At 60.4% G+C, this 461,373-nt stretch carries 395 protein-coding genes, 5 tRNA genes, 4 pseudogenes and 1 riboswitch (1 of these 405 only partly in view); of the genes and pseudogenes, 214 read left to right on the forward strand and 190 right to left on the reverse strand.

The window, feature by feature from the left end; all coding sequences use genetic code 11:
• The first annotated feature begins 627 nt into the window (after nt 1-627).
• Nucleotides 628-3,192 carry an autotransporter outer membrane beta-barrel domain-containing protein gene (locus tag AOA59_RS12145; RefSeq protein WP_099487556.1) on the forward strand — a complete coding sequence of 855 codons (2,565 nt, stop codon included), beginning with the start codon at nt 628-630 and terminating at the stop codon, nt 3,190-3,192.
• Nucleotides 3,193-3,328: 136 nt separating this feature from the next.
• Here the strand turns inward: AOA59_RS12145 and AOA59_RS12150 are convergent, their stop codons facing one another.
• Together AOA59_RS12150 and AOA59_RS12155 are read right to left on the reverse strand one after the other, a co-directional pair.
• Nucleotides 3,329-3,916 (reverse strand): hypothetical protein, encoded by a 588-nt coding sequence (locus AOA59_RS12150; RefSeq protein WP_068932760.1) that lies wholly within the window; start codon nt 3,914-3,916, stop codon nt 3,329-3,331.
• 16 nt (nt 3,917-3,932) lie between these two features.
• The gene (locus AOA59_RS12155; RefSeq protein WP_065930912.1) at nt 3,933-4,544 is read right to left on the reverse strand and encodes a hypothetical protein; all 612 of its coding nucleotides are present in this window, start codon (nt 4,542-4,544) and stop codon (nt 3,933-3,935) included.
• Nucleotides 4,545-4,741: 197 nt separating this feature from the next.
• Between AOA59_RS12155 and AOA59_RS32395 the strand changes: the two genes are divergently transcribed.
• The 4 genes from AOA59_RS32395 to AOA59_RS12170 all read left to right on the forward strand — a co-directional run bounded on the left by AOA59_RS32395 (nt 4,742) and on the right by AOA59_RS12170 (nt 6,693).
• Nucleotides 4,742-4,906 (forward strand): hypothetical protein, encoded by a 165-nt coding sequence (locus AOA59_RS32395; protein ID WP_158235242.1) that lies wholly within the window; start codon nt 4,742-4,744, stop codon nt 4,904-4,906.
• A gap of 67 nt (nt 4,907-4,973) precedes the next feature.
• Entirely contained in the window at nt 4,974-5,654 is a 681-nt protein-coding gene (locus AOA59_RS12160; protein WP_065930911.1) for a CsgG/HfaB family protein, read from the forward strand.
• Between the two features lie 29 nt (nt 5,655-5,683).
• Complete coding sequence (locus AOA59_RS12165; RefSeq protein WP_017136673.1) at nt 5,684-6,046, forward strand: DUF4810 domain-containing protein; 363 nt, start codon at nt 5,684-5,686, stop codon at nt 6,044-6,046.
• Nucleotides 6,043-6,693, forward strand: a complete 651-nt coding sequence (locus AOA59_RS12170; protein WP_017136674.1) for a DUF799 domain-containing protein — start codon at nt 6,043-6,045, stop codon at nt 6,691-6,693. Before AOA59_RS12165 ends, AOA59_RS12170 begins: the two co-directional genes overlap by 4 nt.
• 81 nt (nt 6,694-6,774) lie before the next feature.
• Here the strand turns inward: AOA59_RS12170 and AOA59_RS32400 are convergent, their stop codons facing one another.
• From AOA59_RS32400 to AOA59_RS12185, 3 genes are all read right to left on the reverse strand, one after another.
• Complete coding sequence (locus tag AOA59_RS32400) at nt 6,775-7,908, reverse strand: M10 family metallopeptidase C-terminal domain-containing protein (RefSeq protein ID WP_239694291.1); 1,134 nt, start codon at nt 7,906-7,908, stop codon at nt 6,775-6,777.
• A 521-nt stretch (nt 7,909-8,429) separates the two neighbouring features.
• Complete coding sequence (locus tag AOA59_RS12180) at nt 8,430-9,815, reverse strand: M10 family metallopeptidase C-terminal domain-containing protein (RefSeq protein WP_158235243.1); 1,386 nt, start codon at nt 9,813-9,815, stop codon at nt 8,430-8,432.
• A gap of 101 nt (nt 9,816-9,916) precedes the next feature.
• A complete protein-coding gene (locus tag AOA59_RS12185; RefSeq protein WP_256593046.1) occupies nt 9,917-11,833 on the reverse strand; it encodes a M10 family metallopeptidase C-terminal domain-containing protein in 1,917 nt (638 codons plus the stop codon).
• Between the two features lie 514 nt (nt 11,834-12,347).
• On the opposite strand from AOA59_RS12185, the gene AOA59_RS12190 reads away from it, so the two are divergent.
• From AOA59_RS12190 to AOA59_RS12200, 3 genes are all read left to right on the forward strand, one after another.
• Nucleotides 12,348-13,976 (forward strand): VWA domain-containing protein, encoded by a 1,629-nt coding sequence (locus AOA59_RS12190; protein WP_099487557.1) that lies wholly within the window; start codon nt 12,348-12,350, stop codon nt 13,974-13,976.
• A 151-nt stretch (nt 13,977-14,127) separates the two neighbouring features.
• Complete coding sequence (locus tag AOA59_RS12195) at nt 14,128-14,700, forward strand: RNA polymerase sigma factor (RefSeq protein ID WP_065930908.1); 573 nt, start codon at nt 14,128-14,130, stop codon at nt 14,698-14,700.
• A complete protein-coding gene (locus AOA59_RS12200; protein WP_099487559.1) occupies nt 14,697-15,284 on the forward strand; it encodes a hypothetical protein in 588 nt (195 codons plus the stop codon). The genes AOA59_RS12195 and AOA59_RS12200 overlap by 4 nt, the downstream gene beginning before the upstream one ends.
• Nucleotides 15,285-15,527: 243 nt before the next feature.
• Here the strand turns inward: AOA59_RS12200 and AOA59_RS12205 are convergent, their stop codons facing one another.
• The gene (locus AOA59_RS12205; protein WP_099487561.1) at nt 15,528-15,749 is read right to left on the reverse strand and encodes a hypothetical protein; all 222 of its coding nucleotides are present in this window, start codon (nt 15,747-15,749) and stop codon (nt 15,528-15,530) included.
• Between the two features lie 1,272 nt (nt 15,750-17,021).
• Here AOA59_RS12205 and AOA59_RS12210 point away from each other — a divergent pair.
• Both AOA59_RS12210 and AOA59_RS12215 read left to right on the forward strand, forming a co-directional pair.
• Nucleotides 17,022-18,074 carry a hypothetical protein gene (locus AOA59_RS12210; RefSeq protein ID WP_099487563.1) on the forward strand — a complete coding sequence of 351 codons (1,053 nt, stop codon included), beginning with the start codon at nt 17,022-17,024 and terminating at the stop codon, nt 18,072-18,074.
• Nucleotides 18,043-19,524 (forward strand): hypothetical protein, encoded by a 1,482-nt coding sequence (locus AOA59_RS12215; protein WP_143522781.1) that lies wholly within the window; start codon nt 18,043-18,045, stop codon nt 19,522-19,524. Before AOA59_RS12210 ends, AOA59_RS12215 begins: the two co-directional genes overlap by 32 nt.
• A 224-nt stretch (nt 19,525-19,748) precedes the next feature.
• Here the strand turns inward: AOA59_RS12215 and AOA59_RS33505 are convergent, their stop codons facing one another.
• The 12 genes from AOA59_RS33505 to AOA59_RS12275 all read right to left on the reverse strand — a co-directional run bounded on the left by AOA59_RS33505 (nt 19,749) and on the right by AOA59_RS12275 (nt 31,979).
• Nucleotides 19,749-20,306: an AAA family ATPase gene (locus tag AOA59_RS33505; protein ID WP_143522782.1), complete on the reverse strand. Its 558-nt coding sequence runs from the start codon at nt 20,304-20,306 to the stop codon at nt 19,749-19,751.
• 5 nt (nt 20,307-20,311) lie between these two features.
• Complete coding sequence (locus AOA59_RS12225; RefSeq protein ID WP_099487568.1) at nt 20,312-20,965, reverse strand: hypothetical protein; 654 nt, start codon at nt 20,963-20,965, stop codon at nt 20,312-20,314.
• 12 nt (nt 20,966-20,977) lie between these two features.
• Nucleotides 20,978-22,588: an adenylosuccinate synthetase gene (locus tag AOA59_RS12230; protein WP_099487569.1), complete on the reverse strand. Its 1,611-nt coding sequence runs from the start codon at nt 22,586-22,588 to the stop codon at nt 20,978-20,980.
• A 34-nt stretch (nt 22,589-22,622) separates the two neighbouring features.
• Nucleotides 22,623-23,936 (reverse strand): ImmA/IrrE family metallo-endopeptidase, encoded by a 1,314-nt coding sequence (locus AOA59_RS12235; RefSeq protein WP_099487570.1) that lies wholly within the window; start codon nt 23,934-23,936, stop codon nt 22,623-22,625.
• 486 nt (nt 23,937-24,422) lie between these two features.
• Complete coding sequence (locus AOA59_RS12240) at nt 24,423-25,280, reverse strand: hypothetical protein (protein ID WP_099487572.1); 858 nt, start codon at nt 25,278-25,280, stop codon at nt 24,423-24,425.
• Nucleotides 25,281-25,372: 92 nt separating this feature from the next.
• Nucleotides 25,373-28,261 carry a DUF927 domain-containing protein gene (locus AOA59_RS12245; protein ID WP_099487573.1) on the reverse strand — a complete coding sequence of 963 codons (2,889 nt, stop codon included), beginning with the start codon at nt 28,259-28,261 and terminating at the stop codon, nt 25,373-25,375.
• Nucleotides 28,258-28,530, reverse strand: coding sequence for a DUF3077 domain-containing protein (locus AOA59_RS12250; protein WP_065909070.1), 273 nt, complete (start codon nt 28,528-28,530; stop codon nt 28,258-28,260). Before AOA59_RS12250 ends, AOA59_RS12245 begins: the two co-directional genes overlap by 4 nt.
• A complete protein-coding gene (locus AOA59_RS12255) occupies nt 28,527-28,811 on the reverse strand; it encodes a hypothetical protein (RefSeq protein ID WP_017846196.1) in 285 nt (94 codons plus the stop codon). Before AOA59_RS12255 ends, AOA59_RS12250 begins: the two co-directional genes overlap by 4 nt.
• A gap of 530 nt (nt 28,812-29,341) precedes the next feature.
• Nucleotides 29,342-29,647 (reverse strand): hypothetical protein, encoded by a 306-nt coding sequence (locus tag AOA59_RS12260; protein WP_099487576.1) that lies wholly within the window; start codon nt 29,645-29,647, stop codon nt 29,342-29,344.
• A complete protein-coding gene (locus tag AOA59_RS12265; RefSeq protein WP_099487578.1) occupies nt 29,644-29,961 on the reverse strand; it encodes an AlpA family transcriptional regulator in 318 nt (105 codons plus the stop codon). Before AOA59_RS12265 ends, AOA59_RS12260 begins: the two co-directional genes overlap by 4 nt.
• A 538-nt stretch (nt 29,962-30,499) precedes the next feature.
• Nucleotides 30,500-31,735, reverse strand: coding sequence for a tyrosine-type recombinase/integrase (locus AOA59_RS12270; RefSeq protein ID WP_099487580.1), 1,236 nt, complete (start codon nt 31,733-31,735; stop codon nt 30,500-30,502).
• Between the two features lie 167 nt (nt 31,736-31,902).
• Nucleotides 31,903-31,979: transfer RNA gene (locus tag AOA59_RS12275), tRNA-Arg, on the reverse strand.
• Nucleotides 31,980-32,350: 371 nt separating this feature from the next.
• Here AOA59_RS12275 and gabD point away from each other — a divergent pair.
• The 3 genes from gabD (at nt 32,351) to AOA59_RS12290 (ending at nt 36,595) form a co-directional block, all read left to right on the forward strand.
• A complete protein-coding gene (gene gabD, locus AOA59_RS12280) occupies nt 32,351-33,793 on the forward strand; it encodes an NADP-dependent succinate-semialdehyde dehydrogenase (protein WP_069786413.1) in 1,443 nt (480 codons plus the stop codon).
• A 182-nt stretch (nt 33,794-33,975) separates the two neighbouring features.
• A complete protein-coding gene (gene gabT, locus AOA59_RS12285; protein ID WP_099487581.1) occupies nt 33,976-35,253 on the forward strand; it encodes a 4-aminobutyrate--2-oxoglutarate transaminase in 1,278 nt (425 codons plus the stop codon).
• A 139-nt stretch (nt 35,254-35,392) separates the two neighbouring features.
• Nucleotides 35,393-36,595: an HDOD domain-containing protein gene (locus AOA59_RS12290; RefSeq protein WP_099487583.1), complete on the forward strand. Its 1,203-nt coding sequence runs from the start codon at nt 35,393-35,395 to the stop codon at nt 36,593-36,595.
• Between the two features lie 121 nt (nt 36,596-36,716).
• On the opposite strand, the gene AOA59_RS12295 is transcribed toward AOA59_RS12290, so the two are convergent.
• Both AOA59_RS12295 and desA read right to left on the reverse strand, forming a co-directional pair.
• Nucleotides 36,717-37,718, reverse strand: a complete 1,002-nt coding sequence (locus AOA59_RS12295; protein WP_068933434.1) for a sensor domain-containing diguanylate cyclase — start codon at nt 37,716-37,718, stop codon at nt 36,717-36,719.
• 188 nt (nt 37,719-37,906) lie between these two features.
• Nucleotides 37,907-39,091 (reverse strand): delta-9 fatty acid desaturase DesA, encoded by a 1,185-nt coding sequence (gene desA / locus AOA59_RS12300; RefSeq protein ID WP_017136693.1) that lies wholly within the window; start codon nt 39,089-39,091, stop codon nt 37,907-37,909.
• A 166-nt stretch (nt 39,092-39,257) separates the two neighbouring features.
• Between desA and dibA the strand changes: the two genes are divergently transcribed.
• From dibA to AOA59_RS12330, 6 genes are all read left to right on the forward strand, one after another.
• Nucleotides 39,258-41,171 carry a phosphodiesterase DibA gene (gene dibA / locus AOA59_RS12305; protein ID WP_099487585.1) on the forward strand — a complete coding sequence of 638 codons (1,914 nt, stop codon included), beginning with the start codon at nt 39,258-39,260 and terminating at the stop codon, nt 41,169-41,171.
• A gap of 299 nt (nt 41,172-41,470) precedes the next feature.
• Entirely contained in the window at nt 41,471-41,653 is a 183-nt protein-coding gene (gene oscA, locus AOA59_RS12310) for a sulfur starvation response protein OscA (protein ID WP_003170956.1), read from the forward strand.
• 74 nt (nt 41,654-41,727) lie between these two features.
• Nucleotides 41,728-42,738 carry a sulfate ABC transporter substrate-binding protein gene (locus AOA59_RS12315; RefSeq protein ID WP_099487587.1) on the forward strand — a complete coding sequence of 337 codons (1,011 nt, stop codon included), beginning with the start codon at nt 41,728-41,730 and terminating at the stop codon, nt 42,736-42,738.
• Between the two features lie 200 nt (nt 42,739-42,938).
• Nucleotides 42,939-43,757: a sulfate ABC transporter permease subunit CysT gene (gene cysT, locus AOA59_RS12320; RefSeq protein WP_056858136.1), complete on the forward strand. Its 819-nt coding sequence runs from the start codon at nt 42,939-42,941 to the stop codon at nt 43,755-43,757.
• Between the two features lie 13 nt (nt 43,758-43,770).
• Nucleotides 43,771-44,643 carry a sulfate ABC transporter permease subunit CysW gene (cysW, locus tag AOA59_RS12325; protein WP_017136696.1) on the forward strand — a complete coding sequence of 291 codons (873 nt, stop codon included), beginning with the start codon at nt 43,771-43,773 and terminating at the stop codon, nt 44,641-44,643.
• 3 nt (nt 44,644-44,646) lie between these two features.
• Nucleotides 44,647-45,627 (forward strand): sulfate/molybdate ABC transporter ATP-binding protein, encoded by a 981-nt coding sequence (locus tag AOA59_RS12330; RefSeq protein ID WP_099487589.1) that lies wholly within the window; start codon nt 44,647-44,649, stop codon nt 45,625-45,627.
• Between the two features lie 123 nt (nt 45,628-45,750).
• On the opposite strand, the gene AOA59_RS12335 is transcribed toward AOA59_RS12330, so the two are convergent.
• Nucleotides 45,751-46,278 carry a DUF962 domain-containing protein gene (locus AOA59_RS12335; RefSeq protein ID WP_099487590.1) on the reverse strand — a complete coding sequence of 176 codons (528 nt, stop codon included), beginning with the start codon at nt 46,276-46,278 and terminating at the stop codon, nt 45,751-45,753.
• A gap of 83 nt (nt 46,279-46,361) precedes the next feature.
• On the opposite strand from AOA59_RS12335, the gene AOA59_RS12340 reads away from it, so the two are divergent.
• Together AOA59_RS12340 and AOA59_RS12345 are read left to right on the forward strand one after the other, a co-directional pair.
• Nucleotides 46,362-47,048, forward strand: a complete 687-nt coding sequence (locus tag AOA59_RS12340; RefSeq protein WP_099487592.1) for a Crp/Fnr family transcriptional regulator — start codon at nt 46,362-46,364, stop codon at nt 47,046-47,048.
• 38 nt (nt 47,049-47,086) lie between these two features.
• Nucleotides 47,087-47,446, forward strand: coding sequence for a response regulator (locus tag AOA59_RS12345; RefSeq protein WP_069786408.1), 360 nt, complete (start codon nt 47,087-47,089; stop codon nt 47,444-47,446).
• A gap of 84 nt (nt 47,447-47,530) precedes the next feature.
• Here the strand turns inward: AOA59_RS12345 and AOA59_RS12350 are convergent, their stop codons facing one another.
• Nucleotides 47,531-48,535, reverse strand: coding sequence for an AraC family transcriptional regulator (locus tag AOA59_RS12350; protein WP_099487594.1), 1,005 nt, complete (start codon nt 48,533-48,535; stop codon nt 47,531-47,533).
• A 101-nt stretch (nt 48,536-48,636) separates the two neighbouring features.
• Here AOA59_RS12350 and AOA59_RS12355 point away from each other — a divergent pair, with 101 nt between their 5' ends.
• Nucleotides 48,637-49,707: a fatty acid desaturase gene (locus tag AOA59_RS12355; protein ID WP_099487596.1), complete on the forward strand. Its 1,071-nt coding sequence runs from the start codon at nt 48,637-48,639 to the stop codon at nt 49,705-49,707.
• Here the strand turns inward: AOA59_RS12355 and AOA59_RS12360 are convergent.
• Both AOA59_RS12360 and AOA59_RS12365 read right to left on the reverse strand, forming a co-directional pair.
• On the reverse strand, nt 49,694-50,509 hold the full coding sequence (locus AOA59_RS12360; RefSeq protein WP_099487598.1) for an ABC transporter ATP-binding protein: 816 nt from the start codon (nt 50,507-50,509) through the stop codon (nt 49,694-49,696). The two genes, AOA59_RS12355 and AOA59_RS12360, sit on opposite strands and share 14 nt — an antisense overlap.
• Nucleotides 50,506-52,092: an ABC transporter permease gene (locus tag AOA59_RS12365; protein WP_099487599.1), complete on the reverse strand. Its 1,587-nt coding sequence runs from the start codon at nt 52,090-52,092 to the stop codon at nt 50,506-50,508. The genes AOA59_RS12360 and AOA59_RS12365 overlap by 4 nt, the downstream gene beginning before the upstream one ends.
• A 279-nt stretch (nt 52,093-52,371) precedes the next feature.
• On the opposite strand from AOA59_RS12365, the gene AOA59_RS12370 reads away from it, so the two are divergent.
• On the forward strand, nt 52,372-53,373 hold the full coding sequence (locus AOA59_RS12370; protein ID WP_099487601.1) for an ABC transporter substrate-binding protein: 1,002 nt from the start codon (nt 52,372-52,374) through the stop codon (nt 53,371-53,373).
• Between the two features lie 98 nt (nt 53,374-53,471).
• On the opposite strand, the gene AOA59_RS12375 is transcribed toward AOA59_RS12370, so the two are convergent.
• Nucleotides 53,472-54,392, reverse strand: a complete 921-nt coding sequence (locus AOA59_RS12375; protein ID WP_017136706.1) for a LysR family transcriptional regulator — start codon at nt 54,390-54,392, stop codon at nt 53,472-53,474.
• A gap of 181 nt (nt 54,393-54,573) precedes the next feature.
• Here AOA59_RS12375 and AOA59_RS12380 point away from each other — a divergent pair, with 181 nt between their 5' ends.
• Nucleotides 54,574-55,479, forward strand: coding sequence for a TauD/TfdA family dioxygenase (locus AOA59_RS12380; RefSeq protein WP_099487603.1), 906 nt, complete (start codon nt 54,574-54,576; stop codon nt 55,477-55,479).
• Between the two features lie 138 nt (nt 55,480-55,617).
• Here AOA59_RS12380 and AOA59_RS12385 read toward each other — a convergent pair whose 3' ends face one another.
• The 3 genes from AOA59_RS12385 to AOA59_RS12395 all read right to left on the reverse strand — a co-directional run bounded on the left by AOA59_RS12385 (nt 55,618) and on the right by AOA59_RS12395 (nt 59,200).
• A complete protein-coding gene (locus tag AOA59_RS12385) occupies nt 55,618-57,225 on the reverse strand; it encodes an alkaline phosphatase family protein (protein ID WP_099487605.1) in 1,608 nt (535 codons plus the stop codon).
• Between the two features lie 152 nt (nt 57,226-57,377).
• On the reverse strand, nt 57,378-57,857 hold the full coding sequence (locus AOA59_RS12390) for an HIT family protein (protein WP_099487606.1): 480 nt from the start codon (nt 57,855-57,857) through the stop codon (nt 57,378-57,380).
• A 398-nt stretch (nt 57,858-58,255) separates the two neighbouring features.
• Complete coding sequence (locus tag AOA59_RS12395) at nt 58,256-59,200, reverse strand: LysR family transcriptional regulator (RefSeq protein WP_099487607.1); 945 nt, start codon at nt 59,198-59,200, stop codon at nt 58,256-58,258.
• A 155-nt stretch (nt 59,201-59,355) separates the two neighbouring features.
• Here AOA59_RS12395 and AOA59_RS12400 point away from each other — a divergent pair, with 155 nt between their 5' ends.
• Complete coding sequence (locus AOA59_RS12400; protein WP_099487609.1) at nt 59,356-61,671, forward strand: TonB-dependent receptor; 2,316 nt, start codon at nt 59,356-59,358, stop codon at nt 61,669-61,671.
• On the opposite strand, the gene AOA59_RS12405 is transcribed toward AOA59_RS12400, so the two are convergent.
• On the reverse strand, nt 61,642-62,841 hold the full coding sequence (locus AOA59_RS12405; RefSeq protein ID WP_099487611.1) for a CynX/NimT family MFS transporter: 1,200 nt from the start codon (nt 62,839-62,841) through the stop codon (nt 61,642-61,644). The two genes, AOA59_RS12400 and AOA59_RS12405, sit on opposite strands and share 30 nt — an antisense overlap.
• Nucleotides 62,842-62,950: 109 nt before the next feature.
• On the opposite strand from AOA59_RS12405, the gene AOA59_RS12410 reads away from it, so the two are divergent.
• The 11 genes from AOA59_RS12410 to AOA59_RS12465 all read left to right on the forward strand — a co-directional run bounded on the left by AOA59_RS12410 (nt 62,951) and on the right by AOA59_RS12465 (nt 72,307).
• Nucleotides 62,951-63,802 carry a LysR family transcriptional regulator gene (locus AOA59_RS12410; protein WP_099487613.1) on the forward strand — a complete coding sequence of 284 codons (852 nt, stop codon included), beginning with the start codon at nt 62,951-62,953 and terminating at the stop codon, nt 63,800-63,802.
• A gap of 395 nt (nt 63,803-64,197) precedes the next feature.
• Entirely contained in the window at nt 64,198-65,016 is an 819-nt protein-coding gene (locus AOA59_RS12420) for an energy transducer TonB (RefSeq protein ID WP_099487615.1), read from the forward strand.
• Nucleotides 65,017-65,070: 54 nt separating this feature from the next.
• Nucleotides 65,071-65,790, forward strand: coding sequence for a MotA/TolQ/ExbB proton channel family protein (locus AOA59_RS12425; RefSeq protein ID WP_371919067.1), 720 nt, complete (start codon nt 65,071-65,073; stop codon nt 65,788-65,790).
• A gap of 1 nt (nt 65,791) precedes the next feature.
• On the forward strand, nt 65,792-66,193 hold the full coding sequence (locus AOA59_RS12430) for a biopolymer transporter ExbD (RefSeq protein ID WP_017136714.1): 402 nt from the start codon (nt 65,792-65,794) through the stop codon (nt 66,191-66,193).
• A gap of 236 nt (nt 66,194-66,429) precedes the next feature.
• On the forward strand, nt 66,430-67,011 hold the full coding sequence (locus AOA59_RS12435) for an alpha/beta hydrolase (protein WP_065930873.1): 582 nt from the start codon (nt 66,430-66,432) through the stop codon (nt 67,009-67,011).
• A 48-nt stretch (nt 67,012-67,059) separates the two neighbouring features.
• Nucleotides 67,060-67,998: a sigma 54-interacting transcriptional regulator gene (locus AOA59_RS12440; RefSeq protein ID WP_069786395.1), complete on the forward strand. Its 939-nt coding sequence runs from the start codon at nt 67,060-67,062 to the stop codon at nt 67,996-67,998.
• A 124-nt stretch (nt 67,999-68,122) separates the two neighbouring features.
• The gene (locus AOA59_RS12445; RefSeq protein WP_099487617.1) at nt 68,123-68,905 is read left to right on the forward strand and encodes a MetQ/NlpA family ABC transporter substrate-binding protein; all 783 of its coding nucleotides are present in this window, start codon (nt 68,123-68,125) and stop codon (nt 68,903-68,905) included.
• A gap of 475 nt (nt 68,906-69,380) precedes the next feature.
• Entirely contained in the window at nt 69,381-70,046 is a 666-nt protein-coding gene (locus AOA59_RS12450; RefSeq protein ID WP_058422589.1) for an amino acid ABC transporter permease, read from the forward strand.
• Nucleotides 70,027-70,686 carry an amino acid ABC transporter permease gene (locus AOA59_RS12455; protein ID WP_099487619.1) on the forward strand — a complete coding sequence of 220 codons (660 nt, stop codon included), beginning with the start codon at nt 70,027-70,029 and terminating at the stop codon, nt 70,684-70,686. The genes AOA59_RS12450 and AOA59_RS12455 overlap by 20 nt, the downstream gene beginning before the upstream one ends.
• The gene (locus AOA59_RS12460) at nt 70,683-71,459 is read left to right on the forward strand and encodes an amino acid ABC transporter ATP-binding protein (protein WP_099487621.1); all 777 of its coding nucleotides are present in this window, start codon (nt 70,683-70,685) and stop codon (nt 71,457-71,459) included. Before AOA59_RS12455 ends, AOA59_RS12460 begins: the two co-directional genes overlap by 4 nt.
• Nucleotides 71,456-72,307 carry a transporter substrate-binding domain-containing protein gene (locus AOA59_RS12465; protein WP_056858162.1) on the forward strand — a complete coding sequence of 284 codons (852 nt, stop codon included), beginning with the start codon at nt 71,456-71,458 and terminating at the stop codon, nt 72,305-72,307. The genes AOA59_RS12460 and AOA59_RS12465 overlap by 4 nt, the downstream gene beginning before the upstream one ends.
• 63 nt (nt 72,308-72,370) lie before the next feature.
• On the opposite strand, the gene AOA59_RS12470 is transcribed toward AOA59_RS12465, so the two are convergent.
• Nucleotides 72,371-73,531: an AAA family ATPase gene (locus tag AOA59_RS12470; RefSeq protein ID WP_099487623.1), complete on the reverse strand. Its 1,161-nt coding sequence runs from the start codon at nt 73,529-73,531 to the stop codon at nt 72,371-72,373.
• Between the two features lie 120 nt (nt 73,532-73,651).
• Between AOA59_RS12470 and AOA59_RS12475 the strand changes: the two genes are divergently transcribed.
• From AOA59_RS12475 to AOA59_RS12490, 4 genes are all read left to right on the forward strand, one after another.
• On the forward strand, nt 73,652-74,734 hold the full coding sequence (locus AOA59_RS12475; protein ID WP_099487625.1) for an efflux RND transporter periplasmic adaptor subunit: 1,083 nt from the start codon (nt 73,652-73,654) through the stop codon (nt 74,732-74,734).
• The gene (locus AOA59_RS12480) at nt 74,731-75,801 is read left to right on the forward strand and encodes an efflux RND transporter periplasmic adaptor subunit (protein WP_099487627.1); all 1,071 of its coding nucleotides are present in this window, start codon (nt 74,731-74,733) and stop codon (nt 75,799-75,801) included. Before AOA59_RS12475 ends, AOA59_RS12480 begins: the two co-directional genes overlap by 4 nt.
• A complete protein-coding gene (locus tag AOA59_RS12485; RefSeq protein ID WP_065930866.1) occupies nt 75,798-78,851 on the forward strand; it encodes an efflux RND transporter permease subunit in 3,054 nt (1,017 codons plus the stop codon). The genes AOA59_RS12480 and AOA59_RS12485 overlap by 4 nt, the downstream gene beginning before the upstream one ends.
• Before the next feature lie 115 nt (nt 78,852-78,966).
• Nucleotides 78,967-81,147: a glycoside hydrolase gene (locus AOA59_RS12490; protein WP_099487629.1), complete on the forward strand. Its 2,181-nt coding sequence runs from the start codon at nt 78,967-78,969 to the stop codon at nt 81,145-81,147.
• Between the two features lie 115 nt (nt 81,148-81,262).
• Here the strand turns inward: AOA59_RS12490 and AOA59_RS12495 are convergent, their stop codons facing one another.
• The 13 genes from AOA59_RS12495 to AOA59_RS12555 form a co-directional block, all read right to left on the reverse strand.
• Nucleotides 81,263-81,889, reverse strand: a complete 627-nt coding sequence (locus AOA59_RS12495; protein ID WP_099487631.1) for a bifunctional 2-polyprenyl-6-hydroxyphenol methylase/3-demethylubiquinol 3-O-methyltransferase UbiG — start codon at nt 81,887-81,889, stop codon at nt 81,263-81,265.
• Between the two features lie 199 nt (nt 81,890-82,088).
• Nucleotides 82,089-85,913, reverse strand: a complete 3,825-nt coding sequence (locus tag AOA59_RS12500; RefSeq protein ID WP_158235245.1) for an Ig-like domain-containing protein — start codon at nt 85,911-85,913, stop codon at nt 82,089-82,091.
• A gap of 147 nt (nt 85,914-86,060) precedes the next feature.
• On the reverse strand, nt 86,061-86,705 hold the full coding sequence (locus tag AOA59_RS12505; RefSeq protein ID WP_065930862.1) for a methionine ABC transporter permease: 645 nt from the start codon (nt 86,703-86,705) through the stop codon (nt 86,061-86,063).
• The gene (locus AOA59_RS12510) at nt 86,695-87,807 is read right to left on the reverse strand and encodes a methionine ABC transporter ATP-binding protein (protein ID WP_069786390.1); all 1,113 of its coding nucleotides are present in this window, start codon (nt 87,805-87,807) and stop codon (nt 86,695-86,697) included. Before AOA59_RS12510 ends, AOA59_RS12505 begins: the two co-directional genes overlap by 11 nt.
• Entirely contained in the window at nt 87,804-88,619 is an 816-nt protein-coding gene (locus AOA59_RS12515) for a MetQ/NlpA family ABC transporter substrate-binding protein (protein WP_099487635.1), read from the reverse strand. Before AOA59_RS12515 ends, AOA59_RS12510 begins: the two co-directional genes overlap by 4 nt.
• Nucleotides 88,620-88,763: 144 nt before the next feature.
• Nucleotides 88,764-90,116, reverse strand: a complete 1,353-nt coding sequence (locus AOA59_RS12520) for an LLM class flavin-dependent oxidoreductase (RefSeq protein WP_099487637.1) — start codon at nt 90,114-90,116, stop codon at nt 88,764-88,766.
• Nucleotides 90,117-91,310: an SfnB family sulfur acquisition oxidoreductase gene (locus AOA59_RS12525; protein WP_099487639.1), complete on the reverse strand. Its 1,194-nt coding sequence runs from the start codon at nt 91,308-91,310 to the stop codon at nt 90,117-90,119. It lies immediately after the preceding gene.
• Between the two features lie 24 nt (nt 91,311-91,334).
• Nucleotides 91,335-92,576, reverse strand: a complete 1,242-nt coding sequence (locus tag AOA59_RS12530; RefSeq protein ID WP_099487641.1) for an SfnB family sulfur acquisition oxidoreductase — start codon at nt 92,574-92,576, stop codon at nt 91,335-91,337.
• 187 nt (nt 92,577-92,763) lie between these two features.
• Nucleotides 92,764-93,549: a hypothetical protein gene (locus AOA59_RS12535; RefSeq protein WP_099487643.1), complete on the reverse strand. Its 786-nt coding sequence runs from the start codon at nt 93,547-93,549 to the stop codon at nt 92,764-92,766.
• 313 nt (nt 93,550-93,862) lie between these two features.
• Nucleotides 93,863-94,609, reverse strand: a complete 747-nt coding sequence (tcyN, locus tag AOA59_RS12540) for an L-cystine ABC transporter ATP-binding protein TcyN (RefSeq protein WP_065930855.1) — start codon at nt 94,607-94,609, stop codon at nt 93,863-93,865.
• Nucleotides 94,610-94,611: 2 nt separating this feature from the next.
• On the reverse strand, nt 94,612-95,277 hold the full coding sequence (gene tcyL / locus AOA59_RS12545; RefSeq protein WP_017135731.1) for a cystine ABC transporter permease: 666 nt from the start codon (nt 95,275-95,277) through the stop codon (nt 94,612-94,614).
• On the reverse strand, nt 95,277-96,071 hold the full coding sequence (gene tcyJ, locus AOA59_RS12550; protein WP_065930854.1) for a cystine ABC transporter substrate-binding protein: 795 nt from the start codon (nt 96,069-96,071) through the stop codon (nt 95,277-95,279). Before tcyJ ends, tcyL begins: the two co-directional genes overlap by 1 nt.
• Nucleotides 96,072-96,349: 278 nt before the next feature.
• The gene (locus AOA59_RS12555; RefSeq protein ID WP_099487645.1) at nt 96,350-97,345 is read right to left on the reverse strand and encodes a D-cysteine desulfhydrase; all 996 of its coding nucleotides are present in this window, start codon (nt 97,343-97,345) and stop codon (nt 96,350-96,352) included.
• A 166-nt stretch (nt 97,346-97,511) separates the two neighbouring features.
• Here AOA59_RS12555 and epsC point away from each other — a divergent pair, with 166 nt between their 5' ends.
• The 4 genes from epsC (at nt 97,512) to mgrA (ending at nt 103,589) form a co-directional block, all read left to right on the forward strand.
• The gene (gene epsC, locus AOA59_RS12560; RefSeq protein ID WP_065930852.1) at nt 97,512-98,438 is read left to right on the forward strand and encodes a serine O-acetyltransferase EpsC; all 927 of its coding nucleotides are present in this window, start codon (nt 97,512-97,514) and stop codon (nt 98,436-98,438) included.
• A gap of 423 nt (nt 98,439-98,861) precedes the next feature.
• Nucleotides 98,862-100,823 (forward strand): choline transporter BetT, encoded by a 1,962-nt coding sequence (gene betT, locus AOA59_RS12565; RefSeq protein ID WP_178076263.1) that lies wholly within the window; start codon nt 98,862-98,864, stop codon nt 100,821-100,823.
• 291 nt (nt 100,824-101,114) lie between these two features.
• Nucleotides 101,115-102,443, forward strand: coding sequence for an OprD family outer membrane porin (locus tag AOA59_RS12570; RefSeq protein ID WP_083269337.1), 1,329 nt, complete (start codon nt 101,115-101,117; stop codon nt 102,441-102,443).
• A 108-nt stretch (nt 102,444-102,551) separates the two neighbouring features.
• Nucleotides 102,552-103,589, forward strand: a complete 1,038-nt coding sequence (gene mgrA / locus AOA59_RS12575; RefSeq protein WP_056858182.1) for an L-glyceraldehyde 3-phosphate reductase — start codon at nt 102,552-102,554, stop codon at nt 103,587-103,589.
• Between the two features lie 809 nt (nt 103,590-104,398).
• Here the strand turns inward: mgrA and tauD are convergent.
• The 7 genes from tauD to AOA59_RS12610 all read right to left on the reverse strand — a co-directional run bounded on the left by tauD (nt 104,399) and on the right by AOA59_RS12610 (nt 112,623).
• The gene (tauD, locus tag AOA59_RS12580) at nt 104,399-105,235 is read right to left on the reverse strand and encodes a taurine dioxygenase (protein WP_099487649.1); all 837 of its coding nucleotides are present in this window, start codon (nt 105,233-105,235) and stop codon (nt 104,399-104,401) included.
• 11 nt (nt 105,236-105,246) lie between these two features.
• Entirely contained in the window at nt 105,247-106,083 is an 837-nt protein-coding gene (gene tauC, locus AOA59_RS12585; RefSeq protein ID WP_056858184.1) for a taurine ABC transporter permease TauC, read from the reverse strand.
• Nucleotides 106,080-106,859, reverse strand: a complete 780-nt coding sequence (tauB, locus tag AOA59_RS12590; protein ID WP_056858185.1) for a taurine ABC transporter ATP-binding subunit — start codon at nt 106,857-106,859, stop codon at nt 106,080-106,082. Before tauB ends, tauC begins: the two co-directional genes overlap by 4 nt.
• Before the next feature lie 18 nt (nt 106,860-106,877).
• Nucleotides 106,878-107,855, reverse strand: a complete 978-nt coding sequence (gene tauA / locus AOA59_RS12595; RefSeq protein WP_099487650.1) for a taurine ABC transporter substrate-binding protein — start codon at nt 107,853-107,855, stop codon at nt 106,878-106,880.
• A gap of 259 nt (nt 107,856-108,114) precedes the next feature.
• Nucleotides 108,115-109,698, reverse strand: a complete 1,584-nt coding sequence (gene gshA, locus AOA59_RS12600; RefSeq protein WP_065930846.1) for a glutamate--cysteine ligase — start codon at nt 109,696-109,698, stop codon at nt 108,115-108,117.
• A gap of 214 nt (nt 109,699-109,912) precedes the next feature.
• The gene (locus AOA59_RS12605) at nt 109,913-110,296 is read right to left on the reverse strand and encodes a PaaI family thioesterase (RefSeq protein WP_017135364.1); all 384 of its coding nucleotides are present in this window, start codon (nt 110,294-110,296) and stop codon (nt 109,913-109,915) included.
• Entirely contained in the window at nt 110,296-112,623 is a 2,328-nt protein-coding gene (locus tag AOA59_RS12610; protein WP_099487652.1) for a Tex family protein, read from the reverse strand. Before AOA59_RS12610 ends, AOA59_RS12605 begins: the two co-directional genes overlap by 1 nt.
• Nucleotides 112,624-112,979: 356 nt before the next feature.
• On the opposite strand from AOA59_RS12610, the gene ompR reads away from it, so the two are divergent.
• Together ompR and AOA59_RS12620 are read left to right on the forward strand one after the other, a co-directional pair.
• Nucleotides 112,980-113,720 carry a two-component system response regulator OmpR gene (ompR, locus tag AOA59_RS12615; RefSeq protein WP_017135366.1) on the forward strand — a complete coding sequence of 247 codons (741 nt, stop codon included), beginning with the start codon at nt 112,980-112,982 and terminating at the stop codon, nt 113,718-113,720.
• A 117-nt stretch (nt 113,721-113,837) separates the two neighbouring features.
• Nucleotides 113,838-115,151, forward strand: a complete 1,314-nt coding sequence (locus AOA59_RS12620) for an ATP-binding protein (RefSeq protein ID WP_056858189.1) — start codon at nt 113,838-113,840, stop codon at nt 115,149-115,151.
• Between the two features lie 141 nt (nt 115,152-115,292).
• Here the strand turns inward: AOA59_RS12620 and rimK are convergent, their stop codons facing one another.
• Genes rimK through AOA59_RS12640 form a run of 3 tightly spaced genes read right to left on the reverse strand, consistent with a single transcriptional unit; the run spans nt 115,293 to nt 117,470 of the window.
• Nucleotides 115,293-116,198 carry a 30S ribosomal protein S6--L-glutamate ligase gene (gene rimK, locus AOA59_RS12630; protein ID WP_003171022.1) on the reverse strand — a complete coding sequence of 302 codons (906 nt, stop codon included), beginning with the start codon at nt 116,196-116,198 and terminating at the stop codon, nt 115,293-115,295.
• Nucleotides 116,195-116,659 (reverse strand): ATP-dependent zinc protease, encoded by a 465-nt coding sequence (locus tag AOA59_RS12635; protein WP_169986753.1) that lies wholly within the window; start codon nt 116,657-116,659, stop codon nt 116,195-116,197. The genes rimK and AOA59_RS12635 overlap by 4 nt, the downstream gene beginning before the upstream one ends.
• A gap of 31 nt (nt 116,660-116,690) precedes the next feature.
• On the reverse strand, nt 116,691-117,470 hold the full coding sequence (locus AOA59_RS12640; protein WP_099487656.1) for an EAL domain-containing protein: 780 nt from the start codon (nt 117,468-117,470) through the stop codon (nt 116,691-116,693).
• A gap of 115 nt (nt 117,471-117,585) precedes the next feature.
• Between AOA59_RS12640 and AOA59_RS12645 the strand changes: the two genes are divergently transcribed.
• On the forward strand, nt 117,586-117,993 hold the full coding sequence (locus tag AOA59_RS12645; RefSeq protein ID WP_017135369.1) for an RNA-binding S4 domain-containing protein: 408 nt from the start codon (nt 117,586-117,588) through the stop codon (nt 117,991-117,993).
• Between the two features lie 73 nt (nt 117,994-118,066).
• Here AOA59_RS12645 and AOA59_RS12650 read toward each other — a convergent pair whose 3' ends face one another.
• Entirely contained in the window at nt 118,067-118,870 is an 804-nt protein-coding gene (locus AOA59_RS12650; protein ID WP_099487658.1) for a phosphatase PAP2 family protein, read from the reverse strand.
• A gap of 104 nt (nt 118,871-118,974) precedes the next feature.
• Between AOA59_RS12650 and hslO the strand changes: the two genes are divergently transcribed.
• Nucleotides 118,975-119,877 carry an Hsp33 family molecular chaperone HslO gene (gene hslO / locus AOA59_RS12655; RefSeq protein ID WP_099487659.1) on the forward strand — a complete coding sequence of 301 codons (903 nt, stop codon included), beginning with the start codon at nt 118,975-118,977 and terminating at the stop codon, nt 119,875-119,877.
• Nucleotides 119,878-120,056: 179 nt separating this feature from the next.
• Nucleotides 120,057-121,598, forward strand: a complete 1,542-nt coding sequence (locus AOA59_RS12660) for a phosphoenolpyruvate carboxykinase (protein ID WP_065930841.1) — start codon at nt 120,057-120,059, stop codon at nt 121,596-121,598.
• Nucleotides 121,599-121,654: 56 nt separating this feature from the next.
• Here the strand turns inward: AOA59_RS12660 and AOA59_RS12665 are convergent, their stop codons facing one another.
• The 6 genes from AOA59_RS12665 to AOA59_RS12690 all read right to left on the reverse strand — a co-directional run bounded on the left by AOA59_RS12665 (nt 121,655) and on the right by AOA59_RS12690 (nt 126,743).
• Entirely contained in the window at nt 121,655-122,518 is an 864-nt protein-coding gene (locus AOA59_RS12665; protein ID WP_256593047.1) for a DMT family transporter, read from the reverse strand.
• Nucleotides 122,519-122,678: 160 nt separating this feature from the next.
• Nucleotides 122,679-123,035, reverse strand: coding sequence for a DUF1493 family protein (locus AOA59_RS12670; protein ID WP_099487663.1), 357 nt, complete (start codon nt 123,033-123,035; stop codon nt 122,679-122,681).
• 269 nt (nt 123,036-123,304) lie between these two features.
• Nucleotides 123,305-123,937: a DUF1493 family protein gene (locus AOA59_RS12675; RefSeq protein ID WP_256593048.1), complete on the reverse strand. Its 633-nt coding sequence runs from the start codon at nt 123,935-123,937 to the stop codon at nt 123,305-123,307.
• Entirely contained in the window at nt 123,937-124,458 is a 522-nt protein-coding gene (locus tag AOA59_RS12680) for a hypothetical protein (protein WP_256593049.1), read from the reverse strand. The genes AOA59_RS12675 and AOA59_RS12680 overlap by 1 nt, the downstream gene beginning before the upstream one ends.
• A 244-nt stretch (nt 124,459-124,702) precedes the next feature.
• Nucleotides 124,703-125,023 carry a hypothetical protein gene (locus AOA59_RS12685; RefSeq protein ID WP_058422612.1) on the reverse strand — a complete coding sequence of 107 codons (321 nt, stop codon included), beginning with the start codon at nt 125,021-125,023 and terminating at the stop codon, nt 124,703-124,705.
• Between the two features lie 682 nt (nt 125,024-125,705).
• Nucleotides 125,706-126,743 carry a S8 family peptidase gene (locus AOA59_RS12690; protein ID WP_371919068.1) on the reverse strand — a complete coding sequence of 346 codons (1,038 nt, stop codon included), beginning with the start codon at nt 126,741-126,743 and terminating at the stop codon, nt 125,706-125,708.
• 163 nt (nt 126,744-126,906) lie between these two features.
• Between AOA59_RS12690 and AOA59_RS12695 the strand changes: the two genes are divergently transcribed.
• Nucleotides 126,907-128,844, forward strand: coding sequence for an ATP-dependent DNA helicase RecQ (locus tag AOA59_RS12695; RefSeq protein WP_099487671.1), 1,938 nt, complete (start codon nt 126,907-126,909; stop codon nt 128,842-128,844).
• Nucleotides 128,845-128,867: 23 nt separating this feature from the next.
• Nucleotides 128,868-129,299: a thioesterase family protein gene (locus AOA59_RS12700; protein WP_069786699.1), complete on the forward strand. Its 432-nt coding sequence runs from the start codon at nt 128,868-128,870 to the stop codon at nt 129,297-129,299.
• A gap of 144 nt (nt 129,300-129,443) precedes the next feature.
• Here the strand turns inward: AOA59_RS12700 and AOA59_RS12705 are convergent, their stop codons facing one another.
• The 3 genes from AOA59_RS12705 to fdhD all read right to left on the reverse strand — a co-directional run bounded on the left by AOA59_RS12705 (nt 129,444) and on the right by fdhD (nt 133,364).
• Entirely contained in the window at nt 129,444-129,923 is a 480-nt protein-coding gene (locus AOA59_RS12705; protein WP_017135379.1) for a YMGG-like glycine zipper-containing protein, read from the reverse strand.
• A gap of 256 nt (nt 129,924-130,179) precedes the next feature.
• Nucleotides 130,180-132,528 (reverse strand): FdhF/YdeP family oxidoreductase, encoded by a 2,349-nt coding sequence (locus tag AOA59_RS12710; RefSeq protein ID WP_099487673.1) that lies wholly within the window; start codon nt 132,526-132,528, stop codon nt 130,180-130,182.
• Complete coding sequence (fdhD, locus tag AOA59_RS12715; protein WP_056858200.1) at nt 132,525-133,364, reverse strand: formate dehydrogenase accessory sulfurtransferase FdhD; 840 nt, start codon at nt 133,362-133,364, stop codon at nt 132,525-132,527. The genes AOA59_RS12710 and fdhD overlap by 4 nt, the downstream gene beginning before the upstream one ends.
• A 234-nt stretch (nt 133,365-133,598) precedes the next feature.
• On the opposite strand from fdhD, the gene lysM reads away from it, so the two are divergent.
• The gene (lysM, locus tag AOA59_RS12720) at nt 133,599-134,039 is read left to right on the forward strand and encodes a peptidoglycan-binding protein LysM (RefSeq protein WP_099487675.1); all 441 of its coding nucleotides are present in this window, start codon (nt 133,599-133,601) and stop codon (nt 134,037-134,039) included.
• A 154-nt stretch (nt 134,040-134,193) separates the two neighbouring features.
• On the opposite strand, the gene yrfG is transcribed toward lysM, so the two are convergent.
• Complete coding sequence (gene yrfG / locus AOA59_RS12725; RefSeq protein ID WP_099487677.1) at nt 134,194-134,856, reverse strand: GMP/IMP nucleotidase; 663 nt, start codon at nt 134,854-134,856, stop codon at nt 134,194-134,196.
• Between the two features lie 87 nt (nt 134,857-134,943).
• Between yrfG and nudE the strand changes: the two genes are divergently transcribed.
• Both nudE and cysQ read left to right on the forward strand, forming a co-directional pair.
• Nucleotides 134,944-135,510 carry an ADP compounds hydrolase NudE gene (nudE, locus tag AOA59_RS12730; protein ID WP_017135384.1) on the forward strand — a complete coding sequence of 189 codons (567 nt, stop codon included), beginning with the start codon at nt 134,944-134,946 and terminating at the stop codon, nt 135,508-135,510.
• Entirely contained in the window at nt 135,507-136,343 is an 837-nt protein-coding gene (gene cysQ, locus AOA59_RS12735) for a 3'(2'),5'-bisphosphate nucleotidase CysQ (RefSeq protein ID WP_099487678.1), read from the forward strand. Before nudE ends, cysQ begins: the two co-directional genes overlap by 4 nt.
• 131 nt (nt 136,344-136,474) lie before the next feature.
• Here cysQ and AOA59_RS12740 read toward each other — a convergent pair whose 3' ends face one another.
• From AOA59_RS12740 to rfbB, 5 genes are all read right to left on the reverse strand, one after another.
• The gene (locus AOA59_RS12740) at nt 136,475-136,930 is read right to left on the reverse strand and encodes a thioesterase domain-containing protein (RefSeq protein ID WP_099487680.1); all 456 of its coding nucleotides are present in this window, start codon (nt 136,928-136,930) and stop codon (nt 136,475-136,477) included.
• 17 nt (nt 136,931-136,947) lie between these two features.
• The gene (locus AOA59_RS12745) at nt 136,948-138,333 is read right to left on the reverse strand and encodes a sigma-54 dependent transcriptional regulator (RefSeq protein WP_056860703.1); all 1,386 of its coding nucleotides are present in this window, start codon (nt 138,331-138,333) and stop codon (nt 136,948-136,950) included.
• Nucleotides 138,330-140,138, reverse strand: coding sequence for an ATP-binding protein (locus AOA59_RS12750; protein ID WP_099487682.1), 1,809 nt, complete (start codon nt 140,136-140,138; stop codon nt 138,330-138,332). The genes AOA59_RS12745 and AOA59_RS12750 overlap by 4 nt, the downstream gene beginning before the upstream one ends.
• Before the next feature lie 65 nt (nt 140,139-140,203).
• Nucleotides 140,204-140,749 carry a dTDP-4-dehydrorhamnose 3,5-epimerase gene (gene rfbC / locus AOA59_RS12755; protein ID WP_069786704.1) on the reverse strand — a complete coding sequence of 182 codons (546 nt, stop codon included), beginning with the start codon at nt 140,747-140,749 and terminating at the stop codon, nt 140,204-140,206.
• 41 nt (nt 140,750-140,790) lie between these two features.
• Nucleotides 140,791-141,873, reverse strand: coding sequence for a dTDP-glucose 4,6-dehydratase (gene rfbB / locus AOA59_RS12760; RefSeq protein ID WP_099487684.1), 1,083 nt, complete (start codon nt 141,871-141,873; stop codon nt 140,791-140,793).
• 97 nt (nt 141,874-141,970) lie between these two features.
• On the opposite strand from rfbB, the gene AOA59_RS32405 reads away from it, so the two are divergent.
• The 6 genes from AOA59_RS32405 to AOA59_RS12785 all read left to right on the forward strand — a co-directional run bounded on the left by AOA59_RS32405 (nt 141,971) and on the right by AOA59_RS12785 (nt 146,977).
• On the forward strand, nt 141,971-142,117 hold the full coding sequence (locus AOA59_RS32405; RefSeq protein ID WP_158235247.1) for a hypothetical protein: 147 nt from the start codon (nt 141,971-141,973) through the stop codon (nt 142,115-142,117).
• Nucleotides 142,118-142,238: 121 nt separating this feature from the next.
• Nucleotides 142,239-143,345, forward strand: a complete 1,107-nt coding sequence (gene aguA / locus AOA59_RS12765; protein WP_058422624.1) for an agmatine deiminase — start codon at nt 142,239-142,241, stop codon at nt 143,343-143,345.
• Between the two features lie 234 nt (nt 143,346-143,579).
• Complete coding sequence (locus tag AOA59_RS12770; RefSeq protein WP_056860698.1) at nt 143,580-143,798, forward strand: hypothetical protein; 219 nt, start codon at nt 143,580-143,582, stop codon at nt 143,796-143,798.
• Nucleotides 143,799-144,431: 633 nt separating this feature from the next.
• Complete coding sequence (locus tag AOA59_RS12775; protein ID WP_056860697.1) at nt 144,432-145,718, forward strand: OprD family porin; 1,287 nt, start codon at nt 144,432-144,434, stop codon at nt 145,716-145,718.
• A gap of 339 nt (nt 145,719-146,057) precedes the next feature.
• Complete coding sequence (locus tag AOA59_RS12780; protein WP_099487685.1) at nt 146,058-146,279, forward strand: 4-oxalocrotonate tautomerase family protein; 222 nt, start codon at nt 146,058-146,060, stop codon at nt 146,277-146,279.
• On the forward strand, nt 146,276-146,977 hold the full coding sequence (locus AOA59_RS12785) for an SDR family NAD(P)-dependent oxidoreductase (protein ID WP_099487687.1): 702 nt from the start codon (nt 146,276-146,278) through the stop codon (nt 146,975-146,977). The genes AOA59_RS12780 and AOA59_RS12785 overlap by 4 nt, the downstream gene beginning before the upstream one ends.
• 18 nt (nt 146,978-146,995) lie before the next feature.
• Here the strand turns inward: AOA59_RS12785 and AOA59_RS12790 are convergent, their stop codons facing one another.
• Nucleotides 146,996-147,880, reverse strand: coding sequence for an AraC family transcriptional regulator (locus AOA59_RS12790; RefSeq protein WP_256593050.1), 885 nt, complete (start codon nt 147,878-147,880; stop codon nt 146,996-146,998).
• Nucleotides 147,881-148,004: 124 nt separating this feature from the next.
• Between AOA59_RS12790 and AOA59_RS12795 the strand changes: the two genes are divergently transcribed.
• Entirely contained in the window at nt 148,005-148,529 is a 525-nt protein-coding gene (locus AOA59_RS12795) for a hypothetical protein (protein WP_099487691.1), read from the forward strand.
• A gap of 27 nt (nt 148,530-148,556) precedes the next feature.
• On the opposite strand, the gene AOA59_RS12800 is transcribed toward AOA59_RS12795, so the two are convergent.
• Nucleotides 148,557-148,841 (reverse strand): DUF3077 domain-containing protein, encoded by a 285-nt coding sequence (locus tag AOA59_RS12800; protein ID WP_068931363.1) that lies wholly within the window; start codon nt 148,839-148,841, stop codon nt 148,557-148,559.
• 820 nt (nt 148,842-149,661) lie between these two features.
• On the opposite strand from AOA59_RS12800, the gene AOA59_RS12805 reads away from it, so the two are divergent.
• Both AOA59_RS12805 and AOA59_RS12810 read left to right on the forward strand, forming a co-directional pair.
• A complete protein-coding gene (locus AOA59_RS12805) occupies nt 149,662-152,049 on the forward strand; it encodes an AAA family ATPase (protein WP_099487693.1) in 2,388 nt (795 codons plus the stop codon).
• Between the two features lies 1 nt (nt 152,050).
• Nucleotides 152,051-153,898: a UvrD-helicase domain-containing protein gene (locus AOA59_RS12810; protein WP_158235249.1), complete on the forward strand. Its 1,848-nt coding sequence runs from the start codon at nt 152,051-152,053 to the stop codon at nt 153,896-153,898.
• 403 nt (nt 153,899-154,301) lie between these two features.
• Here AOA59_RS12810 and AOA59_RS12820 read toward each other — a convergent pair whose 3' ends face one another.
• The 3 genes from AOA59_RS12820 to AOA59_RS12830 all read right to left on the reverse strand — a co-directional run bounded on the left by AOA59_RS12820 (nt 154,302) and on the right by AOA59_RS12830 (nt 156,058).
• A complete protein-coding gene (locus AOA59_RS12820; RefSeq protein ID WP_099487697.1) occupies nt 154,302-155,426 on the reverse strand; it encodes an AAA family ATPase in 1,125 nt (374 codons plus the stop codon).
• Nucleotides 155,427-155,621: 195 nt separating this feature from the next.
• Nucleotides 155,622-155,697, reverse strand: a tRNA-Thr gene (locus tag AOA59_RS12825).
• Between the two features lie 127 nt (nt 155,698-155,824).
• Nucleotides 155,825-156,058 carry a DUF2790 domain-containing protein gene (locus tag AOA59_RS12830; RefSeq protein ID WP_099488066.1) on the reverse strand — a complete coding sequence of 78 codons (234 nt, stop codon included), beginning with the start codon at nt 156,056-156,058 and terminating at the stop codon, nt 155,825-155,827.
• Between the two features lie 411 nt (nt 156,059-156,469).
• Between AOA59_RS12830 and bcsQ (AOA59_RS12835) the strand changes: the two genes are divergently transcribed.
• Together bcsQ (AOA59_RS12835) and bcsQ (AOA59_RS12840) are read left to right on the forward strand one after the other, a co-directional pair.
• Complete coding sequence (gene bcsQ, locus AOA59_RS12835; RefSeq protein WP_256593051.1) at nt 156,470-157,348, forward strand: cellulose biosynthesis protein BcsQ; 879 nt, start codon at nt 156,470-156,472, stop codon at nt 157,346-157,348.
• A 167-nt stretch (nt 157,349-157,515) separates the two neighbouring features.
• Nucleotides 157,516-158,415, forward strand: a complete 900-nt coding sequence (gene bcsQ, locus AOA59_RS12840; RefSeq protein ID WP_099487699.1) for a cellulose biosynthesis protein BcsQ — start codon at nt 157,516-157,518, stop codon at nt 158,413-158,415.
• Nucleotides 158,416-158,656: 241 nt separating this feature from the next.
• Here bcsQ (AOA59_RS12840) and AOA59_RS12845 read toward each other — a convergent pair whose 3' ends face one another.
• From AOA59_RS12845 to AOA59_RS12865, 5 genes are all read right to left on the reverse strand, one after another.
• On the reverse strand, nt 158,657-159,844 hold the full coding sequence (locus AOA59_RS12845) for a methyltransferase (protein WP_099487701.1): 1,188 nt from the start codon (nt 159,842-159,844) through the stop codon (nt 158,657-158,659).
• Nucleotides 159,825-160,514, reverse strand: a complete 690-nt coding sequence (locus tag AOA59_RS12850) for an ABC transporter permease (RefSeq protein ID WP_058422651.1) — start codon at nt 160,512-160,514, stop codon at nt 159,825-159,827. The genes AOA59_RS12845 and AOA59_RS12850 overlap by 20 nt, the downstream gene beginning before the upstream one ends.
• 38 nt (nt 160,515-160,552) lie before the next feature.
• Nucleotides 160,553-161,248: an ABC transporter permease gene (locus AOA59_RS12855; RefSeq protein ID WP_065930816.1), complete on the reverse strand. Its 696-nt coding sequence runs from the start codon at nt 161,246-161,248 to the stop codon at nt 160,553-160,555.
• Nucleotides 161,249-161,329: 81 nt separating this feature from the next.
• A complete protein-coding gene (locus tag AOA59_RS12860) occupies nt 161,330-162,082 on the reverse strand; it encodes an ABC transporter substrate-binding protein (RefSeq protein WP_099487702.1) in 753 nt (250 codons plus the stop codon).
• A gap of 13 nt (nt 162,083-162,095) precedes the next feature.
• On the reverse strand, nt 162,096-162,869 hold the full coding sequence (locus AOA59_RS12865) for an ABC transporter ATP-binding protein (protein ID WP_017138656.1): 774 nt from the start codon (nt 162,867-162,869) through the stop codon (nt 162,096-162,098).
• Nucleotides 162,870-163,423: 554 nt separating this feature from the next.
• Between AOA59_RS12865 and gabP the strand changes: the two genes are divergently transcribed.
• The gene (gene gabP, locus AOA59_RS12870) at nt 163,424-164,815 is read left to right on the forward strand and encodes a GABA permease (protein WP_056860683.1); all 1,392 of its coding nucleotides are present in this window, start codon (nt 163,424-163,426) and stop codon (nt 164,813-164,815) included.
• Between the two features lie 488 nt (nt 164,816-165,303).
• Here the strand turns inward: gabP and AOA59_RS12875 are convergent, their stop codons facing one another.
• The 3 genes from AOA59_RS12875 to AOA59_RS12885 all read right to left on the reverse strand — a co-directional run bounded on the left by AOA59_RS12875 (nt 165,304) and on the right by AOA59_RS12885 (nt 167,893).
• Nucleotides 165,304-165,717, reverse strand: a complete 414-nt coding sequence (locus tag AOA59_RS12875; protein ID WP_099487704.1) for a hypothetical protein — start codon at nt 165,715-165,717, stop codon at nt 165,304-165,306.
• A 21-nt stretch (nt 165,718-165,738) separates the two neighbouring features.
• Nucleotides 165,739-166,836, reverse strand: a complete 1,098-nt coding sequence (locus tag AOA59_RS12880) for a YhcG family protein (RefSeq protein ID WP_256593052.1) — start codon at nt 166,834-166,836, stop codon at nt 165,739-165,741.
• Between the two features lie 109 nt (nt 166,837-166,945).
• On the reverse strand, nt 166,946-167,893 hold the full coding sequence (locus AOA59_RS12885; RefSeq protein WP_099487708.1) for an alpha/beta fold hydrolase: 948 nt from the start codon (nt 167,891-167,893) through the stop codon (nt 166,946-166,948).
• A 181-nt stretch (nt 167,894-168,074) separates the two neighbouring features.
• Here AOA59_RS12885 and AOA59_RS12890 point away from each other — a divergent pair, with 181 nt between their 5' ends.
• The 4 genes from AOA59_RS12890 (at nt 168,075) to AOA59_RS12905 (ending at nt 171,267) form a co-directional block, all read left to right on the forward strand.
• The gene (locus AOA59_RS12890; RefSeq protein WP_099488070.1) at nt 168,075-168,266 is read left to right on the forward strand and encodes an antitoxin; all 192 of its coding nucleotides are present in this window, start codon (nt 168,075-168,077) and stop codon (nt 168,264-168,266) included.
• Nucleotides 168,256-168,525 (forward strand): type II toxin-antitoxin system RelE/ParE family toxin, encoded by a 270-nt coding sequence (locus AOA59_RS12895; protein ID WP_058422637.1) that lies wholly within the window; start codon nt 168,256-168,258, stop codon nt 168,523-168,525. Before AOA59_RS12890 ends, AOA59_RS12895 begins: the two co-directional genes overlap by 11 nt.
• Before the next feature lie 80 nt (nt 168,526-168,605).
• Nucleotides 168,606-169,571: an arsenic resistance protein gene (locus AOA59_RS12900; RefSeq protein ID WP_065930926.1), complete on the forward strand. Its 966-nt coding sequence runs from the start codon at nt 168,606-168,608 to the stop codon at nt 169,569-169,571.
• 88 nt (nt 169,572-169,659) lie between these two features.
• Nucleotides 169,660-171,267, forward strand: coding sequence for a glycosyltransferase family 39 protein (locus tag AOA59_RS12905; RefSeq protein ID WP_099487710.1), 1,608 nt, complete (start codon nt 169,660-169,662; stop codon nt 171,265-171,267).
• An 8-nt stretch (nt 171,268-171,275) separates the two neighbouring features.
• On the opposite strand, the gene AOA59_RS12910 is transcribed toward AOA59_RS12905, so the two are convergent.
• From AOA59_RS12910 to AOA59_RS12930, 5 genes are all read right to left on the reverse strand, one after another.
• On the reverse strand, nt 171,276-171,950 hold the full coding sequence (locus AOA59_RS12910; protein WP_056860677.1) for a hypothetical protein: 675 nt from the start codon (nt 171,948-171,950) through the stop codon (nt 171,276-171,278).
• A gap of 166 nt (nt 171,951-172,116) precedes the next feature.
• Nucleotides 172,117-172,192, reverse strand: a tRNA-Phe gene (locus AOA59_RS12915).
• A 103-nt stretch (nt 172,193-172,295) separates the two neighbouring features.
• The gene (locus AOA59_RS12920) at nt 172,296-172,568 is read right to left on the reverse strand and encodes an oxidative damage protection protein (RefSeq protein WP_099487712.1); all 273 of its coding nucleotides are present in this window, start codon (nt 172,566-172,568) and stop codon (nt 172,296-172,298) included.
• Nucleotides 172,565-173,632 (reverse strand): A/G-specific adenine glycosylase, encoded by a 1,068-nt coding sequence (mutY, locus tag AOA59_RS12925; RefSeq protein WP_069786761.1) that lies wholly within the window; start codon nt 173,630-173,632, stop codon nt 172,565-172,567. The genes AOA59_RS12920 and mutY overlap by 4 nt, the downstream gene beginning before the upstream one ends.
• Complete coding sequence (locus AOA59_RS12930) at nt 173,629-175,845, reverse strand: AsmA family protein (protein ID WP_099487714.1); 2,217 nt, start codon at nt 175,843-175,845, stop codon at nt 173,629-173,631. Before AOA59_RS12930 ends, mutY begins: the two co-directional genes overlap by 4 nt.
• Before the next feature lie 326 nt (nt 175,846-176,171).
• Here AOA59_RS12930 and AOA59_RS12935 point away from each other — a divergent pair, with 326 nt between their 5' ends.
• From AOA59_RS12935 to AOA59_RS12965, 7 genes are all read left to right on the forward strand, one after another.
• Nucleotides 176,172-177,833, forward strand: coding sequence for an OFA family MFS transporter (locus AOA59_RS12935; RefSeq protein WP_065930809.1), 1,662 nt, complete (start codon nt 176,172-176,174; stop codon nt 177,831-177,833).
• A 267-nt stretch (nt 177,834-178,100) separates the two neighbouring features.
• Nucleotides 178,101-178,694, forward strand: a complete 594-nt coding sequence (gene hisB, locus AOA59_RS12940; protein WP_017138645.1) for an imidazoleglycerol-phosphate dehydratase HisB — start codon at nt 178,101-178,103, stop codon at nt 178,692-178,694.
• Entirely contained in the window at nt 178,694-179,332 is a 639-nt protein-coding gene (gene hisH, locus AOA59_RS12945) for an imidazole glycerol phosphate synthase subunit HisH (RefSeq protein ID WP_099487716.1), read from the forward strand. The genes hisB and hisH overlap by 1 nt, the downstream gene beginning before the upstream one ends.
• Entirely contained in the window at nt 179,332-179,589 is a 258-nt protein-coding gene (locus tag AOA59_RS12950; RefSeq protein ID WP_005783916.1) for a DUF2164 domain-containing protein, read from the forward strand. The genes hisH and AOA59_RS12950 overlap by 1 nt, the downstream gene beginning before the upstream one ends.
• Before the next feature lie 39 nt (nt 179,590-179,628).
• Entirely contained in the window at nt 179,629-180,366 is a 738-nt protein-coding gene (hisA, locus tag AOA59_RS12955) for a 1-(5-phosphoribosyl)-5-[(5-phosphoribosylamino)methylideneamino]imidazole-4-carboxamide isomerase (protein ID WP_008435688.1), read from the forward strand.
• Nucleotides 180,367-180,375: 9 nt separating this feature from the next.
• The gene (gene hisF / locus AOA59_RS12960; protein ID WP_099487718.1) at nt 180,376-181,146 is read left to right on the forward strand and encodes an imidazole glycerol phosphate synthase subunit HisF; all 771 of its coding nucleotides are present in this window, start codon (nt 180,376-180,378) and stop codon (nt 181,144-181,146) included.
• Between the two features lie 66 nt (nt 181,147-181,212).
• A complete protein-coding gene (locus tag AOA59_RS12965; protein WP_099487719.1) occupies nt 181,213-181,968 on the forward strand; it encodes an ABC transporter substrate-binding protein in 756 nt (251 codons plus the stop codon).
• Here AOA59_RS12965 and AOA59_RS12970 read toward each other — a convergent pair.
• The 5 genes from AOA59_RS12970 to gpmI all read right to left on the reverse strand — a co-directional run bounded on the left by AOA59_RS12970 (nt 181,921) and on the right by gpmI (nt 188,446).
• The gene (locus AOA59_RS12970; protein ID WP_099487721.1) at nt 181,921-183,210 is read right to left on the reverse strand and encodes a Vps62-related protein; all 1,290 of its coding nucleotides are present in this window, start codon (nt 183,208-183,210) and stop codon (nt 181,921-181,923) included. The genes AOA59_RS12965 and AOA59_RS12970 overlap by 48 nt on opposite strands.
• A gap of 63 nt (nt 183,211-183,273) precedes the next feature.
• Nucleotides 183,274-184,059, reverse strand: coding sequence for a divergent polysaccharide deacetylase family protein (locus tag AOA59_RS12975; protein WP_099487723.1), 786 nt, complete (start codon nt 184,057-184,059; stop codon nt 183,274-183,276).
• Nucleotide 184,060: 1 nt separating this feature from the next.
• Complete coding sequence (locus AOA59_RS12980; RefSeq protein ID WP_056860667.1) at nt 184,061-185,368, reverse strand: S41 family peptidase; 1,308 nt, start codon at nt 185,366-185,368, stop codon at nt 184,061-184,063.
• Nucleotides 185,369-185,398: 30 nt separating this feature from the next.
• Nucleotides 185,399-186,694, reverse strand: a complete 1,296-nt coding sequence (locus AOA59_RS12985) for a murein hydrolase activator EnvC (RefSeq protein ID WP_056860666.1) — start codon at nt 186,692-186,694, stop codon at nt 185,399-185,401.
• Nucleotides 186,695-186,919: 225 nt separating this feature from the next.
• On the reverse strand, nt 186,920-188,446 hold the full coding sequence (gene gpmI, locus AOA59_RS12990; protein ID WP_099487725.1) for a 2,3-bisphosphoglycerate-independent phosphoglycerate mutase: 1,527 nt from the start codon (nt 188,444-188,446) through the stop codon (nt 186,920-186,922).
• A 151-nt stretch (nt 188,447-188,597) separates the two neighbouring features.
• Here gpmI and AOA59_RS12995 point away from each other — a divergent pair, with 151 nt between their 5' ends.
• Genes AOA59_RS12995 through secB form a run of 3 tightly spaced genes read left to right on the forward strand, consistent with a single transcriptional unit; the run spans nt 188,598 to nt 189,789 of the window.
• Complete coding sequence (locus tag AOA59_RS12995; protein ID WP_017138635.1) at nt 188,598-189,011, forward strand: rhodanese-like domain-containing protein; 414 nt, start codon at nt 188,598-188,600, stop codon at nt 189,009-189,011.
• A gap of 1 nt (nt 189,012) precedes the next feature.
• On the forward strand, nt 189,013-189,267 hold the full coding sequence (gene grxC, locus AOA59_RS13000; protein ID WP_065930800.1) for a glutaredoxin 3: 255 nt from the start codon (nt 189,013-189,015) through the stop codon (nt 189,265-189,267).
• A 42-nt stretch (nt 189,268-189,309) separates the two neighbouring features.
• Nucleotides 189,310-189,789 (forward strand): protein-export chaperone SecB, encoded by a 480-nt coding sequence (secB, locus tag AOA59_RS13005; protein WP_012721755.1) that lies wholly within the window; start codon nt 189,310-189,312, stop codon nt 189,787-189,789.
• 148 nt (nt 189,790-189,937) lie between these two features.
• Here secB and AOA59_RS13010 read toward each other — a convergent pair whose 3' ends face one another.
• Nucleotides 189,938-190,393 carry a tRNA (cytidine(34)-2'-O)-methyltransferase gene (locus AOA59_RS13010; RefSeq protein ID WP_099487727.1) on the reverse strand — a complete coding sequence of 152 codons (456 nt, stop codon included), beginning with the start codon at nt 190,391-190,393 and terminating at the stop codon, nt 189,938-189,940.
• On the opposite strand from AOA59_RS13010, the gene AOA59_RS13015 reads away from it, so the two are divergent.
• Nucleotides 190,392-190,832, forward strand: a complete 441-nt coding sequence (locus AOA59_RS13015) for a hypothetical protein (protein ID WP_065930798.1) — start codon at nt 190,392-190,394, stop codon at nt 190,830-190,832. The genes AOA59_RS13010 and AOA59_RS13015 overlap by 2 nt on opposite strands.
• Nucleotides 190,833-191,379: 547 nt before the next feature.
• On the opposite strand, the gene ntrC is transcribed toward AOA59_RS13015, so the two are convergent.
• From ntrC to AOA59_RS13035, 3 genes are all read right to left on the reverse strand, one after another.
• On the reverse strand, nt 191,380-192,816 hold the full coding sequence (gene ntrC, locus AOA59_RS13025; protein ID WP_017138632.1) for a nitrogen regulation protein NR(I): 1,437 nt from the start codon (nt 192,814-192,816) through the stop codon (nt 191,380-191,382).
• Complete coding sequence (glnL, locus tag AOA59_RS13030; protein ID WP_017138631.1) at nt 192,813-193,898, reverse strand: nitrogen regulation protein NR(II); 1,086 nt, start codon at nt 193,896-193,898, stop codon at nt 192,813-192,815. The genes ntrC and glnL overlap by 4 nt, the downstream gene beginning before the upstream one ends.
• 373 nt (nt 193,899-194,271) lie before the next feature.
• Nucleotides 194,272-194,859 carry a chorismate mutase gene (locus tag AOA59_RS13035; RefSeq protein ID WP_256593053.1) on the reverse strand — a complete coding sequence of 196 codons (588 nt, stop codon included), beginning with the start codon at nt 194,857-194,859 and terminating at the stop codon, nt 194,272-194,274.
• Between the two features lie 541 nt (nt 194,860-195,400).
• On the opposite strand from AOA59_RS13035, the gene AOA59_RS13040 reads away from it, so the two are divergent.
• A complete protein-coding gene (locus AOA59_RS13040; protein WP_099487730.1) occupies nt 195,401-195,640 on the forward strand; it encodes a DUF6124 family protein in 240 nt (79 codons plus the stop codon).
• 70 nt (nt 195,641-195,710) lie between these two features.
• On the opposite strand, the gene glnA is transcribed toward AOA59_RS13040, so the two are convergent.
• Nucleotides 195,711-197,117, reverse strand: a complete 1,407-nt coding sequence (glnA, locus tag AOA59_RS13045; RefSeq protein ID WP_065930795.1) for a glutamate--ammonia ligase — start codon at nt 197,115-197,117, stop codon at nt 195,711-195,713.
• A 333-nt stretch (nt 197,118-197,450) separates the two neighbouring features.
• Between glnA and thiI the strand changes: the two genes are divergently transcribed.
• On the forward strand, nt 197,451-198,905 hold the full coding sequence (thiI, locus tag AOA59_RS13055) for a tRNA uracil 4-sulfurtransferase ThiI (RefSeq protein WP_065930794.1): 1,455 nt from the start codon (nt 197,451-197,453) through the stop codon (nt 198,903-198,905).
• A 139-nt stretch (nt 198,906-199,044) separates the two neighbouring features.
• Nucleotides 199,045-200,865, forward strand: coding sequence for a translational GTPase TypA (gene typA / locus AOA59_RS13060; RefSeq protein ID WP_017478180.1), 1,821 nt, complete (start codon nt 199,045-199,047; stop codon nt 200,863-200,865).
• A 176-nt stretch (nt 200,866-201,041) separates the two neighbouring features.
• On the opposite strand, the gene AOA59_RS13065 is transcribed toward typA, so the two are convergent.
• Complete coding sequence (locus tag AOA59_RS13065) at nt 201,042-201,476, reverse strand: YkgJ family cysteine cluster protein (protein WP_017138625.1); 435 nt, start codon at nt 201,474-201,476, stop codon at nt 201,042-201,044.
• 236 nt (nt 201,477-201,712) lie between these two features.
• Between AOA59_RS13065 and AOA59_RS13070 the strand changes: the two genes are divergently transcribed.
• The 4 genes from AOA59_RS13070 to AOA59_RS13085 all read left to right on the forward strand — a co-directional run bounded on the left by AOA59_RS13070 (nt 201,713) and on the right by AOA59_RS13085 (nt 210,314).
• A complete protein-coding gene (locus AOA59_RS13070) occupies nt 201,713-204,163 on the forward strand; it encodes a glycogen/starch/alpha-glucan phosphorylase (protein ID WP_099487732.1) in 2,451 nt (816 codons plus the stop codon).
• Between the two features lie 170 nt (nt 204,164-204,333).
• Nucleotides 204,334-207,864, forward strand: coding sequence for a DUF2339 domain-containing protein (locus AOA59_RS13075; protein ID WP_099487734.1), 3,531 nt, complete (start codon nt 204,334-204,336; stop codon nt 207,862-207,864).
• Nucleotides 207,864-209,207 (forward strand): DUF3999 domain-containing protein, encoded by a 1,344-nt coding sequence (locus AOA59_RS13080; RefSeq protein ID WP_099488072.1) that lies wholly within the window; start codon nt 207,864-207,866, stop codon nt 209,205-209,207. The genes AOA59_RS13075 and AOA59_RS13080 overlap by 1 nt, the downstream gene beginning before the upstream one ends.
• A 96-nt stretch (nt 209,208-209,303) precedes the next feature.
• Complete coding sequence (locus tag AOA59_RS13085) at nt 209,304-210,314, forward strand: class 1 fructose-bisphosphatase (protein ID WP_003237460.1); 1,011 nt, start codon at nt 209,304-209,306, stop codon at nt 210,312-210,314.
• A 57-nt stretch (nt 210,315-210,371) separates the two neighbouring features.
• On the opposite strand, the gene AOA59_RS13090 is transcribed toward AOA59_RS13085, so the two are convergent.
• Nucleotides 210,372-210,695 (reverse strand): type II toxin-antitoxin system RelE/ParE family toxin, encoded by a 324-nt coding sequence (locus AOA59_RS13090; protein ID WP_065930791.1) that lies wholly within the window; start codon nt 210,693-210,695, stop codon nt 210,372-210,374.
• The gene (locus AOA59_RS13095) at nt 210,692-210,964 is read right to left on the reverse strand and encodes a type II toxin-antitoxin system Phd/YefM family antitoxin (RefSeq protein ID WP_065930790.1); all 273 of its coding nucleotides are present in this window, start codon (nt 210,962-210,964) and stop codon (nt 210,692-210,694) included. Before AOA59_RS13095 ends, AOA59_RS13090 begins: the two co-directional genes overlap by 4 nt.
• 221 nt (nt 210,965-211,185) lie before the next feature.
• Here AOA59_RS13095 and AOA59_RS13100 point away from each other — a divergent pair, with 221 nt between their 5' ends.
• Together AOA59_RS13100 and AOA59_RS13105 are read left to right on the forward strand one after the other, a co-directional pair.
• Entirely contained in the window at nt 211,186-211,440 is a 255-nt protein-coding gene (locus AOA59_RS13100; protein WP_017849914.1) for a hypothetical protein, read from the forward strand.
• Between the two features lie 30 nt (nt 211,441-211,470).
• Nucleotides 211,471-212,040: a lipocalin family protein gene (locus AOA59_RS13105; RefSeq protein ID WP_028615380.1), complete on the forward strand. Its 570-nt coding sequence runs from the start codon at nt 211,471-211,473 to the stop codon at nt 212,038-212,040.
• A 143-nt stretch (nt 212,041-212,183) separates the two neighbouring features.
• On the opposite strand, the gene AOA59_RS13110 is transcribed toward AOA59_RS13105, so the two are convergent.
• On the reverse strand, nt 212,184-213,548 hold the full coding sequence (locus AOA59_RS13110; RefSeq protein WP_099487736.1) for a formimidoylglutamate deiminase: 1,365 nt from the start codon (nt 213,546-213,548) through the stop codon (nt 212,184-212,186).
• Between the two features lie 147 nt (nt 213,549-213,695).
• On the opposite strand from AOA59_RS13110, the gene hutC reads away from it, so the two are divergent.
• The 22 genes and pseudogenes from hutC (at nt 213,696) to AOA59_RS13220 (ending at nt 240,389) form a co-directional block, all read left to right on the forward strand.
• On the forward strand, nt 213,696-214,406 hold the full coding sequence (gene hutC, locus AOA59_RS13115) for a histidine utilization repressor (protein ID WP_017738808.1): 711 nt from the start codon (nt 213,696-213,698) through the stop codon (nt 214,404-214,406).
• A complete protein-coding gene (locus AOA59_RS13120; protein ID WP_099487738.1) occupies nt 214,403-214,963 on the forward strand; it encodes a HutD family protein in 561 nt (186 codons plus the stop codon). Before hutC ends, AOA59_RS13120 begins: the two co-directional genes overlap by 4 nt.
• A gap of 384 nt (nt 214,964-215,347) precedes the next feature.
• Complete coding sequence (gene hutU, locus AOA59_RS13125) at nt 215,348-217,051, forward strand: urocanate hydratase (RefSeq protein ID WP_099487740.1); 1,704 nt, start codon at nt 215,348-215,350, stop codon at nt 217,049-217,051.
• Between the two features lie 206 nt (nt 217,052-217,257).
• Nucleotides 217,258-218,703 (forward strand): cytosine permease, encoded by a 1,446-nt coding sequence (locus AOA59_RS13130; RefSeq protein WP_099487742.1) that lies wholly within the window; start codon nt 217,258-217,260, stop codon nt 218,701-218,703.
• Between the two features lie 69 nt (nt 218,704-218,772).
• A complete protein-coding gene (locus tag AOA59_RS13135) occupies nt 218,773-219,738 on the forward strand; it encodes an ABC transporter substrate-binding protein (protein ID WP_099487744.1) in 966 nt (321 codons plus the stop codon).
• Between the two features lie 72 nt (nt 219,739-219,810).
• Nucleotides 219,811-220,662 carry a proline/glycine betaine ABC transporter permease gene (locus tag AOA59_RS13140; protein WP_017138613.1) on the forward strand — a complete coding sequence of 284 codons (852 nt, stop codon included), beginning with the start codon at nt 219,811-219,813 and terminating at the stop codon, nt 220,660-220,662.
• Entirely contained in the window at nt 220,659-221,483 is an 825-nt protein-coding gene (locus AOA59_RS13145) for a glycine betaine/L-proline ABC transporter ATP-binding protein (RefSeq protein ID WP_099487746.1), read from the forward strand. Before AOA59_RS13140 ends, AOA59_RS13145 begins: the two co-directional genes overlap by 4 nt.
• A gap of 131 nt (nt 221,484-221,614) precedes the next feature.
• Nucleotides 221,615-223,138 (forward strand): histidine ammonia-lyase, encoded by a 1,524-nt coding sequence (gene hutH, locus AOA59_RS13150; RefSeq protein WP_099487748.1) that lies wholly within the window; start codon nt 221,615-221,617, stop codon nt 223,136-223,138.
• An 18-nt stretch (nt 223,139-223,156) separates the two neighbouring features.
• Entirely contained in the window at nt 223,157-224,695 is a 1,539-nt protein-coding gene (hutH, locus tag AOA59_RS13155; protein WP_099487750.1) for a histidine ammonia-lyase, read from the forward strand.
• Between the two features lie 145 nt (nt 224,696-224,840).
• Nucleotides 224,841-226,250, forward strand: coding sequence for an amino acid permease (locus AOA59_RS13160; RefSeq protein ID WP_099487751.1), 1,410 nt, complete (start codon nt 224,841-224,843; stop codon nt 226,248-226,250).
• 15 nt (nt 226,251-226,265) lie between these two features.
• The gene (gene hutI / locus AOA59_RS13165) at nt 226,266-227,471 is read left to right on the forward strand and encodes an imidazolonepropionase (protein ID WP_099487753.1); all 1,206 of its coding nucleotides are present in this window, start codon (nt 226,266-226,268) and stop codon (nt 227,469-227,471) included.
• Between the two features lie 11 nt (nt 227,472-227,482).
• Nucleotides 227,483-228,283, forward strand: a complete 801-nt coding sequence (gene hutG, locus AOA59_RS13170) for an N-formylglutamate deformylase (protein WP_099487755.1) — start codon at nt 227,483-227,485, stop codon at nt 228,281-228,283.
• A gap of 216 nt (nt 228,284-228,499) precedes the next feature.
• Complete coding sequence (locus tag AOA59_RS13175) at nt 228,500-229,435, forward strand: choline ABC transporter substrate-binding protein (RefSeq protein WP_099487757.1); 936 nt, start codon at nt 228,500-228,502, stop codon at nt 229,433-229,435.
• Nucleotides 229,436-229,527: 92 nt separating this feature from the next.
• On the forward strand, nt 229,528-230,457 hold the full coding sequence (locus AOA59_RS13180; RefSeq protein WP_099487758.1) for an alpha/beta hydrolase: 930 nt from the start codon (nt 229,528-229,530) through the stop codon (nt 230,455-230,457).
• Nucleotides 230,458-230,561: 104 nt separating this feature from the next.
• Complete coding sequence (gene pip / locus AOA59_RS13185; protein ID WP_056860643.1) at nt 230,562-231,533, forward strand: prolyl aminopeptidase; 972 nt, start codon at nt 230,562-230,564, stop codon at nt 231,531-231,533.
• Nucleotides 231,530-231,967 (forward strand): D-aminoacyl-tRNA deacylase, encoded by a 438-nt coding sequence (dtd, locus tag AOA59_RS13190; protein ID WP_065930779.1) that lies wholly within the window; start codon nt 231,530-231,532, stop codon nt 231,965-231,967. The genes pip and dtd overlap by 4 nt, the downstream gene beginning before the upstream one ends.
• Nucleotides 231,968-232,291: 324 nt before the next feature.
• Nucleotides 232,292-233,980, forward strand: a complete 1,689-nt coding sequence (locus AOA59_RS13195) for a glucan biosynthesis protein G (RefSeq protein ID WP_170875855.1) — start codon at nt 232,292-232,294, stop codon at nt 233,978-233,980.
• A pseudogene (gene mdoH / locus AOA59_RS13200) lies at nt 233,973-236,617 on the forward strand (glucans biosynthesis glucosyltransferase MdoH). Before AOA59_RS13195 ends, mdoH begins: the two are co-directional and overlap by 8 nt.
• A 112-nt stretch (nt 236,618-236,729) precedes the next feature.
• Nucleotides 236,730-237,530 (forward strand): transporter substrate-binding domain-containing protein, encoded by an 801-nt coding sequence (locus AOA59_RS13205; RefSeq protein ID WP_099487760.1) that lies wholly within the window; start codon nt 236,730-236,732, stop codon nt 237,528-237,530.
• A gap of 220 nt (nt 237,531-237,750) precedes the next feature.
• Nucleotides 237,751-238,548 (forward strand): transporter substrate-binding domain-containing protein, encoded by a 798-nt coding sequence (locus AOA59_RS13210; RefSeq protein WP_065930922.1) that lies wholly within the window; start codon nt 237,751-237,753, stop codon nt 238,546-238,548.
• A 154-nt stretch (nt 238,549-238,702) separates the two neighbouring features.
• A complete protein-coding gene (locus tag AOA59_RS13215) occupies nt 238,703-239,662 on the forward strand; it encodes an amino acid ABC transporter permease (protein WP_099487762.1) in 960 nt (319 codons plus the stop codon).
• On the forward strand, nt 239,655-240,389 hold the full coding sequence (locus AOA59_RS13220; RefSeq protein WP_017138597.1) for an amino acid ABC transporter ATP-binding protein: 735 nt from the start codon (nt 239,655-239,657) through the stop codon (nt 240,387-240,389). The genes AOA59_RS13215 and AOA59_RS13220 overlap by 8 nt, the downstream gene beginning before the upstream one ends.
• A gap of 67 nt (nt 240,390-240,456) precedes the next feature.
• On the opposite strand, the gene AOA59_RS13225 is transcribed toward AOA59_RS13220, so the two are convergent.
• The 12 genes and pseudogenes from AOA59_RS13225 to ubiE all read right to left on the reverse strand — a co-directional run bounded on the left by AOA59_RS13225 (nt 240,457) and on the right by ubiE (nt 250,589).
• A complete protein-coding gene (locus AOA59_RS13225; RefSeq protein WP_099487764.1) occupies nt 240,457-242,364 on the reverse strand; it encodes a methyl-accepting chemotaxis protein in 1,908 nt (635 codons plus the stop codon).
• A gap of 137 nt (nt 242,365-242,501) precedes the next feature.
• Entirely contained in the window at nt 242,502-243,374 is an 873-nt protein-coding gene (locus AOA59_RS33510) for a methyl-accepting chemotaxis protein (protein ID WP_371919069.1), read from the reverse strand.
• Nucleotides 243,360-244,418, reverse strand: a pseudogene (locus AOA59_RS33515) (methyl-accepting chemotaxis protein); the annotation flags it as partial. The gene AOA59_RS33510 and the pseudogene AOA59_RS33515, both read right to left, overlap by 15 nt.
• A gap of 199 nt (nt 244,419-244,617) precedes the next feature.
• Nucleotides 244,618-245,325, reverse strand: a complete 708-nt coding sequence (locus tag AOA59_RS13235) for a 16S rRNA (uracil(1498)-N(3))-methyltransferase (protein ID WP_099487768.1) — start codon at nt 245,323-245,325, stop codon at nt 244,618-244,620.
• The gene (gene tatC / locus AOA59_RS13240; RefSeq protein ID WP_056860635.1) at nt 245,322-246,113 is read right to left on the reverse strand and encodes a twin-arginine translocase subunit TatC; all 792 of its coding nucleotides are present in this window, start codon (nt 246,111-246,113) and stop codon (nt 245,322-245,324) included. Before tatC ends, AOA59_RS13235 begins: the two co-directional genes overlap by 4 nt.
• Nucleotides 246,110-246,511, reverse strand: coding sequence for a Sec-independent protein translocase protein TatB (gene tatB, locus AOA59_RS13245; RefSeq protein ID WP_099487770.1), 402 nt, complete (start codon nt 246,509-246,511; stop codon nt 246,110-246,112). The genes tatC and tatB overlap by 4 nt, the downstream gene beginning before the upstream one ends.
• 10 nt (nt 246,512-246,521) lie before the next feature.
• The gene (locus tag AOA59_RS13250) at nt 246,522-246,800 is read right to left on the reverse strand and encodes a twin-arginine translocase TatA/TatE family subunit (RefSeq protein WP_056860633.1); all 279 of its coding nucleotides are present in this window, start codon (nt 246,798-246,800) and stop codon (nt 246,522-246,524) included.
• 25 nt (nt 246,801-246,825) lie between these two features.
• Nucleotides 246,826-247,158 carry a phosphoribosyl-ATP diphosphatase gene (locus tag AOA59_RS13255; protein ID WP_017138590.1) on the reverse strand — a complete coding sequence of 111 codons (333 nt, stop codon included), beginning with the start codon at nt 247,156-247,158 and terminating at the stop codon, nt 246,826-246,828.
• Between the two features lie 2 nt (nt 247,159-247,160).
• On the reverse strand, nt 247,161-247,553 hold the full coding sequence (hisI, locus tag AOA59_RS13260; protein ID WP_012721796.1) for a phosphoribosyl-AMP cyclohydrolase: 393 nt from the start codon (nt 247,551-247,553) through the stop codon (nt 247,161-247,163).
• Between the two features lie 41 nt (nt 247,554-247,594).
• The gene (ubiB, locus tag AOA59_RS13265) at nt 247,595-249,199 is read right to left on the reverse strand and encodes a ubiquinone biosynthesis regulatory protein kinase UbiB (RefSeq protein WP_099487772.1); all 1,605 of its coding nucleotides are present in this window, start codon (nt 249,197-249,199) and stop codon (nt 247,595-247,597) included.
• A complete protein-coding gene (locus AOA59_RS13270; RefSeq protein WP_099487774.1) occupies nt 249,196-249,819 on the reverse strand; it encodes an SCP2 domain-containing protein in 624 nt (207 codons plus the stop codon). Before AOA59_RS13270 ends, ubiB begins: the two co-directional genes overlap by 4 nt.
• Complete coding sequence (gene ubiE / locus AOA59_RS13275) at nt 249,819-250,589, reverse strand: bifunctional demethylmenaquinone methyltransferase/2-methoxy-6-polyprenyl-1,4-benzoquinol methylase UbiE (protein WP_003171186.1); 771 nt, start codon at nt 250,587-250,589, stop codon at nt 249,819-249,821. The genes AOA59_RS13270 and ubiE overlap by 1 nt, the downstream gene beginning before the upstream one ends.
• Before the next feature lie 145 nt (nt 250,590-250,734).
• On the opposite strand from ubiE, the gene AOA59_RS13280 reads away from it, so the two are divergent.
• The 3 genes from AOA59_RS13280 (at nt 250,735) to AOA59_RS13290 (ending at nt 252,522) form a co-directional block, all read left to right on the forward strand.
• Nucleotides 250,735-251,010, forward strand: coding sequence for a polyhydroxyalkanoic acid system family protein (locus AOA59_RS13280; RefSeq protein ID WP_017138585.1), 276 nt, complete (start codon nt 250,735-250,737; stop codon nt 251,008-251,010).
• 105 nt (nt 251,011-251,115) lie between these two features.
• On the forward strand, nt 251,116-251,538 hold the full coding sequence (locus AOA59_RS13285; RefSeq protein ID WP_058422366.1) for a phasin family protein: 423 nt from the start codon (nt 251,116-251,118) through the stop codon (nt 251,536-251,538).
• 12 nt (nt 251,539-251,550) lie between these two features.
• On the forward strand, nt 251,551-252,522 hold the full coding sequence (locus AOA59_RS13290; protein WP_099487775.1) for a phasin family protein: 972 nt from the start codon (nt 251,551-251,553) through the stop codon (nt 252,520-252,522).
• A 173-nt stretch (nt 252,523-252,695) separates the two neighbouring features.
• Here the strand turns inward: AOA59_RS13290 and AOA59_RS13295 are convergent, their stop codons facing one another.
• From AOA59_RS13295 to AOA59_RS13340, 10 genes are all read right to left on the reverse strand, one after another.
• Complete coding sequence (locus AOA59_RS13295) at nt 252,696-253,316, reverse strand: TetR/AcrR family transcriptional regulator (RefSeq protein ID WP_056860627.1); 621 nt, start codon at nt 253,314-253,316, stop codon at nt 252,696-252,698.
• A 27-nt stretch (nt 253,317-253,343) separates the two neighbouring features.
• Complete coding sequence (gene phaC / locus AOA59_RS13300) at nt 253,344-255,026, reverse strand: class II poly(R)-hydroxyalkanoic acid synthase (RefSeq protein WP_099487777.1); 1,683 nt, start codon at nt 255,024-255,026, stop codon at nt 253,344-253,346.
• Between the two features lie 88 nt (nt 255,027-255,114).
• A complete protein-coding gene (gene phaZ / locus AOA59_RS13305; protein ID WP_017138580.1) occupies nt 255,115-255,960 on the reverse strand; it encodes a poly(3-hydroxyalkanoate) depolymerase in 846 nt (281 codons plus the stop codon).
• 166 nt (nt 255,961-256,126) lie between these two features.
• The gene (gene phaC / locus AOA59_RS13310; protein ID WP_099487779.1) at nt 256,127-257,806 is read right to left on the reverse strand and encodes a class II poly(R)-hydroxyalkanoic acid synthase; all 1,680 of its coding nucleotides are present in this window, start codon (nt 257,804-257,806) and stop codon (nt 256,127-256,129) included.
• A 249-nt stretch (nt 257,807-258,055) separates the two neighbouring features.
• The gene (locus AOA59_RS13315) at nt 258,056-258,433 is read right to left on the reverse strand and encodes a gamma-butyrobetaine hydroxylase-like domain-containing protein (protein ID WP_065930764.1); all 378 of its coding nucleotides are present in this window, start codon (nt 258,431-258,433) and stop codon (nt 258,056-258,058) included.
• A gap of 173 nt (nt 258,434-258,606) precedes the next feature.
• Complete coding sequence (gene hslU / locus AOA59_RS13320) at nt 258,607-259,944, reverse strand: ATP-dependent protease ATPase subunit HslU (RefSeq protein ID WP_017138578.1); 1,338 nt, start codon at nt 259,942-259,944, stop codon at nt 258,607-258,609.
• A gap of 36 nt (nt 259,945-259,980) precedes the next feature.
• A complete protein-coding gene (gene hslV / locus AOA59_RS13325; RefSeq protein WP_099487781.1) occupies nt 259,981-260,511 on the reverse strand; it encodes an ATP-dependent protease subunit HslV in 531 nt (176 codons plus the stop codon).
• Between the two features lie 258 nt (nt 260,512-260,769).
• Nucleotides 260,770-261,471 (reverse strand): SPOR domain-containing protein, encoded by a 702-nt coding sequence (locus AOA59_RS13330; protein WP_017138577.1) that lies wholly within the window; start codon nt 261,469-261,471, stop codon nt 260,770-260,772.
• A gap of 1 nt (nt 261,472) precedes the next feature.
• Nucleotides 261,473-263,209, reverse strand: coding sequence for an arginine--tRNA ligase (gene argS / locus AOA59_RS13335; RefSeq protein WP_099488073.1), 1,737 nt, complete (start codon nt 263,207-263,209; stop codon nt 261,473-261,475).
• A gap of 204 nt (nt 263,210-263,413) precedes the next feature.
• Nucleotides 263,414-265,633 carry a primosomal protein N' gene (locus AOA59_RS13340; protein WP_099487783.1) on the reverse strand — a complete coding sequence of 740 codons (2,220 nt, stop codon included), beginning with the start codon at nt 265,631-265,633 and terminating at the stop codon, nt 263,414-263,416.
• Between the two features lie 427 nt (nt 265,634-266,060).
• On the opposite strand from AOA59_RS13340, the gene rpmE reads away from it, so the two are divergent.
• Both rpmE and AOA59_RS13350 read left to right on the forward strand, forming a co-directional pair.
• A complete protein-coding gene (rpmE, locus tag AOA59_RS13345; RefSeq protein ID WP_017138574.1) occupies nt 266,061-266,288 on the forward strand; it encodes a 50S ribosomal protein L31 in 228 nt (75 codons plus the stop codon).
• A gap of 287 nt (nt 266,289-266,575) precedes the next feature.
• On the forward strand, nt 266,576-267,844 hold the full coding sequence (locus AOA59_RS13350) for a malic enzyme-like NAD(P)-binding protein (RefSeq protein ID WP_099487785.1): 1,269 nt from the start codon (nt 266,576-266,578) through the stop codon (nt 267,842-267,844).
• 213 nt (nt 267,845-268,057) lie between these two features.
• On the opposite strand, the gene AOA59_RS13355 is transcribed toward AOA59_RS13350, so the two are convergent.
• Nucleotides 268,058-270,520 (reverse strand): penicillin-binding protein 1A, encoded by a 2,463-nt coding sequence (locus tag AOA59_RS13355; RefSeq protein ID WP_371919070.1) that lies wholly within the window; start codon nt 270,518-270,520, stop codon nt 268,058-268,060.
• Nucleotides 270,521-270,739: 219 nt separating this feature from the next.
• Here AOA59_RS13355 and pilM point away from each other — a divergent pair, with 219 nt between their 5' ends.
• The 10 genes from pilM (at nt 270,740) to hemE (ending at nt 285,202) form a co-directional block, all read left to right on the forward strand.
• A complete protein-coding gene (gene pilM, locus AOA59_RS13360) occupies nt 270,740-271,396 on the forward strand; it encodes a type IV pilus biogenesis protein PilM (RefSeq protein ID WP_099487787.1) in 657 nt (218 codons plus the stop codon).
• On the forward strand, nt 271,393-271,944 hold the full coding sequence (locus AOA59_RS13365) for a PilN domain-containing protein (protein WP_099487789.1): 552 nt from the start codon (nt 271,393-271,395) through the stop codon (nt 271,942-271,944). The genes pilM and AOA59_RS13365 overlap by 4 nt, the downstream gene beginning before the upstream one ends.
• Nucleotides 271,941-272,942, forward strand: a complete 1,002-nt coding sequence (locus tag AOA59_RS13370) for a pilus assembly protein PilP (protein ID WP_099487791.1) — start codon at nt 271,941-271,943, stop codon at nt 272,940-272,942. The genes AOA59_RS13365 and AOA59_RS13370 overlap by 4 nt, the downstream gene beginning before the upstream one ends.
• Nucleotides 272,943-273,011: 69 nt before the next feature.
• Complete coding sequence (locus AOA59_RS13375) at nt 273,012-274,340, forward strand: type IV pilus secretin PilQ (protein ID WP_099487792.1); 1,329 nt, start codon at nt 273,012-273,014, stop codon at nt 274,338-274,340.
• 4 nt (nt 274,341-274,344) lie between these two features.
• The gene (gene aroK, locus AOA59_RS13380) at nt 274,345-274,863 is read left to right on the forward strand and encodes a shikimate kinase AroK (RefSeq protein WP_017138567.1); all 519 of its coding nucleotides are present in this window, start codon (nt 274,345-274,347) and stop codon (nt 274,861-274,863) included.
• 122 nt (nt 274,864-274,985) lie between these two features.
• Nucleotides 274,986-276,086 carry a 3-dehydroquinate synthase gene (gene aroB, locus AOA59_RS13385; RefSeq protein ID WP_017138566.1) on the forward strand — a complete coding sequence of 367 codons (1,101 nt, stop codon included), beginning with the start codon at nt 274,986-274,988 and terminating at the stop codon, nt 276,084-276,086.
• Between the two features lie 10 nt (nt 276,087-276,096).
• A complete protein-coding gene (locus AOA59_RS13390) occupies nt 276,097-277,665 on the forward strand; it encodes an AAA family ATPase (protein WP_099487794.1) in 1,569 nt (522 codons plus the stop codon).
• A 349-nt stretch (nt 277,666-278,014) separates the two neighbouring features.
• Complete coding sequence (gltB, locus tag AOA59_RS13400; protein WP_065930755.1) at nt 278,015-282,460, forward strand: glutamate synthase large subunit; 4,446 nt, start codon at nt 278,015-278,017, stop codon at nt 282,458-282,460.
• Between the two features lie 32 nt (nt 282,461-282,492).
• Nucleotides 282,493-283,911 (forward strand): FAD-dependent oxidoreductase, encoded by a 1,419-nt coding sequence (locus tag AOA59_RS13405; protein WP_003187920.1) that lies wholly within the window; start codon nt 282,493-282,495, stop codon nt 283,909-283,911.
• A gap of 223 nt (nt 283,912-284,134) precedes the next feature.
• Nucleotides 284,135-285,202 carry a uroporphyrinogen decarboxylase gene (gene hemE / locus AOA59_RS13410; RefSeq protein ID WP_034117349.1) on the forward strand — a complete coding sequence of 356 codons (1,068 nt, stop codon included), beginning with the start codon at nt 284,135-284,137 and terminating at the stop codon, nt 285,200-285,202.
• A 102-nt stretch (nt 285,203-285,304) separates the two neighbouring features.
• On the opposite strand, the gene AOA59_RS13415 is transcribed toward hemE, so the two are convergent.
• Complete coding sequence (locus AOA59_RS13415; protein ID WP_371919071.1) at nt 285,305-286,531, reverse strand: MFS transporter; 1,227 nt, start codon at nt 286,529-286,531, stop codon at nt 285,305-285,307.
• Between the two features lie 172 nt (nt 286,532-286,703).
• Between AOA59_RS13415 and AOA59_RS13420 the strand changes: the two genes are divergently transcribed.
• Nucleotides 286,704-287,597, forward strand: coding sequence for a LysR family transcriptional regulator (locus AOA59_RS13420; protein ID WP_099487798.1), 894 nt, complete (start codon nt 286,704-286,706; stop codon nt 287,595-287,597).
• 87 nt (nt 287,598-287,684) lie between these two features.
• On the forward strand, nt 287,685-288,080 hold the full coding sequence (locus tag AOA59_RS13425; protein WP_099487800.1) for a type II toxin-antitoxin system PemK/MazF family toxin: 396 nt from the start codon (nt 287,685-287,687) through the stop codon (nt 288,078-288,080).
• 204 nt (nt 288,081-288,284) lie between these two features.
• Here AOA59_RS13425 and AOA59_RS13430 read toward each other — a convergent pair whose 3' ends face one another.
• The 20 genes from AOA59_RS13430 to AOA59_RS13525 form a co-directional block, all read right to left on the reverse strand.
• Nucleotides 288,285-288,704, reverse strand: a complete 420-nt coding sequence (locus AOA59_RS13430; protein ID WP_099487802.1) for a hypothetical protein — start codon at nt 288,702-288,704, stop codon at nt 288,285-288,287.
• 26 nt (nt 288,705-288,730) lie between these two features.
• Entirely contained in the window at nt 288,731-289,957 is a 1,227-nt protein-coding gene (locus AOA59_RS13435) for a beta-ketoacyl-ACP synthase (RefSeq protein ID WP_069786827.1), read from the reverse strand.
• Nucleotides 289,957-290,685, reverse strand: a complete 729-nt coding sequence (fabG, locus tag AOA59_RS13440) for a 3-oxoacyl-ACP reductase FabG (RefSeq protein ID WP_099487804.1) — start codon at nt 290,683-290,685, stop codon at nt 289,957-289,959. Before fabG ends, AOA59_RS13435 begins: the two co-directional genes overlap by 1 nt.
• Nucleotides 290,682-291,143, reverse strand: coding sequence for a hotdog family protein (locus AOA59_RS13445; RefSeq protein WP_099487806.1), 462 nt, complete (start codon nt 291,141-291,143; stop codon nt 290,682-290,684). Before AOA59_RS13445 ends, fabG begins: the two co-directional genes overlap by 4 nt.
• Nucleotides 291,140-292,306: a beta-ketoacyl-[acyl-carrier-protein] synthase family protein gene (locus AOA59_RS13450; RefSeq protein ID WP_099487808.1), complete on the reverse strand. Its 1,167-nt coding sequence runs from the start codon at nt 292,304-292,306 to the stop codon at nt 291,140-291,142. Before AOA59_RS13450 ends, AOA59_RS13445 begins: the two co-directional genes overlap by 4 nt.
• Entirely contained in the window at nt 292,303-292,785 is a 483-nt protein-coding gene (locus AOA59_RS13455; RefSeq protein ID WP_065930746.1) for a hypothetical protein, read from the reverse strand. The genes AOA59_RS13450 and AOA59_RS13455 overlap by 4 nt, the downstream gene beginning before the upstream one ends.
• On the reverse strand, nt 292,782-293,516 hold the full coding sequence (locus AOA59_RS13460; RefSeq protein WP_099487810.1) for a class I SAM-dependent methyltransferase: 735 nt from the start codon (nt 293,514-293,516) through the stop codon (nt 292,782-292,784). Before AOA59_RS13460 ends, AOA59_RS13455 begins: the two co-directional genes overlap by 4 nt.
• On the reverse strand, nt 293,513-294,760 hold the full coding sequence (locus AOA59_RS13465; protein WP_099487812.1) for an NAD(P)/FAD-dependent oxidoreductase: 1,248 nt from the start codon (nt 294,758-294,760) through the stop codon (nt 293,513-293,515). The genes AOA59_RS13460 and AOA59_RS13465 overlap by 4 nt, the downstream gene beginning before the upstream one ends.
• Nucleotides 294,761-294,793: 33 nt before the next feature.
• On the reverse strand, nt 294,794-297,106 hold the full coding sequence (locus AOA59_RS13470; RefSeq protein ID WP_099487814.1) for an MMPL family transporter: 2,313 nt from the start codon (nt 297,104-297,106) through the stop codon (nt 294,794-294,796).
• Nucleotides 297,096-297,779 carry an outer membrane lipoprotein carrier protein LolA gene (locus tag AOA59_RS13475; protein WP_099487815.1) on the reverse strand — a complete coding sequence of 228 codons (684 nt, stop codon included), beginning with the start codon at nt 297,777-297,779 and terminating at the stop codon, nt 297,096-297,098. The genes AOA59_RS13470 and AOA59_RS13475 overlap by 11 nt, the downstream gene beginning before the upstream one ends.
• Nucleotides 297,776-298,201 carry a thioesterase family protein gene (locus AOA59_RS13480; RefSeq protein WP_099487817.1) on the reverse strand — a complete coding sequence of 142 codons (426 nt, stop codon included), beginning with the start codon at nt 298,199-298,201 and terminating at the stop codon, nt 297,776-297,778. Before AOA59_RS13480 ends, AOA59_RS13475 begins: the two co-directional genes overlap by 4 nt.
• A complete protein-coding gene (gene hutH, locus AOA59_RS13485) occupies nt 298,194-299,735 on the reverse strand; it encodes a histidine ammonia-lyase (RefSeq protein WP_099487819.1) in 1,542 nt (513 codons plus the stop codon). Before hutH (AOA59_RS13485) ends, AOA59_RS13480 begins: the two co-directional genes overlap by 8 nt.
• A complete protein-coding gene (locus tag AOA59_RS13490; protein ID WP_069786804.1) occupies nt 299,719-300,654 on the reverse strand; it encodes a glycosyl transferase in 936 nt (311 codons plus the stop codon). The genes hutH (AOA59_RS13485) and AOA59_RS13490 overlap by 17 nt, the downstream gene beginning before the upstream one ends.
• Nucleotides 300,651-301,385, reverse strand: coding sequence for a glycosyltransferase family 2 protein (locus AOA59_RS13495; RefSeq protein ID WP_099487820.1), 735 nt, complete (start codon nt 301,383-301,385; stop codon nt 300,651-300,653). The genes AOA59_RS13490 and AOA59_RS13495 overlap by 4 nt, the downstream gene beginning before the upstream one ends.
• 128 nt (nt 301,386-301,513) lie before the next feature.
• Nucleotides 301,514-303,184 carry an acyl-CoA synthetase family protein gene (locus AOA59_RS13500; protein ID WP_099487822.1) on the reverse strand — a complete coding sequence of 557 codons (1,671 nt, stop codon included), beginning with the start codon at nt 303,182-303,184 and terminating at the stop codon, nt 301,514-301,516.
• Nucleotides 303,181-303,726 carry a hypothetical protein gene (locus AOA59_RS13505; RefSeq protein WP_065930736.1) on the reverse strand — a complete coding sequence of 182 codons (546 nt, stop codon included), beginning with the start codon at nt 303,724-303,726 and terminating at the stop codon, nt 303,181-303,183. Before AOA59_RS13505 ends, AOA59_RS13500 begins: the two co-directional genes overlap by 4 nt.
• The gene (locus tag AOA59_RS13510) at nt 303,723-303,977 is read right to left on the reverse strand and encodes an acyl carrier protein (protein ID WP_003187949.1); all 255 of its coding nucleotides are present in this window, start codon (nt 303,975-303,977) and stop codon (nt 303,723-303,725) included. The genes AOA59_RS13505 and AOA59_RS13510 overlap by 4 nt, the downstream gene beginning before the upstream one ends.
• A gap of 9 nt (nt 303,978-303,986) precedes the next feature.
• On the reverse strand, nt 303,987-304,256 hold the full coding sequence (locus AOA59_RS13515; RefSeq protein WP_099487823.1) for a phosphopantetheine-binding protein: 270 nt from the start codon (nt 304,254-304,256) through the stop codon (nt 303,987-303,989).
• Nucleotides 304,234-305,046 (reverse strand): 1-acyl-sn-glycerol-3-phosphate acyltransferase, encoded by an 813-nt coding sequence (locus AOA59_RS13520; protein WP_099487825.1) that lies wholly within the window; start codon nt 305,044-305,046, stop codon nt 304,234-304,236. Before AOA59_RS13520 ends, AOA59_RS13515 begins: the two co-directional genes overlap by 23 nt.
• Nucleotides 305,022-305,741, reverse strand: coding sequence for a beta-ketoacyl synthase chain length factor (locus tag AOA59_RS13525; RefSeq protein WP_099487827.1), 720 nt, complete (start codon nt 305,739-305,741; stop codon nt 305,022-305,024). Before AOA59_RS13525 ends, AOA59_RS13520 begins: the two co-directional genes overlap by 25 nt.
• Before the next feature lie 317 nt (nt 305,742-306,058).
• Between AOA59_RS13525 and AOA59_RS13530 the strand changes: the two genes are divergently transcribed.
• A complete protein-coding gene (locus AOA59_RS13530) occupies nt 306,059-306,829 on the forward strand; it encodes a ParA family protein (protein WP_017138539.1) in 771 nt (256 codons plus the stop codon).
• A gap of 467 nt (nt 306,830-307,296) precedes the next feature.
• Nucleotides 307,297-307,518 (forward strand): DUF6124 family protein, encoded by a 222-nt coding sequence (locus AOA59_RS13535; RefSeq protein WP_099487829.1) that lies wholly within the window; start codon nt 307,297-307,299, stop codon nt 307,516-307,518.
• Between the two features lie 128 nt (nt 307,519-307,646).
• Here AOA59_RS13535 and trxC read toward each other — a convergent pair whose 3' ends face one another.
• On the reverse strand, nt 307,647-308,081 hold the full coding sequence (gene trxC / locus AOA59_RS13540) for a thioredoxin TrxC (protein ID WP_099487831.1): 435 nt from the start codon (nt 308,079-308,081) through the stop codon (nt 307,647-307,649).
• Between the two features lie 235 nt (nt 308,082-308,316).
• Between trxC and AOA59_RS13545 the strand changes: the two genes are divergently transcribed.
• Together AOA59_RS13545 and AOA59_RS13550 are read left to right on the forward strand one after the other, a co-directional pair.
• Nucleotides 308,317-308,613, forward strand: a complete 297-nt coding sequence (locus AOA59_RS13545) for a type II toxin-antitoxin system HigB family toxin (RefSeq protein WP_058422389.1) — start codon at nt 308,317-308,319, stop codon at nt 308,611-308,613.
• Nucleotides 308,610-309,011 carry a type II toxin-antitoxin system HigA family antitoxin gene (locus AOA59_RS13550; RefSeq protein WP_099487833.1) on the forward strand — a complete coding sequence of 134 codons (402 nt, stop codon included), beginning with the start codon at nt 308,610-308,612 and terminating at the stop codon, nt 309,009-309,011. Before AOA59_RS13545 ends, AOA59_RS13550 begins: the two co-directional genes overlap by 4 nt.
• Before the next feature lie 122 nt (nt 309,012-309,133).
• Here AOA59_RS13550 and selO read toward each other — a convergent pair whose 3' ends face one another.
• From selO to AOA59_RS33525, 5 genes and pseudogenes are all read right to left on the reverse strand, one after another.
• Nucleotides 309,134-310,597: a protein adenylyltransferase SelO gene (gene selO / locus AOA59_RS13555; protein WP_099487834.1), complete on the reverse strand. Its 1,464-nt coding sequence runs from the start codon at nt 310,595-310,597 to the stop codon at nt 309,134-309,136.
• Between the two features lie 48 nt (nt 310,598-310,645).
• Nucleotides 310,646-313,984, reverse strand: a complete 3,339-nt coding sequence (gene mscK, locus AOA59_RS13560) for a mechanosensitive channel MscK (RefSeq protein WP_099487836.1) — start codon at nt 313,982-313,984, stop codon at nt 310,646-310,648.
• Between the two features lie 56 nt (nt 313,985-314,040).
• Nucleotides 314,041-315,783, reverse strand: a complete 1,743-nt coding sequence (locus tag AOA59_RS13565; protein WP_058422393.1) for a potassium/proton antiporter — start codon at nt 315,781-315,783, stop codon at nt 314,041-314,043.
• 261 nt (nt 315,784-316,044) lie between these two features.
• Nucleotides 316,045-316,917, reverse strand: coding sequence for a methyl-accepting chemotaxis protein (locus AOA59_RS33520; protein WP_370694346.1), 873 nt, complete (start codon nt 316,915-316,917; stop codon nt 316,045-316,047).
• Between the two features lie 30 nt (nt 316,918-316,947).
• A pseudogene (locus AOA59_RS33525) lies at nt 316,948-317,724 on the reverse strand (MCP four helix bundle domain-containing protein); the annotation flags it as partial.
• 223 nt (nt 317,725-317,947) lie between these two features.
• On the opposite strand from AOA59_RS33525, the gene AOA59_RS13575 reads away from it, so the two are divergent.
• Both AOA59_RS13575 and AOA59_RS13580 read left to right on the forward strand, forming a co-directional pair.
• Nucleotides 317,948-318,178 carry a hypothetical protein gene (locus AOA59_RS13575; protein WP_017138532.1) on the forward strand — a complete coding sequence of 77 codons (231 nt, stop codon included), beginning with the start codon at nt 317,948-317,950 and terminating at the stop codon, nt 318,176-318,178.
• A complete protein-coding gene (locus AOA59_RS13580; protein ID WP_017138531.1) occupies nt 318,175-318,468 on the forward strand; it encodes a cell division protein ZapA in 294 nt (97 codons plus the stop codon). The genes AOA59_RS13575 and AOA59_RS13580 overlap by 4 nt, the downstream gene beginning before the upstream one ends.
• On the opposite strand, the gene AOA59_RS13585 is transcribed toward AOA59_RS13580, so the two are convergent.
• Together AOA59_RS13585 and putA are read right to left on the reverse strand one after the other, a co-directional pair.
• Nucleotides 318,465-320,267 carry an acyl-CoA dehydrogenase gene (locus tag AOA59_RS13585; protein ID WP_099487840.1) on the reverse strand — a complete coding sequence of 601 codons (1,803 nt, stop codon included), beginning with the start codon at nt 320,265-320,267 and terminating at the stop codon, nt 318,465-318,467. The genes AOA59_RS13580 and AOA59_RS13585 overlap by 4 nt on opposite strands.
• A gap of 230 nt (nt 320,268-320,497) precedes the next feature.
• A complete protein-coding gene (gene putA, locus AOA59_RS13590; RefSeq protein WP_099487842.1) occupies nt 320,498-324,451 on the reverse strand; it encodes a trifunctional transcriptional regulator/proline dehydrogenase/L-glutamate gamma-semialdehyde dehydrogenase in 3,954 nt (1,317 codons plus the stop codon).
• Nucleotides 324,452-324,532: 81 nt separating this feature from the next.
• Here putA and AOA59_RS31990 point away from each other — a divergent pair, with 81 nt between their 5' ends.
• On the forward strand, nt 324,533-324,850 hold the full coding sequence (locus AOA59_RS31990) for a hypothetical protein (RefSeq protein ID WP_143522783.1): 318 nt from the start codon (nt 324,533-324,535) through the stop codon (nt 324,848-324,850).
• Between the two features lie 61 nt (nt 324,851-324,911).
• The gene (putP, locus tag AOA59_RS13595; protein ID WP_099487844.1) at nt 324,912-326,396 is read left to right on the forward strand and encodes a sodium/proline symporter PutP; all 1,485 of its coding nucleotides are present in this window, start codon (nt 324,912-324,914) and stop codon (nt 326,394-326,396) included.
• 130 nt (nt 326,397-326,526) lie between these two features.
• Here the strand turns inward: putP and AOA59_RS13600 are convergent.
• A pseudogene (locus AOA59_RS13600) lies at nt 326,527-326,835 on the reverse strand (DUF2165 family protein); the annotation flags it as partial.
• 188 nt (nt 326,836-327,023) lie between these two features.
• Between AOA59_RS13600 and AOA59_RS13605 the strand changes: the two are divergent.
• The gene (locus AOA59_RS13605; RefSeq protein WP_099487846.1) at nt 327,024-329,027 is read left to right on the forward strand and encodes a type VI secretion system tip protein VgrG; all 2,004 of its coding nucleotides are present in this window, start codon (nt 327,024-327,026) and stop codon (nt 329,025-329,027) included.
• A 15-nt stretch (nt 329,028-329,042) separates the two neighbouring features.
• Nucleotides 329,043-329,768, forward strand: a complete 726-nt coding sequence (locus AOA59_RS13610) for a DUF4123 domain-containing protein (protein WP_099487848.1) — start codon at nt 329,043-329,045, stop codon at nt 329,766-329,768.
• On the opposite strand, the gene AOA59_RS13615 is transcribed toward AOA59_RS13610, so the two are convergent.
• Nucleotides 329,754-331,031, reverse strand: a complete 1,278-nt coding sequence (locus tag AOA59_RS13615) for an O-acetylhomoserine aminocarboxypropyltransferase/cysteine synthase family protein (protein WP_099487849.1) — start codon at nt 331,029-331,031, stop codon at nt 329,754-329,756. The two genes, AOA59_RS13610 and AOA59_RS13615, sit on opposite strands and share 15 nt — an antisense overlap.
• Before the next feature lie 251 nt (nt 331,032-331,282).
• Here AOA59_RS13615 and AOA59_RS13620 point away from each other — a divergent pair, with 251 nt between their 5' ends.
• The gene (locus tag AOA59_RS13620) at nt 331,283-332,119 is read left to right on the forward strand and encodes a 23S rRNA (adenine(2030)-N(6))-methyltransferase RlmJ (RefSeq protein ID WP_017138523.1); all 837 of its coding nucleotides are present in this window, start codon (nt 331,283-331,285) and stop codon (nt 332,117-332,119) included.
• 96 nt (nt 332,120-332,215) lie between these two features.
• On the opposite strand, the gene msrA is transcribed toward AOA59_RS13620, so the two are convergent.
• From msrA to aceE, 4 genes are all read right to left on the reverse strand, one after another.
• Nucleotides 332,216-332,863, reverse strand: coding sequence for a peptide-methionine (S)-S-oxide reductase MsrA (msrA, locus tag AOA59_RS13625; protein WP_056860574.1), 648 nt, complete (start codon nt 332,861-332,863; stop codon nt 332,216-332,218).
• Between the two features lie 72 nt (nt 332,864-332,935).
• Nucleotides 332,936-335,629, reverse strand: coding sequence for a bifunctional diguanylate cyclase/phosphodiesterase (locus tag AOA59_RS13630; protein WP_099487851.1), 2,694 nt, complete (start codon nt 335,627-335,629; stop codon nt 332,936-332,938).
• A 306-nt stretch (nt 335,630-335,935) separates the two neighbouring features.
• A complete protein-coding gene (aceF, locus tag AOA59_RS13635; protein ID WP_099487853.1) occupies nt 335,936-337,594 on the reverse strand; it encodes a dihydrolipoyllysine-residue acetyltransferase in 1,659 nt (552 codons plus the stop codon).
• Nucleotides 337,595-337,605: 11 nt separating this feature from the next.
• Complete coding sequence (gene aceE / locus AOA59_RS13640) at nt 337,606-340,251, reverse strand: pyruvate dehydrogenase (acetyl-transferring), homodimeric type (RefSeq protein WP_017138519.1); 2,646 nt, start codon at nt 340,249-340,251, stop codon at nt 337,606-337,608.
• A 383-nt stretch (nt 340,252-340,634) separates the two neighbouring features.
• Here aceE and glnE point away from each other — a divergent pair, with 383 nt between their 5' ends.
• From glnE to AOA59_RS13680, 8 genes are all read left to right on the forward strand, one after another.
• Entirely contained in the window at nt 340,635-343,574 is a 2,940-nt protein-coding gene (glnE, locus tag AOA59_RS13645; protein WP_065930717.1) for a bifunctional [glutamate--ammonia ligase]-adenylyl-L-tyrosine phosphorylase/[glutamate--ammonia-ligase] adenylyltransferase, read from the forward strand.
• Between the two features lie 229 nt (nt 343,575-343,803).
• Nucleotides 343,804-344,838, forward strand: coding sequence for a lipopolysaccharide heptosyltransferase II (gene waaF / locus AOA59_RS13650; RefSeq protein ID WP_065930716.1), 1,035 nt, complete (start codon nt 343,804-343,806; stop codon nt 344,836-344,838).
• Nucleotide 344,839: 1 nt separating this feature from the next.
• Nucleotides 344,840-345,901, forward strand: a complete 1,062-nt coding sequence (gene waaC, locus AOA59_RS13655) for a lipopolysaccharide heptosyltransferase I (protein WP_099487855.1) — start codon at nt 344,840-344,842, stop codon at nt 345,899-345,901.
• On the forward strand, nt 345,901-347,025 hold the full coding sequence (locus AOA59_RS13660) for a glycosyltransferase family 4 protein (RefSeq protein WP_099487857.1): 1,125 nt from the start codon (nt 345,901-345,903) through the stop codon (nt 347,023-347,025). Before waaC ends, AOA59_RS13660 begins: the two co-directional genes overlap by 1 nt.
• The gene (gene rfaP, locus AOA59_RS13665; RefSeq protein ID WP_017138513.1) at nt 347,022-347,828 is read left to right on the forward strand and encodes a lipopolysaccharide core heptose(I) kinase RfaP; all 807 of its coding nucleotides are present in this window, start codon (nt 347,022-347,024) and stop codon (nt 347,826-347,828) included. The genes AOA59_RS13660 and rfaP overlap by 4 nt, the downstream gene beginning before the upstream one ends.
• Complete coding sequence (locus AOA59_RS13670) at nt 347,828-348,562, forward strand: lipopolysaccharide kinase InaA family protein (RefSeq protein ID WP_056860566.1); 735 nt, start codon at nt 347,828-347,830, stop codon at nt 348,560-348,562. The genes rfaP and AOA59_RS13670 overlap by 1 nt, the downstream gene beginning before the upstream one ends.
• A complete protein-coding gene (locus AOA59_RS13675) occupies nt 348,559-349,311 on the forward strand; it encodes a lipopolysaccharide kinase InaA family protein (protein WP_056860565.1) in 753 nt (250 codons plus the stop codon). The genes AOA59_RS13670 and AOA59_RS13675 overlap by 4 nt, the downstream gene beginning before the upstream one ends.
• Nucleotides 349,311-350,753: a lipopolysaccharide kinase InaA family protein gene (locus AOA59_RS13680; RefSeq protein WP_099487859.1), complete on the forward strand. Its 1,443-nt coding sequence runs from the start codon at nt 349,311-349,313 to the stop codon at nt 350,751-350,753. The genes AOA59_RS13675 and AOA59_RS13680 overlap by 1 nt, the downstream gene beginning before the upstream one ends.
• A 122-nt stretch (nt 350,754-350,875) precedes the next feature.
• Here the strand turns inward: AOA59_RS13680 and AOA59_RS13685 are convergent, their stop codons facing one another.
• Entirely contained in the window at nt 350,876-352,975 is a 2,100-nt protein-coding gene (locus AOA59_RS13685; protein ID WP_099487861.1) for a TonB-dependent receptor, read from the reverse strand.
• A gap of 176 nt (nt 352,976-353,151) precedes the next feature.
• Between AOA59_RS13685 and AOA59_RS13690 the strand changes: the two genes are divergently transcribed.
• The 8 genes from AOA59_RS13690 to AOA59_RS13725 all read left to right on the forward strand — a co-directional run bounded on the left by AOA59_RS13690 (nt 353,152) and on the right by AOA59_RS13725 (nt 361,839).
• Nucleotides 353,152-353,487, forward strand: coding sequence for a YceK/YidQ family lipoprotein (locus tag AOA59_RS13690; RefSeq protein WP_065930710.1), 336 nt, complete (start codon nt 353,152-353,154; stop codon nt 353,485-353,487).
• A 197-nt stretch (nt 353,488-353,684) separates the two neighbouring features.
• Nucleotides 353,685-355,442, forward strand: coding sequence for a carbamoyltransferase (locus AOA59_RS13695; RefSeq protein WP_017138507.1), 1,758 nt, complete (start codon nt 353,685-353,687; stop codon nt 355,440-355,442).
• Nucleotides 355,426-356,556 carry a glycosyltransferase gene (locus tag AOA59_RS13700; protein WP_099487862.1) on the forward strand — a complete coding sequence of 377 codons (1,131 nt, stop codon included), beginning with the start codon at nt 355,426-355,428 and terminating at the stop codon, nt 356,554-356,556. The genes AOA59_RS13695 and AOA59_RS13700 overlap by 17 nt, the downstream gene beginning before the upstream one ends.
• Entirely contained in the window at nt 356,556-357,452 is an 897-nt protein-coding gene (locus AOA59_RS13705; protein WP_099487864.1) for an antimicrobial resistance protein Mig-14, read from the forward strand. Before AOA59_RS13700 ends, AOA59_RS13705 begins: the two co-directional genes overlap by 1 nt.
• Entirely contained in the window at nt 357,449-358,864 is a 1,416-nt protein-coding gene (locus AOA59_RS13710) for a PIG-L deacetylase family protein (RefSeq protein WP_099487866.1), read from the forward strand. The genes AOA59_RS13705 and AOA59_RS13710 overlap by 4 nt, the downstream gene beginning before the upstream one ends.
• Nucleotides 358,865-358,922: 58 nt before the next feature.
• Entirely contained in the window at nt 358,923-359,807 is an 885-nt protein-coding gene (locus AOA59_RS13715; RefSeq protein WP_069786832.1) for a DUF6625 family protein, read from the forward strand.
• Nucleotides 359,804-360,958, forward strand: a complete 1,155-nt coding sequence (locus tag AOA59_RS13720) for a glycosyltransferase family 4 protein (protein WP_099487868.1) — start codon at nt 359,804-359,806, stop codon at nt 360,956-360,958. The genes AOA59_RS13715 and AOA59_RS13720 overlap by 4 nt, the downstream gene beginning before the upstream one ends.
• Nucleotides 360,955-361,839: a glycosyltransferase gene (locus tag AOA59_RS13725; protein WP_099487869.1), complete on the forward strand. Its 885-nt coding sequence runs from the start codon at nt 360,955-360,957 to the stop codon at nt 361,837-361,839. The genes AOA59_RS13720 and AOA59_RS13725 overlap by 4 nt, the downstream gene beginning before the upstream one ends.
• Before the next feature lie 209 nt (nt 361,840-362,048).
• Here the strand turns inward: AOA59_RS13725 and AOA59_RS13735 are convergent, their stop codons facing one another.
• Entirely contained in the window at nt 362,049-363,911 is a 1,863-nt protein-coding gene (locus AOA59_RS13735; protein WP_099487871.1) for an O-antigen ligase family protein, read from the reverse strand.
• Nucleotides 363,912-364,070: 159 nt separating this feature from the next.
• Here AOA59_RS13735 and msbA point away from each other — a divergent pair, with 159 nt between their 5' ends.
• The 3 genes from msbA (at nt 364,071) to AOA59_RS13750 (ending at nt 368,445) form a co-directional block, all read left to right on the forward strand.
• Complete coding sequence (msbA, locus tag AOA59_RS13740) at nt 364,071-365,876, forward strand: lipid A export permease/ATP-binding protein MsbA (protein ID WP_017138499.1); 1,806 nt, start codon at nt 364,071-364,073, stop codon at nt 365,874-365,876.
• 216 nt (nt 365,877-366,092) lie between these two features.
• On the forward strand, nt 366,093-367,517 hold the full coding sequence (gene hldE, locus AOA59_RS13745) for a bifunctional D-glycero-beta-D-manno-heptose-7-phosphate kinase/D-glycero-beta-D-manno-heptose 1-phosphate adenylyltransferase HldE (protein WP_017138498.1): 1,425 nt from the start codon (nt 366,093-366,095) through the stop codon (nt 367,515-367,517).
• Nucleotides 367,510-368,445 carry an NAD-dependent epimerase/dehydratase family protein gene (locus tag AOA59_RS13750; RefSeq protein WP_099487873.1) on the forward strand — a complete coding sequence of 312 codons (936 nt, stop codon included), beginning with the start codon at nt 367,510-367,512 and terminating at the stop codon, nt 368,443-368,445. The genes hldE and AOA59_RS13750 overlap by 8 nt, the downstream gene beginning before the upstream one ends.
• A gap of 152 nt (nt 368,446-368,597) precedes the next feature.
• Here the strand turns inward: AOA59_RS13750 and AOA59_RS13755 are convergent, their stop codons facing one another.
• From AOA59_RS13755 to AOA59_RS13770, 4 genes are read right to left on the reverse strand one after another with little or no spacing between them, the layout of a single operon-like run.
• Nucleotides 368,598-369,557, reverse strand: coding sequence for a hypothetical protein (locus AOA59_RS13755; RefSeq protein ID WP_056860552.1), 960 nt, complete (start codon nt 369,555-369,557; stop codon nt 368,598-368,600).
• Between the two features lie 41 nt (nt 369,558-369,598).
• Nucleotides 369,599-370,411, reverse strand: coding sequence for an aldo/keto reductase (locus AOA59_RS13760; RefSeq protein ID WP_069786837.1), 813 nt, complete (start codon nt 370,409-370,411; stop codon nt 369,599-369,601).
• The gene (locus tag AOA59_RS13765) at nt 370,408-371,583 is read right to left on the reverse strand and encodes an FAD-binding oxidoreductase (protein WP_099487875.1); all 1,176 of its coding nucleotides are present in this window, start codon (nt 371,581-371,583) and stop codon (nt 370,408-370,410) included. The genes AOA59_RS13760 and AOA59_RS13765 overlap by 4 nt, the downstream gene beginning before the upstream one ends.
• Before the next feature lie 55 nt (nt 371,584-371,638).
• Nucleotides 371,639-371,974, reverse strand: a complete 336-nt coding sequence (locus AOA59_RS13770) for a multidrug efflux SMR transporter (protein WP_017138493.1) — start codon at nt 371,972-371,974, stop codon at nt 371,639-371,641.
• Between the two features lie 103 nt (nt 371,975-372,077).
• Here AOA59_RS13770 and AOA59_RS13775 point away from each other — a divergent pair, with 103 nt between their 5' ends.
• A complete protein-coding gene (locus AOA59_RS13775) occupies nt 372,078-372,968 on the forward strand; it encodes a LysR family transcriptional regulator (protein WP_056860549.1) in 891 nt (296 codons plus the stop codon).
• 23 nt (nt 372,969-372,991) lie between these two features.
• Nucleotides 372,992-374,269, forward strand: a complete 1,278-nt coding sequence (gene waaA / locus AOA59_RS13780) for a lipid IV(A) 3-deoxy-D-manno-octulosonic acid transferase (RefSeq protein WP_099487876.1) — start codon at nt 372,992-372,994, stop codon at nt 374,267-374,269.
• Between the two features lie 121 nt (nt 374,270-374,390).
• On the opposite strand, the gene AOA59_RS13785 is transcribed toward waaA, so the two are convergent.
• Nucleotides 374,391-375,830, reverse strand: a complete 1,440-nt coding sequence (locus AOA59_RS13785; RefSeq protein ID WP_065930696.1) for a TolC family outer membrane protein — start codon at nt 375,828-375,830, stop codon at nt 374,391-374,393.
• Between the two features lie 196 nt (nt 375,831-376,026).
• Nucleotides 376,027-376,132, forward strand: a riboswitch (TPP riboswitch).
• A gap of 147 nt (nt 376,133-376,279) precedes the next feature.
• Between AOA59_RS13785 and thiC the strand changes: the two genes are divergently transcribed.
• Complete coding sequence (gene thiC / locus AOA59_RS13790) at nt 376,280-378,172, forward strand: phosphomethylpyrimidine synthase ThiC (RefSeq protein ID WP_099487878.1); 1,893 nt, start codon at nt 376,280-376,282, stop codon at nt 378,170-378,172.
• Nucleotides 378,173-378,308: 136 nt separating this feature from the next.
• On the forward strand, nt 378,309-379,598 hold the full coding sequence (gene cytX, locus AOA59_RS13795; RefSeq protein ID WP_099487880.1) for a putative hydroxymethylpyrimidine transporter CytX: 1,290 nt from the start codon (nt 378,309-378,311) through the stop codon (nt 379,596-379,598).
• Here the strand turns inward: cytX and AOA59_RS13800 are convergent.
• Entirely contained in the window at nt 379,567-380,313 is a 747-nt protein-coding gene (locus AOA59_RS13800; RefSeq protein WP_065930693.1) for an RsiV family protein, read from the reverse strand. The genes cytX and AOA59_RS13800 overlap by 32 nt on opposite strands.
• Nucleotides 380,314-380,507: 194 nt before the next feature.
• On the opposite strand from AOA59_RS13800, the gene AOA59_RS13805 reads away from it, so the two are divergent.
• The 9 genes from AOA59_RS13805 (at nt 380,508) to AOA59_RS13845 (ending at nt 389,878) form a co-directional block, all read left to right on the forward strand.
• Nucleotides 380,508-381,125 (forward strand): NUDIX domain-containing protein, encoded by a 618-nt coding sequence (locus AOA59_RS13805; RefSeq protein ID WP_099487882.1) that lies wholly within the window; start codon nt 380,508-380,510, stop codon nt 381,123-381,125.
• Nucleotides 381,116-381,565, forward strand: coding sequence for a DUF1249 domain-containing protein (locus tag AOA59_RS13810; protein ID WP_017138485.1), 450 nt, complete (start codon nt 381,116-381,118; stop codon nt 381,563-381,565). The genes AOA59_RS13805 and AOA59_RS13810 overlap by 10 nt, the downstream gene beginning before the upstream one ends.
• 86 nt (nt 381,566-381,651) lie before the next feature.
• Nucleotides 381,652-382,467: a 3',5'-cyclic-AMP phosphodiesterase gene (gene cpdA / locus AOA59_RS13815; RefSeq protein WP_099487884.1), complete on the forward strand. Its 816-nt coding sequence runs from the start codon at nt 381,652-381,654 to the stop codon at nt 382,465-382,467.
• 178 nt (nt 382,468-382,645) lie between these two features.
• A complete protein-coding gene (locus AOA59_RS13820) occupies nt 382,646-383,254 on the forward strand; it encodes a YqiA/YcfP family alpha/beta fold hydrolase (protein WP_065930690.1) in 609 nt (202 codons plus the stop codon).
• A gap of 44 nt (nt 383,255-383,298) precedes the next feature.
• On the forward strand, nt 383,299-385,203 hold the full coding sequence (parE, locus tag AOA59_RS13825) for a DNA topoisomerase IV subunit B (protein ID WP_099487886.1): 1,905 nt from the start codon (nt 383,299-383,301) through the stop codon (nt 385,201-385,203).
• Entirely contained in the window at nt 385,203-386,198 is a 996-nt protein-coding gene (locus AOA59_RS13830; protein WP_099487888.1) for an esterase-like activity of phytase family protein, read from the forward strand. Before parE ends, AOA59_RS13830 begins: the two co-directional genes overlap by 1 nt.
• Nucleotides 386,195-386,719 (forward strand): TIGR02281 family clan AA aspartic protease, encoded by a 525-nt coding sequence (locus tag AOA59_RS13835; RefSeq protein ID WP_099487891.1) that lies wholly within the window; start codon nt 386,195-386,197, stop codon nt 386,717-386,719. The genes AOA59_RS13830 and AOA59_RS13835 overlap by 4 nt, the downstream gene beginning before the upstream one ends.
• Before the next feature lie 10 nt (nt 386,720-386,729).
• The gene (parC, locus tag AOA59_RS13840; RefSeq protein ID WP_056860538.1) at nt 386,730-388,994 is read left to right on the forward strand and encodes a DNA topoisomerase IV subunit A; all 2,265 of its coding nucleotides are present in this window, start codon (nt 386,730-386,732) and stop codon (nt 388,992-388,994) included.
• A 176-nt stretch (nt 388,995-389,170) separates the two neighbouring features.
• Nucleotides 389,171-389,878, forward strand: coding sequence for a membrane integrity-associated transporter subunit PqiC (locus tag AOA59_RS13845; RefSeq protein ID WP_068933540.1), 708 nt, complete (start codon nt 389,171-389,173; stop codon nt 389,876-389,878).
• 167 nt (nt 389,879-390,045) lie between these two features.
• Here AOA59_RS13845 and AOA59_RS13850 read toward each other — a convergent pair whose 3' ends face one another.
• The gene (locus tag AOA59_RS13850) at nt 390,046-391,578 is read right to left on the reverse strand and encodes an AhpA/YtjB family protein (RefSeq protein ID WP_065930685.1); all 1,533 of its coding nucleotides are present in this window, start codon (nt 391,576-391,578) and stop codon (nt 390,046-390,048) included.
• A 133-nt stretch (nt 391,579-391,711) separates the two neighbouring features.
• On the opposite strand from AOA59_RS13850, the gene serB reads away from it, so the two are divergent.
• On the forward strand, nt 391,712-392,926 hold the full coding sequence (gene serB / locus AOA59_RS13855; protein ID WP_069786843.1) for a phosphoserine phosphatase SerB: 1,215 nt from the start codon (nt 391,712-391,714) through the stop codon (nt 392,924-392,926).
• Between the two features lie 131 nt (nt 392,927-393,057).
• On the opposite strand, the gene asd is transcribed toward serB, so the two are convergent.
• The 3 genes from asd to AOA59_RS13870 are packed head-to-tail and all read right to left on the reverse strand — an operon-like array spanning nt 393,058 to nt 396,342.
• Nucleotides 393,058-393,918 (reverse strand): archaetidylserine decarboxylase, encoded by an 861-nt coding sequence (asd, locus tag AOA59_RS13860; RefSeq protein ID WP_099487894.1) that lies wholly within the window; start codon nt 393,916-393,918, stop codon nt 393,058-393,060.
• A gap of 15 nt (nt 393,919-393,933) precedes the next feature.
• On the reverse strand, nt 393,934-394,749 hold the full coding sequence (gene rhdA / locus AOA59_RS13865) for a thiosulfate sulfurtransferase (protein WP_058422428.1): 816 nt from the start codon (nt 394,747-394,749) through the stop codon (nt 393,934-393,936).
• A 57-nt stretch (nt 394,750-394,806) separates the two neighbouring features.
• Nucleotides 394,807-396,342: an HDOD domain-containing protein gene (locus AOA59_RS13870; RefSeq protein WP_099487896.1), complete on the reverse strand. Its 1,536-nt coding sequence runs from the start codon at nt 396,340-396,342 to the stop codon at nt 394,807-394,809.
• 166 nt (nt 396,343-396,508) lie between these two features.
• On the opposite strand from AOA59_RS13870, the gene motA reads away from it, so the two are divergent.
• Nucleotides 396,509-397,360, forward strand: coding sequence for a flagellar motor stator protein MotA (motA, locus tag AOA59_RS13875; RefSeq protein WP_017138472.1), 852 nt, complete (start codon nt 396,509-396,511; stop codon nt 397,358-397,360).
• Between the two features lie 3 nt (nt 397,361-397,363).
• Nucleotides 397,364-398,377, forward strand: coding sequence for a flagellar motor protein MotB (gene motB / locus AOA59_RS13880; RefSeq protein WP_099487898.1), 1,014 nt, complete (start codon nt 397,364-397,366; stop codon nt 398,375-398,377).
• Nucleotides 398,378-398,438: 61 nt separating this feature from the next.
• On the opposite strand, the gene AOA59_RS33130 is transcribed toward motB, so the two are convergent.
• The 3 genes from AOA59_RS33130 to rsgA all read right to left on the reverse strand — a co-directional run bounded on the left by AOA59_RS33130 (nt 398,439) and on the right by rsgA (nt 400,151).
• Nucleotides 398,439-398,582: a hypothetical protein gene (locus AOA59_RS33130; RefSeq protein WP_256593054.1), complete on the reverse strand. Its 144-nt coding sequence runs from the start codon at nt 398,580-398,582 to the stop codon at nt 398,439-398,441.
• Nucleotides 398,583-398,590: 8 nt separating this feature from the next.
• Nucleotides 398,591-398,833: a type II toxin-antitoxin system PemK/MazF family toxin gene (locus AOA59_RS33135; protein ID WP_256593055.1), complete on the reverse strand. Its 243-nt coding sequence runs from the start codon at nt 398,831-398,833 to the stop codon at nt 398,591-398,593.
• Between the two features lie 286 nt (nt 398,834-399,119).
• Nucleotides 399,120-400,151: a small ribosomal subunit biogenesis GTPase RsgA gene (rsgA, locus tag AOA59_RS13890; RefSeq protein ID WP_003171340.1), complete on the reverse strand. Its 1,032-nt coding sequence runs from the start codon at nt 400,149-400,151 to the stop codon at nt 399,120-399,122.
• A 107-nt stretch (nt 400,152-400,258) separates the two neighbouring features.
• On the opposite strand from rsgA, the gene orn reads away from it, so the two are divergent.
• The gene (gene orn / locus AOA59_RS13895; RefSeq protein WP_003171343.1) at nt 400,259-400,801 is read left to right on the forward strand and encodes an oligoribonuclease; all 543 of its coding nucleotides are present in this window, start codon (nt 400,259-400,261) and stop codon (nt 400,799-400,801) included.
• A gap of 184 nt (nt 400,802-400,985) precedes the next feature.
• Nucleotides 400,986-401,600: a trimeric intracellular cation channel family protein gene (locus tag AOA59_RS13900; RefSeq protein ID WP_056860532.1), complete on the forward strand. Its 615-nt coding sequence runs from the start codon at nt 400,986-400,988 to the stop codon at nt 401,598-401,600.
• Here AOA59_RS13900 and queG read toward each other — a convergent pair.
• A complete protein-coding gene (gene queG, locus AOA59_RS13905; RefSeq protein ID WP_099487900.1) occupies nt 401,597-402,661 on the reverse strand; it encodes a tRNA epoxyqueuosine(34) reductase QueG in 1,065 nt (354 codons plus the stop codon). The two genes, AOA59_RS13900 and queG, sit on opposite strands and share 4 nt — an antisense overlap.
• A gap of 63 nt (nt 402,662-402,724) precedes the next feature.
• On the opposite strand from queG, the gene AOA59_RS13910 reads away from it, so the two are divergent.
• The 12 genes from AOA59_RS13910 (at nt 402,725) to AOA59_RS13965 (ending at nt 417,073) form a co-directional block, all read left to right on the forward strand.
• Nucleotides 402,725-403,585: an NAD(P)H-hydrate dehydratase gene (locus tag AOA59_RS13910; RefSeq protein ID WP_099487902.1), complete on the forward strand. Its 861-nt coding sequence runs from the start codon at nt 402,725-402,727 to the stop codon at nt 403,583-403,585.
• The gene (gene tsaE, locus AOA59_RS13915; protein ID WP_099487904.1) at nt 403,573-404,043 is read left to right on the forward strand and encodes a tRNA (adenosine(37)-N6)-threonylcarbamoyltransferase complex ATPase subunit type 1 TsaE; all 471 of its coding nucleotides are present in this window, start codon (nt 403,573-403,575) and stop codon (nt 404,041-404,043) included. Before AOA59_RS13910 ends, tsaE begins: the two co-directional genes overlap by 13 nt.
• Nucleotides 404,044-404,060: 17 nt before the next feature.
• Entirely contained in the window at nt 404,061-405,482 is a 1,422-nt protein-coding gene (locus AOA59_RS13920; protein WP_099487906.1) for an N-acetylmuramoyl-L-alanine amidase, read from the forward strand.
• The gene (gene mutL, locus AOA59_RS13925; RefSeq protein ID WP_056860528.1) at nt 405,482-407,395 is read left to right on the forward strand and encodes a DNA mismatch repair endonuclease MutL; all 1,914 of its coding nucleotides are present in this window, start codon (nt 405,482-405,484) and stop codon (nt 407,393-407,395) included. Before AOA59_RS13920 ends, mutL begins: the two co-directional genes overlap by 1 nt.
• Nucleotides 407,395-408,366, forward strand: coding sequence for a tRNA (adenosine(37)-N6)-dimethylallyltransferase MiaA (gene miaA, locus AOA59_RS13930; protein WP_065930677.1), 972 nt, complete (start codon nt 407,395-407,397; stop codon nt 408,364-408,366). Before mutL ends, miaA begins: the two co-directional genes overlap by 1 nt.
• Nucleotides 408,367-408,459: 93 nt before the next feature.
• Nucleotides 408,460-408,720, forward strand: a complete 261-nt coding sequence (gene hfq / locus AOA59_RS13935) for an RNA chaperone Hfq (protein WP_003188059.1) — start codon at nt 408,460-408,462, stop codon at nt 408,718-408,720.
• Nucleotides 408,721-408,732: 12 nt separating this feature from the next.
• A complete protein-coding gene (gene hflX, locus AOA59_RS13940) occupies nt 408,733-410,034 on the forward strand; it encodes a ribosome rescue GTPase HflX (RefSeq protein ID WP_017138462.1) in 1,302 nt (433 codons plus the stop codon).
• A gap of 96 nt (nt 410,035-410,130) precedes the next feature.
• Complete coding sequence (hflK, locus tag AOA59_RS13945; protein WP_017138461.1) at nt 410,131-411,309, forward strand: FtsH protease activity modulator HflK; 1,179 nt, start codon at nt 410,131-410,133, stop codon at nt 411,307-411,309.
• On the forward strand, nt 411,309-412,175 hold the full coding sequence (hflC, locus tag AOA59_RS13950) for a protease modulator HflC (RefSeq protein ID WP_017138460.1): 867 nt from the start codon (nt 411,309-411,311) through the stop codon (nt 412,173-412,175). The genes hflK and hflC overlap by 1 nt, the downstream gene beginning before the upstream one ends.
• 292 nt (nt 412,176-412,467) lie before the next feature.
• Nucleotides 412,468-413,655, forward strand: a complete 1,188-nt coding sequence (locus tag AOA59_RS13955; protein ID WP_017138459.1) for an ATP phosphoribosyltransferase regulatory subunit — start codon at nt 412,468-412,470, stop codon at nt 413,653-413,655.
• A gap of 54 nt (nt 413,656-413,709) precedes the next feature.
• Complete coding sequence (locus AOA59_RS13960) at nt 413,710-414,999, forward strand: adenylosuccinate synthase (protein ID WP_065930676.1); 1,290 nt, start codon at nt 413,710-413,712, stop codon at nt 414,997-414,999.
• Between the two features lie 139 nt (nt 415,000-415,138).
• Nucleotides 415,139-417,073 (forward strand): methyl-accepting chemotaxis protein, encoded by a 1,935-nt coding sequence (locus AOA59_RS13965; RefSeq protein ID WP_099487908.1) that lies wholly within the window; start codon nt 415,139-415,141, stop codon nt 417,071-417,073.
• 108 nt (nt 417,074-417,181) lie between these two features.
• Here AOA59_RS13965 and AOA59_RS13970 read toward each other — a convergent pair whose 3' ends face one another.
• The 4 genes from AOA59_RS13970 to AOA59_RS13985 form a co-directional block, all read right to left on the reverse strand.
• Complete coding sequence (locus tag AOA59_RS13970) at nt 417,182-418,735, reverse strand: iron ABC transporter permease (protein WP_065930674.1); 1,554 nt, start codon at nt 418,733-418,735, stop codon at nt 417,182-417,184.
• Nucleotides 418,735-419,760 carry an extracellular solute-binding protein gene (locus tag AOA59_RS13975; RefSeq protein ID WP_065930673.1) on the reverse strand — a complete coding sequence of 342 codons (1,026 nt, stop codon included), beginning with the start codon at nt 419,758-419,760 and terminating at the stop codon, nt 418,735-418,737. Before AOA59_RS13975 ends, AOA59_RS13970 begins: the two co-directional genes overlap by 1 nt.
• Before the next feature lie 144 nt (nt 419,761-419,904).
• A tRNA-Leu gene (locus AOA59_RS13980) sits at nt 419,905-419,991 on the reverse strand.
• Nucleotides 419,992-420,144: 153 nt separating this feature from the next.
• Nucleotides 420,145-420,231 (reverse strand) — tRNA-Leu (locus AOA59_RS13985).
• A 224-nt stretch (nt 420,232-420,455) separates the two neighbouring features.
• Here AOA59_RS13985 and rnr point away from each other — a divergent pair.
• The 13 genes from rnr (at nt 420,456) to AOA59_RS14050 (ending at nt 438,790) form a co-directional block, all read left to right on the forward strand.
• Nucleotides 420,456-423,092, forward strand: coding sequence for a ribonuclease R (rnr, locus tag AOA59_RS13990; protein ID WP_065930672.1), 2,637 nt, complete (start codon nt 420,456-420,458; stop codon nt 423,090-423,092).
• On the forward strand, nt 423,089-423,844 hold the full coding sequence (gene rlmB / locus AOA59_RS13995) for a 23S rRNA (guanosine(2251)-2'-O)-methyltransferase RlmB (RefSeq protein ID WP_056860521.1): 756 nt from the start codon (nt 423,089-423,091) through the stop codon (nt 423,842-423,844). The genes rnr and rlmB overlap by 4 nt, the downstream gene beginning before the upstream one ends.
• Before the next feature lie 313 nt (nt 423,845-424,157).
• Nucleotides 424,158-424,580, forward strand: coding sequence for a 30S ribosomal protein S6 (gene rpsF, locus AOA59_RS14000; protein WP_003217491.1), 423 nt, complete (start codon nt 424,158-424,160; stop codon nt 424,578-424,580).
• A gap of 28 nt (nt 424,581-424,608) precedes the next feature.
• Nucleotides 424,609-424,839 (forward strand): 30S ribosomal protein S18, encoded by a 231-nt coding sequence (gene rpsR, locus AOA59_RS14005; RefSeq protein ID WP_002551829.1) that lies wholly within the window; start codon nt 424,609-424,611, stop codon nt 424,837-424,839.
• 36 nt (nt 424,840-424,875) lie between these two features.
• Nucleotides 424,876-425,769 (forward strand): hypothetical protein, encoded by an 894-nt coding sequence (locus AOA59_RS14010; protein ID WP_056860520.1) that lies wholly within the window; start codon nt 424,876-424,878, stop codon nt 425,767-425,769.
• A gap of 18 nt (nt 425,770-425,787) precedes the next feature.
• Nucleotides 425,788-426,234 (forward strand): 50S ribosomal protein L9, encoded by a 447-nt coding sequence (rplI, locus tag AOA59_RS14015; RefSeq protein ID WP_003171376.1) that lies wholly within the window; start codon nt 425,788-425,790, stop codon nt 426,232-426,234.
• A 110-nt stretch (nt 426,235-426,344) separates the two neighbouring features.
• On the forward strand, nt 426,345-427,742 hold the full coding sequence (gene dnaB / locus AOA59_RS14020) for a replicative DNA helicase (protein WP_017138451.1): 1,398 nt from the start codon (nt 426,345-426,347) through the stop codon (nt 427,740-427,742).
• Between the two features lie 190 nt (nt 427,743-427,932).
• Nucleotides 427,933-430,236, forward strand: coding sequence for a YgiQ family radical SAM protein (locus tag AOA59_RS14025; protein WP_065930670.1), 2,304 nt, complete (start codon nt 427,933-427,935; stop codon nt 430,234-430,236).
• A gap of 161 nt (nt 430,237-430,397) precedes the next feature.
• Nucleotides 430,398-431,330 carry a hypothetical protein gene (locus AOA59_RS14030; protein WP_058422436.1) on the forward strand — a complete coding sequence of 311 codons (933 nt, stop codon included), beginning with the start codon at nt 430,398-430,400 and terminating at the stop codon, nt 431,328-431,330.
• Nucleotides 431,327-431,776, forward strand: coding sequence for a hypothetical protein (locus tag AOA59_RS14035; RefSeq protein ID WP_099487910.1), 450 nt, complete (start codon nt 431,327-431,329; stop codon nt 431,774-431,776). Before AOA59_RS14030 ends, AOA59_RS14035 begins: the two co-directional genes overlap by 4 nt.
• 187 nt (nt 431,777-431,963) lie before the next feature.
• The gene (locus AOA59_RS14040) at nt 431,964-435,254 is read left to right on the forward strand and encodes a DUF2126 domain-containing protein (RefSeq protein WP_099487911.1); all 3,291 of its coding nucleotides are present in this window, start codon (nt 431,964-431,966) and stop codon (nt 435,252-435,254) included.
• Between the two features lie 159 nt (nt 435,255-435,413).
• Nucleotides 435,414-437,900, forward strand: coding sequence for a circularly permuted type 2 ATP-grasp protein (locus tag AOA59_RS14045; protein ID WP_099487913.1), 2,487 nt, complete (start codon nt 435,414-435,416; stop codon nt 437,898-437,900).
• Entirely contained in the window at nt 437,900-438,790 is an 891-nt protein-coding gene (locus tag AOA59_RS14050; protein WP_056860515.1) for a transglutaminase family protein, read from the forward strand. Before AOA59_RS14045 ends, AOA59_RS14050 begins: the two co-directional genes overlap by 1 nt.
• Before the next feature lie 46 nt (nt 438,791-438,836).
• Here the strand turns inward: AOA59_RS14050 and AOA59_RS14055 are convergent, their stop codons facing one another.
• Entirely contained in the window at nt 438,837-439,019 is a 183-nt protein-coding gene (locus tag AOA59_RS14055) for a hypothetical protein (RefSeq protein ID WP_099487915.1), read from the reverse strand.
• 333 nt (nt 439,020-439,352) lie between these two features.
• Between AOA59_RS14055 and azu the strand changes: the two genes are divergently transcribed.
• Nucleotides 439,353-439,799, forward strand: coding sequence for an azurin (gene azu / locus AOA59_RS14060; RefSeq protein WP_099487917.1), 447 nt, complete (start codon nt 439,353-439,355; stop codon nt 439,797-439,799).
• A gap of 135 nt (nt 439,800-439,934) precedes the next feature.
• Here the strand turns inward: azu and nadE are convergent, their stop codons facing one another.
• The 3 genes from nadE to AOA59_RS14075 all read right to left on the reverse strand — a co-directional run bounded on the left by nadE (nt 439,935) and on the right by AOA59_RS14075 (nt 443,082).
• Nucleotides 439,935-440,762, reverse strand: a complete 828-nt coding sequence (gene nadE / locus AOA59_RS14065) for an ammonia-dependent NAD(+) synthetase (protein WP_099487919.1) — start codon at nt 440,760-440,762, stop codon at nt 439,935-439,937.
• Between the two features lie 3 nt (nt 440,763-440,765).
• Nucleotides 440,766-441,980, reverse strand: a complete 1,215-nt coding sequence (pncB, locus tag AOA59_RS14070; RefSeq protein WP_017138441.1) for a nicotinate phosphoribosyltransferase — start codon at nt 441,978-441,980, stop codon at nt 440,766-440,768.
• Between the two features lie 214 nt (nt 441,981-442,194).
• Nucleotides 442,195-443,082 carry a LysR family transcriptional regulator gene (locus AOA59_RS14075; RefSeq protein WP_099487921.1) on the reverse strand — a complete coding sequence of 296 codons (888 nt, stop codon included), beginning with the start codon at nt 443,080-443,082 and terminating at the stop codon, nt 442,195-442,197.
• Nucleotides 443,083-443,235: 153 nt separating this feature from the next.
• Between AOA59_RS14075 and AOA59_RS14080 the strand changes: the two genes are divergently transcribed.
• From AOA59_RS14080 to AOA59_RS14130, 9 genes are all read left to right on the forward strand, one after another.
• Nucleotides 443,236-444,726, forward strand: a complete 1,491-nt coding sequence (locus AOA59_RS14080; protein ID WP_099487923.1) for an aldehyde dehydrogenase family protein — start codon at nt 443,236-443,238, stop codon at nt 444,724-444,726.
• A gap of 144 nt (nt 444,727-444,870) precedes the next feature.
• A complete protein-coding gene (locus AOA59_RS14085) occupies nt 444,871-446,154 on the forward strand; it encodes an FAD-binding oxidoreductase (RefSeq protein ID WP_099487925.1) in 1,284 nt (427 codons plus the stop codon).
• Nucleotides 446,155-446,528: 374 nt separating this feature from the next.
• Nucleotides 446,529-447,665, forward strand: coding sequence for a branched-chain amino acid ABC transporter substrate-binding protein (locus tag AOA59_RS14090; RefSeq protein ID WP_065930657.1), 1,137 nt, complete (start codon nt 446,529-446,531; stop codon nt 447,663-447,665).
• Between the two features lie 232 nt (nt 447,666-447,897).
• Nucleotides 447,898-448,812 carry a branched-chain amino acid ABC transporter permease gene (locus AOA59_RS14100; RefSeq protein WP_017136076.1) on the forward strand — a complete coding sequence of 305 codons (915 nt, stop codon included), beginning with the start codon at nt 447,898-447,900 and terminating at the stop codon, nt 448,810-448,812.
• Between the two features lie 2 nt (nt 448,813-448,814).
• Nucleotides 448,815-450,092, forward strand: a complete 1,278-nt coding sequence (livM, locus tag AOA59_RS14105) for a high-affinity branched-chain amino acid ABC transporter permease LivM (protein ID WP_099487929.1) — start codon at nt 448,815-448,817, stop codon at nt 450,090-450,092.
• Nucleotides 450,089-450,964: an ABC transporter ATP-binding protein gene (locus AOA59_RS14110; protein ID WP_017136078.1), complete on the forward strand. Its 876-nt coding sequence runs from the start codon at nt 450,089-450,091 to the stop codon at nt 450,962-450,964. Before livM ends, AOA59_RS14110 begins: the two co-directional genes overlap by 4 nt.
• The gene (locus AOA59_RS14115) at nt 450,961-451,677 is read left to right on the forward strand and encodes an ABC transporter ATP-binding protein (RefSeq protein WP_069786861.1); all 717 of its coding nucleotides are present in this window, start codon (nt 450,961-450,963) and stop codon (nt 451,675-451,677) included. Before AOA59_RS14110 ends, AOA59_RS14115 begins: the two co-directional genes overlap by 4 nt.
• Before the next feature lie 811 nt (nt 451,678-452,488).
• A complete protein-coding gene (locus AOA59_RS14125; RefSeq protein ID WP_056860507.1) occupies nt 452,489-453,253 on the forward strand; it encodes an SDR family oxidoreductase in 765 nt (254 codons plus the stop codon).
• 187 nt (nt 453,254-453,440) lie between these two features.
• Entirely contained in the window at nt 453,441-454,346 is a 906-nt protein-coding gene (locus tag AOA59_RS14130; protein WP_099487931.1) for a cation diffusion facilitator family transporter, read from the forward strand.
• 109 nt (nt 454,347-454,455) lie between these two features.
• On the opposite strand, the gene AOA59_RS14135 is transcribed toward AOA59_RS14130, so the two are convergent.
• From AOA59_RS14135 to ureE, 5 genes are all read right to left on the reverse strand, one after another.
• The gene (locus AOA59_RS14135; RefSeq protein ID WP_099487933.1) at nt 454,456-455,565 is read right to left on the reverse strand and encodes an AGE family epimerase/isomerase; all 1,110 of its coding nucleotides are present in this window, start codon (nt 455,563-455,565) and stop codon (nt 454,456-454,458) included.
• Between the two features lie 184 nt (nt 455,566-455,749).
• Complete coding sequence (locus AOA59_RS14145) at nt 455,750-456,322, reverse strand: HupE/UreJ family protein (RefSeq protein ID WP_099487935.1); 573 nt, start codon at nt 456,320-456,322, stop codon at nt 455,750-455,752.
• A 24-nt stretch (nt 456,323-456,346) separates the two neighbouring features.
• On the reverse strand, nt 456,347-456,961 hold the full coding sequence (gene ureG / locus AOA59_RS14150) for an urease accessory protein UreG (protein ID WP_028615537.1): 615 nt from the start codon (nt 456,959-456,961) through the stop codon (nt 456,347-456,349).
• Between the two features lie 9 nt (nt 456,962-456,970).
• Complete coding sequence (locus tag AOA59_RS14155) at nt 456,971-457,645, reverse strand: urease accessory protein UreF (RefSeq protein ID WP_065930651.1); 675 nt, start codon at nt 457,643-457,645, stop codon at nt 456,971-456,973.
• Entirely contained in the window at nt 457,642-458,142 is a 501-nt protein-coding gene (gene ureE, locus AOA59_RS14160) for an urease accessory protein UreE (protein WP_017136794.1), read from the reverse strand. The genes AOA59_RS14155 and ureE overlap by 4 nt, the downstream gene beginning before the upstream one ends.
• Before the next feature lie 339 nt (nt 458,143-458,481).
• On the opposite strand from ureE, the gene AOA59_RS14165 reads away from it, so the two are divergent.
• Complete coding sequence (locus tag AOA59_RS14165; protein WP_099487937.1) at nt 458,482-458,970, forward strand: C40 family peptidase; 489 nt, start codon at nt 458,482-458,484, stop codon at nt 458,968-458,970.
• 6 nt (nt 458,971-458,976) lie between these two features.
• On the opposite strand, the gene AOA59_RS14170 is transcribed toward AOA59_RS14165, so the two are convergent.
• On the reverse strand, nt 458,977-459,609 hold the full coding sequence (locus AOA59_RS14170) for a TetR family transcriptional regulator (RefSeq protein WP_056860501.1): 633 nt from the start codon (nt 459,607-459,609) through the stop codon (nt 458,977-458,979).
• Between the two features lie 154 nt (nt 459,610-459,763).
• The gene (locus tag AOA59_RS14175; RefSeq protein ID WP_065930649.1) at nt 459,764-460,174 is read right to left on the reverse strand and encodes a hypothetical protein; all 411 of its coding nucleotides are present in this window, start codon (nt 460,172-460,174) and stop codon (nt 459,764-459,766) included.
• A 346-nt stretch (nt 460,175-460,520) separates the two neighbouring features.
• Between AOA59_RS14175 and AOA59_RS14180 the strand changes: the two genes are divergently transcribed.
• Nucleotides 460,521-461,373, forward strand: the beginning of a protein-coding gene (locus AOA59_RS14180) for an AsmA family protein (RefSeq protein WP_099487938.1). 1,214 nt of this gene lie beyond the right edge of the window; the window shows 853 of its 2,067 coding nt (coding positions 1-853); the start codon lies at nt 460,521-460,523; its stop codon lies beyond the right edge, outside the window.

A 461,373-nucleotide genomic window follows, 5' to 3' on the forward strand; every position in this document is an offset into this window, starting at 1 on the left:
CGAAATCGACCCTGCCAGTTAAAAACTGTTACCTATGTGCGTGAACTGATTTGTAACCCATGTGGGTGAGTCATACCCACAGCCGCCATAACATGCACAGCTTTGCGGGTGCAAAAACACCTGCATGGAAGCGGGTTGCTTTTGCACTCTGTTGTCAGGTCGCCAAACCTGATCGCCATATGGGCGACGGGCCGGACTATAAAAGCTCCCCACCCAAACCCATGCAAGGCACCAACGCCCTGACTCAACCCCCTTTCGCCTATCCCCAGCCCCTCCATCCCCAACGCATTCCGCCGTCCGCTCACGGATATCAGGCAAACCCTCGGTAGTTTGGGGAAGTTTCCTACCGCAAAAGGAACCATTTCCCTCAAACCCGGGTCTTTACCCCGCCCACCCGCAACCGGTCGGGCTGCATGGACTGCAGCGTTTTAAAACGACATTAAGGATTAATGTGAACTTCGCCTCCCCGTTCCCTTGTCTGCCACCACCGGCTGCGGTGCGATTGCCCGCGCCTGGGGTTCAGCAAAGTGCCTTGGGGAATGCATTCGGATCATCTGATCCCTCGCTCAGCACACCTACAGCCGCCGGGCGTATTGGCGGCTTTGACTGTAGTTCATGGAGTTTGAAATGAAGCGTAAGCCGTTCCAGAAAACCCTGTTGGCCCTGATGGTCAGCGCAGGCGCCGCGCATGTTGCTGCGGTGGAATTCGACGTGAGCAGCGGCCAGAACAAGTGGAAAGGCCAGGTGTTCAACGAGCCTGTCACCTTGGTCGGGTCGCGCAATGTGGTGGCCACCCAGCGTTATGTCGATGGGGCCAGTGTTGCCGAGACCAATGTTCAGGGTTCGCTGATCAACCGCGCCGACTACAACATTGATGGCAGTGGCCTCAACATCCGTGGTTTTGTGGTGGATGGCGCACTGGACTCTGATCTGCGCGCCCGTGGCGGCACGATCACCGGTGATGTGATCCAGGCCGGTACGATCAGGCTCACCAACCAGACCTGGGCCGAAGGTTTTGAGGTGGGCGCCGCGAACATCGGCGGCAGCGTGATCAACTCCGGAACTATCGTTGCCGTTGACGTGCCGGGGTCGGACAGTGACGGCGAGGGCATGTACCTCAATGGTACGACCGTCGGTGGTGACGTGATCAACTCCGGCCTGATTGATGTCACTTCCATCTACGGCTACGGCCTGATCCTGGATACCCATAACAACATGCCGGTGACCGTCGGCGGCAAAATCCTCAACTCCGGCACCATCCGCGTCACGGGTGAAGAGGCGTTGGGCATTGAAGTTGAAACCGACACCAGTGACCTGCGTATAGAAAACAGCGGTGTGGTGACGGTCAACGGTGGCATGGCCAGGGCCGTACAGTTCAACTCCGGTACCTTCGATTACTTGCTCAACACAGGCACGATTGAAGCCAACGGCGCCAATGCGGTGGCTGTACACCTGACTGGGGCGACCTTTACCCAGAACCCGCAGTCGGGCGCGCGCGGCGTTATCAACCGTGGCCTGATCAGTGCCGACAGCACCGCGATCCTGGTCGATGCCCGTGACCAGACTTCGCCGTTCGAGATCAACCAGCAAGCAGGCGAGATCCGCAGCAAATCCGGCACGGCCATCGACGCTGCCAACCTTGCCACGCTGAACTGGACGGGCGGCAAAATCACCGGCGACCTGCTCAACCTGAGCGCGGTGAATGTCGCCGGCCAAGCTGATTTCGCCGGCCAGCGCATCATCGCGCCGGTATCGATCAATTCCGGCTCGTTGAACCTGGCCGCGCCCGGTACCACGATCAGCGGCAACCTTAACGTCGCCAGCGGCGCGGGCATTGATATGCACCTGGCCGACAGCGTGGTACCGACCACGCCGTATCTGTCGGTCAACGGCACGGCCAATTTCGCCCAGGCGTCGAAGCTCACGGTGAGTGCGCAGCCAGGCGACTTTGCGCGTACTAATAACGGCACTCAATACACGCTGTTGCAGGCTACCAGTGTGCAGAACAACGGCTTGTCGGTTGCCAGTTCGTCGTCGCTGCTCAACGTGCTGAGCTACTCGGCGGATGCGCAAACGGTCAAGGCTGTTGTCGCAGTTAAAGACAACCAGCAAGTGCAGCAGGAACTTGCCGGTGCAGGTGCCAGCGCCGCAGCGGCCACGGCGGTGAATACGTTCAAGAACGATGTGCTCGGCGGCCTGAACCAGAACGACCCAGTGTTCCAGTCCCTCGCCAACGCCGGGACTGCGCAACAGCTTGCTCAGGTGAGTGAACAGCTCAAGCCGGATGTGAACCGTGGCGCGCTGGATGTGGCGTTGTCGGGGCAGACTGTTATCAATGGCGCGATCTTCAACCGCCTTACCGACCAGCGCGAAGGCCATCAAACCGGCGGCGTGTGGGTGCAGGGTTTGAGCAGCAACATGGACCAGGATGGGCGCGGCGGTAACAACGGTTACTCGGCCAACAGCAGCGGCATGGCCGTGGGTGTGGACGGGCGTTTGAACGACACCACCACCCTGGGCGTGGCTTACAGCTACCTTAATTCCAACATCCATTCGGACCTTGGCAACAAGACCGATGTGGAGGGCCACGCGCTGTCGCTGTATGGCAACTGGGCGCTGCAAAACTGGTTTGTCGATGGCAGCCTCAGCTACGGTCATAACGACAACGACAGCAAGCGCCATGTGGCGGGCACCACGGCCAAGGGCAGTTACGACAGTAACGTGTTGTCGGCCAGCGTGATCGGCGGCTACAGCTTCAAGCCATCGCAGGCGGTGGTGATCGAGCCGCGCGTGGCGGCGCGTTATGCCAATGTGCGCATGGACGGCTACGACGAGAAGGGTTCTTCGGCGGCGCTGAGCACGCGTTCGCAGCGTTATGAAGTGGGTGAGCTGGGCGCGGGTGTGCGTTTGGCCGGCAACTTGCCGATGGGTGCGGGTAGCCTGCAACCGGAAGCGACCTTGATGGCCTATCACGACCTGATGGGTGATCGCGTCGCGCAAACCTCCAACTTCGTGGCGGGTGGTGCAGCGTTCACCACCACTGGCGCGTCGGTGGCGCGTGACAGCTACGAGGCGAGTGTGGGCGTGAACTACCAGGTGTCGGACTTCACTGTGGGCGCCAGCTACACCCGCCAGGCGCGCAGTGGCTTTGACGCCGATGGCGTGATGCTCAAAGCGCGTTACGCGTTCTAAGCCACAGCACTGATCGTTCCCACGCTCCGCGTGGGAATGCCGCCCTGGACGCTCTGCGTCTGCTTTTAAGGCCGTGACGCAGAGCGTCACCGGATGCATTCCCACGCGGAGCGTGGGAACGATCGGCTTCCTGATGTCAGAACAACTTGCGCTGCACGGCCTCATCCAGCGTGCTGCGGGTCAGCGCTTCAACCACTTCACCGGTATTGGCCTGGAACGGAATACCCACGATCAGCACCAGGTGCATCCAGGTGCGCACGGATTCGCTTTTCTTCACGCGGCCCAACTCTTTGCCGTCCTTGTCCTTGAACACGGTTTCCAGGGTGAAGGTGTTCTTCGCCGTGGACGGGATGATGAAGAACGTGGCGCCGGTGATGATCGCCGAGGCCATGCTGAACTGTTCGTTGTTGTACAGCGTGGCATCGGCATAGATGTCCGAGTCGACCTTGTCGGTGCTCACCCGGGCAAAGCGGTTGGACTGGCGGAACCCATCGGCCACGGTTTTTTCCCACAGCGCCGCAGGTGCTCCGGCCGTGGTATTGCCGGGGCCACCGTTGACCTGGCTCAGCGCCGTGGTGCGCACGTAGGCGGTGGGTTTCTGTGCCGATGTGCTAGCGGTCGGCGGCCAGGTTTGCACGGCTGGCAATTCGTGTTGCGAGTAGGACACGCAACCGGTCAACAAGACGGCGGCGAGGACCAAGCTGTGTTTGATCAACCCTTTCATATGTTGCTCCCTGAAATTACGGTTTGGCGAGTTTGGCAGTGGCGGTGTCGAGCAGTTGCGCGACCAGTTCGTTCAACTGTTTGGCGCCCATGGTCGGGGCCCAGTATTCGCGGCCGTAGAGGCCCACGTTGCGTTCAAACTTGACCTCTTGCTTGGCGCTTGCCAGTTCCTTGCCGTCACGGTCGACAATCACCAGGTCGCCGGCCACGTCGAAGGTGTCGACGAAAATCGGGCCGTTGACCCAGATCCAGATCGTCAGCGTCAACAGCGCGCCAGGCACGTAGGCGGGGTGAACGCCACGGTGGCCCTTGAGGGAGGTCATGTTGAATTTCAGCGCGACGTCGTTTTCGCCAAGGCGCACCGGGTACTCAGTGACCTGCTTGAAGTAGCCCGCCGTACGCACGTACTGATTGAGCTGGGCCGTGAGCGAACGGCTGATCGCGGTTTTGTTGGCGTCGTTGACGTCGGCGGCGCTCACTGTCACATCAGCGACTTGCGCACTGCGTGGGCTGCTGATGGGGGCCGGGTGGAGCGGGGCGCCAATGGGGCCGCTGACGGTGTAGGAGACGCAGCCGGTCATCGACAGCGTCGCGAGCAGGGCCGCAGCCCGAAGGAGGGTTTTCAACACGCAATATCCCTATTTAATGAACAAGCCAAGTCAATGTCTCGACCGATGGCTGTGTAACTTGAGGCGGGCGCGCAACGTAACAGAATGCCGTTGAGCGGGGAACGCTTGCGAAGCGGTGAAACCGCTTGAGTACACAGGGCAACCCCGTAAAATACCGCGCACTGGATACAAGGCATTTTTCAAGGACGAATCAAGCAATGCGCCTCTCTGCTTTTCTCCCTGCCACCCGCCTCGCCGCGGGCCGCATGTTTCAACCGCACTGCTGCATGGCAGTCACTCTTCCTGATACCGCTATTGGCGGGCTCGACATTATCGATGTTGAGGCCATGTGCAAGCGTGCGCGCTTTTTCAGCAAAATCTGATCGCCGCGACTTCGTTGATAACGTACACCACAGCCCTTTCCGTTGGTTTCACCCCTAGGAGCACCCTGTGAAAACACTGTCCAAAATTCTGCTGTCGGGCCTCACCGCCGCAGCGTTGCTGAACGTGGCCGGCTGCGCCACCGAGAGCAACCGCGCGATGCCGGTGGAGCAAGTTGCCAGCGCCCACGTCGCTTATTCCGGCGTGCGTGTGCCGATTGCCGTGGGCAAGTTCGATAACCGTTCCAGCTACATGCGCGGCATCTTCTCCGACGGCGTTGACCGCCTTGGCGGCCAGGCCAAGACCATCCTGATCACCCACTTGCAGCAGACCAACCGCTTCAGCGTGCTGGACCGCGACAACATGGGCGAAATCTCCCAGGAAGCCGCGATCAAAGGCGCCGTGCAGAAGCTTAAAGGCGCTGACTACGTGGTGACGGGCGACGTGACCGAGTTCGGCCGCAAAGAGACCGGCGACCGCCAGTTGTTCGGCATTCTCGGCCGTGGCAAAACCCAAGTGGCCTACGCCAAGGTTGCGCTGAATATCGTCAACATCAGCACCTCCGAAGTGGTGTATTCCACCCAGGGCGCTGGTGAATACGCGCTGTCCAACCGCGAAGTCATCGGTTTTGGCGGCACTGCCAGCTACGACTCCACCCTCAATGGCAAGGTTCTGGACCTGGCCATGCGCGAAGCGATCAACCGCCTGGTAGACGGCATCAACGCCGGCGCCTGGAACCCGCGTAACTGATAACAAGAACGCCAAGGAGCACTACACGGATGAGCAAGGCAGTTAAGTTGGCGCTGATGCTGACAGCAATCGCGACGGTCGCCGGGTGCCACACGGCGCCCCAACCCCTGTATCAGTGGGAAAGCTACCAGCCACAGGTTTACGAGTACTTCAAGGGCGAGCCCAAGGAAGCGCAAGTGGAAGCCCTGGAGCGTGATCTGCAAAAGATCAACGCCAGTGGCCGCAAGGCCCCGCCGGGTTACCACGCGCACCTGGGCATGTTGTACCTGAGCATGGGCAAGGATGACCAGATGGTGCAGGAATTCCGTACCGAGAAGGCGTTGTTCCCTGAGTCCGCCGCGTACATGGATTTTCTGCTTAAAAACGCCAAGGCTGGAGTCGCCACTAAATGAACCTGTTAAAACTCACCGGCGCCTTGCTGGCCCTGGCGTTGCTCGGCGGTTGCGCGGCGCCCAAGACCATTGATTACACGGCCTTCAAACAGGCTCGGCCGAAGTCGATCCTGGTACTGCCCCCCATCAATGAATCGCCGGAAGTGCAGGCGTCCTACAGCCTGGTTTCGCAGGTCACCTACCCGTTGGCCGAAGCCGGTTACTACGTGCTGCCGATTGCCCTGGTGGACGAGACCTTCCGCCAGAACGGCCTGACCACCGCCAACGATATCCAGGGCGTGGCGCCGGGCAAGCTGCATGACATTTTTGGTGCGGACGCGGCGCTGTACATCACCATCAGCGACTACGGCACCAAGTACATGCTGATCTCCAGCGACACCTCCGTGACGGCCTCGGCCAAGCTGGTGGACCTGCGCACCGGCACCACGTTGTGGACCGGCTCGGCACGCGCTTCCAGCGAGGAAGGCAACAACAACGGCGGCGGCCTGGTGGGCATGCTGGTCTCGGCAGCGGTGAAGCAGGTGATCAACAGCTCCACCGATGCGGCGCACCCGATTGCCGGTATTGCCAGTGTCCGCCTGCTGTCGGCGGGGCAGCGCACCGGCATTTTGTATGGCCCGCGCAACCCGAAATACGGCACCGACTGAGTGCCTGTTCAACCGTGAACAGCCTTTGCTGGCCGCTTCGGTCCGCAAAGGCTTCGCGGGTTTGGTGCTCACGCGTTGCAGTCAGTTCACAAGTACATCCTGTGGCCTGATCACTTGCGTACTGGTCACCAGGAAGTCTGCTGTGCGGTTGCCGGTCAAGTCGATGGCGATGAAATGGCGCTGGGTCTGTGGGTTGAAACCCACGATCGCGTCGCCAATGCGCCCGCTGAATGCCTTGACGGGCTTGAATTGGGCCTTGGTTCTTCGCTCCAGCCCGCGCAGGTCAACCTTGTCGGTGCCGCTGGTGAAGTCCATGATTACGTCGGGGTTGGCAGGTGTGGAGTCGCTGGCGTAGTTGTAGACGAAACTGTCGGCGCCGCCACCGCCGCGCATGCGGTCCGCACCCGCCCCACCGGTGAGCCGGTTATCGGCCTCGTTGCCGATCATCACATCGTGGCCTGAGCCACCGATAGCGTTTTCGATGAGGCAGTTGCGGGCGATAGAAACGTTGCCTTTGCCGTTGCCTACATCAGAGAACGAGCCCGCCCTGAGGTTAATGACCTGGTTGGTGTGGTAACCCGATACGTCCAGTGTGTCGTTGCCGGCGCCGTCCCATACGCAGAAATTCGCCGCATCCTGTGGGTTTCTCAGGGAGTAATAGTCCCTGCCGGTATTGGAGTTGAAGCCATAGGTGTTGTTTTCTCTGCGGGTTTGGTAATTGGCGCCGTATTTGTGTTGGATGGCACTGATGTCATCCATCATGGGCGCGATGGGGTTGCCGTTGATCGCTTTGCCGCTGTTTTGCGCACCGAAGTAGCTCATGACGGTATGGGCTTTAGAGTCTTGGGCATACACCCGTTTATTATCGTCCTCTAGACCGTTATAGGTGCCTGGGTGCGACAGACCGAGGCTGTGACCGATTTCGTGCGTGAACGTGTGACGGTTCATATGTCTTGGGTTGTAGCGAGTATCACCGCTGAAACTGTCTTTGTATTGACTGTAAGGGTAGGCACCGTCGGCAGACCTGATGGTATCGGTAATGCGAAAGGTCAACCGTCCTTCTGCCGGGGCGCCATTTTCAGTGAAGTCCAGCTTGGCCACGTCACCCCAGGACTGGATGGAACGGCGGGCCTCTTGTTTCTGGTAGTCGTTAAACCCCAGACCCTTTTCGTTAAGGAAGTTGTAAGAAATTTCAATCTGCTTGTTTTGGTTCAAGTCTCGCCATGTTGTTGTATATCGCGTGAGCTGCTCAATGGCCTGTTGCTTATTAAAGGACTGCCTGTTGGCTTTGTGTATGTAAGGGTCGTCAGGGCGTAGAGTGGCGTCATAGTTGCCCCCAGTGCTGCTCACAGAACGGACAGCGGGGGCGTCCCAGCGGCGGTATGCAGGGCTTCGGGTCGATTGAGCGCTGCTTGAATTTGGGTTGTACATCGGCGTTACAGGATTAATTCTCAAGGTCGTTATTCTCACAGGGTATTGGCAATTTTCCTTCTTGGTGAGGCAGGCAAGTTCCATTTTGCTGAGTGGAAAGTTGACAGCGTTGGCGTCACTTTCCAAAGCCTGATGTGTGTCCGAGTAAGTCGTTTTTCTTGTAGGTACAGTGTTCCTACACAGCGTTAAGCCAATGCCCGGTCCTGGGCTGAATTTTCGCCCCGCATCAGAAAAAGCGGCCATCGCCGATGACCGGTTTTCACACGTTTTCAGGTGCAACGTTGAGCCCTGGCGCGACCGCGAGCTTATCCGGAGGCATACCGTGAGGTGGTCAGCCCACTGATATCCTGGGGCCTTATCAACCGCGTGCTTTTCAGCAGAAAGTCCGTCTGGCCGTTGCCGGTCAGGTCAATGGCGACAAAGTACCGATTACTGTAGGCGTTGAACCTCACCAGCGTGTCGCCCGCGCGGCCGGTGTAGGTGTGCACCAGTTGCAGTTGAGTACGGGTGTCCTGGCTCAACCCGGTAAGGTCGATCCTGTCTCGGCCACTGACAAAGTCGGTGATCAGGTCGGCGCTCGCCGGGGTGGAGTCGCTCGCCTTGTCGTACACAAAGACATCCGCGCCACCGCCGCCCCTCAAGGTATCTGCGCCGCCCCCGCCCTTGAGGCGGTTGTTTGCGCGGTTGCCGATCAACGTATCGTCATGGCTGCCGCCAATGGCATTTTCGATGGTCACGCCCTTGGCAATGGAAACATTGCCTTTCATACCGCCCACATCAGAGAAGGCTTCGGCGTTCAAGTTGATGGTTTGTTTCTGATTGAAACCGGAGCAGTCCAACGTATCGTTGCCGCCGCCATCCCATATGCAAAAAACCGGCGCGTCCTGTGAGGACGTCAGGCTGAAATAGTCGCGTTCGGTGTTGGAGTTGAAACCGTAAACGGTATCGCCGCTACGGGTTTGATAGTTGGCGCCGTAGGCGGCCTGTATCGCGGCAATGTCATGCATCAGTGGCGCCACCGAGTAGTGGGTCCACTGTGCGTTTTTTGCGAAGTTTTGCCCGCTGCTGATTTCGGGGTTATAGCTCATCAGGCTGTAGGCTTGAGAGTCTTCAATGTATCCGCGCTTGGCCGGTTGCCGGTTATAGTCACCGGTATGGTCAAGGCCCAGCGTATGCCCAATTTCGTGGGCCATGACATGTTGGTCGTAACGGTCAGTCCTCGGCCGTGCATGCTCTGAGTCCAGCCATGCCTCACCGCCTTTTTTAAAGCTTTTGGGAAAGGGCAGGGTCGCATAGGATTCCTCGTTGCCTTCGTAAACACCCAAGGTCAGCCGCCCCTCGTTACTGGCGCTTTTATGCGAGAACTTTATACGGGCGACATCCGCCCAGGCTTGCATCGACGTAAGCGCCCGTTTCTTTTGTTGTTCATTCAACTCACGGGCCCCCTTGGGCACATGACTGACCCGGTGTGACTCATCCGGCGTAAAGAATTCAGAGGCAATATCAATGACGCCGTCGCGGTTATGGTCTTGCCATTTCAATCCCATTTCCCGGCTGGCGCGTAGCAGGTGCCTGGCGGCTTGGGCGGTGGTGTAGGACACCAATGGCGTGTCCCTGACGGCACCGGGTTGTTGATGCGCAGGCTCAAATAATGCAAACGTCCTATAAAGCTTGTTATTAACGGAGAGCATCTACTTGAATCCTTTTAGTAGGCGAGCGTAAGTGTGAACGTTGAAGCTCATGGGCAATGGGGTTTCTCTGGGTGGCTGAAAGGGTTAAATGTTTTGAGTTTCTACCGGCGTGGAAATACCTTGGCGTGGCTTTCAATGTTTTCAGTCAAACCCATAATATCCTTGGGGTCTAATAGCTGAGTGCTTTTTATCAGGAAGTCGGTCCGGCGATTACCCGTCAAATCCACCCCCACAAAGTATCGACCACTGTGTGAGTTAAACTTAACTACGGTATCGCCAACGCGGCCCGAATAGTTGTCGACCAGCCGCAGCGGTATACCGGTATTCTTTACCAGGTCGGCGAGATTGATCTTGTCTTTGCCACTGACAAAGTCCTCAATCAAGTCGGCATTGTGATAGGGCGAGTCACTGACCTTTTCGTAAGCGTGTGTTATCGAACGGTGGGGTGGTCGGGTCGGCGTGATTGCGGATCGAGTGCTTGGGGCTTCAAGCCGTTGATGTTGGGGCTCGGCGCTCGCGGAGGCGACAATATCTTCTGCTTTGACTTGCCCATAGGTGCGGATCAGCAGGTCGGCCTTGCCGTCGCCCGTCAGGTCAATCGCCAGGCTGCCCTTGCCGCTTTGCTCATCGTAGGTGAGCACCGTCTGACCGGCCTTGCCTGTCATCTCACTGACGAAAGCAAGTGCGCCGACTTTGGCATTCTTCATGGCCACGGACACGTTGATTTTGTCCGTGCCGCTGACAAAATCCATGATCGTATCGGGGTTGTCGGGCGTGGAGTCACTGGCACTGTTGTAGTCAAATGTATCCGCGCCGCCGCCGCCGCGCAGCCGGTCACCACCCGCGCCGCCGGTGAGCCGGTTATCGGCATCGTTGCCAATCATCGCGTCGTCGCCTGAGCCGCCTATGGCGTTTTCCATGACGACACCGCGCGCGATGGAAACGTTGCCCTTGAGCCCGCCGACATCGGAATACGAGCCGGCCTTGAGGTTAATGGTCTGGTTGGAACGGTAGCCGGAAACGTCCAGGGTATCTTTGCCGTCCCCGTCCCAAATGCAGAACACCGCTTTATCCTGATTGGAATTGAGGGTGTAGTAGTCGCGCTGGCTATTGGAGTTGAAACCGTAGGTGGTGTCGTCATGACGGATTTTGCGGTTGACGCCATAGAGCGCCTGGATGGCGGAAATATCGTCCATCATTGCTGATGTTGGTTTGGCGCCGCCATGGTTTTTGCCGCTCAGTGACGCCCCGAAATAGCTCATGACGCTATGAGCCTGGGAATCCTGTACGTGGCTCCTTCGGTTCTCGTTATAGCCGCCATTGTAGTTGCCGGTATGGTACAGCCCCAAGGCGTGACCCGTTTCATGAATCAGGTCGTGGCGCGTGACCCTGTTGGGGTTATACAGGGTGGCGCCTCCTTGGTAATGGTTGCTTGGGTAATAGCCTACGGCGGTGCTGACGGCGTTCGATATGCCAAATGACATTTTGCCCTCTGTGCGTGGCCCATTCTCTTCAAAGGAAAGCTTGGACACATCGCTCCATGACTGCATGGCACGTCGTGCCATTTCTCTCTGGCGACCATCGAATTGCCAGGCGTCGCTGTTGAACGAGTAGGAAACAGAGACCTTTCCATCGCCATTTTTGTCATGCCACTTATGGTTTCCCCGAGTGAGATTGTCGGTTGCCTGGCGTTCATCGAAAGAGCGCACTCTGACGTTAGCCGCATAGGGATCGTTGGGGCGCAGGGTCGGATCTTTACCGTCCCAGTTGCGTTTAGTGGCGGTGTCGAATGTCGTGGAACGGGTTGTTGTGGTTGGATTAAATGGTCGCCGTGTCGATGGCTGAACAGAGGGCTGTACGAACTTACGTACGAACGGGTGTTTAAAGAAGGGTTGCACGAAAGGCCGGAAGACCGGGTTTTTGAAAAAAGGCTGGGTAAACGACTGAACAAACGATCCAATAGTACTTTGGCTGTAGTCTGGTTGCGGGAAGACAGGCGGGCGAAAGTCGACTCTCATAAAATAAATCCATATTCTTGTTGAGGGATATTCATTTTGTAGGGAAGAGCATGTCTGTGTGCTGGAAATACCTTCGCATCCTATAAGTTGTTTTCCAATAGGGTATTTGTTTCTAGGGTGTGTCAATACGCGGGTGTGAAATTGTTTGAAATGGGTGTTATGTTTATTTGTTTTTAAACGTTATGTCGGTGGGGCGGGTTTTCTAAGCACTGCTGGTCTTTTTGAAAGATGATCTTTTCAATCGTGTTTAATATGATTTTTTTGGAAATATAGATTTGCTTACATTGTTGTTTTTTTGTTCGGGCCATTATAGGTTTCGCGCGTAACAGTAACTTATTTCGGACGCTGCACTGTTTAGTGAACTACAGCGCTCGGTGGTTTTAGCTGACGAGCAATGGCGCAGTGCTCGGTAGGCCAAGCGTGTTGGACGCTTAAATTTTGAGCGTTAACCCGAATCCGCAGTGTTTTGCGTCTGAGCCTATGAACGGATTATTTACGGTTGAGGTTCTGCGCCATGTCACATGCTCGTTTAGTGCTGCATCCCCTTATCTGCAGCGTTGCGGTTGCCGTACTGGCTTCGCTGGCCGGCTGTGGGCTTTCATCGTCTCGAGAGGCGGCCAAGCCTCCCGTGCCAGCGGCCGCCGTGCCTCAGGCCGAGGGTGCCTTGAGCAAGCAGGCAGCGATGCCTGTGCTGATGGCCGCACCAATGGCCATGCGCGAAGCCGTGGCCCTGGCATATCGGGCCGAGCCTCAAGAACGCTATCAGGACCTGCCCGACAATCCGGTCTACAGCGTTGCACAAACCCCGGTCTCGACCTTCAGCGCCGACGTCGACACCGGCAGCTACGCCAACGTGAGACGTTTCCTTAACCAAGGGCGGCTGCCACCTGACGGCGCCGTTCGACTGGAGGAAATGCTCAACTACTTTCCTTATGACTACGCGCTGCCCACTGACAGCTCGCCTTTCGGCGTGACCACCGAAGTTGCCGCCACACCCTGGAACCCGCACACACGACTGCTGCGAATCGGCATCAAGGCCTCCGACCGTGCAGTGGCAGACCTGGCACCGGCCAACCTGGTGTTCCTGGTGGATGTGTCGGGCTCCATGGACCGCCGTGAAGGTTTGCCGCTGGTGAAAAGCACGCTGAAATTGCTGGTGGACCAGTTGCGTGATCAAGACCGCGTATCGTTGGTGGTCTACGCCGGTGAATCGCGTGTGGTGCTTGAACCCACCAGCGGGCGCGACAAAACCAGGATCCGCAATGCCATCGACCAACTCACCGCCGGCGGCTCAACGGCAGGCGCCTCCGGCATCGAGCTGGCTTACCGGATGGCCCGTGCCGGCTTTATAGAGAAGGGCATCAACCGCATCCTGCTGGCCACCGACGGCGACTTCAATGTGGGCGTCAGCGACTTCGACAGCCTCAAGCAGATGGCCGTCGACCAGCGCAAAAGCGGCGTGTCCCTGACTACCCTGGGTTTCGGTGTGGATAACTACAACGAGCACCTGATGGAGCAGTTGGCCGACGCCGGCGACGGCAACTACGCCTACATCGACAACCTGCGTGAAGCCCGCAAAGTCCTGGTGGACCAGCTCAGCTCGATCCTGGCGGTAGTGGCGCGGGACGTAAAAATACAGGTGGAATTCAACCCGGCCCAGGTCAGCGAATACCGCTTGCTGGGTTATGAAAACCGCGCACTCAAACGTGAGGATTTCAACAACGACAAGGTCGACGCCGCAGAGATCGGCGCAGGGCACACCGTGACCGCCCTGTACGAAATTGTGCCCAAGGGCGAAAAGGGCTGGTTGGAGCCGTTGCGTTACGCCGCCGGGCCTGCGGCCGAAAACACCTCCGCTGAGCTGGCCATGCTGCGCGTACGCTACAAACCGGCGGCGGGCGGTGCCAGCCAACTGATTGAACGGCCTATCCGCAACGAAACCGCCCCGGCCAGCGCCGACCTGCGCTTTGCGGCAGCGGTGGCCGCCTTCGCCCAACAGCTCAAGGGCGATGGCCGCTACACTGGCAGCATGAGCTTGAAGGACACCGCCGCACTGGCCCGCTCGGCACGCGGTGATGACCCGTTCGGGTTGCGCAACGAGTTCGTGCAACTGGTGGAAGTGGCGCAGAGCCTCAAACGCTGATCCCGAACATGGCACCAATCAACTGTGGGAGCTGGCTTGCCTGCGATGGCAGCCACTCGGTGTACAGGATGTACCGAATCGTCTGCATCGCAGGCAAGCCAGCCCTAACAGTCAATGTGCATCGATCCATCGAAAGGAGTTCGCGACCTACATGGCCGTAACAGATGACTCACCCAGCGACGAATCGCTGCTGGCCCGCTACCGAACCGGCGACGCTGCCGCGTTCGAAGTGTTGTACGCGCGGCACCGCCAAGGGCTTTACCGATTCCTGGTATCACTGAGCAACAAGGCCGAACTGGCTGAAGAGGTGTACCAGGAAACCTGGCTCAGCCTGATCCGCAGCGCCACCCAGCCACAGGGCCGGGCGAGTTTTCGTACATGGCTGTTCCAGATTGCCCGCAACCGCTTGATCGACCACTGGCGCAAGCATGGCATCCACAACCCCTTGCACGACAGCTACGACGAACACCTGCACGCCCAGGCCGACGACAGCGCCGGCCCTGAGCAGCAACTGAGCCTGAGCCGCGACCAGGCCCGCCTCGACGCAGCATTGCAAGACCTGCCCGAAGACCAGCGCGAAGTCTTCCTGCTACGCCTGCACGGCGACCTCGAAGTGCCGCAAATCGCCGCCCTCACCGGCGCCCCGCTGGAAACCGTAAAAAGCCGCCTGCGTTACGCCCAGCAGAAACTGCGCCGCCTGCTGGCCGAGGAGATACTCGTATGACCCACGACCCACACACCCCCGACGACGAACTGATGCAGCATTTTCGTCAACACAGCACCGGCGAGCCGCCCGCGTCCCTCGACGCCTTCATCCTCGCCACCGCCCGCCGCGAAGCCCCGGCGCCGCAACCCAGCCTGTGGCAACGCTGGCTGCAAGCCTGCCGCCAACCGCGCTGGCAAATGGCATTCGCCACCGTTGCCGGTGTGGCACTGATGATCGGCGTAGTGATGCGCGTGCCCGTGTCGCAGCCGGAGATATCCACCGCAACGTTTTCCGCGGCGCCGGCGCCCCAGATGTATGCCGCGCCTGCGGCTGCGCCCATGGCGCGGATGGCGATTGCGCCGAGGGTTGAGTCCGCGCCGGTTCAAGCTGAAATCGCCGGTGCGATGGCGGATGCGCCAATGGCAAAACTCAGCAAGCGCGCACCGCTGGCGTTGCCTTCGTTGGAGGAAGGTTTGCAGGAGATTGTGAACCTGCGCCTGGCGGGGCAAGCCAAAGCGGCGGATGAAAAGCTGTTGGCGCTGCATGAGCGCTTTCCCGAGGAGGATTTGCCGGCGCGGTTGGAGGCGTTGCAGAAGCGGTAAATCGGCAGGCACAAAAAAGCCCCAGGTCTTTCGACCTGGGGCTTTTTCATCTGTATCTGGTGCCCCGGCGTCGTTTGAACCGGGCAGTAATAGGCCCGTATTCATTGGGTTTGTTTGGTGGTGCTTCGGTTAGGCATACACGTGGGCATACACGATGCTTCCTTCTGGTCACTTTTTCGAGGTATCCCCGTAGGGTAAAGCAACATCAAATGGTGGCTGATGTGTTGCCATCCAGCTGAGTAGTTACTTCTTCGCTCGACCTTCTGCCGCCAGTGAGGCGAGCGCAAGGGTGATGAATCCTGCATTTCCATCCAGGGTATCCAGTGCCCCTCGAATGTTCTGTGCCACGTCTGTAGATCCTCTTTGCTCAACCCAGTTTGACAGCTCCTCGATAGCTGCCCCCAGGGCCAGTTGGTTTTCATTCATGCGCTTGAGTAATGAAGCAAGCAAAGGGGTGTCTTCCATGATGTTCTCCCGCCGTGTTGTCAGGTAGTCAATCTACCTCGAGCCAGAGGCATTGCATATCAGCTGTCCTCACCATCTGGTGATCAGAAATCACGCCGACCATCTTGATTCACTAGAGGCCAACAATGTGTTGTAGGGCCAATTTGGAAAGGCAGCATGAGAGCACACACCCAGCCCCCCTCAAAAACTGGTGTAACCGGTGTTACGAGTGTAACGCCCTTCACCAAACGCCCGGTTTCATTGGCTTTCACGGCTGTTACACAGCAACGCTGCATCGCGTACATCGGATGTAACGCTGCCCGTGCGTGTAACGCTAAAGTCAGCATCCAGGTGTTGTGGTCAGGCGCTTTGCGCTCCAGCCTACCAAGCGAATTTCGCTGGCTCCGCCTCTCGATGAGAGGAAATCACGCTGGGGACCCTGAGAGGTTTCGCTTCACACGGGGCATGAAACCCGCGGGATCGAGTTAGTGGGAGGTGCCGGAAGTTACTGAAATTTCAATCGTTGAAATTGAAAGGATCTTGAAGAAAAAGGGCCATCGTTACAGCTTCGGTAAAGGTGGCTGTATTTGTTGCGGATAGTGAACACCTCCATTGCGTCAACCATGGTGACGGGTGTCAACCACGTCAACCTGTCAACCAACTTAAAAAATCCAGCCGCTAACACGAACGCGCGGGTTCTATGCCCCGTGTCTATCCGGAATGCCCAGGGTCCCCAGCGGCTTTCCGACTCATAGGGCAAATGCACTGGTGAACAGCAGTTCACCCGGTTCACCTGTTCACTAAGCTGGGCACCTTTCCGCTGACACGATCACGCGGGTTTCCTACCCCGTAAAGAGTCGAATCAGCTAGGGGCCCCTTTGAGTGTAAGGTCCAAGCAGTATTGTCATGACCCGTGCCGCTGAAGGCTCGCCCTCCAAAGGGGGCAGGGGGCAAAAAGTGGGTGTTACAGGTGGCACAGGTGTTACATCTCGCAGCTTCATCTGGCTGCTACAAGTACGCCGCCTTTTGGTTCAGGGCAACTTCAGGCATGAGCGGGGGACCTGAAGGATTTTGAAGTTCTACCTTGGCACTATTTGAATAGCCGACTTAAGCCAAGCGTCCAATAATGGCCGCTTGCCAGTTTCTTTGGACACTGCTTGTGTTTTGACCTCACTATAGCGTGGCTCCCGCTAGGAGAGCGAAGGCGGAGCGCGCTGGCGGACTGCTGTGAACGCGCTGAGGCGATTACGTCGAATAACAATTAGGAAGTGCTGGGCTTTTATTGGAGATCGTATGAGCTTTTTTACGGATGAAGAATCAGAATCATTGAAGATCAGGAGAATGATCCTTCACGTGGTTGGCCCCAAGGACTTTCAAGCCATGCCTGAGCGCTCTTTGGAAGAGGAGGCGTTCTTCATAAGCAAGATAGAGGACATGGCAGCTACGCCTGTCTTCATGTTCAAGTCAGTCTCCACAACCCGCCAAGAAATCGAATCGATAGCGAGTGGCGATGTCTCTTTTGAGCACGGAGCGCAGAGCTTGGCCGCCAGCTTCAATCGCAAGCACGTCGGCGGCAGCGCAGATGGCGTTCTGTGCATGTTTGAGCTTGAAGTCGCAGATCCAGATGTGAAAATCTACAGCTTGATCAAATATGACTACAAGCTTGCCCTTGAGCAGAATGAGTCATCCCCAGGTCAAGCCTTTCGTAGAATAGTTACGGCACTGGTGGACGATAAGAAGGCCATCCAGAAGACGGCGCTGGTGCGTGTCGTCGACGGTGTCGCAGATCATAATATCTCAGCGACTGACCGGACCAAGCAAGGTGCTGACCTCGCAGACTATTTCGCCGATTTCCTTTCTGTCACCAGAGCTGTGTCCGATACGGAGCTAAGTGAGATAGCTCGAAAATTGATAAAGGGAGCTCTACAAGCTTGTAAGGCTGATTTGCCTGACCAGGATGTGCCTAGGGCCGTTAAGAGGGCACAAGCATCCCTGGGCGCTCGCAGGAAAATTGATGAAGAGGCAATTGTCGAGGCAGTCATGGCCGCGGCGGGCCATCCGGAAGACGAGAAAGTTGCTAATAGGCTGGAGCGTGAAACCCGCAGGCGTGTGAAGGGGAGCAAAATCCATGAAATCAGCTTCAAGCCAGATCGGCGGATCTTTCGGCAGCCTTACATGCGCAAAATTATGACGGTCGAGGGTGTGACGATTCTGTTTCCGGACAAAATCGAGAATCCTAATGTGCTGGTGGTCGATCTTGACGGAGACAGAAAACAGATCATTGTTGACACCGATAAGGTCACGGAGGACAGCGTTGTCACACCTAAGCCTGGTCAACCTACTTAATTGTCTAACTAAAACTCAAAAAGCGTTGATCTCGGAAGGGGCGCTGAGCCTCGTCGCCTCAAACTTGTCAGCCGTAACCACCCTCGAAGTAGCGCGTGCTGCAGTCGAAGAGGGTTGGCCCTTCAGCATCGCCGATAGCCATGGTACTGAATACGGTATTGAAGAGGTTGATGCTGATTTTGGGCCCTTTCGTGTTGCGCTCGAAAAGCCTTTATCTTCTGAGCAAAGTGCTTCAGATGATCTGTTTATCGCCACCGAAGTTGGGTACAGGGGCTTTCTTCGCAGGGGCCATAGTGCGTCATGCTGGCGTATCCTTGGATTGACCTCTCCATTCAGCACTAGGGCCAGGATCTATTGTGGATGGAACGAATCCTTACCATTAATGGCATCACCAGCCACGAAGCCACCCCGTCTACTGGTTAAGGAGTCTGCGAACGTTCGCACTGTGCCAGAAGACGTTCGGCATTGGTTGCTAGCAGAAGGTTCTGTCTTCGAATCAAGTGATCCATTTCAGGTGATCTGGGCAGCGTACGCGCTCAATTACCTAACTCGCTGCTTTGCAAACGAGATCGACTCCACCGGTACCACGCTCACGTTTAAAGGGCCACCTAAGCTCAGCCTGACGATCAGCCATATGGCAGATGGAGGAGAGGACGCGTCGCTTGCAAGTTTCGATGTTGTCCAGGAAGCCGCCGGTTGGGTCTTCGATAGTACGAGGGAGGCTGAGGTTAAACATATCCTCCTTTCAGCTGAAATCGCCCGATCCGGTAGGGCCGACGGCTTGGCAGGGGACTATCTCAGGGAATACCTCAGAGGCGCACTTGATTGCGCGAAGATCGCCTATCAAATGGCAGTGTCGGATATCACCAAAGACACCCTTAAGTCCTTAGGGGAGCTGCGCAAGGCTGTCACTGAGGAAACGTCTAAAGCGACAGATGCAACCCGCCAAGCTGTGGCGGCAATAGCTACAGCTTTGACGGTCGGCCTTGGCCTGATCGCAGCCCGACTCACAGTACAGATTAACCCCTACCTGATTTCCCTCGTCATGGTCGTAGCGTTTGGCTATACCCTTATGAGTGTGGTGTCGGGACGGAAATTCATTACCATTCAACAGAGAGTGCGCCAAGAGTGGCAGCCAAAGCTATACCGTTTTCTATCCGGCGAAGAATATAGAAAAATGGTAACTGAACCTATCAGTGAAGTAGAAAGGCTATTCAATCGCGTTAGCAGATGGGGCCTACTTATGTTGGGCATGACTGCTGCAGGGGTCGTTATCTTCGCATTTTTGTACAGCAACGCCGTCACTACGCAATCTGGTACTCAGGTCGCGCCTAAGCCTCAGGTGGATCCGCAAAAAGTAATACCAGAAGCTAGGCCTCCAATACCTCGTAATCTGGAAAGGGGGATAAGGATAAACTCCGACTTTTTTTCGTTATCCTTGGAGGTTTGATTGTATGGTGCAAAATTTATTAAATTTGATGAGGCCTATATTCGGTCGGCTCTCAACTGGGAATAAGTTAGTGGTTAAAGCTGTCTGAAGTTCAGAGGGGAAGCGAGCATCTTGTCTCTGATGGACTTGCTATTTGGAGGGACTAAGTCGGTATATGGGTTGCAATACAAGGTGGGCGCTCTCGTACTTATAGTTGTTCACCTAGTGTTCTCACTCGGCGCTACCTAGTGAGTAGTTGCGCCTACCAGCTTTTTAACCATATCTGCTGCACTCTCGCTAGTTAAGTTGTCAACGTCGATAGTCCAATCCGCAATCAATGAAAGGTTCCGAGACGCGATTTCATTGGGGTGACTAATTGCGACTTCATATTCAGCCGAGTCATCTTGACGGTTTCTGGTTTCGTATCGATTTTTTAACAGAGACTCAGCGCAGTTGAAATGAACATGTTTGACTGCTGAGCCAAAATGCTCTCGAAACAATTTTACCTGTTCCTCCTTCCTAACCGCGTCGACTATCCATAGGCACTGGCTGGGGTTTGCCTGGATTTGAGGCAAGGCGACGTCTATTACAATCCACTGGTATTGAGTCTGTAGGTCGAGCCGATCCCCAAGAACTTGGAGTGTGCTTCTTTCAATAGGGATGCCCTGTGATGCCGCAAGTTTTCTCAGGTAAGCGCTGGACTGTAGAGCAGTGTATCCGTACTTGTTAACCAGGACTTCCCGAATCGATGTTTTTCCAACGGCCAATGGTCCGCTGATGAGGAGAATCGAATGATTTTTCATCACAACTATAGTCCAATAATGCCAAGAACTTTTTGGCCTTGTATCGAGCGAACTTCAATCACATAATCTTTGATGTTGGGAATGCAGTAGTCCGTAACAACTTCAACTACTTTCTTTACTGGTGCGCCCGATTTGGGTCTTGCAGGATATTCATCGATAGTCATAAAATCCTTAATCCCTCGTGCGTGCGGCATGGGAAATGTATTGCCAGAGTTCATGCGGCATAGCATAATTTTTTTCTCGTAATCTCTTACGAATGATTCTGTATCTATGGTGAGTACATCGTGAGTAAGTTTTTTGTACGCTCGAGCGTTTAAAAGCTTAAAAAGACGATGCTCTTCGGCCCACATAAAAACCTTTCCGTTAATAAGTCGATACCACTCGGCCGGTGTTGTTCCGTCTATGAGTGCATCGACGAGACGCTTGGGAGGCATGGGGATCTGATCTCTAAGTACGATTGAGTTCCCAGGCCTGCCAACTGTTACTTTACTCGGGCGATGCTGGGCTTCCAGTGCAAGACGCTGGGCTCCAGTAAGGTTATATCTGTCAATAACCGCAAGAGTGCTCAGTAGTCCGTATCTCTTGATGGATGGCCAAGTGCCGGCTTCGGCCATGTGGTAAAGTTTTGGATAATGTTTGATAAACTTATCTAAGTCCATGATAATCCTCTTTTACCACATTCTTCTATCGATAATGTTTCGGTCATTGAACGCCGTTGACATCATTGAGACAGGGACGCCACTAACTTTTTCGATCTCTTCAATGAATCGAAGGGTTTTGTCAGTGAGTTGCTCATAGCGAAAAGCGTTTCTATTTCTGATGTCAATATAATCAGTAAAAGTAAGAGCGATGTCAGTAGGGCCATTTAGTAGTAACGATTTTCTAAGTTGGGCCCAGTCAAACTCAGCCACTCGCCGGGGGCGATGTGATACCGAACCTATCTCTGTCTGGTCAAGCTCGGACAAAGGGATGCCAGACCGTTCTGCGATATCGCTGAATTTGATTGGTTGGCTCATAAACCCCGAAGAATTCCCAGTCACGGAATCTCCAACTCGAATAGGGTAAGTCCTACAAACCATCATCACCTTTCTCACATGTCTAGGCGAGAGTCCAGCCTCTGATAAACATGCTGCCGCAGTCGTGGCCCTAGACGTGACATGTGGATAGAACCCATGGTGTAGGCTAAGAGAGGTACCTTGGGTTCCTTCAAGCATTATCTTTTTTCCACCTGAAAGGCACCTAGCAAAAAACTCAACTGAGTCGCTTAGGTAGTGCTTTAGGCTAGGAATATCCTTTGCGAGACGGACCTTGGTTTCAGGTGTCCTCTCCAGGATTTTTCTCGCTGTCGCATGCCCGATACCCTGGGCGGTAGATCCAATTGCGCCTTTGAGCACCTGTTCTTCCCAGTCAATATCAGCCTGATCAATGATCATAGCTTGCGGATCAATAATCACCTTTTCGAATGTGAGCGCAAGTTCGGTTATTTCTCGAAGCAAAACTTCTAGGCTAATTACCGCTCCTGCTCCAATAACCAAGGTTGCATCTTTATTTCCTAGAGCGCCTGACGGTAACTGCCTGAAAGTATATGGTTTGTCGTCTACTCTATATACCTTGTGACCAGCGTTTGGGCCGCCAACGCGTACCAGAACGTCATACTCAGGCGCCAAATAATGCGCAATATTTCCTTTTCCTTCACTCCCGTATTGCCCGCCGACAATTACGTCCACGACGGGCAATGCGATGATCGGACGATTCTCCAATCGGGCAATTACCCTTGCGTATACGTCGTCTTGATTACAGCGGTCGCTGTCAATCACCACGTCGGCAATCTTTGCCATAGTATTGGAGAGGCGTTCTGTTGAAAAACCCGAAACTTCACTGTATGTGGCGTTATCTGTCGGGCTTCCACGCTCGTCGTACCGTTTAGTGAGAATACGTTCGCTTGCCTGCAGGTGTACATGGGTCACCACCCAACCGCTGTGCCGGAGGTATCTGATTTGCTCCGCTGACCTGACTGAGTCAATGACGACTAGAGTAAGATCCTTTTCGTTCACTAAGCGAGCGTTGAGTACGTTCGCGAGCCATGTGCCATTCGTATCACGGTCAAGCTTTAAGCCAGCATTATGGCGCGCCCTACGAGAAACTCCAGAGCTAGGAAGAGCTTGTTTAATGAGGTCTTTCGTCTTGATCAGCTCTGCCCCGGCTTTAGCAACTAGCTGTCTGGCTAACGTGGTTTTACCTGCGCAAACACGACCAGATAAAACAATGGCTTTTGGTTTCATCCGTCTTCCTTGTCGGTAGTCTTAAAAAGTTGCGTTAGGCGGGGAGCTTATAAATTGTTGTGCGAACCCCTTTTTCAACTAACTCTTCGGTTATAAGCTCTTTGATAACGTCCCAGTTTGCCCCGCCGTGCCCGGTTCCGACTCTAGGCATATGAACGGATGCTCCAATAGCAAGAGCTTGCTCCCTTACGTGGGAGAGACATTTCGCAAAAGCAGCATAGCTCAGCCGCTGTTCTTTCGAAGTCCCATACCCTTTTTGAGCAACCATGTGCGCAAAGCTAATTCCGTTACCATTAGCACCGATGTACACCTGTCCGAGAGTAGGTGTTTGGTCAACGGCCACTGTATCTGCGCGGTATTGGTCCCAGATGTTAGGGAATTGTTTTTTTACTTGGTGAGCGAACCCACGGCCTCCCCATTGTGCAGGAGTATTAGGCACGACATGGGCAATTAGTTTTGGTCCATTTCCGTGAGGTGCAAATACATTTCCTACCACTTCAGTCAAAGCTGGATGATTGAATTCGGTGTTTTGGTTGGGACGAAGAATACCGACAACTCGCGGCACAACACTACCAGGATAAGGGGCCAACCCCATACATTCGATACGATAGCTTTGGCCTTGAACATCTTCGTCACCCACTGAGGTGAAGCCGATAGCGCTCGCTTCGGAAACTATACCCTCATCACTAAAAGATTGTCCTGCCTTTATAGGGCAACTCCAGCCAGGTACCGGAATTACGTAATCAACCCTATAGACGTTGTCTTCTTGGTGAAAAGAGGCGCAAAATGCTGCGCTTGGTGAAGTTGCAAGTTTAATGCTTCTGATTAAGCAAGCTTCAACAGATACATCGAATGTTTTACGGATTTCAGTGATTTGCTCCATTGTTGGTACGCTATCACCAAGTTGTGGAAAGCTTCCCAATGGCATCAATAGCTCTGCGGCACCAATATTACATAGAACTTCGAGCTGCCAATTATCACTGCGACTCGCGGTGTCGCCGCTTCGATGGCGTACCTCTTCATGGCAGTCCGAAAATAGTGAGTGTGCAACCTCATGTGCGATTGAGAACCTCAGCCGTCCACGTGGGCGCATAGGGTTGTACTCAAGCAACAGGCTATTATCGGTCTCCTGAGCGCGCAGACGCGCATCGGGGATGTCCCCTCGCGCCTCGGTGCGAATGCCCAGAAAGGTCGCAAGTGCTAGGGGGTCAAATGGAGGTCCACCCCAACCGTTATCCATAGCGTGCAGGACAAGTTGTCGCGCTCGATTCTCCATCGCTACTACAGGATCTCCACCCGCAGCGAAGCCCAGAACCGAAGGGTTGGTCCAGTTAAATTTATGGGTCATAGAGAATCGCTTCCTAAGGTGGGCTGCAGCTGAGTCGACGCGTCCATTGTCGCTTGCCTCCGTGGCTTGGTGAAGACCCAAATAATTCGCTGTCAGCCGCTACAAGCGAAGAAAACGTTGCTCTTCGCTCGTTGAGCCTTGCCGCTAGGGGAGGGAGGGCGGCAAATGCTGACGAATCAACAATGGCAGAAACCTCATCGTTCCGACAAGCGGTATTTATTAGGCGCGAACAGCTCTAGGTTTGGAGGATTCATAGCTATTTGATTAACGCGATAACGCGTTTTTCTCAACGGTAGATGATTTTTGCGAAGCTAAGCTATTGGTTTTGCTGATAGCGATCAGCCTAAGCGAATGTGTTGTATTGAGTCTTGGCTCCTGAGGAAGCTCGATTTGAGCGTGCTCATCGCGCGGTTGCTGTACCGTACCAGTGTAGGTTGTGTGATGTTGTTCAGAGTAAGCAGCCCGCAAGAGCGGGCTGCTTCGGGGTTACGCGGCTAGCAGCTCGGCCAGGGAGATACTGCGAGCGACGGCTGCCAAGTCGGAGCGCTCAAGCCTCGAATGGAAGGGGCCGAAGCGAGGTACCTCAAGCCCGGACAAGGCATCTCCCATTCCGCCTTTTAGGTAGCTGACTGCCAGAATCCGAGCACCTACAGCGAGCAGTTGCTCGGTCGCCGCGTTCCACTCCTCATCCAATGCAAACCCAACCGCGCTCAATGCGGCTGTCTTGGATTCATCTCCACGTTGGCGAGCATTCGTGATTTGAGCTTCTAGAGTATCAAGCTCGACTTGCAGGGCTCCTAGGATCAGGTCTTGCCTTCTGACCTGCTCGTCCGTTGTTGCCAGTTGCTTAGCGGCCTTTTGCATTTCGCCGCTTGCTGATTTTTCCCCTTCTGCATCACCGCTTGCGAGGCATTTGGCGTAGGACGTTGCAGCATCGCGCTCGGCTTGTTGCGCCTTTTCCAGGGCTTGATCGGCTTCTGATTGAATTGCCTGAAACCGCTCGTTCAGGTGGGATTTTTTCCGTTCCAGCGCTTCGATTTCAGCAGTCGCATCGGACATTGCTCGGATGGAGTCGACTTTGATTTGATCATTTTTTTCCAGACGTTCTAGGTGTTGAATCTTCCGATCAATTGCAGCCAACTCGCGTGGTATTGCACGTATACGAGCTTCGGCGCTGGATATTTTATCGGCAGCTTCGCTTGCTTCCGGGCTTCCAATTGGGTTGCCAATAGCGCTGAAGCCGCGCGGCGCGTTACGCCATTCGGCTTCCAGTTGTGGAAGGCTTTGTTCCAATATTTCCAGTTCTTGATTCAAGGCGGCTTGCTGCTGTTTTAGCTGGTTCATGTTGCGTTCCCAAAGGCGAAAGGTTGATTGGTTTTTTTCTCGTTGGCGGGCCAGGCCAAGGTGAGCCTGAATTCCTTATGGAGCGGCCGTTATTACGCCGCCTGGGCGCCGTGATCACCTTGTTCTGGCACTGCCACAACTACATAGCAGCGCTGCAAGCCCAGCCCCGGTAGTCGCACTGCGGTTGAAGCTTTGCCATCCTTTCCAGGCTCTAAAACGCCTCGTCGCAGGAGCTCTTTGTTAACCGCACTCAGGTTCATGCCTCGGAAGATTTCGGAGCGCCATGCTTCCGGCAGCACGTAGTAGGTGTTGGTGGTGTGCAGGGCATCGCCCATGCCGTGTTCCATCGTCTTGCGAAAGCCCAGTCGATCAATCGTGCGTGGGCCGTGTTCATCGATCTTGGCGGCGGCAGATTCCCAGCGGGTGAAGCGGCTTTCTCCAAAACGCTCGATGACTTGTCTCAGTCGCGCCAAAATCGCATCGCCCTCGAAGTTTCCGGCGCCGCCACGCTCGGCTAGCCACGCATGCAGACACACACGTGCAGCGGTCGTGGCTGTGCCGTCCGGCCAGCCGGTGACTCCGAAGGCGGTGGCTAACTCTCCGGCCGCTGCGGCGAGGCCGAAGCGAAGGGCAGCACGCTGGGCTTGACCACTGGCCGAGGCGGGCAGGTTTTGGCTGATGAACTGTTCCACCGTGCGGCGAACGATCACCGTCCATCTGAGCATTTCCCCAGGAGTACACAGTGCGTGCAGGAAGGCGGTAAGCGGTGTGCCGTAGTATTTGGCGACACGGGCCTTGAGCGCATCGGAGAGGGCGGCAGCGTCCTCAAAACCATTCAGCACATCGAACATGCCGAGGCCTTTGCTGGCATCCGCTGGCACGGCGAGCATGCGCACCTCCATACCGGCTTTCAGCTCCTTGTTTGCATCCGCCATGTGCTGCGCCAACGTCTTCTCGCCGGTCGAGAGAAACAGCAAGCGCCACTCCTGCACCTGTCGGCCCGCTTGTCCTCGATCATTCGCCCGGGCCTTGCCGGTGCCGTTGCCGAGCATGTACACCGTTTCGCCAATGATGCGCGGGTCGCACATGCCGATTTCATCCAGTACCAGGAGACCGTCTGAGTGTGCGGCGGCGATGGACTCCAGGGCGTTATCCGTCGAGCGCCACGAGCGCACCAGGCGCGGCCCGCCATAGACCGACGCAGCGACCTGCAAGTGAGTGGTCTTGCCCCCGGAGCTGTCGCCATAGAGGTGAAAGCCGCCCGACTCATGCCCGAGCAGGTTAAGCAGAGGCCCCGCAAAGGCCACAGAGACGACAAACGCCAAGCGGTGATTGCCGACGCACAGCGCGCCGATTTGCTGCTGCCACTGCTCCAGAGAGCCCGCCTCGCTGATCGGTGGCAACTGGGCACCGGCCTCATAAAAATGCAGATGCTCGGCGTGCGAGCCGATCTGTTGTTCGGGCAGAAGGAAGGCCTTGTCGTGCCAGCCCAAGCGCGTCACCAAACGTGCGCGCTGGGCGCTATCGAAGCCGCCGAGGTAACTCTGCAGGTCATTGCGTGCGTTGCGCCCTGATCGACTTCCTGCAAGGCGCAGACCCATGTCTACCAAGGGGCCGAGTACGTCTTTGCCGAAGTCGCCGGTCATAGTTCGTGCCGGAATGTTCCAGCGTTTTTTGGCACCGTCCGGGTCATCGAACTCGACCAGCAACCCCCAGTTGTGGCCCTTGTCGTCGCGAGTACGGGCGATGATTTCGAGAGGCGAGCACACGGGGCGCGCCTCGCCATCATCGCCGGAATAAAACACCCCTTCAGACGTCAGGCGAAAGCCGCCCGGCAATAGGTCATTTTTCGATTTCGCAGGGCGTTTGGCGGGCGCCTTGGCCTTCTGTTCTTGAGGTTCAGTTGGCTCAGCGGCACTGCCGAAAAACTCACCGCTGCGCACCAGCTCGGCGACGTGGGCAGCGGTCCAGCCTTTGCCTAACGCATCCGCTGCATCGTCGCCGTCTGCCCACTTTCCACCCTTGATGAGCGTGGGCTCTCCGCCTTTGCTGCTGGGCTTGAGCTTGAACACGTCGAGCGAGACTCGTTGTACCGAAGCGACGCCCAGCTCAATCAACTTGAGCTCGATGGCGTCCATGCAGGTCTTGCCGCTGGCATCGTTATCCGGCCACAGCACCACCGTGCGCCCTCTGAGTGGCGTCAGGTCGGCCTTGTGCCAGGAGTTCGAGCCGTTCGGCCAGCAGGTGGCGACGTGATCGGGCATCAGTTCAGCGGCGGCGTCAGCAGCCTTTTCACCCTCACACAGCACCACCGGCGCATCGGCACGCTGTGCCAGATCATCCAGGCGTAGCAATGGCCGAGGTTCCGGCAACCCTTGCCAGCGCCATTGTGTGGTTTGTCCATCGGAGCGCTTGCACCAGGTCAACGGCGCAAACACCTTCCGCGGTTTGCCGTCCTCATCGGGGCCCAGGTCGAAGCGATACAGCGCCATGACCGGTTGGCCCTGAGCATCGCGATAGATCCACACTTTGGAAGGGGCGCCGTGTTGTCGGTGTTTGGTTGGACACTTGTTCATGGCCTCGGCCGGGATCGGTTGAATCGCGATCCACTCCGGCGTTGCGCTCTTGGTCGGTGCGCTTTTGGCAGTCGCAGAGCCAGCGGAAACACTGAGCAGATCCGCCAGCTTTTTGCAGGCATCAACGTCCGTGCCGCCGTCGATGTAGCGCACTAGATCGATCAGGTCGCCGCCCTTATCGCCGGTGGCGAAATCCGCCCAGGTGCCTTTGCTCAAATTGACCTTGAGTGAGCCTGCGCGTTTGTCCGTACGCGTCGGATTCGGCGCGGTATATTCCTTGCCGCCGTCGACGCGTTTGCCGTTCGGCAGCCACTGAGTAAGGACGCGGTCGATGTTCTTCAGGGCGGCGCTTTTTACGTCAGCGAAGCTCGGGCGTTTTGATGTGCTGCCGGTGCGCTGAGTCATAGTGTGGTCCTCGCCTCAAGCAACGCCTCGTTCACGTCGTCGATCAGCGCCTTAGCCATCTCTCCGAGGTAGAACGCAGGCCAACTAAAACGCTCGCCCGCATCGCTGATGGCGGCATCGAGGATCAGTTGATTGGCGTGGTGAAGAATCTGGGAGACGGCTTCAAGTGCGTCCTCCAGCGGGATACCGGCATTCACCCGAAACAGGTTTTGGCCATTACCGTTGGCAGGGGAAAACTCAGAGCGTCCACGCGTGCTGGAGTTGGTCACAGTGCACCGCCTTTCTGGCCCATCGGCACAGAGGAGGCATCACCGTACATGGTGAGTGTTTTGATCAAGCCCAAGGTGCCGCGCACATCCCAAATAACCGACGACAGCACGCGGTTGGAGAGCAGTGGTTTGTCCCCGTCTAAGTGGTCTTCTAGCAGCATGAGAACTGAATCGGCACGGTCGAGCGCACAGGTGATGGCGTCGATAGGCAGACCGGCTTCGGCGTCTTGGCTGACGCAGAGGAGATCCTCGGGTAGTGCAAAGCCTGGGAGCATGCTCATTGGGCACCCCCTGCGGCTTCCAGGGCGCGAGCCTTTGACATATGGGCGTTGTAACGGGAGAGACGTGTGGCGAGGCTGGAGTTGGCGTGTAAAGCGGCAAGAGCCATTGCTCGATGAGCGGCGGCGCGAATTTTGGACGGATTGAGGGCATGCATCTGGTGAAGCTCCTGTATGTGAGGAGCTGCCACGGTTCGCCGCTAAACGAATTAGGGTGGCAGCTGTGCGCGGGTTAGCGGACCGGGCATACAGGACCCCGGCAGACCTGAAGGTCTCCCACGCACAGCCACCATAAACGAGAGTCGCAGGCACAAAAAAAGCGCATGCAATCGAGTCGGAAGCGCTTGTGCGCCTGTATGTGCTCGGGCCGCTAAACCCGGTCGTTGAATTTGCAACGACGGCCAGAGAGTAACGTCGGTTTTTTGAAAGTGCAACCGTGCGGATCGCTTGCGGATTTTTTCGATGGGGCATAAATTGGTCAGACATGTAGATTTACCTCAACGCCTCCGGTTGCCGCCGGGGGCGTTTTCGTTTCAGGCATGGACTTCCCAGCGCAGGGAGAGCAGTGGGAGAAAGTCGCCGTCGAGGCAAGATCGTGCATCTTCGTAAGCATCGATTTGTTGCCCTTCATCCACGATCACTGCACGCGGGGCTTCGCTGGGTACTGAAAGTGCACACCAGGTGCCGTCTGCCCATCGCATGACTACAACTACTCGATTCAGGCGTTTTTGTTGCGTTCTGTGGCGCTCAAAACGTTGCATCCATCGTGACGAGAAACCGACTTTTCTGAGTACAGAGAAGGGCTGCAAAATGACCTTAGTGGCGATACGGTTCGTCATGCCGCCACCCTGTCTCGAGCTGCGATTCGTGCACGCGTCCAATCTAAAACTTCAGCCAGTACCCATGCGACGGGAGCGCTACGGGCGTTACTAGCGCTGAGTTTTACTGGAAGTGGGAAGCCGCTATCCGCTTGCTGCATTAGTTTGTAAATCGTTGGGCGCGCTAACCCAACGATGGCCATTACTTCCGGCATGCGGATCAGAATTGCTGAAGGATCTGCGGCAAAATGACTGGTTCGCTTGGCGTTCAGATCTCTTGTTTCGTAAGAGCGGATTTCGGTGGGATTTGCGGACTTGCAGTTATGAACATTCATGGATGACCCCTGGTTATGGATACAGGGGTATCTATCTATACATTTATCTAGATGAAGAAAACTACTTTTCCCCTAGACCGGTCAATGTGTAGTCAATATGGGTGCAACGCAGGGTGAACGCGGCGGTTTAGTAATTGCGCAGCTAGCATTGGTCGATCAGGTGGCAGGCGTCAGCAACTATAGAGCGGTTGCGCTGAGAGAGATTTGAGCAGGCCGCTGCTTAGCGCCGAATGCAATACGGTTTGGCGATCAGTCATTGCCAAGTGCCTCAGGCGCTGTGTAACCGAAAGTCCCACGCCCTGCGCTTGAAGGGCGGAGCCAGCGAAGGTCGCTTGGTAGGCTCGGGCGAAAAACGCCTGCCCGCAGTGCTTGAGCGCTGTCTTTTGCGTTACACGTTGGGGCAGCGTTACATCGGATGTACGCTATGTCGCTCAACTGTGTAACGGGCGTGAAAGCCAATGAATCCGGGCACTTGGCGAGTGGCGTTACACGAGTAACACCCGTTACACCGGTTTTGGAGGGGGCTGGGTATGTGCTCTCATACTGCCTTTCCAAATTGGCCCTGCACCACATTTCCACTCACTAGGGCATCAAGGTGATCGGCGTACCACTGCATCATTACTCTGCGCTGAGGCAGGTACACCGCTTTGTTATAGACCCCAGCAATACCCTCCTTTGCATGAGAGAGCTGGGCCTCAATGTGATTCTCATCGAAACCCTGCTCATTGAGTATGGTGCTCGCAATGTGACGAAAGCCGTGGCCTGTTTGCCGACCGGCATATCCCAGTCTGCGGAGCGCCATTAGAAAGACGGTGTTACTACGGGGGATTGTCCTGTCTTTCCTGCCCGGAAATAGGAGAGAGTACGCACCTGTAAGTGTTCGTAACTCAGTGAGCGCTTCGATCGCCTGCCGAGAGAGGGGAACCACATGTTCGCGACGACGTTTCATTCGCTCGGCTGGGATCGTCCATAGCTTTTTGGAGAGGTCGATTTCTGACCAGCGTGCTTCTCGGATCTCGCTCGGGCGCGATGCTAATAAGGAAAGCAAGCGAAGCCCTATGCGAACGTCCTTTGCGTGAGGGTAGGAGTTGATCGCTCGAAGTAGCGCAGGCAGTTCTTCAATCGAAACGTGCGCATAGTTTTCAGCACTACGTGATTGCAGGAATTTGTTGAGACCTTCAAGGGGGTTGTGGAAGGCCCGTCCTGTTACGCGGGCCAGGTCATAGATCTCTTTGCAAAAGGCACGAACTCGGCCCATTTGTTCAATGATCCCCTTCTGTTCCATGCCACGTAGAAACTCCATCCATTCCAGGGGCAATATTTCTGTGTACACGCGCTTGCCGAAGACAGGGAACACATGAAGCTCCAATGCTCCCAGCACTCGTCGGGACGTACCTGCTTCCCAGCTTGTGCGTCTGGCTTCAAACCACTCACGGCCTAACGCCTCAAAAGTGTTGTTGGCAGCAACCTGGTCGGCAACCTTGCGAGCTTGCTTGCTCACTAGTGGATTTTTGCCGGTCGATGCGTCTTCCCGCAGTTGAGCTGCTTTCTGTCTCGCCAATGAGCCACTGATATCGGGGTAGCCGCCTAGGCCCAGCCACGACCATTTCCCGTCTGGCTTTTTGTAGCGCAGCTCCCACGATTTTTGCCCGTTAGGTTTCACCCGGAAGTACAGGCCATTCCCGTCCTGCTCACGATACGTAGCGCTCTCTGGCTCCAGGCCTGCAAGGGTGGTGTCTGCTAAGGGGCGGCGTTTGATTTCAGTGCGCTTCACTTCCTGTATGCCTCCGGTTATAGGAATCTCAAAGCATACACGTGGGCATACACGGCGGGAAGTTATAGGGGTAGACAGGGATGGATAGCCAGAAACAAGAAAGCCCGCACGGGGCGGGCTTCTTGGGGTGTTTCGTAGACTGTCTGAGACAGCCTGAGACTGCTATATGGTGCACCCGGCGGGATTCGAACCCACGACCCCTGCCTTCGGAGGGCAGTACTCTATCCAGCTGAGCTACGGATGCTTGTGCGGGCGACATCATACCCATGTCGACCTTGGGCGTCCATGCTGGTCTTTGGCCGTTTATGGGTAGGAATTTGCTGCCAAGAGGCTCTACACCGGCTACCAGTGATCAATACGTTGGAACCCGGCCGAAACACGTTGATCAGAAAGATTCGGCAAATGCGCCGTTTTCGTTCTTTTTTTCGAACAGGCTATTGCCCTGTACCCCCATTGATCCTAGGATTCGTTTGAGATTTCAAACGCTCTGTCTCCCGTGCGCTATTTTACTTATCTCGCGTGCTGGGGCTGATTTCCCTGACGGCAGCCCACAAGGCGCCTTTCAACAACTCTAATTCGCTCCGCGTGCGCGCGGTGCTGTTAAGGAAAGCCGACATGCAGCTCAAAGATACCCAGTTGTTCCGCCAACAAGCCTTTATCGATGGCGCTTGGGTCGATGCGGACAATGGTCAAACCATCAAGGTCAATAACCCGGCCACGGGCGAAATTCTCGGCACCGTGCCGAAGATGGGCGCGGCTGAAACCCGCCGTGCCATCGAAGCCGCCGACAAGGCCCTGCCGGCCTGGCGTGCACTCACCGCCAAGGACCGCGCCAACAAGCTGCGTCGCTGGTTCGAGCTGATCATCGAGAACCAGGACGACCTGGCGCGCCTGATGACCCTGGAGCAGGGCAAGCCGTTGGCCGAAGCCAAAGGCGAAATCGTCTACGCCGCTTCCTTTATCGAGTGGTTCGCCGAAGAGGCCAAGCGCGTCTACGGTGATGTGATTCCTGGCCACCAGCCGGACAAGCGCCTGATCGTGATCAAGCAACCGATCGGCGTTACCGCGGCCATCACGCCGTGGAACTTCCCGGCTGCGATGATCACCCGTAAAGCCGGCCCGGCCCTGGCCGCCGGTTGCACCATGGTGCTCAAGCCGGCTTCGCAAACGCCGTTTTCGGCGTTCGCCCTGGCTGAGCTGGCCCAGCGTGCGGGCATTCCAAACGGCGTGTTCAGCGTGGTTTCCGGCAGCGCCGGTGATATCGGCAGCGAGCTGACCAGCAACCCGATCGTGCGTAAATTGTCCTTCACCGGCTCCACCGAAATCGGTCGCCAGTTGATGGCCGAATGCGCCAAGGACATCAAGAAAGTCTCGCTGGAACTGGGCGGCAACGCGCCGTTTATCGTGTTCGACGACGCCGACCTGGATAAGGCCGTCGAAGGCGCGATCATCTCCAAGTACCGCAACAACGGCCAGACCTGCGTGTGTGCCAACCGCCTGTACATCCAGGATTCGGTGTACGACGCGTTCGCCGAAAAACTCAAAGTGGCCGTGGCCAAACTCAAGATCGGCAACGGTCTGGAAGAAGGCACCACCACTGGCCCGCTGATCGACGAAAAAGCCGTGGCCAAGGTTCAGGAACACATCGCCGATGCCCTGAGCAAAGGCGCCAAGCTGCTGGCCGGCGGCAAGGTGATGGAAGGCAACTTCTTTGAGCCGACCATTCTGGTCAACGTGCCCAAAGATGCTGCGGTCGCCAAGGAAGAAACCTTCGGGCCATTGGCGCCGCTGTTCCGCTTCAAAGATGAAGCCGAAGTGATCGCGATGTCCAACGACACCGAGTTCGGCCTGGCTTCCTATTTCTATGCCCGCGACCTGGGCCGTGTGTTCCGTGTGGCTGAAGCGCTGGAATACGGCATGGTTGGCGTCAATACCGGGTTGATCTCCAACGAAGTGGCGCCATTCGGCGGCATCAAGGCTTCGGGCCTGGGCCGTGAAGGCTCCAAGTACGGGATCGAGGATTACCTGGAAATCAAATACCTCTGCCTGGGCATCTAAGCTCGGCACGAGATTGCAGCAAACGCAGAGGGCACGAGAGCGCTGACCCTTTGCGTGTTTCAAGACGTTATTCGTAGTGGCCGGGAAAGCTGTGGCAGTCGATCATCGCATGCTGCCGTAGTTGCCTCCCCGCCACGTATTCCTTGGACCACGCCACCCGATGAGTGGCGAATGAGGACTTTATGAGCAAGACCAACGCATCCCTGATGAAACGCCGCGAGGCCGCTGTGCCGCGCGGTGTGGGCCAGATTCACCCGATCTTCGCCGAATCCGCGAAGAACGCCACCGTGACCGACGTTGAAGGTCGCGAGTTCATCGACTTCGCCGGCGGTATCGCCGTGTTGAACACCGGCCACGTGCACCCGAAAATCATCGCGGCCGTGACCGAGCAACTGAACAAGCTGACTCACACCTGCTTCCAGGTACTGGCCTACGAGCCGTACGTGGAGCTGTGTGAAAAAATCAATGCCAAGGTGCCAGGTGATTTCGCCAAGAAAACCCTGCTGGTCACCACCGGTTCCGAAGCGGTCGAAAACGCCGTGAAAATCGCCCGCGCCGCCACTGGCCGTGCTGGCGTAATCGCGTTTACCGGCGCTTACCACGGCCGCACCATGATGACCTTGGGACTGACCGGTAAAGTCGTGCCGTACTCGGCCGGCATGGGCCTGATGCCAGGCGGCGTGTTCCGCGCACTGTTCCCGAACGAACTGCACGGCGTGAGCGATGACGATGCCATCGCCAGCATCGAGCGCATCTTCAAAAACGATGCCGAGCCGCGTGATATCGCTGCCATCATCATCGAGCCGGTGCAGGGCGAAGGCGGTTTCTACGTCGCGCCTAAATCCTTCATGAAGCGCCTGCGCGAACTGTGCGACAAGCACGGCATCCTGCTGATCGCCGACGAAGTGCAAACCGGTGCCGGCCGTACCGGTACGTTCTTTGCCATGGAACAGATGGGCGTGGCTGCCGACCTGACCACTTTCGCCAAATCCATCGCTGGCGGCTTCCCGTTGGCCGGTGTGTGCGGCAAGGCTGAATACATGGACGCCATTGCGCCAGGCGGCCTGGGCGGCACTTATGCCGGTAGCCCGATTGCTTGCGCGGCTGCGCTGGCGGTGATGGAAGTGTTCGAAGAAGAGCACCTGCTGGACCGCTGCAAGTCGGTTGGCGAGCGCTTGGTGACGGGCCTCAAAGCCATTCAAGCCAAGTACCCGGTGATCGGTGAAGTGCGTGCCTTGGGCGCGATGATCGCGGTGGAGCTGTTCGAAGATGGCGACAGCCACAAGCCGAACGCGGCTGCCGTGGCTTCCGTGGTGGCCAAGGCGCGTGACAAGGGCCTGATCCTGCTGTCTTGCGGCACCTACGGCAACGTGTTGCGCGTACTGGTGCCGCTGACCTCGCCGGACGAGCAGTTGGACAAAGGTTTGGCGATCATCGAAGAGTGCTTCTCCGAGCTGTAAGCGGCGCTTGACCTGATCGACAGAAAAAACCCGCCTCGGCGGGTTTTTTTGTGCCCGCTGCAGCACATTCAGGCCATGTTCATTGTACGCAGGCGGGGTGATTGACTAAGGTGCAAGCATTGCCGATGGAGCGTGCTGGATGACTGCTGTTGATTTACCCGCTGTACCCCGCGTGTTAATTGCCGAGGCGGACCCTTGGTCGCGGGACCTGCTCAAGCAAGTGTTGTTGAATGTGCGCTGTGACGCGCGGCTGGATGTGTGTGCCGATGGCCAGGAAGCGGCCACGCTGTTGCGAGACAAAACCTACGACCTGATCCTGGCCGATTGGGAGTTGCCGGGCATCGACGGCTTGAGCCTGCTGCGCAGCGTGCGCCAGAAGCACCGTTCGCTGCCGTTTATTCTGCTGAGCAATCGCAATGACAGCGCCAGCGTGCGCGAAGCCTTGCCCCTGGCGCCCACGGCATATCTGACCAAACCCCTGAACATGGAAGGCCTGACCCAGCGCCTGCAAGACCTGCTGCTCAATGAAGGCGAAAGTGTGTATTGCGAGATACCGCCGCTGGCCCCGGGTATGGCCTTGCCAATGTTTCTGGAACGCCGCCGCGACGTCTGCGATGGCGCGCCGCTGCGGGTCGATGTGAAGGCCGCCGTGCAACACAGCCTGGCGCCGGACGGCCTGGACCTCAGGCAACTTGAAGAACAGGTAAAAACCGACCCGCAAATCACTGCTGTACTGATCGCCGCCGCCAACAGCGCCGGGCATCACGGCACGCCGGTGCAGACCCTGGCCGCGGCACTGCAAAAGCTCGCCGCCGGGCAGAGCATGAATCTGATTCTGGGCCTGGCGCTCAAGCACAACGTGGTGCTGGGTGACCCGGCGCTGGTGGCCTACGCCGAGCGCCACTGGCAGTTGTCCCAGGACACCGCCGACTATGGACGCCGCCTGGCGCGCATGTTGGAGCTGGATCACGAACGCTGTTACTGCGCCGGCATCCTGCATCGGCTGGGTGATTTGGCGTTGTTGCGCTGCCTGGAAGACTGGCGCCTGGGTGGCGGGGCGCTGGATGACGAAGTGATTGGCGAATCCCTGTTCACCTTCGGCGCCGCTTACGGTTCGGCGTTGCGCACGCGCTGGCGCTTGCCGCTGGAGTTGCGGCAGTTGATTGCAGCGACCTACTCACTTGAAGGCGGGGTGTATTCGCGCGACGCGCTGGTGGTGAACCTGGCGGCGCAAATGGCGCGATTGACCGAGCATGAAGGGTTGGAAGCGCTGGCCAAGAGCAAGACGGCGCGGCTGCTCAAGGTGGGCTTGTCGGAGCTGACGCGGGTGCGCAAGGCCTAGCTGGCAGCGAGGAACCCATGTGGGAGCGGGCTTGCTCGCGAATGCGGTGGATCAGTCAATATTTTCGGTGGCTGGCACACCGCATTCGCGAGCAAGCCCGCTCCCACATTTTGATCGAGTGCTAGCCCTCTATGACGCGGTTTTTGCCTTGGCGCTTGGCCTCGTACATCGCGGCGTCGGCCCGTGCGAACAGGCTGTCCAGGGTTGAGTCGTCTTCGCGCAGGTTGGCCAGGCCTTGGCTGACGGTCACGGTAAAGTCTCGGCCTTCAAAGCTGAAACTCAGGGCCTGGATTTCCTTGCCCAGCCGCTCGGCCACCTGTAACGCCATCTGCGGGGCACAGCCAGGCAGTACGGCGGCGAACTCTTCGCCGCCAATGCGTCCGAACAGGTCGCCACGGCGCAGTACGCCGCGACCGCTCTCGGCGATACGCCGCAACACCTGATCGCCTTCCAGGTGGCCGTAGCTGTCGTTGACGTCTTTGAAGTCATCGATGTCCAGCAGCAGGAACGCCAGTGGGGCGCCTTGGGCGCAGGCGCTGTCGAACGCCTGGTTGGCGCACTCGAAAAAGTGCCTGCGGTTGCTGCTTTGGGTCAGCACATCAGTGGTGGCGAGTCGGTGCAGCTCCAACTCCATGTGCTTTTTTTCGGTGATGTCTTCGGCCATGCCGACCACAATCACCGGCTTGCCGGGTTCGACCTGTTGGTTGATGTAACACTTGTCGCTCAACCAGCGAATCTGACCGTCGGCGGTGATGATGCGGTACTCGCGGTCCTCCACGGCGCCGTCTTCCATCACGCGGGCCAGGCTGTGTTCGGCGTAGTCGAGGTCTTCGGGGTGAATGCTGTTGCGCCATTCGCGGTGGTCGGCGAGCAGTAAACCGGCGGATCGGCCAAATACCCGCTCGTAGGCCGGGCTCACGTACAGCACACGCCGGGTTTCCCAGTCGATGGCCCACAGCACGGCATTCACGCTGACCAGCAGTGAACTGAGCAGTTGTTCGCGCTCACTCAGCCGTTCGACTTCACCCTGGGCATGCATCAGCGCCAGCAGGGTGGCCGCCGCAGCCGGGCGTGGGTGCTCAGCGACAGGGGCATCGGTTGAATAGGGCTTTTCGGGAACCATCGGCACAACTCTCTCTGGGCTCGCCGCAGGATGGAGCAGCGGTCAGTACAAGGGCCACCATGATGGCGAAGTGTTCCTTGAGAGAGGGGATTTGCAGTGAAGTTCCGTGAACGGGCTGACTAAGAAATGGCGTCAGAAACCAGTATGTAGTGAGCGGGCGTGCCCGCTCACTACAACAAGCCGGCCTGTCAGACCGCTGCAGGGCGCAGCGAGTAGGTCTTCAACTGGTGGGCAAAATCGCGCAGGGACTGAATGCCGCTGGCCTCAGCCTCATGCACCCATTCCTTGATTGCCGCCAACATGTCGTGGCCATTGGTGCTGGTCTTCAGCCAGATCTGTTGCAGCGCCAGGCGCTTCTCGTAGATCACGGTCAACGCGTGGCTGTGTTCGAGCATGCTCTGGATGCGCACGTGGTGGCGGTCATCCAGCAGGCTGGTTTCACGCGACAGCAGGCGCTTGGCACGGTGGAACTGGTGGCGCACCGAATGATCGACCTTTTCCAGCTCCTGCTTGACCAGCGGGCCGATCACCAACTTGCGGTACTGGGCCATGATCTGGAAGCGGTTGTTGAGGATCGCCATGGCGGTGTCCATGTCCAGGTGGCCTTTGCCCTCGACGCGGTGGGCAATCGGTGCAACGCGTTGCACCTTGGCCAGGCGCAGGAAGCTGAACACTTTGATCCATGCCCAACCCAGGTCGAATTCCCACTTTTTCACCGACAGCTTGGCCGAGTTCGGGTAGGTGTGGTGGTTGTTGTGTAGCTCTTCACCGCCGACGATGATGCCCCACGGCACCAGGTTGGTGGCGGCGTCACGGCACTCGAAGTTGCGATAACCGACCGCATGGCCCAGGCCGTTGATGACGCCGGCAGCCCAGAACGGGATCCACATCATCTGGATCGCCCAGATGGTGATGCCGATGGTGCCGAACAGCAGCAGGTCGATGACGCCCATGATCGCCACGCCCAGCAGCGGGTAAGGCGTGTAGATTTTGCGTTCGATCCAGTCGTCCGGGCAGTTTTTGCCGTAGATGCGCAGGGTCTCGGGGTTCTCGGCCTCGGCGCGGTACAGCTCGGCGCCTTTGCGCAGCACGGTGGACAAACCCTTGATCACCGGACTGTGCGGGTCGTCGACGGTTTCGCACTTGGCGTGGTGTTTGCGGTGGATGGCGGTCCACTCGCGGGTGTTCTGCGCCGTGGTCAGCCACAGCCAGAAGCGGAAGAAGTGTTTCAGGCCGGCATTGAGCTCCAGGGAGCGATGGGCTGAATAACGGTGCAGATAGACCGTGACCCCAACAATGGTCACGTGGGTCATCAACAGCGTGACTGCCACCAGTTGCCAGGCTGACAGGTCAAGAAAACCGTTGTACCACATAGGCTGTATGGCCCTCAGATAAAGAAAAAAACAGCTCACGCATTATCACTAAGCCTACAGAGAAAACCAGCCGCCCTTTCAGATAGGAGTGACTGGATGTTTCTTATTCTATAATCCGCAGCCTTTGTAGGGCGATTTTGTTTTTTGGGTAAGGATTACTGACCATATGCTGTTTTCATACCGAGGCGCCCTGCGTGCGGGGCTGGTATACCTGCTGATTTCCATTGTGTGGCTCCAGCTCAGCAATCACCTATTGATCAACTTTCTCGATGACCCATGGCAGTTAGGGCACTGGCTGCAGGTGCGCGGCTATGTATGGGTGGCCCTCAGCGCGCTGGTCATTTACCTGATCTGTGCCCGTTTTGCCCGCACCCACCGGCTGCAGCAACCCTTGAAAGAAAACCGCGAACGCCTGCAACAGGCCGCCGCCGTGTTCGATTGCACCCGTGAAGGCGTGCTGGTCACCGACGCCCAGGGGCTGATCGTGCATGTGAACCGCGCGTTCATGGAGATCACCGGTTACAGCCGTGAGGACGTAATGGGCCAACGGCCGAGCCTGTTCAAGTCCGGGCGCCATTCGTCGAATTTTTATCAACAGGTGTTCCAGACCCTCGAGCGCACAGGCGAATGGAGCGGCGAAATCTGGAACCGGCGCAAAAGCGGCGAGATTTATCCACAGTGGCAAACCATCCGGGTTATCCACAATGACCAGGGCCAGGTCAGCCATTATGTTGCGGTGTTTTCCGACATCAGCGCCATCAAAGACTCCGAGCACGAACTGGCGCACCTGGCCCACCACGACCCGCTCACCGACCTGCCCAACCGCCTGCTCTTTACCGATCGTGCCGAGCAGGCGCTGGCCTCGGCGCAAGTGCACAAGCGCGGCTGCGCGTTGCTGTTGATGGACCTGGACCACTTCAAAATCATCAACGACAGCCTCGGCCATAACGTCGGTGACCAGTTGCTCAAGGCCGTCGGCGAGCGGCTGAAAGGCCTGTTCGGCCCCGGCGTGACCCTGGCGCGCCTCGGCGGCGATGAGTTCGCCGTGCTGGCGGAAAGTTGTCCACAGGTGGTTCAGGCTGCCGCGCTGGCGCAGCGTATGCTCGATGCGATGAAAGAGCCGTTTGTGTTCGACGGCAACCAGTTGTTTATCAGCGCCAGCATCGGCATCAGCCTGTTTCCCAGTGATGCCCTGAGCGCCGAACAACTGCTGCGCAATGCCGACTCCGCACTGTTCAAAGCCAAGAGCGCCGGTCGTGAAGGTTATGCGCTGTACACCGAAGAACTGACCGCCCACGCCCAGCACCGCGTGGAAATCGCCAGCGAATTGCGCCGCGCCCTCGATCAGCAAGAGCTGCGTGTGTATTACCAGCCCGTGCACGACCTGCAAGGCAGCCGCCTGGTCGGCGTCGAAGCCCTGGTGCGCTGGCAACACCCGGAACGCGGCCTGGTGCCGCCGGGCGAATTTATCCCGATTGCCGAGCGCACCGGGCTGATTGCCGATATCGATGCCTGGGTGATGGACCAGGCCTGCCGCCAGATGGGCCAATGGCTGGCCGATGGCGCGCCGTTGAGCTTTATTGCGGTGAACGTCTCCAGCCGTTTGTTTGCCCGGCGTGAGCTGTATGAGCAAGTCGCCCAGGTGCTGCACACCACCGGCCTGGATCCGGCTTATCTGGAACTTGAAGTCACCGAAAGCGCGGTGATGGAAGACCCGGAAGTGGCCCTTGAACAACTGCACCGCCTGCGCGAGCTGGGCTTGCGCCTGGCGATCGACGACTTTGGCACCGGTTATTCGTCACTGCTGCGCCTCAAGCGCCTGCCGGTGCAGAAGCTCAAGATCGACCAGGGTTTTGTCGCCGGGTTGCCGTGGGATGAGGACGACGCCGCGATTGTGCGCGTGGTGATCGCCTTGGCAAAAAGCATGGGCATGCAGGTTCACGCCGAAGGCATTGAACAGGTGGAGCAGGCGCGGTTTTTGTTGGAGCAGGAGTGTGATTTGGGCCAAGGGTATTGGTTTGGCCGGCCGGTGCCGGCGCAAGAAATGGATTGGGCCAGGTCACCCGCTATCCGCATGTGAAATACAGGCCAATGTGGGAGCCGGGCTTGCCCGCGATGAGGCAGTATCAGTCGAAACATCAGTGCCTGACACACCGTCATCGCGGGCAAGCCCGGCTCCCACAGGGTTCAGCGGTGCCTGGGTAGCAGTATTTTCCAGGCCAAAACCCGCGCAACCCCACGTCCTGTCAGAAAATTCTTTCTGGTTATATAAACATTCTTAAATAGTATTTTTAAGAATATCCGCGCTTATCTACTATCGCCCTCACGCCGCAAGCAGTGCCGCCACTGCCGGGCACTATTCATTTCAGGAGCGAGACCATGAGCGCATCTCTACGTAGCGTCGACGGCCAGGACGAAGCAGCCATTTTGCGTGAGATCCAGAGCGCCTTGCGCGACCTGCGGTTTGGCGCGGTGGAAATCACGGTGCATAACGCCCAAGTGGTGCAGATCGAACGCAAGGAAAAATTCCGTTTGCAGAACCCCGGTAACAAACCGAGCTAAGCACCGACGGCGATTCGCATGCTGGACCCGCAACTATAAGAAAAAGCCAACACCCAAGAATTTCAGGAGCTTCTATGTCGTCGATTCGCCGTTACGCCCTGGCCGCACTGGCCAGCGCCGTGTTTGCCGGTTCCGCCGTTGCCAAGGACTACGAGTTGCTCAATGTCTCGTATGACCCGACCCGTGAGCTGTACCAGGACTACAACGCTGAGTTCACCAGCTACTGGAAACAGGCCCACCCTGGCGACAACGTCAAGATCCAGCAATCCCATGGCGGCTCGGGCAAGCAAGGCCGGGCGGTGATCGACGGTCTGCGCGCCGACGTGGTGACCCTGGCCCTGGCCGGCGACATCGACGAAATCGCCAAACTGGGCAAGACCCTGCCGGAAAACTGGCAAACCCGCCTGCCGGATGCGAGCACCCCGTACACCTCGACCATCGTGTTCCTGGTGCGCAAGGGCAACCCAAAAGGCATCAAGGACTGGGGCGACCTGATCAAGAAAGACGTTTCCGTGATCACGCCTAACCCGAAAACCTCCGGCGGTGCGCGCTGGAACTTCCTCGCCGCGTGGGCCTACGGCCTTAAATCCGGCGGCAGCGAAGCCAAGGCGCAGGAATACGTAAAAGAGCTGTTCAAGCACGTGCCGATCCTCGACACCGGTGCTCGCGGTTCGACCATCACCTTCGTCAACAACGGTCAGGGTGACGTGTTGCTGGCGTGGGAAAACGAGGCGTTCCTGGCACTTAAAGAAGATGGTGGTGCCGACAAGTTCGATATCGTTGTGCCGTCCCTGTCGATCCTCGCGGAGCCGCCGGTTGCCGTGGTCGACAAAAACGCCGAGAAAAAGGGCAATACCGAGATCGCCACCGAATACCTCAAGCACCTGTACAGCCCGGCGGGTCAGGAGATTGCGGCGAAGAACTTCTACCGCCCACGCGATGCAAAAGTTGCCGCCAAATACGCCCAGCAGTTCCCGAAACTGGACCTGGTGACTATCGACAAAGACTTCGGCGGCTGGAAAACTGCCCAGCCGAAATTCTTTAACGACGGTGGCGTGTTCGACCAGATCTACACGGCGCAGTAAGCCAAATTAAACTGTAGGAGCCTGACTTTCTATAGGCTCTGGGCTTGTGTGGGAGCTGGCTTGCCTGCGATAGCATCACCGCAGTGTGTCTGACACACCGAGGTGCCTGCATCGCGGGCAAGCCCGGCTCCCACAGTAGAACCAGCCCCCACAGAAAGCTCGCTCCTGCAGTGGTATCTACCCGCTAACCAAGGACTCTTATGTCGCGTCGTATTTCCCCCGTCATACCCGGCTTCGGGCTGACGCTGGGCTACACCGTGGTGTACCTCAGCCTGATCGTACTCATCCCCCTGGCGGCGATGTTTGTACATGCCGCTCAACTCACTTGGGATCAGTTCTGGGCCATCATTACCGCACCGAGGGTGCTGGCGGCGTTGAAACTGAGCTTCGGCACCGCGTTCGTCGCGGCGATCATCAACGGCGTGATCGGCACACTGCTGGCCTGGGTGCTGGTGCGTTACACCTTCCCCGGTCGCAAGATCATCGATGCAATGATCGACTTGCCGTTTGCCCTGCCCACCGCCGTGGCCGGTATCGCGCTCACCGCGCTATACGCTCCGGCCGGTCTGGTCGGGCAGTTCGCAACCGACCTGGGCTTTAAAATCGCCTACACCCCACTCGGCATCACCCTCGCACTGACCTTCGTGACCTTGCCCTTCGTGGTGCGCACGGTGCAGCCGGTGCTCGCCGATATCCCGCGTGAGATCGAAGAAGCCGCCGCCTGCCTGGGCGCCAAGCCTTTGCAGGTGTTCCGCTACATTCTCGTACCCGCATTGCTGCCCGCCTGGCTGACCGGCTTCGCGCTGGCGTTTGCCCGAGGCGTGGGTGAGTACGGTTCGGTGATCTTCATCGCCGGCAACATGCCGATGAAAACCGAGATTCTGCCGTTGCTGATCATGGTCAAGCTCGACCAATACGACTACACCGGCGCCACCGCCATCGGCGTGATGATGCTGGTGGTTTCCTTTGTCCTGCTGCTGCTGATCAACTTGCTGCAGCGGCGCATCGAAACCCCATAAGGAGGCGCGGAACATGTCCCAATCGTCTATTTCCGCTGCGTCCTCGGCCAACGCTGCCCGTCGTGGCAGCGCGGTGTCGCGTCGCATCCTGATCACACTGGGCTGGCTGGTGTTCGCGCTGTTCCTGCTGCTGCCGCTGTTTATCGTGGTGTCCCAGGGTTTGAAGAATGGCCTCGGCGCGTTCTTCACGGCGATCCTTGAGCCGGACGCGCTGTCGGCACTCAAGCTCACAGTGATCGCCGTGGTGATTTCGGTGCCGCTCAACCTGGTGTTTGGCGTCAGCGCCGCGTGGTGTGTGAGCAAGTACTCGTTCCGTGGCAAGAGCATTCTGGTCACGCTGATCGACCTGCCGTTCTCGGTGTCGCCGGTGATCGCGGGCCTGGTCTACGTGCTGATGTTCGGTGCCCAGGGCTTCTTCGGCCCGTGGCTGCAAGACCATGACATCCAAATCGTGTTCGCCTTGCCGGGCATTGTGCTGGCGACCATCTTCGTGACGGTGCCGTTCGTGGCTCGTGAGCTGATCCCGCTGATGCAGGAGCAGGGCACCCAGGAAGAAGAAGCCGCACGCCTGCTGGGCGCCAACGGCTGGCAGATGTTCTGGCACGTGACCGTGCCGAACATCAAGTGGGGCCTGATCTACGGCGTGGTGCTGTGTACCGCGCGGGCCATGGGTGAGTTCGGCGCGGTGTCGGTGGTGTCCGGCCACATTCGCGGCGTGACCAACACCTTGCCGCTGCACGTCGAGATCCTCTACAACGAATACAACCATGTCGCCGCGTTTGCCGTCGCGAGCCTGTTGCTGATCCTGGCGCTCTTCATCCTGCTGCTCAAGCAGTGGAGCGAGAACCGTATCAACCGCCTGCGCAACAGCGCCGGTGAGGAATAAGTCATGTCGATCGAAGTCCGTAATGTCAGCAAGAACTTCAACGCCTTCAAGGCCCTGAACAGCATCAATCTGGACATCCAGAGTGGCGAGCTGGTGGCGTTGCTGGGCCCGTCCGGCTGCGGCAAGACCACCTTGCTGCGCATCATCGCCGGCCTGGAAACCCCGGATGACGGCAGCATCGTGTTCCACGGTGAAGACGTGTCCGGCCACGACGTGCGGGATCGCAACGTCGGCTTTGTGTTCCAGCACTACGCGTTGTTCCGCCACATGACCGTGTTCGACAACGTTGCCTTCGGCCTGCGCATGAAGCCGAAAAACCAGCGCCCGAGCGAAAGCCAGATTGCGGTCAAAGTGCATGAATTGCTGAACATGGTGCAGCTTGATTGGCTGTCGGATCGCTACCCGGAACAACTCTCCGGCGGCCAGCGCCAGCGTATCGCCCTGGCCCGCGCCCTGGCGGTAGAACCCAAAGTGCTGCTGCTGGACGAACCCTTCGGCGCCCTCGACGCCAAGGTGCGTAAAGAGCTGCGCCGCTGGCTGGCGCGCCTGCACGAAGACATCAACCTCACCTCGGTGTTCGTGACCCACGACCAGGAAGAGGCCATGGAAGTCGCCGACCGTATCGTGGTGATGAACAAGGGCGTGATCGAGCAGATCGGCTCACCGGGCGAAGTCTACGAAAACCCGGCCAGCGATTTTGTCTATCACTTCCTGGGCGATTCCAACCGCCTGCACGTGGGCGAAGACAAGCACGTGCTGTTCCGCCCGCACGAAGTGTCGCTGTCACGCCATGAGCTGGAAGACCACCACGCGGCGCAAGTACGCGATATTCGCCCACTCGGCGCCACCACACGGGTAACGCTGAAGGTCGAAGGCCAAAGCGAGCTGATCGAGGCCGAAGTGGTCAAAGACCACGACAGCCTGACGGGTTTGGCGCGTGGCGAAACCTTGTTCTTCAAGCCCAAGGTCTGGCAAAAAGCCTGACCCCAACGCCAAACCCAATGTGCAAACAGGGCTCATGTGGGAGCTGGCTTGCCTGCGATAGCATCACTGCGGTGTGACTGACACACCGAGGTGCCTGTATCGCAGGCAAGCCAGCTCCCACATTCAAACCTTTCTCGGCTCCAGATCACGGCGTGTTACCGGCCCCGAGCGCTGCTCAATCTGCTCTTTAAGTTCATGCCGCAACCCCAGCAAAAACGCCAACTCCGCCACCACAAACAACGGCCCTACAATCAGCCCCGACACATCATCCACAAACGCCGGCTTCTTGCCTTCGTAGTAGTGCCCGACAAACTGAATCACCCAGCCCACCACAAACATCCCGATGCCGCTGCTCAGCCACACCAGTGTGCTCTGCGCCGCCAGCTCGTGCCCGGCCCACACCGACAAGCCCATCAGTACCGTCATCAGCACGCCCAACGCCAGTTCCAGGCGCAGGTAAAACCACGCCGACAACAACGCGAGTACCACCGCCGGAGATATCCACAGGCTGCCGACCGCCCATTCGGGGCGCGACAACAGCACCGCCACGGCGACGACGATCAGCGGGATGCCGATAAAGTGGCTGGCGATATTGCGCGGGTCGCGGTGGTAGGCGGCGTATTGGCTGAGGTGGTCGACGAGGCTTTTCATTGTTGTTCCTCCTGTAGGATGCTTGATCATGCCCTGCCAGCCTGGGATTGACTGTCAACTGGGCGACAATCTTCGGAGTGCTCATGGACACAGAGAAATGGCGTACTCGCTTGGCCACCGGCCACTGGTTCAGCCACCTGCCTGCGCCTTTTCAGCATAGCCTGCTGGCCCACGCACGGCAGCGGCAGCTGGCGGCGGGGCAAACCCTGTTCAAGCGTGGCGACCCGCCCTGTGGCCTGTACGCGGTGCTCGACGGCGCCTTGCGCATCAGCGCGGTGAATGAGCACGGCAAGGAAGCCCTGTTGAGTCTGGTGGAATCACCCTTTTGGCTGGGTGAAATTTGCCTGTTCGATGGCCTGCCGCGTACCCACGACGCCTGCGCCGTCGGCCCGTGCACGCTGCTGCAGGTGCCGCAACATGCGCTGCTGAATATTCTCAATGAAAGCCCGCAGTACTGGCGTGATCTGGCGTTATTGATGAGCCAGAAGCTGCGCCTGAGTTTTATCAATATCGAGCAACTGAGCCTGATGCCAGCCTCGGTGCGCCTGGCGCATCGGTTGTTGATGATCGTCGAGGGTTACGGCGAGGCCGAGTCTTCAAAAAGCGTGCTGCAACTGCCCCAGGAAGACCTGGCCGCCATGTTGAGCTTGTCACGCCAGACCACCAACGCCTTGCTCAAGGACCTGCAGGCCCAAGGCATCGTGCGCCTGGGTTACGGCGAGATCGAAATCCTCGATGCCCGGCGACTGCGTGAGGCGGCGCACACCTGAGGGTGTTAGCCTGCAAACCTGATTAATCGAGGTGTGTTATGCGCGTGCTGTTAGTGGAACATGAATCCGAAGAGGCACAGCGGATGGCCCAGGGCTTGAACGAGGCCAGTTACAGCGTCGAAGTCGCGGCCAATGGCATGGCGGCGTTGCGCCTGGTTGAAAGCACTGAGTACGACCTGGTGATCCTGGATGTGATGCTGCCGGGCCTGAATGCCTGGAAGTTGCAGCAGGCGATTCGGTTGAAGGGTGAGACGCCGATGTTGTTCCTGACCACGCCGGGCGGGATTGAAGACCGCTTGCGTGGGTTGGAACTGCATGAGGATGATTATTTGCTCAAGCCGTTTGATGCCAAGGTGCTTGTCGCGCGGGTGAAAAAACTCTTGCGGCGTGGTCGCTGAGCCACCGCTCTCGCAGGCAAGCCAGCTCCCACAGTTGGAATGCATTCCCCTGTGGGAGCTGGCTTGCCTGCGATGAGGCCCGACCTAACGCAACCCATCGCGAAACTGCCCCGGCGTCATCCCCGTCCAGCGTTTGAACGCGCGGCTGAAACTGCTGGTATCGGCAAACCCAAGCAAATAACTGATCTCGGCCAATGAGCAGTGCGGATCGCGCAAGTGCAGCAGGGCCAGGTTCTCGCGGCACTCGTTGAGCAACGCATCAAACCGACAGCCTTCATCCGCCAGATGCCGCTGCAGGCTGCGCAGGCTCAGGTGCAACGCCTGGGCGATGCGCTCGGCGCTCGGCTCACCCTCGGGCAGTTGGGCCTCGATGGCCGCGCGCACCTTGCGCTCCCACGTCAGCGGTTGCAGTTGGGCCAGGGTGCGCTTGAGTACGGTTTCATTGTGCTCGGCCAACTCCGGGTTGGCGTCGTCCAGGTGGCTGTCGAAGTCCTGGGCGGAAAATTCAAGGCGGTCTTCCTCTGCATCGAAAAACACCGGTGCGCGAAATACCGTGTGCCAGGGTTTTGGATCCGCCGGTTCCGGCCGCCGCAGGTACACCGCCAACGGCGCGTAGTCACGGCCCAGGCGATTACGGCAGGTGCGCACATAGATCGCTGCAAACGCATCAATCGCTTCCAGCGCGGGTGCCGGACTGTCCGCAGGTTGCAGCAGACGAAAGCGGTAACGCTCGCCATCTCCGCTAAGCTCCAGGGTCAGGGCATCGCTGACCACCTGGTGATACCGCACGATGCGTTCGAACACCTCACGCAGGCTGCCGCTGGCCACCAGTGCATAACCCAACGCATGAAAGGTGGTCGGGCTCACAAACCGCGACACGCGCAAGCCGATCGCCGGGTCGCCACTGGCCTGCACTGCCAGCGCCCACAGGCGCGTGGTGGCCGACAGCGGGTAACGCGCATTCGGGTCGTCCATCTGCTGCGGGTCGAGCCCGGCCTCGATGCACAGCGCGGCGCTGTCCAGGTTCAGGGCGTCGAGCTGCTTGCGCAGGGCGCGGGTCCAGCTGGCGAGGGAGGTGGGTTCAGTCATGGTGATTGGCGCTTGCGGTCAACAGGTTGGCGTCCGGGGCTAGCGTCCCGCCCGATCGCGTGGGGCAGGATGGACGTATCACTTAACAAGAGGATGGGAGCATGGACGGTACTTCTGCAAGTCCCCAACAGATGAACGCGCAACAGCGCTCGGCAAAAATCCGTGAAGTGGTGCTCGCCGAAGGCGTGCGGTTGCGCCAACAGCACCCCTGGCTATTGCATCAGGACGCTTTGGGCGCGGGTATCCTGGCCTTTGCCTTGCTCGGCATGCTCGGCTCGGCGGCGCTCTACATCACCGGCCATATGGCTTGGTGGGCGTGCCTGCTGCTCAATGCCTTCCTCGCGTCGCTGACCCACGAGCTGGAACATGACCTGATCCACAGCATGTATTTTCGCAAGCAACGCGTGCCGCACAACCTGATGATGGGGCTGGTGTGGCTGGCGCGGCCGAGCACCATCAACCCGTGGATTCGTCGGCACTTGCACCTTAACCACCACAAGGTGTCCGGCACCGAAACCGATATGGAAGAGCGCGCCATCACCAATGGCGAGCCCTGGGGGTTCGCGCGGTTGCTGATGGTGGGCGATAACGTGATGTCGGCGTTTATCCGCATGCTGCGGGCCAAAACCTGGCGTCACAAACTCAAGATCCTCAAACGCTCGCTGCTGGTCTACGCACCGCTGGCGCTGCTGCATTGGGGCGCGTGGTATGTGTTCCTGGGCTTTCATGCCGCCAATGGCATCGCCAGCCTGATGGGCGTGCCAATCCAGTGGTCCGCCGGTACCTTGCAGATGATGCAGGTGATTGATATCGCCGCCGTGGTGATCATCGGCCCTAACGTGCTGCGCACCTTTTGCCTGCATTTTGTCAGCTCCAACATGCACTATTACGGTGATGTGGAACTGGGCAACGTGATCCAGCAAACCCAGGTGCTCAACCCGTGGTGGATGTGGCCGTTGCAGGCGTTCTGCTTCAACTTCGGCAGCACTCACGGCATCCACCATTTTGTGGTGAAGGAGCCGTTTTACATCCGCCAGATGACCGCCAAGGTCGCCCACCTGGTGATGCGCGAGATGGGCGTGCGCTTCAATGATATCGGTACGTTTACCCGCGCCAATCGGCTTGAACGCCAGGAACGGCCGGACGCCGAACTGGCGTTCAGCAAGCAATAAACGCCAGCGGCAGGTCGCGAATCTGTTCGCGCAACGGCGGCTGATAGTGGTCGTCGCTGATCAGCTCATGCAGCAGTTCTTCGCGCAGTTGGTGGAACTCGAATCTGCTGCGCTGGCGCGGATGGGGCAGGGCGATGTCCACCACCTGCTTGATCCGCCCGGGTCGCGGCTCCATCACCACCACGCGGTCGGCGAGGAAGATCGCTTCTTCCACATCGTGGGTCACCAGCACCGTGGTGATTTGGGCGCGGGCGCGGATCGCCAATAACTCGTCCTGCATCTGCTGGCGGGTCAGCGCATCGAGGGCGCCGAACGGCTCGTCGAGCAACAGAATGCGCGGGCTGGCCACCAGACCTCGGGCGATAGCCACACGTTGCGCCATGCCGCCGGACAGCTGATGCGGGTAAGCGCGGGTAAAGTCGGTAAGGCCCACCAATTCGATAAAGTCACCGATGCGCCGGTTGCGCTCGGCCTCGCTCAACGGCTCGTTGACCAGGCCCAGGCCGATGTTTTCTGCGACGGTCAGCCAGGGGAACAAACGATGCTCCTGGAACACGATGCCCCGCTCGCCGCCGATGCCGCTGACAGCTTTGCCATCCACCCGGATCTCGCCACGAAATTGCGTATCCAGCCCCACCAGCAGGCGCAGCAGGGTGGATTTGCCGCAGCCGCTGGAACCCACAATCGCCACAAACTCGCCTTCGGCAATGTCCAGGTTGAATTCGCGAATCGCCTCCAGCTCAAAGCCGTCGACGTCAAAGGTCTTGCCCACATGGTTGAAGCTGACGATAGGTGCGTTCATGCGTGTCTCCAGCGCGTGGCGCGGGTTTCGATGCGTTGTCCGATAAGGTTGAGCGTGGCGCCGGTGAGGCCGACCAGCAACATGCCGCCCATGATCAGGTCCATGCGCAGCAGCTGTTGGGCGCCGATCATCAGGCTGCCGACGCCGCCATTGGACGGCATGAAATATTCCGCGCCGATGGTGCCCAGCCAGGCATAGATCAGGCTCAGGCGCAGGCCGGCGAAGATCCCCGCCGCCGCGCCCGGCAGCACCAGGCGGCGCAGGCGCTGGAATAGATTCAGGCGCAGCACTTGCGCGGCTTCACGCAACTGTGGCGACAGGTTCAACACGCTGCGCTGCGTGGCGATAAACAGCGGAAAAAACGCCGCGAGGGCGATAAACACCCACTTGGCCAATTCACCCAGGCCGAACCAGGCGGTGAGTAAGGGCACCCAGGCGAAAATCGCGATCTGGCGCAGCGCGGCCAGCGTCGGCCCGAGTACTCGTTCGCTGCGTCGCGACAAACCCAGCCACAGGCCCATGGCAAATCCCAGGCTGCCGCCGAGCAACAAGCCACCCAGCGTGCGGCCGAGGCTTTTGCCCAAGGCGCCGGACAGGCTGCCATCCAGCACACCCGCACCGGTGGTTTGCAGCACGGCCCAAGGGCTGACCAGAATATTGGGGTCCACCCAAGCCTGATCCGTCGCCACCTGCCACAACGCCAGCAACAGCAGCGGCAACAACCACGGTTGCAGGCGTTGCCACCCTTGATAGCGCGGGCCACGTCGAATCTGCGCGGTGGCCGGGTGCGGCCAGTGCACCCATTTGCGGTCCAGCCAGCCGATGCCGCGATCCATCACCACGCCCAGCACGCCGATGACCACGATGCACACGAAGACACTATCGAGCATGAACAACTGGCGCGCCCAGACCATCAGGTAGCCGATGCCTTCGCTGGACGCCAGCAGCTCCACGGCCAGCAACGAGGTCCAGCCCGCCGCCAGCGCCAGGCGCACACCGGCCATGAAGGCCGGCAATGCAGCGGGCAGTATCAACCGACGAATCAGCAGGTGGGTAGGCAGGCGCAGTACGCGGGCGGCTTCACGCAGAGTGGGTTGCGCGTCACGCACGCCGACCAGTGTGTGCAGGGTGACGGGCACCACAATCGCCTTCACCAGTACCACCAGTTTCAAGGTTTCGCCGATGCCGAAAAACACCATGAACAACGGGATCCAGGCCAGGGTCGGCACTTGTGATAACGCGCTGAACGTGGGGAATACCAGGCGTTCGGCGCGAGCGCTGAAACCCAATAGCGCACCCAATACGGCCCCCGCGCCGATACCGGCCAGCAGCCCCCAGAACAAACGCTGCAAGCTGATCGCCAGGTTGCTCCATAATTCACCGCCGGCCAGTTCCACAGCACTGCTCCACACCAGTGAAGGTGCGGGCAAAATTTGTTCGCTCATCCACTGATGACGGCTGGCCAACCACCACAGCGCAAACAGTGCCAGCGGCGACAGCCAGGGCAGCAGACGCTCACCGAGCAAGGGCCAGCGCGGCGTAGAGGCTGAAAGCGGCAGGCTCAACTGTGAAGTGCGGGCCATGGCTGACCTCCGTCGGCGTTATGTGATTTCGATCTTATAAAAATGGAATCAAGATGATTGTGAGATAAGAAAAATCATTTAAAGCCTCTGCCCGGCACGCATCCAATGCATTCGAAGAATATTTTTGATGCTGTTTATGCATACGCCGCTGGAGCCAGCGTTTCTGCGGGCATAGTCCAAAAAGCTATTAAATTGTGAATTTATAGTATTTAAAGTTTTGCTCGGGCTATGCCTACTTTCTGCTCCCCAGGCGACCGTCGCCCACCAGGAGCTGCGCTTATGAAACTGCCCTTCAAACGTCTGATCAGCCTGTTCGCGGGCACCGCCCTGGCCGGGTTGGTGCACGCTGCCGACCTCAAGGAAATCCGCATCGCCGTGCCTGACCTGAGTGCCGGCAGCCAGCACAGCGGCGGCGGTATAACGGATGTCTTGCGCGAGCAGCAGATCTTCGAAAAAGCCTTTGCCGACCAAGGCATCAAGATTCAGTGGAATTACTTCAAGGGCGCCGGTCCCGTGATCAATGAAGCCTTCGCCAACGGCCAGGTGGACCTGGCCTACCTGGGCGATCTGGCGGCGATCATCGGTCGCTCCAATGGGCTGGACACACGTTTGCTCAGCGCCAGCGCGCGTGACATCAAACAGTACCTGGGCGTGGTGCCGGGCTCGGGGATCAAAAGCTTGCAGGACCTCAAGGGCAAGCGTGTGGCGGTGTTCCGTGGCACGGCCAGCCAGTTGTCGTTCGACAGTGCGTTAGCCAGTCAGGGCTTAAATGAAAAGGACCTGAAAGTCATCAACCTGGATTTCAACGCGGCGGGTGCGGCATTGGCCGCCAAGCAGATTGATGCGACCTGGGGCGGTTCGAACCTGACGGCGTTGCAGGCTAAAGGGCTGGCGGAAATACCGCTCACCACCAAGGACCTCGGCGGTGCCGGCAGCGTCCAGGCGGTGCTGGTGGGCAGCAAACAATTTGTCGACGAACACCCTGATGCGGTGGCCAAGCTGCTCAAGGCCCAGCAGCAAGCGGTGCAGTGGTTGACCACCGACAGCAACAAGCAAGCCTATATCGAGCTGGTGTCGGGGCGTGCCAGTTATCCGTCGGTGATCCTGACCAACGACTTGAAAGACCAACAGCTCAGCGAGATTTTCCCGGCGACCCTGGATCCGGTGTTCCTGGGCAAATTGCAGAGCGCGGTGGACTTGGCGTCCAAGGAGCGGCTGATTCGCAAGTCGTTTCAGGTGAGTGACTGGGTGGCGCCGAACCTGGCGGCGGCGGGGCTCTGAGTGTTTTGGTGGCTGGGATATTGCTATCGCAGGCAAGCCAGCTCCCACAGGGTAATGCATTCCAACTGTGGGAGCTGGCTTGCCTGCGAAGAGGCCCATCAAACCGCCACACTCACCTCCTGCCTATCGACCTCAACCAGCGTCTCAATCATCGCCTTCGCCGCCGGCGACAACCTCGACCCCGTGCGGCTGACAATCCCGCAGCGCGCGCTCATGGTCTCCATGTTCTGCGGCAGGTTGCGCCAGTGCAGCAGCACCAGCGAACCCTGTGCGATGTCCTCGGCAAAGGCTTCCTCGGTGCCCACACCGATGGCATTCGATTGCAGCACGATTTTTACCAGCGCCGGGAAGTGTTCAGTCTGAATGCTGGGTGAAAAATCCATGCGCCCACTCAGGTTCGCCAGCAGTTTGCGAATGCCCTGGGAGATCAGCGGCGAGGCCAGCGGGTAGTCGAACATGTCGTTGGTCGACAGGCTGTCCTTGGCCAGCAACGGGTGCCCTGGGCGGCAGAAAAACACGCCGCGCTTGGGCGTCAATGCGCGGGTCTGGAAGTTCGGGTCGGCCTCGAACTGGCGGATGTCGGCGATAAAAAATTCGATCTCTTCGCGGCTCAAGGCGCGGCTGAGTTTCTCCCAGTTATCCACCTGGAAACTGGTGCGGATTTTCGGGTGCGCGCCGATAAAACGCGCCACTGCGTCCGGCACCAGTTTTACCGCTGGCGCCGGGCCGCAACCGAAGCGCAGGTCGCCGGCGTCGAGCTTGGTCATGCGCGTAACTTCACTGCTCAGCAGCGCGGCGCCGTGCACCAGGGTCAAGGCATGTTGCAGCACCACCTGGCCCTCTGGCGTGGGGCGCAAGTCCTTGTGGCCACGGTCGACCAGCACGCAGCCGAACTCCTGTTCCAGCCCCTGGATGCTGCGGCTGAACGCCGGTTGGGTGATGCCCATGGCGTCGGCTGCGCGCACGAAACTGCGGTGTTCGTTGAGGGCGATGAAGTACCGAAGTTGGCGAAGATCCATATGCTTTCCCGGCATTTGAAAAATAGGTCGAAGGCATTTGCGACCGTGGGAGCTGAGGTTTTAAATGCAAGCTCTTATTCCGTCAACGAAGCATTGATTCATTTGCTAGATCTAAATTGCATATGAATAGAGCGTTGCAGGAAAGCATCCCATCATCAGCAGGCACATGAGGGTCATCACAATGAGCAACGCCGCATTAGCTGTTCAACCCGTCGCCCAGGCGCTCGACATCCACCCGGTGGCCGGCCGCATCGGCGCCGAGATCCGTGGCATCAAACTCTCCGGTGGCCTGGATGCCGCCACCGTCGAGGCCATCCAGCAAGCGCTGGTGCAGTACAAAGTGATCTTCTTCCGCGAGCAAACCCACCTCGATGACCAGAGCCAGGAAGCCTTCGCGCACCTGCTCGGCGAGCCGATCGCACACCCGACGGTGCCGGTGCGCGACGGCACGCGCTTCCTGTTGGAGCTGGACGGTGCCCGTGGCCAGCGCGCCAATTCCTGGCACACCGACGTGACCTTTGTTGATGCCTACCCGAAAGCCTCGATCCTGCGGTCGGTGCTGGCACCAACGTCTGGTGGCGACACGGTGTGGGCCAATACGGCCGCCGCCTACAACGACCTCAGCGCCGACCTGCGCGCACTCGCCGACAAGCTGTGGGCCGTGCACAGCAACGAGTACGACTACGCCGGGCGCAAGCCGGATGTGTCGCTGGAAAAGCTCGAGGAATACCGCAAAATTTTTACCTCCACCGTGTATGAAACCGAGCACCCAGTGGTGCGTGTACACCCGGTCAGCGGCGAAAAAACCTTGCTGCTGGGCCACTTCGTCAAACGCCTCAAAGGCTATTCACAGACCGAATCAGCGCAGCTGTTCAACCTGCTGCAAGGCCACGTCACCCGCCTGGAAAACACCGTGCGCTGGCGCTGGAACACCGGCGACGTGGCGATCTGGGACAACCGCGCGACTCAGCATTACGCGGTGGACGATTACGGCACCCAGGAGCGCATCGTGCGTCGGGTGACGCTCAAGGGCGATGTGCCGGTGGGTGTGCAAGGGCAGCGCAGCCAGACCACCAAAGGTCTCTAAACCGGTTGGAGATTAAACAATGTGGGAGCTGGCTTGCCTGCGATAGCATCGCCTCGGTGTGACTGATACACCGAGGTGTCTGCATCGCAGCGGTGCGACGATTCGACAAGCCAGCTCCCACATTAGTTTTTTGTGTGTTTACCAGACGCCGATTTTTACCACCTTTTCCGCTTCCGGCTCACCGTACCGGAACCATTGGCCACGCGAATCAACCTCCGCATGACTGATGGTCGTACGCCGCTTCAACCCACGCAGCCATTCGAACAAATACCCCAAGTGCGTCTCGCGCACCGCCGCATAGGCCGGGTCGGCGCCCAGGTCGTGTAACTCCTGCGGGTCATTCTGCAGGTCAAACAACTGTGGACGAAAACCGTCATAGGCCAGGTATTTCCAACGCTCACTGCGCACCATGGTCATGCGGCAACGGTCGATGGGCTGCGCCAAACGCTCGCGCGCCGGGGCCTGGAAGGCATAGTCGTATTCAGCGATGGCGTAATTGCGCCAGCTGATCGGTTCGCCGTGCAGCAGCGGGATCAGCGAGCGGCCTTCCAGGCGATGGTCTGCGGCAGGCAAGCCCAGGGCATCGAGGAACGTTGGCAGGGCGTCGATGGTTTCCACCAGGCGCTCATCCACCGTGCCACGGCTGATATCGGCACTGGCACGCGGGTCGCGCACGATCAGCGGAATGCCCACCGCAGGCTCCAGCAGAAACTCTTTTTCGCCCAGGAAGTGGTCACCGAGGAAGTCGCCATGGTCGCTGGTGAACACGATCAGCGTGTCGTCCCAGCGGCCGTTGCTTTGCAGAACATCGAACAGCCGCCCGAGTTGATCATCGACTTGTTTGATCAGGCCCATGTAGGTCGGGATCACCGTGAGCCGCACTTCATCGCGGGAAAAATTCACGCTTTCCTGATGCTGACGAAAAGCCTGGTAAACCGGATGATCGCTGGTGTGCGCAGGCTGAATCGGCGCCTGGATATGCGCGGCGCCATACAGCGCGTGATACGGCGCCGGGGCAATGTAGGGCCAGTGCGGCTTGATGTATGACAGGTGCAAACACCACGGCTGCTCGCCTTGTTCAGCGATAAAGTCGATGGCGCGGTCGGTGGTGTAGACGGTCTCCGAATGCTGCTCGGTTACCCGCGACGGCAGCCCGGCGTTGCGCATATGCCAGCCGCTGAGTACCTCACCGTTTTCACCGGCGGCGGCGTTGGCCCATTCATGCCAAGGGTTGGTGCCGTCGTAGCCGTGCTCGCGCAGGTACTGGGTGTAGGGCGCGGACTCGCGTTTTTCCGCGAACAGCGGGCTGTCGGGGTAGATGCCGTCATGGCGTAGATACGCGTCGAAACCCACCTCATTGAAGGGCTCCGCCTGCGGGCTTTCAGGGTCGATATTCAGGCGCTGCAAGGCCTCCAGGTTTGGCGTGGCGTGGGTCTTGCCCACCAGCGCGGTGCGGATGCCATGGGGGCGCAGGTAGTCGCCGATGGTCAGCTCTTCCAAGGGCAGCGGCACCGCGTTCCAGGCCACCTGATGGCTGCTGACATAGCGCCCGGTGTACGCCGACATCCGCGACGGCCCGCAAATGGTGCCCTGGGTGTAGGCGCGGCTGAAGCGCACGCCGGCAGCGGCGAGGCGGTCGATATTTGGCGTTTGCAAATGCGCGTGGCCGTAGCACGACAGGTAATCGCGGCGCAGTTGATCGCACATGATGTAGAGCACATTGCGCACGGGGTTGGGTTGGGACATGGGGCTTCACCGGACAGAGGAAAGGTGAAGGTTTTCGCTGTTCGGGTGGTGGGCTGGCAAGTGCATTTGAGGACTGGGTTTTATGCAGGGAATGCATGGGTGTTGCTTCTGGCGCCTTCGCGAGCAAGCCAGCTCCCACAGGGGAATGCGTTTCAAGTATGGGAGCTGCCTTGTCCGGCGAAAGATCTGATATGAACAGCCAGTTCTGCCAGCCCATTATCGTCTGCCCGGGCTGCGTCATGGGAGGAGATATAGCCTTCATAACGCTCAAAATACTTGTCCAGGTTCGAGCTGATTTTTTTGAAGGCGCTGTTTTCCCCGGTTCCGTGCATTGGGAATAATTTGGCGTGCAGGTGATCGACGCCATAACCCTCCAGAATCATTCCCGTTCTCGCCACACCTTCCAGCGCTTGGTCCAAAAGATTCGCAGTTTTTTTGGCCGCGATGACCAAGTCGCAAAGCACTCTGTCGGACTCGGCAAACGCATAGCTGCCGTGATGGGCTTTGGGTATAACGACACTGAACCCCGGTGTGTTGGGAAATATGGAGAGAAACGCCATGTGGGTCTGATCTTCCCATAGGAGATGAGTGGGAGCAGCCCCGCGGGCAATGCTGCAGAAAATACAGTCCATTAAACACCTGCCTGATTGTCATCAAAATAGTGGGTGCTATATCCCAAAGGCCACTGGGCGGCATCCCACTCAATATAATGCGATCGTTGTTCGCCGAAGAGATTGGACGCGATGGACGTTATTATTCCGGAGGCCATAAGCGCAGCAATATTGAAATTTAACGGGCCAAAGCTCGGCATGATTGACTGAGGGAGTCTCAGCCAGGGTGTGGTGCTATTCGGGCTGAGCGTCGAATACCGTCTTTCAGCTTGAGGAATTACTCGGTATTTAGTGATTAAAAAGGATATGAATGAGTTGTTAGGTGTTTATTTATTCTTTATTAATTTTTTGTTGCTGGCATGGATTCTATATTTTTTGAGGCTTTTGCTTGGGGGGGAAATCGAGCTCGATTGTTCCGTTTAAACCGCAATATTTTCCAACGCGTAAGCATCCTCGTCTGTCTCATCGATCTGCTTGATCTGCTCAATCATCGCCTCTGCCAACGGCGACAACCGATACCCCGCCCGACTGACAATCCCGTAGCGCGTATAGCGCTCTTCCAAGTCCTCAGCCAGCCCATCAATCTTCAAGCACACCAACTCACTCCGGGCCATGTGCAGCACATCGCTGTTGGCGCTGACGATGCCGATCGCATCCGAACGCAACACCACACCCATCAGGCTGTAGCCGTTTTCACACTCCACATTGGGCAGGTAATCCGGCCGGCCGCTGAGGTCGACGATGACTTTGCGCAGGTTCGGCGGGCGAATCGTCACCGCCAGCGGGTAGCTCATCAGCTCGGCGGCGCTGACGCTTTCGCGCTCGGCCAGCGGGTGCCCGGCGCGGCAGCAGAAGTACCAGCGCCGCGCGCGCAGGCGGTGGGTGTGGTAGTCCGGGTTGGCTTCGAAGTGGCGGGTGTCGGCGACGAAAAACTCGAACTCTTCGCTGAGCAGACGCTTGCTCAAACTTTGCCAGTCATCCACCTGGAACTGCACGCGGGCCTTGGGGTAGCGCCCGATAAAACTGCCGATGGCACGCGGGATCAACCCGGCAGCGGGCGCCGGGCCGCAGCCGAAGCGCAGTTCACCGGCTTCCAGGCCATTGAACTGGCTGATCTCGTTGGCCAGCGCCTGCGCGCCACTGACCAGGCGCCGTGCATGTTCGAGCAACACCTGGCCTTGCTTGGTCGGCGCCAGGTCTTTGCGGCCACGGTCTACCAGTTGGCAACCGGCACTGTGTTCCAGCGCCTGGATGCTGCGACTGAACGCCGACTGCGACAGGTTCACGGCCAGCGCCGCCGCGACAAAACTGCGTTGTTCGGCTAGGGCAATGAAGTGGCGAAGTTGGCGTAAGTCGATATGCATTTTTCACATCAAAAATATCCGGGAAATGCATTGGCTATGCATTAGGTCGACTCCTTATAAAGGCTATCTCTTATGCAGTAAATGTTCGATAAAACATAAATAAATAACCTTTTGGAATATCTGTTGATGGATATTTCCGGGTTTCGGAGCCGCTTATGAGTCTGTTGAAGTCCTTGCCCCTGGCCATGTTGGTGGCCGGCAGCACCAGTTGGTCGCCGACCCAGGCCGCCGAAACGCCTGCGCCTGCCGGTAAGGGCGAAAACGCCAGCGGCCAGCTTGAGACCGTCACTGTGACCGCCCGGCGGCGCACCGAAAGCGCCCAGGCAGTGCCCACGCCCATGAGCGTCATCGGCGGCCAGGCGCTGGAGAGCCAGCGGGTCTACCGCATTCAGGACTTGCAGCAACTGGTGCCCAGCGTCAACGTCGCTTACATGCATGCGCGCCAGTCCAGCGTGTCGATTCGCGGGTTGGGCAACAACCCGGCCAGCGACGGCCTGGAAGGCAGCGTGGGGCTGTATATCGACAACGTGTACCTTGGGCGGCCGGGCATGGCGGTGTTCGACTTGATGGACATCGAGCAGCTTGAAGTTTTGCGCGGGCCGCAAGGCACCTTGTTCGGCAAGAACACCACGGCGGGCGTGATCAATATCAGCACGCGCGCGCCGAGTTTTACGCCGGAGCGCAGCATTGAAACCTCGTTGGGCGAGGACGGTTATTTCCAGACCAAGGGCACGATTTCCGGCCCGCTCACCGACGAGTTGGCGGGGCGTTTTTCCGCCTATCGCACACGCAGCGATGGCGACATCAAGAACGAATACGACGGCCATGACCTTAACGGCGGCTCACGCCAGGGCTTTCGCGGGCAGTTGCTGTACAAGCCCAGCGACACCTTCAACCTGCGCTGGATCGGCGACTACAACGAAGAAGACTCCAGCGCCGGCACCCGCGTGCTGTACAGCACCGGGCCGACCATCAATGGCACCAACCTCTACCAATCCCGCGCGGCCGCCGCAGGCGCGACATTGGTGGACGGCACCCATCGCAAGGTCAATCTGGACAGCGACCAGCATGTCACCGTGTTCCAGGGCGGCACTTCATTGGAGGCCAACTGGACGTTGCCGAGTGACTTCATCCTGACCTCGGTCAGCGCCTATCGCTGGTGGAATTTCACCCCGCGCAATGACGACGGCCTCAACGTGCCGGCGTCGTATAACGCCGGTGTGTCGGTGGAAGATAAGCAGTGGTCCCAGGAATTCCGCCTGGCGTCACCTACCGGTGGTTTCTTCGACTATGTGCTGGGCGCCTACTACTTCGGCAACTCGCTGGATAACAAATCCTTCGCCTATTACGGGCCCAAGGCGGATATCTGGAATGGCACGCCAACCGGCGCCTTGAATGATGTGAGCACCGTCGGCAACGGGCATATTCGCACCGACAGCTTTGCCCTGTTCGCCCAGGGCACCTGGCACCTCACCGAGCGCCTGGATTTCACCGCCGGTGTGCGCGGCACTTACGAAGAAAAAAGCGCCTGGGTCAGCCGCAATGCGCCCGTGGGTGGCGCTGCGGTCACCGGCGCCGCTGCCACGGCGCGGCGTGGGCGCACCGGCGCGTATGACTCCGGCGATCTCAACCAGTACAGTGCCACGCCGTCGGGGTTGCTCAACCTGAGCTATCACTTCAACGACAACCTGCTTGGCTACGCCACGTTGTCCCATGGCGAGAAGTCCGGCGGGGTCAATTTGGTGGTGGGCTCTGCGCCGACGGCCGGGGCGGATTCGCTGCTGGTGGGCACCGAGCGCGCCAACAACGCCGAGTTGGGGTTTAAAAGCACGCTGTGGGACCGCCGCCTGCAACTCAATGCCAACCTGTTCTGGACCCAGGTCAACGGCTACCAGACCAACGCCTACGACCAGGAAAACCGCGTGCAATACCTGACCAACGCAGGTTCCGTGCGCTCGCGCGGCGTGGAAGTGGAAAGCACGCTGGTGCCGATCCGGGGCCTGACGTTGAATATCAATGGCTCGTTCAACGATGTGAGTTACCTGTCTTACAAAGATGCGCCGTGCCCACCGGAAGTCAGCTTGCGCCCGGGTGCGCCGGCCTCCTGCGACCTGAGCGGCCACCAAGTGGTGGGCGCGTCCAAGTGGATCGCCAACGCCAACGGCGAGTACAAGTGGAACCTGGATAACGGCTTCGAACCCTACGTGACCGCCAGCTACGCATTTCGCTCCAAAGCGGTGGGCACGGTGGAGGATTCCGACTATGGGCAGATTCCGGCCTACGCGGTGGTCAACCTCTCTACCGGCCTGCGCGGCAACTACCAGCAAGGGCAGTGGGATGTGTCGTTGTGGCTGAAAAACGCCTTCGACAAAACCTACTACACCACCCTGTGGACCGGCGGCAACGGCGGCTACGAAGGCTTGCTGGGCACGCCGCGCACCCTAGGCGTGACGGGCCGCTACGACTTCTGAGCCAGTGCGGTAGGTGGCCGGGCTGAACACCCGCGTCACCGCCAGCATCGCCAGCACCGTGACCGTCAGCACCACCCAGGCGCTGACAAAGTTGCCGGTGAGTTCGCGCAGCCAGCCGGTCAGCCAGGGTGAAACCGCGTTGATCAAAAAGCCCACGCCCTGCACGAAGGCCGCCAGTTGCCCGGCTTGGCGTGGGTCGCGGTGGTGGTCGAGGGTCAGCAGCAGGCTCAGGGCGAAACACGCGCCCAGACCAAAACCGCACAAGGCTACCCACAGGTGCGGGTACTCCAGCGGTGCGAGGATCAGGCCGAGGTAGCCGACAGTCTGTGCCAACAGGCTGATGCCGAGCAGCGGGCGACGGTCGATACCGCGCTGAGCCAGCACCGGCATCAGCAGCGCGGCGATCACCTGGAAAATGGTCATGAACGCCAGCAACGAACCGCTGGGCAACACGCCCCAGCCGAGTTGCTGATAGTAGGCCGGCAGCCACGCCACCATGCTCATGTAGCCGCAATTCACCAGCCCGAAATACAACGCCAGCAGCCAGGCCCGACGATTGCGCAGCCCCTTGAATGGCGGCGCGATTTGCAGGTTTCTCGCCGCGCCCAACGGCAGCCAGGCCCACAGCAGCAATGCCCCCAGCGCAGGTAACAGCCAAACGCCAAGCCCCGCCTGCCATTGCTGAAAATGCGTAGCCACCAGCGGGCTGAGCAACGCCGCCAGGCCACCGCCCGCCATCAACGAGGCCGAGTACACACCCATCGCCACCGGCACGCGGTGATGAAATTCGCGCTTGATCATCGCCGGCACCAACGCCTGGATCAACGCCACACCGGCGCCGCCCAGCAACGCGGTAACCAGCAGCGCCGACGCCTGGCCCATCAACCAGCGCGCCAGGCAGGCCAGCAGAATCATCATCAGGCCCAATGCGATGCCGCGTCGTTCGCCCAGGCGCGCTTCCACGCGCACACCGACCAGCGCCACCAGGCCCATGCACACCACCGGCAGGCTGGTGAGCAGGGCGCTGCTTTGGAAACTCAGGCCGGTGGCTTGGCGGATCTCGCCGAGCAAGGGGCTGATAGAGCTGAGGATGGGGCGCAGGTTCAGGCCCAGTACGACCAAAAGGCCCCAGCCGGCGAGTTTTCCCGCGAATGAATGGTTGAGCGTCATGCACGGCCTGTCGTCTGCGCAAAAGAGGCGTGAAGTATGCCCAGCCGCCAGAGTATTCTGAAATTAAATATAACCATGCCAATCAGTGGCAAACGCAATGGTGACGAGCATGTTTGATCCTGTGTTATTGCGCAGTTTTGTCGCCGTGGTGGATTGCGGCAATTTCACCCGCGCCGCCGAGCGCCTGCACTTGACCCAATCCACCGTCAGCCAGCAGATCCGCCGTCTGGAAGACACGGTGGCGTGCCAGTTGCTCGACCGTGACCAGCGCCGCGTGGTGGCCACGGCGGAGGGCGAGCGTTTGCTGGCCTACGCGCGGCGCATCCTCGCGTTGCATGAAGAAGCCGCCGATGTGTTGATCAACCAGCAAAGCGACGGGGTACTGCGCCTGGGTGTGCCGGAGGACTTTGCCGCCGAGCGCCTGATGCCGCTGCTGTCGGCCTTCGTGGTGGCCTATCCGCGGGTGCGTCTTGAGGTGACCAGCGGCCTGGGCCCCGAGTTGCAGCGCCAATACCGTGCCGGCGAGTTCGACGTGTTGCTGGTCAAGCAGATGGGCGACAGCGAGGACTGCGTGGCCTCGTGGCCGGAACCCTTGTGCTGGGTCGACAGCCGCGACATGCCGTCCCTGGGGCGCGACCCGCTGCCCCTGGTGGCGTTTCCGGTAGGCGGTTTGTACCGCAATGAAATGCTCCACCACCTGGAAGTCGGCGGCTGCCGTTGGCGTATCGGCTATTCCAGCGCCAGTTTGGCCAGCGTGTGTTCGGCGGTGGCGGCGGGGCTGGGCATCAGCTTGTTGCCACGGCGGGTGGTGCAGCCTGGGCATGTGGTGCTCGGCGATGACAGTGGTCTGCCGATGGTGCAGGGCGTGCGCCTGGCGCTGTATGGCCGCAGTGGGTTGGGGGCAGCGGGGCAAACGTTGCAGCGGCAATTGCTCGATTTATGCGCCAACGATCCATCTTGAAGCGTTCGACGTATGTTTTTTTGTGGCGAGCGGGCTTGCCCCGCGTTGGGCTGCGTAGCAGACCCAAAACCTGCCAACACGCTATGCCTGGCGCGCCGCGTTTTGCCTTAGAGGGGCCGCTGCGCAGCCCAGCGCGGGGCAAGCCCGCTCGCCACAATCCATGCGTTTACTGAATATTTTTTATGCCTTTAAAGCATTCAAAAACAACCCCTTCGCCACAGGCCACGGCCAACGTGGCCTTGGCGTTTCAGGATGTTTGTTTATTCAATTTAGATCTATGTATAACTTTAAAGATTACTTTAAGAGATAAGCGTCTAGCCCCGATGATTCAGCCCTCGACGGCCGCGTTGGCAGGCCTGTCGGTTTTTTGTGTGAAAACCGTAGGGAGTGAATCAATGGGCAATGTCCAGACCGCCGCCAGTGCACCCGAGGCGCAGTGGCGCCAGGCACCGGGTGGTGAGTTGGTCGACCTTGGCCGGCCGCACCGCGCGCCGTTGGGGCAATCGCGTTTGCAGAAAACCCCTAAGCGTTTTTCGAGCCGTCGCGAAGGGATTTTGCTCGGGTTGCTGGTGCTGGCCCTGCACGGCGCGGTGATCTATTGGGTGAGCCAGAAGCCCACGCCGGTGCTGCCGATTGTGCCGCCGGAAATCCCGCCGATGACCATCGAATTTTCCCGGCCCGCGCCGCCGGTGGTGGAGCCGCCTGCGCCTGTACCGCCACCACCGCCGCCACCTGTGGTTGAGCCACCGCCGCCGGTTATCGATGAGTTGGCCGCCAAGCCTGCACCGCCAAAACCTGTTCCAAAACCCAAACCAAAGCCGGTACCGAAACCAGCACCCAAGCCCGTGCCGAAAGCGGTCGAGCAACCGCCCGCGCCACCGATACCCGCGCCTCCGGCGCCCGCACCACCACCGTCGCCGCCACCTGCACCGGTGACACCGGCTTCGGCCAACGCTGCGTACCTGAAGAACCCGGCGCCGGAGTACCCGTCACTGGCCCAACGCCGTGGCTGGGAAGGCACGGTGTTGTTGCGCGTGCATGTGTTGGCCAGCGGCAAGCCGGGCGAGATTCAGGTCCAGAAAAGCAGCGGTCGCCAGCAACTCGACGACGCCGCACTGGCCGCCGTGAAGCGCTGGAGCTTCGTGCCGGCCAAGCAGGGCGATGTGGCTCAGGACGGCTGGGTCAGCGTCCCGATCGATTTCAAGATTCACTAACTATTCGGCAGCGGTGTGTTGGACACGCCGCCACCTGCACAGAGGGGAAACATCATGGCATTAGCATCTCCACTTGAATCCATCGAAAGCGCGGTGATCTGGCTGCTGGTGGTTTTTTCGGTCGCCACCTGGGGCCTGGCGTTGTTGAAGGGCGTGCAGTTCGGGCGCCTCAAGGCGCAGGATCGCAAGTTTCACAAACAGTTCTGGGCGGCGTCGAGCCTCGATGGCGCCGCCGAATTGGCCGAAACCCAGCCCGGCGCCGCTGCCCGTGTGGCCCAGGCCGGTTATGCCGCGATCCAGGTCGGTGATGCCCCGCACGCGGCAGACTTGAGCCAGGCCATCAATCACCAGGACCGCCTTGAACGCGCCTTGCGCCAGCAGATTGTGCGTGAGCGCCGCTCTCTGGAAACCGGCCTGGCCGTGGTTGCCAGTATCGGCAGCACCTCGCCGTTTATCGGCCTGTTCGGCACCGTGTGGGGCATCATGGAAGCCCTCAAGGGCATCAGCGCTGCCGGCTCGGCCAGCCTGGAAACCGTGGCCGGCCCGATTGGTGCAGCCCTGGTCGCCACCGGTGTCGGTATCGCCGTCGCCGTGCCGGCGGTGCTGGTCTACAACTACTTCCTGCGTCGCCTGAAGCTCACGGCGGCGGACCTGGATGACTTCGCCCACGATTTCTACAGCCTGGCGCAGAAGAATGCCTTCCGTGTGCTGCTGCACCCGAGCTTGAGCAAAGCCACGGCCGGCAACCCGCAAAAAGTGAAGGAGGCATCCTGATATGGCCTTCTCCACGCAAGACAGTGATGAGGTGCTGAGCGAGATCAACGTGACGCCGCTGGTGGACGTGATGCTGGTGCTGCTGGTGGTGTTTATCGTCACCGCGCCGTTGTTGACCAATTCGATCCCGATCAACCTGCCCAAGACCCAGGCCGTAGCCCCGGTGGAACAGAAAGACCCGCTGGTGGTGAGCATCGACGGTGCCGGCAAATTGTTTATCAACAAGGACGAAATCCAGCCCGACCTGCTGGAATTCAACCTGCAGGCGGCCAAGGCCAAAGACCCGGAAGTGCGGGTGCAGCTGCAGGCCGATGATGGTGTGAATTACGGCGAAGTGGCGCGAGCCATGGCGTCTATCGAGCGCGCAGGCATTACCAAGCTGTCGGTGATTACTGCACGTTAAGTTTCAAAAGCCTCGACAATTTTTTGGCCGTCTCCTTGGCAGGGTGCGGCCTTTTTTTTGCCTGCAATTTAAGCTCTGACACGAGTCTCGATGTGCAACAGGGTCCAGCTCCCACATTTTTAAGTATCGTGCGATTGATATTTTGGTTATTAATAAATAGCTTCTTATTCCTTAACGAATATAACCCTCGTCCCTATACTGACCAGCAACGTTAAACGCTGCAGGAGGGCACACCCATGCACAGCGAGTCGATTCGTTATCTGATCGTGCCGGGCTGGCAAGGATCGCCAGAAGATCATTGGCAAAGTCATTGGCAGAACAGCCTGCCCAACAGTGCGCGCGTAGAGCAGGCCGATTGGCTTACTCCCCGTCGCGAAGATTGGGTAGCTGCACTGGCCGAGGCCATCGCCGCCGACAGCACGCCGGTGATTCTCATTGCCCATAGCCTGGGTTGCATCACCGTGGCCCACTGGGCCGCGACGGCGCCGGTGAATTTTCTGCGGCAGGTGCGCGGCGCCTTGCTGGTGGCGCCGGCCGATGTCGAACGCCCAGCCTGTGCCCCCGCCCTGCGTAACTTTGCACCGATTCCCACGCACCTGCTGCCGTTTCCCAGCCAAGTGGTCAGCTCCGACAATGACAGCGCCGTCAGCGCCACCCGCGCCTTGGAGCTGGCCCGCAACTGGGGCGCCGAGGCCGGCATTTTGTCCGGTGCCGGGCATATCAACGTGAAGTCCGGTCACCAACGCTGGGAACAGGGTTTCGCCTACCTCTATCGCTTGCAAAACCGCCTTGAGCATCACGCCCGGCGCCGTGCATAAATTTTTTCAACGCCCCGTCCCTGAGCGGATTTGGGGCGGGAGCCTGCCATGAGTCATGACACCTTTGGCCAGCCGTTGCTGACCTTTCCCGATGCTGAAAAAAGCCCGCTGAGTATCCGCGCCAAGGCGCTGGTGTTTGTCGACCCGCGTTCACGTCAGCTGCGTGAAGAGCTGGAAAGCCTCGCGCCGCGTGCATTGCCGGTGTTGATTCGCGGCGAGACCGGCAGTGGTAAAGAGCTGCTCGCGCGGCATATTCACCGGGGCAGCGATCGCACGGGTTTGTTTGTGTCGGTCAATTGCGGTGCCATCAGCCCCACCTACGCCGACGCCGAATTGTTCGGTTATGCCGCCGGCAGCCACAGCGGCGCGGCCAGCAGCCGCGCCGGCTGGTTTGGCTCGGCCAATGGCGGCACCCTGTACCTGGACGAGATCGGCGACTTGCCGCTGCCGATCCAGGTGAAATTGCTCGCCGCCCTGGAAAACCATGAAGTCACCCGTGTCGGCGCTCATCAGCCTAGCCCGGTGGATGTGCGCCTGGTCGCCGCCACCAGCATCGACTTGGCCCAGGCCGTGGCCGCCGGCAAGTTTCATGAACGCCTGTTCCATTACCTGAGCGAAGGCCAACTCGACCTGCCGGCCCTGCGCGAGCGGGTGGGCGACATTTTGTCCCTGGCGGAATATTTCCTCGGCATCTACAGCCAGCGCCTGGACTTGCCGGTGCCGCTGATCAGTGATGCCGCCCAGCGTGTGCTCGAGCATCACAGCTGGCCGGGCAATACCCGCGAGCTGGAAAACGTTATTCACTTTGCGCTGTTGGTAAGCAGTGGCGATGAGATTTTGCCCGAGCATTTGAACCTGCCCGCCGCCGGTTCGCCGTTGGAACAACTGCGGCGGATCTTCGCGAGTGCCAGCGCCGCCGAACAGCAAACCTTGCTCAGCTTTCTAAATGAACAGCCGCAACATGAGCAAAATGGAATATCAACGTGAATAAAAGATATTGTTCGGGAATAAAAAATATAGGTATTGTCCACCCCACGCCGCGATAGCACTTCGCTGGCACACCATAAAAACGGTCGTCAGAGACGCCCCGGAATTTCGATAAGGACACTGCATGAAAAAGGTTCTGTTGTTTACCGCACTGGCGGCTGCCCTGACTGCAAGCTTCGCCCAGGCCAACGAGAAACTGGTGGTAGCGGCTACCCCGATCCCGCACGCGGAGATCCTTGAGTTGGTCAAGCCGACCCTGGCTAAAGAAGGCGTGGATCTGGAAATCAAAGTCTTCACTGACTACGTACAGCCCAACACCCAGGTTGCCGAGAAACGTCTGGACGCCAACTACTTCCAGACCCTGCCGTACCTGGAAAACTTCAACAAGGGCAAGGGCACCAACCTGGTCACCGTGATTGGTGTGCACGTTGAGCCCATCGGCGGTTACTCGAAAAAGGTCAAGAATATTTCTGAACTCAAAGATGGCGCCACCGTGGCCATCCCGAATGAAGGCTCCAACGCCGGCCGTGCCCTGTTGCTGCTGCAAAAGAACGGTCTGATTACGCTCAAAGACCCGACCAATGCACTGGCTACGCCGAAAGACATCGCCAGCAACCCGAAAAACCTGAAATTCAAAGAGCTGGAATCGGCGCTGCTGCCACGCGTGCTGGACCAGGTTGACCTGGACGTGATCAACACCAACTACGCCCTGGAAGCCGGCCTGAACCCAGCCAAGGACGCACTGATCATCGAAGACGCCAAGTCGCCGTACGTGAACTTCCTGGTGGCCCGCCCGGACAACAAGGACAGCGATGCGATCCAGAAACTGGCCAAAGCCCTGACCAGCCCGGAAGTCAAAGCCTTTATCGAGAAGAAGTACAACGGCGCGGTAGTGCCTGCGTTCTGATGTAAATAAAACCCCCTTCAAGGTTTGAACGCCGACGGCTACTGCAGCGTCGGCGTTTTTTTGATCGTTCCCACGCTCCGCGTGGGAATGCCTCCTGTGACGCTCCGCGTCACGAGCGGACGCAGAGCGTCCCGCGCTGCATTACCACGCAGAGCGTGGGAACGATCAGGGCAGTGGCTCAGAGCTCGCGGCTATTGATCGCCCGCCGCAACGCCACCAGCCACTTCACCAACTCCTGCGGATCAATCGGTTTCGCTTCGTTCATCAGTCATTCCCTCGAAACACAGACCCAGCAACCATAGCCGTCACCCACCAAACCCGCGAATCCGCCGGTTATCTTTTTGGGTGATATCAATATGCTATTTCGGTATTTAAATTTTACTTTTTATGCCTTTAAAGTTCGCGCTACCCGACGTTACCCTCGTCGGAACGGACAGCGCCCGCCGCATTACCCCTGCGGCGTCATGGACTCAAGATGACCTTCGATTTTGCTTTTATCCTCAGCACCTTGCCGGCGTTTCTAAAAGCTGTGGGGGTCACACTGCAAGTGGGCTTGATCGCCATTGCCACCTCGTTGCTGGTGGCGGTGATCAACGCGGCGCTGCTGGTATTTCGCACGCCCTACCTGTCACGCCTGGTGGCGCTGTATGTGGAGCTGGCGCGTAACACGCCGCTGCTGATCCAGCTGTTCTTCGTGTACTTCGCACTGCCGGCCCTGGGTTTCAATATCTCCGGGTTCTGGGCGGCGATCATCACCATGACCTTCCTCGGCGGCGCCTACCTCACCGAAGTGCTGCGCGCCGGGGTGGAAGCGGTGCCGTTGGCGCAGATCGAGTCGGGCAAGTCCATCGGCCTGTCGGACTGGCAACTGCTGCGCCATGTGATCCTGCCCCAGGCCGGCATCCTCAGCCTGCCGGCGCTGTTCGCCAATTTCATCTTTTTGCTCAAAGAGACCACCGTGGTGTCCGCGGTGGCGGTGCCGGAGATTCTCTACACCACCAAGAGCTACATCGCGCTCTACTACAAGACCTACGAAATGCTCGCCGTGCTGACGCTGATCTGCGTGCTGCTATTCTTGCCGCTGTCGCTGTTGCTCAGCCGCCTGGAAAGGAGGCTCCAGCATGGCCAGTTCGGGTCTTGAGTTGTTGTGGGTGTCGCTGCCGCAACTGGGCAGGGGCGCGGCGCAAACCCTGTCGATTTCTTTTTTGAGCATCGCCTTCAGCACGGTCGGCGGCGTGTTGTATGGCGTGCTGCGCACCTTGAATAACAAGGTGATCAACGCGGTGCTGCGGGTGTACCTGGAGCTGTTTCGCGCGATCCCGGTGCTGGTGTGGTTGTACCTGCTGTTTTTCGGGCTGCCGATTTTCTTTGGCCTGAGCATTCCAAGCTTCTGGTGCGCGGTGCTGGTGCTGTCGCTCTGGGGCGCCAGCGAGGTCGGCGAGGTGGTACGCGGCGCGCTGCATTCGCTGCCACGTGGCCAGCGCGAGGCGGGGCTGTCGATTGGTTTATCCGACCCGCAACTGTACGGCTACGTATTGCTGCCCCAGGCCCTGAAACGCATGACGCCGCCGACCATCAACGTCTACACGCGGATCATCAAGACCAGCTCCCTGGCGGTGCTGATCGGCGTGGTGGATGTGATCAAGGTCGGCCAGCAAATCATCGAACGCACCTACGAGTCGGTACTGATCTACGGCGTGCTGTTCCTGTTTTTCTTTTTTATCTGCTACCCGTTGTCGGCCGCCTCCAAGGTGCTGGAACGGCGTTGGGCCAACGCATGAGCGCATTGATCGAGTTCCAGGGTTTCAACAAATTTTTCGGCGAGACGCAGGTGCTCAAGGGCATCGACTTGAGCGTGCAGAGCGGCGAAGTGGTGGTGATCCTCGGCCCCAGCGGCTGCGGCAAAAGCACCTTGCTGCGCTGCCTTAATGGGCTGGAAGTTGCCCACAGCGGCAGCCTGCGATTTGCCGGCAAGGAACTATTGGACAAAAACACCGACTGGCGCCAGGTGCGCCAGGACTTGGGCATGGTGTTCCAGAGCTACCACCTGTTCCCGCACATGAGCGTGCTCGACAACATCCTGCTCGGCCCGCTGAAAGTGCAAAAACGCGACCCGCGTGAAGCCCGTGAGCAAGCAGAGAAACTGCTGGCGCGCGTGGGGCTCGCCGACAAACGCGATGCCTTCCCGCGCCAGCTGTCCGGCGGCCAGCAGCAACGCATCGCCATCGTCCGTTCGCTGTGCATGAACCCGCAGGTCATGCTGTTTGATGAAGTCACCGCCGCCCTCGACCCGGAGATGGTCAAGGAAGTGCTGGAAGTGATCCAGGGCCTGGCCCGCGATGGCATGACCCTGTTGATCGTCACCCACGAAATGGCCTTCGCCCGCGCCGTCGCTGACCGCGTGGTGTTCATGGAGGCCGGTCGCATCCTCGAACACAACACCCCCGAGGCATTCTTTACGAACCCGCAAACCGCACGCGCGCAGCAGTTCCTCGAGAAGTTCTCCTTTGTTTCAACACTGCCCAAGAAAACCAAGGAATTGGAGCTGATATGAAAAAACTACTGCTGCCACTGTTTGCCGTTGCCTTACTGGCCGGCTGCGATAAAAAAGCCGAAGAGCCTGCCAAACCCGTCGCGGCTGCCAGCTACATCGACAAGATCAAAGCGCGGGACAAGCTGATCGTCGGCGTGTTTACCGACAAGCCACCCTTTGGTTTCGTCAACGAAGCGGGCCGTTATGTGGGGTTTGATACCGACATCGGCCGCCAATTCGCCAAGGACCTGCTGGGCGATGAAAACAAGGTTGAGTTCGTTGCGGTGGAACCGGCCAGCCGTATTCCGTTCCTGCAAAGCGACAAGGTCGACCTGATCCTCGCCAACATGACCGTGACGCCGGAGCGCAAGGAAGCGGTGGACTTCACCAACCCCAACCTCAAAGTTGCGGTACAGGCGCTGGTGCCGAATGACAGCGCGGTGAAAAGCCTGGATGACCTGGCGACCCGCACTACCATCGTCACCACCGGCACCACCGCCGATATCTGGCTGACCAAGAACCACCCGGACTGGAAACTGCTCAAGTTCGAGAAAAACTCCGAGTCACTGCAAGCCCTGTCGGCCGGCCGTGGCGATGCCTACGCGCAAGACAACCTGGTGCTGTTCAGCTGGGCCAAGCAGAACCCTGGCTACCGCGTGCTGGAAGAGAAACTCGGTGATGAAGCGCCGATTGCGCCGGCGGTGAAGAAGGGCAACATCGAACTGCGCGACTGGGTAAACGCGGAGCTGGCGAAGTTGGGCGAGGAGAAGTTTTTGCTCAAGCTGTATGACCAGTATGTGCGTAAAGAGCTGAGCGATGACACCAAGCCTGAGAGTGTGATTGTTGAAGGCGGTAAGTGGCAGGGCTGATGATCGTTCCCACGCTCTGCGTGATGATCGTTCCCACGCAGAGCGTGGGAACGATCTTTATCTCTACTCAGGCCAATGCCAAGCCGGCGCATCCAGAACCCCCTGGCCCACAATCTGAGTCTGCCCCAGAACCTTCTCCAGCACGATACAATTGCATTCTTCATCCTGCTGCAACGCCGCAATCAAGCGGCTGGCATGGGACACCACCCACACCTGGCACTGCTTCGAGGCCTGGATAATCAAACGCGCCAACGCCGGCAATAAATCCGGGTGCAGGCTGGTTTCCGGCTCGTTCAGCACCATCATGGTCGGCGGCCGTGGCGTCAGCAGCGCCGCGATCAGCAGCAGGTAGCGCAACGTGCCGTCTGACAATTCCGCTGCCGACAATGGCCGCAGCAAACCTTCCTGATAAAACTCAATCGCAAAACGCCCACCTTGCAACGGCTCGATATTCAGCCGTGCGCCGGGGAACGCGTCACTGACGGCGCGCCGCAACGCTTCGGGGTCGCCGATTTCGCGGATGGTCTGCAATGCCGCCGCCAAATCGCGACCGTCGTGATGCAACACTGGCGTGCGCGTGCCCAGTTGCGGCTGGCGCACGGGGGCGTCCACATCGCTGCGAAAATGATCATAAAAACGCCAGCCACGGATGCTTTCGCGCAGCAGCAACACCTCCGGCGAGCTGCGCAGGCTGCCGACCTGATCGAACAGGCTGTGATAGTTGGGCGTGTGCTGGGCCAGTACGTCCCAGGCGCGGCCGTCACGGGCGCGCACCATCGGCCCGGAGCGCTGCACCAGCAGGCTGGCCGGGCGGTAGATGTGCCCGGCCCAGATGCATTCCTTTTTCACTTCCGGGTCCAGGGAGAAATACGACGAGGTTTTTTCCGGCAGCCCCAAGGAAATCGCGTAGCTGAAATCCTCTCCGGCAAACCCCAGGCGCAAGCGCCTGACGCCTTGGCGCACGACAGGCTCCACCGCCACCTCACCGCTGCGCATGCTTCGGCTGATGGTTTCCGGCCCGGCCCAGAAGGTCGAATCCAGCCCGCCTTCACGGGCCAGCGCGTTGATCACTCCGCCCTGGGCGGTTTCGGCCAGCAAGCGCAAAGCGCGGTACAGGTTGGACTTGCCGCTGCCATTGGGGCCGGTGACCAGGTTCAACCGGCCCAGCGGCACCACCAATTTATTGATCGAGCGGTAGTTGGCCACCGCGAGGGTTTTGAGCATGTGTATTTAGTCGGCGTGGGAACCCTTGGAGTATGGGATGCTCCATGCAGATAAGGAACCCTGATCTAAGCTCACAGTCGCATACTCACTGTCACATCGCGTCACGCAAAAGGAGCCTGCATGGGCGGTCGTATTTACACCTGTATTTTCGGACTTGGCCTGCTGACGCTGCTGAGCGGCTGTGGCCAGGAAAAGGCCGAACCCAAGGAACATTCGCGGGTGTTTGTGCAGGCCGTGCAGCCCGCGGATTTTGCCGCCGCCGTGACCCTGACCGGCGATATCCAGGCTCGCGTGCAAACCGACTTGTCCTTTCGCGTGGGTGGCAAAATCATCCAGCGCATGGTCGACGTGGGCGACCGCGTAACCGCCAGGCAAGTGCTGGCCAAGCTCGACCCCAAGGATTTGCAGACCAACGTCGACTCCGCCCAGGCCCAGGTCGTGGCCGAGCAGGCGCGGGTCAAGCAGACCGCTGCGGCCTTTGTGCGCCAGGAAAAGCTCTTGCCCAAGGGGTACACCAGTCGCAGCGAATACGATGCCGCTCAAGCCGCGCTACGTAGCAGCCAAAGTGCCCTGTCCGCTGCCCAGGCGCAGTTGGCCAATGCCCGCGAACAACTCGGCTACACCGCGCTGGTCGCTGATGCCCCAGGCGTGATCACGGCGCGCCAGGCTGAAGTCGGCCAGGTGGTGCAGGCCACCGTGCCGATTTTCAGCCTGGCCACCGATGGCGAGCGCGATGCCGTGTTCAACGTTTATGAATCCTTGCTGGTGGAGCCGCCGCCCGATGCGCCGATCACCGTGAGCCTGCTGGATAACCCGAGCATCAAGGCCGTGGGTAAAGTTCGCGAAGTCACGCCCGCCGTGGCGGCCAATACCGGCACCGTGCAAGTGAAAATTGCCCTGCAATCGCTGCCTAAAGGCATGCAGTTGGGCTCAGTGGTCAGCGCCACGGCCAATGGCCCGGCCAAGGCCAGTGTGGAACTGCCGTGGTCGGCGCTGACCAAAGACCTCAACGAACCCGCCGTGTGGCTGATTGACGGCGACGGCAAGGCGCAACTGCACAAAGTCACGGTAGCGCGCTACTTGACCGGCAAAGTGATTATTGGCGACGGCCTTAAAGGCGGCGAAAAAGTCGTGGTGGCCGGCGGGCAGTTGCTGCACCCCGGCATGTTGGTCGAGATCGCCCAGCAAGGAGTCCAGCCATGAAGCGCCTGACGGCATTGCTTGCCGCCAGCCTGTTGCTGGTCGCCTGCTCCAAAGAGGAAACGCCGCCCGAGCCCGTACGCCCGGTGCTGTCCATGGAAGTGAAAGCTGAAGATCAGGAAAACCTCGGCCGTTTCGCCGGCACCATCCAGGCCCGCTACGAAAGCAACCTGGGTTTCCGCGTGCCCGGCCGTATCGCCCGCCGTGCCGTGGATGTCGGCGCCGAAGTGGAGAAGGGCGCCTTGCTCGCCGTGCTTGACCCCACCGACCAGCAGAACCAGTTGCGCGCCGCCCAAGGCGACCTGGCCCGCGTGCAGGCGCAGTTCATCAATGCCCAGGCCAACGCCCGGCGCCAGCAGGAACTGTTCAATCGCGGCGTCGGTGCCCAGGCCCAGCTGGATGTGGCCCAGACCGACCTGAAAACTACCCGGGCGACCCTTGACCAAGCCAAAGCCTCGGTCAACCAGGCTAAAGACCAACTCAACTACGCCGAACTGCGTACCGACCACGCCGGGATCGTCACCGCCTGGAATGCCGAGGCCGGCCAAGTGGTCAGCGCCGGCCAGCAAGTGGTCACGCTGGCGCGCCCGGACATCAAGGAAGCGGTGATCGACCTGCCCGCCGGGCTCGCCGAGCGCCTGCCGCCGGACGTGGTATTCCTGGTCGCCGGGCAGCTCGACCCGAGCGTCAACACCACCGCCATCGTGCGCGAGATCGAACCCCAGGCCCAAAGCGCCACACGCACCCGCCGCGCGCGCCTGACCCTGGCCGAAACGCCACCTGCGTTTCGCCTTGGCACGGCCATCAGCGTGACCTTGAGCAGCGCCATCGCACCGCGTATCGAAGTGCCGTTGACCGCCTTGCAGGAAGTCGACGGCAAGTCCCGCATCTGGCTACTCGACACTCAAAGCCAGACCGTGCAGCCACGTGACATCACGGTGATCAGCCGCGATGCCAACAGCGCCTTGCTCAACGGCGGCGTCAAACCCGGCGAACGCATCGTCACCGCTGGCGTGAACAGCCTGAAACCCGGGCAAAAAGTCAAAATCGACGAGGACAGCCCGCGATGAAAGGGAGCTTCAACTTATCCGACTGGGCCCTCAAGCATCAGTCCTTCGTCTGGTACCTGATGTTCGTCGCGCTGCTGATGGGCGTGTTCTCCTACATGAACCTGGGCCGCGAGGAAGACCCGTCGTTCACCATCAAGACCATGGTGATCCAGACCCGCTGGCCGGGCGCGACCCAGGAAGAAACCCTCAAGCAAGTCACTGACCGTATCGAGAAAAAACTCGAAGAACTCGACTCCCTCGACTACGTGAAAAGCTACACGCGGCCGGGTGAATCCACAGTATTCGTGTTCCTCAAGGACACCACCAGCGCCAAGGCCATCCCGGAGATCTGGTACCAGGTGCGCAAGAAGATCGACGATATTCGCGGCACCTTCCCCCAGGGTTTGCAGGGGCCGTCATTCAACGATGAGTTCGGTGACGTGTTCGGCTCGGTCTACGCCTTCACCGGCGACGGCCTGTCGATGCGCCAACTGCGCGACTATGTAGAGCAAGTGCGCGCCGAGATCCGTTCGGTGCCGGGGCTGGGCAAGGTCGAGATGATCGGCCAGCAGGACGAAGTGATTTACCTGAACTTCTCCACGCGCAAACTCGCGGCGCTGGGCATTGATCAGCGCCAAGTGGTGCAAAGCCTGCAATCACAGAACGCCGTGACCCCCGCCGGGGTGATCGAGGCCGGGCCGGAGCGGATTTCCGTGCGTACGTCCGGGCAATTCGCTTCGGAAAAAGACCTGGCCAACGTCAACCTGCGGCTCAATGACCGCTTCTATCGGCTGGCGGACATTGCCGATATCAGCCGTGGCTACGTCGACCCGGCGCGGCCGATGTTCCGCTTCAATGGCAAGCCGGCGATCGGCTTGGCCATTGCCATGCAGAAGGGCGGCAATATCCAGTCGTTCGGCAAGGCGCTGCACACGCGCATGGACGAACTGACCGCCGACTTGCCGGTAGGCGTCGGCGTGCATAAGGTTTCCGACCAGGCCGAAGTGGTGGAAGAAGCCGTCGGCGGCTTTACCAGCGCTTTGTTTGAAGCGGTGATCATCGTGTTGGTGGTGAGCTTTATCAGCCTCGGCATGCGTGCCGGCCTGGTGGTGGCGTGCTCGATTCCACTGGTGCTGGCGCTGGTGTTCGTGTTCATGGAATACAGCGGCATCACCATGCAGCGCGTGTCATTGGGCGCCTTGATTATTGCCCTCGGCCTGTTGGTGGACGATGCGATGATCACCGTGGAGATGATGATCACGCGCCTGGAAAAAGGCGAAACCAAGGAGCAGGCGGCGACTTACGCCTACACCTCCACAGCCTTCCCGATGCTCACCGGTACGCTGGTGACCGTCGCCGGTTTCGTGCCGATTGGCCTCAACGCCAGTTCGGCGGGTGAGTACACCTTTACCCTGTTCGCAGTAATTGCCGTGGCGATGTTGGTGTCGTGGGTGGTGGCGGTGCTGTTTGCGCCGGTGATCGGCGTGCATATCCTCAGCGCCAACGTGAAACCGCACGACGCTGAGCCTGGGCGCATCGGCCGCGCCTTCAATGGCGGCATGCTCTGGGCCATGCGCAACCGCTGGTGGGCCATCGGCATTACCGTGGGCCTGTTTGTGGCCTCGGTGTTCTCCATGCAGTTTGTGCAGAACCAGTTTTTCCCGTCCTCGGACCGCCCGGAAATCCTCGTCGACCTCAACCTGCCGCAAAACGCCTCGATCAACGAAACGCGCAAGGCCGTCGACCGCCTCGAAGCGATCATCAAGGACGACCCGGACATTGCGCGCTGGAGCACCTACATTGGCCAGGGCGCGATTCGTTTCTACCTGCCCCTCGACCAGCAACTGGAAAACCCCTACTACGCGCAGCTGGTCATCGTGAGCAAGGGCCTGGAAGAGCGCGGCGCCTTGATTGCGCGCCTGCAAAAACGCCTGCGCGATGATTTTGTCGGCATCGGCAGTTATGTGCAGCCGCTGGAAATGGGCCCGCCGGTGGGGCGGCCGATTCAGTATCGCGTGTCGGGTAAAGACATCGACCAGGTGCGCAAACACGCTATCGAACTGGCAACGTTGCTGGATCAAAACACCCACCTGGGCGAGATCATCTACGACTGGAACGAGCCGGGTAAAGTGCTGCGCGTGGACATTGCCCAGGACAAGGCGCGCCAACTCGGGCTGTCGTCGGAAGACGTGGCGCAGTTGATGAACAGCGTGGTCAGCGGCGCCTCGGTGACCCAGGTACATGACGATATCTATCTGATCAATGTGGTCGGCCGCGCCGAGGATGCCGAGCGTGGCACCCCGGAAACCTTGCAGAACCTGCAGATCGTCACACCCAATGGCACCTCGATTCCGCTGCTGGCCTTCGCCACCGTGCGTTATGAGCTGGAGCAGCCGCTGGTGTGGCGTCGCGACCGCAAGCCGACGATCACCATCAAGGCCTCGGTGCGTGACGAGATGCAGCCCACGGACCTGGTGAAGCAGCTGGCGCCGACCATCGATAAATTCAGCGCCGGGTTGCCGGTGGGTTACAAGGTGGCCACCGGCGGCACCGTCGAAGAAAGCGGCAAGGCCCAAGGCCCGATCGCCAAGGTGGTGCCGCTGATGCTGTTCCTGATGGCGACCTTCCTTATGATCCAGCTGCACAGCGTGCAGAAGATGTTCCTGGTGGCCAGTGTCGCGCCGCTGGGCCTTATCGGCGTGGTGCTGGCGCTGATTCCCACCGGCACGCCCATGGGCTTTGTGGCGATCCTCGGGATTCTGGCGCTGATCGGCATCATCATCCGCAACTCGGTGATTCTGGTGACGCAGATCCACGAATATGAAGTGGCCGGTTACACACCGTGGGACGCGGTGGTGGAAGCCACCGAGCACCGGCGCCGGCCGATCCTGCTCACTGCCGCGGCGGCCAGCCTGGGCATGATCCCGATTGCGCGTGAAGTGTTCTGGGGGCCGATGGCCTACGCGATGATTGGCGGGATCATCATTGCGACCTTGCTGACGCTGCTGTTTTTGCCGGCGCTGTACGTGGCTTGGTACAAGATTCGCGAGCCGAAAAAAGAACAAGCCTGACCATCGGAGTCTTCCTGCAAGGATGTGGGAAGGTTCTTTGAAACAGTTTTCGAACACTTTCTGAGGGTTATGTGCATTACCCTCCGGGCCTGATCTTGTCTGGAAGGCCCGTGCCATGCGTCATTTTTTGCTGGTTGTCAGCCTGTTGTTGTCTCCACTGGCATTCGCCGGCACCGTGTTGGAAAACGCCCTGTGGCGTGTCGAACTCGACCCCGCCACGCTCGCGCTGCGCGTTACGCCCGCAGGCGAGGCCCCGGTGCAGGCGTCCAGCGGTGTGGCTGCCCATGCTGTCAGTGGTATGCAAGTGGGTGCCGAGCAGGCTGCCTGGCAGTGGGACAACGGCGCGTATCGCCTGATGGCTCGCCTTGAGCAGCGCGACCTGTCCCTGACCCTCAGCGCCCGCGAGCCGGGTGAATTGCCGCTGCTGCGCCAACCCGCTGCGGCCATGGGCAAGGGGTTGATCTGGCCCTTGGCCGAAGGGCATTACATACCGGCCGGTAACGCCGTGTGGAAAGCGTTTTTGCTGGAGCAGGGCGAACTCAATACCACTCAGGACCTCAGCCTGCCGTTATGGGGCATGGATCACGGCCGCTTCACATTGAACTGGTTGCTGACCAACCCCTACAACAATCAGTTGAAATGGCAGGCCGACGCCAAGGGCCTGGCACTCTCGGTGGTTCACGAATTTACCCGTCTTGATCCTACGGCGCCGATGACCTTGCGCTTGCACCTGGGCGACGCCGACCCATTGGCCGGTGCCAAGCGCTATCGGCAATGGCTGGTAGAGCAGGGCCGCTACGAGCCGCTGGCGGGCAAGCTGCAACAAACCCCCGAAGCCAAAAAACTGCTGGGCGCCAGCCATGTCTACCTGTGGGGCAACAGCCTGCTGGCCCCCGCTGATGTGCGTGATTGGCCGCTGCTGGTCAAACGCTTGCGCGGTCATGCACTCAAGGGGTTGATGGACAAACAGGCGACTCAGGTTCTGACGCGGGCCAAGGCTTTGAACCGTTATGAGCAAGGCGTTTTGCTGCGGGGCCTGAATGCGGCGATCAATCAGCAAGCCCGGCAGGCTTGGCAAGTCGAAGACCCGGACATGACCCGACTCGCCGCCCGCTATGGTGAGCTGCGCAGCGAGCTGGCCAAGGACTTTGCCGGGGCCTTGACCGATACCCCCGAGACCTGGGGCAACCAGACGATTCAATCCCTGCGCGACGCCGGGTTGCCGCGCCTGTTGCTGACCCTGGGCGAAGGCTGGGAAGGCGGCCTGTGGCATCCCGAAGCGATTCGCGCCGGTGTCGAAGCCGGTTACCTGATGGCGCCCTACGACTCCTATGAAACGGCCTTGTCCGCCAGCGAAAACCCGGACTGGACCACCGCGCACCTGGGCGCCAGGGCCTACCGCGACTGCGCAATTGTGCTCAAGGACGGCAAGCTGAAAACCGGCTTCCAGCAATCGGGCCACTACATCGACCCGCGCTGTATACGGCCTTTGCTGGAAGCACGGGTGAAGGCGGTGCAGGCCAGGGCCGGTTTTAACGCCTGGTTCCTGGATGCCTACGCCACCGGCATGGTGTTCGACAGCTACCGAGACAGTGCGCCGATGACTCAGGCGCAGAATGCCCAAGGCAATATCGACGCCTCCCGCTGGATCAACACGGTACTCAAGCTGCCGGCGGGCTCCGAAGATGGCAATGCCAGCACCGCCCAAGGCACTCTGTTCGCCCACGGCATGCAGACACCGGTGATCGGCTGGGGCGATCGGCAGATGACCCAGGACAAGCAATCGCCCTATTACCTCGGCAATTGGTACCCGCCGGAGCAGCCGGCAGTGTTCTTCAAGCCTGTGCCGTTAAAAGAGCCGTTTCGCACACTGTACTTCGACCCGACCATGCGCCTGCCGCTGTACCAGGCGGTGTTCCACGGTTCGGTGATCACCACCCACCATTGGCTGTTCGACAACCTGAAGTTGAGCAATGTGCGGGCTGAGAACGAGCTGACCCAACTGCTCTACAACGTGCCGCCGCTGTATCACCTCACGGATGCGACCTTTGCGCAGCGGCTGCCAGTGATTCAGCGTCAGGACCGTTTTTTCAGGCCGTTGCATCAGCGTTTGGCGGCTCAGGCACTGACCGAATTTCGTTGGCTGACGGCGGACAAGAAGGTGCAACAGACCACCTTTGCCGATGGCACAAGGTTGGTGGCGAATTTTTCTGTGCAGGAGCAAGCAGGGTATGTGGGGCGCAGCGTGACGGCGTTGGTGGCGGGTGAGAAACCGGTGGTGTATCAGGTGAAATAGCGGTGCTGCTTAAATTGCCATCGCAGGCAAGCCAGCTCCCACATTTTGATGTGTGAATACCTTCGAGTGTGGGAGCTGGCTTGCGTGCGATAGCGTCAGATCAAACAACGAGTCTCTAGGCCTTGCGCCACACACTCGCCAACCAAGGCTGCTGCTCGCGCGGCAACCCGGCCGGCCGGTAGTAATGCTCCAACTCCACAAACCCTGCCGCCGTCAGCAAACCTTGCCACGTCTCCAGGTCGTGGTAAGACCCGTACCGAGGCCCATTCCAGCCTTCCTGATTCTCACCCCGAGGGTTGGAACTGAACAACACACCACCCGGCTTCAGCGCCCCATGCAGCTGCTTGAGCACCCGTGGCAGTTCCTGTTTGGGAATATGAAACAGCACCGCATTGGCAAATACCCCATCAAAACGCGCGGCAGGTAAATCCAGCTTCAGGAAGTCCTGCTGCAACACCTCACAACCACTGTCTTCACGCGCCATCTGTGCAAAGCGCTCTGAGCCATCGAGCCCCACGGCAATATGGCCCATGCGCGTAAATGTGCGCAAATCCCGCCCTGGGCCGCAGCCGAAATCCAGCACGGTAAACGGCGCCGGGCCGTGGATATGCCGCAGCAAGGCGTCGATGTTCTGGCTCACGTCGTGGTCGCGGGTGCCTTCGCGGAAGTCTTCGGCGACTTTGTTGTAGTGGCCGAGGGTGGCGGTGGTGATCTGGTTGAGGTCGTCGGGGGCGAGTTTCATGGCGCAGGCTTCGAGCGGTTTGAAGAGAGGTGACTATACCCTATGAGTTGCCGCACCAGTGCGCGCAGAAATGACGGGGAATGCGGATGCGTATGCCGGCGGTTGACCAAGACGCAGAGTGAACGACGGATTTAATAGAGGTTAGAAAGTGACAGCCTACGGTTAAGTAGAGCTGCCCCTTTCTTAGGACTTACCGCGGTTAGTAAATTGGCTGCAAACACATTACAGGGTGCGTTTCAGTTAAATACTTGCAATAAATTCCGTTAGCATTATCGTAGTAAGTTACCCAGTAGGCCGGGCATCCCCCGCCCGAGTAAGCCCATCGCCCCACTAGAAAATTTGTTCCATTGATATAGTTGCGAGCGATATCATAAATGGCCGCGTCAAACATATACGCCCCCCCGACTGAGGCAGCCCAGGCCCACGCTTGTCCAAAGTTCAACGGAGTATTAGTGTACAGGAGGCGGTACACGTTACTTACATACACAGCGTAGGAGGTTTTTGTTCCGTTTCTGTCCAAGGCGGTTATCGTAGCAGAACCATTTGCATTTCCGGTCACCTTACCGCTCGCATCTACTGATGCGACTCTTGGGTTATTGGAGCTATAGGCATAGCCACCTGCCCCACCGGAGGCAACGCGGTACTGTACATTGCCAAAGGAGTCGGCGCTCGTTCTGGCTGCCGGAAACTCTTTAATAGAGACCCCGTTCAAATACATCGCCTGTTGCGCAATTCTCAGTTGCCCCTTGACTGTATAGTCCGTAAGCCGAAACGCAACAGCATTTTCTATATTGGTGCTCTTGTCCAGCGTGACCAACACCTCTACTTTAAAGTTGTTGGTCAAGCCTTCAAGCCATGGCCTTGATACCGGAATATTTACCAGTCCCTTGGTTACATCGGCGGAGGTTACTTCATAGGCTGTCAGTACAGCAAGTTGTGCTGTCCCAACACTTCTGCACGTAATCCATACTTTTTGGCCTGCGAAGATCAAGAGCCATTTGGCCAGCGTCAACGTGGCATTGCCAGCAAACGTCGCAAGGTTCTGTTCGCCTTTGTCCGGAGCGACATTAATCAGTGCCATCGGAAAGTTTTCTGCGGGGATAGTGCCGACAGTCAGTATTTGCGGTTCTGACCAGACTTCCTTGGTACCGGTTGTTACCTTGTATCGTAATGTGGCGGTTTTATTCACCAGCATGGCAATGACTTGCGCGCTGATCGTCACGTCGACTCGTCCGGCGGCTACCCCTTTCTGCGGAGCAATATCGGCGACAGTCCCGTCCGGATACAGCAACTCACAAGTGATAGTTTGCGCCGTGGTCATGCCGGAATATTTCACGCTTATGAAGGACCCTTGCAGGTAGTTCAACGGCGAAACAGAGAGTGTGGCCCCAGGTTTATTGTCGAAAGCCGGAGCAGGAAGGCTTGCCGGCACGGCCACCACTCGGTACTCACGCTTGCCAAAGGGCACCGCGGTCTCCGGTTCGTCGCGTTGCGCATAACTTACGCCAAACATAACTCTCAGAACCGAGTCCTGCTTGAGTGCTCTCAGCGTATCTCCCGCCAGGGTGAACGCAACCCCGTTTGCTACTTCGTCGTCGGTGACGTTGTCGGCCAGATAGACGGTTTCCCGGAGTGCAGTGCCATCAGCGTTGGTACCCTCGATGGTCAAAAACTTGCGTTGGTTTCTATGAATCAGGATCCACCGATCAACTTCGATCTTCACCTCGTTGCCCAATGCCAGCAAGGGGAAGAGTGCGTCCTTGATACCGTTTATCGTCGGTGCGGGCAGTGCCGTCACCAGCTTCAGTCGGATGGCTAGAGGTTTGGATGTATAAGTCCTGTTCCCCCGACTGAAACGATACTGCACGGTGATGTTGTTGCCGCCCTCCCGGATACCCAAGGCGATGATATGAGGCGGGATACGCACGTCAACGCTATTGGTCAGCGGGTTGCCCTTTGCGTGAACCTCAATGATGCTGATACCAAATTCACCTGCCCAACTGACAATAATGTCATCAGTCTTGCGCATGGAGGAGTAGTTAACTCGCACTGTGGCGCCGTTCAAGACGTCTTTGGGATGAACTTCATCCTGCAAGAGTTTATCGGCCTCCACGACGATGGGTGTGTCCATCACTACTTTGGGGCCAACGGTGAGGTTGAGTACTTCGGAGCGCGTATAGACTTTCGGCTTGTTGGCCGCGCCAGCCCGCTGCACGCTGTAGCTGAACGAGACTTCGCCATCGACATTCCCGAGTACTACTTCCTTTTTCAACTCAACCAAAAGCTCTGGTAAAAGGTGACCTTCGGTCGATGAGTCGATGAGAATACTGCCGCTGTCTGAGCTATCGTAGTCGGCCCCGATTGCATTCCAAACCAGTGTGCAGCCAGGGGTCGCGCCAATGTAGGGAAACGACATCAGCAAAATGGAGCGTTTCACATTTTTAGGATCGATGTTGCCGTCTTCGGCATATGTAACGACCGGCGCAGGTATTTCGACTGCGCGAACCCCCAGTTCGGCCGAGCGCTTTTCTGAATGGCGGATGGAGGAGGGAAGATTCATCCCGTTGTTGACGATGTAATGTACTTGGAAAAGACCTTTGTCTTGAAATATCTTCAGGTTTTCCTTGAGCACGTCACGTACGCCGCCCTGCTCTCCCGCCAGACGGGTGTCAGTATAGAGCAAGCCACCTTCACCGGGCTCTCCCTGTGCGAACACCACCATTTCCCTTCCCGTTTTATAGAAGGGGAAATATTCAGGAATTTTGACGATAGCATCCTTGTCGAGGGGCATGAGCGTGCCTTCGATCGGACTGATGTCAGGCGCTGGCATGTGTGTTGCTGTGCCCAGAACCCTGACAAAGGTGCTCCCCGATGTCTTCGTCCCGGCGGCGTTGGAAACGGTATAGAACGCGGTAAACCTGCCCCCCGCTGCTTTCGCAACGTGCTCATAGGCAACACTGAACGTTTCAACCCCCCCGTTCGTATCAGGAATCTCTCCCAAATCGACGGACTCAATTAATACGTTGTCTTCGCTGAAGATTCTTAAGCTGGCCTTGACCTTGTTGAGTGGCACGGGTTTTTTGGCGGCCCGAGGTGGGAAGGTAGTCAGCTGAAACAGCGGCCTTTCCTGCTGATCAAGATCAGCTTCAAACTCATCCAGGCCGTTCACTTTAAAACTTGGAGCGGGGAGCAGTTTGGGGTCCAGATTCGAGAGTAACGGAAAGCCTTTGGAAAAATGGTACTTGCCCCCGGACGTGTTCCCCACTACATCCACGACCTTGAATCTGACTTCGAACGGCCCACGCTGCGGACCTTCGTTGAGTACATTCTTTAGTGCGGGGTTGGCTGTGCCGTCTTCGTTTTTGCCATCTGGGACCCTGATTCTGAGCGCTTTAGTCCCGCTCGCTTCTAAGGGACTTACCGTATATTCGAAGGTTATGCCGCCCCAATCGATGGTGATGACATCGTTCCGGCTGCGGTTTTCATAATTTTCGATTAAGCAATATATACCGCCACTAAATGTATCGGCGTCAATGATCGAGCCCGGTTCCAGGCCTTCTACCGACAGCCTCAACTCGCTGTGCCACGGTTCCCATTCTTTTCGGTCTTCACCGCCCGGCCGTGTGGTCTTGATCAACACCCATTGTGTGGCAGAGCGACTCTCATTCCTGCTGCCCGCCCGCACGACCCGACAAAACATCGGAGAGATGCCCTCCGGCAGTTTCTTTCCGTCAATAAACAGGTGGTAGCGGGGTAGTAACTCTTTGACGAAGTCCGAGGCTATAGGATTGTTCAGATCACGCCAGCGACAGCCGTAATAGTCGCCGATATTTAGGTCATTCCAAGCCTCTATCGCTATGCCCACGGGGAATAATCTCTCGATACCCAGGCCCCACGTGGCACGAGGACTGTTGGGAGAGTTGTCGAGAGTTTCAGGGTACTTGACTTTAGTCAGGTCGACCGGGGGATAAGCCGAATAGGGGTCAGTCGGCAGATCATCATAGGGAACGGGCATAGTAGACATAGCCATCACCTTGCTGGATTAAGGGCGCGCTCAAATGGCGCTTTGGGGAAGGTAAATAAGGCACGTCGGGCAGCATTCGATTCTACTGTGAGAACTGACAGTCCCGATGAGCGGTACCCCCCTCATCCATGCAGCTGCGAAGGCGCCTCAACGCTTGTTCAAACCCCGCGCCAACCGATCCCCACCCAACTGAATCACGGCCACCAACACCACCAGCAGCACAATCACGGTCAGCATGATCTGCGTATCAAACCGCTGGTAGCCATACCGATACGCAATGTCCCCCAAGCCTCCAGCCCCAATCGCCCCGGCCATGGCCGATGAATTGATCATGGTCACCAGGGTAATCGTAAAACCACCCACAATTCCCGGCAGCGCTTCGGGCAACAACACATGCCAGATAATGTGCCAGCGGCGGCAGCCCATGGCCTGTGCGGCCTCGATCAAACCGTGATCGACCTCACGCAAACTCACTTCGGCAATCCGCGCAAAGAACGGCGTGGCGGCGATGGTCAGCGGTACAACGGCGGCCCACACGCCATAGGTGGTGCCGACGATCAGCCGGGTGAACGGGATCAGCGCCACCATCAGAATCAAAAACGGAATGGAGCGGAACAAATTGACGAACGCCCCCAGCACGCGGTTCAGCGCCGGAGCCTGGTAGATGCCGCCCTTGTCGCTGGTGACCAGAAACACCGCCAGCGGAATCCCCACCAGCAACGCGATCAGCGATGACACGCCGACCATCAACAAGGTGTCGATGGCGCCCTGTAATAAACGGTCAAACCACATAGCCCAGCACCTCCACCTGTTGTGCCCAGTGTCCGGCACGGTTGCGCAACGCTTCGGCGTTGTGGGGCGAGTCATTCACGGCCAGCAACAATTGCCCCAGGGCATGCCCCTGAATGCGTTCCACGCCGCCTTGCAGCAAGCGCACGCGCCCGCCGAGGGCGCTGAACAATGCGGCCAGGTCCGGTTCGTCTGCGGTGCTGCCGGTAAATTGCAACCGCAACACCACCGCAGCCGTCGACGAAGGTTCAGCCTGCAAGCGACTTTGCAGTTCGTCCGGCAGCCCGTGTTGCAACGGCGCCAGCAGGGTTTTGCTGACCTCGTGCTGCGGATTGCCGAACACCTGCCACACCGGGCCTTGCTCGACGATGCGCCCGTGTTCCAATACCACCACGCGGTCGCAGATGTCGCGAATCACCGCCATCTCGTGGGTGATCAACACGATGGTCAGGCCCAGGCGCTGGTTGATCTCGCGCAACAGGCCGAGGATCGACTGGGTGGTTTCCGGGTCGAGGGCCGAAGTGGCCTCGTCGCACAACAGAATCTGCGGGTCATGCACCAGCGAGCGGGCGATGCCCACGCGCTGTTTCTGCCCGCCGGAAAGTTGCGCCGGGTAGGCTGTGTGCTTGTCCTTGAGGCCGACCAGTTCCAACAGTTCCCGCACCTTTTGCTCACGCTGCGGTTTGGGTACTCCGGCGACTTTCAGCGGCAGTTCGACGTTCTGCCACACGGTCTTGGCCGACATCAGGTTGAAGTGCTGGAAGATCATGCCGATGCGCCGCCGCAGCGCCACCAGGCGGTCTTCGTCGAACTCACCGATGTCCACCTGATCAATCAATACACGCCCGCTGCTCGGTTGCTCCAGGCGGTTGATGGTGCGGATCAGCGACGACTTGCCCGCGCCGCTGCGGCCGATAATGCCGAACACTTCACCGTGCTGGATCGCAAGATCAATGCCTTGCAGGGCATGCACGGCGCCGTCATAGGTTTTGCCCAGGTTGATAAAACGCACATGGGCGCGGTTCAGGTCCGGGTGCAGCTCTGTCTGCTCGGCGTCCCTGGGCGGTGTGCCCAGGTCGCGCAGTAGGGCGTTGGCGGCGGTCATTTTTTATCTTCCCAGCCGACCTGGTAGAGCTTGCCGAGGGATTTATCCAGCGCCGCACGTACCACTGGCGAGTGCTGGTAAATGTCGACGAACTTGATCACGCGCGGGTCGGTTTTGCTCTTGGGCTGGATCACAAACTGAATCACGTATTCCGGGTGATCGAGGCCGTCGAACAGCAGCGCCGACTCGGCATCGAAGGTCTTGGACAGGCGGATATAGGCCGGGTAACCCTGCACCAGATCGGCGTCGTCATAGGCGCGCACCAGCTGCACGGCCTCGACTTGCAGGATCTTGAGCTTTTTCGGGTTGGCGACGATGTCTTCTTCGGTGGCCTTGTAGCCCACGCCCGGCTTGAGGGTGATCAGCCCGGCCTTGGCCAGTAGTTGCAGGCCGCGACCGCTGTTGATCGGGTCGTTGGCAATCGCCACGCTGGCGCCTTGGGGCAGGTCGTTGATGGTTTTGTACTTCTTGGAATACAGCCCGACGTTGTTGATGATGCCCGGCGCATACGGTACCAGGTCAAAACCGGCGGCGGCCTTGGCGTTTTCCAGGAACGGAATGTGCTGGAAGTAGTTCACGTCGATATCGCCGGCGGCCAGGCTGACATTGGGTGCGATCCAGTCGGTGAACTCCACCAGCTCGACTTTCAGGCCCTGCTTGCCGGCTTCAGCGACGGCGGCTTCAAGGGGAATCGCGAAGGCGGCGGTGGTGCCGATTTTCAGCGGTGCGTCGGCGGCAAATACGGCCGAGCTGAACAAGCCGAAGGCCAGGGCCAGTGCTTTGACTGGGTGGGAGAGCCGTGTTTTTTTCATAATCGATTTCCAGTCATAAGGTAATGGATAAGAACAATGCGGTTCTAAATGTGGGAGCTGGCTTGCCTGCGATGGCGGTGGGTCAGCAAAAAAAATGTGGCTGACAGACCGCCATCGCAGGCAAGCCAGCTCCCACAGTTTGGTTCAGTGTCGGTAAGTGGAGCCGGTGTGTTGTTCGGGCAGTCGGGCAGTGCCCTGGAAGACTTTTTCGCGCAAGGTGCCGGCCTCATAAGCCGTCTTGTACGACCCACGCTTCTGCAACTGCGGCACCACCAAATCGATAAAGTCGACATAGCTTTCCGGCGTCACAATCCGCGTCAAATTGAAGCCATCCAGGCCCGTCTCGCTGATCCAGGATTCCAGCTCATCAGCCACCTGCTCGGGCGAGCCGACCAAGGTGATATAGCGCCCACCCAAGGCGTGCTGTTCGAGCAATTTTCGCCGGGTCCAGTCGTTGTTCTGCAGGTTCTTGGTGGCCGACTGAATCGCGTTGCTTTTCACGTACTGGATCGGTTCGTCGATCCCGTATTGAGAAAAATCAATCGCCGTGGACGCTGAAAAATGCGCCACGCCGGCCTCCGGGCTGGCGTAACTCAAGTACTCGGCGTGCTTGGCCCAGGCCAGCGCTTCAGTGGCGCCAACGATCACGTTAAGCCCCATGAATACCTTGATGTCCTCCGGGTTGCGCCCGGCCTCGACGGCACTGGCGCGCACCTTGTCCACCTGGGCTTTGGTCGCGGCCTTGTTCTGGCCGCTGATAAACACGCACTCGGCATGGCGCCCGGCAAACAGCAGGCCACGGTCCGAACTGCCGGCCTGGAACAGCACCGGCGTGCGCTGTGGCGAGGGTTCGCACAGGTGATAACCCTCGACCTGATAGAACTCGCCGTGATGCTCGACCTTGTGCACCTTGCCCGGCTGCGCGTAGACCCGTTGCCTGGGGTCATTGAGCACCGCGTCGTCTTCCCAGCTGCCTTCCCAGAGTTTGTACAGCACCTGCAGGTACTCATCGGCCTGGTCATAGCGCCGGTCATGCTCGACCTGCTCGGTCAGGCCCATGGCCTTGGCCGCGCTGTCGAGGTAGCCGGTGACGATGTTCCAGCCGACCCGACCACGGCTCAGGTGATCGAGCGTAGACATGCGCCGGGCGAACAGGTACGGCGGCTCGTAGGTGAGGTTGGCGGTGAGGCCGAAACCGAGGTTTTTGGTCACGGCGGCCATGGCCGATACCAGCAGCAACGGGTCATTGACCGGCAGTTGAATCGACTCTTTGAGCGGCACGTCGATAGCGTTCTGGTACACGTCGTAGACGCCGACGATATCCGCGATGAACAAGCCGTCGAACAGCCCGCGCTCCAGGGTTTGCGCCAGGTCGGTCCAGTATTCGACGGTTTTGTATTGCGTCGAGGTGTCCCGTGGGTGGGTCCACAGGCCGTGGTTGATATGCCCGATGCAGTTCATGTTGAAGGCATTGAGCAGGATTTTTTTCTTCGCCATTCAGAGGGTCCCCCGCAGTGGCGGGTTTTCATCATTGAGGTAGTAATTGCCCACCGCGTGGTACTTCCAGCGCACCGGGTCGTGCAGGGTGTGCACCCGGGCGTTGCGCCAGTGACGGTCGAGGCCATGCTCGGCCAGAGTGGCCTGGCTGCCGGCCAACTCGAACAAGGTGCTGCCGGCGGCCAGGGAGATTTCCGTGCTCAATGCGCGCACTTCAGCGACAGCAATGGAGGCTGCTGCGACGGTCTGGGCATTGCTGTCGGCCTGGGCGCGGTCGAGGTATTCACCCGAGCGCTCCAGCAAGGCCTCGGCCGCGTGCAGGCGGATGCTCAAGTGGCCGAAGCTCTTGAGCGTCAGTGGGTCTTCGCTGGCCTTGTCGTTGCCGGCGTCGATCCATGGGCGGGTTTTGGTGCGCACAAAGTGCAGCGCATCCTCAAAGGCGGCGCGGGCGATGCCGGTGTCGATGGCGGCGTGAAGGATCTGCGCCAGCGGGCCGACGGTGGTCGGGCGCTCGAAGGCGCTCTGAAACGGGATCACGTCCTGGGCTGCCACCCAGACGTTTTCAAACACCACCGAACCGCTGCCAGTGGTGCGCTGGCCGAAACCACTCCAGTCGTCGATCACGCTCAAGCCCTCGCTGTCGCGGGGCACAAACGCCAGTTGCTGCACGCCGTGTTCATCCACCACCGAAGTAGGGATGCGCTGGGCGTAGATCGCGCCGGTGGAGTAGAACTTGCGGCCGCTGATGCGAAAACCATCGCCGTCGCGGCTGATGGAGGTGACGCGGTCGTGGGCGGTTTTGGTGCCCAGTTCCGCCAAGGCGTTGCCGAAACGTTGCCCGGCGAGTACTTCGGCGTACAGGCGTTTTTGCTGGGCCGGGCTGCCATTCACACGCAGTACTTCCAGCGCATAAAAATGGTTTTGCGGGATCTGGCCCAGTGAGGCGTCGGCCTGAGCGATCAGGGCGATGACCTTGGCCAGAGTGACGTTGGACACACCGGCGCCGCCATATTCCTTGGGCACGCTGATGCCCCACAGGCCGGAGCGCGAAAACACGTCCAGTTCGGGCAGCGGCAAACGGCGTTCGCGGTCACGCTGGGCGCTGTCACGGGCAAAGTCTTCGGCGAGGTCGCTGGCGACAATAAGGGCTTGTTCGTCGCTGGTGATGACCGCGACGTTAGGGGAAAAAGACATGGGTTTCTCCAGATGTCTGGTCGGTCAGATCCAGGAATGTCGAGCAGGCAAAGTGCCGTTTAGTCGATACGCGCCGATGGCGTGATACTTCCAGCGCACCGGGTCGTGCAGGGTGTGCACGCGGGCGTTGCGCCAGTGGCGGTCGAGGTTGAATTCGGCGAGGGTGGCGCGGCTGCCGGCCAGTTCGAAGAGCTTTTCGCTGACCAGCAACGACACTTCGGTGGTCAGCACCTTGGCCTCGGCCACGGCGATTGAGGCGCGGGCGGCCGAGTGCGCGGTGATCGGTGCGGCGCTGACTTCGTCCAGCAGCTTGCCGGCCTTGCGCAGCAGGGCTTCGGCGGCGTGCAGTTCGATTTTCAGTTTGCCGATATCGGCGATCACGTACAGGTCATCGCTGGCGCGTTCGACCTTGGCGTCGATCCACGGGCGCGAACGTTCGCGCACGAAGGCGATGGTGTCATCCAGCGCCCCACGGGCGATGCCGGCATCGATGGCGGCCTGGATCAGTTGCGAGACGGCGCCCTGGATATTCGGGCTTTCGCCGAGGCGCCAGTTGTCGACGACCAACTCTGCGTCCACCGGCACCTGATCGAGCAATACCGTGCCGCTGGCGGTGGTGCGTTGGCCAAAGCCCGACCAATCGTCAACGATGCGCAGCCCTGGCGTGCCACGGCGCACAAACGCCATGACTTGCTTGCCGTCATCGTTCAGTGCTTTTACCGCGACCCAATGGGCGAACAAGGCGCCGGTGGAGTAGAACTTCTGGCCGCTGATCACATGGCCGTCATCCTTGGCAGTGAGGCGCGCCTTGAGTTCCAGGGTGTTTTTGGTGCCGCGTTCGGGGCCGCCATTGCCGATGCGCCAACCGTCGAGCACGCTCTGGAACAGCTGCTTTTTCTGGCGCTCGGTGGCGGTGCTTTGCAGCAAGTGCAGAATGCCGAAATGGTTCTGCGGGATTTGCCCGAGGGCCGGGTCCGCAGCGCTGATGATCGCGAACACTTCGGCCAGGGTCACGAATGACACCTGGGGGCCGCCGTATTCACGGGGAATGGAAATACTGCCCAGCCCGCTGCGGGTGAACTGTTCAAGCTGCGCCCAGGGCAGCTTGCGCTGCTGGTCGCGTTTGGCCGCTTGCAGGCGCGCGGCCTGAGCCAGCTCGTGGGCCGCGCTCAACGCCTGGGCGTCGTTGCGCAGCACCGTGGCAGGCAACAGCAGTGGGGCTACGTCCAGATCACTCTGGGGGGGTGTTAGAGCCAAGTTAGACATCAGCGCCGCTCCTTGGCTGCACGTAATGCCCTGGCGTTATGCACCGGGGTAATTCTGACCATACCGACCTCGCATTCAATGAAATAAAAACAGAAAAATCAGAGATGTCCGGTGGTCCGGTGCATATACCCTAAGCGTGTTAAATTTTTAAATAAACTAACTTATTGGAATATGCATAGAAGGGCTGTCACCCGGGCTCGCAGGGCGAGCCGGGCTGGCGCGGTTGATAGGTCGTCGCGGCCCTGACGGGGCGGGCTGGCGGCTGTGGCGCGCAAGTAGCGATGTTCAAGGTGCGTACCGGTGCCCAGCGCGAATTATTGCCGACCCGATCGAGAATGCAGTAGGTCACGTCCAGGCGGCTGTCGTCGCCCGCTTCGATAATCACTGTGGAAGGCACCCACACCTGCACCGGCAGGCCGACGCCTTTGGCCTGGATTCTCGGCAGGTCCAGGCGCACATCGCCCCAGCGCAGGGTGATGGCGTCGCCCGTGGCCATGTTCAGGTAGGGCTGGATGGTCAGCGGGATGCCGCGCCGCACCTGGCTGCCGTTGACACCGTAGCGGCGGATGGTCTCGGGCAGGCCCACGGGGGCGAGGTTCTGGTTTTCATCGTCCAGCAGTGCGCAGGGGTGGCCACCCGGATAGCAGGTCTTCACGGGCACCTGAGTGAGGTCTGAACGTGCCGGGCCCTGGCCGACTTGCATGACCTGATAGTGAACCCGTGCGGTGCCATCCTGAATAAAACTTTCGGGTACACGCAGGCGGGTCAGCGTGCCGACCTTGCACGCGGTAATCCGACGCGAGTCGGCAAAGCAGTTGTTCCAGAACAGTTCGATCAGGTCGCCCTCGTCCATGCCAGGGTAAGGCGCGATATCCACCTGCAATTGGGTCGCGGCGATGGCATTGATGCCGTGTCGGTTTGCCTGGGGCAGGGTTGGGGCGGTGAACGTGGCCTGAGGTGCGGTGCGCGTCATAAGTAATCTCCTTGATGCAGCCAGCAGCAATCGTTCCGGCGCCCGTGGCGCGTTTGCGCGTAAGGTGCCGAAAGGAACGATTCAGTGAGTAGCCGGGATAGGATCCAATCCTCTGTGCGCTAGATAAGAGGGTTGGCCAGCGGGCGTCAATGGCGGCAAAAGGCTAAACGGCGAGTTGGAGAAGATTCAGAAAAGGCTGACGCGGCGGGGGATTTTAAGGCGGGTTTGGCGGGGTGTTTTACTGATGGGAACGAGGATTTTGTGTAGGAACGCTGTTAGGTGGGAGCTGGCAAGCCAGCTCCCACAAAAACTGTCAGTGGGCTAGAAACTTGCTCAAAAACTGCTTGGTCCGCTCTTCCTTGGGGTTGGCAAACAGCGCCTTGGCTTCGCCTTGCTCGACGATCACGCCTTTGTCGAAGAAGATCACCCGGTTGGCCACATCGCGGGCAAAGCTCATTTCGTGGGTGACGATAACCATGGTGCGGTTTTCTTCGGCCAGGCTGCGGATGGTCGCCAGCACTTCGCCGACCAGCTCCGGGTCGAGCGCCGAGGTGGGTTCGTCAAACAGAATCACCTCCGGCTCCATGGCCAAGGCACGCGCAATCGCCACGCGCTGTTGCTGGCCGCCGGACAGCCGCCGTGGGTACGCGTCTTCCTTGCCTGCCAGGCCGACCCTGGCCAAGAGCTTGCGACCGAGTGCGGTCGCCGCCTCGCGCGGCATCTTCTTGACCACGATCGGGCCTTCGATGACGTTTTCAAGCGCGGTGCGGTGCGGGAACAGGTTGAAGTTCTGGAACACAAAACCCACATGCTGGCGCAAGCGCCGCACCAGGCCTTGTTGCTGGTTGAGCGGTTTGCTGCTGTCGATCTCGATATCACCAACCTTGATACGGCCGCTGGTGGGTTCTTCGAGGAAGTTCAGGCAGCGCAGGAAGGTGGTCTTGCCGGAGCCGCTGGGGCCAATGATGGCGACCACTTCGCCTTCCTTGACCTCCAGGTCGATGCCGTTGAGTACCACCTGAGCGTTGAATTGTTTGGTCAGTTTTTCAACCACGATCATGCTCAGGACTCCAGGTCATGCCGGTTGACCCGGTCTTCCAGGCGATTTTGAAAGTGCGCCAGGATGCTTGCCAGGATCCAGTAGATCAGGGCGGCGGACAGGTACATGGTGAAGATTTCGAAGGTGCGCGCCGACACCAGCTGTGCCTGACGGAACAACTCCGGCACCTGAATGGTGGCGGCCAGCGCCGTGTCCTTGACCAACGAAATAAAGCTGTTGCCCAGCGGCGGCAGGGCCGTGCGCATGGCCTGCGGCAGGATGGCCCGGCGCAGGGTCTGCGCGCGTGTCATGCCGATGCTGGCGGCAGCTTCCCATTGGCCGCGCTCGATGGAGCTGATCGCGGCGCGCAGGATTTCACAGGCGTAAGCGGCCATGTTCAGCGAAAAGCCGATCATGGCCGCCGGAATCGGATCCAGCTCGATGCCCACTTGCGGCAAGCCGTAGTAGATCAAAAACAGCTGTACCAGCAAGGGCGTGCCGCGAAAGAACGACACGTAGACTCGGGCGGTCCAGCTTAGAAGCTTGAAGCGCGACAAACGCATCAAGGCCAGGCCGAAGCCCAGCAGCAAGCCGAAAAACATCCCGCCGAGGCTAAGAATCACCGTGTAGTACGCGCCCTTGAGCAGAAAGGGCGCGGAGTCCAGCGCGAGTTGGAAACCTGCTTCCATTATTCAGTGACGTCAGCGTTGAAGTACTTCTCGGACAGCTTTTTCAAGGTGCCATCGGCGCGCAGCTTGTCGAGGGCCTTGTTCACCGCGTCGAGCAGTTCCGGCTCGCCTTTGCGCAGGGCAATACCGGCTTCCTGACGAGAGAAGGCATCACCGGCCGCAGCAGTGTCCGGCGCCTTCTTGGCGTACTCCAGCGCGGCCAGGCGGTCGATCAGGATGGCGTCGATACGGCCGATGCGCAGGTCCTGGAACTTGGTCGGGTCATCGTTATAGGTCTTGATGATGGCTTTGGGTTGGTTGTCCTTGAGCCATTGTTCGTAGTTGGTGCCCAGGCCCACACCGACTTTCTTGCCGGCCAGGTCGTCGGCGGTCTTGATGCTGTCGACGTTTTTCTTCAGCACCAGCGCCTGGATACCGGAGACGGTGTAAGGCTTGGAGAAGTCATACTTCTTCTTGCGCTCCTCGGAGATGGTCACTTGGTTGACCACCGCGTCCAGGCGCTTGGATTCCAGGGCGGCGAGGATGCCGTCCCACGGCGTGGCCTGCAGCTTGACCTTGACGCCCAGCTCTTTGGCCAGCGCTTCGGACAGCTCGACTTCAAAGCCGCTGAGCTTGCCGCTTTCATCGACAAAGCTGAACGGCGGGTAGGTGCCTTCCAGGCCGATCTTGATTTCGCCGGCTTTCTTGATGTTGTCCAGCTGCTCGCCCGCGATGGCTTGGCCCATCAGACCAGCCCCGAGTGCCAAGCCCAAAGTGCCAACCAGCAACGTGCGACGCAATACAGAAATAGTCATGAACAGCCCCTGTGTTTTTATGTTGAGCGAAGCAGGTGACGCAGTAGTCGTATCCTGCCTTAAAGCGCGGTGCGCGTCTTCGCCTGCGGCGCGACTATAAAGCCAGTTTTTAAGACTTGAAAATAATATAAAATTAATTTGATATTTCTTTATGGAATATTAATTTGATCCAATGCGGGAGCTGGCTTGCCTGCGATAGCGGTCCGTCAATTACAAATGTGTTGGCTGATACACCGCTATCGCAGGCAAGCCAGCTCCCACAGTTTGATCCGTGTTATTCAGTTAAGCACCGAGTCATAGGCAAACAACGCCGGTGCCCCGCCGGTGTGCAGGAAAATGATCGGGCCGTCCTCAAACCGCTGACGCCCGATGCCATCGAGCAAACCGGCCATGGCCTTGCCGGTGTAGACCGGGTCCAGCAGCAAGCCTTCCTGGCTGGCTAATAGCTTGACCGCTGCCAGGGTGCCAGCGTTCGGTTCGCCGTAGCGCGGGCCGAAATATTCGTCCCACAGAATCACTTTGAAGGCTTCGGGAATGTCCACGTCCAGCAACTCGGCGGTGCGTTCGGCCAAGCCTTGTACCTTCGGGAACTGGGCTTCTTCGGTGCGCGACACGGTGATGCCCACCACCGGCAGATTCGGCAGCACTTCACTCAACGCCAACGCCAGGCCGCTGTGGGTGCCGGCGCTGCCCGAGGCCAGTACCACGGCGGCAAACTCAATGCCGCTGTCTTCGATCTGCCCGGCCAGCTCCAGCCCGGCGCGCACGTAACCCAAGGCGCCCAAGGCATTGGAGCCGCCGATAGGGACGAGGTAGGGCTTCTTGCCGTTGCTGCGCAGGCGGTCGGCGAGGGCGTTGAGCTGGTCGTCGACGTTATCGAGGTTTTCGACCAATTCGACTTTGGCGTCGAACAACTCCAGCAGCAAGCGGTTGCCATTGCCCAGGTAGTTGGGGTCTTCGGTGCCGGTGGGGTTTTCCAGCAGCGCCACGCAGCCCAGGCCGAGCTTGGCGGCCAGCGCGGCGGTCTGGCGCACGTGGTTGGACTGGATGGCGCCGGCGGTCACCAGGGTGTCGGCACCTTGCGCAAGGGCATCGGCGCCCAGGTATTCAAGTTTGCGCAGCTTGTTGCCGCCCATGGCCAGCGGTGTGGTGTCGTCTCGCTTGACGTAAACGTCCCTGCCCAGCCAGGCCGACAGCCGCTCGAGTTTTTCCAGGGCGGTGGCGCCGCCCAGCAGTTCCAGGCGGTTAAAACGGTCGAGCTGTTGTTTGATCATGGCGACGTACAGTGGCTAAGTGATGGGGGGACTATAGGCAGGCACTTTTCATCGGGCAACCGCCAATCGCTTATGCCGGATAGTTCTTAGCATCACACCATTGGTTCTTAAGGGCGGCCAGGGTGCATACCGTAAAGTGACGGCCATATCGTCAGGAGTGAATACCGTGAGTGAGCGTTCCAGTCATTGGCAATTACAGACCATCGTCAGCCAGCTGCGCAGCGCCCGGGACCAGTGGCGCACGCGCAATGGTCGCCTGAGTGGCGAACACGGTGGCCGTGAGTTGCCGTCCCGCGAGGCGGTGGCGCAGATTCTTGAGTCCTTGTGCGGCGCGCTGTTCCCGATGCGCCTGGGGCCGGTGGACCTGCGTGAAGAAAGTGAAGATTTTTACGTCGGGCATACCCTCGACGTCGCCCTGAATGCCTTGCTCGCCCAGGCCCGCCTGGAGCTGCGCTATGCCGCGCGCCAGGGCGCCAAGGATGACAGCGAGGTCGATGCACTGGCCATCCGCCTGATCCAGGACTTCGCCCTGGCCTTGCCCTCACTGCGCAGCCTGTTGGACACCGACGTGCTCGCCGCCTATCACGGCGACCCGGCCGCGCGCAGTGTGGATGAAGTGCTGCTGTGCTATCCGGGGATTCTGGCGGTGATTCACCACCGCCTGGCGCACCACCTGTACCGCGCCGGGCTGCCGTTGCTGGCGCGGATCAGCGCGGAGATTGCCCACTCGGCCACCGGCATCGACATCCACCCCGGCGCGCAGATCGGTCCGAGTTTCTTCATCGACCACGGGACCGGTGTGGTGATCGGCGAGACCGCGATCATCGGCGAGCGCGTGCGCATCTACCAGGCCGTGACGTTGGGCGCCAAGCGCTTCCCGGCGGATGAGGACGGGCAGTTGCAGAAAGGCCATCCGCGCCATCCGATTGTTGAGGACGATGTGGTGATTTACGCCGGGGCGACGATCCTGGGGCGCATCACCATCGGCAAGGGCTCGACCATCGGCGGCAATGTGTGGCTGACCCGCAGCGTGCCGGCGGCGGCGAACATTACGCAGGCGAATTTGCAGCATGACGACGGTGCGCAGAAATAGTATTTGAGCCAAACACCGATCAACTGTGGGAGCTGGCTTGCCTGCGATAGCGATCTGTCAGTTACAGATTTGCTGACTGACCCACCGCTATCGCAGCGATGCGGCGACCCGACAAGCCAGCTCCCACAGGTTTAACCGCATTTCAAATTAGACCCGTAATCGCTGAACGATTTACCTCTCGCGCCCGTCATACCAATCCTTGAGCTAGTGTAGGAATTGTCTACCACTCAGCCCTGCGATTAGTCCCAAACCGCCTACCTATGTTTAACTTGAATGCTCGTTCAAGTTAAACCCGGTGGTTCGCTGCCCGCTCACAACAGGAGGCTTACCTTTGCTGAGTCCGTTATTTACAGCCACATCACACACCTTCGGGGTGCATCGTTCATGAGTGCATCGTCCACCCCATCCAGCGGCCTGGTGCGCATGAATGCGCCGGTTTTCTTCTTTGCCGCAACCTTCATCCTGCTGTTCGGCATCACTGTCATCGCTATCCCGCAACAGGCCGGTGCCTGGCTGCTGGCGGCGCAAAACTGGGCGGCCAACACGGTCGGCTGGTACTACATGCTCGCGATGACGCTGTATCTGGTCTTCGTGGTGGTCACCGCGCTATCGGGCTACGGCAAGATAAAACTCGGTGCCGACCACGACGAGCCCGAATTCAGTTACCTGTCCTGGGCCGGCATGCTGTTCGCCGCCGGGATCAGCATCACGCTGTTTTTCTTCTGCGTCTCCGAGCCGCTGACGCACCTGGTGCAGCCGCCTCAGGGCGCGCCGATGAATGCCGACGCCGCTCGCCAGGCCATGCAGATCCTGTTTCTGCACTGGGGGCTGCATGGCTGGGGCGTGTTTGCCTTTGTCGGCATGGCCCTGGCGTACTTCGCCTACCGGCATAACCTGCCGCTGGCGCTGCGTTCGGCGCTGTACCCGCTGATCGGCAAACGCATCAACGGCCCCATCGGTTATGCGGTGGACGGTTTCGGCATCATTGCCACGGTGTTCGGCCTGGGCGCCGACATGGGGTTTGGCGTGTTGCACCTCAACTCCGGTCTCGACTACCTGTTTGGCATCGCGCACACGCAGTGGATTCAGGTCGGCCTGATCACCCTGATGATGGGCGCCGCGATCCTCGTGGCCGTGGCCGGTGTCGACAAGGGCGTGCGAGTGATGTCCGACATCAACATGCTGCTGGCCTGTGCGCTGCTGCTGTTCGTGTTGTTCGCAGGCCCTACCCAGCACCTGCTCAACACCCTGATCCAGAACATCGGTGACTACCTCGGCGCCTTGCCGACCAAGAGCTTCGATGTGTACGCCTACGACAAACCCAGCGACTGGCTGGGCGGTTGGACGGTGTTCTACTGGGCCTGGTGGATCGCATGGTCGCCGTTTGTGGGCCTGTTTATCGCGCGTATTTCCCGTGGCCGTACCATCCGTGAGTTCGTGTTCGGTGTGCTGCTGATCCCGCTGGGTTTCACCCTGGCGTGGATGTCGATTTTCGGCAACAGCGCCATCGACCAGGTGCTCAATCACGGCATGACCGCGCTCGGCCAGTCGGCTATCGATGACCCGTCGATGAGCCTCTACCTGCTGCTGGAAACCTACCCGTGGAGCAAAACGGTGATTGCCGTCACGGTGTTTATCAGCTTCGTGTTTTTCGTCACCTCGGCGGATTCCGGTACCGTGGTGCTGTCGACCTTGTCGTCCAAAGGCGGCAACGCCGATGAAGACGGGCCGAAATGGCTGCGGGTGTTCTGGGGCGCGATGACAGCGCTGGTCACCAGTGCCCTGCTGTTTGCCGGCAGTATCGACTCGCTCAAGTCGGCGGTGGTGCTGACCTCGTTGCCGTTCTCGCTGATTTTGCTGCTGATGATGTGGGGGCTGCACAAGGCCTTCTACCTCGAATCGCAGAAGCAGATTGCCCAGCTGCATTCGCTGGCACCGGTGTCGGCGGCGCGTAAAGGCCGAGGCGGCTGGCGTCAGCGTTTGAGCCAGGCTGTGCACTTCCCGTCACGCGATGAGGTGTACCGTTTCCTCGAAGCGACGGTGCGCCCGGCGATCGAAGAAGTGACGGCGGTGTTTGTCGAGAAGGGCCTGAATGTGGTGACTCAGCCTGACCCGTCCAACGACAGCGTCAGCCTCGAAATCGGGCATGGCGAGGAGCATCCATTCGTTTACCAGGTGCAGATGCGCGGCTACTTCACGCCGTCGTTTGCGCGCGGTGGCATGGGTTCCAAGGAGATCAACAACCGCCGCTATTACCGCGCGGAAGTGCACTTGAGTGAGGGCAGCCAGGACTACGATCTGGTGGGCTACACCAAGGAGCAGATCATCAACGACATCCTCGACCAGTACGAGCGCCACCTGCAGTTCCTGCACCTGGTGCGCTGACCCGCCGATCGTTCCCACGCTCCGCGTGGGAATGCCGCCTGGGACGCTCTGCGTCCCGCCGCAGAGGTGACGCAGAGCGTCAATGGATGCATTCCCACGCAGAGCGTGGGAACGATCAAATGCCCGCAAACCCGCGTAATTAAAGGCTTTCTTAAACTTAATTTCATTCGTGAACTAAGTGTTTTGACTCCGAACTGTCATCTGGCCACTGCGTAATTGTGTGAAGCGTTTGACGCTTTCATTTCAGAACAGTGACGGAGACCGGTAACAATGAAGACGTTAATAAGCCCCATGGTGGGTGCCGCCATGGCGAGCTTTATGCTGTCCGCCCATGCCGATTTTATCGACGACAGCCACGCCGACGTGACCCTGCTCAACCGCTATCTCAACCAGCAGGGTCGTGACGTGGTGGGCAGCAACGCCAAGGCGCACAGCGTGCGGGATTGGGGCCAGGGTTTCGAGTTCAACTTCAAGTCCGGCTACACCGACGGCCCGGTAGGTTTTGGCCTGGATCTGCAGGCGTTTTACGGCTTGAAGCTCGATTCCGGCGGCGATCTTAACGACAAAGACCACCAGGGCCGCTACCCCGGCAGTATGTTCCCGCTGGACAACGGCAAGTCCGCCGACCAGTTCGGCGTGCTCAGCCCAACGTTCAAAATGCGCTTCGCCAAGGATGAGCTGCGCCTCGGCACCTTGTTCGGCAACAACCCGGTGCTGGCCAACACCGACGGCCGCCTGTACCAGCAGACCAACACCGGCGTGCAACTGGTGTCCAAAGACCTCAGCGACTTCACCTTCACCGGCGGCGATATCTTCAAGACCAAGATCCGCAACGAAACCGGCGACCAGGGCATGATCACCGCCGGCGGCACCAAAGACAGCGATCGTTTCCTGTTCGGCGGGGCGGATTACACCGGCATCCAGAACACCACCGTGAGCCTGTGGTATTCCAACCTTGAGGACTACTACCAGCAGTTCTTCCTCGGCGCCAAGCGCCATGACGCGTTGAGCGTGGGCGCCATCGACACCGACGTGCGCGTGTTCCGCAGCCTCGGTGTGGGCGCCAACGCCGATGGCGACAAAGACTTCACCGGCGCCGGTCTATATGGTGACGGCACCAGCAAAGGCCGCATCAACCAGACCACCGCCAGCCTGCTCGAGAGCTACAGCCTGGACGGCCACACCGTCGGCCTGGGCATCCAGAAAAACAGCGGCGACAGCGACTTTCCGTACCTCGATTCCGGCCTCAACAGCGGCGACAACCGCCAAGGCCCTGGCTCGGGCGCCGACACCCCGGCCCTCACCAACATGCAGTTGAATAAATTTCAACACGCCGGTGAGCGCACTTGGCTTGCGCAGTACAAGTACGACTTCGGTAAGCTGGGCCTCACCGGCCTGACGTTCTCGGCCGCCTATGCCCACGGTGATGACATACGCACCGTGCAAGGCACCACCAGCGAGTGGGAACGCAATATTGCCGTGGCATACCAAGTACCGACCGGCACCCTCAAGGGCCTGGGCGTGACCTGGAAAAATGCCCACGCCAGCCCGGACATTACCGGTGCCACCGTCCAAGATGAAAATCGCTTTTATGTCAGCTATGTCGTTCCACTCTGGTAGCAAATTGCTGTAGAACGGAACGGCAGGCTCAAGCGATTCAGCTGGTTAAAAGGCCTGGGAATAACCTTATTCCCAGGCCTTATTTGCCTACGTCCAAGAGAGGATTCGATGACTTACATTGCTGCCGAAAACCGCTATGAATCTATCCCGTACCGCCGCGTAGGCCGCAGTGGGTTGGTGCTGCCGGCACTGTCCCTGGGGCTGTGGCACAACTTTGGCGACAGCACCCCGATCGACACCCAGCGCGCCTTGCTGCGCACCGCATTCGACCTGGGGATCAACCACTTCGACCTGGCCAACAACTACGGCCCACCGTATGGCAGCGCCGAGATCAACTTCGGCCGTTTGCTGCGTGAAGACTTCAAGCACTACCGCGACGAACTGATCATTTCCAGCAAAGCCGGCTGGGACATGTGGCCAGGCCCTTACGGCCAGGGTGGCGGTTCGCGCAAATACGTTCTGGCGAGCCTGGACCAGAGCCTGCAACGCCTGGGCGTCGACTACGTGGATATTTTCTACTCCCACCGTTTTGACGCCGACACCCCGCTGGAAGAAACCGCCAGCGCACTCGCCACTGCCGTGCAACAGGGCAAGGCGTTGTACATCGGTATCTCGTCTTATTCCGGAGTAAAAACTCGCGAAATGGCTGCGCTGCTGCAAGAGTGGAAAGTGCCGCTGTTGATTCACCAGCCGGCCTACAACCTGCTCAACCGCTGGATCGAAAAAGACCTGTTGGACACCACCGATGAGCTGGGTGCCGGTGTGATTGCCTTCACGCCGCTGGCCCAGGGCTTGCTCACTGACAAGTACCTCAACGGCGTGCCGGCCGATGCGCGGGTCAACCGCCCAGGTGGCGGCTCGCTGCAGGCCAAGCACTTGTCCGAAGCCAACATTGCCCATGTGCGTGGGTTGAATGAAATCGCCAAGCGCCGCGGCCAGAGCCTCGCGCAACTGGCCCTGGCCTGGACCCTGCGTGACCCACGGGTGACCAGTGCCTTGATTGGTGCGAGCCGGCCGGAGCAGATCATTGAAAACGTCGGTGCGTTGAAGAACTTGAGCTTCAGCGCGGAAGAACTGGCGGAGATCGACCGGTTTGCGCAGGAAGGCGGGATTAACCTGTGGGAAAAACCGTCCACTGCTGAATAGGCTGGTACAACCCGGTCAAAAATGTGGGAGCGGGCTTGCTCGCGAAGGCGGTAAATCAGTCGACGAATCTGTTGGCTGACACTCCGCCTTCGCGAGCAAGCCCGCTCCCACATTTGATCTTCAGTGTGGCAAATTCACTCAGTTGTACTCGGTCAATGTGGGAGCCGGGCTTGCCCGCGATGGCGGAGTGTCAGTCGATGAATGTATGGGCTGGTACGCCGCTATCGCAGGCAAGCCAGCTCCCACACTTTGATTTTCAGTGTGGAAAATTCATTCGGCAGTACGCGGTCAATGTGGGAGCCGGGCTTGCCCGCGAAGGCGGTGTGTCAGTCGATGAATGCATGGGCTGGTCTACCGCTATCGCAGGCAAGCCAGCTCCCACACTTTGATCTTCAGTGTGGCAAATTCACTCGGCAGTACGCGGTCAATGTGGGAGTCGGGCTTGCCCGCGAAGGCGGTGTGTCAGTCGATGAATGCATGGGCTGGTCTACCGCTATCGCAGGCAAGCCAGCTCCCACACTTTGATCTTCAGTGTGGAAAATTCACTCGGCAGTACGCGGTCAATGTGGGAGTCGGGCTTGCCCGCGAAGGCGGTGTGTCAGTCGATGAATGTATGGGCTGGTACGCCGCTATCGCAGGCAATCCAGCTCCCACACTTTGATCTTCAGTGTGGCAAATTCATTCGGTTGAACTCGGTCAATGTGGGAGCCGGGCTTGCCCGCGAAGGCGGTGTGTCAGTCGATGAATGTATGGGCTGGTACGCCGCTATCGCAGGCAAGCCAGCTCTCACTTTTGATCATCGCCAGGCGCTAGAACGGGACGTCGCCCAGGATCGTGGCGCGATGCATCACGCGCCGCTGCGGTCGGTAGTCATCCACGGCGTAGTGCTGGGTCACGCGGTTGTCCCAGAACGCCACGTCGTTCTCCTGCCAGCGCCAGCGAATGGTGAATTCCGGCCGCGTTGCGTGGGCAAACAGCAGCTTCAGTATGGCCTCGCTTTCCGCCGGCTCCAGCTCGTTGATCTTGGTGGTGAAACCGTCACTGACAAACAACGACTTACGCCTGCTGACCGGATGCGTGCGCACCACCGGGTGTGACAGCGGTGGATTCTTCTTGCGGGTCTCCTCCCAGCGCGCCAGGTCTTCGGCGGTGTTGCCAAAGCGCTCCAGCGGGAAGGATTTGGTGAAGTCGTGCGTCGCCGTCAGGCCATCGAGCAGGCGTTTGAGCGGCTCCGACAAGGCTTCATATGCCGCGATGCCACTGGCCCACAACGTGTCGCCACCAAAGGCCGGCAGCAGCTTGGCGCTGAGCACCGCACCGAGCGCAGGCGTCGGCAGGAAGGTCACGTCGGTGTGCCATACGGCGTTATCGCGTACGTCGGTCACGGCGGTGTCGAGGATCAGCACTTCGGGCTGCTCCGGCACGTTGGGGTAGATCGGGTGAATATGCAGGTCGCCAAAATTTGCCGCAAACCGCGCCTGTTGCTGCGGGGTGACGGCTTGGCCACGGAAGAACAGCACCGAGTGGCTGAGCAGCGCCTGCTCAATGGCGTCACGTTCTAGGAGGCTCAACGGTTGGGTGATATCGACGCCACTGATCAGGGCGCCCAGGGCGGTGCTTATCGGCGTAACGGTCAGGCTGCTCATGCGGTTCTCACTCAATGTGCCTGGCCATGCCAGGGCACCAATTTGCGCTGCAGGGCACGCAGGCCCATTTCCATGGCGAAGGCGATCAGGGCGATCACCAGAATCCCCAGCACCACCACGTCGGTGACCAGGAACTGCGCCGCCGACTGCACCATAAAGCCCAGGCCGCTGGTGGCGGCGATCAGTTCGGCGGCAACCAGGGTCGACCAACCCACTCCCAGGCCGATGCGCACGCCGGTAAGGATGTCGGGCAGGGCGCTCGGCAGGATCACATGGCGAATCAACTGGGCGCGGGTGGCGCCCAACGACTGCGCGGCACGCAGCTTGGCCGGGTCGACCGTGCGCACGCCGGTCGCGGTGGCGATGGCGATAGGCGCAAAGATCGCCAGGTAAATCAGCAACACCTTGGACAGCTCACCGATGCCGCACCAGATCACGATCAGCGGCAGGTAAGCCAGGGGCGGAATCGGCCGGTAGAACTCGATCAGCGGGTCGAGGATGCCACGGGCAATGCGGTTGGAACCGATGGCAATCCCCACCGGCACGGCGGTCAGCACCGCAAAACCCAGGCCCAGGCCGATGCGCGTGAGGCTCGCGCCCAGGTGCTGCCACAAGGTGGAATCCATATAGCCGGTGGTCGCCAGCAGCCAGCCTTTTTGCAGCACGGCGGACGGCGGCGGCAGGAACAGTGGTTCGATCACGCCAGTGGCGGTGACCGCCCACCAGAGCGCCAGCAAGGCAACCAGGGTGAGTACGCTGATCCACCGCGTGCTCAGGCTACGACGTACCGCAATGACCTTGTGCGTTACCGGCTTGGCAGCCGTGGCGGGAAGTTCGTAGCTGCTCATGCGGACACCTGCCGTTGCGAGAACACTTTGCCCAGCACGTGTTCACGGGTTTCGATAAAGCGCGGGTCGGACTTGATCGCCCGCGCCGATTCACCGGCGGCGTAGCGTTGACCGAAGTCCAGGTGCAGGCGCTCGACAATCTGGCCTGGGTTGGGCGCCAACAGGATCAGGTCGGTGGCGAGAAATACCGCCTCTTCAATGTCATGGGTAATCAGGAACACCGGCTTGGCCGTGCGCCGCCAGACTTGCAGGAGCAATTCCTGCATCTGTTCGCGGGTGAAGGCATCAAGGGCGCCGAAAGGCTCGTCCATCAACAATACGCGAGGGTCTGCCGCCAACGCGCGAGCCAGGCCCACACGCTGTTTCTGGCCACCGGAAAGCTGCCAGACACGGCGGCTGTCGAAACCGGCGAGGTCGACCAGTGCGAGCATTTCCCGGGCGCGCACTTCACGTTGCGCCTTGGGCACACCGGCCAGCTCCAGGCCGAAGCCGACGTTGGCCAGCACGTCCTGCCAGGGCAGCAGAGCATCGTCCTGGAACACCACGCCGCGTTCGGCGCTCGGGCCTTTGACCGGCACGCCATCGAGGGTGATGCGCCCGGCAGAGGGTTCGACGAAACCGGCAATCAGGTTCAACAGCGAAGTCTTGCCACTGCCGGACGGGCCGAGGGCCACCAGCAATTGCTGAGGCCCAAGGTCGAGTGAAATATCGGACAGTACCGGTTCTGTGGCGCCTGGGTACTGTGCGCTGATGCGCTCCAGTTGTAGCAAGGCCATCGCGAGGAACTCCTTGAGTCAGTTAGTGATGAACTTGGCGCTGACGTAAGGGGCGTAGTCCGGCAGCACGGCGTCGACTTTGCCTTGTTCCTTGAGGAACGCGGCGGTGTCGGTCACAGCCTTGGTAGTCGGTGCGCCCAGCAGGGTCACTTGGTCAGCCGCCAGTGGGTAGACGTTGCCTTGCAGCAGCAGTGGGATGTCACTGGCCTTGGCGCCGGAGAGCTTCACCAGCTTGTCGACGTTGCCTTTGTCGGCCAGCCACGCTTGTGGGTCTTTGCGGTAGGCGGCGTAGGCGTCCAGGGTAACTTTGGCGAAGGCGGTGACGATTTCCGGGTGTTTTTCGGCGAAGTCTTTGCGCACGATCCAGGCATCGAAGGTGGGCGCGCCGAACTTGGCCAGTTCGCCGGAGGTGATCAGCACTTTGCCGTTTTCCTTGGCGACGCCCAGGGCCGGGTCCCACACGTAAGTCGCGTCGATATCACCGCGCTTCCACGCCGCGATGATTGCCGGCGGTGCGAGGTTGAGAATGGTCACTTTGGAAGGGTCGATGTTCCAGTGCTTCAGCGCGGCCAACAGGCTGTAGTGGCCGGTGGAAACGAAGGGCACGGCAATCTTTTTGCCGATCAGGTCCTGTGGGCTGTTGATCCCCGAACCATTGCGCGCTACCAGCGCTTCAGCGCCGCCGATCTGGGTGGCGACCAGGAAGGTTTCCACCGGCACTTTGCGCGTTACCGCAGCGGTCAGTGGGCTGGAACCGAGGTAGCCGATCTGCACGTCGCCGGAAGCAATAGCGGCAATGATGTCGGCGCCATTGTCGAATTTGCGCCAGTCGATCTTGGCGTGGGTAGCTTTTTCATACGCGCCGTCGGCCTGGGCGACTTTCGCCGGGTCCACGGTGGTCTGGTAGGCGATGGTCACATCTGCCGCCTGGGCAAACAGGCTGGCAGCGGCCAGGGACAATGCGGCCAAGAGGCGCAATGGGGTAAGCAGTTTCAAGGGGAAGCTCCTCAATCAGGCGGCCGAGGGTCGGCGTGTGAGGAGACTAAATGATCTAATAACTCGAAAATAAATAACATTTTCGAATTAGCTTATGAGTAGAAGAGTGAGCGCAATCTTCAACCCAGTGATGGCAAATGTGGGAGCTGGCTTGCCTGCGATAGCATCACCTGGGTATCACTGATACACCGAGGTGTTTGCATCGCAGGCAAGCCAGCTCCCACACAAACCAGGTACCACAGGAGACGGCGTGATGCCTTTAGTTACTGATCGCCAGAATGCTTGCCTGGTACGAGCCGACAAACACGTCAAAGTCGCCCACTTCGTTCTGCTCAAGCTCCACCTGCTGAGCCAGCGACTTACGCGCCAGCTCTTCAAAGCGTGCCTGCTCATCGGCCGGTAACGGCTCCTGACGGAAGTGCGCGGCGTGCACCTCGCTCTGGTGCAGGGAGAACTGCGCAAAACTCTCTTTGCGCTCGGCCATCGTTGCCAGTACTTGGGCCGACGGCGTCAGGGACGAGTCCTTGACCTTCGCCAACTGAGCGTCCAGCGCCTGGCTGTGCTCGGTGATGCCATGGCTCTCATCCAGCAAGGCCGCGAGCGGGGCAATCTTCTCCAGCAGCTCGGTGGCCCATTCCTTCATGTCCACCGCTTGGCCGTCACGCTGCAATTGCAGGCCTGGGCGACGGCCCTCCTTGACCACACTGAGGAAGTTGGAGGTGGCATTGCCGCACTCGTTGTTGGCGAACAGCGGGCTGTCGTTCAACGCGCAGTACAGCAGGAACGCATCGAGGAAGCGTGATTCCGGCAGGTCGATGCCCATCGGCAGGAACGGGTTGATGTCCAGGCAGCGCACTTCGATGTACTGGATGCCACGGGCCATCAGCGCCTGGATCGGCCGTTCGCCGGTGTAGGTCACGCGCTTGGGGCGGATATTGGAGTAGTACTCGTTTTCGATCTGCAGGATGTTGGTGTTGAGCTGTACCCACTCACCATCCTTATGGGTGCCGACTTCGACGTAAGGTGCGTAGGGCGTTGCCACCGCTTCACGCAGGCTGTCGGTGTAGCTGCTCAAATCGTTGTAGCACGGCGTCAGGCCGGCTTGGGCGTTGCTCTGGTAACCCAGGTCGCTCATGCGCAGGCTGGTGGCGTACGGCAGGTACAGCGTGTCGGCGTCCAATACGTCCAACTGGTGCGAACGACCGCGCAGGAAACCGGCGTCCAGCGCCGGTGAGGCACCGAACAGGTACATCAGCAGCCAGCTGTAGCGGCGGAAGTTACGGATCAGCGCGATGTAGGCGGTGGACTGATAGTCGCGGTCGGTGCCGACGAAGCCTTCAGTCTCCTTGAGCAACGGCCACAGCTGTTCCGGCAGGGAAAAGTTGTAGTGGATGCCGGCGATGCACTGCATGGTCTTGCCGTAACGCAGGGCCAGGCCCTTGCGGTACACGTACTTGAGTTGGCCGATATTGGAGGTGCCGTAGTAGGCGATCGGAATATCTTCCTCGGCCGGCAACGGGCACGGCATCGAAGGGCTCCACAGGTACTCGCTGCCGAGCTTGCTGTAGGCAAACCGGTGGATCTTGTCCAGGCTGCTCAGGGTATCGGCCGGGTTGGGCAGGGCGGGAGTGATGAACTCCAGCAGCGATTCCGAGTAGTCGGTGGTGATCAATTCGTTGGTCAGCGCGGCGCCCAGTGCTTCGGGGTGCGGCGTTTGTGCCAGGCGACCCTCACCGGTGACGCGTAGGCATTCACGCTCGATGCCGTGCAAGCATTGCTCTAGCAGGGAGAGGTGTTCGCGCTTGCCGAGCAGGGCCAGGCGGCGGTTGAGAAGTTCGCTCAAGTTGGATTCCTTCACGCGTCAGTCGCCCCAATATGGGGGTGGGCAGGACGGTCTACAAGGGTGAAGTTGAAACTGGCGTTATCGCCTGGTTTAGAGTCGATTTGGCTCACATTGAAAAAGCCTACTTCACTCCATGAATTGGGCTATAGCGCAGCAAGAAAATTCCGACGCTGTTGTCGCAGCGCCGAAATTAACTCAAATCGAGGGCGGGGAGCTAGAGGACAGCGAAGGTGCCTTGTGCTTTTGCGACAAGTCTTTCGCCTTGATACACATCGGCTTCCACCACCAATGTGCGTCTGCCGGCGTGAATCACCCGGCTGGTGCACAGCACATCCCCGTCTTCGACGGCGCGGATATAGTTGATCTTGCACTCGATGGTCGCGCTCTGCTGGTCAAAACCATGGGCGCTGGAACAGGCCAGCCCCATGGTGATGTCGACCAGGCTGAAAATCGCCCCGCCATGGAGCTTGCCCGCGCGGTTGCGCAGTTGCGGCTCCAGGGTCAGGGCCACCTCGGCAACGCCCTCGTCCAGGCGTTGCAGGCGGCAGCCGATCAGCTCGCTGAAGGCGCTCTGGGTCAAACCGGCCGGGATCTCCATCAGCGTTTCTTCAACTGCTTGGCGTTGGCGAACAGCGACGCCATGGCGTTGTTGCTCGGCGCGGCCGTCGCGGTGGGTTCTTTACGCGGCGCACTGCCCTGGGACTGGCGCGGTGCCGAGCCTGGGCGCGCACCACGGGCGCCGTCGATTTTCTCGCCGGGGGTGTCGCTCATGCGCATCGACAGACCCACGCGTTTACGCGGGATATCGACTTCCATGACCTTGACCTTGACCACGTCACCGGCTTTGACCGCTTCGCGCGGGTCCTTGATGAACTTCTCCGAAAGCGCAGAGATGTGCACCAAACCGTCCTGATGCACGCCGATATCCACAAAGGCGCCGAAGTTGGTCACGTTGGTGACCACGCCTTCGAGGATCATGCCCGGCTGCAGGTCCTTTAGGTCTTCAACGCCGTCCTGGAACTCCGCGGTCTTGAACTCGGGACGCGGGTCGCGGCCAGGTTTTTCCAGCTCTTGCAGGATGTCGGTGATGGTCGGCACGCCGAAGGTTTCGTCGGTGTACTTTTTCGGGTCCAGGCGCTTGAGGAACGCGGCGTCACCGATCAGCGAACGGATATCACGGTCGGTCTCGGCGGCAATGCGCTGTACCAGCGGGTAGGCCTCCGGGTGCACCGCAGACGAATCCAGCGGGTTATCGCCGTTCATGACGCGCAGGAAGCCGGCGGCCTGTTCAAAGGTTTTTTCGCCCAGGCGTGCCACTTTTTTCAGCGCGGCACGGGTTTTGAACGCACCGTTCTCGTCACGGTGAGTAACGATGTTCTGCGCCAGGGTGGTGTTCAGGCCGGAGATACGCGCCAGCAGCGCGACCGAGGCGGTGTTTACATCCACACCCACCTTGTTCACGCAGTCTTCCACTACTGCATCCAGGCCGCGCGCCAGTTTCAGCTGCGAGACGTCGTGCTGGTACTGGCCGACACCGATGGATTTAGGGTCGATCTTCACCAGCTCTGCCAGCGGGTCTTGCAGGCGGCGAGCAATGGAGACGGCGCCACGGATCGACACGTCGAGGTCCGGGAATTCCTTGGAAGCCAGTTCCGACGCCGAATACACCGACGCGCCGGCCTCGGAGACCATGACCTTGGTCATCTTCATGGCGGGGTACTTTTTGATCAGCTCGGCGGCCAGCTTGTCGGTTTCGCGGCTGGCGGTGCCGTTGCCGATGGCGATCAGGTCCACGGCGTGCTTGGCGCACAGCGCGGCCAGGATGGCGAGGGTCTGGTCCCACTTGTTGTGCGGCACGTGCGGGTACACGGTGGCGTGGTCCAGCAGCTTGCCGGTGGAGTCGACCACCGCCACCTTGCAGCCGGTGCGCAAGCCCGGGTCGAGGCCCAGGGTGGCACGCGGGCCGGCCGGTGCGGCCAGCAGCAGGTCGTGCAGGTTGTGGGCGAAAACGTTGATCGCCTCGGTTTCGGCGCTGTCGCGCAGCTCGCCGAGCAGGTCGGTTTCCAGGTGCGTGTAAAGCTTGACCTTCCAGGTCCAGCGCACGACTTCACCGAGCCACTTGTCCGCAGGACGGTTCTGATTCTGGATACCGAATTGTTGACCGATCATGCCTTCGCACGGGTGCATGGTGCCCGGCAACTCGTCGCCGACTTTGAGTGCGGAGCTGAGAATGCCTTCGTTGCGACCCCGGAAAATTGCGAGTGCGCGGTGCGACGGCATACTCTTGAGCGGTTCGTCGTGTTCGAAATAATCGCGAAACTTGGCGCCTTCTTCCTCTTTGCCGGCGATAACGCGAGCGCTGAGAATGGCTTCCTGCTTGAGGTAGGTGCGCAGTTTTTCCAGCAGGCCGGCGTTTTCGGCGAAACGCTCCATGAGGATGTACTTGGCACCTTCGAGGGCGGCCTTGACGTCGGCGACGCCTTTTTCGGCATCGATAAAGCGTGCGGCTTCGGTTTCCGGGGTCAGCGACGGGTCGTTGAACAGGCCGTCGGCCAACTCGCCCAAACCGGCTTCCAGGGCGATCTGGCCCTTGGTGCGGCGCTTCTGTTTGTAGGGCAGGTAAAGGTCTTCGAGGCGGGTCTTGGTGTCGGCGAGCTTGATGTCGCGTTCCAGCTGCGGGGTCAACTTGCCCTGTTCCTCAATGCTGGCGAGGATGCTGATGCGCCGTTCGTCGAGTTCTCGCAGGTAGCGCAGGCGCTCTTCCAGGTGACGCAGTTGGGTGTCGTCGAGGCTGCCGGTCACTTCTTTACGGTAACGGGCGATGAAAGGCACCGTGGAGCCTTCATCCAATAGCGCGACGGCCGCTTCGACCTGTTGTGGGCGTACACCGAGTTCCTCGGCAATGCGGCTGTTGATGCTGTCCATAAAACCACCTGAAATTCTTGAAAGCAGCTCGCAGGCCCGGAAAACAAGGCGTTGCGAGGCTTGTTGAGCGGCGCCAGCGGCGCCGCTGCCTGGGTCAAAAGGCTGCCTGTTGACCCTCGAAATCGGGAAATTGCTGCCCAGCGCTGAAAAAACGGCTGAGGCTGCAAACAGTAAAGTCTGACAGTGCCCTGCATGAAGGCGCCGCATTATAACCAGCGTTCTGCCCTTGAGGGGTACTGCGCCGGTGGTGTAGGACGCGGGTTCGCTGGCGGTGGAGGAAAAATCTGCTAACAATGCACACGGTGCGTATAACGGCAGCTACGCCATAATGCGCGCCGAGATAAGAGGAGCATCTAATGAGCAGCACTGCACAAACTGCTGAAGGCGAAAAAATTCTCATCGTTGACGACGATCCGGGGCTGAGCAGCCTGCTGGAACGTTTTTTCAACTCCAAGGGCTACCGTGCCCGCGCGGTGCCGAACACCGAGCAGATGGACCGCCTGTTGGGGCGTGAAGTGTTCAACCTGGTCGTACTCGACCTGATGTTGCCCGGCGAAGACGGCCTTACCGCCTGCAAACGCTTGCGCGGTGCGAACAACCAGATCCCCATCATCATGCTGACCGCCAAGGGCGATGAGCTGAGCCGCATCAAGGGCCTGGAACTGGGCGCTGATGACTACCTGGCCAAGCCGTTCAACCCTGACGAGTTGATGGCCCGGGTCAAAGCCGTATTGCGTCGCCAGGCACCGCCGGTACCGGGCGCACCAGGCAGCGAAGACGAGAGCGTCACCTTTGGTGAATACGAGCTGTCACTGGCGACACGCGAGCTTAAGCGTGGCGAAGAAGTGCACATGCTGACCACCGGCGAGTTCGCCGTGCTCAAGGCATTGGTGATGAACGCTCGCCAGCCGCTGACCCGCGACAAGCTGATGAACCTGGCCCGTGGCCGCGAATGGGACGCCCTGGAGCGCTCCATCGACGTGCAGATCTCCCGGTTGCGCCGGATGATCGAGCCGGACCCGGCCAAGCCGCGGTACATCCAGACGGTGTGGGGCGTGGGTTATGTGTTTGTGCCGGATGGCACTGCTACCAAGTGACCGATGACTTGCAGGCGCGGGCATCTCGGCGTTTGACTCCATGAGGGTCGACGGGATGCCCGGCGTCTGCAATTCTGCGAGCGCCGCTCGTTCCTGCAAGGTGTTTAGCTGTCTCCTATGAAAACCCCGTTGTGGTTCCCGCAAAGTTTTTTCTCTCGCACCCTTTGGCTGGTGCTGATCGTCGTGCTGTTTTCCAAGGCACTGACGCTGGTTTACCTGTTGATGAACGAAGACGTGCTGGTAGACCGGCAGTACAGCCACGGCGTGGCGTTGACGTTGCGTGCCTATTGGGCGGCCGACCCCGAGAACCGCGAGAAAATCGCCAAGGCCGCCACCCTGGTTCGTGTGGCGGGCGCGGGCGTGCCGGAGGGCGAGCAGCATTGGCCCTACAGCGAGATCTACCAACGGCAGATGCAGGCTGAGCTGGGTGAAGACACCGAAGTGCGGCTGCGTATGCATGTGTCGCCCGCTTTGTGGGTGCGTGCGCCGAGCCTGGGGCAGGATTGGCTGAAAGTGCCGTTATACCCGCACCCGTTGCGGGGGCAGAAGATCTGGAACGTGCTGGGCTGGTTCCTGGCCATCGGCTTGCTTTCGACGGCGTCCGCGTGGATTTTCGTGCGTCAGCTTAACCAGCCGCTTAAACGCCTGGTATTTGCCGCGCGCCAACTGGGGCAGGGGCGCAGCGTACGCCTGCCGATCAGCGATACGCCCAGTGAGATGACCGAGGTGTACGGTGCCTTCAACCAGATGGCGGAGGATGTCGAACAGGCCGGGCGCGAACGCGAGCTGATGCTGGCGGGCGTATCCCATGACTTGCGCACGCCGCTGACGCGTTTGCGGCTGTCTCTGGAGTTGATGGGCAACCATAACGACCTGACCGACGACATGGTGCGCGACATCGAGGACATGGACGCGATTCTCGACCAGTTCCTGGCGTTTATCCGCGATGGCCGTGATGAGGTGGTGGAAGAGGTCGATCTCACGGACCTGGTGCGTGAGGTGGTGGCGCCCTACAACCAGAATGGTGAACAGGTGCGTATGCGCCTGGAGCCGATCCAGCCGTTTGCATTGCGTCGGGTGTCGATGAAGCGCCTGTTGAACAACCTAATCGGCAACGCCCTGCATCACGCGGGTTCAGATGTGGAAGTGGCCGCGTATGTGTCCGGTGACAGCACTGCGCCCTATGTGGTGTTGAGTGTGATGGACCGTGGCACGGGCATCGACCCGGCGGAGCTGGAAGGCATTTTCAACCCGTTCACCCGTGGCGACCGTGCGCGGGGCGGCAAAGGTACGGGGCTGGGGCTGGCGATTGTGCGGCGAATTGCTTCGATGCATGGCGGCAATGTTGAGTTGCGTAACCGCGAAGAGGGCGGCCTGGAAGCGCGGGTGCGCTTGCCGCTGGGCTTGATGTTGCCAAGGGATGCGGTCTAACAAACAACATAGATCAAATGTGGGAGCGGGCTTGCTCGCGAAGGCGATGTGTCAGTCAACAGGTGTACCGACTGATCCGGCGCTTTCGCGAGCAAGCCCGCTCCCACATTGGTTTTGCAGTGTACCAAGGCTTGCTGCGTATCAGCCCTTGCCCTTGGTCCGGGTCATATTCGGCCCACCATTCTTCTCCAGATGCTGAATGATGATCCCCGCCACATCCTTGCCGGTGGTGGTCTCGATCCCTTCAAGCCCCGGTGATGAATTCACCTCCATCACCAGCGGGCCATGGTTGGAGCGCAGGATATCCACGCCCGCCACTGCCAGGCCCATCACTTTGGCGGCCCGTAGTGCAGTCATGCGTTCTTCCGGGGTGATCTTGATCAGGCTGGCACTGCCGCCACGGTGCAGGTTGGAGCGGAACTCCCCTGGCTTGGCCTGGCGTTTCATGGCGGCAATCACCTTGTCGCCAACCACGAAGCAGCGGATATCCGCACCGCCGGCTTCCTTGATGTATTCCTGCACCATGATGTTCTGCTTGAGGCCCATGAACGCCTCGATCACCGACTCGGCGGCAGTTGCCGTCTCACACAGCACCACGCCGATACCTTGGGTGCCTTCGAGTACCTTGATCACCAGCGGCGCACCGTTGACCATCTCGATCAGGTCGGGGATGTCATCGGGGGAGTGGGCAAAGCCGGTCACCGGCAGGCCGATTCCCCGGCGTGACAGCAGTTGCAGGGAGCGCAGCTTGTCCCGCGAGCGGGCAATGGCCACCGATTCGTTGAGCGGGAACACGCCCATCATTTCAAACTGGCGCAACACCGCGCAGCCGTAGAACGTCACCGAAGCACCGATCCGCGGGATCACCGCGTCAAAGCCTTCCAGCGGCTTGCCTCGGTAGTGGATCTGCGGCTTGTGGCTGGCAATGTTCATATAGGCACGCAACGTGTCGATCACCACCATTTCATGGCCACGTTCAGTGCCGGCCTCGACCAGGCGGCGGGTGGAATACAGACGCGGGTTTCGCGACAGCACAGCAATCTTCATGCAGCACCTGGGGCAGAAATAGTAGAGACCGGGAACACCGGCTTGTCTTGAACGTACTTGACGCCGGGGTTGACCACCAACTGGCCGTCAATCAGCGCCTTGGAACCCAGCAACAGGCGGTAACGCATGGCCTTGCGGCAGGCCAGGGTGAATTCCACCCGCCATACTCGGTCACCCAGTGCCAGGGTGGTGCTGATTACATACCGCACCTGCGCGTGGCCGTTTGAGCTCTTGATGGTTTTCATCGTCACCAGCGGCGCTTCGCAGCGACGATGACGCAGTTGCACCACGCTGCCCAGGTGCGCGGTAAAGCGCACCCACTTCTCACCGTCGCGCTCAAAGGGCTCGATATCGGTGGCGTGCAGGCTCGAGGTGCTGGCACCGGTGTCGATCTTCGCGCGCAGGCCGGCCACTCCCAGGTCTGGAAGGGCCACCCACTCGCGCAGACCCACAACGGTCAAATGGTCAAATGTCTTCAATATGGGTAACCGGTCAGTTCGCCCAGGCCTGGGGTGAAACCTCGGCCAAGGCTTTAAACGCAGGCTTGGCGAACCAGTAGCCCTGCATCAGAAATATTCCGCAGTTGGACAGGAAGTCACGCTCGCCGGCACTTTCGATACCTTCAGCAATGACAGTAATCCCCAACTGCTCACAGATTGTGACAATCCCCTGGACAATTACCTGCCGGACACGATCCTGGTCGACATCGCGAATCAGCGCCATGTCGAGTTTGATCAAGTCGGGTTGGAAATCGGCCAGCAGGTTCAGCCCCGAATAGCCGGCACCGAAGTCGTCGATGGCGGTCTTGAAGCCGAATTCGCGGTATTCACGCAGAATATTGGTCAAATGGCGATAGTTATCTACATGCTCGTTTTCCAGCGTTTCGAAAATCAACCGATCCAGCGGGAAATTATGCGCGCGGGCCGCCTCCAGCGTGCTGCGAATGCACAACTCCGGCCGGTACACCGCATTGGGCATGAAGTTGATCGAAAGATAGCTTTGCATTCCCAAGGCGGCGGCCCCCGCAATCGCCTGAGTACGGCAGCGTTGGTCAAAGCGATAACGGTTGCTGTCGTTGACCTGCTCCAGCACCGACAACGCCCCTTCACCGTGAGTGCCGCGCACCAATGCTTCGTGGGCAAAAATCGACCGGTCGCGAAGGTCTACGATAGGCTGGTAGGCGAAGGAAAAATCGAAACCCAAGGCTTCGCTTTGCTGGCAACCTACGCAACGCTGGTGGGGCGAGGTGAGTGAGGTGGGAAAGTCGGTCACAGCGTATCCTCGCGAAAACAGGGGGTGTCTGGCGTATCTTAGGTGAGGCTTGGGATTTATGCGTTGAAGAGGTTCAACGGTAAAGTTGCGACATTTTTCAGAGCGAGGAATTCAAGTGGCTCAAAAGCAGGAAGAGGAAGAAAAGGTCCGTTTGGACAAGTGGCTGTGGGCCGCGCGTTTTTACAAAACCCGTGCCCTGGCCAAGGCGGCCATCGAGAGCGGCAAGGTGCACCATCGCGGCGAGCGCTGCAAGCCGGGCAAGGAACCGCGCGTCGGAGACGAGTTGCAGATTCGCACCGGGTTTGACGAAAAGACTGTGGTGGTGCAGGCGCTGTCCGTCGTGCGTCGTGGCGCGCCTGAGGCGCAGGCGTTGTATGCCGAAACCGAAGCCAGTATCGCCAAGCGCGAAAACGCTGCGGCTATGCGTAAGGCCGGCGCAACCGGCATGACCACCGATGGCAAGCCGAGCAAGAAGCAGCGTCGCGATTTGTTCAAGTTTCGCGGCAGTGGCAATGATGATTGACACGGATCTCCCTTTAAAAGGAAATCGAAAATGTGGGAGCAGGCAAGCCAGCTCCCACATTAGGACCGCGGTGTTACGCGGTTGTACGCATAACACTTAAGCGCCCTATGACTGGCAGCTTGCCGAGCAACCCGAAAACCGGCGCCGTCACCCGCATCAGCAACCCGGACACCTTCGCCGCAAACGGCGTGTAATACCCCCAACCCAACGCCAACAACGCCAGCAACACCCCGCCGATGTAATCGTCCTGGCCCCAATGCGCGCCCGCCACCAGCCTTGGCATCATGAACAACAGCGCCAAGCCCCAGATCACTACCACCTGGGTGAAACGCTGGGAAAACACCGTCATGAACATGCCCCAGATCAGCAGCACCGACGCATGATCGCCCGGGAAACTCTGGCTGGAACGGTCCTTCAGTTCCCAGGTTTTCTCCAGTCCCGGGAAATAATCACTCATATGAATCGCGCCGCTGATCACCATCGACGGGCTGCTGTGCTGCCAGCCCATTTGCGCCGTGAGCTTGGAAAACAGCATGCGGATAAACAGCAACAGCAGCAGAATGCTGAGGAAACCAAAGAACGCCTGGCGCACCTGGATGGCGTTGAACACCCAGTCACCGCGAATCAGCAGCGTCAACAAAATCACCCCGACCACGGCATCGAACGGTCGCAAACTGGCCACTGCCCACACATGCAACCACGTCGAATGACTTGCCAGTGGGTCATTGAGCAGATGAAACAGCCATTCGTCGAAAACCACACACAGCATCTGTCCCGTGGGCCACAGCCAAAAACACAGCAGCCCGATAGCGACTAGATTGCACAAGGCCAACCTCCCGAGGTTCCACCTGGCTTGGAACAAACCCGGATTGTTCATAAACTGTCCCTCTTCGCTCTGTAAAAACGCACCAAAAAGGTGCCAAAGCGTTTAATTCTATAAACCTTGTAACCAATTTGTCATCAATTCAGATACCCAGACCTATGACTGATCTACCGGATACCGACTTCACCCAACGCTTTATCTTCGATGAGAACGACGCCCGCGGCGAACTGGTCTCGCTGGAGCGCAGCTATGCCGAAGTCCTCGCCAAGCACCCCTATCCGGAGCCGGTCGCGCAACTGCTCGGTGAGCTGATGGCGGCGGCCTCGCTGCTGGTAGGCACCATGAAGTTCGACGGTTTGCTGATTTTGCAGGCCCGTTCCGAAGGCCCGGTGCCGATGTTGATGATCGAGTGCTCCAGCGAGCGCGAAATCCGTGGCCTGGCCCGTTACGAGGCTGACCAGATCGCGCCGGATGCAACCTTGTCTGACCTGATGGCGAACGGCGTGCTGGCGATCACCGTCGACCCCACCGAAGGCCGGCGTTACCAGGGCATCGTCGACCTCGATGGCGAAACTCTTTCGGACTGCTTCACCAACTATTTCGTGATGTCCCAGCAGGTCGGCACCAAATTCTGGCTCAACGCGGACGGCAAGCGCGCCCGTGGCCTGCTGCTGCAGCAACTGCCGGCCGACCGCATCAAGGACGACGATGAGCGCACCGACAGCTGGCGCAAACTGACCGCCCTGGCCGGTACCCTGACGGCTGAAGAACTGCTGGGCCTGGACAACGAAACCATTCTGCATCGCCTCTACCACGAAGAGGCCGTGCGCCTGTTCGACGCCCAGGGCCTGCGCTTCCGTTGCAGTTGCTCGCGTGAGCGCTCCGCCAACGCCTTGGTAAGCCTGGGCCTGGAAGATGCGCAGCAATTGGTGGTGGAACATGGCGGCAATATCGAGATCGACTGCCAGTTCTGCAACCAGCGCTACCTTTTCGATGCGGCCGATGTCACCCAATTATTCGCCGGTGCAGGCATCGACACCCCTTCCGATACCCGCCACTAAAACGTTTAAGCACAGGTAAATCACCTGACAAACGCCGGATTAGCGCAGTTCTGACGGGAGGGCCCTACTCTTTTTGGGCTTTTCTGGCATAATCCGGCCCACTTTTTTCGCGGTAGTAGTGCGCAACTTTCTACTACAAAACGTTTGGAGCACTCGGCCATAGGCCGACGGGGAACCTCATGACGCAAGCCAATAACGCCGTATACACCGATCTGAGTGTTGACGATCTGGTCAAAGAAGCCCTGCAGCGCGGTGAAGGCGTGCTTGCCGATACTGGCGCGCTGGTCGTAGAAACCGGTCACCGCACCGGTCGTTCGCCGGTTGACCGTTTCATCGTTGAAGAGCCTTCCACCCAGGACGCAATTGCCTGGGGCCCGATCAACCGCAAGTTCCCGGCCGACAAGTTCGATGCCCTGTGGGCTCGCGTCGAGGCATTCAACAACGCGCAAGAGCATTTCGTTTCCCATGTTCACGTAGGGGCTGCAGAAGACCACTACCTGGCCGTGAAAATGACCACCCAGACTGCCTGGCAGAACCTGTTCGGTCGTTGCCTGTTCATCAACCCTGCCCAGTACAACCCGGCCGGCCGTGATGAGTGGCAAGTGCTGAACGTCGCCAACTTCGAATGCGTGCCAGAGCGTGACGGCACCAACTCCGACGGTTGCGTGATCCTCAACTTCGCCCAGAAGAAAGTGCTGATCGCCGGTATGCGTTACGCCGGTGAAATGAAAAAAGCCATGTTCTCGGTGCAAAACTTCCTGCTGCCGGCCGCCGACGTGCTGCCAATGCACTGCGCCGCCAACATCGGCGAAGCAGGCGATGTGACCCTGTTCTTCGGTCTGTCGGGCACCGGTAAAACCACCCTGTCGGCCGACGAAAGCCGTTACCTGATCGGTGACGACGAACACGGCTGGGGCGAAGGCGTGGTGTTCAACATCGAAGGCGGTTGCTATGCCAAGTGCATCGACCTGTCCGAGAAGAACGAGCCGGTAATCTGGAAAGCCATCAAGCACGGCACCGTGCTCGAAAACGTGGTGATCGACGATGCCAAGCACGCCGACTACACCAACGTCAGCCTGACCCAGAACAGCCGCGCCGCCTACCCGCTGGAGCACGTTGCCAAGCGTTCCGAGAAGAACCTGGGCGGCGAGCCAAACGCTGTGATCTTCCTGACCTGCGACCTGACCGGCGTACTGCCGCCCGTGTCGATCCTCAGCGAAGAACAAGCGGCCTACCACTTCCTGTCCGGCTACACCGCACTGGTGGGCTCGACCGAAATGGGTTCGGGCAGCGGCATCAAGTCGACCTTCTCCACCTGCTTCGGCGCGCCGTTCTTCCCACGCCCGGCCGGTGAATACGCCGAGCTGCTGATCAAGCGCGTGCGCGGCTTCGGCTCCAAGGTCTACCTGGTTAACACCGGCTGGACCGGCGGCGGCTACGGCGTCGGCAAGCGCTTCAACATCCCGACCACTCGCGGCGTGATCGCAGCGATCCAGAGCGGCGCGTTGATCGGTGCAGAAACCGAACACCTCGACACCATTAACCTCGACGTGCCTTTGGCCGTACCGGGCGTTGATACCGGCCTGTTGAACCCACGTAACACCTGGGCTGACAAGGCTGCCTACGACGAAGCGGCGAAAGCGCTGGCTGGTCTGTTCATCGAGAACTTCAAGAAGTTTGAAGTGAGCGATGCGATCAAGGCGGCCGGGCCTAAGTTGTAAGGTTCGGTTGTTGTGAAAAAGCCGCCCTTCGGGGCGGCTTTTTTGTGGCCGAAAGGTTAGATGGCGATATGCAAAACCACTGCGCCGACCAGCACTAACACAACCCCCAGCACCTGCACTGCCGACAACCGCTCCCTGAAAAACACAAACCCCAAAATCGCCGCAATCCCCCCCGACAACGTACTGATCACCGTCACCACCGAAACCGAGCCCGCCATCGCGCCCCACGAAAACGCCGAGAACCCGCCGAGGTTCATCAGGCTTGCACCGGTCAAGGCGGCGCAGTTTTTCAGCGGCGGGATTTTCAGGCCGTCCTTGATCTTCAGCACCATCACCACCAGCACGCACAGGCCCACCAGGTAACCCAGCCACAGCATGGTGATCGGCCCCAACGCCGGCAGCGTGTAGCGGCCTTGCAACCAGAAACTGGTGCCGTACAGCAAGGCGGCGAGCATGGCGTAGGCGATGGACTGGCGCGGGTTGTTGTGGGGCGTGCCGTTGTCCTTGTGGATGCTGGAAAGGATCACGCCGATTACGCAGAGAGCGATGCAACCGAGTTGGATCAGGTTGATGTGTTCGCCGCTGGCCCAGGACAGCAGGGTGGTGACTACGCCGTAAGAGGTCACCAATGGCGCGACGATAGCGGCTTTGCCCAGAGCGAAGGCCTTGGACAGCGCCAGCGCCCCGGAGACGGTGAGCAGGGCGGCGGTGATGCCCAGGAGCCAGACGCTCAACGGGGCATTCAGGGATTTGAACAGGAAGGCCGGGAAGATCACCAGCAGCAGGGTCATGATCAAAAAGCCAAGGGCCTGGCCGAAATACACCGCGCGTTTAACGCCCACGGCCCGGGCGTTGAGGCCCACGAGAAAATCCGTACCGCCCCAGAGCAGAGCGGCCAGCAGGCCCATTATTACGTCCATGTAAGGTCCTTGTTGTTGGCTCAAATCGCCAGATTAACGCATAACCCCTGTGGGAGCGGGCTTGCTCGCGAAAGCGGTAGATCAGTGAGAAATACTCTACCTGACACACCGCTTTCGCGAGCAAGCCCGCTCCCATATTTGATACTCGGTGATCTTGGGATCAGCTCAGGTTTTCCAGGGTTTGCGTGTCCCAGCTATGGGTCTTGATCGCCAGGTAGAGCATGCCGATGGTCAGCGGCACCTTGTCGCCGCGCCCTTTGGCGCGGCGCTTGAGGAACACATCGAATACCGGCGGTTTGAAGTAACGATAAGCATCGTAGTCGCCCAAGTCGAGGGCAAACTCTTGTTCCATCGAGTCCATCAATTGCTTGGCCTCGGCGCCGTCGCAGCCCAGCTCAAGGTTGATCGAGGTTTCGAGGCGAAGGGTCTTGTGCTTCGGCAGGCCGATTTCTTCGTGCAGCAATTGCAGGAGTTGCTGCATCACGGGGTCTTCGGGGAAGTTGGGGGCCAGGTTCATGGTGGGGGCACGCAGAAGTGGGTGAGGGGGAGGGTTGCGTTGGCGACGGAATTTGTTTCGGGTGATGAAGAGTGCCAAGCCTATCAAGAATACGAAGATAGGGAGCAAGGGCATTCTAAGGATTACTGCCATGTAGGGTAATAAGAACGTCAATGCCAGGCCGGTTACGAGGCACGTGATTGCAAGGCGTTTTCTCAGAATAGAGTAAGTGATCTGGTAATGCAGTAAAAGGTAAAAACCAAAGAAACAGGCTAGTTGCAGGACGATATTCATGACTCTTGAAATCTCCTTGCTTCGAGTGCCCGTGTGTTCCAGCGTTTGGCTTTGACGGCCTGGTAGAGCATGTCGATGGTGAGCGGGATTTTGCCTTTGCTGCCTCTGTCCACATGTCTCAAATACATGTCAAAGCCTCGACGCTTGAAATAGCGATTGCTCCTGTAGTCTCCGAACCCCATGCCGAAATCTTGCTTCAGTGCTGCCATCAATTTTCTAGCCTCAGAGCTGCTGCATCCGAGATCATGATTTATTGAAGTGCTGAGGCTGAGAGCTTGATGTTTGGGCAGGCCCACGTCTTCATTCACAAGCTGCAGAAGGTGACGCATGACGGGGTCGTCGGGAAAGTCGGCTGCCAGGTTAAGTGTGGGGGCGACGAGCAATGGGTGAGAGGACCTGATTCGGCTATAACGGTGCCGATCCAGATATAGGCCCGAGCCTAATAGCAACGCACCTATAGGCAGGCTTGGGAGTCGGACTTCCTGTGCCCAGTAAGGGAGCCATATTGCGCAGATCAGGCCCACAGCGAACAGTAATAAACCGACATATTTTCTAAGGTTTTTGGACCTCATTTTGTTGTCCAGGACAACGCTCACCACGATAAAAATGATCCATTGGACGTATTCCATCAACGTCTCCCTCCTCCCTGAAATTGAATGACCATTGCAGACATTGAGCGCTGAGGACCTGTTCCTCCGTCTACCTGAGCTTCACTTCCGACGATCACATCACCTGCGTGATAACTGCGAATGATGTTTTTGGTGAATAGACCCACTGTGACGCCGACAACGCGTGCTACAGGTTTCGAAAGCGGGTGAAGGGGAACGCTGAAGGCCCCAGCCAGTAGCAAGGTGACGATGGTCCCGCGTTCGTTAAGCAGTTCAGCTTGTTGTCGGGCCAGTGGCTTGGAGATCGCGACTGTCATCTTGCAAGGCAAATCTCGGGCGAACATCTTTTCGTAGAGATCCACCAGTTGATAGCGCACTTCGTTTGCCGAAGTACCAGCTTCCAGCAAGCAGAGGTTTGTCAAAGCGTGCTTGTGGGTGGGTAAAACGGTAAGGCGAATCACCGTGAAGGTGACGCCGTAATGGCCGATGTATTGAGTCCTTTCGATATTCACGGGTTTTTGCCGGGACAGTTGAGAGGTCACCAGTTTCGGTCATATGAAGGGAGGTTATGTAGAGGGTGAGATAGCTGTTTTAAGCAGTTTGGGAAGAGGACTACACGGGGTTTGTCTGCTTCCCACAAAGCTTTCCGGCATTTGCGATTTGACAGTGATTTTTTTGGCAACACCCAGCCAATGTGGGAGCCGGGCTTGCCCGCGATGGCGGTGTGTCAGGCAGGGAAATATTGCCTGACACACCGCCATCGCGGGCAAGCCCGACCCCACAGGTTTAGCTCAGTGGTTGGCTTGGTTGGGGCTGCGTGTCGACTGCCGGTTGCAGTTGGACGTGCTGCGCTGCTTCCAGCAGATCACAGCCATCCTGCACCAGCAGATACAGGGCATTGATGATGTGGGAAATGTCTTTAAGGTCGGCGTGTTCGTAGGTCAGGCAGGTGAAGGTTTCCAGCAAGTCAGTGGCAGCGCGGATGCGCTGGTGTGCGGCGCACTGGATGTCTTCGGCGGCGGCTTCGGTGTCGATGACGAGAGGGTGGGTGTCGGTGAAGTTGGTGCGTAGCTGACGATAGCGATCCATCGTTTCAGGTATTTGCATTTGAAGGTACTCGGTTTGCTGTTAGGTAACCGACATCACCGTGGCCAAACGGTGGGTGGCGGACTGTGCGCAGGTTGGCCAGCCGGAAACAGCAATCCGGCACGTCCGAAGACGTCCCACACACAGCCGCCATAACAGTGCTTTACGAGACGATAGACGTTCGCAAAGCATGTAGTGGCACTTATGTGCGCTGTTTTCGAGTGACCAAACCCGATCGCTGACTTGGCAGCGATGGGCCAAACCTTAGAAGTGGGCGTTATTTCGAGCAATAAACAGATGGTTTAAGTAGTGGTGCTCAGATCGTTCCCACGCTCCTGCGTGGGAATGCCTCCCGTGACGCTCTGCGTCACCACTGCCGAAGGGTAAAGCCGGGCGCGAATGGCGGGACGCGGAGCGTCCCAGGCGGCATTCCCACGCAGAGCGTGAGGAACGATCAGTCAGAACCGCTTCGTGGACTGGTAATCGCCAAGCCTACAGACGCGAAGCCGCATCAAGGTCCATCAGCCCACGTCCGTAGGCTTTAGATCGTTCCCACGCTCCTGCGTGGGAATGCCTCCCGTGACGCTCTGCGTCACCACTGCCGAAGGGTAAGCCGGGCGCGGATGGCGGGACGCGGAGCGTCCCGGGCGGCATTCCCACGCAGAGCGTGAGGAACGATCAGGTGGGCCGGTAATCGCCAAGCCTACAGACGCGAAGCCGCATCCAGGTCCATCAACCCGCGTCCGTAGGCTTCGCTGTTGGCATAGATGCCCGTCCGATTGGCGGTGCTGAGCAAGCGTTCGCGAACCTGCTGCGGGGTCATTTCGGGAAAGCGGCTCTGCAATGCCGCCAGGGCGCCGCTGACCAACGCGGCGGCCGGGGAAGTTCCAGCGGTCGGCCCATAGCTGCCATCTTTCTGTGTCGTCAGCAGGCCCGCTCCGCCATCGCCGCCCGGTACGGCAATACACCAGCGCGCAGCAAGCCCGCAGTAGTTGGACTTGAGGTTGATCGCGCTACCATCATTTTTGAGGGCCATGACGGCGATCCAGCCTTTTTCCAGTTCCGGCACCAAGGCAGGCAGGCCGGGTTCGGCAAGAGGCTCGCGTTTGACCTCGTTGCCGGTGGAGAACACAAAGACCGCGCCTTCAGCCACCAGGTGTTTGGCCGCCTCCAGTGAGTCGCCCATCAGGCGTTCATAGATCGGCACTTCATTGGTGTTGGCTTCAATGGGGTTTGCCCAGGAGTTACTGAAAAAGCGTGCGCCTTGGGCATGTGCCAGGCGCCACCCCTGGGCAATTTCGCTGTCGAAGTAGAACGGCTCCTTATCGTCGCCGAAGCGCATGGGGATCAACTGGGCGTTAAAGGCGATCCCGTGCATGCCTTGAGCGTTCTTGTTGGCGGCGAGAATACCGGCCATTTGTGTGCCGTGGCCTTTGATGTCGACGGTGCCTGGCTGTTGGCGAACAAAGTCGTAACCGATGTCGGCCAAGCGCCCTTGGAACTCAGGTAATTCACTGTTGAGGCCTGAGTCTATCAGCGCCACTTTCACGCCTTGGCCAGTGCCGCCACGCGCATAGAGGGTGGATGCCTTGACGATGGGCAATGCATTTGCGGCGAAGTATTCAGGCGTTTCAAAGCCACGCACGGCCAATTGCTCGGAAGTGGGTTTTGGCGTCGCTGCACAGCCCATCACCAGCAAGGGCAATGCGAGAAGCAAAGAAAACGATGGCATGCGAGACATTCACGACTCCTTGTCGGGGCTTGTAATCAAGCGTGCTACTGTCTGCATTTTTGCGCGGGCTTGCTGGTTTTCTCTGTATCAGTTTGTAGCGTTTATCCCCGACCGTTTACCGATCGCTGGTCTATGTTTTTGACTCGTTCAGCGGTCAACGGAGTGACAGCTTATGCACAACACCCTCCAGCAGGTCTTTGGTTATCCACAGTTTCGTTTGGGCCAGGAAGAAGCGGTCAGCGCAGTGCTGGCCGGTCGTTCGGCGGCCGCGATTTTTCCTACCGGGTCGGGCAAGTCCCTGTGTTATCAGCTGTCGGCGGTGCTATTGCCGCACCTGACGCTGGTGGTGTCGCCGCTGTTGGCGCTGATGCAGGACCAGTTGGGTTTCCTGCAGCGCCATGGCATTTCTGCTGGCAGTATCGATTCGGCGCAGAGCCGTGAAGACGCCAATGAGGTGATGGCCCGTGCGCGTTCGGGGGAGTTGAAGATTTTGATGATTTCCGTGGAGCGCTTGAAGAACGAGCGCTTCCGTAACTTCCTGCAAAGCGTGCAGATTTCCTTGTTGGTGGTGGATGAGGCGCACTGTATTTCCGAATGGGGCCACAACTTCCGTCCGGACTATTTGAAGCTGCCGGACTACCAGCGCCAGTTCAATATCCCACAAGCGCTGCTGCTGACGGCTACAGCCACGCCCAAGGTGATTGCCGACATGCAGGCCAAGTTCGCCATTGCGCCGGATGACGTGATCACCACGGGCTTCTACCGGCCGAACCTGAACTTGCTGGTAGAGCCGGTGAGTGGTCACGACAAGCGTCGGCGCCTGGTCGAGTGGATGAGCGCGCGGGCCAATCAGCCAAGCATCGTTTACGTCACGTTGCAAAAAACTGCTGAGCAGATTGCCGAGCACCTGAATCGCAATGGCATTCAGGCCGAGGCGTACCACGCCGGGTTGCCCCACGATAAACGTGAAGGCATCCAGCAGCGCTTTATGGGCGGGCGCTCCAACTGCATCGTTGCCACCATCGCGTTCGGCATGGGCATCGACAAGAGTGACATCCGCAACGTGGTGCACTTCGACCTGCCCAAATCCATCGAGAACTACAGCCAGGAAATCGGCCGCGCCGGGCGTGACGGGCAGCCGTCCGACTGCCTGGTGCTGGCCAACCGTGACAGCCTCAATGTGCTGGAAAATTTTGTATATGGCGACACGCCGGAGCAGGAGGGCATTCGCCGTGTGCTGGAGGCGTTGCAAGCGGCGCGAAGCGAGGGCCAGTGGGAGTTCCTGCTGAGGTCGCTGTCGGACCACAGCAACATCCGCGAGCTGCCGCTCAAGACGCTGTTGGTGCAGTTGGAACTCAAGGGCGTGATCGCGCCGCGCTATGCGTTTTACGCCGAATACCGCTTCAAATACCTGATTGAGCCCGAGGCGTTGCTGGCGCGGTTTTCCGGCGAGCGGCAGCAGTTTGTCGCGGCGATCATCCAGGTATGTAAACGCGCCAAAACCTGGGCGACGGTGGATTTCGATGCGCTGTACCAACAGCACAATGCCGAGCGCAGCCGCGTGGTGAAGGCGCTGGATTACTTCCAGGAACAGGGCCTGATCGAGCTGGAAAGCAAGCAGATGACCGAGGTCTACAGCCTGCTCGATACCGACTTTGATCCACAGGCGCTGAGCGCCGAGTTATACACAGGCTTCAAGCACCATGAAGTGACGGAAGTGGCGCGGATCCACGCCATGCTCGATCTTTTTGCGACCGAGCAGTGCCTGGGGCAGCGTCTGGCCAAGTACTTTGGTGATGAAAATGCCCCTCAACGCTGCGGGCATTGTTCGGTATGCCACGGCCACGTCGCACATTTACCGCCGCCACCGAGTCTGCCGCCACTTGTGGATAAAAACTTTATGGGGCTGTGCGGCGATTTTATCCACAGGCATCATGAACACACCACGAACTTGCCAGAAGCGGAACGGCTGACGCGGTTTCTCGGTGGTATCAGCGTACCGTTGTTTACCAAGATGAAGGCGCGGGGCATACCGGGTTTTGCTGCGCTGGAGGATTACCCTTACGCCGAGGTGCGTGAGTGGGCGCAAGCCCATCTGAATGACCTGTAAACCCACTTTCCAGAGAGCCGCCCATGCCTGACTCAATGCCGCAACGCGCTGACTACCGTCATTTCCAGCCGATCATCACGCGTTGGCACGACAATGACGTGTATGGCCATGTGAACAACGTCACCTACTACAGCTTTTTCGACACGGCGGTGAATACCTACCTGATTGAAGAAGGTGGGCTGGATATTCATGACGGTGAAGTGGTGGGGTTTGTGGTGAGTTCGGCGTGCGATTATTTCGCTTCGATTGCGTTTCCGGATCGGCTGGATATCGGCCTGCGGGTGGGCAAACTGGGTAACAGCTCGGTGCAATATGAGTTGGCGGTGTTCAAGGCCGGCGAGAATGAAGCCTGTGCGGCGGGGCGCTTTGTGCATGTGTTTGTCGACAGGGCGTCGAACCAGCCGGTGGCGATTGCGGGGAAGTTGCGCGAGGCGTTGGAGCGGTTGGTGGTATGACCTGGCCTTGGCAGACACCCTGAACCTAATGTGGGAGCGGGCTTGCTCGCGAAAGCGGTGTGTCAGCCAGCAAATTAGTTGACTGACAGTCCGCCTTCGCGAGCAAGCCCGCTCCCACATGGGTCTAGCTGCGTTCTTTAGGCCTTACCGATGACGGTAGTGATGCTTGTTCTTGCGATGCCCATAGGCATGCCCGCGTCCACGGTGGTCATCTCGGTCGTAACGACGGTTGTCACGCCCGCGGTAGCGGCGGTCGTCGTCATCGCTCTTGTTGCCCATGTAGTTGCCCAGCGCGCCGCCTGCACCACCGCCGGCTGCTGAGCCGACCAGTGCGCCGGTGCTGCCGCCCATGCTGCGGCCCACGACGTTGCCGCCGGCTGCGCCCAGTGCGCCACCAATGGCGGCTTCGCCACGGCTGCGTCTATCGGCACCCACCGCACTGCCGCCTGCGCCACCCAAGGCTGCGCCGATGGTGGAACCGGTGTTGCCGCCCAACTGCTGGCCGACAACCGAACCTAGAACCCCGCCCAATGCGCCGCCCACACCGGCTTCGGTGGTGCCACCGGCCATGGCTGCGCCACTGACCAGGCCAAGGGACAACAAGAGAATCGAGGAGAACTTCATAGAGAGACCTCAAGAGGATGACGGCGCGATCCTGAGGTTGTATCGAGGCGCTGACAATCGAAAACCGACCGGCGGTACAGGTTGTATACAATTTGCTAAGTTGCTGTTTTGTATAAGGAACTTAAGTCTGTTTTGTGAGTCTTTAGCTACTTCGGAAGGGCCGCTTTTATGCAAAAGCGGCTTTTTTTGTGCCTGTTGAAAGGGGACGCAGAGCGTCCAGGGCGGCGTTCCCACGCAGAGCGTGGGAACGATCGGCTTAGGCTGAGCGGGCCATGATCAAGCCACTGTCGCTCGCCGCTTCCAGGCAAATCGCGACGAACTTCGACGTCGGCGTATGGCTGCCATCCCCGGTGCTTTCCAGCGGCACCAGCGGGTTCACTTCCGGGTAGTACGCCGCCGCCTGGCCCGCCGGAATATCAAACGCCAGCAAGGTGAAGCCCTTCACGCGGCGTTCGCGGCCATCTTCCCACAGCGACACGATGTCAGCCTTCTGCCCCGGCTTGAAGCCCAGGCGGATGATGTCGGCTTCGTTGACGAACAGCACGTCACGCTGGCCTTTTACCCCACGGTAGCGGTCGTCCAGGCCGTAAATAGTGGTGTTGTACTGATCGTGGGAGCGCATCGACTGCATGATCAGGTCCGGCACCCGGCCTGTGGCGTGGGTGCGTTCGTGGATCAGGTCTTTGGGCAGCACGTTCGGGCGGAAATTGGCGCGGCCCGACGGCGTGTTCCAGCGGCGTGCGCCGGCGGAGTTGCCCAGGTAGAAACCGCCTGGGTGCTTGATACGCTCGTTGAAGTCCTTGAAGCCTGGAATGGTGTCGGCGATCAGGTCGCGGATGCGCCCGTAGTCAGCCACCAGCCAGTTCCAGTCCACCGGCTTGCTGCCCAGCGTGGCGGCGGCAATCCCGGCCAGAATCGCCGGCTCGGACTTCATCAGCTTCGACAGCGGCTGCAGTTGGCCATTGGAGCCGTGCACCATGCTGAACGAGTCTTCCACTGTCACCGCTTGCGGGCCGTCGGCCTGGATGTCGATGTCGGTACGGCCCAGGCACGGCAGAATCAGCGCGTCTTTGCCGTGCATCAGGTGGCTGCGGTTGAGTTTGGTGCTGATCTGCACGGTCAGGTCGCAGCTACGCAGCGCTTCGAAGGTGCGCGGGCTGTCTGGCGTGGCTTGGGCGAAGTTGCCGCCCAGGCCGATAAACACCTTGGAGCGGCCTTCGAGCATGGCGTGGATCGCTTCGACCACGTTGTGGCCGTTGGTACGCGGCACCTGGAACTGAAAGCGACGCTCCAGCGCATCCAAAAACGCCACCGGCGGGCGTTCGTTGATGCCCATGGTGCGGTCGCCCTGCACGTTACTGTGGCCGCGCACCGGGCACAGGCCGGCGCCTGGGCGGCCGATGTTGCCGCGCAGCAGCATCAGGTTGGCGATTTCCTGGATGGTCGGCACCGAATGGCGATGCTGAGTGATGCCCATCGCCCAGCACATGATCACGTTTTTGCCTTTGGCGTACATGCGCGCCGCTTGCTCGATCTCGACCAGGCTGAGGCCGGACTGCGCGACGATTTCATCCCACGAGGTGTCGTCGATCTGGCCCAGGTACTCCAGCACATTGACGCTGTGTTCATTGAGGAAATCGTGGTCGAACACCGCTTCCTTGCCTTCGGCCTGGGCCTGACGCTCCCACAGCAGCAGGAACTTGGCCATGCCGCGCAGGATGGCCATGTCGCCACCCAGCGCCGGGCGGAAGTACGCGGTGTTGGTGGGTTTGTCACCGTTGGTAAGCATTTCCAGCGGGTGTTGCGGGTGCTGGAAGCGTTCCAGGCCACGCTCTTTGAGCGGGTTGATGCACACCACCTGGGCGCCACGTTTTACTGCTTCGCGCAGCGGTTCAAGCATGCGCGGATGGTTGGTGCCGGGGTTCTGGCCCCAGACGAAAATCGCATCGGCATGTTCGAAATCATCAAAGGTCACGGTGCCTTTGCCGACGCCCACGCTTTGCGCCAGGGCGACGCCGCTGGCTTCGTGGCACATGTTCGAGCAGTCCGGGAAATTGTTGGTGCCATAGGCGCGCACAAACAACTGGTACAGGTACGCCGCTTCGTTGCTGGCCCGGCCCGAGGTGTAGAACTCGGCCATGTCCGGGCTTGGCAGGGCGTTGAGGTGCTTGCCGATCAGGTCAAAGGCGGCGTCCCAGCTGATGGCTTTATAGCGATCGGTCTCGGCGTCATAGCGCATCGGCTCGGTCAGGCGGCCCTGGTATTCCAGCCAGTAGTCACTCTGCTCCAGCAGCGCCGTCACGCTGTGCTTGGCGAAGAAGGCGGCGTCCACGCGGCGCTTGGTGGCTTCCCAGTTGACCGCCTTGGCGCCGTTCTCGCAGAACTTGACCATGCCGCTTTCCGGCGAATCGCCCCAGGCGCAGCCAGGGCAGTCGAAACCGCCGTTCTGGTTGGTCTTGAGCATCATGCGCAGGTTTTTCATGGCGTTGTCGCTGGTCAGCCAGGCCTGCGCCACGCTGATCAGTGCGCCCCAGCCGCCGGCCGGGCCTTTGTACGGCTTGTAGCGCGGGGTCGGGGTTTGGTCGGCTTGGTGATGCATGCTCATGGCTGGTTCTCCATCGCGGGGCTGTAAACCCGCGGCGCACTTTTCTGCGGCAGGTGGATGAGATTGAGGTTGTGCCGGCGCGCCCATTGCAGGGCCAGGCCGGTGGGCGACGACAGGCTGACCAGGGTCTGGATGCCCGCGCGCAAGACTTTCTGGATCAATTCGAGGCTGCAGCGGCTGGTGACGATAGCTAGGCCACCGTCGGTCGGAATTTTTTGGCGGATCAGCGCGCCGATCAATTTATCCAGGGCGTTATGCCGGCCGATGTCTTCGCGACCCATTAGCAACTCGCCCTGGTTATTCATAAAGATCGCCGCATGCACCGCGCCGCTGTGCTGGCCCAAAGGTTGAAAGGCGCTGATGCGTTGGCGCAGGCCGTCGAGCCATGCGGCAGGCGGCAACGGCGCACCGGGCAGCACTTGCAGGTCTGGCAAGGCTTGCTCCACGGCTTCTACCCCGCACAGGCCGCAACCGCTGGTGCCGGCCAACTGGCGGCGTTGCTGCTTGAGGTTCCAGAAGGCCCGGCTGGAAATCTGCACCTGAGCGTATTGGGCAGAGCCAGCGCCGCTGAGTTTTAGATCATAAATGTCGCTAACGTCGGCGATAATGCCGCTGCCGATGCTGAAGCCGACGATGAAGTCTTCCAGGTCGGTGGGCGTCACCAGCATTACCGCCTGGCTGATGTCGTTATAGGCAATCGCCAACGCCACTTCTTCGGCCAATGCAGTGCTGGCGATTTCCGTGTGTTCGAGATTGCAAAACTGGTAGCTCTGGCTGGCGGCTGGCGCTGGCGTTTCGAGGGCAGGCGCCGCGCAGACTGGGCGCTTGGCGTTCATGGGGCAATACCACCGAGGGAATGATCAATCTTTAGACTAGGCGCGACAAAGGGTCGCGTCTAATCGGCTGTACTGATCTATTGATAGATGGCGTCGATCAAGGCGTCTGTAGCGGGCTTATTCCAGGCAGCGCGCAGGCTAGCGTGTTTGGGTCTTTGGCAGACCTGGAACCCAAGTCTGCAGGACTGGTCTAGTCTTGGGCATCTGGAACTTAAACCCCAAGGAGAGCGCACCATGAGTATTTTTAGCTTTGTTAAGGAAGCAGGCGAGAAGTTGATTGATCTGTTGACGCCGGGTAACGCCAATGCTGGCGAAGAGTTGAAAAAGCATATCGAAGCCGTAGGGCTGGGTAACCCGAACGTTCACGCCACCGTCGACGGTGACAAAGTGACGATCACCGGTGAAGTTGGCAGTCAGGAAGAGAAAGAAAAAATCCTTCTGGCGGCGGGTAATATCGCTGGCGTTGCCAGTGTGGATGACCAGATCACCGTGACTGGCCCAGCCGTGACAGCTGCCCGTTTTGTCACCGTTGAAAAAGGTGACACGCTCAGCGCTATTTCCAAGCGCGTATATGGCGACGCCAACAAATACCAAAAAATCTTTGAGGCCAACAAGCCGTTGTTGTCGCATCCGGACAAAATTTACCCAGGGCAAGTACTGCGTATTCCTGAGTAACACACAGAGCTAACTGTGGGAGCAGCTTTGTGTGGGAGCCGGGCTTGCCCGCGATGCAGGCAGCGCGGTGTGTCAGTCACACCGCGGTGATGCAATCGCAGGCAAGCCAGCTCCCACACTGGCCAGCTCCCACATTCACATTCCCACATTTACATTAGAGCCCGGCGATGAGATCTCTGTAATCATCGACTGCCGCGAACTCCCCTGTGTCCTTTGGCCCCTTCTTGCTGTCCGGCTCTTTGACCGCCAGCAAATGCCCCACGCCAAACTCGCGTGCACTGCGCAGGATCGGCAAGGTGTCATCGATAAACAGGCTGCGGGCCGGGTCGAACTGGATGTCGGCTTGCAAGGCGTCCCAGAATTGCGGGTTTTCCTTGGCGAAACCGTAGTCGTGGGAACTGATCAATCGTTCGAAATACGGCGCCAGTTCAATGCGCTCCAACTTCAATGACAGCGAATCACGATGGGCGTTGGTGATCAAAATCACACGCTTGCCGGCCTGTTTGATCGCCGCCAGAAAGGTGTCCGCGTCCGGGCGCAGGGCGATCAGGTGCGCGGTTTCCAGTTTGAGTTCGCGCACCGGGATGTGCAGCTCGGCACTCCAGAAATCCAGGCAATACCATTGCAACTGTCCGGCGTTACGCTCGAACAGCGGTTGCAACTCCATGTCGGCCATGGCCCGGCTCACGCCGTGCAGTTGCGCGTAGCGCTGGGGCAGGTGCTCCATCCAGAAGTGGTTGTCGAAGTGCAGGTCGAGCAAGGTGCCGTCCATGTCCAGCAGGACGGTGTCGATGGCGTGCCAGGGCAAAGAGGGCATGGGGCGTTCTCATGTAAGTAAAGATATCCGACACAGACAATCGGAAAAGCCACGGTATAGTAACCCGATCACGCCAAGGAGCCGCTTATGCGCCAGAAACCCACCGTCCTCGCCCGCGAAATAGTCGCCAGTAGCCGTTTGTTCCGCGTGGAGGAAGTGCAATTGCGCTTTTCCAATGGCGTTGAACGGACCTACGAGCGCCTGGTAGGCCGCGGTGCCGGTTACGGCGCGGTGATGATCGTGGCGATGATCGATGCCGACCACGCGTTGCTGGTGGAAGAGTATTGCGGCGGCACCGATGAATATGAATTGTCGTTGCCCAAGGGCTTGATCGAACCTGGCGAGGACGTACTGGCGGCGGCCAACCGCGAACTCAAGGAGGAGGCCGGTTATGGCGCGCGCCAGTTGGAGCACATCACCGAGCTGTCCTTGTCGCCTGGTTATATGAGCCAGAAAATTCAGGTGGTACTGGCCACCGAGCTGTATGAAGAACGCCTGGAAGGCGATGAACCTGAACCGATGCGCGTGGAACGCGTCAACCTGCGCGAGCTGTCGATGCTGGCGCAAAACGAGCAGTTCAGTGAAGGCCGTGCATTGGCGGCCCTGTATTTGGTACGAGACCTGTTGACCCAGCGTGGAGCTTTTGTCGCATGAGCGAACTGTTTTTAGGCCATCCGTTTATTGCCCCTGTGATCGAGCTGGCGCGCCAGGCGGGTGAAGTCATCCTGCCGTATTGGCGTGCGGACGTGGCGTTCACCTCCAAGGCGGATGATTCGCCGGTGACGGCGGCCGACCTGGCGGCTCACCACTTGATCCTGGCGGGCCTTACCGCCCTGGACCCGAGCATCCCGGTGCTGTCCGAGGAAGACGCCGATATCGACCAGAACGTGCGCGCCGGCTGGCAGCGCTGGTGGTTGGTGGACCCGCTGGACGGCACCAAGGAATTTATTTCCGGCAGCGAAGAATTTACCGTCAACATTGCGTTGATCGAGCAAGGCCGCGTGGTATTTGGCGTGGTGTCGATGCCCACCAGTGGCCGCTGCTACTTCGGTGGCGCAGGCCTGGGCGCGTGGCGCTCGGATGTGAGTGAGGCACCCAAGCAGATCCAGGTACGCCAGACCCCGGCGGCCGGCGAGGCGTTTACCGTGGTCGCCAGCCGCCGCCATAGCAGCCCGGAGCAGGAACGCCTGCTCAGTGGCTTGAGCGAAGGCTTGGGTGAGCTGAAGCTGGCGAATATCGGCAGCTCGCTGAAATTCTGCCTGCTGGCCGAAGGCAGTGCCGATTGCTACCCGCGCCTGGCGCCGACGTCGCAGTGGGACACGGCTGCGGCCCAGGGCGTGCTGGAAGGGGCGGGTGGTGAAGTGCTGGAGTTGAGTGGTGCGCCGTTCAGCTATCCGGCGCGGGCTTCGTTGTTAAACCCGTTTTTTCTGGCGTTGCCGGCCAAGGCAGCGTGGCGCGAGCGCCTGCTGACCCTGGCCCGTTCTTAAGGCCACAACAGGTCAAAATGTGGGAGCTGGCTTGCCTGCGATAGCGGTGTATCAGTCGATAGTTGATTCGACTGACACGGCCTCATCGCAGGCAAGCCAGCTCCCACAGTTGTTTTGTGTTGTGCAGGCAGTTAGCGGTGCAGGACGTATTGGCCAATAAAGTTAACGGCCCGTTCCTCACTGCCCTCATTCACAATCCACGTCTCCAACGCCAACCGCGCCCGGCCATGGCGCTGGTACGTCGCCACAAAGCGCTTCCACACCTTGTCTTGCGGCGCCACGCAAATGGCGATCGCATCCTGAGTCACCGGCAACGGATAACTGATCTGCCCTTCCTGAATCACGATATGCCCGTCTTCAACACCTTCTTCACGCAGTTTCAGGTGCAGCCAACCCCAACCCGCCAACACGGCGCCGCAATAGAGGCTGCCGCCAAACATGGTGCTCTTGTGGTTGATATTGGCCTGCAAGGGCAGGTGCAACTGCAGTTGGCTGTGTTGCCAGTCGAGCACCCTGAGGCCCATTTCCCGGGTGAGGGGAATGTCGTGGTGAAGGATCGATTCCAGGTAGCGGCTGTCGCGGTTCATGGCGGTCTCTTGGCGGGTCATTCGTCGTCGGCGCTGTGGCTGGCGCTGTCGGCGAAGTTCAGGCCGTGCTTGCGCAGTTTGTCGTGCAGGGTTTTGCGCGGGATGCCCAGGGCTTCGGCGAGGCTGCGCACCGAGCTGTGAGGGCGGGTCAGCTCGGCGGCGATCAGGCTTTTTTCGAACTGCTCGACCTGATCGCTCAAACCGCCAGAGGTTGACGTCAGCACGCCCGTGGCGGGGTTGTCTGCCGTGGCATCGAGTGCCAGCTCCAGCCCCAGGGCAAAGCGCTCGGCTGCATTTTGCAGTTCACGCACATTGCCCGGCCAGCTGTGGCGCAACAGCAGGGCGCGTTGGCCCGGTTGCAGTTCGTGCAACGGCAGGCCGTGGCGGCTGCTGGCTTCATCGGCAAAATGCTGGAACAACATCAGTGCATCTTCACCGCGCTCGCGCAGCGGCGGAATGCGCAGCGGCGCCACGTTGAGACGGTAATACAAGTCGGCCCTGAAGCGTCCCTGGTCGGCGGCCTGGCGCAGGTCTTCCTTGGTGGCGGCGATGATGCGGATATCCAGCGGGATCAGCTGATTGCCACCCAAGCGCTCGACCACTCGTTCCTGCAACAGGCGCAGCAGCTTGACCTGCACGTCCAGGCTCATGCTTTCGATTTCATCGAGGAACAGCGTGCCGCCATTGGCGAACTCGAACTTGCCGATGCGGCGTTTCTGCGCGCCGGTAAAGGCGCCGGGCTCATGGCCGAACAGCTCGCTTTCGACCACCGATTCCGCCAGGGCGCCGGCGTTGATCGCCACAAACGGCCCGCTGCGGCGGCTCGACAGGTCGTGCAGGGCGCGGGCCACCACCTCTTTGCCGGCGCCGGTTTCACCGAGGATCAACACGTCGGCGCGGGTCGCCGCCAGGGCGCCGATCTGTTCACGCAGGCGCAGCATCTGCGGCGAATGCCCGACCAGGCGCGTGCTCAGTTGCTGGCGATCACTGAGGGCCAGGCGCAGGCTGCGGTTGTCCAGCACCAGGCGGCGCAGGGCCAGTGCGCGGCGCACGCTGTCGAGCAGGGCGTCGCTGGCGAAGGGTTTTTCGAGGAAGTCATAGGCCCCGGCGCGCATGGCTTGCACCGCCAGCGGCACATCGCCGTGGCCGGTTATCAGCAACACCGGCAGGTCCGGGTCCTGGCCGTGCAGTTCAGCCAGCAGCTCCAGGCCGTCCATGCCGGGCATGCGGATATCGCTGACCACCACGCCCGGCCAATCGCGGGACAGGCGCGCCGTGAGGCCGGTGGCTTCGCCCAGGGTCAGGACTTTCAGCCCGGCCAGGTCCAGGGTCTGGCACAGGGCCTGACGCAAGTGTGGATCGTCGTCGATCAACACCACCTGGATCTGGTTATCGATACTCATACACTGCGGTCCTCGGACGGTTGCAGACTCACGCCCGGCGAGCCGGCACGCAATTTCAGGGTTAACAGCGCGCCGCCTTCCTTGTGATTGGCGAACAGCAATTCGCCGCCAAAGGCACGCATCAACGTCTCACAGATCGCCAGGCCCAGCCCCAAGCCCTGGGTGCGGGTCTTGGTGGTGTAGAACGGCTCGCTGGCGCGGCCTAGGGCTTCCATGCAAAAACCCGGGCCGTTGTCGCGAATGTACAGGTTGACGCCCTGTTCGGTGGTTTGGGCACTGAGCCACAATTTGCGCGGCGGGCCTTTTTCGGTAAGGGCGTCGAGGGCGTTGGCCAGCAGGTTGCCGAGCACCTGGCGCAGGCGGGTTTCGCCGGCTTGCACCCACAAGGTCGCCTCGGGTAAATCGCGGATCAATTCGACTTCCATCGAACGCCGCCGTTTGGCCAGTAACGCCAAGGCATCGTCGAGCGCCGGTTGCAGGGCCACGCTTTCCGGGGCGTGGCGGTCGCGGCGGGCGAAGGCGCGCAGGTGCGCGATGATCGAGGCCATGCGCCCGGTCAATTCGCTGATCAGCTTGAGGTTGCCACGGGCGTCGTTGGTGCGTTCGTGGTCGAGCAGGATCTCGGCGTTTTCCGCGTAGCTGCGGATCGCCGCCAGCGGCTGGTTGAGTTCGTGGCTGATACTCGCCGACATGGTGCCCAGCGCCGACAGCTTGCCGGCCTGCACCAGGTCATCCTGGGCGCGCACCAGTTCCTGCTGGGCGTGTTCACGCACCAGCACTTCCTGTTTGAGGCGGCGGTTAAGGCCTTCGAGGTCGCTGGTGCGCTCGATCACACGCGCTTCCAGCTCGCGGCGGGCCTTGGCTTCGAAGGCGATGCGTTCCAGGTAATGGCGACGGCGCTGCATCATCAAACCCAGCAATAGCATCAACACCAATAACGTCGCGCCGCCGACGGCCACCACGGTGCGCACCGGGCGATTGATCAGCGAGCGCGGTGCGAGGATTTCCACGGTCCAGCCGGTTTCGGCGATGGCCGTGGATTGGCGCAGCCACGCCGTGGTGCTCAGCGCTAGCGGCTGCGGGTCGCGGGTCGGGTAGGGCTGGATGGCGATGATTGCCTGGCGCTCTTCTTCCGTGAGCGGCCGGGTCGCCCGGAAGCGCCATTGCGGGCGCGAGGTGAGGATGACCACGCCGTTATGGTCGGTCACCAGCAGTTGCTCAGGGGTTTTGCCCCACAGGCTTTCGGTGTGGTCCAGGTCGACCTTGACCACCAGCACGCCGATTATTTTGGCGCCGTCGCGCACGGCGGCGGCGAAGAAGTAGCCGCGTTTGGCCGAGGTGGTGCCCAAGCCGAAAAACCGCCCCAGACGCCCGGCCATGGCTTCGCTGAAATAGGGTCGGAACGAGAAATTACGGTCGACAAAACTGTCCTGCTTGTCCCAGTTGGAGGCGGCGAGGGTCTTGCCGGTAGTGTCCATCAAGTACATCACTTCCACCCCGGCCTGAGCGGCAACCTCCTTGAGCAGCAGGTTGGCGTTGGTCAGGTTGGCGCTGACCTGGGGCGCATCCAGCGCGGTGCGCAGGGCCGGCAAGTCACCGAGGATCTGCGGCAGCACTTCGTAGCGGTGCAGGGTGCCGAGCAGGTTGGCGACATACAGGTCGAGGGTCTGGCGGTTCTGCCCGGCCAATTCGCTGCGGTAATAGCGCTCGGCCAGATGCTCCAGCGGCCACAGCAGCGGTGCCAGGCACAACGCCAGTAAGGCGAGGCTGCGCCAGCGAGGTCTACGCGGGAGGGGTGGAGTCATGGGAGTCATGCGCCTGTGGGGACAGGCGCATTATGCCTAGGGCCGGCGTGCAAGGCACTCGCCGGTCATGCAAACAGATCGGCGTCTGCCAGGGCCTTGCCGATCTGATCCTTGGCGGACAAGGTTGGTGTGCCCTCAAACTGCCAGTCAATCTTGAGCTCCGGGTCGTCCCAGCGAATACAACGCTCAGCCGAAGGCGTGTAGTAGTCAGTGGTCTTGTAGAGGAACTCGGCGTAGTCGCTGAGCACTACAAACCCATGGGCAAACCCCTCTGGAACCCACAGTTGGCGGTTGTTTTCGGCGGACAGGCGCACGCTGGTCCACTGGCCGAAAGTGGGCGAACTGCGGCGAATATCCACCGCCACGTCCAGGACCTCACCGGCGGTCACCCGCACGAGTTTGCCCTGGGTGTTTTCTATCTGGTAGTGCAAGCCGCGCAGCACGCCCTTTTGCGAGCGAGAGTGGTTGTCCTGCACAAACTCCAGCTGCAGGCCGGAGGCTTGGGCAAACGCCTTGGCGTTGAAACTCTCATAAAAAAAGCCACGCTCATCGCCAAATACCTTCGGCTCGAGGATCAAGACTTCGGGCAGCTTGGTCGCGATTACATTCATTGGTTTCCCTCGCCGGGTGAACGGGTCGTGTGATCAGAACCTTATGCGATCAGGTCTTTTGGGTCGGTATTGCCCAGGCGCTCGCCTTGATAGCTGCCGTCCTGGACCCTGCGGCACCAGTCCAGGTTATCGAGGTACCACTGCACGGTTTTGCGCAGACCGGTTTCAAAGGTTTCTTCCGGGACCCAGCCCAGCTGGTGTTCGATCTTGCTCGCGTCGATCGCGTAGCGCTGGTCGTGGCCCGGGCGGTCTTTGACGAAGGTGATCAGGTCGGTGAATTTCTCCACACCGGCCGGGCGCTGTGGCGCCAGTTCTTCGAGCAGGCCGCAGATGCCGCGTACCACGTCGATGTTCTTTTGCTCGTTGTGACCGCCGATGTTGTAGGTCTCGCCGACCACACCTTCGGTGACCACTTTCAACAAGGCGCGGGCGTGGTCTTCGACGAACAGCCAGTCGCGCACTTGCAACCCGTCGCCGTAGACCGGCAGTGGCTTGCCGGCGAGGGCGTTGAGGATCACCAGCGGGATCAACTTTTCGGGGAAGTGGAACGGCCCGTAGTTGTTCGAGCAGTTGGTCAGCAGCACCGGCAGGCCATAGGTGCGCTGCCAGGCGCGCACCAGGTGGTCGGAGGCAGCTTTACTGGCCGAATACGGCGAGCTGGGTGCGTAAGGCGTGGTTTCGGTGAACAAGTCGTCCACACCGTGGAGGTCGCCGTACACTTCGTCGGTGGAAATATGGTGGAAGCGGAACGCGCTCCTGGCCGGTTCCTCCAGGGTCTGCCAATAGGCGCGGGTGGCTTCCAGCAGGCTGTAGGTGCCGACGATGTTGGTCTGGATAAAGTCCGAAGGGCCATCAATGGAGCGGTCGACGTGCGACTCGGCGGCCAGGTGCATGATGGCCTGCGGCTCAAAGCGCGCCAGCACGGCGCTGACGGCGGCCTGGTCGATGATATCGGCCTGCACGAACTCATAGCGGCTGTTGGCGGCGATGCTGGTGAGTGACTCCAGGTTGCCGGCGTAGGTGAGTTTGTCCAGGTTGAGCACTTCGTGCTCGGTGTGTTGAATCAGGTGACGAACCAGGGCAGAACCGATGAAGCCGGCGCCGCCGGTGATGAGAATGCGCATTCAGAGAGCCTTTTTTCCAAGACAGACATTAAGCCAGAGCATAGCTTGAGTTGCGCAACGGGGCGGCGCAAGCATACTCGGGTGAAGAAGGGTTGCCTTGATCGCCTGCGCGAGTTGGGTTTCCATGCTGCCGACCGGCGACTGCCTCAACATCCTCAAGATCAAGCCGCCGAGGGTGACGTCTAAACGCAGCGTGGATTTCTTTGTCGACAGGGTGTCGAAGGTGCTCGATGAGCCACTGTAGGTTATCGATTGTTATCGACTAACGGCTGTCATATTTGTCATTCATGATCTTTTATCACTTTTAAAGCCGATTTTTATCCGTTATAAAGTCGGCCTTCACCCCATTCGGAGTCCTGAACGCCATGACCACCCTGCACAGCACACCTCGCGCCGATGGCTTCTACATGCCTGCCGAATGGGCGCCGCAAACCCAAACCTGGATGATCTGGCCCGAGCGCCCGGACAACTGGCGCCTGGGCGGCAAGCCGGCGCAGGCCGCTCACGTGGCGGTGGCCAAGGCCATTGCACGCTTTGAACCGGTGACCGTCGCGGTGTCCGCCGGCCAGTACGAGAACGCCCGTGCGCGCCTGGATGTGCCCAATATCCGCGTGGTGGAAATGTCCAACGACGACGCCTGGGTGCGCGACACCGGCCCGACCTTTGTGATCAATAACAGTGGCGAAGTGCGCGGCGTGAACTGGGACTTCAACGCCTGGGGCGGCTTTGACGGCGGCCTGTATGCGCCGTGGAACCGCGATTCGCAGGTGGGCGGCAAGATCCTCGAGATCGAGCGCGTGCCGCGCTACCGCACCGAAGGCTTCGTGCTGGAAGGCGGTTCGATCCATGTCGACGGCGAAGGCACGGTGATCACCACCGAAGAGTGCCTGTTGAACCGCAATCGCAACCCGCATCTGGACCGCGCGGCCATTGAAGCGGTGCTGCGTGACCATTTGGCTGTGGATAAAGTCATCTGGTTGCCGGACGGCCTGTTCAACGACGAAACCGACGGCCATGTGGATAACTTCTGCTGCTACGTGCGCCCCGGCGAAGTGTTGCTGGCCTGGACCGATGACCCGCAAGACCCTAACTTTGCGCGCTGCCACGCCGCCATGGCCGTGCTGCAAAGCAGCACAGACGCTAAAGGCCGCCCGTTCACAGTGCATAAAATGCCGATCCCGGGCCCGTTGTACGCGACCGAAGAGGAATGCGCCGGTGTCGACCCGGTCGACGGCTCCCAGGAACGTAATCCGACTGTGCGTTTGGCCGGTTCCTACGTGAACTTCCTGATCGTCAACGGCGGCATCATCGCGCCGAGCTTCGACGACCCGCTGGACAGCCAGGCCAAAGAGATCCTGCAGAACCTGTTCCCGCAGCACGAAGTGGTGATGGTGCCGGGCCGTGAACTGTTACTGGGCGGCGGCAATATCCATTGCCTGACCCAACAACAGCCGGCACCGCACAAAAATTGAGTGCGGTTGTAACAGCGTTTGAGTGAACGCCGAGCGCTACCTGTTTAAAGTGCTTACAGCAAGCCCGCAGCCTGGCTAGGTTGCGGGCTTTTTTGTGCCCGAATGCCTATAAACACGGGACATTGGCATAGCTCTTGTATCGATGTTGCCACAGTGGCCCAAGGTGATGACTGCACAGTTCTGTCACAAACCTTGAGTAAGTTAGCCGCTCACGCAGTAGGAGAGAGCGCTGGAATGAATGCCGATATCAACCTGATCTACACGCGCCCGTTCCACCCGACGCGGGTTAGCGGTGATGCGATCCATGCGCTGGCGCTATGGTTGAAGGCAAACGGCTCGCGACAGGTGAGGCAGCAACAGCCTGACGTGCGCAGCGTGATGAGTGAACGCTACCCGGCGGGGTTGTTCAGTGAGGATGAGTTGCAAGCGCTGTGTGAACTGCTGAAAAACTGAAGCCCACCAGCTCCCACAGGTGATGATCGTTCCCACGCTCTGCGTGGGAACGCAGCCCAGGACGCTCTGCGTCCCGCCTCTGAGGTCGTGACGCAGAGCGTCACAGGAGGCATTCCCACGCAGAGCGTGGGAACGATCTGAAAAACTGAAGACCACCTAGATCCATTGTGGGAGCTGGCTTGCCTGCGATGGCATTCTGTCAGCCCGCGACTCTCCAGCAGGTATACCGCTTTCGCAGGCAAGCCAGCTCCCACATTGAGCGCGTGAAACTTATAAGTTGTAGGTGTCTGTAGCCCGCAGGCTCCCAAACATACCCTCGGCTAAAATGTTACATAATGTGTTTTCTTGACGAATCAGACGATTTTTCAGGCCTGAGCGAAGGCCTTGGAATGCACCGCTTAGAATTATTTCGCCTAAATACAGACGATTCACGAAATTGACACATAGTTCAACGCGCGCATAGGATTGCGCCCAACGCCTGTGGCTCACCGCCATGACTCATCCAATAAAAAAAGGCCCGCGGCAGTTCAGTCGTCCGCGGGCCTTCTTTTTTTGGATAACGTCGACACCAGAAAAGCGACACGGAGCCTGGTGTCACAGCGCGTACTCAACCAGTAATAAGGAATATAAGAAATGTTGAAGCAACGGATGAGTCTGATCGCTCTGGGGATTTTGAGCGCATCGACAGCAATGGCTAACGACCAGGAGCAATCCAAGGGTTTCGTGGACGACAGCCACCTGAACATCGCAGCACGTAACGCCTACATCAGCCGTGACTACAAAAACGGCAAGCAAGACAAAGCCGAATGGGGCCAGGGCTTCATCGGCAAGTTCGAATCCGGCTTCACCCAAGGCACCGTCGGTGTGGGTGTGGACGTGATCGGCCAATACGCCATTCGCCTGGACGGCGGTAAAGGTCGCAGCGGCGCTGGCGGTATCGACTTCTTCAAGCAAGGCGACAGTGGCGAAGCAGCCAACGACCTGGCCAAGGGCGGCGCTGCCGTCAAGTTCCGTGTCTCTAACACTGTACTCAAGTACGGTGACCAGATGCCGGCTGTGCCTGTGTTGCAGTACGACAACTCCCGTCTGTTGTCGGAAACCTACACCGGTACGTCGATCGTTTCCAAAGAGATCGCCGGCCTGCAACTGGACGCTGGTCACTTCACCAAGGAAGCTCGCAAGAGCGCCGAGGGTTCCGACAGTGGCGCGCTGAAAAGCATCGACTACATCGGTGGTAGCTACAAATTCACCGAAAGCCTGTCGGCCGCGTTGTACGCCTCCAACATGCAGGACGTGCTGAAGAAGCAATACGTCAACGTCAACTACGTGCTGGCCCTGCCAGAAAAGCAATCGTTGACCTTTGACTTCAACGGCTACAAAACCAAGCTGGACCGCAGCTTCGCCCTGGAAAACCAAGGTGATGCGGATGCCCGCGACAACAAAATCTGGAGCCTGGGCGCTACCTGGGCTGTTGGCCCGCACAGCTTCACCCTCGCTCACCAGCGCAGCACCGGTGACACCGGCTACCTGTACGGCGGCTACCGCAACGCTGGCGGTATCGGCGACGGCGGCAATACCATCCTGCTGGCCAACTCCTACTGGTCCGACTTTAACGGCAAGGACGAGCGCTCCTGGCAAGCAGGCTACGGCCTAGACTTCAGCGCCTTCGGCGTGCCTGGCCTGACCTACAACATCGCTTACGTGCGCGGCACCAACATTGACGACGGTTCCAACCGTGGCAGTGGCACCGAGCGTGAAATCTTCAACCAGTTCAAATATGTCGTTCAAAGCGGCCCAGCCAAAGACCTGAGCCTGCGCGCTCGTGCGTCGTGGTTGCGCGTCTCCAGCAACGCCAGCAACTACAACGTAGGCGGTAACGAAATCCGTCTGTTCGCCGACTACCCGATCAACGTTTTCTAATTGATCGCACGTCGCGCCTGATGCCAGGCGATAAAAAACCCCGACTGGTTCGGGGTTTTTTTATGCCTTTGGATCAGCGCCGGTGATCGTTCCCCCGCTCTGCGTGGGAACGCCTCTTGGGACGCTCCGCGTCCCGCCGTCAACGATCAAGGGTGGTTTTTTTATCAGTTTTGCGGACGCCAGTGGGTGGCGTTCAATCGCGTAGAAGTACCGTAAGAACTTGTTACACCACATCACTAATGTAGTACTCAGACCCCCATTTATCTCGCCTCAGCGCACGCCTAAATTGACGCCATTGCCTACCCATCACTTCCGATGGCCGGTCACTGGAGCCTCGTCATGCCCTTCATCAGCCTGCGCATCACCCGTGACGGCGTGACCCCTGAACAAAAAGCCCAGGTCATCGCCGAGTTCACCGAAACCCTCGAACGCGTGCTCAACAAGCGCCCGGACCTGACCCACATCGTCATCGAAGAAATCGACACCGATAACTGGGGCTACGCCGGCGTCACCACCACCGAATACCGCAGATCCCAAGCCCTTACCGGAGAAACACAATGAGCAAAGTCGTGATCATCACCGGTGCCTCCCAAGGCATCGGCGCTGCCGTGGTCCAAGCCTACCGCGCCCTCGATTACCGCGTGGTTGCCACCTCGCGCTCGATCCAGCCGTCCACCGACCCGAACATCCTCACGGTGCCCGGCGACATCGCCAACCCGGCCACCGCCCAGCGCGTCATCCGCGAAGCCCTGGCCACCTTCGGGCGTGTCGACAGCCTGATCAACAACGCTGGCATCTTCATCGCCAAACCCTTCACCGCCTACACCCAGGACGACTACACCAATGTGCTGGCGGTGAACCTCAACGGTTTTTTCTACATCACCCAACTGGCCATCGCCGAGATGGAAAAACACGGCGCCGGCCACATCGTTAATGTCACCACCAGCCTGGTCGATCACGCCATCGACGGCGTGCCTTCGGTACTCGCCAGCCTCACCAAAGGCGGGCTGAACGCCGCGACCAAATCCCTGGCGATTGAATACGCCAAACGCGGCATTCGGGTGAACGCGGTAAGCCCGGGCATCATCAAGACGCCGATGCATGGCGAAGATTCCCACGCCGCATTGGGGCAATTGCACCCGGTAGGGCGCATGGGCGAAGTGAGTGATATCGCCCAAGCGATCACCTACCTGGAGAGCGCCGGGTTTGTCACCGGTGAGATCCTGCATGTGGACGGCGGGCAAAGCGCCGGGCACTGATACACCGGCACGCCCGGCCTAGGCTGGCCGGGCGTTATCATCCCGAGGCGAGCGCCCGAAAAAGGCTTTATAGGCCCGGCTGAACGCAGCCTCGGACTCATAGCCAATCGCAAAACCCACCTCGCCGATGCGACCTTCCTGCTTGGCCAGCATGCTTTTGGCCAAGGTCAGCCGCCACTCATTCTGATACCGCAACGGCGAGCGCCCCACCAACGCGCTGAACCGCTCACAGAAATTGGAACGCGACATGCCGGCCACCTCCGCCAGCGCATCAATGCGCCACTGCTTGCCCGGCGCTGCATGAATAGCCCTGAGCGCCCGCGCGATACGCGCATCCGACAACCCGCCCAGCCATCCCGACGCAGCCCCTTGCTGCACCCAGGTACGCAGGATGCGAATCACCACCAAATCAATCAGGCGTGAAATCATCAACGCCCCGCCCGGCTGCGTGTCATAAGCCTCAAGCAACATGAAATGCAGAATGCCTTCAGCCCAAGCGGCGGCTTCGGCTTGCCGAATATGGATAAGCCGGGGCAGGGCAAACAGCATCGCCTGGAAACTGCTCGCGTCGAACCAGAACCGACACACCACCACACTGGCCGGCCCATCGCACGCCGTAAGCCTGATGCCCGTGGGGTCGTGAGGCAGCAACAGCGCATCGCCCTGTTGCAGCATCATCGGCGATTGGCCGCCGCCCTCCAGTTGCAACTGGCCTTGCTGAAGCACGCAGATATGCGCGCTGTTTTCATCCAGCTCGAGCGGCTGCTGGTCGGCCAACGCAGAGGAATACACCCGATCACCCGTCAGACGAATCTGCGACAGCACCTGCGACAACAGATCGCCTTTGGCCAGCCCCTCCAACTGCATTTCCGGATGAATGATCAAATTATCGAGGGGATTCATCATGTCTGCCCGGCCACGCCTTCACTAAGCTGATCCCCAGATCATAGCGCGCCGCCGCCATCGCAATGCACGTTTCCCGCGCGGCCCGTTTATGCACGTCATCCACCCACACGGGACACACACCATGTTCGGAATCTCCCCCCTCGGCTGGCTCCACACCCTCGGCAGCCTGCCCGCCATCCCACTGGCCGCCTACATGTTCATCCGCCACGGCCGCATCGTGCCCCGCTCAACACCCGGCAAGCTCTACCTGGCATCAATGCTGATCGGCGCCTTCAGCGTATTCCTGGTCGCCAAACAGCCCGTGAGCAACATCATCGGCATCATCACCATTGCCCTGCTCGCAGCCGGATATGCAGTAGGGCACCTAGCCTGGCTGGGCCGCGCACGCGCATACCTGGAAACAATCTTCCTGAGCCTGACCGCATTTTTCCTGATGGTACCCACCGTATCCGAAACGCTGCGCCGCGTGCCCGACGGACACCCGTTCGTAACAGACCTGCAATCCCCCGTGCTACTCGGCGCACAAGGCAGCATCGCGCTGGCGCTGGTTATTGGCGTGACTGCGCAGATGATCTACCTGAGAAAAAAAAGGCGGGCGGTTCGCCTAAAAACGCTTTTATGTGGGAGCCGGGCTTGCCCGCGATAGCGCACGCCCGGCTAGCCCATTTACCCCTTACTGCTCAGCATTGCAGGGCGACGCCAACACCTTCACCACATCATCAATCACCGCCTTGCTCATCTCCTGCAAATAATGCGACGCCCAGGCATAACGGTCCGTCTCCTTCGTCATCGCCGCATCCTCTGCGAGCAACTTGGCGACATGGAGCAAATCGGAAACGTGGTGCAAGGCTTCATGCAGGGAAACGCCGCTGTTGACGCGGAACAGAGGTTGGTCGGAGTGAAAAGAGAAAGGGGTGACGCCGAGGGTGGTGAGTGCGGGTGGATTTGTTGCGGTCATTGGTGGAACTCCCATATTGATTGAGAGCAACACGTTCGTTGTGAAAACGAATGCGTGGCGCTGTTGGCGCCTGCATCAAATCGGGTTCTCAGGCCCGGTCGCTGGGTGGTGGCGACGGGGGGAGGTTAGCGTGGTGAGGGGTGGGGAGCAATCGGGAAAATTGATGGGTTGTTTTTTCGGTCGGGTCGGGTGGTACGGATAGGTGGTTGGGGGAATTATTGGTTTTATGGGGGCGGCATAATTATTGGCTGGCCATAATTATGAATAAAGCCTGGGAGGCGGGGTGAGGATGGCTTTTTTGTGGGCCGGTGGGTTTGGAGAGTACGTCTACCGGGACTGACGTTGAGCTGAGCAAGGCGTCATAGAAATCGCGATTTGGACTGAGGCAAGCAGCCCGAGATTTTAAGTGTGGACACTTTTTGGGCATTTTCAGGCAAAACGGTGATCTGACTTTTAGTGGTTTCCCAAACTCCAGAAACCACAAAGCCCCACATTTCGGGGCTTTGAGATATGGTGGCACCAAGAGTCGAATCGCATGCTATGTTTTTGAAAAATAACAACTTGTTAGTATGAGTTAATTGTTGCTACCTCTAAAATTACCTTTATTGCTTTAATTGGTAACGCGTCATATTTCTTTGATAGCTTCTATTAATCGATAAATTCGAGAAGGCATCTTTGTCTGCGTTTTTCACAAACCGTGGTCAAGAGAATATGTTGCGAGGCTACTTGATTAATGGCAAGCTGCCATCTATGCTCGAAAGTTATTGTTCGGAAGAGACAAAAAATCATCATCCGCTGAGTTATACATATAGGGAGTATTATGAAAATTGAATTTCTTGATATACAAAACTTTCGTAAATTAAAGTCTTGTAGGTTGGAACTCTCCGATCAGGAGACTGTTTTTGTTGGAGCTAACAATAGCGGTAAAACCTCAGCAATGGATATGCTGATTAGATTTTTGATTAAGGCCAGAAGAAAGGAATTGTCGACCACAGACTTTACACTCTCAAACTGGTATGAGCTTAATAAAGTTGCTGAAACATGGGGCAGCATGTCTGAGAAAGGTGGGACCCTTGGTGAGTGGCAAAAATTATGCCCTGCGTTGGATTTGTGGCTAGATGTTGAAGAGTGTGAGGCTTATCGCGTTAGTCATCTTATACCTTCGCTTGACTGGAAAGCTGGTCGCTTAGGTGTTCGAATCTCATTTGAGCCTAAGGATATTTCAGCATTAAAGAACGAGTACATAACTGAACGTACTTCATCGCAGCGGCTGCTAGAGGAGGCTCGTGAGAAAAGTCAAGGTAGTACTACATTCTCAATTTGGCCAAGAAATCTTAGGGACTTCTTGGATAAGCCTGGAAGGTTACATGGCCATTTTAAGTTTAATAGCTATCTGCTGGATCCGGATCTTGTAGATTTGAATTCTGAAAAAATTAACACACAAGACATACCAAACCAAGAGCCGCTGGAGAATGATCCATTTGAGGGGTTGATTCGAATTGATCTGATAGAAGCTCAACGGGGATTTTCCGATTCTGGGAGCAGTGAAACTATTGGTATGGGCAGTACGGGGAGAGGGAGTCTTTCTCAGCAGCTTAAAAAATATTATCAAAAACATCTGGATCCGTCAGAGTCCCCAGATTTAGAAGACATTTTAGCTTTGCAATCTATCGACCAAGCTAAATCGACTTTTGATGATCGCCTTAAGGAGCGGCTTACCAATGCATTAACAGAGATTGAAACAATAGGTTATCCAGGTTTTGCGGACCCTTCGATAACTATTACTAGTAAGATAAATCCTATTGATACATTGGATCATGATACTGCTATTCAGTTTGACCTGTTTAAGAAAGCGGCTGATGGGTTAGAGTCGTTACGTTTGCCTGAAAAAATGAACGGGCTAGGGTACAAAAATCTCATATCGATGATTTTTGCTCTTATTAGTTTTAGGGATGGGTGGATGCGCGTCAAAAAGGCGCAAAGTCTGCTAGGGGAATCTATAGAGCCCCTTCACCTAGTATTGATTGAAGAACCAGAAGCACACCTTCATGCTCAGGTGCAGCAAGTATTTATAAATAAGGCTTATACGGTTTTGCGTAATCATGAGCGTTTGAAGGGTAAAGCCGATTTCAATACGCAGTTGGTAGTAAGTACTCATTCTAGCTATCTTGCTTACGAAATGGATTTTTCGAAGTTGAGGTATTTTAAAAGATGTAAGGCAGTTTCTGGATTTGAAACGCCAACGGCAAATATAGTGAACTTGCGTGCAACGTTTGGGGATAAAGATAATGAAACCAGCAAGTACGTGGCTCGTTACTTAAAAACAACCCATTGTGATTTGTTTTTTGCTAATGGAATAATTTTGGTGGAGGGTGCGGCTGAAAGAATGTTGGTTCCTCATTTTATTCGCAGTAATTTTGAAAAGTTAAGCACGAGTTACATTTCTGTTCTGGAAATTAACGGGGCGCACGCGCACCGCCTACAACCGTTAATTGAAAAGCTAGGATTACATACACTAATCGTTACGGATCTGGATAGTAAAGAGGAAAAAAAAGATCCTAAGGATGGAACTTCGAGTGTTACGAAGGCATTGCCAGATATCGGGCGGGGTCAGGTATCTGATAATACTACTCTTCGCAAATGGTTGCCTAAGTTGTCTGCAATAGATGACTTAATGGTAGTGGAGACTAAAAATAAAATTTCATCATGTGGTACGACGCGGGTATGTTATCAAGGCCCTATACCTTTAAATGTCAAACCTTGGAAGGCTGAGCCTCCGGTTTCTGCAGTTCCTTATACTTTTGAAGATGCTTTGGCGTTAACCAACGTGGAGACATTCAGGGGGCACAAGACTGCTACGGGCATGCTTAAGAAAATGTGTGATGCACTAAACCTTGCAGACCTCGATCAAGCTCGAGCGGGAATGTTCTCCGCTTTATCGGGGGAAAAAGCAAAAATGGCGCTTGACCTGTTATTCGATATTGATCCGACGAAGCTAATACCTCCTTTATACATTTGTGAGGGGCTGGAGTGGTTAGAACAATCCCTCAACTCCACTAGCGTGGAAGATGCTGTGGCAGAATTGGCAGCAGCACTAATCGTAGCAGGTGACGAGCCTCCTATCCCCGCAAAGTCGAAAGAGAGCGGCGAAGTAATGTCCTCTACCAGCATGACTTGGGCGGTAACAGAGCGTTCTGAGGATGAATGATATGATCAACTTGACGGGGGTGGACAAAGACATATTTTCCTATTTGGAACCTTCTAAGCTCCGCAGCTTTTTTCTATTTGCCGGTGCTGGCTCAGGTAAGACAAGAACACTTATAAATGTGTTGGATTGTTTTCGAAAATCCTATCTAATGGAGTTTGTTGCATACGGTAAGAAAATCGGTGTGATAACGTATACGAATGCCGCATGTGATGAAATCAAGGAGCGACTTAATTATGATGAGTCGTTCGAGGTGTCAACTATTCATAGTTTTGCGTGGGGGCTGATCAAGCCCTACACGTCGGACATAAAAACTTGGATTGTTGGCGCGTTAACTCAAGAGCTTTCCGAAGTGCAAGAGGCGCAACGTAAGGGAAGGTCGGGATCTAAAAGTGCTGCGGAGCGTGCTCTGAAGATAGTTTCAATTCAAAGGCGTTTAGAGAATCTAAAAAGTGTAACCGCATTTAGATATAATCCGAATGGTATAAGCTCTGGAAGGGATTCGCTTAATCACTCTGAGGTTTTGAAAATCGCAAGCTCTTTACTTGTGGATAAACCCCTGCTGCAGAGCATTTTAATTGAAAGTTTTCCCATTCTTTTGATCGATGAAAGTCAAGATACACAGCGCGATTTGATTGAGGCTTTTTTAGATGTACAAAGCAAACATGCCGGTAGTTTTTGCCTTGGACTTCTTGGCGACGTAATGCAGCGAATATATCCGGATGGAAAAAAAGATCTAGGAAAGGATGTCCCGAAAGATTGGGCAATTCCTGAGAAAAAAGTAAACTATCGGTGCCCACCTAGAATTGTTGAGCTAATTAACAATATTAGATCTGTGTTTGATGATCACAATCAGGTTCCGGAAAAGAAGGAACCCGGCTTTGCGCATCTCTTTGTAGTCGACTCTAATGGTCCGATTGATCGCTTAACGATGGAACTGAAAATTTCTGACATGATGTCTCAGATAACGCAGGATAAACTTTGGAATAATTTAAGGGTGGATGTTAAAACGCTTACGCTTGAGCACCATATGGCTGCTGGTCGAGGTGGTTTTGCCGATTTTTTTAAGCCATTATATGAATTGTCAAATAGAACTGATTTAGTAAATGGTAGGCTCACTGGAATTCCATTTCTGATCAATGTTTTTATCCCCTTTGTTCAGAGCGTGCGGGCAGCGAACAAGTTTAGGGTCATGCAAATTCTTAAAGAATTCTCGCCTTTAATTACGTCAGAAAATCTAAAGTCTTCTGCTGCATCTGTTTTAAAGGAAGCAGGAGATAGCGTTGAAGCATTAGCCAGGCTCCTTGCCGAGAACGCCGATCCAACGATACATGAATTATTATCGGTGATTGCTAATTATAAAGTTCTAGTTTTACCGGATCTTTTTCTGCAGGTTTTAGCTGCATCAAAAATTCAAGCGGAGCGGGATGATGCTGATGAATTTCGCGAGGAGTTGAATTTAAAATTTGAAGAGGCTTTGAAGTCACCACTGTCACAACTTGTCGCATATAGTAATTATATAGCAGACAAGTCAAGTTTCGGAACTCATCAAGGCGTAAAGGGGCTGCAGTTTCCTCGCGTAATGGTGATTTTAGATGACGATGATTCTAGAGGGTTTCTTTTCAGTTACGAGAAGTTGTTTGGGGTTGCTGAATTAACCAAGGCCGACCGAGATAACATGGCAGAAGGCAAAGAGACTACAGTGGACAGAACGCGAAGGCTATTTTATGTGACTTGTAGCCGGGCGGAGGAAAGTTTGGCTGTAGTGATGTACACCAAGCAACCACAACTTGTTGTCGAGTTTTCGAAGGCTCAGAAATTATTTTCTGATGTCGAGATAACTGTTGTCTAATACAGGTGGCATTGCTTGTTTTTTACTCGATAAGCAATGCTTTGCTTGATTTCTTGAGACGTTTTTCCTAACTTGTATAGAATTATTTTGATTGTAAGCTTATAGCGATAGCGTATAGATTCGCTATAGTTATTAAGGTGTATTGTTTGAAACGAAATAATATGTTTCGCTTGCTAAACCCATGCTGGCTTTTTACCCCAGCGCTTGGTAATTATAGCCTGGATTATTTTTGCTTACCGAATATGACGTTCACGGGTTGCATTTGCTCCAGACAGTACCCCTACTAAGAAGAGCTCCATGTCGAATGCTTTAGTTATCCTCGACCCCCGATATAGTCCGATAACACGTCGATACGCCCGTGCCCCGAAAATTAACGGGACAGATTTATTTCCATCCTCGCCCCCTAGCTCCCCTCAATCAAAGCCCTTTCCTCCAACCAAATCTCCTGAACAAACTGATCCGTAATCGCATAAATCCCATGCCCGCGCCGCATGATGATGTTCTCCGCCACCCGAACCTCTCGGCCGACCGTCTTCGAGTATTCAGCTGCAGCATCCGTAGAGAAAATCCCCCGCGCATCACCTTCCGTAACCGCAATCTTGTTGAAGATAGCTTGAGCCAGGCTGCCCAGTTGCTCGACTTTTTCCAACTCAATACTCGCCGCTGCCGAGCGCAAGGTGCTGGCGATCACGGGCAGGAAAAGGTCTGGATCACCGTCTTGTTGCAAGAGCTGGCGCAGGGCTTTTAGCATTTCCTCGGGGCGATTGCCCAGGGTGTTGAAGGCTTCGATAGCGGCTTCCAGGGACGGCAGCTTCTCTTTCTTCACCGTCATCGAAAGTCGGTTGAGCAGGAACTCAACGTAGTCACCTTTCAATAAAGGGTAGGCCGCTGATGTGGCGCCAGAAAACGCTTGGTTGCGCTTTGCGGTCAGTTCGCTGACTTGCGCCCTGTGTGAGCCGGTTCCGATAAATAGGAAGTAGCCCGGCGTATCTGGGCGCGGGTTGATCGCATCGCGGGCGGCCTTGAGTGCCAGAAGCAACTGGTTGCCATCATCGGTGGAGATCGCGTGTTGTACCTCGTCGATGATCAGCACCAAATCGGTCTTCGCTTGGTCGACGACCTCTGTGAGCGCTTGCGCCAGCGTTGGGCCATTGGCGCTGCCAATACTGTCGAGTTTGAAGCCGAATTTAAACCCGGCTGCACCCACATCAATATTGCTGACACGCTTGAGCATTTCCAGCGCGCAGGAGCCTGGCGTTTGCAGGTCTTGCAGGGTTTTGTAGATGGCGTTGTGCACGAGCGTCGCAGGGTTGGCCAGTGTGTTGCTCCAGAGGTCGACGTAGATGACCAGAGCGCCGGCCTCTTCTAGGGCAGGTATCAGGTCGTTTCTCAGAAAGGTCGTTTTGCCTGTGCGGCGAAGGCCTGACAGAAACAGACCTGAGCGCAAGCCCTCATCGAGTACGCCTGGATTGAGAAGCTGGTTTGCCATGCTTTCAGCCAATTCAGGGCGCTGAAATATCCGGCTCATTCAATTACCTCTTTTTATGGATACGCCATAATTATTGGCCACCCATAATTGAGCATAAAGGTTGAAAGATGAACCTTTGGTACCGATTTCGGTGCGTGCGGAAGAGGGTTGGCGATTGGGAGCGCGGAGGAGGGAGAATATAAATAACCCAGAAACAACAAAGCCCTCACATTGCTGTGAGGGCTTCGTCTTATATGGTGCCGGCACCAGGAGTCGAACCCGGGACCTACTGATTACAAGTCAGTTGCTCTACCAACTGAGCTATACCGGCGTGTTAGGGCGACGATTATAGCGATTGCCAAGCTTCTGTAAACCCCTGAATTCTGACTATTTTTGCAGATACCAAGGTTTTTTTACGCTCGCTGCTTTTTCCTACCCTAATGAGCCTCAAATCCGACTCAATTGCCGTCGCCACACTGATCAGTAAATTTCATGTACGCCAACACCTGCGTCTCCCCTTTGGCGTCCAGGTAGGTCATGCGCGCGTTCACCACGCCGCATCCCGAGCGGGTGTCTTCGGTGGTCGACAGTACGCGCTGAATATCTGGCTTATGGCTTGCCTCGGCATGCGCGGTGAAGGTCAAGCCAAGCAGGCCGGCGGCGATTAGGGTTTTCCAGTTGTTGGTGTTCATGGTGATGGCCTCGCAGGTGCAATGGTGGGGTGAGGCCATTGAATGCCGGGGAGGTATCCGGGCTTTGTCGCGCAGGGCGGGTTTTGTTTCGTTGTGTATGGCGTGAGGATCTGTGTACTTGTTGATACGAACGGCGAGCTGCATTGGTTGAAAAACACACAGTGATCGCCTAGTGCGTTGTTTTATAGAGGTATATCTGCTGGCAAAAGAAGAGCCATAAAAATGGCGCCATGCCGCTCATCTGAAAGGTTTTGGATACAAACACCAGAATACTGACACCATCACTGTGATATCACACAATGCGGCCCAGTTATTCATTGGCCCAACAGGGAGGAGCAGCCGGTGGGGCGTGCAGATCACATCACCAAGTTATACGCCGCGCTGGCTGAGCCTTGTTTGCGGGAGTCGCAGGTGGCGGTGCCTTTTCAGCAGTTGCTGGATCAGCTGAATCAGGGTGCCGCGCCCTATCGTCATGAGGCTGTAGAGGGGCCGCATGGCGTGGTGTATACGGATGCGGTGGCACCCAAGGTCGTGGTGGTGGTTTCCGCCACTGGCGGTGTGGGGCGCAGCACGTTGGCGGCCGCGCTTGCCAGTGGTTTGCAGCGCCAGGGCCACCCGGCGCTGGCGTTGGAGCTGGACCCGCAAAACGCGCTGCGTCATCACTTGTGCCCAGGCTTTGATGTGCCCGGCCTGGGCGCCACCAGCCTGCTTAATCAAACCTGGCAGGCGTTGCCCAAGCGCGGGTTTGCCGGCTGCCAGCTGGTGACTTTTGGCGAGACCGATGCTGTGCAGCAGCAAAGCCTTAATCGCTGGCTCGGCCAGGACCAGGCATTTCTCGCAAAGCGCCTGGCCGGGTTGGGGCTCAATGCGAGTGACACGGTGGTGATCGATGTGCCGGCGGGTAATACGGTGTACCTGAGCCAGGCGCTGTCGGTGGCCGATGTGGTGCTGGTGGTGGTGCAGCCGGATGCCGCTTCGTTTCGCCGTCTGGCCAAGATGGACGAGCTGCTCGCGCCGTACCTTGCGGGGGCGGCGCCTCCCCTGCGGTTTTACGTGATCAACCAGGTCGACGCTGGCCAATCTTTTAGTAAGGACATGGCCGGAGTGTTCAAGCTGCGCCTCGGCGATGCCGTACTCGGCACCGTCCAGCGTGACGTTTCGGTCGGTGAGGCGCAGGCCTATGGGCGCGACCCGTTTGACCCTGCGTTAAATAGCGGCGGCTCTCAGGATGTGAGTGCGTTATGCCGGGCGCTGAGCGTTCGGATGCATCTGTCGAGCAATGGCCATTAAATTGACCAATTACCGCTTGTCTAAAAAATGATCAGCAAAAACACCAAAATAATGACACTTTCCTGCGTCTGTCACAGAATGCTTCACTAAGACGCCCATAATAAGACCTGCGGTAAGTGCCTGCTTGCCGACCTTCACGTCTTTAGCTGCGTCGTGAGGAGCTGCCCATGAGCCTTAGCGAAGAGCTGTTGACGTTGTTCGGCAAGAACGTCAGCCATGATGCCAACGGTATTAATGCACGCATGCACTTTTTTGGCAGTGTGCCCGCAAACGAAAACACCCATCCCCAATCGACTCATCCAGTAGCGCTGCGCCCCAAAGTGGTGGCGTTGGTGTCGATCAATGGCGGTGTCGGCCGCAGCACCCTGGCCACGGCGTTGAGCAGCGGTTTGCAGCGCCATGGCGAGTCAGTGGTGGCGCTGGACCTGGACCCGCAAAATGCCCTGCACCATCACTTTGGCGTCAGTGGCACCTTGCCGGGAATCGGCCGTACCAGCCTGGAGCATGGGCAGTGGAGCCCGCTGCAGCAGCTTGGCTTTGCCGGTTGCCAGGTCATTACCTTTGGCGATATCGACATCGAGCAACAGGAAAACCTCGAGCGTTGGCTCAAGCACGAACCCAGCTGGTTGGCGCAGCGCCTGGCGGCGCTGGGTTTGAGCGAGCGGCAGACGGTGATCATCGATACGCCCGCCGGTAACAACGTGTACTTCCATCAAGCACTTAACGTGGCCGATGTGGTGCTGGTTATTGCCCAGGCGGATGCCGCGTGCCTGGGCACCCTTGATCATCTGGATGGATTGCTCGCGCCGCACTTGGAGGGTGAACGCCCGCCGGTAGTGCATGTGGTGGTCAACCAAGTGGATGAGAACAGCGCCTTCAGCCTGGACATGCTGGAAGCGTTCAAACAGCGCCTGGGCAAAGCGCCGTTGGAGGTGCATCGCGATATGGCGATCAACGAAGCGCTGGCGTTCGCGGCCGACCCGTTGGATAACGCCACAAAGCGCCTGGCCGGCGACGATATCAACGAGATTTGCCGTGTGCTGAAGGCACCTAAAAGAACCGCATAAATCGCGCTTTATGCACTTGGCGCCAAATGCTTATGCACAATCGGTTGGTTGCGCCTGTCACGAAACAGCCACTTTGTGGAGCCGTTCTCAACACGCTGCAACTGCCTGTTTTGTGTGCGTTTTATTTTATGAACAAAAAATGACCAGGGTAGGTTTTGGTCTGTAGCACTGATAGCTACAGGCTCTGTAAAGAATTCATCAACAGAGTTATCCACAGGGCGCGTGTAGGAAGTTTCGCCCATTAATCGCGCTCGGCCAGTACCATCAAGTTGCGCGGCGTTAGCGTGGGTTCACAGAAGGTGCCTATCTCAACCGTGTAGCCCTGTTCTTTCAAGAACAGCGCGCGATCCAACACCAGCCACAGTTCCAGCGGCCGCCGAAACAACCCTCTGACCAACTCCAGGTTGCGCACCTCGGCCAAGCGCCGCCAACCGTGTGCCTCCAGCGCCGCCCAATCCTGTTCACCTGTGGATAAATTCTTGAGGCGCGCCAGTTCCTGGCAGTAGTCAGCGAAGGGTTTATCCAGCCAGCTGGCGGGCAGGGACGGCGTGGGCAGGTACTGGTCGCCGCCACGCAGTTGGCGTTGCAACTGGTCGAAACCCAGGCGCCGGGCCATGGATGTGTCCCGGTGCTGGCGCACGCGATTGCCGGCGGTGACGGTTTCGCTCAGCGGTAACCCCAGGTCATCGATTGAAAGCTGTAGTTGCGAGGCACGCCCGGCGGTGGACAAGGCGTGATAGCGCTCGGCGCCGATGCGGTTATAGCAGCAAGGTGCCAGCGCCAGACGTTTGCAGCCCGCCGCACTGGCCACGTGCAACAGCCGCACATGCAGATCGCCGCAGGCATGCAGGGCGACGGGCGTGTGTTCGGCACTGATCGCCACATCGGCCATCACGTCTTGCAGGCGATGGGTCACGGCCAGGCTGTGATGGTCGCTCAAGGCCTGGCCCGAGGCGATCAGCGCCGGGTCGTATTCAAGGCAGGTCAGTTGTTGGCCAGGTTGCAGCAAGCGGCGGCCGAGGTGGCCTTTGCCGGCGCACCAGTCCAGCCAATGCAGGGGTGTTGCAGCAAAATTCAGCGCGGCGCCGAACGCCTCGATTTGCTGCCATTTGCGCCCGGGCACATCCACGCTCAGGCGATGGCGGGCAGGCTCCAGGGTGTGTGCGGGTAACTTATCCACAACGCTGAGCTGCGCGGCCTGAAAAGCCAGCTGTGGAAAAGGCGCGGGCGCCGGCAGTTCATACGGGTGGTTGTGACAGGCTTCGGCATCGGCCAGCGAGCGCTGGCGCAGCCACTGGGCCAGCTCGGGGTGCTGGTGTTCCCAAGGTAAGTGCAGGTGCGTAAAGGGCCGTGGTCGCCACAGCCCTTGGTGCTCGATTAAAAACGCATCCAGCGCCGCGAAGCGCGCTTCAACGTCCCTGGCAAGCATCGACGCGCAACCAGCGTTCGAGCAGTTTGAAGCCGCGCACCAGGATGTAGGCCATCAGCAGGTAGAACAGCCCCGCCGCGAAGAAGATCTCCACCGGCAGGTAGGTGCGGGCGATGATGGTGCGCGCCATGCCGGTCAGTTCCAGCAGGGTCACGGTGCTGGCCAGGGCGCTGGCCTTGAGCATCAGGATCACTTCGTTGCTGTACGCCGGCAGGCCGATGCGCGAGGCGCGCGGCAGGATGATGTAGAACAGCGTCTTGGGTTTGGACATGCCCAGGGCGCGCGCCGCTTCGATCTCACCCGGCGGGATGGCCTGGATGGCACCGCGCAGGATCTCGGCGATATACGCGGCGGTGTGCAAGGTCATGGTCGCCGTGGCGCACCAGAACGGATCGCGCAGGTACGGCCACATAAAGCTGTTACGCACCGCATCGAACTGCGCCAGGCCGTAATAGACCAGGAACAACTGCACCAGCAGCGGTGTGCCACGGAAGAAGAAAATGTAGGCGTAGGGCAGGGCGCTCACGTACCAGCGGCGCGAGGAGCGCGCGATACCCAGGGGAATCGCCAGCAGCAAACCGGCGATCACGGCGATAGCCACCAGTTCCAGGGTCAAGGTTGCGCCCTGGGCCAGTTTGGGCAGCCACTTGATGATCACGGCCCAGTTCAGGCCCAGGTCGAAGTGCGACAGCCAGCTGTAGTCACCGCTCATTGGGTGCTCCTTGCAAAGCCGCGGGCGGCGCGTTTTTCCAGGAAGTGCATGCCGGTCATGGCCAGCACGGTGAGGCCCAGGTACATAAAGGCTGCCACCATAAAGAAGGTGAACGGCTGCTTGGTCACGGTCACACCGATCTGTGCGTGACGCATGATTTCCTCAAGGCCGATCACCGACACCAGCGCGGTGTCTTTCATCAGGATCATGAACAGGTTGCCCAGGCCCGGCAGGGCGATGCGCCACATCTGCGGCATGATCAAGCGGGTGAAAATCCGCACCTTCGACAGGCCCAGCGCCACACCGGCTTCGCGGTGGCCCTTGGGAATGGCGAGAATCGCGCCGCGGAACACTTCCGTGGCGTAGGCGCCAAAGCACAGGCCCAGGGCGATAACCCCGGCGGCAAAGGCACTGAGCGACAGGTCGGGGTTACCCAAAAACTCGCCCAGGGCACGCATCAGGTTGACGGTGCCGAAGTAAATCAGCAGCACCCACAGCAGCTCGGGAATGCCCCGAACGATGGTCGAGTAAGCCCCGCCCAGCCATTGCAGCGGCTTGTACGGTGAAGTCTTGGCCAAGGCGCCGGCAAGGCCGAGCACCAGCCCCAGGCACAGGGCCGTGAGCGCCAGTTTGACGGTCATCAGCGCGCCAGCGGCAAGCGCCGGGCCGAATCCGTAGAGATCGAAATTCATGGTGTTTTCATATCGCGGCAGGCATTGCTGAAAGCCGGCGCGCTACTCACTAATAGAAGCGCGCCGGTCAGGCCGTTCAGATCATTCGATGCTGAACGGGAAGTACTTGTCGTTGATCTTCTTGTAGGTGCCGTCTGCCTTGATCTCTGCCAGGGCTTTGTTCAGGCGCTCGCGCAGCGGGTCGCCCTTGCGTACGGCGATACCGATCTTGTCGCTTTCTACCACCGGGTCGCCTTTGAATTCATAAGGCTTGCCGGCATCGCTCTTGAGCCATTCGTACTGCACGTACTTGTCGGCCAGGATGCCGTCAAGGCGGCCGGAAGTCAGGTCGAGGTAGGCGTTTTCCTGGGTGTCGTAGAGGCTGGCCTTGGTGTCCGGCAGCTTGTCTTCCAGGTAAGTGCCGGCCAGCGTCGCGCGCTGTGCACCGATGGTCTTGCCCTTCAGGTAATCCGCGTCGGTCTTGAAGTCGGCTGTGGCTTTGGGTGCGATGAATTGCAGCTTGTTGGAGTAGTACGGGTCGGTGAAGTCGACGGCTTGCTTGCGTTCATCGGTGATCGACAGCGAAGAAATCAGGAAGTCGAACTTCTTGGCGTTCAGGGCCGGAATGATGCCGTCCCAGTCGGACACATACACGTCGCACTTTTCGACTTTCATCTTCGCGCACAGGGCGTCGCCGATGTCTTTGTCAAAGCCCACGACGTTGCCGCTGGCGTCTTTATTGTTGAAGGGCGGGTAAGCCGCTTCGATCCCCATTTTCAAGGTCTCTGCCATGGCCGTGGCGCTGAACGCCATCGAAACGGCCGCGGCCAGAAGGAATTTTTTATAGATCTGCATGCATGTTGCTCCGTTAGCGGTTGCTGGACATGAATTGTTTGCAGCGCGCCGAAAGCGGGTTTTCAAACACCTGCTGTGGCGATCCTTGCTCTTCGACCAGGCCCTGGTGCAGGAACACCACTTCACTGGAAACCTGACGGGCAAAGCCCATTTCATGGGTGACCAGCAGCATGGTGCGGCCTTCTTCGGCCAGCGCGCGGATCACATTAAGTACTTCCTGGACCATTTCCGGGTCAAGCGCCGATGTCGGCTCGTCGAACAGGATGACCTTGGGCTGCATCGCCAGGGTGCGTGCGATGGCTGCCCGTTGTTGCTGGCCGCCGGACAGTTGCGCCGGGTACGCGTGGCGCTTGTCACTGATGCCGACCTTGGCCAGCAGGGCTTCGGCCACTTCTATCGCTTCGGCCTTGCTCTGGCCGAGCACGCGGCGGGGCGCCTCGATGATGTTGTCGAGGATGCTCATGTGCGGCCACAGGTTAAAGTTTTGAAACACAAAACCGATTTCGCTGCGCAGGCGGTTGATCTGTTTGCCGTCTGCCGCCATCAGCTCACCGTTTTTCGCGGCCTTGAGCTTGAGTTCTTCACCGGCCACCAGGATCTGGCCCTGATGGGGGTTTTCCAGCAGGTTGATGCAACGCAAAAAGGTGGACTTGCCGGAACCGGAGGAACCCAGGATCGAGATCACGTCGCCGTCGCGGGCGGTCAGCGAGATACCTTTAAGTACCTCCAGCTCACCATAGCGTTTATGCAAGTTGCGGATTTCAAGCGCGGGCGCGGCCTCAGCCATGTGCGGTCCTCATTGTGTTCAGTGCATTCTTGCTGTTGGGCCGCCTTCCTGGCGAGGCGCCAAGCTAGCATAGCGTTCGGATGGCAGCCAACAGCGCTGCGGACGGTTAACGGGTGGTCTGCGGCAGGGTGTCGCATCGGCACAGCAGCGTGTCGCGCTATCAACAACCTACAGACGTTTGAACCCGATAATTCCACAGGCTTCACGTAAAAAAGGGCGCGATGGTGCCAGCTTTGGCCGGGTGTTGGAAGGGTTAACCGGGCAAACGGTCCTTATCAGCCCTTTTATGGAGCGTCACGTACTTTTTGTGTGTGTTTTTGGTGCGTATTTTCGTGTCGCAGTTGGGTCGCACGGTAACGCTATAGCGCAATGCCATAGTTCTCAACGACTTGCGTGAGCTGATGAATTGTCCTACAGCCCGCGTCAATCGCGGTTTCGTAACATTTTGGCGCAAATCTTGCGTAAAAAATAAAGAACGCCCCGTTGGTTTCTTTTCACGAGAAGGATCGCAGGCCGGGCGGACCGTTTTCGCAATTCCTCGCAAAGGTGTGTCAATGAGTAGTACGCAAAGCTCCAATGACCTCGAACAGGGGCTCAAACCGCGTCACGTCACCATGCTGTCGATTGCCGGCGTTATTGGTGCCGGTTTGTTTGTCGGCTCCGGCCACGCGATTGCAGCCGCCGGCCCGGCCGTACTGCTGGCGTACGCCGCTGCGGGCACGCTGGTGGTGTTGGTGATGCGCATGCTCGCCGAAATGGCCGTGGCCTCGCCGGACACTGGTTCGTTCTCCACCTATGCTGACCGCGCAATCGGTCACTGGGCCGGTTTCACCATCGGCTGGCTGTACTGGTGGTTCTGGGTGTTGGTGATTCCACTGGAAGCCAACGCCGCTGCGACCATCCTGAATGCCTGGTTCCCCGATGTGGCGATCTGGGCGTTTACCCTGATCATCACCTTGCTGCTCACGGCCACCAACCTGTTCAGCGTGAAGAACTACGGTGAGTTCGAATTCTGGTTTGCGCTGATCAAAGTCGTGGCGATTGTGGCTTTTGTGATCCTTGGCCTCGCGGCGATCTTCGGCTTCCTGCCGACCAGCCAGGTCAGCGGTGTTTCGCACCTGTTTGATACCCAAGGCTTCATGCCTAACGGCATGGGCGCCGTATTGGCGGCGATCCTGACCACCATGTTCTCGTTCATGGGCACCGAGATCGTCACCATTGCAGCGGCCGAATCGAAGAACCCTGGCCAGCAAATCACCAAGGCCACCAACTCGGTGATCTGGCGGATTGGTTTGTTCTACCTGCTGTCGATCTTCATCGTGGTATCCCTGGTGCCATGGAACGATCCGACCCTGGCGGCGGTAGGTTCCTACCAGACCGTGCTTGAGCGCATGGGCATCCCGAATGCCAAACTGATCGTCGACCTGGTGGTACTGGTTGCCGTGACCAGCTGCCTCAACTCGGCGCTCTACACCGCCTCGCGCATGCTGTTCTCCCTGGGCCGTCGCGGTGATGCGCCGGCCGTAGCCAAGCGCACCAACAAAAGTGGTACGCCTTACTGGGCAGTGTTGCTGTCGACCGGCGCTGCGTTCCTGGCGGTATTCGCCAACTATGTGGCCCCGGCTGCAGTGTTCGAATTCCTGCTGGCCAGCTCCGGCGCCATTGCGCTGCTGGTGTACCTGGTGATCGCCGTGTCGCAACTGCGCATGCGCCAGAAACGCACGGCAGCGGGTGAGAAGATTGTGTTCAAGATGTGGCTGTTCCCCGGCCTGACCTACGCGGTGATGGTGTTCATCGTCGGCACGTTGACCATCATGCTGTTCCAGGAAGCCCACCGCGTCGAGATCATCGCGACCGGCATTCTGAGCTTGCTGGTGGTGTTGGCGGGGCTGTTTGTGGCGAGTCGTCGCAAGGCGCAGAAGGTAGGCGCTGCGGTGCTCAATTGATGTGATGAACTGCGGTGCGCAGTGCGCCGCAGTTCAAAAAAAGTGTGGGAGCGGGCTTGCTCGCGAAAGCGGCGTGTCAGCCGCCAGATGTGCTGGCTGATCCACCGCATTCGCGGGCAAGCCCGCTCCCACAGTTGTTTTGTGTGAGTCAGCTGAATCAGCCATAAACACTGAACTCTGTGGGAGCCGGGCTTGCTCGCGAATGCGGTGTTTCAGTCGCCAGATGTGCTGGCTGATTCACCGCTTTCGCGGGCAAGCCCGCTCCCACAGTTGTTTTGTGTGAGTCAGCTGAATCAGCCATAAACATTGAACTCTGTGGGAGCCGGGCTTGCTCGCGAATGCGGTGTTTCAGTCGCCAGATGTGCTGGCTGATTCACCGCATTCGCGGGCAAGCCCGCTCCCACATTTGTTTTGTGTCAGTCAGCTGAATCAGCCATAAACATTGAACTCTGTGGGAGCCGGGCTTGCCCGCCACATTGTGTTGTGTGTCAGTCCTGGGAGTTGACCAGCGCCTGGGATGCCGCCACGTAATCGGCCTGGAACTGCGGGGATTCAATCCACGCCAGCGCCGCGGCTTCATCCTCGGTATCCGTGGCCCACTGGCGATATTCGATCAACGCCGCCAGGATAAAATCGGTCGCGTCTTCTTCGCCTTCCTGCTCCAGCACCACGGCCAGCAGTGGGTGCGCCAGGAATGCCGCACACAACGCCTGCTGGCTGATTTCGCCCGCGGCGCGCATCTCGACGAACAACTCGGTCAAATCCACCGACTCAAGGTCAATGCGGCTGTCGTCGCCAGCGAACGCATCCGGCTTGGTCGCGACGGCGCGCTGGGTGCGGTTTTGCTTGGCCTTGGCCTTGGCCCGGTGGGCACGTTTTTGCTGCTTGTTCGGCGAGGCCATGGGCTCAACCTCCTTGGGTACTTAATCGGTGTGGGGTATTGAAGCGCAGGTTGGGGGAAATCCCAAGAGCTTCTGTGATGCTTCGCCTGTGAGCGTGCGTTCTGTCAGTAACTCCAGTTCGGCACGTAGCTCCTCCTCGCTAGGTAGCACTAGTTTGTACTTACTGGCGAATAACTGCTCGTGGCCTTCGAGTACGGAGTAACGCACAACAGAGGCATCTTTGTGTGAGCAGAGAATAATTCCCACTGTGGGACCATCTTCGGGGCTGCGTTTCAAATCGTCGTACATGCGCACATACATGTCCATCTGGCCAATGTCCTGATGAGTCAGCTCTCCGCGTTTTATATCGAAAATTACAAAGCACTTGAGCAGGTAGTTGTAGAACACTAAGTCAAGGTAGTAGTCCTTGCTTTCGGTGCTGATTCGTTGCTGACGGGCGACAAAGGCGAATCCTTTACCTAGCTCAAGCAGAAAGCTTTGCAGCTGTTTAATCAGCGCATGCTCAATATCGCTTTCCAAGAGCAGCCCAGGGTTGGGCAGCCCTAGGAACTCCAGAAGTACGGGGTCGCGAACAAACTCTCTTGGGCTTTGTTTCAGGCAGTCAATTTTTTCAGCTGCTTCTTCTTTGACTGCGCTGCGATCTTGACTGGCGAGTAAGCGTTCATAGTAAAGCGTGCCGATTTGGCGCTCCAGGGCTCGAGTGGTCCAGTTTTGGGTGGCGGACTCGTTCATGTACCACTCTCTTGCGTTCGCATTCTCGACTCGCAATAGGGTGCGGTAGTGAGTCCAGCTTAATTCGCGACGCAGTGCGTCGTATTTTGGGAATGCAAGAAAAAAGCCCCGCATGTGTCGAAGGTTTGTTGCATCAAACCCTTTTCCATAGCGGCCCGTCAGCTCGTTGGCCAGGGTTCGCAGCAGTTTTTTGCCATATTTGGCGCGAGTACTTCCTTGCTGTTCAAATTCGACAATGTGGCGCCCAATTTGCCAGCAGGTCAGCACCTGAATGGCATCCACGGAACGTAGAGCTTGTTGGCGCGCCGCATGGATGAGTTTGATCAGGCTGGCGAGCAAAGGACTCAGCTGCGGATCATCGGCGCAAGGTGCTGGCGGTATTTTCACAAGTTCTTCGCAGTCATTGGGCGAAGAAGAATCTCAGGTAATACCGCCAGAAACACGTCGATGGAAAGTTGTGATGGCGTAGGAAATGCGGAGCTTTTGGGTGGGTTATTTAGCTCGCCACGTGCTGACCTGGAGTATTGGCGGTCAGTTTGCCTTTCTGCAGCCATTCCAGCGCAATCGGCCACAACCGGTCCTGATATTCACTACGAAAAAAAGCGAAATGCCCGACGGCTTTTTCGCCGATATCCTCGGGCGCGATTCGCAGGTGAGTGCGCGCGCTGTTTTCAAAATAGCCCAGCAGTCGCTCAATAGCCGCCACTGTGCCAAACGGATCGTCGGTGATGCTGATAGCCAGCAACTGCGCGTTCACACGGGCAAATGGCAGTTCACCCAGGCAGCGCCCGCTGGGGCGCGTTTCATAACGCGGCGTCGGCATGCTCCAGTCGCGCACCACGCCCGCCGGCGTGTCCTCCAGCCAGCCCATGCGCTTGCCGGGGAAATACCCGTACAGGGCCGTCACCAGCGGCATCACCACGTGCCATTTGGCAAACATGCGCCAGCGCCCGCTCGCCGCGTAATCGCGCCAGTACGCAAACTGGGCGCCGACCGTCACGATGCGCCGAATCACCGCGCCGCAAGCACCGAGCCCTGCCGCGCACCCACCGAAACTGTGGCCGACCACATCAATCGGCTGCCCCGGAAACTCCCGCTGTGCGCGCTGCAGCATCGCCTCGAAATCCAGTACGCCCCAGTCCGACCACGACGCCTTGAAGCCTCGCAACGCGCCGCTGCGGGATTCGCCGATGCCACGGTAGTCGTAGGTGATCACGTCGAAACCGTTGGCAAACAGGTAGTCGGCGAAGCGTGAATAGTGGCGGCAGCGGACCGAGGTGGCGGCGTTGATGATGACGACCGGGCGTTCGAAGTCGGTGCGCGGGTGGCGCCAGGTGAAGCCCCCAATCAGGTAACCGTCGGCAGCGAGCTCCTTGAAGGGATCGCTGTGGCCTGGTTTGGAGTTGATCGCAGCCATTCGCAAAGAGGCGTCATTCAAGTTCATCGTTTATCGGCCCGTGCCTGTTTTTATTTTTTTAGTAACAGTTGTTCAGTTTGCCAGCACTTGTGCCCTCTCTGACAGGGCTACTAATGTTCGGCACTTACTGATAACGCCACACATCCGAGAGGAACGACAGCAAACCATGGACCGTTTAGACTGGCAGGTACCCATTACGGAGGTCTCTATGAGCATTCCCCTTTCTCCCATCGTTTCGGAATTTGAAACCGAGGAGCAGGCTGCCAGTTATGACCTTTGGTTCCGCGCCAAAGTGCAGGCTTCGATTGATGACCCACGCCCAAGTATTCCGCATGACGAGGTCATGTCTGAAATGCGAGCTTTGATTGAGTTGAAGCGAAAAGAGCGTGATGCGAGTTGAGTGGCGGCCTGAGGCGCGGGCTGAACTCAGAGCGATTTTGAATTATATCGTTGATCACAATGTTGCGGCGGCCAGTCTTCTGAACGAAGCCATTGAGGCTGCGACAACTGCGCTTCCTCAGCATCCTTACCTGTACCGCTTGGGGAGGGTCTCGGGCACACGAGAAATTGTTGTGCATCCCAATTATCTGGTGATTTATCGCATTACAGATTGGATTGAGATACTGACGGTGCTCCATGCTCGCCAGGAATACCCCTGATACGCGCCCAACTTTTACCACTCGACCTCCTGCCAGTAGATGCCTAGGCTTGCACCTTTGCAATCGACTCGAGCGTCCTAATGACCCGCGACACCCTCGAACACAACCAAATCCCGATCTACTTCGTCGCCGTGCTCCTGGCGGCCGCATTTGGCGTGTTCGCGCCCTTGTCAGCCCAAGGCCTCGGTGTGTTGGTCACGCCGGCCATTGCAGTGCTGATGTACGCCATGTTCCTGCAAATTCCGTTTCTGGACCTGCGCCAGGGCCTGGGCAACAAACGCTTCATCGGCGCATTGCTGCTGGCCAATTTCATTCTGGTGCCCTTGCTGGTGTGGGCATTGACCCGAGGCCTGGTGGAGCGCCCGGCGTTGCTGGTGGGCGCGTTGCTGGTGTTGCTCACACCGTGTATCGACTACGTGGTGGTGTTCACCCATATCGGCAAGGGTGACTCGCGGCTCATGCTGGCGGCGACGCCGGTGCTGTTGCTGCTGCAACTGGTGCTGCTGCCGGTGTACCTGAGTTTTATGCTGGGCGCGCAATCCGCCGTGGTAGTGGCGGTGGGGCCGTTTGTCGAGGCGTTCCTGTTGCTGATTGTGCTGCCGATGATCCTGGCGGTGTTGACCACCTCCCTGGCACGGCGCTCAAGCACTATCAATCTTTGGAACAACGCCTGGGCCTGGCTGCCGGTGCCGGCGATGGCGCTGGTGCTGCTTGTGGTGATCGGCTCGCAGATTACTTCGGTGGTGCGCGATATCGCGTTGTTGCTGCCGGTGATTCCGGTGTACCTCGGCTTCCTGTTGCTGGCGCCGCTGATGGGCGCGCTGGCTGCGCGGCTGTTTGCGTTGCCTGCGGTAACCGCGCGGGCGGTGACCTTCAGTGCTTCGACGCGCAACTCGTTGGTGGTGCTGCCACTGGCGTTGGCGCTGCCTGAAGATGTGCGCGGTCTGGCCGCCACGGCGGTGATTCTGCAAACCCTGCTTGAACTGGTGGGCGAGCTACTCTACATCCGGCTGATTCCCGCGCTGGTGTGGCGCGCCGGTCGATAGGTACATAAATACTCGGATTTGTTCAGGCGTTATTCAGGGGCGCAGTCGGCACCATGGAGTCGGCGTTCCCCACCTGAAAGGACATTCGATGGACCACCGCAGCCGTTATCGCCTGGAGTCGCTGGGCCTGTTTCTGATCGCTTTATTGCTGTTCACCTTGGGCATCTGGGACGAGCAACCCCAAGGCTTTGACGGGCGCTGGGCGTTGTTCATGCAGGAAATGTTTCGCCATGGCGCGAGTCTTTTCCCTACCACCTACGGCCAGCCGTACCCGGACTACCCCGGCACTGCGACCTTTTTCAGCTTTGTGTTTGCCCGCCTGTTCGGCGCGCCGAACCACCTGGCCAACGTGCTGCCGACGGCCCTCGCTGCGGCGGGCATGATCGCCCTGGTCTATCGCCTGCTGGCGCCGTTCAGTCGGCCCTGGGCATTGCTGACGGTGCTGCTCACGCTGCTCACCACCCAACTGCTCGATAAATCGCGCTCGGTCTGCCTGGACCTGATGGTCGCGCTGTTATGCGTAGGCAGCTTCTACCTGCTGCACACGGGCGAGCGTCTCGGCTCACGGCTTCGACAGTTGGCGGTATTCCCGCTGTTTGTGCTGGCCTTCGCGATTCGTGGGCCTTTGGGGCTTATCGAAGTCTGCGGCGTGGTCTGCGTTTACTGGGCGCTGGGCCGGCCGGGTGAGCGGGTCAAGCAGGTGCTGATCCACGGTTTAGTCGGGCTGGTGTTGCTGGGGGCCTGTTGGTGGGCATTGATGAAGCTGGCGCGGGTCAGCGGTGGCGATGCCTTTGCCGACGATGTGTTCAGGATGCAAGTCAGTGGGCGCCTCGACGAGTCCGGCGAGCCTTTCTACTTCTACTTCAAGTTGAGTTTGTACCGCTACTTCCCGGTGGTGCCGTTGGCCTTGGCGGCGATGATCGCGCTGCGGCATCGCTGGTCCGAGCGCTGGGGCAACGAAGACGTGCAAATGGTGGTGCGCTTGGCGGCCTGTGGCCTGATGATTTTGCTCGGGCTGTCGGTGCCGCACTTCAAGCGCGCTTACTACATTCTGCCGATGGTGCCGATGTTTGCCGCTGTCGCTGCCTATGGGCTGCTCCAGGCGCAAAACTGGTTCGTCGGTGTGCGCCGCTGCTACGAATGGCTTGTCGTGGCGCTACCGGCGTTGTGCGTGGTGGTGTTGTTTATCTGCCGGCACACCTGGCAGAAGCACGGTTACTGGCCCGACGTGTCGCTGCCGCCGTTGATCGGCGTGTGGGTGGTGCTGCAAGTGGCGGCGCTGATTGCCTGGCGTCGCCCTTTGCGTCTGGTATGGCTGAGTGTGATCGCCTTGGCGGCGCAATGGGTGCTGCTGGTGGTGGTGATCGACCCGGCCAAGGACCTGCAATATGACACCCGCAAGTTTGTCAGCCAGGTAGAGGCACTGCGCGCGTCGCAGCCGGGGCCATTGGTGTTTGTCGACCTTGGCCGCGACACCTGGGCAATCCGCTACATGATGAACCTGACGCACGATGAGCAGCCGCTGTTCGTCGCCGGTAACGAGCCCGAGAAGCTCGCCACCCTGCCGCGCCCATCCTGGGTGCTGGTGCCGCGCAGAGAAGCAGCGCTGCTCAAGGGCACGCCGATGGAGCAGCAGGCACCAGACTTCGAAGGGCGGCTTAACGACAGCCCGCTGATGGTGTTTCTACTGAAGTAGGCAGGCGCCTACTTGCACTGGTAGCCCTCGGGCATCGTCACGGTGTAGTTGCGCTGCACGCGGTCCTGGAAGTTGAGGTTCTGCAGGCCCTGTTCAACCAGGAAGGCTTCGATCTTGGCGGCCTGGCAGTCTTCGTTGTAGGACATCACCCGCAACACGTACACCGCGCGCCGGCTTGCTTCGTCACGCGCGGTGGCGGTGAAGGTGGTGAGCGTGGTGTAGCCGGTGCGCTCCGAGGTGCCCACCGGGCCGTAGGTGGTGTTTGGCTTGCTGGTGCAGGTCAGCTGGTCGGCTTTCTTTTTGTTCTTCTTGCACTCGGTGGTGGTGCTGGTGGGCACCTGGCCGTAATCGGTGGCGGTGTAGCGGTAAGTGACCTGCTTGCTGTCGACATCCAGGACGATGGTCATTTTGATCGGCCCATGGTTCTTGGGCAGGCTGGCATCGGTGTACACCTCGCGAAAGCCCTGGTCCTTCATGGCGCTGACCATGTCCCGCAGGTAGTAGCGGGCATTGAGCGTGTTTTGCGCACTGCCGCCCACGGACGTGGTTACCAGCACCAGCGCCTGTCGATCAAAGTGATAGTCCGGATCCGGTGTTGCATTGATCGAGACATCCATTTGTGTGGCGCAGCCACTGAGCAACGCCGTCAGCAGCAACAGCGCGCAGAACAAGTACCGGTTCATCCAATAACTACCTTGCAACAGAAAATTCAGTAACAGCTAAACGATCGAGCAGCGGGATAAATAACCCTCGGGTGTGAATCGGGCGGGGCATTGGCCCGCGGCCACTAAATCGCAGGCAATAAAAAACCCCAAGGAATCATCTTCGCTTGGGGTTTTTCGGTATTAGTGGTGCCCAGAGACGGAATCGAACCGCCGACACGGGGATTTTCAATCCCCTGCTCTACCGACTGAGCTATCTGGGCAACGGGGCGCATTAAACGGGTTTTTCAGGGGGTCGTCAAGCAAGTTTTCAAAAAATATTTAATTATTACCGTCGCTTACGTGCCGACCCCGGTTTTTGATCAATTATTGAGCAGGCGGCACGTAGCCGTCGGCCTTCGCGTAATCCTCGCCGGAAAAGAACTTGTCCATTTCGCCCGCCAGGTATTTACGGTCTTCGGCGTTCATCATGTTCAGGCGTTTTTCGTTGATCAGCAGGGTCTGGTGTTTCAGCCAGTCGCCCCAGGCTTGGGCGGAGATATGTTCGAAAATATCCTGGCCCTTGGCGCCTGGGTACGGAGGACGTTCCAGGCCTGGCAGTTCTTCTTTGTACTTGCGGCACGTTACGGTGCGGGTCATGACGAAACTCCTGCGTTCAATACGTCGGCCGCGCGCTTCAGCAGTTTTTTCACCGGGGCGGCAAGGCCCAGGCGCGGCGGGGTGGCGAGGTTATACCAGAGCCAGTCGGCCTCGGCCACGTGATGGGCGGATTCCTCGACCTGCACCAGCCAGGGTTCGATGGCCAGCTGGAAGTGGCTGAAGGTGTGGATCAGCCCCGGCAGCGCCTGTTGTTCGCCCAGAGCCAGCGCGTGCTGGTTGGCGAGGTGTTCCAGGTCTTGCAGGTCATCAAGTTCCGGCAAGCTCCACAAACCGCCCCACAGGCCCGTGGACGGGCGACGGTAAAGCAGAATCGCGCCCTCGGCGTTGGCCAGCAGTGGCATCAGCGTGCGTTTTTGCGGGATGGTCTTGCGCGGCTTGGGGATCGGGTAACGCGTCTCCAGGCCGAGCATATGGGCTTCGCAGCCTTTTTCCAGCGGGCACAGCAGGCAGCTGGGCTTGCTGCGCGTGCAGAGCGTGGCGCCCATGTCCATCATTGCCTGGGTGTAGGCATTGACGCGATCGTGGGGCGTAAAGCGCTCAGCGGTGGCCCAGAGCTGTTTCGCGACCTTGGGTTCGCCGGGGTAGCCTTCTTGCGCGGTAAAGCGCGCCAGCACGCGTTTAACGTTGCCGTCGAGGATCGGCGCGCGCAGGCCCATGCTCAAGCTGGCGATGGCGCCGGCGGTTGAGAGGCCAATGCCGGGCAGCTCAGTGAGCTTTTGCACATCCTTGGGAAATTCGCCGCCGTATTCAGCGACCACGATTTTGGCAGTCTTCTGCAGGTTACGTGCACGCGTGTAATAACCCAGGCCCGTCCACAGGTGCAGCACTTCATCTTCCGGCGCGGCGGCCAGGGCTTCGACCGTCGGCAAGGAAGCCATGAACCGGTCGAAATAGTTGAGCACCGTGCTCACCTGGGTCTGTTGCAACATGATCTCCGAGACCCACACCCGGTAAGGCGTGATGCCCTGTTGCCAGGGCAGGTCATGGCGACCGTGGCGGTCGTACCAGTCCAGCACCGCCTGTGAAAACTGCTCGTTTCTCATCGTTTGAACAGGCCTTTAAGGGCGTCTTTAAGCTGCGGATTAACCTTGTCGAGCTTCTCTTCGATCTTATCGCTGAGCTTGTTGCCGGCCGCTTTGATGGCGACCTGGGTCAAGCCGTCCTTGTCCAGGCGGCAGGCCTTGGCGCCCAGTTCTAGCGGGCCACGGCAGCGCAGCGGCACTTCGATGTTCTGGAAGTTGGCGCCGACCTGGCAGGCCGGGTCCGGCACGTCGCGCTGGTCGCCTTCGACGATGATGCCGACGCGGTAGTCCATACCCAGCACACGCAGGTCGACGTCACCGTTGCCGTTGACCGCCAGGCCCGGGATGCGCACTTTGAGGTCCGGGTTGCTCGCTACGCCGTTACGCAAGTTAAGTGTGCCGCGCAGCTCCTGGAACGGTGTGTCCTTGCCCTGTGGCGTGGTGCTCAGTGTTTTGCGGTTGAGTAAGGCAATGCCGGTGCACAGTTGCTGTTCAATGTTGGCATTGAGCAGCGCGCCGTTAGTGATCACAAAGCTGGCGGTACCGTTGAGGCTGTCGATCAGCGCCTTTTGGCTGTTGCCACGGCCGCTGAGGTTGCTGTCGAGAGTGACCTGGCCTTTGACCGGCGGGTTTTGCCCCTGGGCTTGCAGGATGCGTTCAACCGGCACTTGCTTGATGTGGGTTTGCAGCGCCAGCAGCGGGATGTCCTGGCGCACATCGAGTGTGCCGTTGGCCTGGAAAGTGCCGTTGTAGAGGCCGCCGCTCAAGGTGTCGAGCTTGAGCTGGCCATCGGCGCCGGAGGCCTTGAGCGCTGCATTCTGGATCGGCAGCTTGCTTAAGGTCAGCTGCCCAAAGGCCAGGTCGGCGTTGACGTCCAGGGCGCGCAGGCGGGTCAGTGGCAGCAGTTTGTCGGTGCTCCACGCGCCTTTGGTCGGGGCTTCCGGCAATGGTGTGGTGCCACCTGCGGCCATGGCGCCGGCTTCGCTGTTCTGCACTTCGGCCTGGCGCGCGGCGGTTGCGCCTTTGGCCGATTCGGACTTGGCCGGCAGGTAGTTATCAGCGTTGAAGGTGTCGCCCTTGAGCTGCACGCGCAGGGCTTGCCTGGCAAAGTCATCCACGGCGATACGACCGGTGAAGGTGCTGCCGTCGAGTTTCAGGTTCAGGTCTTCCAGCGCCACGCTGGTCGGGGTGCCCTTGAGGCGGCTGACCAGCTCGACTTTGCTCAGGCTGCCGTCAGCCATGGGCGGCAGCGGGTGGCCGACGCTGTCGAGGAACTTGGCCAGGTCAAACTGGGCAATCGACAGCGCGCCGCTGACTTGCGGGGTTTTGTTCAGGTCATTGACCTTCAGTTCGCCCAAGGCGCGCAGTTGGTTGGCGGAGAGCTTGAGGTTGGTCCATTCGGCGATGTTGGCCGCCAGGTCCACCAGCAATTGGCCCTGGGTGGAGAAGGTCACGGTCTTGCCTTGCAGCGGCTCGCCGGTGGCTTCGCCGCTGAGTTTCATGTCTTCGAACTGGTAGCGTTGCAGGGCACGCTGGATACGCAGGTTGCCGTTCAGTTCGGTTTTGACACGCATCAGTGGCTGGTTGCTGCCCAGGAAGGCGGTGAGCTTGAGTGGAATGCTCGCGCCTTCGTGCACGGCGCCGGCGCTCAGTTGGATACTTTCGGCGCTGAACTGTTTGCCGGTCTGCTCATCGTTGTATTCAACGCGGGCGTTGTTGATGGTCAGGCTGTCGATGTCCAGGCGGATCGGCTTGGGCGGCTTTTCCGGTTCGGGCTCGGCCGGGGCTTGCGTTGGGGCAGGGGCGCCGGCGGTTTCGCCTGCATCCGGCACGTTCTTGCCGATGTCTTCCCAGTTGCCGTGGCCTTGCTTGTCACGGGTAAGGCGCAGGTTGAGGCCTTCGACACGCACATCGCTCATCTGCACTTCGCGGCGCAGCAGCGGCAGCACGCGCACCGACAGGCCGAGCATCTGCAAGTCGGCGAACGGTTGGGTCGGGTTGGTCATGGTCGCCACGCTGGCTTCATGCAGCTCAAGGCCCAGCCAGGGGAACAGGCTCCAGCCGATATCGCCATTGAGCGTCAGCTCGATGTGGGCCTTGTCGCGGGCAATCTGGCGAATCTCGTCTTTGTAGTCGTTGGGATCGAAGAGGTGGGTCAGGGCAAAGCCCAGGGCCACAATGATCAGCAACAGCCCGAGGAGTACCAGACCCAGGATTTTGCCGAACGCTTTCATGGGCGAGTCCTTGTATGTCGATTTCAAAATTTAGCCGCAGAGTATAACGCCCGAAGGCCTGCGTCAGTTCACGCATCGTTACATTGTATCTAGCACCGGCAAAGTCGGATTTTGCTGTCAAACAAATCAGTTTGAGTAAAAAAGGTGATGTCAGTTTGGTTTTTCTGTCACCCACTGGTGCTAATCTTTGCGGGTTCGTCTGTCGTCTGCGACACAAAGTCGCGCTTAAAAGGAGCTTTACTCAACAACAACGGCCAACGCTCTGCGTGCAAGGTCGAGGGAGAGAGTGCCTGACGGACACATACTAATAACTGGGGGAAACACCAATGAGCACTAGCACTGCGGCCGGTAGTACTGCCGCACAGCCTGCGTTCCTGTCCAAGGAACGCATTATCGCCAAGCCCGGCTTCAACCGCTGGCTGGTTCCACCGGCCGCCCTGGCCATCCACCTCTGTATCGGCATGGCCTACGGGTTCTCGGTATTCTGGCTGCCGCTGTCCAAGGCACTGGGTATTACCGCACCGGTCGCCTGCGCGCCGGACATGAGCTTTATTGCGCAAGTCTTCTCGTCCCAGTGCGACTGGCCCATCTCCATGCTGGGCTGGATCTACACCCTGTTCTTCATCTTCCTGGGCTGCTCGGCGGCCATCTGGGGCGGCTGGCTGGAACATGCCGGGCCACGCAAAGCCGGTGTTGTCTCGGCGTTGTGCTGGTGCGGCGGCCTGTTGATCTCGGCGCTGGGGATTTATACCCACCAGATCTGGCTGATGTGGATCGGCTCCGGTGTGATTGGCGGTATCGGCCTGGGCCTGGGCTACATCTCGCCGGTGTCGACCCTGATCAAGTGGTTCCCGGACAAGCGCGGCATGGCTACCGGCATGGCGATCATGGGCTTCGGCGGTGGCGCGATGGTGGGTGCACCGTTGGCCGCAGCGCTGATGGGCCATTTCGCCTCGCCAACCAGCGTGGGTGTGTGGCAGAGCTTTGTGGTCATGGCCGTCATCTACTTCGTGTTCATGATTGGTGGCGCACTCTCGTACCGCGTGCCGCCGACCGGCTGGAAGCCTGAGGGCTGGACCGCCCCGGCGAAAAAAGCCAGCAACGCGATGATCACCCACCGCCACGTGCACGTGAACGTAGCGTGGAAAACCCCGCAATTCCGCCTGGTATGGCTGGTGCTGTGCCTGAACGTGTCCGCCGGTATCGGCATCCTCGGCATGGCGTCGCCGCTGCTGCAGGAAGTGTTCGGTGGCAAGTTGCTGGGTGTGGATGTGCCGTTTGGCCAGCTGGACGCAGGTCAACTGGCTTCCATTGCGGCCATCGCTGCAGGTTTCACCGGTCTGTTGAGCCTGTTCAACATCGGTGGCCGGTTTTTCTGGGCGTCGTTCTCCGACTACCTGGGCCGTAAAAACACCTACTTCGTGTTCTTCGCCCTGGGCTTTGCCCTGTACGCGCTAATCCCGAACCTGGGGCACCTGGGCAACGTGGCACTGTTTGTGGCGGCGTTCTGCATCATCCTGTCGATGTACGGCGGCGGTTTTGCGACCGTGCCTGCGTACCTGGCCGACCTGTTCGGCACCCAGATGGTCGGCGCGATCCACGGTCGTCTGTTGACCGCTTGGGCGGCGGCCGGCGTGCTGGGCCCGGTGTTGGTGAACTACCTTCGCGAATACCAGCTGAGCATCGGCGTTCCGCGCGCTGCGGCCTACGACATCACCTTGTACATCCTTGCAGGCCTGCTGGTGCTGGGTTTCCTCTGCAACCTGCTGGTGCGCCCGGTGGCCGACAAGTACTTCATGACCGACGCCGAGCTGGCTGCCGAACAGGCGCTGGGCCATGACAAAGGCGCTGATGCCAGCACTTCGCTGGAGTGGAAAGCGGCCCCTGGTACTGTGCCGATGGCGATTGCCGCCTGGCTGGTGGTAGGTATTCCGTTGGCGTGGGGTGTGTGGGTGACCCTGCAGAAGACAGCGGTGTTGTTCCACTAATCCCGCCTGATCGTTCCCACGCTCCCGCGTGGGAATGCAGGCTGTGACGCTCTGCGTCACCATGGCGCAAGGCTTCAGTCGAGCGTCGACAGCGGAACGCGGAGCGTCCCAAGCGGCATTCCCACGCAGAGCGTGGGAACGATCTTTGCGCACCATGCTGGGGCGCATTCATCAACTCGTCAGTCTTATCCCCTTCGATGTTTCTGTTTAGCGCCCGCACCCCTATAATGGCTGCCTTTTTCGCCCAATGATTTTGCGGAGCTGGTGATGGCCGAACGTAAGGTATCCGTCGAGCGCGACACTCTGGAAACCCAGATCAAAGCCTCGATCAACCTGGATGGCACCGGAAAGGCCCGATTTGATATCGGTGTACCTTTTCTTGAGCACATGCTGGACCAGATCGCCCGCCACGGGCTGATCGACCTGGATATCGTCAGCAAGGGCGACCTGCATATCGACGACCACCACACGGTGGAAGACGTAGGCATCACCCTCGGCCAGGCATTTGCCAAGGCCATCGGCGACAAAAAAGGCATCCGTCGCTACGGCCATGCCTATGTCCCGCTGGACGAAGCGCTGTCGCGTGTAGTCATCGACTTCTCCGGCCGCCCGGGTCTGCAGATGCACGTGCCGTACACCCGCGCTACCGTGGGCGGCTTCGATGTCGACCTGTTCCAGGAGTTCTTCCAGGGCTTCGTCAACCACGCACTCGTCAGCCTGCACATCGACAACCTGCGCGGCACCAACACCCACCACCAGATCGAAACCGTGTTCAAGGCATTCGGCCGCGCACTGCGCATGGCCGTAGAGCTGGATGACCGCATGGCCGGGCAAATGCCATCGACCAAGGGCGTTCTGTAATGCAGACGGTCGCGGTTATCGATTACGGCATGGGTAACCTGCACTCGGTGGCCAAGGCGCTCGAGCACGTAGGCGCCGGCAAGGTGCTGATCACCAGCGATGCCGATGTGATTCGCGAAGCCGACCGCGTGGTGTTCCCCGGCGTCGGCGCGATTCGCGATTGCATGGCCGAGATCCGCCGCCTGGGCTTTGACAGCCTGGTGCGTGAAGTCAGCCAGGACCGCCCGTTCCTCGGTATCTGCGTGGGCATGCAAGCCTTGCTCGACAGCAGTGAAGAGAACGGCGGCGTCGACTGCATCGGCCTGTTCCCCGGCCAGGTGAAGTTCTTCGGCAAAGACCTGCACGAAGACGGCGAGCACTTGAAGGTGCCGCATATGGGTTGGAACGAAGTCAGCCAGACCGTCGAACACCCGCTGTGGCACGACATTCCGGACCTGGCGCGTTTCTACTTTGTGCACAGCTACTACATCAATGCCGGTAACCCGCGCCACGTGGTGGGCGGCGGGCATTATGGCGTCGACTTCGCCGCCGCGCTGGCCGACGGTTCGCGCTTTGCCGTGCAGTTCCACCCGGAGAAAAGCCATACCCATGGCCTGCAATTGCTGCAGAACTTCGCCGCGTGGGATGGTCGCTGGTAATGGCCAAGAAGCCGAAGCCGCCGATCTTGAACCTCACGCCCGAACAGGAGCGTGAGGCGACCGACAAGATCAAGCGTTTCATGGAGGACCGTTTCGAGCTCAAGTTGGGCTCGTTCGAGGTCGCCGAAATTCTTGAGCTGTTCACCACCGAAGTGGCGCCGCACTATTACAACAGGGCGATTTTCGACACGCAGACGCTCCTTAAAGAAAGGTTCGAAAGCATCGAAAGCGACCTGTGGTCGCTTGAGAAACCCTGATTTCCCAAGCATTGCTGAATATCGAATAAGGTTTGCCAGATGCTGATTATCCCCGCTATCGATCTCAAGGACGGCGCTTGTGTACGCCTGCGCCAAGGCCGCATGGAAGACTCCACCGTGTTCTCCGATGACCCGGTGAGCATGGCTGCCAAATGGGTAGAAGGGGGCTGCCGTCGTCTGCATCTGGTGGACTTGAACGGCGCCTTCGAAGGCCAGCCAGTCAATGGCGAAGTGGTGACCGCCATCGCCAAGCGCTACCCGAACCTGCCGATCCAGATCGGCGGCGGCATTCGCTCCCTGGAAACCATCGAGCACTACGTCAAGGCTGGCGTGAGCTACGTGATCATCGGCACCAAAGCGGTGAAAGACCCGGCGTTTGTGGCAGAAGCCTGCCGTGCGTTTCCGGGCAAGGTGATTGTCGGCCTGGATGCCAAAGACGGCTTTGTCGCCACCGACGGTTGGGCTGAGATCAGCACCGTGCAGGTCATCGACCTGGCCAAGCAGTTCGAAGCCGACGGCGTGTCCGCCATCGTTTATACCGACATCGCCAAAGACGGCATGATGCAGGGCTGCAACGTGCCGTTCACCGCAGCGCTGGCCGCCGCGACCAGGATCCCGGTGATCGCCTCCGGTGGCATTCACAACCTGGGTGACATCAAGTCGCTGCTGGACGCCAAGGCGCCCGGCATCATCGGCGCCATCACTGGCCGCGCGATCTACGAAGGTACTTTGGACGTCGCCGAAGCCCAGGCTTACTGCGACGCCTACAACGGCTGAGGACTGACCATGGCGCTGGCCAAACGCATCATCCCTTGCCTGGACGTCGACAACGGTCGCGTGGTCAAGGGCGTCAAGTTCGAGAACATCCGCGACGCCGGCGACCCGGTGGAAATCGCCCGTCGCTATGATGAGCAAGGTGCCGACGAGATTACCTTTCTCGACATCACCGCCAGCGTCGACGGCCGCGACACCACCTTGCATACCGTCGAGCGCATGGCCAGCCAGGTGTTTATCCCGCTGACCGTGGGCGGTGGCGTGCGCACCGTGCAAGACATCCGCAACCTGCTCAATGCCGGTGCGGACAAGGTCTCGATCAACACCGCTGCCGTGTTCAACCCGGAGTTTGTCGGCGAAGCCGCGCAGCACTTCGGCTCGCAATGCATCGTGGTCGCCATCGACGCCAAGAAGGTTTCCGCGCCGGGCGAACCCCCGCGCTGGGAGATCTTCACCCACGGCGGTCGCAAGCCCACCGGCCTGGACGCGGTGGAATGGGCGATGAAGATGGAAGCCCTGGGCGCCGGTGAGATCCTGCTGACCAGCATGGACCAGGACGGCATGAAAAACGGTTTCGACCTGGGCGTGACCCGCGCCATCAGCGATGCGCTGGGCATTCCGGTGATCGCCTCCGGCGGCGTCGGCAACCTGCAGCACCTGGCCGACGGCGTGATCGAAGGCCATGCCAGCGCGGTGCTGGCGGCGAGCATTTTCCACTTTGGCGAATACACCGTGCCCGAGGCCAAAGCCTATATGGCCGCGCGCGGTATCGTCGTTCGCTAAACGCTGCTGGACACCCTGGCAGGCGCGGGGCACTCTCTGCGCTTGCCATGGATCCCGGTAGCCTTCATGTTCAAGACCCTTCTGCTTGCTCTCGCCAGTACGTCCATTCTGTTGACGGGCTCGGCTCACGCCGAAGAACCGTCCGACGCCTCCCTGGTGTTGCTGACGGAAAACTTCCCGCCTTACAACATGGCGAAAAACGGCAAGAACTTCGCCAAGGAAGAAAACATCGAGGGCATCGCCGTCGAAATCGTGCGCGAAACGTTCAAGCGTGCGGGCATTTCCTACAATCTGACTTTGCGTTTTCCTTGGGAGCGCATCTACAAGCTCGCCCTGGAAAAGCCCGGTTACGGCGTCTTTGTGACGGCGCGTTTGCCGGACCGCGAAGCCCTGTTCAAATGGGTCGGCCCCATCGGCCCGGATGATTGGGTGATGCTGGCCAAGGCCGACAGCAAGATTGAGCTGACAGACCTTGAACAGGCCCATCGATACAAGATAGGCGCCTACAAAGGTGACGCCATTGCCGAGACCCTGGAAAAGCAGGGCCTTAAGCCCATCGTTGCGCTGCGTGACCAGGACAACGCGCAAAAACTGGTGGATGGCCAGATCGACCTGTGGGCCACCGGCGACCCGGCGGGCCGTTATCTGGCTCGCCAGGTGGGGGTGACCCAACTGAAAACCGTGCTGCGCTTCAACAGTGCCCAGTTGTACCTGGCGCTGAATAAAGACGTGCCGGATGAGGTGGTGGCCAAGCTTCAGGCGGCACTCGACCAGTTACGGGATGAGGGTGGGGTCGATCAGATCATGGCCCGTTACCTCTAGCTCAGACTGCGCTTGGTGCGTTTGCGCCGCTGGCGGTGGTTCGTCAGGCAGCGGCTCGGCGTTTGGATAATCGCTCAGGTAGATGTTGTCACCATTGGTATAGCTGGCGGTGCTTGAAACCTGGCTACCGTCTTGTCGCAGCAGGCGGTATTCGCTGTGTAGAAGGTAAGCTGCAACGGCTTTCTTTGGCTGAACGTAGGTGATGATTTCCAGCGACGAAGCCTGGTCCCAGCCTTTGGCCGAACGTTGCGTGTGGGTGAAGTCGCGATCCAGGTGCGCCGAAAAATTCAACTCGCAAACCTGTTCGCCGCCTGGCCACTCTTCGCCCAGGTCGATGCTGGTGTTGGCCGCCAGAGCCTTGGCAGTCCCACCTGTTTCACCTTTTGCAGCCGTCCACATGAACGGCTGACGGGTCGCTTCGATGTTGTGCCCAAAACCTACACAAAGGTGGCGGTCGGCGCGTTCCAGGCGATAGGTCGGTGACGACTGAAACTGTTCAATCACGGTCAATTCCGGGTCCTTGACACAGAACCAGGGCAGCTCGCACGCCTGGGGCGTGTGGGCGGTTTCATCAGGTTCCGGGCGTTCGTACCCGCTGAGGTTCGGCGGTGGCAGGTCGTGCAACTGCGCTGTCAATGTCAGGCGCAGCGAATAGGCCTCAAGGCTTGGCCTGGCATAGTTGCCAGTGCCGATGAAGGTGCCGGGGGCCAGGTATATTTCGCCGGCGGGTGCATCGGGAGGTGACACCGACCAGAGGCTCAAATCGCTGGCGGCGCCGCTGCCTTTATCGTCCCAGATCAATTCGCCCGCTTGAGCGGCCATCACCAGGTCTTCTCGCACACACCGCACGGCATGGCGTGAGGGTTTGTCGTAGTCCACGCCGTACACCAGCCCCATCGTCACATAGCCTTCCGGTGGCAGCGGGCGCCAGATGGACGCATTGCCCAGCGCTCCGGTGCCTTCATCCTGCCACACCAATTGATAATCGACGGGCGCACGCAGGGCCGTGCCATCGACCTTGTTCGCGTCGCTGACCACGGCGACAACGTTGGCGTGGTTGATATTGCGATAGTGGTTCACCGCAATATCACCCAAGGTAAAAAACGGGCTCAGGGCATCGGAGGCGGTGCTCGGCCGCCAGAGGCCGACGGCTTTGTGCGCGCCCGAACCCTTGTCGTTCCACAGTGGCAGAAACTCGCTGGTAAAGCTGATGAGCAGGTCATTGAATTGCAGAGGCTTCATGGAGGGCTCTCCAGTTGATGGGAGCATCAACTATCGAGCAGGGCAGTCAGTACCGAGCGGTAACTATCTACGTGCCGGAAGATACGTACCGTTTTTGCCGTGTGCCGCCATGGCTTGGTTGCTGCGCACACTGATCATCAACTTGATATCAATCCAGTCGATGCCCTGGGCCTTGAGCTTGGGCAACTCACGCTCCAGTACCGCCAGCGTTTGCGGGTAAGGGTGGCCGATCATCACCACCGAGCCCTGTTTGTGCGCCAGCTTGATCGCGGTTTGCAATTGCGTGGCAATCGCCGCCTCGGTGCGTTCGTCATCCAGGAACACATCCCGCGAGACATGCGCCAGGCCGATCTTCTGCGCCTCGGCGGCGGCGACGGTCTGCGCGCTGGTGCGGCTGTCGACAAAGAACTTGTTGCGCCGTTGCAGCTCGGCCATCAACCACGCCATCGCCGCTGGCTGGGCGGTCATGCGGCTGCCCATATGGTTGTTGATGCCGGCGGTGTAGGGCACGGCCTTGAAGGCGGCGTCCAGGCGCTTGCCGAGTTCTTCGATGGGCAGCTCGGGGTGCCAGGCGAACGGGCCGGTGGCCGGGTCCATGGGCATGTGCAGGATCACGATCTTGCCGGCCTTGTGCGCTTCACGGGCGAATTCGGCGGCGTGGGGCGTGTCGGGCATGATCGCCGTAGTCACCGGCCCAGGCAGGCCCAGCACGCGACGGTCCCGGGGCAGGTTTTGCCCCAGGTCGTCGATGATAAGGGTCAGGTAGGCCTTTTGCGGCTCGCCGGCAGGCGTCGCGTGGGCGACGCCTGCCAGGCTGCACAGCAGAGCGATGATCAGGGCAAAACGCATATCAACGGCTGCGCGTAATGCTCAGGCCTTTAAGCAGGCTGAGCGCCTGGGCCAGTTGGTAGTCGTCGTCCTGCGGCATCGGCTTGGCTTTGGTGCCACTGCCGGTCGGCTGATCGGCGCCGCCGTTGCCATTGCCCAAGTGACCTTGCAGGTCGGCTTCTTTGTAATACTCGCTGTCGACCTCGTTGGTGATCTTGGCCCGGCGCACCTCGATGTCCGGCACGATGCCCTGGGCCTGGATCGAGCGACCGTTCGGCGTGTAGTACAACGCCGTGGTGATCTTCAGTGCGCGGTCGTTGTTCAGCGGCAATACGGTTTGCACCGAGCCTTTGCCGAAGCTGGTGGTGCCCATCAGCACGCCGCGCTTCTGGTCTTGCAGGGCACCGGCGACAATTTCTGACGCCGAGGCGCTGCCGCCGTTGATCAGCACGGCCAGTGGCACGCCTTCGCTCAGGTCGTTGCCGGTGGCCGAGAAGCGCAACTCGGAGTTGGCGATACGGCCCTTGGTGTACACGATCAGGCCTTTGCTGATGAAGTGGTCGACCACTTCAACCGCCGACTGCAGCACGCCGCCTGGGTTGTTACGCAGGTCGAGCACGATGCCGTTGAGTTTCTTGCCGTTGTCTTTGCGCAGTTTGGCCAGGGCCTTGGCCACTTCGTCGCCGGTCTTGACCTGGAACTGGGTGATACGGATGTAACCGTAGCCCGACTCCAGCAACTGGCTCTTCACGCTCTTGACCGTGATGGTCGCGCGGGCCAGGGTCACGTCAAACGGGTTGCCGCCGTCGCGTACCAGGGTCAGGGTGATTTTCTGGCCGAGCTTGCCGCGCATCTTGTCGACGGCCTCGGTCATGGACTGGCCACGGGTCGGCTGGCCGTTGATCTTCACGATCAAGTCGCCGGCCTGAATGCCCGCCTTGGACGCAGGGGTGTCATCGATCGGCGAGACCACTTTGATCTGGCCATCTTCGGAACCGACTTCGATGCCCAGGCCGCCGAACTCACCGCTGGTGCTTTCCTGCAGCTCGGCAAAGTCTTCCGGCCCCAGGTAAGCGGAGTGCGGGTCGAGGTTGCTGAGCATGCCCTTGATGGCATTTTCCAGCAGGGTCTTGTCGTCTACGGGTTCGACATAGGCTGCCTTGATCCGGTCCATGACCTCGGCAAAGGTACGCAGCTCGTCCAGCGGCAGCGGCGCCTTGGTGGTCGCAGCGGTGGCGGCGGGTGCAGCCTGGTCGGCAAAAGCCAGAGGCGCGCCGATCACCAGGGCGATCGTCAGGGCCAGCGAAGTGAGGCGGGACAAATGCAGCATGTCGAACGAACTCCTAATGTAGGTGCAGCCCTATCCTTGGGAACGGCACCATTGTGCAGGGTCGCTCGGGCGGCCCTGCTGACGAATAGCGAAGTACAGCGCCGGGGTGTCCTGGCCGCCACTGTTACCGACAGTGGAGATGGATTCACCGGCTTTTACAACATCACCTGCCGACTTGAGTAATGTCTGATTGTGGCCGTAAAGGCTCAAATAGCCATTGCCGTGGTCAAGAATCACCAACAAACCGGCACCGCGCAGCCAATCGGCAAACACCACACGCCCGCCGTGAACGGCGTGGACCTGGCTGCCGGCGGCGGCGCTGATCATCACCCCATCCCACTTGGCGCGAGTGTCATCGCCACGGGTTTCACCAAAGCGCGCCAGTAGTCGACCATCAACGGGCCATGGAAGTTTTCCGCGGGCTGAAGCAAAAGGGCCGCCGAAGTTCTCGCCGGAGCTGGAAACCAGCGGCCCAGGCGCTGCGTGCGCCGGTTTACGCGGCGCCGGCGCGTCAGTGGTGGCGGCCAGCTCGGCTTCACGCTGGCGCTTTTTTTCCGCTTCCTGCTGGGCGATCAGCGCTTTTTGCCGCGCTTCTTCAGCCTCACGTGCCTGGCGAGCCAGGGTTTCTTCGATGGTTTTGAGCACTTTACCCAGGTCAGCCTGGTCTTGCTCGCGGGCCTGGAGCTTGGCGTCGCGGGCTTTCACGTCATCATTGAGTTTAGCCAGGGCTTGCTGGCGCTCTTTGCGCACCTTGTCCAGCTGGTCGCGCTGGGTGTCGAGGGCGGTTTTCTGATCAAGCAATTGCGACTGCTGGTCGGCGATTTCCTGCTCGACATTGGCCAGCTGGCGCAGGGTTTCATTAAATCCCTTCAATTGCGCCAGGCGCGCCTTGCTCAGGTAGTCGTAATAGGTGAGGGTGCGCGCGAATTTCTCGGGGTTCTGCTGGTTGAGCAGCAGCTTGAGGTATTCCTGGCGGCCGCTCTGGTAGGCGGCGCGGGCCTGGATTGCGATCAGGCGTTGCTGTTCAACGCGTGCGCTCTGGAGTTTTTTTTTCTCAGCGTCGAGTCGCTCCAGTTCCGACTCGCTCTTCTTTAATTCTTTTTGTAGCTCCTGGACCTGCTTCTCGAGCTTGCCCATCTCGGTTTCCGTGCCGCGCAGGTCTTTCTGCACCCCGGATTTTTCTTCCTGGAGCTTGCCGAGCAGTTTTTTCAGCTCGGTAATGTCCTGACGCGTAGCGTCCAACTGTTGTTGGGTTTGTGCGCGCTCATCGGCAAACGCCGGTTGGAGCAAGCAGACTAGAGCGAGGGTAATCAAGGCGCGAAGCATAGAGGCGGGCGACACCAGGGAAAGGGACGGCCTAGTATGCCCGCCAAGCGCCGCAAAAAAAACGCCCAATTCGGGCTGGAGAGCAAGATATCTCACGGACGCCACATGCAGATGTGGGAGCTGGCTTGCCTGCGATAGCGGTGTGTCAGTGAACGGTGTAGTCGACTGGCAGAATGCTATCGCGGGCAAGCCCGCTCCCACACTGGTTTTGTGGTGAGGCTGGGATCAGACCAGGATAGAGGTACCGGTCATCTCTTTCGGTTTCTCCAGCCCCATCAGTTTCAGCATGGTAGGCGCCACGTCCGCCAGTACGCCGCCTTCGCGCACTTTAAGGTCACGCTTGCCGACATAGATGAACGGCACCGGCTCGGTGGTGTGGGCGGTGTGGGCTTGCCCGGTGGATTCGTCGGACATCTGCTCGCAGTTGCCGTGGTCGGCAGTGATCAGCGCTTCGCCGCCGACTTTCTCCAGGGCGTCGACGATGCGACCGACGCACAGGTCCAGGCATTCCACGGCTTTAACGGCCGCTTCCAGGTTGCCGCTGTGGCCGACCATGTCACCGTTGGCGTAGTTGACCACGATCACGTCGTAACGCTGGTGTTCGATGGCATCGACGATCTTGTCGGTAACTTGCGGCGCGCTCATCTCCGGCTGCAGGTCGTAGGTGGCGACTTTTGGCGACGGGATCAGGATGCGTTCTTCGCCCGGGAACGGCTCTTCGCGGCCACCGGAGAAGAAGAAGGTCACGTGGGCGTATTTTTCGGTTTCGGCAATGCGCAGCTGAGTCTTGCCGTTTTTCGCCAAATAGTCGCCCAGCACGTTTTCCAGGCTGCCCGGCGCGAATGCCGAAGGGGCCGGGATGTTAGCGGCGTATTGGGTAAGCATGACGAACTCGGCTTTCGGCTGGCGCGCGCGTTCGAAGTCTTTAAAGCCGCTATCGACGAACACATGGCTCAGCTCGCGCGCGCGGTCGGCGCGGAAGTTCATGAACACCAGGGCGTCGCCGTCTTCGACTTTGACCGGCTCGCCGATGGTGGTGGCTTTGACGAATTCGTCGCTCTCGCCACGCGCATAGGCGGCTTCCAGACCTTCCTGGGCGGTGGCGGCGTGAAATTCGCCCTGGCCTTCCGCGATCAGGTTGTAGGCCTGGGCGACACGGTCCCAACGGTTGTCACGGTCCATGGCGAAGTAACGGCCGACCAGGCTGGCGATGCGGCCCTTGCCGAGGGCGGCGAAGGTGGCGTCGAGCAGTTCGATGGACGATTGCGCGCTTTTCGGCGGCGTATCGCGGCCGTCGAGGAAGGCGTGCAGGTAGATTTTTTCGGCGCCGCGCTTGAAGGCCAGTTCGGCCATGGCAACCAGGTGGTCCTGGTGGCTGTGTACACCGCCGTCGGACAACAGGCCCATAAAGTGCACGGCTTTGCCGGCGGCTACGGCTTTATCCACCGCCGCGCAGATGGTCGGGTTCTCGAAGAACTCGCCATCACGGATCGCTTTGGTCACGCGGGTGAAGTCCTGATATACCACTCGTCCGGCGCCCAGGTTCATGTGGCCGACTTCGGAGTTGCCCATTTGGCCGTCCGGTAAGCCCACATCCATACCGGAACCGGAGATCAGGCCGTTGGGTACGGTGGCGGTCAGGCGGTCGAGTACCGGCTTGCTGGCCGAGTACACGGCGTTGTCGTGGTGGCTTTCACTGTGTCCAAAGCCATCGAGAATTATCAGGACCAAAGGTTTAGGCGTGGTAGTCATAGATCCTCTCGCGGCGCTAATAAAGGAAGACAATTGAAAAGGGAGTAGCAGTCTAAAGCGAAGTTCCGACCACGTCACCGCTTTACGGGGGTTGGCCGCCCCTGACGGCTGTGTATACTTACCGCCATTTTAACGCCCTGGAACCTCCTTGATGGTTGATCACCTGATTGCATTTGCCACTGCCCACTACCTGCTCGCGGGTGCCTTCGTCATCCTGCTGGCGCTGCTGATCGCTCATGAAATGAGTCGCGGTGGCCGCAGCCTGAGCACGTCGGAGCTGACCGCGCTGGTCAACAAGGATGAGGCCGTTGTCGTGGATATTCGCCCGGCCAAGGATTTCGCCGCCGGCCATATCGTCGGCGCCCTGAACATTCCACAGGACAAGCTGATCGCCCGCTTGCCCGAGCTGGAAAAACACAAGGCCAAGACCATTATTCTGGTCGACGCCCAAGGCCAGCACGCCGGCACCCATGCCCGCGAGATGCTCAAAGCCGGTTTTACCGCCGCCAAACTGTCCGGCGGTATCGGCAGCTGGAAGGCCGATAACCTGCCGCTGGTGAAGTGATATGAGCCAGGTTGTCGTTTACTCCAGCGATTGGTGCCCTTACTGCATGCGAGCCAAGGCCCTGCTTGAGAAGAAGGGTGTTGCTTTCGAAGAGATCAAGGTCGACGGCAAACCCCAAGTGCGCGCCGAAATGGCCCAGAAAGCGGGACGCACGTCCGTGCCGCAGATCTGGATCGGCGACAAGCATGTCGGTGGGTGCGATGACCTGTTCGCTCTGGAGCGCGCCGGTAAACTCGATGCGCTGCTGCTCGTCTGACTCCTAAACCCTAAAAGACCCCAAGATCAAGAAGGATCTGCGATGACTGACCAACAGAACACCGAAGCAGCAGAAGCTCAAGGCCCACAGTTTTCGCTGCAGCGGATCTACGTGCGTGACCTGTCGTTCGAAGCGCCGAAAAGCCCGGCCATCTTCCGTCAGGAATGGACCCCAAGCGTTGCGCTGGACCTGAACACCCGTCAAAAGGCTCTGGAAGGCGACTTCCACGAAGTCGTGCTGACCTTGTCCGTGACTGTTAAGAACGGCGAAGAAGTAGCTTTCATCGCAGAAGTGCAACAGGCTGGTATCTTCCTGATCCAGGGCCTGGACGAAGCGTCCATGAGCCACACCCTGGGCGCGTTCTGCCCGAACATCCTGTTCCCGTATGCCCGTGAGACCCTGGACAGCCTGGTCACCCGTGGCTCGTTCCCGGCACTGATGCTGGCGCCGGTGAACTTCGATGCCCTGTACGCGCAAGAGCTGCAGCGCATGCAACAGGAAGGTTCGTCGACTGTTCAGTAAGTTGACGCGATAAAAATGTGGGAGCGGGCTTGTGTGGGAGCTGGCTTGCCTGCGATAGCATCACCTCAGTATCACTGATACACCGAGGTGACTGCATCGCAGGCAAGCCAGCTCCCACACAGGTCTGCTCCCACATTTTGTTTATGCGTTACTTGAAGCCGAGCTGGCGCCAGCCTTCGTAGACCGCAACGGCCACGGTGTTGGACAGGTTCAAGCTGCGACAACCCTCGCGCATCGGCAGGCGCAGACGATGGCCCTCAGGCAGTGCATCAAGCACCTCCGCCGGCAGGCCACGGCTTTCCGGGCCGAACAGGAAGGCGTCGCCTTCGGCAAAGCTGGCATCATGAAACGGCCGCGAGCCCTTGGTGGTGAACGCGAACAGCCGCGGGTTGCCCAAACTCTCCAGGCAGCTGGCGAGGTCGGCGTGGCGCTTGAGCGTGGCGTACTCGTGGTAGTCCAGCCCGGCGCGGCGCAGGCGTTTGTCGTCCATGTCAAAGCCCAGCGGCTCGATCAAATGCAGGTGGCAGCCACTGTTGGCGCACAGCCTGATAACGTTGCCGGTATTCGGCGGAATTTCTGGTTGAAAAAGGATGACGTGAAACATGCACGGCTCCGAAGGCAAAGATGCGCTGCATTCTACCCCTGAAGACGACCCAAGGCCGAAGCTATTGCCACGGGTGATGGGCTCATTGGCAATTGTTGGTTTGATGATCGGGCTGATGATCGGCCGCCTGACCACGCCGGATCCGGTCGAACTGCAGCAGGTAGAAACAGCGGCAGACGGCGTGGTGGTGTGGTTCAACAGCGAACCCAAGCTGCACGGCGAACACGTCGACGGCACCGTTGCAGTGTTGTTCGACGCGCAAGGCAAGGCTGCCAGCGGGCAACTCAAGGTCAACGACAAGGACGTGAACTGGCGGGTTCGCAAAACCGATGGCGGCTTGCTGCTGAACCTGGTGGCGGCTCGGCCGTTGCGCGGGGAGTGGAAAGGCGAGAAGGCTGATGGCCGCTGGCGGCTGGAGATCCATCTCCAAGAGCAATAAAAGAGGGAGTTCCCGGCCTGCCTGTACCAGGGCTCCCAAAACGGGGTGAAGCCATGAAGGCTTCGGTGTTAAAGAGGGAATCCCCGGCCTGCCTGTACCGAGGTTCCCGAAACGGGTGTGGGGCGCGACGCGATCCGCATCAAGCACCCCGGGTGTAAAGAGGGGATTCTCGGCCTGCCTGTACCAAGGTCCCCGAAACTGGGTGATGTAAGGGTTATTGCAGGGCGCGTGCCAGAAGTTGAAATGTGCGCCAAAAAATTACGCCAGAAAGCGCAAAGCCCCGGAATACGGGGCTTTGGTGTTTTTGCGATTTAATATTTTCTTGATTAGGCGGGTGTTTCTGGCTGGCTGGATGTGCGCGATGCTAGTTCATGGTGCATTGAAGCGGTGCACAGTCGTTTGGCCTGACACAAAATAAATGTGGGAGCTGCTTTGTGTGGGAGCCGGGCTTGCCCGCGATGCAGGCACCTCGGTGTGTCAGTTACACCTTGGTGATGCTATCGCAGGCAAGCCAGCTCCCACATGGGTTCTTCAGTGGTTTTGAGATTTAGGCTTCATCTCCCTCATCATCATCCCCACCATCGACCTTCATGCCCAACTCCTTGATCTTGCGCGTCAAGGTATTGCGGCCCCAACCCAGCAACACAGCGGCATCGCGGCGGCGGCCGGCGGTGTGCTTCAGGGCGGTTTCGATCATGATCCGCTCGAACGCCGGCACGGCGCTGTCCAGCAGGTTGGACTGGCCGCGTGCCAAGGCCTGGTCGGCCCATTGGCGCAGCGCCTGTTCCCAGTTGGTCACCGGTGCCGAATCCTGCGGCAGGCTCAACAGCTCCGGCGGCAGGTCGCTGATGTGCACTTCACGCCCGGACGCCATCACCGTGATCCAGCGGCAGGTGTTCTCCAGCTGACGCACGTTGCCCGGCCACGGCAGGTTTTTCAGGTATTCCTCGGTCTCGCTTTTGAGCAGCTTCGGCTCCACCGCCAATTCTTGCGCGGCGCGGCTGAGGAAGTGGCGGGCCAGGGTCGGAATGTCTTCGCGGCGATCCGACATCCGAGGGATGTGGATACGAATCACGTTCAAACGGTGAAACAAGTCCTCACGGAATTTGCCCGCGTGTACCAACGTTTCCAGATTCTGGTGCGTCGCCGCAATGATGCGCACATCGACCTTGACCGGCGTGTGCCCGCCAACGCGGTAGAACTCGCCATCTGCCAATACGCGCAGCAAGCGTGTCTGGGTATCCGCTGGCATATCGCCGATTTCATCCAGGAACAGCGTGCCGCCGTCCGCCTGTTCAAAGCGCCCGCGACGCAGGTTGGCCGCGCCGGTGAACGCGCCCTTTTCATGGCCGAACAGCTCGGACTCCATCAAGTCCTTCGGAATCGCCGCCATGTTCAGCGCGATAAACGGCGAGGCCGCCCGTGGGCTGTGACGGTGCAGCGCGTGGGCCACCAACTCTTTACCGGTGCCCGACTCGCCGTTGATCAACACGGTGATGTTGGAGTGGCTCAAACGCCCGATGGCGCGAAACACTTCCTGCATCGCCGGTGCCTCACCGATGATTTCCGGGGTGCGGGTCAGGGCTGGCGGGGCTTCCTGGCTTTGTTGTTCCTGGGCGTGCTGGTTGGCGCGCTTGACCAGCGCCACCGCCTCGTCCACATCGAACGGCTTGGGCAGGTATTCAAAGGCGCCGCCCTGATACGACGCGACAGCGCTGTCCAGGTCCGAGTGCGCGGTCATGATAATCACCGGCAAACGCGGATGCTGCTCGCGAATGCGCGCCAGCAAGTCCAGGCCACTGGCGCCGGGCATGCGGATGTCGGAGATGATCACGTCCGGCTGCTGGCGCGCCAGGCGGCTCATCACCCCGTCGGCGCTGTCGAAGCTCTGGGTGGTCATGCCTTCCTGTTGCAAGGCTTTCTCGAGGACCCAGCGGATAGAACGGTCGTCATCGACGATCCAGACAGTTTCACTACGGCTCATGTCGTGGGGGCTCCTTGTTCCAATGGCAGGAAGATCGAGAACGTGGTGTGGCCGGGATGGCTCTCACATTCGATCAGGCCCTGGTGCTGGCTGATGATGTTCTGGGTAATGGCCAGGCCCAGCCCGGTACCGTCCGGGCGGCCACTGACCATGGGAAAGAAGATGGTTTCCTGCAGTTCCGCAGGAATGCCTGGGCCGTTGTCGATGATCTCGACCTTGGTCACCAGGCGATGGCGCACATGGCCGATGGTGAACTGGCGCAGGGCGCGGGTGCGCAGGCTGATGCGGCCCAGGCGCAGCTCGTTCTGGCTGCTGATGGCCTGCATGGCGTTGCGCACGATATTGAGCACCGCTTGAATCATCTGCTCGCGGTCGATCAATACGTCGGGAATGCTCGGGTCGTAATCGCGCACCAGGGTGATGCAGCCCTGGCTTTCGGCCTCGACCAACTGGCACACGCGCTCCAGCACTTCGTGCACGTTGGTCATCGCCAGGGACGGCAACTTGTTGGAGCCGAGCATGCGGTCCACCAGGTTACGCAGGCGGTCGGCCTCCTCGATGATGACGTTGGTGTAGTCCTTGAGGTGTTCCTCCGGCAACTCACGGGCCAGCAGCTGCGCCGCGCCGCGAATGCCGCCGAGGGGGTTTTTGATCTCGTGGGCCAGGCCGCGCACCAGCATTTTGCTGGTTTCCTGCTTGGACAGCTGCGCTTCTTCTTTGGTGATGCGCAGCAGACGGTCGCGCGGGTGCACTTCGAGCAACAGCAGGGTCGCGCCATTGCTCAAAATCGGGGTCACGGCGTAGTCGACGGTCAGCGTCTGGCCGGTGAGGGCGGTGAGCATCGCTTCGCGCTTGGTGAACGGGTGCGCCTGCTCCACGGCCTGGCGCAACGAACTCAAGGCCTCGGCCGACTCGGTGAACAATTCGCTGATGAACTGCCCATGGCTGCGCTGGCCGCTGATGGCCAGGAGCATCTCCGCTGCCGGGTTCATGTACTCAAGACGCAAGTCGTCATTGAGCAGGATGGTCGCGGTGGTCAGGTTGTCGAGTAACAAACGGTGCAGTGCATCGCTGATGGTCATCGGGACCTCTTTTGGAGCAAGGCGCGGGCTTGAGGCACACGCTGATACAAGGAAAATGCAAAAACCAAACCAAGGCTCCGAAAAGAAGCGTTAAACCCCTGAAATAAGGGTTTTAGGCGCGAAACTGTGGCGTTCTGCCAGCGTGATCGAGAAGAATCGAACCAAAATGGGCTGGACGGGTGGGAAGTGTGCAGGCTGTCGCACCAATATAGTGCGGTTTTGTGAAGGTTGTTCAGGAAGTGATGGCTGGCGAAAAATTGTCTGGAGGAACTGGGTCAATGTGGGAGCTGGCTTGCCTGCGATAGCGATGTTGAATGTGCCGCCGCTATCGCAGGCAAGCCAGCTCCCACAGTTTTGAATGGGTTTGCAGGCTTTAACCTTTGTAGATGCACAGCTCGGCGGTGGCGCGGATCATTGCCAGTTGGCGCAGCGGATCATTCAGCGGCTCATGCACGGCGGTGGCCAACCACTGCGGGCATTGCGGGTCGGTGCGCTGCGGGGTGAAGTCGGCCAGTTGCTGCAGGAGGGTTTTTTGCAGTTGGTCCAGTTGCGGCCGAATCTGCTTCACCAGATCCGGGCGCGGGTCGTCGGGGGCCTTGCCCTGGAACTGCCAGTCGGACAGGTGGGTGTATTGCACCAGCTTGTTGGCCTCGATCTGCGCCGAAAAAAACTGCTCAGCGGCGGAAGGGTCGAGTTTGTAGTTGGGCGCTTGGGCGGCGACGCTGGCGATCACTTCCTGTTCGCGCTTTTTGTCCTCTACGGGCTTGTGGCTGTCCCATTTGCTCAGGGCTACCTGATCGGCAATCTCCAGGCGCTCGGCGATGCTGTTGAGCAAGGGTTCCAGAGTGGGCGGCGCCGCACTCGCACTGACGCTGACAAATAACAGAGCGAACACAAGTCGATGTTTCAAAGCGGATCTCCTGTGGGAGCGGGCTTGCCCGCGATTGTGTGGGTCAGTCATACATCAGGTGGCAGGCAGTGCGCTATCGCGTCATGGATATCGACACAAAATCTGAGGAAGTGCGTTGTTGTGGCGAGCAGGCTTGCCCTGCGTTGGGCTGCGCAGCAGCCTCCGGCTTAATGCGATCTTTCAGTTAAAACTCGTCCACAGGTATTAGGGCTGCTGCGCACCCCAACGCAGGGCAAGCCTGCTCGCCACATAAAGCCAGCTCCCACATTTTTAATCGGGTTGCAGGCCTGCAGCGGCGTCAGCCAGAGGCTACCTTAACTTGCGTGCTTGCCTACAGGTGCGCCAGAATCCGCCGGCTTGTACGGCTGGCTTGTCGTCTCTAAGGTTGCTCGGTCGCTGCTTATCAGCGATCAGGTTTAGTAGCCTGAGGGTTAAGTTAAGTCGTACCACTCCGACCTTTATGGCGGCTGTGCGTAGGGCACCTTCGGGTGCGCCGGCTTTTGCTTAACTTCCCCGGTCTACTAACCTGCGCACAGCTGCCACCCTCGTTTAGTAGCGAGTCGATGGCGGCCTCATTCGAGGAAGTTAAGACATGTTCAAGGCAACCCCAAATCCACCTCCATCGGTTATCGCCATCGACCCCGACAGCGACGACGAATCCCTGCTGGTCAACAGCTTCGAAGCCTTTACCTCGGTCAGCACCTTGTTGCTTGATTTGTCCGAAGCGCTGGAAGGCAAGCACCCCGATACCGTCCTGGCGATTCACCAGCTCAGTGCCCTCGGCACCTTGATGGTGGGCAAACTGCTCGACCGCCACGCCCCGGCTCGCTAAACGCCAGGCAAAAAAAGACCTCCCCGAAGGAGGTCTTTTTCGTTACGCCACGTTAAGCGGCGCTACCGGATCAGCAGCTGTAGTACAGCTCGTATTCCAGTGGGTGTACGAAGGTGCGTACTTTGATTTCTTCTTCGCTTTTCAGCTCGATGTAAGCGTTGATGAAGTCGTCGCTGAATACGCCACCTTTGGTCAGGAACGCACGGCCCTTGTCCAGCTCTTCCAGGGCTTCTTTCAGGCTGCCGCACACTTGTGGGATCTCTTTGGCCTCTTCAGGCGGCAGGTCGTACAAGTTTTTGTCGGCGGCGTCGCCAGGGTGGATCTTGTTCTGGATACCGTCCAGGCCAGCCATTACCAGTGCAGCGAAGGCCAGGTATGGGTTGGCTGCCGGGTCCGGGAAGCGAGCTTCGATACGGCGAGCGCGCGGGCTGGACACGTAAGGAATACGGATCGAAGCGGAACGGTTACGCGCCGAGTAGGCCAGCATTACCGGTGCTTCGAAACCTGGGACCAGACGCTTGTAGGAGTTGGTCGACGGGTTGGTGAAGCCGTTCAGGGCCTTACCGTGCTTGATGATACCGCCGATGAAGTACAGGGCAGTGTCGGACAGGCCGGCATAACCTTCGCCAGCGAAGGTGTTCTTGCCATCTTTGGCGATGGACAGGTGAACGTGCATACCCGAACCGTTATCGCCGTACAGTGGCTTAGGCATGAAGGTAGCGGTACGGCCGTAGGCATCCGCCACGTTGTGTACGCAGTACTTCAGGGTCTGAACTTCGTCAGCCTTGGCTACCAGGGTGTTGAACTTCACGCCGATTTCGTTCTGGCCGGCAGTCGCCACTTCGTGGTGGTGAACTTCGATGACCAGGCCCATCTCTTCCATGGCGTTGCACATGGAGGTACGGATTTCGTGGTCGTGGTCGAACGGCGGAACCGGGAAGTAACCACCTTTGACGCCTGGACGGTGGCCTTTGTTGCCGCCTTCGATGTCCTGGTCGGACATCCACGAACCTTGTTCGGAGAAGATCTTGAACATGGAGCCGGAGATGTCGGACTTGAACTTGACCGAATCAAAGATGAAGAATTCCGGCTCCGGGCCTACGAATACGGTGTCGCCGATACCGGTCGACTTCAGGTATTCCTCGGCGCGCTTGGCGATCGCACGTGGGTCGCGGTCGTAGCCTTGCATGGTCGAAGGCTCGATCACGTCGCAGACGATGATCAGGGTTGGGTCTTCGGTGAACGGGTCGAGTACGGCAGTGCTGTCGTCCGGCATCAGGATCATGTCGGAAGCTTCGATGCCTTTCCAGCCGGCAATGGAGGAACCGTCGAACATTTTGCCTTCTTCGAAGAACGCATCATCCAGCGCGTCGCGAGCCGGCATGGTCACGTGGTGCTGAGTACCTTTAGTGTCCGTGAAGCGCAGATCAATCCATTTAACGTCATGATCTTTGATGAGTTGAACCGACTTCGACATGGTGTCCTCCGGGTGGCTTCGGGCTGGGTAGTGGAGTTAGCCCTTAGAATGTGGGTGATGCCGGCGCGAATACTCGACCAAGGCAACCTGCCTCACAAGAGAGCAAATTGCATGCCAGTGCGCCAACATGGCCTTTTTGCCTCAAAATGGCCCCTATAACGGTGCAATCCGCTGAAGCGGAATAAATAACGCACTGCAATGTAGCGTTAATTTGCGCAAATGACCCGTTTTGGTGCGTTGTATCTGTGATGCATATTAACTGGTTAAACCTTGAGCGATTTCCGCTATAATCCGCGCCCCCCTTTTTCAGCAGGCCCGGCGCGCGCTGTTTCCATGAAATTAATCGTAAAAGTCTTCCCCGAGATCACCATCAAAAGCCGACCGGTACGGACGCGTTTCATCCGTCAGTTGGCCAAGAACATCCGTGCCGTGCTCCGCGACCTGGACCCGGCTGTGGTGGTGAACGGCGTGTGGGACAACCTCGAGCTGGAAACCCGCATTACCGACGCCAAAGCCTTGAAGGACATGACCGAGCGCCTGAGCTGCATGCCGGGTATCGCGCATTTCCTGCAGGTGGATGAGTACCCGTTGGGCGACTTCGACGACATCACCGAAAAGTGCAAACAGCACTACGGTGAGTCGCTGGAAGGCAAGATCTTTTCGGTGCGCTGCAAGCGCGCCGGCAAGCACACCTTCAGCTCCATGGATGTGGAGAAATACGTCGGCAGCAAGCTGCGTCGCGAGTGCGGCGCCGCCGGAATTTCCCTCAAAGCGCCGCAAATTGAAGTGCGCATGGAAATTCGCGACCAACGGTTGTTTGTGATCCACAGCCAGCACAACAGCATCGGCGGCTACCCGCTGGGCGCCCTGGAACAGACCCTGGTACTCATGTCCGGCGGTTTCGATTCCACGGTGGCGGCCTACCAGATCATGCGCCGCGGCCTGATGAGCCACTTCTGCTTTTTTAACCTGGGCGGGCGTGCACACGAATTGGGCGTGATGGAAGTCGCGCACTTTATCTGGAAGAAGTACGGCAGCTCCCAGCGCGTGCTATTTGTAAGCGTGCCGTTCGAGGAAGTGCTGGGCGAAATTCTCGGCAAAGTCGATAACAGTCATATGGGCGTGGTATTGAAGCGTATGATGTTGCGCGCTGCGTCCCGAATCGCCGATCAGTTGCAGATCGACGCGTTGGTGACCGGTGAAGCGATCTCCCAGGTCTCCAGCCAGACACTGCCGAACCTGTCGCTGATTGATTGCGTCACCGAGAAGCTGGTCTTGCGCCCGCTGATCGCCAGCCACAAGCAGGACATCATCGACCTGGCAGAAGAAATCGGCACAGCCGACTTTGCCAAGCACATGCCTGAATATTGCGGGGTCATTTCGGTGAACCCCAAGACCCACGCCAAGCGCAACCGCGTGGAGTATGAAGAACAACAGTTTGATATGGCGATTCTTGAACGTGCGCTTGAGAACGCCAAACTGGTCCCGATCGATCGCGTCATCGATGAGTTGGGCCAGGATGTGCAAATCGAAGAAGTCAGCGAAGCCCTGGCCGGCCAGATCGTCGTCGACATCCGTCACCCGGATGCCGCCGAGGATGAGCCGCTGGAAATCGCTGGCATCGACGTGCAAGCGCTGCCGTTCTACGCATTGAACGCGCGCTTCAAGGAACTGGATAACAGCCGTCAGTACCTGCTGTATTGCGACAAAGGCGTGATGAGTCGCCTGCATGCCCACCATTTGCTCAGTGAGGGGTATGCCAATGTGCGCGTTTATCGACCGAGCTAAGAGCCCGGGGCTGTTTGCCTGTGGCCTGCGTCACCGGCCCCCCGACTCTGCCGTCAAGCTGTAACGGCAAGGCCTGACTCTACTGTTAATCGCTGCCACGACCTGTCAGCACACCGAATCCTCTGATCGAGATACACAAGTGATCGAAAATCTACGTAACATCGCCATCATTGCTCACGTTGACCATGGTAAAACCACCCTGGTAGACAAACTCCTGCGTCAATCCGGCACCCTGGAGCGCAACGAGCTCAACGACGAGCGCGTGATGGACTCCAACGACCAGGAAAAAGAGCGCGGTATTACCATCCTGGCTAAAAACACCGCTATCAACTGGAACGGCTACCACATCAACATCGTGGATACCCCGGGCCACGCCGACTTCGGCGGCGAAGTAGAACGCGTAATGTCGATGGTTGACTCCGTTCTGCTGCTGGTTGACGCTCAAGACGGCCCTATGCCGCAAACCCGTTTCGTGACCAAGAAGGCTTTCGAAGCCGGCCTGCGTCCGATCGTGTGCATCAACAAGGTTGACCGTCCAGGCGCGCGTCCGGACTGGGTTCTGGACCAGATTTTCGACCTGTTCGACAACCTGGGTGCTACCGAAGAACAGCTGGACTTCCAAGTCATCTACGCTTCGGCCCTGAACGGTATTGCCGGTCTGGAACACACCGCCATGGCGGAAGACATGACCCCGCTGTACCAGGCCATCGTTGACCACGTTCCACCGCCGAAGGTTGACCGTGAAGGCCCGTTCCAGATGCAAATCTCGGCACTGGACTACAACAGCTTCCTGGGTGTTATCGGCGTTGGCCGTATTGCCCGTGGTAGCGTCAAGCCGAACACTCCAGTCGTGGCCATCGGCGCCGACGGCAAGAAGCGTAACGGCCGTATCCTGAAGCTGATGGGTCACCACGGTCTGCACCGTATCGACGTTGAAGAAGCTTTCGCTGGCGACATCGTTTGCGTGAGCGGTATGGACTCGCTGTTCATCTCCGACACCCTGTGCCAGCCGGACACCGTCGAGGCGATGAAGCCTCTGACCGTTGACGAGCCAACCGTTTCCATGACCTTCCAGGTAAACGACTCGCCTTTCTGCGGTAAAGAAGGCAAGTTCGTGACTTCCCGTAACATCAAGGAACGTCTGGACAAAGAGCTGCTGTACAACGTTGCTCTGCGCGTTGAAGAAGGCGACTCGGCTGACAAGTTCAAGGTTTCCGGCCGTGGTGAGCTGCACCTCTCGGTACTGATCGAAACCATGCGTCGCGAAGGCTTCGAAATGGGCGTTGGTCGTCCTGAAGTGATCATCCGTCAGGTTGACGGCGTGAAGCAGGAACCGTTCGAAAACGTCACCATCGACACCCCTGAAGAATCCCAGGGCAAGGTCATGGAAGAGATGGGCCTGCGTAAGGGCGACCTGACCAACATGGTGCCGGATGGCAAAGGCCGTGTACGTCTGGAATACAACATCCCTGCTCGTGGTCTGATCGGTTTCCGTAACCAGTTCCTGACCCTGACCAACGGTGCTGGCATCCTGACCTCGATCTTCGATCGCTACGACACCATGAAGTCCGGCGACATGTCCGGCCGTCAGAACGGTGTTCTGGTATCGGTAGAAACCGGCAAGGCGCTGACCTACTCCCTGGAAACCCTCCAGGCACGTGGCAAGCTGTTCGTTGAACACGGTCAAGAGATCTACAACGGTCAGATCGTTGGTCTGAACAGCCGTGACAACGACATGGGCGTTAACCCAACCAAAGGCAAGAAGCTCGACAACATGCGTGCTTCGGGCAAAGACGAAACCATCGCTCTGGTCCCACCTGTTCGCTTCACCCTGGAACAGGCCCTGGAATTCATCCAGGACGACGAGCTGTGCGAAGTTACGCCTAAGTCGATCCGCCTGCGTAAGAAGATCCTGGACGAAGGCGAGCGTACCCGCGCTGCCAAGAAAGCCAAGAACTGAGTTAACTCAGGCTGAATGAAAAACGCCCCCGGTCGAAAGGCCGGGGGCGTTTTTTTATGCCTGATCGTTCCCACGCTCTGCGTGGGAATGCCGCTTGGAACGCTCCGCGTCCCGCTTTTAAGGGCGGACGCAGAGCGTCCAGGGCTGCATTCCCACGCGGAGCGTGGGAATGATCATCAGAACTTGTCGAGGGTCCGCAAATTGGTCTCGCGCACCACTTCTTTGGGCTTGTACGCGCAATACCCCGGCCGTGGCCCGATTTTCGGGTGGTTGCGGCAAGTATCCGGGCGCTTGTCATAAATAGTGCAGAAGCGCGTCTTACGATCCAGGTACAGGCAGTCGTTGTTGCTCATGCGCTGGAGGGTAAAGATCTCGGATTTGTTGTTGTAACGCTCGACGATGCCTTCTTTTTGCAAACGCTTGGCGATGTTCTTCGGCGGGTCGCCGCGCTCGAACTCATCGACGATGCCAATGCGGATCAGGTCCTTGATCTTCACCTCGACCGGCAGCGTGCAGCAGCTGGACACGCAGCCGCCGCACATGTGGGCGGAATATTTCTGCCAGGTCTCTAGACGGTCGAGTTCCGCGGCGGCGATCAGTTGAGGCTTCATCAAGGTTCCAAGGTGGGGCTGTATCCGGGCGCGCGATCATACCGGGATTGGTGGTTTTTTGAACAATATTTTGCAGATTTCATCTCCAACGGTGCAGGGGTGAAAAGCAGGCACGGCCCCTGCATCAATTTCCGGCAATGGTGAATGAGTTAAAAAACTGCCGAACCAGCACGTCTACCGTCTGTCAGACCGACTAGGCTCTAGCAACTCCTTCAATCTCGCCCGAGGTCGCACCGATGTCTCAGGAACCGCTTGCACGAGAAGCAGAGGTAGCCGCATTCCGCGATGCTGTCTTGACCAAACTCACTTACGCGGTGGGCAAGGACCCGGATCACGCCTTCGACCACGACTGGTTCGAAGCCATTGCCCTGGCCGCACGCGACCAGATGGTCGACCACTGGATGAACCACACGCGGCGCATCTACCGCAAAGGCCAGAAGCGGGTGTATTACCTCTCGCTGGAATTCCTGATCGGCCGTTTGCTCTACGACAGCCTGAGCAACCTGGGTGTGTTGGAGATTGCCCGCGAAGCCCTGTCCGAACTGGGTGTGGATTTGGAGCGCATCCGCCTCTTGGAGCCCGACGCGGCGCTCGGCAACGGTGGCCTGGGCCGCCTGGCCGCGTGCTTTATGGAAAGCATGTCGACCCTGGGCATTGCCGGCCACGGCTATGGCATCCGCTATGAACACGGCCTGTTCCGCCAGGCGATCGTCGACGGCTGGCAGCAGGAGCAGACCGAACGCTGGCTGGATTTCGGCAACCCGTGGGAGTTCGAGCGCGCCGAAGTGATCTACCCGATCGGCTTTGGCGGCAGCGTCGAAACCCTGGCGGACGCCTCCGGCAAGATGATCCAGGTATGGACGCCCAACGAAACCGTGCGCGCCGTGGCGTACGACACGCCGGTGGTCGGCTGGCGCGGCGCCAGCGTGAACACCCTGCGCCTGTGGCGTGCCCGTGCGGTAGAAGACCTGCACCTGGAGCGCTTCAACGCCGGTGACCATTTGGGCGCCGTAGCGGAAGTGGCCCGCGCCGAAAGCATCTCCCGAGTGCTTTACCCGGCCGACAGCACCGAAGCAGGGCAGGAATTGCGCCTGCGCCAGGAATACTTCTTCGTTTCCGCCTCGCTGCAAGACTTGCTGCGCCGCCACAAGAACATGCACGGCTCGGTCCTCAGCCTGGGCGAACACGCCGCGATTCAGCTCAACGACACGCACCCGTCCATCGCCGTGGCTGAGCTGATGCGCCAACTGGTCGACCTGCATGACATCCCGTGGGAAGCCGCGTGGGATGTGACGGTTGAAACCCTTTCCTACACCAATCACACCTTGTTGCCCGAAGCGTTGGAAACCTGGCCTGTCGGTTTGATGGAACGCATGCTGCCTCGGCACATGCAGATCATCTACCTGATCAACGCCCAGCATATCGATTCGCTGCGCGCCAAGGGCATCCACGATTTCGACGTATTGCGCGCCGTGTCCCTGATCGAAGAAGACAATGGCCGCCGCGTGCGCATGGGTAACCTGGCGTTTCTGGGCTCCCACAGCGTCAACGGCGTTTCCGGGCTGCACACCCAGTTGATGCGCAGCACGGTGTTCTCTGAAATGCACAAGCTGTACCCGGAGCGCATCAATAACAAAACCAACGGCATTACTTTCCGCCGTTGGCTGTACCAGGCCAACCCCAAGCTCACCGAGATGCTGGTGGAAGCCTTGGGCCCGGACATTCTCGACAAGCCCGAAGAACGCCTGGTGGAACTGGAGCCGTTCGCCGAGAAGCAGGCGTTCCGCAAAGCCTTCGCCGAGCAGCGCTTGCACAGCAAGAGGGCACTGGCCGAGATCATCCACGAGCGGCTGGGCATTTCGGTGAACCCGGCGGCGATGTTCGACGTGCAGGTCAAGCGGATTCACGAATACAAACGCCAGTTGCTGAACCTGCTGCACACCGTGGCCTTGTACCAGGCAATCCGCGCCGAGCCAGGCACCGATTGGGTGCCGCGCGTGAAAATTTTCGCGGGCAAGGCGGCCGCCAGCTATCACCAGGCCAAGTTGATCATCAAGTTGACCAACGACATCGCCCGTACCGTGAACAACGACCCGACCGTGCGCGGCTTGCTCAAGGTGGTGTTTCTGCCCAACTACAACGTCAGTCTGGCGGAAAGCATCATTCCGGCGGCGGATTTGTCGGAGCAGATTTCCACTGCCGGTTTTGAGGCGTCGGGCACCAGCAACATGAAGTTCGGCCTCAACGGCGCGCTGACCATCGGCACCATGGACGGCGCCAACGTAGAGATGCACGAACGCGTGGGCGCCGAGCATATGTTTATCTTCGGTCTCAGCGCCCAACAGGTCGAAGCGCGCAAGCACGCCGGTGAGTTCAACGCCGGGCCGGATATTGCCGCCTCCCATCGCCTTAACGATGTGCTGCAAGCGATCCGTGGCGGGGTGTTTTCGCCGGATGATCCGGGCCGTTATGTGGGCTTGATCGACGGGCTGATCGACTACGACCGCTTCCTGGTATGCGCCGACTTTGACGCCTACTGGGACGCCCAGGCGCGGGTCGAGGCGCATTGGCATGATTCCAAGGCCTGGTGGCGCTCGGCGGTGCTCAATACGGCGCGCATGGGCTGGTTCAGCTCGGACCGTACCATCCGCGAATACGCCACCGAGATCTGGAAAGCCCTCGACTAAACACCGCAAGACCCCCTGTGGGAGCGGGCTTGCCCGCGATGGCGCAGTGTCAGTTGGCAAATATGTCGACTGATACACCGCAATCGCGAGCAAGCCCGCTCCCACATTAGCTTTGCGTCGATATACTAGGCCCCGGTTTGCCCGCCTCGGGCTGCTTAGGGATATCGACCATGCAATGGATTTTCATGCTGATTGGCCTGGCGCTCGGCTGGGCGTTCGATGAGTCGTTTTCGGACGCCGGCATCGGTGCATTGCTGGGCTTGGGCATTGGCCAGGCGATTCGCCTGTCCAGGCTGTCGGCCCAGGCGGAGCAACAAGCGCGTCAGTTGGAAACCACGCAGAAGGCGCTGATCGCCTTGGGCGAACGCTTGCGCCAGTTGGAGGTGCCGACGCCGACCCGCAACGAAATCGTCGAACCCCTCATCCCTGAGCCCGCACCTGCCGTTGAAAGGCCCGAACTTGTCTGGGAATTGCCCGCCGAACTGGCGCCTGTCGCCATGACGGCCGAGGCCAGCCAGCCGTTGCCGGATGACGTCTGGGCCCAGGCGCCGACGCCGGCACCGGCCCCGGCCCCCGCGCCGAAAGAACCTGCTATCCCCCGTGGCCCCAACCTGATCGAGCGCGCCATCGGCGGCGCACGCAATTGGCTGTTCGGCGGCAACACCGTGCTGCGCGTTGGCGTGGTGCTGCTGTTTCTTGGCCTGGCCTTTTTGCTGCGTTATGCCACCGAAGGCGTGGTGGTGCCGATTGAACTGCGTTATGCCGGGGTTGCCGCTGCCGCCATCGGCCTGTTGGGCCTGGGTTGGTGGTTACGGCTGCGCAACAGCAATTACGGCCTGATGCTGCAAGGTACCGGGATTGCCGTGTTGTACCTGACGGTGTTTGCCGCGATGCGCTTGCACCCCTTGATCGACCCGAGTGCCGCATTGGGCCTGCTGGTGGCGGTCACGGTGTTCTCGGCCATCCTGGCGATCACCCAGGATGCCCTCGGCCTGGCCTGCGCAGCGGCGCTGGGTGGGTTTGCCGCGCCGATTCTGACCTCAACCGGCGCCGGCAACCATGTGGCGCTGTTCAGTTACTTTGCCTTGCTCAACGCCGGCATTCTGGCCATCGCGTGGTTCAAGGCCTGGCGCCTGCTCAACCTGATCGGATTTGTCGGCACCTTCGGCATAGGGTTGGCCTGGGGCATGCGTTCCTACACGCCGGAACTGCTGTGGAGCACCGAGCCGTTCCTGATCCTGTTTTTCCTGATGTACCTGGCCATCGGCCTGTTGTTCGCCCGCCGCAAGCTGCAAGAGGTGGGCGATGCGCCCGAAGGCCGTGAGGCGCTGCTGCGCTGGTCGGCGGCCAAGGGTGATTATGTCGATGGCAGCATGCTGTTCGGCCCGCCGTTGGCAGGCTTTGGCTTGCAGTTCGCCGTGGTGCAGCACCTGGAGTTTGCCGCCGCGTTCAGTGCACTGGGTTTAGGCCTTATCTACATGGGCCTGGCGCGCCTGCTGAGTGGCGGGCGCGCCTTGCTGCTGGCCGAAACTTGCCTGGCGCTGGGCGTGATCTTTGCCAGCCTGGCGATTCCGCTGGGCCTCGACGCGCGCTGGACGGCGGCGGCCTGGGCGGTGGAGGGGGCCGGTATCTTCTGGCTCGGCTTGCGTCAGCAGCGGCCGTTGGCTCGCGCGTTTGGCCTGTTGTTACAGTTGGGGTCGGCGCTGGCGTTCCTCAGCGAACTGCGCGTTGGCGAGTTGGCCCTGCTCGACGGTGCCCCACTGGGCGCGCTGTTGCTGGGCGCAGCGCTGTTGTTCAGCTTCGATCAGTTGCGCAAGGCCTCGACCGAACAAGCCGCGGGCTGGGAGCGCAACGGCCTGCCCGTGCTGGCGAGCCTGGGCCTGACCTTTTTGTACCTGCTTGCGCCGTTGTTGTTGCTGACCCAAGGCACCGCCATCAGTTGGGCAATCGCCGGTCTGCTGACATTGTTTGTCGGCCTGCGCATCGGCTCGCGCACCTTCCTGTTCGCTGCCTTCGGTGTGCAATTGCTCGGCGGGGCGTTGTTCCTCCTGCGTCTTCAAGGCGGTGATGGGGCCGCGGTATTCAGTGCCGGCTGGACCGGCTTGTTGACCGCCTCGTTGATCGGCCTGGCGTTGGTCGGCGGCATGCTGTTGGCCGCGCGCGATGAAATGGTGCGCGGCGATGCGCGGCTGTTGCGCGGGTTGTCGGTGGTGCTGCTGGCCGGCTTGGTGTTGATCAACCTCGCGGTGCTGTTTGTACTGCCATGGGAAAGCGCCAGCGGCGTATGGGCGGCCAGTGGCTTGCTGATCATCTGGTTGAGCCTGTACCTGCAACAACGCGTGAGTTTCGTGTTTGGTTTGCTGCTGCAAGTCGTGGGTGGCGCCTCGTTCCTGTTGGCGGTGCCGCAATTGCTCGGGCCGTCGAGCAGCGAGGGCTTGCGGCCGCTGGCGCACAGCGGTTTCTGGACGCCAATGGTGCTGGGCCTGGCGGCAATGGTGGGCGCCTGGCGCTTGCAACGTGAGCCGCAGGCGCCGGTGTTTGCCGTGTTGAAATTGCAACGCCTGTCCGACCTGCTGCTGGTGTGGGGCGCGGCCTGGTGGGCATTGGCGTTGATCGGCGAAGTGCTGCGGTTTATCCCGCAGGCGCTGCAAGGCGCATTTTTGCTCGGTATCGCGGCGGTGAGCGTGGCGATCTGGGCGCTGTTGGCCGCACGTTTGCGCTGGGCATCTCTGGGCATGCTGTGCGCCTTGCTGATGCCGGCGGCGGGCGTGGTGTTGCTGGTGTCTGCCCATGATTACTACCACCCGGCGGCGCAGTACGGCTGGCTGGCGTGGTTGGCGGTGTTTGGGGTGCATTTCATCGCGCTGCGCCGTTTGGCGGCGGTGGTGCCGGGCACGGTAGTGAGCATCGCTCATGTGCTCGGCTGCTGGATGTTGATCGGTGTGTTGGCGCTGGAGCTGCGTTACGGCCTGTTGCTGCTGTCGAGCGAGTACAACGCCTGGCGTTGGCTGGGTTGGGCGATCCTGCCAAGCCTGTACCTGGTGCTGGCGGCGGCACCGCGCAGCTGGCCGTGGCCGGTGTCGGCCTACCCGCGTGAATACCGTGTGCTGGCCGCGTTGCCGCTGGCGGTATTGATGCTCGGCTGGTTCTGGTTGGCGAACATCTTCAGCGACGGCACGGCGAAACCGCTGCCGTACGTGCCATTGCTCAACCCGTTGGACGTGGGCCTGCTGTTCGCATTGCTGGGTATTTACCTGTGGTCGCGCAGCGTGGCGCCGCAGCGCGGGCCGCGTGCAGAGCTGATCGCCCAAGGTGTCGCGGGGGCTTCGCTGTTTGCCTTCTTCACGGCCTTGGTGATGCGCACCGCCCACCATTGGGTGGGCGTGCCGTACCAGCTGGAGGCCTTGCTGGCGTCCATGTGGGTGCAGGCCGGCCTGTCGCTGGTCTGGACCCTGATCGCCCTGGGCCTGATGATCGGCGGCCACCTGCGCCATCGTCGCGAAGTGTGGCTGATCGGCGCGGCGTTGATTGCGGTGGTGGTCGCCAAGCTGTTCTTTGTCGAGCTGAGTAACCGTGGCGGGCTGGCGCGGATCGTGTCGTTTATTGGTGTGGGCGGGCTGTTGCTGGTGGTGGGTTACTTTGCACCGCTGCCGCCCAAACGCGTCGAGCCGGTGTTGGAAACTGAAGGAGCATCCTCTTGATCGGTAAGTTGAGCGTGATTGCGTTGGGCATGTGTTCGACGTTGTCGGTGTGGGCGCAAGAGACGCCCGCCGACTTCACCACACAGGTGCCGTTGGCGGTCAGTGGCAACGGGCCTTGGTATCGCCTGGCGTTGCCGCTGTCGGTGCAATTGAGCGCACGCCAGGCGGATCTTGGTGATGTGCGCGTGTTCAATGCCGCCGGCGAGCCCCAGGCTTACGCGCTGTCGCGCCAGTCCGCGCAACGCACCGAAAGCCGCGACGTGACGGATGTGAAGTGGTTCCCGCTGTACGCCGCCGACACCCGTGAAAGCGTGCCGGATGTGGTGATGAAGTCCACTGCCGAAGGCACCTTGCTGCAAGTGCTGCCGCCTAAAACCGGCGCGCAAGTGTTGCGTGGCTGGGTGCTGGACGCCAGTTCGATCAAGGCGCCGTTGCAGCAGCTGAGCCTGGACTGGAGCCGTGAACAGGACGGTTTCCAGCGTTTCAGCATTGAAGCCAGTGATGACTTGCAGCACTGGCAGGCGTGGGGCGACGGGCAAGTGGCCCGCTTGTCGTTTGCCGACGAGCGGGTCGAGCAGCATGACGTGAGCTTGCCGGGGCAAACGGCGCGTTATCTACGCCTGGTGTGGCAAGGGCAGGCGGCACCGCAGTTGACGTCGGCCAAACTGGTCAGCGCGACCCGCAGCAGCTTGCCGCTGCCGTTGGTGTGGTCGCAGCCGCTGTCGGGTACGCGGCTCAAGGCCGGTGAATACAGCTGGCAGCTGCCGACAGGGCTGCATGTGGAGCGCTTGCGCGTCGAGCTCAAGCAGCCCAACACGCTGGCGCCCGTGACGTTGGCGGGGCGGCGGGAAGCCAATCAGGCCTGGCAGCCGTTGAGCAATGGCTTGTTGTATCGCCTGACCCAGAACGGCCAGGACGTGGTGCAGGATGAATTGCAATTGCCCGGCGTGGCCGTGGGTGAGCTCAAGTTGCAGGTGGACGAGCGCGGCGGTGGCCTGGGCGTGGAAGCGCCGGCATTGCGTTTTGCTGTGCGCGCCACGCAGTTGGTGTTCCTGGCGCGCGGTGAGCCGCCGTTTACCCTGGCGTTGGGCAACCCGTCGGTAAAGGCCGCGAACTTGCCGCTGTCGACGCTGATTCCCGACTACAGCGCCGAGCGTCTCAAGCGCTTGGGGCAGGCCACGGTCACAGGCGACGTGACGGTCAAATCGCCTGCGATTGCCGTTTCGCCCGAAGCGGGCACCGACTGGAAGAAACTCGGCCTGTGGGCCGTGCTCCTGCTGGGTGTGGCGGCGCTAGGGGCGATGGCCTACAGTTTGTTGCGTGCACCGGCGGCCAAGCCGTGAACTCTATTGGGGTTAAATCCTCTGATTAGAGGAAATAACCCTCGACTCGCGTTAAACTGCGCGGGTTTTTAAGCCCCCCATTTTCCGGAGCCTTCCATGTCCCGCGTTACCCTGAGTCGCTATTTGATCGAGCAGACCCGCAGCAACAACACGCCTGCCGATCTGCGCTTCCTTATCGAAGTGGTGGCGCGTGCTTGCAAGGAAATCAGCCACGCCGTGTCCAAAGGCGCACTGGGTGGTGTTCTGGGCAGCATGGGCACTGAAAACGTCCAAGGTGAAGTGCAGAAGAAGCTCGATGTGATTTCCAACGAAATCCTGCTCGAAGCCAACGAATGGGGCGGTCACCTGGCCGGCATGGCGTCCGAAGAAATGGACAACGCCTACCAGATCCCGGGCAAGTACCCGAAGGGCGCGTATCTGCTGGTGTTCGACCCACTGGACGGCTCGTCCAACATCGACATCAACGCACCGGTCGGCACCATCTTCTCGGTACTGCGCTGCCCGAATGAATACCTGAGCCAGAACGAAGCGCTGAACGAAAAGGCCTTCCTGCAGCCAGGCACCGAGCAGGTGGCTGCCGGCTACGCCATCTACGGCCCGCAGACCATGCTGGTGCTGACCCTGGGCGACGGCGTTAAAGGCTTCACCCTGGACCGCGAAATGGGCAGCTTCGTGCTGACCCACGAAGACATCACCATTCCGGCTTCCACCCAGGAATTTGCCATCAACATGTCCAACCAACGTCACTGGGAAGAGCCCGTGACCCGCTACGTGGGCGAGTTGATGGCCGGCGAAGAAGGCCCGTTGAAGAAGAACTTCAACATGCGCTGGGTCGCTGCGATGGTGGCGGACGTGCACCGCATCCTGACCCGTGGTGGCCTGTTCATGTACCCACGTGACAGCCGCGAGCCTTCCAAGCCGGGCAAGCTGCGCTTGATGTACGAAGCCAACCCGATGTCGTTCCTGGTTGAGCAAGCAGGCGGCGCGTCCACCGACGGCCACCAGCGCATCCTCGACATCCAGCCGGAAGGCTTGCACCAGCGCGTGGCGGTGTTCCTGGGCTCGAAGGAAGAAGTTGAGCGTGTGACGGCTTATCACAAGAAGTAAAAATTTGTGATGATCAATAAGCCCCGAAATGCTTTCAGCGTTTCGGGGCTTTTTTATTTACTGGATAAGATTTTTCAGCAGCAGTGCCTGCAAGTTTTTTCGAGTGTCGGCGATGATGTGGACATAGATGGTTTGTTCACGGATTTCGTAGATGATCCGGTTCATGCCACTCACCACTTGGCGATACTGGCTCATATTCAGCCGCTCGATTTCTTCCGGTATCGAGCCTGCATAAGGCTGAGTTTCGAGGCGGCGCATAGCTTGTTTCAACGATTCAAAGGTCGTTTGCCAGGTTGACGCAGAGAATTGTCGAATGAGGTATGACTTGATGTCTTTAAGGTCGTTCTTTGCTGAGTGAAGAATCACAACCCTGAACGTCATTGAGCGTCGTCCTTGTCCAGCTCTGCGAATACGTCCTCCATATCCTCAAACTGGCCTGATTCAATCTGTCGATTACCCAAGGCCAAAAGCTTTAACAAGGCCATGGTTTCCGCCTGTTCTTCAAAGCTCTTCACGTCCATCACCACCAGCTTTGCCTCACCGTTTTGAGTGATAACCAGCGGTTCGCGGCTTTCTGTGAGGGTTTTGACGATCTCGGCCGTATGGCTTTTCAGGTAGCTGATCGGTTTTATCTGGGATGAGAATTTCACGGGTAAGCCCTTGCTCGATGTTGGACCGATATTAGTCTTTATTTGGTCTTGTCGTAGCACTGGACTGATGAAAGGTTTAGGTTTTGCGTTCGAAAAGGCGCTGAAAAGGACCCGTGCGCAGAAAAAAGAAATACCACCCCCTATCGGGAACCAGACACCCCTTTTCCCTTCTAAGCTTCTGGCAGATACCCCAGCTGCTTTGTCTCTCCAGGAGCTTTTCCATGTCTTTACGCCGTCTCGCTTTGCTGGCTTTTTGCGTGCTTTTAGCCGCGTGCAGCAAGGTCAATCAAGAAAATTACGCAAAGCTGTCGGCTGGCATGGCCAAGGCCGAGGTGGAGTCGTTGCTGGGTAAGCCGACCGATTGTTCCGGTGCGCTGGGCATGTCCAGTTGCACGTGGGGCGATAAAAACAGCTTTATCAGCGTGCAGTACGCCGGTGACAAAGTTCTGATGTTTTCCGGGCAAGGCCTGAAGTAAACCGGGGCGCGAGCCTGCGGGAGAAGAAGAATGATGCGTTTTGTTTTGTTTCTTTGCGCCAGTCTGTTTTTGGCGGGCTGCGCCAGCCATTCTGGCGATGATCTGCAACCCAAGACCGCGAGCAACGTCAACCTCAAGCGTTACCAGGGCACCTGGTATGAGTTGGCCCGATTGCCGATGTACTTCCAGCGCAACTGCGCGCAGTCCGAAGCTCGCTACACCCTGTTGCCGGATGGCGACATGTCGGTGTTCAACCGCTGCCTGACTACAGAGTGGAAGTGGGAAGAAGCCAAGGGCACGGCCACGCCGCAAGTGCCGGGCAAGACCGACAAGCTCTGGGTGGAATTCAATAACTGGTTCACGGCGCTGCTGCCGGGCGTCGCCAAGGGCGATTACTGGGTGCTGTACGTGAGTGATGACTACAAGACCGCCATCGTCGGCAGCCCGAGCCGACGCTACATGTGGATCTTGTCGCGCACCCCGACGGTGAGTGCCGACACCCGCGAAGACCTGCTGAGCAGGGCGCGCCAGCAGGGTTATGACACCACGCGGTTGATCTGGCGTACGTCGGACAAACAGATGGCGAAGACTTCGCAGTAACCCAAAGCCACCTTCAATCAAATGTGGGAGCTGGCTTGTGTGGGAGCTGGCTTGCCTGCGATGCAGACACCTCGGTGTATCCGTTCCACCAAGGTGATGCTATCGCAGGCAAGCCAGCTCCCACATTCGTTTTTTGTCGGCTGTTAGCCCAGTAAGTCTTTCAATACTTGGGTGAACGCCCGGCTGCTTTCTTCTTCGCCGGCATGATGCCCATCGCGCACCACCCACTTGCCGTTGACCAGCACATCGCGCACTTGGCGATCACCACCGGCGAACAGCCAGCGATTGAGAATCCCATCCTCGGTCGCCGTCGCCAGGTACGGGTCATTGCCATCCAGCACAATCCAATCTGCCCGCTTGCCCACTTCCAACCGACCAATCGGCTGCCCCAACGCCTGGGCGCCGCCGTCGAGTGCAGCATCGAACAACGTGCGGCCAACCATCGGCTGATCACTGCGATACAGACGGTTGCGCCGCTGGTCGCGCAGGCGCTGGCCATATTCGAGCCAACGCAATTCCTCAACCACGCTCAGTGACACATGGCTGTCGGAACCGATACCCATGCGCCCGCCTTGAGCGAGGAAATCCACCGCCGGGAAAATCCCGTCGCCCAGGTTGGCTTCGGTGGTCAGGCACAAGCCGGCAATGGCCCGGCTCTTGGCCATGCGCGTGACTTCATCGGCGTCGGCATGGGTGGCGTGTACCAGGCACCAACGCTCATCCACTTCCACATTGTCATACAGCCATTGCAGCGGGCGTTTGCCGCTCCAGGCCAGGCAGTCGTCGACTTCTTTTTGCTGCTCGGCAATGTGGATATGCACCGGGCACGCCTTGTCACTGGCGGCCAGCACAGCGTTGATCTGTTCGGGTGTGACGGCACGCAACGAGTGGAAACACAGGCCCAACTGCTGCGCTGGCTGCGCCGCCAGAATGGGTTTCAGGCGTGCTTGCAGGTCCAGGTAATCTTCGGTGCTGTTGATAAAGCGCCGCTGGCCGTCATTCGGCGCCTGGCCACCAAAACCGGAGTGGGTGTAGAGCACTGGCAGCAACGTCAGGCCGATGCCACTGCTGGCCGCCGCCTGGCTGATCTGCCGCGACAGCTCCGTGCGATCGGCATACGCCTGGCCGCTGACGTCGTGGTGCACATAATGAAACTCGGCCACCGAGGTGTAGCCGGCCTTGAGCATCTCGATATACAGCTGGCGGGCGATGACCTGCAATTGCTCGGGGTTGATCTTGCCGACCATGCGGTACATCAAGTCGCGCCAGGTCCAGAAGCTGTCATTCGGGTTGCCGGCCACTTCGGCCAAACCGGCCATGGCGCGCTGGAACGCATGGGAGTGCAGGTTGGGCATGCCCGCCAAAACCGGGCCTCTGAGCCGTTCGGCGTGGTCTGCGCTGGCATTGGGCTCAACCTGGGTCAGCACGCCATCGGCGCTGACTTCAAAGCGTACATCGTTGGCCCATCCATTAGGCAGCAGCGCGCGTTCGGCAAAGAAAGCGGACATGATCAAGGCACCCCGGTCGTGTGTTTATTTGTATATACATATACAGACGTTTGCCTGCTCGGTAAACTCCGGCAATCTATGCATCTTTTCCCCCTGCAAGGATTCCCTGTGCCGACTCCGCCTGCCAAGTCTTCGCTGGCTGCCCACATGGACGAAAGTCCGGCGCCCTTGTATGCCCGCGTCAAACAGATGATCAGCCAGCAGATTCTCAACGGCAACTGGCCGCCCCATTACCGCGTGCCGTCCGAGAGCGAACTGGTCAGCCAGTTAGGCTTCAGCCGCATGACCATCAACCGCGCCCTGCGCGAACTCACCGCCGAAGGTTTGCTGGTGCGCATGCAAGGCGTCGGCACCTTCGTCGCTGAGCCCAAGAGCCAGTCGGCGCTGTTTGAAGTGCACAACATTGCTGATGAGATCGCCTCGCGCGGTCATCGGCATACTTGCCAGGTCATCCATTTGGGCGAAGAAGCAGCAGGCTCCGAACGTGCCGTGGCGCTGGAGATGCGTGAAGGTGGGCGGGTGTTCCACTCGTTGATCGTGCATTTCGAAAACGACATTCCCGTGCAAATCGAAGACCGCTTCGTCAACGCCCTGGTGGCGCCGGAATACTTGCAGCAGGATTTCACCCAGCAAACGCCGTACGCCTACCTCAACCAGGTCGCGCCCCTGACCGAGGGCGAGCATGTGGTTGAAGCCATCCTCGCCGACGCCGCCGAGTGCAAGCTGTTGCAGATCGAGCCGAGCGAGCCCTGCCTGTTGATTCGCCGCCGCACCTGGTCCGGCCGCCAGCCGGTCACCGCCGCGCGTTTGATCCACCCCGGTTCCCGTCATAGCCTGGAAGGACGTTTCAGTAAATGAGTGCAGTGAACGTCTGGCGCGCCACCGATTACATCCGCATGCCGTGGAAAAACGGCGGCGGCAGCACCGAAGAAATCACCCGTGACGCAGGTACTGGCCTGGATGGCTTTGGCTGGCGCCTGTCGATTGCCGATATTGCCGAGTCGGGCGGGTTTTCCACCTTTGCCGGCTACCAGCGCGTGATCACCGTGATCAAAGGCGCGGGCATGGTTTTGACCGTGGATGGCGAGGAACAGCGCGGGCTGTTACCGCTGCAGCCGTTTGCGTTCAAGGGTGACAGCCAGGTGTCGTGCCGCCTGATCACCGGGCCGATCCGCGATTTCAACCTGATTTATTCGCCTGAGCGTTACCACGCACGGTTGCAGTGGATTGACGGCGTGCAGCGGTTTTTCAGCACGGCGCACACGGTGTTGGTGTTCAGTGTGGCCGATGAGGTGAAGGTGCTGGGTGAAAAGCTCGGCCATCACGATTGCCTGCAAATTGACGGTAACGACGACCTGCTCGACCTCCCGATAACCGGCCGCTGCTGCCTGATCGAACTGACTGCACGCGGTTAAAAAGTGTGGGAGCTGGCTTGCCTGCGATAGCGGTGTGTCAGACAGCACATCTGATGCTGACACACTGCTATCGCAGGCAAGCCAGCTCCCACATTTGCTTTTCATTGCTCATAAAATCTGTTTCCAGCCCGCGCACCAATTTGTTACCGAATGCCCCAGCTTGGCGCAATGCCAGGCCGTCCTGAACAATGCCCCCATCCGCAAACTCCCTCTGTAAGAAAATTCACCAAGCCTCAACCCCTTAATTTCCGAGGCTTTCACACCCCTCCCAAAAAAATCTCAATCGCTCTTTCACCAAGTTGGCCGCTTGATTGCATATGCTTGTACATACAAGTAAAGATGTGTGCGTAAGACTCTCCTTCGCACCATCAATGTTCGCGCACCATGCCGAGGAGTCCAGCTGTGACCGATTTTTCGAAAGCCAAGCCTACTAAATACCGTGACGTCGAAATCCGTGCCGCTCGCGGTAACAAGCTCACCGCCAAAAGCTGGCTGACTGAAGCACCGTTGCGCATGCTGATGAACAATCTTGATCCGCAAGTGGCCGAGAACCCGAAAGAATTGGTGGTGTACGGTGGTATCGGCCGTGCGGCGCGTAACTGGGAGTGCTACGACCAGATCGTCGAGAGCCTCACTAACCTGAATGACGACGAGACCCTGCTGGTGCAATCCGGCAAGCCGGTCGGCGTGTTCAAGACCCACAGCAACGCTCCGCGCGTGCTGATCGCCAACTCCAACCTGGTGCCTCACTGGGCCAGTTGGGAGCACTTTAACGAACTGGATGCCAAGGGCCTGGCCATGTACGGCCAGATGACCGCCGGCAGCTGGATCTACATCGGCAGCCAGGGCATCGTGCAGGGCACCTACGAAACCTTCGTCGAAGCCGGCCGCCAGCATTACAACAGCGACCTCACCGGCCGCTGGGTCCTCACCGCCGGCCTCGGCGGCATGGGCGGCGCTCAGCCGTTGGCTGCGACCCTGGCTGGCGCCTGCTCGCTGAACATCGAGTGCCAGCAGGTCAGCATCGATTTTCGTCTGGCCAGCCGTTATGTCGACGAGCAAGCCACCGACCTCGACGACGCCCTGGCCCGCATCGCCAAATACACCCAGGAAGGCAAGGCCATCTCCATCGCCTTGCTGGGCAACGCGGCCGAAATCCTGCCGGAACTGATCAAGCGCGGCGTGCGCCCGGACATGGTCACCGACCAGACCAGCGCCCACGACCCACTCAACGGCTACCTGCCGGCCGGCTGGACCTGGGACGAATACCGCGCCCGCGCCAAGACCGAGCCGGCTGCCGTGATCAAGGCCGCCAAGCAGTCGATGGCCGTGCACGTCAAAGCCATGCTGGAATTCCAGAAGCAAGGCATTCCGACCTTCGACTACGGCAACAACATCCGCCAAATGGCCCAGGAAGAAGGCGTGGAAAACGCCTTCGACTTCCCAGGTTTTGTACCGGCCTACATCCGCCCACTGTTCTGCCGTGGTATCGGCCCGTTCCGCTGGGCTGCGCTGTCGGGTGACCCACAAGACATCTACAAGACCGACGCCAAAGTCAAAGAGCTGATCCCGGACGACGGGCACCTGCACAACTGGCTGGACATGGCCCGCGAGCGCATCAGCTTCCAGGGCTTGCCGGCACGTATCTGCTGGGTTGGCCTGGGCCAGCGCGCCAAGCTTGGCCTGGCGTTCAACGAAATGGTACGCAGTGGCGAGCTGTCGGCGCCGGTGGTGATCGGCCGTGACCACCTCGACTCCGGCTCGGTCGCCAGCCCCAACCGCGAAACCGAAGCCATGCAGGACGGCTCCGACGCCGTGTCCGACTGGCCACTGCTCAACGCCCTGCTCAACACCGCAAGTGGCGCGACCTGGGTGTCGCTGCACCACGGCGGCGGCGTGGGCATGGGCTTCTCCCAGCACTCGGGCATGGTGATCGTCTGCGACGGTACCGACGAAGCGGCTGAGCGCATTGCCCGCGTACTGCACAACGACCCGGCCACCGGAGTGATGCGTCACGCCGATGCCGGTTACCAGATCGCCATCGACTGCGCCAAGGAACAGGGCCTCAACCTGCCGATGATCAAGTAACAGCTGGCCTGGTTCCTCTGGGAGCTGGCTGTGTGGGGGCTGGCTTGTGTGGGAGCTGGCTTGCCTGCGATGCAGGCGACTCGGTCTCTCGGCAGAACCGAGAGGATGCCATCGCAGGCAAGCCAGCTCCCACATTTACCCTGCTGTGTACACAAGACATGTTTCACCCGCACCACCGAAAAACAATCCATCAGAGGTTGAACACCATGGCTGCAAATGACACCACCCCGTTGATCGAAAGGCGTTCGATCGACTACATCCCGGAAGCGGAAAGACACGGTCGTCTATTGAGCCAGTTCACCCTGTGGATGGGTGCCAACCTGCAAATCACCGCGATTGTCACCGGGGCCTTGGCCGTGGTGCTCGGCGGTGATGTGTTCTGGTCGTTGATCGGTCTGCTGATCGGCCAACTCATCGGCGGCGGCGTCATGGCGTTGCATGCGGCGCAAGGGCCAAAACTTGGCCTGCCACAGATGATCTCCAGCCGGGTGCAATTCGGCGTTTATGGTGCAGCCATTCCGATTGTGCTGGTTTGTTTGATGTACCTCGGCTTTACCGCGACCGGCACCGTGCTGTCGGGGCAAGCGCTGGGCCAGTTGTTCGGGGTCAGCGACAGCGTCGGTATCCTGATTTTTGCCAGCGTGATCGTACTGGTCACCGTACTGGGTTACCGGGTGATCCACTTTATTGGGCGTGTCGCCAGCGTCATTGGCGTGATTGCCTTCGTCTATCTGTTCAGTCGTTTGATGAGCCAGACCGACGTTGGCGCGCTTTTGCAGATTCGCCACTTCAGCTGGAGCAGTTTCCTGCTGGCGGTGTCGCTCGCGGCCTCCTGGCAGATCGCCTTCGGCCCTTACGTGGCGGACTATTCACGTTACCTGCCAAACAAAACATCTTCGCTGAAAACCTTTTTCGCCGCCGGTGCGGGTTCAGTCATTGGTGCTCAGGTGGCGATGGTCCTTGGCGTGTTTGCCGCGGCCATGTCCAACGGGCAATTTGCCGGTCACGAAGTCGCCTACATCGTCGGGTTAAGTGGTACGGGCGCCACCGCTGCGCTGCTGTACTTCAGCATCGCGTTCGGCAAGGTCACCATCTCTACCCTGAACTCCTACGGCAGCTTCATGTGCATTGCCACCATCATCAGCGGCTTCCGTGGTCGCCTGGAGGTCACGCGCCTGCAACGTCTGGTGTTCGTGCTGGTGATCGTCGGCACTGCAACCCTGATCGCGTTGCTCGGCCAGCACTCGTTCCTCGGTGCGTTCAAGTCTTTCATTCTGTTTCTACTGGCGTTCTTCACGCCGTGGAGTGCGATCAACCTGGTGGATTACTACTGCATCACCCGCGAGCGCTATGACGTGCCGGCGTTGGCCGACCCGAATGGCCGCTACGGTCGCTGGAACCTGCTGGGTATCAGCGTCTATGTGTTCGGCGTGCTGGTGCAGTTGCCGTTCATCTCGACCAAGTTCTACACCGGCCCCTTGGTTGCCGCGCTGGGTGATGTGGATATCTCCTGGATCATCGGCCTGGTACTGCCTGCGGCCCTGTATTACGTGTGTGCGAAAAAATGGCACGGCACAGTGCCCGATCACCTGATCCTGCCAATAGAGCAGGGCGCTGCACCAACGACAAACGGGCTGGCTGCACAAGCCTGATGGGACGTGGACAGGGCAGGATGCCTACTGACTGCCGTAATCCATTTCAAGATTGGGAGCGTCACAACAATGAAGATGAATAAAACCCTGCTGGCCACCGTGTTATCTGCAGGCTTGCTGGCCACTGCCGGCGCCCAGGCGGCGGGTTGGTGCGAGTCCGGCAAGCCGGTGAAGTTCGCCGGGCTGAACTGGGAAAGCGGCATGCTGCTCACCGACATCCTGCAAACCGTGCTGGAGAAAGGCTACGGCTGCAAAACCGACAGCTTGCCGGGCAATTCCATCACCATGGAAAACGCCCTGAGCAGCAACGACATCCAGGTGTTCGCCGAAGAGTGGGTAGGCCGCAGCGAAGTTTGGAACAAGGCCGAGAAGGCCGGCAAAGTCGTTGGCGTTGGCGCGCCCGTTGTCGGTGCCGTCGAAGGCTGGTACGTGCCGCGTTACGTGATCGAAGGCGACGCCAAGCGCAAGCTGGAGCCCAAGGCGCCGGACCTGAAAAACATCGCCGACCTGGCCAAATACGCCTCGGTGTTCAAGGACCAGGAAGAACCGTCCAAAGGCCGCTTCTACAACTGCCCGGCCGGCTGGACCTGTGAGCTGGACAACAGCGAGATGCTCAAAAGCTACGGCCTGGAAAGCACCTACACCAACTTCCGCCCTGGCACCGGCCCGGCGCTGGATGCCGCTGTGCTGTCGAGCTACAAGCGTGGCGAGCCGATCCTGTTCTACTACTGGTCGCCCACCCCGCTGATGGGCCAGGTCGATCTGGTCAAGCTCGAAGAAAAGCCCGGTGTGGATAAAAGCGTGAGCATCAAGGTCGGCCTGTCCAAGGTCTTCCACGAGCAAGCGCCTGAACTGGTAGCGGTGCTGGAAAAGGTCAACCTGCCCATCGACCTGCTTAACCAGAACCTCGGTCGCATGGCCAAAGAGCGGATTGAGTCGCCAAAACTGGCGAAAATTTTCCTCAAGGAACATCCTGAAGTCTGGCACGCATGGGTGAGCGACGACGCAGCCAAGAAAATCGACGCGGCCTTGTAGGTCAAGGGTGTCCGGCTACCCTGAGGGGTTAGCCGGGCACACGGCCACAACCCACTGGATCGAGAGCACGCTATGTTTCCTGAGAGTTTTACGTTTTCCATCGCCGACTGGGTCAACGGTTGGGTGGACTCGCTGGTCACCAACTACGGTGATGTGTTCCGGCACATCTCCGACACGCTGTTATGGGCCATCGTCAACCTGGAAGGCTTGCTGCGCGCCGCGCCCTGGTGGCTGATGCTCGCCATTGTCGGCGGCATCGCCTGGCACGCCACCCGCAAGGTGGTGACCACGGCGGTGATCGTCGGTCTGCTGTTCCTGGTGGGCGCGGTTGGCCTGTGGGACAAGCTGATGCAAACCCTGGCGCTGATGATGGTCGCCACGGTGATCTCGGTGCTGATCGGCATTCCGCTGGGCATCCTGTCGGCACGCAGCAATCGCCTGCGTTCAGTATTGATGCCGCTGCTCGACATTATGCAAACCATGCCCAGCTTCGTGTACCTGATCCCGGTGCTGATGCTGTTTGGCCTGGGCAAGGTGCCGGCGATTTTCGCCACGGTGATCTACGCCGCGCCGCCGCTGATTCGCCTCACCGACTTGGGCATTCGCCAGGTCGACGGCGAAGTCATGGAAGCCATCAACGCCTTCGGTGCCAACCGCTGGCAGCAACTGTTTGGCGTGCAACTGCCGCTGGCGCTGCCGAGCATCATGGCGGGCATCAACCAGACCACCATGATGGCGTTGTCGATGGTGGTGATCGCCTCGATGATCGGCGCCCGTGGTTTGGGCGAAGACGTGCTCGTCGGCATCCAGACCCTCAACGTTGGCCGTGGCCTCGAAGCCGGCCTGGCGATTGTGATTCTTGCAGTGGTCATCGACCGCATTACCCAGGCCTATGGTCGTCCACGGCATGAGGCGAGCAAATGACTACTGTCAGCAAAATTGAAGTTAAAAACGTCTTCAAGATTTTCGGCAACCGCTCCAGGGAAGCGCTGGCGATGGTTGGTCAGGGCAAGACCAAGGACCAGGTGCTGGCCGAGACCGGTTGCGTGGTCGGCGTGAACGACCTGTCACTGAGCATCGGCACCGGCGAGATCTTCGTGATCATGGGCCTGTCGGGTTCGGGCAAGTCCACGCTGGTGCGCCACTTCAACCGCCTGATCGATCCTACCAGCGGCGCGATCCTGGTGGACGGCGAAGACATCCTGCAACTGGACATGGAAGCCCTGCGCCAATTCCGCCGCCACAAGATCAGCATGGTATTTCAGAGCTTCGGCTTGCTGCCCCACAAGAGCGTGCTCGACAACGTCGCCTACGGCCTCAAGGTGCGCGGCGAAACCCAGCAGGTGTGCGCCGAACGTGCGCTGCACTGGATCGAAACCGTGGGCCTGAAGGGCTACGAAAACAAATACCCGCACCAGCTTTCCGGCGGCATGCGCCAACGTGTCGGCCTGGCCCGCGCCCTGGCGGCGGACACCGACATCATCCTGATGGACGAAGCCTTCAGCGCCCTCGACCCGTTGATTCGCGCCGAGATGCAGGACCAGTTGCTGGAGCTGCAAAAGACCCTGCACAAAACCATCGTGTTCATCACCCACGACCTCGACGAGGCGGTGCGCATCGGCAACCGCATTGCGATCCTCAAGGACGGCAAGCTGATCCAGGTCGGCACACCGCGCGAGATTCTGCATTCGCCGGCGGATGAGTATGTGGACAGGTTTGTTCAGCGCCGGGCGGCGGTGGTGTAGCTGATCGTTCCCACGCTCTGCGTGGGAATGCATCCCGTGACGCTCCGCGTCACACCTGACAGCGGGACGCGGAGCGTCCCAGGCGGCGTTCCCACGCAGAGCGTGGGAACGATCAATTCAAGAGGCTCAAGATGTCCCAGGCAACAACAATCATCATCGCCGATGCCCCTCTGCGTTGGCAGGACGTGGTCGCCGTCGCCCGCCATGGCGCCGTGCTCGAACTTTCGGGCCACGCCTGGGCGCGCATCGACAATGCCCAGGCCATCGTGCAGCGCATCGTCACCAGCGGCGAACGCGCCTATGGTGTGAACACCGGCCTGGGCGCGCTGTGCAATGTGTCGCTCAAAGGTGAACAACTCAGCCAGCTGTCGCGCAACACACTGCTGAGCCACGCCTGTGGCGTCGGCCCGGTGCTGAGCGACGAACAGACCCGCGCGATCATCTGCGCAGCCGTCATCAACTACAGCCACGGCAAATCCGGCCTGCACCCGCAGGTGGTGCATTCGCTGCTGGCGTTGCTCAACCATGGCATCACGCCGCAAGTGCCGTCCCAGGGCTCGGTGGGCTACCTGACCCATATGGCCCACATTGGCGTGGCCTTGCTCGGCGTTGGTGAGGTGAGCTATCGCGGCCAGATCGTGACGGCGCAAGCCGCATTAAAAGCCGAAGGTTTACCGCCTGTGGTGCTCGGCGCCAAAGACGGCCTGTGCCTGGTCAATGGCACGCCGTGCATGACCGGCCTGAGCTGCCTGGCCCTGGCTGACGCGCATCACCTGCTGCAATGGGCCGACGTGATCGGCGCCATGAGTTTCGAAGCCCAGCGTGGTCAAATCGACGCCTTCGACGAAGCCATCATCGCCCTCAAGCCCCACCCGGGCATGCAGCAAGTCGGCATCAACCTGCGCGCCTTGCTCGACGGCAGTGAAGTGATCGCCAGCAGCAAAGGCATCCGCACCCAGGACGCGCTGAGCATCCGCTCGATCCCGCAGATTCACGGCGCGGCACGTGATCAGGTTGAACACGCCACACGCCAGATCGAGACCGAACTCAACAGCGCCACCGACAACCCGCTGGTGCTCGGCACGCCGGACAACTACCGCGTGGTGTCCCAGGCCAACCCGCATGGGCAGTCTGTGGCGTTGGCGGCCGATATGCTCGCCATCGCCATGGCCGAAATCGGCTCGGTGGCCGAGCGTCGCCTGGACCGCCTGATCAACCCGCATGTCAGTGGCTTGCCGGCGTTTTTGGTCAGCAACCCTGGGGTCAACTCCGGGATGATGATCGTGCAGTACGTCGCCGCCTCGCTGTGCGGGCAAAACCGCCAGCTGGCGCAACCGGCGGTGCTCGACAATTTCGTCACCTCGGGCCTGCAGGAAGACCACTTGAGCATGGGCACCAATGCCGCGCTCAAGCTGCATCAGCTGTTGGCCAACGTCACCCAGATCCTCGCCATCGAGTACCTGCTGGCGGCCCAGGCGTTCGAGTTTTTGAAGGACCAGCGTTTTGGCGCGGGCACTGACAGCGCCTGGCGTCTGTTGCGTGAAAAGGTCCCGGCCTACGAGCAGGACCGCTGGCTGGCGCCTGACATCGCGAGCGCCGCCGCGTTGCTCAAGGACACCGCTTTGCTGCACCACGTATTACCTAATTTGCACTAAGAATAATTCACAAGGAGCATGAATGTGACTGCGCTAAATTTGATTCCAGGCCAACTGAGCCTTGCCCAACTGCGGGCTATCTACCAGCAGCCGGTAACCCTCAGTCTGGATGACAGCGCCACGGCGCAGATCGAAGCCAGTGTGGCCTGCGTGGAGCAGATTCTCGCCGAGAACCGCACCGCCTACGGCATCAACACCGGTTTCGGCCTGCTGGCCTCGACCCGCATCGCAAGCGTTGACCTGGAAAACCTCCAGCGTTCCCTGGTGCTGTCCCACGCCGCCGGCGTCGGTGAGCCGATCAGCGACGCGCTGGTGCGGCTGGTCATGGTGCTCAAGGTCAACAGCCTGAGCCGTGGGTTTTCCGGCATTCGTCGCCAAGTGATCGACGCGCTGATCGCACTGATCAACGCCGAGGTGTACCCGCACATTCCGCTCAAAGGGTCGGTCGGTGCTTCCGGCGACTTGGCACCACTGGCGCATATGTCGCTGGTGCTGCTGGGCGAAGGCAAGGCACGCTACAAGGGCGAATGGCTGGAGGCCACCGACGCGCTGAAAGTTGCCGGCCTGACGCCGCTGACGCTGGCGGCCAAAGAAGGCCTGGCGCTGCTGAACGGCACCCAGGTGTCCACCGCCTATGCGCTGCGCGGCCTGTTCGAAGGCGAAGACCTGTTCGCCGGTGCGCTGGCGTGCGGTGCCCTCACAGTGGAAGCGGTGCTTGGCTCGCGCTCGCCGTTCGACGCACGTATCCATGCCGCCCGTGGCCAGCGTGGGCAGATCGATGCGGCTGCGGCCTATCGCGACCTGCTCGGCGAGAGCAGCCAGGTGTCCCAGTCGCACCAGAACTGCGACAAAGTACAAGACCCGTATTCCCTGCGCTGCCAGCCACAAGTCATGGGCGCCTGCCTGACCCAGTTCCGCCAGGCCGCCGACGTGCTGGTGGTAGAGGCCAATGCGGTGTCGGATAACCCGCTGGTCTTTGCTGCCGAAGGCGACGTGATCTCCGGCGGTAACTTCCACGCCGAGCCGGTGGCCATGGCTGCCGACAACATGGCGCTGGCGATCGCAGAAATCGGTTCGCTGAGCGAGCGTCGTATCTCGTTGATGATGGACAAGCACATGTCGCAACTGCCGCCGTTTTTGGTCGGCAATGGCGGGGTGAACTCCGGCTTCATGATCGCCCAGGTCACCGCTGCGGCGCTGGCCAGTGAGAACAAGGCGCTGGCGCATCCCCACAGCGTGGATAGCATCCCGACGTCGGCCAACCAGGAAGACCACGTGTCCATGGCCCCGGCTGCGGGCAAGCGTTTGTGGGAAATGGCCGAGAACACCCGTGGCGTACTCGCCGTCGAGTGGCTGGCGGCGTGCCAGGGCCTGGACCTGCGCGACGGTTTGAAAACTTCGGCCAAGCTGGAAAAAGCCCGCGCGATTCTGCGCGACAAAGTGGCGTTCTATGAAAAGGACCGCTTCTTCGCGCCAGACATCAACGCCGCCAGCGAACTGCTCGCCAGCCGCTGCCTGAATGAGCTGGTGCCGGCCAAGCTCCTGCCGAGCTTGTAACCGATCGTTCCCACGCTCTGCGTGGGAATGCTGCCCTGGACGCTCCGCGTCCGCTTTTAGAGTCGTGACGCGGAGCGTCACAGGATGTGTTCCCACGCGGAGCGTGGGAACGATCTTCTCCTCATAAAAATAATAGGGACGAGAAATGCACCAGCAAGAAAAGGGTTTGAAACGCGGGCTAAGCGCCCGACATATTCGCTTCATGGCACTCGGTTCCGCGATCGGCACCGGGCTGTTCTATGGGTCCGCCTCCGCCATCCAAATGGCCGGCCCTGCCGTACTGCTGGCCTACCTGATCGGCGGCGCTGCGGTGTTCATGGTGATGCGCGCCCTCGGTGAAATGGCCGTGCACAACCCGGTGTCCGGTTCCTTCGGCCAGTACGCCAGCACCTATTTGGGGCCGATGGCCGGGTTTGTGCTCGGCTGGACCTACGCGTTTGAAATGATCATCGTCTGCCTCGCCGACGTCACCGCCTTCGGCATCTACATGGGCTTCTGGTTTCCCGAGGTCGCGCGCTGGGTCTGGGTGCTGGGCATCGTGTTTTTGATCGGCGGCCTGAACCTGTGCAACGTCAAAGTGTTTGGCGAAATGGAGTTCTGGCTGTCACTGCTCAAGGTCGGCGCCATTGTGGCGATGATCCTCGGCGGCTTTGGCATCATGCTGTTCGGCATTCATTCGGCAGGCGAAACCCAGGCCAGCGGCCTGAGCAACCTGTGGGCCCACGGCGGCTTCATGCCTAACGGCATCGGTGGCCTGATCGCCTCGTTCGCGGTGGTGATGTTTGCGTTTGGCGGCATCGAAATCATCGGCATCACCGCCGGTGAAGCCAAAGACCCGCAGCGCGTGATTCCCAAGGCGATCAATGCAGTGCCGCTGCGCATCCTGTTGTTTTACGTGCTGACCCTGTTTGTGTTGATGGCCATCTACCCGTGGCCGCAGATCGGCAGCCAGGGCAGCCCGTTCGTGCAGATCTTCAGCAATCTGGGTATCGGCTCGGCGGCGACCATCCTCAATATCGTGGTGATCTCCGCCGCCGTCTCGGCCATCAACAGCGACATCTTCGGCGCCGGCCGCATGATGTATGGCCTGGCCCAGCAAGGGCAGGCGCCCAAGGGTTTCGCGCAGCTGTCCAAACACGGCGTGCCGTGGATGACCGTGCTGGTAATGGGCGCGGCGTTGCTCGGCGGGGTGGTGCTCAATTACCTGATCCCGGAAAACGTGTTCCTGCTGATCGCCTCGATTGCCACCTTCGCCACCGTGTGGGTGTGGCTGATGATCCTGTTTACCCAGGTCGCCATGCGCCGCTCCATGACCAAGGAACAGGTGGCCGAGCTGAAATTCCCGGTGCCTTTCTGGCCCTATGCGCCAGCGGCGGCCATCGTGTTCATGCTGTTCGTGTTTGGTGTGCTGGGTTACTTCCCGGATACCCAGGCGGCTTTGCTGGTCGGCGCCGTGTGGATCGTGCTGCTGGTGCTGGCTTACCTGCTGTGGGTCAAACCCGCCGCCGGGCAAGCGGCCAGGGTTCATTACGATCCGGCTTTGTCTCATCGATAACTTAGGGAGGCGTTGATGAAAACGCTTTGGCAACACTGCCACGTCGCAACCATGGCCCACGGCAAATACTCGATCATCGAGGATGCCGCGATGGTCACTGCCAATTCACTGATTGAGTGGATCGGCCCGCGCAGCGAAGTGCCGACGGCGGACTACGCCCAGGTGCATGACCTGCAAGGCGCGTGGGTCACCCCCGGGCTGATCGACTGCCACACCCACACGGTGTTCGGCGGCAATCGCAGCGGTGAATTCGAGCAGCGCCTTGAAGGCGTGAGCTACGCCGAAATCGCCGCCAAGGGTGGCGGTATTGCCAGCACCGTGCGCGCCACCCGCGCCGCCACCGAAGATGAATTGTTTGCCAGCGCCGAAAAGCGCTTGCGCAGTTTGCTGCGTGACGGCGTGACCACGGTGGAGATCAAATCCGGCTATGGCCTGGACCTGGTCAACGAGCGCAAGATGCTGCGGGTTGCGCGGCGCCTTGGCCAAGCGCTGCCGGTGAGCGTGCGCGCCACGTGCCTGGCGGCTCACGCGCTGCCGCCGGAGTACAAGGACCGCGCTGACGATTACATCGAGCACATCTGCGCCGAGATGCTGCCGGCGCTCGCGGCCGAAGGGCTGGTGGATGCGGTTGATGCCTTCTGTGAATACCTGGCGTTTTCCACCGAGCAGGTGGAGCGTGTGTTCAAGGTCGCCCAGCAGTTGGGCTTGCCGGTGAAGCTGCACGCCGAGCAGCTGTCCTCTTTGCACGGCTCCAGCCTCGCGGCGCGTTACCACGCACTGTCGGCCGACCACCTGGAGTTCATGACCGAAGAAGACGCCATCGCCATGGCCGCTTCCGGCACTGTCGCGGTGTTGCTGCCGGGGGCGTTCTACTTCCTGCGTGAAACCCAATTGCCGCCGATGGATGCGCTGCGCAGGCACGGCGTGAAGATCGCCATCGCCAGCGACCTCAACCCCGGCACCTCGCCGGCGCTGTCGGTGCGCCTGATGTTGAACATGGCTTGCACCTTGTTCCGCATGACTCCGGAAGAAGCCCTGGCCGGCGCCACGCAACATGCGGCCACCGCGCTGGGCATGGGCGACACCCATGGTTCGCTGGAAGTGGGCAAGGTTGCGGACTTTGTCGCCTGGCAGATTGATCGCCCTGCCGACCTGGCCTACTGGCTGGGCGGCGAACTGGATAAACGCGTCGTGCGCCATGGCGTCGACGTCACCGTCTGAGGAGTGTTGTTGTGGATAAGGTTCTGAACTTCAAACAAGGCCGCGTGCCGCTGCTGATCAGCATGCCCCACGCGGGTTTGCGCCTGACGTCTGCGGTCGAAGCCGGGCTGATCCCCGAGGCACAAAGCTTGCCGGACACCGACTGGCATATCCCGACGTTGTATGACTTTGCCGAAGCACTGGGCGCCAGTACCTTGTCGGCCGAGTACTCGCGGTTTGTGATCGACCTGAACCGGCCGTCCGACGACAAACCGCTCTACGCCGGCGCCACCACCGGGCTGTACCCGGCGACCCTGTTCGATGGCGTGCCGTTGTTCCGTGAAGGGCAGGTGCCGTCCGAAGAAGAACGCGTAACCTACCTGCAAAAGATCTGGGGCCCGTACCACCGCACGCTGCAAGAAGAGCTGGCGCGGCTCAAGGCCGAGTTCGGCTACGCCTTACTGTTTGATGCGCACTCGATCCGTTCGGTAATCCCGCACCTGTTCGACGGCAAGCTGCCGGACTTCAACCTTGGCACCTTCAACGGCGCGGCGTGTGACCCCGAACTGGCCAGCCAGCTGGAAGGCATCTGCGCTCAGCATCCGCAATTCACCCATGTGCTGAACGGGCGCTTCAAGGGCGGGCATATCACTCGCCACTACGGCGACCCGACGCAGGATATTCATGCGGTGCAGTTGGAGCTGTGCCAGAGCACGTATATGGAAGAGGTTGAGCCGTTCCGGTATCGCACGGATCTGGCTGAGCCGACGCGGGTGGTATTGAAGCAGTTGCTGGAAGGGTTGTTGGCCTGGGGGCAGAAGCGCTACAGCTGATATCGCTATCGCAGGCAAGCCAGCTCCCACATTTGAATGTATTCACAGATCAAAATGTGGGAGCTGGCTTGCCTGCGATGGGGCCTTCCGGGTCGCCCCAGTGCAACTGCCGGTCGCCACAGTTCGTGTCAGCACAGGTCCCGCTGGGTAAGGTTGTGGGTACGGCGCGCCAGACGCCACTCCCCACAATAAAAGCTGCCGAGTGAGACCTCATCCATGAAAAGACTGTTGTTGACCCTCACCGCTGCCGCTTTGATCAGCGCCAACGCCATGGCCGCCGAACCCGCCTCATGTAAAGCCATCCGCATGGGCGTGGTCAGCTGGACCGACGTGATCGCCACCTCCGGCATGGCCGACGTGCTGCTTACCGGCCTGGGCTACGACAGCAAACAGACCAGCGCCGTGCAGCAGATCATCTTTGCCGGCATCCGCGACAAGCGCCTGGATATCTTCCTCGGCTACTGGAAACCGGCGATGGACAACAACATCGCGCCATTCCTGGCCGCCAGGCAGGTCAAGGTGTTCGACACGCCGAGCCTGGCCGATGCCCAAGCCACCCTGGCCGTGCCGCAATACGTGGCCGATGCCGGGCTGAAGACGTTTGCCGACATCGCCCGCTTCAAGGACAAACTCGGCGGCAAGATCTACGGCATCGAGCCGGGCAGCGGTGCCAATACCGATATCCAGAAGATGATCGACACCAACCACTTCGGCCTCGGTGGCTTCAAGCTGGTCGCTTCCGGTGAAGCCGGCATGCTCGCCGCGGTGCAGCGAGCGGTGAACCGTAAGGAGTTCGTGGTGTTCGTCGGCTGGACCCCGCACCCGATGAACATCAACATGAAAATGGCTTACCTCACGGGCAGTGAAGATGTATTCGGCCCGGACGAAGGCCGCGCCACGGTTTCCACCGTCACTGCGCCGGACTTCGGCGAGCGCTGCCCCAACGCCAACCGTCTGTTGCAGAGCCTGACCTTCACCGCCGCCCAGGAAAGCCAGTTGATGGTGCCGATCATGGAGCGCCAGTCGCCGCAGGATGTGGCCAGGCAGTGGTTGCGTGACCACCCTGAGGATCTGCAGCGCTGGTTGGCCGGGGTTACGGCGTTTGATGGCAGCGACGGTGTGGCGGCGGTGCAGGCCAGCCTCAAGCCTTAAGCCGGGCACGGTATATCAAACAACACAGAGCAACGGTGGGAGCAGGCAAGCCAGCTCCCACCTTTAGATCTCGATTGTCAGGGATATTGCGCATGTATCCGACTTCTGCGCAGCTAGCCGCCTTCATCACCAAAACCGAATCCTTCACCAGTGACGACTCGTCGCTGGCAGGCTTGCGCCACAACTACGACCGTATGTGCCAGGCCTTTACGCCACCGCAGCCTGAAGGGCTGCAACTGTCGGACTTTTCCCTGGGCGGCGTAGGCGTGCGCAGTTACCGACCCAGGGCCTCAGCGCCGACTCAAGGCTGGCCCTGTCTTCTCTATATGCACGGCGGCGGCTGGGCGGTGGGCGGGCTGAACTCCCACGACTTCATCTGCTTCGAACTGGCCAACACGCTGCAAGTGCTGGTGATCGCCATCGACTATCGCCTGGCACCTGAGCATCCGTTCCCGGCGGCCTACCAAGACTGTCGCGCCGTATGGCAGGCACTCCAGGCCGGGCAGGGGCCGCACGCCATCAACCTGCAACGCCTGGTGGTGATGGGCGACAGCGCGGGCGGCAATCTGGCGGCGGCGCTGTGCCTGGGGCTGCGCGACGACGGCCAGCCGCTGCCCGTGGCTCAGGTGCTGATTTACCCCGGCCTGGGCGGCCCGGCCGATTTGCCCTCGCGCCGTGACTGCAGGGACGCGCCCCTGCTCAGCAGCGCCGACACCGACTGCTACCTGGCAATGTACCTGGACGCTGCGGGCACGCCATCGGCCTATGCCATGCCTTTGTTGGCCGAGCATTTCGGCGGCTTACCCAAGGCGTTGATCGCCGTGGCCCAGTTCGACCCGTTGCGCGATGACGGCATGCTCTATGCCGAACGGCTGCAACAGGCCGGTGTGCCCGCCGTGCTGTATCCCGGCAAAGGGCTGGTCCACGGTTGCCTGCGCGCACGCGGCCAAGCCCCGGAGGTGGATCAGCTTTATAACTATCTGCTGCATTACCTCAGGCGCGAAGGGCTGACACAGGTCTAAGTATTCAAGGGCATGCTCATTGCACAATTCGGGTTTATGATGCCAGACGGCAAGAATAATAGACGTCCCCTCAGGGATGAACCCGACACCCTATGGAGCGCGCAATGCAGACTTGGTACCCGCAGATCAAACCCTACGCCCGGCACGATCTGGCCGTCGATGACACCCACACGCTGTACGTCGATGAGAGTGGCTCCCCCGAAGGCTTGCCTGTCGTCTTCATCCACGGTGGCCCCGGCTCCGGTTGCGATGCCCAGAGCCGCTGCTATTTTGACCCGAACCTGTACCGCATCGTGACCTTCGACCAGCGTGGCTGCGGGCGTTCCACACCCCGCGCGAGTTTGGAGAACAACACCACCTGGGATCTGGTCGCTGACCTTGAGCGCATCCGCGAGCACCTGGGCATCGACAAATGGGTGCTGTTTGGCGGCTCCTGGGGCTCGACCCTGTCGCTGTCCTACGCACAAACCCACCCCGAGCGCGTGCATGGCCTGATCCTGCGCGGGATTTTCCTGGCCCGCCCGCAGGATATTCACTGGTTCTACCAGGAGGGCGCCAGCCGCATGTTCCCGGATTACTGGCAGGACTACCTTGCCCCGATCCCGGCGGACGAGCGCCACGACATGGTTGCCGCCTACCACAAGCGCCTCACCGGCAACGACCAGATCGCCCAGATGCACGCCGCCAAAGCCTGGTCCGGCTGGGAAGGGCGCATGCTCGGTCTGTGCCCGAGCCCGCAGCATGTCGAGCGTTTTTCCGAGCCGCAGCGCGCGCTGTCGATTGCGCGTATCGAGTGCCACTACTTTACTAACAACTCCTTCCTGGAGCCCAACCAGCTGATTCGCGATATGCACAAGATCGCCCATCTGCCTGGCGTCATCATCCATGGCCGCTACGATATGATCTGCCCGCTGGATAACGCCTGGGAGCTGCATCAGGCCTGGCCCAACAGTGAATTGCAGGTGATTCGCGAGGCCGGGCATGCCGCGTCCGAGCCCGGCATCACCGATGCATTGGTGCGCGCGACCGGCGAGATGGCACGGCGCCTGCTTGATCTGCCGCCAGAAGAAGCATGAAGGGCCTGTTGCAACGGGTGCGTGGCGCCCGGGTTGAGGTTGAGGGCGAAGTCGTAGGCTCTATTGACCAGGGTTTGCTGGTGCTGGTGGCCGTCGAACCTTCAGATACGCCCGAGAGCGCCGACAAACTGCTGCACAAGCTGCTTAACTATCGGGTGTTCAGCGACGACGAGGGCAAGATGAACTTGTCGTTGAAGGATATCGGCGGCGGTTTGCTGCTGGTGTCGCAGTTCACCCTCGCGGCGGATACCAAAAGCGGGTTGCGGCCCAGCTTCTCCACTGCGGCCCCGCCGGCCCTGGGAGCGGCGCTTTTTGAGCACTTGTTGTTACAAGCGCAACAATTGCATGGCAAGGTGGCGTCAGGGCGTTTTGGCGCTGATATGCAGGTGCACTTGGTCAATGATGGCCCTGTGACATTCCTCTTACAGACATGAATGTATTAAAAACGACTTTAATGCCTAAAAACGTAGGGTTTCACTACAAATACTTCGTTGTCCCTGATGCGTTGTATCGCGGGCTACTAGATAATCGCGCGCTATGGGGATCAGCGTAAATTGGTCCATTTTTGACTTAGGTAGAGACTTGTCCGACAAACCATTGGGGAATCATTTTGCCCCAGGGGAGTCGGAACAATGCTCGCCAACCTGGCATATAGATAGCTGGCCGTTGGTTTTTTGATCTGTTTTCGGCGAGGGTTGCTCGTGATTGTTAGTCCCTGTAATGCACCAAAATTGTCTGCTAAGCGGTTACGAAACGCACTGGTAACGGGCTCTGCCCTGTTTTGCCTGTTCGGCGCGGGTCAACTGTGGGCATTCAGTCTGGATGATGTGTCGGCCAAGGCAAAAGAGCTGGCTGGGCAGAAATACGAAGCTCCGCGCAGCAATCTGCCTAACGAATTTCGCGAAATGAAATTCGCCGACTACCAGAAGATTCGTTTCCGCAACGAAAAAGCTGAGTGGGCCGATCAGAACACGCCGTTCAAGCTGTCCTTCTATCACCAGGGCATGCACTTCGACACGCCGGTGAAAATCAACGAAGTGACCGCCGACAGCGTCCAGGAAATCAAGTACGACCCAAGTCGTTTCGATTTCGGCGACGTGAAATTTGATCCTAAAGCCACCGAACAGCTGGGTTACGCCGGCTTCCGTGTGCTGTACCCGATCAACAAGGCCGACAAGCAAGACGAAATCATGACCATGCTCGGGGCCAGCTACTTCCGCGTCGTCGGCAAGGGCCAGTCCTATGGCCTGTCGGCCCGTGGCATGGCGATTGACACGGCATTGCCGTCCGGTGAAGAGTTCCCGCGTTTCACCGAGTTCTGGATCGAGCGCCCTAAACCGGGCGAGAAACAGCTGGTGATCTTCGCCCTGCTGGACTCACCGCGTGCCACCGGCGCCTATCGCCTGACCCTGCGTCCTGGCACCGACACCATTGTCGACGTCAAATCCCAGATGTTCCTGCGTGACAAGGTCAGCAAGCTGGGCATCGCCCCGCTTACCAGCATGTACCTGTTCGGCGCGAACCAGCCGTCCAAGGTGCTTAACTACCGCCGTGAGCTGCACGATTCCAGCGGCCTGTCGATCCATGCCGGCAATGGCGAGTGGATCTGGCGCCCACTGAACAACCCTAAACACCTGTCGGTCAGCAACTTCGCCGTCGAGAACCCGCGTGGTTTCGGCCTGCTGCAACGTGGCCGCGACTTCAGCCACTACGAAGACCTGGACGACAACTACGACAAGCGCCCAAGCGCCTGGATCGAGCCTGAAGGCGATTGGGGCAAGGGTTCTGTCGACCTGGTAGAGATTCCGACCGCCGACGAAACCAACGACAACATCGTTGCGTTCTGGAGCCCGGCCGAGCTGCCGAAAGTCGGCGAGCCGCTGGATGTCAGCTATCGCCTGCACTGGACCATGGACGAGAAAGACCTGCACCCGGCCGACAGCGCCTGGGTCAAGCAGACCTTGCGTTCCACCGGTGACGTGAAGCAATCCAACCTGATTCGCCAGCCTGACGGCAGTGTGGCCTACCTGGTGGACTTCGAGGGCCCGTCCCTGAAGAACCTGCCGCCGGATGCGCCAGTGCGCAGCCAGGTGAGCGTGGGTGACAACGCCGAAATCGTTGAAAACAGCGTGCGCTACAACGAGCACACCAAAGGCTGGCGCCTGACCCTGCGCATGAAGATCAAGGACGCAGGCAAGCCCACCGAAATGCGTGCCGCGCTGGTCGAAGACATCGTGAAAGCTGAGCCTGAGAAGGTCTCGACCCAGGTGCTCAAGGCCGACAAATTGCTGGCCAAGCAACACGAAAAACAGGCCAGGAAAGACGCCAAGGAAGCGAAAGACAAGGACGCCAAGCAGCCAGAGGCTGCCCCCGCCAATCCGGAGCCGGAAAAGACCGAACACGTCCTGACCGAAACCTGGAGCTATCAGTTGCCTGCCGATGAGTAATTCTCAAGCCACGCCAGAGACCCTGTCCGAGTACCTGGCGCACCTCCCGATGACCGCAGAGCAGCGCGCCGAACTGGCGGGCTGCACTTCCTTCAGCGAGCTGCACGAACGTCTGTCTTCAAAGACGTTCGACGCACCCACCGAGGCTGCCCAAGCCTCGGTCGGCCGCCGGTTGACGCTCAATACCGCCGAAGAGCTGCAAGACGCCGAGATGCTGGCGCTTGACGCCAACGGCCGGGTTTGCCTGAAGGCCACGCCGCCGATCCGTCGGACCAAAGTGGTGCCGGAGCCATGGCGTACCAATATCCTGGTGCGTGGTTGGCGCCGGATGACCGGTCGCACCAACCCTCCGGCGCCGCCGAAGGATGAGCGCGTATTGCCTGCAGCACGCTGGCGTACCGTGGGTTCGATCCGTCGCTATATCCTGCTGGTGCTGATGCTCGGCCAGACCATTGTTGCCGGCTGGTACATGAAAGGCATCATGCCGTACCAGGGCTGGTCGCTGGTCGACTTCGACGAAATCCGCAACCAGACCCTGCTGCAAACCGCTACCCAGGTACTGCCTTACGCCTTGCAAACCAGCATTCTGATCATGTTCGGGATTCTGTTCTGCTGGGTTTCGGCCGGCTTCTGGACCGCGCTGATGGGCTTCCTGGAGTTGCTGACTGGCCACGATAAATACCGGATCTCCGGTAAAAGTGCCGGTGACGAGCCGATTCCGAAGGACGCCCGCACCGCGCTGGTGATGCCGATCTGCAACGAAGACGTGCCCCGGGTCTTTGCCGGCCTGCGCGCTACTTTCGAATCGGTGGCCGCCACGGGCGACCTGGATCGTTTCGATTTCTTCGTGCTCAGCGACAGTAACGAAGCCGATATCTGCATCGCCGAACAGCAAGCCTGGCTTGATGTGTGCCGCGAAGCCGGTGGTTTCGGCAAGATCTTCTATCGCCGCCGTCGCCGTCGCGTAAAGCGCAAGAGCGGCAACCTCGACGACTTCTGCCGTCGTTGGGGCGGTGAATACAAGTACATGGTGGTGCTCGACGCCGACAGCGTGATGAGCGGCGAATGCCTGACCAGCCTGGTGCGCTTGATGGAAGCCACGCCGGATGCCGGGATTATCCAGACCGCGCCGCGTGCGTCGGGCATGGACACTCTGTATGCGCGCATGCAGCAGTTCGCCACCCGCGTCTACGGCCCTCTGTTTACCGCTGGTCTGCACTTCTGGCAGCTGGGTGAGTCCCACTATTGGGGTCACAACGCCATCATTCGTATGAAGCCGTTTATCGAGCACTGCGCCCTGGCGCCGTTGCCGGGTAAAGGTGCGTTTGCCGGTGCGATCCTCTCCCACGACTTCGTTGAAGCGGCGCTGATGCGCCGTGCCGGCTGGGGCGTGTGGATTGCCTACGACCTGCCGGGCAGCTACGAAGAACTGCCGCCGAACCTGCTGGATGAGCTCAAGCGTGACCGTCGCTGGTGCCACGGTAACCTGATGAACTTCCGCCTGTTCCTGGTCAAAGGCATGCACCCGGTGCACCGTGCGGTGTTCCTGACCGGCGTGATGTCCTACCTGTCGGCGCCGTTGTGGTTCTTCTTCCTGGTGCTGTCGACGGCATTGCTGGCAGTGAACACCTTGATGGAGCCGCAGTACTTCATGGCACCACGCCAGTTGTACCCGCTGTGGCCCCAATGGCACCCGGACAAGGCGGTGGCGCTGTTCTCCACCACCATCGTGCTGCTGTTCCTGCCTAAATTGCTCAGCATTATCCTGATCTGGGCCAAGGGCGCGAAAGAGTTCGGTGGCAAGTTCAAGGTGACCTTGTCGATGCTGCTGGAGATGCTGTTCTCCATGCTGCTGGCGCCGGTGCGCATGATCTTCCACACCCGTTTCGTGCTCGCCGCGTTCCTGGGCTGGGCGGCGACCTGGAACTCGCCGCAGCGTGACGACGACTCCACGCCATGGAGCGAGGCGGTCAAGCGTCACGGCCCGCAGACCCTGCTGGGCTTTCTGTGGGCGTTGTTGGTGGTGTGGTTGAACCCAAGCTTCCTGTGGTGGCTGATTCCGATCGTCGGCTCGCTGATGCTGTCGATTCCGGTGTCGGTGATCTCCAGCCGGGTCAAGCTGGGCCTCAAGTCTCGCGACGAGAGCCTGTTCCTGATCCCAGAGGAATACAACCCGCCGCAAGCCTTGCTGTCGACCGAGCAATACACCCACGAAAACCGTTGGCACGCCCTCAATGACGGGTTTGTGCGTTCGGTGGTCGACCCGCAGCAAAACGCCCTGGCCTGCGCCCTGGCGACCTCGCGTCACCGTGAGGCGGAGCCGATCGAACACTTGCGTCAGGAACGTGTGCGCCACGCGATGAAAGTCGGCCCCGCCGGCCTCAACAACGGCGAACGCCTGGCATTGCTGAGTGACCCGGTAGCCTTGGCTCGCCTGCATCAGCAGGTGTGGAGTGAAGGTCATGCCGAGTGGCTCGGTGCCTGGCGTGCTTCGGTCAAGGCTGATCCGCACGCGCCATTGCTGCCGCTGCAACCGCTGTCGTCCCAGGCCCAACCGGCCTGATTCCGACGCCCCCGAGGGCTCACCTCGGGGGCGTTAGATGCGCTGTTCCTACAGCGTTCAGAATATCCTCCTAATACCGCTAACCCCTTGTTATTTCGAAACAAAAGACCTTTGTTCGAAGCGTATTGCCGTGCCTGTCGCTGGGGTAGCATCGCCCCCCAAATTGACTAGGTCGCAGGGGGTTTCATGATCAAAAGGTATTGTTCGGCGGTGCTGAGCGGCGTCATCGCATTGATTTACGCAGGCTGGTTGAGTGCCGGTGCCCTCGATGAGGCGGTTCGACGCGGTGTGCTTAAAGTCGGCACCACGCCCACCTATGTGCCCTTTGAAATGAAGGACAAGCAGGGCCGTATCGTTGGTTTTGAGGTCGACTTGCTGCAGGCGATGAGCCGCGCCTTGGGCGTCGAGCTTGAACTGGTCGCCGTGCCTTATACCGAGTTGCTGCCGGGGCTGATGGCGAAGAAGTTCGACCTGATCGGCAGCGGCATGACGGTGACGCAGGAGCGCAACCTCAAGCTGAATTTCAGCGACTCCTTTATCGTGGTCGGCCAGACCGTACTGCTGAACCCCAGCCTTGCCGGCAAGATTGCCAGCATCGAAGACCTCGACGAGGCGGGTTACCGCATCGCTGCGACTGAAGGCACCACCGGCGAAGCGGCTGCGCAGCGGTTTCTGGGCGCCGCGCACCTGAGCAGCTTCGCAACGCCCGAAGAGGGTGTGCGCCATGTGGTGGAGGGCAAGGCCGACGCCTTTGTCCATGACGCGCCCTACAACCTGATCGCGATGACCAGGCCGGAAAACCATCGGCTCTTCGCCCTTGAGCAGCCATTTACCTTTGAGCCCTTGGCGTTTGGCCTCAAAAAAGGCGACTACGACAGCCTCAATTGGATCAACCACTTCCTCAATCAAATTGCCCAGGATGGCACCTACGATCGGCTGCACGACAAGTGGTTCAAGGAAACCGACTGGATGGCGGAGATCGACTGAACGTCATAACTGCTTACACATCAATCAATTGCCGCGCCGTTGTGCTGATGTGTCTAGTGCCTGCGCTGTGCTGCACCGTTGTGGGGCTTTTCCGACATACGCCGATAACATTTACCCGTGAAACCTTTGTGACGGGCAACGAGTGGGTTAGGATCGCACCCCGAATTGGTGCAGCCCTTTTGCGCGCCGGCGTTATAAGAATCTTTCAGGGGACTTGATGATGAAAAAGTATCTTTCGATGCTGATGCTCGGCGTCACTGCGCTGGTCGCGGCCACTGCGGCGCATGCGGGCGCCATCGACGATGCGGTCAAGCGCGGCACGCTGAAAGTCGGCATGGACCCGACCTACATGCCGTTCGAAATGACCGACAAGCGCGGTGAAATCATCGGTTTTGAAGTCGACATCCTCAAGGCCATGGCCAAGTCCATGGGCGTCAAGCTGGAACTGGTATCCACCGGCTACGACGGCATTATCCCGGCCTTCCTGACCGGCAAGTTCGACATGATCGGCAGCGGCATGACCCTGACCCAGGAGCGCAATCTGCGCCTGAACTTCAGCGAACCCTTCATTGTGGTCGGCCAGACCCTGCTGATTCGTAAAGACCTGGAAGGCACCATCAAGTCCTACAAAGATTTGAACGACGAGAAATACCGCCTGACCTCCAAGCTCGGCACCACCGGCGAGATGGTTGCCAGGAAGCTGATCTCCAAAGCCAAGTACCACGGCTATGACAACGAACAGGAAGGCGTGCTGGACGTGGTCAACGGCAAGGCCGATGCCTTTGTGTATGACGCGCCGTACAACGTGGTTGCCGAGAAGAAAGTCGGTAATGGCAAGCTGGTGTTCCTGGAAGAACCCTTCACCTTCGAGCCACTGGCGTTCGGCCTGAAAAAGGGCGATTTCGACAGCCTCAACTACATCAACAACTTCCTGCACCAGATCCGCAACGACGGCACCTACGATCGCATCCATGACAAGTGGTTCAAGAGCTCCGAGTGGCTCAAGGACATGGAATAAGCGCTGACACCGAGTCGATCGTTCCCACGCTCTGCGTGGGAATGCAGCCCGTGACGCTGCGCGTCACAAAGCGGACGCAGAGCGCCCAGTGAGGCATTCCCACGCAGAGCGTGGGAACGATCTCATGCCAGGCGATACATCTTCGGAAACTGAAATGAAACAGAAAAAAGCCCAATGGCCCTGGCACCTGCTGACCGTGGTCGTGCTGGTCGGCCTGGCCGGCGCGTTGTACTACGCCACCTCGTTGATGTCCTACGAGTGGCGCTGGAACCGCGTGCCGCAGTACTTCGCCTATCAGGCCGAAACGTCCCAGCGCGCCGCCGACATCTCCACCGTCATTGAGCTGGTGCGCAAAGGCGACGTCGCCGAAGTCACCTTGCGCAACGACGCAGGCGCCGAGCAAAAGCTGACCGTGGCCGACAACAGCCTGCAAGTGTCACGTGGCGACGATGTGGCCGAAGGCGATGTTATCGGCGTCACTCGGCATTGGGCGCTGGGCCCGTTGATGTGGGGCTTGTGGACCACCTTGTGGTTGTCGGTGGTCTCCGGAATCCTGGGTTTGGCGATGGGTCTGGCAACCGGCTTATGCCGTCTGTCGAGCAACCCGACCTTGCGCGATCTGTCGACGATCTACGTCGAACTGGTGCGCGGTACGCCGCTATTGGTGCAGATCTTCATTTTCTACTTCTTCATCGGCACGGTACTCAACTTGTCCCGCGAATTTGCCGGGATTGCCGCGCTGTCGCTGTTCACCGGCGCTTACGTGGCGGAAATCGTGCGCGCCGGCGTGCAGTCCATCACCCGTGGCCAGAACGAAGCCGCCCGCTCCCTGGGGTTGAGCGCCAGCCAGTCGATGCGCCACGTGGTGTTGCCGCAGGCATTCAAGCGCGTACTGCCGCCATTGGCCGGACAATTTATCAGCCTGGTGAAAGACACCTCGCTGGTCTCGGTGATCGCGATTACCGAGCTGCTTAAAAGCGGCCGTGAAGTGATCACCACCTCGTTCTCGCCCTTTGAAATCCTGTTCTGTGTGGCAGGCCTGTACCTGCTGATCAACCTGCCGCTGTCGAAAATGGCCAGCCGGCTTGAGCGGAGGCTCGCGCAAAGTGATTGAAGTCCGCGATCTGGTAAAAGTCTTCGACACCCGTGGCCAGGTAGTGCGCGCCGTGGACCACGTCACCACCCAAGTCGCCAAGGGCGAAGTGCTGGTGGTGATTGGCCCGTCAGGTTCGGGCAAGTCCACGTTCCTGCGCTGCCTTAACGGCCTGGAAGAATTCGACTCGGGCTCGGTGAGCATCGACGGCCTGCAACTGGCCGACCCGAAAACCGACGTGAATGCCTACCGCCGTGAAGTCGGCATGGTGTTCCAGCACTTCAATTTGTTCCCGCACATGACAGTGCTGGAAAACCTGTGCCTGGCGCAAAAAGTCGTGCGCAAGCGTGGCAAGCAAGAGCGTGAAGCCAAGGCCTTGGCGCTGCTGGAAAAGGTCGGTATTGCGCAGAAGGCCAACGAGTTCCCGTCGCGCCTGTCCGGTGGCCAGCAACAGCGGGTAGCCATTGCCCGCGCGTTGGCCATGGAGCCCAAGGTGATGCTGTTTGATGAGCCCACCTCGGCGCTGGACCCGGAAATGGTCGGCGAAGTGCTGGACGTGATGAAGACCCTGGCCCTGGAAGGCATGACGATGGTCTGCGTCACTCACGAGATGGGCTTTGCCCGTGAAGTGGCAGACCGCGTGCTGTTCTTCGACCACGGCAAATTGCTCGAAGATGCGGCCCCGGCCGAGTTCTTCGATGCACCGAAAGACCCGCGCGCCCAAGCCTTCCTGCGCCAGGTCCTCTAATGATCGTTCCCACGCTCCGCGTGGGAAAGCCTCCTGGGACGCTCCGCGTCCCGACGTTAGTGACGCCTCAAAGCCTGAATTTACCCACCAACGTCTGCAAATCCAGGCTCAACCGGGTCAACTGAGCGCTCGCCGCGGCTGTTTCCTCACTGGCCGCAGCGGTTCGTTCGGTGACATCCCGCACCTTCAACACACTGCGATTGATCTCTTCCGCCACTGCGCTTTGCTGCTCGGCAGCAGCGGCAATCTGCGGGTTCATTTCCTGGATGATCGACACGGTGCGCGCAATCGCGGCCAGGGCATCGCCCGCATCGCGGGTCAGGCCGACGCTGTTGTCGGTCAGGCTACGGCTGCTGTCCATGATGTCTGCGACCTGCTGGGTGCCGGTATTCAGGCCGAGGATCAAGCCTTCGATTTCTTCGGCAGATTCCTGGGTGCGCTGGGCCAGGCTGCGCACTTCGTCGGCGACTACCGCAAAACCCTGGCCGGCACTGCCCGCGCGCGCCGCTTCAATGGCTGCGTTCAGGGCCAGCAAGTTGGTTTGCTGGGACACTGACTTGATCACGTCGAGCACGCTGCCGATTTTCTGGCTTTCGTGTTGCAGCGCAATCATCGCCTGGCTCGAGCGCGCCATCTCATGGGCCAAGTGGCCGATTTGCTCCATCGCCTGGGTCACCACTTTTTCGCCGGCGCCAGCCTCCTGGTCCGCTTCATTGGCCGCCACGGACGCCTGCTCGGCGTGCCGGGCGACCTCCTGGGCAGTGGCGAGCATTTCATTCATTGCGGTGGCCACCTGATCGGTTTCCTCCTTCTGGTCGTTGACCCCGGCGCGAGTCTGTTCGGTGACGGCGGATAACTGCGTTGCGGCACTGGCGATCTGCCGGGTGCTGTCGCCGATACCGCTGATCAGGTTGCGCAAGTTGCGGGTCATTTGCCCGATGCTCTGCTGCAACTGGCCCAGCTCGTCGCGACGGTCCTCTTCAATGTCCCGGCTCAGGTCGCCGTCAGCAATACGGTGGGCGGCCGTAAGGATTGCGCGCAGAGGCACGACAACTTGCCGAGCGATCCACCAGGCGGCGAGTGCACCGAGCAGCAAGGCCGCCACGGTAACGCTCAGCAGCCGTGTGTGGGTCTGCTCGGCTTCGCTGTCACGCTTGGTGTTCTGATCCACGCTCAGTTGACGGCTTTGCTCACGCAAATCATTGAGCTGCTGTTCAAAGCGGTTTTGCAGGGTCTCGGTGTTGAGCTGTGCTTCCTTGAGCTTGGTCAATTGTTCGCGATAGTTGGCCAGGTCGGCTTTAAGCAGCGCCGCGTCGACGGGCAGTGCGGTTACCGCCGCTTGTGCCACATTCAGGGCGTCGAGTGCCTGAATAAGTGCCTCGGCATAGGCTTGCAGCGACTCCGCGGCCCAGGCCGGGCTCTGAGCGCGATCTTCGGCCTGCTCCATGGCCTGACGCAGGTTTTCGATGGCGTCCAAGGCTTTTTCGTCTTCCTGGTTGGGCAAATCGCTGGCGAACTGGGCGAGGCTGTCGCTGGCCTGCAGCGCGGTTTTCTTGAGGTCCGGGCGGATGCGCTCGCGTTGCTCGATCAATGCGGGCAAGTCCGCCAGCGCTGTCTTGAAGCTCGTCACCAAACGTGTCGCTTCCTGCAGTCGCTGCACGTCGGCCGGGTCGTTGAGGCGGCTTGAAAGGTCGGCCAGTCGCTGGTCGATCTTTTCAGTCTGCGCGTGCATTTTGGCCAGGCTGCTGGCGTCTGTCAGGGTGCGGTACACGATCCTGTCGGCGCGCATGGCCTCGGCGTCAAGGGCCAGTTGCCCAAGGGTCGTCAGGCTGTTTGAGCGATAAAGCACGTCTTTCAAGGCCTGCCAGCCGGTCGCGGCGATCAGGATGCTTAAGATCAACACTTGGCCGAAACCCAGTGCGAGTTTGAGACGGATGCTGGCGTTGACCAGCAAACGGGTCAGCCGAGGAAACATGGTGAACCTCCAAATCTGGGAAAGCATTTCGCAACAGCTGAAACGCTAAATCGATTCGAGGTCGTGGCGGGCTGATAACTACGTAGGAAATTTCATAAGTTGCGGCGGCCTTGATCCGGCCGCCGCGTAGGTGCGGGTCAGATGCGGAAGCGCCCGACCAGAGACTGCAAGTAGATCCCCAAGCGTGCCAGTTCGGCACTCGAGGCGGCAGTTTCCTCGCTGGCCGAGGAGGTCTGTTCAGACACGTCGCGCACATTCAACACGCTGCGATTGATCTCCTCGGCCACAGCGCTCTGTTGCTCGGCAGCAGTGGCAATCTGCGAGTTCATCGCCTGGATAGTCGAGACCGTACGCGTGATATTGCTCAGCGCGTTGCCGGCGCGGCGGGTCAGTTCGACGCTGCTGTCGGTGAGGCCACGGCTGTTGTCCATGATGGCCGCCACCTGCTGGGTGCCGTTTTGCAGGCCGACGATCAGTTCTTCGATCTCCTCGGTGGACTTCTGCGTGCGCTGGGCCAGGCTGCGCACCTCATCGGCCACCACCGCAAAGCCGCGACCGGCCTCACCGGCTCGCGCCGCTTCAATTGCCGCGTTCAGCGCCAGCAGGTTGGTTTGCTGGGCGACAGACTTGATCACATCGAGCACGCTGCCGATCTTGTCGCTTTCGCGCTTCAGGTCGCCCATGGCCACCGTGGAATTACCCACCTCAGTGGCCAGGCGCTCAATCTGCGCGATGGCTTCACCCACCACCTTGTCGCCTTCACGGGCCTGTTGGTCCGCCGCCACGGCAGCTTCGGAGGCTTCTTCGGCGTTGCGCGCCACTTCCTGCACGGTGGCGGCCATTTCGTTCATGGCGGTGGCCACTTGGTCGGTTTCGACCTTTTGGCTGTTAACCCCGGCGCTGGTCTGTTCGGTCACGGCCGACAGTTGTTCGGCAGCGCTGGCAATCTGGGTGACGCCGTCGCTGATACCGCCGATCAACTCGCGCAGGCCGACGGTCATGCTTTGCATGGCGCGTTGCAACTGGCCCAGCTCGTCCTGGCGGGCGGAGTTGAGGTTATGGCTCAGATCGCCCGAGGCCACGCGCTCGGCGACTTGGAGGGTCTGGTTGAGCGGGATCACGATCTGGCGGGTGATGGCCCAGGCGGCGAAAATGCCGAAGATCAGCGCCAGCACGGTGGCCAGCAGCAACAGCTGTTTAGCGTGGGCGGCATCGGCATCGCGCACGGCGGTCTGGGAGGTGGTGAGTTTTTCGCTGTGCCCCAGCAGGATATCGCCCTGGGCGGTCATGATTTTCAGCGCGGCGGCGCTGGCCACCTGAGAGTCGCGGTACTGGCTGACGGCGGCGCGGTAGGCTTGCAGGGACACGCCGGCCTCTTGCAGGTTGGCCTGGTATTGCTCAGGCAGCTTGTCTTGCAGGTCGGTGATTTTCTTCAGGGCATTGTCGATGGCATCCAGGGCTGGTTGCTCGGCTTCGGTCTTGCCGCTGTAGGTATAACCGCGCACCTGGAAGCGCGACTGCTGGATCAGCTTGCTCAGGTCGACCACGCTGTTGAACTGCGTGACGCTGTCGCCTTGCAGCAGAGTCGCTTCGATTTCGTTGATCTTGGCCACGGCGTTGTCGGCGGTGTCACCGAGCTTGCTGCGTGCGCCCTCACGCTTGAGGCCGGCCAGGACCATAGTGCCAAAGGCTTTTTTGTATTGGCCCAGGGCTTGCTGCTGTTGCTCGACCAGGGCTTTGTCGTCGGGTTGCTCGATCAGCGTTTCGGCGGTGTTGAGGCCATCGTCCAGTTGCTTCAGCAGGCTGTTGACGGCGTCGGTGCCTTGTTCGCCCCGGCGCATTTCAAAGTCCAGGCGCGCCAGGCGCAGGTCTTTGGTCAGGCCGTTGAGGCTGGAGATAAAGCCCAGCTTGTCGCCGCGACTGGTCACGTCGCCCAAGCCGGTCCAACCGGTGAAGGTGGTCACCAGCGTCAGGATCAACACCAAGCCAAAGCCTATGCTCAGCTTGCGATTGACGCTCACATTCCCCAGTTTTTCGGCTAACCAACGATACATACTGCGATCTCCTTTGGAACAAGGCTTGGACTTATTCAGAGGCTATCGGCAGCGCAGGAAAATTCTGTAGGTGTTGATCGTTCCCACGCTCTGCGTGGGAATGCATCCCGGGACGCTCCGCGTCCCAAGAGCGGACGCAGAGCGTCCCTGGCGGCATTCCCACGCGGAGCATGGGAATGATCGGGGTCTGTAGGTCGTGTCAGAACAACCGAGCGAGCAGGGCGGTCACGGCGGTTTCTACGCGCAGGATGCGTGTACCCAGTTGCACCGGTTGCAAGCCGGCCTTGGCCAACAGCTCCACTTCATAGGGAATCCAGCCGCCTTCGGGGCCAATGGCCAGGGTCACCGGCTCATCCAGCCCGCGTGGGCACGCCGGGTAATCGCCGGGATGGCCGATCAGGCCCAGAGTCCCTTCGGTCATGGCCGGCAGGCGGTCTTCGACGAACGGCTTGAAGCGTTTTTCGATAATGATCTCGGGCAGCACGGTATCGCGCGCCTGTTCCAGGCCGAGGATCAACTGCTCGCGAACCGCCTCAGGCTCCAGGAACGGGGTTTGCCAGAAGCTCTTTTCCACTCGGTAACTGTTGACCAGTACCACCTTGGGCACGCCCATCGCCGCCACGGTTTGCAGCACCCGGCGCAGCATCTTCGGACGCGGCAGGGCCAGCAGCAGGGTCAGCGGCAGTTTGGTCGGTGGCGGCTGGTCGAAGCTCACTTGCAGCTCGGCTTCACCGGTTTGCAGGCGCAGCAGTTGCGCATTGCCCATCAGCCCGCCAATACGGCCGACCCGCAGGTTGTCGCCCACCACCGCGCGGTGGACTTCCTGCATATGCACCAGGCGCCGATCACGCAGGATCACCCGATCGGCCGCGATAAAGTCGGCCTCCTCAAGCAACAGCAGGTTCACGGTTGCGTCGCTGGCGGCTGGTCGTCGTCGGCGGGTTGGTCATCCGGGTGATCGCCACGCTTGCTGATCAGGCTGCCGAACAGGATGCCGATCTCGAACAGCATCCACATCGGCACGGCCAGCAGGGTCTGCGAGAAAATGTCCGGCGGCGTAAGGATCATGCCCACCACGAAGCAGCCGATGATCACGTACGGGCGTACCTTTTTCAGGTATTTGACGTCGACCACGCCGATCCACACCAGCAGCACCACGGCCACCGGAATTTCGAAGGCCACGCCAAAGGCGAAGAACAGCGTCATCACGAAGTCGAGGTAGCTGGTGATGTCGGTCATCATTTCCACGCCGGCCGGGGTGGCGGCGGCGAAGAACTTGAAGATCAGCGGGAACACCAGGAAATACGCGAAGGCCATGCCGGTGTAGAACAGCAGGATGCTCGACACCAGCAACGGCACCGCAATGCGCTTCTCATGCTTGTACAGGCCCGGCGCAATAAAGCCCCAGATCTGGTGCAGGATCACCGGGATCGCCAGGAACAGCGAGACCATCATGGTCAGCTTCAACGGCGTCAAAAACGGCGACGACACGTCGGTGGCGATCATCGTCGCGCCGGCCGGCAGGTACTGGCGCAAGGGCGTGGAGACGAAGGTGTAGATCTGCTGGGTAAAGGCGAACAGCCCGGCAAAGATGATGAAAATGGCCGCTACGCAACGCAGCAGGCGGGTCCGCAGCTCGGTGAGGTGCGAGACCAGCGGCATGTGCTGGTCGTTTTCCGGTTTATCAGCGCTCATGGGGCTCGCGGCGGCAATGTAGGGTCATGGGGAGCGGGCGACGCCACGGGCGTCGGCGCTGGCTCAGTCGGGGCGGGCGCGGTTGGCGGTACTGCGGCGGCCGGAGCAATGCTGTTTTCGGGCACAGGTTCGGCCGGTTTGGCGGGTTCCTGCACCGGCGACAGAATCTTGCGCGCCTCCTGCTCCAGCGACAGGATATGTTCGTTGTGCAGCTGGCGGCGGATCTCGTCGGCGCCGATTTCCCGTTCAACTTCCTGTTTGATGGCGTTGAAACTGCGTTTCAGGCGCCCGATCCACAGGCCGGCCGTGCGTGCGGCACCGGGCAGGCGTTCCGGCCCCAGTACCAGCAAGGCCACGAGGCCGACGAGCAGCAGTTCAGAGAAGCTGATACCAAACATTAGTCAGTGCTCACGAGTCTTTGCGGGTCGGCTCTTGGACTTTCTCAGCCTGCACGTCGAAGGTACGACGCTCGGTGATCGGCTGGGTGGCCTGCGGGTGAACGGGCTGCGCCGGCGGCACTGGGTTGGCCATCGGGTCGGCCGGCTTTTCATCGTCGTTCATGGCTTTACGAAAGCCCTTGATCGACTCGCCCACGTCAGTGCCCAGGTTCTTGAGTTTCTTGGTGCCGAACACCAGTACCACGACCACCAGAATGACGATCCAGTGTTTCCAGTCAAAAATGCCCATGCTGCAATTCCTCTGTAAAAGTTATTCAGGCGGACGGGCGCGAGGCCTTTTCGGCGTGCCCGGACAGGCCGAAGCGACGGTCCAGTTCATCCAACACGGCCTGTGGGTGCTGCCCCAGTTGGGCGAGCATGACCAGGCTATGGAACCACAAGTCTGCGGTCTCGTAGATTACATCGCTGTAATCACCGCTGATTTGCGCATCTTTGGCGGCAATAATCGTCTCGATGGACTCTTCGCCAAGTTTTTCCAGAATCTTGTTCAATCCCTTGTGGTAGAGGCTGGCGACATAGGAGCTGTCGGCGTCCGCGCCTTTGCGGTCTTCCAGCACCTGGGCCACACGGTTGAGGGTATCGCTCATGTTCAGTGTCCTGCGGAGTAAATGGCGTGCGGGTCTTTGAGCACCGGTTCCACAACCTTCCACTCGCCGTTCTCGAACACGCGATAGAAGCAGCTGTGACGGCCGGTATGGCAGGCGATATCACCGATCTGCTCGACCTTCAGGATCACCACGTCGGCGTCACAGTCGATGCGCATCTCGTGCAGGGTCTGCACGTGCCCGGACTCTTCGCCCTTGCGCCACAGTTTGCCACGCGAACGTGACCAGTAAATGGCGCGCTGCTCAGTGGCGGTGAGGCTCAAGGCCTCGCGGTTCATCCAGGCCATCATCAATACGCGCCCGGTCTTGTAGTCCTGGGCAATGGCCGGCACCAGGCCGTCACTGTCCCACTTGATCTCGTCCAGCCAGTCTTTCATGTTCGGCTCCGGCAATTTGCGACAGTGTATAACCGGATCGGCTATCGGCGCACGATCAGATAAACACCCACGGCGACCATGATGCCCGCCGGCCAATGGCCCAATTGGTTCAGCGGCCCGCCAATCGCCAGCATCACGCCGCCGACCAAGTGGGCGGCGCCCAGCAGGCGCAGGAACCAGTCGTCCTTGCGCCTGTGCCACGGCGGCGCAGGGTCTTTGGCGTGGGGCTGGGACATGCGCTCCAGCAGGTCGCGGGTCATGTTGGCCAGGTGCGGCAGTTGTTCCATCTGGCTGTGCAGGTTGCCCAGCAGTGTTTTCGGGCTGACGCGCTCGCGCATCCAGCGTTCCAGGAACGGCTGCGCGGTGTTCCACAAGTCCAGGTCCGGGTACAGCTGGCGGCCCAGGCCTTCGATGTTGAGCAAGGTTTTTTGCAGCAGCACCAGCTGTGGCTGCACTTCCATGTTGAAGCGCCGCGCGGTCTGGAACAGGCGCATCAGCACCTGGCCGAAGGAAATATCTTTTAACGGTTTTTCAAAGATCGGCTCGCACACCGTGCGGATCGCCGCTTCGAATTCGTTGAGCTTGGTTTCGGCCGGCACCCAACCCGAATCAATGTGCAATTGCGCCACGCGGCGGTAGTCACGTTTGAAGAAGGCGAACAGGTTACGCGCCAGGTAATCCTGGTCTTCCGGGGTCAGGCTGCCGACGATGCCGCAGTCGATCGCAATGTACTGCGGGCTCCACGGGTTGACGGTGCTGACGAAAATGTTGCCCGGGTGCATGTCGGCGTGGAAGAAACTGTCGCGGAACACCTGGGTGAAGAAGATCTCCACACCACGCTCGGCAAGCATCTTCATGTCGGTGCGCTGGTCGGCCAGGGTGGCGAGGTCGGTGACCTGCACGCCGTAGATGCGCTCCATCACCAGCACTTTGGGGCGGCACCAGTCCCAATACACTTGGGGCACATACAGCAGCGCTGAACCTTCGAAGTTGCGCTTGAGCTGGCTGGCGTTGGCCGCTTCACGCAGCAGGTCGAGTTCGTCGTAGATGGTTTTTTCGTAGTCGGCGACCACGTCCACCGGGTGCAGCAGGCGCGCATCGGCGGAGAAGCGTTCGGCGGCGCGGGCGAGGATAAACAGCCACGCCAGGTCCTGGCCGATGATCGGCTTGAGGCCGGGGCGAATCACCTTCACCACCACTTCTTCGCCGGTCTTCAATTGTGCGGCGTGCACCTGGGCGACCGAGGCCGAGGCCAGCGGCTCGACGTCGAAACGGCTGAACACCTCGCTGATCTTCTTGCCCAGCTGTTCTTCAATCAGCTTCATCGACTGTTGCGAGTCGAAGGGCGGCACGCGGTCCTGCAACAGCATCAGCTCGTCGGCAATGTCTTCGGGCAGCAGGTCGCGGCGCGTGGAGAGGATCTGCCCGAACTTGATAAAGATCGGCCCCAGGTCCTGCAACGCCAGGCGCAGGCGCGCGCCACGGCTCAACTCCAGCGGTTTGCGCGGGAACCAGCGCCACGGCAACACATAACGCACGGCCAGCAAAAACCACGGCAACGGCAGGGCGAACAGCAGGTCATCGAGGCGGTAGCGGATTACGACGCGCTGGATACGAAACAAACGGCGGACGGCGAGCAGCTTCATGCGTTATCGCTTGGATCAAGGGAACGGCTCAGGCGCTCGAAGCGTGCCTCAAGGCGTTCCAGGTCGATTTTGGCCTTGTCGAGTTCGCGAAAGCGCGCTTGCGCTTCCCGATCTCCGACCAGGGTGCGCGATTCTTCGCTCAGGTATTCGGCAAGGTTCTGGTTGAGGCTGGCGAACCCTTGCTGGTACCAGCGCGAGCGGCTGCGCAGGTGCCCGCTGATCAACTGGGTGGCCACCGGGCCGATCCAGCGTGACAGCTCGTATTCCCAATCCAGTTCCAGGTCTTGCAGCACGGCGGCCAGGTCCATCAGTACCGCGCTGTCGCCTTCCAGTTCCACGTCGGGGCTGTGCAGGATCGCGGTCTTGTTGCGGCTCAGCGCCAGGTGCAACAGGCTCGAGGCGGGTGCGCGCAGGGTGCAGTCGGCCTCGGCGGCCCAATCGCCGGCGAGCAGCAGGCCTTCATCGCTGGGCAGGATAAACAGCTGCAGGGCGGGGCTGGTGCAATCGACGGCAATCACCTTGCCGTTCAGGTGCGCAAGCCGCGCCAGGGCGGTGCTGTCCAGGCGCAGAACACGGTTGATGCCATGTTCGACGCTGGCGAGGAGGCCTGCGAACAGCATCAGGGCTTGATGCCGCGGTGCAGGGCGACGATGCCTGAGGTCATGTTGTGGTAGGTCACGCGGTCGAAACCGGCCTCCACCATCATCGACTTCAGGGTTTCCTGGTCGGGGTGCATGCGGATCGATTCGGCCAGGTAGCGGTAGCTCTCGGCGTCATTGGTGATCAGCTTGCCCATCAACGGCATGAAGGCGAACGAGTAGGTGTCGTAGACCTTGGACATCAGCGCGTTGGTCGGCTTGGAGAACTCCAGCACCAACAGGCGGCCGCCCGGTTTGAGTACGCGCAGCATCGAGCGGATCGCGTCCTCTTTATGGGTCACGTTACGCAGGCCGAAGGCGATGGTCACGCAGTCGAAATGGTTGTCCGGGAACGGCAGCTTTTCAGCGTCGGCCTGCACGAACTCGATATTGCCGGCCACGCCTTTATCCAGCAGGCGATCACGGCCGACCTTGAGCATCGAACCGTTGATGTCTGCCAGCACGACCTGGCCGGTCGGGCCGACCAGCTTGGAGAACTTGGCCGCCAGATCGCCCGTGCCGCCGGCGATGTCGAGCACGCGGTTGCCGGTGCGTACACCCGACAACTCGATGGTGAAGCGCTTCCACAGGCGGTGCATGCCGCCCGAGAGCACGTCGTTCATCAGGTCGTACTTGGCCGCAACGGAGTGGAACACCTCAGCGACTTTTTCCGCTTTCTGGCTTTCCGGAACGTTCTTGAAGCCGAAGTGAGTGGTGGGTTCGGCATCGCTGCCTTTGCGCTGATCAGTCATATCGCTGTCACCAAAAGAGAATGCGGGACATGATAATCCCCACCGCCTGCTTTGTCTTGGCAAGGCTGAAGGTAAGATAGGTGTTCATCGAGACCTTTTGCCGCATGGCAGGTGTTCTGAGTCGATATAAAGAGGAGTCATTGCAATGGCCCGTATTACCGTTGAGCGTGCACATTCCCTGGGTAAAGAAGGCGCACGCGCGAAGGCCGAGAAGTTGGCGCACAAACTCAAGGAGCAATATGGCCTTGAGTCATCGTGGTCGGGCGATAGCCTGAACCTCAAGCGTTCCGGGGTTAAAGGCACGGTGTTAGTCGCCGATGAATCGCTGCGCATTGACGTTGAATTGGGCCTGTTGATGTCGGCCATGAGTGGCACCATCAAGTCTGAAATCGAGAAAGCCCTGGATAAGGCGCTGGCTTGATCGATGTGTTCTTAGGGTGCCGATTCTAATTTTCCAGCCTACTTTGTGCCCAAGCCCTCAACTCCTGCGGGCCGTTCCTCGACCCTGATCCGCGTGAGGTGCACCATGGCCAAAGTTATTTTGAAGAAAAAAATCGACCTTCAGTCCACTGCCCTGAGTGACGTTAAAAGCTACGCCCGCAAGATCTGGCTGGCAGGACTTGGCGCCTATGCCAAGGTCGGCAGCGAAGGCAGCGAGTACTTCAAAGAGCTGGTTAAGACCGGTCAACATGTTGAAAGTAAAGGCAAAAAAGTTGTGGTTGAACAACTTGATGCCGCCAACAGTCAGATTGACCAAGTAAAGAGTAATGTCTCCAGCGTCAAAGGTTTGGTTGAAGTTCAACTGGATAAAGTTGAAAAAGCTTTTGACACGCGTGTTGCAAGTGCCTTGAATCGAATCGGCATTGCGTCTAAACATGACGTGGAGACACTCTCTGCTAAGCTCGAAGAGCTGACGACATTGCTAGAACGTGTCGCGCGTAAACACTAAGGAGACATCGGGATGGCTGTTAAAAAGACTACTCAGAAAGAAGGCAGCTCGTGGATCGGGGAGGTTGAAAAATATTCCCGTAAGATCTGGCTTGCTGGTTTAGGCGTGTACTCGAAGGTTAGCAGTGACGGCGGCAAATACTTCGAGACATTGGTCAAGGACGGCGAAAAGGCCGAGAAGTTGACCAAGACCACGGTTGGTAAAAAAGTTGAAGCGGCCAAGGCCTCTGCCGGCTCCGCCAAGTCGAGCATTTCTGACACCTGGGGCAAGTTGGAAGAAACTTTCGACAAGCGTCTCAACAGTGCCATTTCGCGACTGGGCGTGCCCAGCAAAGCGGAACTGAAGACGCTGCACAGCAAGGTCGATACCCTGACCAGGCAAATCGAAAAACTCACCGGCGCTAAAGTGGCTCCAGCCAAAACCGCCGCCGCTAAACCGGCTGCCAAGCCTGCGGCTAAAACCGCGGCGGCTAAACCGGCTGCTAAAACCGCTGCCAAGCCTTTGGTAAAAGCGGCGGCCAAGCCAGCTGCGAAACCTGCGGCCAAGGCCCCGGCTAAAGCTGCGGCAAAACCGGCTGCAAAAACCGCCGCTGCCAAACCGGCTGCCAAGCCTGCAGCAAAACCCGTGGCCGCTAAAGCCGCTGCCAAGCCTGCGGCTAAGCCAGCGGCCAAAGCGGCAGCGAAACCAGCGGCCAAGCCTGCGGCTAAAACCGCAGCTGCGAAACCTGCTGCCAAGCCAGTCGCTAAAGCTGCTGCCAAGCCTGCTGCAGCAAAACCAGTGGCTGCCAAGCCTGCGGCAAAACCTGCCGCCGCGAAGAAGCCAGCAGCTGCCAAGAAGCCTGCAGCGTCCAAGCCTGCTGTTGCGGCCAAGCCTGCAACCCCAGCGCCAACCGCGTCGACAGCCAATTCGGTGTCCGCACCGACCCATGCTGCTACCGCCCCGACTGCAACGCCGGTAACTCCGACGCCATCCAGTCAGTCCTGATTTCTTCAGGGCACAAAAAACGCCCGGCCTGTGAAGGTCGGGCGTTTTTTTATGGAAGTCTCATATACACCGCATTTCCAATGTGGGAGCGGGCTTGCCCGCGATGGCGGAGTGTCAGCCACCCAGGTATTGGCTGATAAATTGCTATCGCGGGCAAGCCCGCTCCCACATTTTTAATCCGCGTCATCCAGGTATTTGAGCGCAAACCGCTCAGTCGCCTGCCGCGCCGGCAATAGCAGGTGCGGCGCCACCAGCATCATGACCTGGTACACCACCACCCGCACCTCGCCCTCACGGTCGAGAATCCGCTGGTAGTCCAGGGAAAACAGCAGGGTCATGGTGATCTGTTCCACCAATTGCCCCAATGCCTGGGTGTCACTGACCAACTGCCCCGCTGCCTTCAAGCGCGCAAGCAGTGAAGCCAGGGTGCGCTTGAGCGCCGTGAGCAAGTTGCGAATGCCCTTGGCCAGCTTGGGCAGGCGCCCGGCCAGGTTCGACAGGTCCTGGAACAGGAACCGGTAATGGGCCATGCGCTCGATGATCAGGTGCAGGAACAGCCAGTAATCTTCGGGTTTGAGTTGCGCATCCGCCGGCGGGTCGAGCAGGGGCGCCAGTTCATTCTGGAAACGCTCGAACAACCCGAGCACCAACGGCTCCTTGCCATGGAAGTGGTAGTAGAGGTTGCCGGGGCTGATCCCCATTTCATTCGCCACCTCCATGGTCGACACGTTCGGTTCGCCCTTGTGGTTGAACAACTGCAGGGCACATTCAAGGATACGGTCGCGGGTCTTCATCCAGTCTTCTTAATCTGATCGTTGAGCTCAGCGCACCCGCACGTACGTGCCTGGCGCCGCTTCCATCGGTGGGTAATTCTGGTTGCCCAGGGCGGTGAGGGTCTCGCGCTGCACGCCCGACCGTTGCTGGATCCACGCAAGCCACTGCGGCCACCAACTGCCTTCGACGTGACGGGCGTCGTAATACCAGGCGCGGGGGTCGCTGCTCAGCTTCGGGTTCTCGACGTAGTTGGCCTTGGGGTTGCCCGGCGGGTTGAGGATGCTCTGGATATGCCCGCTGTTGGACAGTACAAAGCGCCGCTCGCCGCCCAGCAGTTGGGTGGAGCGATACACCGCGTCCCACGGCGTGATGTGGTCGTTGATGCCGGCCACGCTGAAACTGTCCACGGTGACCTTCTGCAAGTCGATGGGCGTGCCGCACACCTCCAGGCCGCCAGGGTGGCTGAGCGGGTTGTGCTTGAAGAAGTCCAGCAGGTCACCATGCAACGCGGCGGGCAGGCGCGTGTTGTCGTTGTTCCAGTAGAGAATGTCGAACGCCGGCGGCTCTTTGCCCAGCAGGTAATTATTGATCCAGTAGTTCCAGATCAGGTCGTTGGGGCGCATCCAGGCGAAGACTTTGGCCATGTCGCGGCCGTCGAGCACGCCTTGCTGGTAGGAGCGGCGCTTGGCGGCTTCCAGGGTCTGTTCGTCAGCGAACAAGGTGGCGGGGCTGTCGATCTGGCTGTCCAGCAGGCTCACCAGGTAGCTGGCGCTGGAGATGCGCCGCAGCTGGCGCTTGGCTTGCAGGTGGCCTTGCAGCGCAGCGATGGTCAGGCCACCGGCGCAGGCGCCCATCAGGTTGACCTCACGGGCACCGGTGATTGCCCGGCACACATTCAGCGCTTCCTCCAGCGCCGCCACATAGGTGGACAGGCCCCACTCGCGGTGACGCACATCCGGGTTACGCCAGCTGACCATAAACGTCTGCAGGCCGTTTTTCAGGGCGTACTGCACAAAGCTGTTGGCGGGGCTGAGGTCGAAGATGTAGTACTTGTTGATTTGCGGCGGCACGATCAGCAACGGCTTTGCGTACTGCTTTTCGCTCATGGGCTTGTACTGGATCAGTTCCAGCAGCTCGTTGCGAAACACCACAGAGCCCGCGGTCGTTGCCACCGTTTTGCCCACTTCAAAAGCGTGTTTGCTGACCTGGCTGGGCAGGCCGTTGTTGTGCAGCAAATCGTTAAACAAATTACTCACGCCGCGCACCACGCTGTTGCCGCCGGAGTTAAGCAGCTCCTTGATGGCCAGCGGGTTGAGCAAGGTGTTGGAGGGCGAGACCGCATCGTTGATCAGTGAGAAGGCAAAGTGCGCGCGGGCGCGGTCATCGGCGCTCATCGAGCTGTCGTCGATCCAGTCGCGCGTTTGTTTCTGCCAGCTCAGATAGGCTTGCAGGCTGCGCCGGTACAGCGGGTTAAGCGCCCAGGTCGGGTCGGCGAAGCGGCTGTCAGCGGGGTTGGGGGCATGCACGGTTTCACCCAGCAGCACGCGACCGAGTTGGCCGCCCAGGGCCAGGGCGTGCCGAGCGGTGTACAGCGGGTTGCGCCAGCCGTGGTTGGCGACACTGCGCAGGGTCGCCAGCAAATCCCGGCCCCGCAAGCCACTGATCGCATTTTGCGCGTTGATGAACGCGGCAGGGGTGGGCGCCGGGTTCGTCACGGGTCTTTCTCGCATGAGCCAACACTCCTTCGTCAAGCCATCAACAGGCACGCCAATTCAGAACCATAGTCGGTTCCTGGCAAGTTGCGCGGCGGCGTAGTCCTTACACCGCCGGTCGTGGGTGAATCACCGCGCGCAGGCGCTCCTCTTCAAGGAACTTCATGATGATCGGCGCCACGGCTTCGGCGCGGGTAATCAGGAACAAGTGGCCATCATCGATGATGTGCAACTGTGCGTTGGGAATGCGCCAGGCGAGCATGCGCATATTGATCAGCGGAATCAGCGGGTCGTCGTCTCCGGCCAGCACCAGGGTCGGTTGGCGGATCTTGTGCAGCCAGTGAATGCTGGTCCAGCCAAGGCCTGCAAACAGCTGCCAGTAGTAACCGAGCTTGCCCGCCGAGCGCACTTTGCTCGCATGTTCGGCGGCCAGTTTGGAATCGCGGCGGAACGAGCCGCCATAAATCATCGGTGCGATGCGCACCACGTGGGACGGTTGGATATAGCGCCTGGGGCTTGCCATCAGCCACAGCACCTTGGGTTTGCCCGGCACCATAAAGGCCCCGGCTGCCGTGGCCGCGAGGATCAGTTTTTTGCAGCGCTCAGGGTAGTCATAGGCAAACTGCTGCGCCAACGCGCCGCCCCAGGACACACCCACCGCATTCACCTGGCCATAGTCCAGGTAATCGAGCATGCGTGCAGTGAGCTTGGCCAAACCGGGAAAGCGATAGGGCACGCTGGGTGTTGAGGAACCCCCCACACCCGGCACATCGAAGGCGATCACTTCCAGGTCCGGGTCCAGCGCCTGGACGAACGGAAACACCAGCTCCAGGTTGGCGCCGATGCCGTTGAAGATCAGCAGCGGCGTCAAGTGAGGCTTGCCCGGGCGTACCGCCGTACGGATGGTCTGGCCATCCAGGTCGATGGTACGGAAGATGAACGGTTGCGGCATGCTCAAGCCCTGTGAAGTGGCGCTACGTGTCTGGAAGAACTCGGTTGATGTGGGAGCTGGCTTGCCTGCGATAGCCATCTGTCAGTTAGCTCATCAGCTAGCTGGCCCACCGCTATCGCAGGCAAGCCAGCTCCCACATTGATCGTATTTCTACCGCAAAATCTGCTTATCGTTCGTGCACATAAGTACCCGGCGCCGCCTCAGCTGCTGCGTAGGCTTTATTACCCAGGCTTGTAGGTGCTTTCTTCAATTTGCCCGCCCGCTCGGCCTGCCACACCTGCCAATGCAGCCACCACGAGTCAGTGTGCTTGGTGGCATTCTCCTGCCACTCCAGCGGCTTGCCCGCCAAACCATCGCTGGTCTGGTAACGCGCCTTGGGGTTGCCTGGCGGGTTGAGAATGCTCTGGATATGCCCACTGCTGGACAACACAAACTCCACTTTGCCACCAAACAGCTGCGCCGACTTGTAGCACGACTGCCACGGCGTGATGTGGTCGTTGGTGCCGGCCAGTGAGTAGATATCGGCGGTCACCTGCTTGAGGTCGATCGGCGTGCCGCACACTTCCAGGGCATTGGCGCGCACCAGCGGGTTGTTCTTGAACAGCTCAATCAAATCGCCATGGAAGGCGGCCGGCAGGCGCGTGGTGTCGTTGTTCCAGAACAGGATGTCGAACACCGGCGGCTCGTTGCCGAGCAGGTAGTTATTGACCCAGTAGTTCCAGATCAGGTCGTTGGGGCGCATCCAGGCAAACACCTTGGCCATGTCGCGGCCTTCCAGCACGCCGGCCTGGTAGGAGTGGCGCTTGGCCGCCTCCAGCGTCTGTTCGTCGACGAACAACGCCACCTGGGTGTCCAGCGTGGTGTCCAGCACACTCACCAGCAGGGTCAGGGCGTTGACCTTCTTCTCCCCCAGCGCCGCGTAGTGGCCCAGCAGGGCGGTGCAGGTGATGCCGCCGGAGCAGGCGCCGAGCATGTTCACGTCTTTGCTGCCGGTAATGGCCGTGACCACATCGACCGCTTCCTTGAGCGCCTCGATATAGGTCGACAGGCCCCACTCGCGTTGCGCCTTGGTCGGGTTGCGCCAGCTGACGATAAACGTCTGCTGGCCATTGCGCAGGCAGAACCGCGCCAGGCTCTTTTCCGGGCTCAGGTCGAATACATAGAATTTGTTGATCTGCGGCGGCACCACCAGCAGTGGGCGCTCGTGCACCTGCTCGGTGATGGGCTTGTACTGGATCAGTTCCAGCACGTCATTGCGAAACACCACAGCGCCTTCCGTGGTGCCCAGGGTCTTGCCGACTTCAAAGGCGCCCATGTTCACCTGGCTCGGCATACCGCCGTTGTGCACCATGTCTTTGGCCAAGTGGGACAGGCCATCAAGCAGGCTTTTACCGCCGGTTTCAAAGAAGCGTTTGACTGCCGCCGGGTTGGCCGCACTGTTGGTGGGGGCCATGGCTTCGGTCATCAGGTTGATCACGAAGTGGCCGCGGCTGATGTCCTGTTCCGACAGGTTGCTGTCGCCGATCCAGTCGTGCAGTTCCTTGCGCCACGCCAGGTAGGTTTGCAGGTAGCGCTTGTAGAGCGGGTTCTGGCTCCACGCCGGGTCGTTGAAGCGACGGTCATCGCCTTCGGGCGTCAGTGCGGACTTGCCGAACATCACGTTCTTCAATTCCACGCCAAAATGCGCGACGTGTTTGACGCTGTGCAACGGTTGCTTGATGGCTTGGGTCAGCACCATCTTCGCTGAGGCCAATAAATCCTTTTTGCGTAACGCGATGATCGGGTTCAGCCCCAGGGTGTTTTCCGAGGCCTGGCGTTTCAAGTCATCGTTATTCTTGTTACTCATCTACGACGCTCCATTGTCCGAAAGACGAGTACCGGCGATTGCTGCGCACCCAATTTCGATACACGACACCAGCCTGGTACTGCGACTCGGATGACCGTTGATACCGCATCGTCAAATGCAGGGAACTTGCCAGTTCCATTGGTTACCCGAGTTTAATTTTTTTCGCAAGCGGGCCAATCGTTGACCACGCGACAGGGCATTCAAGCAGATGAAATTAGAAAATGCCCTCTAAAGCGCAAGACGCCTGAGTTAGAGCATCAGCCGCACGACCGACTCACTCGGGTCGCGGGTTTTGCCGGCGGCTTTGAGTTCGGCGAGGTAGTCGGCCCACAGGTCTTCCTGGCGCACGGCCAATTGGTAGAGGTAGTCCCAGGTGAACAGTCCGCTGTCATGGCCGTCATCGAAGGTCAATTTCAGTGCGTACTGGCCGGCGGGTTCTATCTTGGTCAGCCGCACGTTGAGCTTGCCGAATTGCAGGATGGGTTTGCCGTGGCCCTGGACCTCGGCGGAAGGCGAGTGGGTGCGTAGCAGTTCGGCGCTAAGTTGGTACACCTCGTCCGGCCCGTAGGTGAGGCCGAGGGTGTTGGAGGTTTTGTGCAGGTTTACAGCGGTGGGGAATTTCGACATAAGAGATGATCCTGAAGGAACCGGCTTGAAACTGTGGGAGCTGGCTTGTGTGGGAGCCGGGCTTGCCCGCGATGCAGACACCTCGGTGTTTCACAAACACTGAGGTGATGCTATCGCAGGCAAGCCAGCTCCCACACAAGCCAGGCTCCGACGCAAGCCGCTTTCTGTGAGGCTTACAGGATATAACGAGACAGATCTTCGTTCTGCGCCAATTCGCCCAGGTGGCTATTGACGTACTCAGCGTCAATCTTGATCGCTTCGCCATTCTGCGAGCCGGCCATGTCGCCGGCACTGAAGGACACTTCCTCCAGCAGACGCTCAAGCAGCGTATGCAGGCGACGGGCGCCGATGTTTTCAGTCTTCTCGTTGACCTGCCAGGCAATCTCCGCCAGACGCTTGATGCCGTCCGGCTGAAATTCGATGCCCAACCCTTCGGTTTTCAGCAGTTCGCGGTATTGCTCGGTGAGCGAAGCATGCGGCTCGCTGAGGATACGTTCGAAGTCGCCGGGGGTCAGCGCCTTGAGTTCCACGCGAATCGGCAGACGGCCTTGCAGCTCCGGCACCAGATCGCTTGGCTTGCTCAGGTGGAACGCGCCGGAGGCGATAAACAGGATATGGTCGGTCTTGACCATGCCCAGTTTGGTGTTCACCGTGCAGCCTTCGATCAGCGGCAGCAGGTCGCGCTGTACGCCTTCGCGGGACACATCCACGCCCCCGGAGTTGCCGCGCTTGGCCACTTTGTCGATTTCGTCGATAAACACGATGCCGTGCTGCTCGACCGCTTCCAGGGCTTTGGCCTTGAGCTCTTCCTCATTCACCAGGCGCCCGGCTTCTTCGTCGCGCACCAGCTTCAGCGCGTCCTTCACCTTGAGCTTGCGGCTTTTCTTCTTGCCCTTGCCCATGTTGGCGAACAGGTTCTGCAACTGGCTGGTCATTTCTTCCATGCCAGGCGGTGCGGAGATGTCGACGCCGGACACTTCGGCCACTTCGATCTCGATTTCCTTGTCGTCCAGCTGGCCTTCACGCAGGCGCTTGCGGAACAGCTGGCGGGTGTTGGAATCCGAGCTTGGCGCGGCGTCTTCGTTAAAGCCCATGCGTGCCGGTGGCAGCAGGGCATCGAGAATGCGTTCTTCGGCGGCGTCTTCGGCGCGGTGGCTGACCTTGGTCACTTCCTGCTCGCGCAGCATTTTCAGGGCGGCGTCGGCCAGGTCACGAATGATCGACTCAACGTCACGGCCTACGTAGCCCACTTCGGTGAACTTGGTGGCCTCGACCTTGATGAACGGAGCATTGGCCAGTTTGGCCAGGCGTCGGGCGATTTCGGTTTTACCCACGCCTGTCGGCCCGATCATCAGGATGTTCTTGGGCGTTACTTCAACGCGCAGTTCTTCGGGCAGTTGCATCCGGCGCCAGCGGTTACGCAGCGCAATGGCAACGGCGCGCTTGGCATCGTCCTGGCCGATGATATGGCGATTAAGTTCATGGACGATTTCGCGGGGAGTCATGGACATAGTGTTTGGCGGCCTCAAGCGGAATAAGCCTACGGCTTACTCGGCGAGGTCCTGCTCCTCAATGGTGAAGTTGTGGTTGGTGAACACGCAGATATCGCCGGCGATACCCAGGGCGGTCTCGACGATTTCGCGGGCCGACAGGTCGGTTTTCTTCAGCAGGGCGCTGGCTGCCGCCTGGGCGTAGCCGCCGCCGGAACCCATGGCGATCAGGCCTTGCTCGGGTTCAACCACATCGCCGTTACCGGTGATGATCAAGGATGCGTCTTTGTTGGCGACCGCCAACATGGCTTCCAGGCGGCTGAGGGAGCGGTCGGTGCGCCATTCTTTGGCGAGTTCGACAGCGGCGCGAACGAGGTGGCCCTGGTGTTTTTCCAGCTGGCCTTCGAAGCGTTCGAAGAGGGTGAAGGCGTCGGCAGTGGCGCCGGCGAAACCGGCGAGAACCTGGCCGTGGTACAGGCGACGCACTTTCTTGGCGTTGCCTTTCATCACGGTGTTGCCCAGGGAAACCTGGCCGTCGCCGCCCATGACGACTTTGCCGTGGCGACGTACTGAAACGATGGTGGTCAAGGGGAGAGTCTCCACGCAGCGGGGCGAAAATGCCCTGATGGAATCTCATATGGGGGTGGCCGGGGGGATTTCAACCGTAGGATGTGTGTGCGGACGAGTGGTGTTTGCTGGTCTGACACCTTCCAGAAAGCACCGTAAAACCAAGTGTGGGAGCTGGCTTGCCTGCGATAGCGGTGTGTCAGCCACTGAAAATATGGACTGTTACATCGCTATCGCAGGCAAGCCAGCTCCCACATTTCGATCGGCGTTGAGCCGGAATCAGCGGCTCTGGCGTTGTTGTAACAACAGATTGCTAAAGCCTGCACCCGCCAGTTGCTTCTGCGCCACAGTCAGCTGTTCACGGTTACTGAACGGCCCCACCAACACGCGATACCAAGTCGCATCCTTCACCGTGCCGGACTCTACCGTTACCGACTGGCCCAACAGAATGATCTGCGCACGCACACGATCAGCATCCGCCTGTTTCGGGAAAGAACCCGCTTGCAGGAAGAATTTGGTCACCGGCGCCGCCTTGGTGGTCGCCACCGGTGGCGGTGGCGGCGGAGTGATACCGGCCAACGCGGCTTGAGCGCGTGCGGTGTCGATTTTCGCCGCTTCCGCTGGTGTCACCGGTGTGGTCGGCACTTGCGGCGTCGGCAGGGTTTTCTCCGGCACGGCGTCGGGTGGCACGATCACTTCCGATTCCGGCAACAGCGTGTAGAAGTCGTATTTCGGCTTCACGGGTGCGGTCGGGCTTGGCGCTGTTTTATTGGCTTCGGCGATTTTCGTGGCTTTCTGCTGTTCTTGCTTGACCCGTTTGACGTCATCGCCCTTACCGGGTTCCAGTTTCATCAGGATCACCACAAACGCGCCGACCGCCAGGCCGATAGCCATCCACAGCCAGCCCGGAATTGGCTTCTTCGCCGGTGCCTGATAGCGGCTGGCGCCGCGCTTGGGTGCAGGTTTTTTCTTGGCAGCCAACTTACATACGCTCCAGGGTTTCCAGGCCTAACAGTTCCAGGCCTTGCTTGAGGGTCCGTCCAGCCAGTGCGGCGAGGCGCAGGCGACTTTGCTTTTGGGCGTCGTCGTCTGCCGTAAGGATCGGGCAGTTCTCGTAGAAGCTGGAGAACAGGCCGGCAACTTCGTACAAATACGTGCAGAGGATATGCGGCGTACCTTTTTCACCGACGCTGTTGAGCACTTCGCCGAACTGCGCCAGCTTGGCCGCCAGGTCCTGTTCATGCGGGGCATCCAGCACGATCCGGCCTTCAACCTCGCTGAAATCCTTGCCCAGCTTGCGGAACACACCGGCCACACGGGTGTAGGCGTACAGCAGGTACGGCGCGGTGTTGCCTTCGAAGTTGAGCATCAGTTCGAAGTTGAAGCTGTAGTCGCTGGTGCGGTGCTTGGACAGGTCGGCGTACTTCACTGCGCCAATGCCCACTACGCGGGCGATGTTGCGCAGGTCGGCCTCGGCCAACTCCGGGTTCTTTTCCTTCACCAGGTTGTAGGCACGCTCCTGGGCTTCGTTGAGCAGGTCGATCAGCTTCACGGTGCCGCCGTCGCGGGTCTTGAACGGGCGGCCATCGGCGCCGTTCATGGTGCCAAAACCCATGTGCTCCATGTGCATCGGGTGGGTGACGAAGCCTGCGCGGCGCGCCACTTCGAACACCTGCTGGAAGTGCAGGGCCTGGCGTTGGTCGACAAAGTACAGCGCGCGGTCGGCCTTGAGCACGCCGCTGCGGTAGCGCACGGCTGCCAGGTCAGTGGTGGCGTACAGGTAGCCGCCGTCGGCCTTGACGATAATCACCGGCAGCGGCTCGCCATCGGCGGTCTTGAATTCTTCGAGGAACACGCACTGCGCGCCGTTGCTCTCAACCAACAGGCCGGCAGCCTTGAGGTCGTTGACCACGTTGATCAGGTCGTCGTTGTAGGCGCTTTCGCCCATCACGTCGGCCATGGTCAGCTTCACGTTGAGCAGCTTGTAGATTTCCTGGCAGTGCGACAGCGAAATCTCACGGAAACGGCCCCACAGCGCCAGGCAATCTTCATCGCCGGCTTGCAGCTTGACCACCAGGCCACGGGCGCGGTCGGCGAACTCTTCGGATTCGTCGAAGCGCTTTTTGGCGGCGCGGTAGAAGTTTTCCAGGTCGGCCAGCTCGTTGCTGGTGATCGGGTTTTCCTGCAGGTAGGCCATCAGCATGCCGAACTGGGTGCCCCAGTCGCCCACGTGGTTCTGCCGGATCACGTCGTCACCCAGGAACTCGAGCACGCGCGCCACGCCGTCGCCAATGATGGTGGAGCGCAAGTGGCCCACGTGCATCTCTTTGGCCAGGTTGGGGGCCGACAGGTCAATCACCACGCGTTCCAGGGGGCCGGCCTTGCGCACGCCAATGTTGGCGTCCGCCAGGGCCGCGTCCAGGCGCGAAGCCAGGGCCTGGGTGTTCTGGAAGAAGTTGATAAAACCCGGGCCGGCGATTTCGGCCTTGGTCACACTCTCGTCGGTCGGCAGCGCGGCGATGATTTTCTCCGCCAGGTCGCGCGGTTTCATGCCGGCAGGCTTGGACAGCATCATCGCAATGTTGCTGGCAAAGTCTCCATGGGTCTTGTCGCGAGTGTTTTCCACCTGGATCGCCGGCGACAGGCCTTCAGGCAACACACCTTCGTTGACGAGTTGGGTGAGGGCTTGTTGGATCAGCTGGCGAATGGTGTCTTTCATGGTGTTCTCTTTCGACCGCAAGCGGCGGTGCGCGATGCGCAGGTGGAAAAACTCGGCATTATCCGTGGCGAGGGCGGGCTTGCCAACCATTCAGACAGGTTGATGGACCTGCGGGCCTCATCGCGGGCAAGCCCGCTCCCACATTTAAGGGGGTTCATATTTCAAAATGTGGGAGCTGGCTTGCCTGCGATTGCGATTTTGCAGTCAATACAGGTCTACCGGATCCACATCCAACGACCATCGCACTTGGCGGCCGCTGGGCATTTGCTCCAGGGCAAGCATCCAGCTATTTAATAGTCGATGCAGCGGTGCACGGGACGTTGCCTGCAAGAGTAGCTGAGCGCGATACCGCCCGGCGCGACGCTCCATCGGTGCGGGGACCGGGCCGAGCAATTCGATGCCGGTCAGACCCAGTTCGCCGAGCAAACGTTCGGCAGCGCTGCAGGCCTCGTCGAGAAAGCTTTCGGCCTGCCCTGGCTTGTGCGCTTCGGCGCGCAACAGCGCCAGGTGTGCAAACGGCGGCAGGCCGGCGGAGCGGCGTTCGCTCAGGGCCTGTTCGGCGAAAGCGAAGTAGCCCTGTTCTGTCAGCTGAATCAGCAAAGGGTGGTCGGCCAGGTGCGTCTGGATAATTACCTTGCCCGGCTCTTCGGCGCGCCCGGCACGGCCTGCCACCTGCACGATCAACTGCGCCATGCGCTCGCTGGCGCGGAAGTCACCGGAAAACAAACCCCCGTCAGCGTCCAGGATCGACACCAGCGTGACCCGTGGGAAGTGGTGCCCTTTGGCGAGCATCTGCGTGCCGATCAGGATGCACGGCTGGCCTTTCTGAATGGTCGCGAACAGCTGGTTCATCGCGTCTTTGCGCGAAGTGCTGTCGCGGTCGACGCGCAGCACCGGGTAATCCGGAAACAGAATGCCCAGGCGCTCCTCGGCGCGCTCGGTGCCCGCACCCACGGGGCGCAAATCCACTTTGCCGCATTGTGGGCAGTGGCGCGGCACGCGCTCCACATGGCCGCAGTGGTGGCAGCGCAGCTCGCCGTGGCGCTGGTGTACGGTCATGCGTGCATCGCAGCGTTCGCACTCGGACATCCAGCCGCAGTCATGGCACAACAGCGTCGGCGCAAAGCCCCTACGGTTGAGAAATACCAGAACTTGCTGGCCGGCGGCGAGGGTTTGGCCGATGGCCTGTTGCATCGGCCCGGAAATGCCGCTGTCCAGCGGGCGACTTTTTACATCCAGGCGCAGGAAGCGTGGTTGCTTGGCGCCGCCTGCGCGCTCGTTGAGGCGCAGCAGGCCATAACGGCCGGTATAGGCGTTGTGCAGGCTTTCCAGGGACGGTGTGGCCGAGCCCAGCACAATCGGGATGTCTTCCTGGCGCGCGCGTACCAGCGCCAGGTCGCGGGCGTGGTAACGCAGGCCTTCCTGCTGTTTATAGGAGCCGTCGTGCTCCTCGTCGATGATGATCAGCCCAGGGTTCTTCATCGGCGTGAACAGTGCCGAGCGGGTGCCGATAATAATGTCGGCCTCGCCGTCCCGCGCCGCCAGCCAGGCTTCCAGGCGCTCACGGTCGTTGACCGCCGAATGCACCAGCGCGATGCGGGCGTTGAAGCGCTGTTCGAAGCGCGCCAGGGTTTGCGGGCCCAGGTTGATCTCCGGGATCAACACCAGTGCCTGCTTGCCGGCTTGCAGGGTTTCGCGGATCAGCTGCAAATACACTTCGGTCTTGCCGCTGCCGGTGACGCCGGCGAGCAGGAAGGCGTGGAAACTGTCGAAACCGGCGCGAATGGCTTCATAGGCGGCGCGCTGCTCGGGGTTCAGCGGCAGTTCCGGCTGAGCCAGCCAATGGTCGTGGCGCGGGTCCGGCGCGTGCTTGCGGATTTCCACCTGCACCAAGCCCTTTGCCAGCAGCAGGTCGAGGCTGTCTTTGCTCAGCATCAGCTTGCTTAACAGTTGGTGGGCCACGCCGTGGGGGTGTTGGGCCAGGGTCGCGAGGGCTTCACGCTGGCGCGGGGCGCGGGCGATGCGCGGGTCATCCAGGCGTGCGCCGGGCACCATCGACCAGAAACGCTCCTGGCGTGCCTCAGCCAGTTCGCCCTGGCGCAGCAGCACCGGCAGCGCCCAGCTCAGGGTATCGCCGAGGCTGTGCTGGTAATACTGGGCGGTCCACAGGCATAGCTTGAACAGCGCGGGCGGCAGCGGTGGCGTGGCATCGAGGATGGCCAGGGCCGGCTTGAGCTTTTCGGCAGGGACCTCGCTGTGATCGGCCACTTCGATCAGAATGCCGATCATCTCGCGACGGCCAAACGGCACGCGCACGCGCATGCCTGGCTGCAACTGCGCCCGCAACACGCCGGCCGGGGCCCGGTAGTCGAACAGGCGGCGCAGGGGCGAGGGCAGGGCTAGGCGCAAAATGGCGTCGGGCACGCGGGGAGTCTCATATAAAGGCAGGCGGTGGCGCAGGGGCGGGAGCCTAGCAGACCTGCGGTGGAGGTGTCCTGTCTTGCGGCACTTCTGTGGACGCCGGGGTTGTTGTGGCGAGCAGGCTTGCCCTGCGCTGGGGCGCGCAGCGGCCCTGATGATCTATGCGCGAGATTTGACTGAAAACTTTATTAGCCTTTGGGGCTGCTTCGCAGCCCAGCGCAGGGCAAGCCTGCTCGCCACAATAAAAGTCCGGCCTTGCAGGTGGACGCTGGTGTGCTGGGTTTTTTCTGATGAAAGGGGCTTTTATGTGGGTAAACCACGGGAGGCGCCGCTTGCGCGTTTAAAAAGGTCTGGTAGAATCCGCGGCCTAATTACGTGCGGTATTCGACAATAGTGTCGAGTGGCGGCACGCTAGCCCGAGGAAGTCACCATGAAAGCCGATATCCATCCAGCGTACGAAACTATCGAAGTAACCTGCAGCTGCGGCAACAAGTTCGAAACACGTTCGAACCTGTGCAAGCCACTGGGTACTGACGTATGCAACGAGTGCCACCCGTTCTACACCGGTAAGCAGAAAACTCTGGACACCGGCGGCCGTGTACAGCGCTTCGCAGATCGCTTTGGTGCTTTCGGCAAGAAGCCTGCTGCTGCAGAGTAAGGCTCAAAAGCCCTCAGGGTTTTTGCAAGCTGTTGAAAAAGGCGCCCCTTGTGGGCGCCTTTTTTGCACCCGCGATTTGATTGTGCTGCACTCAAAGCAATTTTAATAAAAAATTGTAGACATTTTTTATATCGATTGTGAACAGTTAAACCCTTATGTCCCGTGGCTCTTGGCCGAAAGTCTTAGTGCACGGCCCTTGACGGGAGTGACTGACCAGTCTTGTGGGGACTTTCTCACACGCGTATCCTCGGCGGTCCGTCGACCAACAGTAAAAGCGGAATGCCGATATGTCTGATTTGAAAACTGCCGCTCTCGAATATCATGCCCATCCTCGTCCAGGAAAGCTGAGTGTAGAGCTCACCAAAGCCACTGCCACTGCCCGCGACCTGTCGCTGGCCTACAGCCCTGGCGTTGCCGAGCCCGTACGTGAAATCGCCCGCGACCCTGAACTGGCGTACAAGTACACCGGCAAAGGCAACCTGGTTGCAGTGATTTCCGATGGCACCGCGATTCTCGGCCTGGGCAACCTCGGCCCATTGGCGTCCAAGCCAGTCATGGAAGGTAAGGGCGTGCTGTTCAAGCGCTTTGCCGGCATTGACGTTTTCGACATCGAAGTCGACTCCGAAAGCCCACAAGCTTTCATCGACACCGTAAAGCGCATTTCCATCACCTTCGGTGGCATCAACCTGGAAGACATCAAGGCACCTGAGTGCTTCGAGATCGAAAAGGCCCTGATCGAACAGTGCGACATCCCGGTATTCCACGATGACCAGCACGGCACCGCAATCGTTACTGCGGCCGGCATGATCAACGCCCTGGAAATCGCCGGTAAAACCCTGGCTGACGCACAGATCGTCTGCCTGGGCGCTGGTGCTGCCGCCATCTCCTGCATGAAGTTGCTGGTGAGCATGGGCGCCCGGCTTGAAAACATCTTCATGGTCGACAGCAAGGGCGTTGTGCAGTCCGAGCGTACCGATCTGAACCAGTACAAGGCGATGTTTGCCCACGCTACCGACAAGCGCACCCTGGCTGACGCCCTCGACGGTGCCGACGTGTTCGTTGGCCTGTCCGGCCCGAACCTGCTGAGCGCCGAAGGCCTGAAGTCCATGGCGGCCAACCCGATCGTGTTCGCCTGCTCCAACCCGGACCCTGAGATCTCGCCTGAGCTGGCCCACGCCACTCGCAACGACGTGATCATGGCCACCGGCCGTTCGGACTACCCGAACCAGGTCAACAACGTGCTGGGCTTCCCGTTCATCTTCCGTGGTGCCCTGGACGTTCGCGCCAAGCGCATCAACGAAGAGATGAAAGTGGCGGCCGCCAACGCCCTGCGCGAACTGGCCAAGCTGCCGGTACCTCAGGACGTGTGCGATGCCTACGGTGGTGCCCCGCTGGCATTCGGTCGTGAGTACATCATCCCGAAACCAATGGATAAGCGCCTGATCACCCTGATCTCGGATGCCGTGGCCAAAGCCGCCATCGAGACCGGTGTGGCTACCCTGCCGTATCCGAAGCACTACCCGCTGCAAAGCGTGGATGATGTGTTCAACGGTTAAGCCGTTGTAGCGCACCCACAAAAAGCCCCGGCTCTTGCGAGTCGGGGCTTTTTTTGTGGCTGGCTGAATGCGGTCTTCAGGCGCCAGGTAAACCCTGTGGGAGCCGGGCTTGCCCGCGATGGCGGTGTATCAGGGGGTGAATCAGTGGCGGATACACCGCCTTCGCAGGCAAGCCAGCTCCCACATGGGAGCTGTGCCGGGCCACTGATTTCACTAGAACAAATCGATCGGCGCCGCCTCATCCGCCGGCAGCGGGCTGCCCGGTGCAACGCCGTTGCCCAGCTCGTTGACCGACGGCGGCGTGTCTTCGCTCTTGAACAGCTCGAAGTACGCATTCGGCGTGCTTGGCGATGCTGCACGGCCGCTCACCGGGTCGATCCGCAGGCTGAGGATGCCTTCCGGCTCGGCCTGGGTATGCAGCGGCTTGTCCTTCAAGGCCGCGCCCATGTAGCTCATCCAGATCGGCAGTGCGACGGTGCCACCAAACTCACGGCGGCCCAGGCTTTCCGGTTGGTCGTAACCGGTCCACACGGTGGTCACGTAATCGGCGTTGTAGCCGGAGAACCAGGCGTCCTTGGATTCGTTGGTGGTACCGGTCTTGCCGGCGATATCTGCGCGGCCCAAGGCCAGGGCGCGGCGGCCGGTGCCTTTCTTGATCACGTCTTCCAGGATGCTGTTGAGGATGTAGGTGGTACGGCCATCCACCACGCGCTCGGCCACTGCCGGTGCCTGTGGTTCGGTGGGCACGGTGGCATTGGCGGCCGGTGCTGCGCCTGGTGTCGGCTCAATGGTGATGCCACCGTTGTTCGGTGCTGCAATGCCATCGGGTGCAGCCACACCGTTAACCACGTCGCCCGGCACGCGTGGCGGGTTGGCGGTGAACAGGGTATCGCCATTGCGGCTTTCGATCTTGTCGATCAGGTACGGCGTGATCTTGTAGCCGCCGTTGGCAAAGGTGCTCCAGCCGGTAGCGATTTCCATCGGCGTGAGGGTCGCGGTGCCCAGCGCCAGGGACAGGTTAGGCGGCAGGTCCGACTTGGCGAAGCCGAAGCGCGTCATGTAGTCGATGGTCTTGCCCACGCCCATGGCCTGCAGCAGGCGGATCGATACCAGGTTGCGCGACTTGTACAGTGCCTCGCGAATACGGATCGGGCCGAGGAAGGTGTTGGTGTCGTTCTTCGGGCGCCAGACCTTGTCCAGGTACTCGTCGACAAACACGATCGGTGCGTCGTTGACCAGGCTGGCGGCGGTGTAGCCGTTATCCAGCGCGGCGCTGTACACGAACGGCTTAAAGCTCGAGCCAGGCTGGCGCTTGGCCTGGGTGGCGCGGTTGTAGTTGCTCTGCTCGAAGGCAAACCCGCCGACCAGTGCACGGATCGCACCGTTCTGCGGGTCCAGGGACACCAGGGCGCCTTGGGCCACAGGCACTTGGCTGAATTTAAGGCTGTCGTCTTTCTGGCGTTGCACGCGGATCAAATCACCGACCTGCGCCACGTCCGACGGCTGCTTGGGCATCGGGCCCATGCTGTTGGTGTTCAGGAACGGGCGTGCCCACTTCATGCTGTCCCACGACACATGGCCTTCGCCGCTGCGGGTGAGCACTTGCACGCCATCCTTCTTCACCTGGGTGACGATGGCGGGCTCCAGGCCGCTGATCGGGCGCTGTTTGCCCAGCTCGGTGGTCCAGGCGCTCAGGGTCTTGCCCGGCAGGCGCGATTCGGGGCCACGGTAGCCATGGCGCTGGTCGTAGGTCACCAAACCGTCGCGTACTGAATTGTTGGCGATTTCCTGCAGGTTGCTCGGAATAGTCGTGGTCACGCGAAAGCCTTCGGTGTAGGCCTCGCTGCCATAACGGCCAACCATCTCGGCTCGCGCCATTTCAGCGATATACGGCGCATTCACTTCCGGCGTCGGCACGTGGTAGCTGGCGTTCAGCGGCTCGGCCACGGCGCTCTCGTAGGCGGCCTGGTCGATTTTGCCCAGCTTGTACATGCGCCCCAGGATCCAATCGCGACGCTCCTTGCTGCGCGCCGGGTTGGCCAGCGGGTTGAAGCGCGACGGCGCCTTGGGCAGGCCGGCGATCATTGCCATCTGCGCCAGGCTGGCGTCACGAATCGACTTGCCGTAGTACACCTGCGAAGCGGCCTCGATCCCGTAGGCGCGGTTGCCCAGGTAGATCTTGTTGACGTACAGCTCAAGGATTTCGTCCTTGGTCAGCTGACGTTCGATCTGCAGCGCCAACAGAATTTCGGTGGCCTTGCGCGAAAAACTGCGCTCGCTGGTGAGGAAGAAGTTCTTCGCCACCTGCATGGTGATGGTGCTGCCGCCGGATTGAATGTGTCCGCTTTTTACCAACTGGGTCGCTGCGCGCACCAGGCTGCTTGGGTCGACGCCGTAGTGGTTGGCGAAATTATCGTCTTCAGCCGAGAGCAGGGCGTTGATGAAATTGGGTGGAATGTCGGCGAAACGGATCGGTGTGCGGCGCATTTCGCCGAACTCCGCGATCAGTTTTTCATCGCTGCTGTAGACCCGCAAAGGAATCTGCAACTGGATACTTCTGAGTGCCTCTACGGAAGGCAAACCCGGACTAAGGTAGAGGTAGGCCCCGCTGAGTACGAGCAGCAGCCCGCAGACGATCGCGACAATGGAGTACCCGAAAAACTTCAGCAGACGAATCAAGGCTTTTGGATTTCCAGAGAAAAGAATGAGTTACGCGTCGGGGTATGCATGGCAAACGATGGATCGACCCGAGCAGCAGGAAAAAGCGGGAAAAAACGCTGGGCATTAAAGCATTTTCGGCCTGGGGCGTCATTCGTGGCGGCCAAACAAGTCGACCGAATGCACGATTCCCAGCGGCAATCAGGCGGTATGACAGGCAAAGTTTTAGGGAGTTTTATGCGAAAGGGATTTTTCAGGCGTAAAGCCGACACCCTGCTGGGCGTCGACATCAATGACACCGGTATCAAGCTGATTGAACTGGACCACACCGCCGGCGCTTACAGCGTCAAGGCATACGTCACGCAGGGGCTGCCCGCCAATGCGGTCGTCGACGGCACATTGTTGGACCTTGAAGGGGTGGCCCAGGCGCTGCAACAGGCGTTGTCACGGTTGCACACGTCCGCCCGGCAGGCGGCAGTGGCGGTGTCGGGGCCGTCGGTCATCACGCGGGTGATCGACATGGAGGCGGGGCTCAGTGACGAGGAGATGGCGTGGATGATCCAGATGGAAGCCGACCAGTACATTCCTTACCCACTGGATGACGTTGCCATCGACTTTCAGGTGCGCGGCCCTTCGCCCCAGGACTCGGCGCGGGTCGAGGTGGTGCTGGCTGCGTGCCTTAAGGAGCAGGTCGAGGCCCGCGCCGCGGTTTTGGCCCTGGCCGGGCTGGTTGCGCGGGTGGTGGACGTCGAAGGGTTTGCATTGGAGCGCGCTTGCCGTCAGGATTTCGCCAGCTTCATGCCGGGCCATCGAGTCGATGGCGCACAATGGGCCGTGGATGCCCACGGGATGGGAATTGCTTGCGGGCTGGCCCTGAGGAGTTTCGCTGGATGACACGAATCAATCTTTTGCCTTGGCGCCAGGCGCAGGCAGAACGGCGGCGCAAGTACTTCCTGATATTTCTGCTGGGGTTCGCCTGTGTGGCTCTCGCGGCGGTGTGGCTGGCGGACCAGGTCATCGATCAGGCGATCGACCGGCAAGTGACGCGCAACAGCCAGTTGAACAAAAACGTCGCCATCCAGGACTCGCGCCTCAAGACCATCGATGACTTGCAGGAGCAGAGCCAGCAATTGGCCGCCCGAATGAAGGTCGTACAGGACCTGCAGGAATCCCGCTCGGCCGGCGCCCAACTATTGGACCAGCTCGCCCGTGCCGTGCCCGATGGGGTGCACCTGCATGAGGTGGTTGCCAAGGGCAATACGGTGAGTGTCAGTGGCAGTGCCGAGTCCAGCCAGGATATCGCTCAGCTGATGCGCCGCCTCGAAGCCTCTGAAGGTGCCCACGCAACCCGGTTGCAGCATGTGCGTGCCCAGGGCCAAGGGGGCGGCAACGAATTCCAGTTGATGGTGCGCCAAGGGGAATCCACCGAGGCCCAGCCTTGAGCCTGCCCAGGCTCGACTTTTCCACGCTTTCTCACAACGCTGCCAAATGGCCCTTACCGGCCAGGATTCTGCTCGGCTGCGCGTTGGGGGGATTGGTGTGGGGAGTGGGCGATGGTTGGCTGCTGGCCCCGGCACGGGAACAGTTGCACGGGCTGCAAGCGCAGACGCTGACGTTGCAACAGCAACTGACGCAAAAGACCGGCCTGGCCGCCGATCTTGAGGCGCGCGCCCATCAGGCCCAAAGAGTCCAGGCGCAGGTTGCCGAGCTGTTACGGCAGCTGCCCGGCGAATCGGACATGCCGGGCTTGCTCGAAGACATGGCGCGGCTGGCGGCGGCCAACGGTTTGGTGGTCGAAGGTGTCACGGTGCTGGATGAACAGGCGCAGCCGTTCTACATCGAGGAACCGGTACAAGTCGGTGTGTTTGGCGCCTACCACGACCTGGCGAGCTTCGTGAGTGCCCTGGGTGGCTTGCCGCGGATCGTCACTGTGCATGATGTGGTGCTTCGATCTGAAGGGGCGTTATTGCGCCTTGATTTGCTGGCCAAGACTTATCGTGGCATGTCCGCGCGCGGCACGTCCGGGGCGGCTGTCGAGCCGGGGTCGCACTTTGTCTACGACGCTGCGTCCCTGCGTGACCCGTTCCAGCCGCCTGCGGCGCAGGTCGACCACATGCCGGGCCAACCCGCTCTTGCGCCGGACCTGGCGCGCAAGCGCGGCACGCTGGAAGGCCTGGCCGTCGACCAGTTCGAAATGGTCGGCACGCTTTCAATCAATGCGGTGTCGGTCGAAGCACTGCCCCATGGCCTGCAAACCTTCGCCCTGCTGCGCACACCTTCTGGCTTGCACCGGCTGGCGGTTGGCGACTACCTGGGGCCTAACCATGGCCGGGTCACGGCCATTCATTCCGGCCATATCGAACTGGTCGAACTGTTCCCGGACGAACAGGGCGCATGGCTTGCGCGTTCGCGAACCCTGGTGTTAAACGTCAACTCATAACGGAATCAAACAATGAAAAGGACTTTCTCGTCCTTCGGTGTGGCGCTATGGATAGCGTTCACGGCACCGATGGCATTTGCTGTGCCCAATCGCGTCGATCTGATCCAACTGCCGCCTCCTGGCAGCGTGGTTCCCAGTGGCGCCTACAACGGCGACACGCTGACCCTCAACTTCCAGAACATCGATTTGCGCGCCGTGTTGCAGCAAATTGCGGATGTGGCCGGGCTTAATCTGGTGGCCAGTGATGAAGTGCAAGGCTCGATCACTTTGCGGCTCAAGGACGTGCCCTGGGATCAGGCGCTGGATCTGGTGCTGCAAACCAAAGGCTTGGATAAGCGCGTGAAGGCCGGCGTTTTGCTGGTGGCGCCTGCCGAAGAGTTGGCGGCCCGCGAGCTGCTGGCGCTGGAGTCGCGCAAGCAGATGGAAGAGCTGGCGCCCTTGCGGCGCGAGCTGTTGCAGGTCAATTACGCCAAGGCGGCGGACCTGGCCAAGCTGTTTCAGTCGGTGACAGGCGTTGACGGCTTTACCGATGAGCGCGGCTCGGTGGCGGTCGATGATCGCACCAACAACATTATCGCCTACCAGACCCGCGAGCGAATTGACGAGCTGCGGCGCATCGTGACGCAGTTGGATGTGCCGGTACGCCAAGTGATGATCGAGGCGCGGATTGTCGAAGCCAATGTCGATTACGACAAAAGCCTGGGCGTGCGCTGGGGCGGGCGGCTCAATCGCGGCAACTGGGGCGCGGGCGGTATCAGCAAAGAGTTGGCCGAGGGCGCGGAGCCACCGGAGAATCCGCCCAGTTCGCCGTTTGTCGATATGGGCTCGCTTGCCGGTACGGCTGGCCTGGGCATCGCTTTTATTACCGACAACCTGTTGCTGGACCTGGAGCTGACGGCCATGGAAAAAACCGGCAACGGCGAGATCGTCTCACAGCCCAAGGTGGTCACTTCCGACAAGGAAACCGCGCGCATCCTCAAGGGCACCGAGATTCCTTATCAGGAGTCCAGCTCGCGTGGGGCCACTTCGGTGTCGTTCAAGGAGGCCTCGCTGTCGCTGGAGGTGACCCCGCAAATCACCCCGGACGGCTGGGTGATCATGGAGGTCAAGGTCACCAAGGATGAGCCTGACTACCTGAACAAGCTCAACGACGTACCGCCGATCAAGAAAAACGAGGTCAACGCCAAGGTGCGGGTCAAGGATGGCGAGACCATCGTCATTGGCGGGGTTTTCTCCAATACCCAAAGCAAAGTGGTAGATAAAGTGCCATTTTTGGGCGATGTGCCGTATCTTGGCCGCCTTTTCCGGCGCGATGTGCTGGCGGAGAAAAAATCCGAGCTGCTGGTATTCCTGACTCCGCGTATTATGAATAACCAGGCGATTGCTGTGAGTCGTTGATTCTGTGCGAAATTTGATTCTTGTAGGACCGATGGGGGCTGGAAAAAGCACCATCGGCCGTTTGCTGGCCAAAGAGCTGCGCCTGCCGTTCAAAGATTCCGACAAGGAAATTGAATTGCGCACGGGTGCCAATATCCCATGGATCTTCGATAAGGAAGGCGAACTGGGCTTTCGCGACCGCGAGCAGGCGATGATTGCCGAGCTGTGCGGCTGCGATGGCGTGGTATTGGCCACCGGCGGCGGTGCAGTGATGCGCGATGAAAACCGCCGGGCGCTGCATGCCGGTGGTCGCGTGGTCTATTTGCATGCATCGGTCGAGCAGCAGGTAGGGCGTACCGCCCGCGATCGCAATCGCCCATTGCTGCGCACCGCAGACCCGGCAAAAACCTTGAGGGACTTGCTCACGCTGCGCGATCCGCTGTATCGGGAAATCGCCGATCTGGTGGTCGAAACCGATGAGCGGCCGCCTCGAATGGTGGTTCTCGACATTCTTGAGCGTTTGCAGCAGTTGCCACCCCGTTAAAGCCAGGCCCGAAATGCGCTATTCTCGGCGGCGCGCATCACCCTTCGGGGTATGGCGCAGAGCCATCAGGCGACGAAATTCCGAGCGTTGCCGATCGTACATATTTCTTCACGCGGGGACACATGCAGACACTTAAGGTCGATCTAGGCGAGCGCAGCTACCCAATCCATATTGGCGAAGGTCTGTTGGACCTGCCCGAGTTGCTCGCACCGCACATTGCCGGTCGGCAAGTGGCGATCATCTCCAATGAAACGGTCGCGCCGCTGTATCTTGAGCGTCTGAGCCGCAGCCTTGCGGCCTACTCGGTGATTTCGGTGATCCTGCCTGACGGTGAGGCCCACAAGAACTGGGAAACCCTGCAACTGATCTTTGACGGCCTGCTGACTGCACGGCATGACCGGCGTACCACGGTGGTCGCCCTGGGCGGCGGTGTGATCGGCGACATGGCCGGCTTTGCCGCAGCGTGCTACCAGCGCGGCGTGGACTTTATCCAGGTGCCGACCACCTTGTTGTCCCAGGTCGATTCGTCGGTGGGCGGCAAGACCGGCATCAACCACCCGCTGGGCAAGAACATGGTGGGTGCGTTCTACCAACCACAAGCCGTTCTGATCGACACCGCGACCCTCAACACCTTGCCGCCGCGCGAGCTGTCGGCCGGTTTGGCGGAGGTCATCAAGTACGGGCTGATTTGTGACGAGCCGTTCCTGACCTGGCTCGAAGAACACATGGACGCCCTGCGTGCCCTGGACCAGGTGGCACTGACCGAAGCGATTTCCCGCTCATGCGCCGCCAAGGCGCTGGTGGTGAATGCCGACGAACGGGAGTCCGGTGTGCGCGCCACCCTGAACCTTGGCCACACCTTCGGCCATGCGATCGAAACGCACATGGGCTATGGTGTGTGGTTGCACGGGGAAGCCGTGGCGGCTGGCACAGTAATGGCACTGGAAATGTCGCAGCGCCTGGGCTGGATCAGCGCCCAGGAGCGTGATCGCGGCATCCATCTGTTCCAGCGCGCCGGTTTGCCGGTTATTCCGCCGGAAGAGATGACCGAGGCGGATTTCCTCGAACATATGGCAATCGACAAGAAAGTGATCGACGGTCGCCTGCGACTGGTGCTGCTGCGCCATATGGGTGAAGCGGTAGTGACCGACGATTATCCGAAAGAGATTTTACAGGCCACGCTGGGAGCGGATTACCGCGCCCTGGCCCAGCTTAAAGGTTAATAAGATCCCGATGACTAGTTTGCATGCCGACGAGGCGTTCCTCGGCCACTACCAGTTAAGCCACGACCCTTTTGCTCCACGGGTGCCGGGCTTCAAATTCTTCCCGGCCCAGCGCAAGCCGGTGCTCGGTCAGTTGCACCACCTGGCGCGCTACAGCCAACTGTTGCTGGTAGTGACCGGCCCGTTGGGCAGCGGCAAAACCCTGCTTCGCCAGGCGCTGGTTGCCAGCACCAACAAGCAATCGGTACAGAGCGTGGTGGTGTCGGCCCGTGGTGCCGGTGATGCGGCCGGCGTACTGCGTCAAGTGGCCCAGGCGCTGAACGTTGCCAATGCCGAGCCGAACGCGATCCTCAAGCAGGTTGTGCAGTTGGGTCTGACCGGCCAGGAAGTCTACTTGCTGGTGGACGATGCCGAGCAGCTCGACGAATCTGCCCTGGAAGCGCTGCTGGCGCTGGCTGCCGGTACGCCGGAAGGTCGCCCGCATGTGTTCCTGTTTGGCGAGTCGTCGCTGATCGCTGATCTGGAGCAGATCAGTGGCGAGCAGGAGCTGTTCCACGTCATCGAGCTGCAGCCTTACGAAGAGGAAGAAACCCGCGAATACCTGGCTCAACGCCTCGAAGGCGCCGGTGCCGGTATCGAACTTTTCACGGCAAATCAGATCTCTGATATTCACGAAAGCGCAGGCGGCTGGCCTGGCACCATCAACCAGGTTGCCCGCGATGCCTTGATCGAAGCCATGATTGCCAGCCGCTCTGCGGTTAAGCGTCCAAAGATGGGGTTTACTATGCCTAAGAAGCACGTATTGGCGATTTCTGCCGTTGTCGTGGTCGCTGTCGCTGCTGCCTGGTTGATCCCGGGTCGCAGCAAGGCACCCGCCACTGCCGGCGCGCCAACCGAACAGGCGCAGTTGCCACTGGGCAAGCCCACGCCAAATGTCGAATTCGCCAATTCCGGCCAACCGACCAACCTGCCGATGGTCGGCCAGCCGGTGATGCGCGGCCCGCTCGCTGAAGCCGCCGGTGGTATCTCCGAAGGTGATGACGGTGTGCCGGTGGAAGGCTCCAGCGCCACGCCGCCCACCGTGACCACCACCGCACCGCCTGCCGGCGTCCCGGCTGGCCCGGCAGCCGCTCCGGTCGCCAAGCCGACGCCGGCGCCGACCGTCGCCACTGCCAAGCCTGCTCCAGTTGCCAAGCCTGTTGTGCCTGCGCCAGTGGCCAAGCCGGCACCGGCCGCCAAGCCTGCTGAAAAACCTGCCGCCGTTGCCAAGGCCGCTGCGCCTGCCGCCGCCGGCAGCAGCTGGTACACCAGCCAGCCAACGGGTAATTTCGTGGTGCAGATACTGGGCACCAGCTCCGAAGCCAACGCCCAGGCGTTCGTGAAAGAGCAGGGCGGCCAGTACCGTTATTTCAAGAAAGTGCTCAACGGCAAGCCTCTCTACGTGATCACCTACGGCAGCTTCCCAAGCCGTGCCGCAGCTGATTCTGCGATCAAGGCCTTGCCAGCGAAGGTCCAGGCTGGTAAACCTTGGCCTCGCACTGTCGGCAGCGTTCAACAAGAACTCGCAACAGCTCGCTGAAGACCCGGCGGCCTTACCCAGGCCGCTCTCTCAGCACCTCAAAAAAAACAACACAGCGTGCAGCCCTGAAGGCCGCGCGCTTTGTGGTGTCTGCGTCACGTAGCTTTTGAGTCGTAGCGGTCAGAATTAAAAAAGTTTTGACTAGCACAGCATATCGCTTTAAACCTTTCATAAATGCGACATAGATTTGCGACATTTCGTCGCTAAATTTGTGAGCGTTCGTGTCGGTGTGTACAATGACCTCCCTTTTGCCCCCGCTAAGCCGGCGTACGTTCGGCGTGGAAGGTAACCGGTTGAATTGAAAAGAAATTTGCCTCGGTATAAGAGGCAGCCTGGTGAGAAAGTGTCTATGAAAGCAGGTCTGTACCAACCCGATGAATTCAAGGATAACTGCGGTTTCGGCCTGATAGCCCACATGCAGGGCGAGCCCAGTCATACCCTTTTGCAAACGGCCATCGAGGCCCTGACCTGCATGACCCACCGCGGTGGGATCAACGCCGACGGCAAGACCGGTGACGGTTGCGGCTTGCTGATTCAAAAGCCCGACCAGTTCCTGCGCGCTGTCGCAAAAGAGCAATTTGCGGTCGACCTGCCCAAGCAGTACGCCGTGGGCATGGTGTTCTTCAACCAGGACCCGGTTAAAGCCGAAGCCGCTCGCGAGAACATGAACCGCGAGATCCTGGCCGCCGGCCTGCAACTGGTTGGCTGGCGCAAAGTGCCGATCGACACCAGCGTGCTCGGCCGCCTGGCCCTGGAGCGCCTGCCGCAGATCGAACAAGTGTTCATCGCAGGCGATGGCCTCAGCGATCAGGACATGGCGATCAAGCTGTTCACGTCGCGTCGTCGTTCGTCGGTCTCCAACGCCGCTGACACCGACCACTACATCTGCAGCTTTTCGCACAAGACCATCATTTATAAAGGCCTGATGATGCCGGCGGATCTGACCGCCTTCTATCCGGACCTGAGCGACGAGCGCCTGCAAACCGCAATCTGCGTGTTCCACCAGCGCTTCTCCACCAACACCCTGCCGAAATGGCCGCTGGCTCAGCCATTCCGCTTCCTCGCCCACAACGGCGAGATCAACACCATCACCGGCAACCGCAACTGGGCCGTGGCCCGTCGCACCAAGTTCGCCAACGATTTGATGGACCTCGAAGAGCTCGGCCCGCTGGTCAACCGCGTGGGCTCCGACTCCTCCAGCATGGACAACATGCTCGAACTGATGGTCACCGGCGGCATCGACCTGTTCCGTGGCGTGCGCATGATCATTCCGCCAGCGTGGCAGAACGTCGAGACCATGGACCCGGACCTGCGTGCATTCTACGAGTACAACTCGATGCACATGGAACCGTGGGACGGCCCGGCTGGCGTGGTCATGACCGACGGCCGCTACGCGGTGTGCCTGCTCGACCGTAACGGCCTGCGCCCGGCGCGTTGGGTTACCACCACCAACGGTTTTATCACCCTGGCGTCGGAAATCGGCGTGTGGGACTACAAGCCTGAAGACGTGATCGCCAAGGGCCGTGTAGGCCCAGGCCAGATCCTGGCCGTGGACACTGAAACCGGGCAGATCCTCGACACCGACGCCATCGATAACCGCTTGAAGTCGCGTCACCCGTACAAGCAATGGCTGCGCAAGAACGCCCTGCGCATCCAGGCGACCATGGAAGACAACGACCACGGTTCGGCTTTCTACGACGTCGACCAGCTCAAGCAATACATGAAGATGTACCAGGTCACGTTCGAAGAGCGCGACCAAGTGCTGCGTCCGCTCGGCGAGCAAGGCTATGAGGCGGTCGGCTCCATGGGCGATGACACGCCAATGGCCGTGCTGTCCCAGCGCGTGCGCACGCCGTACGACTATTTCCGTCAGCAGTTTGCGCAGGTCACCAACCCGCCGATCGACCCGCTGCGCGAAGCCATCGTGATGTCGTTGGAAGTGTGCCTCGGTGCCGAGCGCAACATCTTCCAGGAATCGCCTGAGCACGCCTCCCGTGTGATCCTCAGCTCGCCGGTCGTTTCTCCGGCTAAATGGCGCTCGTTGATGACCCTGGATCGCCCAGGCTTCGACCGCCAGATCATCGACCTGAACTACGACGAGAGCCTCGGCCTTGAAGCCGCTGTGCGCAACGTCGCCGATCAGGCCGAAGAAGCTGTGCGCGCCGGTCGTACCCAGATCGTGCTGACCGACCGCCACATCGCGCCGGGCAAGCTGCCGATCCACGCCTCCTTGGCCACCGGCGCGGTGCACCACCGCCTGACCGAAAAAGGCCTGCGTTGCGACTCCAACATCCTCGTGGAAACTGCTACTGCCCGCGACCCGCATCACTTCGCCGTTTTGATCGGTTTCGGCGCCTCGGCGGTTTACCCGTTCCTGGCCTACGAAGTGCTGGGTGATTTGATCCGTACCGGTGAAGTGCTGGGCGACCTCTATGAGGTGTTCAAGAACTACCGTAAGGGCATCACCAAGGGCTTGCTGAAGATCCTGTCTAAGATGGGCATCTCCACCGTCACGTCTTACCGTGGCGCACAGCTGTTCGAAGCCATCGGCCTGTCCGAAGAGGTTTGCGAGCTGAGCTTCCGTGGTGTGCCGAGCCGTATCAAGGGCGCGCGTTTCGTCGATATCGAAGCCGAACAGAAAGCCCTGGCAGCCGAAGCCTGGAGCGCGCGCAAGCCGATCCAGCAAGGCGGCCTGCTCAAGTTCGTGCACGGCGGCGAATACCACGCGTACAACCCGGACGTGGTCAGCACCCTGCAAGCCGCTGTGCAGCAGGGCGACTACGCCAAGTTCAAGGAATACACCGCGCTGGTGGATAACCGCCCGGTGTCGATGATCCGCGATTTGTTCAAGGTGAAGACCCTGGATACGCCGCTGGCCATCAGCGAAATCGAGCCATTGGAATCGATCCTCAAGCGCTTCGACTCCGCCGGTATCTCTTTGGGCGCCTTGTCGCCTGAAGCCCACGAAGCCCTGGCCGAAGCCATGAACCGCCTGGGTGCGCGTTCCAACTCCGGCGAAGGCGGCGAAGACCCGGCGCGCTACGGCACCATCAAAAGCTCGAAAATCAAGCAGGTCGCCACTGGCCGCTTTGGTGTGACCCCGGAATACCTGGTCAACGCCGAAGTGCTGCAGATCAAGGTTGCCCAGGGCGCCAAGCCCGGCGAAGGCGGCCAGCTGCCTGGCGGCAAGGTCAACGGTCTGATCGCCAAGCTGCGTTACGCAGTGCCGGGCGTCACCCTGATTTCGCCGCCGCCGCACCACGACATCTATTCGATTGAAGACTTGTCGCAACTGATTTTCGACTTGAAACAAGTCAACCCGCAGGCGCTGGTCTCGGTGAAACTCGTGGCAGAAGCCGGCGTAGGCACCATTGCCGCCGGTGTGGCCAAGGCCTATGCCGACCTGATCACCATCTCCGGTTATGACGGCGGCACCGGCGCTTCGCCGCTGACGTCCATCAAGTATGCCGGCGCGCCGTGGGAGCTCGGCCTGGCCGAAACCCACCAGACCTTGCGCGGCAACGACCTGCGCGGCAAGGTGCGGGTACAGACCGACGGCGGCCTGAAAACCGGCCTGGACGTGATTAAGGCCGCGATCCTCGGCGCCGAAAGCTTCGGCTTCGGTACTGCGCCCATGATCGCCCTGGGTTGCAAATACCTGCGCATCTGCCACCTGAACAACTGCGCCACCGGCGTCGCCACTCAGAACGAGAAGCTGCGCAAGGATCACTACATCGGCACCGTCGACATGGTGGTGAACTTCTTCACCTACGTCGCCGAAGAGACCCGTGAGTGGCTGGCCAAGCTGGGCGTGCGTTCGCTGGAAGAACTGATCGGTCGTACCGACCTGCTCGATATCCTCGAAGGCCAGACCGCCAAGCAACAGCACCTGGACCTGACGCCGCTGTTGGGCAGCGATCACATCCCGGCAGACAAGCCACAATTCTGCCAGGTGGACCGCAACCCGCCGTTCGACAAAGGCCTGTTGGCCGAGAAGATGGTCGAGCTGGCCAGTTCCTCGATCAATGACGCCAGCGGTGGCGACTTTGCCCTGGATATCTGCAACTGCGACCGTTCGATCGGCGCACGCATCTCCGGCGAAATCGCGCGCAAGCACGGCAACCAAGGCATGGCGAAAGCGCCGATCACCTTCCGCTTCAACGGCACTGCCGGCCAGAGCTTTGGCGTGTGGAACGCCGGCGGCCTGCACATGTACCTCGAAGGCGACGCCAACGACTATGTGGGCAAGGGCATGACCGGTGGCAAGCTGGTGATCGTTCCGCCTAAAGGCAGCATTTACAAGACTCAGGACAGTGCCATCATCGGCAACACCTGCTTGTACGGTGCCACCGGTGGCAAGCTGTTCGCTGCCGGTACTGCCGGTGAGCGTTTCGCCGTGCGTAACTCCGGTGCCCACACCGTGGTGGAAGGCACTGGCGATCACTGCTGCGAGTACATGACCGGTGGCTTTGTCGCGGTACTGGGCAAGACCGGTTACAACTTCGGTTCGGGCATGACCGGCGGTTTCGCCTACGTGCTCGACCAGGACAACACCTTCGTCGACAAGGTCAACCACGAGTTGGTCGAGATCCAGCGGATCAGCGGCGAAGCCATGGAATCCTACCGGAACCACTTGCAGCACGTGCTGGACGAGTACGTCGAGGAGACCGGCAGCGAATGGGGCCGTAACCTCGCCGAAAACCTCGATGATTACCTGCGTCGTTTCTGGCTGGTCAAGCCCAAGGCTGCCAACCTGAAATCGTTGCTTTCCAGCATCCGTGCCAACCCGCAGTGATATGCGCCTGAAGAGTTTGATGAGGTTTTAACATGGCTGAACGTCTGAATAACGACTTCCAGTTCATCGATGTCGGGCGCAAAGATCCGAAGAAGAAACTGTTGCGTCAACGCAAGAAAGAGTTCGTGGAAATCTACGAACCCTTCAAACCCCAGCACTCGGCCGACCAGGCCCACCGCTGCCTGGGGTGCGGTAACCCGTATTGCGAATGGAAGTGCCCGGTGCACAACTTCATTCCCAACTGGCTCAAGCTGGTGGCCGAGGGCAACATCCTCGCCGCCGCCGAGCTGTCGCACCAGACCAACACCCTGCCGGAAGTCTGCGGCAGGGTGTGCCCGCAAGACCGTCTGTGCGAGGGTGCCTGCACCCTTAACGACGGCTTCGGCGCGGTGACTATCGGTTCGGTGGAGAAGTACATCACCGACACCGCGTTCGCCATGGGCTGGCGCCCGGACATGTCCAAGGTCAAGCCGACCGGCAAACGCGTTGCGATCATCGGCGCAGGCCCGGCGGGCCTGGGCTGTGCCGACGTGCTGGTGCGCGGCGGCGTGACCCCGGTGGTGTTCGACAAGAACCCGGAAATCGGCGGCCTGCTGACCTTCGGCATCCCCGAGTTCAAGCTGGAAAAAACCGTGCTGAGCCACCGTCGTGAAGTCTTCACCGGCATGGGTATCGAGTTCCGTCTCAATACCGAAATCGGCAAAGACATCACCATGGAGCAACTGCTCGCCGAATACGACGCCGTGTTCATGGGCATGGGCACCTACACCTACATGAAGGGCGGCTTTGCCGGTGAGGACCTGCCGGGCGTGTATGACGCGCTCGACTTCCTGATCGCCAACGTCAACCGCAACCTGGGCTTTGAAAAGTCGCCGGAAGATTTCGTCGACATGAAAGGCAAGAAGGTCGTGGTACTGGGCGGTGGTGACACCGCGATGGACTGCAACCGCACCTCGATCCGCCAGGGCGCCAAGTCGGTCACCTGTGCGTATCGCCGTGACGAAGCCAACATGCCCGGTTCGCGCAAAGAGGTGAAGAACGCCAAGGAAGAAGGCGTGAAATTCCTCTACAACCGCCAGCCGATCGCCATCGTCGGTGAAGACCGTGTCGAAGGCGTGAAGGTGGTCGAGACTCGTCTTGGCGAGCCGGACGCCCGTGGCCGTCGCAGCCCCGAGCCGATCCCGGGTTCCGAAGAGATCATCCCGGCTGACGCCGTGGTCATCGCCTTCGGTTTCCGCCCAAGCCCGGCGCCGTGGTTCGAGCAGTTCGAAATCCAGACCGACAGCCAGGGCCGCGTAGTCGCCCCGGAACAAGGCCAGTACAAGCACCAGACCAGCAACCCGAAAATCTTCGCCGGTGGCGATATGGTGCGCGGCTCTGACCTGGTAGTGACCGCGATCTTCGAAGGCCGCAACGCCGCCGAAGGCATCCTGGATTACCTGCAGGTCTGATGATCGTTCCCACGCTCTGCGTGGGCATGCAGCCAGGGACGCTCTGCGTCCCGACTGGCGCGACGCGGAGCGTCACAGGAGGCGTTACCACGCGGAGCGTGGGAACGATCTTGCGACGGCATTACCGCGACAAATTGACCCGATAGACAAAAGGCACGGCTCACTCCGTGCCTTTTGCGTCGCGCTCTGAGAAAATGCCCGCACTTTTTTTGCGGATGCCGACATGACTGCCCTCAAGAACGACCGTTTCCTTCGTGCCCTGCTCAAGCAACCCGTAGACGTCACGCCCGTGTGGATGATGCGTCAGGCCGGCCGCTACCTGCCGGAATACCGCGCCAGTCGCGCCAATGCCGGCGACTTCATGAGCCTGTGCATGAACCCGGAGTTCGCCTGCGAAGTCACGATGCAGCCGCTGGACCGCTACCCACAACTGGATGCGGCCATCCTCTTCTCCGACATCCTCACCATCCCTGACGCCATGGGCCAAGGCCTGTATTTCGAAACCGGCGAAGGCCCGCGTTTCAAAAAAGTCGTCAGCACCCTGGCTGATATCGAAGCCCTGCCGATCCCGGACCCGCACAAAGACCTCGGCTACGTGATGGACGCCGTGAGCACCATCCGCCGCGAGCTTAACGGCCGCGTGCCGCTGATCGGCTTCTCCGGCAGCCCGTGGACCCTGGCTACCTATATGGTCGAAGGCGGCTCGTCGAAAGACTTCCGCAAAACCAAGGCCATGCTCTACGACAACCCGCAAGCCATGCACCTGCTGCTGGACAAGCTGGCGCAGTCGGTTACCAGCTACCTCAACGGCCAGATCATGGCCGGCGCGCAAGCGGTGCAAATCTTCGACACCTGGGGCGGCAACCTGTCGTCGGCGGCGTACCAGGAGTTCTCCCTGGCCTACATGCGCAAAATCGTCAGCGGCCTGATCCGCGAACACGAAGGTCGCAAAGTGCCGGTGATCATGTTCACCAAAGGCGGCGGCCTGTGGCTGGAAAGCATTGCTGATGCGGGCGCCGATGCACTGGGCCTGGACTGGACCTGCGACCTCGGCGAAGCCCGCCGTCGCGTCGGCAACCAGGTGGCGCTGCAAGGCAACATGGACCCGACCGTGCTCTACGCCAAACCGGAAGCGATCCGCACCGAAGTCGGCCGCATCCTGGCCAGCTATGGCAAGGGCAGCGGGCACGTGTTCAACCTCGGCCATGGCATCACGCCGGAAGTGAACCCGGAGCATGCGGGCGCGTTCCTGCGTGCGGTGCATGAGCTGTCGGCGCAATACCACGAATAAAACGCAAACCAAATGTGGGAGCTGGCTTGCCTGCGATGGCGGTGGTGAATTCACTATTGCTATCGCAGGCAAGCCAGCTACCACATTAAAAGCAGGACTGCGTCAGGCCTTCACGTGCCCCAGCGGCGGCAACTTCGCCAGCTTCAGCGCCACCAGCAGCGCACCCATCAGCAACGCCACGATAAACCCGCCAATCCCGTTCCACCCGGCAAAGTGCCAGAAGAACCCGCCCGCCGTCCCCGCGACACTCGACCCTACGTAGTAGCAAAACAGGTACAGCGACGACGCCTGCCCTTTGGCCTTCACTGCCCGCCGCCCAATCCAGCTGCTGGCCACCGAATGCGCGCCGAAGAAGCCGAAGGTGAAAATCAGCATGCCCGGCACCACCAGCCACAGCGGGGAGAACAGGGTCAGCAGCATCCCCGACAGCATCAAGACGATGGTGCCCCACAGCACGCGACGGCGGCCGAGGCGGTCGGCCAGGGAGCCGATTTTCGCCGAGCTGTAGATGCCCGACAGGTACACCAGCGACAGCAGGCCGACCACGGCCTGGCTCAGCTCGTAGGGTGAAGCCAGCAGGCGATAGCCGATGTAGTTGAACATCGTCACGAACGCGCCCATCAGCAGGAAGGCTTCGAGGAACAGCCACGGCAGGCCCGCGTCCTTGAAATGCATGACAAAACCGTCCACCAGGTTGCGCGGCTTGAGGCTGCTGGCGCGGAAGTTGCGCGATTCGGGGAGGATTTTCCAGAACACCGTGGCCGCGATCAGGGCCAGCGCGCCGATGATCAGCATTGCGGTGTGCCAGCTGACAAAGTCTATCAACACGCCGATGATCAGGCGCCCGCTCATGCCGCCAATCGCGTTGCCGCCGATGTACAGGCCCATGGCCAGGCCGATGTGCTGAGGGTGGATCTCTTCGCTCAGGTAAGTCATCGCCACGGCCGCCAGGCCGCTTAGCGACAAGCCCACCAGCGCACGCATCAGCAGAATGCCTTCCCAGGTCGGCATCAAGCCGCTGACGATGGTGGCCAGCGCGGCACAGAACAATGCAGCAACCATCACCGGCTTGCGTCCCAAACGGTCGGAAATCGGCCCGGTGATCAGCAGGCCCAGCGCCAGCATCGCTGTAGCGACAGAGAGGATCAGGCTGCTTTGCGCCGCATTGATGGAGAACTCGTGGGACAGCGCCGGCATCATCGGCTGCACGCAGTACAGCAGGGCAAAGGTGGCAAACCCGCCGGAGAACAGCGCCAGCACCGTGCGCATGAACATCGGCGTGCCTTTTTCGATGTACGCGTCATTGAGCTGAGCGACCACCTCATCCAAGGCGGTGGGCGGGACTTCTTGAGCGAATGGCGCGACAGCAGATTTCACGGGGACCTCGGGGAGGAAAAGCCTGCCAGGACTGGCAATACGAAAAAGAATATAGCTGCCTAATGATTCTTTCCAATATATTGTTCGACCTGTTTAAGAGGTTTTACGACCTAATGAGGTTTGCATGGAATTGCGTCACTTGCGGTACTTCATTGCCGTCGCCGAAGAGCTGCATTTTGGCCGCGCCGCGCAGGTGCTGGGCATCTCTCAACCGCCGTTGAGCCAGCAGATCCAGGCGCTGGAACAGGAGGTAGGCGCACGCTTGTTTGAGCGCACCAATCGTCGGGTTGAGCTGAGCGAGGCCGGCCGATTGTTCCTGCACGAGGCGCGTTTGGTGTTGGCGCAGGTGGATAAAGCCGCCGATGTGGCGCGCCGCGCGCAACTGGGCGAGTTAGGCGAATTGAAGATCGGCTTCACCTCGTCGGCGCCATTCAACTCCGGCATTCCACAGGCGATCTTTGCGTTTCGTAAAGCCTTCCCGGCGGTGCACCTGAATTTGCAGGAAATGAGCAGCACCGAGGTGGCCGAGTCGCTGGTGGATGAGTCGATTCAGGTGGGCCTGATGCGCCCGCTGCCGTTGCCGGATTCTCTAAGCGTGATCGAGTTGATGCGCGAGCCTTTGGTCGCGGTATTGAACGCTGGCCATCCGTTGGTGGAAGGCAGCGAGCGCGGCCTGCACCTGGCGCAACTGGCTGAGGAGCCGTTTGTATTTTTCCCACGCACCTACGGCAGCGGCCTCTACGCTCAGTTGCTCAACCTGGCCCGCGATGCCGGTTTCAGCCCGCACTTTGCCCAGGAAGCCGGAGAAGCAATGACAATTATCGGCCTGGTGGCGGCGGGGCTGGGGGTGTCGGTGCTGCCGGCGTCTTACCAGCGCATCCGCATTGATGGCGTGGTCTATCGCACCTTGCTCGATCAGGAGGCCGTGACGGCGGTGTGGCTGGTGCAACGCAAGGGCGCGCAAACGCCGATGGCCAAGGCCTTTGTGGAGTTGCTGAAGCGCCAGGCAGTGGTGTAGGCAGCCTCACATATCAGGTAACGCAACCAGCTTAGTTATTCGCGAGAAAGTTGCGCAGAATCGCTCTTTTCAAAGCGAGTGAAATGGATGGCACTTCTTTACCAGCCCAAGGAGGGCAGCGTGTTGATTTGTGATTTCCGAGGTTATGAGGTTCCGGAGATCATCAAGATTCGACCCGTCATTGTGATACGCAAGCACCGCACCAATAAATTGCTGGTTACCGTAGTGCCCCTGAGCACAACCGCACCTCAAACGCTACTGGAGCATCACCTGCAGCTCGACAGCCATCTTCAAGGCGCACATCCCGTCTGCTGGGCGAAGTGCGACATTGTGGCGACCGTAAGCCTTGGACGACTGGATCGAATCAAAAGCAAGGACCGTCATGGCAAACGAACTTACAAAATCGCGGAGCTCACCCGTGACCAGTTTTTAGCGATAAAAGTGGCGGTGCGCAGTGCGCTGGGGCTGCGTTGGAGGGAATGAAGGGTAGGCGGCGCTTTGCCACCGATTGCAGGCGACCTGTTTTCAGGCATACTGGCCGGGTTCCCGAAAGGGGCTTGTGAGACTCTGAGGATCCTGGGTAACCAGCCATCGCAGAGCCGGGCAGGAAGCGGCGATGACAAGCCAACCTGTTTGTGAAGAGGGCGCCGAAAGGCGCCCTTTGTCGTTTCTGCAGAACACAAAGCCTCAGTTCTGTTTCAACGCCTCCACGCCATTCATGCCCGCACTCTGCAAGCCCGCCATGATGTCGCGATCCAGCATGCTCACCCAGCGATTGTAGTTGCGATGGATCTTGCCGTCCTTGTAGCCCAGGTCGCGGCTGTCGCGGTAAGTGATGGCGTAGCTGTTGCGGGTGTAGCGGATATCGATTTCGGCGTGGAATTGGTTACGCACGGTGATTTCGGCCTGCACCAGTTGCGGGCTCAGTCGTTGCACGGTCCACTCGCGTTTTTGCAGGGCCGCGACGATCACCTGTTTGATTTTCTCTTCGCTGAGCTGGGCCGTGGCCGGCAAATCGTGCTGCGTGTTAAGCACGGGTTTGCTGGTGCAACCGGCGGTGGTCAGCAGGGCCAGAGTGATCAGGGTGGCGCGTAGCAAGGAAGACATTCCGTTTTCTCCAATCAATTAAAAAATCAGGACCAGCGGCGAAAGATCAGCGAAGTGTTGACGCCGCCGAAGGCAAAATTGTTGTTCATCACATAGTCGTTGTGCATCTCGCGAAACCCGCCTTGCAGGTAATCCAGGTCGCCGCATTGCGGGTCGACAGCATCCAGATTGAAGGTGTGTACGTACTGGTCGCGGTTCATCATTTCGATGCTGAACCACGACTCCAGCGCGCCGCACGCGCCCAAGGTGTGGCCCAGAAAGCTCTTCTGCGAACTGATCGGCATGCGGCTGCCGAACAGGCTGCTGGTGGCCAGCGTTTCGGCGATGTCGCCCTGGTCGGTGGCGGTGCCGTGGCCGTTGACGTAGCCGATGGCGGATGGCTCAAGCCCGGCATCTTCCAGTGCCAGCTCCATGGCGCGGCGCATGGTTTTCTGCTCCGGGCGCGTGGTGTGCTGGCCGTCGGCGTTGCTGCCAAAACCCACCAGTTCGGCGTGGATATGCGCACCGCGTGCCAGGGCGTGTTCCAGTTCTTCGAGCACCAGCATGCCGCCGCCTTCGCCGATCACCAGGCCGTCGCGGCCGCTGTCGTAAGGGCGTGGGCTGGTCTGTGGCGCGTCGTTTTTCAGGCTGGTGGCGTACAGCGCGTCGAACACCATGGCTTCGGTGGGGCACAGCTCTTCGGCGCCGCCGGCAAGCATCAACGGCAAGCGGCCGAACTTGATCGCCTCGTAGGCGTAACCAATGCCCTGGCTGCCGCTGGTGCAGGCGCTGGAGGTGGGGATCAGCCGCCCGGTGAGGCCAAAGAAGATGCTGATATTTGCCGCCGTGGTGTGCGGCATCATGCGCACATAGGAGTTGGCATTCAGCCCCTCGGCCACCGAGTTCAGCAGCATATTGCCGAACGCCTTGATCTCATCGGTGCTGCCGGTAGATGAGCCACAGGCCACGCCCATGCGCCCGTCCTTGATCGATTCATCGCCGAGCAACCCGGCATCCTGCAACGCCTGTTCCGCCGCCCATACCGCCAGGCGTGAGACGCGGCCCATGCTGCGCAGTTGCTTGCGCGTCCAGTGCGCAGGCACGACGAAATCGTCGATCGGCCCGGCCAGACGCGTGTTCAATTCAGTAAAACGGTCCCACTCATCCATGCGCCGGATGCCGCTGCGGTTGGCGCGAAAGTTGGCGGCGATGGTATCCCAATCGCTGCCCAGGGAGGTCATGCCGGCCATGCCGGTGACGACGACGCGCTTCATCAGCACAAGCCCCCATTCACGGCCAGCACTTGGCGCGTGATATAGCCGGCCTCGGCCGACATCAGGAAGTTCACCGCGCCGGCGACCTCTTCCGGGGTGCCCATGCGCTGCGCCGGGATCATCTTCATCAGTTCTTCGACCGGCACGTTTTCATCCAGCATCGCCGTGTCGATCAAGCCTGGGGCCACGCAGTTGACGGTGATCTTGCGCTTGCCCAGTTCAATCGCCAGCGCCTTGGCTGCGCCGATCAACCCGGCTTTGGAGGCACTGTAGTTGACCTGGCCACGGTTGCCGATCAAGCCGGAAACCGAGGTGATGCACACAATGCGTCCGGCCGCGCGACGACGAATCATCGGCATCATCACCGGGTGCAGCACGTTGTAGAAACCATCCAGGTTGGTGCGCATCACCACATCCCAATCGTCTTCCGAGAGGGCCGGGAAAGCGCCGTCGCGGGTCAGGCCGGCGTTGAGCACCACGCCGTAATAGGCGCCATATTGCTCCACGTCGGCCTCAAGGATCTTCTTGCAGCTGGCGCGATCCGCCACATCGAATTGCAGCACCCGCGCCTTGCGGCCCAATGCCTCGACCTCGACTTTTACCGCGTCCGCTTCAGCGCGGCCACTGCGGCAATGCAGCACGATGTCATGCCCGGCCTGGGCCAGGCGCAGGGCAATGGCGCGGCCGATGCCACGGCTGGAGCCGGTGACCAGTACGGATTCAGTCATGGCGTTGCGTCCTTCGATTCATCTAAATAATTGGCCGCCTGGGGCGGTCGAAATACGTTCAAACGTGCGCTGGCCTGGATACCGTCACCGGTCAGGTGGCATTCGAACACACCCATGCCGTTGTCGTCTTCCAGCGAGCGCAGGCCGTGGATGCGCAGCTCGGCGCCGGCCGGGAAGTGTTCCACGTTGCATTCGAATTTGCGCGTGCCGAGCAGGAAACCCAGTTCCACTGCCTCGCCGTTCCGGCGCGCGCGGCAGCCGGCATAGGCGGCGACGCTCTGCGCCATCAGCTCGATGCCGACCCAGGCGGGCAGGCTGCCGTCCGGCCGGTTGAACAGGCCGCCGGGCTTGACGGTGGCGCGGGTGTGAACCTGCTCTTCATCGAACGACAGCACCTGGTCGATCAGGATCATGTCGCCCGCGTGGGGCAGCAGCTCGGCGAGTGGCCAATCGATCATGGGGCCTCCGCGATTATCAGGCTGACGTTATTGCCGCCGAAGGCAAACGAGTTGCTCATCAGGCAGCGTTTTTTCAAGGTGTCGCCGGTCTGTGCCCACTGCAACGCGGGCAGCGCCGGGTCGGCTTGGCCGTCCCACACATGCGGCGGTACACGGTCATGGATCAGGCTCAACCAGCAGAACGCCGCTTCCAGCGCGCCTGCGGCACCGAGGGTGTGGCCGCTCATGGGCTTGGTCGACGAACAGGCTACGCCTTGAGGAAACAGGCTGGCGACGGCCAGGCTTTCCATGGCGTCGTTGTGTTGGGTCGCGGTGCCGTGCAGGTTCAGGTAACCGATGTGTTCCGGTTCAAGTTTGGCACTGGCCAAGGCCTTGCGCATTGACTGCAACGCACCTTTGCCGGTGGGCTCTGGCGCGGAGATATGGTGCGCATCACAACTGGCGCCGCTGCCGAGCAAGGCAATCGGCGCAGGTGTTTTGGTCATCAGAAACAGCACCGCCGCTTCGCCGATATTGATGCCGTTGCGGTTCACCGAAAACGGATTGCAACGCTCGCTGGAGACCGCTTCCAGCGCGGTAAAGCCGTTCAGCGTCAGCTTGCACAGGCTGTCGACGCCACCGCAGATCACTGCATCACACACACCCAGGTCGAGCAGGCGCTGGGCGCTCATCAACGCACGGGCGCTGGAAGTGCAAGCAGTAGAAATCACATAGGCCGGGCCGCTGACCTGCAACCAGTCGGCGAGAAAATTCGCCGGTGCGCTGAGTTCCTGTTGCTGGTAGTCATAGTCGCCCGGAAACTGCTGCCCACGCAGGTAATGCGCGATGCCGCGACTGGCTTCATCGATGCCCGAGGTGCTGGTGCCCAGCACAATGCCGACCCGCGAGGCGCCGTAGGTGTGGATCGCCCGGCGCAGCTCGCTTTCAATCTGCACGGCCGCTTCCAGCAGCAATTGGTTATTGCGGCTGCTCTGCGGGCGTAGCTCAGCCGGGATTGCCACCAGCTCACTGCGTACACCGCCTACCGGCAGCACGCGCTCTGGCACCCAACCGCTTTCGGCGCGCATGCCGGAGCAATCGCCGGCAAACAGGTTGCGGCTGACCTCAGCCTGGCCCCGCCCCAGGGCGCAGATCACGCCCAGGGCATTCAGGTAAGCCGTCATCGCGCCGCCCCCAGTGGGGTGATGCGGTAGCTCAACGGCTGGTCGGCCATGTTCACGCTGAACACCTCGGAGGACTGATAGACAATCTGCCAATGCCCTGGCAGCGTGCGCGTCAGGTCCATGGCCTGGGCACGCGGGTACAGCGTGGGCACGTCATCGGCCGAGGTCAGCGCAAACAACAGCGCCGCAAACAGCTCACGCGCCTGCGGATTGGGCGGCAGCAAGCCGTCGGCTTGCCACTGGCCATTGATCAGCTTTTGCCGGGCCTGGGGAATGCCCAACGGGTCCATCATCGACCAACGAATGGCCGTGCCTTCGCGCTGGATCACCAGCAGCCAATCCTGGGTTTGACCGTCGGCGCGGCGCTGCACGTGCAATTGCATGGGCAAGGCCAGGGCCGGGGTTTTTTCGGGCAGTGGCGGCTGGCTGACGCAGGCGCTCAACAGCAACAGGCAACCCATCAACAGCATACGAATCATGTTTCGGCGCTCGCTAAAGGTTTGCGCGCCACGCAGTTGACCAGGGTTTCTTCGCGCTGGCCAACCGGCGGTGGGCTGCGCAGGCCCCAGCGCTCCAGCAGGCCGAAATCGCTGGAGCGGCTCCACCACAAATACGGGTACGAAACGTTCTGCGGGCCGAACTCAAAACCCTGCTCGCACAGCATCTCCAGGTATTCTTCAGCGCTTTTCTGCACATGCATCGGGTGGCGGAACAGCCAGCGAATCACCCAAGTGTCGATATAGGCTTCGGTGGATTCGGCAAACAGCAGATAGCCGCCCGGCTTGAGTACGCGATAGAACTCTTTCAAGGCGCGATGCTGTTCCACCAGATGGTGAAAGGTCTGGTGGCAGAACACGATGTCGACGCTTGCGTCCGGCACCTGCAGTGTGGCGCAGTCGCTGCCGATCAGCTCGATGGCCAAGCCTTGGCGCTTGGCTTCTGCCTGGCTCAGCTCCAGGCTGTGCGGGTCGGCATCCAGGCCGATCAGGCGCTGTGGCGCGAACACCTGCTGCAAATACTGGAACGATTTGCCCTGGCCGCAACCGGCGTCCAGCAGCACCGGCGCCACGGGCAGCGGGTCGGTGAACAGGCCGCGCAGGTCGTTGATCGCCACGCGCAATACATGGTGCTGCCAAGTGTGGCTGCGCAGGAACCAGAAGCCGAATTTGGTTTCTTCGACGTAGTTTTTACTCAGGTATTGGCTACTCATACTGGCTCACCCGCACAAATTTCCGACAACATCCGCAGCCGCCGTTTGGGCTCGCTGACAAACGGGTTGCGCTCATCCCAGGCGTAACCGGCGAGGATCGAACTGATCATCCGGCGAATCTCCGGCGAGCTGCCTGGGTGAAAAATCACGTCCTGGAAGGTGCCTGCATACCAGCCTTCGACATAGCAACGGAAGGTGTCGACCCCGCGTTTGAGCGGCTCGGCGAACTCGGTTTGCCAGTCGACGGTTTCGCCCTTGAGTTGGCGATGTAACAGCGCTGCGGCCATGCTCGCCGAACGCATGGCGATGGTCACGCCGGAAGAGAACACCGGGTCGAGAAATTCCGCCGCATTGCCCAGCAGCGCAAAGCCCGGACCGTGCAGGGTTTTGACGTTGGCCGAATAGCCGGCGAGGGTACGCGCGGGCGTATCCCACACGGCGTTTTGCAGCACGCCCGCCAGGCTTGGCGTCTCAGCGATGAAACCGCGCAGGCAGGCGTCGAGGTCGCTGTCGCGGCCGTCGAAATGTTCTTTTGCCGCCACCACGCCTACCGAGCAGCGGCCATGGCTGAACGGGATGGTCCAGAACCAGATATCGCGTTGGGTCGGGTGAGTGGTGACGAGGATTTTGCTGCGATCAAAACCTGGGTGTGTGATGTGATCTTCAACGTGGGTAAACACCGCCTGGCGCACCGGGAAATTCGACGGTGCTTCCAGGTCCAGCAGGCGCGACAGCACGCGGCCGTAGCCGCTGGCATCGAGCACGAACTTGGCCTTGAGGTGATACTCGCTGCCATTCTGGCGACGCACGTGCAGGTAGCGGCTTTCACCGGCGAAATCCACACCGACGATGCTTTCGCCATAGCGAATCTCTACGCCTTGCAGCGCCGCTTGATCAGCCAGCAACTTGTCGAACTCGCCGCGCTGCACCTGGAAGGTGGTGGGCTTGCCGTTGCTGAAGGTGTCACCGAAATCAAACGCACTGTAGCGCTCGCCCCAGGCGAACGCCGCGCCGGTTTTTACCTGGAAACCCGCAGCCTGCACGGCGTCGAGCATGCCGGCCTCTTCGATAAAGTCGATGCAGTGCGACAGCAGGCTTTCGCCAATCGAGAAACGCGGGAAATGCTCGCGCTCGATAATCAATACATCATGCCCGTTGCGCTTTAACAGCGCGGCGGCGATGGCGCCGGATGGCCCGGCACCGATCACCACCACCTGGCGACGTTCCATTTCAACTGTGGGCACGAGGGCTCCTTGCCACTTTGGCGATTAACACATTCATAAGGCGTGCTTCTGATGCCCGGCCCAAGGCGCCAGCATAAAGCTGAACGCCAGGCCGAGGCTGACCGACAGGCCGAAATTGCTCACTGCGGGTGTACTCGACACCGCCAGCAGGCCAAACGACAACCAGGTCGTCAGCGCCGCCAGCAGCGTACCTAAAAGACTCACGGCCGCGCCGCCGATCTGCTCGCGCATCAAGATCGCATAGTCGACGCTGATGGCGGTGACCAACAGCAGGCCGAACAGACTGAACAAGGTCAGCGGCTGGCCCAGCCAACCGAGGCTCGCGAGGCTGCACAAGGCCGCGAGCAACGGCAGGGCGACGATGCGCAACGCACCGCCAAAGCCGAACGGCATGATCAATAACAGCACGATCAGCACACACGACATCAACTTCAATTCAGCGGCGCTGATCTGCGTGTCGGCAAACACCCGGTTCAAGTCACCCAGCCGGTCGACCAGCTGCACGCCGGGTAAATCCAGCGCTTGCACGCGCAACAGCGCCGGGTTGTTCAGGCCTTGCAGGCTGACCATCGCCGCCACCCCGCCGTCCACCGGCCCCAGCCACAAGGTGCGCCATGGCTCAGCCAATGGGCCGATCAGTGCGGCATCGATGTCTTCGGTGGGCAGCGCTTGCAGTTGCGTGACTTCGGCTTGCAGCGCGCTGGCCGGCACGCCCAAGTCCAGCAGCGGCTGCCAGTGCTGTGCGAGGTTGTTCAGCGCATCACGCAGTTGTTGCTGCTCAGCCGGCAGGCTCACCAGTTGGTTGAGCGCCAGGTAGCCTTGCAGCTTGCCCATGTTCACCAACTGATCCAGGCGTTCGCCCAGGGCGGCCTGGCGTTCCAGCAACTGCTGCTGGTTGTCGGCGCGCACCAGGAAAAACTGGCTGGTGGGCTGGAACCCGGTGATACGCGCCACGGCCTGCGCCTCTTGCAGCAATTGCGGCGGGGCGCCGATCCACTGGCGGATATCGTTTTTACTGTTCAAGTGCCACAGGCCGCCTGCGCAAAACAACAGCAGCAGCGCCAGCAACACCGGGCTTGGCACGCGCTTGAGCAACGCGGCGCGCAATAGCCACAGGCATTCGGCGATGCGCAGCGGCCATTGCGCCGGGCGCAGTTCCACGCCCTTGAGCAGCGCGGGCAGCAGGCACACGGCCGACAGGTAAGCACCGACCAGGCCGGCGGCGGAGAACACCGCGATTTGCGTCAGCGCCGGGAACGGCGTCCAGGCCAGCGCCAGGTAGCCGATGCAACTGGTCGCCAGGCTCAGGCTCAGCCCCGGCAAGGTCAGGCGCAATGCCGGCCAGCTGCGCCAGGGTTGCAGGCTCCAGCTTTTGGACAGGTAATGCAGCGGGTAATCCACCGCCACGCCGATCAGGCTGGAGCCCAGCACCAGGGTCATCACATGCATATGGCCGAACAGCGCCACACAGGCCACCGCGCCGAACAGCATGCCCACCAGCACCGGCACAAACGCCAGCAGCACGCGCCAGCGCCGAAACGCCAGCAACAGCAACAACAGGATGCCCAGCGTGGCGCCGCCACCCACCCAGGTGATTTCCCGCGTGGCTTGTTGCTGCCCGTTGGCGGCGTAAAGCAGGCCGCTGGCAGCGAGTAATTGCGCGCCTTGCTCGCGGGCCTGTTCGCGACCGGCCTGGAGCAGATCCGCCACTTGCAGCGGCAGTTTCATGTCAAAGGCATTGCCGGTGGTGCGCGCACGCAGCAGCACCCAGCTTTTGCCGTCGGCATCGGCAATCAGGGCGCCGCTGCCGATATCCAGCTGCACCGAACCGTGCTGCGGCTGGCTGTTCTGGATGCGCCCGGTAAGGCCCAGCCAGTCGTCCTGGCTCGGCACCAGGCTGAACCCGGTAAACGGGTCGAACAGCGCTTGCACGCGCTGCTGAATGAACGCGTCTGGGTGCTCGATCAGTTGTTCGCGGTCCTTGGCTGAGAGCATTGCCAGCCGACCGCGCAGCAATTGTTCACGCAGGGCGGGCAAGTCGGCTTGCAGGTTCCACTGCACTTTTTCAAACAGGCCGCTGGCCTGCCAGCGTTCGCCCATTTGCTGCGCCACTGCTACGGCTTTTTGCCGATCGGCATGCCCCACCAACACCAGCATTTCGCGGTTCAGCGGTTCCTGCATACGCTGTTCGGCCTTGAGTTCCAGCGCATCCGGCGTGCTGCCCGGCACCAGTTCCATCAGGTTGGCCGACAATGGCGCGCCATGGCGCCACTGCCAGCCGGCCAGCGCCAACACCGCCACCAGCAGGATCAGGAACAGGCGTGGCAGCCAGCGCTCACTGGGCAAAGTCGTGTTGCTCCGATTCGCTCAACGGTTGGCCGGCAGTGCTGTCCTGCATGCGCAGCACGGTGCTGTCGCCCTGGGTTTCGAGCAGTTCGATTGTTTGCACCAGCTCGCCGCCGTCGATATTGATCTGGGTGAATACCTGCTTGAGCAGCAGCGAACGTGGGACCAGCGTCAGCTTCCACTGTTGGGCTTCGCCTTGCAGCTGCAGCTCGAAATCGCGCTGTAAGCCACTGCTGTCGCCTTGGAGTACGGCAAGGAACAGGCGATTCTGCTCGGCACCGGCGCTCTTGTTCGGCAGCAATTGCCAGCCGTTGGCGTCACGCCGAGCGATGCCTTGGGCGCTGATGCGGTAGTCCTGTTGCAGCGGGGTTTTGAGCAGCCACAGCAGGCCGTGGTCTTTGGCGAGTACGAACGTGCCTTTGCTGACCAAGGGCTGGGGCAGGGCGCGCAGGTGTTTTTCCTGGGTGAAGTTGCCGTGGATGACGGCGGGTTTGGCCAGTTGGTCGCTGAGCTGCTGCAAGTCGAAAGCGTGAGCACTGAAACTCAGTAGCAACCCGATCAATGTGGGAGCGGGCTTGCCCGCGATGAACCTGAGGGCGCCGCGCAGTATCAGGCGAAGCGCGTTATCGTTGACGACCTTCGCGGGCAAGCCCGCTCCCACAGGGGATCTCATTTCAGGGCTCTCTCTACGGCGTTGGTGAAGACTGCTGGGGAGGCCAGTTGCATCTCGCGGCTGGCGATTTCTACCGCCACTTGCACGGTGCTGGCGCGGGTCAGGCGTTCGCCGCTGGCGAGGTCGGTAATCAGGTAATTCACCTTCAAACGGTTCTCCCATTCCACCAAACTGGCGCGCACGTTGAGGGTCTGGCCGAACACCGCGCCGCGCACATAGCGCAGCTGCATGTCGATCACCGGCCAGGCGTAGCCGGATTCGAGCATCGCCGTGTAGTTGTGGCCGAGCTTGTCCAGCAACGCGCAGCGCGCCACTTCCAGGTACTTCACGTAATGCCCGTGCCACACCACGTTCATGGTGTCGACATCAAAAAACGGCACGAGTATTTGCGTGTCGCAATGCAAAACGCCCTGGCTACGCATGCAGCCTCCAGTGTTGCTCGGCGATACGTTTGAGGCACAGGCGCAGTTCGCCTTCCAGGGCGCGGTCTTCGATCACCGGCGGGAAGTCTTTGGCCAGCTCGATATGCATGGCCGCCAAGGCCGGTGGCAGTGGGCGTGCGTCTTCAGCCTGGGCGCGCAGCCACACGCCCTGGTTGGCGGCGAGCAACGTGGCGGCGGCGACTTGTTCGGTCAGCTCCAGCACGCGGATTGCGTCGCGGGCGGCGATGGTGCCCATGCTCACCTTGTCCTGGTTGTGGCACTCGGTGGAGCGCGAGAACACGCTGGCCGGCATGGTGTTTTTCAACGCTTCGGCGGTCCAGGCGCTGGTGCCGATCTGCACGGCCTTGAAGCCGTGGTTGATCATCGCGCGGTCTGCCGGCGCGCCGGACAGGTTGCTCGGCAGGCCATGGTTGTAACGCACGTCTACCAGCAGCGCGAGCTGGCGGTCGAGCAGGTCGGCGACGTTGGCCACCAGGGTCTTGAGGCTGTCCATGGCAAAAGCGATATGCCCGCCGTAGAAGTGCCCGCCGTGCAGCACGCGTTCTGCTTCGGCGTCGATGATCGGGTTGTCGTTGGCGCTGTTCAGTTCGATTTCGATAAATGAGCGCAGCCAGTTCAAGCTGTCGGCCAACACGCCCAGCACATGCGGTGCGCAGCGCAGCGAATAGCGATCCTGCAAGCGGTGCAGCGGCGCGGTCGGCGCATCGATCGCCAGGTCCTTGCGCAGCCACGCAGCCACTTGCATCTGCCCCGGATGCTGCTTGGCGGCGAACAGGCGCTCGTCGAAGTGTTCCGGGTTGCCTTGCAGCGCCACCACGTTCAACGCGGTGATGCGCGTGGCCAGTTGCAGCAGGTAGTCGGCACGGGCGAAGGCCAGGCAGGCAAGGCCGGTCATCACGGCGGTGCCGTTCATCAAGGCCAGGGCTTCCTTGGGGCGCAGCACCAGCGGTTCCCAGCCGAGTTCACGGTGCACATCGGCAGCCTGGCGACGTTCGCCACGGAACAGCACTTCGCGCTCACCGGACAGGGTCGCAGCCACATAGGACAGCGGCGTCAGATCGCCGCTGGCGCCCACCGAACCTTCTTCCGGGATCAGCGGCAGCACGTCGTGTTCGAGGAAGGCATGCAGGCGCTCCAGCAACTCCACACGCACACCGGATACGCCATGGCACAGCGACTGCAAGCGTGCGGCGAGCACAGCGCGGGTGGCTTGGGCGTCGAGCAACTTGCCCAGGCCGCAACCGTGGAAGGTGTAGAGGTGGCGCGGCAACGCTTCGACGTGCTGCAACGGCACCGCCACCACGCAGGAGTCGCCGTAGCCGGTGGTCACGCCGTAGATCACGCCTTCCTTGTCCAGCAGCGAGTCGAGGAACTGCGCGCCCTTGGCGATGCGCTGGCGATAAGCGGCGTCAGCCTGCAGTTGCGTGGGCGCCTGGCGGTTGGCCAGGGCCAGCACGTCTTCGATTGGCAGGTGGCGTTCGCCAAAAATTACCGGTTCAAGATGCGGGGTCATCGGTCTTCCAGAAAGGGTAAAAGTTGAACCATTGTTGGGGCGCCTCCAGGCAAAACTGGCCCAGGCGTGCGGCGTAGCGGGCGGTCCACAGGGCAATGACCTGCTCGCGGGTGCTGCGCTTCCATTCGATCAAGGCGGCGAACGGCTCGATGGTCAGGCGATAGCGGCCATTGTGCTTGAGGCACATCAGCAGGTTGACCGGGCATTTGAGCAGGCCGGCCAGCAGCCACGGGCCTTGAGGGAAGGCGGCGGCATGCCCAAGGAAATCCACGCGCACCTTGCGCCCGCCGTGCAGCGGCACGCGGTCACCGGCAATCGCCAGCCACTCGCCCTCGTCCAGGCGCTGGCTGAGCAGCAGCATGGTCGCCGGGTCCAGCTCGCTGACCTGAATCAGGCGCAAATGCGTGGCCCCGGCCTCGCCCAGCAGGCGGTTGAATTGTTCGGCGTGCTTGGTGTGCACCAGCACGTTCATGGTGACTTGCTCGCCAATCTCTGCGAGTGCGCGGCACACCTCAAGGTTGCCCAAGTGCGCGCCCACCAGCATCTGGCCGCGCTCGCCGCGCAGTTGCCCGCGCAATTGCGCCGGGTCGTTGATTTCGATCTGTTCGATGCGCAGCTTGCCGTTCCACACGTCGAGCTTGTCGAGCAGGGAGTCAGCGAAGGCCATGAACTGCGCGAACACGCTTTTATGGCTGGGCCGCAACGCGTCGCGCCCGCTCCAGTCGGCCAGGCGCTGCTGGTATTCCCAGGCGCTTTGCCGCGCTGTGCGGCCGAACAGGAAAAAGTACAACACAATACCGTACAGCACCGGGCTCAACAGGCGACGGCCCAGCACTTTGGCCGCGAACGCGGTGAGTTTCATCAGCCAGAAGCTGCCGCGTTCTTCACGGTCGGCCCAGTGTTTGGTGCTGTCACTCATGCCTGCCACCGTCGCCACACAATCATCGGCGCGCGCACCAGCATGCCGAAGAACAGCCGGGTGTGCATGGCACTGATGCGCACGTTGTCGCGGAACAGGCGGAAGTGTGACACGCCGTCGGTGGGGTAATGCACCTGGGTCGGCAGCCAGCGCATCGGCTGGTTGCGCCAGGCCAGGCGCACCAGGATGTCTGAGTCGAAATCCATGCGCGTGCCGATGTACGCCGAATTCATCAACGCCAGGGTGGGCGCCAGCGGGTACACGCGAAAACCGCACATCGAGTCGCGAATCTGCAGTGACAGGGTGTTGATCCACACCCACACGTGGGTCAGGTAACGCGCGTAGAGGCGGCCTTTGGGCACGCTGTCGTCGTATTCGGGGTAGCCGCAGATCACCGCGTTTGGGTGCGTGCGCGAGGCGTCGAGGAAACTGTCGACTTCACGCAGGTCGTGCTGGCCGTCGGCGTCTACCTGCAGGGCGTGGGTAAAGCCCAGGCGCGCGGCTTCGCGAAAACCGGCCATGACCGCGCCGCCTTTGCCTTGGTTGTTTGGCAGGGTCAGCAAGATGACGTGATCGAGCGTTGCCAGGTGCGCCAATACCGCCGCGCACGCCGGGCTGCTGCCATCATCGACCAGCAGGCACGGCAGGCCGCTGTTCAACAGGCTGTGCACCACGGCGGGTACGGCGGTTTCGTGGTTGTAGACCGGGATGAGGGCGCAGGGGTTATGCATGGGCGGGGTCTCCTGAGAGACCGAGTTGCCTGCATCGCAGGCAAGCCAGCTCCCACCTTTGAATGTGCTCACATGTCAAAATGTGGGAGCAGGCTTGCCCGCGATTGAGCGCGCAGCGCTCATTGGGACTATGCATGCGCAGCCACCAATTGAATCCGGCCACTGGAGCACGCCGCATCGCCGTTGCGGTACGCGAAGTACAGCTTGCCGCGCTCCGGGTCGAAGCGCAGGTGCAGTTCAACCTGATCACCAGGGCGCACCAGTTGCTGGAACTTGAGTACTTCCATCCCGGCAAAGGTCGTCGGCAAATCCAGCAGTTGCTGGCCCAGGTTGAAGGCCCATTCCACCTGCACCACGCCCGGCAGCACCGGCGTGACCGGGAAATGGCCGCTGAAGTAGGCCAGGTCCGGCGGGATGCTCAGTTGCACAGTCCACTCGCCGTTGGCTTCGACTTGCTCCAGCACTTCCGGCGCCTTTGGCCGTGGTGCCAGCAGCAACGCCTCGACGTCGGCCTGGGGCAGTTTGCCCTGGCTGTTCAGCGGCAGCTGGCGCAGCAAGCGCCAGCGACGGGGCAGGGCCAGGGCTTCGCAATGCTGGCTCAAATGTTCGCGCAGGGTTTGGGTGACGGTGCGGCGGCCCTGGTTGCGCAGCGCATGCAGGCCCTCGGTGCTCAACACCACCAGTGCGCCGAGTGAGGCGCGGTTTTCCTGCACCACGCCCAGACGGGTTTCAGCGACCCAGGCGTGGGTCAGCAATGCCTGTTCGAGCATGGGCAGGGAGATACGTTTTTCTTCCAGCTTGACGATGCGGTCCAGGCGCCCGAGCAGCTCGAAGCGGCCATCGCAATGAATGCGCGCCGCGTCGGCGGTTTGTTCGATATGCCCGGCCGGCAGGTACGGCGAGGCAATGCGCAGGGCGCCGTCGGCATCCTGGCTCAGCACGACATCGGCAAATGGCTGCCATGGCTGTGCGCCCTGGCGCCAGGCGATGCCGCCGGTTTCCGAGCTGCCGAGGATTTCCGTCGGCCATTGCTGCAAGCGGTCGTACAGGCTGCCGGCGGCGTCCACCGGCAGCGCGCCGCCGGAGGAGAACACTCGCGACACTTGGCTCAGTGCGGGCCAGTCGAGGTTGTCGCCCATGCGCTTGAGCAGCGCGGGGCTGGCGACCCAGGCAAATTGTGCATGCTCGCGGCTGGCGCGCTGCATGTCTTCAGGGAAGGCCAGTTGCTTGCGCACAAAGGTGCGACCGGCGCACAGCGGCCACAACACGCGAAACAGCAAACCATAGATATGCTGGGTGGCCACACTGCCGATGATGCAGGCGTCTTTGAGGTCTGCACCCCACAGTGCTTCCAGCGCCGCCACTTCGTTGGCCAGTTGGCGCAGGGCCTTGTCGATGCGCTTGGGTTCGCCGCTGGAGCCGGAGGTGCACAGGCTCAATTGGCAGGCGTCGAGGTCGAGCGCGGCAGGGCTCAACGGCGCTTGATACAACGCGTCCAGATCGGTGGCCTCAACCAGCCAGGCGTCTACGCTGTCGTCCCAGCGTTGACGGGTCTGCGGCTGCAAGTCGGCGGGCAGCAGTACGCTGACCCCGGCCCGCCAGGCGCCCAGCAGGGCAATCGCCAGCACACCGGCGTCTTCCAGGTGCACCGCCAAGCGCCGGATGCCGCGCGCCTGCAGGCCCGCCGCCAGGCTCAGGGCCTGCTCGCAAAGTTGCACGTGATTCATCGCAGGTTCGGTGGTGACCGAACGTTGTTCCAGCGCCTCAAGCAGCACGTGCTCAAGTTTCAACCCATTCATACGCGGCCCCGAACCCTTTGTCGTACCAGCCATTCCACGGCAAACAGCAGCCCCATCAGCCCGTAGGCAATGAGGCCGTTGTACAACGTCCACCAGCTCAGCGGCGCCCACAGCGTGAGGGCGGCGGCGAGCAGGCCATTACACAGAAAAAACACGCTCCACACCACGGTGACCTGGCGCGTGTACACAATTGCGTTGGGCGGCAGCTGCGGGTCGGTCATGCGCGCCAGGCGCTCGACCATCGGCGGCCCGTATTTGAGGCTCAAGCCGAACAGCGCCAACATGAACGCGCTGACCAGGCTCGGGTACCAGCGCAGCAACTGCGGGTTGTCGAACCAGGCCAACAGCAGGCAAAACACGATCACCGCCACCGCCATCCAGCGGCTGCCGGGGCGCCGTGCGCCGGTCAGTGCGCGCAGCAACCACAGGCTGCCCAGCAGCAGGCCAAATTGCCACGGCGCAAAGTGTTCGGTGCCGTAATACACCGCAAAAGGGTACAGCAGCCCCGCCAGCAACAGGCCAAGGCCGATCAGTCGGCTCATGCGGCAGGCTGGACCAGACGGTACACCGCCTCAACCACGTCGTTGACGGTGCGCACCGCCTTGAATTCTTCAGCGGCGATCTTCTTGCCGGTCTGGCGCTTGATATGGTCGATCAGGTCGACGGCATCGATGCTGTCGATTTCCAGGTCCTGGTACAGGTTGGCGTCGAGGGTGACGCGCTCAGGCGGCAGTTCAAACAGTTCCACCAAGGCATCGCGCAGGGTGTTGAAAATATCGTCACGAGTTTGCATGGTCCGGTCTCAAGCTGCCTGTCTGGCCGTGACGAATGCCGCAAGGCTGGCCACGTTGGTGAAATGATTGCGCGTGTCTTTGGCGTCGGCATCGATCTTGATGCCGTATTTTTTCTGGATCGCCAGGCCCAACTCCAGGGCGTCCACCGAATCCAGGCCCAGGCCTTCGCCGAACAGGGTCTGGTCGCTGCCAATGTCGTCGGGGCTGATGTCTTCCAGGCCGAGGGCCTCGATGATCAGCACCTTTATGTCGTGCTCAAGGCGGTGTTGGTCGCTCATCTTCGGCGAGCTCCTTAATGAAATAGTGATGCAGGTAATCGTTGAGCGTGCGTGAAGCCTGGGGCGCGGGCCCCAATGTGGCAAACGTCTGTGGGTCTATATCGGCACCCACGCGCAAACTGAAGTGAAAACGGCGCTTGGGGATGCGATACCAGGGTTCGGCCTTGGTCAGGGTGGTGGGGCTGACCTTGATCACCACCGGGGTGATGATTGTCGCACCACGCAGGGCAATGGCGGCGCCACCGCGATGAAAGGCCGGTGGTGCGCCGGGTGTGGTGCGCGTGCCCTCGGGAAAGATGATCAGCGTCTGGCCTTCGCGCAGCGCATCGGCCGCGGCATCGAGCATATCGGCACTGCCGTCATTGCTGATGTAACCGGCGTCGCGCACCGGCCCACGGGTAAACGGGTTCTGGAACAGGCTCTGCTTGACCACGCAGTTGGTCTGGCGCATCAGGCCGATCAAAAACACCACGTCGATCAGCGACGGGTGGTTGGCGACGATCATTTGGCCTGGGCGCCCGAGTTTTTCTGCGCCTTCAACGCTGTAGGTCAACACTCCAGCGCGTTGCATCAGGCGAATAAACAGCCAGAACAGCTTGCTGATGGTGTGGCGGGCGCGGCGCTGGTGTTTGGCCGCGCTGCCTGGCAGGCAACTGAGCAGCGGGAACACCAGCAAGCGCAGGCACAGCCCGCCGACGCCGAAGCAGAAGAAGCTTGCGGCGGTGGCGAACAGGCGCCAGTAGTAGGCGTCCCGTGGCTTGTCGGTCAGGGCTTGCGTTGCCAGTTCCATACACGGTTCTTCCAGGCATGTTGGCAGGTGGCCTGCTCGGTGAGCAGGGTGCACAGCAGGTTCAGGGCGTGGGGCCACTGAGTTTGACTGAGTTGGACAGCGCCGCTGTTTAGTTCCAGTTGCCACTCGTCGCCCGGGGTCAGCAGCAGGCCGAGGGCGTAGGGGAAGGGCACATCATGGATCCAGTCGGCGTAAGCCGCAGGCGGTTGTTCTTCGGTGATCACCAGCAATACCGCCGGGGCGCCTTCGTTGAGCAGCGCGGCGGCTTCGAGCATGCCGTGTTCCAGGCCGTCGCCGGCGGCGGCGAGGGCGGTCATTTCGCAGGTTTCATTGCGCAGGATCGACCACAGGCCAATCACCGCGTTATGCACCGACAGGCTGAACTGGGTGGGCGACAGCGGCTCGTCGTTGGCCAGGTCGCTGAGGATGTCGAGGGTGCGCGGGGTTTCGCCGTGCCGGGAAATAAACACCAGCGGCAGGTCTTGCCGGCCCTCGGCCAACGGCCAGCCCACGCTGAACGCCATGCGCGCCAGCCGGCTCAGGCGGCGGCGCTGCATGGCGGGCAGGAAGGACACATCGGGCGACGCATCGCTGGGTGGCACTACCACCGGAGCCTGGCACCAGGCACGCCAGTCGTGCGCAGTCTCCAGGCCCGGAGCCCAGGCGCGCCATTGGTCGATATTGAAAGTGATCACTGAGAAGTTATCCCGCCCCTGCGGGCTTCCATGTGCAGCCGTTGGCCCCGAATACCGGGACAGGGAACCATGGCCGAATGGCGCGCATTATCCCGGTGCCGTGGGGTTCTAGCAAACTTTGGTAAAGAATTGTTCGCGGATGAATACAATTTGCCGGAAAAGATTTACAGATTGTCCTTTACCTGTGCCGTGCGTGGATTGTAGGACTCTTCCTTTTGTGCGAAGGGTGATGCGCCAGTGCATGGATGAACGAGGTAGCTAACAGGCGCTTTTGCCCTCTACACTCGGACATTCATTGATACACGGAGGTTTTTTCCATGCGGCGTGTGGTGTTCAATCAAAAAGGCGGCGTTGGCAAGTCCAGCATTGCCTGCAACCTGGCGGCGGTGAGCGCCAGTGAAGGCTATCGAACCCTGTTGGTGGACCTCGATGCACAGGCCAACTCAACCCAGTACCTCACAGGGTTGACCGGCGACGATATCCCGATGGGCATCGCCGACTTCTTCAAGCAAACCCTGTCTTCCGGGCCGTTTTCGAAGAAAAACCAGGTGGATATCTACGAAACGCCGTTTGATAACCTGCACGTGATCACCGCGACCGCCGAGCTTGCGGACCTGCAGCCCAAGCTTGAGGCCAAGCACAAGATCAACAAGCTGCGAAAGCTGCTGGATGAGTTGAGCGAAGATTACGACCGAATTTACCTGGATACACCGCCAGCGCTGAATTTTTATGCGGTTTCGGCGTTGATTGCCGCTGATCGCGTGCTTATCCCGTTTGATTGCGACAGCTTCTCGCGCCAGGCGCTGTATGGGCTGTTGCGTGAAATCGAAGAGTTGAAGGAAGACCACAATGAAGGCCTCGAAGTGGAGGGCATTGTGGTCAACCAGTTCCAGGCCCGTGCGAGCCTGCCGCAGCAGATGCTCGATGAGTTGATTGCCGAAGGTTTGCCGGTACTGCCGGTGTACCTGGCCAGCTCGGTGCGCATGCGCGAGTCGCACCAGGAGAGCAAGCCGCTGATCCACCTGGACCCTCGGCACAAGCTGACGTTGCAGTTTGTGGAGCTGCATAACTTGCTGGAAAATGCCTGATCCCTATAGCAACACAAATCCCCTGTGGGAGCTGGCTTGCCTGCGATGCAGACAACTCGGTCTATCAGTTAGACCGAGGTGATGCCATCGCAGGCAAGCCAGCTCCCACATTTGTTTTTGTGTTTCAGCAGGGGATTTGGATTGTTCCTACGGAGGCTGTAGGAAGGTTCTGGCAAATGGGGGTGTGGGTTGTATCGTTGCCTACAGCTAAGCCAGAATCGCCCGGCTTGTGCGTCTGGATGGGCGTCTCTAAGGTTCTCGGGTCACTGAATGTTCAGTGATCGGGTTTAGTAGCCCGTGGTGAGACGTACAGCAAATCATTGATCAGGACTGTCCTGTATTTGATGGTGGCTGTACGGAGGGCGCTTTCGAGCGCGCCGGTGAGTCTCCCCGGTCTACTAACCTGCGTACAGCTGCCACCCTCCGTTTAGTAGCGGCTGGTTGCGGCTCCTGCTCGGAGACGATCCATGGTTAACCTTTATACCGTTGCACCCAACCTCCCTACCGAAGCCCTCGTACTCAACAGCTACGAAACCTTCTCTTCCGTCCGTACGCTGTTACTCAAACTGTCCAACGACCTCACCGGCGAGCACCGCGACGTGGCCCTGGCCATCCATCAATTAAGCGAACTCGGCGTACAACTCGTAGGCCAGATGATGGACCGCGAAGCCCCCGTAGCCCGAGCTTAAAACACGGTCAAAATGTGGGAGCTGGCTTGCCTGCGATGCAGACAACTCGGTCTATCAGTCAGACCAAGGTGATGCCATCGCAGGCAAGCCAGCTCCCACAGTTGACCCCCGTTGATTGAAGGGCTGGTTTACACCCCTTGGCTACGCAACCAGCTCATCAACTGCGGCAACGGAAACGCGCCACTCTGGCGCGCCACTTCGCGGCCGTTCTTGAACAGAATCAAACTCGGAATCGAGCGAATCCCCAACTGCGCGGACAGCTGCTGATTCGCCTCACTATCAAGCTTGGCCAACCGGCATTTACCCTCCAACTGCCCAGCCGCCTGCTCGAACACCGGCGCAAACGACTTGCACGGCCCGCACCACTCGGCCCACACATCCACCAGCAACGGCAGGTCGCCCTTGATCTGGCTGGCGTAGTCGCCTTGTTTCAATTCAAAAGGTTTGTTCTGCAACACAGGCTGCTTGCAGCGCCCGCATTTAGGCGCATCACCCAGGCGTTCGCCAGGGATGCGGTTGAGGCCGTTGCAGTGCGGGCATGGGATTACAAGAGGTTCGGACATGGTGGGCTCCTTAGGTACGGCCAATAGACTGTATTTGGAGCCAGGTCCGGAGTTTATCAAGATGCACAGGCAATGACGCATCCGCTCACAGTTTGCCCGTGTCGATGCGAGGCCCAGTATCTAGGCTGTTCGAGCGTGTTCTGTTTTGCGCCATCTGTCTGTTTGCGGTTATCGCAAATTGCGATAGTCGGGAATCGGGTTTAACCTTCATAGCAAGATGCGATAAGGATGTTGCATGCGAGTGATCAGTGAAAAAAGGATTTGGGAAGCAAAGGAAAAGTGGCCGCGTTCAGCAAGTGCTTTAGATGAGTGGTATCGCCGGATAAAGCGCAACAGCCCGGCTGACTTCGCTTCTATGAAAGGCATTTTTCCCGCAACGGATAAAGTTGGGCAGCTCCATGTGTTCGACATTGGGGGAAACAAGCTGAGGCTAATCGCTTTCGTGCGGTACCAAAAGCAACGAATTTACATCAAGTATCTGTTAGATCACCGCGACTATGAACGGGACAACTGGAAGGAGAAAATCAGATGAGCGCACTCATTCGGCTCGCTGCTGAACATTGGCAATTTGTTTCACCTTTACTGCGCAAGCCTAAAAACGAGGCGGATTACGACGTGCTGGTGACTGCTCTCGACGAACTGCTGGATCTGATCGGGGAGGACGAGTCAAATCCGCTGATGAGCCTGGTGGATATTCTCAGTGATTGGATTGAAGCCTACGATCATGAGCACCGGCCAATGCCCGTTGCCAGTGGTGCCGACGTGCTGCGCGCAATGATGCGCGAGCACGGTTTGAACCAGAGTGACCTGCCAGGTGTAGGCACACAGTCGGTTGTTTCGGAAATTCTGAGCGGTAAGCGTAAGCTCAACTTGCGGCAAATTCGTTGGTTGGCCGAACGTTTTGGCGTAACGGTCGAAACCTTTATTTAGTGCCGCTCTGATCGTTCCCACGCTCCGCGTGGTAATGCATCCCGTCACCCGTGCGCAGGGCAAAAGGCTGGACGCGGAGCGTCCCAGGCGGCATTCCCACGCAGAGCGTGGGAACGATCATCTTACGACGAGCAACTAATCTCCAAATGCTTGCCCCAGTCCGGTGGCCGCTGGGCGTATTGCTCCATCCCAGGCTGTTCTTCAAAGGGTTTTGAAAGCGCTTCATGCAGCCGGCGCACTTCGCTGTAGTCGCCTGACTCGGCAGCCGCGATGGCGTTCTGCGCCAGATAGTTGCGCAGGATGTACAGCGGGTTTACCGCGTGCATGCGTTCACGGCGCTGTGCCTCGCTGTAATCGCCATCCCGTGCGACGCGAGCCTTGTACTGATCAGCCCAGGCATCGAAGCCGGCCAGGTCGACAAAGTCATCACGCAAGCGCGCCACGGCCAGTGCGGCCGACTCATCACCCAGGCGCCGGAAGAACAGCGTGTAGTCCACGCCACTGTTTTGCATCAGTTTCAGCAAGCGTTCCACCAGTGGCTGGTCATCGTCTTCGGCGGTGGTGAGCCCCAGGCGGCGGCGCATCAGGTCCAGGTAGTGCGCTTGATACAGCGGCAGGTACAGGCCCAGCGCTTCTTTCAACGCATCCACGCTGATAAACGGCGTGAGCGCCTGGGCCAGAGCGCTCAGGTTCCACTGCCCGATCGGCACCTGATTGCTGAAGGAGTAACGCCCTTCATGGTCCGAATGGTTGCAGATGAAATGCGCGTCAAAGTCATCCAGAAACGCAAACGGCCCGAAGTCGAAGGTGATGCCCAGGATCGACATGTTGTCGGTGTTCATCACGCCGTGGCAGAAGCCATAGGCCTGCCATTTGGCGATCATTTCGGCATTGCGCTCGACGATTTCGCGGAACATAGCCAGGTAGGGCTCGGGCTGTTCGCGGCACTCAGGGTAGTGCAGGTTAAGCACGTGTTCGGCCAGTTCAGCTTGCTGTTCGGGTTTTTTGGTGTAGTAGAAATACTCGAAATGCCCAAAGCGGATATGGCTGTGAGCCAGGCGCAATACCATGGCGCCACGCTCCTGTTTCTCACGCCATACCGGCGTGTCGGAGCCGATCACGCACAAGGCGCGGCTGCTGGGAATGCCCAAGGCATGCAGGGCTTCGGAGGCGAGAAACTCACGAATCGAAGAGCGCAACACTGCACGCCCATCGCCCATGCGTGAGTACGGCGTCATCCCGGCGCCCTTGAGGTGCAGGTCCCAATGCTCGCCGGCCTGGTTGTACACCTCGCCCAGCAACAACCCCCGGCCATCGCCGAGTTGCGGGGTATAGCCGCCGAACTGGTGCCCGGAATAGACCATCGCCCGCGGTTCTGCTTCGGCCCACAGTTTGTGCCCGCCAAACAGCTCGGCAAATACCGGCGTTTCGGCCACGGCCGGGTCAAGGTCGAGCAAGGCCATGGCGGCATTGCTCGCCACCACAAGGCGCGGCGCGTCGAGGGGGTCGGGCAGTACGTGGGTTGAGAACGCGTCGCCCAGGCGTGCGAAGCGGTTGTCGAAGGTCAGTTCGTCGAGGGCTTTCACCGGCCATCTCCAGCAGAATGTCCGAGCATTCTGCTGGGGATAGGGCGTTTAGTCGAGTTTGCTCGGCGGTGGCTCTTGCACGCCGCCGTCGTTGGCGGGTTTGGCCGGCGTGTCGACTTCCACCAGTTTGTATTCCTGGCCGTGAAGGTTCTTGAGGTAGACCTCCATCTGGCGGAACGAGATGTTGATGTGGTGGTTCTTGAACTCGCGGTTGATAAAGCGGTTCACCTCGTCGATCACCGGGTTGCGGTCACCCAGGTCGCGCACGTGCATGCGCAGTTCGTGGTCGAGGGTGCTTTCGCCGAAGTTGAGGAAGTACACATGGGGTTCCGGCTCCTTCAGCACACGCGGGTTTTCGCGCGCGGCCTTGAGCAGTAATTCCTTCACCAGATCCAGATCAGAGCCGTAGTCCACGCCCAGCTTCAGCGTCACGCGGGTGATGGTGTCGGTCAGCGACCAGTTGATCAGTTGCCCGGTGATAAACGTCTTGTTCGGGACAATGATGTCCTTGCGGTCAAAGTCGGTGATCGTGGTGGCGCGGATGCGGATCTTGCTCACCGTGCCCGACAGGTTGCCGATGGTGATGGTGTCGCCGATGCGCACCGGGCGTTCGAACAGGATCATGATGCCGGAGATAAAGTTGGCGAAGATCTCCTGCATCCCGAAGCCCAACCCCACCGACAGTGCCGCCACCAGCCATTGCAACTTATCCCAGCTCACGCCGAGGGTGGACAAGGTGGAGACGAAACCGACACCGGCGATCACATAGGACAGCAAGGTGGTGGTGGCATAGGCGCTGCCCTGGGCCAGGTCCAGCTTGGACAGCACCAGTACTTCGAGCAGGCCGGGCAGGTTGCGCGCCAGGGCGAAGGTGATGCCAACAATGATCGAGGCGCCGAGCAAGTCGCCGATGCTGATCGGCACCATGCTGATATTGGCGCCGGTGCCGCTGGTGTATTCGTAGAGGGTCACGTTGTCCAGGTAGGAGAACACGGTAATCAGGTCTTTCCACACCCAGTACAGCGCGGCGATAAAGCCGCCGAGCAAGGCCAGGCGGATCAGGCGCATGGACTGTTCGTTGACCTGTTCGATGTCCAGGGTCGGTTCTTCGATCACCGCTTCGCCATCGCCGGCTTCCTTGGCGGCCTGGCGTTTGGCCAGGGCGCGGGCATAGGCCAGGCGCCGAGCAGCAACGCCGAGGCCGCGTACAAAGGTGGCCTCGATGACCAGCCAGAACATCAGCAGGTACAGGGTGTTGATCAGCCGGTCGCTGAGTTTGAGCGCGGTGTAGTAGTAGCCGAAGCACACGGCGATAAACAGCGCGACGGGTAGGGCGGTAAACACCAGGCCCACGGCCTTGCGGAACAATGAGGCTTTTTCGTGGGTCGGGCTGTGCAGCAGCAGGCGGCTCAGCAGCCAGGCCATCAGCGCGTAGCAGGTCAGCACCACGGCGATGCCCAGCACGTCGTCGGCCAGCGCGGCCGGCTGGTGTTCGGCAATGGCCACTACGGCGACCAGGGCCAGCACCACCAGCCCGAGCTTGCGGATCCAGCCCTGGAGGAATTCGACCTGGGGCCTTTCCCAGCGGAAATGCAGTTCGGCCACGCCACCCGGCGCGAGAATCCGGTAGGCGGTGTAGAACACCAGCCACGCCTGGGCGATCAGTAGCAAGGCCGCGCCCAAGTTGGCGTTTTGCCCACGGGCGTCGATTTGCAGCGCGTAGCCGCACAATGCCAGCGCCAGGGCCACCGGCAGCGCCAGCAGGATATTCACCAGGATGGCCACCGGCGTGTGCCATTGGCTGTCGCGCTTGAAGTGGCCAATATCGAGGTGGATCCTTTTCAGGCGCGCGTACAAGGCTTTACGCCGCCACAGCAGTGCGCCAATCAACAGCAGCAACGGCAGGAACAGCAGCGGGCGCTGGGTCAGGCCGTCATACAGTTCGCTGACGCTCGAAGCCCACGGCAGGGTGGTGACTTGCTTGGTCAGGTGATCCGGCACGGTTTCCAGCCACTCGGTGTCCAGCGGCTTGTTGCTGGGGATCCAGAACATTTGCTCGTCGAGGGTGGCGCGCAGGTTGGTGGCGGTGCTGAGCAGTTGTTTCTGGTTCAGTTGCAGGGTGATGGATTCGTTCAGCAGCGCGCTCAGCTCACGGCTCAGGCGTTCGAGCAGGTCGCTGCGAGTGATCGCCAGTTCCAACAGGGTGCGGCGCAATTGTGGCGTCACGTCATCCGGCGACTGGTTGGCCAGCAGGTTATCCACGTAGGTGCTGGGCGTGCTGATCAGTTCGCGTTGCTGGTTGACCTCGAACTGGTACAGGCGAATGTTGGCGATGTCGTCCGCCAGGTTGCGGTCGACGGTCAGACGCGGCAGCGCCTGTTTTTGTTTGTAGAGGATCTTGGAGAGCAGCAGGCTGCCCTTGAGCACGTTGATCTGTTCGTCCAGGGCCGAGTCGCTTTGGGTGACGGTGTCCAGTTGCTGCTTGGTCTGCAGGTTTTTCTGGGTCAGGTCATTGAGGCGGTCAGTGCTTTTGAGCAGGTAGTCGGAAAGCTTGAGGTTGGCCGCGCTTTCGGTCGCGAGCAGGCTGCTGCCGCCGGCCTTTTGCGCTTCGATGGACTGCTGGGTCACGGTCTGTTGGGACTGGGCCAGGCGTTTCTGGTTGATCAGGGTTTGCAGGTCCTGAATCTCTTGCTCCAGGCGCGCGGTCTTTTCCACCACCAAGTCATGCTGGCTGTTGCCCAGGTCTTGCAGTTGGCTGTTGCCGGCCAGTTCCTGGCGGCGCAGCGGGATCAGGGCATTAAGGGCCGCAAGTTCGGCATTCAGTTGGTTGCGCTGGTCGCCGCTGAGGGTTTTGCCGTTGTCTTTACCGGCCTTGAGGATCGAATTGATCTGCTGGATGCGCGTCTGGCTGCTGCTGATTTCGGTCTGGGCGCGCTCGGGACGGGTTTGGGCGGCGATGGTCAAGCTGTTGGCTTCGGCCAACTCTTTTTGCAGGTCGCCTTGCTGGGTGCTGCGCTGCACCAGCAATTGCTCAAGTTGCGGCACGGGCAGCGTGGCATAGCGTTGGGCCACGGGGACGATTTTAGTCGCCTTGAGCCGCACCAATTCACGCTGGTTGTCGGTGGTCTGGCGTGGGGCCTCTGCCAGTTGACGCTTGAGGTCGACCAGGCGCTGCTCGTAATCCTGCTTGTTGCCCAGGTACGTCAACGTCTGTTGCAGGATGCTCTGCAACGCCTTCATGTCGGCGTCGGGCAGCTTGCGGTCGGGCAGCTTGTCCAGGCTTTGCTGGATGGCATCGGCGCTGGGCGGGTCGGCGGCGTAAACGTTGCCTACACAGAGGGTCAGGCCCAGCAGGGCAGTGGCTAAAAAGGTGCGCAGTAGGGTCATGGATACCGGTCGAGCAAGCTAAAGAGGCTGGTGGCGTGGCGCCGTAGCCTCGCAGTTTAGAGGAAGAGTCCAGGGCCTGGACGACTTCCTTCGGGGAATTTGACGCCGACTTTTCCGATCTTGTTCCCGTCCATGACCGCGACGGTCCAGATTGTGTTGTTCCACTCCACCTGGTCGCCGACGATGGGCGCGCCACCGACCTTCTGGGTGATGAAGCTGCTGAGCGGCATGTCCGGGTCGATGCCGTCGAGCTTGAGCCCGTACAAGGCCGAGACCGCGCCCAGTTGGGCGTCGCCTTCGAGCACGAAATCGCCGAAGAAGCGCAGGTCGAGGCCGCGCTGCGGCGCCTGGCTGAACAGTTTGCCGAGGGCCGGCAGGTTGTGTTCGTGGCCGATCACGCAGAGTAAATCGTCGACTTCCAGCACCGTACTACCCGACGGATGGAGCAGTTGCTGGCCACGGAACAGCGCCGCGATGCGCGTGCCTTCGGGCATTTTCAGCTCGCGCAGGGCGGCGCCGATGCACCATTTCTCCGCGCCCAGGCGGTAGACGAACAGCTCCCACTCGCTGGTGACGTGCACTTCCAGGGCGGCGCGGGAGATGGGCGCCGGTTCCGGCGGCACGGTGACTTTCAGCAACTTGGCCACCCACGGCAGGCTCGTGCCCTGCACCAGCAGCGACACCAGCACGATGAAGAACGCCAGGTTGAAGTACAGCTGCGCGTGCGGCAGGCCGGCCATCAACGGGAACACTGCCAGAATGATCGGTACCGCGCCGCGCAAACCGACCCAGGCGATAAAGGCTTTTTCGCGTCCGTGGAAGGCCTTGAACGGCAGCAGGCCGACCATCACCGACAGCGGCCGCGCAAACAGGATCATCCACAGCGCCAGGCCCAGCGCCGGCAAGGCGATGGGCAGCAGGTCGTGGGGTGTGACCAGCAGGCCCAGCACCAGGAACATGCCGATCTGTGCCAGCCACGCCATGCCGTCGAGCATATGCAAAATGCCATGACGGCTGCGCACCGGGCGGTTGCCGATCACCAGGCCGCACAGGTACACGGCGAGAAAGCCGCTGCCGTGCAGGGCGTTGGTCAGGGCGAACACTACCAGGCCGCCGGCGATCACCAGGATCGGGTACAGGCCGGTGGCCAGGTTGATGCGATTGACCATTTGCAGCATCAGCCAGCCGCCGCCCAGGCCGACGATGCCGCCGATGCCGAATTCGCGGATCAGGTGAGTCAGCAGGCTCCAGTGCAGGCCGGTCTGGCCACTGGCAAGCATGTCGATCAGGGTGACGGTAAGGAACACCGCCATCGGGTCGTTGCTGCCGGATTCGATTTCCAGGCTGGCGGTCACCCGTTCGTTCAGGCCCTTGCCGCCCAGCAGCGAGAACACGGCTGCGGCGTCTGTGGAGCCGACAATCGCGCCGATCAGCAAGCCTTGGATAATATTGAGGTCGAACAGCCAGGCGGCCGCCATGCCGGTGAGGCCGGTGGTAATCAACACCCCCACCGTGGCCAGCGACAACGCCGGCCAGAGTGCCACGCGAAAACTCGCCACCCGAGTGCGCAAACCGCCGTCGAGCAGGATAACGGCCAATGCGAGGTTGCCCACCAGGTACGCGGTTGGGTAGTTATCGAAGATGATGCCGCCGCCATCGACGCCGGCGACCATGCCCACGGCCAGGATGATCACCAGAATCGGGATCCCCAGGCGCGAGGAAAGAGAACTCACCAGAATGCTCGCACCCACCAGCAACGCGCCGATCAAGAACAGGCTGTTGATGGTCGTCGCATTCAAAGGCAGTACTCCAGAACAGGGAAGACAGGGCGCAAACTGACCATGCAGTCTGCGTGCCAGCGATTCTAACCTGTTGAATTGCTGTGCTGTCAAAAGATCGTTCCCACGCTCTGCGTGGGAATGCCTCGTTGGACGCTCTGCGTCCGCTGTCAATGTGGGAGCTGGCTTGCCTGCGATAGCGGTGTATCAGTCACCAGGGATATTGACTGTTAGATGGCTATCGCAGGCAAGCCAGCTCCCACAAGGGATCGCCGGTGTCTGTTAAAGCCTGAAGCGCCCCACCATCCCGTTCAGGTCCACCGCCAGGCGCGACAACTCACTGCTCGCCGCGCTGGTCTGGCTTGCGCCCGTGGCCGACTGCACCGACAAATCACGAATGTTCACCAGGTTGCGGTCCACTTCCCGCGCCACTTGCGCCTGCTCTTCGGCCGCGCTGGCGATCACCAGGTTGCGTTCGTTGATCTCCACAATCGCCGTGTTGATGGTGTCCAGCGACATCCCTGCGCCCTTGGCAATGTTCAGCGTCGATTCCGCACGTTCGGTGCTGTTGCGCATCGAATCCACCGCATGCTCGGTGCCGGCCTGAATGCTGCCGATCATCCGTTCGATCTCGCTGGTCGACTGCTGGGTGCGATGGGCCAGCGCGCGCACTTCATCGGCCACCACGGCAAACCCACGACCGGCTTCACCGGCGCGCGCCGCTTCAATTGCGGCGTTCAGGGCCAGCAGGTTGGTCTGGTCGGCCAGGCCGCGAATCACGTCGAGCACTTTGCCGATATCGCGGGACTCATTGGCCAGGTCGCCAATCAAGGTGGCGGTGGCTTGCACGTCGCCGCTCATGCGCTCGATGGCGCTGACGGTTTCCTGCACCAGGTCACGGCCGTCACCGGCAGAGGTGGTGGCGTTGCGCGAGGCTTCGGAGGTGCTCACCGCGTTGCGTGCGACTTCTTCGACGGCGCTGGTCATCTCGTTGACGGCGGTGGCGGCTTGCTCGATTTCGTTGTTCTGCTGGGTCAGGCCGCGGGCACTTTCGTCGGTGACGGCATTCAGTTCTTCTGCCGCAGACGCCAGCTGGGTCGCGGAGCCGGCAATGCGTTGCAGGGTGTCGCGCAGCTTGTCCTGCATCTTGGCCATGGCGGCCAGCAGGCGGCCGGCTTCGTCGTTGCCGTCAACCTTGATCGGGCGCGTGAGGTTGCCTTCGGCGACTTCTTCGGCGGCTTCCAGGGCCTGAGCGATGGGCAGCGTGATGCTGCGGGTCAGCAACCAGGCGAACAGCAGGGTCAGCGCCGTGGCAATGATCAGCAGGCCCACTACCAGGTCAAAGGCCATGTCGTATTGGTCTTTGGCTTCTTGGTTGGTGGTGTTGGCCATCTGGTTGTTGAGGTCCAGCAGGCGCGTAAGCACCGCATTGACTTGCTCGGAATTGCTCAGCAATTCGGTGTTGAGCAAGGTGCGCAGCTCATCGATCTGGTTGGCGCGCGACAGGCTCTTCATGCGCTCCTCGATCTGATGGTACTGGCCGAGCAAACGCACGTATTCATCGTAGGCGCTGCGCTCTTCGCGGCTGTCGATGAGTTTTTCGTAAACGCCTTGGGCAGCACGAATCTGCTGGTTACGCAGTTCGAAGGCTTCCAGGGTCTTTTGCTGCACGTCCGGCTCGCGGTTGGTCAGCAAGCGGTACGACAGCACCCGCAGGCGCAGGGTCAGTTGGGTGAATTCGTCGAGGGCGCGGATGCTCGGCACGCTGGCTTGGGTGATGTCTTCGGTGGCTGCGCGAATTTTGCTCATCTGGTTCAAGGCGAACACACCGAGAAACAACATCAGCGCGCCAATAAACGCAAAGCCAAGGAAGGCCCTCGGAGCGATATTCATATTACGAAGAGACATGCGGGAATCCTGGGGAGAAGCGCGATCCGTGCGGCCATGAGACGAGGTGTGCATTACGTATCGGCCATGCGACTAAAGTCTTAAGGAGGCGCGCGCTTTTGTCGCATCTGACCAGGGGTTGCACGGATTCAGGAACCAGATCGGGTAAATGCAGTCACTAAGGCTCGAAAGTGCGGCCCGGCCCTTAAAAATCGGGCTGCGCGCCGGGGATAACCCTGGCATCCGAGGTGAATTTTCTTTATCGTCACCGCCCTTTGAAAAAGCCCGAGAAATCAAAATGTTAGAAGCATCCCTCAGCCAGCTTGAACAGCTGGTTACTGACCTCGTACAACAGAACCAAGACCTGCTCGGCAGCAATGAAGCGCTGAAAGCGGAACTGGCCCGCGCCAAGGACGAAAACGACAGCCTGCAACTGAACCTGATGGAACAGGAAGAAAAGCACGGCGCCACCGCCGCGCGTATCCAGGCGCTGGTTGAGCGTGTGAGCGCAGGGCCTGTCGGCGCATGAATGAAGGGATAAAGGTCGTTTCGATTCTCGGAGAGGATTACTCGATCAAGGCGCCGCAAGGGGAGGATCAAACCCTGATGCACGCCGTGACCATGCTCAAGGCCTCCCTGGCCACCACCAAGAAAAAGTACCCGACCCTGATCGGTGACAAATTATTGGTACTGGCCGCGCTGAACCTGTGCGCCGAGCAGATCGACATGCAAAAGCATCACCAGCAGGAACTCGACCGTTACCAAGAGCAAGTCAGCGCCACGGTCGAAGTGATTTCCAAGGCGATCGGAACGCCTTAGAACCACGCGTCCTGCATGCCCAGGCACGTGTCATCGCGTGCCTCCAGAATTGCCAGTTCATGATGGCAGCTCGGTACTTCCCAGGTCAGGAAGTACCGGGCGGCCTGGAGCTTGCCTTTGTAAAAGGCCACATCGGCCGCACGACCCTTGGCCAAACCTTCCTCGGCGCGAATCGCCTGCTCCAGCCAGCGCCAGCCAATCACCGTGTGCCCGAACACCTTCAAGTACAGCGCCGAGTTCGCCAGGCTGCTGTTGACCTTGCCGTGGGCGAGATCCGTCAGCAGGCCAATCGTCACGCTTTGCAGGCGGTTGACCAGTTGCTCCAGCGGTTCGCGCAGCGCCGTCAGTGACGGATATTCCTGAGCCCGAGCGCCGGTTTCGGCGATCAGGCGGATCAGTTGCTTCAAGCCCGCGCCGCCGTTTTGCGCGAGCTTGCGCCCGAGCAAATCCAGGGACTGAATGCCATGGGTGCCTTCGTGGATCGGGTTCAGGCGGTTGTCGCGGTAGTACTGCTCCACCGGGTATTCGCGGGTGTAGCCGTGGCCGCCGAGGATCTGGATCGCCAGTTCGTTGGCCTTGAGGCAGAACTCCGATGGCCAGGATTTGACGATGGGCGTGAGCAGGTCGAGCAGTTCGTGGGCGTGCTTGCGCTCGGCGTCGGTTGCCAGCGTGGTGGTGTCGTCAAACAGGCGTGCGGCGTACAGGCCCAGGTCGAAGGCGCCTTCCACATAGGCTTTTTGAGTCAGCAGCATGCGCTTGATATCGGCGTGCTGGATGATCGAAACCGGCGCGGTGCTCGGGTCTTTGCTGTCGGGCAGGCGACCTTGCGGGCGTTCGCGGGCGTATTCCAGGGAATAGAGGTAGCCGGCGTAACCCAGCATCACCGCACCCATGCCCACGCCGATGCGCGCCTCGTTCATCATCTGGAACATGCAGCTCAAGCCCTGATGGGGTTTACCCACCAGGTAGCCGACACAGCTGCCGTTATCGCCGAAGTTCAGCGCCGTGGACGTGGTGCCGCGCCAGCCCATCTTGTGGAACAGCCCGGCCAACAGCACGTCATTGCGTGCGCCGAGGCTGCCGTCTTCGTTGACCAGGAATTTGGGCACGATAAACAGCGAAATGCCCTTCACCCCAGGCGGCGCGTCCGGCAGCTTGGCCAGCACCATGTGCACGATGTTTTCCGACAGCGGATGGTCGCCGCCGGAGATGAAGATCTTGTTGCCCTTGAGCCGATACGTGCCGTCGGCCGCAGGCTCGGCCCGGGTGCGAATATCCGACAGCGATGAACCGGCATGCGGCTCGGTGAGGGCCATGGTGCCGAAGAAGCGGCCCTCGATCATCGGCTGCAAAAAGCGCTGTTTTTGCGCCTCGGTGCCGAAGCTTTCGATCAGGTTGGCGGCGCCCATGGTCAGGAACGGGTAGGACGTTGAAGCGGCGTTGGCCGACTGAAAATGCGCAAAACAGGCTTGGGAGAGCAGGGTCGGCAACTGCATGCCACCGGCTTCGAAACTGCGGGCAGCGTTCAGAAAACCCGCTTCCAGAAAAGCGTCCACGGCGGGTTTGACTTCCGGGATCAGGATCGCCTGGCCGTCTTCGTAGCGCGGTTCGTTTTCGTCGTTTTTACGGTTGTGCGGCGCGAAGTACTTCTCGGCAATGCTGCGCGCCGTGCTGATGGCGGCATCGAAGGTTTCGCGGTTGTGTTCGGCAAACCGCTCGCGCTGGGTCAGGCCCTCGGCATCGAGGACTTCATACAGCTCGAAAGACAGATTGCGGGAACTGAGCAGCATCTCGGACATGGCGGCTTACCTTTGAAGGGAATCGCCTGAGTCTAAGTGCGCGAATAGAGGCTGGATAGCAAGATTGATTTGCGTGATGGAGGGGCAGAACGTGGGCGGAAGGTGGAGCGCGTGAGATCGTTCCCACGCTCCGCGTGGGAATGCCTCTTGTGACGCTCCGCGTCACGCTTTGGGATGCAGAGCGTCCCTGGCTGCATCCCCACGCAGAGCGTGGGAACGATCAGTGGTGGTTAACCGATAGTCATCAGGCTCGCATTACCACCGGCCGCAGCGGTGTTAACGCTCAACGCCCGCTCGATCACCAGGCGTTCCAGCGCAATCGCCGTCTCACCTTGCGACAAACCATGCACCCCAACAATCGCGCCACCGCGCTGCGCCACTTGCTGGCAGACCGCACGCAGTTGGTCGGAATCGCCGTGGTGCACGACCGCGTCGAACACCACCTCATCCTTGGTCCAGTCAGCCACACGCTTGATCTTCGCCTGAACTTCCCGCGGCAAGCGTGGGAACAAGGCCTTGGTCAGGTCAGTTTCCGGCCATACCGCCGAACCGCCTACCGCCAGCACTGCCGCCAGTTGTGTCAGCAGGTCGCCTTCCACTTCCGCCAGGCACAACACGTGCTCGCGGGGCAGGATGGCGTAGCTGTTGCGCTCGCCGGTCGGGCCGGCCAGTTGGCGGGTGATACCACTTTGCGATTGCGCGGCGAACTGGCTGCACAGGGCGCTCAGGTCGCTGAACTTATTGCTGTCGGCCCAGGTTTTCAGGGCGGTCAGCGGTTGGCTCATGGCATCACGCAGACGCACGTCCGGTGCAGCGAGCTTGTCGCCGCGCACGAAGGATTGCTCGATGGCATCCGTAGGGCGCGTCGACAGCAGGCGGTACAGGTACAGCGGGCCGCCTGCTTTCGGGCCAGTACCCGACAGGCCTTCGCCGCCGAACGGTTGCACACCGACCACGGCACCGACGATGTTGCGGTTCACATAGACGTTACCGGCATGCACGTTGTCGATCACCTTGGCGATGGTCTCGTCGATGCGCGTGTGCACGCCCAGGGTCAGGCCGTAGCCGGAGGCATTGATCTGGCCGATAAGCTGGTCGATCTCTTTGCGCTTGTAGCGCACCACGTGCAGTACCGGGCCGAAGATTTCGCGTTGCAGCTCGTCGAAACTTTCCAGTTCGATCAGGGTTGGCATCACGAAGGTGCCGCGCTTGATCTCTTCGCCGTCGGCGATCGCCACCTGGTACACGTTGCGGCCTTTGTCGCGCATGGCCTGGATGTGTTTCTCGATGCCGGCCTTGGCTTCGGCGTCGATCACCGGGCCGATATCCACCGACAAGCGCTCCGGATTGCCCAGGCGGCATTCAGCCATGGCACCCTTGAGCATTTCGATCACGCGGTCTGCCGAATCTTCCTGCAGGCACAGTACACGCAGGGCCGAGCAACGCTGGCCGGCGCTGTCGAAGGCCGAGGAAACGACGTCGATCACCACTTGTTCGGTGAGTGCCGAAGAGTCGACGATCATCGCGTTTTGGCCACCGGTTTCGGCGATCAACGGGATCGGGCGGCCCTGGGCATCCAGGCGACCGGCGACATTGCGTTGCAGCAGGCGCGCCACCTCGGTGGAACCGGTGAACATCACGCCTTTGACGCGATCATCACCGACCAGACGGGCACCGACGGTTTCACCCTGGCCCGGCAGCAGCTGCAGCACGCCTTCCGGGATACCGGCTTCGAGCAGGATGCGCACGGCTTGTGCCGCCACCAGTGGGGTTTGTTCGGCAGGCTTGGCCAGTACCGGGTTACCGGCGGCCAGTGCGGCGGCCACTTGGCCGCTGAAGATTGCCAGCGGGAAGTTCCACGGGCTGATGCAGACCACCGGGCCGAGTGGGCGGTGGGCATCGTTGGTGAAATCGTTGCGCGCCTGCACCGCGTAGTAACGCAGGAAGTCCACGGCTTCGCGCACTTCGGCGATGGCGTTGGCGAAGGTTTTGCCGGCTTCACGGGCCAGCAGGCCCATCAGCGGCTGGATCTCGCCTTCCATCAAGTCGGCGGCGCGCTCCAGGATCGCGGCACGTTCGGCAGGCGGGGTGGCCTGCCAGATCGGGCCGGCGTTGATGGCGCACTGGATCGCATTGTCGACGTCTTCGACGGTGGCTTCCTGTACATGGCCCACCACGTCACGCAGATCGGACGGGTTCAGCACCGGTGCAGCAGCTTCAGTGCTGGAAGCGCAGCCCAGCATCGGCGCGGCTTTCCAATCGTTATGCGCGGTGGCCAGCAGTGCGCAAGACAGCGACGCCAAGCGATGTTCGTTGGCCAGGTCGATACCGGCCGAGTTGGCGCGGTCGCTGCCATACAGGTCACGCGGCAGTGGGATACGCGGGTGCGGCAGGCCGAAGCCGCCTTCCTGCGTGGCCATCTGCTCGATGTTGGCCACTGGGTCGGCCACCAGCTCCTGAATCGAGATGGTGTGGTCGGCAATGCGGTTGACGAATGAAGTGTTGGCGCCGTTTTCCAGCAGGCGACGTACCAGGTACGCCAGCAGTGTTTCGTGGGTGCCGACCGGTGCGTACACGCGGCACGGACGGTTCAGTTTGCCATCGGAAACCTTGCCTACAACCTGCTCGTACAGCGGTTCGCCCATGCCGTGCAGGCACTGGAACTCGTACTGGCCAGGGTAATAGTTCTGACCGGCGATATGGTAGATGGCCGACAGCGTGTGGGCGTTGTGCGTGGCGAACTGCGGGTAGATGACTTCCGGTACCGACAGCAGTTTGCGTGCGCAGGCAATGTAGGAAACGTCGGTGTACACCTTGCGGGTGTACACCGGGTAGCCTTCCAGGCCTTCAACCTGGGCGCGCTTGATTTCGCTGTCCCAGTACGCGCCTTTTACCAGGCGGATCATCAGGCGATGGCGGCTGCGGCGTGCCAGGTCGATGATATAGTCGATCACATACGGGCAACGCTTCTGGTACGCCTGGATCACGAAGCCGATGCCGTTCCAGCCGGTCAGTTGCGGCTCGAAGCACAGGCGCTCGAGCAGATCCAGCGACAGCTCGAGGCGGTCGGCTTCTTCGGCGTCGATGTTCAGGCCGATGTCGTATTGCTTGGCCAGCAAGGTCAGCGACAGCAGGCGCGGGTACAACTCGTCCATCACGCGCTCGTACTGCGCACGGCTGTAACGCGGGTGCAGTGCCGAGAGTTTGATGGAGATGCCCGGGCCTTCATAAATCCCACGGCCGTGGGAGGCTTTGCCGATGGAATGAATGGCTTGTTCGTACGAGGCCAGGTACTTCTGGGCGTCGTGTTCGGTCAGCGCGGCTTCACCGAGCATGTCGTAGGAATAGCGGAAACCCTTGGCTTCGAACTTGCTCGCGTTGGCCAGGGCTTCGGCGATGGTTTCGCCGGTGACGAACTGCTCGCCCATCAGGCGCATGGCCATATCGACGCCCTTGCGGATCATCGGCTCGCCGCTCTTGCCGATAATGCGGCTCAGGGACGAGGTCAGGCCCGCTTCGTTATGGGTGGCGACCAGCTTGCCGGTCAGCAGCAAGCCCCAGGTGGCCGCGTTTACGAACAGCGACGGGCTGTTGCCCAAGTGCGGCTGCCAGTTGCCGGTGCTGATCTTGTCGCGGATCAGCGCGTCGCGGGTGCCTTTGTCCGGGATGCGCAGCAGCGCTTCGGCCAGGCACATCAGTGCTACGCCTTCCTGGGACGACAGGGAGAACTCTTGCAGCAGGCCTTGAACGATACCGGCACGGCCGCCGGCGCTCTTCTGGTTGCGCAGTTTTTCGGCAATCGAGGCGGCCAGCTTGTTGGTGGCGTCGCACATCGGCTGCGGCAGGCGCGCCTGCTCGATCAGCATCGGCACCACTTCCGGCTCCGGGCGGCGGTAAGCGGCGGTGATCGAGGCGCGCAGTACCGATTGCGGCAGGATGCTTTCGGCAAACTCCAGGAAGCACTGGTGGGCGTGGTCCGGTTGCACTTCGCCGGCGTCTTCAGCGTCCTTGCTGCCCGAGCCATTGAGCTCGGTCAGGGTTGCACCACCCTCGAGTTTCTCCAGGTAATTGAAAATCGCCTGCTTGATCAGCCAGTGCGGCGTGCGATCAATGGAGGTCGCGGCCGCCTTCAGGCGTTCGCGGGTCGGGTCGTCGAGTTTGACCCCAAGGGTGGTCGTTGCCATCTTTTTATCCTCATGGGTGCCACTACCGAGTGGCATCTGCTGGCGGCAAGATTAGCTTTGCGCATGAAGAGGTGCAACCGGGTGCAACCCAAATTGTTCAGGAATTTTTCGATCGTGATCGGGAAAAATTCCGGCCCTCGACTGAATCGGCTGCGTCTTGGTGCATTTGCTTCTGAGATCGGCTGTTCTTGCTCCGAAAAGGAGCAAAAAACCGGTATTTCCGCGAAAACACATCAAGGTGCAACTTATTCTCAAGAAACTGGTTGCACCTTATTTACTTTGTTGAATAGCATTCGCGACCAAGGTGCAACCACCCGCAAGGGTCGGTTCATCGGCTGGCGGCTTTCCTGGGGAAACGCCAGTCATAAATGCGCGGCTCGCCGTTTCGTCTACCCGTAACCAATGGGTGGCCGTCTGCCAGACCGCTGCTACATAAAAACAAAGCCAGGGCGTCACTCCTATGAGCGTTAGCAATCCAACCCTGATCACCTTCGTGATCTACATCGCAGCAATGGTGCTGATCGGCTTCATGGCCTATCGCTCCACCAATAACCTTTCTGATTACATCCTCGGCGGTCGCAGCCTCGGTAGCGTGGTCACGGCCTTGTCGGCCGGTGCCTCGGACATGAGCGGCTGGTTGCTGATGGGCTTGCCGGGCGCGATCTACATGTCCGGCCTGTCGGAAAGCTGGATTGCCATCGGCCTGATCGTCGGTGCCTACCTCAACTGGCTGTTCGTGGCCGGTCGCCTGCGGGTACAGACCGAGCACAACGGTGACGCCCTGACGCTGCCGGATTACTTCTCCAGCCGTTTCGAAGATAAAAGCGGCCTGCTGCGGATTATCTCGGCGGTGGTGATCCTGGTGTTCTTCACCATCTACTGCGCTTCCGGCATCGTGGCCGGCGCCCGTCTGTTTGAAAGCACCTTCGGCATGTCCTACGAGACAGCGCTGTGGGCCGGTGCTGCGGCGACCATTGCCTACACCTTTGTTGGCGGTTTCCTGGCGGTCAGCTGGACCGACACCGTACAAGCCACGCTGATGATCTTTGCGCTGATCCTCACGCCAATCATCGTGCTGCTGGCCACCGGTGGCGTCGACACCACGTTCCTGGCGATCGAAGCCAAGAACCCCGACAACTTCAACATGCTCAAAAACACCAGTTTCATCGGCATCATCTCGCTGATGGGCTGGGGCCTGGGTTACTTCGGCCAGCCGCACATCCTCGCGCGTTTCATGGCGGCGGATTCGGTAAAGTCGATCGCCAAGGCGCGTCGCATCTCCATGACCTGGATGATCCTGTGCCTCGCCGGCACCGTGGCGGTGGGCTTCTTCGGTATCGCTTACTTCTCGGCGCACCCGGAAGTGGCCGGCCCGGTTAACGAGAACCACGAGCGTGTGTTCATCGAACTGGCCAAGCTGCTGTTCAACCCGTGGATCGCAGGCGTGCTGCTGTCGGCCATCCTGGCGGCGGTGATGAGCACCCTGAGCTGCCAACTGCTGGTGTGCTCCAGCGCGCTGACCGAAGACTTCTACAAAACCTTCCTGCGCAAAAACGCCTCCCAGGTTGAACTGGTGTGGGTGGGTCGCGCGATGGTGCTGTTGGTGGCCCTGATCGCCATCGCCATGGCCGCCAACCCGGACAACCGCGTACTGGGCCTGGTGAGCTACGCCTGGGCAGGCTTCGGCGCTGCGTTCGGCCCAGTGGTGCTGATCTCGGTGATCTGGAAAAACATGACGCGTAACGGCGCACTGGCCGGTATCCTGGTCGGCGCGATCACCGTGATCGTGTGGAAGCACTTCAATCTGCTGGGCCTGTACGAAATCATCCCGGGCTTTATCTTCGCCAGCCTGGCGATCTATTTCGTGAGCAAGATGGGCGCACCGACTGCCGGTATGGTCGAGCGCTTTTATGCAGCGGAAAAAGACTACAACCTCAACAAGTAACTCGGTGGGCGTTTAGCGCCAATTGAGTTAGAAAGAAGGCCCGCATCCTTTGGATGGCGGGCCTTTTTTTGATCGTTCCCACGCTCCGCGTGGGAATGCCACCCCGGACGCTCCGCGTCCCGCTGTCAGTTCAGCCAGCCTCCGGCTGATTGAGAAAAATCAGCACGCCCAGAATCGCCATGTAGAACTTGAATGCCGCTTCCTGGCCATTGCACTGATGAGATTGCCACATCAGAAACCACTCACCGCCCACCACCATAAAACCAAAGAACCACACCACAAAACCGAGGGTCAGGCCGGCGGTTGCGCCTGCCTTGGCGCGGTTGAAATCGGCGCCGACTGCGTGCCGCGCGCGCCACAGTGACAGCACCACAGCGGTGAGCGCTTCGCCGAAGATGATCAGCACATAGGCCGCGTGCCACATCCACGGCGTCGTGATCAGACTTTTTCCAGTGATCCGGTGAGTAGGCACTTTACGCTAGCACGGCTTTGGCGTGCCTTCTCCGCCAGCTACATGAAGAATCCGGCACCCAGGTTGTAGGAGCTTACTGATTTGCCTGTGGTGCGCTCTGGTGGGTGAAAAGCTGGTGCAGAATCGCTCACCCACTCCTCGCAGAGAAACACCGGATGTTCGCTCCTGCCAACGAAAGCGCGTTTACCCTGGCCCTCGATGGGAAGCCCAGTGACCTAAAAATCTATGGGTTCTCCGGGAGTGAATTTCTTAGCCTGCCCTTTAGCTTTGATCTTGAACTGGTCAGCGAACAAGCCGATCTTGACCTTGAAAGTCTGATGCACCGTCAGGCTTTCCTGGGGTTTGACGCTGATGGCCACGGTATTCACGGCCTGGTGCATAAGGTGGCCCAGGGCGATACGGGCAAGCGCCTTACCCGTTACCAGATCACCTTGGTGCCGCAGTTGGCTTATCTGCATCACAGTACGCACCAGCGGATTTTCCAGAAACAGACTGTGCCCAAGATCATTGCGCAAGTGTTGGAGGCCCAGGCGATCCAGGCTGACACCTTCGCGTTTCAACTGAGCGGCAAGTACCCCGAACGTGAGTACTGTGTTCAGTTCGGTGAAACCGACCTTGAGTTCATTCAACGCTTGTGTGACGAGTCGGGCATTCACTACCACTTCCAGCACAGCCCCGAGCGTCACCTGCTGGTGTTCGGCGACGACCAGAGTGTCTTCATCCAGCAGGATCAAACCACCCCTTACTCGCCCGGTACCGGGATGGTTGCCGATACGCCGGCGATCAAGCGCTTTACCCTGGCATTGGAAACCAGCACGACCGGTGTCGATCTGCGCGACTACGATTTCAAGAAGCCGAGACTTCTATTGGAAAGCGCAGCATCCGGCGAGCAAGGCCCCGCCCTGTGTGAGCAGCTCTACCCCGGTTACTTCACGGATCGCGAGCATGGCAAGTACCAGGCGCAGCGACGGTTGGAACGTCATCGCAGCGATTATCGAAAAGCCAGCGGTTTCAGCGACCAACCGGCGTTGGTCAGCGGGCAGTTCCTGAAGATGACCGGTCACCCTCGTCAGGAATGGAATGATTTGTGGCTGGTCACCCATGTGCACCATGTGGGGCATCAGCCTCAAGTATTGGAGGAGTCAGCCCCTGGCGATGAATCGCATCAGGGCTACAACAACGATTTTCATGCAACACCTTGGGAAGTGCCGTTTCGATCGCCGCTGATCCTGTCCCGCCCGCAAATATCCGGTTACCAGAACGCGGTGGTCACAGGGCCGGCAGACAGTGAGATCCACTGCGACGAATACGGTCGCGTCAAAGTGCAAATGGCCTGGGATCGCGATGGGGAGCATAACGAGCATTCCAGTTGCTGGCTGCGGGTAGCCAGCGGCTGGGCCCACGACCGTTATGGTGCGGTGCTGATCCCCAGGGTCGGCATGGAGGTGTTGGTAGGTTTCGTGAATGGCGACATAGATATGCCGCTGGTGATGGGCTGCTTGCCCAATGCGGCAAATCCTGTGCCGCTGGACCTGCCGGCAGACAAAACCCGCAGCATCTTTCGCAGCCAAAGCAGTCCAGGTGGCGGCGGCTACAACGAGCTACGCATCGAAGACCGCAAGGGCGCCGAGGAAATCTATCTGCGCGCCCAGCGGGACTGGACCGAACATGTGTTGCATGACCAGCAGGTACAGGTCGATAACCAGCGGCAGGTGAAGGTGGGCGGCGAATCCCGCCATGAGCTGCTGGGTGAAGAGCAGCGTATCACCCATGGCAATCGCCTGACTGAACTCAAGCAGGATGATCATCTGGTCGTCGGTGGCTCGCAGCAGGTGCGGGCCGGGCGGACCATCCAGATCGGCGCCGGGCACAGCGTGGTCATCGATGCGGGCGCCAGCGTGACCATCCAGGCCGGAGGGCAATCGATCACACTGTCGGCCGCCGGGATTTTCAGCAGTGTGCCGATTCAGGTTGGCGGGGCGCCCGCTGCCGTGCCGATGCCGTTGATGCCGGGTGTCACCGATAAGTTGTCAGCGGCTGTTGCTGCATCACTCAGTGGCGTACAGGTTGCCAGCCTCAAGCGCAGTGCGCCGTTTTGCGAAGAGTGTGAGCGCTGCAAGAACGGCCAGTGTGATATCCCCGGACACGCTCACCCTTAAATGGAATTTATCCCGATGTCTCAGCCCATGGTTCCCGGCGCCTGGCTTGCACAGTGGCCGCTACAACCCGAAGAGCAGCTCTACGCGGTGTTGGGCAGCGCCAGCGAAGCCAAGCCGCTTAATGCATGGCAAACCCTGGCGCCGGGGAAATTGCCGCATTCGATATGGGCCGGTACGGCTTACGCCGATTGGGTCGAAGTCATGCCTTATGTGGGCATTGTTGAGCCGGACAGTGCCCTCCTTGATTGGGTCGCCAGCACCGAGGCAACGGACTGGGGTTGGCTCGCGGTCTCGTCCAGCCCGCCGGAGACGGTGGCTGCGCACCTGCAAGGGCTGACCAAAGTATTGTTGCCGGATGAGCAGGCGGTGTTTTTGCGTTTTTGGGATGGCGCTCACTGGCTGCCCATTTTGCAGAAGCTGGGCGACGAGGCCGCACGCGTGTTGCCGGTGTTTCAGCGCTACCTGATCAATGGCAAGCCGCTGGCCGTCAGCACCGGCCCGGCCACGGCAGCCAAGGCCAGCCCATGGTGGCAAGTGCCGGCGTCGCTGCTTGAGCACTTGGCCGAGCACTCGCCGCAGGTGCTGATCGGCAACCTGCTGCAATGGATCGAGGAACAACGCCCGGACCTCTGCACCGCGTTTACGCCTGCGACCTTGCAGCACAAGGTCGCCTACTTTTCGCGCAGGCCCGGCGTCAGCCCTCAAGCGCTGGCGGGTTATTTGGCTTCAGAGTTGCGTTGAGGCCAGGGCCTGTTGCAGGTCCTCGATCAGGTCTTCAATCGCCTCAATGCCGACCGACAGGCGAATCATCTCCGGCTTCACGCCGGCCTTGGCCTGTTCCTGCTCGTTCATCTGCCGGTGAGTGGTGGATGCGGGATGGCAGGCCAGGGATTTGGCATCGCCAATATTCACCAACCGCTTGAAGATTTGCAGCGCATCGTAGAAACGCACGCCCGCGTCATAGCCGCCCTTCAAGCCGAATGACAGGATCGCCGAGGGTTTTCCCTGCATGTATTTCTGCGCCAGGGCGTGGTGCGGGTGGTCCGGCAACCCGGCGTAGCTGACCCATTCCACCTCGGCGTGGCCTTGCAGGAATTGCGCAACCTTCAGCGCGTTTTCGGTATGGCGTTCCATGCGCAAGGCCAGGTTTTCCAGGCCTTGCAGCAACAGAAATGCATTCATCGGCGCCAGCGCAGCCCCGGTGTTGCGCAACGGCACGGTGCGGGCGCGGGCAATGAAGGCGGCGGGGCCGAACTTTTCCGTGTAAACCACCCCGTGATAGGCCGGCTCCGGTTGGTTGAGGCCGGGGAATTTTTCCGGGTATCGGGTCCAGGGGAAGGTGCCGCTGTCGACGATTACACCGCCCAGGGAGTTGCCATGGCCGCCCACGTATTTGGTGACCGAGTGCACCACGATGTCGGCGCCGAATTGAATCGGCTTGCACAGGATCGGCGTGGCCACGGTGTTATCCACCATCAGTGGTACGCCGCGCCCATGGGCGACATCAGCCAGGGCTTGAATGTCGATGATATTGCCCGCCGGGTTGCCGATGCTTTCGCAGTAGACCAGCTTGGTGTTGTCGTCGATCAGTTCGGCGATGGCCTGGGCAGAGTCGTCGCGGGCGAAGCGCACGTCGACGCCAAAGCTTGGCAGCAGGTGGGCGAACAAGGTGTAGGTGCCGCCGTAAAGCTGGGGCGTGGTGACGATATTGTCACCGGCACGGGTCAGTGTCTGGATTGCATAGTGGATTGCCGCGCTTCCGGCCGATACGGCCAGGGCGGCGATACCGCCTTCAAGGGCGGCAATGCGCTGCTCCAGCACGTCGTTGGTGGGGTTCATGATGCGTGTGTAGATGTTGCCGGGCACGTCCAGGTTGAAGAGGTCGGCGCCATGCTGGGCATTATCGAACTCGAAGGCGACGTTCTGGTAGATCGGCACGGCGACGGCCTTGGTGGTCGGGTCCGACTTGAAGCCGTGGTGCAATGCAATGGTGGCGTCTTTCATGATGCGGGTTGACCTCCTTGGATTCCAGAGTTGCCCCCAGACAATGTGGGAGCTGGCTTGCCTGCGATGCCAGCACCGCTGGTGTACGGGTAATACCGCGGCAATGCCATCGCAGGCAAGCCAGCTCCCACAGCAGGCATAGATTGTTTTCGGCAGTGCGTCTGCCTTTGCGACATAAGCGCCACCCGACACGCAGCCCTGCACCTTTGCTTGCGTAGAAGGTAAACTTCGCCCCCTGCGCAGGAGCAACCATGAATTATCGTCACGCCTTTCACGCCGGCAACCACGCCGATGTCTTTAAACACCTGACCCTGACCCGCCTCATCGCCCTGATGTCGCGCAAGGAACAGCCGTTCGCCTACCTCGACACCCACGCCGGGATTGGGCTGTACGACTTGCAGGGCGACCAGGCCAACCGCACCGGCGAATACCTGGAAGGCATTGCACGCCTGTGGGGCGAGAGCGACCTGCCGCCACTCACCGCCGACTACATGCGTGTGCTGCACGAGATGAACCCGGACGGCCAGTTGCGCTACTACCCAGGCTCCCCGGAGCTGGCGCGCCGCCTCACGCGGCCCCAGGACCGTGTGTTGCTCAATGAGAAGCACCCGGAAGACGGCGTGCTGCTCAAGGACAACATGAAGGGCGATCGCCGGGTCAAAGTGCACTTGGGCGAAGGCTGGCACGTGCCGCGTGCCTTGCTGCCGGTGCCGGAAAAACGCGCGTTGATGCTGATTGATCCGCCGTTTGAACAGCTCGATGAAATGCAGCGCTGCGCGGCGTCCCTCAAGGAAGCGGTCAGCCGTATGCGCCAGACGGTCGCGGCGATCTGGTACCCGGTGAAAGACCAGCGCATGCTGCGGCGTTTCTACCAGGACCTGGCCGGCACCGGCGCGCCGAAGCTGCTGCGTGTGGAGTTGCTGGTGCATCCGTTGGATACGCCCAACACCCTGACCGGCTCGGGCCTGGCGATTGCCAACCCGCCGTGGGGCCTGGAGGAGGAGTTGCGTGAGCTGCTGCCGTGGCTGTCCAAAAAACTTGGCCAGACCCAAGGTGGGTGGCAAATGGATTGGCTCATCGCTGAGTAATGAGTCGCCTGTCGGAACGCTATCGCGGGCAAGCCCGCTCCCACATTTGGAATGCATTCCAAGGTGGGAGCGGGCTTGCCCGCGATGCTTTTGGCGTCAGATAGGGCAGGTCACGCCGGTACCGCCGATGCCGCAATAGCCTTGCGGATTCTTCGCCAGGTATTGCTGGTGGTACGCCTCGGCGAAATACACCGTCGGGGCTTCTTCGATTTCTGTGGTGATCACACCCAGGCCCGCCTTGGACAATTGAGCCTGATAGGCATCGGCGCTGGCCTTGGCCGCCTCCAGATGCTCAGGTTTCACCGCGTAGATCACCGAGCGGTATTGGGTGCCGATGTCGTTGCCCTGGCGCATGCCCTGGGTGGGGTTGTGCAATTCCCAGAACATTTTCAGCAGTTCTTCATAGCTGATCTTGTCCTGGTCAAACACTACCAATACCACTTCGCTGTGGCCGGTCAGGCCCGAGCAGACTTCTTCGTACGTCGGGTTCGGCGTGTAACCGCCGGCGTAACCGACCACGGTGCTGACCACGCCGTCGCGCTGCCAGAAGCGTCGTTCGGCACCCCAGAAGCACCCGAGGCCGAAGATCGCGAACTCTACGTTGTCGACAAAGGGGCCCAGCAGCGGGTTGCCGTTGACGAAGTGAGTTTCCGGCAGGTTCATCGGCGTTTCACGGCCAGGCAAAGCTTGTTCTTGAGTCGGCAGCACGTTTTTGTTCACCAGAATTTCCGAGCGCAAGACCATGATCAGTCCTCTCAGTCAGATTGAGTTATGTATTAAGACAGACAGCCAGTGTGCCCGAGTGTTACAGCGCTGTCAGGCGATTGGCCCGCGCGGGTAGCGTTTAAGCTTTTCCAACAGCTCTGCGCCGGGGATCGGCCGGTCGAACAGGTAGCCCTGGCCTACATCGCAGCGGTGGCGGCGCAGGAACGCCAGCTGTTCGGCCGTCTCGATGCCCTCGGCCACGACCTTGAGCTTGAGGTTGTGGGCCATGGCGATAACCGCCGAGGTGATTTCCATGTCGTCCTGGTTGTCCGGGATTTCATGGATAAAGCTGCGATCGATCTTGATGATGTCGATGGGGAATTTTTTCAGGTAGCTCAGCGACGAGTAGCCGGTGCCGAAGTCGTCCATGGCCAGGGTCAGGCCGAAGCTCTTGAGCTGGTCCAGTTGCAGGCGCGTGTCTTCGGTGGCTTCCAGCAGCAAACCCTCGGTCAGCTCCAGCTCCAGCAGGTTGGCCGGCAGTTGCTCTTCCTTGAGGATGGTGGCAATCGACGCCACCAGGTCCGGGTCGGAGAACTGCTTGGGCGACAGGTTGATCGCCACCTGCAGATTACCCATGCCGCCTGCGCTCAATTGTTTGCTCATGCGGCAGGCCTGGCGCGCGATCCATTTGCCGATGGGGATGATCAACCCGGTTTCTTCGGCCACGCTGATGAACTGGTCGGGGCGGATCATGCCCTTTTCCGGGTGGTTCCAGCGCAACAGTGCTTCCATGCCCAGCAAGCGGCCGCTGCGCAGGCACAGCTTGGGCTGGTAGAACACGTCCAGCTCGTTTTGGGTCAGGGCGCGGCGCAGGTTGTTTTCCACGAACAGCTTGTAGCTGGCTTCGGCGTTCAACGCCTCGGTGAAGACCTGCACCTGATGCTTGCCGTTGGCCTTGGCCTTGTGCAGCGCCAAGCCTGCGTTACGCATCAGGGTTTGCGGGTCGCGGCCGTGCAGCGGCGCGCAGGCCAGGCCCACGGAGCCGGTGACGCTGATCAGCTGGTTGTCGACAAACATCGGCTTGTCGAGGGTGGTCAGCAATTGGCTGGCCACCTGTTGGCCGGTCTCAAGGTCGGTGTCGTCCAGCAACACCGCAAACTCGTTACTGGCAAAACGCGCCAGGCTGCCGCCGGCACTCAGGCTGTTGCGCAGGCGCCGGGCCAGGCTGATCAGCAGCTTGTCGCCGGTCTGGTGGCCGAGGCTGTCGTTGATCCGCTTGAAGTTGTCGATGTCCACCAGCAGCAGGCTGATCGGGCTGTCGCTGTCGCGGGCGAAGCGCTCATCAAGGTTGCGGATAAACGCCGGGCGGTTGCCCAGGTTGGTCAGGTTGTCGGTGTAGGCCAGGCGCTCGATACGCTGCTGCGCGAGCTTGGTCTGGGTGATGTCTTCGTAGATGCCGATGTAGTGGGTCAACTCACGGTTGTCGCCATACACCTTGGAGATCGACAGCTGGCCCCAATAGGGTTCCAGGTTTTTGCGCCGGCTCTTGAATTCACCTTGCCAGCTGTTGCTCTTGGCCAGGCTCGACGGTGCATCGAACAGCAGTTCGCTGAGGTTTTCCAACGCCGGCAGCTGCGCCAGGCGATGGCCGTGGACTTCTTCGGCGCTGTACTGGGTGATCGCGGTAAAGCTTGGATTGACGTACTCCACCACGCCGTCGCAATTGACCAGCAGAAAGGCGTTGGCGCTTTGCTCAACTGCGCGTTGGAACAGGTGCAAGGCGCTGGTGGCGGTGCGGCGGTTGTGGTTGTTGATCACTTGCGCGAACTGGTCCGCCAACTCGCCGGCAAAGGCGATCTCATCCGACTGCCAGGCACGCGAGCTGCCACTTTGCTCCAGGCACAACACACCAACCACCTGGCCATCCACGCGGATGCTGGCGTCGAGCATGGCGTGGACGTCCTTGGCGCGCAGGCTCTCGGCCATTTCCCGGGTGCGCGGGTCGCGCATCGCATGGGTGGCGTCGATGGCGCGGCTCGAATGCAGGGCTTCCAGGTAGTCCGGGAAGCCGCTGGCGTCGATCGCTTCGGGCAAGTGGTACTGCTGGTCGTCGCGGTGGTAGGCGGAGATCGGCACCAGGCGCTGGCCTTCGAGGTTCCAGATGCTGGCGCAGTCGATCTGGTAGATATCGCAGGCACTGCGGGTAATCAGCTCGGCGGCTTCTTGCAGCGAATTCGGTGTGGTGTAGCGCTGGCGCGCCAGCAGCAGGATCAGCTCCTGTTGGGCGCGTACCCGTTCAAGGTGTTGCAGTTGTTCCTGCTGGGCACGCTGGTTGAGTTCCAGGGCGATCTGCAGGCGGCTGTTCTGGTTTTCCAGGTCGGCGGTCGGGGCTGTCATCGGGATTTCGCTGAACAGGCCGTCGACCACCATCAGGTAGCCGCGCAACAGGTGGCGATTGTGCTGTTTATACGCCTCACCCATCTCCAGCAGGCTCAAGGGCCCATCGTTGGTGTGCAGGGTGTAGCGCACCAGGTAATGCGGGCTATGGGTCAGCTGCTGCTGGATGGTGTCATGCAGTTTATAGCGCGCCTGGGGTTCCATCAGGCTGGCGTAAGGGGTACCGATCAAGGCGCACAGTTCCACCGCCGGCAGGCCGAATTGGCGCTCGCAGTTAGGGTCCAGGTACAGCAGCGCCCAGCTTGCCTCATTAAGCCGCTCGAAACGCAGCATACCGAGGCGCGAAGGCACCGGTAATTGCGTCACTACCTCGGCCGCCATACGGGCGACATCGGGTTGGCTTTTCATGGGGGAAACTCGCTTGGGAAGATGCGCACGGCGCCGGGCTCACGCCCTCTTTACTGTCATTTGCGGCAAGGTTGCATCATGCAGCACGCACTGACAAGAGAGGATGAAGGCTAAGTGCTATAACCCTGTTATCGGCCGCGCAGGGGATTTCTGCAATCGGGGTGATGGAAGGTGTACAAACCTGTTTTGCGTGTTCAACGGGCGCCCAAAAAAAGCCCCGCCAAGTGGCGGGGTTGAGGTACGAGCGTGGCGCTCGGAAATCGGTAGTGCCAGGCCTCCCCGGTGACAGGGAGGCCCGTTGAAGGCTTACAGCAAGATGGTACGGATGTCGTTGAGCAGTTGGCTCAAGCGCTGCGTGAAGCGGGCAGCAGCCGCGCCGTTGATCACACGGTGATCGTAGGACAACGACAGCGGCAGCATCAGCTTGGGCTGGAACGCTTTACCGTCCCACACAGGCTGGATAGTGGCCTTGGACACACCCAGGATCGCCACTTCCGGCGCGTTGACGATTGGCGTGAAGCCAGTGCCGCCAATGTGACCGAGGCTGGAGATGGTAAAGCACGCGCCTTGCATGTCGTCGGCGGTGAGCTTCTTGTCGCGGGCCTTGGCAGCCAGCGCAGCAGCTTCAGCGGCGAGTTGCAGCAAGCTCTTCTGATCAACGTTCTTGATCACAGGAACCAGCAGGCCGTCCGGGGTATCCACCGCGAAACCTACGTTCACGTACTTCTTGCGGATGATCGCCTTGCCGCTTGGTGCCAGCGAACTGTTGAAGTCCGGCAGCTCCTTGAGCAGGTGCGCGCAGGCCTTGAGCAGCAGTGGCAGCACGGTCAGTTTCACGCCGGCTTTTTCGGCCACGGCTTTCTGCGCAACGCGGAAAGCTTCCAGGTCGGTGATATCGGCCTGGTCGAACTGAGTCACGTGCGGGATGTTCAGCCAGCTGCGGTGCAGGCTCGACGCGCCGATTTGCATCAGGCGGGTCATCGGCACTTCTTCGGTTTCGCCGAAGCGGCTGAAGTCCACGACCGGGATCGGTGGAATGCCCGAGCCGCCCGTAGCAGCGCCGGCAGCCGGAGCTTCCTTGGCCTTCTGCATCATGGCTTTGACGTAGACCTGCACGTCTTCTTTGAGCACACGACCGTGCGGGCCGGTGGCCGACACAGCGTTGAGCTCAACGCCGAACTCACGGGCCAGCTGACGCACGGCAGGGCCGGCGTGAACCTTGGCACCGCTTGGCGCAGGCGCAGCAGCCGCAGGGGCCGGTGCGGCCTCGGCTTTTGCAGCCGGTGCGGCAGGTGCAGCAGCGGCCGGAGCAGCTTCAGCCTTGGCAGCCGGAGCAGCAGCCGGTGCTGGCGCAGCAGCAGGTGCAGCGCCTTGTACTTTGAGCTTGAGGATGAAATCGCCAGTGCCGACTTCGTCTTCCAGCTTGACCGCAATGCTTTCCACCACGCCGGCAGCCGGCGAAGGGATTTCCATGGAGGCCTTGTCGGACTCCAGGGTGATCAGCGACTGGTCGGCTTCGACGGTGTCGCCGACCTTGACCAGCAGCTCGATGATCTTGGCCTTGCCCGACGAACCGATGTCCGGAACATGAATGTCCTGAACGGTGGCAGCAGCCGGAGCAGCAGCCGGAGCCGGGGCCGCAGGGGCCTCGGCAGCGGCAGCAGGTTTTTCAGCGGCAGGTGCGGGGGCAGCAGCGGCGGCCGGGGCTGGCGCAGGGGCCGCATCAGCGGCGCCTTCGATTTCCAGTTCCAGCAGTTCGTCGCCTTCTTTGAGGCGGTCGCCCAGCTTCACTTTCAGGCTCTTGACCACGCCGGCCTTGGGAGCAGGGATTTCCATGCTCGCCTTGTCCGACTCCAGGGTCAGGATGCTCTGGTCGGCTTCGACGGTGTCGCCGACCTTCACAAACAGCTCGATTACTTCACCTTCACCGCTGCCGATGTCAGGTACGCGAATGAGTTCGCTCACAAAAAATCTCCTCAGCAGTCCAGTGGGTTGCGTTTTTCCGGGTTGATCCCGAACTTGACGATAGCGTCAGCCACCACCTTGGGTTCGATCTCACCACGGTCAGCCAAGGCTTCCAGGGCTGCCAACACCACGAAGTGACGGTCAACTTCGAAGAAGTGACGCAGCTTCTTGCGGCTGTCACTGCGGCCGAAACCGTCGGTGCCCAGGACTTTGAATTCCTTGGACGGGACCCACTGACGAATCTGTTCAGCAAACAGCTTCATGTAGTCGGTAGAGGCAATGACTGGACCTTTACGGCCGGCCAGGCACTCTTCGACGTAGCTCTTGGCTGGTTTCTGACCTGGGTGCAGGCGGTTGTTGCGCTCCACCGCCAGGCCGTCGCGACGCAGTTCGTTGAAGCTGGTAACGCTCCACACGTCAGCGCCGACGTTGAACTCTTCACGCAGGATCTTCGCCGCTTCACGCACTTCACGCAGGATGGTGCCGGAGCCCATCAGCTGCACATGGTGCGCCGCTTCCTTGGTGTCTTCTTCAAGCAGGTACATGCCCTTGATGATGCCTTCCTCAACACCGGCCGGCATGGCAGGTTGCTGGTAAGACTCGTTCATCACAGTGATGTAGTAGAAAACGTCCTGCTGCTCTTCGGTCATCTTCTTCATGCCGTCCTGGATGATCACCGCCAGCTCATAGCCGTAGGTTGGATCAAAGGTGCGGCAGTTCGGGATGGTGGCAGCCAGGATGTGGCTGTGACCGTCTTCGTGTTGCAGGCCTTCGCCGTTCAGCGTGGTGCGGCCGGCGGTGCCGCCGATCAGGAAACCACGGGTACGGCTGTCGCCTGCCGCCCACGCCAGGTCGCCGATACGCTGGAAGCCGAACATCGAGTAGAAGATGTAAAACGGCAGCATCGGCTGGTTGTGGCTCGAATACGAAGTACCGGCAGCGATGAAGGAACTCATGGCGCCCGCTTCGTTGATGCCTTCTTCGAGGATCTGGCCCTTCTTGTCTTCCTTGTAGAACATCACCTGGTCTTTATCGACTGGCTCGTAGAGCTGGCCGACGGAGGAGTAGATGCCCAACTGACGGAACATGCCTTCCATACCGAAGGTACGGGCTTCGTCCGGGATGATCGGGACGATACGCGAACCGATTTCCTTGTCCTTGACCAACTGCGCCAGGATGCGCACGAACGCCATGGTGGTGGAGATTTCACGGTCGCCCGAGCCGTCCAGGATAGCCTTGAGGGTATCGAGTGGCGGTGTAGGAATGTCGAAGGACTTGGCGCGGCGCTGTGGCACGAAACCGCCCAGTGCAGTGCGACGCTCGCTGAGGTAGCGGGCTTCGGCGCTGTTTGGCTCCGGCTTGAAGAACGGCAGGTTCTCCAGCTCTTCGTCCTTGACCGGGATGTCGAAACGATCGCGGAACAGCTTCAGGCTTTCAACATCAACTTTCTTGGTGTTGTGCGCCGTGTTCTTCGCTTCGCCGGCACCGGTGCCATAACCCTTGATGGTCTTGGCCAGGATGACGGTCGGTTGTTCTTTGTGGTTGACCGCTTCGTGGTACGCCGCGTAGACCTTGTACGGGTCGTGGCCGCCACGGTTGAGTTTCCAGATCTCGTCGTCGGACAGGTCTGCAACCATCGCCTTGAGTTCAGGCGTGTTGAAGAAGTGTTCACGTACGAACGCGCCGTCTTTGGCTTTGTAGTTCTGGTATTCGCCGTCGATGACTTCGTCCATGCGACGTTGCAGGATACCGTCGACGTCTTTGGCCAGCAGTGGGTCCCAGAAACGGCCCCAGATGACTTTGGTCACGTTCCACTGAGCACCGCGGAACACGCCTTCGAGTTCCTGGATGATCTTGCCGTTGCCGCGAACCGGGCCGTCGAGGCGCTGCAGGTTGCAGTTGATGACGAAGATCAGGTTGTCGAGCTTCTCGCGGCCGGCCAGGGAGATGGCGCCCAGGGATTCCGGCTCGTCACACTCGCCGTCGCCCAGGAAGCACCAGACTTTCTGCTTGCCTTCAGGGATGAAGCCACGGGCTTCCAGGTACTTCATGAAGCGTGCCTGGTAGATCGCCTGGATCGGGCCAAGGCCCATGGATACCGTCGGGAACTGCCAGAAATCAGGCATCAGCCAAGGGTGCGGGTACGACGACAGGCCGTTACCGTCCACTTCCTGGCGGAAGTTGTTCATGTGTTCTTCGGTGATGCGGCCTTCCATGAACGCACGGGCGTAAACGCCTGGAGAAGTGTGGCCCTGGAAGTAGATCAGGTCGCCGCCGTGTTCGTCGGTCGGGGCCTGGAAGAAGTAGTTGAAGCCGATGTCATACAGGGTTGCGCTGGAAGCGAAGCTGGAGATGTGACCGCCCAGGTCAGAATCTTTCAAGTTCGTGCGCATTACCATCGCCATGGCGTTCCAACGTACCAGCGAGCGAATGCGGCGTTCCATGAACAGGTCGCCAGGCATGCGTGCTTCGTGGGTAACGGGGATGGTGTTGCGGTATGGCGTGGTGATGGCGTAAGGCAATTGCGAGCCGCTGCGGGTCGCGAGTTCGCCCATACGGGTCATCAAATAATGAGCACGGTCTTCGCCTTCTTTGTCGAGAACCGATTCCAGGGCGTCCAGCCATTCCTGGGTTTCGACGGGATCGAGGTCTTGCATGGCTTGCTCCAGGGCGGAAAGGCTACCAGAATCGGTTGCCTGAAGTTTGCGACTGGCCTTGTGGGCAGACGACATAAATTCTTGGATGGCCGAAGGTTGCTTCGGCGTCCTGTAGTTTTACTACAAATCGTCGGCCATTTCAGCCTTTCGAATGTATATACGAGTAGTAAAACTACACAAGACTGAGCGTATGGCTCGGTCCGGCTGGTGAGCATAATCGTTATTGTTGATCATTTGCGAACAAGAAAAGGTGAAAGTTTGATGTTGGCTGCCAAGATGAAATTAATTTCAGCTATTTCTAACCTTTGTTCGACAGTCCTTCACCAAGCGTGGTTCTTGCCTTCACAACCACACGCCTTTTGCGCGCCGATCAAGGATAGACCATGAGCCTTCCAACGCTGGCCGAACTGCCGGCCATTCTCTTGCCTTTTGCCCAGCGGGCCGAGCAGTCATTTCGTGACGCAGTGGCCGCGCTGGACGCCGATCATGGACTTTCTGCGTGGACGCCGCAACGGTGGGCCGACTTTGCCCGAGTGTGCGCCGCCAGTGATTTCGTCATTGAACAGAGTGTTCGTGACCCTTTGATGTTGCTTGAGCTGGTGGCCTGGGGCGAGCTGGACCGCGGCTTTGCGCCCGGTGAGCTGTGCAGCCAGATCGCCGGTGCCGTGCAACAGGCCGAAACAGAAGATGAGTTGGGCCGCGTGCTGCGCCGCCAGCGCACGCGCCAGCAAGTGCGCATTATCTGGCGCGACCTGACCCGACAGGCGGACCTGGTGCAAACCTGTCGCGACCTCTCCGACATGGCCGACGCCAGCATCGACCAGGCGTACCAGTGGCTGTACCAACGCCACTGCGTGCAGTTCGGCACACCCACCGGCCGGCGCAGCGGCGAAGCCCAGCACATGGTCATCCTCGGCATGGGCAAGCTCGGCGCGGTGGAGTTGAACCTGTCGTCGGACATCGACCTGATCTTCGCCTACCCCGAAGGCGGCGAAACCGTGGGCGTGAAGCGCGCGCTGGACAACCAGGAGTTTTTCATTCGCCTTGGTCAAAAACTGATCAAGGCCCTCGACCCGATGACGGTCGATGGTTTTGTCTTCCGTGTCGACATGCGCCTGCGGCCCTACGGTTCGGCCGGCGCGCTGGTGCTCAGCTTCAATGCGCTGGAGCAGTACTACCAGGATCAAGGCCGCGACTGGGAACGCTACGCCATGATCAAGGCACGCGTGGTGGCCGGCGATCAGGTGGCCGGTGCGCAATTGCTGGATATGCTGCGCCCGTTCGTCTACCGCCGTTACCTGGATTTTTCCGCGATTGAAGCGCTGCGAACCATGAAGCAACTGATCCAGCAGGAAGTGCGGCGCAAGGGCATGGCCGAGAATATCAAGCTGGGCTCGGGCGGCATCCGCGAGGTGGAATTTATCGCCCAGGCGTTCCAGTTGATCCACGGTGGCCGCGACCTGAGCCTGCAACAGCGGCCGTTGCTGATGGTGCTCGGCACGCTGGAAGGCCAGGGCTACCTGCCGCCTGCGGTGATCGCGGAGTTGCGCAATGGTTATGAGTTCCTGCGTTATACCGAGCACGCGATCCAGGCGATCGCCGACCGTCAAACGCAAATGCTGCCGGACAGCCCTGAAGATCAGGCGCGCATTGCCTTTATGCTGGGCTTTGCCGATTGGGCCGCGTTCCATGAGCGCCTGATGTATTGGCGTGGCCGGGTGGACTGGCACTTCCGTCAGGTGATCGCTGATCCGGACGAAGAGGAAGGCGCAGAAAGCGAGCTGGTGGTGGGCGGGGAGTGGTTACCGTTGTGGGAGGAGTCCCAGGACGAAGATGCCGCGTGTCGCCAACTGGCCGAAGGCGGTTTTACCGACGCGCCCAAAGCCCTCAAAGCCCTGGCTGGCCTGCGTGGCAGCCCGCAGTTACGCGCCATGCAGCGCCTCGGTCGCGAGCGGCTCGACGCGTTTATCCCGCGCTTGCTGGCCCAGGCCGTCGAACACGCCAACCCGGATCTGGTGCTCGAACGCGTGCTGCCGCTGGTGGAGGCCGTGGCGCGACGTTCCGCCTATCTGGTACTGCTGACCGAAAACCCCGACGCCCTGCGCCGCTTGTTGACGCTTTGCGCCGCCAGCCCCTGGATTGCCGAGCAAATCACGCGCTTCCCGCTGCTGCTCGACGAATTGCTCAACGAAGGCCGCCTGTTCAAACCACCGTTGGCGCCGGAACTCGCCGCTGAGCTGCGTGAGCGCCTCACACGCATCCCCGAAGATGACCTTGAGCAACAGATGGAGGCCTTGCGGCACTTCAAACTGGCCCACCGCCTGCGTGTAGCCGCCTCGGAAATTGCCGGTAGCCTGCCGTTGATGAAGGTCAGCGACTATTTGACCTGGCTCGCCGAGGCCATTCTCGAACAAGTGCTGGCCCTGGCCTGGCGCCAGACGGTCGCCCGCCATGGCTCGCCACAGCGGGTGGACGGCAGCCTGTGCGACCCGGGTTTCATTATTGTGGGGTATGGCAAGGTCGGCGGTATCGAGTTGGGGCATGGCTCGGACCTGGATCTGGTGTTCGTCCACGACGGCGACCCGCAGGCCGAAACCGATGGCGCAAAACCCATCGACGGCGCGCAGTTCTTTACGCGCCTGGGCCAGCGGATCATTCACCTGCTCACCACCCAGACCAACTCCGGCCAATTGTATGAAGTGGACATGCGCCTGCGACCTTCCGGCGCCTCCGGTTTGCTGGTCAGCTCGCTTGGGGCGTTTGAGCGCTACCAGGAAAATGAAGCCTGGACCTGGGAACATCAGGCCCTGATCCGCGCGCGGGTGCTGGTGGGCAGCCAGGATGTGGGCCACGCGTTTGAACAGGTACGGGCTAAAGTACTGGGGCGTGAACGTGACTTGGCGAAGCTGCGCCAGGAAGTCAGCGAGATGCGCGCCAAGATGCGCGACAACCTGGGCACCAAGGCTACGGCTGCCGGGACGGGGGCGAATGCCTTCGAGCCGGCGACCGTGTTCGACCTCAAGCAAGACGCCGGAGGTATCGTCGATATTGAATTTATGGTGCAATACGCGGCTTTGGCGTGGTCTGCGCAACATCCATCGTTGCTGCGCTATACCGACAATATCCGCATTCTGGAAGGCTTGGAGCAGGTCGGGCTGATGCCCGCCGCCGATGCCCATCTGTTGCGTGAGGTGTACAAGGCCTACCGTTCCGCCGCGCACCGCCAGGCCTTGCAAAACGAGGCCGGCACGGTAGCCGGGGATCAGTTCGCCGACGAACGGCGCCAGGTGATGCGAATCTGGAATGAACTGGGGTTAAGCTGAAACTCGATTAAATGTGGGATGCCAATCTAATGTGGACACACAGCTTTGTGTGGGAGCCGGGCTTGCCCGCGATGCAGACGCCTCGGTTTATCAGTGATACCGAGTTGATGCATTCGCAGGCAAGCCAGCTCCCACACAAGCCAGCTCTGACACAAAGTGGCTACCGTGACCTACAGTAAATAACGATGCGGGGAGGCATAAGCCTCCCCGCATCGTTTGTGGAAACTACATGAATATTCTGATCGTTGGGCCTAGTTGGGTCGGTGACATGGTGATGGCGCAGACACTGTTTCAGTGCCTCAAACAGCGCCATCCCGACTGCCAAATCGACGTGCTCGCCCCTGAGTGGAGCCGGCCGATCCTCGAGCGCATGCCCGAGGTGCGCGCGGCCTTGAGCTTCCCGCTTGGCCATGGCGCCCTCGAATTGGCGACGCGCCGGCGCATCGGCAAATCCATGGTCGGCCAGTACGATCAGGCGATTTTGCTGCCCAACTCGCTCAAGTCGGCGTTGGTGCCGTACTTTGCCGGCATCCCTAAACGTACCGGCTGGCGCGGCGAGTTTCGCTACGTGTTGCTCAATGACGTGCGCACCCTCGACAAGGCGCGCTACCCGCTGATGATCGAACGCTTCATGGCGCTGGCCTACGAGCCCGGTGCCGAGTTGCCCGCGCCTTACCCGCGCCCGAGCCTGCAGATCGATCCGGTGAGCCGTGACGCAGCGCTGGCCAAGTTCGGCCTGGCGCTTGACCGTCCCGTGCTGGCGCTGTGCCCCGGCGCCGAGTTTGGCGAGTCCAAGCGCTGGCCGTCGGAGCATTACGCCAAAGTCGCCGAGACGAAGATTCGCGAAGGCTGGCAGGTTTGGCTGTTTGGTTCGAAGAAGGACCATCCGGTGGGCGAGGATATTCGCCAGCGCCTGATCCCCGGCCTGCGTGAAGAAGCGGTGAACCTCAGTGGCGACACGTCGCTGGCCGAGGCTATCGATTTACTCTCCTGCGCCGATTCGGTGGTGTCCAACGACTCCGGCCTGATGCACGTGGCCGCAGCGCTGAACCGCCCCTTGGTGGCGGTATATGGCTCGACGTCGCCCGGTTTTACCCCGCCTTTGGCCGATAAGGTTGAAGTGGTGCGCCTGGGCCTGGATTGCAGCCCGTGCTTTGAGCGTACCTGCCGGTTTGGCCATTACAACTGCATGCGTCAGTTGCTGCCGCAGCCGGTGAATGAAGCCTTGCAGCGGTTGCAGGGTTCTGCGGTCGAGGTTCGCTAGTTTGCGCGTATTGGTAGTCAAGACCTCATCCCTGGGCGATGTGATCCACGCCTTGCCGGCACTGACCGACGCGGCGCGGGCGATCCCTGGCATCCGCTTTGACTGGGTGGTGGAAGAAGGCTTTGCCGAGATTCCCACCTGGCACCCGGCCGTGGACAAAGTGATCCCGGTGGCGATTCGCCGCTGGCGCAAGAACATCTGGCAAACCATCAAGAGCGGTGAATGGCGGCGCTTCAAACAGAGCGTGCAGTCGACCAAATACGATTTGGTGATCGATGCCCAAGGGCTGCTCAAAAGCGCCTGGTTGACGCGTTATGTACGCGCGCCGGTGGCCGGTTTTGATAAAAATTCTGCCCGTGAGCCGCTGGCTGCGCGTTTCTACTCGCGCCGGCTGGCCGTGGCCCGTGGGCAGCATGCGGTAGAGCGTTTGCGCCAGCTGTTCGCCGTGGCGTTGGGTTATGACTTGCCCAAAGGCCTGGGCGATTACGGCCTCAGCGTCGACAAGCTGCTCGGCCTGCCGCCGAAAAAACCCTTTGTATTGCTGCTGCACGGCACTACCTGGGACACCAAGCACTGGCCCGAAGCCTACTGGCGTGAGCTGGCCGAACGCATGGGCCGCCTGGGCGTGGACGTGAAATTGCCATGGGGCAATGCCGCCGAAAAAGCCCGCGCCGAGCGTTTGGCCCAGGGCCTGCAAAACGCCGAAGTGCTGCCCAAACTCAACCTGGCCGGCGTTGCCCGTGTGCTCGCCGGTGCCCGCGCCTGTGTGGCGGTGGACACGGGCTTGGGGCATTTGGCCGCTGCGCTGGACGTGCCGACCATCTCCCTGTTCGGCCCCACCAACCCGGGCCTCACCGGCGCCTACGGCAAGGGCCAGATTCACCTGGCCAGCGACTTCCCGTGCGCGCCGTGCCTGCAAAAAACCTGTACCTATCAACCGACGGCCGACGACCTGCGTCGGTTCGACATCAAGCGCGAGTCGCCCCTGTGCTTCACGCGCTTGAACCCTGAGCGTGTGGCAAGCCGACTGAGCACGTTGTTATTGGCTGAGGAGCTGCACTGATGCAACTGGCTTTTGTTTTGTACAAATATTTCCCCTTCGGTGGCCTGCAGCGCGACTTCATGCGCATCGCCCTGGAGTGCCAGCAACGCGGCCATAAGATTCGGGTCTACACGCTGATCTGGGAAGGCGACATTCCCCCCGGTTTCGAAGTGCTGGTGGCGCCGGTCAAGGCGTTCTTCAACCACCGGCGCAACGAGAAACTGTTGGCCTGGATGGAAGCCGACCTGGCCAAGCGCCCGGTGGACCGTTTGATCGGCTTCAACAAAATGCCCGGTCTGGACGTGTATTACGCCGCCGACGGCTGCTTTGAAGACAAGGCGCAAAACCTGCGCCACTCGCTGTACAAGAGCTTTGGCCGTTACAAGCACTTTGCCGAGTACGAACGTGCGGTGTTCGCCAAAGACGCCTGGACCGAAGTGTTGATGATCTCCGAAGTGCAGCAACCGCTGTTCATCAAGCATTACGACACGCCGCTGGAGCGCTTCCACCTGCTGCCGCCGGGCATTGCCCAGGACCGCCGCGCGCCGCCGAATGCGGCTGAAATTCGCGAAGGTTTCCGCAAGGAATTCAACCTGCGCGACGACGAGTTGCTGCTGGTGCAAATCGGTTCCGGCTTCAAGACCAAGGGCGTCGACCGCAGCCTCAAGGCCGTGGCCGCTTTGCCTGCCGAACTTAAAAAACGCACGCGCCTGTTTGTAATCGGCCAGGACGACCCCAAAGTATTCCAGTTGCAGAGCGCCACGTTGGGGCTGGGCGATAACGTGCAGTTCCTCAAGGGCCGCAGCGATATCCCGCGTTTCCTGCTGGGCGCCGACCTGTTGATTCACCCGGCGTACAACGAAAATACCGGTACCGTGTTGCTCGAAGCCCTGGTGGCCGGGTTGCCGGTGCTGGTCTCGGCGGTGTGTGGTTATGCCCACTACATTGGCGAAGCCGACAGCGGGCTGGTGCTGGATGAGCCGTTTGAACAAGCGCAGCTCAACCAGTACCTCACGCACATGCTTACCGACACTGCACAGCGCGCGGCCTGGGGCCGCAATGGGTTGGCCTTCGCCGAGACGGCCGACCTCTACAGCATGCCGCAGCACGCGGCAGATGTGATTCTGGCGGAGCCGAAACGATGAAGTTGATTCTTGCCGAACCGTTCAAGACGTTATGGGCCGGGCGTGATGCCTTCGCCGAAGTCGAGAAACTGCAAGGCCAGGTATTTCGTGAACTGGCGGCGCGTCGCACCTTGCGTACCGAGGTGGAGGGCCGCCCGTATTTCGTGAAAATCCACCGGGGCATCGGTTGGGGCGAGATCTTCAAGAACCTGATCACCGCCAAGTTGCCGGTGCTGGGTGCCGGCCTGGAATGGTCGGCCATCCACCGCCTGCAGGAACTCGGCGTGCCGACCATGACCGGCGTGGCCTTCGGTGAAAAAGGCAGCAACCCGGCGGACCAGCACTCGTTCATCATCACCGAAGAACTGGCCCCGACCATCAGCCTGGAAGACCTGACCGTCAACTGGGTGGCCGAGCCGCCGGCACCGGCATTGCGCCATGCGCTCACTGCCGAACTGGCACGCATGGTCGGCGACATGCACCGTGGCGGCGTCAATCACCGCGACTGCTACCTGTGCCACTTCCTGCTGGATACGTCGCGGCCGATCGATGCGCGCACCATCAAGCTGTCGGTGATCGACCTGCACCGTGCCCAATTGCGTGCTCATCTGCCGCTGCGCTGGCGCGACAAGGATTTGTCCGCGCTGTACTACTCGGCGCTGGACATCGGCCTGACTCAGCGCGACAAGTTGCGCTTCCTCAAAGGCTACTTCCGCCAGCCGCTGCGCCAGATTCTGGCCGAGCAGTCGGCGTCCCTGAGCCTGTTGCAGCGCAAGGCCGACAAGCTGTATGCGCGCAAGCAACGCCTGGGGGATGCGATCTGATGGCGGGTTGGAACCTGGAACCTGCTTACGCCGCCCTGGCGGATGACTTTGGCAGCCTGGAGGCAGTGTTTGCCTTGCAGGGTGAGCGACTGACGCGCGACCCCTTGTCGGAAGTGATTCGGGTGGAGCGGGGCGGGGTCAATTACTACGTCAAACGCTACGTCGGTGCCGGCAAGGGCCTGCGCCGGTACCTGGGCAAACCTCGGGTGAAGTCCGAATGGCAGAACCTCAAGCGCTTCGCCAAGTGGGGGATTCCCACCGCCGACGTGGTGGCCTGGGGCCTTGAGCGCAAGGGGCTGGCTTATGCGCGCGGGGCGATGATCACCCGCGAGCTGCCCAAGACCGAAGACCTGTCGGTGCTGGCCGATCGTAACGATCCGTGCTTGAAAGACCCCACGTGGGTCAACGTGATCAGCCGTCAACTGGCCGAATATACGCGCACAATGCACGAGCACCGTTTTACCCATAACGACTTGAAGTGGCGCAACCTGCTGGTTGACGATAACCGCACCCTGTACCTGATCGATTGCCCCAACGGCGATTTCTGGCGCGGTTTCTGGCTCAAGTACCGTATTACCAAGGACCTGGCCTGCCTGGATAAAGTCGCCAAGTATCACCTGTCGGCCACCCAGCGCCTGCGCTTCTACCTGCAATACCGCCAACGCACGCACCTGACGGCTTCGGACAAACAGCGAATCCGCCACGTGGTGAAGTTTTTCGAGGGGCGCGAATGACTGATTTTCTGGCGGCCGATGATCGCGCATTGCTTGCGCGCCACGGCCTGGCTGACTTCGATGCGCTGTGGGCCAGGCAACTGGACGCGGTGGATGAACCCAATACCAGCGACGGCGGCTGGAGCAGCGTGTTTCGCCTGGAGCTTGAAGGCCAGGGTTACTACCTCAAGCGCCAGAGCAACTACCTGACGCGCACGCTCAGCAAGCCGTTCGGCGAGCCGACCTTTGCCCGCGAGTTTCGTAATATCAGCCGCTACCGGCAGCTGGGTATTCCGGCGTTGCAGGCAGCGTTTTTCGGTGAGCGCAAGGTTGAAGGCGAGCGCCGCGCGATGCTGCTGACCCGCGCCCTGGACGGCTGGAATGACCTGGACTCATTGCTCGAGCAATGGCCGCAACTGAGCGACGCCCAGCACCGTGCGATCCTGCTGGCGTGTGGGCAGCTGGCGCGCCACCTGCACAGCGTCGGTCAGGTGCATGGCTGTTTTTACCCCAAGCATATTTTCCTGCAACCGCTCGGAGACGGTTATGCCGCGCAGTTGATCGACCTGGAGAAAACCCGCCCGTTGCTGTTCGGCCGGCGTGATCGGGTCAAGGACCTGGAGCCGTTGCTGCGCCGTGCGCCGCAGTGGTCGGATGCGCAAGTGCGGCAACTGCTGGCGGCGTATCTGGACCAGCCTGAAGACAGCGCGCTGGTGGGCGCCTGGTTCGAGCGCCTGACGGCCCGGCGCAGCCACAAGGAGAAGCGCTGATGCGCTTGTCCGAACTGAAAAAAGCCGGCCGTACGCCCGAGCTGCCGCTGACCCTCGAGCTGGCCGACGCCGCAGGCACAGGCCAGCTGCAACTGCTTAACCTGTTGCGCGTGTTGCCGGGCGAACGCTACGTGGGCGCCGCCGTCTGGCGCGGCCGCCCGGTGTTGGCCAAGTTGCTGGTAGGCAGCAAGGCCGCGCGGCATTTTCAGCGTGAACTCAGCGGCGTGCGCCTGCTGGCCGAGCAAGGCCTGACCACGCCACAATTGCTGGCCGATGGCTTGCAGGAAGGCGAGGGCGGCTGGCTGCTGTTTGAATTTATCGAAGGTGCCGAAAGCCTCGCCGATGCCTGGCAGGCGGTCGAGGGGTTGCCGCCACTGGCGGATGAGCAAACCGCCGTACTCGCCGAGGCGTTGGGCGCGATTGCGCAGATGCACGCCAAAGGCCTGTGGCAAGAAGACCTGCACCTGGACAACTTGCTGCGCCAGGACGGCAAGCTGTACCTGATCGATGGCGCCGGGATTCGTGTTGAGGAGGCGGGCAAGCCGCTGTCGCGCAACCGGGTGCTGGAAAACCTTGGCGTGTTCTTCGCCCAGTTGCCGAAAAACCTCGAACCGTTTACCGAAGAATTGCTGGTGTACTACCTGCTGAGCAACGGCGAACACGCCTTGCCGCTGCAGGCCCTGGAAAAACAGGTGCGCAAGGTCAGCGCCTGGCGTTTGAAAGACTTTCTGAACAAGGTTGGCCGTGAATGCACGCTGTTCAGCGTGGTGCGTGGCGCCTTTGCCTTGCGTGCGATTCGTCGCGAGGAAGAGGCGGCGATGCTGCCGGTGCTGGAACAGGCCGACGCGTTGCTCGACCAAGGCCATGTGTACAAAACCGGTGGCGCGGCCACGGTTGCCAAGGTCGAAGCGGGCGGGCGGCCGCTGGTGATCAAGCGCTACAACATCAAGGGTTTTGCCCATTGGCTCAAGCGCTTCTGGCGCCCCAGCCGGGCCTGGCATTCGTGGCGCGAGGGCAACCGCCTGGCGTTCCTTGGCATCGCCACGCCCAAGCCGCTGGCGGTGTTGGAAAAACGCTTTTTGTGGCTGCGCAGCCGGGCTTACCTGGTGACGGAATACTTGCCGGGGCCGGACATCATCGAGCGCTTCGCGCCCTATGTTGAGAAAGGCGATGCGCCCGAAAATGAACTGCTGGCCCTGGACCATTTGTTCGCCGAGCTGATCCGCGAGCGCATCAGCCATGGTGATTTCAAGGGCCATAACCTGTTCTGGGCCGAGGATCGCTGGGCGTTGATCGACCTGGACGCCATGTGTCAGCACAGCTCGGTCGCCAGCTTCGCGCCGGCGTTCGCCAAGGACCGCGCGCGGTTTATGCGTAACTGGCCTGAGAGCAGCGCGTTGTACCAGCTTATAGATCAGCGTTTGCCCAAACAGGTGCAATGATCATTCCCACGCTCTGCGTGGGAATGCCGCCCCGGACGCTCTGCGTCCCGCTCCTCAAGCCACGTGCAAGGTGACGCGGAGCGTCACGGGATGCATCCCCACGCGGAGCGTGGGAACGATCATCAGAACTGATATTCAGCCCCGGCCCCGGCATACCAGGACCTTCCAGGCGCCGCTTCGTAGTAGCGGAAGTTGCCGTCCCCCACAATCACCGAACCCACATACTGGCGATCCAGCAAGTTATCCAGGCGCACCGTCTGGTGAAAGGTCCAGTGCTCCACCTTCTGCTCAAAGCGCGCCCGCCAGTTGAACACGCTGTAACCCGGCGCGGCGCGTTGCTGGTTGGTGTCTTCGACGTAGACCTTGCTGCGGTACAGGCCTTCGAGGGCGGTGCTGACCCAGTCGCGGGGTTTCCAGTTCAGCTCGGCGAAGAGCGTGGTTTGCGGCACGCCGGGCAAGTAGTTGCCCTTGTCGATAGCCTTCCCGCTGTTGGTAAAGTCGCTGTTGTAGGTCGCTTGCAGGCGGGTGTAGGCGAGGGTGGTGCTCCACTGTTCGCCGAGTTGGCTTTCCAGGCCCAGCTCGAAGCCTCGGCGCAGGGTTTTACCGGCGTTCTGGTAGGTGGTGCGACCGCCGCTGGATTGCTGCACGACCAACTCGTCGTCAGTCGTGATCTGGAATAGCGCAGCGTTGAGGCGCGTGTCCTGGCCAAGCTTGGCTTTCAGGCCGACTTCATACTGTTTGCTGACCGACGGCTTGAGCGCAAAGTTAAAGCCATTGGCGCTACTCGAATACGCCGACTCCGCCTGGGTCGGGGTTTCGAAGCCTTTGCCCGCGCTCACATAGCCATGCAGGTCCGGCGTAAAGGCGTACATCACGCTGACCGAAGGCGTGTTCTTCTGGTAGGTCTTGCTGCCGCTGTCATTACCGTCGCTGGTGAAGTGGTCGTCCACGTCCATCTTCATACTGCTGTGGCGCAGGCCGGCTTGCAGGGTCCAGTCGCCCAGCAGCCAGTTGGCCTGCACGAACGGGTCGAGGCTGGTGGCGGTGTCGATCTCGTCACGGCCCAGGGCGCCTTTGACGCCGTGCACGCCATCCAGGGTGTTGGAGTAGCCTTGGCGGTCGTCCTGGCTGCGGTCGTAATCGAGGCCGGTGATCAAGGTCAACTCGCCGAGGGCGCTGGTGATGGGTTGCAGCCAGTGGACCGAGCCACCGTAGAACTGGCGGTCGAACGCGACCACGCCGCCGCGAGCGTTTGCCGGGTTGGGCGCGCCACTGGCGAACTTGTCCGGAATCGACAGGTACTGAATCACACTCCTGCGCCCGGTATACGCGTTTACCTGCAACGTCGCATCACCGATATAACGTTCGTAATTTATGCCCAATTGCTGATGATCGATGCTTTTTCGCGTGTTGTACTGCAACGCAGCCGGCGCGACCGAGCGCGGGTCGGCTTTGTAGGCTTCCCAGGTTTGCCCCAGCGGATCCTGCGTGCCGTTTTGTTCCAGGCTGCTATAGATCAGCGCCAACTTGCTGTCGTCATCCGGCTGCACGTTGAGCTTGGCAAAGGTCTGGTCGCGTCGTGCGCTGCTGTGGTCGCGATAGCCATCGGTGTCCATGCGCGAAGCGTCGAGCACAAAACCTGCACCGTTCGCCGCGCCTTCGGCGGTAAGGTGGTTTTTGCTCAGGCCGTCGCTGCCCACCAGGGTTTCGGCGCCGATGCGTGGCGGGCCTTCGCCGTCGCGGGAAAACATCTGGATCACGCCGCCGGCGTTGCTGCCATACAAGGTGGCGGCCGGGCCGCGCAGCACTTCAATGCGCTCGGCGGTGTCGAGGTTGAAGGTGGCCGCCTGGCCCTGGCCGTCCGGAGTGCTGGCCGGGATGCCGTCGGCGATCAACTTGATGCCGCGCACGCCAAACGCAGAGCGCGCGCCGAAGCCACGGGAGGAAATCTGCAGGTCCTGGGCGTAGTTCTGGCGGTTTTGCACCACCAGGCCCGGCACGCGGGACAAGGCCTCGGAGGCGTTGATGCCGAGCTGGCCGTCGCTGATCTGCTCATGGCTGATGCTGTCGACCGAGTACGGCAGGCCGAACGTCGGGCTGGCGCTGCGTGAGCCGGTAACGACGCTGGGGTCGAGGACCAGGGCGGTGTCTTCAGCCACGGCGGTGTCGCACACGGCGAACAGGCCGGGCAGCAGAAGGGTAAAGCGGGCGAGGGTTTTCATCAGTCAGCCGGAATCTGTGGCGCTTAACGCTGTAAACGCGCAAAAGAGGCGAGAGTTTAACCAGTTGGTTAGTGCTGTTGCTCGGGATATTTCCCACGAAACATTGGGACATTGTGATCTGGGGGCTCACAGCATCCCGATGCTAGCGTGGCTGACGACTATTCGAGGGGTTGGCGATGGGCACAAAACTGGCGGCTGCACTGGGGGCGTTTTCATTGGCGTTAAGTGGGTGCGGAACCGTTAACACGGTTTTTCGCGATGATCTGTCAGCGACCCGCGAGTTGCGCAAGCAAAAAACCTACTGCGAGTCCATTCCCCGTGCCTATAGCGGCCTGGCATTCAACTTTTGCCTGCTCAACGCGCCTCCGGACATCACGGGCGTACTGGTGCCGGTGATACTGGTGGATATGACCGCCTCGGGTATTGTTGATACCGTGGTGCTGCCCTATACGATCTACCAGCAGGGCACGCTGGGCAATATGGGCATTTACTGGCGCCCCGGTCGCTCGTAGCCACGGGGATCATCATGCGCCGAAGCAAGGACGGCAGCACCGAGACCTACTCGTAACCCGCTTGCCGCTTGCCGCTAACAGCTTCCTGCTGCTTTTAAGTTATAATCCCGCCCTTTAGCTGTTTCTCGCTCAGGCGGGAGGCACACTTTTTTCAGGCGCAACCCGCCTGCATGCAGACTAAAAGAGGCTAGACCCCAGTGGCATTGACGATTCTTGGCCTGTCCGGCGCCCTTAGCCATGATCCTTCCGCAGCCCTGTATATCGACGGCAAGCTGATCGCGGCCGCCGAAGAAGAGCGCTTCGTACGCGACAAACATGCAAAGAACCGCATGCCCTACGAATCGGCGAAGTTCTGCCTGGAACAAGCCGGCATCAAGCCTTCCGACGTTGACGTGGTGGCGATTCCGTTCGCCCCGATCAGCCTGTTCGGCGAGGCGCGCTGGCACTACGCCAAGCGTTACTGGTACGCCCCGGACCGCGCCCTTGACGCGATCCTGATGGGCAACCGTCGCTACAAGCGTTACCGCAACAAGATCGTCTGGTGCCTGGAGCAACTGGGCTTCGATCCGAAGAAAATCAAGATCGAACCGGTTGAACACCACCTGGCTCACGCCTCCAGCGCTTACCACTGCTCGGGTTTCCAGGAAAAAACCGCGATCCTGGGCATCGACGGCAAAGGTGAGTACGCCACCACGTTCTTCGGCTACGGCGAAAACGGCAAGATCCACAAGATCAAGGAATTCTACGACCCGGACTCCCTGGGTGGCCTGTACGGCGCGATCACCGAGTTCCTCGGTTTCGAGATGCTCGACGGCGAGTTCAAGGTCATGGGCATGGCGCCCTATGGTGACGCCAGCAAATACGATTTCTCGCGCCTGGCCTCGTTTGAAAACGGCGAGTTGGTGATCAACACCGACTACGCCAACGTCATCGGCCTGCGCCGTTATAAAGAGAAGGGCAAGGGTTTCTACTTCTCGCCGAAACTGATCGAGTGGCTGGGGCCCAAGCGCGAAGGCGACATCGCCGACGAGCCTTACATCCACTACGCGGCCAGCATGCAGGCGCTGTTCGAGAAACTGGCCTTGCAGATGATCGACCACTACCTGGGCGACATCCTCAAGGACACCGGCAAGCTGGCGTTTGCCGGTGGTTGCGCGCTGAACGTCAAGCTGAACCAGAAGATCATTGCCCGCGATGACGTGAAAGAGCTGTTCGTGCAGCCTGCGTCCGGCGATGCCGGCACCGCGGTTGGCGCCGCGGCCTATGTGTCCCACGCCCGTGGTGTGCCGGTGGAGAAGATGGAGCACGTCTATCTCGGCCCGTCCTACAGCAACGAAGACGTGATTGCCGCGTGCGCCAAGCACGAAAGCAAGCCGGTATGGCGCAAGATCGAAAACATGCCCAAGCGCATCGCCAAGATCATGGTCGACGGCAACCCGGTGGCCTGGTTCCAGGGCCGCATGGAGTTCGGCCCGCGTGCCTTGGGCGGTCGTTCGATCATCGGTTGCCCAAGCGCGACCGGCGTGGCCGACCGCATTAACCACCAGATCAAGTTCCGCGAGCGCTGGAGGCCTTTCTGCCCGTCGATGCTCGACACCGTGGCCCCGCAGATGATCAAGGTCGATCACCCGGCGCCGTTCATGACCTTCACCTTTGAAGTGTCCGAAGAGTGGAAAACCCGCGTACCGGAAGTGGTCCATGAAGATGGCACCTCCCGCGCCCAGGTGCTCAAGCGCGAATACAACCCGCGTTACTACGACATGATGAAAGAGCTGGAAGTATTGACCGGCAACGGCGTGTCGCTGAACACCTCGCTCAACCGCCGTGGCGAGGCGATGATCTGCTCGCCGACCGACGCGCTGAACATGTTCTTCGGCTCCGACCTGCAATACCTGATCATGGAAGACATCCTGGTCGTCAAAGACGGCGTGGACCCTTATGACTCGGTCGGCTGAACGCCACGTCCTGCAGTTCTGCCACGGCTATGACGGGCCGTTCCTGGACTGCGCGCGGCAGTACGCCAGCCTGTTCGCAGGCACCGGCTACAAGGTGACCACGGTGTTTCTCACCGGGGTCGCCGACCCCGATGTCGCCGCCGGTTGCGCCTCTGATGAAGTGCTGTTCATGGAGTTCAGCTCCAAGGCCATTCGTGGCCTCAAGCTGGGCGCCATCCGTGAATTACGCAAGATCGCCGCATCGCGCAACTTCAGTTTCTGCATTGCCCACCGCTTCAAGCCGATCTACATCGCCTTGCTCGGTACACGCCTGCCGGTGATCGGCGTGCATCACGCCTTTGGTGATTATCAGCGCCGCAGCCGCAAGCTGTTTGCTTCGATTTTCAGCAAGCGCTTGAGCCTGCTCGGTGTGTCCGATGCGGTGCGCGACGATATGCGCCGCTGCCTCCCGGCCTGGCCGGCGGCCCGTATCCAGACCTTGTATAACCGCATCGATGTGCAGGCCATGCAAGCGTTGCAGGTGTCGGCCGATGAGGCGCGTGATGCCCTGGGGCTGTCGCCGGATGAGTGGGTGGTCGGCAATGTCGGCCGCCTGCACCCGGACAAGGACCAAGCCACCTTGCTCAAAGGTTTTGCCTTGGCCTTGCCGCATTTGCCGGCGCAGAGCCGGTTGGCGATCCTCGGCACCGGCCGCCTGGAGCAAGACCTCAAGTCGCTGGCCCGCGCGCTGGGCATTGCCGAACAGGTACTGTTCCTCGGCCAGGTGCCGGATGCGCGCCGGTATTTCCGTGCATTCGACGTCTTTGCCCTCAGCTCCGACCATGAGCCGTTCGGCATGGTGCTGCTGGAGGCCATGGCCGCTGGCGTGCCGCTGCTCGCCACCTCGTGTGGCGGCGCGCGGGAAGTGGTTGAAGGCGTGGGCATCCTGTTTCCGTTTGGCGATGCCGACCACTTGGGGCAGGGCCTTCGGCATTTGGCCGCGATGGATCGTCAGCAGCACCAGCAGTGCGCCGAGATGATGCTTGAGCGCCTGCACCAGCGGTTTTCGGATCAGGCCGTGCGCGATACCTTCTGGCAGTTGCCTGCTGTCACCGAACTGACCGCGAGGGCTTGATGCTCAATCGATTCCAAGGCTTTCGCGAGCGCGGTTGGTCGGTGGTTGACGCGCCGACCTACAGCCATGCCTGGCAGCGTTTTGGCGGCAGTGTCGCCACCCATCCGCAGGTGGTCGAGCGTCTGGCCGGGCTGGCCGAAATTCCGGTGCGCTATTTGGCCTGGGAGCAGGGCGGCGAACTTAAAGCCTGCATTGCGACCTGGGGGCGCGACCTGGCGTTGTCCAAGGAGGTGCTCAAGCGCAATGGCAAAAAAGGCTTGTTCGACCTCGGCAACGCCGAGTTGATCCTGCCCGCCGCCGTTGATGCCCAGGCGCCGCTGCGCCATCGCGCGCGTTACCTGTCGGCCCTCAATGAAGGCCGTTTTACCGGTATCAAGCTTCAGGCCGAACAGTTGGCCATGGCGCGTACGCCTGAAGAACTGTCGAAAAAGTTTCGCTATAACCAGCGCCGTGAATTGCGCCTGCTGGAAGAGGCGGGCGGTGTGGTGCGGCCGGTGCAGGACTTCTCCAGCGCCGAGCTGGCGGCGATCTACTGCGACCTGTTCCAGCGCCGCTGGGGCTTCGCGGCCACCGGTGCCGCGCACATGGCGCAGGTGATCGAGTTGCTGCGTGAGTGGCTGATCGGATCGGTGATTTTCCTCAACGATGCGCCGATTGCCGTGCAACTGGTGTATCGCGTTGAAGCGCCGCAGTGGGTCAGCGTCGAATACATTAATGGCGGCGTAGACCCCGAAACCCGTGCCTTCAGCCCCGGCAGCGTGCTGAGCTTCCTCAATACGCAAAGTGCCTGGGAACAGGCGCGGGAAGTCGGCAAGCCCCTGCGCTTTTCGTTCGGCCGCGCGGACCGTGAGTACAAGGACCGCTGGTGCAACCCCGTGCCGGTGTTCACCGTATGAGTGCCTCGACAAGCCGCAAGCAGGCGCTGCTCAAGCGCCATCGCCGCAATAAGCGCATCGGGCTGCTGGTCAGCCTGCTGGTGCTTATTGCGGTGGGTGTGCTGGTGGCCTGGTGGTTGCCGCTGCTGTTGGCGGTGCTGGCCTGGGTGGCCCATGAAGCCTGGTTTGCCGACCACTTGTTTTACTCGCCCAAGGACGACTATCAGTATCAATTTGCCGCCGATACCGAACAACCCAAGGTAACGTTGGACAAGGGCCGTTTGGTGCTCGGCCAGGCGCTGGAGCTGGCGGGTGATGAGACCTTGATCCTCGCACTGCGGCTCAAGAGCAACCTGCTCGGACGCTTTATCGACCCCTATGTCGCGTTACCGGGCGGCGACCGCCAGGTGTTCGAGCGCGGCGTCAACGGCCTGCGCTACCTCAACCTCACCGGCCAGGCGCAAGCCTTGCTGGCTGGGCAGTTGCCGTTGCGTGGCCGGTTTTGCCGAGTACAGGGTGAGCCTGTGCTGTCGGTATTCCGCCAGCCGGATGTGCGTCAGCAGCGGGTGATGGTGATTGCACCGCATGCCGACGACGCCGAACTGGCTGCCTTTGGCCTGTACAGCCAGGCCGCACAGCCCTGGATTGTGACGCTGACCGCCGGTGAGATCGAAGCCGAGCATTATCAGCACATGGGCCTGGGCAAGCCTGAAGCGGCACGCCTCAAGGGCCGGCTGCGAGCCTGGGACAGTATTGCCGTGCCGCGCTGGGCTGGCGTGCCGCCGGAACACTGCGTTCAGCTCGGGTACTTTTGCCTGCAGTTGGCGGCGATGAAAGCTGAGCCTGGGCGCGCCATTGCGTCGCGGGAAGCCGAGTTGAGCGATATTCGCCTGTTTCGCCAATTCAACCCGTTCCCACTGCCCGCCGATGCCGACGGCCAGCCGACCTGGAACAACCTGCTGGCGGACCTGCGTGCCGTGCTGTTGAGGGCGCGTCCTGAGGTCATCGTGTTGCCGCATCCGGTGATCGATCCGCACCCCGACCATATCTGCGCGCAGCAAGCTGTCTTGGAAGCCTTGCAGGGCCTGGAATGGCAGCCGACTACCTTGCTCGGCTACGCCAACCACCTGCATGACAACGACCGCTGGCCGATGGGGGATTCGGGCAATAGTGTCGCTTTGCCGCCATGCTTCGATTCCTCTAACATTTTGCAACCATATTGCCTGCCAGTATCGGAGGAGCGGCAGTGTGAAAAGGCCATGTCGCTGGGCATGATGCATGACTTGCAACCGCAGATGCCGTTCAAACGGCGGGTGCGGCGAGTCATACAGCGTCTGCTGGCTGGAAGGGCCGTCTCGCCGTGGGGTGAGAACGAGTTTTTCCGCAAGGCCATTCGGCGTCATGAACTCTTTTGGTTCATCAAGCACAAGTAACGTTAAGCAACGTGGTGGCGCGTAGCGTGCCCCAGTACCAAATGACAGTGAGTCCCCCTTGAGCAATCCGTGCCCCCGCATCCTTTTCATTATTCCTTACTTTGGCCGCTGGCCATTCTGGATGCCGTTTTTTCTCGAAAGCTGCCGCCACAACGCCGACATTGACTGGTTGCTGTTCAGCGACTGCCCGATGCCGGCCAGTGTGCCGGACAATGTCCGCATCGAAAGCATCACCTTTGCCGATTACTGCACGCTGGTTTCCCAGCGGCTGTACATCAATTTTGCGCCCCAGGCGCCGTACAAGCTGTGCGACATCAAGCCGGCGCTGGGGCATATCCACGCTGACCGCCTCAACGGTTACGATTTTTGGGCGTTTGGCGATCTGGACCTGATCTACGGCAACCTGCGCGAGTATTTCACCGCCGAGCGCTTGGCCAGCTATGACTTGTTCTCAACCCATGAGCGACGGGTCGCCGGGCATTTGTGCCTGATGCGCAACACGCCCCGCAAGCGGCATGCGTTCATGCGCATCAAGGATTGGGAGGCGCGTTTTACCGATCAGGCGCATCATGCGCTGGATGAAGGCGCCTTCAGTCGGATTTTCCTGTGGCGCAAGAATTTCCCCAAGCCGCTGTTCGAGTTGGTCGGCAAGTTAAACCCATGGCGTCGGCGCAGTGAGTTCACCGAGGCGTTCAGTACGCCCGGTGGTGTGATCAAATGGCACGACGGCAGTGATTGCTTCCCGCATCAATGGTTCTGGAACAAGGGCCGCCTGACCAACGACAGGGATGGTGAACGGGAATTTCCGTATTTCCATTTTGTCTGCTGGAAGCGTAATCAATGGCCGTTGCTACCGGAGCCTGACGCCGAGTACGTCGAGACGCTCGCGGCTGAAACAGCCTGGGTGGTTGATGCCACAGGTTTCCATCGAGGAGAGTTATGAGTCGGCGTTTCAAGGTCCTGCAACTGCAGCCTGACTACAATGTTAAATCCCATGACTTTGCCGACCTGGCCGAGCAGATCGTCAAGGCATTGCCTGCCGAGCGCTACGAGGTCACCGCCGCGTTCCTGCGTGGCAAGCCGGCGCCTGGCGAACCGGTCAGCCGGGCGGCCAAGTCGGTCTACTTCGAGTTTTCCGACAAGTCGCTCAAAGGCTTGCGGCTGCGCGCCATGTGGCAACTGTATAAGTTTTGCCGCCGCGAACAGTTCGATGTGGTGGTGTGCAACCGCTTCAAGCCGGTCAACATGATGTTGCAGCTCAACCGTTGGTTGAAGATCCCGCTGTGCATCGGCATCTCCCACGGTTTTGGCGAGTATGACCGCCTGTACCGGCGGAAGCAGGCGCAGCGCTGGATCGACGCGCACTGGCGCTTTGTCGGCGTGTCGCCGGCGGTCAAGCAGTACCTGCTCGATTGCCGGTGCGGTTTTACCGACCAGAATACCTACGCCATTACCAACGCCATCGACATCGAACAGGCCGAAGGCTTGCAGCATTCACGCACGCGCGCGCGCGAGTTGCTGGGCATCGACCCTTCGGTGCGCTTGATCGGTGCCTTGGGCCGGCTGGTGCCGGTCAAGGGCCACATCTATTTGCTGCAAGCGTTCGCGGCGCTCAAAGAAAAATACCCAACCGCGCAGCTGGCGATCATTGGCGCCGGGCGCGAAGAGGCCAACCTGGCCACGCAAATCCAGGGCCTTGGCCTGGATGGGCGCGTGCACTTGTTGGGCTTTAAGGAAAATGCGCTGCAATACGTGCGTGCCTTTGACATTTGGGCAATGCCTTCGCTCGCAGAAGGCCTGGGCCTGGCGCTGCTGGAAGGCATGAGCGGCCGCCTGCCGGTGATTGCCTCCAGCGTGCCGGCCATGTTGCCGTTGATCGAAGGCGCCGGTGGCCTGGCGGTGGAGCCGGCCAACGTGCCCCAGTTGACCGAGGCGCTGGACACTTACCTGGCGCTGTCCGACGAGGCACTCGCACAAAAAGGCGAGCAGGCCTTCCAGTACCTTCAGGCGCAACACGACATTGAGGTATTCCGCCAGGAGTACCTGGAGCTGATCGATTCAGGCTTGGCTCAAGCACGCGGGAAGAATGTATGAACCAGAGTCAGCCCTTGGTCACGGTGATCATTGCGTCGTATAACCACGCGCCCTACATTGAGGAAAGTATCCTCAGTGTATTGAACCAGACCTATCCCAACATCGAACTGCTGGTGGTGGATGACGGCTCGACAGACGACAGTGTCGAGCGCATCCGTCGCCTGCAGGAACATCACGCGTTCGACTTTCGTGTGCAGCATAATCAGGGGCTGACCAACACCCTCAATGGCGCGATTGCCCGGTCCCAGGGGCCGCTGATCGTGCCGTTCGGTTCGGACGACATCATGATGCCCGAGCGCATTGCGACTCAGGTGGCCTATATGGATGGCAAGCCTGAGGTGGGAATCTGTGCGGGCAATATCGAGCTGATCGACTCCCAGGGTGAGTTGTTTCCGGAGAAGCGTCAGCGCCGTGATGTGCCGTTTCGACGCCTGGATTTCGACGATATGTTCCTGGAGCGCAAACCTTACCCGCCGGCGCCTACGCTGATGATCCGGCGTGAAGCGCTGGAAAAGGTCGGCGGGTTTGACCCGCAGATTCGCCTGGAAGACTTGCTGATCGAGTTGAAGATTACCCACGCCGGGTACTTCATCGATGGTTTGAACGTGGTGATGGCGCGCTACCGCAAGCACGCCACCAATTCGTACAAGAATCATCGATTCATGATCGATAACATTTTGCGCTCATACGCGTTGTTCAGTGATCACCCGCTGTACGACGAGGTGCGTTACAAATTCCTCAGTTCCATGTTCCTCAAGACCTCCAACCGCAATCGTGCGTTGGCGCGGGAGCTGTTGGCGCAGATCCCGTTTCGGGCCTGGAACAAGAAGACGTGGCGCGGTTTGGCTCGCCTGTATTTTTCTCCGCTGGAAAAAGACTGATACCAAGAGCAGGGCAGTACACCTCTGCTGGGTGTACTGCGATCTAAATGTGGGAGCTGGCTTGCCTGCGATGGCATCAACTCGGTGTACCTGATGTACCGAGGTGTCTGCATCGCAGGCAAGCCAGCTCCCACAGAAGGGCAGCTCTAAAACTGCATGCGGTCAACTGTGGAAGCCCCCTCCCACATCTATCTGTGCCGAATACGGCCTCAGGCCGCCGGGCGCGCGAGTGTCAGCACCTGTTCGCGGATTTTCTGCGTGGCGTGCGGCGAAGCCACCGAGGCATAGCCCTTGGCCAATTGCTCAAAGTGCGCTTCGAACAACCAATTGCGATCCTGCGAATAGCGTTGCATATGCTTGAGGTTGCGCTGGCGCAGGGTGTTGCGCAGCGCTGATGGATAGACGCGCATATCCGCCACGTCGATCAGGCCGAACTCTCCGTCTTCCAGCAGCAATACATTGCCCAGGTGCAGGGAGCGGAAGTACACGCCGCGTTCATGCAGCTGGGCCATAAACCGGCCAAACCGTTCGATCAGCGATTCGCGCAGGCTGCTGTCCAGGCTTTGCAAGGCCTGGCGCAACGTCAGGCCCGGCAGTGGCTGGTAACGCACGGCGGTGCTGCCGTCGTGCAGGCTGTACAGGTCAAGGATCGGCGGTGACACAATGCCCAGTGCCTGCAGCTGTTCGCTGTTGCAGGCAAACCGTTCCGAATACGGATTGAATGTGCCCGAGGTGTACCAGCGTCGAGCCCTGAACAGCTTGAGGAAGCTGCCATCGCCCAGGCGCAGGACTTTGGGCCCCAGGCCATCTTCCTCGACGATATGAGCGCCTTCGCACAGGGCTTTGAATGCCTGTGGCTTGGGCGTGCTCACCACAATGCGCAGCAGGCTATGGCGCCGCTTGGCGATGCTCAGGCCGGCGATCAGGGCGAGGGGGATCCACAGCAGGAACCAGTGCTCCTTGGGCCGCGACAGGATGCCACCGCCTTCGGTGAGCCCCGCGCCGATGCCGTAGGCCAGCAGAGAGGAGGTCAGGATAAACAGCGGCTGCGCGCGTTCCTTAAGCCCTGCGTACAGCCCGCGGCCCAGCATGAAGATCCACGGGATAAAGCCGATGATGCCGACGTAATAAAGCACGCCCAAGGCAAAACTGTGGGGTTCGCGCAGCGGTTCAAAATCGTAGTTGGCAGGTTTCACATAGAGTTCGGAGTCGTAGCTGTGGCCGAGCCATGGATGGTCGGAGATGCGGTCGAGGATGATTTGCCAGATTTCGAAGCGGAATGAGCTGCCGCGCTCGGTGATGTGTTGCGGGTAAAACAGCAGCAGGCCGGCGGCCGCCAGCACCAGGGCGGCAATCATCAGCGCCGAGCGCCGATTGCGGCTGAGCAGGCCCATCCAGAGGACGGCCATTACCAGTGCAACCAATGGCGTCCTGGAACCGGTGGCCAGAATTGCCAGGGCCATGACCGCCAGGGCCGGTGCGCTGAGCCACAGTATGCGCAAGCGTTTGGTGGTGACGCAGAGGTACAGCCAATACACGCAGAAAAAGCCGAACAGGTGGGAACTGAGCAGCGGGTTGTCCAGGGCGCCCAGGCCGCCAATCATGCGCATGCTTGGCGCAAAGCCTTTGACGAATGCCACCAGGTTCAACAGCGTCACCACCAGCGCAATCATGGCGGCACTGAAGAAGATCGGCTTGAACAGGTCATTGCGGTAATGCAGCAGCAGCCCGCAGCCGGCAAACAGCATGAACGTCTGCAGCGGGATCTTGAACAGGTTCGAGTCGCCAGTGGGCTCCGGGCTCCAGAGCACCGTGATCATGGCCCATGCGCAAAACGCCGTGAAGGCAAGCACCAGCGGCTCGAGCAGTAACTGTTTGAGTTCCCGTGGGCGCAGGCACAGCAGGAGCAAGGCCGGCAGCGCGAAGAAAATGTAGAAGCCGCGATGCATCACATTGCGATTGTTGACGAAGAACAGCGAACTCAAAAGCAACAGCAAGCCAATGGGCAAAATCCAGAGGACCAGGAAGTCGAAAACGCGATTTGTGCCGTAGGTAAGGCGCTTGGAGTGCATACAGTAAAGCCGTTCCAGAATAGAGAAAGCCGACCATGTTAAGACAGTGGCTATATAATGTCGCCCTTTGGATCCCGCCGGGCCGCGGGTTACGTCGGGTGCAAGTACAACAGAGAAGCTGTGCTAAAGTCAGCCTCCTTTTTCAAAACGCCGCGTGATATGACCGACTCCAGTCCGAGCGCAAGCCCTTCGAGCTTGAAAATATACTTCCGCCTGCTCATGTACGTTAAGCCCTACGCCGGCTTGTTCGCGTTGAGTATCGTCGGATTTCTGATTTTCGCGTCGACCCAGCCTATGCTGGGGTACATCCTCAAGTACTTTGTCGACGGCCTATCCAACCCTGACGCCGTGCTGTTCCCCAGCGTACCCTTCCTGCGTGACATGAAATTGTTGCAAGCCGTGCCGTTGCTGATCATTTTGATCGCTGCCTGGCAGGGCTTGGGTTCGTTCCTGGGCAACTACCTGCTGGCCAAGGTATCCCTGGGCCTGGTCCATGACCTGCGCGTGCAGTTGTTCAACAACCTGCTGACGCTGCCCAACCGCTACTTTGACAACCACAACTCCGGGCACCTGATTTCGCGCATCACTTTCAACGTGACCATGGTGACGGGCGCGGCCACCGATGCCATCAAGGTGGTGATCCGTGAAGGCATGACGGTGATCTTCCTGTTTGCCTCGCTGCTGTTCATGAACTGGCGCCTGACGCTGGTGATGATCGCCATCCTGCCGTTGATTGCGGTGATGGTCAGCACGGCCAGCAAGAAATTCCGCAAGCAGAGCAAGAAAATCCAGGTGGCCATGGGTGATGTGACCCACGTGGCTTCGGAAACCATCCAGGGCTATCGCGTGGTGCGCAGCTTCGGCGGTGAAGTCTACGAAGAGAAACGCTTCTTCAAGGCCAGCCAGGGCAACACCGACAAGCAACTGCGTATGACCCGCACCGGGGCCATCTACACCCCGTTGCTGCAACTGGTGATCTACACCGCCATGGCGGTGCTGATGTTCCTGGTGCTCTACCTTCGTGGTGACGCATCGGCCGGTGACATGGTGGCGTACATCACCTTGGCCGGGCTGTTGCCCAAGCCGATCCGCCAACTGTCGGAAGTCAGCTCGACCATCCAGAAAGGCGTGGCCGGTGCTGAAAGCATTTTCGAACAGCTGGACGAAGAGCAGGAAGTGGATCGCGGCAGCGTCGAGCGCGACAAGGTCAGCGGCCGTCTGGAAGTGCGTAACCTGAACTTCACTTACCCAGGCACCGAGCGCCATGTGCTCAAGGACATCACTTTCACCGCAGAGCCCGGGCAGATGATCGCCCTGGTGGGCCGTTCCGGCAGCGGCAAGTCCACACTGGCCAGCCTGATCCCGCGTTTCTACCACCACGAAAGCGGCGAGATCCTGCTCGACGGCGTAGAGGTCGAAGACTACAAGCTGCTCAACCTGCGCAAGCATATTGCCCAGGTGACCCAGCATGTCACGCTGTTCAGCGACACCGTGACCAACAACATCGCCTACGGCGACCTGGCCGGCGCGCCACGGGCCGACGTTGAAGCGGCGGCTGCGGATGCTTACGCCAAAGACTTCATCGACCAGTTGCCCAAAGGCTTCGATACCCAGGTCGGTGAGAACGGCGTGCTGCTGTCCGGCGGCCAACGTCAGCGCCTGGCAATCGCCCGGGCCTTGCTGAAGAACGCGCCACTGCTGATTCTGGACGAGGCCACCTCGGCCCTCGACACCGAATCCGAGCGGCACATTCAGGCGGCCCTGGACAAAGTCATGCAAGGCCGTACGACCCTGGTGATTGCCCACCGCCTGTCCACCATCGAGAAGGCCGACCTGATCCTGGTGATGGACGACGGCCGGATTGTCGAGCGCGGCAGCCACGCCGAGCTGCTGGCCCAGAACGGCTACTACGCCCGCCTGCATGCCATGGGCCTGGATGCCCCGGTGCCGGCCGACATCACCTGAACCTTGTGGGAGCGGGCTTGCCCGCGATAGCGCAGTGTCAGTCACCGAATGTTTCGACTGATTCACCGCCATCGCGGGCAAGCCCGCTCCCACATGTGTTCCTCGGTGGATTCAATGGCAGACTCGTCGCACTATCTTCTGTGCACACCCTCCACAAGCCTCCCATAACCCTGTGCTAATATCGCGCCCCTGTTCATTTTGTATGTGGGTTGCTCCATGAAGTTGTCCATGCCGCGATTCGATCAAGCCCCTGTCTTGGTGGTCGGCGATGTCATGCTCGACCGTTACTGGCATGGCGGTACCTCACGGATTTCCCCTGAGGCACCGGTACCGGTAGTCAAGGTCGAGCAAATCGAAGACCGTCCAGGTGGCGCTGCCAACGTTGCCCTCAATATTGCCGCCCTCGGCGCCCCGGCCTCCCTGGTGGGTGTGACCGGCGACGACGAAGCCGCCGACAGCCTGGCCAACAGCCTGCGCGGTGCCGGCGTGCGTGCGCTGTTCCAGCGCATTGCCCATCAGCCGACCATCGTCAAGCTGCGGGTCATGAGCCGTCACCAGCAATTGCTGCGTATCGATTTCGAAGAACCCTTCGCCACCGACGCCCTGGCCCTCAGTGGTCAGGTCGACGCGTTGCTCGAAGGTATCAAGGTGCTGGTGTTGTCCGACTACGGCAAAGGCGCCTTGAAAAACCACCAGATGCTGATCCAGGCCGCCAAGGCCCGTGGCATTCCGGTTCTGGCCGATCCCAAGGGCAAGGACTTCTCGATTTATCGGGGCGCCAGCCTGATCACGCCAAACCTCAGCGAGTTCGAAGCCATTGTCGGCGGTTGCGCCGATGAGCATGAGCTGGTGACCAAAGGCGCGGCGCTGATGGCCGACCTCGACCTGGGCGCCTTGCTGGTCACCCGTGGCGAGCACGGCATGACCCTGCTGCGCCCTGACCACCCGGCGATGCATTTGCCCGCGCGTGCCCGTGAAGTGTTCGACGTCACCGGTGCCGGTGACACGGTCATCTCCACCCTGGCCGCCTCGATTGCGGCCGGTGAAGAACTGCCCCACGCCGTGGCCCTGGCCAACCTGGCGGCGGGCATTGTGGTCGGCAAACTGGGTACCGCGGCTATCAGCGCGCCTGAGCTGCGCCGTGCGATCCAGCGCTCCGAAGGCTCGGAGCGCGGCGTGCTGGGGATCGAGCAATTGCTGCTGGCCATTGACGACGCCCGTGCCCACAAAGAAAGCATCGTGTTCACCAACGGATGCTTCGACATCCTGCATGCCGGCCACGTGACTTATCTGGAACAGGCGCGCGCCCAAGGCGACCGCCTGATCGTGGCGGTCAACGACGACGCTTCGGTGAGCCGCTTGAAAGGCCCCGGCCGTCCGATCAACAGTGTCGATCGCCGCATGGCCGTATTGGCCGGTCTTGGTGCGGTGGACTGGGTGATCAGCTTCTCTGAAGGCACCCCGGAAAACCTGCTGGCCCAGGTCAAGCCGGACGTGTTGGTCAAGGGTGGCGACTATTCTGTCGACCAGGTTGTGGGGGCCGACATCGTCAGCGCCTACGGCGGTACGGTCAAAGTGCTGGGGTTGGTTGAAAACAGCTCGACCACGGCCATTGTCGAGAAGATCCGCAACAATGAGTAATGCTCAAAAGTGGGTGTTGATCACTGGAGGTGCCGGCTTTATCGGCTCGCACCTGGTCGATGCGCTACTCGCCAAGGGCTATGCCGTGCGGGTGCTGGATGACTTGTCCACCGGCAAGCGCAGCAATCTGCCGCTGGGTAACCCCCGCGTAGAACTGATTGAAGGCAATGTCGCCAATGCCGAGCTGGTGACGCAAGCTGCCATTGGCGCCACCGCCGTGGTGCACCTGGCCGCAGTGGCCTCAGTGCAGGCTTCGGTGGATGATCCGGTGAGCACGCACCAGAGCAATTTCGTCGGCACCCTGAATGTCTGCGAAGCCATGCGCAAGGCCGGCGTGAAGCGTGTGGTGTTTGCCTCCAGCGCGGCGGTATATGGCAACAACGGCGAGGGCGCTTCGATTGACGAAGAGACCACCAAGGCACCGCTGACGCCTTACGCGTCGGACAAACTGGCGGGTGAGCACTATTTCGATTTCTATCGCCGCCAGCATGGCCTGGAGCCGGTGATTTTCCGTTTCTTCAACATCTTCGGGCCACGCCAGGATCCGTCATCGCCGTATTCCGGCGTGATCAGTATCTTCAGCGAACGCGTGCAGCAGGGTGTGCCGATCAGCGTGTTTGGCGACGGCGAGCAAACCCGGGATTTCATGTACGTGGAAGACCTGGTGGATGTGCTGGTCCAGGCCATCGAAGCGCCCGAAGCGCCATTGGGCGCGATCAACGTGGGATGGAACCGCACGACCACGCTCAAGCAGGTGTTGCAGGCGTTGGAAGAAGTGGTGGGGCGGTTGCCGGTGATCACTTACGGGCCGGCGCGCTCGGGTGATATCCGCCATTCGCGGGCGAATAACCAGCGCTTGTTGGCGAGCTTTGCGCTGCCTGAGCCTACGCCGCTGAAGGTCGGCCTGGAGCGGCTCCTAAAGGCTTGATGCATTCCAATGTGGGAGCGGCGGTGCGACGATTCGACTTGCTCGCGAATGCTGTGGTTCAGTCACATATGCATCGACTGACGCTCCGCTTTCGCGAGCAAGCCCGCTCCCACATTTGGATCGCAGCACGGCAGCCCAATAAGTAGGTGCCTTTAGCCTTTGGCCTTCTTCTTCGGCACGATCTTGCGCAGCACCCGCTGCGCCAATCGCTTCAACTTCGACTCCTTCTCAGGCTCCGCCAAGCCTTGCTGACGCAGCCAATCCTTCCAGCGAATGCGCTCATCGCGCACCAGCCAGCCTTCCTGCTGGGCGAAGCTTTCCGCCAGGTACAAGCCGCGTGTGCTGGCCGGATACAGCTGGTCTTTCTTGACGGTGTACAGCTCGGCCAGCGGCTGGCCATCCTTCAGCGGCATCAGGTACAGGTCGGGCCGCTGACGGTCCAGGCGCGCCACGAGTTGGTCACCTTCGAGGCGTTCATCCACATGGAACAGGCTCAAGGACTTGGCTTCCTTGGGGACTTCCAGGCGCAAGTCATAAATCAATTGCAGCGACGCGGTCGGCAAATGCACATACGCCCGTGGGCGCTCGATCAATTGCATGGTGGCGCAGCGCACCGGGCGGGCGGCGCCGGACAGAGGGCTCAAGCGAAACGGCAGGGCTTCACGGTAATGCAGGGCGGCGGAGTAGGGCGCGGGCAGCCAGGTGTCATTGAAGCGCCCGCCCAGCCAGCCTTCGGGTGTCTCCAGCAGGCATTCTTCGGCAATTTCCTGGATGGCGGTGTGCAGCGGCAGGTTCAGTTCGTGGGCGGGTACGTAGCCGGAGATCAGCTTGAGCACCACGTCGCCACGGTCCTGGCGGCGCTGGCGCACCAGTACCCAGTAATCCTTGTTCTGCCAATGCAGGGTCAGGCGTACCGACACGCCGAGGTTGGCCAATTCCAGGGCGAAACGTTCAGAGTCTGCCACTTCCACCGGTTTGCGCCGTTGCAGGGTCTGGGCGAAGTTGAGCGGCATGCCCACGCTCTGGTAACTCAGGCCTTCGGGGGTGGCTTCGACGTGCAGCGGCAGTGTCTTGAAGTTGCTGGGGTTTTTTCTAATCAGCGTTCGCGGCATGTCGGCTCCTTCTTGCGACGGGGTCGGCCGCGTGGGCGGCATCAGAGTTGACGAATGACTTGGGCAGCGGTCGCCACGTTGTGGGCCAGGTGCAGCGGGTTAATGGTCCCGACAATAGCACTGGCGACACCCGTTTGCGCAAACAACAGCATGAAACTGGCGCGAATTGGATCCATTCCTGGCTCAAGACACACGTGGCCGCTGGCCAGGGCCTTTTTCACCAGGATGCCTTTGCCGTGGGCGGCGGCGTAATCGATCACGGCTTTCTCGGCCTGCTCATTCAGATTGTAGGTGACCATCGCGCAATCACCTTGTTCCAGAGCCTTCACGCCACCGTCGACGGTTTTGCCGGAGAAGCCGAAACCACGGATCTTGCCCTCTTTTTTCAGCTGCGCCAGGGTCTCATAAACCTCGCAATCGTTGAGGATATGCAGGTCATTGCCATCAGAGTGCACCAGCACCAGGTCGATGAAATCCGTTTCAAGTCGTTTCAAGCTGCGCTCGATGGACATCCGCGTATGCGCGGCACTGAAATCGTGATGGGACACGCCGTCGGCAAACTCTTCGCCGACCTTGCTGACAATCACCCAATCGTTGCGCTGACCGCGCAACAGCGGCCCCAGGCGTTCCTCACTGCGGCCGTAAGCCGGCGCGGTGTCGATCAGGTTGATGCCCAGCTGCCGGGCCTGGCGCAGCAACATCCGCGCTTCGTCATCATTGGGTATCTGGAAGCCGTTGGGGTATTTCACCCCTTGATCACGGCCCAGCTTGACGGTGCCCAGGCCCAGCGGCGAAACCAGCAGGCCGGTGCTGCCCAGCGGGCGATGCAGGTCGTGCAGGGTTGGCAGGCTCATGGCAACAGTTGCTCCCAGGCAGGCTGGCCGAGGGCCGGTTTTGGAAATTCAGGCAGCGCGTCGCTGGCGCTTGGGCGGATGCCGTCGCGTTCGAGGGCGTTGATTACGCGATCGGCGAAGTCCGGTGCCAGCGCCAGTTTGGTCGGCCAGCCCACCAGCAGGCGGCCTTGCTCGGCGAGGAAGGCATTGTCGGGGCGGCTCAGACCCGATTGCAGCGGCTCGGCCCGCTCGACACGCAGGGTGGCCCATTGGGTCTGGCTCATGTCGATCCACGGCAGTAACTGCCCCAGCTCTTTTTGCGCAGTGGCGATCTGCTCTTGTGGTGTACGGGCCACGCCATCCGCCTCGGCGATATCGCCGCCCATGTACCACACCCAGTTGCCGTCGGCAGCCGGGTGAGTGGTGATGGTGAGGCGCGGCTTGGTGCCGCCGCCCAGGCAGTGCGCATACAGCGGCTTGAGGCCCGGGCCTTTGGCGATGATCATATGCAGTGGGCGGGTTTGCATGGCCGGCTGGCTCAGGCCCAGCGCGCTGAGCAGATCTGCCGTGCCGCCACCGGCACTCAGCACGATGCGCTGGGCGCGGATCTCGCGGCCATCGACCTTCAGGCCCACCAGCGTGTCGCCTTCCAGCAGCGGTTCGATATGTTGCCCGGCGAGCAGGCCGTCGCCGGCCAGTTGCGCCAGGCGCTCGATCAGGCTGGGCACATCGATGACCAGTTCGGCCAGGCGATAGACCTTGCCCTTGAAGCGCCGGTCTTGCAGGGCAGGCGGCAATTCGTCACCTTTTACCTGATCGACGCGGCCACGCACGGCTTTACTGGCGAAGAAGCTGGTGAGGTTGCCGGCGATCGTGCCGGGCGACCACAGGTAATGGGCTTCTGAGAGCAAGCGCACGCCGGTCAGGTCCAGCTCGCCGTTACCCGCCAGGGCTTCGCGCCAGCGGCGCGGCATGTCGGCAATGGCTTCGGACGCACCGGTGAGGGCGCCGTGCAGGGCGTATTTCGCGCCGCCGTGGATGATCCCCTGGGACTTCACGCTTTGCCCGCCGCCCAAGGTAGCGCTTTCCACCACCACCGTGGAAAACCCCTGGCGGCGCAGGCGTGCGTTAAGCCAGAGGCCGGCAACCCCGGCGCCGACAATCAGAACGTCGGTGGAAATAACGGATGGCATCGGCGACCTCAGTGTTCAAGACAAGAGGCGCAGTATACAGGCTGTTACGTGGCGGTCAGTGCCCGGCGGTTTTCGAGAACAGCTGAATCACCACCACGCCCAGCACAATCAGGCCCATGCCCAGCATGGCCGGTACATCCAGCTTCTGCCCGTAGATAAACAGCGCGGCGATACTGACCATTACAATGCCCAACCCGGCCCAGACCGCGTAGGCAATGCCCACCGGCACCGTGCGCACCACCAGCGTGAGCATCCAGAAGGCCACGCCATACCCCACAATCATCAGCAGCAGCGGGATGGGTGTGCTCAAGCCTTTGACGGCTTTCATGGAAACGGTGGCGATCACTTCCGAGCAGATGGCAATGGCCAGGTAAACGTAGGCAACATTCATGGGGGAATCCTCGGTGTGATACGGGCTTGATTAGGTGCGCATTTTAACCCTTCGTGAGATGAGATAAAGTCATTACCTATCCGATTTAAAGATGGGTTGAGTCATGAGCGTGCAATGGAACCTGGAACAGATGCGCCTGTTTGTCAGCGTCGCCGAGCAGCGCTCGTTTTCGGCGGTGGCGCGTGGGCAGCGCAAGGCGCAATCGGCAGTGAGCAATGGGATCGCCCTGCTGGAAGCGGACTTGGGTTTGAGCCTGTTCGAGCGCAGCAGCGGCCGTCAGCCCCGCCTGACTGAAGCCGGCAGTGTATTGCTGGAAGAGGCGCGCGAGGTGCTGCGCCAATGTGAACGGCTCAATGGAAGGGCGTTGTCACTGACCCGTGGTGAAGAAGCCTGCCTGCGCCTGGCCCAGGATGAAGCCATGCTGTTCCAGCCGGTGCTCGACAGCCTTGAGGCGCTGGCCCGGCAATACCCGCTGCTGGAAGTGCAACTGTCCAGCGCCGCGCAAGGTGATGTGGCGCGCAAGCTGGTGGAGCGCAAGGCCGACCTGGGCCTGTTGTTCTATCACGACCAGATCCCCGAAGCGCTTGAGCGGCGGGTGGTGGGCAGTGTGGAAATGGTCACGGTGTGCGGGGTGAATCATCCGCTGGCCCAGGACAACTACGTGACGTGCCAGCGCCTGGCACAGTTTCGCCAATTGCTGATGTCGACCCAGACCAGCGTGTACCCCGGCAGCGAAGCCGCGAGCCCCTTGGTGTGGCGTGCCGACAGCTTCTACGTATTGGCCGAATGGCTGATGAGTGGCCTGGGCTGGGCCTGGCTGCCTCGGCACATCGTGCAATACCCGGCCTATCAACAGCAGATGGTCGAGCTGGACAGCGAATGGACGCCTCCGGCGCTGGTGGTGGAGCTGGTCTGGCGCCGCGATGAGCATCTCGGCCCGGCCGCACGCTTTCTGACCGAGCGATTTGCCGAGTGCTTGCAGGCGATCGACTGAAAAAGCCGATAAACTCCGCCGCCATGAATAGAACTCTCTACAGCTGTCTGTTTTACCTGGCGCTGCCGTTGGTGGCTTTACGTCTGTGGCTGCGTGCGCGCAAGGCGCCGGCGTATGCAAAACGGATAGGCGAGCGGTTTTCCTATGGCCTGCCGGTGATGCAGCCGGGCGGGATCTGGGTGCATGCGGTGTCGGTGGGCGAAAGCATTGCCGCCGCGCCGATGATTCGCGGGCTGATGGAGCGCCACCCGACGCTGCCGATCACCGTCACCTGCATGACGCCCACCGGCTCTGAGCGTATCCAGGCGCTGTTCGCCAATGAACCGCGCATTCAGCACTGTTACTTGCCCTATGACTTGCCTTGCGCCGCCAAGCGTTTTCTTGATCGTGTACAGCCCAGGCTCGCCGTGATCATGGAAACCGAGCTGTGGCCCAACCACATCCATGCCTGCGCTCAACGCGGTATTCCGGTAGCGCTGGCCAATGCGCGGCTGTCGGCACGTTCGGCCAAAGGTTATGCGCGCTTCGCCAAACTGACCACGCCGATGCTGGCCGAGATGAGCCTGTTTGCGGTGCAGACACACACCGAAGCCCAGCGCTTTCTAAGCCTGGGCGCGCGACCGGAAACTGTCGAAGTCACCGGCTCGATCAAGTTCGACCTGACCATCGACCCTCAGTTACCGGTACGCGCCGCCGCCTTGCGCGAGCAATGGGGCGCCACCGAGCGCCCGGTGTGGATCGCCGCCAGCACCCACGAAGGCGAGGATGAAGTGGTGCTGGCCGCCCATCGCCAACTGCTCGAAAGCTACCCCAATGCGCTGCTGATTCTGGTGCCGCGTCATCAGGAGCGCTTCGGCCCGGTGTTCGAGTTGTGCGGGCAACAAGGCTTTGCCACGGTGCGCCGCTCCAGCGCTGAGCCGGTGACGGCGCAGACCTCCGTGCTGCTCGGCGATACCATGGGCGAGCTGCTGTTCCTTTATGCGCTGGCCGACAGCGCCTTCGTTGGCGGCAGCCTGGTGCCCACCGGCGGCCACAACCCACTGGAGCCGGCGGCGCTGGCCAAGCCTGTGATCATGGGGCCGCACCTGTTCAACTTCCTTGAAATCAGCGCGATGATGCGTGAAGCCGGGGCGTTGCGTGAGGTGGATGATGCGCAAGGATTGGCCGAAGCTGTGCGGCAGTTGTTCGAACTGCCGCAGGATGCGCGCAAGATGGCAGAGGCGGGATTGAAGGTGATGCAGGCCAACCAGGGCGCGCTCAAGCGCTTACTGGATGGTTTGGACAAACTGCTCAATCACTGAACCAACACGGACCAAAATGTGGGAGCTGGCTTGCCTGCGATAGCATCAACTGGGCATGTCTGATGTACCGAGTTGCCTGCATCGCAGGCAAGCCAGCTCCCACATTGGTTTTGCTGTGTTGTTAATACCCGGGGCGGGCTTTGAGCTGCTCGGCGGCGGCCTTGGCCAGATCCGGCGGCAGGAAATCCTTGTCCGGGTTGTAATCAGCCTTGAGGTAGCGCGTCAGGTCCTGCAGATCCCCTGGGCTGAGCGTGCCCGCCGCCTGCTTCAAGCGCAGGTTGTCGAGAATGTAGTCGTAGCGGCTGTTGTTGTAGTTGCGCACCGACGAGTACAGCTGGCGCTGCGAGTCCAGCACATCGACGATATTGCGCGTACCCACCTGATAACCGATTTCCGTGGCTTCCACCGCGCTCTGGTTGGAGATGATTGACTGGCGGCGCGCCTGTACCTGCTCCACATCGGTGTTCACCGCACGGTGCAGATTACGGGTGTTTTCTACGACCTGACGGCGCAGGCCTTCGCGTTGCTGTTCGGTCTGGTCGAGGCGTGAATAGGATTCGCGCACCTGCGAGCTGGTCAAACCGCCGCTGTAGATCGGGATATTCAGGCGCAGGCCGATGGTGCGCTGGGACACATCACCGCCGTACGGCACGGGCAACTGGTTCGGGTTGCTGAAACCCAGCGCGTCGTTGTCGCCTTTCTCGTATTGCGCCACGGCGTCGAGGGTCGGCAGGTGGCCGGCCTTGCGCTGGCGCAGGGTTTCTTCGGCAGCGGTCACGGCGTAGTTGCTGGCCAGCAAGTTCAGGTTTTGGCGGCCGGCGGTTTCGACCCAGGACTTGGCGTCGTTCGGCGCCGGCGGCAACACCGGCAGGGTGTGCACGATGCCCTGGATCGCGTTGTACTGACGGTTGGTCAGGGTGATCAGCGCTTCAAAGGCGTCGTCCACCTGGCGCTGGGCGACGATGCGGTTGGCGCGGGCGGTGTCGTAGCTGGCCTGGGATTGCAGCACGTCGGTCTTGTCCGACAGGCCCACATCAAAGCGTTCGTTGGACTGGTCGAGCTGGCGCTTGAAGGCGTTTTCTTCGGCCTTGGTCGAGGCCAGGTTGTCTTGGGCGCGCAGCACGGCGAAGTAGCTTTCGGCGCTTTGCAGGATCAGGTTCTGTTCAGTCGCCGAGAGTTGCAGCGCAGCTTGTTCGTTGACGGCTTCGGCGGCTTGCAGCTGGAACCAGCGATCAGCGCGGAACAGCGGCTGGCTCAGGGTTGCGCGCCAGGAATGCGCGTCACGGTTGACGGTGGCTGCCGGCTGGTCGATCTGGGTGCGCACGTTGTTGCTGTCGGCACCGGCCGACAGGTTCGGCAGCAAGCCGGCGCGGGCCTGGGGCACCACTTCTTTTTGCGCGCCGTATTGCGCACGGGCGGCGGCCAGGTCGGCGTTGTTGTTCACCGCTTCCTGGTAGACGCTGACCAAGTCGGTTTTGGCGGACAAGGGCGCTTCAGCTGCCCAGACCATTCCATTGGTCGCACAAGACACGGCAAGAGCCAGTGAGAGTTTGCGCAGCATGAGGCGATCCCTAGTGTGAATATTACGGCTGTAATTAAGCGCCCAAGGCTAAGGCTGGCCATTCCTGGCGTCAAGCATTGTGACGACGCCCGAGTGTAGTGGCGCTGACCCTGCGCAACAATCCCGCAATCACGCCATTCATCACGCTGAATACACCGCTATTGGCAATTTGCCCACGCCATGGTCTAGACTGGCCGCGTTCTTGTCGGGGTGCCTTGTTGGAAGGCTGAGATCGGTAAATACCGGATCCCGTTGAACCTGATCAGGTTAACGCCTGCGTAGGGAACAAGATTTCTCGTCACCCGGCGAGTCCTCTTGTGCTTCGTCCGGGATGTTGTTCGACAATCGAACAGCCCTCGTGCCTTGCACAGCACTGGTTTCAGTGCGTCCATCCGTCACAGGTTCGCTCCGACAAAAATCCACCGCCTGGATAAGTTGGAGAGCCCGTGATGAGTACAAGACCAAAAAACAACACCGTGCATTTGAGTGAGTCGGCCAAGGTCGACACAGGCTCCGTGCAGCCGTTTACCCGCTCGCAGAAAATTTATGTGCAGGGCTCGCGTCCCGATATCCGCGTGCCCATGCGCGAAATCAGCCTGGACGTGACACCCACCGAGTTCGGCGGTGAAATCAACGCTCCCGTGGTGGTTTACGACACCTCCGGCCCTTATACCGACCCAAATGTCATCATCGACGTGCGCAAAGGCCTGGCCGATGTGCGCTCGCCGTGGATCGAAGAGCGTGGTGACACTGAGCGCCTCACCTGCCTGAGCTCAAGCTACGGCCAGGAGCGCCTGGATAACCCGGACCTGGCCTACCTGCGCTTTGCCCACCTGCAAAACCCGCGCAAAGCCAAGGCCGGTGCCAACGTGAGCCAGATGCACTACGCGCGCAAAGGCATCATCACGCCGGAGATGGAATACGTCGCCATCCGCGAAAACATGAAGCTCGAAGAAGCCCGTGCCAGCGGCCTGCTCAAACAGCAGCACGCGGGCCACAGCTTTGGCGCGAGCATCCCGAAAATCATCACGCCTGAATTTGTCCGCGAAGAAATCGCCCGTGGTCGGGCGATCATTCCAGCCAACATCAACCACACCGAACTGGAACCGATGATCATCGGCCGTAACTTCCTGGTGAAGATCAACGGCAACATCGGCAACAGCGCCTTGGGTTCGTCCATCGAAGAAGAAGTGGCGAAGATGACTTGGGGTATTCGCTGGGGCTCGGACAACATCATGGATTTGTCCACCGGCAAGCACATCCACGAAACCCGCGAGTGGATTATCCGCAACTCGCCGGTGCCGATCGGCACCGTGCCGATCTACCAGGCCCTGGAAAAAGTCGACGGCATGGCTGAGGAGCTGACCTGGGAGCTGTTCCGCGACACGTTGATCGAACAGGCCGAGCAGGGCGTGGATTACTTCACGATTCATGCCGGTGTCTTGCTGCGTTATGTGCCATTGACCGCCAACCGCGTGACCGGCATCGTCAGCCGTGGCGGCGCGATCATGGCCAAGTGGTGCCTGGCTCATCACAAGGAAAACTTCGCCTACACGCATTTCGAAGAGATCTGCGAAATCATGAAGGCCTATGACGTCAGCTTCTCCCTCGGCGACGGCCTGCGCCCAGGCTCGGTGGCCGATGCCAACGACGCAGCACAATTCGGCGAGCTGGAAACCCTGGGCGAACTGACCAAGATCGCCTGGAAGCACGACGTGCAAACCATGATCGAAGGCCCCGGCCACGTGCCGATGCAGTTGATCAAGGAGAACATGGACAAGCAGCTCGAATGCTGCGACGAGGCGCCGTTCTACACCCTCGGCCCGCTGACCACCGACATTGCGCCGGGCTACGACCACATCACCTCGGGTATTGGTGCGGCGATGATCGGCTGGTTCGGTTGCGCCATGCTTTGCTACGTCACGCCCAAGGAACACTTGGGTTTGCCGAACAAGGACGATGTAAAGACCGGGATCATCACCTACAAGATCGCCGCGCATGCCGCCGACCTCGCCAAAGGCCACCCCGGCGCGCAGATTCGCGACAACGCCCTGAGCAAGGCGCGCTTCGAATTCCGTTGGGAAGACCAGTTCAACCTCGGCCTGGACCCGGACACCGCGCGGGCTTTCCACGATGAAACCTTGCCGAAGGAGTCGGCCAAGGTCGCGCACTTCTGCTCTATGTGCGGGCCGAAGTTCTGCTCGATGAAAGTCACTCACGAAGTACGCGAGTACGCCGCCAACCAGCGCATTGAAGCGGTGGATGTGGACGTGGCCAAGGGCTTGGCCGAGCAGGCGGAGCGGTTCAAGCAGGAAGGCAGTCAGCTGTACAAGAAGGTCTGACACCCACGATCGTTCCCACGCTCTGCGTGGGAATGCATCCCGTGACGCTCTGCGTCACAAAGGCGGACGCAGAGCGTCCTTAGCGGCATTCCCACGCAGAGCGTGGGAACGATCATGTCCCTCAGAGATAACACCCTTGAGCATTCAACCGAGTACTTATTCCCCTGAAATCGCGGTGCCGGCTGACAAACGCGTGTTCGGCGCCCGCGACCTGTTCTCCCTGTGGTTCTCCCTCGGCATCGGCCTGATGGTCCTGCAAACCGGTGCCTTGCTCGCGCCGGGCCTGGGCTTGTCCGGCTCGTTGCTGGCGATTTTCCTCGGCACGCTGGTCGGCGTAGTGCTGCTGGCTGCCGTCGGTGTGATCGGCAGCGACACCGGCCTGTCGGCCATGGCCGCGCTCAAACTCAGCCTCGGCAGCAAGGGCGCGAGCCTGCCGGCACTGCTGAACCTGCTGCAATTGATTGGCTGGGGCTCGTTCGAGATCATCGTGATGCGCGACGCCGCCAGTTTGCTCGGCACGCGCGCGTTCAGCGAGGGCAGCCTGCTCGCCAGCCCATTGCTGTGGACCCTGTTTTTCGGTGGCTTGGCGACCTTGCTGGCAGTCAGCGGCCCTTTGACGTTTGTGCGGCAAATCCTGCGTAAATGGGGCATCTGGCTGCTGCTCGCCGCCTGCCTGTGGCTGACCTGGAACCTGTTCGCCAAGGCCGACCTCGCGGCGTTGTGGGCCAGGTCCGGCGATGGCTCGATGCCGTTTGCGGTGGGCTTTGATATCGCCATCGCCATGCCGCTGTCGTGGTTGCCACTGATCGCCGATTACTCACGCTTCGGCCAGCGCGCCAAAAGCGTGTTCGGCGGGACGGCGTTGGGCTTCTTTATCGGTAATTTCTGGCTGATGAGCCTGGGCGTGGCCTACACCCTGGCGTTTGCGCCCAGCGGTGAGGTCAATGCGCTGTTGCTGGCGCTGGCCGGTGCCGGCTTGGGCATTCCGCTGCTGCTGATTCTGTTGGACGAGTCGGAAAACGCCTTTGCCGATATTCACTCGGCGGCGGTGTCCAGCGGTATGTTGCTGCGCTTGAAGGTCGAGCACCTGGCCTTGGCCATCGGTGTGATCTGCACCTTGATCGCCTGCCTGGCGCCGTTGGCGCAGTATCAGAACTTCCTGCTGCTGATCGGCTCGGTGTTTGCGCCGCTGTTCGGCGTGGTGCTGGTGGATCACTTTATCCTGCGCCGGCGTGGCCACGGCAGGGTTGCCAACCTGCATTGGCCGGCGCTGGTGGCCTGGCTGGGTGGCATCGCCACCTATCACGCGCTGGCCAACCTGTGTCCGGATATCGGCGCAACCCTGCCGGCACTGGTACTGGCAGGGTTGTTACAGCTGGTGCTGGGGCGTGCGGTCAGTGGCGCGCTGGCATCAGCTCAGGCTTGAGCACGCCGGTGAGGCGCGCATAGGGGATAGTCATTTCGATCAGCCCCAGTGCGTAAGGGGCGATGGTGCTCACGTTGTACTTGAGCACCACACCGGCGCTGGTCAGGGCCACGTTCGGGGTTTTCTGGAACGGCCAGCTCTTCACGAACTCCGGGTCGCGGTCCATCTGCGAATTGATCAGCCAACTGTTGTGGGCGACTTTCGCGGTGTTCCAGAACGCCTGTTCCTGGCCCGGCAGCAGCATGTCGGCCAGGCTCAGCTCTTTGTGCAGCAGGCGTGAATAGTTGATGAAACCGCGGCCGGGCGCGCCGTGGGCGGTGCCGGTATCCAGGTAACTGGACACTTCAACGATCACCAGTCCGTCATGCTGCTCACGTACCTTGGCTTGCAAGTACATGCTGTTGCGGTTCGGCGACTCACGCAGGAACTTGTCGCGGTAGGCATTCAGGGTCGGCGGCACGCTGGCGCCGGGCGTGGTGCGGGTCATTTGCAGCAGGCGTTGCTCAACAATGCTGTCCAGCTGCGGCTCGCTGGGGAAGTGCACGGTGTCGATGTTCACCAGCGGGCATTCCGGGCTGTTGCAGCCGGGTTTGATCTGTTCGGAAGTGTCCGGCCTGGTGTCCAGGGGCTTGAGGTAGCTGGGCTGGAACAGGCTCTGGCAAGCGCCCAGAGTCAAGGCAATACAGGCCACGGAGGCGATTTTTAAAAGCGACATGTGCGTCCTTCGGAAATCGATGGAAAGCGAAAAAGAGTAGCGCTTCGACTGCGAACAAAGCCGTCAGTTCGCCACTAAGCTGATTAGAGTGAGTTTGACGCTCGCCGTCTATCCCGGCAACCGGAAAGGGGCTGCATCAAGGGCCATGGGCGCGTTAGGATGGCGCGAATTGCACCTGCGTAACGAGGAAGGATATGACGGACATTGCCAAATCGACGCCGAACACCGTCGAGATCGTTCAGCGCGACAATGCCTACAAGGGCTTCTACCAGCTTGACCGCGTGCAACTGCGCCACGAGAAGTTCGATGGCAGCATGAGCCGGGTGATCAATCGTGAAGTCTTCGTTCGCCATGACGCGGTGTGCGTGCTGCCCTACGACCCGCAGCGCGATGAGGTGGTGTTGATCGAACAGTTCCGTATCGGCGCCATGGGCCGTACCGGCAACCCATGGCTGGTGGAAATGGTCGCGGGCCTGATTGATAAGGACGAACAACCGGAGGAGGTTGCACACCGCGAGGCCGAGGAGGAAGCTGGCCTTACGTTCTCTGCGCTGTGGCCGATCACCAAATATTTCCCGTCGCCCGGTGGCAGTACCGAATTCGTGCACTTGTATCTGGGCCGTTGCGACAGCTCAGGTGCTGGTGGCGTCCATGGACTGGAAGAAGAAGCAGAAGATATCCGCGTCACCCCTTGGGCGCTCGAAGATGCCCTGCAAGCGGTGCGTGACGGCAAAATTTCCAACGCAGCCAGCATTATCGCCCTGCAGTGGCTTGCGCTTAATCGCGCGGAAGTGAGGGGGTTATGGCAGTAAAGGCACGGGAACGATACCGAGTTGACCTGATCGGGCTGCAAGCGGCCTGCGAGGCCAACTATGCACGCTTGATGCGCTTGCTCCCCGATATGCGTCACGCGCCTGAGGCGCGGCGGATTGCCGTGACCCATGGCGACCAGATGCTGGGCGTGCTGACCCTTGAGGTCATCGTCAACTGCCCCTACACCACCACCTTGCGGGTACGCCAGGAGCACAGCCTGCCCTGGCTGCCGGTGCCGCAGCTGGAGGTTCAGGTGTATCACGATGCCCGCATGGCCGAAGTCATCAGCGCCGAACATGCGCGACGCTTTCGCAGCATCTATCCTTATCCGAATGTGTTCATGCACCAGCCCGATGAGAAAGCACAACTCAATGTGTTCCTCGGCGAATGGTTGAGTCACTGCCTGGCCCTGGGCCATGAATTTGAAGTCGTGCGCTAGATGTGAACTGCGTCTTTCCTCTTTGTGTCCTGCCCCAGCATAATCGCGCCAGTTAACCATTCCTGTGATTGCCTTGGGAGAGCGCCTTGCCGAGCGTATCCACCGTGAACCCTGATGCGCCGGCGCTGCTGGTGCAGTTGTCCGACAGCCACCTGTTTGCCGAGGCCGACGGTTCGCTGCTGGGCATGAACACCCACGACAGCCTGCAGCGCGTGATCGGGTTGGTGCGCGAGCAGCAGCCGCAGATCGATCTGGTGCTGGCCACGGGGGACTTGTCCCAGGACGGCTCGCTGGAGTCTTACCAGCAGTTTCGCGACCTGACCGGGCAGATCGACGCGCCGGCGCGCTGGATTCCCGGCAACCACGACGAACCGCAGGTCATGGCCCATGCCGCCGTGCACAGTGATTTGCTGGAGCCGGTGGTCGACATTGGCCATTGGCGCGTCACTTTGCTGGATTCGGCGGTACCGGGCTCGGTGCCCGGTTACTTGCAGGACCAGCAACTGCAATTGCTCGCCCAGGCCCTGAGCGAAGCGCCAAGCCGTCATCATCTGGTGTGTTTTCACCATCATCCGGTCTCCATCGGTTGTGCGTGGATGGAGCCGATCGGCCTGCGCAACCCTGAAGCCCTGTTTGCCGTACTTGACCGCTTCCCGCAGGTAAAGGCGGTGCTGTGGGGCCATGTGCACCAGGAAATCGACCGCGAGCGTAATGGCGTGCGCCTGCTGGCGTCGCCGTCCACCTGTATCCAGTTCGCGCCGGGCAGCGAGGACTTCAAGGTCAGCGAGCAGGCGCCAGGGTATCGCTGGCTGCGATTGCATGCCGACGGACGGTTGGAGACGGGTGTGGAGCGGGTAAAGGATTTTGCCTTCACTGTCGACTACGGCAGCAATGGCTACTAAAAGCTGCAAACACTGCTCAAAATGTGGGAGCTGGCTTGCCTGCGATGGCGGTGTGCCAGTTAATCAATAGCTAACTGATCCGGCGCCATCGCAGGCAAGCCAGCTCCCACATTCGATCCGCATCTGTCTGTATTCCCTGTAAACTGCGCCTCTTTGGCTGATGCACGGAGAGCCCGGCATGTCCGCTTCGATTCTATATATCCACGGTTTCAACAGCGCGCCTGCGTCCAACAAGGCCACCCAGTTGACCACCGTGATGGACAGCCTCGGTTTGAGCGACCAATTGCGTGTGCCGGCCCTGCATCACCATCCGCGTCAGGCGATTCCTCAATTGGAAGAGGCCATTGCAGAGCTGGGACGGCCGCTGCTGGTGGGAAGCTCACTCGGCGGCTACTATGCAACCCATCTTGCCGAACGCCATGGCCTCAAGGCGCTGCTGGTGAACCCGGCGGTCAGCCCGCATCGGATGTTTGACGGTTACCTGGGCACCCAGAAGAACCTCTACACCGATGAAACCTGGGAGCTGACCCACGACCACGTCACGGCCCTGGCCGAACTGGAAGTGCCGGCACCCCAGGACGCCGCGCGTTATCAAGTGTGGTTGCAGACCGGGGACGAAACCCTGGATTATCGCCTCGCCCAGCAGTATTACCGGGCCTGTGCCTTGCGCATCCAGGCCGGTGGCGACCATGGTTACCAGGGGTTCGCCCAGCAATTGCCGGCCATGTTGAGTTTTGCCGGCATTGGCGCAGATCAGTATCAATCCTTGGACTTTGCAGCACTGTAAAGTCCAAGGTTACTTTTTAATCGAACGACTCACGACGAGACCCCATGGCCACTCCCAGCGCTAGCTCTTATAACGCCGACGCCATCGAAGTCCTCTCGGGCCTCGACCCGGTGCGCAAACGCCCCGGCATGTACACCGACACCAGTCGGCCGAACCACCTTGCCCAGGAAGTCATCGACAACAGCGTCGACGAAGCCTTGGCCGGGCACGCCAAGTCGGTACAGGTCATCCTCCACGCCGACCATTCCCTGGAAGTGTCCGACGATGGTCGCGGCATGCCGGTGGACATTCACCCGGAAGAGGGTGTGTCGGGCGTCGAGCTGATCCTTACCAAGCTCCATGCGGGTGGCAAGTTCTCCAACAAGAACTACCAGTTCTCCGGTGGCTTGCACGGTGTGGGTATTTCCGTGGTCAACGCCCTGTCCACCCTGGTGCGGGTCAAGGTCAAGCGCGACGGCAACGAGTACCAGATGACCTTCGCCGATGGCTACAAGGCCACCGACCTGGAAGTGATCGGCAGCGTCGGCAAGCGCAACACCGGCACCAGCGTGTACTTCGCGCCGGACCCGAAATACTTTGATTCGCCAAAATTCTCCATCAGCCGCCTCAAGCATGTACTCAAGGCCAAGGCGGTGTTGTGCCCTGGCCTGCTGGTCAGCTTTGAAGACAAAGGCACCGGCGAAAAGGTCGAGTGGCACTACGAAGATGGCCTGCGCTCCTACCTGGAAGACTCGGTCAGCGACTTTGAACGCCTGCCCAACGAGCCGTTCTGCGGCAGCCTGGCGGGGAATAAAGAAGCTGTCGACTGGGCGCTGCTGTGGTTGCCCGAAGGTGGCGACAGCGTGCAGGAAAGCTACGTCAACCTGATCCCCACGGCCCAGGGCGGCACCCACGTCAACGGTTTGCGCCAGGGTTTGCTGGACGCCATGCGCGAGTTCTGCGAATACCGCAGCCTGTTGCCGCGCGGCGTGAAGCTGGCGCCGGAAGACGTGTGGGAGCGCATCGCGTTCGTGCTGTCGATGAAAATGCAGGAGCCGCAGTTCTCCGGCCAGACCAAAGAACGTTTGTCGTCCCGTGAGGCGGCGGCGTTTGTCTCCGGTGTGGTCAAGGACGCGTTCAGCCTGTGGCTCAACGAGCACCCGGAACTGGGCCTGGCCCTGGCGGAGCTGGCGATCAACAACGCCGGCCGTCGTTTGAAGGCCAGCAAGAAAGTCGAGCGCAAGCGCATCACCCAGGGCCCGGCACTTCCAGGCAAGCTGGCCGATTGCGCCGGGCAAGACCCGATGCGCTCCGAGCTGTTTCTGGTCGAAGGTGACTCCGCCGGCGGTTCCGCCAAGCAAGCGCGGGACAAGGAGTTCCAGGCGATCCTGCCGTTGCGCGGCAAGATCCTCAACACCTGGGAAGTCGACGGCAGCGAAGTCCTGGCCAGCCAGGAAGTGCACAACATTGCCGTGGCCATCGGTGTAGACCCGGGCGCGGCGGACATGAGCCAGCTGCGCTACGGCAAGATCTGCATCCTCGCCGACGCCGACTCCGACGGCCTGCACATTGCCACGTTGCTCTGTGCGCTGTTTGTGCAGCACTTCCGCCCATTGGTGGAGGCTGGCCACGTCTATGTCGCCATGCCGCCGTTGTACCGTATCGACCTGGGCAAAGAGATTTACTACGCCCTCGACGAAGCCGAGCGCGATGGCATCCTCGACCGCCTGGTAGCCGAGAAGAAACGCGGCAAGCCGCAGGTCACGCGATTTAAGGGCCTGGGTGAGATGAACCCGCCGCAGCTGCGCGAAACCACCATGGACCCGAACACTCGGCGCCTGGTGCAGTTGACCCTGGAAGACTTCGCGGGCACGTCGGAAATGATGGACATGCTGCTGGCGAAGAAGCGTGCGCCGGACCGCAAAGCCTGGCTGGAGTCCAAGGGTAACCTGGCCGAGGTACTGGGCTGATGCGCACAGGCTTCGCCCTGGCGATCCTGATGTTGAGCGGGTTGGTGGCCACCCAAGGGGTGGCCGCGCCCGTGGCTGAGCTTAAGTTGGTCTCCGAACACCCGGTGGACGGCATGCGCGGTGGCAACCTGTCGGGCCTGGCGCTGTGTGGCCAGGACTTGTGGACGGTTTCCGACCGCGATGACGACCAGATCTACCGCCTCGATATCAGCGCGCCGACCTGGAAGGCCGAAACGGTGAAGATCGAAGTGCCGCCGGTGCCGGAGTCCGGTCTGCCCTGGGGCTTGCGCTCGCGCACCAAGGCGGCGTCGTTCATTCGTGGCGGCGACCTGGACTTTGAAGGCATCACCTGTGACGCCGCCGGCAACCGTTACATTGTCAGTGAAGCCCATGCGGCGGTGCTGCAAGTGCCGGTGAGCGGCGCGCCGCAATGGTTGAAGATTGCTCCGGGAATGGTCCGCGAAGCGCGGGCCAGTGGGATGTTGCTGCACTTCAATGCCTTGTTCGAAGGTTTGGCGATCAACCCCGAAGGCAATCAGATCTGGCTGGCGGCCGAGCGTGAGCGACGAGGGTTGATCTCGATCAAGCGCGGCCAGAGCGTGTGGGATTGCGACGGGCCCTGTGTGTTGCTGAGCGAGGCCGGCCAGGAAGTGCAGCCGGCACAGTTCACCAATGCCAAGGCGGTGTCCAAGGACTTTGCCGACCTGGCGCTGTTCAACGGCAAGCTGTTTACCCTGGAGCGCAATGCGTTCCAGATTTGCCGGCGCGATGGGGTCACGGCCAAAGTCGAGCTGTGCTGGTCGTTTGCCGACGAAACCCTGGCACCGAACCGGCGTTATGCCCAGCCCTATGGCCTGGCCGAGGCCCTGGTGATGGATGCCGAAGGGGCGTGGTTGGGCATCGACAATAATTTTGGCCCGCGCGCCGACGGTGAAAAACGCCCGGTGGTCTATCGTTTTGCCGCGCCGGCCGGTGGCTGGGGCGTACGACCATGACGGCAGCGCCGCCGCCCGGCAAACGTGCCGGACGCGTACTGATGTTCGTGGCATGGGGCGCCGGGCTGTTTTTGGCCACGCGTTTTTTTGGGCAGTGGGAAGCGCGTCAGGAAAACCCCAATGCCGTGGTGACCTCGGAGCAGCACGAGGGTTACATCGAAGTGAAACTGCTGGGCAACGGCCAAGGGCATTTTGTCGCCAGCGGCCAGATCAACGGTCAACCGGTGGAGTTTATGCTCGACCCCGGCGCGACCGATGTGGCGGTGCCGGCCGAATTGGCCGACCGCCTCGGGCTCCAACGTGGCCCGCCCGTGACCTTGAGCACCGCCAATGGGCGTAGCCAGGGCTACCGCACCCGCCTTGATCGCCTGAAGCTGGGCGATATCGTCCTGCAGGACGTGCGTGCGCTGGTAGCGCCGGGCCTGGGCGGCGAGCAGGTGCTATTGGGCATGAGTGCATTGAAACAACTTGAATTTACCCAGCGCAGCGGCACCATGCTGCTGCGCCAGACCAAACAATGATGAGGCCCGCATGAGTGACATCCTCGCAGACAGCTTAGATGGCGTAGAACGCCGATCGCTGGCTGACTTCACCGAAAATGCCTACCTCAACTACTCCATGTACGTGATCATGGACCGTGCCTTGCCGCATATCGGCGACGGCCTGAAGCCCGTGCAGCGGCGCATTATCTACGCCATGAGTGAGTTGGGCCTGGACGCAGATTCCAAGCACAAGAAATCGGCGCGTACCGTCGGTGACGTGCTCGGTAAGTTCCACCCCCACGGCGACTCGGCCTGCTACGAAGCCATGGTGCTGATGGCCCAGCCGTTCAGCTACCGCTACACCTTGGTGGACGGCCAGGGTAACTGGGGTGCGCCGGATGATCCCAAGTCCTTCGCCGCCATGCGGTACACCGAGGCGCGCCTGTCGCGTTACTCGGAAGTGCTGCTCAGCGAGTTGGGCCAGGGCACCGCGAACTGGGGGCCGAACTTCGACGGCACCTTGGACGAACCGCTGGTGTTGCCGGCGCGTTTGCCGAATATCCTGCTCAATGGCACCACCGGCATCGCGGTCGGCATGGCCACTGACGTGCCGCCGCACAACCTGCGCGAAGTCGCGACTGCCTGTGTGCGTTTGCTTGATGAGCCAAAAGCTACGGTCGAGCAGCTCTGCGAGCATATTCAAGGCCCGGATTACCCGACCGAAGCGGAAATCATCACGCCGCGTGCCGACCTGCTGAAGATGTACGAGACCGGCAAGGGCTCGGTGCGCATGCGCGCGGTTTACCACATTGAAGACGGCGACATTATTGTCACTGCACTGCCGCACCAGGTATCCGGTGCCAAGGTGCTGGAGCAGATCGCCGCACTGATGCAGGCCAAGCCGTCGAAATTGCCGCAAGTGGCTGACTTGCGTGATGAGTCCGACCACGAAAACCCCTGCCGCATCGTGATCATCCCGACCAACAGCCGGGTCGACCACGAAGTGCTGATGCAGCATCTGTTCGCCAGCACCGACCTTGAGTCCAGCTATCGGGTCAACGTCAACATCATCGGCCTGGACGGCAAGCCGCAGCTGAAAAACCTGCGCAACCTGCTGGTGGAATGGCTGGAGTTTCGCGTACAGACCGTGCGCCGCCGCCTGCAATTTCGTCTCGACAAGGTTGAGCGCCGTCTGCACCTGTTGGACGGTTTGCTGATCGCCTACCTCAACCTGGATGAAGTGATCCACATCATCCGCACCGCTGAGCACCCGAAAGCCGAGCTGATCGCGCGTTTCGAGCTGAGCGAGATCCAGGCCGACTACATCCTCGACACCCGCTTGCGTCAGTTGGCGCGGCTCGAAGAGATGAAGTTGCGTGACGAGCAAGACGCGCTGCTCAAGGAGCAAGCCAAGCTGCAAGCCCTGTTGGGCAGCGAATCCAAGCTCAAGAAGCTGGTGCGCAGCGAACTGATCAAAGACGCCGAAACCTATGGCGATGACCGTCGCTCGCCGATTGTCGAGCGCGCAGAAGCGAAAGCTCTGACAGAAACCGAGTTGCTGCCTAACGAGAAAATTACCGTCGTTCTGTCGGAAAAGGGTTGGGTTCGTTCCGCCAAAGGGCATGATATTGACGCCACCGGCCTCTCGTACAAGGCCGGCGATGGTTTCAAGACCGCTGCGGCCGGGCGTTCCAACCAGTTTGCGGTGTTTATCGACTCCACCGGGCGCAGCTACTCGGTGCCGGCGCACACCTTGCCATCGGCACGCGGTCAGGGCGAGCCGCTGACCGGGCGCCTTACGCCGCCACCGGGGGCGAATTTCGAGTGCGTGCTGCTGCCGGACGACGATTCGCTGTATGTGATCGCCTCCGACGCGGGTTACGGTTTTGTGGTCAAGGGTGAAGACCTGCAGGCCAAGAACAAGGCGGGCAAAGCGTTGTTGAGCTTGCCGAACAACGCCAAGGTGATCCTGCCGCGTACCGTGGAAGACCGCGAGAGCAATTGGCTGGCGTCGGTGACCACTGAAGGGCGTTTGCTGGTGTTCAAGATCAGCGATTTGCCGCAGTTGGGTAAAGGCAAGGGCAACAAGATTATCGGGATTCCCGGGGAGCGCGTGGCCAGTCGCGAAGAGTACGTGACCGACATCGCCGTGATCCCGGAAGGTTCTACCCTGGTGCTCCAGGCCGGCAAGCGCACGTTGTCTCTGCGCCCTGACGACCTTGAACACTACAAGGGTGAGCGTGGCCGACGGGGTAATAAACTGCCGCGTGGCTTCCAGCGCGTGGATGCTTTGCTGGTGGAAACGCCTGTTTAAGGCGGTTTAGAGGGCTCGATCTAGGATTTAACGCGTAGATCGACGCTTTCGCGCTGGAGTCAGGGCGCATATTCACGGATGATATGGCCTTTCCAGCGCCGGCGTGGCCGAGCGTGTTTAGGTTATTTTTAGTATTACATTGTGGTTCGCCTTGTGGCAGCCACCTGGATGGGATGATGACTGCTCCACGCCTTCCTTTATTTTTGATGCTCGCTGGCCTTTTGGGGCTGGCGGGTTGCAGCACACACCAACCGGTGTCGCTGTACCAGCTGGACAGCGGAAGTCCGGCTCAGCCTGCGCAAACCGCAGGCATGGCGGTTTTGCTTGGCCCGGTCGTCGTTGCTGATTACCTGCAACGCGAAACCCTGCTTCAACGTCAGAGCGACGGCAGCCTGCAAGGTTCAACCGATGGTCGTTGGGCGGGTAGTTTGTCGTCCGATATCAACCAGCTGATGTTACGTCAGGTGGCTGGTCATCTCGACAGCCAGCGTGTGGTGCTCGCACCTGGGCCAGCGGGTTTTACCCCGGATGTGCAGGTATTGCTGACCATCACGCGGCTCGATTCGGGTGCTTCGCAACCGGCAATTCTTGACGCCCAATGGCGCCTGATCGACCGCCGTGGCCAGGTGCGCGATAACCGCATCGTGCACCTGCAGGAAGAACATACCGGCACCACCGCGTCCCAGGTCCAGGCCCAGGGCGTGTTGTTGCAGCATCTGGCGCAACAGTTGTCGGTGGCGCTCAAGCCATTGGCCAACCAGCCGCCAGTGGCCGAGGCGCCGCGCAAGCAAGCGCCGGCCCAGGCCAAACCGTCAGCTCCGCAGAAGCCTAAGATGCCGATGGCCACGCCGATTCGCACGGATATGGAAGTGTTCAGGTTTTGATCTGAATCGCGCCCAAACAAAAGGCCCGCTTACTCAGCGGGCCTTTTTGGATCGTTCCCACGCTCCGCGTGGGAATGCCTCTTGGGACGCTCCGCGTCCCGCTGCGCAGCAGTGACGCAGAGCGTCACGGAATGCATTCCCACGCGGAGCGTGGGAACGATCAGCCATCAGGGCTTGTTACGGGTCTCGTGCATCCGCGCCAACTGCCGTTCGAGCATCGACGGGTACGGCTCCATCAGCCGCTCCACACAGCTCGCGCCTTCAGGGCTGGCAATCGGCCGGATACGTGCGCGCTGGCGGATCAACGCATCTTCACTGATCTTGCGTTCCACCAGCAGCAGGTTGCGGCTGTGTTGGGACAAGGCCAGCGCGTCCTGGGCAATCTCGGTAAGCAGCAGGTCGATCTGGCTCATGCCGAACAGATCGTCACCGACGGTCAGGCCAAGTTGCAGTTGCAAAGTAATGCCGCTGTCGGCCACTTCAATTTGCAAGGCATGGCCGAGGGCGCGCAGCAGCTCGCCGCAGCAAATCGCGTTGGTCAGGTAGTCTTCGCCGCTGTCTTCGCTGTGGAACAGCATCAACGTGCTGCCATCGTTCAGGGTGTGCAGCTCGCTTTGGTAAAGCGAGGCGGCCTGGTCGAGGCAGTCGCGGTAGCGCTCCAGCAATTCCGTCAGGCGGGCGCGGGGCAGGCGACGCAGTTGGTCCTGCGAGCCCAGTTGCACAGCCAGTACGGCGCTGTGCTGCGGCTCGGTATTTTTCACCGGCGCAGGTTGCGGGGCGACAACGGGTGCGGCGGCCGAGGTGTCGCGCAGGTCGGCGAACGGGTCTTCATCGTCCAGTTCGTCTTCTTCGGCCTTGATCACCTGGCGTGGCGCAGGCTTGAGGGCGGCCACCGGCGCGCTTTCGTCAAAGCCTGGGTCACGCAGGTTGCGCACTTCAAACTCGGGCTCGTCGTCATAGTCGGTGTCGTCGTACTCAGGCTCGGGTTCAACCTCAGGCACCACCGGCTCGGGAGCAAAGCTGGCGTGAAGCTGGCGGGCGAGGTCGCCGATTTCATCCTGGCGGTCGGTGGCCGGGGTGTGTTCGTCGATATCACGCAGCCAGATGCGCAGTTGCATCAGTGGCGTGGAGATATGCCGACCCAGGCGCAAGCTCAGGGCCAGGGCCAGGGCCAGCAGGATCGCGCTGAGGATGCCCATGCTTTGCAGGCTGATGGTCATAGGCTGCTGGAATTGTTGCATGTCGAGGCTGATGCGCAGTTGCCCCGCCTTCACATCCTGAAACGTAATATTGCTCGAATACAGACCTTCGGCCTCACCCAACAGGCCGTTTTTCGGGCGCTGCCCGGCTTCGGCCATGATCCGGTTGTCCACGCTGTAGATGGCGGCATGCGCCACCAGCGGGTTCTTGGTCAGGTTATTGAGCAGCACGTTGAGGCTGAGGATGTCGTTGGACACCAGCAACTCAGTCGCCGAGGTGGCGGTCTGGGTCGTCAGGCTCTCGCCCAGGGCGTCGGCTTGCTCGTGCATGGCCTGCTTGAACTGCAAACCCATCACGCAGGCGTAGATCACCAAGGCCAGAGCGACCAGGATCACGTTATGGCTGGCGATGCGTAATGCGATCGGTACACGGCGGTGGCGCAGTGCCCGGAAGATCAGCAGGAAGAAGTTATCGGTTTTTACTGGCGTGGGCCGGTTCACTTGCGCTCGGCTCTTGGTCCGTGAAGTTGACGCGCAGTATAGCGACAGGCCTAGAACCGGCAAAGCGCTCGCTGTGCCCGATGGTCACTGAAAGTGGGTAGAATGCGGTTTTTTTCCAGCCTGGGGGTGCGCTTTGCGCGAAATTGTCCTGATAAACATCACCGGCGAAGACCGCCCGGGTCTCACCGCAGCCATTACCGGTGTTCTGGCCCAGGGTGGTGTGAACATTCTCGACATCGGCCAAGCGGTGATCCACGACACGTTGTCGTTCGGCATCCTGGTGGAAATCCCCAGCACCGAGCAGGCCTCGTCGGTGCTCAAAGACATCCTGTTTACGGCCTATAAGCTTGATCAGCAGGTGCGTTTCACCCCGGTTTCCGAAGCCGATTACCAGCATTGGGTCGAAGGCCAGGGCAAAAAGCGCCACATCGTGACGCTGCTGACTCGCAAAGTAACCGCCGAACAATTGCAGCGGGTCAGCTCGATCACCGCTCAATATGGATTGAATATCGACCACATCGACCGTCTGTCGGGTCGTATGCCATTGGACACACCGGCGGACAAAGGCAAGGGCTGCATCGAGTTCTCCGTACGCGGCGAGCCTGCCGACCCGCAGGCCCTGCGCGCCGAATTCCTCAGTGTGGCCCAGGAACTGAACGTCGACATCGCCTTCCAGGAAGATTCGCTGTTCCGCCGTAACCGCCGCCTGGCGGTGTTCGATATGGACTCCACACTGATCGAAGCCGAAGTCATCGACGAGTTGGCCAAGGCCGCGGGTGTGGGTGAGCAAGTGTCCGCAATCACCGAGCGCGCCATGGCCGGTGAGCTGGACTTTCGCGCCAGCTTCAAGGAGCGACTGGCGCTGCTCAAGGGCTTGGACGTAAGCGTGCTGGATTCGATCGGTGCGTCGCTGCGCCTGACCGAAGGCGCCGAAACCTTGTTTGCCGAACTCAAGCGCCTGGGCTACAAAACCGCCATCCTGTCCGGTGGCTTCACCTACTTCGCCAAGCAATTGCAGGCCAAGCTGGGCATCGACTATGTGTTTGCCAACGAGCTGGAAGTGGTGGATGGCAAGGTGACCGGCGTGGCGGTCGAGCCGATAGTCGACGCACAGCGCAAGGCGGACCTGCTGAAGGAGTTGGCCCACAAGGAGGGTTTGCGCCTGGAGCAGACCATTGCGGTCGGCGATGGCGCCAATGACTTGCCGATGCTGGCGATTGCCGGGTTGGGCGTGGCGTTCCGTGCCAAGCCGCTGGTCAAGCAATCGGCCAAGCAGGCGATTTCGACGCTGGGGTTGGATGGTGTGCTGTATCTGCTGGGCTTTCGCGATCGCGACGGGCAGTTGTAAGCGGTTGGCACTGTTGATCGTTCCCACGCTCCGCGTGGGAATGCCGCCCCTGACGCTCTGCGTCAGCTTCAAGGGCGTGACGCAGAGCGTCACAGGAGGGCGCTCCCACGCAGAGCGTGGGAGCGATCAGGTCAGGCTTTAGGCGCGGCGATACCCTGGCCCATCTGCACCGGCGTACCTGCCACCAGCTCTTCTGCCCACTTCACCTGGTCCGGCCCGAACAGCACGATGGCGGTCGAACCCAGTTTGAAACGGCCCAGCTCAGCGCCTTTCTCCAAGTGAATCGGAGCGCGCGCGGCTTCGTCGTAGCGGAAGGTTTTCAGCTCACGCTTCGGCGGCGTTACCAGCCCTGCCCACACCGTCTCAATCGACGCCACAATCATCGCGCCCACCAACACCACAGCCATCGGGCCGCGTTCGGTGTCGAACAGGCAGACAACACGCTCGTTGCGCGCAAACAGTTCCGGCACATTTTCGGCCGTGGTCTGGTTGACCGAGAAAATCCGGCCCGGCACATAGACCATCTCGCGCAGCGTACCGGCCAAAGGCATGTGTACGCGGTGGTAGTCCTTCGGCGACAGGTAAATAGTGGCGAAATCACCGCCCATGAACGGTGCAGCCAGCGCCGCATCGCCCCCCACCAACTCCAGCACGCTGTAGCTGTGGCCCTTGGCCTGGAACACCCGGCCATGTTCGATCGGGCCAAGCTGGCTGACCGCGCCGTCGGCCGGGCTCAGCACCGCGCCTGGGGTTTCATCCAGCGGGCGGGCGCCGTCTTTCAGGGCGCGGGTGAAGAAAGCGTTGAAGTGCTCGTAGGCGGTGAGGTCTTCGACCAGCGCCTGGGACATGTCCACTTGGTAGCGCTTGGCGAACCACGTCGTGAAGGCATTCTTGAACCAGCGCACGCGGCACTCGGCAATGCAGCCGGCCAGGCGCGACAGCAAGTGGTGCGGCAGCAAGTACTGGCTGAGGATAAACAACTGCTTTTTCATAACTGTCCTTAAACCTTAAATCTCGACGGGGGTGTCGGGGTGGTTGCCCCATTCGCCCCAGGAACCGGCATAACCTTTGACTCGCGGATAACCGAGCGCCTTGGCCACCAGGTAGGTGAAGCCAGAGCGGTGGTGAGTCTGGCAGTGGGTGATGATTTCTTTGTCGCGGGTCAGCCCGAGGTCTTCGAGGATCTGCGGCATGTCGCGGCGGATGCGCAAGTTGCGCGCCTTGTCCATGCCGGCGGTCCATTCGAAGTTGACGGCGCCGGGGATGTGACCGCCCTTGGCGGCGAGCACTTTCTCGCCGGAATATTCCAGCGGGCCGCGCGCGTCCCAGATGCCCAGGTCGGCTGCACCAAGACGGCTTTGCAGGTATTCGCGGGTGGCGGTGGGGCCGTCGTGCAGCGTGAGGCTGACCGGGCCGCCAACCGGGGCGGGCACTTCGGTGCTCACCGGGTGTTTTTCGTCCAGCCAGGCCAGCAGGCCGCCATCCAGGTAGTGGTACTTCTGGTGGCCGATCACGTCGAGCAACCAGATAAACCGCCCGGCCCAGCCGCCGCCTTCGTCGTCATAGACGACGTAAGTGGCGTCCGGGGTGTGGCCCAATTCGCCGAACAGCTTTTCCAGGTCGGCCTTGTGCGGCAGCAAGCCGGGTGCAGGTGGCTGGCCCAGTTGGGTGCGCTTGGGGTCAACGAAATGCGCGCCGGGGATATGCCCTTCGGCGTAGCGGGCGGCACTGGTGAGGTCCACCAGAATCAAGTGGTCGGCATCCAGGCGACCAAGCAGGTCGCTGGACTCGATCACCAGCGGCAAGCCAGAGAAGTCAGGCATGTGAGGTCTCCTGGGCACAAATGTTGGCGATAAAAGAGCGCGATTGTAGCGCAAGCTTCAGGCGCTGCGGTTGGTAAAGCTGTGCAGCGCTTTCTCGATGCATTGAGCGGTTTTGCCGAAAGCCTGCACGGTGGTTTCCGAGAACGGCCCGCCGCCCTGGTCGGCAACCATCAGCATCACCACGCGGCCATTGCAGCTCAGAGAGCGTAGCAACAGGTGTTCACCGGTAAACCAGCGGCGCAGGATCGGCGGCAGCAACGCGGAAAATTGCGCGTGATTGTCTGGCGTGAGGCGCACCTGGGCGGACTTTTCCAGCAGGCGCTGCAGCAGCGTGCTGTTGACGACGTCCAGGCTCAGGTTGGCAGCGTCCTTGGGCAAGCCATCGGCCTGATGCACACGCAAGGTACTCAGGGCGCGGTCGGCCATAAACAGTAAAACCCGCTGCATGCCACTGGCCACCAAGGCTTCCTTGGCGCAGGTGGTCAAGTGCATGGCGTTGGCAAAGCGGCTCGGCTCGACCAGCAACTCGGTGCAGCGCCTGCGCCATACGGCCAACGCCTCGGCAGTGGGCGGCGGCGCGGGCAGCAGGCCGCGATGGATCTTCTGCACATGCCACGGCCAGATCAGTGACAGCGCCGGGTGCCACAGGTCCGGCATCAAGGTGGTGCGCGCGCTGGTCACCGCTTGTTGGTGAGCCTGCTGCTGCACGTCACACAGCGGCGCTTGCAGGTACAGCGCGGTGAGGTATTGCCAGCGCTCGGTGTGCGGGCAGGTCCAGGATTCCTGGGCCGACATCGCCAGGCCGTTGGCCAGCAGCACGGTATTGGCGGGCTGGTTCAGCCAGCGCCGAAGGTTGGGTTCGGCATCGAGCAATTGCTGCTGGCGCAGTGCGTCGTCTTCGCGGGCGATGTGCAGCGCCTTGACCAGCAAGCGCTGTTCGGTCAGCAGCAGGTTGTAGCCCTGGGATACCCAGATCGGCAGGTGCCAGGCTTCGGTCAAGCCCAGGCACAGGTCAAGCAGGCGTACACCGAACAGTTCCTGCTCGACTTTGCGCGCCGACTGGCCTTTGTGGATGACCCGCAGCTCCCATTCTTCCAAAAGCTTGGGGTAGGCCACGGCCAGCGGCCACAGTGGCGACAGAAACAGCAGGCTGCCCCAATGGATGTCTTGCCACAGCCGCGCCAGGCGGCTGGCGAACAAACCGCTGGCTTGCTGGGAGGCGTGCTGGCTGACCAGCAGCAATTGGCGCAAGGCCACCGGGATGTCTTTTTCCGGCACTGCGGGCAGGCGCGCGAGCAATTCTTCGGCGCGTTTGAGGCCCAGGCGATTCAGCGCCACTTCGAGGTTTTCTGCCGGGCCCGACAAACTGCCGTGCGCCTGGCTGTTGGCCTCGCGCATCACACCGAGCACCAGCGCCGGGCTGTTTTGCATCAGCTCGGCAATATCTCGCAATGAACTGCGGCTGTCGCGGATGGCCTTGCACACGCGTTCGTGACTAGCCTGAGGAACAGGCAGCAGCACATCGTCCAGGCGCTTGATCCAAGCGGCGAGGGTGGTGGGTTTTGTATTTGGAACTGTCGTTTCGTTTGCCATGATTGGGGCGCGATCATCACTTGCGTTCAACACGCCCGGAACGGGCCGAATTGGTTTTTCGCCTTAACGGGCTATAGTCTGGCGCAGTTTTGCCGATAAGTAGTACAAGAGTTTTCTGCAGCACCCACTATGTCCATGAACCCGACGGCGCAAGTACCAATCTCCTATGGCTAAAATTATCGGCATCATCGTCGTCATCGCAAGTGTGCTCGGTGGGTACGTCCTGTCCCACGGTAAAATTGCCGCGTTGATCCAACCCTTCGAAGTGCTGATCATCGGCGGCGCCGCGTTTGGTGCTTTCCTGCAGGCCAACCCCGGCTACATGACCATGCACGTGATCAAGAAGTCGCTGGGTATGTTCAGCTCGCGCTTCTCCCACACCTTTTATCTCGAGGTGCTGGGGCTGATCTACGAGATCCTCAACAAGAGCCGCCGCGAAGGCATGATGGCCATCGAAGGCGATATCGAAGACGCTGCCGCCAGCCCGATTTTTGCCAAGTACCCGGCCGTGCTCAAAGATGAGCGCATGACCGCCTACATCTGTGATTACCTGCGCATCATGTCCTCCGGCAACATGGCCCCGCACGAGCTCGAAGGGCTGTTCGACATGGAGCTGTTCAGCCTCAAGGAAGAGCTGGAGCATCCCTCCCACGCCGTGACCGGCGTCGCCGACGGCATGCCCGGTTTTGGTATCGTCGCGGCGGTACTCGGCATTGTGGTGACCATGGCATCCCTGGGTGAAGGCGACCAGAAGGCCATTGGCATGCACGTGGGCGCGGCCCTCGTCGGTACCTTCTTCGGTATCCTCGCGGCCTACGGTTTCTTCGGCCCACTGGCCACGTCCCTGGCCCACGATGCCAAGGAAGAAGTGAATTTGTACGAAGCGATCAAGGCTTGCCTGGTGGCCTCAGCGTCCGGCATGCCGCCATCGCTGGCGGTGGAGTTCGGGCGCAAGGTGCTGTACCCGAAACATCGCCCAAGTTTTGCCGAGCTGGAACAAGCGGTTCGCGGTCGCTAAGTCATGGAAAACAACCAGCCGATAATCATCAAGCGCGTCAAGCGCTTCGCTGCGGGGCACCATGGCGGTGCCTGGAAAATCGCCTTCGCCGACTTTGCCACGGCGATGATGGCGTTCTTCCTGGTGCTGTGGCTGATGTCGACCGCCACGCCGGAACAGAAGATTGCCATCGCCGGTTACTTCAAAGACCCGATTGGCTTTTCGGAAAGCGGCACGCCCTTCGTGATCGACCTGGGCGGCTCGCCGCAACTGGCGCCTGAGCGCACCATCAACCCCGAGGTCAAGACCGAGTCGCCGCAGGAAAACATCCCGATCGAGCGCGACACCGTCGAGAGCATGGCCGAACAGGTCGAGAAAGAGCGCCTCGAATTGCTGCTGCAAGAGCTGCAGACCAAGGTCGAAGAAAACCCGCAACTGCTGAAATTCAAGGATCAGATTTCCTTCGAGATCACCCCCGAAGGTTTGCGCATCCAGATCACCGACGCCGCCAACCGGCCGATGTTCGACTCCGGCAGTGCGCGCTTGAAGCCGTACTTCGAAGACATCCTGCTGGCCATGGCCGACACCATCAAGGCGGTGCCGAACAAGATCAGCATCAGCGGTCACACCGACGCCAAGCCTTATGCGGGCCAGGGCGACTTCGGCAACTGGGAGCTTTCGGCTAACCGCGCCAACGCCGCCCGCCGTGCGCTGGTGGCGGGCAGCTATCCCGACCCGCAAGTGGCACGCGTGGTGGGTTTTGCTTCTTCGCAGTTGTTTGACCCTAAAGACCCGTTCAACCCGATCAACCGTCGCATCGATATTGTGGTGCTGACTAAAAAAGCTCAGCGCGCGATTGAAGGTGACCAATCGCCACCTGCGGCACCGACCCAGGGCGAAGGTGCACCGGGTGAAGTGCCGGCCGATCCGAATGCCATTCCGCCAGGTCAGGAGCCGTTGCCGGCCCATGAGCTGCGGCAGAAGCTGAACCTGTTTGATGACGGCGGGGTGAAAGACCCTACGGCGCCGGGTTCGTAAGTGGTGTTTATTCGTCGTAAATGAAAACGCCCCGACTATGTCGGGGCGTTTTCATTTGTGTTCAGAGAGGAAGGTAGGCTTTGACGCCGCTGATGACACCTCGCATGTCCTCCACGCAAAGGCGCGGCACGAAGTACTCCCGGCCCTTGGCGCGAGTCTTTCTGTGCAGTTTGTCGAGACGCTCGAAGCTGACGGTGTAAATCATGTCGCACTTCACCCATAGCTCTTTATAGCCTCGGATTGAAGTGGGTTGGTGCGCAGCAAGTGATGCCAGTCGTACTGAATATCGGGAGCGGTAGAAGATATGGGCACTACGGTACACAGCTTGCGGTTGTGAGTAGCAGTGGGCGATATCACCACGACCTTGCGGATCTTCAGCATTTCCGGCGCCACAAAGCCTCGGGTGAAGTCGCAGAGCAGCACATCGCCTTGTTTGGGGTGATAGTAGAGAGCCAAATGTTAATGCCCCACAAAAAGCAAAGCCGCCCGAAGGCGGCTTCATTCGACGCGCAGTGGAGCTTGCCTCGCCCCTTCTGCGCCGCTGGATCAACCCCGAAAAGGATCCAGACTCCTGCCAGCTTTCGCTGGTGACGGAGCAATTATGCGCATCGAGAAATCCGAATACAAGCTGGCTTGTGCGTATGAGCCACCCAGTTGGTTCGGATTCTTGATGCCTGCTCCTATTAAATCAATGGACTAGGGGCTTCAGTGCACTGGTTTATGTGTATCAAGAAGTGGATCGTTAGTAGCTGCTCTCCGGCAAGCTCGCAATAATCGACCGATAGCTGTTCATCCGCTGCTGCTGCACACGCCCATCTTCCAGGGCCTTGAGCAACGCACAACCCGGCTCGCGGTCGTGTTTGCAGTCGCGGAAGCGGCAAGTGCCGATCAGGTCGTTGAACTCGATGAAGCCCGCTTCCACGTCGCTGCGGCTGACGTGGCCGAGGCCGAATTCACGGATGCCTGGGGAGTCGATCAGCTCACCGCCGCCGGGGAAGTGGAACAGCCGCGCGGTGGTGGTGGTGTGGGTACCCTGGCCGGACAGTTCCGACAGCGGGCCCACGCGCGTGTCGACTTCCGGCAGCAGGCTGTTGACCAGCGATGACTTGCCCACGCCCGACTGGCCGACGAACACGCTGATGCGGCCGTCCAACTGCTGTTGCAGCTGTTCCATGCCATTGCCGTGATGCGCAGACACTTCCAGTACCGGGTAACCGAGGGTGCGGTAGACCGCCAGCAACGCATTGAGCGCCGGGGCGTTCTGTTCGTCGATCAGGTCGAATTTGTTCAGCAGCAGCAGCGGGCGAATGCCGGCGTGCTCGGCTGCGACCAGGTAGCGGTCGATCAAATTGGCATGCGGCTCGGGCAGCGGTGCGAACACGATCACGATCATGTCGACGTTGGCCGCCACCGGCTTGAGCTGGCCACGGCTGTCGGGGCGGCGCAGTTCGGTGGTGCGCGGCAACTGGGCGACGATCACGCCGATGCCCTGGTTGCCGGCACGCCACACGACCTTGTCGCCGGTGACCAGCGCAGGCAGGTTGGCGCGCAAGTGGCAGCGCGACACCGAACCTGCGAGTTCGCCTTCGAGCGCCTCGACTTCGACCTGCACGCCGAAGTGCGCGATCACCAGGCCCGTTTGTTCAGGGCCCAGGTCGCCGCCCTCGAGCGCTTCCACGGCGGAGGATTCACGTTTGGCGGCGCGAGCGGCGCGTTCGCCTTGAATCTTTTCGATGCGCCAGTTTTGGCGGCGATTGAGCTGGCGTTTGGCCATTGGTGTTCCGTGTCGATAATGCAAAGGTTGGGTAAAACGGTCGCGAGTCTAGCACGCCCCCGCCTGCTAAACTGCGCAGCTAAGCCAAGGGCCAAGAGAATCAAGCCATGCAAAACCCACAGAACCTGATTTGGATCGATCTGGAAATGACCGGTCTGAACCCCGACACCGACGTCATCATCGAGATGGCGACCATTGTCACCGATAGCAACCTCAACACCTTGGCCGAAGGTCCGGTGATCGCCATCCACCACAGCGACGCCGTACTGGCCACCATGGACGAGTGGAACACCCGCACCCACGGCAATTCCGGCCTGACCCAGCGCGTGCGCGACAGCCGCATCAGCATGGCTGAGGCCGAAGCTGAAACCATCGCCTTCCTGGAAAAGTGGGTGCCCAAGGGCAAGTCGCCGATCTGTGGCAACAGCATTTGCCAGGATCGTCGCTTCCTTTATACGCACATGAAGGGGCTGGAAAGCTACTTCCACTATCGCAACCTGGACGTGTCCACGCTCAAAGAGCTGGCGGCGCGCTGGGCGCCGGAGGTGAAGGACAGCTTCCATAAGGGCAGCACGCATTTGGCGCTGGATGACATTCGCGAGTCGATCGCCGAGCTGCAGCATTACCGCAAGCATTTCATCAAGGCTTGAATCTGTGGCGCCTGCTCTGGCCCTATCGCAGGCAAGCCAGCTCCCACATTTGAATGTGTTCACAAGTCAAAGTGTGGGAGCTGGCTTGCCTGCGATGCTGTCGACACGGTCTTTCGCCATGCGCCCCCTTTTGGTGCCATCACCCAATGATTAGAATGCGCGCCTATTCGCAAGGATCGCCCTCATGCTGTTGATGCTCTACCTCGTCGCCATCACCGCCGAAGCCATGACCGGCGCGCTGTCTGCCGGGCGCCGTGGCATGGACTGGTTTGGCGTGGTGCTGATCGCCTGCGTCACCGCACTGGGCGGTGGTTCGGTGCGCGATGTGCTGTTGGGGCATTACCCGCTGACATGGGTCAAACATCCGGAATACCTGGTGCTGACCTCTATCGCCGCACTGGTGACGATCTTTATCGCGCCGCTGATGCGCCGCCTGCGCTCGCTGTTCCTGGCGCTGGACGCCCTGGGCTTGGTGGCGTTTACCCTGATCGGCTGCATGACTGCGTTGGAGATGGGCCACGGCATGCTGGTGGCTTCGGTCAGCGGCGTGATCACGGGCGTATTTGGCGGCATCCTGCGCGATATCTTCTGCAACGACATCCCGCTGATCTTCCGCCGTGAGCTGTACGCCAGCGTGTCGTTTCTCGCCGCCTGGTTCTACATGCTGTGCCTGTATCTGCAACTGCCCAGCGAGCAGGCGATTCTGCTGACGCTATTCAGCGGTTTTCTGCTGCGCCTGCTGGCGATCCGTTTTCACTGGGAAATGCCCAAGTTCGTCTACAACGACGACGTGCACTAGCGCGTAGCGTGCTGGTTGAGCGCCCATTCCACATGTTCGCGTACCAGCTCCGACGGGTAATCGCGGCGTGCTTTCAAGGCTTCGAGCACCGGGATGCTCGACGGCGCATTGCCCAGGCCCACTGCCAGGTTGCGCAGCCAGCGCTCATAACCGGCGCGGCGTAGGGGCGAGCCTTCGGTGCTGGCGAGGAATTTATCCTCGTCCCACATAAACAATTCGGCCAGTTCTGCGTTATCCAGATTGTGCCGTGGCTTGAAATCGCTTTCGGCAGTGGGTCGGGCGAAACGATTCCACGGACAAACGATCTGACAGTCATCGCAGCCGAATACCCGATTGCCGATCAGTGGGCGCAGGTCCTCGGGAATCGCGCTCTTGAGTTCGATGGTCAGGTAGGAAATGCAGCGTCGCGCGTCGAGCACATACGGGCCGACGAAGGCATTGGTGGGGCAGATATCCAGGCAGGCGGTGCAGCGGCCGCAATGCTCGGTGGCGTGGGGCGCGTCCACCGGCAAGGGCAAATCGACAAACAGTTCGCTCAAAAAGAAATAGCTGCCGGCCTTGCGATTGAGCACCAGGGTGTTTTTGCCGATCCAGCCCAGGCCGGCTTGTTCGGCAATGGCTTTTTCCAACACGGGTGCGCTGTCGACAAAGGCGCGAAAGCCAAACGGGCCGATCTGTGCCTGGATGCGGTCGGCCAGTTGCTGCACGCGCTTGCGGATCAGCTTGTGGTAATCGCGGCCCAAGGCGTAACGGGAGATGTAGGCTTTTTCTGGCTTGGCCAGCAACTGCGCCATTTGTGTGTCACCTGGCAGATAATCCATGCGCAGCGACACCACACGCAGCGTGCCCGGCACCAGTTCCTCGGGGTGCGAGCGTTTGCTGCCATGGGCGCCCATGTATTCCATCTCGCCGTGGTAGCCCGCGTCGAGCCAGCGTTGCAGGTGCTGCTCATGCTCGGCCAGGTCCAGGCCGCTGATGCCGACTTGTTGAAAGCCCAGCTCGCGGCCCCAGTCTTTGATCGATTGGGCGAGGGCGGGCAGATCGGAGGTAATTGCGGGCATGAGACACGGGAAACCACAGGTTAGATGCGTATAATTCTGCCAGACATCGGAGCTTGAAGACGCATGCCGCAGACAAAACACACAATTACCGACGTACAGCCGCTGTTGCACGGCCACTTGCCGCAACTGGCTGCACGTTCCCCGGACGCCCATAAAGGCCAGTTCGGTCACCTGCTGGTCATTGGCGGCGACCATGGCTTTGGCGGTGCTGCGCTGTTGAGTGCTGAAAGCGCTCTGCGCAGTGGCGCCGGCATGGTCTCGCTGGCGACTCGCCCTGAGCACGTGCCAGCCGCACTGGCGCGCCTGCCGGAAGTCATGACCGTCGGCGTGAGTTCGGCCAACCAGTTGATGGGGTTGCTGGAAAAAATTTCGGTGATCGTTATCGGTCCCGGCCTGGGCGCAGCGTCCTGGGGCAAAAGCCTGCTGTCTGTTGCCGCCAACGCCCGACAGCCGCAGGTCTGGGATGCCGATGCCTTGAACCAGCTGGCCGCAGGCGGTGTAAACCTGCCGGCCAACAGCGTAATCACGCCGCATCCCGGTGAGGCGGCGCGGTTGATGGGCATCACGACAGCCGAGGTTCAGGCCGACCGCCTTAACGTGGCGCGCGCTTTAAGCCAGACATTCAATGCAGTGGCTATCCTCAAGGGTGCTGGCAGTTTGACTGCCAGCCCGGACGGCCGTGTTTCGCGCTGTGACCAAGGCCATCCAGCAATGGCGACGGCCGGTTTGGGTGATGTGCTGAGCGGCTTGGTGGGCGCCTTGCTGGCCCAAGGCATGCCTGCCTATGAGGCAAGTTGCCTGGCCGTGTGGTTACACGCTACGGCAGGGGATCGCCAAGGCACTTATGGTCGCGGCCTGGCCGCCAGCGACCTGATACCTGCCATTCGTCAATTGCTGGAGGAGCAGTCGCCGTGCCTGAAGTAAGCCTTTTTCTGCCTGATGAAGACGCCATGGTCGCGTTGGGTCAGCGTATTGCACAGGTTACGGCCGGCGCGGGGCTGATTTTCCTTGAAGGCGACCTGGGCGCGGGCAAAACCACGCTGTCGCGGGGGATTATTCGTGGGCTGGGCCACACGGGTGCAGTAAAAAGCCCGACGTTCACCTTGGTCGAACCCTATGAGATCGGCACGGTTCGCGCCTTTCACTTTGACCTGTATCGGCTGGTCGATCCCGAAGAACTGGAGTACATGGGCATCCGTGATTACTTCGATGAAGATGCACTGTGCCTGATCGAGTGGCCAGATAAAGGCACAGGCTTTTTGCCAAAGCCGGACCTGACCATTACCATTACGCCGCATGAGCATGGACGTCAGCTGAAGTTGTTGCCCCAGAGTGCGCGAGGCCAGTCTTGGTGCGCGGCCCTGGCATTGGAATTCAAATAAAATTGGTGGGGTTAGGTATGCGCTTTCGCGCGATGGTTGCTGTCGTAGGGGTGTTGCTTGCGGCAATGACTTTCAATGCTCTGGCTGCTTCACAGGTGAAAAGTGTTCGCCTGTGGCGAGCGCCGGATAACACGCGACTGGTGTTCGACCTGTCTGGCCCGGTCCAGCACAGTGTCTTTACCCTGACGGCGCCCGATCGCCTGGTGATCGACATCAACGGCGCCACCCTGGGCGCGCCGCTGAAAGTATCCACCGCCAATACCCCGATCACCTCGATGCGCTCGGCCCAGCGCACGCCGACGGACCTGCGTGTGGTCATCGACCTGAAAAAGGCCGTGACCCCGAAAAGCTTTGTACTGGCACCTAACGCCCAATACGGCAATCGATTGGTGGTCGACCTGTTCGACAACGCCGCCGATGCCAACCCGCCGCCAGCGCCGCCGCCAAGTGTTGCGACCGTGCCGGCCGTGCCGGTCAACCCGTCGCAGCCGCAGGTCAAATTGCCGCCGCCGCCACCTGCGCCTGCGGGCAAGCGCGACATCATCGTGGTGATTGACGCCGGTCACGGCGGCGAAGACCCGGGCGCCTCCGGCTCGCGCGGCCAGCATGAAAAAGACGTGGTACTGGCTATCGCCCGTGAACTGCAGCGCCAGGTTAACGGCATGAAAGGCTACCGCGCCGAGCTGACCCGTACCGGTGACTACTTCATCCCGCTGCGTGGCCGTACCGAAATCGCTCGCAAGAAGGGCGCCGACCTGTTTGTGTCGATCCACGCCGACGCCGCGCCATCGACAGCGGCCTTCGGTGCCTCGGTGTTTGCCTTGTCGGACCGTGGCGCTACGTCCGAGACCGCACGCTGGCTGGCGGACAGTGAAAACCGTTCCGACTTGATCGGCGGGGCCGGCAACGTGTCCCTCGACGACAAGGACAAAATGCTCGCCGGTGTACTGCTCGACCTGTCGATGACCGCTTCGCTGACGTCCAGCTTGAACGTCGGCCAAAAAGTCCTCAGCAATATTGGCCGCGTGACGTCCCTGCACAAGCAACGCGTGGAGCAGGCCGGGTTTATGGTGTTGAAGTCGCCGGATATCCCGTCGATCCTGGTGGAAACCGGGTTTATTTCCAACTCCAACGAAGCCTCGAAGCTGGCCAGCGCCAGCCACCAGCAGGCGCTGGCGCGTTCGATCAGCGCCGGTATTCGCCAGTTCTTCCAGCAGAACCCGCCGCCGGGCACCTACATTGCCTGGCTGCGTGATTCCGGCAAAATCGCCCAGGGCCCGCGTGACCATCGCGTGCAGCCCGGCGACACCCTGGCCATGCTGGCCGTGCGTTTCCAGGTTTCGGCCGCGACCTTGCGCAGCGCCAATAACCTGAAGACCGATGAGTTGAAAGTGGGCCAGGTGTTGACCATCCCTGGCACTGAATTGGCGGCGCAGTAATGAGCGAATCAGTTTTGAATAGCGGTTCACGCATCGAACTGCTCAGCCCGCGCCTCGCCAACCAGATTGCGGCAGGTGAGGTGGTTGAGCGCCCGGCGTCGGTGATCAAGGAGTTGCTGGAAAACAGCATCGACTCCGGCGCCAAGCGCATTGATGTCGACGTGGAGCAGGGCGGCGTCAAGCTGCTGCGGGTGCGTGACGACGGCAGCGGTATTTCTTCGGATGACCTGCCGCTGGCGCTGGCGCGTCACGCCACCAGCAAGATTCGCGACCTCGAAGACCTCGAGCGGGTGATGAGCCTGGGTTTTCGCGGTGAGGCATTGGCCTCCATCAGCTCCGTAGCGCGCCTTACCCTGACTTCGCGCACCCGCAGCGCCGAGCAGGCCTGGCAGGTGGAAACCGAAGGCCGTGACATGGCGCCTCGTGTGCAGCCGGCGGCGCACCCGGTAGGCACGTCGGTTGAAGTTCGCGACCTGTTTTTCAACACGCCGGCGCGACGCAAATTCCTCAAGGCCGAAAAAACCGAATTCGATCACCTGCAAGAAGTCATCAAGCGCCTGGCCTTGGCGCGCTTTGATGTGGCGTTCCATTTGCGCCACAACGGCAAAACCATCCTCAGCCTGCACGAAGCCCACGATGACGCTGCGCGCGCTCGGCGGGTTTCGGCTATTTGCGGAGCGGGCTTCCTGGAACAGGCGCTGCCGATTGAAATCGAGCGCAATGGCTTGCGCCTGTGGGGCTGGGTGGGTTTGCCGACCTTCTCCCGCAGCCAGGCGGACTTGCAGTACTTCTTCGTGAATGGCCGCGCGGTACGCGACAAACTGGTGGCCCACGCGGTGCGCCAGGCGTATCGCGATGTGCTGTTCAATGGGCGGCACCCGACGTTTGTGCTGTTCTTCGAAGTCGACCCGTCGGTGGTCGACGTCAATGTGCACCCGACCAAGCACGAAGTGCGCTTCCGCGACGGGCGCATGGTGCATGACTTCCTCTATGGCACGCTGCACCGCGCCTTGGGCGATGTGCGCCCGGATGATCAACTGTCTGCGCCGATTGTGACGGCGGTGGTAAGGCCGAGCGGTCCGGAGGCTGGCGAGTTCGGGCCTCAGGGCGAAATGAGCCTGGCGGCCAACCTGCTGCAATCGCCGCAGCCGCAGCCTTCCTATACGGCGCCGGGTTCCGGTTCGGGCGCGGGTTACCAGTACCAATACACGCCACGCCCGCAATCGACAGTGCCGGTGGCTGAGGCCCAGGCCGCTTATCGCGAGTTTTTTGCCCCGCTGCCGGGTGCCGAACCGGGCGCTGTGGCGTTGCCAGAGGGCGGCGGTGATATTCCGCCCTTGGGTTATGCGCTGGCGCAGCTCAAGGGCATTTATATCCTCTCCGAAAACGCCCACGGCCTGGTGCTTGTGGACATGCACGCCGCCCACGAGCGGATCATGTACGAGCGCTTGAAGATCGCCATGGCCAGTGAAGGTCTGAGCGGCCAGCCGCTGTTGGTGCCGGAATCCCTGGCGGTCAGCCAGCGTGAGGCCGATTGCGCCGAAGAACACCACAGCGTATTCCAGAAGCTCGGCTTCGAACTGCAACGCCTGGGCCCGGAAACACTGGCTATTCGCCAGATTCCCGCGCTGCTCAAGCAAGCCGAAGCCAACCGCCTGGTCGCCGACGTACTGGCCGACCTGATGGAATATGGCACCAGCGACCGCATCCAGGCACATATCAACGAACTGCTCGGGACCATGGCCTGCCACGGTGCAATCCGCGCCAACCGCCGCCTGGCGTTGCCGGAAATGAACGGTTTGCTGCGCGACATGGAGAACACCGAGCGCAGCGGGCAATGCAACCATGGCCGACCGACCTGGACCCAAATGGGCCTGGACGACTTGGACAAACTGTTCTTGCGCGGCCGTTGATGAGCGCCTTGCCCCCCGCCATCTTCCTGATGGGCCCTACGGCCGCCGGCAAGACCGACCTGGCCATCGAGCTGACCAAGGTGCTGCCCTGCGAGCTGATCAGCGTCGACTCTGCCCTGGTTTACCGGGACATGGACATCGGTACGGCCAAGCCTTCAAAAGAACTGTTGGCACAGTATCCGCACCGGTTGATCGACATTATTGACCCGGCCGAGAGCTATTGCGCCGCCGATTTCCGTACCGATGCCCTGGCCGCCATGGCCGAAATCACTGCGCGGGGCAATATTCCGCTGCTGGTGGGCGGTACGATGCTCTATTACAAGGCTTTGCAGGAAGGCTTGGCGGATATGCCGGCGGCCGACGCCCAGGTGCGCGGCGAAATCGAAGAAGAGGCTGCACGCCTTGGATGGCAGGCCTTGCACGACCAGTTGGCGGCAGTCGACCCGGTTTCCGCTGCGCGCATTCACCCCAATGACCCCCAGCGCCTCAGTCGCGCCCTGGAAGTCTGGCGGGTGAGCGGCCAGACCATGACTGAACACAGGCTGAAACAAACTGCGCAAAGTGCTGATGCAGGCGCATCTGGACAGTCACAATTGCCCTATACTGTGGCGAATCTGGCCATTGCTCCGGCAAATCGCCAGGTGTTGCATGAACGAATTGCACAAAGATTCACAATTATGTTGGAACAGGGGTTTGTGGACGAGGTCGTAGCACTGCGTTCCAGAGGTGACCTGCATGCCGGGTTGCCTTCGATGCGTGCTGTAGGCTATCGCCAAGTCTGGGAACACCTGGATGGCAAGCTGACGTCAGCCGAAATGCAGGAACGCGGCATCATTGCCACGCGCCAATTGGCGAAGCGCCAGTTCACCTGGCTGCGCAGCTGGAGCGATTTGCACTGGTTGGACAGCCTGGACAGCGACAATCTGTCACGCGCCTTGAAATACTTGGGATCGGTCTCCATATTGAGCTGAGTCCTTGCAATTGCCGTCTATCCTTGGGGGTGTGACGGCCATGAGCTATCTATTTTCCGAATTTTATTATTGATCCTTAAAGGAGTGCGGCACATGTCAAAAGGGCATTCGCTACAAGACCCTTACTTGAATACTTTACGTAAAGAGAAAGTTGGGGTTTCCATCTACCTGGTCAACGGTATCAAGCTGCAAGGCACGATCGAGTCGTTCGACCAGTTCGTGATCCTGCTGAAAAACACCGTCAGCCAGATGGTTTACAAGCACGCTATCTCGACAGTCGTTCCAGTTCGTCCAATCCGTCTGCCTAGCGCAGCAGGTGATGAACAGGGTGACGCTGAGCCAGGTAACGCCTGATAGGAGTCTCCTTTGTTCTTTGAGCGCCACGGTGGTGGTGAGCGAGTAATCCTCGTTCACTTGGATGGACAGGACCCTGAGGCGCGCGAAGATCCGCAGGAGTTTCAGGAGTTGGCAAATTCGGCCGGCGCCGAGACCGTTGCGTTTTTTAACGTACCGCGTCATCGGCCAACCGCCAAATACCTGATTGGCAGCGGCAAGGTCGAGGAACTGCGCGACCTGGTTCACGCCGAAGAAGCCGATCTGGTGATCTTCAATCACACCCTCACGCCCAGTCAGGAACGTAACCTCGAACGTGTTTTCGAGTGTCGCGTGATCGACCGCACCGGTCTGATTCTCGATATTTTCGCCCAACGCGCCCGTACCCATGAAGGCAAGCTCCAGGTAGAACTGGCCCAGCTTGACCACATGAGCACCCGGCTGGTACGTGGCTGGACCCACCTTGAGCGTCAGGGTGGTGGCATCGGCATGCGCGGCCCGGGTGAAACCCAGCTGGAAACCGACCGTCGTCTGTTGCGGGTGCGCCTGCGCCAGATCAAGGGCCGCCTGGAAAAAGTACGCAGCCAGCGCGAACAATCACGCCGTGGTCGCTCGCGTGCGGATATCCCTACCGTGTCCCTGGTGGGCTATACCAACGCCGGCAAATCCACGCTGTTCAACAACGTGACGAAATCGGACGTGTACGCGGCCGACCAACTGTTCGCCACCCTCGACCCGACCTTGCGCCGTCTGGACATCGACGACCTGGGGCCGATTGTCCTGGCCGACACCGTAGGTTTCATTCGTCATCTGCCCCACAAGCTGGTCGAAGCATTTCGGTCTACGCTCGAAGAGTCGAGCAATTCCGACCTGCTGTTGCACGTGATCGATGCGGCCGAACCGGATCGCATGTTGCAGATCGAGCAGGTGATGGTGGTGCTGGGCGAGATTGGTGCACAAGACTTGCCGATCCTCGAGGTCTATAACAAACTCGATTTGCTTGAGGGTGTCGAGCCGCAAATCCAGCGCGATGAAGACGGCAAGCCCCAGCGGGTTTGGCTGTCGGCACGCGATGGCAGTGGCCTTGAGTTGCTTGAACAGGCGATTGCCGAGTTGCTGGGCAGTGATTTGTTTGTCGGCACCTTGCGCTTGCCGCAACGTTTTGCTCGACTGCGTGCACAGTTTTTCGAACTGGGCGCCGTACAGAAAGAAGAATACGACGAAGAAGGTGTCAGCTTGCTGGCCGTTCGATTGCCGCGCTCGGAGCTGAATCGGCTGGTCAGCCGTGAAGGTGTGGTACCGACAGAGTTCATCGAACAACACACTTTGCAATAAAAGCCTCCGAAAGCGGTTGTGCCGCAGTAGCAGGCATTCTGTAGCATTGGTCGGCGCGCCGTGGGTGCGTCTTTGCTTTATCAGATGGAGAGCGCTATGGCTTGGAATGAGCCGGGTGGCAACTCGAATAATCAGGATCCTTGGGGTGGTAAACGCCGCAATAATGGCGACCGCAAGGGGCCACCAGATCTCGACGAGGCCTTCCGAAAGCTGCAGGAAAGCCTGAATGGGTTGTTCGGTGGTGGAAAAAAACGTGGTGGCGGTGACGACGGCGGTCGCACAAGCAAGGGCGGCGGCTATGGCTTGCTGGGCCTCGGGCTTGTCGTGCTCGCAGCCGTGTGGCTGTACAGCGCCGTGTACGTAGTGGACGAGCAGGAGCAAGCCGTGGTGCTGCGCTTCGGCAAGTACTACGAGACTGTCGGGCCAGGCCTGAACATCTATTTCCCGCCGATCGACAAGAAGTACATGGAGAACGTCACGCGTGAGCGTGCCTACACCAAGCAGGGCCAGATGCTGACCGAAGACGAGAACATCGTCGAAGTGCCGCTGACCGTGCAGTACAAGATCAGCAACCTGCAGGACTTCGTGCTGAACGTTGATCAGCCGGAAATCAGCCTGCAACACGCAACCGAAAGCGCCCTGCGCCACGTGGTGGGTTCCACCGCCATGGACCAGGTGCTGACCGAAGGTCGTGAATTGATGGCCAGCGAAATCAAGGAGCGCCTGCAACGGTTCCTCGATACCTATCGCACCGGCATCACGGTGACTCAGGTGAACGTACAGAGCGCAGCGGCACCGCGCGAAGTGCAGGAAGCCTTTGATGACGTGATCCGCGCCCGTGAAGACGAGCAGCGTTCGCGCAACCAGGCTGAAACCTACGCAAACGGTGTCGTACCGGAAGCCCGTGGTCAGGCCCAGCGCATCCTTGAAGATGCCAACGGTTACCGCGACGAAGTGGTCTCCCGCGCCAAGGGTGAGGCGGACCGCTTTACCAAACTGGTTGCCGAGTACCGCAAGGCTCCGGAAGTCACGCGTGAGCGTCTGTACCTGGACACCATGCAGGAAGTCTTCAGCAACACCAGCAAGGTTCTCGTGACCGGCAGCAAAGGTGGGCAGAACAACCTGCTGTACCTGCCGCTGGACAAGATGATCGAAGGTGGTCGTAGCGGCACCAGCGCACCGTCCAGCAGCTCGAATGCCGCTGCCAACGAAGCGAGCGCCCGTGCGGCCGCTGACTTGCTGCAACAGCAAACACGTACCAGGGAGAGTCGTTGATGAGCAATAAATCGCTGACCGCCCTGATTGTGGGCGTCGTCGTGGTCATCGCTGCCTGGAACTGCTTCTACATCGTGTCTCAGACCGAGCGCGCGGTGTTGCTGCAATTCGGTCGTGTGGTGCAGGCGGATGTCCAGCCGGGCCTGCATGTGAAAGTCCCCTACGTGAACCAGGTGCGCAAGTTCGACGGCCGCCTGATGACCCTGGATGCACCGACACAACGCTTCCTGACCCTGGAAAAGAAAGCCGTGATGGTTGACGCCTACGCCAAGTGGCGCGTCAAGGATGCCGAGCGCTTCTACACCGCGACCTCCGGCCTCAAGCAGATTGCCGATGAGCGTTTGTCGCGCCGTCTGGAATCGGGCCTGCGTGACCAGTTTGGTAAACGCACCCTGCACGAGGTGGTATCCGGTGAACGTGATGCGCTGATGGCTGACATCACCCGTTCGCTGAACACGATGGCAGAGAAAGAGCTGGGCATCGAAGTAGTCGATGTTCGGGTCAAGGCCATCGACCTGCCGAAGGAAGTGAACCGCAGCGTGTTCGAGCGCATGAGCACCGAGCGTGAGCGTGAAGCCCGTGAGCATCGCGCCAAAGGTAACGAGTTGGCTGAAGGTATCCGTGCGGATGCCGACCGTCAGCGCCGTGTACTGCTGGCAGAGGCTTATCGCGAGTCTGAAGAGGCGCGTGGTGACGGCGACGCCCAAGCTGCGGCGATCTACGCCAAGGCTTACGGCCAGGACCAGGAGTTCTACGCGTTCTACCGTAGCCTGCGCGCCTACCGTGAAAGCTTCGCGAACAAAACCGACGTCATGGTGCTGGACCCAAGCAGCGACTTCTTCCGCTACCTGGAAAAGTCCAAGTAACCAAGCCTGTGACTTTAGGGCGCACTCCGTCGGGCGGCTAAAATGCCTGGCGGGGTGATCCTTTCAGAAAACGGGTGTATGATGCGGCAGCCGGGAAATTCCCGGCTTTTTTGCGTCTGCACGTTTGATTCGGCAGGCGCCACAGGTTTTTCGAGGAAAGTGCCCGACGAGGCCGCTGGCAGGCCGTTCGTCACGTCGCTCTTGCGCGTGGATTATGCAAAGCGTGGGTATTTTCTGCTTCACTCAAGGCTCGGCCGAGGGCTGGCCGCCCGGATCATAGGGGAATGGCGTAATGGCAACGGTAGACCGCTGGCTGCTGCCAGATGGCATCGAAGAAGTACTGCCACCAGAAGCTGCGCGCATTGAAGTAGCGCGTCGCCAGGTGTTGGATCTGTTCCAGAGCTGGGGTTACGAGTTTGTCGTGACCCCCCATATCGAGTACCTGGAATCCCTGCTGACCGGCGCGGGCCAGGACCTGGATCTGCGCACCTTCAAGGTCATCGACCCGCAATCGGGCCGGCAAATGGGTTTCCGTGCCGACATCACGCCGCAAGTGGCGCGCATCGATGCGCACACCCTGCGCCGTGAAGGCCCGAGCCGCCTGTGCTACGCCGGCAGCGTGCTGCATGCTCAGCCGCGTGCGTTGTCGTCGTCGCGCAGCCCGATCCAGTTGGGCGCCGAGTTGTACGGTGATGCCAGCCCGAGCAGCGACGTTGAAGTGATCAGCCTGATGCTGGCTATGCTGCAACTGGCCGACGTGCCGGATGTGCACATGGACCTGGGTCACGTCGGTATCTACCGTGGCCTGGCCCGTGCGGCCGGCTTGTCCGGTGAAGTGGAGCAACAGTTGTTCGATGCCTTGCAGCGCAAGGCGATCGATGAAGTGATCGCTCTGACCGCAGGCGTGCCTGCGGACCTGGCCGACATGCTGCGTGCACTGGTTAACCTGTGCGGCGGCCGTGAAGTGCTGGTGGCTGCCCGTGAGCGCCTGGCCAATGCGCCGGCACCGGTCCTGGCTGCGCTGGATGATGTATTCGCGATTGCCGAGCAATTGTCGGCGCGCTTCCCCGAGTTGCCGCTGTATTTCGACCTGGGTGAGTTGCGCGGCTACCACTACCACACCGGTGTGGTGTTCGCCGTCTTTGTACCGGGTGTTGGCCAGGCCATCGCCCAAGGCGGCCGTTATGACGATATCGGCGCCGACTTCGGTCGCGCCCGTCCGGCGACTGGCTTTTCTACCGATTTGAAAACCCTGGTGACCCTGGGGCGTGCTGAGGTCGAGCTGCCGTCTGGTGGCATCTGGATGCCCGACAGTACGGACGCAGCACTCTGGCAGCAGGTTTGCCAGTTGCGCAGTGAGGGTCAGCGTGTTGTCCAGGCTTTGCCTGGGCAGCCATTGGCCGCCGCCCGTGAAGCGGACTGCGACCGGCAATTGATTCTGCAGAACGGGCTTTGGCAAGTATCGCCACTGGCTTCTTGAGTTTTCCTGCCGGCCATCGCCGGCACCAAGTTTGCGCGAATGAGGACAAGTGTTATGGGTAAGAATGTCGTAGTCCTGGGCACCCAATGGGGTGATGAGGGCAAAGGCAAGATCGTTGATCTGCTGACCGAACATGCTGCCGCCGTAGTGCGCTACCAAGGTGGCCACAACGCTGGCCACACCCTGGTCATCGATGGCGAAAAAACCGTCTTGCACCTGATCCCGTCGGGCGTGCTGCGCGAAGGCGTACAGTGCCTGATCGGCAACGGTGTTGTGGTTGCACCTGACGCCCTGTTGCGTGAGATCACCAAGCTGGAAGAGAAAGGCGTACCGGTGCGCGAGCGCCTGCGTATCAGCCCGTCCTGCCCGCTGATCCTGTCCTTCCACGTTGCGCTGGACCAGGCCCGTGAAAAGGCGCGTGGCGAGCTGAAGATCGGTACAACCGGTCGCGGCATCGGCCCGGCTTACGAAGACAAGGTTGCACGTCGTGGCCTGCGTGTGGGCGACCTGCTCAACATGCCGCGCTTTGAAGACAAGCTGCGTGAACTGGTGGATTACCACAACTTCATGCTGGTGGGTTACTACAAAGAGCCGGCCATCGAGTTCGAAAAGACTCTGGCTGAGTGCAAGGAATACGCTGAGCTGCTCAAGCCGCTGATGCTGGACGTGACGGCCGAGCTGCACGACCTGCGTCGCGCCGGCAAAGACATCATGTTCGAAGGCGCCCAGGGTTCGTTGCTCGACATCGACCACGGCACCTACCCGTACGTGACCAGCTCCAACACCACCGCTGGCGGCGTTGCGACCGGTTCGGGCGTTGGCCCGATGTTCCTGGACTACATCCTGGGCATTACCAAGGCTTACACCACGCGCGTGGGTTCGGGCCCGTTCCCGACTGAGCTGTTCGACGAAGTCGGCGCACACCTGGCCAAGCAAGGTCACGAGTTCGGTGCCACCACCGGGCGTGCCCGTCGTTGCGGCTGGTTCGATGCCGTTATCCTGCGCCGTGCTATCGATGTGAACAGCATCTCGGGCATCTGCCTGACCAAGCTGGACGTTCTCGATGGCCTGGAAGCCATCAATATCTGCATCGGCTACAAAGATGCAGACGGCAAGGACGTTGCACCGACCGACGCTGACAGCTACGTCGGCCTGCAGCCTGTGTACGAAGAAGTGCCGGGCTGGACCGAATCGACCGTGGGCGCCAAGACCCTGGAAGAGCTGCCGGCCAACGCCCGTGCTTACATCAAGCGTGTTGAAGAGCTGATCGGCGCGCCGATCGACATTATTTCGACAGGCCCGGACCGCAACGAGACCATCGTTCTGCGTCACCCGTTCGCTTAATAAGCTGTTGATGTAAAAAGCAAAGGGCTCCTTCGGGAGCCCTTTTTTGTGGCCGGCTGGCAATCGGCACGACCCTTGCTTCGGTTCTTTCTTTCGCGGTGCTATCAAATTAATGGCACCCGTGGTGGAGGGATTTACCGTGTCTGCCGTTCTCTCATTGTTACAAAGCCGGCTGTTGCGGCCGGTGTTCGTTACCCTAGGTATCGCTCTTTTGGTGCAAGTGCTGGTGGCCGTTGCCCTGACGCGAAGCACCGTGACGGCGCTGGAAGCGGATTTAAGCAACCGCCTGGGGGCCGACAGCCAGAAACTGTCTGGTGAGCTGGCGCAAGCCGGCAAGGAAGTCACCTCGAGCCTGGACAGCTTGTCTTCGAGCACGCGTCAGCGTCTGACCGCAGGGCTTTCCACGCGCCTGCAAGAGGAGCAGAAGCAACTGCGTGCGACCCTGGAAAAAGACCTGCAGGACTCGGCCAATGACATGGCCCAACTGCTCGCGTCGGTGGCGCCCCGCGCCATGTGGGACAGCGACGTGCCGACATTGTCGGAGTTCGCCCGGCGCGCCCAGCGTAATCCCAACGTGTTGTTCGTGGTGTATGACGACGCGGCTGGCGAGCACCTGACCCGTTACCTCAACCGCGAAAACCCGATCAACCAGGCACTGTTGGACAAGGGCAAGGGCGACCGAGCCTTGGATAAGGTCCTGGATGCGGCTAAAAACGATCCTTCGGTGTTCTACGTCGAAGCCTCGATCAGCCCCAACGGCACCGAGATCGGCAAAGTCCGCATGGGCGTCTCGACCAAAGCGGTAGAGGCCGACCTGGCAGCGCTGGACAAGCGCTTTGCTGCCTTGATCGCCAGCAGCGATCAGTTGGTCGGTGACAGCCTCAAGGGCGCCGCCGCCGACAGCGCAGCGGCCATGGGCGCGCGCCTGCAATCGGCGCAAGCCACCGCCACCCAGATGACCGCCAACACCAGCAGCGCCGTACAGGACGCTGCGGGAGCGCTGCGCTGGCGCATCGGTATGGGGCTCGCCATTGTCGGGTTCGGCGTATTGCTGCTGATCGCCATCGTCTTGGGGCGCCGTGTGGTCAATCGGCTGAAGTTGTTGATTGCCGCCATGGACGACCTGGCGGCGGGCGAGGGCGATCTCACCAAGCGTGTGCAGATCAACAGCAAGGACGAAATCGGCGACATGGCCTCGGCGGTCAATCGCTTTGTGGATAAGTTGCAGCCGATCGTGCGTGAGGCGGGCGATGTAGCGCAGCGCACCGGTGTCGAAATCGGCGCCATGACTTTACGCAATGCCGGGGCTGACAAGGCGGCCGGTTTGCAGCGCGACGAAGTTGCCGAAAGCCTGCGCGCGCTTTCGCAAATGGCCGATGAGGCCCAGGCCGAAAGCCATGCGATGCAGGCGGCGTTGCAGCAGGTAGTGGATATTCGCCAGGCCACGGATGAAAACTCACGGACCTCGGCAGAGGTCGGCAGCCTGATCGAGGCGCTCGCGGGGCAAGTGCAGGCCGGTTCCCAGGTGATCGAGCGGTTGGCGCAGCAAAGCGAGCAGATCGAAGTGGTGTTGACGGTGATCCATGGGATTGCCGAGCAGACCAACTTGCTGGCCCTGAATGCGGCGATTGAAGCGGCGCGTGCCGGTGAGACCGGGCGAGGTTTTGCGGTGGTGGCAGACGAAGTGCGGGCGCTGGCGAGTAAAACCCAAAGCTCTACCGGCGACATCCAGGCGCATATCGTGGCATTGCAACAGGGCGCGCGCGAGGCGGTGGAAACCATCGGCAAGGCCGGGCGCCAGGCGAATGAAGGGTTGTTGGTGCTGCGCGACAGTGTGCGCTTGCAGCAGTCGGTGCAGGCTTCGGTGGAGCAAGTGCATGCGGCGATTGGCCTGGCGACGCGTGCGGCCGAGCATCAAGCCCAGGGCGCGCATGCGGTACGTGGGCGGGTCGAGGTGATCCATGCCCAGGCTGAGCGTGCCGCGCAGGCCGTGGTGGAAACCACGGCCAGTGGCAAGGTGCTGGATGGGTTGGCGGCACAGTTGAAGGCGAGCTTGGGGCAGTTTCGGGCTTAGCGTCGTTTGCGCCGGCCTCATCGCAGGCAAGCCAGCTCCCACATTTGACCGAGTTCCAGCTTTGGAATGCAGTCGAATGTGGGTGCTGGCTTGCCTGCGATAGCGGTCTCAGCGGCTCAAATACATCCGCGTCGTCAGCAGATACACCGGCAGCCCCGACACCAGAATCAACAGCGCCGCATACGGCGCCGCCGCCGCAAACTCAACATTCGAGGTATGTGCCCACACGGCAGTCGCCAGGGTATTCAACCCCGTCGGGCTGAGCAGCAACGTCGCCGTCAACTCCTTCATTGCATCCAGAAACACCAACGCAAACGCCGCCCCCAATGCCGGGAAAATAATCGGCAAGGTCACCCGGCAAAACGCGCTGAATGACGAAGCGCCCAGCGTGCGTGCAGCTTCTTCCAGTTGCGGCGCAGCTTTGTTCAGTGCGGTTCGAATCGGCGCCTGAGCGAGCGGCAGAAACAACAGCGCATAAGCAATCAGCAGCAGCGCCGAGGTCTGATACAGCACGGGCACATAGTGCAGCGCGAAGTACACCAGTGTCAGCGCAATCACCAGACCGGGCAGGGCATGCAACAGGTAGGGCAGGCGCTCAGCCCAGATCGCCAACTGGCCTTTGTAGCGCACCACCAGCAGGCCGACCGGCACAGCCAATGCCAGACAAAGCGCAGCGCCGCCCAAGGACAATGCCAGCGAAGACATCAATGCCTCGCCAATTTCGGCCACCGGGAATGCCGCCGATGAACCCACTGCCAGCCAATAAGCAAGCATCCCCAACGGAATACCGCTACCGATGACCGCCAGCGCCAGGCAGTACAGCTGACCCAGGGTCGACCATTTACCCAGCTTGACCTGTTCCGCATGCCGCGCCGCGCCCTGGCCGATGCGCACATGCCGGCCCTTGCCGCGCACCCGCAGCTCCAGCCACAGCAGCGTCAGGCACATCACCAGCAGTACCGCCGAGAGCATCGCGGCATTGGCGTTGCTGAATTCCAGTTCGAACTGTTGGTAGATCGCGGTGGTAAAGGTTTGCAGGCCGATGATCGACAGCGCGCCGAATTCCACCAGCATATGCAGCGCGATCAGCAGCGCTCCGGCCAGCAGCGAAGGCCAGAGCAACGGCAGTGTAATTCGAAAAAATACGCCCCAGCGATTCAGTCCCAGCGTGCGGGCCGACTCTTCAAGGGATGGATCAAGATTGCGCAATGTCGCCGCCACCGGCAGAAACACCAGCGGGTATTTGGACAGGGTCATCACCAGGATTGCCCCGCCCAGGCCCTCGAAGTTGGCGCTCAGTGAGACCCAGGTGAAGCTGCTGACAAACGCAGGCACTGCGAACGGCAAGCACAGGATCACGCCCCAGATGCGTCGCCCCGGCAGGTTGCTGCGCTCCAGTAGCCACGCCAGTGACAGACCGATTACGCCGCACGCCACCGTCACCCCAACCATCAACGCCAGGGTGTTGCGCAGCAGTCCGAATACATACGGCCGCCACAGCAGGTGCACCGCCTCCGCCCAGCCCGCCTGCCAGGCCTTGGTGCCGACATACACCAGCGGCAGCAGGCTCAAGCCCACCAGAAACAGCACGGGCAGCAGCAGCCAGATCGACGGGCGTTTGCGCCGGGGTATGAACCCGGCGGCGGAAAGCGATGGGTTCATCAGTTCAAGCCAACGTCACGTTCCAGGTCCAGGGCTTCTTCGGCATTGCCAAGGTCGGCCGGGGTGACTTTCGGCGGCTGCAGCTCACTGAACGGCTTGAGGCCGCGATTGGATTGCATGCCTTTGCGCAGCGGGTATTCGGCCGAGGTGTTGGTGATCACACGTTGGCCTTCTTCGCTGGCCATGAAGGCGAGCAACTGCTGAGCTTCTTTGGGATGTTTGCTGGATTTCAGCGCGGCAGCGGAAGACACGGTGATCAGGCCACCGGCGTCGCCATCGGTGAAGTAGTGCAGTTGCGAATCCAGGTTGGTTTTTTCTTTTTTCAGGGCGAACCAGTAGTAGTTGTTCACCAGCACGGTGGCGACTTCGCCGTTTTCCACGGCCTTGAGGGCGACCATGTTGTTGCTGTACACCTTGCCGAAGGCGCGCAGGCCGGTCAGCCATTCTTCAGCCGCTTCGCGCCCGTGCAATTTGATGATTGCTACCGCTTGCTCCTGGAATGCGCCGCTGGTGGGCACAAAGCCGACTTTGCCTTGCCACTCGGGGCCGGCGAAATCCAGTACCGATTTGGGCAGATCCTTTTCGGCGATCAGTTTGGGGTTGAAGGCCACGACGCGGGTGCGAGCGGTTACGCCCATCCAGTCACCGTTGCTGCCGACGTATTCCTTGGGCAACACGTCCAGCGTGTTCGCATCAATTTTGGCCAGCAGGCCTTGCTCGCCGAGTTTGTTCAGCGGCGGCGACTCTTCGGTGTAGATCACATCGGCAGGGGAGCGCTCGCCTTCTTCCACGACCTGGCTGGCGAGCTGGTTGCTGCTGCCTTTGCGCACGTTGACGTGAATGCCGGTCTTGGCTTCGAAGGCCTTGGCGAGTTCATCGCCGACTTCTTTGTGCTGGCCGTTGTACAGGGTCAGCGAAACCTTGTCGGCGGAGTAGGCGGTGGGCGAGAGTAGGGTCAAGCCGAGCAGAGTGAGGGTCAGGCCACGCAGAAGGGATGTCTTGAGACGGTTATCGCGGATCATCATCCGAAGTGTTCCTCGCTTGTATGCAACAAATCATTGCAAGGATAAACGATAAAACTTCTCAAGTGCGGACGAGGGGAGAATCCTTGGGGAAGTTTTCAAACCCCGGAAACGAAAAAACCCGCTTTCGCGGGTTTGATCTGAATTTGGTGCCCAGGAGAAGACTCGAACTTCCACGACCTTGCGATCACCAGCACCTGAAGCTGGCGTGTCTACCAATTTCACCACCTGGGCATTATCAACAACGCTTGCGCCGTTGATGGAGCGAACTATACGGAGCGCTTTTAAATCTGTAAACCCCTGATATCAAAAATATAAATCAATATTCTTGTTAAAAATCAAAGGCCTGAAACGAAAAAACCCGCTTTCGCGGGTTTGATCTGAATTTGGTGCCCAGGAGAAGACTCGAACTTCCACGACCTTGCGATCACCAGCACCTGAAGCTGGCGTGTCTACCAATTTCACCACCTGGGCAACATCAACAACGTTGCCGTCGTCGATGGCGCGCACTATACGGAGACGCTTTTGAGCTGTAAAGCCCTGCCATGAAAAAAGCCTGGAAAATTTCGCTAATGGTCATGCGAGGTGCTTTCCGAGGGTGGCAAAGGCCTTTTAAACACTTGTCGACACCTGAAATTTCCCGTTTCAATACGCGTATGCCAAACTAACCCGCATATAGACAAGGTGAAAACTCTCTAATGGCCGATTGGCAGTCCCTCGATCCCGAGGCCGCTCGTGAAGCGGAAAAATATGAAAACCCTATTCCTAGCCGCGAACTGATCCTGGCGCATCTCGCCGATCGTGGTTCGCCTGCTAGCCGCGAGCAGCTGGTTGAAGAGTTCGGTCTGACCACCGAAGACCAGCTCGAAGCCCTGCGCCGCCGTTTGCGCGCCATGGAGCGCGATGCTCAACTGATCTACACCCGTCGTGGCACCTATGCGCCTGTGGATAAGCTCGACTTGATCCTGGGGCGCATCGCCGGCCATCGGGATGGCTTCGGCTTCCTGATCCCGGATGACGGCAGCGACGACCTGTTCATGAGCCCGGCGCAAATGCGCCTGGTATTCGACGGCGACCGTGCCCTGGCGCGGGTTTCCGGCCTGGACCGTCGTGGTCGCCGTGAAGGCGTGATCGTCGAAGTGGTGTCCCGTGCCCACGAGTCCATCGTTGGTCGTTACTTCGAAGAAGGCGGCATCGGCTTTGTGGTGCCGGATAACCCGAAGGTCCAGCAGGAAGTGCTGATCACCCCGGGCCGCAATGGCGCCGCCAAGGTAGGCCAGTTCGTCGAGGTGAAAATCACCCACTGGCCAACGGCGCGCTTCCAGCCACAGGGCGATATTGTTGAAGTGGTCGGCAACTACATGGCGCCGGGCATGGAAATCGACGTTGCGCTGCGCACCTACGATATTCCTCACGTCTGGCCCGAGGCTGTGCTCAAAGAAGCCGCCAAGCTCAAGCCGGAAGTGGAAGATAAAGACAAAGAAAAACGCATCGACCTGCGCCATCTGCCGTTCGTCACTATCGACGGCGAAGATGCCCGCGACTTCGACGATGCGGTCTATTGCGAAGCCAAGCCTGGCAAGCTGCGCCTGTTCTCCGGCGGCTGGAAGTTGTTCGTCGCGATTGCCGACGTGTCCAGCTACGTGAAGATCGGTTCGGCCCTGGATAACGAAGCCCAGGTGCGCGGCAACTCCGTGTACTTCCCTGAGCGCGTGATCCCGATGCTGCCTGAGCAGCTGTCCAACGGCCTGTGCTCCCTGAACCCGAAAGTCGACCGTTTGGCCATGGTATGCGAGATGACCATCTCCAAAACCGGCGAAATGACCGACTACCAGTTCTACGAAGCGGTGATCCACTCCCAGGCGCGCCTGACCTACAACAAGGTCAGCACCATTCTGGAAGCGCCGAAGACCAGCGAAGCCAAGGCCCTGCGTGGCGAATATGCCGACGTCGTGCCGCACCTCAAGCAGCTCTATGCGTTGTACAAGGTGTTGCTGGGCGCGCGTCATGTACGTGGCGCCATCGACTTTGAAACCCAGGAAACCCGGATTGTGTTCGGTTCCGAGCGCAAGATCGCGGCGATTACGCCGACGACGCGTAACGATGCGCACAAGCTGATCGAGGAATGCATGCTGGCGGCCAACGTGGCCACCGCAGAATTCCTGAAAAAGCACGAAATTCCTGCCCTGTACCGCGTGCATGACGGCCCGCCACCGGAGCGCCTGGAAAAACTGCGCGCCTTCCTCGGCGAGCTCGGCCTGTCCCTGCACAAAGGCAAGGACGGCCCGACGCCGAAGGATTACCAGGCGTTGCTGGCCAGCATCAAGGACCGTCCGGATTACCACGTGATCCAGACTGTGATGCTGCGTTCGCTGAGCCAGGCGGTGTACAGCGCTGATAACCAGGGCCACTTCGGCCTGAATTACGAGGCGTACACCCACTTCACTTCGCCGATTCGTCGTTACCCGGACCTGCTCACGCATCGGGCGATTCGCAGTGTGATCCACTCCAAGCAGAACACCCCGCACGTCAAGCGCGCCGGTGCCATGACCATTCCGAAGGCACGGATCTATCCGTACGACGAAGCGGCCCTGGAACAGCTGGGCGAGCAGTGCTCCATGAGCGAGCGCCGCGCCGACGAAGCCACCCGCGACGTAGTGAACTGGCTCAAGTGCGAGTTCATGAAAGACCGCGTGGGCGAGTCGTTCCCAGGTGTGATCACCGCCGTGACGGGTTTCGGCCTGTTCGTCGAGCTGACCGACATCTACGTCGAAGGTCTGGTGCACGTCACCGCGCTGCCGGGTGACTACTACCACTTTGACCCTGTGCATCACCGCCTGGCGGGCGAGCGCACCGGTCGCAGCTTCCGTTTGGGCGACACGGTGGAAGTGCAGGTCATGCGCGTCGACCTCGACGAGCGCAAGATCGATTTCGGCATGCCCGACAAGCCGAGCGAAACACCGACTGGCCGTAAAAAACGTGGCAGCGAACCTGCTGCGCCCGCCAGCAAAGGCAAGGGCGCGCCTGCGAAAGCAGCTGCCGCCGAGCCTGCGCCAGCCAAGGCCGGTCGTCGTTCGTCCACCAAGGAAAAGGCCCCCGAGGCCTACCGCCCGAGCGATGCTGCGGCCAAAAACGCCGAAGTACGCAAGAGCCGTGAGTTGAAGCAGCAGTTGCTCAGCGAAGCCAAAAGCGGTGGTAAAGCGGCGTCTGGGGGAAAGTCCCACGGGGCGGAAAAGCCGTCGAGCAAACCGAGTAAACATCGTAAAGGCCCGCCTAAAGCGGGCTCGGCCCCCGCGAAGAGCGGCGGGTCGCGCAAACCTAAGGCCAAGTCATGAGTCTGGAAAAAATCTACGGCGTGCACGCCGTAGAAGCACTGCTGCGTCATCACCCTAAACGCGTCAAGCAGGTGTGGTTGGCCGAAGGCCGCAGCGAGCCGCGCGTGCAAGCGCTGGTCGAGCTGGCCACGCAAAACAAGGTTGCTATCGGCCAGGCCGAGCGCCGTGAGATGGACGTGTGGGTTGAAGGCGTTCACCAGGGCGTGGTTGCGGACGTAAGCCCGAGCCAGGTGTGGGGCGAAGCGATGCTCGACGAGCTGCTCGACCGTACCGAAGGCGCACCGCTGTTGCTGGTGCTGGACGGCGTGACCGACCCGCACAACCTCGGCGCTTGCCTGCGTTCGGCCGATGCGGCCGGTGCGCTGGCGGTGATCGTGCCTAAAGACAAGTCGGCAACCCTGACGCCGGTCGTGCGTAAAGTCGCGTGCGGCGCGGCGGAAGTGATTCCGCTGGTGGCTGTGACCAACCTGGCGCGCACGCTGGAGAAACTCCAGCAGCGCGGCCTGTGGGTGGTGGGCACGGCGGGCGAGGCCGAGGTCAGCATTTATGACCAGGACCTCACCGGCCCGACCATCCTGATCATGGGTGCCGAAGGCAAAGGCATGCGTCGCCTGACCCGCGAGCACTGCGATTACCTGGTGAAACTGCCGATGGCCGGTAGCGTCAGCAGCCTCAACGTGTCGGTTGCCACCGGCGTGTGCCTGTTCGAAGCCCAGCGCCAGCGTGGCGTCAAGGCCAAAGCCAAGAAATAAGGCTTAAGAGCGACGCAAGACCCTGTGGGAGCCGGGCTTGCCCGCGATGGCGGTGTGTCAGTCAGCAGAGATGTTGCCTGTGCCATTGTCATCGCAGGCAAGCCAGCTCCCACATTTGTTTGTGTTTGCCTTGATTCTACGTTGTTCAAATAATCACCAATCACCTTGCGCCATTTCTCCCCCTTCTCTACAATTGCGCCCCTTGCCTTCCTGGCAGGCACCTATGTGCCTCCCTGCGGCAAGATCCATAAGTGTCATTCACTCCTTGTCTGACCGTTTTTGAGCGGCAGGCTACAACCCGTAAGGAGCATTCATGCGTCATTACGAAATCATCTTTTTGGTCCACCCGGATCAAAGCGAGCAAGTCGGCGGCATGGTTGAGCGTTACACCAAGCTGATCGAAGAAGACGGCGGCAAAATCCACCGTCTGGAAGATTGGGGCCGTCGTCAACTGGCCTACGCAATCAACAATGTTCACAAGGCTCACTACGTGATGCTGAACGTTGAGTGCACCGGCAAGGCCCTGGCCGAGCTGGAAGACAACTTCCGCTACAACGATGCAGTGATCCGTAACCTGGTCATCCGTCGCGAAGAAGCCGTTACCGGCCAATCCGAGATGCTCAAGGCTGAAGAAAACCGCAGTGAGCGCCGTGAGCGTCGCGACCGTCCTGAGCACGAAGGCGCCGAAAGCGCTGATAGTGATGACAGCGACAACAGCGATAACGCTGACGAGTAATCCACGGACCTTTTAAGGAGCCTATCAAATGGCACGTTTCTTCCGTCGTCGTAAATTCTGCCGCTTCACCGCTGAAGACGTGAAAGAGATCGATTACAAAGATCTCAACACTCTGAAAGCCTACGTATCCGAGACCGGCAAAATCGTTCCAAGCCGTATCACCGGTACCAAAGCACGTTATCAGCGTCAGCTGGCCACCGCTATCAAGCGCGCCCGCTTCCTGGCCCTGCTGGCCTACACCGACAGCCACGGCCGCTGAGACCGGGCAGTCGACAAGTAGTAAGGGATTGAATGCATGCGCGCCTTAGCTGAGTTCATCATGCGCGGTCGCGTGCAGGCCACTCTGGTAGTGGCCGGATGTGCGGCATTGCCGCTGCTTTATTGGTTGGGTGCTGCTGCAGGTTGCCTTGTGCTCCTGCGGCGCGGTTTGAAGGACGCCCTTGGCGTTCTTGCCCTGGGATTGTTGCCGGCCTTGATCTGGTGGCTTCAATTCGGTGATCCACGGGTACTTCTGGTACTGCTGGGGTCATCGAGCCTTGCGTTGGTTTTACGCGCAAGTGAGTCCTGGGTCCGCACGCTGCTGGTCAGCGTGGCATTGGGGTTGGTGTACTCAGTGATGCTTGGCGCGGCTTTCCGCCCGCAAATCGAAGCGCTGTCGCAAGAGATCGTCAAGATCCTGCCGATGGCCCTCGGGGATCTCTACCAGCAATTGTCGGTAGATGAGCGAGCGCGGTTTGCGTCACTGATTGCCCCGGTCCTGACCGGCCTGATTGCGGCTTTGTTGCAGGTCGTCAGCGTGCTGAGCCTGATTGTTGGGCGTTATTGGCAAGCGTTGTTGTACAACCCGGGTGGTTTTGGTCGCGAGTTTCGCAGTATCAGAATCCCAGCGGGGCCGGCGATGTTGCTGCTGGCGTGCATGGTTGTCGGGCCGAACTTCGGCCCACAGATGGCCTTGCTGGCGCCGATTTGCAGCGTACCGCTGGTGTTTGCCGGGCTGGCCCTGATGCATGGGCTGGTAGCGCGAAAGCGCCTGGCCAAGTTCTGGCTGGTGGGGTTGTACGTCACGATGTTGCTGTTTATGCAGCTGATCTATCCGTTACTCGTGGTTTTTGCCATTGTCGACGGCCTGATTGATTTTCGCGGTCGTCTGGCGTCGAAAGACGCCGATAACGCGAACGGTGAAGGTTAAAAGTTAGAGGATTTTCACATGCAACTGATCCTTCTGGAAAAAGTCGCCAACCTGGGCAACCTGGGCGACAAAGTGAACGTTAAGGCCGGTTACGGTCGTAACTACCTGCTGCCATACGGCAAAGCCACCGCTGCAACCGCTGCCAACCTGGCTGCGTTTGAAGAGCGTCGTGCTGAGCTGGAAAAAGCCGCAGCAGACAAAAAAGCTTCGGCCGAAACTCGCGCTGCCCAACTGGCTGAGCTGGAAGTGACTATCACTGCCACCGCCGGTGACGAAGGCAAGCTGTTCGGTTCGATCGGCACCCACGACATCGCTGATGCACTGACCGCCTCCGGCGTTGAAGTGCAGAAGAGCGAAGTTCGTTTGCCGAACGGCACCATCCGCAACGTAGGCGAATTCGACGTAGCCGTGCACCTGCACGCCGAAGTTGAAGCCACCGTACGCGTTGTAGTGGTAGCAGCTTAAGCAACACCTAACTGACTGGCACCTCGCGTGCCAGGCGGTTAACATCGGGCACGATCCTGTTTACAGGTCGTGCCTTTTGTTTTTCTACACACCCCTAATTCCAAGTGGCCATGAACGATATTTCAGCTCCTGAGCAATACGATCTGCAAACCGCTGCCCTGAAGGTGCCGCCGCATTCCATCGAGGCCGAACAGGCCGTGCTCGGTGGCTTGATGCTGGACAACAACGCCTGGGAGCGTGTGCTGGATCAAGTCTCGGACGGTGATTTCTATCGCCATGACCACCGCCTGATCTTCCGCGCCATTGCCAAGCTGGCCGACCAGAACTCGCCGATCGACGTGGTGACCCTGGCCGAACAACTGGACAAGGAAGGCCAGACCTCCCAGGTCGGCGGCCTGGGCTACCTGGGTGAGCTGGCGAAAAACACGCCATCCGTCGCCAACATCAAGGCCTATGCGCAAATCGTTCGCGAGCGCGCCACGCTGCGCCAATTGATCGGTATCAGCACCGAAATCGCCGACAGCGCCTTCAACCCCGAAGGCCGCACCGCCGCCGAGATCCTTGATGAAGCCGAGCGCCAGATCTTCCAGATCGCCGAGGCCCGCCCGAAAACCGGCGGCCCGGTCAGCGTCAACGACCTGTTGACCAAGGCCATCGACCGTATCGACACCTTGTTCAACACCGACAACGCCATCACCGGTATTTCCACCGGCTACACCGACCTCGACGAGAAGACCAGCGGCCTGCAGCCGTCCGACTTGATCATCGTGGCCGGCCGTCCATCCATGGGTAAAACCACCTTCGCGATGAACCTGGTGGAAAACGCCGTGCTGCGCAGCGACAAAGCCGTATTGGTCTACTCGCTGGAGATGCCAGGCGAATCGCTGATCATGCGTATGCTTTCCTCGCTTGGCCGTATCGACCAGACCAAGGTGCGCGCCGGTCGCCTGGAAGACGACGATTGGCCGCGCCTGACGTCGGCGGTCAACCTGCTCAACGACCGCAAGCTGTTTATCGATGACACCGCCGGTATCAGCCCGTCTGAAATGCGCGCGCGTACCCGCAGGCTGGTGCGTGAACACGGCGACATCGCCCTGATCATGATCGACTACCTGCAACTGATGCAGATCCCAGGCTCCAGCGGCGACAACCGGACCAACGAGATTTCCGAAATCTCCCGGTCGCTCAAAGCCCTGGCCAAGGAATTCAACTGCCCGGTGGTGGCGCTGTCCCAGCTCAACCGCTCCCTGGAGCAACGGCCGAACAAGCGCCCGGTAAACTCCGACTTGCGGGAATCCGGAGCGATCGAGCAGGATGCCGACGTGATCATGTTCGTGTACCGCGACGAGGTGTATCACCCCGAGACGGAGCACAAGGGCATTGCCGAGATCATCATCGGCAAGCAGCGGAACGGGCCGATCGGCTTTATCCGCCTGGCGTTTATCGGCAAATACACGCGCTTCGAAAACCTGGCGCCGGGCAGCTATAACTTCGACGACGACGAGTAAGTTTCAGCGCCTGTAAGGACCTCATCGCAGGCAAGCCAGCTCCCACATTTGAAGATACTCACCGTTCAAGTGTGGGAGCTGGCTTGCCTGCGATTGCATCACCACAATTCCGACTACTACCGTCGGAATTGGTCAAAATTTGTGCTATATTCCGCGCCCGCGATTTTTCATCTCAACACCGGTCACCGTCATGCAAACAGCCAAGCCGTTATTTGACTATCCCAAGTACTGGGCCGAATGTTTCGGTCCTGCGCCATTCCTGCCGATGAGCAGGGAGGAGATGGATCAGCTTGGCTGGGATTCCTGCGACATCATCATCGTCACCGGTGATGCGTATGTGGATCACCCATCGTTCGGCATGGCCATCATCGGCCGGCTGCTGGAGTCCCAGGGCTTTCGCGTCGGGATCATTGCGCAGCCGAACTGGCAGTCCAAAGACGACTTCATGAAGCTCGGCGAGCCGAACCTGTTCTTCGGCGTCGCGGCCGGCAACATGGACTCGATGATCAACCGTTACACCGCCGACAAAAAAATCCGTTCCGACGACGCCTACACCCCAGGCGGCATGGCCGGCAAACGCCCGGACCGCGCCAGCCTCGTGTACAGCCAGCGTTGCAAGGAAGCCTACAAGAATGTGCCGATCGTGCTCGGTGGCATCGAAGCCTCCCTGCGCCGCATCGCCCACTACGACTACTGGCAGGACCGTGTGCGCAACTCGATCCTGATCGATGCCTGCGCCGACATCCTGCTGTACGGCAACGCCGAGCGGGCCATCGTCGAAGTTGCCCAGCGCCTGTCGTGGGGCCACAGGATCGAAGACATCACCGACGTGCGCGGCACCGCGTTCATTCGCCGAGACACGCCTGAAGGCTGGTACGAGGTGGACTCCACGCGTATCGACCGTCCGGGCAAGATCGACAAGATCATCAACCCGTATGTGAATACCCAGGACACCCAGGCCTGCGCCATTGAGCAGGAAAAAGGCCCGGTTGAAGACCCGGAAGAAGCCAAGGTCGTACAAATTCTTGCCAGCCCGCGCATGACCCGTGACAAGACGGTCATTCGTCTGCCGTCCATGGAAAAAGTCCGTGGCGACTCGGTCCTGTACGCCCACGCCAACCGCGTGCTGCACCTGGAAACCAACCCAGGCAACGCCCGCGCCCTGGTGCAGAAGCACGGCGAAGTGGACGTGTGGTTCAACCCGCCGCCCATCCCGATGACCACCGAAGAAATGGACTACGTGTTCGGCATGCCGTACGCCCGCGTCCCGCACCCGGTGTACGGCAAGGAAAAGATCCCGGCCTACGACATGATCCGTTTTTCGGTGAACATCATGCGTGGCTGCTTCGGTGGCTGCACCTTCTGCTCGATCACCGAGCACGAAGGCCGCATCATCCAGAACCGTTCCGAAGAGTCGATCATTCGCGAGATCGAAGAGATCCGCGACAAAGTGCCAGGCTTTACCGGCGTGATTTCCGACCTCGGTGGCCCGACCGCGAACATGTACCGCATTGCCTGCAAGAGCCCGGAAATCGAATCCGCGTGCCGCAAGCCGTCGTGCGTGTTCCCGGGCATCTGCCCGAACCTGAACACCGACCACTCGTCGTTGATTCAGCTGTATCGCAGCGCCCGTGCGTTGCCGGGTGTGAAGAAGATTCTGATTGCTTCCGGCCTGCGTTACGACCTTGCGGTCGAGTCGCCGGAATACGTCAAGGAGCTGGTGACCCACCACGTCGGCGGTTACCTCAAGATCGCCCCGGAACACACCGAGGAAGGTCCGCTCAACCAGATGATGAAACCGGGCATTGGCAGCTATGACAAGTTCAAGCGCATGTTCGAGAAGTACACCAAGGAAGCGGGCAAGGAGCAGTACCTGATCCCGTACTTCATCGCCGCCCACCCCGGCACCACCGATGAAGACATGATGAACCTGGCCCTGTGGCTCAAGGGCAATGGCTTTCGCGCCGACCAGGTGCAGGCGTTCTACCCGTCGCCGATGGCCACCGCCACCGCGATGTACCACTCGGGCAAGAACCCGTTGCGTAAGGTCACCTACAAGAGCGACGCGGTGACTATCGTCAAGAGCGAGGAACAGCGCCGTCTGCACAAGGCGTTCCTGCGTTACCACGACCCGAAAGGCTGGCCGATGCTGCGTGAAGCACTCACGCGCATGGGCCGCGCCGACCTGATCGGGCCGGGTAAAGACCAGTTGATTCCGCTGCACCAGCCGTCCACCGACAGCTACCAGAGCGCCCGTCGCAAAAACTCGACGCCGGCCGGCAGCCACAAGGTTGCGAAGGAAACCACCACCAGGATCCTTACCCAGCACACCGGTTTGCCACCGCGCGGCAGTGATGGCAGCAACCCGTGGGACAAGCGTGAGCAAGCCAAGGCGGCAGCCCAGGCGCGTAACAAGCAAGCGGCCAAAGAACGCAGTGATGCGGCGAAGGGCAAGGGCGGCAAGCCTGCGCGCAAGCCGGTCGTGCCGCGCTGATCGCAACCTGAATATGCAAGACGCCAGCCTCGTGCTGGCGTTTTGCTTTCTGTTCGGTGGCGAGTCTGTTTGTTAAGGTGGCGCCCATTAGATCGCCATCGCAGGCAAGCCAGCTCCCACAAAGCCGGCCTGGCCACCCTCATATTCAAGGAAGAACACCCATGAGCAACCCCCTGCTCTCCATCGGCATGGACTCCAACCGCTCCCAATTCATGGCGCGCCAGCGCATCGAAAGCCAGATCAACCTGCCACGGTTGTTCGCCGCCATCGATGCCGACCCCGGCATTGTCGGCGCCGGTGTGGTGTACATCGACGCCGACTTCAATGTGATCACCCTGCGCGAATTCAAGCCCCTGTGCAGCATCAGGCCCAAGCGCATCATTTTGCGCGAGGCGCAGAAGTACATTTCCCCGGCGCAATTTGTAGAACAGGTGAAGACGGATCCCCGTGAAGGCCGCCTCAGGAAAGAGGCGTTTGATATGGGCTTGTCGTGCACCGCCGCGATTATCGGTTGGCTTGTGGTGTTCAGCGGCAGTGTCGCCGTGCCATTTACGGCGGGCGCCAGCGCGTTCGTGGTGGGCATTGGCGTGACGGCGGCGCTGGCCAGCAGTGCGCAATGCGGGTTCGGCGTGGCACGTACCTACAATGAGGTCCTGGACCCCGACGCCAACGACCGGATGGATGACGCCGAATGGTACGGCGCTGTTTCAACCATCCTCGATACGGCCTCCCTGGTGGGGATCGGCACCGGCGCGCTGACCACGGTGAAACTGCTCAAGGCCAATAAGGCGGCGGCCCTGGGCAAAAGTTGGTATGAATTGCTCAAGGGCCTGAACCGCCAGGAACGCAAGAAGCTGACCAAGGAGCTGCTAAGCCTGCGCGACCCGAGCCTGACGCCCAAGCTGCTCAAGTTGCAGCAGCGTGCAGGCAAGCTGACCAAAAGCTTCAGCTCCACGGAAATCCGGCATGCCACCCTGACCCAAATGAAAGACGCGTTGGGCGGTATTCTCGGCATCGTCGGCAGCTACCGCACCGGCAGTGTGGGCACCGCCACCACCCTTGCCATCGGCTTGTATGAGGACCTCACCGAATGAAAGGCTTCCCCGACATGGGCAGTTTCCTCGCGCGCTATTTCCCGGTGTTCATGGGCACGATCTTCATGGCGATCTTTTCCGGCGCGTCTGCCGTGTCCCTCGCCGGCGTGACGTATTTGCGTGGTGTCGATCCGTCGCTTAAATCCGACTACTCCGGCCTGGCGATTTTGCTGCTGGTGGCGGTACTGGTATTTGGCAATGTAATGATCGCGCGCGGGCGCCCTTGGGCAACCGGCCTGGTGGCGGGTTATCTGGGTTGCTGTCTGCTGTTTGTGTTGCCGATGATTCAGTACCCCATCCCCAAACTGGTCTACGGCTCGGCTGTGCTCTTTCCGCTCTTGGGCTTGTTGCTGCTCAACAGCCAGCGTCACCGCGAAATGCGCCAAAAGCTGCTCGAAGTTCGCCACCTGCGCGAAGCCATGATCGCCCGCCACAAAACGCGCTGACTGGGTAGATTCACCACCCGGCCTCACACGCACGCCACAAATATGTGCAACCCTCGCACCACGGCACCCCCGTTGGCGCCGTTTTGGTGCTGTACTGCACCGGGTCTTACGATAAAGCGCAATGACGGCCGCTCTGGCATAAGTCTTGCGCGCTTTGTGCTCATGCCCTGGCTCGCAGGAGGCCGCCGTGTCGATTCATGTCGCGTTGCACCACGTTACGCATTACCGCTACGACCGCGCTGTCGAACTCGGCCCACAGATCGTGCGCTTGCGCCCGGCTGCCCATAGCCGCACGCGGATCTTGTCTTACGCGCTCAAAGTGCTGCCCGAGCAGCACTTCATCAATTGGCAGCAGGACCCGCAGGGCAATTACCTGGCGCGTCTGGTGTTCCCGGAAAAGACCGATGAGTTGCGCATTGAGGTCGACCTCGTCGCCGAGATGGCGGTATTCAACCCTTTCGATTTTTTCCTCGAGCCCTACGCCGAAAAAATCCCCTTCAGCTACGCCGCCGATGAGCAGCGCGAGTTGGCGCCGTACCTGGAAACCTTGCCGCTGACGCCAAAGTTCGCCGCCTACTTGGCGGGTATCGACCGCACGCCGCTGCCGGCTGTGGATTTTCTGGTAGGCCTCAATCAGCGCCTGGCGGCCGACATCGGCTATTTGATCCGTATGGAACCGGGCGTACAAACGCCGGAATTCACCTTGGGCGCCGCATCCGGCTCCTGCCGTGATTCCGCCTGGCTGCTGGTGCAATTGCTGCGCAACCTGGGGCTGGCGGCGCGGTTTGTGTCGGGCTACTTGATCCAGCTCACCGCCGACGTCAAAGCCCTTGATGGCCCGTCCGGCACCGAAGTCGACTTCACCGACCTGCACGCATGGTGCGAGGTGTATTTGCCCGGCGCGGGCTGGATCGGCCTGGACGCCACCTCCGGGCTGTTCGCCGGTGAAGGGCATATCCCATTGGCCTGTAGCCCTGATCCTTCGTCCGCTGCGCCTATCAGCGGGCTGGTGGAACCCTGCGAGTGCGAATTTACCCACGAGATGTCGGTAGAGCGCATTTGGGAAGCGCCGCGTGTCACCAAGCCCTACACCGAAGAGCAATGGCTGGCGATCCAGGCGTTGGGCCGGCAGATCGACGCCGACCTGCTCAAGGATGATGTACGCCTGACCATGGGCGGCGAACCGACCTTCGTCTCCATCGACGACCCCGACGGCGCCGAGTGGAATACCGCGGCGCTGGGGCCGGACAAACGCCGCCTGTCCGCCGAGCTGTTCCAGCGCATGCGCGCGCACTACGCGCCCAAAGGCCTGGTGCATTTCGGTCAGGGCAAGTGGTACCCCGGCGAGCAACTGCCGCGCTGGTCGCTCAATTGCTACTGGCGCCGTGACGGCGTGCCGATCTGGCACAACAGCGCGCTGATCGCCGATGAACAACAGGACTACGGCGCCGATGGCGTGATGGCCGGGCGTTTCCTGGCCAGTGTCGCCGAACGCCTGAAACTGCCGGCACGCTTTGTGTTCCCGGCTTTCGAAGACAACTTCTACTACCTGTGGCGCGAAGGTGCGCTGCCGCAAAACGTCACCGCCCAGGACCCGCGCCTGAGTGATGACCTGGAGCGCGAGCGCCTGCGCAAAGTGTTCAGCCAGGGCCTGGATAAAGTCATCGGCCAAGTGCTGCCGCTGGCGCGCACGGCGGCCAATGACCGTTGGCAGAGCGGGCGCTGGTACCTGCGTGACAACCACTGCCGTCTGGTGCCGGGTGATTCGCCGCTGGGTTACCGCCTGCCGTTGGCCTCGCAGCCATGGGTGACGGCGGCGGAGTATCCGTTCGTGCATCCCACTGACCCGAATCAGGATCAGCCGGAGCTGCCGACCACCGCGCAACTGCACAGCCATGGCACGCCTGCGCCGAGCGATGAACGCGTGCCCAATGTCGACGAGTCTGCCGACTGGCTGACCCGCACCGCTTTGTGTGCCGAAGCGCGGGAAGGGCGTTTGTACCTGTTTATGCCGCCGCTGGAACGCGTCGAGGATTACCTGGAGTTGGTGGCCGCCATCGAAGCCACCGCCGAAGAGCTGCATTGCCCGGTATTGCTGGAAGGTTACGAACCGCCATTCGATACGCGCTTGAGCAACTTCCGGGTCACGCCGGACCCCGGTGTGATCGAGGTCAACGTGCAGCCGTCCGCCACCTGGGATGAGCTGGTGGAGCGCACCGAGTTCCTCTATGAAGAGGCGCGGCAAACCCGCCTGACCACCGAGAAGTTCATGATCGACGGGCGCCACACCGGCACCGGCGGTGGTAACCACTTTGTGTTGGGCGGCGCGACGCCGAAAGACTCGCCGTTCCTGCGCCGCCCGGATTTGCTGCGCAGCCTGATCAGCTACTGGCATAACCATCCGTCCTTGTCGTACCTGTTTTCCGGGCTGTTTATTGGCCCGACCTCCCAGGCGCCACGGGTGGATGAAGCGCGTAACGATGCGCTGTACGAGCTGGAAATCGCCTTCGCGCAAATGCCCGAACCTGGCGAAGAATGCCCGCCGTGGCTGGTCGACCGGCTGTTGCGCAACCTGCTGATCGACGTGACCGGCAACACCCACCGCGCCGAATTCTGCATCGACAAACTCTATTCGCCCGATGGCGCCACCGGCCGCCTGGGCCTGTTGGAACTGCGTGCGTTTGAAATGCCGCCCCATGCGCGCATGAGCCTCACCCAGCAATTATTGTTGCGCGCTTTGGTCGCGCGCTTCTGGCGTGAGCCCTATGCGCCAGCAAAACTGGCGCGCTGGGGCACTGAGCTGCACGACCGCTTCCTGCTGCCGCACTTTATCGAGCAGGATTTTGCCGATGTGATCGTCGAGCTCAACGCCGCCGGTTACCCGCTGCGGGCCGAATGGTTTGCCGCGCACCTGGAGTTCCGTTTCCCCAAGGTCGGCGACTACGCCGTCAGCGGCATCGAACTGGAACTGCGTCAGGCCCTGGAGCCTTGGCACGTGCTGGGCGAAGAGGGCGCCGTCGGTGGCACGGTGCGTTACGTGGACTCGTCCCTGGAGCGCTTGCAGGTGAAGTTAAGCGGCCTGGCGCCGCAACGTTATCTGCTGACCTGCAACGGCATCCCGGTGCCGTTGCAGCCGACCGGGCGTATCGGCGAGTTTGTCGCCGGCGTGCGTTATCGCGCCTGGCAACCGGCCAACTGTTTGCAACCGACCATCGCGGTGCACGCACCGTTGGTGTTCGATGTGCTCGACACCTGGATGCAACGCTCGCTGGGCGGCTGCCAGTACCACGTCGCGCATCCGGGTGGGCGCAATTACGACAGCTTGCCGGTGAATGCCAATGAGGCCGAGAGCCGGCGCATGGCGCGGTTTTTCCGCTTGGGGCATAGCCCTGGCAAGCTGGCGGTGCCGCCTTTGGTGATTAACGATGAACTGCCGATGACCCTGGATTTGCGGCGTTTTCCCAATAAAAATGACTAAATGAGATGTAAAATGTGGGAGCTGGCTTGCCTGCGATAGCGGTGTACCAGCCAGCCAATCAGGTGGCAGGAAAACCGCTATCGCAGGCAAGCCAGCTCCCACACGAGATCGCGTTGAATTTGAGTTAATCTGAGCCCCCTTGCCTCTGCCGAGCGTTCCATGCCCGATTTGCTCGACCGTTACCCGCTCACCGCGGGCACCTATCACGAACTGCTCGACGACAGTGGCGCGGTGCGTGCCCATTGGCAGCGCCTGCTCGATCACCTGCAACGCAGTACGCCCGTGCAACTGGCCCAGCGCCAGGCGTTGCTGACGCGGCAGATCCAGGAAAACGGCGTGACCTACAACGTCTACGCCGACCCCAAGGGCGCTGATCGCCCCTGGGAGTTGGATTTACTGCCCCATGTGCTGGCCGCCGATGAGTGGCAGCACCTGTCGGCCGGCATCGCCCAGCGTGCGCGCTTGCTCAATGCCGTGCTCGCGGACCTGTACGGCCCGCAGCGCCTGATCAAAGAAGGCCTGTTGCCGGCCGAACTGGTGTTTGGGCACAACAACTTCCTGTGGCCGTGCCAGGGTATTCAGCCGCCGGACGGCGCGTTTCTGCACCTGTACGCCGTGGACCTGGCGCGCACCCCGGATGGCCGTTGGTGGGTCACCGCCGACCGTACCCAGGCGCCCTCGGGCGCAGGTTACGCGCTGGAAAACCGCACCATCGTGTCCCGTGCGTTCCCGGATCTGTACCGTGATCTGCAGGTTCAACACCTCACCGGTTTCTTCCGCACGCTCCAGGAAACCCTGGCCCGTCAGGCGCCCGGTGATGACCAGCCGCCGCTGATCGTGCTGCTCACGCCGGGGCGTTTCAACGAAAGCTATTTCGAACACCTCTACCTCGCACGCCAGCTTGGCTACCCGCTGGTCGAGGGCGGCGACCTCACGGTGCGCGACAGTACGGTGTTCCTCAAAACCCTCAGCGGCCTGCGCCGGGTGCACGCGATCATGCGGCGCCTGGACGACGATTTCTGCGACCCGCTGGAGCTGCGCACCGATTCGGCCCTGGGCGTGCCCGGCCTGCTGGACGCGGTGCGCCAGGGTAATGTGCTGGTGGCCAATGCCTTGGGCAGCGGCGTGCTGGAGTCGCCCGGTTTGCTCGGCTTTCTGCCGAAGATCAACGAGTTTTTGTTTGGTGAAGCACTGATCCTGCCGTCCATCGCCACTTGGTGGTGCGGCGAGGCACCGGTGCTGGCCGAAGCCTTGGACAAGCTGCCGGAGTTGCTGATCAAACCGGCGTTCCCGTCGCAAAGTTTCGCGCCGGTATTCGGCCGCGACTTGAACGAAGAACAACGCTTGGCCCTGGCCGAGCGCATGCGTGCGCGGCCTTACGCCTATGTGGCCCAGGAGCTGGCGCAATTGTCCCAGGCGCCGGTTTGGCACACGGTGGACGACCATCTGCAGCACCGCGCCATCGGCATGCGTGTGTACGCGGTGGCCAGCGCTGACGGCTACCGTGTACTGCCCGGCGGCTTGACCCGTGTGGCGGCCGAGGCGGATGCCGAAGTGGTGTCGATGCAGCGCGGTGGCGCGAGCAAAGACACGTGGGTGCTGGGCGACCGCGCTGTCGGCGGCGAGCTTTGGCGTGCGCAACGGGCGATTGGTGTACATGACCTGGTGCGGCGCGACCCTTACCTGCCGTCGCGCGTGGTGGAAAACCTGTTCTGGTTTGGCCGTTACTGCGAACGCTGTGATGACAGCGCGCGCTGGCTGCGTATTGTGCTGGCGCGCTATGTCGATGGCGACGACCCGCAAGCCTTGCAGGCCGCTGTCGAGCTGGGCGAGACCTTGCGCTTGTTGCCGGAGGAGGGCGAGTTGCCCGAGCGCCTGCTTGCCGCTTTGCTTGGCGATGACTGGCCGTCGAGCCTGCGCGCCAACCTGCAACGCTTGCAGTGGGCAGCGTCCCAGGTGCGCGGCAAGTTGTCCCGCGAGAACTGGCAGGCCCTGGTGGAGTTGCAGCGCGAAGCCCTGGAGCTGGAAAGCGAGGCCCCGGACTTTGGCGAGTTGCTGGACTTCCTCAACCGTCTGGTGATGTCCCTGGCGGCCTTGTCCGGCTTCGCCCTGGACGACATGACCCGCGACGAAGGCTGGCGCTTTTTGATGATGGGCCGGCGTATCGAGCGCCTGCAATTTCTCAGCAGCAGCCTCGCCGCGTTCCTGCGTGGCGTGGCGGTGTTTGATCAGGCCGGGCTGGAATGGCTGCTGGAGCTGGGCAACAGCAGCATCACCTATCGCTCGCGTTACCTGGCAGTGCCGCAACTGATCCCGGTGCTCGACTTGTTGCTGCTCGATGAACAGAACCCGCATGCGGTGCTGTTCCAGTTGAAGCTGGTCAGCCGCACCCTGCGCCGTCTCAATGATGACTTTGGGGTGCCACGGGAAACCGGCCTGGCGCCGTTGGTGGAGAGCCTGTCACGTTTCGACCTGGGCTGCCTGGAGAACCCGTTGTTCGGCGAATCCAGTGTGCGCGCCGCGTTGGACGGCCTGGCGGACCTGCTGCAAGCGGTCGCCGATGAAAGCGGGCAAGTGTCGGATCGCCTGGCGTTGCGTCACTTTGCCCATGTGGATGATGTCAGCCAGCAAACGGTGTCGGTGTGATGAGTGCGCGCTACCAGATTTTTCACGATACCCATTACCACTACGACAGCCCGGTGTCCCTGGCCCAGCAGTTGGCGCACCTGTGGCCGCGGCCGTGCGCGTGGCAGCGTTGCAGTTCCCAACAATTGGATATCAGCCCGCAGCCGTCGTCGCGCCGCGATGAGCTGGACGTATTCGGCAACCCGATCACGCGGCTGGCGTTCGAACGGCCCCATGATGAATTGCTGGTCAATGCCGGGCTGACCGTGGAAGTACTGGCGCGGCCAACCCTGGATTTTCAGCAGTCGCCGGCCTGGGACCAGACCCGCGACAGCCTGACCTACAGCAGCCAGGTGCTGTCGTCTGAGATGCTTGAAGCCTGCCGTTATCGCTTCGAGTCGCCCTACGTGCACCTGAAGAACACCTTCGTCGAGTTCTCCGAAAGCTGCTTCCCGCCAGGCGTGCCCTTGCTGCTGGGCGTGCAGGCCCTGATGCAGAAAATCTTCAGCGAATTCACCTTCGATGCCGAAGCCACCCAGGTCGCCACGCCCTTGGTGGAAGTGCTGGAGCGCCGACGCGGTGTGTGCCAGGACTTTGCTCACCTGATGCTCGCGTGCCTGCGCTCGCGGGGCCTGGCCGCGCGTTACATCAGCGGCTACCTGCTGACCCAGCCACCGCCCGGCCAGCCACGGCTGATCGGCGCCGATGCATCCCATGCGTGGGTCTCGGTGTTTTGCCCGGTGGCGGGCTGGGTGGATTTTGATCCGACGAATAACGTGCAGCCGGCACTGGAGCACATCACCCTGGCCTGGGGCCGTGATTTCTCTGATGTGTCGCCGTTGCGTGGGGTGATTCTGGGAGGAGGGAGCCATGACCCGGAGGTGCGGGTGACGGTGATGCCGCTGGAGTAACAGTGGGTTGTGGTGAGCAGGGAGGGCCTGCTCACCCCAACAAAATTTATTCAGCCGGGTCTTTCGGTGTCTCGGTGTCATCAGCAGCCACTTCACCTTCAGCATCCGGGTTCAGTACGCCTGCTTCTTCATCTGCAGCGGCTTTCTTGCGTTGCAGCTTTTCCTCTTTCTTCTGCTCCTTGGCCAAGTCTCTCTGACGTTTGGCGAAGGAGTAATTAGGTTTGGCCATGGGCGATCCTCTAGGGTCGAAGGTGAGGGTGGGCGGCACGCAGCTGCCTTGGGTCGCTATGGTAGCAGCTTAGCAGCGCGATTGGCCTTCACTTACCGCAGGCATACGCGGCCAACAGGCCGTTTAAGAATTGATTGAAGTGCATGGCAGACGCTCCGGTGGGTGATGGAGCGATCATAGGCGGGTGGCTGTTGTTTGGCTGGTAGATTGTGTTGATCAGTCTGATAGCCTAAAGTTGTATACAATCTGTTGATTCAGATCATAAGAATTTCAGCCTGCTTGAGGCACCCTAGTCGCAATACGCGTTTTTTAAACCCTGCCTTGGAGATTCACATGTTTGCCAAAATCGTTGCTGTTTCCCTGCTGACACTGGTGAGCGGCCAGTTGCTTGCTGCAGAGTGCGCGGTCACTGTTGATTCCACCGACCAGATGTCCTTCAACACCAAAGAAATCACCATCGACAAGAGCTGCAAGAAGTTCACCGTGAACCTTGAGCACTCCGGCAGCTTGCCGAAAAACGTCATGGGCCATAACTGGGTGCTGAGTTCCGCCGCCGACATGCCTGGCGTTGCCAGCGACGGTATGGCCGCCGGTATTGACAAGAACTACCTCAAAGACGGCGACACTCGCATTATTGCCCACACCAAGATCATCGGTGCTGGCGAGAAAGATTCGGTGACCTTCGATGTGTCGAAACTGGCAGCGGGTACGGATTACGCGTTCTTCTGCTCGTTCCCGGGCCACATCTCGATGATGAAAGGCACTGTGGTCGTCAAGTAACACCGCGTTATCGTTCTTCGCGAGCAAGCCCGCTCCCACACTTGACCGCATTCCAATATGAGAATGCGGTCAAGTGTGGGAGCGGGCTTGCTCGCGAAGGCGATCTAACAAACACCGCTGGACTAACAGGCTACCTCACGGCGCGAAGGGCATGATCCGCTTGTGCTCAGTCTTGCGATAGGTGTCGCAGATAATCTTGAACGCTTCCTCACGCACCGGCTCGCCGTGCAGGAACGCATCAATCTCGGCGTAGGTCACGCCGTGTGACGCTTCGTCCGGTTTGCCCGGCGACAGGTCTTCAAGGTCGGCAGTCGGGATCTTCTCGACCAGCGACTCCGGCGCACCAAAGTGCCGCGCAATCGCACGCACCTGGTTCTTCACCAACCCGCTCAGCGGCGCCAGGTCGCAGGCACCGTCACCGAACTTGGTGAAAAAGCCCATCACCGCTTCCGCTGCATGGTCGGTACCGATCACCAGGCCACCGGCCGCGCCGGCGATGGTGTACTGCGCCACCATGCGCATGCGTGCCTTGGTGTTGCCCAGCACAAAATCACGCGACACCGCCGCCTTGCCTTCGAACGCCGCCACTTCATTGGCCAGGGATTTCACTGCCGGGCCGATGTTCACGGTGTGGCGTTCGTCCGGGTCGATAAAGTCCACCGAAGCCTGGGCGTCGTGTTCGTCGAACTGGGTTTCGTAGGGCAGGCGCACCGCGATAAAACGGTAGGCCTCATCACCTGTGCTGGCGCGCAGTTCTTTCATTGCACGCTGGGCCAGCAGGCCGGCGGTCAGGGAGTCGACACCGCCGCTGATGCCCAGCACCAAGCTCTTGAGCCCGGAATTGCGCAGGCAGTCCTGGATAAACCCTACGCGGCGCGCCACTTCGGCCTCAAGGGCGGCCTGGTCGTTGAACGGTGCTTGGACCTTGAGCTGCTGCGCAATCTCACGCTGTACGGCTTGCATGATTCACTCCTTGCTGGAAAGGGCAGGTACTTTGAAAACGTGGCGCAAATAGGCGACAAAATTCGGATCGGTGCAGTGGGTCTTGCCCGCTTCATCGGAAATTTTCGCGACGGGCTGGCCATTGCAGGCGGTCATTTTAAGCACGATGCTCATCGGTTCAACACCCGGAATGTCACAGGTCAGGTTGGTGCCGATACCGAAGCTGACATTAATGCGACCGCGCAATGCGCGGAAAATCTCCAGGGCCTTGGGCAGCGTCAGGCTGTCGGAGAACACCAGGGTCTTGCTCATCGGCTCGATGCCGAGCTTGTGGTAGTGGGCGATGGCTTTTTCGGCCCATTGAATCGGGTCACCGGAGTCGTGGCGCAGGCCGTCGAAGAGCTTGGCGAAGTACAGGTCGAAATCGCCCAGGAACGCGTCGGTGGTGATGCAATCGGTCAGGGCGATGCCCAGCAGGCCACGGTATTCGCGTACCCAGCAATCGAGGGCGGCGATCTGGCTGTCGATCAGACGCGGGCCGAGTTGCTGGTGGGCCATGATCCATTCGTGAGCCATGGTGCCCAGGGGTTTCATGTCGAACTCGCGGGCCAGGTGCACGTTGCTGGTGCCGACAAAACGCCCGGGGAAATCGTGCTTGAGCACGCTGACCACTTCTTCCTGCACGCGGTACGAGAAGCGCCGACGGGTGCCGAAATCGGCGACTTGCAGCTCCGACAGTTCCTCGCTGCTGGCATTGGCGGACAGCCAGTCGAACTTGCGGTACAGCTGTTCGCGGGCCTGTTCGAGGATGACGGTCTGGTAGCGGTAGCGGTTACGCACTTCGCTGACGATGGCCAGCATCGGCACTTCGAACAGGATCACATGCAACCACGGCCCGCGCAGGCGGATAAACAACTCGCCGTTTTCGATGCCGGTTTGCACGTAGCGCAGGTTGAAGCGAAACAGCCCCAGAAAGCGCAGGAAGTCCGGCTTCATAAAGCTGATGCGTTCCAGGAAGCCCAGCTGGTCGGGGCTCAGGCTCAGCTCCGCGAGGCGTTCGATCTGGTACCGGATTTCCGCCAGGTACGGGCGCAGGTCTTCACTGTTGCGGCAACGAAACTCCCATTCAACTTCCACGTTCGGGTAGTTGTGCAGCACCGCCTGCATCATGGTCAGCTTGTAGAAGTCGGTGTCGAGCAAGTTCTGCACGATGCGATCGGCAAACACACTCTCGCTCATAACGGGAATCTCCAGACGGGTCGGCGATGGGCGCCGGCCTTTACGCACAATTAAGGAAGGATGCTAGTGGCGCATAGACCTGTAGGGTTTTGCCAGTGATTTTTTCAGTGCGGCCACTGGCCTCATCGCAGGCAAGCCAGCTCCCACACTTGAAATGCATTCCAAATGTGGGAGCTGGCTTGCCTGCGATGACGGTGGCGCAGCCCAAAAAGAGCTAAACCTGCTCCATCATCCACTTCACAAACTCACGCACCTTGGGCACCTCCGCCGAATGCTCCGGATACGCCAGGTAATACGCATCCTGGCTGGGCATCGCATGCTGCCAGGGAATCACCAGCTTGGCCTCGGCCAGCTCTTCTTCCACCAGAAAGCGCGGCAACAAGGCCACGCCACAGCCGACCTGCGCCGCCCGAATGCACATATAAAAGGTATCAAAACGCGGCCCGTGGTAGCTGTGTTCGGTCTGGAAACCCTGGCTGGCGAACCAGTCATGCCAGCCCTGCGGTCGCGAAGCGTTCTGCAGCAGCACCAGGTTGCTCAGTTGCGTGGGGTCGGTGAACGGCTGCGCGGGCAGGCTCTCCGGCGCACACACAGGTACAAGCTCTTCGCTGAACAGTTTCAGGCTCTCGGTGCCCGGCCGTGAACCCTGGCCGAAGTAGAAGGCCATGTCGGCCTTGCCTTGCAGCAACTCGTCCGGCTCCTGCTCGTTGCACAGGTCCAGGTGGATCTGCGGGTGGCGCAGGCGCCAACCTTTCAGGCGCGGCACCAGCCAGCGCGCGCCGAAGGTGTAGGGCGTGGACACGCGCAGCACTTCGGTCTCGCCGCCATAGGAGCGCAGGTAGTGGGTGGACATCTCCACTTGCGTGAGAATTTTTCGCACTTCCACCAGGTACAAATCCCCCGCCGGGGTCATCTGCAAGCGGCGGCGTACCCGGCGAAACAACAGGTGTTGCAGCAATTCTTCCAGCTGCGCCACCTGCTTGCTCACCGCGCTTTGCGTGAGGTTCAGTTCCTCGGCAGCGCGGGTGAAGCTCAGGTGGCGGGTGGCGGCTTCGAAACACTGCAGGGCGGTGATCGAGGGCAAATGTCTTTTGTTCAGCACGGCGCGCCTCTTTTTATTCTTTGCATGAGTAAACGGAATGATATCTCGCCTAATCGTCGTTTGTTGGCAAGTCTTGGGCCAGCTACAAATAAGGTCTGGATCGCCGTGTCTGTGGCGGCGCGAATTTTCTGTTTGAGTTTGAAGGAGTGACCCATGGTTGCCGCATTGCTTGATCGTCTCGGGGTGAACCCGGCGCTGTACCAGTCGGGCAAACAGCCCGTGCATTCGCCGATTGATGGCAGCTGTATCGGCAATGTGCACTGGGAAGGTGCCGCGCAGGTAGAGCAGCAGGTCAGTCGCGCCGAGCATGCATTCGAGGCCTGGCGCAAGGTGCCGGCGCCGCGTCGCGGCGAGCTGGTGCGCCAATTTGGCGATGTGTTGCGCGAATATAAAGCCGACCTGGGCGAGCTGGTGTCGTGGGAAGCCGGCAAGATCACTCAGGAAGGCTTGGGCGAAGTGCAGGAGATGATCGACATCTGCGACTTCGCCGTGGGCCTGTCCCGTCAGTTGTACGGCTTGACCATCGCCTCCGAGCGCCCTGGCCACCACATGCGTGAAACCTGGCACCCGCTGGGCGTGGTCGGCGTGATCAGCGCCTTCAACTTCCCCGTCGCGGTGTGGGCGTGGAACACCACGCTGGCGCTGGTGTGCGGCAACTCGGTGATCTGGAAACCCTCGGAAAAGACCCCGCTGACCGCCCTGGCCTGCCAGGCATTGTTCGAGCGCGTACTGAAGAAGTTCGACGGCGCCCCCGAATACCTCAGCCAAGTGATCATCGGCGGCCGTGACGCCGGTGCCGCCTTGGTGGATGACCCGCGCGTTGCGCTGATCAGCGCCACCGGCAGCACCCGCATGGGCCGCGAAGTGGCGCCGAAAGTCGCCGCCCGTTTCGCCCGCAGCATCCTCGAGCTGGGCGGCAACAACGCGATGATCCTCGGCCCAAGCGCCGACCTCGACATGGCCGTGCGCGCCATCCTGTTCAGCGCTGTCGGCACTGCCGGCCAGCGTTGCACCACCTTGCGCCGTTTGATCGCCCATGAGTCGGTCAAGGAAGAAATCGTCACCCGCCTCAAAGCCGCGTATTCCAAAGTGCGCATCGGCCACCCGCTGGAAGGCAACCTGATCGGCCCGCTTATCGACAAGCACGGCTTCGAAAATATGCAGGACGCCCTGGAGCAAGCCTTGAGCGAGGGCGGCAAGGTGTTTGGCGGCAAGCGCCAGTTGGAAGACACGTTCCCGAATGCCTACTACGTGTCGCCGGCGATCGTGGAAATGCCCGAGCAAAGCGACGTGGTGTGCACCGAAACCTTCGCGCCGATTCTGTATGTGGTGGGCTACAGCGACTTCACCGAAGCGTTGCGCCTGAACAACGCCGTGCCGCAAGGCCTGTCGTCGTGCATCTTCACCACCGACGTGCGTGAAGCCGAGCAGTTCATGTCGGCGGTAGGCAGTGACTGCGGCATCGCCAACGTCAATATCGGCCCGAGCGGTGCGGAGATTGGTGGTGCGTTTGGTGGCGAGAAAGAGACCGGCGGCGGCCGTGAGTCGGGTTCGGATGCGTGGCGCGGGTATATGCGTCGCCAGACCAATACCGTGAACTACTCGTTGGAGCTGCCGCTGGCGCAGGGCATTACCTTCGACTGACTCGGCTGATCGTTCCCACGCTCCCGCGTGGGAATGCATCCTGTGACGCTCCGCGTCACGAAAAGCGGACGCGGAGCGTCCAGGGCTACGTTCCCACGCAGAGCGTGGGAACGAGCGGTGGTGAACTCATCCCGGAGTCTGGCAATGGCACTACGCGAAACATGTTTGTGGGAACAACTCACTCCAGGCCGGCCCGATCGTGCCGCGCTCAAGGGCGAGGTCAAGGTCGATGTGTGCGTGATCGGCGCCGGGATTACCGGTTTGTCCGCCGCGATTCACTTGCTGGAGCAAGGTAAAAGCGTCGCCGTGCTGGAGGCCCATCGCACCGGCCATGGCGGTTCGGGGCGTAACGTCGGGCTGGTCAACGCCGGTATGTGGATCCCGCCGGACGAGATCGAAGCGGGTTTCGGCGAAGCGGTGGGCAGCCAGCTCAACCGCATGCTGGGCGCGGCACCGTCGCTGGTGTTCAGCCTGATCGACAAATACAAAATTGATTGCCAACTGCGCCGTGAGGGCACTTTGCACATGGCGCACAACACCCGTGGCGAGGCGGACTTGCGCAGTCGCGAAGAACAGTGGAAGCGCCGTGGCGCCCCCGTCGAGCTGCTGACGGGCCAGGCGTGCGAACAGGCCACCGGCACCAAAAAGATCGCCGCCGCCCTGCTGGACCGGCGTGCCGGCACCCTGAACCCAATGGCCTACACCACTGGCCTGGCGAATGCCGCCATGGGGCTCGGCGGGCAGTTGTTCGATCATTCGCCGGTCACCCAGCTTGAACGCCAAGGTGCAGTCTGGTCGGTGCAGACCGCCCAGGGTTCAGTGCAGGCGGCGCAAGTGGTGATCGCCTCCAACGCCTATACCGAAGGCGAATGGACCGAGCTGCGGCGCAACTTCTTTCCCGGTTACTACTACCAGGTTGCCTCGGCCCCGCTGACGGACGAAGCCGCGCAACACATCCTTCCCGGCGGGCAGGGCTCGTGGGACACACGCCAGGTGTTAAGCAGTATCCGCCGCGACGCGGATGGCCGTTTGTTACTCGGCAGCCTGGGCAATGGCAACCAGAAACCGACGTGGTTCCTCAAGGCGTGGGCCGATCGGGTGCAGCAGCATTACTTCCCGTACCTCAAATCGGTGCAGTGGGAGTGCACCTGGACCGGCTGCATCGCCTTTACCCCGGACCACCTGATGCGCCTGTTCGAGCCGGCACCCGGTCTGGTCGCGGTCACCGGTTATAACGGGCGCGGCGTGACCACTGGCAGTGTGGTGGGCAAGGCCTTTGCCGACTACTTGTGTCACCAGAACCCACAGGCGCTGCCGATTCCGTTTGCGCCGATGCAACCGCTGGCCGGGGTGGGCCTGCGCAGTTGCCTGTATGAAGCCGGATTTTCGCTGTATCACGCCGGGCAATGCCTGCGGATCGTGGTCTGATCAGCGAAATAGCTGTCAGAAGCCTGCATTTTCTTAGCAGGCTACTAATCTGTATTGGTGCAAGTCGTAGCAATCACGCACTGTAAATGTGCAGTTCCGTTACGCACATTGTTACAGCTGTAGGAACTGTCGTTTAGGCATCCGGTTGCAGGTGTGACCTGCCAGGGTTGTACTTTTTGGATCCATTGGTTGCACCTTTCGATGCTAGACGGTTGCACGTACTGGCAAAGGGAGTCGAAACGCCTGTAATAACAATGACACCGTGTCTTTTTGAAGAATAAAAAAGTAATGGCACGCGCCTTGCTCTGGGCTTTCCTGTGAAAGTTTGACGCGAATTCGTAGTGCCAATAAACAAAAACCTCGGAGCACCACTCATGTCCCAGACGTTTTACAAGAAAGGTTTTCTGGCCCTCGCCGTTGCAGCGGCGTTGGGTGTTTCTGCGTTTGTTCAAGCTGATGTGAAGATTGGCGTTGCGGGGCCGATGACCGGCGCCAACGCCTCGTTCGGTGAGCAGTACATGAAGGGTGCCCAGGCGGCAGCCGAAGTGATCAACAAGGCCGGCGGCATTAACGGTGAGAAAGTCGTGCTGGTTGCCGGTGACGATGCTTGCGAACCCAAGCAGGCCGTAGCCGTGGCTAACCGTCTGGCGGATCAGGACAAAGTGATCGGCGTGGTCGGGCACTTCTGCTCGTCGAATACCATTCCCGCCTCCGAGGTCTACGACGAAGCGGGCATCATCGCGATCACTCCGGGCTCTACCAACCCACAAGTGACCGAACGCGGCCTGGGCGCCATGTTCCGCATGTGTGGTCGTGACGACCAGCAGGGCATCGTCGCCGGCGATTACATCGTCGACGTGCTCAAGGGCAAGAAAGTCGCGGTCATCAACGACAAGGACACCTACGGCAAAGGCCTGGCCGATGCCACCGCTGCCCAACTGACCAAGCGCGGCGTCAAGCCAGTGCTGGAAGAAGGCCTGACCCGTGGCGAGAAAGACTTCAGCGCCCTGGTTACCAAAATCCGCTCTCTGGGCGCTGACGTCGTGTATTTCGGTGGTCTGCACCCTGAAGCCGGCCCACTGGTTCGCCAGATTCGTGAAGCCGGCCTCAAGGACGTCAAGTTCATGTCCGATGACGGCGTAGTGACTGACGAACTGGTTGCCACCGCTGGCGGCAAGCAATACGTAGACGGCGTGTACATGACCTTCGGCGCCGACCCGCGTCTGCTGCCAGACAGCAAGGCCGTAGTGGAAGAGTTCCGCAAAGCCGGCTACGAGCCAGAAGGCTACACCCTGTATGCCTATGCCTCGCTGCAAGCCCTGGCCGCCGGCTTCAACGGCGCCAAGTCCAACAAAGGCGAAGACGCGGCCAAATGGCTGAAAGCTCACCCGGTGAAAACCGTGATGGGTGAAAAAACCTGGGATGCCAAGGGCGACCTGAAAGTCTCCGACTACGTGGTTTACCAGTGGGATAAAGACGGCAAATACCACCAGCTGGAAAAGCAGAAGTAAGCCTGAGCGCCACATAACCCATGTGTGAGCGGGCTTGTGTGGGAGCTGGCTTGCCTGCGATACAGGCACCTCGGTACTTCAGTAATACCCAGGTGATGCAATCGCAGGCAAGCCAGCTCACACACAGGGCCTGCTCCCACAGGGGAGTGGTGTTGATATCGATATCTGTCTTTTCCTCCAGAAGCACCGCGCACCCTCCCGTGTGCAGGTGCTCACCGCGTGAGATTGCGTTATGGATGGTATTTTCCTGCAGCAACTGGTCAACGGCCTGACCCTCGGGTCGGTCTACGGCCTGATCGCCATCGGCTACACAATGGTCTATGGCATCATTGGCATGATCAACTTCGCCCACGGCGAGGTTTATATGATTTCCGCTTACCTCGCGGCGATCAGTCTGGCACTGCTGGCTTACTTCGGCATCGAATCCTTCCCGCTGCTCATTCTCGGCACCTTGATCTTCACCGTGGTCGTCACCGGCGTGTACGGTTGGGTCATCGAGCGTGTCGCCTACAAACCGCTGCGCAACTCCACCCGACTGGCACCGCTGATCAGCGCCATCGGTATCTCCCTGATCCTGCAAAACTATGCGCAGATCGCTCAGGGCGCGAAACAACAAGGTATTCCAACCCTGCTGGCCGGCGCCTGGCGCGTTGATATCGGCACGGGCTTCGTGCAGTTGACCTACACCAAGGTGTTTATCCTGGTGGCCGCGTTTCTCGGCATGGGCCTGCTGACCTACATCATCAAATACACCAAGCTCGGCCGCATGTGCCGCGCCACCCAGCAAGACCGCAAGATGGCCTCGATCCTGGGCATCAACACCGACCGTGTGATCTCCTACGTGTTCGTCATCGGTGCCGCCATGGCCGCCCTGGCCGGCGTGCTGATCACCCTCAACTACGGCACCTTCGACTTCTACGCCGGCTTTATCATCGGCATCAAGGCATTTACCGCAGCGGTACTCGGCGGCATCGGCTCCCTGCCTGGGGCGATGTTGGGCGGGATCATCCTGGGTATCTCCGAGTCGTTGTTCTCGGGGTTGATCAACTCTGACTACAAAGACGTGTTCAGCTTCTCCCTGCTGGTGGTGATTCTGATCTTCCGTCCTCAGGGCCTGCTTGGTCGCCCACTCGTGGCTAAGGTGTAAACATGTCTGCTGCCAAATCTATCGATATCAAGAAAAGTGTGGTCGATACGGTCCTTGCCGGGCTGATTTCGTTGATCGTGTTCGGCCCGATCGTCGGCGTGGTACTCGACGGCTACAGCTTCAACCTGGAACCTGCGCGGGTGGCCACGTTGGTCGCCATTGTGATGGTCGGGCGCTTTGCCTTGAGCCTGTTCCTGCAAACCCCCAAGGGCATCAAGGTCCTGCAGGGCTTCGAGAGCAGCGGCTCCGGCGTGCACGTGTTGCCGCCGGACTACAAGTCGCGGCTGCGCTGGATCATCCCGGCATTGATCGTGATCGCCATCGTGTTCCCGATCTTCGCCAACAAGTACCTGCTGACCGTGGTGATCCTCGGGCTGATCTACGTGTTGCTCGGCCTTGGCCTGAACATCGTGGTGGGCCTGGCCGGCTTGCTCGACCTCGGTTACGTGGCGTTCTACGCCATCGGCGCCTACGGCCTGGCGCTCGGTTATCAATACCTGGGCCTGGGCTTCTGGAGTGTCTTGCCTCTGGCGGCCATCGCTGCGGCGTTGGCGGGCTGCATACTCGGGTTCCCGGTGCTGCGAATGCACGGCGATTATCTCGCCATCGTGACCCTGGGCTTCGGTGAAATCATCCGTCTGGTGCTCAACAACTGGCTGTCGTTCACCGGTGGCCCCAACGGTATGCCAGTGCCGTCGCCGACCTTCCTCGGCCTGGAATTCGGGCGCAAGGCCAAGGACGGCGGGATTCCGTTCCACGAGTTCTTCGGCATCGATTACAACCCCAACATCAAGTTCATGTTCATCTATATCGTGCTGTTTCTGGTGGTGCTGGCCGTGCTGTACATCAAGCACCGCCTGACCCGCATGCCGGTCGGCCGCGCCTGGGAGGCCTTGCGCGAAGATGAAATCGCCTGCCGTTCCATGGGCCTGAACCATGTGCTGGTCAAGCTCTCGGCGTTCACTATCGGAGCCTCGACTGCGGGCCTGGCCGGGGTGTTCTTCGCCAGCTACCAGGGCTTCGTCAACCCGTCGTCGTTTACCTTCTTCGAGTCGGCGCTGATCCTGGCCATCGTGGTGTTGGGCGGCATGGGCTCGACGGTGGGTGTGGTGATTGCGGCGTTCGTATTGACGGTTGCGCCTGAACTGCTGCGCAGCTTCTCTGAATACCGCGTGCTGCTGTTTGGCGTGTTGATGGTGGTGATGATGATCTGGCGACCGCGCGGCTTGATCCGCATTAGCCGTACCGGTGTGACACCACGCAAGGGGGTAGCGCCATGAGCAAGGAAGTCGTGCTCTCTGTGGAACACCTGATGATGCACTTCGGTGGCATCAAGGCCTTGAGCGACGTGAGCCTCAAGGTCAAACGCAACTCGATCTTCGCCCTGATCGGCCCCAACGGCGCCGGCAAGACCACGGTGTTCAACTGCCTCACCGGCTTCTACAAAGCCAGCGGCGGCAAGATCGAACTGAACATTCGCGGCAAGCAGACCAACGTGATCCAGTTGCTTGGCGAACGCTTCAAGGCCGTCGACTTCGTTTCGCCAAAAAGCTTCTTCAGCCGCGTGTACTACAAGATGTTCGGCGGCACCCACCTGGTCAACCGCGCCGGGTTGGCGCGGACCTTCCAGAACATTCGCCTGTTCAAGGAAATGTCGGTGCTGGAAAACCTGCTGGTGGCCCAGCACATGTGGGTCAACCGCAACATGCTGGCGGGCATCCTCAACACCAAGGGCTACCGCAAGGCCGAGAGCGATGCCCTCGACCACGCATTTTACTGGCTCGAAGTGGTGGACCTGGTGGATTGCGCCAACCGCCTGGCCGGTGAGCTTTCCTATGGGCAGCAACGCCGCCTGGAAATCGCCCGCGCCATGTGCACCCGGCCGCAGATCATCTGCCTGGACGAACCGGCAGCGGGCCTCAACCCGCAGGAAACCGAAGCCCTCAGCGCGATGATTCGCCTGCTGCGCGACGAACACGACCTCACGGTGGTGCTGATCGAACACGACATGGGCATGGTGATGAGTATTTCCGACCACATCGTGGTGCTCGACCACGGCAACGTGATCGCCGAAGGCGGCCCGGATGCAATCCGCAACGACCCGAAAGTGATCGCCGCCTACCTGGGCGCAGACGAAGAGGAGCTGGTATGAGTGCGCCTATCCTCGAAATGAAGGACCTGGACGTGTTTTACGGCCCGATCCAGGCCCTGAAAAAAGTCTCGCTGCACATCAACGAAGGCGAAACCGTGAGCCTGATCGGCTCCAACGGCGCGGGTAAATCCACGCTGCTGATGTCGATTTTCGGCCAGCCGCGCGCCGAGTCCGGGCAGATTCTGTACAACGGCGTCGACATTACCCACAAGTCGTCCCACTACATTGCCTCCAACGGCATTGCGCAGTCGCCGGAAGGGCGGCGGGTGTTCCCCGACATGACCGTCGAGGAAAACCTGCTGATGGGCACCATCCCGATTGGTGACAAGTATGCGCAGGAAGACATGCAGCGCATGTTCGAGTTGTTCCCACGGCTCAAGGAGCGGCGCACCCAGCGCGCAATGACCATGTCCGGTGGTGAGCAGCAAATGCTCGCCATCGCCCGCGCGCTGATGAGCCGGCCCAAACTGCTGTTGCTGGACGAACCGAGCCTGGGCCTGGCGCCCATTGTGGTGAAGCAGATCTTTGCCACACTGCGCGAGCTGGCGGCCACCGGGATGACCATCTTCCTGGTGGAACAGAACGCCAACCACGCGCTGCGCCTGTCGGACCGGGCCTATGTGATGGTCAACGGCGAGATTCGCCTGACGGGCACCGGCAAGGAATTGCTGGTGAATGAGGAAGTGCGCAACGCCTACCTCGGCGGGCATTGATCCCTGCCCCTGATCGTTCCCACGCTCTGCGTGGGAATGCCTCTTGTGACGCTCCGCGTCACGCTTGGGGACGCGGAGCGTCCTTTGCTGCATTTCCACGCGGAGCGTGGGAACGATCATCCAACGATCATCCACATGTGTTTTTGGGGTGTTTTCAGTGCTCCTGCCAAATTGTGGAAAACAAATCCGCAGACCCTCCAAAGCGCGACATATAGCCGCCGCAAATCCCTGTTTTGTCACAGTTTTGACTTGTCCCCATCCGCTGTGGAACCGGCTGTGGGTAACGTGGGAGTAGCTGGCTGCAAGCCTTTAAAACCGTGGCTTGCAGCGTGGTGGTTGTTTATTGATCAGCCGGTTTTTGCTGGCCTGCCGAGGGCTTTGTCAACCTGTTTAAAGACACAGGTATATGACTGATTTATGTCGGATCAGCCTGTGGATAAGTCTGTGACTAAACTCTGGAAAGACCGCCGCAGGGGCCGGAATGACTGGCCTGGAGCCATCGTTCGGATTTTCCCTCTTGCCATTGGGCTACATACGCCCCGGCCAAGGTCAAGCAAAAAACTTTCTAAAACCGTCTGTAAGCCTTGTATAGAGCGGCCTGGGGCTTTTTACACTTGCCCCCAAAGACTGTGGGCGCAGCTGTGGATAACCTGCGTGCATATGGCTGCAAGCCACGTTCTATAAGGCTTTGCTTGGGGTGATCAAAAAACAGCCAGTCGTGCATGAAGTTATGCGCTTAGCGGTTGCCGCAATCGCGGCGTAAGGGCATTCTGCTGGCTGTTTTTTTCCCGATGCCCGCAAGGAGAACACCATGTCCGACACGCTGTTTATTACTGGCGCCACCTCAGGTTTCGGCGAAGCTTGCGCCCGGCGTTTTGCCGACGCCGGCTGGAAACTGGTGCTTACCGGCCGTCGTGCTGAGCGTTTGAATGCCTTGGTCGAAGAGCTTTCCAAGCAGACCGAAGTGCATGGCCTGGTGGTGGACGTGCGTGACCGCAAGGGTATGGAAGAGGCCATCGCCAACCTGCCGCCGTCGTTCGCCAAGCTGCGCGGGCTGATCAATAACGCCGGCCTGGCCGTGGGCACCGACCCTGCGCCCAAGTGCAGCCTCGACGACTGGGAAACCATGGTCGACACCAACATCAAAGGCCTGCTGACCACCACCAACCTGCTGTTGCCGCGCCTGATCGCCCATGGCCGTGGCGCCGGCATCATCAACCTGGGCTCCATCGCCGGTAACTACCCGTACCCGGGCAGCCACGTGTATGGCGGCTCCAAGGCGTTCGTGAAGCAGTTCTCGCTGAACCTGCGTTGCGACCTGCAAGGCACCGGCGTGCGTGTGACCAACATCGAGCCGGGCCTGTGTGAGAGCGAGTTCTCGCTGGTGCGCTTTGGCGGTGACCAGGCGCGTTATGACGCGACCTATGCCGGTGCCGAGCCGATCCAGCCGCAGGACATTGCCGACACGATCTTCTGGGTGATGAATACCCCGGCGCACGTGAACATCAACCGGTTGGAGCTGATGCCGGTGAGCCAGACCTGGGCTGGGTTTGCGATTGAGCGTGGGGCCAAGTAAGGCTTAAGACCGCGTCGCGCCCTTCGCAGGCAAGCCAGCTCCCACACTTGACCGGGTTCACTCGGTCACGTGTGGGAGCTGGCTTGCCTGCGAAGGCGTCAAATCGGCCAAAACAGGACATAAGGTACACTCCACGCCTGAAAACCCCTCCGCACTGTGCGGTTTAAAGGTTTTGACGGGAGGAAATGTGAGTAACCGAGGTGAGCAGGCACTGCTCAAACAATCGACGATTCTGATGTTCGCGGTCGCGATCGCCGGGATTGTCACGGGTGTGATATCCGGCGCCCAATCCATTCTGTTCGACGGCTTTTTCTCGCTGATCGCCACCGCCATCAAGGTGTTGATGCTGATCACGGCCAAGCTGATCGCCAAGAAAAGCAACGAGCGCTTCCAGTTCGGCTACTGGCACCTGGAGCCGATGGTGCTGCTGATCGAAGGCAGCTTCCTGTTGCTGATCGCGATCTACGCGTTTCTCAACGGCGTGTTCGGCATTATCAATGGCGGGCGTGAAATCGAATTGGGGCTGGTGATCGTCTACGCGGCGGTGTTTACCGTGGTCGAGTTCGCCTACTTCTTCTACGTGCGCTATCGCAATCGCACGCTGAAATCTTCACTGATCCAGTTCGACAACATCAGTTGGCTGGTGGACGCAATGCTGTCGGTGGGCTTGCTGATCAGCTTTCTTGCCGCGCTGTTGCTCAAGTCCCAGGGCTATGGCGAGTGGGCGGTGTATGTCGACCCATTGATCCTGATTCTGCTGGCCCTGAGCATGCTGGCGCCGGCGTTCAAGATCCTGCGCCCGGCGTTGCGCGAGGTGCTGGGCATCGCCCCGGACCACCTGGACGACAAGGTGCGTAAAGTGATGGACGCGGCCCAGGCCAGGCATGGTTTCGATGACTACGTGTCGTACGTGCAAAAGCACGGGCGGGCGCGGTTTATCGAGATTCATGTGGTGTTGCCGGCCAATTACCCGGTGGCTAACGTCGCGACGCTTGATGAGCTGCGCGAGGAGATATCCACAGGCTTGGGTACGCCGGATGCGGCGCGCTGGTTGACGATCAGTTTTACCGGGGATCGCAAGTGGGTTGCGTGAGGTCAGTTAGACCGAGGTGAGGCTATCGCAGGCAAGCCAGCTCCCACATTTTGATGTGTGAATACAGTCAAGTGTGGGAGCTGGCTTGCCTGCGATGAGGCACTGAAGGTCAACCCAGATGCTGGATCAGGCCCTGATAGCAGGTCGCCAAGTGATACGGCGTAGTCGACGGCATATCCCGCCGGCTCACCGCGCCCTTGGCATCCAGGCACTCGTGCCAGCCTTTCTCATGCAAAAAGTGCTGTTGCAGCGCCAGCAATTGGCGCTGCAACACCGCCTCACTGCCCGGCCGCAGGGTCAGCGCCCGCAGGTATTCAGCCTGGGCCCAGATCCGTTGCGTGCCGTCGCGCACGCTGCCGTCCAGGGCGAGCATGCCGCTGACTGCGCCACTTAACTTATCCACACCCTTGAGCTCTGCATAGGCAAACGCACGCGTCAGCGAGGCATGCAAGGGGGTGCCGCGCAGCACGTCTGACGATTCGAGCAAAAAGAACCACTCGAATTGATGCCCCGGCTCAAACCAGTTATCCACCGCGCCCAGCGGTTTTTCCATCATCACGCCGTGCTGGCGGTCGATGAAGCGCTTCTGCAGGGCCGTGGTGAGGTCAAGCAGCGCATGCTGTGTGACCGCGTCTTCACGCACGGCCAGCGTGGCGAGGAAACCTTCGGCCAGGTGCATCAGCGGATTTTGCAGGGGGCCGGACTTGAGGGATGACCAGTTGCGCTCCAGCACCGCTTCGTACAGGCCGTCGCCGGTGGCGAAACGTTCGGCGACCACGGCCAGGGCCGCGTTGAGTACCGACTCCACCAATGGCTCGCGTACCTTGGCCCAATAGTGGGCGCAGGCGAAGATGATGAAGGCGTGGGTGTAGAGGTCTTTGCGCTTGTCCAGCGGTTTGCCGTGGGCGTCGATGCTGTAGAACCAGCCGCCATGCTCGGCATCATGGAAGTGCCGTTGCAGCGAACGAAACAGCGCCGCTGCACGCTCTTCGGCAAACGCTGCACCGGGCTCGCCGATCAGGCTGGCGAACAGGTACAACTGCCGGGCGCAGGCCATGGCGCGGTAGCGTTGCGGGGGCAATGGCTGGTGATCGGCGCCCAGCGCCTCGTAGGGCAGTGCCAGGTCGGCGTTCCAGCCCGGGCCTTGCCACAGCGGCACGATCAGGGTGTGGAAGTGCGTGAGCACGGCATTCAAGGAAGGTTGGGAAGCGATGGGCATCGGCTGGCGTCGTCACGGCAGAGGTGTAGGCGCGCATGGTAGCAGGCTGATCGTTCCCACGCTCTGCGTGGGAATGCATTTCGTGACGCTCTGCGTCAGGCTTTGGGACGCGGAGCGTCCAGGGCTGCATTCCCACGCAGAGCGTGGGAACGATCAAGCATGGGGCCCTTAGCAGCGGCGCCAATCAGCCCGCCAGCAACCACACCCCAGTCGCCGCCGAAGCTGCCCCGGCAATCCGTACCAACGGTGCAGCAGCGGCCGGCAGAAAACGCACCACGGCATACCCAGCCGCATGCAGAGCCGCCGTCGCGCCGACAAAACCGGCGGCGTACGCCCACGGGCTGGACATGTCCGGCAGCTCCAGGCCGTGCGCCACACCGTGGAACAACGCAAACAACGCCGTCCCCCCCCCCGCCACAAACAGCGGCGGCCGCACTGCCAGCGCCACCGCCAAGCCCAGCGCCAGTACCGAGGCGGCAATCCCGCTTTCCAGCGCCGGCAGTTCCAGGCCTTCAAAGCCGAGCAGGCCGCCGATCAGCATGGTGCCGACAAACGCGCAAGGCAGTGCCCAGCGCGCCTTGCCTTGTTGCTGCGCGGCCCACAGGCCGACGGCGACCATGGCCAGTAAATGATCAATACCGCCCAGCGGATGGCTGATACCGGCCACCAGCCCATTATCGCCATGCCCTGGGTGAGCGAAGGCAAGGGCCGGTACCAGCAGCAGGGCAGCGGTAGCGAGAAGTTTGTTGAGACCCATACAGGCTCCTTTTTGGGGGTGGGATCAGGCCGCAGTCAGCAAGCCCTGACGTTCGATAAAGGCGACGATTTCATCCAGGCCGACGCCGGTTTTCTGGTTGCTGAACACAAAGGGCTTACCGTTGCGCATGCGTGTGGTGTCACTGTTCATCAGTTCCAGCGAGGCGCCGACCAGGGGCGCCAGGTCAATCTTGTTGATCACCAGCAAATCGGATTTGCAAATACCGGGCCCGCCCTTGCGCGGCAGCTTGTCACCGGCAGACACATCGATCACGTAGATGGTCAGGTCTGACAGTTCCGGGCTGAACGTGGCCGACAAATTGTCGCCGCCGGACTCCACCAGGATCAGGTCCAGGCCGGGGAAGCGGCGGTTGAGCTGGTCCACCGCTTCGAGGTTGATCGAGGCGTCTTCACGGATGGCCGTGTGCGGGCAGCCGCCGGTTTCCACGCCGATGATGCGCTCGGGCGCCAGGGCCTGGTTGCGCACCAGGAAGTCCGCGTCTTCGCGGGTGTAGATATCGTTGGTGACCACCGCCAGGTTGTAGCGGTCGCGCAGCGCCAGGCACAGCGCCAGGGTCAGTGCGGTCTTGCCGGAGCCCACCGGGCCGCCGATGCCGACACGCAAAGGTTGTGTGTTCATATAGGTCTCCTAGGAACGAAACAGGCGGCTGTATTGGCGCTCATGGGCCATACACGCCAGGGACAGGCCGAACGCGGCGCTGCCGAAATGGATAGGGTCGATGTGTGCGGCGTCCTGCTGGGCTTGTTGCAGCAGGGGCAGCAATTGGCTGGTCAGGCGTTGGGCGGCTTGCTGGCCCAGCGGCAGGGTTTTCATCAGCACCGCCAATTGGTTTTCCAGCCAGCTCCACAGCCACGCGGCCAGGGCGTCATCGGGGCTGATGTGCCAGGCGCGGGCAGCCAACGCCCAGCCCAGAGCCAGGTGCGGCTCATCACGGTGAGCCAGGAAGTCGCGTGCGGCGTCGTCCAGCTCCGGTAAGCCGTTGAGCAGCTGTTGCAGGGAATAGCCCATCTGCCGGCTCTCCTGATACAGCTCGCGCGTCTCGCGGCTGGCGCGGTGCTCTTCGCACAGCTGCGCCAAACGCGGCCAATCCTGTTCGGCGGCGGCGCGGCAATGGGCGAGCAACAGCGGCGCCTCAAAACGGGCGAGATTGAGCAGTAACTGATCGCTGATCCAGCGCAGGGCACTGGCTGCATCATTGACGCGGCCGTCATCCACCGCCATCTCCAGGCCTTGGGAATAGCTGTAGCCACCAATCGGCAATTGCGGACTGGCCAGACGCAACAGCGCCCAGGCTGGGTTCATAGACGTACGCCGAACTGGTGGAGCTTGGGCGGGTAGTTGAAGTCTTCGTCGCCATGGCGCGAATGGTGATGGCCGCCGCCATAGGCGCCGTGTTCCGGCTGGAACGGAGCCTCGAGGGTTTGCGTGGTGGCGCCGAGCTGTTCGAGCATGGCCTTGAGCACGTAGTCATCAAGCAGGCGCAGCCAGCCGTCGCCGACTTGCAAGGCCACATGGCGGTTGCCGAGGTGATAGGCCGCGCGTGTCAGTTCGAAGGCATTGCTGCAGGTTACGTGCAGCAGCTGTTCAGGGCGGGCGACCACACGTACCACGCGCCCGTCTTCCGCTTGCAGGCATTCGCCATCGTGCAGCGGCGGCTGGCCACGCTCCAGAAACAGGCCGACGTCTTCGCCGTCGGCACTGAAACAGCGCAGGCGGCTTTTGCTGCGCGCTTCGAAGTTCAGCAGCAGTTCGGCGGCCCAGAGGGCTTGGGGGGCGATTCGGCGGTGGATCACCAGCATCAGGAGGCTTCCAGCTATGAGCGATAAGGGAGCTAGAGCAAGGGGCTTGCCAACCCTGTGTAAGGGCGGAAAACCCCTGTAGGTAATATCTGACGTGCCACCGAACAGGGCGTCAGTCGATGCCTGTCGCGCCTCAATTTGGTGCGTTATCGGGTTTGTGGCACTGGATGTGGGCGTTTTGCGTTTAGGTCTGTAGCCAGGCGGATGAAACTTCTTTCATCTGTTTCGCACTTGGTTTTTCTCGGAGTTTTCCTACGCGATTGCAGGATTTGCCGTTCAAAAAGTTACGCGCTGTTTCATTACGATGTGCGCCGTGTTTAATCCACTGCGACGCCGATCATGTTCAAGGTATTTTTAGTTTCACTCATTGTCAGCTTGTCCTGCGCGGTCATACCGGCTTCGGCCAATTTAAAAGCGCCTGTGTCCTTCGAGCCCACCGCCACCATCGACAACGTGATCGATCGTGCCCACGAGCTGCTCGGCACGCCCTATAAAAATGGCGGTACCAAGGTTGACCAAGGGTTTGATTGCAGCAGCTTCCTGGTCTACCTGTTCAAGACCGAAGCCAATATCCGTCTGCCGCGCACCACCACAGAAATGCATCGATCAAGCGCCGCAACCGTTCAGCGCGAGGCACTCAAGCCCGGCGACGCGGTATTTTTCAAAGGTAATGGGCGCGGCCAGGTCAGCCATGTCGGCCTTTATATCGGCAAGGGCAAATTCATTCATTCGCCCAGCAGCGGCAAACGCGTGCGTATCGATTCATTGAGCAACAGCTACTGGAAAAAGCACTACACCACCGCCAAGCGCTTCCACACCGCGGGCTGACCGGGTTTATTCGGTACTGCCCAGCCCTTGCCAATGCTTGAGGCCGATAAAGATAAAACGCAGTTGCTGGGTGATCTTCGCCTGGGGCGTAAGGTGCGCAGGCAGGGCCTGGGCCGGAGGGTCGATGATGTCGGGCAGGGTGGCGAACACACTCTTGACGATCAGATCGGCCATGACGTGCAGGCCGTCGGCATCCAGGTGCTGGAGCTTGGGCATCAAGGTGAGGTCGGCGGCCAGGTCGCGGGTGATGTCTTCGCGCAGGGCGCCGATGGCTTGGCGCACGGCCAGGCAGCCACCGTATTGCTCGCGGGCCAGGAACAGGAATTGCGAGCGGTTGGCCGAAACCACGTCGAGAAATATCCGCACAGAGGCATCGATGATGCCGCCCATCACGAACTCGTTGTGACGGACCAGGCGAATGGTGGCGCGAAAGGTCTGGCCGACTTCACTCACCAGCACGAGCCCCAGCTGGTCCATATCCTCAAAATGACGATAGAACCCGGTCGGCACGATCCCGGCGGTCTTGGCCACTTCGCGCAGGCTCAGGCTGCCGAACCCACGGCCACACTCCATCAGATGGCGGGCTGCGTCCATCAAGGCGAGGCGGGTCTGTTGCTTTTGTTCGGCGCGGGGCAGCATCGGCGGGCGGGCTTTGTCGGCAAGTACAGCGTTGCACTCTAGCAAAACAGCTTCATCTACGTCGAACTTGGCGGGGTGTTCAGGGTGTGATGCAGTCTAGATAAAAGCAAAAGCCCGATCTTCTGATCGGGCTTTTTTCTCGGCCACCACGGGCTTAGCTCTGTGCTTGATGCAGTTCTTGCAGACGGTCAGCACCGCCTTCAGCAACGCCTTCGGTGTAAGCGCGTTCGTTGGCTTGTTCAGCGCCACCTTCTACCAGGCCTTTCTGTTCCAGGCGATCACGGCCACCTTCAGCAACGCCTTCGGTGTAGGCGCGTTTGTTGGCTTGTTCAGCGCCGCCTTCTACCAGACCTTTCTCTTCCAGGCGGTTGCGACCATTTTCAGCTACAGCGCCTTTGGCGTAGTCACGGTTTTCATCTTCTTGCGAACCGCTGCGGGCCAGGGTCTGGCTCGACTGAACGGCTTGAGCTTTGTTCTGTGGGGTAGCTTGTTCAGCGGCTGGCAGGGCAAATGCGCTCGAGGCCAGGACCGACAGCAGAACAGTAGCGAGTATTTGGCGTTTCATGATGGGTTGCTCCTTGGGAGGGCGATAAAGTGGGTACAGGGCTAATGTTACTCTCGAGAAGTCGATATAAAAGTTCATAAACACAATGGTAATAATCAACAGAATTGATTGTTCTCCGCAGAGGCTCTAGAACGCGCCTCTCAAGCCCGCGCTTTTGCACCGAGGTGGGTATTTTCGACACGAACGTGGGTAACAATGGTGCGCCGTCGATGATGAAAACTGTCTGATCGATCAGGAAAGTGGCTTATTGCGACTAAATCGCCGTTTGGGTTAAACCCCTGGGCGGTTTGCCAGTCGTAGCCTTATAAGCTGTAGTTTTGCTATCTGTGTTGAGGAGTCCTGTGCAATGACGCGCACTCGTAAAATCGTGGTTTGGAGCTGCGCCAGCTTCGCGGTGTTAATCGCCATCCTGGTCTTGGTGCTGGTATTTTTTGATTGGAACCGCATCAAGCCGCCGCTCAATGCCAAGGTCTCCGAAGAGTTGCATCGCCCGTTTGCCATTAATGGCAACCTCGCCGTGGTGTGGGCGCGCGAGCCCGATGAAGGCGGTTGGCGGGCCTGGGTGCCGTGGCCCCACGTGATTGCCGAAGACCTGACCCTGGGCAATCCGGACTGGTCAAAAAAACCGCAGATGGTTACGCTCAAGCGCGTGGAATTACGCATTTCGCCCCTGGCCTTGCTGGCCCAACGCGTGGTGATCCCGCGTATCGACCTCACCGAGCCGAGTGCCGACTTGCAGCGCCTGGCCGACGGCCGCGCCAACTGGACCTTCAAGTTTGACCCCAAAGACCCCGACGCCGAGCCCTCCAACTGGGTGGTGGACATCGGCTCCATCGGCTTCGACAAGGGCCACGTCACCCTCGACGACCAAACCCTCAAGACCCAACTGGACGTGATCATTGACCTGCTCGGCAAGCCGATTCCCTTCGGTGAAATTGTCGGCGACGCGGACGCCAAGAAGGCCCTGGAAAAAGGCTCGGCGCCCCAGGACTACGCATTCGGTCTCAAGGTCAAAGGCCAGTACCACGGTCAGAAACTCGACGGCACCGGCAAGATCGGCGGCCTGCTGGCCTTGCAGGACGCGGCCAAGCCGTTCCCGTTGCAAGCGCAAGTGAAAATCGCCGACACCAGCATCGCACTGGCCGGCACCCTGACTGACCCGCTGAACCTGGGGGCCCTGGACCTGCGGCTGAAACTGT

The sequence above is a fragment of the Pseudomonas sp. 2822-15 genome (assembly GCF_002742515.1).
In the GTDB taxonomy this organism is placed as follows: domain Bacteria; phylum Pseudomonadota; class Gammaproteobacteria; order Pseudomonadales; family Pseudomonadaceae; genus Aquipseudomonas; species Aquipseudomonas salomonii.

Excerpts from the sequence above, each read along its gene's own strand:
- AOA59_RS12360 (WP_099487598.1), bottom strand. The coding sequence starts at position 50,509 with ATGAACGCACCTATCGTCAGCTTCAACCATGTGGGCAAGACCTTTGAC.
- AOA59_RS13135 (WP_099487744.1), top strand. The coding sequence starts at position 218,773 with ATGAAGATGAATAAAACCCTGCTGGCCACCGTGTTATCTGCAGGCTTG.
- AOA59_RS12460 (WP_099487621.1), top strand. The coding sequence starts at position 70,683 with ATGAGCGCATTGATCGAGTTCCAGGGTTTCAACAAATTTTTCGGCGAG.
- hutH (WP_099487819.1), bottom strand. The coding sequence starts at position 299,735 with ATGACCCCGCATCTTGAACCGGTAATTTTTGGCGAACGCCACCTGCCA.
- AOA59_RS12920 (WP_099487712.1), bottom strand. The coding sequence starts at position 172,568 with ATGACCCGCACCGTAACGTGCCGCAAGTACAAAGAAGAACTGCCAGGC.
- AOA59_RS12770 (WP_056860698.1), top strand. The coding sequence starts at position 143,580 with ATGAATGCCGATATCAACCTGATCTACACGCGCCCGTTCCACCCGACG.
- AOA59_RS12700 (WP_069786699.1), top strand. The coding sequence starts at position 128,868 with ATGCCTGACTCAATGCCGCAACGCGCTGACTACCGTCATTTCCAGCCG.
- yrfG (WP_099487677.1), bottom strand. The coding sequence starts at position 134,856 with ATGCCCTCTTTGCCCTGGCACGCCATCGACACCGTCCTGCTGGACATG.
- AOA59_RS13430 (WP_099487802.1), bottom strand. The coding sequence starts at position 288,704 with ATGTCTTCCTTGCTACGCGCCACCCTGATCACTCTGGCCCTGCTGACC.
- AOA59_RS13090 (WP_065930791.1), bottom strand. The coding sequence starts at position 210,695 with ATGACGTTCAGGGTTGTGATTCTTCACTCAGCAAAGAACGACCTTAAA.
- AOA59_RS13250 (WP_056860633.1), bottom strand. The coding sequence starts at position 246,800 with ATGGGCATTTTTGACTGGAAACACTGGATCGTCATTCTGGTGGTCGTG.
- AOA59_RS14115 (WP_069786861.1), top strand. The coding sequence starts at position 450,961 with ATGAGTGCGCCTATCCTCGAAATGAAGGACCTGGACGTGTTTTACGGC.
- hslU (WP_017138578.1), bottom strand. The coding sequence starts at position 259,944 with ATGTCCATGACTCCCCGCGAAATCGTCCATGAACTTAATCGCCATATC.
- dibA (WP_099487585.1), top strand. The coding sequence starts at position 39,258 with ATGCTGTTTTCATACCGAGGCGCCCTGCGTGCGGGGCTGGTATACCTG.
- AOA59_RS13450 (WP_099487808.1), bottom strand. The coding sequence starts at position 292,306 with ATGACGGCTTACCTGAATGCCCTGGGCGTGATCTGCGCCCTGGGGCGG.
- AOA59_RS12375 (WP_017136706.1), bottom strand. The coding sequence starts at position 54,392 with ATGGATCTTCGCCAACTTCGGTACTTCATCGCCCTCAACGAACACCGC.
- AOA59_RS14035 (WP_099487910.1), top strand. The coding sequence starts at position 431,327 with ATGAAAGGCTTCCCCGACATGGGCAGTTTCCTCGCGCGCTATTTCCCG.
- ubiB (WP_099487772.1), bottom strand. The coding sequence starts at position 249,199 with ATGAAGCTGCTCGCCGTCCGCCGTTTGTTTCGTATCCAGCGCGTCGTA.
- AOA59_RS13350 (WP_099487785.1), top strand. The coding sequence starts at position 266,576 with ATGTCTGATTTGAAAACTGCCGCTCTCGAATATCATGCCCATCCTCGT.
- tcyL (WP_017135731.1), bottom strand. The coding sequence starts at position 95,277 with ATGGAAGCAGGTTTCCAACTCGCGCTGGACTCCGCGCCCTTTCTGCTC.
- AOA59_RS13530 (WP_017138539.1), top strand. The coding sequence starts at position 306,059 with ATGCGGCGTGTGGTGTTCAATCAAAAAGGCGGCGTTGGCAAGTCCAGC.
- ureE (WP_017136794.1), bottom strand. The coding sequence starts at position 458,142 with ATGCTGGTGATCCACCGCCGAATCGCCCCCCAAGCCCTCTGGGCCGCC.
- AOA59_RS14170 (WP_056860501.1), bottom strand. The coding sequence starts at position 459,609 with ATGCTGCCCCGCGCCGAACAAAAGCAACAGACCCGCCTCGCCTTGATG.
- AOA59_RS12435 (WP_065930873.1), top strand. The coding sequence starts at position 66,430 with ATGCACAGCGAGTCGATTCGTTATCTGATCGTGCCGGGCTGGCAAGGA.
- tauB (WP_056858185.1), bottom strand. The coding sequence starts at position 106,859 with ATGGCCTTGCTACAACTGGAGCGCATCAGCGCACAGTACCCAGGCGCC.
- AOA59_RS12420 (WP_099487615.1), top strand. The coding sequence starts at position 64,198 with ATGGGCAATGTCCAGACCGCCGCCAGTGCACCCGAGGCGCAGTGGCGC.
- AOA59_RS12970 (WP_099487721.1), bottom strand. The coding sequence starts at position 183,210 with ATGAAGCCTCTGCAATTCAATGACCTGCTCATCAGCTTTACCAGCGAG.
- AOA59_RS12975 (WP_099487723.1), bottom strand. The coding sequence starts at position 184,059 with ATGCGTTTTGCCCTGATCATCGCTCTGCTGTGCAGCCTGGCAGGCGTC.
- glnA (WP_065930795.1), bottom strand. The coding sequence starts at position 197,117 with ATGTCGAAGTCGGTTCAACTCATCAAAGATCATGACGTTAAATGGATT.
- AOA59_RS13420 (WP_099487798.1), top strand. The coding sequence starts at position 286,704 with ATGGAATTGCGTCACTTGCGGTACTTCATTGCCGTCGCCGAAGAGCTG.
- aguA (WP_058422624.1), top strand. The coding sequence starts at position 142,239 with ATGACCACCCTGCACAGCACACCTCGCGCCGATGGCTTCTACATGCCT.
- AOA59_RS12475 (WP_099487625.1), top strand. The coding sequence starts at position 73,652 with ATGGGCGGTCGTATTTACACCTGTATTTTCGGACTTGGCCTGCTGACG.
- AOA59_RS14165 (WP_099487937.1), top strand. The coding sequence starts at position 458,482 with ATGTTCAAGGTATTTTTAGTTTCACTCATTGTCAGCTTGTCCTGCGCG.
- glnL (WP_017138631.1), bottom strand. The coding sequence starts at position 193,898 with ATGACCATCAGCGATGCACTGCACCGTTTGTTACTCGACAACCTGACC.
- ubiE (WP_003171186.1), bottom strand. The coding sequence starts at position 250,589 with ATGACTGATCAGCGCAAAGGCAGCGATGCCGAACCCACCACTCACTTC.
- AOA59_RS13075 (WP_099487734.1), top strand. The coding sequence starts at position 204,334 with ATGCAATGGATTTTCATGCTGATTGGCCTGGCGCTCGGCTGGGCGTTC.
- hfq (WP_003188059.1), top strand. The coding sequence starts at position 408,460 with ATGTCAAAAGGGCATTCGCTACAAGACCCTTACTTGAATACTTTACGT.
- phaC (WP_099487777.1), bottom strand. The coding sequence starts at position 255,026 with ATGCGAGAAAGACCCGTGACGAACCCGGCGCCCACCCCTGCCGCGTTC.
- msrA (WP_056860574.1), bottom strand. The coding sequence starts at position 332,863 with ATGGTCTTGCGCTCGGAAATTCTGGTGAACAAAAACGTGCTGCCGACT.
- AOA59_RS12445 (WP_099487617.1), top strand. The coding sequence starts at position 68,123 with ATGAAAAAGGTTCTGTTGTTTACCGCACTGGCGGCTGCCCTGACTGCA.
- AOA59_RS13910 (WP_099487902.1), top strand. The coding sequence starts at position 402,725 with ATGCCGCAGACAAAACACACAATTACCGACGTACAGCCGCTGTTGCAC.
- AOA59_RS13755 (WP_056860552.1), bottom strand. The coding sequence starts at position 369,557 with ATGCCGCGAACGCTGATTAGAAAAAACCCCAGCAACTTCAAGACACTG.
- hisI (WP_012721796.1), bottom strand. The coding sequence starts at position 247,553 with ATGAAAGACTGGCTGGACGAGATCAAGTGGGACAGTGACGGCCTGGTG.
- AOA59_RS13800 (WP_065930693.1), bottom strand. The coding sequence starts at position 380,313 with ATGTCGCTTTTAAAAATCGCCTCCGTGGCCTGTATTGCCTTGACTCTG.
- AOA59_RS12710 (WP_099487673.1), bottom strand. The coding sequence starts at position 132,528 with ATGAGCATGCATCACCAAGCCGACCAAACCCCGACCCCGCGCTACAAG.
- pilM (WP_099487787.1), top strand. The coding sequence starts at position 270,740 with ATGCGAAAGGGATTTTTCAGGCGTAAAGCCGACACCCTGCTGGGCGTC.
- AOA59_RS12995 (WP_017138635.1), top strand. The coding sequence starts at position 188,598 with ATGGTTGATCACCTGATTGCATTTGCCACTGCCCACTACCTGCTCGCG.
- AOA59_RS13505 (WP_065930736.1), bottom strand. The coding sequence starts at position 303,726 with ATGAGCCGACTGATCGGCCTTGGCCTGTTGCTGGCGGGGCTGCTGTAC.
- AOA59_RS13205 (WP_099487760.1), top strand. The coding sequence starts at position 236,730 with ATGATCAAAAGGTATTGTTCGGCGGTGCTGAGCGGCGTCATCGCATTG.
- AOA59_RS13690 (WP_065930710.1), top strand. The coding sequence starts at position 353,152 with ATGGGCACAAAACTGGCGGCTGCACTGGGGGCGTTTTCATTGGCGTTA.
- AOA59_RS12500 (WP_158235245.1), bottom strand. The coding sequence starts at position 85,913 with ATGTCTACTATGCCCGTTCCCTATGATGATCTGCCGACTGACCCCTAT.
- azu (WP_099487917.1), top strand. The coding sequence starts at position 439,353 with ATGTTTGCCAAAATCGTTGCTGTTTCCCTGCTGACACTGGTGAGCGGC.
- asd (WP_099487894.1), bottom strand. The coding sequence starts at position 393,918 with ATGAAAAAGCAGTTGTTTATCCTCAGCCAGTACTTGCTGCCGCACCAC.
- rfbB (WP_099487684.1), bottom strand. The coding sequence starts at position 141,873 with ATGCGCATTCTCATCACCGGCGGCGCCGGCTTCATCGGTTCTGCCCTG.
- AOA59_RS12200 (WP_099487559.1), top strand. The coding sequence starts at position 14,697 with ATGACCCACGACCCACACACCCCCGACGACGAACTGATGCAGCATTTT.
- ureG (WP_028615537.1), bottom strand. The coding sequence starts at position 456,961 with ATGAACACACAACCTTTGCGTGTCGGCATCGGCGGCCCGGTGGGCTCC.
- AOA59_RS13520 (WP_099487825.1), bottom strand. The coding sequence starts at position 305,046 with ATGGAACTGGCAACGCAAGCCCTGACCGACAAGCCACGGGACGCCTAC.
- AOA59_RS12950 (WP_005783916.1), top strand. The coding sequence starts at position 179,332 with ATGGCCAAGAAGCCGAAGCCGCCGATCTTGAACCTCACGCCCGAACAG.
- mutY (WP_069786761.1), bottom strand. The coding sequence starts at position 173,632 with ATGAGAAACGAGCAGTTTTCACAGGCGGTGCTGGACTGGTACGACCGC.
- tatC (WP_056860635.1), bottom strand. The coding sequence starts at position 246,113 with ATGAGCGCTGATAAACCGGAAAACGACCAGCACATGCCGCTGGTCTCG.
- AOA59_RS13040 (WP_099487730.1), top strand. The coding sequence starts at position 195,401 with ATGTTCAAGGCAACCCCAAATCCACCTCCATCGGTTATCGCCATCGAC.
- AOA59_RS12795 (WP_099487691.1), top strand. The coding sequence starts at position 148,005 with ATGTTCGGAATCTCCCCCCTCGGCTGGCTCCACACCCTCGGCAGCCTG.
- AOA59_RS12245 (WP_099487573.1), bottom strand. The coding sequence starts at position 28,261 with ATGACTCAGCGCACCGGCAGCACATCAAAACGCCCGAGCTTCGCTGAC.
- ntrC (WP_017138632.1), bottom strand. The coding sequence starts at position 192,816 with ATGAGCCGTAGTGAAACTGTCTGGATCGTCGATGACGACCGTTCTATC.
- pip (WP_056860643.1), top strand. The coding sequence starts at position 230,562 with ATGCAGACTTGGTACCCGCAGATCAAACCCTACGCCCGGCACGATCTG.
- AOA59_RS13550 (WP_099487833.1), top strand. The coding sequence starts at position 308,610 with ATGAGCGCACTCATTCGGCTCGCTGCTGAACATTGGCAATTTGTTTCA.
- AOA59_RS12660 (WP_065930841.1), top strand. The coding sequence starts at position 120,057 with ATGACGCAAGCCAATAACGCCGTATACACCGATCTGAGTGTTGACGAT.
- AOA59_RS13375 (WP_099487792.1), top strand. The coding sequence starts at position 273,012 with ATGGCATTTGCTGTGCCCAATCGCGTCGATCTGATCCAACTGCCGCCT.
- AOA59_RS12465 (WP_056858162.1), top strand. The coding sequence starts at position 71,456 with ATGAAAAAACTACTGCTGCCACTGTTTGCCGTTGCCTTACTGGCCGGC.
- AOA59_RS13495 (WP_099487820.1), bottom strand. The coding sequence starts at position 301,385 with ATGCATAACCCCTGCGCCCTCATCCCGGTCTACAACCACGAAACCGCC.
- AOA59_RS13955 (WP_017138459.1), top strand. The coding sequence starts at position 412,468 with ATGGCAACGGTAGACCGCTGGCTGCTGCCAGATGGCATCGAAGAAGTA.
- AOA59_RS13445 (WP_099487806.1), bottom strand. The coding sequence starts at position 291,143 with ATGATCGATTGGCCACTCGCCGAGCTGCTGCCCCACGCGGGCGACATG.
- hldE (WP_017138498.1), top strand. The coding sequence starts at position 366,093 with ATGAAGTTGTCCATGCCGCGATTCGATCAAGCCCCTGTCTTGGTGGTC.
- AOA59_RS13015 (WP_065930798.1), top strand. The coding sequence starts at position 190,392 with ATGCACGGCTCCGAAGGCAAAGATGCGCTGCATTCTACCCCTGAAGAC.
- AOA59_RS12910 (WP_056860677.1), bottom strand. The coding sequence starts at position 171,950 with ATGAACCGGTACTTGTTCTGCGCGCTGTTGCTGCTGACGGCGTTGCTC.
- AOA59_RS33510 (WP_371919069.1), bottom strand. The coding sequence starts at position 243,374 with ATGCAAAGCATGACCGTCGGCCTGCGCGAGTTGATCGGCGGTATCAGC.
- AOA59_RS12315 (WP_099487587.1), top strand. The coding sequence starts at position 41,728 with ATGTCGTCGATTCGCCGTTACGCCCTGGCCGCACTGGCCAGCGCCGTG.
- rplI (WP_003171376.1), top strand. The coding sequence starts at position 425,788 with ATGCAACTGATCCTTCTGGAAAAAGTCGCCAACCTGGGCAACCTGGGC.
- fabG (WP_099487804.1), bottom strand. The coding sequence starts at position 290,685 with ATGACTGAATCCGTACTGGTCACCGGCTCCAGCCGTGGCATCGGCCGC.
- hemE (WP_034117349.1), top strand. The coding sequence starts at position 284,135 with ATGACTGCCCTCAAGAACGACCGTTTCCTTCGTGCCCTGCTCAAGCAA.
- AOA59_RS12875 (WP_099487704.1), bottom strand. The coding sequence starts at position 165,717 with ATGGCCTCGCCGAACAAGCAGCAAAAACGTGCCCACCGGGCCAAGGCC.
- AOA59_RS13660 (WP_099487857.1), top strand. The coding sequence starts at position 345,901 with ATGCAACTGGCTTTTGTTTTGTACAAATATTTCCCCTTCGGTGGCCTG.
- AOA59_RS12695 (WP_099487671.1), top strand. The coding sequence starts at position 126,907 with ATGCACAACACCCTCCAGCAGGTCTTTGGTTATCCACAGTTTCGTTTG.
- rpsF (WP_003217491.1), top strand. The coding sequence starts at position 424,158 with ATGCGTCATTACGAAATCATCTTTTTGGTCCACCCGGATCAAAGCGAG.
- AOA59_RS13700 (WP_099487862.1), top strand. The coding sequence starts at position 355,426 with ATGACTCGGTCGGCTGAACGCCACGTCCTGCAGTTCTGCCACGGCTAT.
- AOA59_RS12510 (WP_069786390.1), bottom strand. The coding sequence starts at position 87,807 with ATGACCGCCGCCAACGCCCTACTGCGCGACCTGGGCACACCGCCCAGG.
- AOA59_RS12235 (WP_099487570.1), bottom strand. The coding sequence starts at position 23,936 with ATGACCCATAAATTTAACTGGACCAACCCTTCGGTTCTGGGCTTCGCT.
- tcyN (WP_065930855.1), bottom strand. The coding sequence starts at position 94,609 with ATGATCGTGGTTGAAAAACTGACCAAACAATTCAACGCTCAGGTGGTA.
- AOA59_RS12985 (WP_056860666.1), bottom strand. The coding sequence starts at position 186,694 with ATGCTTCGCGCCTTGATTACCCTCGCTCTAGTCTGCTTGCTCCAACCG.
- AOA59_RS12885 (WP_099487708.1), bottom strand. The coding sequence starts at position 167,893 with ATGAACTTGAATGACGCCTCTTTGCGAATGGCTGCGATCAACTCCAAA.
- AOA59_RS12425 (WP_371919067.1), top strand. The coding sequence starts at position 65,071 with ATGGCATTAGCATCTCCACTTGAATCCATCGAAAGCGCGGTGATCTGG.
- AOA59_RS12705 (WP_017135379.1), bottom strand. The coding sequence starts at position 129,923 with ATGAAGTTCTCCTCGATTCTCTTGTTGTCCCTTGGCCTGGTCAGTGGC.
- AOA59_RS13390 (WP_099487794.1), top strand. The coding sequence starts at position 276,097 with ATGACTAGTTTGCATGCCGACGAGGCGTTCCTCGGCCACTACCAGTTA.
- AOA59_RS12805 (WP_099487693.1), top strand. The coding sequence starts at position 149,662 with ATGAAAATTGAATTTCTTGATATACAAAACTTTCGTAAATTAAAGTCT.
- AOA59_RS12535 (WP_099487643.1), bottom strand. The coding sequence starts at position 93,549 with ATGACGCGCACCGCACCTCAGGCCACGTTCACCGCCCCAACCCTGCCC.
- AOA59_RS12370 (WP_099487601.1), top strand. The coding sequence starts at position 52,372 with ATGAAACTGCCCTTCAAACGTCTGATCAGCCTGTTCGCGGGCACCGCC.
- AOA59_RS12555 (WP_099487645.1), bottom strand. The coding sequence starts at position 97,345 with ATGATCAAACAACAGCTCGACCGTTTTAACCGCCTGGAACTGCTGGGC.
- AOA59_RS12780 (WP_099487685.1), top strand. The coding sequence starts at position 146,058 with ATGCCCTTCATCAGCCTGCGCATCACCCGTGACGGCGTGACCCCTGAA.
- AOA59_RS13010 (WP_099487727.1), bottom strand. The coding sequence starts at position 190,393 with ATGTTTCACGTCATCCTTTTTCAACCAGAAATTCCGCCGAATACCGGC.
- AOA59_RS13770 (WP_017138493.1), bottom strand. The coding sequence starts at position 371,974 with ATGAATGTTGCCTACGTTTACCTGGCCATTGCCATCTGCTCGGAAGTG.
- AOA59_RS13130 (WP_099487742.1), top strand. The coding sequence starts at position 217,258 with ATGGCTGCAAATGACACCACCCCGTTGATCGAAAGGCGTTCGATCGAC.
- rpmE (WP_017138574.1), top strand. The coding sequence starts at position 266,061 with ATGAAAGCCGATATCCATCCAGCGTACGAAACTATCGAAGTAACCTGC.
- AOA59_RS13735 (WP_099487871.1), bottom strand. The coding sequence starts at position 363,911 with ATGCACTCCAAGCGCCTTACCTACGGCACAAATCGCGTTTTCGACTTC.
- AOA59_RS13830 (WP_099487888.1), top strand. The coding sequence starts at position 385,203 with ATGCGCACAGGCTTCGCCCTGGCGATCCTGATGTTGAGCGGGTTGGTG.
- rnr (WP_065930672.1), top strand. The coding sequence starts at position 420,456 with ATGGCCGATTGGCAGTCCCTCGATCCCGAGGCCGCTCGTGAAGCGGAA.
- AOA59_RS12895 (WP_058422637.1), top strand. The coding sequence starts at position 168,256 with ATGCGAGTTGAGTGGCGGCCTGAGGCGCGGGCTGAACTCAGAGCGATT.
- AOA59_RS12520 (WP_099487637.1), bottom strand. The coding sequence starts at position 90,116 with ATGGCGAAGAAAAAAATCCTGCTCAATGCCTTCAACATGAACTGCATC.
- motA (WP_017138472.1), top strand. The coding sequence starts at position 396,509 with ATGGCTAAAATTATCGGCATCATCGTCGTCATCGCAAGTGTGCTCGGT.
- aroB (WP_017138566.1), top strand. The coding sequence starts at position 274,986 with ATGCAGACACTTAAGGTCGATCTAGGCGAGCGCAGCTACCCAATCCAT.
- thiI (WP_065930794.1), top strand. The coding sequence starts at position 197,451 with ATGAAATTAATCGTAAAAGTCTTCCCCGAGATCACCATCAAAAGCCGA.
- hutH (WP_099487748.1), top strand. The coding sequence starts at position 221,615 with ATGTCCCAGGCAACAACAATCATCATCGCCGATGCCCCTCTGCGTTGG.
- AOA59_RS14145 (WP_099487935.1), bottom strand. The coding sequence starts at position 456,322 with ATGGGTCTCAACAAACTTCTCGCTACCGCTGCCCTGCTGCTGGTACCG.
- AOA59_RS13785 (WP_065930696.1), bottom strand. The coding sequence starts at position 375,830 with ATGCTGCGCAAACTCTCACTGGCTCTTGCCGTGTCTTGTGCGACCAAT.
- AOA59_RS14100 (WP_017136076.1), top strand. The coding sequence starts at position 447,898 with ATGGATGGTATTTTCCTGCAGCAACTGGTCAACGGCCTGACCCTCGGG.
- waaA (WP_099487876.1), top strand. The coding sequence starts at position 372,992 with ATGAATAGAACTCTCTACAGCTGTCTGTTTTACCTGGCGCTGCCGTTG.
- gltB (WP_065930755.1), top strand. The coding sequence starts at position 278,015 with ATGAAAGCAGGTCTGTACCAACCCGATGAATTCAAGGATAACTGCGGT.
- AOA59_RS13775 (WP_056860549.1), top strand. The coding sequence starts at position 372,078 with ATGAGCGTGCAATGGAACCTGGAACAGATGCGCCTGTTTGTCAGCGTC.
- betT (WP_178076263.1), top strand. The coding sequence starts at position 98,862 with ATGAATGCGCCGGTTTTCTTCTTTGCCGCAACCTTCATCCTGCTGTTC.
- putA (WP_099487842.1), bottom strand. The coding sequence starts at position 324,451 with ATGGCAACGACCACCCTTGGGGTCAAACTCGACGACCCGACCCGCGAA.
- parE (WP_099487886.1), top strand. The coding sequence starts at position 383,299 with ATGGCCACTCCCAGCGCTAGCTCTTATAACGCCGACGCCATCGAAGTC.
- AOA59_RS12745 (WP_056860703.1), bottom strand. The coding sequence starts at position 138,333 with ATGAGTATCGATAACCAGATCCAGGTGGTGTTGATCGACGACGATCCA.
- AOA59_RS14135 (WP_099487933.1), bottom strand. The coding sequence starts at position 455,565 with ATGCCCATCGCTTCCCAACCTTCCTTGAATGCCGTGCTCACGCACTTC.
- AOA59_RS12400 (WP_099487609.1), top strand. The coding sequence starts at position 59,356 with ATGAGTCTGTTGAAGTCCTTGCCCCTGGCCATGTTGGTGGCCGGCAGC.
- phaC (WP_099487779.1), bottom strand. The coding sequence starts at position 257,806 with ATGAGTAACAAGAATAACGATGACTTGAAACGCCAGGCCTCGGAAAAC.
- waaF (WP_065930716.1), top strand. The coding sequence starts at position 343,804 with ATGAATATTCTGATCGTTGGGCCTAGTTGGGTCGGTGACATGGTGATG.
- AOA59_RS12355 (WP_099487596.1), top strand. The coding sequence starts at position 48,637 with ATGGACGGTACTTCTGCAAGTCCCCAACAGATGAACGCGCAACAGCGC.
- orn (WP_003171343.1), top strand. The coding sequence starts at position 400,259 with ATGCAAAACCCACAGAACCTGATTTGGATCGATCTGGAAATGACCGGT.
- AOA59_RS13750 (WP_099487873.1), top strand. The coding sequence starts at position 367,510 with ATGAGTAATGCTCAAAAGTGGGTGTTGATCACTGGAGGTGCCGGCTTT.
- AOA59_RS13605 (WP_099487846.1), top strand. The coding sequence starts at position 327,024 with ATGTTCGCTCCTGCCAACGAAAGCGCGTTTACCCTGGCCCTCGATGGG.
- AOA59_RS12610 (WP_099487652.1), bottom strand. The coding sequence starts at position 112,623 with ATGGACAGCATCAACAGCCGCATTGCCGAGGAACTCGGTGTACGCCCA.
- AOA59_RS12525 (WP_099487639.1), bottom strand. The coding sequence starts at position 91,310 with ATGTCTTTTTCCCCTAACGTCGCGGTCATCACCAGCGACGAACAAGCC.
- secB (WP_012721755.1), top strand. The coding sequence starts at position 189,310 with ATGACTGACCAACAGAACACCGAAGCAGCAGAAGCTCAAGGCCCACAG.
- AOA59_RS12365 (WP_099487599.1), bottom strand. The coding sequence starts at position 52,092 with ATGGCCCGCACTTCACAGTTGAGCCTGCCGCTTTCAGCCTCTACGCCG.
- AOA59_RS12350 (WP_099487594.1), bottom strand. The coding sequence starts at position 48,535 with ATGACTGAACCCACCTCCCTCGCCAGCTGGACCCGCGCCCTGCGCAAG.
- AOA59_RS14055 (WP_099487915.1), bottom strand. The coding sequence starts at position 439,019 with ATGGCCAAACCTAATTACTCCTTCGCCAAACGTCAGAGAGACTTGGCC.
- hutH (WP_099487750.1), top strand. The coding sequence starts at position 223,157 with ATGAATGTGACTGCGCTAAATTTGATTCCAGGCCAACTGAGCCTTGCC.
- AOA59_RS13500 (WP_099487822.1), bottom strand. The coding sequence starts at position 303,184 with ATGAATGGGTTGAAACTTGAGCACGTGCTGCTTGAGGCGCTGGAACAA.
- AOA59_RS13835 (WP_099487891.1), top strand. The coding sequence starts at position 386,195 with ATGACGGCAGCGCCGCCGCCCGGCAAACGTGCCGGACGCGTACTGATG.
- hutU (WP_099487740.1), top strand. The coding sequence starts at position 215,348 with ATGCCGAGGAGTCCAGCTGTGACCGATTTTTCGAAAGCCAAGCCTACT.
- AOA59_RS13975 (WP_065930673.1), bottom strand. The coding sequence starts at position 419,760 with ATGATGATCCGCGATAACCGTCTCAAGACATCCCTTCTGCGTGGCCTG.
- AOA59_RS13070 (WP_099487732.1), top strand. The coding sequence starts at position 201,713 with ATGTCTCAGGAACCGCTTGCACGAGAAGCAGAGGTAGCCGCATTCCGC.
- AOA59_RS13760 (WP_069786837.1), bottom strand. The coding sequence starts at position 370,411 with ATGAGCCTGCCAACCCTGCACGACCTGCATCGCCCGCTGGGCAGCACC.
- AOA59_RS12810 (WP_158235249.1), top strand. The coding sequence starts at position 152,051 with ATGATCAACTTGACGGGGGTGGACAAAGACATATTTTCCTATTTGGAA.
- AOA59_RS12265 (WP_099487578.1), bottom strand. The coding sequence starts at position 29,961 with ATGAATGTTCATAACTGCAAGTCCGCAAATCCCACCGAAATCCGCTCT.
- AOA59_RS12340 (WP_099487592.1), top strand. The coding sequence starts at position 46,362 with ATGGACACAGAGAAATGGCGTACTCGCTTGGCCACCGGCCACTGGTTC.
- AOA59_RS12405 (WP_099487611.1), bottom strand. The coding sequence starts at position 62,841 with ATGACGCTCAACCATTCATTCGCGGGAAAACTCGCCGGCTGGGGCCTT.
- AOA59_RS13255 (WP_017138590.1), bottom strand. The coding sequence starts at position 247,158 with ATGAGCGATACCCTCAACCGTGTGGCCCAGGTGCTGGAAGACCGCAAA.
- AOA59_RS14030 (WP_058422436.1), top strand. The coding sequence starts at position 430,398 with ATGAGCAACCCCCTGCTCTCCATCGGCATGGACTCCAACCGCTCCCAA.
- tcyJ (WP_065930854.1), bottom strand. The coding sequence starts at position 96,071 with ATGACTATTTCTGTATTGCGTCGCACGTTGCTGGTTGGCACTTTGGGC.
- AOA59_RS12390 (WP_099487606.1), bottom strand. The coding sequence starts at position 57,857 with ATGGACTGTATTTTCTGCAGCATTGCCCGCGGGGCTGCTCCCACTCAT.
- AOA59_RS13685 (WP_099487861.1), bottom strand. The coding sequence starts at position 352,975 with ATGAAAACCCTCGCCCGCTTTACCCTTCTGCTGCCCGGCCTGTTCGCC.
- AOA59_RS12480 (WP_099487627.1), top strand. The coding sequence starts at position 74,731 with ATGAAGCGCCTGACGGCATTGCTTGCCGCCAGCCTGTTGCTGGTCGCC.
- AOA59_RS13105 (WP_028615380.1), top strand. The coding sequence starts at position 211,471 with ATGATGCGTTTTGTTTTGTTTCTTTGCGCCAGTCTGTTTTTGGCGGGC.
- AOA59_RS13405 (WP_003187920.1), top strand. The coding sequence starts at position 282,493 with ATGGCTGAACGTCTGAATAACGACTTCCAGTTCATCGATGTCGGGCGC.
- AOA59_RS12965 (WP_099487719.1), top strand. The coding sequence starts at position 181,213 with ATGTTCAAGACCCTTCTGCTTGCTCTCGCCAGTACGTCCATTCTGTTG.
- AOA59_RS13475 (WP_099487815.1), bottom strand. The coding sequence starts at position 297,779 with ATGAGATCCCCTGTGGGAGCGGGCTTGCCCGCGAAGGTCGTCAACGAT.
- AOA59_RS12785 (WP_099487687.1), top strand. The coding sequence starts at position 146,276 with ATGAGCAAAGTCGTGATCATCACCGGTGCCTCCCAAGGCATCGGCGCT.
- AOA59_RS12860 (WP_099487702.1), bottom strand. The coding sequence starts at position 162,082 with ATGCAGATCTATAAAAAATTCCTTCTGGCCGCGGCCGTTTCGATGGCG.
- AOA59_RS14175 (WP_065930649.1), bottom strand. The coding sequence starts at position 460,174 with ATGAAACGCCAAATACTCGCTACTGTTCTGCTGTCGGTCCTGGCCTCG.
- AOA59_RS12890 (WP_099488070.1), top strand. The coding sequence starts at position 168,075 with ATGAGCATTCCCCTTTCTCCCATCGTTTCGGAATTTGAAACCGAGGAG.
- AOA59_RS13295 (WP_056860627.1), bottom strand. The coding sequence starts at position 253,316 with ATGAAGACCCGCGACCGTATCCTTGAATGTGCCCTGCAGTTGTTCAAC.
- gabD (WP_069786413.1), top strand. The coding sequence starts at position 32,351 with ATGCAGCTCAAAGATACCCAGTTGTTCCGCCAACAAGCCTTTATCGAT.
- AOA59_RS12190 (WP_099487557.1), top strand. The coding sequence starts at position 12,348 with ATGTCACATGCTCGTTTAGTGCTGCATCCCCTTATCTGCAGCGTTGCG.
- AOA59_RS13705 (WP_099487864.1), top strand. The coding sequence starts at position 356,556 with ATGCTCAATCGATTCCAAGGCTTTCGCGAGCGCGGTTGGTCGGTGGTT.
- AOA59_RS13215 (WP_099487762.1), top strand. The coding sequence starts at position 238,703 with ATGAAACAGAAAAAAGCCCAATGGCCCTGGCACCTGCTGACCGTGGTC.
- nadE (WP_099487919.1), bottom strand. The coding sequence starts at position 440,762 with ATGCAAGCCGTACAGCGTGAGATTGCGCAGCAGCTCAAGGTCCAAGCA.
- AOA59_RS13845 (WP_068933540.1), top strand. The coding sequence starts at position 389,171 with ATGACTGCTCCACGCCTTCCTTTATTTTTGATGCTCGCTGGCCTTTTG.
- AOA59_RS12670 (WP_099487663.1), bottom strand. The coding sequence starts at position 123,035 with ATGAACCTGGCCCCCAACTTCCCCGAAGACCCCGTGATGCAGCAACTC.
- AOA59_RS12145 (WP_099487556.1), top strand. The coding sequence starts at position 628 with ATGAAGCGTAAGCCGTTCCAGAAAACCCTGTTGGCCCTGATGGTCAGC.
- AOA59_RS12495 (WP_099487631.1), bottom strand. The coding sequence starts at position 81,889 with ATGAAACTCGCCCCCGACGACCTCAACCAGATCACCACCGCCACCCTC.
- AOA59_RS12225 (WP_099487568.1), bottom strand. The coding sequence starts at position 20,965 with ATGGACTTAGATAAGTTTATCAAACATTATCCAAAACTTTACCACATG.
- AOA59_RS12620 (WP_056858189.1), top strand. The coding sequence starts at position 113,838 with ATGAAAACCCCGTTGTGGTTCCCGCAAAGTTTTTTCTCTCGCACCCTT.
- rhdA (WP_058422428.1), bottom strand. The coding sequence starts at position 394,749 with ATGCCTGACTTCTCTGGCTTGCCGCTGGTGATCGAGTCCAGCGACCTG.
- AOA59_RS12750 (WP_099487682.1), bottom strand. The coding sequence starts at position 140,138 with ATGACTCCACCCCTCCCGCGTAGACCTCGCTGGCGCAGCCTCGCCTTA.
- AOA59_RS12385 (WP_099487605.1), bottom strand. The coding sequence starts at position 57,225 with ATGTCCCAACCCAACCCCGTGCGCAATGTGCTCTACATCATGTGCGAT.
- AOA59_RS12335 (WP_099487590.1), bottom strand. The coding sequence starts at position 46,278 with ATGAAAAGCCTCGTCGACCACCTCAGCCAATACGCCGCCTACCACCGC.
- tauD (WP_099487649.1), bottom strand. The coding sequence starts at position 105,235 with ATGAGCAGCCTGACCGTTACGCCGATAAGCACCGCCCTGGGCGCCCTG.
- AOA59_RS13675 (WP_056860565.1), top strand. The coding sequence starts at position 348,559 with ATGACTGATTTTCTGGCGGCCGATGATCGCGCATTGCTTGCGCGCCAC.
- AOA59_RS13035 (WP_256593053.1), bottom strand. The coding sequence starts at position 194,859 with ATGACTGACCCACACAATCGCGGGCAAGCCCGCTCCCACAGGAGATCC.
- msbA (WP_017138499.1), top strand. The coding sequence starts at position 364,071 with ATGACCGACTCCAGTCCGAGCGCAAGCCCTTCGAGCTTGAAAATATAC.
- cysW (WP_017136696.1), top strand. The coding sequence starts at position 43,771 with ATGTCCCAATCGTCTATTTCCGCTGCGTCCTCGGCCAACGCTGCCCGT.
- mscK (WP_099487836.1), bottom strand. The coding sequence starts at position 313,984 with ATGACCCTACTGCGCACCTTTTTAGCCACTGCCCTGCTGGGCCTGACC.
- AOA59_RS14050 (WP_056860515.1), top strand. The coding sequence starts at position 437,900 with ATGAGTGCGCGCTACCAGATTTTTCACGATACCCATTACCACTACGAC.
- AOA59_RS12800 (WP_068931363.1), bottom strand. The coding sequence starts at position 148,841 with ATGACCGCAACAAATCCACCCGCACTCACCACCCTCGGCGTCACCCCT.
- AOA59_RS12530 (WP_099487641.1), bottom strand. The coding sequence starts at position 92,576 with ATGTCTAACTTGGCTCTAACACCCCCCCAGAGTGATCTGGACGTAGCC.
- lysM (WP_099487675.1), top strand. The coding sequence starts at position 133,599 with ATGAGTATTTTTAGCTTTGTTAAGGAAGCAGGCGAGAAGTTGATTGAT.
- AOA59_RS12685 (WP_058422612.1), bottom strand. The coding sequence starts at position 125,023 with ATGCAAATACCTGAAACGATGGATCGCTATCGTCAGCTACGCACCAAC.
- AOA59_RS12230 (WP_099487569.1), bottom strand. The coding sequence starts at position 22,588 with ATGAAACCAAAAGCCATTGTTTTATCTGGTCGTGTTTGCGCAGGTAAA.
- trxC (WP_099487831.1), bottom strand. The coding sequence starts at position 308,081 with ATGTCCGAACCTCTTGTAATCCCATGCCCGCACTGCAACGGCCTCAAC.
- AOA59_RS13680 (WP_099487859.1), top strand. The coding sequence starts at position 349,311 with ATGCGCTTGTCCGAACTGAAAAAAGCCGGCCGTACGCCCGAGCTGCCG.
- AOA59_RS13620 (WP_017138523.1), top strand. The coding sequence starts at position 331,283 with ATGAATTATCGTCACGCCTTTCACGCCGGCAACCACGCCGATGTCTTT.
- AOA59_RS13870 (WP_099487896.1), bottom strand. The coding sequence starts at position 396,342 with ATGGCAAACGAAACGACAGTTCCAAATACAAAACCCACCACCCTCGCC.
- dnaB (WP_017138451.1), top strand. The coding sequence starts at position 426,345 with ATGAACGATATTTCAGCTCCTGAGCAATACGATCTGCAAACCGCTGCC.
- livM (WP_099487929.1), top strand. The coding sequence starts at position 448,815 with ATGTCTGCTGCCAAATCTATCGATATCAAGAAAAGTGTGGTCGATACG.
- AOA59_RS12830 (WP_099488066.1), bottom strand. The coding sequence starts at position 156,058 with ATGAACACCAACAACTGGAAAACCCTAATCGCCGCCGGCCTGCTTGGC.
- AOA59_RS12290 (WP_099487583.1), top strand. The coding sequence starts at position 35,393 with ATGACTGCTGTTGATTTACCCGCTGTACCCCGCGTGTTAATTGCCGAG.
- AOA59_RS12395 (WP_099487607.1), bottom strand. The coding sequence starts at position 59,200 with ATGCATATCGACTTACGCCAACTTCGCCACTTCATTGCCCTAGCCGAA.
- nudE (WP_017135384.1), top strand. The coding sequence starts at position 134,944 with ATGCGCCAGAAACCCACCGTCCTCGCCCGCGAAATAGTCGCCAGTAGC.
- AOA59_RS12255 (WP_017846196.1), bottom strand. The coding sequence starts at position 28,811 with ATGAGCATGCTCCCAGGCTTTGCACTACCCGAGGATCTCCTCTGCGTC.
- AOA59_RS12820 (WP_099487697.1), bottom strand. The coding sequence starts at position 155,426 with ATGAGCCGGATATTTCAGCGCCCTGAATTGGCTGAAAGCATGGCAAAC.
- AOA59_RS12690 (WP_371919068.1), bottom strand. The coding sequence starts at position 126,743 with ATGTCTCGCATGCCATCGTTTTCTTTGCTTCTCGCATTGCCCTTGCTG.
- hisH (WP_099487716.1), top strand. The coding sequence starts at position 178,694 with ATGCAGACGGTCGCGGTTATCGATTACGGCATGGGTAACCTGCACTCG.
- tatB (WP_099487770.1), bottom strand. The coding sequence starts at position 246,511 with ATGTTTGGTATCAGCTTCTCTGAACTGCTGCTCGTCGGCCTCGTGGCC.
- AOA59_RS13120 (WP_099487738.1), top strand. The coding sequence starts at position 214,403 with ATGAGTGCAGTGAACGTCTGGCGCGCCACCGATTACATCCGCATGCCG.
- AOA59_RS12210 (WP_099487563.1), top strand. The coding sequence starts at position 17,022 with ATGAGCTTTTTTACGGATGAAGAATCAGAATCATTGAAGATCAGGAGA.
- AOA59_RS12515 (WP_099487635.1), bottom strand. The coding sequence starts at position 88,619 with ATGAAAAAAACACGGCTCTCCCACCCAGTCAAAGCACTGGCCCTGGCC.
- rlmB (WP_056860521.1), top strand. The coding sequence starts at position 423,089 with ATGAGTCTGGAAAAAATCTACGGCGTGCACGCCGTAGAAGCACTGCTG.
- AOA59_RS13535 (WP_099487829.1), top strand. The coding sequence starts at position 307,297 with ATGGTTAACCTTTATACCGTTGCACCCAACCTCCCTACCGAAGCCCTC.
- AOA59_RS13670 (WP_056860566.1), top strand. The coding sequence starts at position 347,828 with ATGGCGGGTTGGAACCTGGAACCTGCTTACGCCGCCCTGGCGGATGAC.
- ompR (WP_017135366.1), top strand. The coding sequence starts at position 112,980 with ATGAGCAGCACTGCACAAACTGCTGAAGGCGAAAAAATTCTCATCGTT.
- AOA59_RS12170 (WP_017136674.1), top strand. The coding sequence starts at position 6,043 with ATGAACCTGTTAAAACTCACCGGCGCCTTGCTGGCCCTGGCGTTGCTC.
- AOA59_RS13315 (WP_065930764.1), bottom strand. The coding sequence starts at position 258,433 with ATGTCGAAATTCCCCACCGCTGTAAACCTGCACAAAACCTCCAACACC.
- AOA59_RS13630 (WP_099487851.1), bottom strand. The coding sequence starts at position 335,629 with ATGAAAAGCCAACCCGATGTCGCCCGTATGGCGGCCGAGGTAGTGACG.
- AOA59_RS12410 (WP_099487613.1), top strand. The coding sequence starts at position 62,951 with ATGTTTGATCCTGTGTTATTGCGCAGTTTTGTCGCCGTGGTGGATTGC.
- AOA59_RS12665 (WP_256593047.1), bottom strand. The coding sequence starts at position 122,518 with ATGGACGTAATAATGGGCCTGCTGGCCGCTCTGCTCTGGGGCGGTACG.
- queG (WP_099487900.1), bottom strand. The coding sequence starts at position 402,661 with ATGCCCGCAATTACCTCCGATCTGCCCGCCCTCGCCCAATCGATCAAA.
- AOA59_RS14080 (WP_099487923.1), top strand. The coding sequence starts at position 443,236 with ATGGTTGCCGCATTGCTTGATCGTCTCGGGGTGAACCCGGCGCTGTAC.
- tauC (WP_056858184.1), bottom strand. The coding sequence starts at position 106,083 with ATGAGCAGCTACGAACTTCCCGCCACGGCTGCCAAGCCGGTAACGCAC.
- AOA59_RS13960 (WP_065930676.1), top strand. The coding sequence starts at position 413,710 with ATGGGTAAGAATGTCGTAGTCCTGGGCACCCAATGGGGTGATGAGGGC.
- fdhD (WP_056858200.1), bottom strand. The coding sequence starts at position 133,364 with ATGAACGCCAAGCGCCCAGTCTGCGCGGCGCCTGCCCTCGAAACGCCA.
- AOA59_RS12440 (WP_069786395.1), top strand. The coding sequence starts at position 67,060 with ATGAGTCATGACACCTTTGGCCAGCCGTTGCTGACCTTTCCCGATGCT.
- AOA59_RS12330 (WP_099487589.1), top strand. The coding sequence starts at position 44,647 with ATGTCGATCGAAGTCCGTAATGTCAGCAAGAACTTCAACGCCTTCAAG.
- AOA59_RS14045 (WP_099487913.1), top strand. The coding sequence starts at position 435,414 with ATGCCCGATTTGCTCGACCGTTACCCGCTCACCGCGGGCACCTATCAC.
- AOA59_RS13290 (WP_099487775.1), top strand. The coding sequence starts at position 251,551 with ATGGCTGTTAAAAAGACTACTCAGAAAGAAGGCAGCTCGTGGATCGGG.
- rfbC (WP_069786704.1), bottom strand. The coding sequence starts at position 140,749 with ATGAATGTAATCGCGACCAAGCTGCCCGAAGTCTTGATCCTCGAGCCG.
- mgrA (WP_056858182.1), top strand. The coding sequence starts at position 102,552 with ATGACTTACATTGCTGCCGAAAACCGCTATGAATCTATCCCGTACCGC.
- AOA59_RS12185 (WP_256593046.1), bottom strand. The coding sequence starts at position 11,833 with ATGAGAGTCGACTTTCGCCCGCCTGTCTTCCCGCAACCAGACTACAGC.
- AOA59_RS12430 (WP_017136714.1), top strand. The coding sequence starts at position 65,792 with ATGGCCTTCTCCACGCAAGACAGTGATGAGGTGCTGAGCGAGATCAAC.
- AOA59_RS13900 (WP_056860532.1), top strand. The coding sequence starts at position 400,986 with ATGCTGTTGATGCTCTACCTCGTCGCCATCACCGCCGAAGCCATGACC.
- AOA59_RS13575 (WP_017138532.1), top strand. The coding sequence starts at position 317,948 with ATGTTAGAAGCATCCCTCAGCCAGCTTGAACAGCTGGTTACTGACCTC.
- AOA59_RS12790 (WP_256593050.1), bottom strand. The coding sequence starts at position 147,880 with ATGAATCCCCTCGATAATTTGATCATTCATCCGGAAATGCAGTTGGAG.
- AOA59_RS13145 (WP_099487746.1), top strand. The coding sequence starts at position 220,659 with ATGACTACTGTCAGCAAAATTGAAGTTAAAAACGTCTTCAAGATTTTC.
- AOA59_RS12490 (WP_099487629.1), top strand. The coding sequence starts at position 78,967 with ATGCGTCATTTTTTGCTGGTTGTCAGCCTGTTGTTGTCTCCACTGGCA.
- AOA59_RS13435 (WP_069786827.1), bottom strand. The coding sequence starts at position 289,957 with ATGAAGCGCGTCGTCGTCACCGGCATGGCCGGCATGACCTCCCTGGGC.
- AOA59_RS13210 (WP_065930922.1), top strand. The coding sequence starts at position 237,751 with ATGAAAAAGTATCTTTCGATGCTGATGCTCGGCGTCACTGCGCTGGTC.
- AOA59_RS12180 (WP_158235243.1), bottom strand. The coding sequence starts at position 9,815 with ATGCTCTCCGTTAATAACAAGCTTTATAGGACGTTTGCATTATTTGAG.
- AOA59_RS13160 (WP_099487751.1), top strand. The coding sequence starts at position 224,841 with ATGCACCAGCAAGAAAAGGGTTTGAAACGCGGGCTAAGCGCCCGACAT.
- mutL (WP_056860528.1), top strand. The coding sequence starts at position 405,482 with ATGAGCGAATCAGTTTTGAATAGCGGTTCACGCATCGAACTGCTCAGC.
- AOA59_RS12650 (WP_099487658.1), bottom strand. The coding sequence starts at position 118,870 with ATGAACAATCCGGGTTTGTTCCAAGCCAGGTGGAACCTCGGGAGGTTG.
- AOA59_RS12675 (WP_256593048.1), bottom strand. The coding sequence starts at position 123,937 with ATGGAATACGTCCAATGGATCATTTTTATCGTGGTGAGCGTTGTCCTG.
- AOA59_RS13065 (WP_017138625.1), bottom strand. The coding sequence starts at position 201,476 with ATGAAGCCTCAACTGATCGCCGCCGCGGAACTCGACCGTCTAGAGACC.
- AOA59_RS12485 (WP_065930866.1), top strand. The coding sequence starts at position 75,798 with ATGAAAGGGAGCTTCAACTTATCCGACTGGGCCCTCAAGCATCAGTCC.
- AOA59_RS13805 (WP_099487882.1), top strand. The coding sequence starts at position 380,508 with ATGACGGACATTGCCAAATCGACGCCGAACACCGTCGAGATCGTTCAG.
- gpmI (WP_099487725.1), bottom strand. The coding sequence starts at position 188,446 with ATGACTACCACGCCTAAACCTTTGGTCCTGATAATTCTCGATGGCTTT.
- gabP (WP_056860683.1), top strand. The coding sequence starts at position 163,424 with ATGAGTAGTACGCAAAGCTCCAATGACCTCGAACAGGGGCTCAAACCG.
- argS (WP_099488073.1), bottom strand. The coding sequence starts at position 263,209 with ATGAAAGACACCATTCGCCAGCTGATCCAACAAGCCCTCACCCAACTC.
- AOA59_RS12195 (WP_065930908.1), top strand. The coding sequence starts at position 14,128 with ATGGCCGTAACAGATGACTCACCCAGCGACGAATCGCTGCTGGCCCGC.
- AOA59_RS12570 (WP_083269337.1), top strand. The coding sequence starts at position 101,115 with ATGGTGGGTGCCGCCATGGCGAGCTTTATGCTGTCCGCCCATGCCGAT.
- desA (WP_017136693.1), bottom strand. The coding sequence starts at position 39,091 with ATGTGGTACAACGGTTTTCTTGACCTGTCAGCCTGGCAACTGGTGGCA.
- rpsR (WP_002551829.1), top strand. The coding sequence starts at position 424,609 with ATGGCACGTTTCTTCCGTCGTCGTAAATTCTGCCGCTTCACCGCTGAA.
- AOA59_RS13110 (WP_099487736.1), bottom strand. The coding sequence starts at position 213,548 with ATGTCCGCTTTCTTTGCCGAACGCGCGCTGCTGCCTAATGGATGGGCC.
- AOA59_RS13085 (WP_003237460.1), top strand. The coding sequence starts at position 209,304 with ATGTCCCGCGTTACCCTGAGTCGCTATTTGATCGAGCAGACCCGCAGC.
- AOA59_RS14155 (WP_065930651.1), bottom strand. The coding sequence starts at position 457,645 with ATGAACCCAGCCTGGGCGCTGTTGCGTCTGGCCAGTCCGCAATTGCCG.
- AOA59_RS14110 (WP_017136078.1), top strand. The coding sequence starts at position 450,089 with ATGAGCAAGGAAGTCGTGCTCTCTGTGGAACACCTGATGATGCACTTC.
- AOA59_RS12865 (WP_017138656.1), bottom strand. The coding sequence starts at position 162,869 with ATGGCTGAGGCCGCGCCCGCGCTTGAAATCCGCAACTTGCATAAACGC.
- hisB (WP_017138645.1), top strand. The coding sequence starts at position 178,101 with ATGGCCGAACGTAAGGTATCCGTCGAGCGCGACACTCTGGAAACCCAG.
- AOA59_RS13280 (WP_017138585.1), top strand. The coding sequence starts at position 250,735 with ATGGCCCGTATTACCGTTGAGCGTGCACATTCCCTGGGTAAAGAAGGC.
- AOA59_RS13720 (WP_099487868.1), top strand. The coding sequence starts at position 359,804 with ATGAGTCGGCGTTTCAAGGTCCTGCAACTGCAGCCTGACTACAATGTT.
- AOA59_RS13455 (WP_065930746.1), bottom strand. The coding sequence starts at position 292,785 with ATGATTCGTATGCTGTTGATGGGTTGCCTGTTGCTGTTGAGCGCCTGC.
- parC (WP_056860538.1), top strand. The coding sequence starts at position 386,730 with ATGAGTGACATCCTCGCAGACAGCTTAGATGGCGTAGAACGCCGATCG.
- AOA59_RS13480 (WP_099487817.1), bottom strand. The coding sequence starts at position 298,201 with ATGCGTAGCCAGGGCGTTTTGCATTGCGACACGCAAATACTCGTGCCG.
- AOA59_RS12150 (WP_068932760.1), bottom strand. The coding sequence starts at position 3,916 with ATGAAAGGGTTGATCAAACACAGCTTGGTCCTCGCCGCCGTCTTGTTG.
- AOA59_RS13175 (WP_099487757.1), top strand. The coding sequence starts at position 228,500 with ATGAAAAGACTGTTGTTGACCCTCACCGCTGCCGCTTTGATCAGCGCC.
- AOA59_RS12450 (WP_058422589.1), top strand. The coding sequence starts at position 69,381 with ATGACCTTCGATTTTGCTTTTATCCTCAGCACCTTGCCGGCGTTTCTA.
- AOA59_RS12845 (WP_099487701.1), bottom strand. The coding sequence starts at position 159,844 with ATGCTTGCCAGGGACGTTGAAGCGCGCTTCGCGGCGCTGGATGCGTTT.
- dtd (WP_065930779.1), top strand. The coding sequence starts at position 231,530 with ATGAAGGGCCTGTTGCAACGGGTGCGTGGCGCCCGGGTTGAGGTTGAG.
- AOA59_RS12205 (WP_099487561.1), bottom strand. The coding sequence starts at position 15,749 with ATGGAAGACACCCCTTTGCTTGCTTCATTACTCAAGCGCATGAATGAA.
- AOA59_RS13765 (WP_099487875.1), bottom strand. The coding sequence starts at position 371,583 with ATGCCATCCGTTATTTCCACCGACGTTCTGATTGTCGGCGCCGGGGTT.
- AOA59_RS12295 (WP_068933434.1), bottom strand. The coding sequence starts at position 37,718 with ATGGTTCCCGAAAAGCCCTATTCAACCGATGCCCCTGTCGCTGAGCAC.
- AOA59_RS13100 (WP_017849914.1), top strand. The coding sequence starts at position 211,186 with ATGTCTTTACGCCGTCTCGCTTTGCTGGCTTTTTGCGTGCTTTTAGCC.
- glnE (WP_065930717.1), top strand. The coding sequence starts at position 340,635 with ATGAGCCTTCCAACGCTGGCCGAACTGCCGGCCATTCTCTTGCCTTTT.
- AOA59_RS13510 (WP_003187949.1), bottom strand. The coding sequence starts at position 303,977 with ATGCAAACTCGTGACGATATTTTCAACACCCTGCGCGATGCCTTGGTG.
- AOA59_RS13515 (WP_099487823.1), bottom strand. The coding sequence starts at position 304,256 with ATGAGCGACCAACACCGCCTTGAGCACGACATAAAGGTGCTGATCATC.
- AOA59_RS13970 (WP_065930674.1), bottom strand. The coding sequence starts at position 418,735 with ATGAACCCATCGCTTTCCGCCGCCGGGTTCATACCCCGGCGCAAACGC.
- AOA59_RS33505 (WP_143522782.1), bottom strand. The coding sequence starts at position 20,306 with ATGAAAAATCATTCGATTCTCCTCATCAGCGGACCATTGGCCGTTGGA.
- rimK (WP_003171022.1), bottom strand. The coding sequence starts at position 116,198 with ATGAAGATTGCTGTGCTGTCGCGAAACCCGCGTCTGTATTCCACCCGC.
- rfaP (WP_017138513.1), top strand. The coding sequence starts at position 347,022 with ATGAAGTTGATTCTTGCCGAACCGTTCAAGACGTTATGGGCCGGGCGT.
- AOA59_RS12900 (WP_065930926.1), top strand. The coding sequence starts at position 168,606 with ATGACCCGCGACACCCTCGAACACAACCAAATCCCGATCTACTTCGTC.
- hflC (WP_017138460.1), top strand. The coding sequence starts at position 411,309 with ATGAGCAATAAATCGCTGACCGCCCTGATTGTGGGCGTCGTCGTGGTC.
- AOA59_RS13225 (WP_099487764.1), bottom strand. The coding sequence starts at position 242,364 with ATGTTTCCTCGGCTGACCCGTTTGCTGGTCAACGCCAGCATCCGTCTC.
- putP (WP_099487844.1), top strand. The coding sequence starts at position 324,912 with ATGAGCGTTAGCAATCCAACCCTGATCACCTTCGTGATCTACATCGCA.
- AOA59_RS12980 (WP_056860667.1), bottom strand. The coding sequence starts at position 185,368 with ATGCTGCATTTGTCCCGCCTCACTTCGCTGGCCCTGACGATCGCCCTG.
- hutC (WP_017738808.1), top strand. The coding sequence starts at position 213,696 with ATGGACGAAAGTCCGGCGCCCTTGTATGCCCGCGTCAAACAGATGATC.
- AOA59_RS13810 (WP_017138485.1), top strand. The coding sequence starts at position 381,116 with ATGGCAGTAAAGGCACGGGAACGATACCGAGTTGACCTGATCGGGCTG.
- pncB (WP_017138441.1), bottom strand. The coding sequence starts at position 441,980 with ATGAGCGAGAGTGTGTTTGCCGATCGCATCGTGCAGAACTTGCTCGAC.
- rsgA (WP_003171340.1), bottom strand. The coding sequence starts at position 400,151 with ATGGCCAAACGCCAGCTCAATCGCCGCCAAAACTGGCGCATCGAAAAG.
- AOA59_RS12455 (WP_099487619.1), top strand. The coding sequence starts at position 70,027 with ATGGCCAGTTCGGGTCTTGAGTTGTTGTGGGTGTCGCTGCCGCAACTG.
- AOA59_RS12930 (WP_099487714.1), bottom strand. The coding sequence starts at position 175,845 with ATGAAAGCGTTCGGCAAAATCCTGGGTCTGGTACTCCTCGGGCTGTTG.
- AOA59_RS13425 (WP_099487800.1), top strand. The coding sequence starts at position 287,685 with ATGGCACTTCTTTACCAGCCCAAGGAGGGCAGCGTGTTGATTTGTGAT.
- miaA (WP_065930677.1), top strand. The coding sequence starts at position 407,395 with ATGAGCGCCTTGCCCCCCGCCATCTTCCTGATGGGCCCTACGGCCGCC.
- thiC (WP_099487878.1), top strand. The coding sequence starts at position 376,280 with ATGAGTACAAGACCAAAAAACAACACCGTGCATTTGAGTGAGTCGGCC.
- AOA59_RS13285 (WP_058422366.1), top strand. The coding sequence starts at position 251,116 with ATGGCCAAAGTTATTTTGAAGAAAAAAATCGACCTTCAGTCCACTGCC.
- AOA59_RS13180 (WP_099487758.1), top strand. The coding sequence starts at position 229,528 with ATGTATCCGACTTCTGCGCAGCTAGCCGCCTTCATCACCAAAACCGAA.
- AOA59_RS12470 (WP_099487623.1), bottom strand. The coding sequence starts at position 73,531 with ATGCTCAAAACCCTCGCGGTGGCCAACTACCGCTCGATCAATAAATTG.
- hflK (WP_017138461.1), top strand. The coding sequence starts at position 410,131 with ATGGCTTGGAATGAGCCGGGTGGCAACTCGAATAATCAGGATCCTTGG.
- AOA59_RS13365 (WP_099487789.1), top strand. The coding sequence starts at position 271,393 with ATGACACGAATCAATCTTTTGCCTTGGCGCCAGGCGCAGGCAGAACGG.
- phaZ (WP_017138580.1), bottom strand. The coding sequence starts at position 255,960 with ATGCCGCAACCGTTCATCTTCCGTACCATCGACCTGGATGGCCAGACC.
- AOA59_RS13545 (WP_058422389.1), top strand. The coding sequence starts at position 308,317 with ATGCGAGTGATCAGTGAAAAAAGGATTTGGGAAGCAAAGGAAAAGTGG.
- AOA59_RS14010 (WP_056860520.1), top strand. The coding sequence starts at position 424,876 with ATGCGCGCCTTAGCTGAGTTCATCATGCGCGGTCGCGTGCAGGCCACT.
- AOA59_RS14085 (WP_099487925.1), top strand. The coding sequence starts at position 444,871 with ATGGCACTACGCGAAACATGTTTGTGGGAACAACTCACTCCAGGCCGG.
- AOA59_RS13610 (WP_099487848.1), top strand. The coding sequence starts at position 329,043 with ATGTCTCAGCCCATGGTTCCCGGCGCCTGGCTTGCACAGTGGCCGCTA.
- AOA59_RS13820 (WP_065930690.1), top strand. The coding sequence starts at position 382,646 with ATGTCCGCTTCGATTCTATATATCCACGGTTTCAACAGCGCGCCTGCG.
- AOA59_RS13140 (WP_017138613.1), top strand. The coding sequence starts at position 219,811 with ATGTTTCCTGAGAGTTTTACGTTTTCCATCGCCGACTGGGTCAACGGT.
- AOA59_RS14090 (WP_065930657.1), top strand. The coding sequence starts at position 446,529 with ATGTCCCAGACGTTTTACAAGAAAGGTTTTCTGGCCCTCGCCGTTGCA.
- AOA59_RS13920 (WP_099487906.1), top strand. The coding sequence starts at position 404,061 with ATGCGCTTTCGCGCGATGGTTGCTGTCGTAGGGGTGTTGCTTGCGGCA.
- grxC (WP_065930800.1), top strand. The coding sequence starts at position 189,013 with ATGAGCCAGGTTGTCGTTTACTCCAGCGATTGGTGCCCTTACTGCATG.
- AOA59_RS14025 (WP_065930670.1), top strand. The coding sequence starts at position 427,933 with ATGCAAACAGCCAAGCCGTTATTTGACTATCCCAAGTACTGGGCCGAA.
- AOA59_RS12905 (WP_099487710.1), top strand. The coding sequence starts at position 169,660 with ATGGACCACCGCAGCCGTTATCGCCTGGAGTCGCTGGGCCTGTTTCTG.
- AOA59_RS33130 (WP_256593054.1), bottom strand. The coding sequence starts at position 398,582 with ATGATTTACACCGTCAGCTTCGAGCGTCTCGACAAACTGCACAGAAAG.
- AOA59_RS12505 (WP_065930862.1), bottom strand. The coding sequence starts at position 86,705 with ATGTGGTTTGACCGTTTATTACAGGGCGCCATCGACACCTTGTTGATG.
- AOA59_RS14125 (WP_056860507.1), top strand. The coding sequence starts at position 452,489 with ATGTCCGACACGCTGTTTATTACTGGCGCCACCTCAGGTTTCGGCGAA.
- hisA (WP_008435688.1), top strand. The coding sequence starts at position 179,629 with ATGCTGATTATCCCCGCTATCGATCTCAAGGACGGCGCTTGTGTACGC.
- AOA59_RS13270 (WP_099487774.1), bottom strand. The coding sequence starts at position 249,819 with ATGCTGTTCGCAGGCCTCCTCGCCAGCGTCGAACATGGCATCAACCGT.
- AOA59_RS12380 (WP_099487603.1), top strand. The coding sequence starts at position 54,574 with ATGAGCAACGCCGCATTAGCTGTTCAACCCGTCGCCCAGGCGCTCGAC.
- cysQ (WP_099487678.1), top strand. The coding sequence starts at position 135,507 with ATGAGCGAACTGTTTTTAGGCCATCCGTTTATTGCCCCTGTGATCGAG.
- AOA59_RS12775 (WP_056860697.1), top strand. The coding sequence starts at position 144,432 with ATGTTGAAGCAACGGATGAGTCTGATCGCTCTGGGGATTTTGAGCGCA.
- AOA59_RS13490 (WP_069786804.1), bottom strand. The coding sequence starts at position 300,654 with ATGAGTGACAGCACCAAACACTGGGCCGACCGTGAAGAACGCGGCAGC.
- AOA59_RS13615 (WP_099487849.1), bottom strand. The coding sequence starts at position 331,031 with ATGAAAGACGCCACCATTGCATTGCACCACGGCTTCAAGTCGGACCCG.
- hutI (WP_099487753.1), top strand. The coding sequence starts at position 226,266 with ATGAAAACGCTTTGGCAACACTGCCACGTCGCAACCATGGCCCACGGC.
- AOA59_RS13725 (WP_099487869.1), top strand. The coding sequence starts at position 360,955 with ATGAACCAGAGTCAGCCCTTGGTCACGGTGATCATTGCGTCGTATAAC.
- cysT (WP_056858136.1), top strand. The coding sequence starts at position 42,939 with ATGTCGCGTCGTATTTCCCCCGTCATACCCGGCTTCGGGCTGACGCTG.
- aceE (WP_017138519.1), bottom strand. The coding sequence starts at position 340,251 with ATGCAAGACCTCGATCCCGTCGAAACCCAGGAATGGCTGGACGCCCTG.
- AOA59_RS13460 (WP_099487810.1), bottom strand. The coding sequence starts at position 293,516 with ATGAGTAGCCAATACCTGAGTAAAAACTACGTCGAAGAAACCAAATTC.
- AOA59_RS12935 (WP_065930809.1), top strand. The coding sequence starts at position 176,172 with ATGAGCACTAGCACTGCGGCCGGTAGTACTGCCGCACAGCCTGCGTTC.
- AOA59_RS12165 (WP_017136673.1), top strand. The coding sequence starts at position 5,684 with ATGAGCAAGGCAGTTAAGTTGGCGCTGATGCTGACAGCAATCGCGACG.
- AOA59_RS12855 (WP_065930816.1), bottom strand. The coding sequence starts at position 161,248 with ATGAATTTCGATCTCTACGGATTCGGCCCGGCGCTTGCCGCTGGCGCG.
- AOA59_RS12740 (WP_099487680.1), bottom strand. The coding sequence starts at position 136,930 with ATGAACCGCGACAGCCGCTACCTGGAATCGATCCTTCACCACGACATT.
- AOA59_RS12260 (WP_099487576.1), bottom strand. The coding sequence starts at position 29,647 with ATGACGAACCGTATCGCCACTAAGGTCATTTTGCAGCCCTTCTCTGTA.
- AOA59_RS13585 (WP_099487840.1), bottom strand. The coding sequence starts at position 320,267 with ATGTCCGAGATGCTGCTCAGTTCCCGCAATCTGTCTTTCGAGCTGTAT.
- AOA59_RS12605 (WP_017135364.1), bottom strand. The coding sequence starts at position 110,296 with ATGGAGATCCCGGCCGGTTTGACCCAGAGCGCCTTCAGCGAGCTGATC.
- AOA59_RS32395 (WP_158235242.1), top strand. The coding sequence starts at position 4,742 with ATGCGCCTCTCTGCTTTTCTCCCTGCCACCCGCCTCGCCGCGGGCCGC.
- hslO (WP_099487659.1), top strand. The coding sequence starts at position 118,975 with ATGACTGATCTACCGGATACCGACTTCACCCAACGCTTTATCTTCGAT.
- motB (WP_099487898.1), top strand. The coding sequence starts at position 397,364 with ATGGAAAACAACCAGCCGATAATCATCAAGCGCGTCAAGCGCTTCGCT.
- AOA59_RS13710 (WP_099487866.1), top strand. The coding sequence starts at position 357,449 with ATGAGTGCCTCGACAAGCCGCAAGCAGGCGCTGCTCAAGCGCCATCGC.
- AOA59_RS13580 (WP_017138531.1), top strand. The coding sequence starts at position 318,175 with ATGAATGAAGGGATAAAGGTCGTTTCGATTCTCGGAGAGGATTACTCG.
- oscA (WP_003170956.1), top strand. The coding sequence starts at position 41,471 with ATGAGCGCATCTCTACGTAGCGTCGACGGCCAGGACGAAGCAGCCATT.
- gabT (WP_099487581.1), top strand. The coding sequence starts at position 33,976 with ATGAGCAAGACCAACGCATCCCTGATGAAACGCCGCGAGGCCGCTGTG.
- AOA59_RS12345 (WP_069786408.1), top strand. The coding sequence starts at position 47,087 with ATGCGCGTGCTGTTAGTGGAACATGAATCCGAAGAGGCACAGCGGATG.
- bcsQ (WP_099487699.1), top strand. The coding sequence starts at position 157,516 with ATGAGCCTTAGCGAAGAGCTGTTGACGTTGTTCGGCAAGAACGTCAGC.
- hisF (WP_099487718.1), top strand. The coding sequence starts at position 180,376 with ATGGCGCTGGCCAAACGCATCATCCCTTGCCTGGACGTCGACAACGGT.
- AOA59_RS12240 (WP_099487572.1), bottom strand. The coding sequence starts at position 25,280 with ATGAACCAGCTAAAACAGCAGCAAGCCGCCTTGAATCAAGAACTGGAA.
- AOA59_RS33520 (WP_370694346.1), bottom strand. The coding sequence starts at position 316,917 with ATGGCCAAGATGCAGGACAAGCTGCGCGACACCCTGCAACGCATTGCC.